368 protein-coding genes, 1 tRNA gene and 6 pseudogenes are annotated in these 461,373 nt (G+C 62.8%); 163 read left to right on the forward strand and 212 right to left on the reverse strand.

All coding sequences use genetic code 11. The features are described from left to right. Positions 1-295 (reverse strand): hypothetical protein (locus tag CKW40_RS00005; RefSeq protein ID WP_179297774.1); only part of this gene is annotated, 295 nt, incomplete at its 3' end. Continuing rightward, on the reverse strand, positions 292-2,841 hold the full coding sequence (locus CKW40_RS00010) for a caspase family protein (protein ID WP_095197924.1): 2,550 nt from the start codon (positions 2,839-2,841) through the stop codon (positions 292-294). The genes CKW40_RS00005 and CKW40_RS00010, both read right to left, overlap by 4 nt. 400 nt (positions 2,842-3,241) lie before the next feature. Between CKW40_RS00010 and CKW40_RS00015 the strand changes: the two genes are divergently transcribed. Together CKW40_RS00015 and CKW40_RS00020 are read left to right on the forward strand one after the other, a co-directional pair. After that, positions 3,242-3,715, forward strand: coding sequence for a hypothetical protein (locus tag CKW40_RS00015; protein ID WP_095197925.1), 474 nt, complete (start codon positions 3,242-3,244; stop codon positions 3,713-3,715). An 85-nt stretch (positions 3,716-3,800) separates the two neighbouring features. Next, positions 3,801-5,879, forward strand: coding sequence for a sigma-54-dependent Fis family transcriptional regulator (locus tag CKW40_RS00020; RefSeq protein ID WP_095197926.1), 2,079 nt, complete (start codon positions 3,801-3,803; stop codon positions 5,877-5,879). A gap of 24 nt (positions 5,880-5,903) precedes the next feature. On the opposite strand, the gene CKW40_RS00025 is transcribed toward CKW40_RS00020, so the two are convergent. Continuing rightward, complete coding sequence (locus tag CKW40_RS00025; RefSeq protein ID WP_095197927.1) at positions 5,904-6,950, reverse strand: Kelch repeat-containing protein; 1,047 nt, start codon at positions 6,948-6,950, stop codon at positions 5,904-5,906. Between the two features lie 165 nt (positions 6,951-7,115). Here CKW40_RS00025 and CKW40_RS00030 point away from each other — a divergent pair, with 165 nt between their 5' ends. Next, a complete protein-coding gene (locus CKW40_RS00030; RefSeq protein ID WP_095197928.1) occupies positions 7,116-8,060 on the forward strand; it encodes a LysR substrate-binding domain-containing protein in 945 nt (314 codons plus the stop codon). A 52-nt stretch (positions 8,061-8,112) separates the two neighbouring features. On the opposite strand, the gene CKW40_RS00035 is transcribed toward CKW40_RS00030, so the two are convergent. The 11 genes from CKW40_RS00035 to CKW40_RS00085 form a co-directional block, all read right to left on the reverse strand. Beyond that, positions 8,113-8,880 carry a hypothetical protein gene (locus CKW40_RS00035; protein WP_095197929.1) on the reverse strand — a complete coding sequence of 256 codons (768 nt, stop codon included), beginning with the start codon at positions 8,878-8,880 and terminating at the stop codon, positions 8,113-8,115. Between the two features lie 57 nt (positions 8,881-8,937). Next, on the reverse strand, positions 8,938-9,417 hold the full coding sequence (locus tag CKW40_RS00040) for a GlcG/HbpS family heme-binding protein (protein WP_095197930.1): 480 nt from the start codon (positions 9,415-9,417) through the stop codon (positions 8,938-8,940). 373 nt (positions 9,418-9,790) lie between these two features. Then, entirely contained in the window at positions 9,791-10,288 is a 498-nt protein-coding gene (locus tag CKW40_RS00045) for a DUF1097 domain-containing protein (protein WP_095197931.1), read from the reverse strand. A gap of 128 nt (positions 10,289-10,416) precedes the next feature. Next, on the reverse strand, positions 10,417-11,460 hold the full coding sequence (locus CKW40_RS00050) for an NAD(P)-dependent alcohol dehydrogenase (RefSeq protein ID WP_095197932.1): 1,044 nt from the start codon (positions 11,458-11,460) through the stop codon (positions 10,417-10,419). A gap of 38 nt (positions 11,461-11,498) precedes the next feature. Further along, positions 11,499-13,130 carry a molecular chaperone GroEL gene (locus CKW40_RS00055; protein WP_095197933.1) on the reverse strand — a complete coding sequence of 544 codons (1,632 nt, stop codon included), beginning with the start codon at positions 13,128-13,130 and terminating at the stop codon, positions 11,499-11,501. A gap of 77 nt (positions 13,131-13,207) precedes the next feature. Beyond that, a complete protein-coding gene (locus CKW40_RS00060; protein ID WP_095197934.1) occupies positions 13,208-14,005 on the reverse strand; it encodes an iron-sulfur cluster assembly protein in 798 nt (265 codons plus the stop codon). A gap of 5 nt (positions 14,006-14,010) precedes the next feature. After that, positions 14,011-15,033, reverse strand: coding sequence for an amidohydrolase family protein (locus CKW40_RS00065; protein ID WP_095197935.1), 1,023 nt, complete (start codon positions 15,031-15,033; stop codon positions 14,011-14,013). Between the two features lie 73 nt (positions 15,034-15,106). Next, entirely contained in the window at positions 15,107-15,478 is a 372-nt protein-coding gene (locus CKW40_RS00070) for an MmoB/DmpM family protein (RefSeq protein WP_095197936.1), read from the reverse strand. 17 nt (positions 15,479-15,495) lie between these two features. After that, positions 15,496-16,554 carry an aromatic/alkene monooxygenase hydroxylase subunit beta gene (locus tag CKW40_RS00075; protein ID WP_095197937.1) on the reverse strand — a complete coding sequence of 353 codons (1,059 nt, stop codon included), beginning with the start codon at positions 16,552-16,554 and terminating at the stop codon, positions 15,496-15,498. Between the two features lie 47 nt (positions 16,555-16,601). After that, on the reverse strand, positions 16,602-17,663 hold the full coding sequence (locus tag CKW40_RS00080) for an NADH:ubiquinone reductase (Na(+)-transporting) subunit F (protein WP_095197938.1): 1,062 nt from the start codon (positions 17,661-17,663) through the stop codon (positions 16,602-16,604). A 53-nt stretch (positions 17,664-17,716) separates the two neighbouring features. After that, positions 17,717-19,390 carry an aromatic/alkene/methane monooxygenase hydroxylase/oxygenase subunit alpha gene (locus CKW40_RS00085; RefSeq protein ID WP_198421130.1) on the reverse strand — a complete coding sequence of 558 codons (1,674 nt, stop codon included), beginning with the start codon at positions 19,388-19,390 and terminating at the stop codon, positions 17,717-17,719. Positions 19,391-19,942: 552 nt separating this feature from the next. Between CKW40_RS00085 and CKW40_RS00090 the strand changes: the two genes are divergently transcribed. The 7 genes from CKW40_RS00090 to CKW40_RS00115 all read left to right on the forward strand — a co-directional run bounded on the left by CKW40_RS00090 (position 19,943) and on the right by CKW40_RS00115 (position 26,545). Further along, a complete protein-coding gene (locus CKW40_RS00090) occupies positions 19,943-20,416 on the forward strand; it encodes a hypothetical protein (RefSeq protein ID WP_095198454.1) in 474 nt (157 codons plus the stop codon). Further along, positions 20,413-20,736, forward strand: coding sequence for a hypothetical protein (locus CKW40_RS00095; protein ID WP_095197939.1), 324 nt, complete (start codon positions 20,413-20,415; stop codon positions 20,734-20,736). Before CKW40_RS00090 ends, CKW40_RS00095 begins: the two co-directional genes overlap by 4 nt. Positions 20,737-20,749: 13 nt before the next feature. After that, positions 20,750-21,877, forward strand: a complete 1,128-nt coding sequence (locus CKW40_RS00100; RefSeq protein ID WP_095197940.1) for a WD40 repeat domain-containing protein — start codon at positions 20,750-20,752, stop codon at positions 21,875-21,877. Between the two features lie 31 nt (positions 21,878-21,908). Further along, positions 21,909-22,082, forward strand: a complete 174-nt coding sequence (locus tag CKW40_RS43600; RefSeq protein ID WP_179297775.1) for a hypothetical protein — start codon at positions 21,909-21,911, stop codon at positions 22,080-22,082. Positions 22,083-22,894: 812 nt separating this feature from the next. Beyond that, positions 22,895-24,109, forward strand: a complete 1,215-nt coding sequence (locus CKW40_RS00105) for a glycosyltransferase family protein (protein WP_095197941.1) — start codon at positions 22,895-22,897, stop codon at positions 24,107-24,109. Between the two features lies 1 nt (position 24,110). Then, positions 24,111-25,355 carry a glycosyltransferase gene (locus CKW40_RS00110; protein ID WP_095197942.1) on the forward strand — a complete coding sequence of 415 codons (1,245 nt, stop codon included), beginning with the start codon at positions 24,111-24,113 and terminating at the stop codon, positions 25,353-25,355. Further along, complete coding sequence (locus CKW40_RS00115) at positions 25,352-26,545, forward strand: glycosyltransferase family protein (RefSeq protein ID WP_095197943.1); 1,194 nt, start codon at positions 25,352-25,354, stop codon at positions 26,543-26,545. The genes CKW40_RS00110 and CKW40_RS00115 overlap by 4 nt, the downstream gene beginning before the upstream one ends. Before the next feature lie 107 nt (positions 26,546-26,652). Here the strand turns inward: CKW40_RS00115 and CKW40_RS00120 are convergent, their stop codons facing one another. Next, a complete protein-coding gene (locus CKW40_RS00120) occupies positions 26,653-27,324 on the reverse strand; it encodes a class I SAM-dependent methyltransferase (RefSeq protein WP_095198455.1) in 672 nt (223 codons plus the stop codon). 162 nt (positions 27,325-27,486) lie between these two features. Between CKW40_RS00120 and CKW40_RS00125 the strand changes: the two genes are divergently transcribed. From CKW40_RS00125 to CKW40_RS00135, 3 genes are all read left to right on the forward strand, one after another. Then, the gene (locus tag CKW40_RS00125) at positions 27,487-30,201 is read left to right on the forward strand and encodes an ABC transporter transmembrane domain-containing protein (RefSeq protein WP_095197944.1); all 2,715 of its coding nucleotides are present in this window, start codon (positions 27,487-27,489) and stop codon (positions 30,199-30,201) included. A gap of 307 nt (positions 30,202-30,508) precedes the next feature. Next, the gene (locus CKW40_RS00130) at positions 30,509-30,958 is read left to right on the forward strand and encodes a cyclic nucleotide-binding domain-containing protein (RefSeq protein WP_095197945.1); all 450 of its coding nucleotides are present in this window, start codon (positions 30,509-30,511) and stop codon (positions 30,956-30,958) included. 74 nt (positions 30,959-31,032) lie between these two features. Then, entirely contained in the window at positions 31,033-31,887 is an 855-nt protein-coding gene (locus CKW40_RS00135) for an MBL fold metallo-hydrolase (RefSeq protein WP_095197946.1), read from the forward strand. Between the two features lies 1 nt (position 31,888). On the opposite strand, the gene CKW40_RS00140 is transcribed toward CKW40_RS00135, so the two are convergent. Both CKW40_RS00140 and CKW40_RS00145 read right to left on the reverse strand, forming a co-directional pair. Beyond that, entirely contained in the window at positions 31,889-32,653 is a 765-nt protein-coding gene (locus CKW40_RS00140; protein ID WP_095197947.1) for a polysaccharide deacetylase family protein, read from the reverse strand. After that, positions 32,650-33,738, reverse strand: a complete 1,089-nt coding sequence (locus CKW40_RS00145) for a glycosyltransferase family 4 protein (protein ID WP_095197948.1) — start codon at positions 33,736-33,738, stop codon at positions 32,650-32,652. The genes CKW40_RS00140 and CKW40_RS00145 overlap by 4 nt, the downstream gene beginning before the upstream one ends. A gap of 73 nt (positions 33,739-33,811) precedes the next feature. Between CKW40_RS00145 and CKW40_RS00150 the strand changes: the two genes are divergently transcribed. From CKW40_RS00150 to CKW40_RS00185, 8 genes are all read left to right on the forward strand, one after another. Then, a complete protein-coding gene (locus CKW40_RS00150; protein ID WP_095197949.1) occupies positions 33,812-34,990 on the forward strand; it encodes a DUF3095 domain-containing protein in 1,179 nt (392 codons plus the stop codon). Between the two features lie 114 nt (positions 34,991-35,104). Then, the gene (locus tag CKW40_RS00155) at positions 35,105-36,448 is read left to right on the forward strand and encodes a nucleotide sugar dehydrogenase (protein WP_095197950.1); all 1,344 of its coding nucleotides are present in this window, start codon (positions 35,105-35,107) and stop codon (positions 36,446-36,448) included. A 248-nt stretch (positions 36,449-36,696) separates the two neighbouring features. Next, positions 36,697-38,037 (forward strand): adenylate/guanylate cyclase domain-containing protein, encoded by a 1,341-nt coding sequence (locus CKW40_RS00160; RefSeq protein ID WP_095197951.1) that lies wholly within the window; start codon positions 36,697-36,699, stop codon positions 38,035-38,037. Positions 38,038-38,179: 142 nt separating this feature from the next. Further along, a complete protein-coding gene (locus CKW40_RS00165; protein WP_095197952.1) occupies positions 38,180-40,075 on the forward strand; it encodes an ABC transporter ATP-binding protein in 1,896 nt (631 codons plus the stop codon). Beyond that, positions 40,072-41,970, forward strand: coding sequence for an ABC transporter substrate-binding protein (locus CKW40_RS00170; protein WP_095197953.1), 1,899 nt, complete (start codon positions 40,072-40,074; stop codon positions 41,968-41,970). The genes CKW40_RS00165 and CKW40_RS00170 overlap by 4 nt, the downstream gene beginning before the upstream one ends. 2 nt (positions 41,971-41,972) lie before the next feature. After that, a complete protein-coding gene (locus CKW40_RS00175) occupies positions 41,973-42,971 on the forward strand; it encodes an ABC transporter permease (protein WP_027031334.1) in 999 nt (332 codons plus the stop codon). Then, entirely contained in the window at positions 42,968-44,149 is a 1,182-nt protein-coding gene (locus CKW40_RS00180; RefSeq protein ID WP_095197954.1) for an ABC transporter permease, read from the forward strand. The genes CKW40_RS00175 and CKW40_RS00180 overlap by 4 nt, the downstream gene beginning before the upstream one ends. Positions 44,150-44,360: 211 nt before the next feature. Continuing rightward, complete coding sequence (locus CKW40_RS00185) at positions 44,361-44,840, forward strand: class I SAM-dependent methyltransferase (protein WP_095197955.1); 480 nt, start codon at positions 44,361-44,363, stop codon at positions 44,838-44,840. Between the two features lie 31 nt (positions 44,841-44,871). Here the strand turns inward: CKW40_RS00185 and CKW40_RS00190 are convergent, their stop codons facing one another. Further along, positions 44,872-46,287 carry an adenylate/guanylate cyclase domain-containing protein gene (locus CKW40_RS00190; protein WP_095197956.1) on the reverse strand — a complete coding sequence of 472 codons (1,416 nt, stop codon included), beginning with the start codon at positions 46,285-46,287 and terminating at the stop codon, positions 44,872-44,874. A 192-nt stretch (positions 46,288-46,479) separates the two neighbouring features. Between CKW40_RS00190 and CKW40_RS00195 the strand changes: the two genes are divergently transcribed. The 3 genes from CKW40_RS00195 (at position 46,480) to CKW40_RS00205 (ending at position 49,371) form a co-directional block, all read left to right on the forward strand. Beyond that, positions 46,480-47,304, forward strand: a complete 825-nt coding sequence (locus CKW40_RS00195; RefSeq protein ID WP_095197957.1) for a hypothetical protein — start codon at positions 46,480-46,482, stop codon at positions 47,302-47,304. Positions 47,305-47,378: 74 nt separating this feature from the next. Next, positions 47,379-47,891, forward strand: coding sequence for a GNAT family N-acetyltransferase (locus CKW40_RS00200; protein WP_095198456.1), 513 nt, complete (start codon positions 47,379-47,381; stop codon positions 47,889-47,891). 94 nt (positions 47,892-47,985) lie between these two features. After that, positions 47,986-49,371 carry a hypothetical protein gene (locus CKW40_RS00205; RefSeq protein WP_095197958.1) on the forward strand — a complete coding sequence of 462 codons (1,386 nt, stop codon included), beginning with the start codon at positions 47,986-47,988 and terminating at the stop codon, positions 49,369-49,371. Between the two features lie 59 nt (positions 49,372-49,430). Here the strand turns inward: CKW40_RS00205 and CKW40_RS00210 are convergent, their stop codons facing one another. Continuing rightward, complete coding sequence (locus tag CKW40_RS00210; protein ID WP_095197959.1) at positions 49,431-51,203, reverse strand: adenylate/guanylate cyclase domain-containing protein; 1,773 nt, start codon at positions 51,201-51,203, stop codon at positions 49,431-49,433. Positions 51,204-51,443: 240 nt separating this feature from the next. Here CKW40_RS00210 and CKW40_RS00215 point away from each other — a divergent pair, with 240 nt between their 5' ends. Together CKW40_RS00215 and CKW40_RS00220 are read left to right on the forward strand one after the other, a co-directional pair. Next, complete coding sequence (locus tag CKW40_RS00215; protein WP_143748233.1) at positions 51,444-54,743, forward strand: adenylate/guanylate cyclase domain-containing protein; 3,300 nt, start codon at positions 51,444-51,446, stop codon at positions 54,741-54,743. An 18-nt stretch (positions 54,744-54,761) separates the two neighbouring features. Next, positions 54,762-55,442: a redoxin domain-containing protein gene (locus CKW40_RS00220; RefSeq protein ID WP_095197960.1), complete on the forward strand. Its 681-nt coding sequence runs from the start codon at positions 54,762-54,764 to the stop codon at positions 55,440-55,442. Between the two features lie 6 nt (positions 55,443-55,448). On the opposite strand, the gene CKW40_RS00225 is transcribed toward CKW40_RS00220, so the two are convergent. Further along, the gene (locus CKW40_RS00225) at positions 55,449-57,581 is read right to left on the reverse strand and encodes an SAM-dependent methyltransferase (protein ID WP_244571032.1); all 2,133 of its coding nucleotides are present in this window, start codon (positions 57,579-57,581) and stop codon (positions 55,449-55,451) included. Between the two features lie 401 nt (positions 57,582-57,982). Here CKW40_RS00225 and CKW40_RS00230 point away from each other — a divergent pair, with 401 nt between their 5' ends. After that, positions 57,983-60,283 carry a mechanosensitive ion channel family protein gene (locus CKW40_RS00230; RefSeq protein ID WP_244571033.1) on the forward strand — a complete coding sequence of 767 codons (2,301 nt, stop codon included), beginning with the start codon at positions 57,983-57,985 and terminating at the stop codon, positions 60,281-60,283. A gap of 126 nt (positions 60,284-60,409) precedes the next feature. Then, positions 60,410-60,895, forward strand: a pseudogene (locus tag CKW40_RS00235) (SDR family NAD(P)-dependent oxidoreductase); the annotation flags it as partial. 124 nt (positions 60,896-61,019) lie between these two features. Here CKW40_RS00235 and CKW40_RS00240 read toward each other — a convergent pair. From CKW40_RS00240 to CKW40_RS00275, 8 genes are all read right to left on the reverse strand, one after another. Further along, positions 61,020-61,748, reverse strand: coding sequence for an ABC transporter permease (locus tag CKW40_RS00240; protein WP_095197962.1), 729 nt, complete (start codon positions 61,746-61,748; stop codon positions 61,020-61,022). A gap of 4 nt (positions 61,749-61,752) precedes the next feature. Further along, the gene (locus tag CKW40_RS00245; RefSeq protein ID WP_095197963.1) at positions 61,753-62,460 is read right to left on the reverse strand and encodes an ABC transporter permease; all 708 of its coding nucleotides are present in this window, start codon (positions 62,458-62,460) and stop codon (positions 61,753-61,755) included. An 81-nt stretch (positions 62,461-62,541) separates the two neighbouring features. Then, positions 62,542-63,339, reverse strand: coding sequence for a transporter substrate-binding domain-containing protein (locus tag CKW40_RS00250; protein ID WP_095197964.1), 798 nt, complete (start codon positions 63,337-63,339; stop codon positions 62,542-62,544). A 78-nt stretch (positions 63,340-63,417) separates the two neighbouring features. Next, positions 63,418-65,343, reverse strand: a complete 1,926-nt coding sequence (locus CKW40_RS45310; protein ID WP_439330948.1) for a DUF2817 domain-containing protein — start codon at positions 65,341-65,343, stop codon at positions 63,418-63,420. 115 nt (positions 65,344-65,458) lie between these two features. Beyond that, positions 65,459-66,955 carry an FAD-binding oxidoreductase gene (locus tag CKW40_RS00260; protein WP_095197966.1) on the reverse strand — a complete coding sequence of 499 codons (1,497 nt, stop codon included), beginning with the start codon at positions 66,953-66,955 and terminating at the stop codon, positions 65,459-65,461. After that, positions 66,952-67,995, reverse strand: a complete 1,044-nt coding sequence (locus tag CKW40_RS00265; RefSeq protein ID WP_244571034.1) for an aminotransferase class I/II-fold pyridoxal phosphate-dependent enzyme — start codon at positions 67,993-67,995, stop codon at positions 66,952-66,954. The genes CKW40_RS00260 and CKW40_RS00265 overlap by 4 nt, the downstream gene beginning before the upstream one ends. Before the next feature lie 122 nt (positions 67,996-68,117). Continuing rightward, positions 68,118-69,239 carry a 2Fe-2S iron-sulfur cluster-binding protein gene (locus CKW40_RS00270; protein ID WP_095197968.1) on the reverse strand — a complete coding sequence of 374 codons (1,122 nt, stop codon included), beginning with the start codon at positions 69,237-69,239 and terminating at the stop codon, positions 68,118-68,120. Then, positions 69,236-70,276, reverse strand: coding sequence for an aromatic ring-hydroxylating dioxygenase subunit alpha (locus CKW40_RS00275; protein WP_095197969.1), 1,041 nt, complete (start codon positions 70,274-70,276; stop codon positions 69,236-69,238). The genes CKW40_RS00270 and CKW40_RS00275 overlap by 4 nt, the downstream gene beginning before the upstream one ends. Positions 70,277-70,397: 121 nt before the next feature. On the opposite strand from CKW40_RS00275, the gene CKW40_RS00280 reads away from it, so the two are divergent. After that, complete coding sequence (locus CKW40_RS00280; RefSeq protein WP_095197970.1) at positions 70,398-71,306, forward strand: LysR substrate-binding domain-containing protein; 909 nt, start codon at positions 70,398-70,400, stop codon at positions 71,304-71,306. A 96-nt stretch (positions 71,307-71,402) separates the two neighbouring features. Here the strand turns inward: CKW40_RS00280 and CKW40_RS00285 are convergent, their stop codons facing one another. The 6 genes from CKW40_RS00285 to CKW40_RS00310 form a co-directional block, all read right to left on the reverse strand. Further along, positions 71,403-72,662, reverse strand: a complete 1,260-nt coding sequence (locus CKW40_RS00285; RefSeq protein ID WP_095197971.1) for a CapA family protein — start codon at positions 72,660-72,662, stop codon at positions 71,403-71,405. A 68-nt stretch (positions 72,663-72,730) separates the two neighbouring features. Beyond that, positions 72,731-73,576, reverse strand: a complete 846-nt coding sequence (locus CKW40_RS00290) for a transporter substrate-binding domain-containing protein (protein ID WP_095197972.1) — start codon at positions 73,574-73,576, stop codon at positions 72,731-72,733. Position 73,577: 1 nt separating this feature from the next. Then, positions 73,578-74,744 (reverse strand): alanine racemase, encoded by a 1,167-nt coding sequence (gene alr, locus CKW40_RS00295; RefSeq protein ID WP_095197973.1) that lies wholly within the window; start codon positions 74,742-74,744, stop codon positions 73,578-73,580. Next, positions 74,734-75,465 (reverse strand): ABC transporter permease, encoded by a 732-nt coding sequence (locus tag CKW40_RS00300; protein ID WP_095197974.1) that lies wholly within the window; start codon positions 75,463-75,465, stop codon positions 74,734-74,736. The genes alr and CKW40_RS00300 overlap by 11 nt, the downstream gene beginning before the upstream one ends. A gap of 11 nt (positions 75,466-75,476) precedes the next feature. Continuing rightward, positions 75,477-76,136 carry an ABC transporter permease gene (locus tag CKW40_RS00305; RefSeq protein WP_095197975.1) on the reverse strand — a complete coding sequence of 220 codons (660 nt, stop codon included), beginning with the start codon at positions 76,134-76,136 and terminating at the stop codon, positions 75,477-75,479. Between the two features lie 13 nt (positions 76,137-76,149). Beyond that, on the reverse strand, positions 76,150-76,935 hold the full coding sequence (locus CKW40_RS00310) for an ATP-binding cassette domain-containing protein (protein WP_095198458.1): 786 nt from the start codon (positions 76,933-76,935) through the stop codon (positions 76,150-76,152). A gap of 64 nt (positions 76,936-76,999) precedes the next feature. Here CKW40_RS00310 and CKW40_RS45315 point away from each other — a divergent pair, with 64 nt between their 5' ends. Further along, entirely contained in the window at positions 77,000-77,125 is a 126-nt protein-coding gene (locus CKW40_RS45315; protein ID WP_280175370.1) for a hypothetical protein, read from the forward strand. Between the two features lie 209 nt (positions 77,126-77,334). Then, on the forward strand, positions 77,335-78,261 hold the full coding sequence (locus CKW40_RS00315; RefSeq protein ID WP_095198459.1) for a LysR family transcriptional regulator: 927 nt from the start codon (positions 77,335-77,337) through the stop codon (positions 78,259-78,261). A 174-nt stretch (positions 78,262-78,435) separates the two neighbouring features. Here CKW40_RS00315 and CKW40_RS00320 read toward each other — a convergent pair whose 3' ends face one another. Further along, positions 78,436-78,876: an Lrp/AsnC family transcriptional regulator gene (locus CKW40_RS00320; RefSeq protein WP_095197976.1), complete on the reverse strand. Its 441-nt coding sequence runs from the start codon at positions 78,874-78,876 to the stop codon at positions 78,436-78,438. Positions 78,877-79,024: 148 nt separating this feature from the next. Between CKW40_RS00320 and rocF the strand changes: the two genes are divergently transcribed. The 15 genes and pseudogenes from rocF to CKW40_RS00385 all read left to right on the forward strand — a co-directional run bounded on the left by rocF (position 79,025) and on the right by CKW40_RS00385 (position 104,644). Continuing rightward, on the forward strand, positions 79,025-79,957 hold the full coding sequence (gene rocF / locus CKW40_RS00325; protein ID WP_095197977.1) for an arginase: 933 nt from the start codon (positions 79,025-79,027) through the stop codon (positions 79,955-79,957). Between the two features lie 2 nt (positions 79,958-79,959). Beyond that, positions 79,960-81,015 (forward strand): ornithine cyclodeaminase, encoded by a 1,056-nt coding sequence (gene ocd, locus CKW40_RS00330; RefSeq protein ID WP_095197978.1) that lies wholly within the window; start codon positions 79,960-79,962, stop codon positions 81,013-81,015. An 885-nt stretch (positions 81,016-81,900) separates the two neighbouring features. After that, positions 81,901-92,115, forward strand: a complete 10,215-nt coding sequence (locus CKW40_RS00335; protein ID WP_095197979.1) for a hypothetical protein — start codon at positions 81,901-81,903, stop codon at positions 92,113-92,115. Positions 92,116-92,335: 220 nt separating this feature from the next. Continuing rightward, the gene (locus CKW40_RS00340; protein ID WP_095197980.1) at positions 92,336-93,046 is read left to right on the forward strand and encodes a hypothetical protein; all 711 of its coding nucleotides are present in this window, start codon (positions 92,336-92,338) and stop codon (positions 93,044-93,046) included. Between the two features lie 73 nt (positions 93,047-93,119). Beyond that, complete coding sequence (locus tag CKW40_RS00345; RefSeq protein WP_095197981.1) at positions 93,120-93,815, forward strand: hypothetical protein; 696 nt, start codon at positions 93,120-93,122, stop codon at positions 93,813-93,815. Between the two features lie 202 nt (positions 93,816-94,017). Next, on the forward strand, positions 94,018-94,632 hold the full coding sequence (locus CKW40_RS00350; protein ID WP_143748220.1) for a type III secretion system chaperone: 615 nt from the start codon (positions 94,018-94,020) through the stop codon (positions 94,630-94,632). A gap of 196 nt (positions 94,633-94,828) precedes the next feature. Further along, complete coding sequence (locus tag CKW40_RS00355; RefSeq protein ID WP_095197983.1) at positions 94,829-95,122, forward strand: DUF6916 family protein; 294 nt, start codon at positions 94,829-94,831, stop codon at positions 95,120-95,122. 84 nt (positions 95,123-95,206) lie between these two features. Continuing rightward, positions 95,207-95,335 carry a hypothetical protein gene (locus CKW40_RS45320; protein ID WP_143748221.1) on the forward strand — a complete coding sequence of 43 codons (129 nt, stop codon included), beginning with the start codon at positions 95,207-95,209 and terminating at the stop codon, positions 95,333-95,335. A gap of 346 nt (positions 95,336-95,681) precedes the next feature. Continuing rightward, a complete protein-coding gene (locus tag CKW40_RS00360) occupies positions 95,682-97,805 on the forward strand; it encodes a multicopper oxidase family protein (RefSeq protein ID WP_095197984.1) in 2,124 nt (707 codons plus the stop codon). Further along, the gene (locus tag CKW40_RS00365) at positions 97,792-99,792 is read left to right on the forward strand and encodes a tyrosinase family protein (RefSeq protein ID WP_095197985.1); all 2,001 of its coding nucleotides are present in this window, start codon (positions 97,792-97,794) and stop codon (positions 99,790-99,792) included. The genes CKW40_RS00360 and CKW40_RS00365 overlap by 14 nt, the downstream gene beginning before the upstream one ends. 41 nt (positions 99,793-99,833) lie before the next feature. Further along, positions 99,834-100,535: pseudogene (locus CKW40_RS44510) on the forward strand (LodA/GoxA family CTQ-dependent oxidase); the annotation flags it as partial. 1,111 nt (positions 100,536-101,646) lie between these two features. Continuing rightward, positions 101,647-102,477: a LodA/GoxA family CTQ-dependent oxidase gene (locus CKW40_RS44515; RefSeq protein WP_244571036.1), complete on the forward strand. Its 831-nt coding sequence runs from the start codon at positions 101,647-101,649 to the stop codon at positions 102,475-102,477. A 2-nt stretch (positions 102,478-102,479) separates the two neighbouring features. Beyond that, positions 102,480-102,896 carry a hypothetical protein gene (locus tag CKW40_RS00375; RefSeq protein WP_095197986.1) on the forward strand — a complete coding sequence of 139 codons (417 nt, stop codon included), beginning with the start codon at positions 102,480-102,482 and terminating at the stop codon, positions 102,894-102,896. Next, complete coding sequence (locus CKW40_RS00380; RefSeq protein WP_095197987.1) at positions 102,877-104,037, forward strand: NAD(P)/FAD-dependent oxidoreductase; 1,161 nt, start codon at positions 102,877-102,879, stop codon at positions 104,035-104,037. Before CKW40_RS00375 ends, CKW40_RS00380 begins: the two co-directional genes overlap by 20 nt. After that, a complete protein-coding gene (locus CKW40_RS00385; protein WP_095197988.1) occupies positions 104,012-104,644 on the forward strand; it encodes a DJ-1/PfpI family protein in 633 nt (210 codons plus the stop codon). Before CKW40_RS00380 ends, CKW40_RS00385 begins: the two co-directional genes overlap by 26 nt. Before the next feature lie 498 nt (positions 104,645-105,142). On the opposite strand, the gene CKW40_RS00390 is transcribed toward CKW40_RS00385, so the two are convergent. From CKW40_RS00390 to CKW40_RS00405, 4 genes are read right to left on the reverse strand one after another with little or no spacing between them, the layout of a single operon-like run. Continuing rightward, on the reverse strand, positions 105,143-106,213 hold the full coding sequence (locus CKW40_RS00390; RefSeq protein WP_095197989.1) for an adenylate/guanylate cyclase domain-containing protein: 1,071 nt from the start codon (positions 106,211-106,213) through the stop codon (positions 105,143-105,145). Between the two features lie 3 nt (positions 106,214-106,216). Next, positions 106,217-106,711, reverse strand: a complete 495-nt coding sequence (locus CKW40_RS00395; protein WP_095197990.1) for a Rab family GTPase — start codon at positions 106,709-106,711, stop codon at positions 106,217-106,219. Between the two features lie 13 nt (positions 106,712-106,724). Beyond that, positions 106,725-109,790 (reverse strand): OmpA family protein, encoded by a 3,066-nt coding sequence (locus CKW40_RS00400; RefSeq protein WP_095197991.1) that lies wholly within the window; start codon positions 109,788-109,790, stop codon positions 106,725-106,727. Positions 109,791-109,797: 7 nt separating this feature from the next. Beyond that, positions 109,798-110,463 (reverse strand): coiled-coil domain-containing protein, encoded by a 666-nt coding sequence (locus CKW40_RS00405; RefSeq protein WP_095198460.1) that lies wholly within the window; start codon positions 110,461-110,463, stop codon positions 109,798-109,800. Positions 110,464-110,868: 405 nt separating this feature from the next. On the opposite strand from CKW40_RS00405, the gene CKW40_RS43605 reads away from it, so the two are divergent. Both CKW40_RS43605 and CKW40_RS00410 read left to right on the forward strand, forming a co-directional pair. Further along, the gene (locus CKW40_RS43605; RefSeq protein WP_179297778.1) at positions 110,869-111,105 is read left to right on the forward strand and encodes a hypothetical protein; all 237 of its coding nucleotides are present in this window, start codon (positions 110,869-110,871) and stop codon (positions 111,103-111,105) included. Continuing rightward, positions 111,080-111,712: a DJ-1/PfpI family protein gene (locus CKW40_RS00410; RefSeq protein WP_095197992.1), complete on the forward strand. Its 633-nt coding sequence runs from the start codon at positions 111,080-111,082 to the stop codon at positions 111,710-111,712. The genes CKW40_RS43605 and CKW40_RS00410 overlap by 26 nt, the downstream gene beginning before the upstream one ends. Positions 111,713-111,814: 102 nt before the next feature. Here the strand turns inward: CKW40_RS00410 and guaA are convergent, their stop codons facing one another. Both guaA and CKW40_RS00420 read right to left on the reverse strand, forming a co-directional pair. Beyond that, complete coding sequence (guaA, locus tag CKW40_RS00415) at positions 111,815-113,377, reverse strand: glutamine-hydrolyzing GMP synthase (protein WP_095197993.1); 1,563 nt, start codon at positions 113,375-113,377, stop codon at positions 111,815-111,817. 56 nt (positions 113,378-113,433) lie between these two features. Continuing rightward, positions 113,434-113,916: a MarR family winged helix-turn-helix transcriptional regulator gene (locus CKW40_RS00420; protein ID WP_095197994.1), complete on the reverse strand. Its 483-nt coding sequence runs from the start codon at positions 113,914-113,916 to the stop codon at positions 113,434-113,436. An 84-nt stretch (positions 113,917-114,000) separates the two neighbouring features. Between CKW40_RS00420 and CKW40_RS00425 the strand changes: the two genes are divergently transcribed. After that, positions 114,001-114,318 carry a hypothetical protein gene (locus tag CKW40_RS00425; RefSeq protein WP_095197995.1) on the forward strand — a complete coding sequence of 106 codons (318 nt, stop codon included), beginning with the start codon at positions 114,001-114,003 and terminating at the stop codon, positions 114,316-114,318. Positions 114,319-114,330: 12 nt separating this feature from the next. On the opposite strand, the gene CKW40_RS00430 is transcribed toward CKW40_RS00425, so the two are convergent. The 3 genes from CKW40_RS00430 to CKW40_RS00440 all read right to left on the reverse strand — a co-directional run bounded on the left by CKW40_RS00430 (position 114,331) and on the right by CKW40_RS00440 (position 116,844). Next, a complete protein-coding gene (locus CKW40_RS00430) occupies positions 114,331-114,966 on the reverse strand; it encodes a 5'-methylthioadenosine/S-adenosylhomocysteine nucleosidase (protein ID WP_095197996.1) in 636 nt (211 codons plus the stop codon). Further along, the gene (locus CKW40_RS00435) at positions 114,966-115,424 is read right to left on the reverse strand and encodes a PaaI family thioesterase (RefSeq protein WP_023686843.1); all 459 of its coding nucleotides are present in this window, start codon (positions 115,422-115,424) and stop codon (positions 114,966-114,968) included. Before CKW40_RS00435 ends, CKW40_RS00430 begins: the two co-directional genes overlap by 1 nt. Positions 115,425-115,554: 130 nt before the next feature. After that, positions 115,555-116,844 carry an RsmB/NOP family class I SAM-dependent RNA methyltransferase gene (locus tag CKW40_RS00440; RefSeq protein WP_095197997.1) on the reverse strand — a complete coding sequence of 430 codons (1,290 nt, stop codon included), beginning with the start codon at positions 116,842-116,844 and terminating at the stop codon, positions 115,555-115,557. Between the two features lie 301 nt (positions 116,845-117,145). Between CKW40_RS00440 and CKW40_RS00445 the strand changes: the two genes are divergently transcribed. Then, on the forward strand, positions 117,146-117,823 hold the full coding sequence (locus tag CKW40_RS00445; RefSeq protein ID WP_095197998.1) for an MIP family channel protein: 678 nt from the start codon (positions 117,146-117,148) through the stop codon (positions 117,821-117,823). Between the two features lie 76 nt (positions 117,824-117,899). Here CKW40_RS00445 and katG read toward each other — a convergent pair whose 3' ends face one another. Next, entirely contained in the window at positions 117,900-120,098 is a 2,199-nt protein-coding gene (gene katG / locus CKW40_RS00450; protein ID WP_095197999.1) for a catalase/peroxidase HPI, read from the reverse strand. 148 nt (positions 120,099-120,246) lie between these two features. Between katG and CKW40_RS00455 the strand changes: the two genes are divergently transcribed. Next, positions 120,247-121,155, forward strand: a complete 909-nt coding sequence (locus CKW40_RS00455; protein ID WP_095198000.1) for a hydrogen peroxide-inducible genes activator — start codon at positions 120,247-120,249, stop codon at positions 121,153-121,155. A 92-nt stretch (positions 121,156-121,247) separates the two neighbouring features. Here the strand turns inward: CKW40_RS00455 and CKW40_RS00460 are convergent, their stop codons facing one another. Next, positions 121,248-121,772 carry a DUF8737 domain-containing protein gene (locus CKW40_RS00460; protein ID WP_095198001.1) on the reverse strand — a complete coding sequence of 175 codons (525 nt, stop codon included), beginning with the start codon at positions 121,770-121,772 and terminating at the stop codon, positions 121,248-121,250. A 13-nt stretch (positions 121,773-121,785) separates the two neighbouring features. Further along, the gene (locus CKW40_RS00465; RefSeq protein ID WP_095198002.1) at positions 121,786-122,616 is read right to left on the reverse strand and encodes a class I SAM-dependent methyltransferase; all 831 of its coding nucleotides are present in this window, start codon (positions 122,614-122,616) and stop codon (positions 121,786-121,788) included. A gap of 79 nt (positions 122,617-122,695) precedes the next feature. On the opposite strand from CKW40_RS00465, the gene CKW40_RS00470 reads away from it, so the two are divergent. Further along, positions 122,696-123,604, forward strand: coding sequence for a LysR family transcriptional regulator (locus tag CKW40_RS00470; RefSeq protein WP_095198003.1), 909 nt, complete (start codon positions 122,696-122,698; stop codon positions 123,602-123,604). A gap of 46 nt (positions 123,605-123,650) precedes the next feature. Here CKW40_RS00470 and CKW40_RS00475 read toward each other — a convergent pair whose 3' ends face one another. The 5 genes from CKW40_RS00475 to hisS form a co-directional block, all read right to left on the reverse strand. Continuing rightward, positions 123,651-124,754, reverse strand: a complete 1,104-nt coding sequence (locus CKW40_RS00475) for a calcium:cation antiporter (protein ID WP_095198004.1) — start codon at positions 124,752-124,754, stop codon at positions 123,651-123,653. A gap of 199 nt (positions 124,755-124,953) precedes the next feature. Continuing rightward, complete coding sequence (locus CKW40_RS00480) at positions 124,954-126,726, reverse strand: AMP-binding protein (protein WP_095198461.1); 1,773 nt, start codon at positions 126,724-126,726, stop codon at positions 124,954-124,956. A gap of 190 nt (positions 126,727-126,916) precedes the next feature. Further along, positions 126,917-127,618 (reverse strand): ATP phosphoribosyltransferase, encoded by a 702-nt coding sequence (gene hisG, locus CKW40_RS00485; RefSeq protein ID WP_095198005.1) that lies wholly within the window; start codon positions 127,616-127,618, stop codon positions 126,917-126,919. Continuing rightward, positions 127,615-128,736, reverse strand: a complete 1,122-nt coding sequence (locus CKW40_RS00490; protein WP_095198006.1) for an ATP phosphoribosyltransferase regulatory subunit — start codon at positions 128,734-128,736, stop codon at positions 127,615-127,617. Before CKW40_RS00490 ends, hisG begins: the two co-directional genes overlap by 4 nt. Positions 128,737-128,747: 11 nt before the next feature. Then, positions 128,748-130,244 carry a histidine--tRNA ligase gene (hisS, locus tag CKW40_RS00495; protein WP_095198007.1) on the reverse strand — a complete coding sequence of 499 codons (1,497 nt, stop codon included), beginning with the start codon at positions 130,242-130,244 and terminating at the stop codon, positions 128,748-128,750. Between the two features lie 271 nt (positions 130,245-130,515). Between hisS and CKW40_RS00500 the strand changes: the two genes are divergently transcribed. After that, positions 130,516-130,767 carry a hypothetical protein gene (locus CKW40_RS00500; RefSeq protein ID WP_095198008.1) on the forward strand — a complete coding sequence of 84 codons (252 nt, stop codon included), beginning with the start codon at positions 130,516-130,518 and terminating at the stop codon, positions 130,765-130,767. A gap of 4 nt (positions 130,768-130,771) precedes the next feature. Here the strand turns inward: CKW40_RS00500 and CKW40_RS00505 are convergent, their stop codons facing one another. Further along, positions 130,772-131,410 carry a DNA-3-methyladenine glycosylase I gene (locus CKW40_RS00505; protein ID WP_095198009.1) on the reverse strand — a complete coding sequence of 213 codons (639 nt, stop codon included), beginning with the start codon at positions 131,408-131,410 and terminating at the stop codon, positions 130,772-130,774. 215 nt (positions 131,411-131,625) lie between these two features. On the opposite strand from CKW40_RS00505, the gene CKW40_RS00510 reads away from it, so the two are divergent. Together CKW40_RS00510 and CKW40_RS00515 are read left to right on the forward strand one after the other, a co-directional pair. Further along, complete coding sequence (locus tag CKW40_RS00510) at positions 131,626-132,366, forward strand: L,D-transpeptidase (RefSeq protein WP_095198462.1); 741 nt, start codon at positions 131,626-131,628, stop codon at positions 132,364-132,366. Between the two features lie 264 nt (positions 132,367-132,630). Beyond that, positions 132,631-133,551 carry a bifunctional 5,10-methylenetetrahydrofolate dehydrogenase/5,10-methenyltetrahydrofolate cyclohydrolase gene (locus CKW40_RS00515; protein WP_095198010.1) on the forward strand — a complete coding sequence of 307 codons (921 nt, stop codon included), beginning with the start codon at positions 132,631-132,633 and terminating at the stop codon, positions 133,549-133,551. A 9-nt stretch (positions 133,552-133,560) separates the two neighbouring features. Here CKW40_RS00515 and CKW40_RS42695 read toward each other — a convergent pair whose 3' ends face one another. The 6 genes from CKW40_RS42695 to CKW40_RS00550 form a co-directional block, all read right to left on the reverse strand. Continuing rightward, on the reverse strand, positions 133,561-134,625 hold the full coding sequence (locus CKW40_RS42695) for a hypothetical protein (protein WP_143748222.1): 1,065 nt from the start codon (positions 134,623-134,625) through the stop codon (positions 133,561-133,563). Beyond that, complete coding sequence (glcF, locus tag CKW40_RS00525; RefSeq protein WP_095198012.1) at positions 134,597-135,895, reverse strand: glycolate oxidase subunit GlcF; 1,299 nt, start codon at positions 135,893-135,895, stop codon at positions 134,597-134,599. Before glcF ends, CKW40_RS42695 begins: the two co-directional genes overlap by 29 nt. A gap of 10 nt (positions 135,896-135,905) precedes the next feature. Next, positions 135,906-137,111: a glycolate oxidase subunit GlcE gene (gene glcE / locus CKW40_RS00530; protein WP_095198013.1), complete on the reverse strand. Its 1,206-nt coding sequence runs from the start codon at positions 137,109-137,111 to the stop codon at positions 135,906-135,908. After that, the gene (locus CKW40_RS00535) at positions 137,108-137,692 is read right to left on the reverse strand and encodes an ASCH domain-containing protein (RefSeq protein ID WP_095198014.1); all 585 of its coding nucleotides are present in this window, start codon (positions 137,690-137,692) and stop codon (positions 137,108-137,110) included. Before CKW40_RS00535 ends, glcE begins: the two co-directional genes overlap by 4 nt. 313 nt (positions 137,693-138,005) lie before the next feature. Next, the gene (locus CKW40_RS00545) at positions 138,006-139,502 is read right to left on the reverse strand and encodes an FAD-linked oxidase C-terminal domain-containing protein (RefSeq protein ID WP_095198463.1); all 1,497 of its coding nucleotides are present in this window, start codon (positions 139,500-139,502) and stop codon (positions 138,006-138,008) included. A gap of 125 nt (positions 139,503-139,627) precedes the next feature. Continuing rightward, positions 139,628-140,950, reverse strand: coding sequence for a DUF3422 family protein (locus CKW40_RS00550; RefSeq protein WP_095198015.1), 1,323 nt, complete (start codon positions 140,948-140,950; stop codon positions 139,628-139,630). Between the two features lie 210 nt (positions 140,951-141,160). On the opposite strand from CKW40_RS00550, the gene CKW40_RS00555 reads away from it, so the two are divergent. From CKW40_RS00555 to CKW40_RS00565, 3 genes are read left to right on the forward strand one after another with little or no spacing between them, the layout of a single operon-like run. Next, on the forward strand, positions 141,161-141,964 hold the full coding sequence (locus tag CKW40_RS00555; RefSeq protein WP_095198016.1) for a FadR/GntR family transcriptional regulator: 804 nt from the start codon (positions 141,161-141,163) through the stop codon (positions 141,962-141,964). A 25-nt stretch (positions 141,965-141,989) separates the two neighbouring features. Next, the gene (locus tag CKW40_RS00560; protein WP_095198017.1) at positions 141,990-143,126 is read left to right on the forward strand and encodes an alpha-hydroxy acid oxidase; all 1,137 of its coding nucleotides are present in this window, start codon (positions 141,990-141,992) and stop codon (positions 143,124-143,126) included. A 37-nt stretch (positions 143,127-143,163) separates the two neighbouring features. Further along, on the forward strand, positions 143,164-143,931 hold the full coding sequence (locus tag CKW40_RS00565) for a metallophosphoesterase family protein (protein ID WP_095198018.1): 768 nt from the start codon (positions 143,164-143,166) through the stop codon (positions 143,929-143,931). A 38-nt stretch (positions 143,932-143,969) separates the two neighbouring features. Here CKW40_RS00565 and CKW40_RS45325 read toward each other — a convergent pair whose 3' ends face one another. Together CKW40_RS45325 and CKW40_RS00575 are read right to left on the reverse strand one after the other, a co-directional pair. Next, positions 143,970-144,101, reverse strand: coding sequence for a hypothetical protein (locus tag CKW40_RS45325; protein WP_257784452.1), 132 nt, complete (start codon positions 144,099-144,101; stop codon positions 143,970-143,972). 451 nt (positions 144,102-144,552) lie between these two features. Then, the gene (locus CKW40_RS00575) at positions 144,553-145,251 is read right to left on the reverse strand and encodes a type 1 glutamine amidotransferase (RefSeq protein ID WP_095198020.1); all 699 of its coding nucleotides are present in this window, start codon (positions 145,249-145,251) and stop codon (positions 144,553-144,555) included. Positions 145,252-145,340: 89 nt separating this feature from the next. Here CKW40_RS00575 and CKW40_RS00580 point away from each other — a divergent pair, with 89 nt between their 5' ends. The 5 genes from CKW40_RS00580 to CKW40_RS00605 all read left to right on the forward strand — a co-directional run bounded on the left by CKW40_RS00580 (position 145,341) and on the right by CKW40_RS00605 (position 149,853). Continuing rightward, positions 145,341-145,988: a hypothetical protein gene (locus CKW40_RS00580; protein ID WP_095198021.1), complete on the forward strand. Its 648-nt coding sequence runs from the start codon at positions 145,341-145,343 to the stop codon at positions 145,986-145,988. 31 nt (positions 145,989-146,019) lie between these two features. Next, entirely contained in the window at positions 146,020-146,754 is a 735-nt protein-coding gene (locus CKW40_RS00585) for a 16S rRNA (uracil(1498)-N(3))-methyltransferase (protein WP_095198022.1), read from the forward strand. Between the two features lie 144 nt (positions 146,755-146,898). Continuing rightward, positions 146,899-148,272 (forward strand): glutamate--cysteine ligase, encoded by a 1,374-nt coding sequence (locus CKW40_RS00590; RefSeq protein WP_095198464.1) that lies wholly within the window; start codon positions 146,899-146,901, stop codon positions 148,270-148,272. Positions 148,273-148,362: 90 nt separating this feature from the next. Next, positions 148,363-149,385 carry a DUF937 domain-containing protein gene (locus CKW40_RS00595; protein ID WP_095198023.1) on the forward strand — a complete coding sequence of 341 codons (1,023 nt, stop codon included), beginning with the start codon at positions 148,363-148,365 and terminating at the stop codon, positions 149,383-149,385. 243 nt (positions 149,386-149,628) lie between these two features. After that, complete coding sequence (locus CKW40_RS00605; protein WP_095198025.1) at positions 149,629-149,853, forward strand: type II toxin-antitoxin system HicB family antitoxin; 225 nt, start codon at positions 149,629-149,631, stop codon at positions 149,851-149,853. Between the two features lie 142 nt (positions 149,854-149,995). Here CKW40_RS00605 and CKW40_RS00610 read toward each other — a convergent pair whose 3' ends face one another. Continuing rightward, positions 149,996-150,286: a DUF1127 domain-containing protein gene (locus tag CKW40_RS00610; RefSeq protein WP_095198026.1), complete on the reverse strand. Its 291-nt coding sequence runs from the start codon at positions 150,284-150,286 to the stop codon at positions 149,996-149,998. 177 nt (positions 150,287-150,463) lie between these two features. Here CKW40_RS00610 and CKW40_RS00615 point away from each other — a divergent pair, with 177 nt between their 5' ends. The 3 genes from CKW40_RS00615 to CKW40_RS00625 are packed head-to-tail and all read left to right on the forward strand — an operon-like array spanning position 150,464 to position 154,158. Continuing rightward, positions 150,464-151,420, forward strand: coding sequence for a LysR substrate-binding domain-containing protein (locus tag CKW40_RS00615; protein WP_095198027.1), 957 nt, complete (start codon positions 150,464-150,466; stop codon positions 151,418-151,420). Positions 151,421-151,471: 51 nt separating this feature from the next. Continuing rightward, entirely contained in the window at positions 151,472-153,037 is a 1,566-nt protein-coding gene (xseA, locus tag CKW40_RS00620; RefSeq protein ID WP_095198028.1) for an exodeoxyribonuclease VII large subunit, read from the forward strand. Positions 153,038-153,039: 2 nt separating this feature from the next. Further along, on the forward strand, positions 153,040-154,158 hold the full coding sequence (locus tag CKW40_RS00625; protein ID WP_095198029.1) for a DmpA family aminopeptidase: 1,119 nt from the start codon (positions 153,040-153,042) through the stop codon (positions 154,156-154,158). Positions 154,159-154,219: 61 nt separating this feature from the next. Here CKW40_RS00625 and CKW40_RS00630 read toward each other — a convergent pair whose 3' ends face one another. From CKW40_RS00630 to CKW40_RS00640, 3 genes are all read right to left on the reverse strand, one after another. Further along, positions 154,220-154,471, reverse strand: a complete 252-nt coding sequence (locus CKW40_RS00630) for a DUF768 domain-containing protein (RefSeq protein WP_095198030.1) — start codon at positions 154,469-154,471, stop codon at positions 154,220-154,222. 397 nt (positions 154,472-154,868) lie between these two features. Beyond that, positions 154,869-155,558 carry an SDR family NAD(P)-dependent oxidoreductase gene (locus CKW40_RS00635; protein WP_095198031.1) on the reverse strand — a complete coding sequence of 230 codons (690 nt, stop codon included), beginning with the start codon at positions 155,556-155,558 and terminating at the stop codon, positions 154,869-154,871. 285 nt (positions 155,559-155,843) lie between these two features. Further along, a complete protein-coding gene (locus CKW40_RS00640) occupies positions 155,844-156,863 on the reverse strand; it encodes an isopenicillin N synthase family dioxygenase (RefSeq protein ID WP_095198032.1) in 1,020 nt (339 codons plus the stop codon). A 555-nt stretch (positions 156,864-157,418) separates the two neighbouring features. On the opposite strand from CKW40_RS00640, the gene CKW40_RS00645 reads away from it, so the two are divergent. From CKW40_RS00645 to CKW40_RS00695, 11 genes are all read left to right on the forward strand, one after another. After that, a complete protein-coding gene (locus CKW40_RS00645) occupies positions 157,419-158,447 on the forward strand; it encodes a hypothetical protein (RefSeq protein WP_095198033.1) in 1,029 nt (342 codons plus the stop codon). A 33-nt stretch (positions 158,448-158,480) separates the two neighbouring features. Then, positions 158,481-159,773, forward strand: a complete 1,293-nt coding sequence (locus CKW40_RS00650; protein WP_095198034.1) for a hypothetical protein — start codon at positions 158,481-158,483, stop codon at positions 159,771-159,773. Positions 159,774-159,784: 11 nt separating this feature from the next. After that, complete coding sequence (locus CKW40_RS00655; protein ID WP_244571037.1) at positions 159,785-161,545, forward strand: hypothetical protein; 1,761 nt, start codon at positions 159,785-159,787, stop codon at positions 161,543-161,545. 23 nt (positions 161,546-161,568) lie between these two features. Then, on the forward strand, positions 161,569-162,243 hold the full coding sequence (locus CKW40_RS00660; RefSeq protein ID WP_095198035.1) for a hypothetical protein: 675 nt from the start codon (positions 161,569-161,571) through the stop codon (positions 162,241-162,243). A 39-nt stretch (positions 162,244-162,282) separates the two neighbouring features. Next, the gene (locus CKW40_RS00665; protein ID WP_095198036.1) at positions 162,283-163,386 is read left to right on the forward strand and encodes a hypothetical protein; all 1,104 of its coding nucleotides are present in this window, start codon (positions 162,283-162,285) and stop codon (positions 163,384-163,386) included. A gap of 132 nt (positions 163,387-163,518) precedes the next feature. Further along, entirely contained in the window at positions 163,519-164,352 is an 834-nt protein-coding gene (locus tag CKW40_RS00670; RefSeq protein ID WP_095198037.1) for a hypothetical protein, read from the forward strand. Next, entirely contained in the window at positions 164,349-165,383 is a 1,035-nt protein-coding gene (locus CKW40_RS00675; RefSeq protein ID WP_095198038.1) for a DUF4438 domain-containing protein, read from the forward strand. The genes CKW40_RS00670 and CKW40_RS00675 overlap by 4 nt, the downstream gene beginning before the upstream one ends. A gap of 50 nt (positions 165,384-165,433) precedes the next feature. Further along, positions 165,434-166,132, forward strand: a complete 699-nt coding sequence (locus CKW40_RS00680) for a hypothetical protein (RefSeq protein ID WP_095198039.1) — start codon at positions 165,434-165,436, stop codon at positions 166,130-166,132. A 17-nt stretch (positions 166,133-166,149) separates the two neighbouring features. Then, the gene (locus CKW40_RS00685; RefSeq protein WP_095198040.1) at positions 166,150-166,506 is read left to right on the forward strand and encodes a hypothetical protein; all 357 of its coding nucleotides are present in this window, start codon (positions 166,150-166,152) and stop codon (positions 166,504-166,506) included. Continuing rightward, positions 166,503-167,318 (forward strand): trypsin-like serine peptidase, encoded by an 816-nt coding sequence (locus CKW40_RS00690; protein WP_095198041.1) that lies wholly within the window; start codon positions 166,503-166,505, stop codon positions 167,316-167,318. Before CKW40_RS00685 ends, CKW40_RS00690 begins: the two co-directional genes overlap by 4 nt. Positions 167,319-167,501: 183 nt before the next feature. Continuing rightward, on the forward strand, positions 167,502-168,011 hold the full coding sequence (locus CKW40_RS00695) for a helix-turn-helix transcriptional regulator (RefSeq protein ID WP_095198042.1): 510 nt from the start codon (positions 167,502-167,504) through the stop codon (positions 168,009-168,011). A gap of 369 nt (positions 168,012-168,380) precedes the next feature. Here the strand turns inward: CKW40_RS00695 and CKW40_RS00700 are convergent, their stop codons facing one another. Beyond that, positions 168,381-169,820 carry an FAD-binding oxidoreductase gene (locus CKW40_RS00700; protein ID WP_095198043.1) on the reverse strand — a complete coding sequence of 480 codons (1,440 nt, stop codon included), beginning with the start codon at positions 169,818-169,820 and terminating at the stop codon, positions 168,381-168,383. Between CKW40_RS00700 and CKW40_RS43610 the strand changes: the two genes are divergently transcribed. The 3 genes from CKW40_RS43610 to CKW40_RS00710 are packed head-to-tail and all read left to right on the forward strand — an operon-like array spanning position 169,810 to position 171,436. Next, positions 169,810-170,106 carry a hypothetical protein gene (locus tag CKW40_RS43610; protein ID WP_179297779.1) on the forward strand — a complete coding sequence of 99 codons (297 nt, stop codon included), beginning with the start codon at positions 169,810-169,812 and terminating at the stop codon, positions 170,104-170,106. The two genes, CKW40_RS00700 and CKW40_RS43610, sit on opposite strands and share 11 nt — an antisense overlap. Further along, the gene (locus CKW40_RS00705; protein WP_095198044.1) at positions 170,103-170,579 is read left to right on the forward strand and encodes a carboxymuconolactone decarboxylase family protein; all 477 of its coding nucleotides are present in this window, start codon (positions 170,103-170,105) and stop codon (positions 170,577-170,579) included. The genes CKW40_RS43610 and CKW40_RS00705 overlap by 4 nt, the downstream gene beginning before the upstream one ends. After that, positions 170,579-171,436, forward strand: coding sequence for a sigma-70 family RNA polymerase sigma factor (locus CKW40_RS00710; protein ID WP_095198045.1), 858 nt, complete (start codon positions 170,579-170,581; stop codon positions 171,434-171,436). Before CKW40_RS00705 ends, CKW40_RS00710 begins: the two co-directional genes overlap by 1 nt. A gap of 3 nt (positions 171,437-171,439) precedes the next feature. Here CKW40_RS00710 and uxuA read toward each other — a convergent pair whose 3' ends face one another. Then, entirely contained in the window at positions 171,440-172,624 is a 1,185-nt protein-coding gene (gene uxuA, locus CKW40_RS00715; RefSeq protein ID WP_095198046.1) for a mannonate dehydratase, read from the reverse strand. A 101-nt stretch (positions 172,625-172,725) separates the two neighbouring features. On the opposite strand from uxuA, the gene CKW40_RS00720 reads away from it, so the two are divergent. After that, on the forward strand, positions 172,726-173,511 hold the full coding sequence (locus tag CKW40_RS00720; RefSeq protein ID WP_095198047.1) for an SDR family NAD(P)-dependent oxidoreductase: 786 nt from the start codon (positions 172,726-172,728) through the stop codon (positions 173,509-173,511). A 22-nt stretch (positions 173,512-173,533) separates the two neighbouring features. Here CKW40_RS00720 and CKW40_RS00725 read toward each other — a convergent pair whose 3' ends face one another. Further along, complete coding sequence (locus CKW40_RS00725) at positions 173,534-174,148, reverse strand: alpha-ketoglutarate-dependent dioxygenase AlkB (protein ID WP_095198048.1); 615 nt, start codon at positions 174,146-174,148, stop codon at positions 173,534-173,536. Positions 174,149-174,280: 132 nt separating this feature from the next. On the opposite strand from CKW40_RS00725, the gene CKW40_RS00730 reads away from it, so the two are divergent. Next, entirely contained in the window at positions 174,281-174,481 is a 201-nt protein-coding gene (locus tag CKW40_RS00730) for a KTSC domain-containing protein (protein WP_056565368.1), read from the forward strand. Positions 174,482-174,502: 21 nt separating this feature from the next. Here CKW40_RS00730 and CKW40_RS00735 read toward each other — a convergent pair whose 3' ends face one another. The 8 genes from CKW40_RS00735 to cyoA form a co-directional block, all read right to left on the reverse strand. Beyond that, entirely contained in the window at positions 174,503-175,771 is a 1,269-nt protein-coding gene (locus tag CKW40_RS00735; RefSeq protein ID WP_095198466.1) for a DUF763 domain-containing protein, read from the reverse strand. Between the two features lie 131 nt (positions 175,772-175,902). Beyond that, positions 175,903-176,439 carry a response regulator transcription factor gene (locus CKW40_RS00740; RefSeq protein ID WP_198421132.1) on the reverse strand — a complete coding sequence of 179 codons (537 nt, stop codon included), beginning with the start codon at positions 176,437-176,439 and terminating at the stop codon, positions 175,903-175,905. Further along, on the reverse strand, positions 176,429-177,778 hold the full coding sequence (locus tag CKW40_RS00745; RefSeq protein ID WP_095198050.1) for an ATP-binding protein: 1,350 nt from the start codon (positions 177,776-177,778) through the stop codon (positions 176,429-176,431). The genes CKW40_RS00740 and CKW40_RS00745 overlap by 11 nt, the downstream gene beginning before the upstream one ends. Continuing rightward, on the reverse strand, positions 177,775-178,590 hold the full coding sequence (locus tag CKW40_RS00750) for an SURF1 family protein (RefSeq protein WP_095198051.1): 816 nt from the start codon (positions 178,588-178,590) through the stop codon (positions 177,775-177,777). The genes CKW40_RS00745 and CKW40_RS00750 overlap by 4 nt, the downstream gene beginning before the upstream one ends. After that, positions 178,587-178,961, reverse strand: coding sequence for a cytochrome o ubiquinol oxidase subunit IV (gene cyoD, locus CKW40_RS00755; RefSeq protein ID WP_095198052.1), 375 nt, complete (start codon positions 178,959-178,961; stop codon positions 178,587-178,589). The genes CKW40_RS00750 and cyoD overlap by 4 nt, the downstream gene beginning before the upstream one ends. Continuing rightward, positions 178,958-179,584, reverse strand: coding sequence for a cytochrome o ubiquinol oxidase subunit III (cyoC, locus tag CKW40_RS00760; protein WP_095198053.1), 627 nt, complete (start codon positions 179,582-179,584; stop codon positions 178,958-178,960). Before cyoC ends, cyoD begins: the two co-directional genes overlap by 4 nt. 9 nt (positions 179,585-179,593) lie before the next feature. Continuing rightward, on the reverse strand, positions 179,594-181,591 hold the full coding sequence (gene cyoB / locus CKW40_RS00765; RefSeq protein WP_095198054.1) for a cytochrome o ubiquinol oxidase subunit I: 1,998 nt from the start codon (positions 181,589-181,591) through the stop codon (positions 179,594-179,596). A gap of 10 nt (positions 181,592-181,601) precedes the next feature. Beyond that, a complete protein-coding gene (gene cyoA, locus CKW40_RS00770; RefSeq protein ID WP_095198055.1) occupies positions 181,602-182,783 on the reverse strand; it encodes a ubiquinol oxidase subunit II in 1,182 nt (393 codons plus the stop codon). Between the two features lie 214 nt (positions 182,784-182,997). Here cyoA and CKW40_RS00775 point away from each other — a divergent pair, with 214 nt between their 5' ends. Beyond that, a complete protein-coding gene (locus CKW40_RS00775; protein WP_095198056.1) occupies positions 182,998-184,320 on the forward strand; it encodes an MFS transporter in 1,323 nt (440 codons plus the stop codon). 16 nt (positions 184,321-184,336) lie between these two features. On the opposite strand, the gene curA is transcribed toward CKW40_RS00775, so the two are convergent. The 5 genes from curA to CKW40_RS00800 form a co-directional block, all read right to left on the reverse strand. Then, positions 184,337-185,356, reverse strand: a complete 1,020-nt coding sequence (gene curA, locus CKW40_RS00780) for an NADPH-dependent curcumin/dihydrocurcumin reductase (protein ID WP_095198057.1) — start codon at positions 185,354-185,356, stop codon at positions 184,337-184,339. Positions 185,357-185,425: 69 nt separating this feature from the next. Further along, positions 185,426-186,607: a hypothetical protein gene (locus tag CKW40_RS00785; protein WP_095198058.1), complete on the reverse strand. Its 1,182-nt coding sequence runs from the start codon at positions 186,605-186,607 to the stop codon at positions 185,426-185,428. Between the two features lie 36 nt (positions 186,608-186,643). After that, positions 186,644-187,654, reverse strand: coding sequence for a succinylglutamate desuccinylase/aspartoacylase family protein (locus tag CKW40_RS00790; protein ID WP_095198059.1), 1,011 nt, complete (start codon positions 187,652-187,654; stop codon positions 186,644-186,646). A gap of 3 nt (positions 187,655-187,657) precedes the next feature. After that, positions 187,658-188,002, reverse strand: coding sequence for a RidA family protein (locus CKW40_RS00795; protein WP_095198060.1), 345 nt, complete (start codon positions 188,000-188,002; stop codon positions 187,658-187,660). Between the two features lie 45 nt (positions 188,003-188,047). Beyond that, on the reverse strand, positions 188,048-189,373 hold the full coding sequence (locus tag CKW40_RS00800; RefSeq protein ID WP_095198061.1) for an alanine racemase: 1,326 nt from the start codon (positions 189,371-189,373) through the stop codon (positions 188,048-188,050). Positions 189,374-189,451: 78 nt separating this feature from the next. On the opposite strand from CKW40_RS00800, the gene CKW40_RS00805 reads away from it, so the two are divergent. Next, positions 189,452-190,393, forward strand: coding sequence for an amidohydrolase family protein (locus CKW40_RS00805; RefSeq protein WP_095198062.1), 942 nt, complete (start codon positions 189,452-189,454; stop codon positions 190,391-190,393). Here CKW40_RS00805 and CKW40_RS00810 read toward each other — a convergent pair. Genes CKW40_RS00810 through CKW40_RS00825 form a run of 4 tightly spaced genes read right to left on the reverse strand, consistent with a single transcriptional unit; the run spans position 190,367 to position 194,876 of the window. After that, positions 190,367-191,338 (reverse strand): ABC transporter permease, encoded by a 972-nt coding sequence (locus CKW40_RS00810; protein WP_095198063.1) that lies wholly within the window; start codon positions 191,336-191,338, stop codon positions 190,367-190,369. The two genes, CKW40_RS00805 and CKW40_RS00810, sit on opposite strands and share 27 nt — an antisense overlap. Then, positions 191,335-192,300: an ABC transporter permease gene (locus CKW40_RS00815; protein WP_095198064.1), complete on the reverse strand. Its 966-nt coding sequence runs from the start codon at positions 192,298-192,300 to the stop codon at positions 191,335-191,337. The genes CKW40_RS00810 and CKW40_RS00815 overlap by 4 nt, the downstream gene beginning before the upstream one ends. Next, the gene (locus tag CKW40_RS00820) at positions 192,297-193,802 is read right to left on the reverse strand and encodes a sugar ABC transporter ATP-binding protein (RefSeq protein WP_095198065.1); all 1,506 of its coding nucleotides are present in this window, start codon (positions 193,800-193,802) and stop codon (positions 192,297-192,299) included. The genes CKW40_RS00815 and CKW40_RS00820 overlap by 4 nt, the downstream gene beginning before the upstream one ends. Before the next feature lie 21 nt (positions 193,803-193,823). Further along, positions 193,824-194,876: an ABC transporter substrate-binding protein gene (locus CKW40_RS00825; protein WP_095198066.1), complete on the reverse strand. Its 1,053-nt coding sequence runs from the start codon at positions 194,874-194,876 to the stop codon at positions 193,824-193,826. Between the two features lie 240 nt (positions 194,877-195,116). Between CKW40_RS00825 and CKW40_RS00830 the strand changes: the two genes are divergently transcribed. Continuing rightward, positions 195,117-195,917, forward strand: a complete 801-nt coding sequence (locus tag CKW40_RS00830; protein WP_095198467.1) for an IclR family transcriptional regulator — start codon at positions 195,117-195,119, stop codon at positions 195,915-195,917. A gap of 61 nt (positions 195,918-195,978) precedes the next feature. Here CKW40_RS00830 and CKW40_RS00835 read toward each other — a convergent pair whose 3' ends face one another. Then, positions 195,979-197,508 (reverse strand): MDR family MFS transporter, encoded by a 1,530-nt coding sequence (locus CKW40_RS00835; RefSeq protein WP_095198067.1) that lies wholly within the window; start codon positions 197,506-197,508, stop codon positions 195,979-195,981. A 118-nt stretch (positions 197,509-197,626) separates the two neighbouring features. Here CKW40_RS00835 and CKW40_RS00840 point away from each other — a divergent pair, with 118 nt between their 5' ends. The 6 genes from CKW40_RS00840 (at position 197,627) to gspG (ending at position 208,825) form a co-directional block, all read left to right on the forward strand. Beyond that, positions 197,627-198,259, forward strand: a complete 633-nt coding sequence (locus CKW40_RS00840; protein ID WP_095198068.1) for a MarR family winged helix-turn-helix transcriptional regulator — start codon at positions 197,627-197,629, stop codon at positions 198,257-198,259. 391 nt (positions 198,260-198,650) lie between these two features. Beyond that, the gene (locus CKW40_RS43615; RefSeq protein WP_179297780.1) at positions 198,651-204,356 is read left to right on the forward strand and encodes an RHS repeat domain-containing protein; all 5,706 of its coding nucleotides are present in this window, start codon (positions 198,651-198,653) and stop codon (positions 204,354-204,356) included. 393 nt (positions 204,357-204,749) lie between these two features. Beyond that, on the forward strand, positions 204,750-205,214 hold the full coding sequence (locus CKW40_RS00855) for an Imm26 family immunity protein (protein WP_095198069.1): 465 nt from the start codon (positions 204,750-204,752) through the stop codon (positions 205,212-205,214). Between the two features lie 496 nt (positions 205,215-205,710). Then, complete coding sequence (gspD, locus tag CKW40_RS00860; RefSeq protein ID WP_095198070.1) at positions 205,711-207,840, forward strand: type II secretion system secretin GspD; 2,130 nt, start codon at positions 205,711-205,713, stop codon at positions 207,838-207,840. A gap of 2 nt (positions 207,841-207,842) precedes the next feature. Continuing rightward, the gene (locus CKW40_RS00865; RefSeq protein ID WP_095198071.1) at positions 207,843-208,337 is read left to right on the forward strand and encodes a prepilin peptidase; all 495 of its coding nucleotides are present in this window, start codon (positions 207,843-207,845) and stop codon (positions 208,335-208,337) included. Beyond that, complete coding sequence (gspG, locus tag CKW40_RS00870; RefSeq protein ID WP_095198072.1) at positions 208,337-208,825, forward strand: type II secretion system major pseudopilin GspG; 489 nt, start codon at positions 208,337-208,339, stop codon at positions 208,823-208,825. Before CKW40_RS00865 ends, gspG begins: the two co-directional genes overlap by 1 nt. 19 nt (positions 208,826-208,844) lie before the next feature. Here the strand turns inward: gspG and CKW40_RS00875 are convergent, their stop codons facing one another. The 11 genes from CKW40_RS00875 to CKW40_RS00925 form a co-directional block, all read right to left on the reverse strand. Continuing rightward, the gene (locus CKW40_RS00875) at positions 208,845-209,570 is read right to left on the reverse strand and encodes a general secretion pathway protein GspJ (RefSeq protein WP_095198073.1); all 726 of its coding nucleotides are present in this window, start codon (positions 209,568-209,570) and stop codon (positions 208,845-208,847) included. After that, positions 209,567-209,926, reverse strand: coding sequence for a PulJ/GspJ family protein (locus CKW40_RS00880; RefSeq protein WP_095198074.1), 360 nt, complete (start codon positions 209,924-209,926; stop codon positions 209,567-209,569). Before CKW40_RS00880 ends, CKW40_RS00875 begins: the two co-directional genes overlap by 4 nt. After that, positions 209,923-210,393: a prepilin-type N-terminal cleavage/methylation domain-containing protein gene (locus CKW40_RS00885; RefSeq protein ID WP_095198075.1), complete on the reverse strand. Its 471-nt coding sequence runs from the start codon at positions 210,391-210,393 to the stop codon at positions 209,923-209,925. The genes CKW40_RS00880 and CKW40_RS00885 overlap by 4 nt, the downstream gene beginning before the upstream one ends. Continuing rightward, entirely contained in the window at positions 210,390-211,607 is a 1,218-nt protein-coding gene (locus tag CKW40_RS00890) for a type II secretion system F family protein (RefSeq protein ID WP_095198076.1), read from the reverse strand. The genes CKW40_RS00885 and CKW40_RS00890 overlap by 4 nt, the downstream gene beginning before the upstream one ends. Beyond that, complete coding sequence (locus tag CKW40_RS00895; RefSeq protein ID WP_095198468.1) at positions 211,607-213,250, reverse strand: GspE/PulE family protein; 1,644 nt, start codon at positions 213,248-213,250, stop codon at positions 211,607-211,609. The genes CKW40_RS00890 and CKW40_RS00895 overlap by 1 nt, the downstream gene beginning before the upstream one ends. Then, positions 213,247-214,173 carry a hypothetical protein gene (locus tag CKW40_RS00900; protein WP_095198077.1) on the reverse strand — a complete coding sequence of 309 codons (927 nt, stop codon included), beginning with the start codon at positions 214,171-214,173 and terminating at the stop codon, positions 213,247-213,249. The genes CKW40_RS00895 and CKW40_RS00900 overlap by 4 nt, the downstream gene beginning before the upstream one ends. Continuing rightward, entirely contained in the window at positions 214,170-214,724 is a 555-nt protein-coding gene (locus CKW40_RS00905; RefSeq protein ID WP_095198078.1) for a hypothetical protein, read from the reverse strand. Before CKW40_RS00905 ends, CKW40_RS00900 begins: the two co-directional genes overlap by 4 nt. Next, a complete protein-coding gene (gspM, locus tag CKW40_RS00910; RefSeq protein WP_095198079.1) occupies positions 214,721-215,314 on the reverse strand; it encodes a type II secretion system protein GspM in 594 nt (197 codons plus the stop codon). Before gspM ends, CKW40_RS00905 begins: the two co-directional genes overlap by 4 nt. 2 nt (positions 215,315-215,316) lie before the next feature. After that, complete coding sequence (locus CKW40_RS00915) at positions 215,317-216,366, reverse strand: PilN domain-containing protein (RefSeq protein ID WP_095198469.1); 1,050 nt, start codon at positions 216,364-216,366, stop codon at positions 215,317-215,319. A 265-nt stretch (positions 216,367-216,631) separates the two neighbouring features. Next, the gene (locus tag CKW40_RS00920; RefSeq protein ID WP_095198470.1) at positions 216,632-217,759 is read right to left on the reverse strand and encodes a serine hydrolase domain-containing protein; all 1,128 of its coding nucleotides are present in this window, start codon (positions 217,757-217,759) and stop codon (positions 216,632-216,634) included. 84 nt (positions 217,760-217,843) lie between these two features. Continuing rightward, the gene (locus CKW40_RS00925) at positions 217,844-218,794 is read right to left on the reverse strand and encodes a LysR family transcriptional regulator (protein ID WP_095198080.1); all 951 of its coding nucleotides are present in this window, start codon (positions 218,792-218,794) and stop codon (positions 217,844-217,846) included. A 91-nt stretch (positions 218,795-218,885) separates the two neighbouring features. Here CKW40_RS00925 and CKW40_RS00930 point away from each other — a divergent pair, with 91 nt between their 5' ends. The 9 genes from CKW40_RS00930 to CKW40_RS00970 all read left to right on the forward strand — a co-directional run bounded on the left by CKW40_RS00930 (position 218,886) and on the right by CKW40_RS00970 (position 228,292). Continuing rightward, positions 218,886-219,749, forward strand: coding sequence for a dioxygenase family protein (locus CKW40_RS00930; RefSeq protein WP_095198081.1), 864 nt, complete (start codon positions 218,886-218,888; stop codon positions 219,747-219,749). Next, a complete protein-coding gene (locus CKW40_RS00935) occupies positions 219,746-220,807 on the forward strand; it encodes a maleylacetate reductase (RefSeq protein WP_095198082.1) in 1,062 nt (353 codons plus the stop codon). The genes CKW40_RS00930 and CKW40_RS00935 overlap by 4 nt, the downstream gene beginning before the upstream one ends. A gap of 24 nt (positions 220,808-220,831) precedes the next feature. Then, a complete protein-coding gene (locus CKW40_RS00940; protein WP_095198083.1) occupies positions 220,832-222,112 on the forward strand; it encodes an ABC transporter substrate-binding protein in 1,281 nt (426 codons plus the stop codon). Positions 222,113-222,265: 153 nt separating this feature from the next. Next, positions 222,266-222,985, forward strand: coding sequence for an ABC transporter ATP-binding protein (locus tag CKW40_RS00945; RefSeq protein WP_095198084.1), 720 nt, complete (start codon positions 222,266-222,268; stop codon positions 222,983-222,985). After that, entirely contained in the window at positions 222,985-223,689 is a 705-nt protein-coding gene (locus CKW40_RS00950; protein ID WP_095198085.1) for an ABC transporter ATP-binding protein, read from the forward strand. Before CKW40_RS00945 ends, CKW40_RS00950 begins: the two co-directional genes overlap by 1 nt. A gap of 1 nt (position 223,690) precedes the next feature. Beyond that, positions 223,691-224,554 carry a branched-chain amino acid ABC transporter permease gene (locus CKW40_RS00955; RefSeq protein WP_095198086.1) on the forward strand — a complete coding sequence of 288 codons (864 nt, stop codon included), beginning with the start codon at positions 223,691-223,693 and terminating at the stop codon, positions 224,552-224,554. Between the two features lie 9 nt (positions 224,555-224,563). Beyond that, the gene (locus CKW40_RS00960; protein ID WP_095198087.1) at positions 224,564-225,652 is read left to right on the forward strand and encodes a branched-chain amino acid ABC transporter permease; all 1,089 of its coding nucleotides are present in this window, start codon (positions 224,564-224,566) and stop codon (positions 225,650-225,652) included. After that, positions 225,645-227,399: an FAD-dependent oxidoreductase gene (locus CKW40_RS00965; RefSeq protein ID WP_095198088.1), complete on the forward strand. Its 1,755-nt coding sequence runs from the start codon at positions 225,645-225,647 to the stop codon at positions 227,397-227,399. The genes CKW40_RS00960 and CKW40_RS00965 overlap by 8 nt, the downstream gene beginning before the upstream one ends. A 5-nt stretch (positions 227,400-227,404) precedes the next feature. Then, on the forward strand, positions 227,405-228,292 hold the full coding sequence (locus CKW40_RS00970; protein WP_095198089.1) for an intradiol ring-cleavage dioxygenase: 888 nt from the start codon (positions 227,405-227,407) through the stop codon (positions 228,290-228,292). Positions 228,293-228,327: 35 nt separating this feature from the next. Here the strand turns inward: CKW40_RS00970 and CKW40_RS00975 are convergent, their stop codons facing one another. Further along, positions 228,328-229,368: a proline racemase family protein gene (locus CKW40_RS00975; RefSeq protein ID WP_095198090.1), complete on the reverse strand. Its 1,041-nt coding sequence runs from the start codon at positions 229,366-229,368 to the stop codon at positions 228,328-228,330. A gap of 109 nt (positions 229,369-229,477) precedes the next feature. On the opposite strand from CKW40_RS00975, the gene CKW40_RS00980 reads away from it, so the two are divergent. Beyond that, entirely contained in the window at positions 229,478-230,440 is a 963-nt protein-coding gene (locus CKW40_RS00980; RefSeq protein ID WP_095198091.1) for a dihydrodipicolinate synthase family protein, read from the forward strand. Positions 230,441-230,512: 72 nt separating this feature from the next. Here the strand turns inward: CKW40_RS00980 and pldH are convergent, their stop codons facing one another. From pldH to CKW40_RS01015, 7 genes are all read right to left on the reverse strand, one after another. Beyond that, positions 230,513-231,259: a pyridoxal 4-dehydrogenase, SDR-type gene (gene pldH, locus CKW40_RS00985; RefSeq protein ID WP_095198092.1), complete on the reverse strand. Its 747-nt coding sequence runs from the start codon at positions 231,257-231,259 to the stop codon at positions 230,513-230,515. A gap of 38 nt (positions 231,260-231,297) precedes the next feature. Continuing rightward, positions 231,298-232,476 carry a pyridoxamine--pyruvate transaminase gene (ppaT, locus tag CKW40_RS00990; RefSeq protein WP_095198471.1) on the reverse strand — a complete coding sequence of 393 codons (1,179 nt, stop codon included), beginning with the start codon at positions 232,474-232,476 and terminating at the stop codon, positions 231,298-231,300. Positions 232,477-232,501: 25 nt separating this feature from the next. Then, positions 232,502-233,308, reverse strand: a complete 807-nt coding sequence (gene pldA / locus CKW40_RS00995; RefSeq protein WP_095198093.1) for a 4-pyridoxolactonase — start codon at positions 233,306-233,308, stop codon at positions 232,502-232,504. Positions 233,309-233,356: 48 nt separating this feature from the next. Further along, a complete protein-coding gene (locus CKW40_RS01000; protein WP_027042522.1) occupies positions 233,357-234,292 on the reverse strand; it encodes a putative B6 ABC transporter permease subunit 1 in 936 nt (311 codons plus the stop codon). Positions 234,293-234,295: 3 nt separating this feature from the next. After that, positions 234,296-235,393 carry a putative B6 ABC transporter permease subunit 2 gene (locus tag CKW40_RS01005; protein WP_095198094.1) on the reverse strand — a complete coding sequence of 366 codons (1,098 nt, stop codon included), beginning with the start codon at positions 235,391-235,393 and terminating at the stop codon, positions 234,296-234,298. Next, a complete protein-coding gene (locus tag CKW40_RS01010; protein WP_095198095.1) occupies positions 235,390-236,958 on the reverse strand; it encodes a putative B6 ABC transporter ATP-binding protein in 1,569 nt (522 codons plus the stop codon). The genes CKW40_RS01005 and CKW40_RS01010 overlap by 4 nt, the downstream gene beginning before the upstream one ends. A gap of 77 nt (positions 236,959-237,035) precedes the next feature. Then, positions 237,036-238,064: a putative B6 ABC transporter substrate-binding protein gene (locus CKW40_RS01015; RefSeq protein ID WP_095198096.1), complete on the reverse strand. Its 1,029-nt coding sequence runs from the start codon at positions 238,062-238,064 to the stop codon at positions 237,036-237,038. Positions 238,065-238,165: 101 nt separating this feature from the next. Between CKW40_RS01015 and CKW40_RS01020 the strand changes: the two genes are divergently transcribed. Further along, complete coding sequence (locus tag CKW40_RS01020; RefSeq protein WP_095198472.1) at positions 238,166-238,591, forward strand: hypothetical protein; 426 nt, start codon at positions 238,166-238,168, stop codon at positions 238,589-238,591. A 38-nt stretch (positions 238,592-238,629) separates the two neighbouring features. Here CKW40_RS01020 and CKW40_RS01025 read toward each other — a convergent pair whose 3' ends face one another. The 10 genes from CKW40_RS01025 to CKW40_RS01070 all read right to left on the reverse strand — a co-directional run bounded on the left by CKW40_RS01025 (position 238,630) and on the right by CKW40_RS01070 (position 247,959). Continuing rightward, on the reverse strand, positions 238,630-239,640 hold the full coding sequence (locus CKW40_RS01025) for an ABC transporter substrate-binding protein (RefSeq protein WP_095198097.1): 1,011 nt from the start codon (positions 239,638-239,640) through the stop codon (positions 238,630-238,632). A gap of 37 nt (positions 239,641-239,677) precedes the next feature. Continuing rightward, a complete protein-coding gene (locus CKW40_RS01030) occupies positions 239,678-240,493 on the reverse strand; it encodes an ABC transporter permease (protein ID WP_095198098.1) in 816 nt (271 codons plus the stop codon). Next, positions 240,490-241,323: an ABC transporter ATP-binding protein gene (locus tag CKW40_RS01035; RefSeq protein WP_095198099.1), complete on the reverse strand. Its 834-nt coding sequence runs from the start codon at positions 241,321-241,323 to the stop codon at positions 240,490-240,492. The genes CKW40_RS01030 and CKW40_RS01035 overlap by 4 nt, the downstream gene beginning before the upstream one ends. Before the next feature lie 2 nt (positions 241,324-241,325). Further along, positions 241,326-242,255, reverse strand: coding sequence for a 5-formyl-3-hydroxy-2-methylpyridine 4-carboxylate 5-dehydrogenase (gene fhmpcd1, locus CKW40_RS01040; RefSeq protein ID WP_095198100.1), 930 nt, complete (start codon positions 242,253-242,255; stop codon positions 241,326-241,328). After that, on the reverse strand, positions 242,252-243,883 hold the full coding sequence (locus CKW40_RS01045; RefSeq protein ID WP_095198473.1) for a GMC family oxidoreductase: 1,632 nt from the start codon (positions 243,881-243,883) through the stop codon (positions 242,252-242,254). The genes fhmpcd1 and CKW40_RS01045 overlap by 4 nt, the downstream gene beginning before the upstream one ends. A 116-nt stretch (positions 243,884-243,999) precedes the next feature. Then, positions 244,000-244,722 carry a class II aldolase/adducin family protein gene (locus tag CKW40_RS01050; protein WP_095198474.1) on the reverse strand — a complete coding sequence of 241 codons (723 nt, stop codon included), beginning with the start codon at positions 244,720-244,722 and terminating at the stop codon, positions 244,000-244,002. A gap of 74 nt (positions 244,723-244,796) precedes the next feature. After that, entirely contained in the window at positions 244,797-245,255 is a 459-nt protein-coding gene (locus CKW40_RS01055; RefSeq protein WP_095198475.1) for a YbhB/YbcL family Raf kinase inhibitor-like protein, read from the reverse strand. A gap of 29 nt (positions 245,256-245,284) precedes the next feature. Further along, the gene (locus CKW40_RS01060; protein ID WP_010914328.1) at positions 245,285-245,875 is read right to left on the reverse strand and encodes an amino acid synthesis family protein; all 591 of its coding nucleotides are present in this window, start codon (positions 245,873-245,875) and stop codon (positions 245,285-245,287) included. Positions 245,876-245,941: 66 nt separating this feature from the next. Further along, positions 245,942-247,081 carry an FAD-dependent oxidoreductase gene (locus tag CKW40_RS01065; RefSeq protein ID WP_095198101.1) on the reverse strand — a complete coding sequence of 380 codons (1,140 nt, stop codon included), beginning with the start codon at positions 247,079-247,081 and terminating at the stop codon, positions 245,942-245,944. 41 nt (positions 247,082-247,122) lie between these two features. Beyond that, positions 247,123-247,959, reverse strand: a complete 837-nt coding sequence (locus tag CKW40_RS01070) for a 2-(acetamidomethylene)succinate hydrolase (protein ID WP_095198102.1) — start codon at positions 247,957-247,959, stop codon at positions 247,123-247,125. Between the two features lie 65 nt (positions 247,960-248,024). Here CKW40_RS01070 and CKW40_RS01075 point away from each other — a divergent pair, with 65 nt between their 5' ends. From CKW40_RS01075 to CKW40_RS01090, 4 genes are all read left to right on the forward strand, one after another. Further along, a complete protein-coding gene (locus CKW40_RS01075; RefSeq protein ID WP_244571038.1) occupies positions 248,025-248,813 on the forward strand; it encodes a GntR family transcriptional regulator in 789 nt (262 codons plus the stop codon). Then, on the forward strand, positions 248,810-250,354 hold the full coding sequence (locus CKW40_RS01080) for a GMC family oxidoreductase (protein ID WP_095198104.1): 1,545 nt from the start codon (positions 248,810-248,812) through the stop codon (positions 250,352-250,354). The genes CKW40_RS01075 and CKW40_RS01080 overlap by 4 nt, the downstream gene beginning before the upstream one ends. 208 nt (positions 250,355-250,562) lie before the next feature. Next, entirely contained in the window at positions 250,563-251,630 is a 1,068-nt protein-coding gene (locus CKW40_RS01085; RefSeq protein ID WP_244571040.1) for a pyridoxal phosphate-dependent aminotransferase, read from the forward strand. Between the two features lie 47 nt (positions 251,631-251,677). Further along, positions 251,678-252,583 carry an allantoinase PuuE gene (locus tag CKW40_RS01090; protein ID WP_095198105.1) on the forward strand — a complete coding sequence of 302 codons (906 nt, stop codon included), beginning with the start codon at positions 251,678-251,680 and terminating at the stop codon, positions 252,581-252,583. A 90-nt stretch (positions 252,584-252,673) separates the two neighbouring features. Here CKW40_RS01090 and CKW40_RS01095 read toward each other — a convergent pair whose 3' ends face one another. The 4 genes from CKW40_RS01095 to CKW40_RS01110 all read right to left on the reverse strand — a co-directional run bounded on the left by CKW40_RS01095 (position 252,674) and on the right by CKW40_RS01110 (position 258,963). Further along, a complete protein-coding gene (locus CKW40_RS01095; protein WP_095198106.1) occupies positions 252,674-253,576 on the reverse strand; it encodes an SMP-30/gluconolactonase/LRE family protein in 903 nt (300 codons plus the stop codon). A 115-nt stretch (positions 253,577-253,691) separates the two neighbouring features. Beyond that, entirely contained in the window at positions 253,692-256,112 is a 2,421-nt protein-coding gene (locus tag CKW40_RS01100; RefSeq protein ID WP_095198107.1) for a GcvT family protein, read from the reverse strand. Positions 256,113-256,225: 113 nt separating this feature from the next. Then, complete coding sequence (locus CKW40_RS01105; protein WP_095198108.1) at positions 256,226-257,881, reverse strand: ABC transporter substrate-binding protein; 1,656 nt, start codon at positions 257,879-257,881, stop codon at positions 256,226-256,228. Positions 257,882-258,075: 194 nt separating this feature from the next. Next, a complete protein-coding gene (locus tag CKW40_RS01110; RefSeq protein ID WP_095198109.1) occupies positions 258,076-258,963 on the reverse strand; it encodes a LysR substrate-binding domain-containing protein in 888 nt (295 codons plus the stop codon). A 167-nt stretch (positions 258,964-259,130) separates the two neighbouring features. Between CKW40_RS01110 and CKW40_RS01115 the strand changes: the two genes are divergently transcribed. The 5 genes from CKW40_RS01115 to CKW40_RS01135 are packed head-to-tail and all read left to right on the forward strand — an operon-like array spanning position 259,131 to position 265,562. Further along, positions 259,131-260,549, forward strand: a complete 1,419-nt coding sequence (locus tag CKW40_RS01115; protein WP_244571041.1) for an MmgE/PrpD family protein — start codon at positions 259,131-259,133, stop codon at positions 260,547-260,549. A 19-nt stretch (positions 260,550-260,568) separates the two neighbouring features. Then, the gene (locus tag CKW40_RS01120) at positions 260,569-261,522 is read left to right on the forward strand and encodes a dihydrodipicolinate synthase family protein (RefSeq protein WP_244571042.1); all 954 of its coding nucleotides are present in this window, start codon (positions 260,569-260,571) and stop codon (positions 261,520-261,522) included. A gap of 10 nt (positions 261,523-261,532) precedes the next feature. Further along, entirely contained in the window at positions 261,533-262,501 is a 969-nt protein-coding gene (locus CKW40_RS01125) for a D-2-hydroxyacid dehydrogenase (RefSeq protein ID WP_095198478.1), read from the forward strand. Positions 262,502-262,523: 22 nt separating this feature from the next. Further along, on the forward strand, positions 262,524-264,065 hold the full coding sequence (locus CKW40_RS01130) for a trimethylamine methyltransferase family protein (protein ID WP_095198111.1): 1,542 nt from the start codon (positions 262,524-262,526) through the stop codon (positions 264,063-264,065). A gap of 6 nt (positions 264,066-264,071) precedes the next feature. Then, positions 264,072-265,562: an N-acyl-D-amino-acid deacylase family protein gene (locus CKW40_RS01135; RefSeq protein ID WP_095198112.1), complete on the forward strand. Its 1,491-nt coding sequence runs from the start codon at positions 264,072-264,074 to the stop codon at positions 265,560-265,562. Here CKW40_RS01135 and CKW40_RS01140 read toward each other — a convergent pair. The 7 genes from CKW40_RS01140 to CKW40_RS01170 are packed head-to-tail and all read right to left on the reverse strand — an operon-like array spanning position 265,547 to position 272,719. Continuing rightward, the gene (locus tag CKW40_RS01140; protein WP_095198113.1) at positions 265,547-266,212 is read right to left on the reverse strand and encodes a cysteine hydrolase family protein; all 666 of its coding nucleotides are present in this window, start codon (positions 266,210-266,212) and stop codon (positions 265,547-265,549) included. The two genes, CKW40_RS01135 and CKW40_RS01140, sit on opposite strands and share 16 nt — an antisense overlap. Next, positions 266,209-267,492: a Zn-dependent hydrolase gene (locus CKW40_RS01145; RefSeq protein ID WP_095198114.1), complete on the reverse strand. Its 1,284-nt coding sequence runs from the start codon at positions 267,490-267,492 to the stop codon at positions 266,209-266,211. The genes CKW40_RS01140 and CKW40_RS01145 overlap by 4 nt, the downstream gene beginning before the upstream one ends. Continuing rightward, the gene (locus CKW40_RS01150) at positions 267,489-268,655 is read right to left on the reverse strand and encodes an NAD(P)/FAD-dependent oxidoreductase (RefSeq protein ID WP_095198115.1); all 1,167 of its coding nucleotides are present in this window, start codon (positions 268,653-268,655) and stop codon (positions 267,489-267,491) included. Before CKW40_RS01150 ends, CKW40_RS01145 begins: the two co-directional genes overlap by 4 nt. Before the next feature lie 30 nt (positions 268,656-268,685). Next, positions 268,686-270,002, reverse strand: a complete 1,317-nt coding sequence (locus tag CKW40_RS01155; RefSeq protein ID WP_095198116.1) for a Coenzyme F420 hydrogenase/dehydrogenase, beta subunit C-terminal domain — start codon at positions 270,000-270,002, stop codon at positions 268,686-268,688. A gap of 12 nt (positions 270,003-270,014) precedes the next feature. After that, on the reverse strand, positions 270,015-270,929 hold the full coding sequence (locus CKW40_RS01160; RefSeq protein WP_095198117.1) for a nitrilase-related carbon-nitrogen hydrolase: 915 nt from the start codon (positions 270,927-270,929) through the stop codon (positions 270,015-270,017). Further along, positions 270,914-272,344 (reverse strand): dihydropyrimidinase, encoded by a 1,431-nt coding sequence (gene hydA / locus CKW40_RS01165; protein WP_095198118.1) that lies wholly within the window; start codon positions 272,342-272,344, stop codon positions 270,914-270,916. The genes CKW40_RS01160 and hydA overlap by 16 nt, the downstream gene beginning before the upstream one ends. Before the next feature lie 24 nt (positions 272,345-272,368). Next, positions 272,369-272,719: a RidA family protein gene (locus tag CKW40_RS01170; RefSeq protein WP_095198119.1), complete on the reverse strand. Its 351-nt coding sequence runs from the start codon at positions 272,717-272,719 to the stop codon at positions 272,369-272,371. A 230-nt stretch (positions 272,720-272,949) separates the two neighbouring features. On the opposite strand from CKW40_RS01170, the gene CKW40_RS01175 reads away from it, so the two are divergent. From CKW40_RS01175 to CKW40_RS01200, 6 genes are read left to right on the forward strand one after another with little or no spacing between them, the layout of a single operon-like run. After that, positions 272,950-274,278, forward strand: a complete 1,329-nt coding sequence (locus CKW40_RS01175; RefSeq protein ID WP_342202914.1) for an MFS transporter — start codon at positions 272,950-272,952, stop codon at positions 274,276-274,278. Positions 274,279-274,288: 10 nt separating this feature from the next. Next, complete coding sequence (locus CKW40_RS01180; RefSeq protein ID WP_095198121.1) at positions 274,289-275,038, forward strand: SDR family NAD(P)-dependent oxidoreductase; 750 nt, start codon at positions 274,289-274,291, stop codon at positions 275,036-275,038. Positions 275,039-275,068: 30 nt separating this feature from the next. Further along, a complete protein-coding gene (locus tag CKW40_RS01185) occupies positions 275,069-276,091 on the forward strand; it encodes an NAD-dependent epimerase/dehydratase family protein (protein WP_095198122.1) in 1,023 nt (340 codons plus the stop codon). 26 nt (positions 276,092-276,117) lie between these two features. Next, positions 276,118-277,050: a polysaccharide deacetylase family protein gene (locus tag CKW40_RS01190; protein WP_095198123.1), complete on the forward strand. Its 933-nt coding sequence runs from the start codon at positions 276,118-276,120 to the stop codon at positions 277,048-277,050. Beyond that, positions 277,025-278,407 (forward strand): dihydroorotase, encoded by a 1,383-nt coding sequence (locus tag CKW40_RS01195; protein ID WP_244571043.1) that lies wholly within the window; start codon positions 277,025-277,027, stop codon positions 278,405-278,407. The genes CKW40_RS01190 and CKW40_RS01195 overlap by 26 nt, the downstream gene beginning before the upstream one ends. A gap of 5 nt (positions 278,408-278,412) precedes the next feature. Further along, positions 278,413-279,186: an SDR family NAD(P)-dependent oxidoreductase gene (locus tag CKW40_RS01200; RefSeq protein WP_095198124.1), complete on the forward strand. Its 774-nt coding sequence runs from the start codon at positions 278,413-278,415 to the stop codon at positions 279,184-279,186. A gap of 37 nt (positions 279,187-279,223) precedes the next feature. Here the strand turns inward: CKW40_RS01200 and CKW40_RS43620 are convergent, their stop codons facing one another. Together CKW40_RS43620 and CKW40_RS01215 are read right to left on the reverse strand one after the other, a co-directional pair. Then, positions 279,224-279,559: a hypothetical protein gene (locus CKW40_RS43620; protein WP_244571044.1), complete on the reverse strand. Its 336-nt coding sequence runs from the start codon at positions 279,557-279,559 to the stop codon at positions 279,224-279,226. Positions 279,560-280,086: 527 nt separating this feature from the next. After that, on the reverse strand, positions 280,087-281,088 hold the full coding sequence (locus CKW40_RS01215) for a bile acid:sodium symporter family protein (protein WP_095198480.1): 1,002 nt from the start codon (positions 281,086-281,088) through the stop codon (positions 280,087-280,089). A gap of 93 nt (positions 281,089-281,181) precedes the next feature. Here CKW40_RS01215 and CKW40_RS01220 point away from each other — a divergent pair, with 93 nt between their 5' ends. The 3 genes from CKW40_RS01220 to CKW40_RS01230 all read left to right on the forward strand — a co-directional run bounded on the left by CKW40_RS01220 (position 281,182) and on the right by CKW40_RS01230 (position 285,208). Continuing rightward, positions 281,182-282,024, forward strand: a complete 843-nt coding sequence (locus CKW40_RS01220) for a LysR substrate-binding domain-containing protein (protein ID WP_095198126.1) — start codon at positions 281,182-281,184, stop codon at positions 282,022-282,024. Between the two features lie 268 nt (positions 282,025-282,292). Beyond that, positions 282,293-283,768, forward strand: a complete 1,476-nt coding sequence (locus tag CKW40_RS01225; RefSeq protein ID WP_179297783.1) for an APC family permease — start codon at positions 282,293-282,295, stop codon at positions 283,766-283,768. A gap of 192 nt (positions 283,769-283,960) precedes the next feature. After that, positions 283,961-285,208, forward strand: coding sequence for an SfnB family sulfur acquisition oxidoreductase (locus tag CKW40_RS01230; protein WP_095198128.1), 1,248 nt, complete (start codon positions 283,961-283,963; stop codon positions 285,206-285,208). Positions 285,209-285,295: 87 nt separating this feature from the next. Here CKW40_RS01230 and CKW40_RS44395 read toward each other — a convergent pair whose 3' ends face one another. The 9 genes from CKW40_RS44395 to CKW40_RS01275 all read right to left on the reverse strand — a co-directional run bounded on the left by CKW40_RS44395 (position 285,296) and on the right by CKW40_RS01275 (position 295,245). After that, positions 285,296-286,678, reverse strand: a complete 1,383-nt coding sequence (locus CKW40_RS44395; protein ID WP_143748223.1) for a tetratricopeptide repeat protein — start codon at positions 286,676-286,678, stop codon at positions 285,296-285,298. A gap of 16 nt (positions 286,679-286,694) precedes the next feature. Continuing rightward, complete coding sequence (locus tag CKW40_RS01240) at positions 286,695-287,534, reverse strand: alpha/beta fold hydrolase (protein ID WP_095198130.1); 840 nt, start codon at positions 287,532-287,534, stop codon at positions 286,695-286,697. 60 nt (positions 287,535-287,594) lie between these two features. Then, positions 287,595-288,824 carry an acyl-CoA dehydrogenase family protein gene (locus CKW40_RS01245; RefSeq protein WP_095198131.1) on the reverse strand — a complete coding sequence of 410 codons (1,230 nt, stop codon included), beginning with the start codon at positions 288,822-288,824 and terminating at the stop codon, positions 287,595-287,597. A 47-nt stretch (positions 288,825-288,871) separates the two neighbouring features. Then, complete coding sequence (locus tag CKW40_RS01250) at positions 288,872-289,642, reverse strand: ABC transporter ATP-binding protein (RefSeq protein ID WP_095198132.1); 771 nt, start codon at positions 289,640-289,642, stop codon at positions 288,872-288,874. 28 nt (positions 289,643-289,670) lie between these two features. Further along, the gene (locus CKW40_RS01255) at positions 289,671-291,011 is read right to left on the reverse strand and encodes an ABC transporter substrate-binding protein (RefSeq protein ID WP_095198133.1); all 1,341 of its coding nucleotides are present in this window, start codon (positions 291,009-291,011) and stop codon (positions 289,671-289,673) included. A 95-nt stretch (positions 291,012-291,106) separates the two neighbouring features. Next, positions 291,107-292,156, reverse strand: coding sequence for a branched-chain amino acid ABC transporter permease (locus CKW40_RS01260; protein ID WP_439330949.1), 1,050 nt, complete (start codon positions 292,154-292,156; stop codon positions 291,107-291,109). 11 nt (positions 292,157-292,167) lie between these two features. Beyond that, complete coding sequence (locus tag CKW40_RS01265) at positions 292,168-293,049, reverse strand: branched-chain amino acid ABC transporter permease (protein WP_095198135.1); 882 nt, start codon at positions 293,047-293,049, stop codon at positions 292,168-292,170. Positions 293,050-293,056: 7 nt separating this feature from the next. Next, the gene (locus CKW40_RS01270; protein ID WP_095198136.1) at positions 293,057-293,824 is read right to left on the reverse strand and encodes an ABC transporter ATP-binding protein; all 768 of its coding nucleotides are present in this window, start codon (positions 293,822-293,824) and stop codon (positions 293,057-293,059) included. Continuing rightward, a complete protein-coding gene (locus CKW40_RS01275) occupies positions 293,824-295,245 on the reverse strand; it encodes an LLM class flavin-dependent oxidoreductase (protein WP_095198137.1) in 1,422 nt (473 codons plus the stop codon). The genes CKW40_RS01270 and CKW40_RS01275 overlap by 1 nt, the downstream gene beginning before the upstream one ends. A gap of 359 nt (positions 295,246-295,604) precedes the next feature. Here CKW40_RS01275 and CKW40_RS45915 point away from each other — a divergent pair. Beyond that, positions 295,605-295,694 (forward strand): annotated as a pseudogene (locus tag CKW40_RS45915) (DUF3606 domain-containing protein); the annotation flags it as partial. A 341-nt stretch (positions 295,695-296,035) separates the two neighbouring features. Here the strand turns inward: CKW40_RS45915 and CKW40_RS01285 are convergent. Then, the gene (locus CKW40_RS01285) at positions 296,036-296,836 is read right to left on the reverse strand and encodes a hypothetical protein (RefSeq protein WP_244571066.1); all 801 of its coding nucleotides are present in this window, start codon (positions 296,834-296,836) and stop codon (positions 296,036-296,038) included. Positions 296,837-297,018: 182 nt separating this feature from the next. Here CKW40_RS01285 and CKW40_RS01290 point away from each other — a divergent pair, with 182 nt between their 5' ends. Together CKW40_RS01290 and CKW40_RS01295 are read left to right on the forward strand one after the other, a co-directional pair. Then, a complete protein-coding gene (locus CKW40_RS01290; RefSeq protein WP_179297785.1) occupies positions 297,019-298,224 on the forward strand; it encodes an FkbM family methyltransferase in 1,206 nt (401 codons plus the stop codon). Positions 298,225-298,333: 109 nt separating this feature from the next. Next, a complete protein-coding gene (locus CKW40_RS01295; protein ID WP_143748224.1) occupies positions 298,334-299,062 on the forward strand; it encodes a glycosyltransferase family 25 protein in 729 nt (242 codons plus the stop codon). Positions 299,063-299,138: 76 nt separating this feature from the next. On the opposite strand, the gene CKW40_RS01300 is transcribed toward CKW40_RS01295, so the two are convergent. The 3 genes and pseudogenes from CKW40_RS01300 to CKW40_RS45715 all read right to left on the reverse strand — a co-directional run. Continuing rightward, entirely contained in the window at positions 299,139-302,498 is a 3,360-nt protein-coding gene (locus CKW40_RS01300) for an FkbM family methyltransferase (RefSeq protein ID WP_095198140.1), read from the reverse strand. 11 nt (positions 302,499-302,509) lie between these two features. Then, positions 302,510-305,992, reverse strand: coding sequence for a glycosyltransferase (locus CKW40_RS01305; RefSeq protein ID WP_143748225.1), 3,483 nt, complete (start codon positions 305,990-305,992; stop codon positions 302,510-302,512). 48 nt (positions 305,993-306,040) lie between these two features. Further along, positions 306,041-306,340: pseudogene (locus tag CKW40_RS45715) on the reverse strand (hypothetical protein); the annotation flags it as partial. 1,591 nt (positions 306,341-307,931) lie between these two features. Between CKW40_RS45715 and CKW40_RS01310 the strand changes: the two are divergent. The 6 genes from CKW40_RS01310 (at position 307,932) to CKW40_RS01335 (ending at position 327,896) form a co-directional block, all read left to right on the forward strand. Further along, positions 307,932-308,246, forward strand: coding sequence for a hypothetical protein (locus tag CKW40_RS01310; RefSeq protein ID WP_143748227.1), 315 nt, complete (start codon positions 307,932-307,934; stop codon positions 308,244-308,246). A gap of 95 nt (positions 308,247-308,341) precedes the next feature. Further along, positions 308,342-312,889 (forward strand): DUF4347 domain-containing protein, encoded by a 4,548-nt coding sequence (locus tag CKW40_RS45920; protein ID WP_095198143.1) that lies wholly within the window; start codon positions 308,342-308,344, stop codon positions 312,887-312,889. An 805-nt stretch (positions 312,890-313,694) separates the two neighbouring features. Next, positions 313,695-322,181: a DUF4347 domain-containing protein gene (locus CKW40_RS45925; RefSeq protein WP_439330950.1), complete on the forward strand. Its 8,487-nt coding sequence runs from the start codon at positions 313,695-313,697 to the stop codon at positions 322,179-322,181. 209 nt (positions 322,182-322,390) lie between these two features. Then, positions 322,391-324,685 carry a peptidase domain-containing ABC transporter gene (locus CKW40_RS01325; protein WP_095198481.1) on the forward strand — a complete coding sequence of 765 codons (2,295 nt, stop codon included), beginning with the start codon at positions 322,391-322,393 and terminating at the stop codon, positions 324,683-324,685. Between the two features lie 86 nt (positions 324,686-324,771). Further along, a complete protein-coding gene (locus tag CKW40_RS01330; protein ID WP_179297786.1) occupies positions 324,772-326,133 on the forward strand; it encodes an HlyD family type I secretion periplasmic adaptor subunit in 1,362 nt (453 codons plus the stop codon). Between the two features lie 29 nt (positions 326,134-326,162). Beyond that, on the forward strand, positions 326,163-327,896 hold the full coding sequence (locus CKW40_RS01335; RefSeq protein ID WP_095198145.1) for a tetratricopeptide repeat protein: 1,734 nt from the start codon (positions 326,163-326,165) through the stop codon (positions 327,894-327,896). A 163-nt stretch (positions 327,897-328,059) separates the two neighbouring features. Here CKW40_RS01335 and CKW40_RS01340 read toward each other — a convergent pair whose 3' ends face one another. Then, a complete protein-coding gene (locus CKW40_RS01340; protein WP_095198146.1) occupies positions 328,060-328,965 on the reverse strand; it encodes a LysR family transcriptional regulator in 906 nt (301 codons plus the stop codon). A 135-nt stretch (positions 328,966-329,100) separates the two neighbouring features. On the opposite strand from CKW40_RS01340, the gene pxpA reads away from it, so the two are divergent. The 10 genes from pxpA to CKW40_RS01390 all read left to right on the forward strand — a co-directional run bounded on the left by pxpA (position 329,101) and on the right by CKW40_RS01390 (position 338,304). Beyond that, positions 329,101-329,823 (forward strand): 5-oxoprolinase subunit PxpA, encoded by a 723-nt coding sequence (gene pxpA / locus CKW40_RS01345; RefSeq protein ID WP_095198482.1) that lies wholly within the window; start codon positions 329,101-329,103, stop codon positions 329,821-329,823. A 65-nt stretch (positions 329,824-329,888) separates the two neighbouring features. Next, the gene (locus CKW40_RS01350) at positions 329,889-330,122 is read left to right on the forward strand and encodes an acetyl-CoA carboxylase (protein ID WP_027036285.1); all 234 of its coding nucleotides are present in this window, start codon (positions 329,889-329,891) and stop codon (positions 330,120-330,122) included. Then, positions 330,122-331,486: an acetyl-CoA carboxylase biotin carboxylase subunit gene (locus CKW40_RS01355; RefSeq protein ID WP_095198147.1), complete on the forward strand. Its 1,365-nt coding sequence runs from the start codon at positions 330,122-330,124 to the stop codon at positions 331,484-331,486. Before CKW40_RS01350 ends, CKW40_RS01355 begins: the two co-directional genes overlap by 1 nt. 9 nt (positions 331,487-331,495) lie before the next feature. Then, complete coding sequence (locus CKW40_RS01360) at positions 331,496-332,371, forward strand: 5-oxoprolinase subunit B family protein (RefSeq protein ID WP_095198148.1); 876 nt, start codon at positions 331,496-331,498, stop codon at positions 332,369-332,371. Then, positions 332,361-333,332, forward strand: a complete 972-nt coding sequence (locus CKW40_RS01365) for a 5-oxoprolinase subunit C family protein (protein ID WP_095198149.1) — start codon at positions 332,361-332,363, stop codon at positions 333,330-333,332. Before CKW40_RS01360 ends, CKW40_RS01365 begins: the two co-directional genes overlap by 11 nt. A 250-nt stretch (positions 333,333-333,582) precedes the next feature. Continuing rightward, positions 333,583-334,335, forward strand: coding sequence for an ABC transporter ATP-binding protein (locus CKW40_RS01370; protein WP_095198150.1), 753 nt, complete (start codon positions 333,583-333,585; stop codon positions 334,333-334,335). After that, positions 334,332-335,066, forward strand: coding sequence for an ABC transporter ATP-binding protein (locus CKW40_RS01375; RefSeq protein WP_095198151.1), 735 nt, complete (start codon positions 334,332-334,334; stop codon positions 335,064-335,066). Before CKW40_RS01370 ends, CKW40_RS01375 begins: the two co-directional genes overlap by 4 nt. 1 nt (position 335,067) lies before the next feature. Next, positions 335,068-335,973, forward strand: coding sequence for a branched-chain amino acid ABC transporter permease (locus tag CKW40_RS01380; RefSeq protein ID WP_095198152.1), 906 nt, complete (start codon positions 335,068-335,070; stop codon positions 335,971-335,973). Between the two features lie 3 nt (positions 335,974-335,976). Then, positions 335,977-337,065, forward strand: coding sequence for a branched-chain amino acid ABC transporter permease (locus CKW40_RS01385; protein WP_095198153.1), 1,089 nt, complete (start codon positions 335,977-335,979; stop codon positions 337,063-337,065). A 42-nt stretch (positions 337,066-337,107) separates the two neighbouring features. Continuing rightward, positions 337,108-338,304: an ABC transporter substrate-binding protein gene (locus CKW40_RS01390; RefSeq protein WP_095198154.1), complete on the forward strand. Its 1,197-nt coding sequence runs from the start codon at positions 337,108-337,110 to the stop codon at positions 338,302-338,304. Positions 338,305-338,396: 92 nt separating this feature from the next. Here CKW40_RS01390 and CKW40_RS01395 read toward each other — a convergent pair whose 3' ends face one another. The 22 genes from CKW40_RS01395 to CKW40_RS01500 form a co-directional block, all read right to left on the reverse strand. After that, positions 338,397-338,813 (reverse strand): nuclear transport factor 2 family protein, encoded by a 417-nt coding sequence (locus CKW40_RS01395; protein WP_095198155.1) that lies wholly within the window; start codon positions 338,811-338,813, stop codon positions 338,397-338,399. After that, positions 338,810-340,192: an aspartate aminotransferase family protein gene (locus tag CKW40_RS01400; RefSeq protein WP_095198156.1), complete on the reverse strand. Its 1,383-nt coding sequence runs from the start codon at positions 340,190-340,192 to the stop codon at positions 338,810-338,812. The genes CKW40_RS01395 and CKW40_RS01400 overlap by 4 nt, the downstream gene beginning before the upstream one ends. Before the next feature lie 95 nt (positions 340,193-340,287). Continuing rightward, positions 340,288-341,019: a LamB/YcsF family protein gene (locus CKW40_RS01405; RefSeq protein ID WP_095198157.1), complete on the reverse strand. Its 732-nt coding sequence runs from the start codon at positions 341,017-341,019 to the stop codon at positions 340,288-340,290. Positions 341,020-341,031: 12 nt separating this feature from the next. Beyond that, positions 341,032-343,380, reverse strand: a complete 2,349-nt coding sequence (locus tag CKW40_RS01410) for a xanthine dehydrogenase family protein molybdopterin-binding subunit (protein ID WP_095198158.1) — start codon at positions 343,378-343,380, stop codon at positions 341,032-341,034. Further along, positions 343,373-343,870 carry a (2Fe-2S)-binding protein gene (locus tag CKW40_RS01415; RefSeq protein ID WP_095198159.1) on the reverse strand — a complete coding sequence of 166 codons (498 nt, stop codon included), beginning with the start codon at positions 343,868-343,870 and terminating at the stop codon, positions 343,373-343,375. Before CKW40_RS01415 ends, CKW40_RS01410 begins: the two co-directional genes overlap by 8 nt. Next, entirely contained in the window at positions 343,861-344,718 is an 858-nt protein-coding gene (locus CKW40_RS01420) for an FAD binding domain-containing protein (protein WP_095198160.1), read from the reverse strand. Before CKW40_RS01420 ends, CKW40_RS01415 begins: the two co-directional genes overlap by 10 nt. 157 nt (positions 344,719-344,875) lie before the next feature. After that, positions 344,876-346,843, reverse strand: coding sequence for a hydantoinase B/oxoprolinase family protein (locus tag CKW40_RS01425; RefSeq protein ID WP_095198161.1), 1,968 nt, complete (start codon positions 346,841-346,843; stop codon positions 344,876-344,878). Positions 346,844-346,846: 3 nt separating this feature from the next. Continuing rightward, complete coding sequence (locus CKW40_RS01430) at positions 346,847-348,874, reverse strand: hydantoinase/oxoprolinase family protein (protein ID WP_095198162.1); 2,028 nt, start codon at positions 348,872-348,874, stop codon at positions 346,847-346,849. Between the two features lie 103 nt (positions 348,875-348,977). Next, positions 348,978-349,958: an AraC-like ligand-binding domain-containing protein gene (locus CKW40_RS01435; protein ID WP_095198163.1), complete on the reverse strand. Its 981-nt coding sequence runs from the start codon at positions 349,956-349,958 to the stop codon at positions 348,978-348,980. A 220-nt stretch (positions 349,959-350,178) separates the two neighbouring features. Further along, entirely contained in the window at positions 350,179-351,147 is a 969-nt protein-coding gene (locus CKW40_RS01440) for a cyclase family protein (RefSeq protein ID WP_095198164.1), read from the reverse strand. A 69-nt stretch (positions 351,148-351,216) separates the two neighbouring features. Then, positions 351,217-352,584, reverse strand: coding sequence for an amidase (locus tag CKW40_RS01445; RefSeq protein WP_095198483.1), 1,368 nt, complete (start codon positions 352,582-352,584; stop codon positions 351,217-351,219). A gap of 26 nt (positions 352,585-352,610) precedes the next feature. Beyond that, the gene (locus CKW40_RS01450) at positions 352,611-353,831 is read right to left on the reverse strand and encodes an ABC transporter substrate-binding protein (protein ID WP_095198165.1); all 1,221 of its coding nucleotides are present in this window, start codon (positions 353,829-353,831) and stop codon (positions 352,611-352,613) included. Between the two features lie 5 nt (positions 353,832-353,836). Then, on the reverse strand, positions 353,837-354,886 hold the full coding sequence (locus CKW40_RS01455; protein ID WP_095198166.1) for a CobW family GTP-binding protein: 1,050 nt from the start codon (positions 354,884-354,886) through the stop codon (positions 353,837-353,839). Next, a complete protein-coding gene (locus CKW40_RS01460) occupies positions 354,879-355,211 on the reverse strand; it encodes a hypothetical protein (protein WP_095198167.1) in 333 nt (110 codons plus the stop codon). Before CKW40_RS01460 ends, CKW40_RS01455 begins: the two co-directional genes overlap by 8 nt. Before the next feature lie 42 nt (positions 355,212-355,253). Next, positions 355,254-356,135: a polysaccharide deacetylase family protein gene (locus tag CKW40_RS01465; protein WP_095198168.1), complete on the reverse strand. Its 882-nt coding sequence runs from the start codon at positions 356,133-356,135 to the stop codon at positions 355,254-355,256. A 50-nt stretch (positions 356,136-356,185) separates the two neighbouring features. After that, on the reverse strand, positions 356,186-357,295 hold the full coding sequence (locus CKW40_RS01470; RefSeq protein ID WP_095198169.1) for an ABC transporter ATP-binding protein: 1,110 nt from the start codon (positions 357,293-357,295) through the stop codon (positions 356,186-356,188). A gap of 65 nt (positions 357,296-357,360) precedes the next feature. After that, positions 357,361-358,596, reverse strand: coding sequence for an ABC transporter substrate-binding protein (locus tag CKW40_RS01475; RefSeq protein WP_095198170.1), 1,236 nt, complete (start codon positions 358,594-358,596; stop codon positions 357,361-357,363). Between the two features lie 119 nt (positions 358,597-358,715). Beyond that, entirely contained in the window at positions 358,716-359,489 is a 774-nt protein-coding gene (locus tag CKW40_RS01480; RefSeq protein WP_095198484.1) for an SDR family NAD(P)-dependent oxidoreductase, read from the reverse strand. A gap of 17 nt (positions 359,490-359,506) precedes the next feature. Continuing rightward, the gene (locus CKW40_RS01485) at positions 359,507-360,253 is read right to left on the reverse strand and encodes an SDR family NAD(P)-dependent oxidoreductase (RefSeq protein ID WP_095198171.1); all 747 of its coding nucleotides are present in this window, start codon (positions 360,251-360,253) and stop codon (positions 359,507-359,509) included. Then, positions 360,250-361,095: an ABC transporter permease gene (locus CKW40_RS01490; protein WP_095198172.1), complete on the reverse strand. Its 846-nt coding sequence runs from the start codon at positions 361,093-361,095 to the stop codon at positions 360,250-360,252. The genes CKW40_RS01485 and CKW40_RS01490 overlap by 4 nt, the downstream gene beginning before the upstream one ends. Before the next feature lie 2 nt (positions 361,096-361,097). Continuing rightward, entirely contained in the window at positions 361,098-361,997 is a 900-nt protein-coding gene (locus CKW40_RS01495; protein WP_095198173.1) for an ABC transporter permease, read from the reverse strand. Between the two features lie 47 nt (positions 361,998-362,044). Continuing rightward, on the reverse strand, positions 362,045-363,121 hold the full coding sequence (locus CKW40_RS01500) for an ABC transporter ATP-binding protein (RefSeq protein WP_095198485.1): 1,077 nt from the start codon (positions 363,119-363,121) through the stop codon (positions 362,045-362,047). Positions 363,122-363,741: 620 nt separating this feature from the next. On the opposite strand from CKW40_RS01500, the gene CKW40_RS01505 reads away from it, so the two are divergent. After that, complete coding sequence (locus CKW40_RS01505) at positions 363,742-364,761, forward strand: GntR family transcriptional regulator (protein WP_179297808.1); 1,020 nt, start codon at positions 363,742-363,744, stop codon at positions 364,759-364,761. Between the two features lie 275 nt (positions 364,762-365,036). On the opposite strand, the gene CKW40_RS01515 is transcribed toward CKW40_RS01505, so the two are convergent. The 7 genes from CKW40_RS01515 to CKW40_RS01540 all read right to left on the reverse strand — a co-directional run bounded on the left by CKW40_RS01515 (position 365,037) and on the right by CKW40_RS01540 (position 380,051). Further along, positions 365,037-365,948, reverse strand: coding sequence for an HlyD family type I secretion periplasmic adaptor subunit (locus CKW40_RS01515; protein ID WP_179297787.1), 912 nt, complete (start codon positions 365,946-365,948; stop codon positions 365,037-365,039). Then, on the reverse strand, positions 365,875-366,567 hold the full coding sequence (locus CKW40_RS01520; RefSeq protein WP_095198177.1) for a biotin/lipoyl-binding protein: 693 nt from the start codon (positions 366,565-366,567) through the stop codon (positions 365,875-365,877). Before CKW40_RS01520 ends, CKW40_RS01515 begins: the two co-directional genes overlap by 74 nt. Next, complete coding sequence (locus tag CKW40_RS01525) at positions 366,564-368,723, reverse strand: type I secretion system permease/ATPase (protein ID WP_095198178.1); 2,160 nt, start codon at positions 368,721-368,723, stop codon at positions 366,564-366,566. The genes CKW40_RS01520 and CKW40_RS01525 overlap by 4 nt, the downstream gene beginning before the upstream one ends. A gap of 154 nt (positions 368,724-368,877) precedes the next feature. Beyond that, positions 368,878-376,935 carry an SPM autocatalytic domain-containing protein gene (locus CKW40_RS01530; protein WP_143748228.1) on the reverse strand — a complete coding sequence of 2,686 codons (8,058 nt, stop codon included), beginning with the start codon at positions 376,933-376,935 and terminating at the stop codon, positions 368,878-368,880. Beyond that, positions 376,928-377,323 (reverse strand): hypothetical protein, encoded by a 396-nt coding sequence (locus CKW40_RS42715; RefSeq protein WP_143748229.1) that lies wholly within the window; start codon positions 377,321-377,323, stop codon positions 376,928-376,930. The genes CKW40_RS01530 and CKW40_RS42715 overlap by 8 nt, the downstream gene beginning before the upstream one ends. 573 nt (positions 377,324-377,896) lie before the next feature. Continuing rightward, complete coding sequence (locus tag CKW40_RS01535; protein WP_143748230.1) at positions 377,897-379,228, reverse strand: sensor histidine kinase; 1,332 nt, start codon at positions 379,226-379,228, stop codon at positions 377,897-377,899. Between the two features lie 31 nt (positions 379,229-379,259). Further along, positions 379,260-380,051: a response regulator gene (locus CKW40_RS01540; RefSeq protein ID WP_095198181.1), complete on the reverse strand. Its 792-nt coding sequence runs from the start codon at positions 380,049-380,051 to the stop codon at positions 379,260-379,262. A 782-nt stretch (positions 380,052-380,833) separates the two neighbouring features. On the opposite strand from CKW40_RS01540, the gene CKW40_RS01545 reads away from it, so the two are divergent. The 3 genes and pseudogenes from CKW40_RS01545 to CKW40_RS01555 all read left to right on the forward strand — a co-directional run bounded on the left by CKW40_RS01545 (position 380,834) and on the right by CKW40_RS01555 (position 386,716). Then, positions 380,834-381,940: an efflux RND transporter periplasmic adaptor subunit gene (locus tag CKW40_RS01545; RefSeq protein WP_179297809.1), complete on the forward strand. Its 1,107-nt coding sequence runs from the start codon at positions 380,834-380,836 to the stop codon at positions 381,938-381,940. Further along, on the forward strand, positions 381,937-385,140 hold the full coding sequence (locus CKW40_RS01550; RefSeq protein WP_095198183.1) for an efflux RND transporter permease subunit: 3,204 nt from the start codon (positions 381,937-381,939) through the stop codon (positions 385,138-385,140). The genes CKW40_RS01545 and CKW40_RS01550 overlap by 4 nt, the downstream gene beginning before the upstream one ends. Positions 385,141-386,365: 1,225 nt before the next feature. After that, positions 386,366-386,716 (forward strand): annotated as a pseudogene (locus CKW40_RS01555) (curlin). A gap of 411 nt (positions 386,717-387,127) precedes the next feature. On the opposite strand, the gene CKW40_RS01560 reads toward CKW40_RS01555, so the two are convergent. Continuing rightward, the gene (locus CKW40_RS01560) at positions 387,128-387,835 is read right to left on the reverse strand and encodes a winged helix-turn-helix transcriptional regulator (RefSeq protein ID WP_095198184.1); all 708 of its coding nucleotides are present in this window, start codon (positions 387,833-387,835) and stop codon (positions 387,128-387,130) included. Positions 387,836-387,988: 153 nt separating this feature from the next. Here CKW40_RS01560 and CKW40_RS01565 point away from each other — a divergent pair, with 153 nt between their 5' ends. The 3 genes and pseudogenes from CKW40_RS01565 to CKW40_RS45560 all read left to right on the forward strand — a co-directional run. Then, positions 387,989-388,435, forward strand: a complete 447-nt coding sequence (locus CKW40_RS01565; protein ID WP_244571046.1) for a hypothetical protein — start codon at positions 387,989-387,991, stop codon at positions 388,433-388,435. Between the two features lie 7 nt (positions 388,436-388,442). Next, the gene (locus CKW40_RS01570; RefSeq protein WP_179297788.1) at positions 388,443-388,745 is read left to right on the forward strand and encodes a YdhR family protein; all 303 of its coding nucleotides are present in this window, start codon (positions 388,443-388,445) and stop codon (positions 388,743-388,745) included. A gap of 88 nt (positions 388,746-388,833) precedes the next feature. Continuing rightward, positions 388,834-388,974 (forward strand): annotated as a pseudogene (locus tag CKW40_RS45560) (GYD domain-containing protein); the annotation flags it as partial. 260 nt (positions 388,975-389,234) lie between these two features. On the opposite strand, the gene CKW40_RS01580 reads toward CKW40_RS45560, so the two are convergent. From CKW40_RS01580 to CKW40_RS01590, 3 genes are all read right to left on the reverse strand, one after another. Then, positions 389,235-389,900 (reverse strand): hypothetical protein, encoded by a 666-nt coding sequence (locus tag CKW40_RS01580; RefSeq protein WP_095198186.1) that lies wholly within the window; start codon positions 389,898-389,900, stop codon positions 389,235-389,237. Positions 389,901-390,116: 216 nt separating this feature from the next. Next, positions 390,117-390,193: transfer RNA gene (locus tag CKW40_RS01585), tRNA-His, on the reverse strand. A gap of 349 nt (positions 390,194-390,542) precedes the next feature. After that, on the reverse strand, positions 390,543-391,001 hold the full coding sequence (locus tag CKW40_RS01590; protein ID WP_095198187.1) for a phasin: 459 nt from the start codon (positions 390,999-391,001) through the stop codon (positions 390,543-390,545). 250 nt (positions 391,002-391,251) lie between these two features. Between CKW40_RS01590 and CKW40_RS01595 the strand changes: the two genes are divergently transcribed. Then, positions 391,252-395,307: a PAS domain S-box protein gene (locus CKW40_RS01595; RefSeq protein WP_095198188.1), complete on the forward strand. Its 4,056-nt coding sequence runs from the start codon at positions 391,252-391,254 to the stop codon at positions 395,305-395,307. A gap of 23 nt (positions 395,308-395,330) precedes the next feature. Here the strand turns inward: CKW40_RS01595 and CKW40_RS01600 are convergent, their stop codons facing one another. The 5 genes from CKW40_RS01600 to CKW40_RS01620 all read right to left on the reverse strand — a co-directional run bounded on the left by CKW40_RS01600 (position 395,331) and on the right by CKW40_RS01620 (position 400,109). Then, positions 395,331-395,696, reverse strand: a complete 366-nt coding sequence (locus CKW40_RS01600) for a DoxX family protein (protein ID WP_095198189.1) — start codon at positions 395,694-395,696, stop codon at positions 395,331-395,333. A 63-nt stretch (positions 395,697-395,759) separates the two neighbouring features. Beyond that, entirely contained in the window at positions 395,760-396,149 is a 390-nt protein-coding gene (locus tag CKW40_RS01605) for a nuclear transport factor 2 family protein (RefSeq protein WP_095198190.1), read from the reverse strand. 52 nt (positions 396,150-396,201) lie between these two features. Next, complete coding sequence (locus tag CKW40_RS01610) at positions 396,202-396,936, reverse strand: SDR family oxidoreductase (protein ID WP_095198191.1); 735 nt, start codon at positions 396,934-396,936, stop codon at positions 396,202-396,204. Between the two features lie 107 nt (positions 396,937-397,043). Next, positions 397,044-397,634 (reverse strand): TetR/AcrR family transcriptional regulator, encoded by a 591-nt coding sequence (locus tag CKW40_RS01615; protein WP_095198487.1) that lies wholly within the window; start codon positions 397,632-397,634, stop codon positions 397,044-397,046. A 492-nt stretch (positions 397,635-398,126) separates the two neighbouring features. Further along, a complete protein-coding gene (locus CKW40_RS01620; RefSeq protein ID WP_179297789.1) occupies positions 398,127-400,109 on the reverse strand; it encodes an acetoacetate--CoA ligase in 1,983 nt (660 codons plus the stop codon). A 175-nt stretch (positions 400,110-400,284) separates the two neighbouring features. On the opposite strand from CKW40_RS01620, the gene CKW40_RS01625 reads away from it, so the two are divergent. Continuing rightward, positions 400,285-402,138: an AsmA family protein gene (locus CKW40_RS01625; RefSeq protein ID WP_095198192.1), complete on the forward strand. Its 1,854-nt coding sequence runs from the start codon at positions 400,285-400,287 to the stop codon at positions 402,136-402,138. Positions 402,139-402,227: 89 nt separating this feature from the next. Here the strand turns inward: CKW40_RS01625 and CKW40_RS01630 are convergent, their stop codons facing one another. The 6 genes from CKW40_RS01630 to CKW40_RS01655 all read right to left on the reverse strand — a co-directional run bounded on the left by CKW40_RS01630 (position 402,228) and on the right by CKW40_RS01655 (position 409,189). Continuing rightward, entirely contained in the window at positions 402,228-403,046 is an 819-nt protein-coding gene (locus tag CKW40_RS01630) for an ABC transporter permease (RefSeq protein ID WP_019860323.1), read from the reverse strand. Beyond that, on the reverse strand, positions 403,043-404,011 hold the full coding sequence (locus CKW40_RS01635; RefSeq protein ID WP_095198193.1) for an ABC transporter permease subunit: 969 nt from the start codon (positions 404,009-404,011) through the stop codon (positions 403,043-403,045). The genes CKW40_RS01630 and CKW40_RS01635 overlap by 4 nt, the downstream gene beginning before the upstream one ends. Before the next feature lie 9 nt (positions 404,012-404,020). Beyond that, entirely contained in the window at positions 404,021-405,163 is a 1,143-nt protein-coding gene (locus tag CKW40_RS01640) for an ABC transporter ATP-binding protein (RefSeq protein ID WP_095198194.1), read from the reverse strand. A 74-nt stretch (positions 405,164-405,237) separates the two neighbouring features. Continuing rightward, positions 405,238-406,335: a polyamine ABC transporter substrate-binding protein gene (locus CKW40_RS01645; protein ID WP_095198195.1), complete on the reverse strand. Its 1,098-nt coding sequence runs from the start codon at positions 406,333-406,335 to the stop codon at positions 405,238-405,240. 326 nt (positions 406,336-406,661) lie between these two features. Next, the gene (locus tag CKW40_RS01650; protein WP_095198196.1) at positions 406,662-407,615 is read right to left on the reverse strand and encodes a DMT family transporter; all 954 of its coding nucleotides are present in this window, start codon (positions 407,613-407,615) and stop codon (positions 406,662-406,664) included. A 137-nt stretch (positions 407,616-407,752) separates the two neighbouring features. After that, positions 407,753-409,189: a helix-turn-helix domain-containing protein gene (locus tag CKW40_RS01655; RefSeq protein ID WP_095198197.1), complete on the reverse strand. Its 1,437-nt coding sequence runs from the start codon at positions 409,187-409,189 to the stop codon at positions 407,753-407,755. Positions 409,190-409,426: 237 nt separating this feature from the next. Here CKW40_RS01655 and aceA point away from each other — a divergent pair, with 237 nt between their 5' ends. The 3 genes from aceA (at position 409,427) to CKW40_RS01670 (ending at position 411,701) form a co-directional block, all read left to right on the forward strand. Beyond that, a complete protein-coding gene (gene aceA, locus CKW40_RS01660; protein WP_095198198.1) occupies positions 409,427-410,716 on the forward strand; it encodes an isocitrate lyase in 1,290 nt (429 codons plus the stop codon). Between the two features lie 57 nt (positions 410,717-410,773). Beyond that, positions 410,774-411,016, forward strand: coding sequence for an SMc00767 family acetate metabolism repressor (locus CKW40_RS01665; RefSeq protein ID WP_006202762.1), 243 nt, complete (start codon positions 410,774-410,776; stop codon positions 411,014-411,016). A gap of 241 nt (positions 411,017-411,257) precedes the next feature. Further along, a complete protein-coding gene (locus CKW40_RS01670; protein WP_095198199.1) occupies positions 411,258-411,701 on the forward strand; it encodes a response regulator in 444 nt (147 codons plus the stop codon). A 48-nt stretch (positions 411,702-411,749) separates the two neighbouring features. Here the strand turns inward: CKW40_RS01670 and CKW40_RS01675 are convergent, their stop codons facing one another. Beyond that, positions 411,750-412,463 (reverse strand): HAD family hydrolase, encoded by a 714-nt coding sequence (locus CKW40_RS01675; RefSeq protein ID WP_095198200.1) that lies wholly within the window; start codon positions 412,461-412,463, stop codon positions 411,750-411,752. A 143-nt stretch (positions 412,464-412,606) separates the two neighbouring features. Here CKW40_RS01675 and CKW40_RS01680 point away from each other — a divergent pair, with 143 nt between their 5' ends. The 3 genes from CKW40_RS01680 to CKW40_RS01690 all read left to right on the forward strand — a co-directional run bounded on the left by CKW40_RS01680 (position 412,607) and on the right by CKW40_RS01690 (position 416,737). Next, the gene (locus CKW40_RS01680; protein ID WP_179297790.1) at positions 412,607-414,043 is read left to right on the forward strand and encodes a glutamine synthetase family protein; all 1,437 of its coding nucleotides are present in this window, start codon (positions 412,607-412,609) and stop codon (positions 414,041-414,043) included. 122 nt (positions 414,044-414,165) lie between these two features. Beyond that, positions 414,166-415,452 carry an NAD(P)/FAD-dependent oxidoreductase gene (locus CKW40_RS01685; RefSeq protein ID WP_095198201.1) on the forward strand — a complete coding sequence of 429 codons (1,287 nt, stop codon included), beginning with the start codon at positions 414,166-414,168 and terminating at the stop codon, positions 415,450-415,452. Positions 415,453-415,852: 400 nt separating this feature from the next. Beyond that, entirely contained in the window at positions 415,853-416,737 is an 885-nt protein-coding gene (locus CKW40_RS01690) for an SH3 domain-containing protein (RefSeq protein ID WP_179297791.1), read from the forward strand. Positions 416,738-416,767: 30 nt separating this feature from the next. On the opposite strand, the gene CKW40_RS01695 is transcribed toward CKW40_RS01690, so the two are convergent. Next, positions 416,768-418,072 (reverse strand): Mur ligase family protein, encoded by a 1,305-nt coding sequence (locus CKW40_RS01695; RefSeq protein WP_095198203.1) that lies wholly within the window; start codon positions 418,070-418,072, stop codon positions 416,768-416,770. 106 nt (positions 418,073-418,178) lie between these two features. Next, positions 418,179-418,925, reverse strand: a complete 747-nt coding sequence (locus CKW40_RS01700) for an SDR family oxidoreductase (protein WP_095198204.1) — start codon at positions 418,923-418,925, stop codon at positions 418,179-418,181. A gap of 309 nt (positions 418,926-419,234) precedes the next feature. Here CKW40_RS01700 and zwf point away from each other — a divergent pair, with 309 nt between their 5' ends. The 3 genes from zwf (at position 419,235) to edd (ending at position 423,296) form a co-directional block, all read left to right on the forward strand. After that, complete coding sequence (gene zwf / locus CKW40_RS01705) at positions 419,235-420,704, forward strand: glucose-6-phosphate dehydrogenase (protein ID WP_095198205.1); 1,470 nt, start codon at positions 419,235-419,237, stop codon at positions 420,702-420,704. Beyond that, complete coding sequence (gene pgl, locus CKW40_RS01710; RefSeq protein ID WP_095198206.1) at positions 420,686-421,402, forward strand: 6-phosphogluconolactonase; 717 nt, start codon at positions 420,686-420,688, stop codon at positions 421,400-421,402. The genes zwf and pgl overlap by 19 nt, the downstream gene beginning before the upstream one ends. Before the next feature lie 70 nt (positions 421,403-421,472). After that, a complete protein-coding gene (edd, locus tag CKW40_RS01715; protein ID WP_095198490.1) occupies positions 421,473-423,296 on the forward strand; it encodes a phosphogluconate dehydratase in 1,824 nt (607 codons plus the stop codon). 59 nt (positions 423,297-423,355) lie between these two features. Here the strand turns inward: edd and CKW40_RS01720 are convergent, their stop codons facing one another. The 4 genes from CKW40_RS01720 to CKW40_RS01735 form a co-directional block, all read right to left on the reverse strand. Continuing rightward, on the reverse strand, positions 423,356-425,023 hold the full coding sequence (locus tag CKW40_RS01720) for a vWA domain-containing protein (RefSeq protein ID WP_095198207.1): 1,668 nt from the start codon (positions 425,021-425,023) through the stop codon (positions 423,356-423,358). A 169-nt stretch (positions 425,024-425,192) separates the two neighbouring features. After that, positions 425,193-426,191, reverse strand: a complete 999-nt coding sequence (locus CKW40_RS01725) for a GlxA family transcriptional regulator (RefSeq protein WP_032920700.1) — start codon at positions 426,189-426,191, stop codon at positions 425,193-425,195. Positions 426,192-426,219: 28 nt separating this feature from the next. Next, positions 426,220-427,119, reverse strand: coding sequence for a bifunctional methylenetetrahydrofolate dehydrogenase/methenyltetrahydrofolate cyclohydrolase FolD (gene folD, locus CKW40_RS01730; RefSeq protein ID WP_095198208.1), 900 nt, complete (start codon positions 427,117-427,119; stop codon positions 426,220-426,222). Positions 427,120-427,302: 183 nt separating this feature from the next. Next, entirely contained in the window at positions 427,303-429,885 is a 2,583-nt protein-coding gene (locus tag CKW40_RS01735) for a GumC family protein (RefSeq protein ID WP_095198209.1), read from the reverse strand. A 200-nt stretch (positions 429,886-430,085) separates the two neighbouring features. Between CKW40_RS01735 and CKW40_RS01740 the strand changes: the two genes are divergently transcribed. Next, complete coding sequence (locus CKW40_RS01740; protein WP_095198210.1) at positions 430,086-431,381, forward strand: lipopolysaccharide biosynthesis protein; 1,296 nt, start codon at positions 430,086-430,088, stop codon at positions 431,379-431,381. 2 nt (positions 431,382-431,383) lie between these two features. Here CKW40_RS01740 and CKW40_RS01745 read toward each other — a convergent pair whose 3' ends face one another. From CKW40_RS01745 to CKW40_RS01755, 3 genes are read right to left on the reverse strand one after another with little or no spacing between them, the layout of a single operon-like run. Next, entirely contained in the window at positions 431,384-432,310 is a 927-nt protein-coding gene (locus CKW40_RS01745) for a DUF6492 family protein (RefSeq protein WP_095198211.1), read from the reverse strand. After that, the gene (locus CKW40_RS01750) at positions 432,307-433,101 is read right to left on the reverse strand and encodes a WecB/TagA/CpsF family glycosyltransferase (RefSeq protein ID WP_095198212.1); all 795 of its coding nucleotides are present in this window, start codon (positions 433,099-433,101) and stop codon (positions 432,307-432,309) included. The genes CKW40_RS01745 and CKW40_RS01750 overlap by 4 nt, the downstream gene beginning before the upstream one ends. Continuing rightward, positions 433,098-434,270: a glycosyltransferase family 4 protein gene (locus CKW40_RS01755; RefSeq protein WP_095198213.1), complete on the reverse strand. Its 1,173-nt coding sequence runs from the start codon at positions 434,268-434,270 to the stop codon at positions 433,098-433,100. Before CKW40_RS01755 ends, CKW40_RS01750 begins: the two co-directional genes overlap by 4 nt. 172 nt (positions 434,271-434,442) lie before the next feature. Here CKW40_RS01755 and CKW40_RS01760 point away from each other — a divergent pair, with 172 nt between their 5' ends. The 3 genes from CKW40_RS01760 to proC are packed head-to-tail and all read left to right on the forward strand — an operon-like array spanning position 434,443 to position 437,614. Then, positions 434,443-435,441, forward strand: coding sequence for a glycosyltransferase family 2 protein (locus tag CKW40_RS01760; protein WP_095198214.1), 999 nt, complete (start codon positions 434,443-434,445; stop codon positions 435,439-435,441). Next, positions 435,410-436,738 carry an O-antigen ligase family protein gene (locus CKW40_RS01765; protein ID WP_095198215.1) on the forward strand — a complete coding sequence of 443 codons (1,329 nt, stop codon included), beginning with the start codon at positions 435,410-435,412 and terminating at the stop codon, positions 436,736-436,738. Before CKW40_RS01760 ends, CKW40_RS01765 begins: the two co-directional genes overlap by 32 nt. 60 nt (positions 436,739-436,798) lie before the next feature. Then, the gene (gene proC, locus CKW40_RS01770; RefSeq protein ID WP_095198216.1) at positions 436,799-437,614 is read left to right on the forward strand and encodes a pyrroline-5-carboxylate reductase; all 816 of its coding nucleotides are present in this window, start codon (positions 436,799-436,801) and stop codon (positions 437,612-437,614) included. Between the two features lie 12 nt (positions 437,615-437,626). On the opposite strand, the gene CKW40_RS01775 is transcribed toward proC, so the two are convergent. From CKW40_RS01775 to CKW40_RS01800, 6 genes are all read right to left on the reverse strand, one after another. Further along, on the reverse strand, positions 437,627-438,019 hold the full coding sequence (locus CKW40_RS01775; protein WP_095198217.1) for a type II toxin-antitoxin system VapC family toxin: 393 nt from the start codon (positions 438,017-438,019) through the stop codon (positions 437,627-437,629). Continuing rightward, positions 438,019-438,261, reverse strand: coding sequence for a type II toxin-antitoxin system VapB family antitoxin (locus CKW40_RS01780; RefSeq protein ID WP_095198218.1), 243 nt, complete (start codon positions 438,259-438,261; stop codon positions 438,019-438,021). The genes CKW40_RS01775 and CKW40_RS01780 overlap by 1 nt, the downstream gene beginning before the upstream one ends. Positions 438,262-438,327: 66 nt before the next feature. Further along, positions 438,328-439,641 carry an NAD(P)H-dependent oxidoreductase gene (locus CKW40_RS01785; RefSeq protein WP_095198491.1) on the reverse strand — a complete coding sequence of 438 codons (1,314 nt, stop codon included), beginning with the start codon at positions 439,639-439,641 and terminating at the stop codon, positions 438,328-438,330. 85 nt (positions 439,642-439,726) lie between these two features. After that, a complete protein-coding gene (locus tag CKW40_RS01790; protein WP_095198219.1) occupies positions 439,727-441,121 on the reverse strand; it encodes a multicopper oxidase family protein in 1,395 nt (464 codons plus the stop codon). Between the two features lie 138 nt (positions 441,122-441,259). Then, a complete protein-coding gene (gene metH, locus CKW40_RS01795) occupies positions 441,260-445,069 on the reverse strand; it encodes a methionine synthase (protein WP_095198220.1) in 3,810 nt (1,269 codons plus the stop codon). Between the two features lie 176 nt (positions 445,070-445,245). After that, positions 445,246-449,124, reverse strand: coding sequence for a caspase family protein (locus CKW40_RS01800; RefSeq protein ID WP_095198221.1), 3,879 nt, complete (start codon positions 449,122-449,124; stop codon positions 445,246-445,248). A gap of 215 nt (positions 449,125-449,339) precedes the next feature. Between CKW40_RS01800 and CKW40_RS01805 the strand changes: the two genes are divergently transcribed. Both CKW40_RS01805 and CKW40_RS01810 read left to right on the forward strand, forming a co-directional pair. After that, a complete protein-coding gene (locus CKW40_RS01805; RefSeq protein WP_095198222.1) occupies positions 449,340-450,110 on the forward strand; it encodes an SDR family NAD(P)-dependent oxidoreductase in 771 nt (256 codons plus the stop codon). 45 nt (positions 450,111-450,155) lie between these two features. Next, complete coding sequence (locus CKW40_RS01810; RefSeq protein ID WP_095198223.1) at positions 450,156-450,671, forward strand: HD domain-containing protein; 516 nt, start codon at positions 450,156-450,158, stop codon at positions 450,669-450,671. Here the strand turns inward: CKW40_RS01810 and CKW40_RS01815 are convergent. From CKW40_RS01815 to CKW40_RS01860, 10 genes are all read right to left on the reverse strand, one after another. Further along, positions 450,664-452,307 carry a peptidoglycan L,D-endopeptidase MepK gene (locus CKW40_RS01815; protein WP_095198224.1) on the reverse strand — a complete coding sequence of 548 codons (1,644 nt, stop codon included), beginning with the start codon at positions 452,305-452,307 and terminating at the stop codon, positions 450,664-450,666. The genes CKW40_RS01810 and CKW40_RS01815 overlap by 8 nt on opposite strands. A 213-nt stretch (positions 452,308-452,520) precedes the next feature. Continuing rightward, entirely contained in the window at positions 452,521-453,768 is a 1,248-nt protein-coding gene (locus CKW40_RS01820; protein ID WP_244571047.1) for a hypothetical protein, read from the reverse strand. 209 nt (positions 453,769-453,977) lie between these two features. Beyond that, entirely contained in the window at positions 453,978-454,961 is a 984-nt protein-coding gene (locus CKW40_RS01825) for a phosphatase PAP2 family protein (protein ID WP_095198226.1), read from the reverse strand. Beyond that, positions 454,958-455,626: a methyltransferase family protein gene (locus CKW40_RS01830; RefSeq protein ID WP_095198227.1), complete on the reverse strand. Its 669-nt coding sequence runs from the start codon at positions 455,624-455,626 to the stop codon at positions 454,958-454,960. Before CKW40_RS01830 ends, CKW40_RS01825 begins: the two co-directional genes overlap by 4 nt. Then, positions 455,598-456,425: a sterol desaturase family protein gene (locus CKW40_RS01835; protein ID WP_244571048.1), complete on the reverse strand. Its 828-nt coding sequence runs from the start codon at positions 456,423-456,425 to the stop codon at positions 455,598-455,600. Before CKW40_RS01835 ends, CKW40_RS01830 begins: the two co-directional genes overlap by 29 nt. Before the next feature lie 53 nt (positions 456,426-456,478). After that, entirely contained in the window at positions 456,479-457,015 is a 537-nt protein-coding gene (locus CKW40_RS01840; protein ID WP_095198229.1) for a prepilin peptidase, read from the reverse strand. A gap of 1 nt (position 457,016) precedes the next feature. After that, positions 457,017-457,574 carry a tetratricopeptide repeat protein gene (locus CKW40_RS01845; RefSeq protein WP_179297793.1) on the reverse strand — a complete coding sequence of 186 codons (558 nt, stop codon included), beginning with the start codon at positions 457,572-457,574 and terminating at the stop codon, positions 457,017-457,019. A 53-nt stretch (positions 457,575-457,627) separates the two neighbouring features. Continuing rightward, positions 457,628-458,584 carry a type II secretion system F family protein gene (locus CKW40_RS01850; RefSeq protein WP_095198231.1) on the reverse strand — a complete coding sequence of 319 codons (957 nt, stop codon included), beginning with the start codon at positions 458,582-458,584 and terminating at the stop codon, positions 457,628-457,630. Positions 458,585-458,592: 8 nt separating this feature from the next. Continuing rightward, positions 458,593-459,567: a type II secretion system F family protein gene (locus CKW40_RS01855; protein WP_244571049.1), complete on the reverse strand. Its 975-nt coding sequence runs from the start codon at positions 459,565-459,567 to the stop codon at positions 458,593-458,595. Then, positions 459,564-460,949, reverse strand: coding sequence for a TadA family conjugal transfer-associated ATPase (locus CKW40_RS01860; protein WP_095198232.1), 1,386 nt, complete (start codon positions 460,947-460,949; stop codon positions 459,564-459,566). Before CKW40_RS01860 ends, CKW40_RS01855 begins: the two co-directional genes overlap by 4 nt. Positions 460,950-461,373: the final 424 nt, after the last annotated feature.

Genomic DNA, 461,373 nt, shown 5'->3' on the forward strand with positions numbered 1-461,373 from the left:
GAAGATCGGTCAGCAGAAGAAGGTCACCGCCACCGCCCAAAGGTGGAACGACGACAGGTGTGGTTTCCTCAACCGGCACAATCACCTTCTTGGCGGTGACCTTCTTCTGCTGACCGATCTTCGGCGTCGACGTCGTGCGAACGAGCTTCGGCTTGTGCTTCGTCGTCGTCAGCACCGGCTCGGGCTTGGGTGCGACGGACATGCAGCCCGTTAGCCCCGCCAGGGCACCGGATAGAATCGTTGCAATCAATGCCTGTTTCACTGCCCTGCCCACCATCGCCTCCTTGTGGATCAAAACAAGTCCCGACGCGGATTGGCTTGCTCCCAGACCGCCCTGGCCGTCTTGACCAGTTGGTCGTCCAGCGAGCCGTTCGCCGCGATCTTGGACTTGAGTTCGCCGCGCAATTGCTTGAGCGCCGCCGTTTTCGCCTTCGCGCCGAATTTTGCCAGGCTCGTCGGGGCGCCCGGCAATTCGTTGCGAAGATCGAGCGCGACCGCGAAGGCCAGATAACGCACCGCGATCGCCTGGTCGGCCTTGTCGCCCTTCTGCATTTCGAGAGCCGCGCGGTCATACGCGCCGGACTGATCGCCGCGTGCCGTGGCCAGCTCGAACAGTCTTTGCGCCTCATCGAGGTTCTGCCCTACGCCGACACCATCGCGGTACATGCGGGCGAGGCTGGCCGGGGCATAGGGCTGGCCGAGATCCATGGCCTTCTGGAAAAGCCCCTGCGCCTGGCTGGGATCCTTCTCGACGCCCACGCCAGCCAGGTAGTTGCGGCCGAGCAGGTTCATCGAATACATGTCCTGCCGCTCCACGCCGGCTTTCAGAAAGGCCACGGCGCGGGCCGGATCGGCGGGCACGCCATTGCGGCCTTCGGTGAAGATCGCGGCAAGATCGTTCATCGCGTAGGTATGACCCATGGCGGCCGCCTTGAGCAGCAGATCCAGCCCCTTGCCGGTGTCGCGCTCGACGCCATAGCCATTGAACAAGGCACGCCCCCATGACGTCATCCCGTAAGGATCGCCCTTGTCCGACGCCGCCGCGTAGAAGCTATTGGCCTGCTTGCGGTCGATGGGCATTCCCGTTCCCGTCGCGTTGAAGTAGCCAAGCTCGAACACGGCGCGGACGTGGCCTTTGTCGGCGGCCGCCTGGATGGCTTTCTTGGCTTCCTCGACCTTGCCGGCCGCAAGCAGCGCCCGGCCCAGTTCGTAGCGGAAGCGGGCGACATCGGGATAGGCTTTCACCGCCGCCTCGCAGGCCTTGACCGCCTCGGCGCCGATTTCATTCGGCAGCAAGCCAGGGACGACGCCTTGCAGGTCGAGAGGCTCGCCGGCGGCCTGGTCACAGGGATCGACGCTTGGCGACAGCTTCATGGTGGCGGGCTTGGATGAGCTGCTGTCGGCGCGGATCTCGAAGCCGACCTCGACCGGCGCGGCCGCACCGATCTGGGGTTCGTAGCGCAGCTGGTCGACCTCATCGGCCATCAGGCTCGACTCCGGCGACAGGGCACGATCCGGCAGGGACAGGGTTCCGGTTGCCGGATAGCTCGCGAGTTTCAGGCTGACCGCGGGATCGTTTGTCGGGAAATCCAGCTTCAGCGGAACAGGACCGACACCGACCGGAACGCTGATCTGGCGGTTTTCGATCGCCTCGGCGGCGCCGGTGATATGGATGCCCCGCTCCAGCACCTGCTGCTTCTGCTCGGTCTCGAGCGAGGCGACAATCTGTTCGCCCTCGGCGCCCTGGCCGTTCTTGACACGGAACACCATGATGCCCTGGGATTGGCCACCCCAATTGTCATGCGTGGCGTAGGCCAGCATGTCCACCTCCTCGGGTGTACCGACGCCCTTGGGCACATCCATCTTCAGGCGCGGCAGGTCCCGGCCCTCGATCGGTTCGCCGACCGCGACAGCCTTGCCATCCAGCAGCAGACGCCCAAGCGCTGGCGGCCTTTCGATACTGACGGTGATCGATCCGCCATCGACATCGACCGGTTCCGGCAGGTCCAGGGCAACAGGTCCGACACCCGACGGGACGACCTTCTCCAGAACCGGCGGCAGCGATGGCCGGCTGGCGCGGCGCATCAGCACGACTTCGTCGATGAGCGAGGAGTTTTCCCAGGGGACCTGCTTGCCGTCGGTCGCCTCGACCACATCGCGGCGCACAGCGGCCATCACCGAGCGTATCTCCTGGTTCGGCGCCAGCGCCCGACGCGAGAATGCGGATGAGAACGGGCTGAGGTCTCCCGCGCCATCATAGGCGACCGCCCCCGGCTCGGTGGCAAAGGCAATCAGCGTGTTCAGCGAGCTTTTGACCTGCGCAAGACCGGTGTTGCCCGCCGTGATCAGCTGATCCCGCAGCCAATAGTCCTTGCGCGGAAACGGATTGTTGCGACAGGCATCGAGGATGATCACCTGGATCTTCGATTTGGCGCGCAATTGCTGCAGGACGTCGTCCAGCTTGACCGCCTGGACCTCTATGTCGGCCGCATTCTTCAGCGAGGCATCCACGGGGATCAGGAAATTCTCGCCGCCGATCTGAAAGCCATGGCCGGAATAATAGACGACGGAAAGATCGGCGCCGTCCGCCGCCGCGAGGTAGTTGCGGAACTGCTCTTCGAACTGCAGCTTCGTCAGATCCTTGGCAACGAACACTTCGAAGCCAGCCAGCCGGAATGTCTTGGATACGTCCTCGGCATCCTTGTCGGGGTTCTTGAGAGCGGGGATTTCCCGGTACTCGGAATTGCCGATCACCAGGGCGACCCTTCGATCGGCCGACGCATCGAAGCTCGTCAGGACCGCTACAAGGAAGACCGCGATCAATCCGCAAAGTCGGAGCATGGCAACTGCCTCAACCGCCGCGACCTGACGACCACAAGCTCCCCAGATTGCGGCATCAAGGTCTGTTGAAGAACTCACAATCCGCCGCGACAGCACCCGGAAAAACACCGAAAAACCGTCGCGACAGCAGGCACCTTCCTCATCCGGATGTGTAAACTACCTCAGAGCCGAACCGTCCGCAATGAGTGTCGAACCGCCCCGGCGTCCGGCTCCGAAGCACAATTTTTTGAACAGAAGGGTGCGGCAGGCAACCTCGTGTAGCAGCCCCCTGCTACCAACGACGTGAATTTCGGCGCTACCTATTGTGAATGGCGCATCTGGCGATGGCAGTGTAGGGTTCGCTGCAAATAAGAGCGACCGTACCCACGGCACCGCCAAGCCAACGAATCTGGGAGGATTCATGGTCGAGATCATCTCCAAGCGGGACGGCCCGCGGCGTGAGGATGTTCAGGTCAAACGACTGATCGAACAGAACCGCTCGACCATCACTCGCATTGCCGACCAGATCAGCGGCGGCGGCTATTCGGCTTCGAAGAAGCCGCGCCAGCAGCCCAAGGCGGAAGGGCTGATCATCCACGTCGGCGGCAGCGCTGCAACCGCCACCGAAGCGAGCCCATCCATCCGCGTCACCATGAACGGCCGTGTGATCTCCAAGGATCAGAACACCGGCCGCCAGCTTCATCATATCGGCGACGTCCGCAATCGGGATGGAGAGCAGGTCTTCGTGCTGGCAACGAAACAGAATGGTTTTTTCTCGCCGGTCGACGAACCCATCGCCGATGCGCTCGCCGGGCTGGACGGGTCCCGGCTGACCGCGACCTATACCGAGGAGCAACTGGCAGCCGATATCGGCGCGAAACTCGGCATCGACTGACGGCAGATTGCTGGGCGTCGCTGCGCACGTCCAATCCGCGACAGCATACAGAAATGGCATACCTCAAAGGTACTGTGATGACTGAATGAGACACGCGAGCGGCCCCAATCCGATGAAAACCGATGCTCTTTCGACGCATGCGTCGATGACCACCGGACAGCTGGTTCTAGACAGGATCGATTATGATGAGCGCGCCACCATGCGGGCGTGGGAGAGTTTTCTTTCCGACGAGCCGACATCGGCTCGCGATCCGGTCCATGTCCGCTCGCTGATCCATGATTCCTGGTATCGCAGCGCCACCGGCGGCATCAACGCGCAAGGCATCGAAGCACCGCTGAGCAGCGATCGCGACGAGATCGAATATCTGACCCGGGCCAATGCGGAACTGCTCTCGGCGGCGCGCCGGTCGTTCGCGTCGCTTGGCCAGTTGCTGGACGGGACAGGCGCGATGCTGGTGCTGGCAGACAGCGACGGCGTCTTGATCGACGCGATCGGCGACAAGAAGACGCTGCATGACGGCATGGACATCCACCTCGCCATCGGCGGCAAATGGAACGAGGGCGCTGTCGGGACCAACGGCATCGGCACGGCGCTGTGGACTGGTGAGCCGACTTTCGTCCATGCGGCCGAGCATTTCTGCGCCGGTATCAAATCCTGGACCTGCGCCGGCGCGCCGATCCGCGATCCGCTGGATGGCAAGATCATCGGTGTGGTCGACCTGTCGGGCTATTCACCGATCTTCCGGCCGCACAACACCGCACTTGTCGCCGCCACCGCCAGGCAGATCGAAAAGGCGCTGGCCGAGCAGCAGCAGGAGCAGCGTACGCGTCTGCTGGAAGCCTTCATTTCCTCGGCGCCCAGCTACCGCCGGAAAGACGGACTGGTGATCGTCGATCATCGCGGCCGTGCCATCTTCTGCAACAACGTGCCCAATGGCGACACGACGGAGATGATGGACGGCCCGATGGAACCCGGGCGTGGCCGCTGGCTGATGAACCTGCCGGCCTCCGGCTCGGACACCGATCTCGCCAACGCGCTGCCGCCGCATCTGCGCTCCTGCCATGTCACACCGCTGAAGCTCGATGGCGACCTTCGCGGCGCGGCCCTGGTGTTCCCTTCGGTGCCGGCCGTCTCCAGCACGACGGTGATCCGTCGGGAGGAGAACAAACACCTGCGGGCCGCCGCGGCGATGATCGTCGGCGAAAGCGAGAAATTGCTGGCCGCCGTCGATATTGCTTCCCGGGTGGCCGGGTCGAACGGGGTCACCTCGTTGCTGATAGAAGGCGAAACCGGTGTCGGAAAAGAGCTGTTCGCGCGGCTTGTCCATGCCGGCAGCCGGCGCAGCGAAAACGACCCGTTCATCGCCATGAACTGTGGCGCGATCACCAAGGAATTGTTCGGCAGCGAATTGTTCGGTCACGTCGCCGGCGCCTTTACCGGCGCTTCGCGCGACGGCAAGCCGGGCATCTTCGAACTCGCCAATGGCGGCGTGCTCAGCCTCGATGAAATCGGCGAGTTGCCGCTCGAAATCCAGCCCTTCCTGTTGCGTGTGCTGGAAGAGCGCGTGGTGCATCGCATCGGCGACTCCAGGGGTCGGTCGGTGGACGTGCGGCTGGTCGCCTCGACCAATCGCAACCTCAGGCAGGAGGTCGCGGCCGGACGCTTCCGCAGCGATCTCTACTACCGCATCGGGGCGGTCTCGATTCATGTCCCGGCGCTGCGCGATCGCGGCGACGACGTGCTGTTGCTGATTGATCATTTCAACCGGCAGATCGCGAAGCTGGCGGGCAATGACCCGCTCGAGTTTTCAAACGAGGCACTCGACGCGCTGCTGGCCTATCGCTGGCCGGGCAATGTGCGCGAGTTGAAGAACCTGGTCGAACGCCTGCACATATTGGCGCGCGGCGGGACGGTCGAACTCCAGGATCTTCCCGGAGAAATCAGTGCGGGCAATCGTAACAGCATCGCCACGCACGACGGCCATCCCGCAACCATGCTCGAAGCACCGGTATGCTCGTTCGAGGATGCGGAACGCCAGGCGATCAAGAATGCGCTTGCCGTGGAGGGCGGCAATCTCAGCAAGGTTGCGCTGAGGCTCGGCATTTCGCGGCCGACGCTCTATCGCAAGCTCGGCCAATACGGCATCCGGCGCGGCTTCCTCTAGTCCTCACATCGGCATTGGATTGAACTATTTGGGTACGGTGTAGAACTCGTGGGTGTTCATCTGAGCATTGATCCCCGGCATGCCGTCGGATTGGAAGGAGCCGCCGGCGACATGGAACTCGCTGCCAATGAAGCCGGCTACGAAGCCGTGGCGGGCAATCTGCATATGCGGTAGCGTCTGCCAGGTGTCGGTTGCGGGATCGTAAGCCTCAAGGGCCCAGAATGTGCGCTTGCCCGCCGCGTCCTGGTACTCGCCACCCGTCACATAGATCTTCCCACCATAGACACCGCCAGACACCCCACCCCGCGGTGTGGGGGAACGGCCCTTGTAGGTCCAGGAATCGGATTTGGGATCGTATTCCTCGACCAGATCGGTGACGTCGCTCTTGGTCACGAAGGGCAGACCAATTCGACCGTCAATCGCATAAATCTTTCCACCTTCAGCAGCGGCGAGAAAGTGATTGCGACCGGTCTGCATGGGGGCCCGGCGTGTCCAAGTGTTGGATGCGGGGTCGTAGACCTCAACAGTCCTGCCGACGATGTTGGGAACTTCGGCCCAAAGGGGCTCCTTCATGTCGCGGCCATGCTCATGGGCATGCGCGCCGCCGACGACATAGATTTTTCCGTCGAGTACCACAGCCGCTGCCGCTCCGCGGGCAGTTGGCATAGGTGGAAGCCTGGACCAGCTGTCGGTCTTCGGGTCGTAGACAAAAGCATCAGCGGTCGGTTGCCATTCCTTGGTGCCCGGCTCTCCGACGAAACCACCGAACACGTAGACTTTACCGTCGTAAGCCACAGTTGCTGTATGATGAGCCGGCTCAGGCATTGCCGCTCTCTGCGACCAGGTTTTCGTATTTTCGTCATACATGACAACCGTGCCTACAGGCATGACCTCTGGCACGTCGATGCCGCCAATGACGAACCATTGATTGGCCACCACAGCGCTGGAATTCTCGCTCTGAGGCTCTGGCATCGGCGTCCCCATCCGCCACGTGCCCTCCTGGGCGAACGCTGGCGCGAGATTAAGTGCCAGACTGATCATCGCAGCGGAAACCAGCCATTTCGTCTTCATCGGAAGCTCCTCGGTTGCGGTTAGGCGCCGACCTGGAATTGCCTGAGCGCCTTCGCCTCGCAACGGGAGGTAACTGACCGTATGAACAATGAGAATTATCGAATATGGAATGGACCCTTTGGACTCGCCAAACAATGCGACGGCAGGGCCTAGCGAGGAAGACAAATGCACAAGCCCGAATTGCGGGAGCTCATCGCCTTCGCGGAGGCAGCTCGGCACTTGAACTTTACCCGGGCCGCCGCCGCACTGGGGGTGTCGCTACCCAGCTTCAGCCAAACGCTGAGGGGTCTGGAAGAGAAGCTCGGCGTGAGACTGCTCACTCGAACCACCCGTAGCGTGTCGTTGACCGCGGCGGGCGAAGAGCTTCTTACCAACATAGGCCCGATATTGAGCGGACTGGACAGTGTCCTCGACGGATTGAACAAGTTCCGTAGCGCTACGGGCGGAAAACTGAGAATTCTGGGTTCACGGACGGCAACAACCGTCCTGATAGCCCCTCTTATCGGCCGCTTCCTTGCAAAGCATCCCGAAATTGAGCTCGAAATCCTCGTCGATGATCTTCACCTCGATCTGGTGGAACACCGCATCGACGCTGGCATTCAGGTCGGGGAACGCATCGAGAAGGATATGATTGCCGTTCGGATCGCCGAACCCTTCAACGAAGTTCTTTTTGCTGCGAAGGACTACCTGGTGGCTCATGGTGAGCCAAGCGAGCCCAGCGCACTGGCGGATCACTGGTGCGTTCGCCTTCGTTCCCCGTGGGATGGCACAATCCAACCCTGGACCTTGCACAAAGGGGCTGAGAAGGCCGAACACGCCACCGGCATGCACGTCGTGGCCAACGATCTTCGTGCGGTCGCCGGTGCAATTGCCGGAGGCGCCGGAATTGGCCTGGTGCCAACCGTTCTTCTGCAGGATGAGCTGCGGTCGGGGCGCGTCGTGACCGTCCTCGATGGGTGGGGTTCCCAAATCTCCGGGATCTACTTGTACTATCCCAGCCGCCGGCAGATTCCTGCAGCCCTTGCTGCCTTCATAACATTCATGAAGCAGAACAGACCCGTGCCGATATCTGCCTGCAACGAGACGGCCACGGGCGCGGTGGAACCCTAGGGGGCAGCGACAGCTTTTTGGGTCGCCGCTGCCCCTCCAAGGAAAGCAGAACTCAGGACTGCGGAACAAAGATCTCCCGGGAGTAGACAGGCAACGATACGACCGAGACAAGGCTCTCGCTGCCGTCGAAGATCGCGGTCAACTTTCCACCTTCGGCCTTCAAGGACAGGCTGCGGATATGGTTTGCGTCGCCGGACCTCACGACGTCAGCGGCTTCATTGTAGCGATAGATGCGCGAGAATTCTGGCTTGAGCTGCGAGTAGACGTGACTGTCGCCCTTCTCCAGGGTCACCGGGCCACGTTCGAATTCCGTTTGCAGTGAAACCTTCTCACCGCCACCTTCGAAGTTCCAGGTCTCGCTCACCGTCGTCGGGCCCGAGCTGTAATGAACCTCACGATTGACGTCGTCGTTGGCCGTTTCGGCAATGCCGTAAGGACCGGCTCCACCGCGCGAAAGGCCATCGAACAACATCAGCACGCTCTCGCTGCTTCCGGTCTTGTGAACAGGGATGCCGAACAGCACGTAGCGGTACGGAGCCCCGACGGTACCCTTGGGATCCACCGCATAAAGCTGGTCCACAAATTCAACCTGGAGATTGGCGCCGGCGGCAGGTGCTGTCGTAAACGGGCTGAACTCCCAGCCCGCTGGCAGGAACTTGGAGAGCGCGGCGGTCGAAGCCTTGTAGTAGAGAATCGTGCGGACATCGGAATTGCTTCCGCTGTAAAGCTCGGCGGCGTTTGCCAGAGAAGGCAATGCAAGCGCAACGGCGAACGCGGCGGCCATGGCAAGACGGTTGCCTGGCGATTTGTGTTTCATCATTTCAATGGTTCCTTTGGGGTACGTCGGTTCCGTCGGGAGCCGTCGCTGAAAAGAGGATCAGAAGCCGGCAAGGCCGGCCTTGGCGCACTGCTCGTCCTGCGCGCCCGTGCCGCCACTGGCCGAGATCGCACCGATGATCTTGCCGTCCTTCATGACCGGAATGCCGCCAGGCGCCGCGATGACGTGATCCATGTTCAGCATGAACGGACCCATCTTGGCGGTGACATCGAAGAAGTCGCGTGTCGGACGCTTGTAGAGGGCTGCCGAAGCTGCCTTGTCCAAGGCGATCTGGGCGCTCGCCAGCTCGGTGTTATCAGCCTTTTCGTAATAGACCAGGGCGCCGTGCGTATCGACGACGGCGATGGCCATGAGCCACTTGTTGGCTGCGCACTCCTTTACAGCGCCGGCCGCAACCTGCTTGGCCTCCGACAGAGTGATGTCGGGACCATAAACATCAGCATCACTGGCAAAAACGGAGGTGGTAACCGAAAGAAACCCAATGGCTGCGGCGGTGGCGGCCCATTGTGATATAGACATGTTTGAAACCTTTCATTGGTCATGCGACCTTGTTTCGTCGAGACGAAGCGAAGGTCGCTGCCGCCTCACGAGAAAACCAAACGGGCGCTCATCAATCCTTGGCGGATTTGAGAGTGAATGCCGTTGGTCACTGGACAGGGATATGCCTGCCTGTCCCGCGAATGAATGATGAATTCCGAAATGGCGTATTTGGGGATGTGAAAGAATGGGCGAGATGACAGTTGGTGATCACTGAAAATCCCGCATCTTTGCGACTCCGCGAACCAAGCCCAGCTCCTTTCACCTACGCAACAAAAAAACCCGCGGCATTCGCGCCGCGGGTTGGGGAAATTCGTCGACCGAAATTGCCCTCGGGTAGCGGTCACGGAGATGGTCAGGTCTTTACGACCGCACCGGTCACTTTCTCCGAGACGTAGCCGAGGGTGTTACCGATGATCAGCGAAATCACCACGGCGGCCGCGACCTTGACGATGCCGCCGGCGCCATCGCCATAGGCGGCGGCACCAAGCAGAAAAAGCGCGGCGGTCGTTGCGTAGCCATAGACCGCCGACGGAATGGCACTCAGCAAGGGCAGCTTGGCGGCGAGGATCAGGACGACGATTGAAATACCGACGCAAATGCCGGCCATGATCGCCGTAACGCCAATGGACGTCAGCGCTATCAGTGCGCCGGCCGCGCAAATCGCACCCCAAAAGTTGGCAACCGTCGAGTTCTTGAGCCCGGCTTCCTTGCCGCCACAGTGATAGAAGCTCCCCCAGCCGACGAATACTGCCCAGATCAGCAGGTAGGGGCTGCCGACCGTGATCGCCGCCCATGTTGCAATGCCACCCATAATGCCGATGACGACGGCCAGCCCTGTAACAAGATCCATGTTGTCCTCCCGTTTTTGCGCGAAGCAAGGAACTCGCCCAGGGATCGCGCTTCGCTGACGTCCCGATACGCAAAGGCTATCGCCATGACGCGGCACGCCCGTTCGTGCAGCGTTTGGTCCAGAGGCTTTCAGGGCACGATGACGCCGCGGCCGGTGAAACGGCGGTTCTTGAAATCGTCGAGCGCGGTGTTGATGCTGGCGAGATTATATTCGGTGTAGTGCATCTTCACCTTGCCGTCGGCGTTGAGCTCCATCAGTTCGACAAGCTCGGTGAAATTGCCGACCAGGCTGCCGCCGATGTTGATCTCCTCGATGACGAGATGCGCGGTCGGCACGTTGATGTTGCCGCCATAGCCGACGACGAACAATTGCCCGCCCTTGCGCACCATCTTCCAGCAGATGTTCTCGACACCGAGCTCGCCGACGAAGTCGATCACCACATGGGCGCCGCCGCCGGTGATCTGGCTGACCTCCTCGACGACATTCGGGCCGCCATCAAGGACGAAATCGGCGCCCAGATCCTTGGCCAGCACGCGCGCCGCCGGCTCGCGGTCGACGGCGATGATCCGGCAACCCGAAATCGCATGCAGCGATTGCAGCGCGATGTGGCCGAGCCCGCCTATGCCGAGCAACACGCAATAGCTGCCGGGTCGCAGCAGTTTGGCCGCGCGCTTGGCGGCGCGGTAGGCGGTGATGCCAGCATCGGCCAGCGGCGCCACCTCGATCGGCGTGATGTTGGCGTTAAGCTTGATCAGCGAGCGCTCGCTGGTGATGAAATATTCGGCGAAGCCGCCATTCATACCAAGGCCGGGAAACTGGCCGCTGTCGCAATACATGTCCTCGCCATGGCGGCAGTTGAGGCAGATGCCACATGAGCGGAACGGATGGCAGATCACCGCGTCGCCGCGTTTGACCGACCTGACACCGCTGCCGACCTCCTCGACCCAGCCGGCATTTTCGTGCCCCATGATGTAGGGCAACAGCGTGCCTTCGGGATCCATGGTCGGCTTCCATACGCCTTCGATGATGTGCAGGTCGGTGCGGCAGAGGCCGGCAGCTCCGACCCGCACGATCACCTCGTCGGGCGCGGTGATCGTCGGCGCCTTGACCTCCTCGATCTTGAGCTGGACGTTCATCTTCGGATCGTATTCGTAGAGTCTGGCAGCTTTCATCGTCGTGTCCTTTCAACGTCGAGATTGTCTGGATTGCTTCAGGCGCGGCCGAGTTTTTCGGAGCCGCCGCCACGCGCCGGCCCGGCCGTCGGATCCTCATCCTCGGCGAGATCGCCAATCAGCGTTTCGGTGGTCAGGATCAGCGTCGCCACGGACGCCGCGTTGGCAAGCGCGGTGTAGGTGACGCGGACGGGGTCGATGATCCCTGCCTCGAACATGTTCTGATACGCGCCGGTCGATGCGTTGTAGCCGTAGCCGCCATTGATGCGAGTGACCTCGACCACCACGGCTTCCGGATCGGCGCCGGCATTGGCGGCGATGCGCCACAGCGGCCGCGACAGAACCGACCGCACCAGGCGCACGCCCTCGGCGACATCGCCATCGACGCCGGCCGCCACCTTGTCGAGCAGCGGCGCGATCTGGGCAAGCGCCGAGCCGCCGCCGGCGACGACGCCCTCTTCGGAGGCGGCGCGCACCGCATTCAAGGAATCCTCGATCAGCTGGATGGTCCGCTTCTGCTCGACCGGCGTGACGCCGCCGGCATAGAGGATCGCGGTGCCGCCGGAGAGCTTGGCCAGGCGTTCGCGCAGCTTGTCTTGGTCGATGTTGGGCTGCGACGCCTCATACTGCCGCTGCACCTGGGCACGGCGCGACGCGATTGCCGCATGGTCGCCGCCGCCGCGGATGATCGAGGTGTAGGACGAGCTGGTCTTCACCCGGTCGGCCGTGCCGAGATCGTCTGCCGTGATATCCTCGAGCCGGCCGCCGAGATCGCGGGCGATCACCTTGCCGCCTGTGATGATGGCCAGATCCTCCATCATCGCCTTGCGCCAATGGCCATATTCCGGCGGATGGACGACAAGGTACTTTCCCGGTCCCTGCTTGCCGAGCAGCGTCACCACCACTTCCGGCGACATCTCCTCGGACACGATCAGCAGCGGCCGGCCATCCTCGTCGGCGATGCGGCGAACCGCATCGAGCTGTCCGGGCTCCTTGATCTTGAGATCGGTCATCAGGATGTAGGGCCGTTCGAGAATAGCCTCCATCTTCTCCTGGTCGGTCACCATGTGATGCGAGAGATAGCCGCGTTCGAAGGACATGCCTTCGACGACATCGAGCGTTGTCTCGGTGGTGACGCTGAAATCTGTGGTGATGACGCCTTCGATCCCGACGCGCTGATGGGCTTCCGCCACGAGCGCGCCAAGCTTGCTGTTGGTCGCCGCGATGTTGGCGACCGACGCCAGGATGCCGTTGCCTTTGGCCGGCTTGGCCGAAGCCTTGAGTGCCGCCACCACCGCCGCCACGGCAAGGTCGATGCCCTTGCACAGATCGACGGATTTCACGCCCCGTTCATTCGCTTCGACGCCGCCCTGGATCAGTGCGTTGGCGAGCACGATGGCCGTCGTGGTGCCGTCGCCGGCGATCTCGTTCGTCTGCATCGACACTTCGCGGACGACCTGCGCGCCCATGTTTTCGAAACGGTCGTGCAGTTCAATCTCGGAAGCGATGCTGACACCGTCGCGGGTCACCATCGGCGTGCCGATCGGCCGGTCGATCATGGCGTTCATGCCTTTGGGGCCGAGCGTCGGCTCGACGGCGGCGGCGAGCCGGAAGACACCGCGGGCGAGCGCGCGGCGGGCCTCGGAATTGTGAAGCATTATCTTGGGCATGATTCCTCCTTCCGCCTTACGGGCGGGTTGTTGGTTAGGGGCCTCGTGCAAGGGAGGCCGTTGCTGTCGGCTCTGCTTCAGGCGGTCGGCGCGCTTCGCGCCGGCACGCGATCCATGATGAAATCGACCAGCGTCGGTTCGCCGTCGACCACATCCAGTTCCTTGTATCGGGTCTGCTTGAGTCCCCGGCACAGCGCGCCGTTGAACTCCATGTTGATGCGCACACCGCGCAGTTCGGCGAGATGGGCACTGAGCGCGCCAGGCGGGATGCGCTGGCCTTCCCAGGTCACGAAGACGGGATCATCCGCCCGCTGGTCGGGAAACCGCTCGAGCAGCGCCGCCCGGTATCGCGGCTGCTGCTTGGCCGCCTCGCCCTGCTCGAACCGGGCGACGTCGTAGGCCGGCAGGTCCATGCCAAGGATTTCGCGATCGGTCAGACCTTGCGCCTTGAGGCCGCGCAAGACCGCTTCCTGGCGCCGCTTGAAGGCCTTCATCGCAAAGGTTTCGCGCAAGCCGCCGAGATCCTGGTCCTCGGCAAGCACGGCGAAGATGTCGCCGAACGCCTTGCCTTCCGACATGCCGCGATTGACCTCGTCGGCGAACATGTGGTCGTGCAGCTTGACGCGATAGGCCGGCGCCCAGGAGAGCTGGTCGAGCGCCTTGCGCACACCATCCAGCATCAGGAACGCGAAGTTGGGCGAGCACCAGTAGGTCGGCAGGCGGAAGTCTATCTCCACGCTGCCATCACCCGTCACCTCGCCCCGCTCGACAAAGCCCATCTCCGTGATGGGTTCGTCGAGTTCCGGGTCGTTGACCTCACCAAGGCGCCGCCAGAGTTCCTTCTGGCAGTCGCCGGAAACATTGGCGGTTGCCATGGCTCCTACTCCGCCGCGATGCTGAAGGGCGAGCTGGCCAGCGCCTTCTTCTTGGCTTCGATATCGATGTTGTAGAGGCGCGCCGCGTTGAGGCCGAGAATCTTCTCCTTGATCTCGTCGGTCAGCTGCACGCCGCGTTCGGCGGCGATGTCCTGCGGAATCTGGTAGGCCCAGAACTTCTCGACCAGCCAGCGCGGCGTCCAGATCGCGTAGTCGGAACCGAACAGGATCTTCTCCGGCCCGAGCCAGAACAAAAGTTCGGCGATGACCTCGCCGAAATAGCGTGGGCGCGCATGGATGAAGGGCAGCGCCACGGCCAGGCCGCCATAGACATTGGTTTCCTGCGTCGCGATCCAGCAGAAATCGTCGAGACGCGGTAGGCCGCAATGCTCGACGATCCAGTTGAGGTTTTGGAAATCCGTCGCCGCGTGGTCGACATCATGCACGTCGAAGGCATCCTTCGAGAGCGGGATGATCGTCGGGCCTTTGTGGACGTGGATGTTCTTGATGCCGAGCTTGTCGCAGAGTTCGAAGCATTTGTAGGCATCGGGATCGGTGAGCTTCCAACCCTTGGAGGCGCCGTTCCACTCGGCCGTGTACATCTTCACGCCCTTAACGTTGTAGGTCTCCTTAAGGAAGTGGATGTATTCAAGCGCCTTTTCGCCATCGCGCGGATCGAAGGCGCCATTGACGATGAAGCGCTCGGGATAGCGCTTGGCCACCTCGGCGTTGCGCTCGATCGTGTTGAAGCCGGTCTTGTAGAAATCCTTGAGGTAGGTCGACTGGACGATCGCCACATCGTCGGGGCCGTCGATGAACAGGTCGCGATAGAGATCGTCGGCGCTGTATTTCTCGAACTTGCTCTTCTCCCACAGCTGTTCCTTGGGACTCAAGCCGGTGTGGTAGGCATAGAAGCACTCGATGAACTGCTTGCCGTGGATGTTCTTCTGGTTTTCCGGGCTGCCGTCCCAGAAATGGGTGTGGCCGTCGACCACGAAAATGTCCTTGCCTTCCGGTGTTCTGTACATGGTTGCCTCCGCAGCAATCGCGTTGATCGGTTGGGCGCGCCGCACCCGGCGGCGCGCCGGTTTTTTGGGGCGGCTATTCGATGTACTCGAACATCTCGTCCATGTTGCCGAACAGGATCACGGTGTTGTCGTCGACGCGGACCATGCGGCCGTAGTGGGTGGAGGTGTTGACCTCGAAGGTCTCGGCCGAAATCTCGCGACCGAGATACTCGCCGATCGCATCCATCTTGAAGATCAGCTTGCCGTCGCCGTCGATGCGGATCAGCGCCGGCTGGTAGGTGATGGTCACTCCGGGGTTCTGGCCCATGAATTCGGCGATGGCTCGAGCCTCGACCGAGTCGTTCATGGTGACGCCGCACTGATGCGAGATCGTTTGTTCGAAGGTGATGTCCTTCATCGCCTTGAAGATGTTGGAATGCGTTGCGTCGCGTGCTGCTAGTGACATGACGATTTCTCCCTGTTTCAGCGCTTGAGGCCGAGTTCGCCGAGGATCTGGCCAATCCGTTCCTCGGATTTGGCGCGGACATCGACGAAAGCGACGGGCTTGGAATGCGGCATCGACCAGATCGGCTGCAGGCCGGTGCCTGCCTTGTCGGCGAGCGCGCCGTGCTTCTTGACCCAGCCCTGGAAGAGCTTCTTGTTCGCCGCGCCATGCTTCTCGTCGTTGGCGAGCATGTGGATGAGGTCGATCGTGTTGGCGAGGTTGCGCTCGTAGTCGGCCTCGGCCGCCGAAATCACCGCCGGCGTGATGAAGTCGTGGTTGGCGGCGGCGATCTGCATCAGGAAGCCGGAGCGGAACACCTCACCGACCAGCGGCTCGAAGACGATGTTGATGGCGAAATACTGCTCGAGATAATCGGTCGCGCCCATGATGGTCTCGACCGCTTCGCGCGTGCCTTGCCAGTTCTTGTCCTCGAGCCAGGCTTTCTTGCCGAGTTCGTCGTCCCAGCCGGGCAGGTCCATGCCGATCTCGGCAAGGTAGAGCGTGATGTCCTGGGCAAGCCGGAGCTTGTAGGACGAGTTGGTCAGCGTCGCGTTGTTGATCATCTGGGTGTAGCCGTAGCGCTGCGCCTGCATCAGCGAGGTGCCGAGCCCGAATTCGGCATGCTTCCAGGCGCCGAGCTGGGTCTGCAGGATCTTCACCCAGGCCTTGTCGAAGGTTTTCGGCGCGCCCGATTTGCGGGCATTGTTGATGACGCTCTGCACCATCGTCTCGATCTTCGACTGGCGCTGATAGTGCGTGCGCTCCCATTCCTGGTCGGGCGCGCGGAAGGCATGCCAGTTGGAGCTCTGGGCGGCGGTGTTCTGCTTGACATAGGCGCCCTTGCCGTCGGCGAAGGAGATGATCCAGTCCTGGATCAGATAGCGTTCCGGATCGGGCTGAACGTCGACCGTCATGTCCTCATAGTGGGTGGCACGCTGGCCTTTCGGCTCGAAATACCGGTATTTCCGGCTGTCGGAGTCGGCGAAGATCGCAGCACCGGCGGCTCCGGATCCGACTGAACTCGAGGTTGCAGGCATAGTCTCTCTCCCTTGTTGCGATTGTGGTTGGCTTGGCATGGCCGCCCTCAATGGGCCGGCGTTGCACCCGCCGATGTGGTGAACTTGTCGAAGAAGATCCGCTCGGTTTCGAAGCCGTTCATGAACAGCACCGGCTGCAGCGCATCGATCATCGGCGGCGGGCCACAGGCATGGACATCGCCCTGCCCGTCGACCGCCAGTTGCTTGAGCTTGGCGTCGACACTCTGGTGCACGAAGCCACGCTCGCCTTGCCATTCGGCGTCGTCATTGGCGTGCGACAGCACGGGAATGAAGGTGACGTCGGAATGATTGCCGACCAGCTCGGCGATCCTGTCGAGGTAGAACAGGTCGTTGCGGGTGCGGGCACCGTAGAAGAAATAGACCGGACGCTTCTCGCCGCTCTTGAGGTGATCGTTGAGGATCGACCAGATCGGCGACATGCCCGAGCCGGCGCCGACCAGGATCAGAGGTCCTTGCCGTTCGTCGCGGCGGAAGCAGGTTCCGTAAGGTCCGACGACGGTGACTTCGGCTCCGGCCCTGATGCCTCCGGAATCGAGTTCTCCCGAGAACTTTCCCTCAGGGTATTTTTTGATGATGAAGGAGAGTTTTTGGGTTTGGTCCGGCGTATTTGCCATGGAGAACGAGCGCGTAATCGTCTCCCCTTTTTGCGTGGTAACCGTGATGTCGACATATTGCCCCGCCCAGAACTTCATTGGGGAGCCGAGTTCGATCTCAATGCCGCGAATGTCGTGGGTCAGCTGCTCGATGTGAGCAATCCGGCCCTTGTACGTTTTCACGGCGATCGCCTTCGCCAGAATCTCCTCGTCGTAGTTGAGAAGCTCGACTTCCAGGTCGGAGTAGGCGATGCAGCGGCACAACAGCACGTGCCCGCTTTCCTTCTCCATGTCGTTCAGTGCGAAGGTCGAGTACTTCAGCATGTCGACTTCGCCTTCGAGCAACACGCTTTTGCAAGCCGAGCATTGCCCTTCCTTGCAGCCGTGCGGCAGGGCGATGCCCTGGCGGAATGCGGCGTTGAGCACCGTTTCGCCATTCTCGACCTCGAATTCGACGCCGACCGGGCTGAGCCTGACCGTGTGGGTTTCCGACATACGGACCTCCAGTGAAAGGAAGGGGGCGGGACGAACCCGCCCCCTTGGCCTGATCAGTTGCAGGGATTGATGGTGAAGCCGGCCCGGTATTCCGCCAGGTGCTTCTCACGATCGGCGGGCGACATGGCGCGCAGCGCGTTGAGCGGTGATCCGAGCGTGTTGCCGCGCACATCGTCGAGCGTCCACATCTCCTTGTCGTCGAAGCGCAGATGCGGCTGCGGAACCAGCGTCTTGCCGTCGGAGCGGACGAAGTTCAGGTCCTTGATGGCATCGGCCAGATCCCAGCCGTCATAGAGCGTCTCCCATTCGCGTTTGCCGCTGAAGCGGCCCATGGCGGGCGTCGGACGGCCCTGATACTCGTCGGCGAAGGCGACCGTTGCGGTCCAGCGGTCGAGCTCGTGGGCGAAGGTGTAGAGTTCGCCGTTGATCTCGCCGACCACCATGTCCTCGCGGATCAGGCAGGGAACCAGGCACGACCAGCAGCGGTGCGGATAGACGTAGCCGACGTCGCTGTTGAACAGCAGCACCTTCTCGCCCTTATGGCTGAGCTTGGCGTACCATTTCCAGAACTCGCCGAACTCGGCGTACCAGCCCGGATACTTGTGTTCGAACCATTCGAAGTCCTTGTCGGTCTGGGCTTCGATGCGCCAGAAATTGACCGGCCAGCCGACCGCGAAGAACTGGCCGACCTTGTGGACATAGTTCTTCTTGGTGATGCGTTCCCAGGCTGCCTGGACGTCGTCATGATGGACCTTGATGCCGTATTTCTCGAGCGGCAGCATGTAGGTGCGGTAGTAGTCCTCATAGATCCAGCGGTGCCACATTTCCGCGTAGGACTCCTTGTTCTTGTCGCGGTTGGTGGTGCCGTATTCGATGAAGGTGCCGATGGCCGCATCGACGATGGCGTGGTTTTGCCAGAAGGCGTAACGCAGGTCGCGCTCGAGCAGGAGATGGTTCTCCGGCTCCTTGAGCGCCGCCATCAGCAGCGAGTGGCCGTTGCCGATATGCCGGCTCTCATCCGACTGCACCGACAGGAAGACGGTCGGCAGCGCATAGTCACCGTTGCGGGCGGCTTCCGAAGGCATGGCAACGAACAGCGTGTTGGTAAAGGCGGTCTCGGCGACCACGGTCAGGTACATGCAGGCGGCGGTCATCGTGTCGCCGGTGATGAAGCCTTCGGCGAACTGGCGGCCGATGGTGGTGGCGTAGCATTTTCCGAAGGCTTCCTCGGTGATGTCGAAGCCGGCCGGATCGATGTAGTTCTCCATGTACCATTTCTTCAGATTCATCTGGATCGTCGAGTGACGGAACTCGTCGATCATCTGCATGGTGAAGCCGGTTCTGAGTTCCTCGCCGGGCGCGATGCGGGCGACCATCGCCATCGAGCGGGCGGCCGAGATTTCCGGGAACGGAATGATGGCCAGGAAGAGTTTCATCCACTCGACCCAGCGCGGTTCGACATTGCGGAACATGTCGCCACGCAAGGCCGCATCGAGCGCGCCATAGACGCGGTTGTCCTTCTCTTCCTGCATGGGGAAGTAGGACCGCAGGACCTGCTTCATCGGGTCGCGCGGCGTCTTGTTGATCTTGTAGTCGGTCGGAAACGTCATCGCTTCCTGGACGTAGGAAGGATTCCAGCCGAGATCGGCAATCTTCTTGGTCGCCTCGCCGACGGAAATTCCGCGCTGCGAGGTAATCTTGTTGAGCGTCAGAGACGTCATGGTCATAAGCCTCCACCAGGTTTGAGCCGCAGGTCCCTTGACCCCGGCATGAAGCGGCAAAGCACCGCCAGTGAGAGTGCGAGCGGCATGACAAAGCGTTGCGCGTCGAGGCGCGACCCAAGGTCCGGCCGTTCAAGTGGATCGGGGCAAAGGTTTCGAGGCGTCTGGCAGGGAGCCGCGGCGCCAACCGCATTGCGATGGGCGTGTCGAAGCGGTCCTGCTTCCTCCGTTCCTTCGTTCTTTTGGCACCGCGTCAAGCGCGATGGGCTTCTTGTGAAAATGAACAAAGCAAGCGCCGTGCCAGTTTTGAAATGGCGCCCGTGGCCGGTTCTGAAAACAAGATCGTAGCTCTTTCGGCGCGCGACCCGACATCCAACTGTAACGTTCTTTTACAGATGTAACTTACGGCTGTAATATTTAACGTGTATTCGCACTTGCAATATATTTAGTTAGCATTTGCAGCAAATATCAAAACTCATATTATCTATTTAACTCTTGGTCTTTCCGGACTATTTGAAGGCGACGACCCATCGACGGGCTTCGCGCTGGAGAAAGACCATGCCGAACGACAAGGACAGCCGAGGATCACCCGAGCCAATGTCCAGCCATGCCGACGGCGTCACCGGCGATCTGGTCAAGCTGATGCCGCGCGATCTGGTTTTCGTCATGCGCTTCATGGGCGAGAGCCAGCACCGCCTGCAGAGCCATTTCCAGGACTTCATCCGGGCCGAGCTTGCCGCCGGCGGCGTCACCACGGAGACGCATCCGATGATCCATCTGTTCATCGAAAGCCATGCGATCCTGCTGCGCGACTTCGTATTCTCCGGCGTTTCGCTGACGCGGCAGTTCCGCGTCGAGGAGATCGAGCGGCTGACCGGAGACACGACATCGATGATCCGCGTCGACATCTGGGACCAGCTGAAGAGCCACATCGAGACGGCCGAAAAACAGTTCCAGTCGCAGGCCGGCACGTTGCCCAAATTGCTGTCCGCTTTCGAAAAACCGCAGGGTTCTTCGGGGAGCGAAAAATGACCAAAGGATACAAAACGACCCGGCGTGACGCGCTGCTCGCTCGCCGGCTCGAACTTGTCGCAACCGTTTCCGCCCTCACCGCGGAGGCACTGCGCCTCAATCAGAAACGCGCCGGTATCGAGATGGAGGTGCTGCGCCTGGAGCTCGAAATCGGCAGAAGCGGCGCCAGCGCGCAACTGGTGCGGGACTTGCATGAGGCAGAAGAGAGCGCGGCGGCGACCATGCGGGCATGCACGGCTTGCGAGAATCGCATCGTCACGGCGGAAGGCGATGTCGAGGACGTCGATCGCCGGCTGGCCGCGACGGCGAACGAGGACTGATGGGAGAGACAGCATGAACCAGCAGACGATGCAGAACCTGACCTTGTTCGACCTTCTGGCCCGCAGCTGGCAACGGCCGGCGGCAATCGCCGATCTGCGCTTCAGCGCCGACGGTTCGGCTGTCGCTTTCACTTGCGTTGACGGGACCGTCGCCATTGCCGCAGTCGCGGATCAGGAGCCGCCGGAAGCGCGGATCAGGGTGAGCAACGATCTCGGCCAGACGACGATCCGCCCGAGAGAAAAGCCGCCAGTGCCCTTGATCGCCACGGCGGCATTCGCTGACGGCGATGTCCCGCTCGCCGTCCATGGCGATTCCGGCTTTCTGGTGGGTGCGGCCAGCGGCGAGGTGCTGCATCTGACAGCCGGCGGTGACGTCGCGGCCCCCCTGGTCAGGATCGACGGGCCGATCGTCGCCATCGACCACAGCGCGAGGGCCGGCAGGACAGCCGTCAGCAACGGGCGCGATGTCATCCTGTCGCACGGCCAAGGCGATGCCGTGCAACTGGAACGCGATGTGACATCGTCGACGGATGCCCTCGCCTTCTCGCCAGACGGGCGGCGACTTGCCTGCGGCCTTGATGAAGGGCTGTCGGTCTGGGCGGTCGAAGGCGACGCTGCCTTGATACGTGACATCCCTCTTTCCGCGCGCCCGGTGTCGGTCCGCTGGAGCAGAGACGGCAGCTGGCTGGCTTGCGGGCTCGAAGCCGGCGGCTTTGCCCTGGTCAGCCTCGCCGATGGCCGCGCTGACATCGTCGCGGGGTTTCCATCGCCGGTCCGCACCGTGTGCTGGAGCCAGCCGGCGCATGCGCTGTTTGCCTCGGGCGCTTTTCGGATCGCCGGCTGGTCGATGACCGCCCCGCCTGTTGACGGCCAAACTTCGGGCGCCTTGGAGACGGGCCGCGCCAGGCTGGTTCTGGTCGAGGCGGTGGCGGCGCACCCGGAGAAGAAGCTGATTGCCGCGGGTTACGCCAACGGCCGGATCACCATCGCCCAGATCGGCGCGCGGGACGAACTCCTCGTCAGGCCGCTGGGCAGCGCGGTCACAGCTCTCGCCTGGTCCGGCGACGGACGGCACCTGGCGATGGGGTCTGTCGATGGCACCGCCGCAATCGTCACTTTTCCCGCGCAAATGTTCAAATAGCGGACGCTGTCCGCTGATACAGGAGGATAAAATGCAGACCGAACTCACCCCCGAGGACAAGAGCAAGGACGAATTTTTCGAGCGGTTGGCCGAATTGTCGGAAGAAATGGTGGCCAAGCATGGCAAGGATTTCAGCATGGGCGCGCTGGTGCTCGCCGCCCGCTGGATCGCCGAAAACCGCGTCGGCAGGCTGAAGACCAACTAAGGCTTGTTGGTTCAGGTCAGGCCGAGCCGAAAATGGTGGCTTTCGAGAGCCGGAGCGGAGCTGATATTCGGGTCCGTGAGCACCGGAAGCGCAGAAACCCGCCATTTGCAGGCCGGCATCACCTGAATCTCAACACACCTTAGACCGCCGCAGGAGATATTTGAGGTTTCACCAACTATCGGGACCAATCGAGCGATTTTTTTCGGCTCGCGACATTGTGATGACGCGCTCAGGCCGTCTCGAAAAGTACCGTCAACGCCCCGGCCAAGGCGCCAGTCAGAGGCCATAGAGATCGACAGGCAGCGGGTGTTGCATACACTCCTGCCGCAGGCGATGTGTCGTGAGCGCTGGCATCCACTCGATTCCTGCCGAGTTTCCGGCTAGCTTGGGCGCTAGATGGCTCAGTTCCGGTGGGTGAATCATAGTCAGACCGACCGTCAAGAGATTGACGGGCAGCCCCTTTGGTCTCCCAGGACCGAGAGCAATCGCGCGCGAAGTGAGGTCTACAGCAATATGCGCCGTGCGACGCCCGGCGCCACTTTCAGTAACGAGGCGCTTTGTCGCGGCGGCTCGAATAGCCTGACCTTTGAAGTGATTAATAAGCTTGGACGACATTGTCGAACGTCGTATAGCGGTCGACGATCAGCTTGAACGCACTATCAGGAAGAGCGTCATCCTTGGACTGTTTGGTTGTACAACTTGAAATTGCGGCCTGATGTTTCAAAACAGGTCGGTAGGCCCGCGAGGGTGGTTTCGGAGCCTGCGGGGTCGCCCGCGGTCCTCAAAGCGAGAGTTCTAAAAGACGTTCACTAATGACCCAGCACGCACAAGACGCTCGAATTCTGATGTACAGCCACGACACGTTCGGGCTCGGCCACTTGCAGCGCTGCCGGACGATCGCGCATTCGCTGGTCGAGGATTTCCGCGGACTTCAGGTGCTTATCATTTCAGGTGCGACCATCGCCGGCGCCTTCGATTACCGCGCCCGTGTCGACTTCGTGAAAATTCCCAGCGTCATCAAGTTGCGCAACGGCGAATACACCTCGCTGGAAAAGGATATCGATCTGCATGAGACGCTAAGGATGCGCCAGTCGATCATCCGCCACACGGCCGAGACCTTCCGCCCGGATATCTTCATCGTCGACAAGGAGCCGCTCGGCCTGCGCGGTGAGATTGAGGACACGCTGTCCTACCTCAAGACGCGGGGCACCACGCTCGTGCTTGGCCTGCGCGAGGTTATGGACGCGCCGCATCTGCTCGAAGCAGAGTGGGCACGCAGGGATGTGATGCGCAAGATAGGCCTGTTCTTCGACAAGGTCTGGGTCTATGGCCCGCCGGATTTCTACGATCCGCTGACCGGCCTGGATGTGCCGCCGGCTGTCAGGGCAAAGATGCGGTTCCTCGGTTTCCTGCAACGGAGCCTGCAGCGGAACGAGTTGCCCGGCCACCGGCCCGAGGGCGACTATATCCTCGTTACCACCGGTGGCGGCGGTGACGGCGCCGAACTGATCCACGACGTCATCGACGCCTATCAGCAGGATCCGCAATTGCAGCACAGAGCGCTGATCGTGCTTGGGCCTTACATGCCGGCGCGCAAGCGCAACAAGCTGCTCAAGAAGGGGGCCAAGATCCCCTACGTCAAGATCATCGAGTTCGACAACCGCATGGAAGACCTGATCGCCGGTGCCAAGGCGGTGGTGGCAATGGGCGGCTACAACACCTATTGCGAGATACTGTCTTTCGACAAGCCGGCGCTGATCGTGCCGCGCGTCACGCCCCGCGAGGAACAACTGATCCGCGCTCGGCGCGCGGCCGAACTCGGCCTCGTCGAGATGCTTTTGCCGGAAGAAGCCAAGGATTCCCAACGGTTTGCCGATGCCCTGAAGGTGTTGTCGGACCGGCCCCGTCCATCGCAGAGCAATCCGCATCTGACGCTGGAAGGGCTGCCTCATATTTCCGAAATCGTCGCGGAACTGCTCGACCGGCGGGCCGGCCATCACCTGTCGGTCATTGAAGGCATGAACTGAGTTGCAACATCGCAAGATCGTCGTGGTTCTGAAGGGCTATCCGCGGCTGTCGGAAACCTTCATCGCGCAGGAACTGCTCGGTCTGGAGCGTGCGGGGTTCGACCTGATACTCGTCGCGCTGAGGCGGCCGACCGACGCAAAACGCCACCCCGTGCACGACGAGATCAAAGCGCCCGTCCATTATCTGCCGGAATATCTGCATCAAGAGCCGCTGCGCGTGGTTCGCTCGCTGTTTGCTTGTCTGCCGCGGCCGGGCTTCTGGCGCGCGCTCGGATCGCTGGCTGCCGATTTACCCCGCGACTTTACGCGCAATCGCGTGCGCCGCTTCGGGCAAGCGCTCGTGCTGGCGGCCGAATGGCCTGACGACGCGGGATGGTTGCATGCCCATTTCGCGCACACGCCGGCATCGGTGACGCGCTATGCCAGCCAGCTTCGTGGCCTGCCCTGGAGCTGCTCGGCCCACGCCAAGGACATCTGGACTTCGGCGGATTGGGATCTGGCCGGCAAGCTTTCCTCGGCGCGCTGGACGGTCACTTGTACGAAAACCGGGTTCGACCGTCTGAAAGTACTCGCCAACGGCAATTCGCCTGTGCATCTGAGCTATCATGGACTCGACCTTGATCGCTTCGGCAGTTTTAGCGAGGCGCGAAAACAGCATGACGGCTCGGCGCCCGGCGAACCGGTTGTCGTTTTGAGTGTCGGGCGCGCCGTTGCAAAGAAAGGCTACGATACCTTGCTGGAGGCCCTTGCCCTCTTGCCCGGTGATTTGGCGTGGCGTTTCGAGCATGTCGGCGGCGGCGAGGAACTGGAACGGCTCAAGGCGCTGGCGCGAAAGCTCGGACTGGACGGCCGCGTCTCCTGGAAAGGCGCGCTCGCGCAAAAAGAGGTGCTTGAGCACTACCGAGGCGCCGACATTTTCGCCCTGGCCTGCAGGATCACCGCCAATGGCGACCGGGACGGCCTGCCGAATGTTCTGGTGGAGGCAGCCAGCCAGCGGCTTGCCTGCGTGTCGACCGATATTTCCGGCGTGCCGGAGCTTCTATCGCCGGAGGAAACCGGGCTGCTGGTTCCAACGGAAAACCCGATTGCGCTCGCACAGGCGCTGAAGCGCTTGATCCGCGATCCCATGCTGCGCGCCCGCCTCGGCGACGCCGCGGAGCGGCGCGTGCGAAGCAATTTCGATCATACGGCAAGCATTGGACAGCTCAAGCAACTGTTCCAGCAGGAGTGGCGGGCTGCCGAATGAAGCAGCTGCGCGCTTTCTTCTATGTCCAGCACCTGCTCGGCATCGGCCATCTCGCGCGCGCCAGCCGCATTGCGGCGGCCCTGGTCGATGACGGTTTCGACGTCACCGTCGTGACTGGCGGAGCGCCGATCGCGGGGTTTCCGGGACCGGGGGTAAAATCTGTAGCCCTGCCGCCTGTCACCTCCGGCGATGAAGGATTTTCCGGACTGGTCGACCTGCAGGGCAAACCCATCGGCGATGATTTCAAGACATTGCGTTCAGAGATGCTGCTGCAGGCATTCCGCGATTGCAGGCCGGATATCGTCATCATCGAGGCGTTTCCATTTGGACGCCGGCAGATGCGTTTCGAACTCTTGCCGCTGATCGAGGCCATCGAGGCGACGTCGCCCAGGCCGCTGCTGGCGACGTCGGTCCGTGATATTCTTCAGGAGCGCGTCAAGCCGGGCCGAAACGAGGAAACGGTCGATCTCATCAACCGGCATTTCGATCTTGTCATGGTCCACGGCGATCCGGCTTTCGCAACCATCGACAGGACATTTCCACTGGCTGGGGCGATCAGCTCCGAGGTCACTTACACAGGGCTCGTTGCCGCACCACCACCGCCCGCGGCCTCCGAGCGCTTCGACGTCCTGGTGTCGGTTGGCGGCGGGGCTGCCGGAAAGAGCCTTGTCAACGCCACCATCGCTGCGGCGCGGAAGGCCGACAACAGCTGGAAATGGTGTCTGATCACCGGCCCAAACCTGCCGAAAGACGAGTTTGACGCGATCACACGCGATGCCACGCCGGGCCTGTCCATCTTCCGGTTCCGCGAGGATTTCGCCAGCCTGCTGACCGGCGCCCGCCTGTCGGTCTCGCAGGCAGGTTACAACACGGTCTGCGATGTCCTGCGCGCGGGTTGTCGCTCGCTGCTCGTTCCATTTGCAGCCGGCGGCGAAACCGAACAGACGGTTCGCGCCCTGATGCTCGAAGAACTCGGTCTTGCAACGGTGCTGACGGAAAACGACCTGACGCCTGAGGGCTTGGCGCGAGCGATCGAACAGGCGCTTGTGGGACCGACGCCATCCGCGCATCGTCTCGACCTGGAAGGCGCGCATCACTCGGCGCAAATCCTGCGCGAGCGGTATCGAACATGGTCCCTGGAAATGGGGGCCGGTTTCGGAAAGGCGCAGGATCAAACAGACGAATCCTAACGGTTCATCGGCTTTCACGCACATCGTGTCCAGCAGGTGCGACACGCTTCAAATCCTTGGTTTATGGCGCTGTCCCAAAACCGCTTCGCACTTTTGAGCGAAATGCATCAAACAGTCCCGATCAGCATGAAGCGCGTATATTTTTTTGTCGGCAGTTCGCCGGAGAACCGCACCTCGCGGAGCGCCGCCATCGCTTCGAAGGCTGCAAGTGAAGCCACGCAGTTGATGTGCGTCGGCTCGCTGAAATAATCGTTCGATTGCAGCAGCACATTCGTGCCCCGCGGAAGCAGGGCAAGCCAGGCGGGGAGATCGGCTATATGTTCGCAGCTCGTATTGACGATCAGGTCGGCCCCCCCGGCCGCATAGTCGAGCGCGTGCATATCTGCCGTCAGCGCCTGGAACCGATCTCCGGCTTGCCGGTTGAGGGTCCGGGCGACCGCCGCGACTTCGGGATCGATGTCGATGCTGTCGACCGCCGCGATGTCGAAGCGGGCGTCGTTGAAAAGCATTGCCGGCAAGACGCCGTACCATCCACCCAGGACCCATATGCGCGCGAACCGGCCGCCGCTGCTTTCGAACAGCCTGTCGAGCGCCCACATCTTGCAGGCGACCTGCTTGTGGTTGAAGGCGTTGGCGATATCGGCCTCTGGATGCTTGGCGATGACGCGCGCCAGCCCTGCCACGAGCGGATGGTTGACATAGGCGGCAATTCCTCGCGTGAGGTCCAGGGCCTGCTCGTGCCCGTCCGTGCGGACATTGCGTGGTTGCGTGACATCCATCATATTCGCCTTGTATGTTGGGATTTCGGGCGACACAACGCAATCTTGCCCGCAAAGCCGCCTTGCAGGCTTCGAACGTGTCGCCGGCGATGATTGCCGATGCGCCGTTCACCAGCCGGCGCTTTTACTTTTGTTCTTTAAACTGAAGGCCCACAGTCGCATATGGAACCCAGCCTAGCCCGCTATATCTGGACACACACCAAGAGGCAGCAGGTCGGGATAGTGTTGATCGTCTTGCTTTCGATGATCCCGTATTTCATGTCCTTCGACCTGCCGAAGCTGATCGTCAATGGCCCGATCCAAGGTCGCGGCTTCGAGCAAGCGGACGCGACCCGGCCATTCCTGAAGCTGCACTATGATCTGCCGTTCTTTGGAGAGGTCCAGTTCTTTTCCGGTTTTCAGCTCGACCGCAAGGAGACGCTGTTTGCCCTCAGCTTTGTGTTCCTGTTGCTGGTCGTTATCAACGGCCTGTTCAAACTCTACATCAACACCTACAAGGGCCGCCTCGGCGAGCGCATGCTGCGGCGTATCCGCTTCGATCTGGTCGATCGTGTGCTGCGCTTCCCGCCGAGTTACTTCACGCGAGTGAAATCCGCCGAAGTGGCGACCATGGTGAAGGACGAGGTCGAGCCGTTGGGCGGCTTCATCGGCGATGCCTTCCTTCAGCCGGTGCTGCTCGGCGGCCAGGCGCTGACCGCCATGCTGTTCATCATGGTTCAGAATGTCTGGCTCGGGATGATAGCGCTCGTCATCGTGGCGATCCAGATCGTGCTCATCCCGCGAATGCGGCGCCGGTTGATCGTGCTCGGGCGCGAACGGCAGCTGACGGCGCGCGCGCTTTCGGGCCGGGTCGGCGAAATCGTCGACGGCATCGGCACGGTTCACGTCCACGATACATCAAACTACGAGCGCGCCGACATAGCTGCCCGGCTCGGGCTCATCTTCAAGATCCGCTTCGATCTTTACCAGTGGAAATTCATGGTAAAGTTCCTCAACAATTTTCTCGCGCAGATCACGCCCTTTCTGTTCTACATGATCGGCGGGTATCTGGTCATCCAGGGGCGGCTGGACGTCGGCCAGCTCGTGGCCGTGATCAGCGCCTACAAGGACCTGCCCGGACCGATGAAGGAACTGATCGATTGGGATCAGGCACGGCAAGATGTCCAGGTCAAATATCAGCAGGTCGTTGAACAGTTTACCGTTGAGGAGCTCATTGCGCCGAGAATCGGGGCATTGACGATGGACGATCCCGATCCGATGACCAATCCCCTGTCGGCGATCAGTCTGTCCATAGCAGACGATGGCGGTGCAATGCTCCTCGACCGTATCTCCCTCCAGATCAAGCCGGGGGAGACGGTGGCGCTGGTCAGCACCGCAACAGGTGGAGCGGAGGCGCTTGCGGAAGCCTTCGCCCGCCTGAACTGGCCGGACAGCGGAAAGGTCGCTTCGGGCGCCGACGACCTGCTTGAACTCCCTGAAGCCGTCACCGGCCGGCGCATGTCCTATGCGTCGTCGGACGTTTTCCTGTTCCAGGCAAGCCTCCGCGATAACCTGCTCTACGGGTTGAAGCATGCACCGCTGACGTCGGTGACTTATGACGGGGCCGCGGCTGATCAGCGCCGCTGGAACATCAACGAGGCGCGCCGGTCCGGCAATACGGATCTCGATATCCACAGCGACTGGATCGACTATGCTTCCGCCGGCGCCACCGGCCCGCACGACCTCTTCGAAGCCGTGCGCCGGGTGCTCGACGCGGTTGTTCTGTCGCGCGACATTCTGGATCTTGGCTTGCGCTCTTCGGCCAACCTCGCCCGCCACACGGAGCTTCCCAGACGGATCGTCGAACTGAGGGCGGCGCTGCGAACCCGGCTGGAACAGGAAGGGCTGAGCGGACTGGTGGCTCCTTTCGAACCGGGCGCCTACAACAAAGAAGCGACGATCGGCCAAAACCTGCTCTTCGGCGCTGCCGCCGGCCCCGAACTGGCCGACAGGGCTCTGGCGGCCAATCCCTATTTCGCTTCTGTGCTGAAGCAAGCCGGCCTCGACCGCACGCTCTACGAAATGGGCATGGAAATCGCCGAACAGGCGATCGAGCTGTTTGCCGACCTGCCGCCAGATCACCAATTCTTCCAGCAGCTCGCCTTCATGAGCGCCGAGGAGATACCCGCCTACGAAACCTTACTGCAACGGCTCAAAAACCGTCCCTACGAGGCGGTTTCGGAAAACGACCGAGCCATGATCGTCACCTTGAGCTTTGCCTATATCGAGCCCCGGCACCGCTTCGGCCTGCTGAGCGACGAGCTGATGAGCCAGATCGTCGCTGCACGCAACCGGTTCTATGAAAACCTGCCGCCCGAGCTGCAAAATGCGGTGGAACGGTATGATCCTGCCAAATACATTGCCGCGGCTACCGTGATGGACAATGTCCTGTTCGGGCGTGTGGGCAACAACCATCCCGACGCGCCGGACCGCATACGCTCCATCGTGTATGACATTCTCGACGAGCTGGGGCTTTATGCCGAGCTTCTGGATGTCGGGCTGGACTTCAACGTCGGCGCCGGCGGCAGGCGGCTGACCGGCGCACAGCGACAGAAGCTCGATGTTGCCCGGGCCCTGCTCAAGCGTCCTGATTTTCTCATTCTCAACCGGCCGCTGTCGGCACTCGATCAGCGCATGCAGGATAGGGTGCTGCGAAACGTGCTCGAGGAAGCCAGACGCGACGGCCATTCACCGGCAATTGTGTGGGCCGTGACGAACCCGGCAATGGCGATGATGTTCGATCGCGTTGTCGTCTTCGACTCGGGTCAATTGGTGGAAGACGGAACACACGAGACACTTCTGGCAGGGAGCGGTATCTTTAAGGACCTGCTGTCATAGAGCAACGGACGTTCAGATGGGATCATTGCGCCGGTGAAAATTTGCTGCAAGGTCAAGGGATTCGGCGAAGGGCGTGGCGAGAATACATCCGCGCCGAAAGCCCGAAGGATTTGCCTAAACTTCACCCGGTTCTTCGGATCCGGCTGGCGGATGCCCATTTTGTCAGGCGGCATCGCCCGATCGCACAACATCGGGCTCGCCACCTTTCGCGTGGTTCGTCTCGCCATCCCGGGAAACAGAATTGATTCCATCCGGGCGGCCGTTGCTCTAGTCTGGCAAACGCGAATTTTTGGGAAGGTTTGCGACAATGCTGCTCAAGGATGAGGTTGGAATGCTGCAACGCGTTCCCTTGTTCTCCGGCATAGAGCCGGCAAAGCTCAAGCTGCTTGCGTTCACATCCGATCGCGTGAGCTACAGCGCCGGCGAGATCCTTTTCCGGCAGGGCGACGAGGGAGACGCCGCCTATGTCATCCTTTCAGGCAGGGCGGATATTCTGGTCGATTCCGACAGCGGACCGATAAAAGTCGCCGAACTGGTGCCAAATTCGATTGTTGGCGAGATCGCCATATTGTGCAACAGCTCCCGCACCGCCACCGTCAGAGCCGCAAGCCAGCTGGAAGCCTTGAGAATCCGCAAGGATCATTTCCTGAGGCTTATGAAGGAGTTCCCGGAAATGACCATCGAGATGGTGCGGGTTCTTGCCGATCGCCTAAGCCATACGACCGCGGATCTGATCGACGCACGAAGCGCCAAGTGACGCGTGACGTGAGCTTAGTCCTCGCCGCCGTGATGGCACTGGCGACCTGGGCGACTTGACTGCGAAGGGGTAGCATGGACGACGACGTTTTCCTGGTCAGGTTTTGGGGCGTGCGCGGCAGCATTTCGGTATCTGGGCCAGAATTCGCTCGCTATGGCGGCAACACAAGCTGCATCGAGATGCGGTGCGGCAAGGATACGCTTCTGTTCGATGCGGGCTCTGGCCTGCGGCCTGCCGGCAGGGCGCTTCGGGCGTCGGGCGTGACCGATTTCGACCTGTTTTTCACCCATTGCCACTACGATCACATCATCGGGCTGCCGGCCTTCAAGCCTATCTATGAAAGGGGCTTCAAGGTTACACTTTGGTCCGGGCATCTCGCTGGACGCATGACGACCCGCGAGATGGTCGATGAGTTCATTCGGCCGCCGTGGTTTCCGGTGAAACTGGACATCTGCAAGGCAAATCTCGACTACCGCGATTTCGTATCCGGAGACGTGCTTCGGCCGCGCGAAGGGGTGGTGGTGCGAACCGGCAGTCTTACCCATCCGGGCGGCTGCATAGGCTACCGGGTCGAATGGGGCGGCCGCGTCGTGGCGGTGATCACCGACACCGAGCACGAACCGGGCAAACTCGATCAGGCGGTGCTCCGGCTGATCGAAGATGCCGACCTCGTCATTTACGATTGCACCTACACCGAGGAGGAAATGGAGCGCTACCGCGGCAACGGGCACTCGACATGGCAACAGGGCGTCAAGCTCTGTGAGGCCGCCGGTGCGCGCGGGCTTGCGCTGTTTCACCACGAACCGTCGCGCACCGACGGGGAATTGGACGAGATGGAGAAACTGGCCAAAGACAGGTTTGCCGGCGCTTTTGCCGCGCGGGATGGCCAAACGCTCAAATTTCCGATCTCATTAGACAAAAAGCGCTGAGCTATTTTCCTGAGCTGGCGCCGCGCTCGATCAATGCCCTGATCGGAAGCCATGCGCAGGCCTCGGTTTGTGCGGTGACTGTGAACAGCCGTTCGAGGAAAAGCCAGGCCGATTCATCATGCACGAGATGGTGGGTGAGCAGGCCGACCGGTTCGCCGCCGTCGAATGCATGCTGCAATTGCGCGGTGATAGCCTGAACCAACAGGCCATGATCGCGGCAACCGCGCGTGCCATGCCAATCCATGATGTCGACATTGCTGTTGATGACCGCCAGCGAAGCCGACTTCGGCGGCCCATAGACCGACAATGCTGCAAATCCTATCGATCCAAGGCCGGATACCAAGCCGGCGTCGATCCTGTTCCAGGGTGGCACCAGCATCGGAACGGCACGTGCGCCGTGCAGGCCGGTTACGTGCGACAGCCCGCGCGCCAGATCATCGAGCACCATCTCGCGTGGCCGATGCGGGCCGAGCTCCTGCTTTTTCTGGTCCTCGGGCGCATGATTCCGGTGCGCCCAGCCATGGATGGCGACCGAGGCATGCGGCGCCTGGTCAAGTCGGGCGACAAGCTTCTCATCTGTCACGGCCGGAATGACGGCCAGGGTGACCGGAACCGCGAATTCACCCGTGAGGTCGAGCAGCCGATCAAGTGCAGGCGTCGGATCCACGGCGTCATCGTCGCGCAGCCAGAACTCTGCCTTACGGCCCGCCCGTTGCAGGCGCGCCAGTTCTTCCACCAATGGCTGCCAGATCTGATCGGATGTCATGAAACCGGGATCCTCGCGAGAAGTTCGGCCAGACGCGCCGCTGCATCACCGAGGGAACGTTCTTCGAGGACGAACCGTCTGGCTTCTGCGGCCATGATGGTTCTTTCGTCGTTACGGGCCAGCAGCCTTTCAATGGCGGAAGCGAACGCCGCAACATCGCCCGGCGGGGTGAGAAACCCGGTCTGGCCATGCCGCACGACCTCCGGCACGCCGGCGATGTCCTGGGCCACGACCGGTAGGCCGGCGGCCTGTGCTTCAAGATAGGCAACGCCATAGGCCTCGCCGTAACCCGGCCAGACGTAAATTCCCCCACTGCACAGGATATCCGGCACGGCGGCTGGCTCAATCGCGCCAAACCATTCGATACGGTCGGCAGGCAAGCCGGCGAATTGGGCTTTGACCTCGTCACGGGCCGGCCCGTCCCCGACGACCGACATGGTCCAGGACAAGTGGCCGATCGAAGCGAGCGCCTGCGCCAGCATGCGATAGCTTTCGACTTTGTCGCCCGGGCGCATCATGGCGACGGTAACGAGGCGCGTCGGACAACCCCGTGCCGGCGTTTCCCGGAACACCGATGTGTCGATGAAGGGCGAAAGCATGCCGAAAGCGGCGTCGGGGATCGCATCCACCAGTCCCTGACGATCCCTTTGCGTGAAGCAAATGTTCAGCGCCGCCTGTGCGACGGCTCGCGCCACCAACGCTTGCGCATCGGCCCACAAGCCGGCGTTGCGCCGCCTCGAATAGGAGGCTTCCGCTGTCACATAGGGGACAGCAAAGGCCGACGCCAACTCGGGCCCGATCAGGTCGGGCGCCTTGTAATAGGGATGGTAGGTAAACCAAAGATCGGGCTTGCCGTCACGATCCCAAAGCTTGGTCAGCCGCGCGGCTTCTTCTCGGGCCTCGATCTTGAGCGCTTCGAAACTTTTCAATTCCGGATCGCGTAGATAGAAGCGTAATTCGGATGCCAGTTCGACGCTGTGCCCTGCGTGCTCCAGCGCCTTGATGAGCATCCGTGCCATCTGGCGGTCGCCGGAGGCAACGGGATGGTTGGGCGACTTCAGCGCCGCGTAGAAGGCAATTCGCATCGCCGGACCTATCCCCAGAAAGCCTGCGCAAGTCAATTTCAAAGCATGATCGCCTTCGCCTTCAAGCCGTGGAATGTGCTATCTGATGCTCATGGAAACAGCTGCCGTGTCCGACCCGTTTGTCGCTTCTCTGCCGGTCTTCGCAAAGTTCGAAAGCGTTGCCGATATCGACAACTATCGGCCTCTCCCTGATGGCTGGGCGCTGGCCACCGCCGACATCGTCGGCTCGACCAAGGCGATCGAGGCCGGGCGCTACAAAACCGTCAACATGGCCGGCGCCAGCGTCATTTCGGCGCTGCTCAATGCGCTGGGTCGGCAAGATCTCCCCTTTGTCTTCGGCGGCGACGGCGCGCTCGTGGCGTTTCCCGGCTCGGCGCTGGAGGTCACCCGCAACGCGCTGGCGGCTGTCCAGAGATGGGTGGCGGACGAACTGGACCTGACCTTGCGTGCCGCAATCGTGCCGATAACGGATATAAGAGCGCAAGGCCTCGACGTTCGCGTGGCGAGGTTCCAGGCCTCCGAAGCGGTCTTCTATGCCATGTTCGCCGGCGGTGGCGGCAGTTGGGCGGAAGCCGAGATGAAAGCCGGGCGCTACCGCATCGATCCCGCGCCGGCCGGCGCGCGGCCGGATCTGACCGGCCTCTCCTGCCGCTGGAACCCGATAGAAGCCCGGCATGGCGAAATCGTCTCGATCATAGCCATACCGGGAGTGTCGCGCGATTTGCGCGGTTTTCAGTTTCTGGCTTCCGACATCATCGCCCTTGCCGGCCGGCAGGAGCGCGATGGCCACCCGGTGCCGGTGGACGGGCCGGGCTACAGTCTCTTGCCCGCCGGCCTCGATGTCGAGGCGCGAGCCACGGCGCGGCCAGGGCGGCGGTGGCTGGCGAAGCTGTGGGTGATATTCCTGATGACGCTTACGGCGGTCACCGACAGATTTGGCTGGACCATCGGTCGTTTCGATCCGAAGGTCTACAAACGCGAGGTGGCCAGCAATTCGGATTTCCGGAAGTTCGACGACGGCTTGAAGATGACCATCGACGTTGACGCTGATGTGTTGCAACGGATCGAGAGCCGGCTGAAACAGGCGGAAGAGGCGGGCATCTGCAGCTACGGCCTGCACCGCCAGAAATCGGCCTTGATGACATGCCTCGTCGCCTCGCCGCTGCAACGCGATCACGTTCATTTCATCGATGGCGCCGCGGGCGGCTATGCGATGGCTGCCGCAAGCCTGAAGGCGAAGGCGCCGGTTTGAGCACGGCTTGCGGAAATTGATCTTCCGCAATATGCCTCGGCCATGGTTCCGGGGACAAGGTGAGCCTCGCCATGACAACGGACAGCCTGTCCGAATTGACTGGAAAGCAGATTTTTGGACGCCTCACAATCGATATATGACAGTCTTCTGAACCGGATTTCGACGCGCGCCGCGCAGGTCGGCGTGATCGGACTGGGCTATGTCGGGTTGCCGCTGGCGGTTGCGGTCGCACGCGCCGGCTTCCCGGTTTCCGGCTTCGACATCGAAGCCCGGAAGGTCGAGAGCCTGAACAACGGCCAATCCTACATCGAGGCAGTGACGTCGACAGCCCTTGCCGGCCAGGTGGCGAGCGGACGGTTCCGCGCCACCGCGGATTTTGCCGAACTGGCCGTCTGCGATGTCATCATCATCTGCGTTCCGACACCGCTGACGAAACACCGCGAGCCGGACCTCTCCTTTGTCACCAACACGGCAGGCACCATCGCGAAGCATCTGCGTCTCGGCCAGCTCGTCGTGCTGGAATCGACCACCTATCCCGGCACCACCGACGACGTGATCAAGCCCATACTGGAAGCAACCGGCTTGCAGTCGAAGACAGACTTCTTCCTCGGCTTCTCGCCCGAACGCGAGGATCCCGGCAACCGTAGCTTTGAAGTCGCGACGATCCCAAAGGTCGTGGCGGGCGACGGCATTGAAGCGGCGGCGCTCGTGCAAGCTTTCTACCAAAGCGTGGTCAAGACCGTCGTTCCGGTTTCCACCACCGCGACCGCCGAGGCGGTCAAGCTGACGGAAAACATCTTCCGTTCGGTCAACATAGCCCTCGTCAACGAATTGAAGGTTGTGCTCGGGGCGATGGGCATCGACATCTGGGAGGTGATCGAGGCGGCAAAGAGCAAGCCCTTCGGCTACATGCCTTTCTATCCTGGCCCGGGACTTGGCGGGCACTGCGTTCCGATCGATCCCTTCTACCTGACGTGGAAGGCGCGCGAATACGAACTGCCGACCCGCTTCATCGAGCTGGCGGCAGAGATCAACACGGCCATGCCGCGTCATGTGGTCGATGAACTGGCGAAGGCGCTGGACCGGCGCTGCGGCAAGGCGCTCAGCCGCTCGCGCATTCTCATCATCGGGCTGGCCTATAAGAAGAATGTGCCCGACATCCGCGAAAGCCCCTCATTGCGGCTCATTGAGCTCATCGAGGAATGGGGCGGCAAGGCGGAATTCCACGACCCGCATGTTACCGAGATCCCGACCACACGGGAGCATATGGCGATCAAGGGGCGCCGCTCGGTCGCATTGACCGAGGCGGCCTTGAAGGGTTTCGATGCTGTGGTCGTTGCAACCGACCACGACGCGATCGACTATAAGATCATCGCTGATCACGCCGTTCTGATCCTCGACACACGCAATGTTTTCGGCCGCCTCGGGCTGGCCCGAGACACGGTGGTGAAGGCCTGACGGCGTCTGAGCCGGCGAATTTTTTGCCCGATGTCAGGATCGTGATTGCACTCCGCCGGCAGCCTCGCCACATAAGGCGACGCAGGACATAGATGCAGTTACGCCAGCTCCTTTCGTTGCAAGGACAGTCATCCGGGAAATTTCTTGCCGCATGCAGCCGAGGCCGGCCTCGTTGACTTCGGGGGCTTTATCTTTGGGTCGTTGGCGGACTGTGTTATGGCGGATCAAAGGACGGGTTTCGAGATAGCATGAGCACAGCGCGAGCAGAAATTTCCACCATTCTCATGGATAAGGTTGCCGATTGGCTGAACCAATCGGCGCTGGCGGGCAGCGACCTGGAAACATTGGTAAAGGGCTTTTGCGAACGGCTGGCTGCTGCCGGCCTGCCGCTGAAGCGGGTGCATTTGAGCTTTTCGATGCTGCATCCGCTTTACGACGCGCTTGGCTTCACCTGGTTTCGCGGCCAGGGCATAGAAGTGGAAGGCTTCCGCGCCGAGCCCGGCGGGCCGTCCGACAGATTTCTGACCAGCCCATACTACCATCTGCTCAGCAACAAGCTCGACCATCTGCGACGCCGGATCGACCCGTCATTGCCGCCGGAATTTCCTATTTTCGAGGAACTCAGGCTTATCGGCGTCACCGATTACATGGCTTTCGTCCATCCCTTCAGCGGCAACACCAGTCAGGGCATGATCGGGTCCTGGTCCACCGACAGTGCTACAGGCTTCAGCGACAGCATGATTTCGGCGCTGCTGCGCATCCAGAGCCATCTCGCTATCGCAACCAAGATGGCGGTACTCACCAAGCTCGCCGACAACATGATGACCACTTATCTCGGCGGCGACGCCGGCAGGCGCGTGCTGGACGGCCAGATCAAACGCGGCGAAGGCGATACGATCCGGGCCGCGCTGGTCATGGGCGATATGCGCGGATCGTCGAGGCTTGCCGAAACCTCCGGCCGCGAAATCTATATCGATACGCTGAACCAGTTTTTCGACGCCGTTGCCGCACCTTTCAATCGCAAAGGCGGACAGATCATGAGTTTCATCGGGGATGGCTTCATTGCCGTCTACCCTTGCGAAAGACACCGCTCGCAGTCCGAAATCGCCTGCCAGGCTGCCCTTGCGGCCGCGCACAAGGCCACCGCGCGCATGATGGATCTCAATCTGCGCAGGAAGGAGCAGGGGTTGGGCGACATACAATTTGGTATCGGCCTGCATGTCGGCAATGTGATGTTCGGCAATGTCGGGCTTACCGACCGGCTCACATTCTCTGCCTTCGGCTCGGCTGTAAACGAGGTCCAGCGCCTCCAGACCCTGACCAAGAAATATCCGCACAGCGTTCTCGCAAGCGAAGACTTCGCCAGCTACTGCGGGACTAACAGCTGGTTGACGCTCGGCAAGGAGGAACTGCGGGGAATCAAGCAGAAGCTGACAGTGCTTGCACCCGATCTGTCGGGCGCTCTCGCACTCGATGAAGACGCTGCGCTGGAGCCGATTCACGACCGAAGATCGGACGCCGAGCAGGTCATGCTGCTTCATCGCGATACCGCGCGGATATCGGCGGGCGACCCGAGCAAGCTCCAGTAACCGCACCAATCCGGTCCGAACGCCGTGGCGGGCAGTCCGGTCGTCGGTCCCGCCAAGGGCGACCGTTTCGAATCCAAGTTGCTCTAAGCTGGCAATGCGCTAGTCTCGCTTTCTGGACTGCCAGAGTGGGGCTGGTGCGAGAATGAATTCGGGTTTTGATCTGCTGCGGATCGAAGATGTTGGCATCTCTTTTGCCATTATCGGGGGACCGTTGCATGCCGTCAGGCGCGCAAGTCTTCGCGTCCTGCCCGGCAAGGTTACCGCGCTTGTGGGCGAGTCAGGTTCCGGAAAATCGGTTCTCAGCCAGGCCGTGATGGGCATTTTGCCGAACACAGCCCATGTTCGCGGCCGTATCCTGTTTTCCGATCCTGAAAAGCCCGGCACGACGCAGGATATCCTGCAGATGCCGCGCGATGGACCCGAAATCCGGGCGTTGAGAGGCAGCCGCATCGGCAAGATCTTTCAGGAGCCGATGACATCACTGTCGCCGCTGCACACGATCGGCAACCAGGTCAGCGAATCGCTGCAGATTCATACGCCCATGGCTCGGGTGGAGCGCAAGGCGCGGACCGAGGAAATGCTCAGCCTTGTCGGCTTTCCCAATCCCAAGCGCGCCTATGACATGTATCCGTTTGAACTTTCGGGAGGATTGCGTCAACGCGCCATGATCGCCATGGCTCTTATCTGCCGGCCCGCTTTGCTGATCGCCGATGAGCCGACGACGGCGTTGGACGTCACTATCCAGGCGCAAATCCTGCAGTTGCTGCGCGAGCTTCAGACCAAGCTGAACATGGCGATGCTGCTGATCACGCACGACCTCGGCGTTGTCGCCAATGTCGCCGACGAGGTGGTGGTCATGTACCATGGCGAGATCATGGAAGCGGGACCTGTGGAGGCGATATTCCGCCGGCCGGGCCACCCTTACCTGAAGGGCCTGATGGCAGCCGTACCGCATTTCGACCTGAAGCCTGGCGAAAGGCTGAAAGCGCTCCGCGAGGTGCCGGTGAATGTCGGGAACCTGCTCGGCAAGCAGACGGCGCCGGCATCGACGGGGCCGGACGACATCCTGCTGTCGGTCAGGGATCTGAAAAAGGTCTTCACCACCCGCAAGTCCGGATGGTTCGGCGGGGGTCATCAAACCACTGTTCGCGCCGTGGACGGCGTGAGCTTCGATATCAGGCGGGGCGAGTGCCTGGGTCTGGTCGGCGAAAGCGGCTCCGGCAAAACCACCGTCAGCAAGATGCTGATGCGGGCAGTCACCCCTAGCGGCGGCTCCGTGGTCTTCAACGGCCGCGACAGATCAATCGACGTCTTGGGGGCCGAGGGAGACGCCCTGCGCTTGCTGCGCGCGAAAATCCAGATGGTCTTCCAGGATCCGGTTTCGTCGCTTTCACCGCGCATGACGGTGGAGAACATCTTGAGCGAGCCGCTGGAAATTCATCAACGCGGCAATGCCGCGTCCCGACTGGCCACCATCAAGAGCCTGATGCAGGCAATCGGGCTCGATCCGCGCTTCATCAAGCGTTATCCGCACAGTTTCTCCGGCGGGCAGCGTCAGCGTATCGGCATCGCGCGCGCGTTGGCGCTGGGGCCTGAACTTCTGATCTGCGACGAGCCGGTTTCGGCGCTCGATGTCTCTGTCCAGGCGCAGATCCTGAACCTTCTGAAGGACCTGCAGAAGGAACTGGGCCTGACCTACCTGTTCATATCCCACAATCTGGCTGTGGTGGACTACATGGCAGACCGCATCGCGGTGATGTGCGGCGGGCGTATCGTCGAGCTTGCGCCGCGCGAAATTCTGCTTAGGAAACCGGTCCACCCCTACACGCGCTCACTTGTCGCCGCGGTACCTTTCCCGGATCTCGACAGGCCGATGGATTTCAAGACGCTGAAGCTCGGGGGCGCTTCCGATACCAGCGCATGGGGACCGCAATTCCGCGACGAGGGCGACGAGGATATGCTGTCGCCGCTCGATCTTGGCGGCGGCCACCTCGTGCTGGCCCGACGTTCGGCCGATGTCAGAGACCTACGCCATTGATCAGCCGCCGCACCGTCCTTGGTCTCATGGCTTCGGCATTTCTGCCGGGCACGTTGCGCGCCGCCGATCTGGAGCCTGAATTTCTTCAGCCGCAGTTGAAGGCCAGGGCCCTGCCGGCACTTGCCGAACGCCTGCCCAAGAGCCCGCGTGCTTTGAATCTCGCTGCGATGGGCCGGCAGCCCGGTCAGTATGGCGGCACGCTGCGCACGATCATCGGCAGCCAGAAAGATATCCGGATGATGACGATCTACGGGTATGCTCGCCTGGTCGGCTATGACGAAAAGCTCAACTTGCAACCCGACATTCTCGAAAGTTTCCACGTAGCGGATAATCGCGTCTTCACCTTCAAGATACGGGAAGGACATAAGTGGTCCGACGGCAGCCTGCTGACGCCGGAGGATTTTCGCTATTGCTGGGAAGATGTCTGGCTGAACGATGAGCTTTCGGAAGGCGGGGTCGCCCCTTCCCTGCTGGCGGACGGCAAGCCGCCTCGCTTCGAGATCGTCGATCCGTTGACGGTCCGCTATAGTTGGGATGCGCCCAATCCCGACTTCCTGCCAAAGCTCGCCGCTGCTTCGCCGCTACCGCTTGTTCTGCCGGCCGCCTATCTCAAGCAGTTCCACAAGAAGTACCAGGATCCATTCCGGCTCGCCGGCCTGATGAAGGAGTACCGGGCCAAGAAATGGACGCTCCTGCATATCCGCATGTCGCGGCAGTATCGCCCGGAGAACCCGGAGTTGCCGACGCTCGATCCCTGGCAGAACCGGACCAAGCCGCCGGCTGAGCAGTTTATCTTCGAGCGCAACCCGTTCTTTCATCGAACAGACGAGAATGGCCGGCAACTGCCCTATGTTGACCGGATTGTCATGAATGTCAGCTCGTCGGCGATCATTTCCGCCAAGACCGGTGCGGGCGAGAGCGACCTGCAATGCATGGGAATTGACTTCGCCGATTACTCCTTCCTGAAGGACGCGGAGAAGCGCTACCCGGTGAAGATGCATCTCTGGAAACGCACACAGGGCTCGCGGCTGGCGCTGCTGCCCAATCTGAATTGTGCCGACCAGGTGTGGCGTGGCCTCTTCCGCGACGTGCGCGTGCGCCGCGCACTTTCGCTCGCTGTGGACAGGCGCGAGATCAATCTGGCCGTGTTCTACGGATTGGCGCAGGAAAGTGCCGATACGGTCCTGCCGGAGAGCCCGCTCTACCGGCCGGAATTCGCGAAAGCCTGGGTCGCCCATGATCCCGACCAGGCCAATGCGCTGCTCGACGAGGTCGGGCTTCAGACGCGTGACGATGACGGCCTGCGGATACTTCCCGACGGACGCCCGGCGCAGGTCATCGTGGAAACGGCCGGCGAAAGCACCCTGGAAACCGACGCGCTCGAACTCATCACCGATCACTGGCGCAAGATCGGCATTGCCCTGTTCATCCGGACTTCGCAGCGCGATATCTTCCGCAGCCGCGCGCTTGGCGGCGAGATCATGATGTCGATGTGGTCGGGCATCGACAATGGCGTGCCGACCGCCGACATGAACCCGTACCAGTTGGCCCCCACCGTCGACGATCAGTTGCAATGGCCGCTCTGGGGTGCTCACTATTTGTCTCATGGCACGCTCGGTGAGGCGCCCGATCTTCCGCCTGTGGTCGAGCTGATGGCTTTGCTCAAGCGCTGGAACGCATCAACCGAAGCCGCGGAGCGCGCCGAAATCTGGAATTCAATGCTGTCGATCTACACCGATCAGGTGTTTTCGATCGGCACGGTGAACGCAACGTATCAGCCGGTTCTGGCGTCCTCGCGGCTGCGCAACCTGCCTGACAAGGCGCTCTACGGCTACGACCCGACTGCCTATCTCGGTGTCTATATGCCGGATACATTCTGGCTTGGAGAGACCTGAGCGTGCTTCGATATATTGTCTGGCGCATCGCCGTGATGGTTCCAACGCTGCTGGTCATATCGGCGCTGGTGTTCACGATCATCGAACTTCCGCCAGGCGACTATTTCGACAGCTATGTCGCCGAGCTTCGGGCTCAGGGCGAAGCGGTGGATTCCGATCGCATCCAGATGATGCGCAAGGAATATGGTTTCGACCAGCCACCGGTCATTCGCTACTTCTACTGGGTCGGCGGGATGCTGCACGGCGATTTCGGCTATTCCTTCGAGTATGAGCTGCCGGTTCGCGACGTCGTCGGCGACCGAATGTGGCTGACCGTTCTGGTTTCCTTCGTCACGATCATCGTCACCTGGCTCATCGCCTTTCCGATCGGCATGTACTCCGCCACGCATCAATACAGCTGGGGCGACTACGGCCTGACGTTCTTGGGCCTTCTCGGCCTTGCCATTCCGAACTTCATGCTGGCGCTGATCCTGATGTATTTCGCCAACATCTGGTTCGGCACGTCCATCGGCCATCTCATGGACCAGCAATATCTCGGCGAGCCGATGAGCTGGGCCAAGGCGCAGTCTATCCTCGCTCATCTCTGGATCCCGGTCTTGATCATCGGCACCGGGGGCACGGCAAGCATGATCCGGCGACTGCGCGCCAATCTGCTCGACGAACTACACAAGCAATATGTCGTGACCGCGCGCGCCAAAGGCCTTCATCCCTTCAAGGCACTGGTCAAATATCCGCTGCGCATGGCGCTCAATTTCTTTATTTCCGACATCGGCTCTATCCTGCCGGCCATCATCTCCGGCGCCGAAATCACCGCGATCGTGTTGTCTTTGGAAACGACCGGGCCGATGCTGATCAGGGCGCTGCAGAGCCAGGACATGTATCTAGCCGGGTCGTTCCTGATGTTCCTCGCCTTCCTGACGGTCATCGGTGTCCTAATTTCCGACCTGGCGCTGGCGCTGCTTGATCCACGAATTCGCTTGCAGGGCGGCAGCACCAAATGAACACGCAATCGCCGCTGCCCGCTCCGGGTGCTCCAATGCAACACTACGTTTCCATAGCGCCCTTTGACCTGCAGTCGGTCGAGGCGATGACGCCGGAGCAGTCGAAGGTCTATCAGGCGTCGCAGTTGCGGCTGATGTGGTGGAAATTCCGAAGGCACCGGCTTGCCGTTGTATCCGGCATATTCCTGGCAGCGCTTTATTTCGGGATACTCATCTGCGAGTTCCTGGCGCCCTACAATCTGCACACGCGCAACATGGACTACATCTATTCGCCGCCGCAGCAGGTGCACCTGTTCCACAACGGCCAGTTCGTCGGGCCTTTCGTCTATGGCCGCCACATGACGCTGGACATGGACACACTCAAGCGGAACTACATAGAGCAACAGGATGATGTTCAGCGGATCCGCTTCTTCTGCAAGGGCGACAGTTACCGGTTCTGGGGCCTGATCGAAGGTGACAGGCATTTTGTCTGCCCCGCCGAAAACGGCCAGCTCTTTCTGGCCGGCACCGACAGGCTGGGGCGCGATGTGCTCTCTCGCATCATCTATGGCGCACGCATCTCACTGACAATCGGCCTCGTCGGCATCAGTTTCAGCTTTGTGCTCGGCATTGTCATCGGCGGACTGGCCGGCTATCACGGCGGTCTCTTCGACCTGATCGTTCAACGGATAATCGAAGTTCTGCAATCGATCCCCAGCATTCCGCTGTGGCTGGCTCTGGCGGCGATCATGCCGATAACCTGGAGTCCGATCCTGATCTATTTCGGCATCACCGTCATCCTCGGGCTGATCCACTGGACCGGACTGGCGCGGGCCGTGCGTTCAAAGCTTCTCGCCTTGCGCGAGGAGGATTACGTTCTGGCCGCGCAATTGATGGGCGCCAGCAGCACCCGCATCATCGGTCGGCACCTCATTCCCGGCTTCATGTCGCATCTGATCGCGACGGCGACGATCTCCATACCCGGCATGATCCTGGGTGAGACGGCGCTGAGCTTCCTCGGGCTCGGCCTGAGGGCGCCGACAACCAGTTGGGGCATCCTGCTCACCGAGGCACGCAGCGTCAGCGTGATCGCGTTCTATCCATGGCTGCTTTTGCCGATGCTCCCCGTCATTCTCGTCATCATGGCGTTCAACTTCTTCGGAGACGGGTTGCGGGACGCCGCAGACCCCTACAAGTGACATCGCTGTTCCGCAGCGCGCCGGGACGCCGCCCCCACCCTGTATGCTCCTTGTCGGCGGCCTGTTCGGTTATTGCGGTGTCCATTGTTCGCCTCTATATCGGGCGAGACGCGATCGGAGTTTAGCATGTCGCCTTTGGGTTTCATCCGTGAACCGTTCTCGTCGCGGGTATTGCCGATCACTTGAGCCGGTTGAGGACACACAAGCGCATATGTCTCGCCTTGAGAATTTCATCAGCAGGATGACCGCACAGCGCGACATTCTCGACCACGTGTGCGTCGAGGTGGCGAAGATGGAGGGGCTTGTGCTCGAGCTCGGCCTTGGCAATGGCCGGACGTTTCACCATCTGCGCGAGCGCCTGCCCGGACGCCGGATCGTGGTGTTCGACCGCGAAGTTGGCGCACACACCAGCTCAATTCCCGAAGCTGAAAACCTCGTGCTCGGCGAGATACGCGAGACGGCGAGGAGGTTCATCGGCATCGACGCCGCTCTTGTTCATGCCGACATCGGCACCGGCTATGAAGATCGCGATGCAGTGACCTCTACTTGGCTTCCCGATCTGATTGCGCGCATGCTTCGCGTCGGCGGCTTCGCGGTCAGTGGCACACCGCTCGATCACCCGCAGTTGCAACGCCTCCCGCCGCCGACCTCGGAGCCCGCCGATCGTTATTTTCTCTCCAGGCGCGTGTGAGGCTGGAGACGGGTCTTCAGGGACCAAGTCTTCAAGGGATCGTATATACTGCTATCTCCCGCTCAATGCCGCGCAGCGAGACCTCGTGGGGCACGGGCGTCAGCTCGTTCCTGCGCAACAGATCGGCGGTGAGATCGTCGTCGACCACCGCACGCGTGGCGAAGATCGCCTGCGCGGTGGCAAGGTTCTGGACCCGCGAAGCAATGTTGACCGTCTGGCCGAAATAGTCCTGTCGCTCGTTCATTGATACGGCGATACAGGGGCCGGCATGGACCCCGATCTTGAGCAGCAGATCCTCGCGCCCGCTCTTTTCGTTGAGCGCACGCATGGCGTCGCGCATCCTGAGGGCCGCAGCAATCGCACGATCAGGCGTCGCGAAGGTCGCCATCACCGCATCACCGATCGTCTTCACCACCGCGCCTGCCTCCGCCGCGACGATCTCATGCAGAACCTGGAAATGCGCGCGTACGAGATCGAAGGCCGAAAGGTCGCCCACCCGCTCGTAAAGCGCGGTCGATCCGCGCAGGTCGGTGAACAGGAAGGTCAGGCTGGTGATCTTCAGGCGCTGGTTGATGTCGAGCGTGTCCGTGCGATAGAGATCGCGAAACGTCTGGTTGGTGAGCAGGCGCTTGGCGGTGAGGAAGGGCCGGCGTTTGCCCAGGAGATCGTGCAATGCCTGGCCGGCGATGAAGACCGTCGGCAGCACGCGGGTGTCGGTCCTGTTTTCCAGCGAAATGCGCAACGGGCCGGGCTGCATCTCCAGTGTCTGGTTCTGGACATGGTCGCGGTCGAAGACCAAAGACAGGCTTCGGCGCTCCTTTGTCGGTTCGCCCTTCACGTCGATGAACTGCGCTGAATGGGTGACCGGCTCGAAGACGATGATGAATTCGGACGGAAGCTGTATGGGCAGGACCGCCTTTTCACCGGGCGCAAGCTCGATATCCTCGAGCGAGAACGATTCGATCGTTTTCGCGAAATCCTCATCCGGCAGATCGACGCCGGACGCCCAGTAGATCTGGCGGAAATATTCCATCAACGGCAATTCGTGTGGATTGTGGGCGGCAATCCTGCGCATGCGGGGACTAACGGTGAATGTCACCTCGACCATCTCGTCGAGGGTCGGCGAATAGCCCTCGGAGCACAGCGCGCAGGTGTATTCGTCCTTCTGCAAGGTTTTCAGCGTGGCGTTGGTATCGAGCACGCCGCCACAGCCGGGGCACAGAACATTCCAGGAAATGTCGAAGATGCCCACCCGCGCCGCATGGAGAAAGGCGCCTATGGCGCGCTCCTCGTCGAGGCCATGCTTGTTGGCGAAGGCCAGCACATTGATGCGGCAAAGCTCGCGATCCTCGCCCTCGGCGATGGTTCGCTTGATCGCGTCGATTGCGCGTGGATCGACATCGGTCGATTGCCGCAGAAGCGAGAACAGATCCTGTGCTTCGTTCATCGTGCAGGCTCCGGAAAATGCGCCTCCCGAGGCGTGTTGACCGGACCGCTCCTTGGTCCGAGTTTGCCATTTTACGTCGAAACGGATCGTACGGCCATTCGAATAGATAAACCTGGTGACAGCTCGATTTCCATCCGGCCGCAAGCGGCACTATGATGGTCCACGGGTATTCACCTTTGGGGGGCCCTTTCCATGCAGACGTCCGACAACCCGCCATTTCCAGCAGCCCTGCGCATTTTCTCCGCTGGGGTCATCATCGTCCTGATCGTGGGCGCCGGCCTGTTTTTCGCGCCGGCGCTGGTCAAGCCGCGCTGGCCCTGGCCCGTCACGCCATTCAGCGCCCGCTTCCTCGGCGGCTTCTACACCGCCGAAATGGCGGTGATGGCGGCGCTCTTGTTCTGGAACCGCTGGTCGCCCGGCAGGCTGGTGCTCGTCATGGCCTTCATCTTCACCGTCATCGTGTCGGCGGTGTCGTTGATCAATCTCGGCTATTTCAACTTCGAACGAAAAGCGGCCTGGCTCTGGTTCCTGGTCTATCTTGCCTCGGCCGCGGTATCCGGGCTGTTCTTGTGGTGGGCCAGGACCCGTCCTTCGGCAAAAGGCGTGACCCTGAATCCCGCATGGCGCGGCTACATGTTGGCGGAAACGGTGATCCTTGGGATCTACGGTGTCGGCATGTTGCTGTTTCCCCAGGTGGTCAGCAGCAGCTGGCCATGGCCGGTCGATCCCTTCCACGGCCAGGTCTACAGCGCCATCTTCCTCGCCGGCGCCGGCGGCACATACCTCGTTTGGAAAGGCGCGCCGCGCGAGGAACTGCTGGTGCTCGGCCTGGCGCAGTTTCTGGTCGGCCTGCTTGCCATCCTTGGCCTCGCCATCACCGACGCTGCGGTGCACCGGATCGACTGGACGGCGACCAGGACACTGTGCTGGCTCGCCCTTTTCGGCTGGATCGGCATCAGCGGCGTCTTCAAACTCTACGCCGCCTCCCGCTATTTTGGCTCGCAATCAGCAACATAGGCTGCAGAGATAGCTGGATTTTCAGGTGACGTCCGGTGCATCGTGCCGGGCCGATCGCCTTAGCCGGAAAAGCCATGACCAGCACGACCGAGAAAATCCAGCCGCAGCTCCGCGCCGTACGGCCAAGCGATGCGGAGGCGCTTTGCACCATCTTCAACATGCCGGGCTTCCGCTGGGGCACGCTCAGGATGCCCTTCGAGATGGTGGAGCAGGTGGAACGGCGCATCGCCAAGTCCGGCCAGGAAACCACCTGGATCGTCGCCGAGTTGAACGGCAAGGTCGTCGGCCATGGCAGCCTGGTCGTGCAGGGTTCGCCGCGCCGTTCGCATATCGGCGAGATCAATATCGGCCTTGACGATGCCTTTGTCGGCAAGGGCATCGGCTCTGCCATACTTGGCGCGCTGCTTGACGTGGCCGACAACTGGCGCGCCCTGAAGCGGGTCGAATTGACCGTCTATGCTGACAACGAACCGGCCATCCGTCTCTACTCAAGCCACGGCTTCGAGGTTGAAGGCCGGCATGTGAAGGCCGGTTTTACCGACGGGCAGTACCACGACCTCCTGAGCATGGCCCGGCTGCGGTTCTAAAACCTTGGCTGATCGAGTTGATGATCTAGGCCGGCCGCACCCGGCAAGTCCGGTCTCCCTTGGCGTTTGCAGCGCAAGCGGCTAGACGGGACCGATGACCGCCGTCTCTGACCCAACCCCTACGCCTCCGGTGGAAATTCTGGCTGTGCTGTCGCGGCTCTGCCCGGAAGTCGTGCGCGACATCGAGCTGGACTGGAATGCACCGGTTTCCGATTACGCCCGCCATCTGTGGCGGCCGGTGGCAAGGCCGGCATCGGGCCCGGCGATCGCTGCCCGCTCAATCCTGCGCGAAGTCCTGCATCAGCGCCTCGGTATGATCATGCAGCCTGAGGCGATCGGCAAGGCCCTCGAAGAGTTCGAGCACCGACCGGTGATTCAGTCCGGCCTGCACTGCCTGCTTCTAATGGACCGGATCACCTTCGATGCCCTCCTGCTTGCCTGGCTCGGCGCGGTCGAAAACGGTCTGTCGGCCTTCTTCTGCTTCATGGGTACGACGATGACCATGGAGACAATTGGCAAGGAGGGGCCGGGATGGCTCGATGTCGGCGACGACAAGGTCAACCTGTTTGGCATGGGGCGCCACAAACTGTGCCGTAAAAGCGCCTGCGTGGCCGGTCCCGTCTCCCTCAACAAGCGCGCGCTCGAAGCGGTGGGCGATGAAACGGATGCCAGCCGCTGGCTGGGCACACTGCTTGCCAGTCAGGACAAGGTGTTTGGAACCGCCGCCGATGCGCTGACAGAACTCAATGAGGATCTGGTCGCCAGTTGGGATCGTTCCGGCATGGCCCGGCCGGTTTTCATCGACGATCGGCTCGCCGCTTCCGCCACGGCGCGGCATCTGGAATATGACGGCAGCCTTCTTTCCAGGCTGCTGGTTGAGCCCGCAAGACGCCAGCGTCTCGACCATGCCTTGCAAGAAGCCGCATCGAGCCCTTTCGGCAGGTTCCTGCCCAACACCACGGATTATTTCTGGGGCATTCGCGAGCAGCGCGTGCGCAAGCTCGTCCTTGAGAACGGGCACCTGATCGAATCCGACAGACCGCATGGTCTTTCCATCCCGTTCGAACGGCCGCACCTCAAGCAGGCGCTGCTGGACGGACTGCTGCTGCCGAACCTGTTCCTGACGTTCCTCGTCCTAGCCATATTGCCGCGGGTACGGGTTGTGGGCGGCCTGAGACAGATTGGCTATGTCGCGCTTTTCCATCACATCCTGCTGGCCGCGCTGGACGAAAACGTGCCGGAAGAGCGTGATCTGGTTGCGGAGCTGCAGGTTCGGGAAAATGCCTGGGGCATGCGGGTCATCGATGAAAAGATCTCGGTCCGCGAGCAGCTTGCCAGCCTGCCGGAGGGGGCGCTCTTCCCGGACCTGCTCCGGCAATACCGTTTGCGGACTTTTGCCGAGACGACCGACGACCTGAAACTGGTTCGCGAAAACGCCCGGTGGCGCAAGATCGGCCAAGCACGGACCAAGGCGACCTGAGCCCCACCTGAGGCCTTATTTCAGGTTGATTTTGGTGCGCAGCCGCATGACCTCACCAGTCATCGCACGATAGCGGCCTTGCGGAGGCCGTCGACCATGAGTTCGAAATCGGCAGGGTTCTTGTAAGGCAAGACTTTGCGACGGTATTCCAGCGAATAGTCGGGATTGACGCGAAGCACCTCCTGCCATGCCGCGCGGGCCTCCTCCAATCGGCCCAGATGGCCGTAGCTGGCGGCCAGAAGCGCGCGCGAGACGTCGGTGACAGCATTGCGAGCCAGCCGTTGCAGCAAGAGGTCGACGGCCTCGTCGTACCTTCCCAGTTGAAACAACGCCAAAGCCTGGAAGTGCAGAAGCACATCCGGAAAGTATGGGTTCAGGGTCTTTCCCCGGTCGAAACTCTCGAGGGCCTCCTCGGGTCTGCCCGAGTAATACAGCGTCTCGCCGCGGCAGACATGCGCTTCGGCGAAGTTCGGATTGAGGACCAGTGCGCGCTCGACCTCGACGATGGCCTCATCGTGCCGTCGTGTGTACAGCTTGGCTATCGCCAGCGCCCAGTGCGCCCAGGGATCGCTGTCATCCAGCGTTACCGCTCGCGTTGCGACCTCTTCGGCTTGCGCCATCGATTCCGGCGGTGACGCACCCCACCTGTTCAGGTAATCGACACCGTGCGTGAGGGCAAGGAAAGCGTAGGCAGAGGCAAAGTTCGGGTCCAGCTCGGTGGCACGTTGCAAGAGCTCGCGGGCCGCGGCGTTCGTCTCCTTCGTCAGCCGGTGCCACAGCTCCCGGCCGCGCAGGAAACAGTCATACGCCTCCGTGTTGCGCGGGTGCTCCGGCGCCAGCCGCAGACGGGTGCCATCAGTCAGGTTGAGCGCCAGCGCACCGACGATCTGCTGCGTCACGTCGTCCTGCACGGCGAATATGTCGGTCAGGTCGCGATCGAACCGTTCCGCCCAAAGATGGCCGCCCGAAATTGCATCGATGAGCTGCGCGGTGATGCGTACCCTGTTCCCCGACTTGCGGACGCTGCCCTCAAGCACATGCCGCACGCCGAGCTTCTTGCCCACCTCCTGCACATGGACGTTCTGGCCCTTGAAGGTGAACGATGAATTGCGTGCGATGACGAAGAGCTGCGACAGTTTGGACAGCGCCGTGATGATGTCTTCGGAGATGCCGTCGGCGAAGTAGTCCTGTTCGGCGTCACCGCTCATATTGGCGAACGGCAGGACGGCGATAGACAGCTTGGGCGGCGCTGCCGCCGCCGGCCGGCTCGTCGCGGTTTCCGAGGTCGCGGCCGCTTTGGCCCCGGCGTTGCCGACTTGCAGCGAATAGACCCGGATCGGCTCGGCGATGTTCTTGAGCTGCGTGCTGCCGAGATCGCTGACCGAGAGGTCGAGCCTCGCCCTGACCTGGCGATAGGCATCCTCGGACAGGCAAATGGCGCCCGGCGCCGCGACGCCCTCCAAACGCGAGGCGATGTTGACGCCATCGCCCATCAGGTCGCCGTCGCTTTCTTCGACCACATCCCCCAGATGAATGCCGATCCTGAACTCAATGCGGCGGTCCTGCGGCACGCCGGCATTGCGCTCAACCATACCATTCTGAACCTCGATGGCGCAGCGCACGGCATCCACCACACTGCGGAACTCAACCAGCGCCCCATCCCCGGTGCGCTTGATCACACGTCCGTTGTGCACTGCGATGATTGGATCGATCAGGTCGCTGCGCAGTGCCCGCAACCTCGCCAAAGTACGATCTTCGTCCGCGCTTGCGAGCCGGCTGTATCCGACCACATCTGCAGCCAGGATTGCGGCGAGCTTGCGATTCTCGCTCATGGGTCCGTCTCCTCATCTCCACGATAGCAGGAAGACGGAGGCAAGAGGGAACTTTCGCAAACGACGGCCACGCAGCCGCCCGCATCGGCAGCGCTCTGCCACAGGCCCATGTCGATCGCCTGGTGCCCATTTGAGCTGCCGCTTGCTGGCCGACGTCTATCGGTTCATCCTTGTGGATACGCTGGCCGTGAACTGCGTAGCGAGATCACCCCGTCACGGCCCCTAGTGAGGTCTTGTCCTATGGACTGCTCGGGCTGCGGTTTCGAGGTTGATGGCGGCTTCGCTTTCTGTCCGAAGTGTGGCAGGCGCCAGCCCGTGCCATGCGCCAGTTGCGGCTACCTCTGCGCACCGGATTTCGAGTTCTGTCCGAAATGCGGGACAAGCGTCGGTGCGCCCGCGAAGGCCGTCGAACGGCCTGCTCCGACGCCAAGCCGGACCATTGTGCCGCCGTCTCGAACGCCGTCGCTGCTTGCGAACATCGAAAGTGAAGAAGGACTGCATCCCGTCTCTGAGGCCGATCGCCGGACGGTAACGGTCCTGTTCGCCGACCTTTGCGGCTTCACGACACTCAGCGAGCAGCTCGACCCCGAGGTCATGCAAGCGCTGCAGAACGAACTGTTCAAGGAATTGACGGCGGCCGTGCGAAACTTTGGTGGTTTCGTCGACAAATTCATCGGTGATGCACTGCTCGCTTTGTTCGGCGCACCGGTCGCGCATGAGGACGATCCGGAACGTGCGCTTCGCGCCGCTCTCGACATGATCGCCCGGACGGCGCGGCTCGGCGAAAGCGCCCCCCACTCCGGCACGCCTCTGTTGCTCCACATCGGCATAAACACCGGACCGGTCGTCACTGGCGGATTGGGTATCGGCACCGCCAAATCCTATTCGGTGACCGGCGATACGGTGAATACGGCGCAACGCCTGCAATCGTTGGCCGCACCGGGTGAGGTTCTGGTAGGCGAGCTCACACACAGACTGACCCGGCATGCCTTCTCTTACGAACCGCTGGGTGATGTCGTGCTTCGCGGCAAGGCCGGCAGTGTGCTCGTCCATCGACTGGATGCACCGCTTGCGGCGCCGCGTGCAGCGCGTGGGCTCGAGGCACTCGGCCTCAGCGCGCCAATAATAGGACGTGGCGCGGAACTCCACCGAATGCTGGCGAGCCTTGACCAGGCGTGCGGCGGCTCGGCCCAACTTGTCCGCCTCGTCGGAGAAGCCGGTATCGGGAAATCGCGGCTGGTCAAGGAGTTCGTCGCCCGCGTCGGCGACGAGGATCGTTTTCGCAACGTCGCCGTGCGGCAGGCCACGTGCTCACCGCTGGGCGAACAATCATTCGGCGCCTTGGGCGCGGTGGTGCGCAGCGCTGCCGGGATGATGCAAAACGACAATGGGGACGAAATGCGGGGGAAGCTCGCAGACTTGCTTGCCGATCTTGGCCTGCAGGGCGAAGAAGCGAAGCGGCTGATGCCTTTGCTCTACCATGTGCTTGGCCTTGGCGACCCCGATGCCACCTTGCAGCATGTCGAGCCCGAGCAGTTGCGGCGGCAAATTCTCTATGCCGTCCGCACAATCATCGAACGGCGGCTTGCGTTGTCGCCGCTGTTGATTGTCGTCGAAGACCTGCATTGGGCCGACGCCGTGTCGCTCGAGGCACTCCGTTTCGTGATGGACAGGTTGGAACGTACGCGGTTGATGTTGCTGGTCACGCATCGTCCGGGGCCGGACAACGGCCAGCTCGACTCAAGTCGGGTCAGTCACACAGCGCTCAGGCTTTCGCCGCTCAACAGGGATGACGGACGCAGCCTGCTGGCGGCGCTTCTCGGCGAGAGCTGGGTAAACTCCGCAGGAAGGCTTCTCGACCAGATCCTCGAGCGTGCGGGCGGCAACCCGCTTTTTGTAGAGGAGATCGTTCGCGGCCTTATCGATCGCGGCGCACTGATGCGCGAGGGTCAGCGATGGCGGACTGCGGCGGGCGAAGTCGCAACCGACATTCCCGCCACCATCCAGGCGATGTTGCTTGCTCGCGTCGACCGGCTGCCCCAAGAGGTGCGCCGGTTGGCCCAGGAAGCCGCGGTAATCGGCCCGCGCTTCGATGCCACACTTCTGAAAACCGTGACGGCCGACCCCGGCCGGCTGGAAGCCGGCTGCGAACTGCTTTGCGATGCGGAGATCATCGAGGAAGTTGCCGGGTCAGGCTCGGTCTCGTCGCAAAGCTACCGCTTCACGCAAACATTGCTGCAGGACGTGATCTATCAGAATCTGCTGCTGCAACGCCGGACCGACATCCACGGGCGGGTCGGTGCTGCCTTGGAGCAACTATACGGCGACAAGCCGGAACGGCTCGAGGATTTGACCGTGCTCGGTCATCATTTCGCGTTGAGCGCCGAGCGGGAGAGAGGCGCGCATCACCTGCAGGCAGCGGGCGATCGTGCTCGCATGATATACGCCAATGACGACGCCCTTCGTCTCTACGAGCGAGCACTGACCGCGTTGGGCGCGATCGCGCAAACACCGCTCAAACTGGCAATTGCAGAGCGCATTGCCGATTTGAGCGGCCCGGCAGGCCGCCGCGAGATCGCGCACCAGCACTACGAGACGGTGCTGCAGGCATATCGCGAGTCAGCCGATCGTGTCGCATCGGCGCGCGTTTTGCGCAAGATTGGCCGGCTTCTCTGGGACGTCGGCAAGCGGGACAACGCAGAATCCCGCTACGCCGAAGCGGCAGCGCTCCTCGAGGGAGCGGATGCCCCGGTCGAGCAGGCGCATCTATGGCAAGAGCGTGGCCGGCAGGCGTTCCGCAGCGGAGATCACGCTCTCGCGGCAAAATGGGCGGACGCGGCGCTGGATTGCGTAGGCAGTCTGACAACGGAGCATGTCTCCGAGGTGGGGCGAGATGCCACGCTCGTGACCGCCGAGGCACTCAACACCAAGGCTGTCGCGCTGGCTCGCCTGGGGCGAAACCATGAGGCCGTGCGTCAGGTTGAGCGCAGCATCGAATTGGCCGAAGCCGCCGGTCTGCTGGGCGCGGCCTGTCGTGGCTACACCAATCTCGGCGTGCTTTACACGACCATCGATCCGGCACGGGCGATCGAAGTCTGTCGGCGCGGTCTCGACATGGCGCGCCGTATCGGTGATTTGGGCTTCCAGGCGCGCCTGCTGGCCAACCTGGCGGTCGCCTGCTGTACCTTCACGGATCGCTGTCCGACAGAGGGCGTGCCTGCCGCAGAGAAGGCCATCGAGATCGACCGGGCACTCGACCAGCGCGAGCACCTGCCGGTGCCGTTGATCGTGCTGGGGCAGATCCACCAATGCAACGGCCGTCCGGAACTGGCGGTTGGCCTGTTCCACGACGCGCTGGACGTGGCCCGCGAAACGGGCGAACCCCAACTGCTGTTTCCATGCTATGATGGCCTGGCAACGCTTAATCTCGACCTCGACAACCTGGCCGAGGCCGAACGCTACTTTTCCCTGGCGCAGGATATATGCGCCCAGCACGGGCTCGACCCGGAATCGCTCGTGGTGCTGCCTTTTCTCGACTAGCCGGGATTGGAGGTTGAAATGTCCGCGCCTAGTGACTTGGTACCGCTTCAACCGGGTGACCGCGCGCCGAACGTGGTACTCGACGCCATTACCCAGGAAGGCAAGATCGCCCTCGACGACTTTCGTGGACAAAAGCCGGTGCTGGTCGGCCTGTTTCGAGGTCTGCATTGCGCGTTTTGCCGGCGCCATATAGCCGCCCAAGCGCGGCTTGATCCGGAGCTGCGCGAAAAGGGTGTGGGGAGCCTGACGGTGGTCAACACGCCGATCGAGCGGGCGCGTCTCTATTTCCGCTACCACCCGATGCCGAATCTGCTTGCGGCTTCCGACCCCGAACGCGCTTCACATCGTGCTTTTGGACTGCCCAATCTCGAATTCACCGAAAACGAGACGAACTGGCCGTACAAGGTCGCGATGGCAGCGGCAAAGGGCTTGCGGGTCGACATACCAGGCGTGCTGCCCGGCCCAATGGATCCTTTTGCGGCCGGCGAGTTCCTCGAGAAGAAGGACCCCTACGAAGTGACCGAAGCCGACGAGCAGATGATGGCAACGGGACACGGACAACTGGTCGGTCAGTTCCTGCTGGACCGGCAGGGGATCGTGCGCTGGAGCTTCACGGAGGTTCCGGAGGGCGGGCGATACATGTTTGGGGCGCCAAACCCACGGGAACTGATGTCGGCCGTGTCGCAAGTCGCCCAGTAGACAAGTTCACCGTTCATCGAGCACGGCCTCGACAATGGCAACAAAGTCATCGAGCGAGCGATCCCCGCGGATCTCGATGCGTGGAAGGTCGATGGGATCGCCATCGAGGCCCGCCGGCCCGTGTCTGCCGCCGAAGCCGATCCGGTAGCCGCACTCCCTGGCCAGCCGGCCAAGCCGTCGGTCGGTGACAGAGAAGGGTGCCGCGAACGCCGTGGTCGGCCGGCCAGCCCACCGTTCGATGAACATACGGGAGCGCAGGAGCTCGGCGGCCAAGTCAGAGCTCGACAGACCATCGATCGCGCGATGCGTCGCCATATGGCTTCCGAAGAAGGCACCCTCGCCGGCGAGGCGTCGCACCGTCTCGGCGTCCATAAGCGGCGTCGGCGGACCGCTGTGGGCGTCCCACCGTGCACTTTCGCCCACCAGGTCCGTCACCAGGAACACTTCCGCGGTCAGGTCGTTGGCGCGCAAGATCGGCCAGGCATGGTCGGCAAAGTTCTGGAAGCCGTCATCGAAGGTGATGAACACCGGGCGGCCAGCGAAAGGCTCACGGTTGGCGATGGACCATTCCAGCTGCTCGGAGGCAATCGCGTGAAAGCCGTTGGCGCGCAGCCATGCCATCTGGCTGCCGAATAGGGCGGGCGTACACCGAAAACGGGCGAGCGCGGCCGGACCATCATCGGCGATGCTGTGATACATGAGGACAGGAATACGCTGCCGCCGCTCGCTGCGGGCGACGTCGCGGCGCAAGGCCCGCGCCCCGCCCCAGACGATTTTTCGCGCGACCCCGATTTCGATGGGCGCGCGGATTGGCACATGATCAATCCTCGGTTCCGCCGCCACCTCGTCTGGTGACAGGCGGCGGAAGCGGTCTATGCGATAAAGCTCGGTCTGGATCGATTGCTCGAGGACGAGGCCTTCGGTCGCTGCCAGTGCCTCTGAGATCGCTTGTGCACCGAATGTGTTCCAGTCGAAGCCCGTCCTTTCAACATTGTCACGCAGCACGAATGCATGCGCGCTGATGAAACTGCCGCCAGGCGCCAACGCCTCGGCGAGTTTTTTGGCGACGCGCCGCAACTCGGCGAGATCATCCAGGTAGTACAGCACTTCCGAACAGACGATCAGATCCATCTCGCCCGGCAGCGTATCGGCAGAGAAATCCAGTACGCCGAACTCGACATTCGGCTGATCGCCGCATCGCGCCCGCGCCCGCCCGATGGCTACGGCCGAGATGTCAGTTGCGGTCAAATGGCCCACTCGCGGCGCCAGCTGCCGCGTGAAGTGGCCCTCCGCGCAGGCCAGCTCAAGCGCCCGTCCGATGGCACCAGCAGGCAGAATTTCGAGCTGCCGCTCATATTTTTCCTGCTCATAGGGAGAACCGTACTTCCAGGGATCCTCGGTCGCGAAATGGCGATCCCAGAACGACGTGCGATCCTTGTCGTGCGCATCCGCGGCCAGTGTCCGGCGCCGCGCGGGAAGAGGCTCTATAGGCTCGGCACTCGACCGGACCAGCTCCTGCGCTTGTGCGGCCAATTGCGCGAGTTTGGCGAAGTGGCTGTCCCGATCAGACCGGTGTTCAAGCCGCTCAGGGGGCACGAAATCCGGGGTCAATTCAAGCCAATGACGCCTTGTGACAGTCCCGAGTGCGCCGAACTGCACGCGGGCCTCTGTCTGGCCGTCCATCATCAGCCAGGCGTAGATCTGATCTACCCCTTCCGGAAGTTCGGTCGAGGTCGGATTTCGAGCGTCGACGCGAATTCCGAGTGTCAGTGCTAGTCTGCGCGGCTCGGCAAGGTCGTCGGAGTCGAGAAGCATTTGCTCAAGCTGATACTGGACGCGGCGACCCGCTGCGAGATCGCCCCAAATCTTGCCGAGTTCGACGATCAACTCGGTGATGGCCCCGCCGAACCTGTCCCACCTGGCAGCCAATTGCGCTGGCGCCGACTGGCTTCCGACCATAAGGCCATCGAAGATCACCTTGGCGGCCTTGCGCACCCCTTTCCGCCCTGCCGGCAGCGCGCGCAGGGACTGCGGGTTGATCGGGCGCGAGCCGCTGCCGCAACCCGACGCGGCATTCCACAACGCGGTCCACGCAAGGGCTTCGGAAGCGCTACCGCCGTTCGCATTATCCTTGGCCATCGAGCTTTCGTTTTCTTCGGCAAGAGTCGGCGAATGTCAAAGACGGATGACGGCATCGGCTGGCAGCACTGCTCTGTCAAGGTCGGGGCGAATTAGAGACAGGCAAAAGACTTGGTGACAGGGCTGAATGGCAAGCGCCCACGCTCGCTAGTATGGGCCTGGGATCCTGGTGCCGGCGTTCTGCGCCCGGAATCACCGAGCCCGGTTCATGGAACGCCCGGAGACCCGGACCGAGACCGAAATGCCCTGCCCCTGCGGCTAGTAGACACCGCCAAGTATCCGGCGCAACGGTCTAGCCCGAGCCGATGACGTCTTGCACCACAACATCGGCTTCTTCAAGGTAGGAGCAACGACGGCATAGATGTCGTCGCTCGCCGATTTGGCCGGAAGGTTACAGCACGATGCCACTCATGATTCGACGATTGGGAGCCAGGAACCTGGCGCGCCCGGCATGGCGTCTCGTAGATCTGACGGCGATGTTTGTCCTGGTCGCCAGGCCGCTCGTCTTTGGGATCGCCCTCCTGTTGGCTGGTCCGACACAGGCGCAGTCACCGGCGACCGTCCCGCCTGAGAGGGTCAAACAGCTGTTCGAGCTTCTCGACGATCCGTCAGTGAAGGCCTGGGTGGCCGAACAACGAAAACAGGACGCCGGGTCAACGGCAGCGCCTGCCGCGGCAGGCGCTTCACCGGCCGACGCATCGTCCGGCGCCGAGGCCGCACCAGCCCAGATGAATACGATGGCATCCTCGACGCTCGATCGGATCAAGCATCATATCGAAAGAATCGTGCGAACTTTGCCCCTGCTGCCAGGCCAGTTCGCGCGCGTTCGGGCACAGACCATGGAGGATATGTCCAGCAAAGGGCCTGCCGGCGTATTGGTGCTGATTGCGATATTCATCGCGGCCGGCCTGGCACTGACTTGGGCGACATACAAGCTCACCCGCCCATTTCGTCTTTGGATCATCGCGCAATCGAAGGATACGCCCATTGGGCGAGCCAAGAAGATTGGTGGCCGCCTGCTTTATTCCAGCATGCTGATCGTCTCGTTCGCACTGGGCAGCGCCGGCGCGTTCATGCTGTTCGACTGGCCAATGCTGATCCGCGAGATTGTGCTGACATTTCTGATGGCTGCAGTCTTCACATGGGGTGTGCGCACTTACGTTTTAGCCCTGCTCGTCCCTTCCTTCATGAAGGTCGAGAACGCCGTCGAGGTTCGCGCCTTGCCGATCACCAACGAAACGGCTGACCATTGGTTCTATTGGCTACCCCGGATCGTCGGCGTCTTCGCCTTCTTCGCCGCCGCCTTTAACCTCTTGCCCGGTCTCGGCATCGATCGGGACGGAATGATGGTCCTGTCTCTGGGCGCCGATTTCGTGATGCTGTTTCTGTGGCTGCTTGCCGTTTGGCGGCGACCAAGAAGGGCGGCAGATGGTGCGCACGGTAGCGGTCATGCGGGCGTGACCTGGTTATTGACCGCTTATTTCGTCGTTCTGTTCCTGGAACGCATCGCCGGCCTGTATACATGGTTCTGGTTCACCTTCGCCGCATTCGTCCTGCCCTTGGCAATCGTGCTGACGCAGCGCGGGGTCAATTTCGTCCTGCGGCCGGGTTCGGAAGATGTTGGCCGGCCGACGATCCCGGCGGTGACGATCGCTGTCATCGATCGCGGTATCCGGATGATCTTGATCCTGGCGGCGGCTTACTTTCTCGCGCGTGTCTGGGGTCTGGACATGCAATCCATGCGAGAGAGCGATACGACGACCATGCTCATATTGAGCGGCTTGATCAATGTCGTGGTCATTGCGCTTGCAGCCGATTTCGGCTGGTCGATCATCAAAGCTTTGATCGAACGAAAACTGGGCATCCACACACCGCATGCGGTGATCGGCGATGAGGACATCCTGACCCTCGATCCGCATCAGGCGCGGCTGCACACGCTGTTGCCGATCATCCAGAACATTCTGCTTGCGGTGATCATCGTGATGGCGGTGCTGATGATGCTCGCCTCGATTGGAATCCAGATCGGCCCGCTGATCGCCGGCGCTGGCGTCGTCGGCGTCGCTGTGGGTTTTGGCGCACAAACCATCGTCAAGGATGTGATCTCAGGCGTGTTTTATCTGCTCGACGATGCTTTTCGTGTCGGCGAATATATCTCATCGGGCAGCTACAGGGGTACGGTGGAGAGCTTTTCGCTGCGCTCGGTGAAGCTGCGCCACCATCGTGGCCCGCTGTTCACAATACCTTTCGGCGAACTCGGGGCGGTGCAGAACCAGAGCCGCGACTGGGTCACCGACAAGTTCAACGTCACCGTCGGCTATGACACCGATATCGAGCTCGCGCGCAAGCTGATCAAGCGGATAGGCCTCGAACTGGCGGAGGATCCCGAATTCAAACACTGGGTGATCGAACCGATCAAGATGCAGGGCGTACAGGAGTTCGGCGAGTACGGCATCGTATTGAGGGTCAAGGTCACAACCAGGCCGGGAGGTGCCTTCAGCATGAAAGGCAGATTCTTTTTACGCCTCCGCCAAGCCTTCAAGGAGCAGGGTATCGAACTCCCATTCCCCACCGTCCACGTCCAGGGGCTGCAGAACCCAAATGAGGCAGAGAATGCGCCTTTGGAGATCACACCCGAGTTAAGAATGGCCGTCGCGCAGTCGCACACCAATCGGCGCAGGAAGAAAAGCACGACAACGGAGTAGGAAAGTAGCGTCACGAGCCTCACCGGCCCTGACGGGATTCTGAAAGATTCGGCCGGTAGTATGCCGGAGGTCCGTTGGACGCGGCGTTGGCGTCAAACGCTACATGCCAGTAGATACCGAACGCCGGCGCTCGAACTCACCGACGAAGAATGGGACTTCAACTTTGCCGTCAACACGCGAGGCGTCTTTCTGACCAATCAGATCGCGGCCCGGCAATTTGTCGCGCAAGGCTCGGGCGTGATCGTCAACACGGCCTCACTTGCCGCCAAGGTTGGCGCTCCGCTTCTCGCCCACTACTCCGCGTCCAAATTCGCGGTTCTGGGCTGGACGCAGGCGCTGGCACGAGAGCTCGCGCCCAAAGGCATTCGCGTCAATGCCGTGTGCCCCGGATTTGTACGCACCGGCATGCAGGAGCGCGAAGTGATCTGGGAAGCAAAGCTGCGAGGGATGACACCCCAAGAGGTTACCGACAGCTACGTCGCCCAGACCCCGTTAGGGCGCCTGGAAGAACCGGACGACGTCGCCAGGGTGGTTGTATTTCTGGCTTCGGACGCAGCGCGGTTCATGACAGGTCAAGGCATCAACGTCACGGGCGGTGTGTTCACATCCTGACGATTTTGGCGCCCTCGCAGCGTTCCACGGCGCGCTCAGGCCGTCTCGAAAAGTACCCTCACCACTCCAACCAGGGCATTTGTCCATCGCAAATCAATCGCCATGGTGGGTTACGGGTCGTTCTCTAAATCACTGCCGATCCGTCGATGCGCGGCGTGGAAATGGCCTGGCGGGCCTGTGCTTCGTGCCTCATGAGGTACCGCTCTATCGAGCGGATGATCGCGATCAGCAACAGGTTGACGACCAGGTACAGGACCCCCGCAATTGCGAAAATCTCGAAGATCGCGAAGGTCTGGCTCATAAGCCGCTTGGCATAGCCGGTGATTTCCAGCACGGTGATCGTGGAGGCTAGGCTTGTCCCCTTGACGACGAGAATGAGCTCGTTGCCATAGGCCGGCAGCGCCTGGCGTATCGCGAGCGGGAACTCGATACGGCGAAAGCGCAGTATCCGCGACATGCCGCAAGCCTGGGCTGCTTCGACCAGGCCGGCCGGGACCGACATCAGCCCTCCGCGCAGGATCTCGGACGTGTAAGCTGCGGTGTTGAGCGCCAACGCCAGCACGGCGCAGCGCGAACCATCGCTGATCACCCACCACAGGACGGCGTTGTCCCTGATCAGGCTGACCTCGCCGAGGCCGTAGTAGAAGATGAATATCTGGACCAGCAGCGGCGTGCCGCGAAAGACATTGCTGTAATACTTGGCAAAGCCGGCCGCGAAGGCGTTTGACGACAGCCTCATCAGCGCCAGTCCCAGGCCGAGATTGAAGCCTATGAGCACCGAGACCAGCGTCAGCGCGGCCGTGACCCACAGGCCTTTTAGGAGAACCGGAACCGCAAGCTGGATGAGTTCCATGGTCCTACCTCCTCGCCCGCAGCCGCAGCAAGCGTTCGATCCCATCGAAGCCGGCCTGGCTGACAAGCGTGATGACCAGATAGACGACAGCCGCAATCAGATAAAAGATAAACGGATGGCGTGTGGAGTTCGCGCCGATGTAGGAAATGCGCATCAGTTCTTGAAGCCCGACCACGGAAACTAGGGCCGTGTCCTTGATCGTGGTCTGCCAGACATTGTTTATGCCTGGAACAGCTATGCGTAGCATCTGCGGGGCGATGATGCGGCGGAAGATACGGCCACCTGACAGGCCAAGGGCACGCGCGGCCTCGATGTGTCCGTTGGGGATCGACGCCAATGCGCCCCGGATCACCTCGGTCGAATAGGCGCCCGAGATCGCGCCGATGGCGATGACCGCGATGACGAACGCGTAGCCGCTTTCCGCCAGCCCGGCGTAGCCGAAAGCCGTGATGACCTTGGTGACGAATTCAACCGAACTGAAAAACAGAAGGTAGATGACGAGCAGCTCGGGGACGCCCCGCACCACGGACGTATATCCGTCCACCAGGAGCGAGAGCGGAAATATCCTGGCCCATTTGATCAGACCACAGACAACGCCAATCAGCAGCCCGGCGACCATACTGGACAAGCCCACCGCGATCGTCACGGCAGCGCCGCGCAGAATGGCGGTCACCCAACCAGCGTCCCAAACCTGCCAGAGACCGAATTCCATCTGTGTTGCTCTATTCCCAAGTGTGAACGAGGCAGTCGCATGCGCCGATCCGGCGCATGCGACGCCGCGCGTTGAAGCGCGTCAGTTGCAGGGCCTGGAAATGTCCGTCTTGAACCATTTCTTACTGGCGTTGCCGACCGATCCATCGGCGATCAGTGCGCAAAGCGCCTTGTCGATCTTGGCCTTGAGTTCGGTGTTCTCCTGCGCGATGCCGACGCCGATGCCTTCGCCGAGCGTCGGGTCGAAGGTGCTCTTGATCTGCACGCCGACCAGCTGGAAGTTCTTGCCGTCGGGCTTGTCCAGGAAGTCCTGCAGCGCGGATTGATCGGCAAAGGCCGCGTCGATCCGGCCGCTCGCCAGGTCGATCTGCATCTGGTCAAGTGTGTCGTAGGTCTTCAGATCGGCATCCGGCGCACGCTTCTCGAGGAAGTGGGCGTGGGTCGTGCCGGCCTGCACGCCGACCTTCTTGCCCGCGAGGGATTTCAGCAGCGTGTCGACGTCGGTGACGCCTGCAAGATCCGAGCCCTTCGGGGCGACGAACATGTTGGCGAGTTCGGCGTAGCCAACGCTGAAATTGATCTCTTTCTTGCGGTCGGCGGTGATCGACATCCCCGAGATGATGACATCAAAGCGCTTGGCCTTCAGCGCCGGGATGAGGCCGTCGAAAGCCTGCACGACGAAATGGCACTTCATTTCAAGCTTGGTGCAGAGCAAAGCGCCGACATCCGCGTCGAAACCGGTGACGTTGCCGTTGGCGTCGGACATGCTCCATGGCGGATACGCGCCCTCAGTGCCGATGGACAGTTCACCTTCCGCGGCCAATGCGCTTCCTGTGCTTGCCGCAAGACATGCGAGCAATGACAAGACTTTCAATTTCATAGTCAGTTCCCCTTTTTGAGTTCGTTTTGGTAGACTTGTCCCGGCATTTGCCGGAGGCTTCGAGGGTGCGCCTTTCGCTCATAGCGTCCGGGCCAGGAACTGGCGCAGACGCTCCGAGCGCGGACTGCCAAACAGCTCCGCCGGCGCTCCCTCCTCCTCCACCTTTCCCTGGTGGAGAAACAGAATCTTGTGGGAGACCTCGCGCGCGAACTGCATCTCGTGCGTCACGAGGATCATCGTGTTTCCCTCTTCCGCCAATTGGCGGATCACCCGCAGCACCTCGCCGACCAGTTCGGGGTCGAGCGCCGATGTCGGTTCGTCGAAAAGGATGACCTTGGGGCGCATCGCAAGCGTGCGGGCAATCGCGGCACGCTGCTCCTGGCCTCCCGACAACTGGCCGGGATAATGCGCGTGCTTGTCGGAGAGCCCGACCTTCTTCAACAAGGCGTGGGCGTGGTCGACGGCCTTCTCGCGAGGCTCCTTCAAGACATGCCGCGGCGCCTCGATGATGTTTTCCAGCACTGTCATGTGCGGCCAGAGATTGAAGCTTTGAAACACCATCCCGACGCGGGCACGAATCCGCTCGACCTGCGCCATGTCGGCGGGTCCGGCACGACCGTTCGACAGTTGCTTCATCTTAATGACTTCGCCGTCGATGGCGACCTTACCGCCGTCCGGCTGTTCCAGCAGATTGATGCAGCGCAGAAACGTGCTCTTGCCCGATCCAGACGAACCGATCATCGAAATCACCTCGCCTGCGTGGGCGGTGAGATTGACGCCCTTCAACACCAGAAGAGGACCGAATCTCTTGTGCAGGTCTTCGATTTGCACGGCTGGTATCGTGACCTTCGCCGCGGCCGCGGGAACGTGACCCGCCACGGCAATGCTGTCCGATGACAGCGTCTGTCCGCGCTGGCCGGGTTTGCTTTCCGCCACTTCGACGGCCTGCAACTCCGTCAAGGCGCGATCGAAGTATCGCAGGCTGGTGGACAGGGAAGTCCGCTGCCAATCCGGATCGTCCGGGATGAAAGCACCGCGCAGCGTTGCCTTGATCCGTTTGCCGATGGGAGAATCGATCCTGCCGAAAAGATGCAGCCAGTTGTCGGCTTGGACGGCGTCCATGACTGCGGCTCCGTCCAGCGTACCGCATTCCACCACGAGCGGCAGCACCCGAGCATTCGGCATTGCCCTCACGACGGCCTCGGAGACATAGCCGGTCGCGGTCGCGGCGATGCCGGTGTTGGTCATCGCATCAGATCCGGTGATGACAGTGGCAAGTGCCGGCCCGAAAACGGACTTACCCCAGGCCATGCCTGAGTGCTCGGAAGTGGCAACCGAAAGCAGGGCTGGATATCCGTAGGGTCCCGCACCCGTGTGCAGGTCGAAGACGACGGCATGGCGCGCGCCGTCGGCAAAAGTCGACAGGATGTCGGTCAACGTCCGGTTCGACCAGACGGGGCCGGCGCCGCCATAAAACAGTCCGTCGGGAAATTCGTACTGACCCGCTTCGACGATGGCTGCCAGCCCGGCTTGTCCAAGCCTTGTTCTGGTGGCAAGAAGTTTCTCGTCGGCAGCTGTGCGATCCGGTCCTTCCCATTCCCTGTAGCCCAGCATGTTGTGGAGGCCGGCATAGCTATTGTTCTCAGGTGGCGTGCCGCCGGACCAATCGATAAAGTTGCGATTGAGATCGACGTTGTCCTCGTTGACACGACGCGACCACGCCGTTCCCCAAGGGTTGATGAGGTGGATCGCCAGGACGGCCGTTTCCGCGTCCAGATTCCATGGACCTTTCTGACTGAGCCAAGCGGTCTGGCAAGCCGAGCCGAATGGACCCTCCACGCCATGGGTACCGGAAATAAGCACGATCAGTTTTTGCGCGTCGCGCCGCCCCAACAGCGCGACATCGGTCGTAAGGACCTCACCATCCGGCCCATGCAACGGATGGATATATTCGGACAATTCCGCGCCCGCGCGCTGCGCCGCCCTGCGGAATCTTTCACGCATCGCCGAGAAGCTGGCGGCGTATGGCTGCGTCGCATGATCGTGCCGCGCCGTGGCTCCTTCGAAACGGTCAACAGCTTCGGCCAACTTGTCCGTTCCATGCAATTTCGCGATGGGGCTAGTCATTGGCGGTCTCGTCTTGACGTTGCGATCGGCGCTCTTCGGAAGCAGGCGGCCCGGGAGAACGGACGAACCAGCCATGGCCAGGCAGGACCTTGTCGGGGTTCATGAGTGACTGACCGTCCAGCGTCTTCTTGATCCGTTCCATCGTGGCGAGCTTGGTCGGGTCGGCCGTTGCCAGGAGCGAATGGATGCGCTTGGACCCGATACCGTGTTCGGCGGAAAAGGAGCCGCCGAGCTCGCGCAGGCCGTCATAGAGAACGCGTTCGACCGCTTCTGCCATGCGCTCGGGGAGCGGGCCCTGACGGTTCAGGATGATGTGCAAATTGCCATCCGCGAGATGCCCGAAAACATACGGGACAAGATCGGGTTCGATCGCGGCAAGGCCAGCGAAGGCCCTTTCGAGATAGTCTGGAATTTCCGACAGCGGCACGGATACGTCGAACGATGGTGCGTTCGGGTGCGCGCGGTAGAGGACACTGCTGTCCTCCCGCAGCCGCCACAGATCGTTTTCTTGCCGCCGCGAATTGGCGATGATGCCTGTCGCCTCCGGAAAACGCTCGATGGTTTCGCAATAGATCCGCTCGAAGTCTTGCTGAAGGATGTCTTCGCGGGCGCCACCTAGCAACAGCAGCAGGAATATTGGCTGATCGGGCGCAACGCCGGGTTCCGACCAGCCGTGTGCCGAGGACGCCAGCCTGAAGTAGGAATTCCACATCGCCTCGGCGGCGCGCAAATGCCCAACGCCGGATTCAAACGCCATACGGATGGTTTCGAGAGCGGCCTCGACGGAAGGCAGCCCGAAAAGCGCGGTAGCGGTTGCCTTGGGCGAAGGCTCGAGCTTGACGACCACACGCGTCACTATTCCAAGTGTTCCTTCGGCGCCGATGAAAAGATGCTTTAGGTCATAGCCAGCGGAATTCTTCACTACCCGAGTGAGGTCGCAATAGACAGAACCATCCGCCATCACCGCTTCGAGACCAAGTATCCGATGGCGCATGACGCCATTGCGAAACGCCATCATCCCACCGGCGTTGGTGGACACCATGCCGCCGATCGTCGCGGAGCCCCGCGCGGCCAGATCGATACCCGGTTCCAGACCATGGGCTCTTGCTGCCGTTTGCAATTCTTCCAGGGTGACTCCGGCATCGACGACTGCAGTCCGCTCTACCGGATCGAGCCGTTCGATCCGGTTCATGCGTGCCGTCGAAAGGACGATCTCGCCAATATGCGAAATGCTTCCCCCGACAAGACCCGTCCCGCCACCGAGAGGCACCACCGGGATCTCGTACTGGCAGCAGACACGAACGACCGCGGCGACCTGATCTGTGGAGGCTGGCAACACAATGATGGCGGCGTCCTGTTCGATCGCCCCGAAGACCTCGGCGATACGCACGTTCGAAGTGCCGACGATGGTACGAAGGCTTTCAATCAGCGGAAGGGGCACCAAATTGCCGACACGTTCGTCATGGCTTGCGACTGCGGCGGCGTTCATTGGCCTGCGAGCCCCTGAAGGGCTGCGATCAGCCGGTCATTGTCGGCAGGCGAGCCGATCGTGACGCGCATATAGCGTTCATACCCGCTTTCGCGCCATGCCTTGACGATGATCCCCTGCCCAAGCAGCGAGGCCGCAAGGCGCCCGCTGTCGCCGTTGCAATCGAAGAAAAGGAAATTGGTCTGCGACGGCGCAACCCGGAAGCCAAGCCCGGCAAGTGCGGCCGCGACACGCTCCCGCTCTGCTCTTGCGCGGCTGGCGGACGCTCTCATCCAGCCTTCGTCAGCCAGCGCGGCGATGGCCGCGATCTGCGCCGCCCCGTTGACGTTGAACGGCGTTTTCGCGGCGGCAATCACCGCCGCGAGTTCAATGGTGGAACACAGGGCATAACCGACGCGCAGTGCGGCCAGGCCATAGGCTTTGGAAAATGTCCGAAGGACGACATAGTCGATGCCGCTGTCTCGCAGAACCTCGATGCCGTCGGGCGCGCCCGGATCGGAGAATTCGAAATAGGCCTCGTCGAGAACAAAGAGCGTGCCAGGCCGAACGGCTGCGATGAGGCGTTGCAAGGCGGCGTGGTCGAGGCCTGGTCCCACGGGATTCCAGGGCGAGGAGATGAAAACGATCTTCGGCTGCGCTGCAATCGCGGTTTCGAGTGCAGGAAGATCAAATCCCATTTCGGCGGTCATGGGAATCTTGGCCACCTTCGCGCCGACCGCCAGGGGCTCTATTTCGTGCAGACCAAAGCTTGGCACCGTCGTGACAACGTAAGCGCCGGGCGAGAGTACGGCGCGCGAGATCGCAGCGATCATTTCCTCCGATCCGTTGCCGACAACGATCAGACCCGGGTCGATTGCCGCTTTCTCGCCAAGCGCCGCACGCAACGCCGTGCAGGCCGGATCGGCATAGCGCCATGGCTCGAACGATGGTGATGCAAGCGCCTTCATGACAGTTGGAGAACAGCCGTCGGGATTCTCATTGCTGGCCAGCCGGACGATGTCCTGGCGACCGCTGAGCGTGCGCGCCACCGCAATGTTCATGCCCGCATTGTATGGAGGCAACGAGGCGACATACGGATTGAAGAGAAGTTTTGACTTTGTTGTGCGCGAATTTTCCAATCCAGACGTCCTTTCCGATACGCTCTTTCGGCGGATGGCATCCATCAGATATCCAGGACGACAGATCCGCGCGGCTTGGAGCAGCACAGCAACACTTCCCCTGGCTCAAGCTCGTCGAGCGGCTCTTCGAAATAGCTGACCTCACCGCTGATCAGCCGCGACTTGCACGTGCCGCAGACGCCGGCGCGGCAGCTGAATTCCGGTTCCAGCCCTTGCTCTTCGGCGAATTCGAGCAGGGATGACACACCGTCCCACGCAGCCTTGATCCCCGATTTCCGGAACTCGACCGCAACGGTTTTGCCGTCCGGCTCGATCTCCACCCTTGGTGGGGCTATGACAGGTGTCTGCGCGACATCGAGCACCGTGGCCGGGCCGAAAAACTCGTAGGCGACACGCGCCTTCGGCACGCCAAGGTCCCGCACGATCGCGTAGACAGCTTGCATGAAGGGCGGCGGACCGCAGAGGTAGAAGTCGTAGTCGTCGAGCGACAAAAGACGCTGGAGCATTTCGCGCGAAACCAGGCCCTCGCTGTGGAATTTCCGCTCCGATTTGTCGCGCTCCGTAGGGGAGCGATAGCAGAAGTGAACCGTGACGCCGGGCCGTGTGGCCGCCAAGGCCGACACCTCGTCGCGCAATGCATGAACGTCCCCGTTCTCGCAGGCGTGGATGAAGACCACCCGACGATCCGATGCCGACGCAAGCGCGTGCAGCATCGAAACCATCGGCGTGAGGCCGACGCCACCACTGAGCAGGACAACGGGCCGGCTGCTGCCGGTGTCGAGAACGAAATCGCCACGCGGCCCCTCGGCCGACAGAACATCGCCCACCTCGATCTGGTCGTGCAGGAAGCAGGAACTACGCCCGGCTGGTAACCCCGGCTTGGGCGGGGCCTCCCGCTTGACGCTGATCCGGTAAGTGCCGACGACGCTCGGGGGGCCGGAGACGCTGTAGTTTCGCAGCACATAGTCCTTTGCGGCCGCCGCTTGCTTCGAAGCGGGAATGCGGAACACCAGGAACTGGCCCGGTTGGTATGCGCGCCAGCCCTGCGCCTGCACGGGCTGGAGGAGGAACGATGTGATGATCGCGCTCTCCCTCACCTTCGCGACGACCTTCAGGTCGCGAAACCCGCTTCGTTCCACACTTGCGCGGGCGGACAATGAGCTCATTCGGCCGCGGCCAATTGCTGGCTTTCGGCGGCAATGAGCTTTGAAAGATTGCGACGAAAGCGCATCGGTCCGACATCGATCTTGAGATCGAGATTGGGTGTCCGCTTGTTGGCCATGCCTTTGTGCACGGCATTCAAGACAGCGCGGTCTTCGTCGAATGCCCCGCGCACCGATGTGGCGAACTGGCGTGAAACCTCCTGGTCGTCGGGCGCGAAGTTGCGCATCTGGAACCAGTAGTATTTCGTCTGGTTCTCATCGACGGGCGTCATGAAGTTGTAGCTGTCCATGAGGAATACATCCTCATGGTATGGCTTGCCTTCGCCACCGGTACGGGCGGGCACGAAGATGGCCTTGATGATGGCGTTGCTGGGGTAGCGCACTTCGTAGTGCTGCTTGCGGTCGCAATGGCCTGAGAATTTGAGGAACGGCGCGTAGAACGGCGCCGGCTCGACATCCACCATCCAACGCCACACGGTCACCCCGTGCGCGCCCACGGTGGTCTCGAGTGGCACGTCTTCCATCGCCTGGACACCGCCAAAAGACGACTGATGGACCCAGGAGACGTGCGACGGATCCAGCAGATTGTCGGTCATGTAGAGGTAGTTGCAATCGAGCGTCATGGACTCGCCGCGATTGACGCCCCACGCCGGATCGCCCCAGTGGTCGACTTCGAAGATCAAGGCGGGATCGGCCTTCTGCACCTCGCCCATCCAGACCCACAGCAGGCCGTAGCGCTCGGCAATCGGATAGGAACGCACGCAGGCCACATGCGGTATCTTTTCCGCCCCCGGCACGCGGGTGCAGATTCCCATGCTGTCAAAAGTCAGCCCGTGATAGCCGCACTCGACCATATCGCCCTTGATGCGACCCATCGACAGCGGCAACTTGCGATGCGGGCAGGCATCCTCAAGTGCGGCCACGACGCCGTCGGTCTTGCGATAGAGGACGATGTCTTCGCCGAGGATGCGCACAGGTTTGAGCCCCTCGCCGACCTCCGCGTCCCATGCCGCTACGTACCAACAATTTCGAAGAAACATGGCGTCCTCCCGAGCTTGCGATCGCCAGACTGATAGCTCTCGGGCAGGGAGCGACAAAGGGCTTGCATCTGCGTTCTATTTTAGAAATGCTAAAACAAACCGACCCCAGGATTGTCCCCAGGTGAAGAAAGCGCTCCCCCTCCGTGCGATCGAGGCCTTCGAGGCTTTCGGCCGACGCGGCAGCGTTACCGCCGCCGCCGAAGAGCTTGGCGTTTCCGTCGGTGCGGTCAGCCAGCAAATCCGCAAGGCCGAAGATGCGCTCGGCCTCAGCTTGCTTGAACGCCGTGGCAGGAGTGTCGCGCTGACGTCCTGGGGGCGAACCTATCACGCGGCCGTTTCTTCAGGCTTCGAACAGCTTCGCGACGCGCAGCACATTGTCGAGCGGGCGCGTTCGGAAAGCGCGCTCACCATCTCTTGTCTGCCTTCGCTTGCCAGCAAATGGCTGGCGCCCCAGCTTCTGGATTGGCAGACGGCTCACGCCGGCGCGACGGTGCGTCTGATCGGCGCCGAGCAAGAGCCGCGTTTTGGTAGCGATCAAGTGGATTTTCGAATCTCGTACGGCACGAAGGTTCACGAGTTCGATCACTATGCTGAACTGTTCACGGACTGGGTAGTCCCTGCCTGCGCGCCTGGATTGCTGGCCAACCGCCCCTTGAAGAGGCCCTCGGATATCCTCGATTTTCCCCTGCTCGGCATAGAATGGGCACGGGACCATCAATCACCGCCGAGCTGGGCGGAGTGGGCGCACGGGATTGGTGCGTCGCACCGGAGGACTTCCGGTGAAGTGGCGTTCTCATTGTCGAGTGCCGCGATCGACGCCGCGATCAATGGAAAAGGCTTTGTCCTTGCTCAATTGTCCATGGCCGCAGAGGACATTGCATCCGGCCGGCTGATCGTGCCGTTCAACGAGCGCGTGCGACTGACCGGTGCCTATTTCCTTGCCTGGGATCGTGCGGCGCTGGACAAGCCATTCGGGCCGGAACTGCGTGCTTGGGTCGTTTCAATCTCCAAGCGGCTGGATGCTTCTTGAGCACGTTCCTGAAACCGATGCCCTCGGCGACGATCTGATCAAGCGCACCAATAGCCTCGTGCAGCGCATCGTCGTGTGCAGCCGCTTGCCGGCGCTTCAAAGCGAGCCTTCGGCTCGTAAACGGCCACCTATTATTTCGTCAGTCCTCTCGACGTCGATCGACACGCCGTGCGACCGCGAGCGGGCCGCCAAGTCCTCGATCATCTCGACCCCCAGTTCTTCCGACGCCGGAGCTGGAACGATGCGCTCATGATAATTTTCGGCGCCCAGCATGCGCTCGCCGCCGATGATGATGGGAAGGAGGTCAATCGACTGCAACCGGGCATCGGCATCGAAGCGGCACGTCGCGACCATGCTCTTCCAAACATCCGGAGCGCTCCATACCACTTCGCCCTCATTGAGATGGAAGAGGAAATTACCCAGCCCGAAGAAGATCGGCGCACCGCGATAGGTCTCCACGGGCTGCAGGACGGGAGCACCGTGACTGACGAACACCCCTGCCCCGGCATCGACACAGGCGCGCGCGAGCGACTGAACCCATGCTGGAACCTCCCGCCAGTTCGGTTCCCAATGATGATGGTGGAGGTAGGCGATGACGAAGGCACCCTCCGCGGCGGCGCGGCGGATTGCCGAGAGGTGACTTTGCAGGCTCGCCTCGTCCACCAGGATCTGGCGCCTGTTCTCTAGGGATCGGCAAAAGATCGTTCCGTAAAAATCGATCTCGTCGGCCGACGGAAGGTCAGGCGGATCGTGCGGCTGGGCATAGTTGCCCCGTTCCATCGGACTGCTTTGGAAGATGTCCTGAATGCCGGTCAGGCTCGCAAACACCTTGGGATCGACCTCAAATCGCCTCGAGACGTCGAGCCCGTTCACGCCCGGCCTTGCCGGACGTCGGTCCGTCGCGTCGGCTGCGTACATGGTCGCCGGGCCGGGTCCCGCGTCCATGGCGACAAGCGCCACTCGTCTCGTGCCGAAGGTTTTCACTCCCGGCCGACGCGCATCCGTGGCATCAACACCGATGCCGGCGTGAAGGAACCCTCTCTCCGCCACCTCTTCGAGCGTCGACAGAACGCCGGGTGGGCCGAGGTCGAAAGCGTGGTTGTTGGAGAGCGCCAAGGCGTTGAAGCCGATGTCCTTCAGCGCATCCAGCACCACGGGTGCCGAACAGCCGAAGTAGGAACCCTTCATCGGCCATCCACCATGTCGGCCGAACACCGTCGTCTCGAAATTCGTGAAGGCGATATCAGCCTGCCGGATCAGCGCCTTGATCGCGGCAAATCCAGCGTCCGAGACCTGCCGAACATCATGATGGATGAGAGATTGTCCGGTTAGAACAAGCGTGAACGGTGAAGACATTATGGCGTACCCTGGAGATGAATTTAGGGGTGGCGGCCCTTAGGCCGCCGGAAGGAGCCGGGGGGCGGTCACTTCCCGGTTTGCGGGGAAATATCCACGCCGAACCACTTCAGGCTGATCTTGCCGATCGCGCCGTCCCTGATGCTCGCCTCGATGGCCTTGTCGAGGGCGTCGGCGAGATCGGTATCCTCCTTGCGAAGGCCGACACCGACGCCGGGACCCCAGGTGCCACCTGAAAGCTGCGGGCCGAAAAACTCGACCGCCTTGCCCTCCGGCGTGTCGAGGAACTGCTTCCAGACCAGACGGTCTCCCAAGCCTCCGTCGATACGTTCGGACGTGAGGTCGAGTTTGAGATTCTCCTGGCTGTCATAGCTGCGCACCTCCGCAACATCGCCGAAGAGTTCACGGACGACCGCCTCCGAATTGGACGAGCGAAGGACGCCAAGGGTCCTGCCCTTCAGGTTCTCCCTGAGTTTTTCGATGGTTCCCTTCTTCGCCGTATCGATGTCCGTCAGATTCAGTTTCGCATTGATGTCGCTGGGCGGCAGGCCGAGCCCCCGGCGCATGACGATCTGGTTCGGCGCCGCGGCATAGGGAATGGAGAAGGCGATCGATTTCTTGCGCTTTTCGGTGATCGACATGCCGGCGATGATCGCATCGTACTTCTTCACCAGAAGACCGGGGATGATGCCGTCCCAATCCTGGGCGACAAAGGTGCATTGCAGTTTGATCCGGGCGCAGAGTTCGTTGCCGACGTCGATGTCGAAGCCGGCGAGCGCGCCGTTTTGGTCGATATAGTCCCACGGCGGTGAGGCCCCTTCCGAGGCAATGGTGATGGCTGTGCGCTCTCCGGCATGGGCGAGGCCGGCAACCAGCAGCAAAGCCGCAAGGGCGCAGGTCAGATGTCGTTTCATGTCATTCCCCTTCTTCTTGGTTTGGTCTGGATTGTTGTGCGACGTCTATCCGTCGCAGGCTCTCCCGCAGGCCGCATGCGATGCCCGTTTCGTCTGTATTCCAGGCACTGGCGAGTTCCGGCAGCGTGATGCGTTCCGCGTGAGAAGAGCCGAGCAGGACCGCTTCGTCCCCGAGCATCGCTTCGGGGATATCCGTGACATCGATGCGCAGATGTTCGAGATGGATGGGCGGCACGATGGGCGCACGCCGTCCCCTGACGAGCACCGAAGCGGAGGCACCAAGGTATCGCGGCACGCCATGCCCCCAGCCAATCCCCAGCACGGCCATGCGCATGGCCGGGTGGTATCCGGGCAGACCCGGAGGCGCCCCCATGCTGTCGTGGCACGTCTTGAGCGCGACGATACGTGCTTTGATCGCCGCCAGGGCTGGACGGGTGGGCAGGGTGCGGCGTCCGGCGCGAGAACGGGTCAATCCGAAGAGCAGTGCACCGGGATCGACCGCATCCATGTCGAATTCCGGATGGTGAAGCAGGCTTTCGCTGCTTGAGACCATGATCGTTCCGGGAAGGCGGCCCTTTGCCTTCAGCTCTTCGAGAAGTGGCGTCAGCCGCGCAAGCTGCGCCGGCGCCGAGGAACCGGCGTCGCCGAATTCGTTGAGATGGGCATAAAGACCGTCGACGGCGACATTGCCTTTGGAGGCGCACAGATCCATCAGCCCTGGGAGGTCGCAAGGAGCCGCGCCGGCGCGCCAAAAGCCGAGATCGACCTTCACGAAAACCTTGAGCGGCGCGCCGGTCGCAAGCCAGCCTGCCAGATCCTCTTCGCCGGAAATCGAAATCGTCAGATCGAGATTCCGGACAAGATCGACAGCGTTCGGGCCAATGCCCGGATACATGAGGATGGGTTTTCCTGGCGCCGCTTTTCGTACGGCCAAGGCGTCGGCGATCGACACGACGCCGAAGGCATCGGCGCCCGCGTTGGACAAGACAGACGCGACCTTCTCCGCCCCGCATCCATAGGCGTCCTGTTTCAGGCAGGCGAAGACTTTTGTGTCGCTGCCGATTGCCGCCCGGATGGCGCGATAGTTGGAGGCGATGGCCGACAAGTCGATTTCGCGCCAGGCAGTCTCGTGGAGCGGCAATGGGTTTCGACGGGGACTATTGTCCATGGGCCACCTGCTGCAAGGTGACCCGGCGCTTGTATGTCTTTGCCCGCGGCGTACCGTTCAACCAGACCTCCAGCACGTGGAAAAAGCCGGCCAGGAGGAGGGTCAGGCCGAGATAGAGCACGCCGGCGGCGATGAAGATCTCGCAGGGTGCAAAGGTCTCCGAAACCAATTTCCGTGAAAGGCCGGTTATCTCCAGCAAGGTCACGGTGCTGGCGAGCGACGTCGCTTTCACGAGGCTGATAACCTCGTTGGCATAGGAGGGAAGCACGCTTCGAAAGGCGATCGGGAAGATGATCCGGCGCTTGATCTGCAACGGCGACATGCCCACCGCCTGCGCCGCCTCGATCATACCGGTGGCCACGGCCTGGATGCCGCCGCGAAAAATCTCCGTCGTGTAGGCAGCGCCGTTCAGGGAAAAGGCCAGCAGGCAGCACCAGAAAGGATCGCGCAACAGGACCCACAGGACGCTCGACCGAATGGCGCCGATCTGACCGAGGCCGTAGTAGATGATGAAAAGCTGGACAAGCAGGGGCGTGCCGCGAAACACATAGGTGTAGGCGAGCACAGGCAATGAAAGCCACTTGCGAGACGACGCGCGCATGAAGGCCAAAGGTACGGCAAGGACGAGGCCAGCAACCAGTGATGCGAAGGTCAGGAGAAGCGTCAGCGGAATGCCGCTGGCAAGCGCGACCATGCTGGTGAGGAGGAGCGTGATGTCCATGACCTGGCGCCTCACCGTCCGGGAACGGCGAAACGCCGTTCGAGAAGATGGAAGATCACCAGCGCAAGACTGGTCAGCGTGAGATAGAGGGCCGATGCGGCGAGATAGAACGTCAGCGGCGCCCGTAGTGAGCCCGCGCCGATGGCGGCAACCCGCATGATGTCGGTCAGCCCGACGATCGAGATCAGCGACGTTTCCTTGACCAGGGAGATCCACTGGTTGGCAAGTGCCGGCAGAGCGATGCGCAGCATCTGTGGAAGGATGACCAGCAGCCAGGTCTGCCACGGATGCAGCCCGAGCGAGCGGGCCGCCTCGATCTGTCCCGTCGGTATGCTGAGCACGGCTCCCCGGAAAATTTCCGCCGTATAGGCGCCGAAGACGACGGTGAGGGAAACGACCCCGGCGAGGAACGCGTTGACCTCGACATAGCGACCGAAGAAGGCGCTGATGGCGACCGTTCCGCCGAAATAGATCAGCAGGATGATGATGAGTTCGGGCACGCCCCGAATGATCGTCGTGTAGAAACCGACCAAGCGGCTTAGTACCCTCCACCGCGACAATCGCCCCGCCGCGGCAAGCAATCCGAGCGCCATGCCGAGCGCGCCGCTGACAAGCGCCAGCAGTACCGTCGTCTTCAGTCCGCTGACGAACTGCACGGCAAAACCGTCCATGCGCGAAGTCCTTCTATCGGTGTGAAGCGAGAAAGTTGCGAAGGTGGCTGGAGACGGGAGAGGAGAAGAATTCTTGCGGCGGACTTTCCTCTTCGATCAGCCCGCGGTGCATGAAGGCTGCCCGTGTCGATACTTCGCGCGCGAAAGCCATTTCGTGGGTGACGATCACCATGGTGCGCCCCTCCCCCGCAAGCGCTGCCATAACGCGCAGCACCTCGCCCACCAGTTCCGGGTCCAACGCCGAGGTCGGCTCGTCGAAGAGCAGCACGCGCGGTTCCATCGCCAGCGCGCGGGCAATCGCCACGCGCTGCTGCTGGCCGCCGGAGAGATGGCGCGGGTAGGCGTCCGCCTTGTCGGAGAGCCCGACCTTGCCGAGGTAGTGGCGTCCGAGATCGGCCGCTGCATCGCGCCGGATTCGCTTTACGAGGACGGGCCCTTCCGTGACATTCTCGAGCGCCGTCTTGTGAGGCCAGAGATTGAAGCTCTGGAACACCATGCCCATCGACGCTCGCACCCGCCGGACCTGACGATGGTCGGTGACGCTGGACTGGCCACCCCTCTGCGATGCAACTCGGATCGCCAGCTTCTCGCCGTGGATCCAGATGTCACCGCGATCGGGAACTGTCAGGAGATTGAGGCACCGCAGAAGCGTGCTCTTGCCCGAGCCGCTGCTGCCAAGGATCGAGAGAATTTCGCCTGGCCGGACGTCGAGATCCACGCCACGCAGGACATCGTTGCCGCCAAGCCTCTTTTCGATCCGCTCAGCACGGATACCGGGCGTCAGGGTCTGTTGGAACATCGGCCCGCTCGGCATCAGGCACTCCGCGCCGGAGACTGCCTGCCGCCGGTACGAGACACGGGAAATGCAGGACACGGCAAAGCCCTTGCTGCGCGCATGGAGCGGCACCACCCTTTTGCTTTCGGTTGTCGATGTGCAGGAGCGCCCCTTTGCTCCGGTGGCGCCAAGCGCCTTCGGAACGGCGTCTTGACCTCAAAATTGCCTGCGGGCCTCCAAAGGTCAATTTATAAGCCAAATTATTTTTCGATAAGTTCAGCTAATATGGTCCAACGTCATCTCTAGGCGAACGACCACCTCTGGCGCTGTTGAAGCAAATCGGCGTGGCGCAATCGGCATTCAGGTATAAGTTGATCTTTGTATGGGAAAGGCGGCAATCGGCAGTCGCACGGAAGCCTCATCATGGTGGAAATCTCGAAAACAGGCATCACGCTCCGTCAGCTTCAGATCCTGCGCGAGGTCGTCAGGTCGGGCTCGGAGCGGGCTGCTGCCAAGGTGCTGAAAATCACCCAGCCGGCTGTCAGCCAGCAAATTCGGATATTGGAGGGCCTGCTCGGCGTGCAATTGTTCGTGCGTGACAAGGGGCGGCTTCTCCCGACGGCCCCGACGATGACGCTTTTTCGCGATACCGACGCGACCTTCGTTCAGATGGAGAGGATAGCCAAGACGGTCGCGTCCCTGAAGGGTGTCGACAGCGACACGATAAGCATCGCGGCGCCGCACGTCTTCTCGCTCCGACTTCTTCCGGACGCTTTCCACAAACTGAGCTCACACCTGCGGGTCGCGGGGATCGTTCTTAAGTCGGGCACCTACCCGGAAGTGGCGGACCATGTGCTGGATGGGCGCGCCGACCTCGGAATTGCGCGACTGCCTTTGGACGGCAATGTCTTCGACTGGTGCCCGGCGACGACCGCAACCAATGTTTACATCGTCCCGCGTGGCCACCGGTTCGCCCAAAAGGACATCATCAGGCCCGAAGACCTCGTCGGAGAGCCGCTTGTGGATGTCGAACCCCGGATGCAATCGCATCTCATGAATGAGAACGCCCTGCGATACATGGGGGCGGAACCGCATCTCGCGATACAGGTCGATGTCATTGGTCAAGAGGTCAGTTTCGTCGCCGCAGGTCTAGGCATTTCAAGCAGCAACACCTTTGCCGCCCGGCAATTTGCGTCTTTTCCAGTGGAAGTCCGCCCCTTTGAGCCAAGCGCCCTCTATCACTACGTCGTGTTCTGGCAAAAAGGCCGACGGTTGAGCACACTGCTTCAGGAGGCAGTGAATGTGCTCGTCGAGTGCGCGCAGGACGGGCCGGAACGTCCTGATTTGTAAGTACGCAATATCCTGGGTTGCGAGGCGATAGCGTCTTTGTCGTCAAGATCGCCACTGGCTTTTATGAGAACCCATCCATAAGCCTGCCCTCCTCGGGCCGCGTGCCTTCTTTGGTATCGGACATTCTGATCCGCTGCGAGCGGCAAGAGCGGCGACTGGGGGCCTTGATGGGATCTAAGTCAGTCGTGCTCGGGTCGTGCGCGGCGTGGCCAGGAGCAGACTGGTTTCGCTGCCTGTTATGCCGGCTATGAGGCGGATGCGCCTCAGCACTGCATCGAAATCAGTCAGTGATGCGGTCCCGAGTTCGACCACCAGATCCCAGCGGCCATTGGTGGTATGGATAGTCGAGACTTCGGGGAAGCCGCCCAGTGCCCGCACCACGCGGTCGGCGGCATGGCCCTCAATCTCGATGAGCATGATGCCGCGGATGCGCTGATCGACGGCGTCGGCGCGCAGCACCACCGTGTAACCGATGATGTCGCCGGACCGTTCCAGCCGCTCCATGCGCGCCCTGACCGTGGCGCGCGAGACGCCAAGATCGATGGCGAGATCCGACACGCTGCGCCGCGCGTCATGTCGCAGCAAGGTCACCAGCCGTTCGTCAAGCGTATCCATCGGGCGTTTCCATCGAGGTTACCATTTTGATCAGTTCTGCTGCCATTACGATAGAGAATGCTTTCCGGATTGCCAATTCTATCTATTCGTATCGCCGGCTCGCCATGATCTCCTCGCGGTTATCAGGATTTGGGCTGCGGGAAAAACAATGCGTTGCAAAATCGTCGGGGCACCGGTGCAGGACGGAGCCGGCAGAATGGGATGCGAAATGGGGCCGAGTGCGCTGAGGACCGCGGGCCTTGTTGAGGTGCTGTCCGGCCTCGGGCACGCTGTCGAGGATATGGGTGCCGTCCAGGCAATTCCGGCGAGGCGCGTCGTGCATGGCAATCTGGCGCTGAAGGCCCTGCCCGAAATATCGGCCTGGACATCCGCCATTGCCGCGGCCGCCTACGCGGCGAGCGAGGACGCCATGCCGATCTTTCTCGGCGGCGACCATTCGATCTCGGCCGGGACCGTGTCGGGCCTCGCCCGCCGCGCCGCCGAGGCTGGGCGTCCGCTATTCGTGCTGTGGCTCGATGCGCATCCGGATTTTCACACGCTCGACACCACCGCCAGCGGCAATCTGCATGGCGTGCCGCTGGCCTATGCCAGTGGCCAGCCGGGTTTCAGTGGCTATTTTCCGGATCTGCCGGCGGCGGTCGACCCCAAGCGTATCTGCACCATGGGTCTGCGCAGTGTGGACCCGGCCGAGCGCAGCGCGCTCAACCAGGCGGGCGTGACTGTGCATGACATGCGCGCCATCGACGAGCATGGCATCGCGCCGCTGCTGCGCGCCTTCCTGGCGCGCGTGTCGGCCGAGGACGGGCTGCTGCATGTCAGTCTCGACGTCGACTTCCTCGATCCGTCGATTGCGCCTGCAGTCGGCACGACAGTTCCCGGCGGCGCGACGTTCCGCGAGGCGCACCTGGTGATGGAGATGCTGTCCGACAGCGGCCTCGTCTCCAGTCTGGACCTTGTCGAGTTGAACCCCTTTCTGGACGAGCGCGGCCGCACCGCGACGCTGATGGTCGACCTGACGGCGAGCCTGATGGGCCGCCGCATCATGGACCGCCCCACCCGCAGCCATTCCGGGAGCTTTTGATCATGACCGCGGCAAAGCTGAACATCGTCCCCTTCGTCAGCGTCGACCGTATGATGAAGCTGGTCATCGCCATCGGTATCGAGCGCTTCCTGACTGAGCTCGCCAGCTATATCGAGGAAGACTTCCGTCGCTGGGAACTTTTCGACAAGACGCCACGCATCGCCTCGCACAGCCATGACGGCGTCATCGAGCTGATGCCGACAAGCGATGGGCGCCTCTACGGCTTCAAATATGTCAACGGCCATCCCAAGAACATGCGTCAGGGTCTGCAGACGGTCACCGCCTTCGGCGTGCTCGCCGATGTCGGCAGCGGCTACCCGATGCTGCTCACCGAAATGACCATCCTGACCGCGCTGCGCACCGCTGCAACGTCCGCTGTCGCCGCCAAATATCTGGCGCCGAGCGGCGCGCGCACCATGGCCATCATCGGCAATGGTGCGCAGTCGGAATTCCAGGCGATCGCCTTCAAGGCGCTGACCGGCGTCGATCGGCTCAGGCTCTACGACATCGATCGTTCCGCCTCGCGGAAATGCGCGAAGAACCTGGCTGGCATAGGATTTGACATCACCATCTGCGAAACCGCGCAGGAAGCGGTTGAAGGTGCCGGGATCATCACGACCGTCACCGCCGACAAGCAGTGCGCTACGATTCTCACCGACAACATGGTCGGCTCCGGCGTCCACATTAACGCCGTTGGTGGCGACTGCCCCGGCAAGACCGAACTGCACAAGGACATTCTGCTGCGCTCCGACATTTTCGTCGAGTTTCCGCCACAGACACGCATCGAGGGCGAGATCCAGCAGCTGGATCCCAACCATCGGGTGACCGAGCTCTGGGAAGTGATCGCCGGCAAGGCGCAAGGGCGCCGAGACGCCAAGCAGATCACGCTGTTCGATTCAGTCGGCTTCGCCATCGAGGATTTTTCAGCGCTGCGCTATGTGCGCGACCAGCTGCAAGCGACTGGCCTCTACGAAGAGCTCGACCTGCTCGCCGATCCCGATGAACCACGCGACCTCTATGGCATGCTGCTGAGAGCGGCCTTGCAGCCGGCAGCATAACAAGGCTCGCTCAAAGACAGCCACTTTCTCGCGTCTAGTCGCGAATGCGCATATTTCCGCGCAGAATCGCACCTTGGCGTATTTTCGGATACGTTCGGCGGCTGCGCCCAACACCTCTCGAAAAGCACCGTCACAGCTCCGACTAGCGCATTTTTGTCGCAAAACCGTGGCCAAGGCAGGCCCGGAGGTTGGCAGTGACGAGAAGAAACTTCCACCCAATACAACGGAATTGCCACTCAGAACGAGTGGTTCTCGGTAACCGCGTCGGCCTCAGTCTCCAGAGTCGCACCGACGTGGCGGAGAAGCCGTTTCAAAAGCACCTTCATCAATGCCCGCGAGGGCAGTGCCAATCCCCGAAAGAGATACAGCGCACCTGGAAGGTCGCTTCTCCACCTTGCCCGCGCATCAGTGGTTGTGACGCGCGCCGACCATTGCCGCTGAGGTACGCGCGGCCGGCGCTCGCGAAGGTGAGGCCATGACAATGGCGGAGAACCGATCCCGGCTGACGACAAAGCCCAGCGAAACGATCGGCCTCTGCATGCGCGAAAAACGGCTGGTCGGCTGCGTTCAGGGAATATTGCAGGGCTACGGTCAGAGTCAGATCATCCGGTCGACCGTACTAAGCCATTGATTTTTCTATCTGAGCATTGTGGCTTTTATCCTTCTTGCGATAGAGCTAATGTACAGAAAGATAGGTTAGCCGGAACAGCAAATAGGTAAAATTTATATCACTTTAAAACCCTCCCAAATATAGTCTTTTACAAACATATTTCTTCGTCTTATCGTTGTACTTCGCGCCAAGGTATAATGAGCGCCGCGCCCAAGTCCTCAGCCGACGGTTGCAGGACTTGGATGGCTGTGCCATGGCCACAACGGAGGTGGGGGATGATCGCTTTCAAACGCGATACGAGTGGCCTTTATCTGGCTGATACCCCTGCCAACGCCCGCGTCGCTTTCCTGTTCCAGGATCAGTCGCGCACCGACCCGACCTTCGATCTGACCGCCCAGAGCTGGGTCGACCCAGGCCAGCTTGGCTACATCGCCTTCTTCGTGCCGTCGGCAACGCGCGACTGGGCGACTTTCGAGGCCGGTGTCCGCAAGGCCTTCACCGCCAATGCCGGCACGCAGATCGGCTGGTTCCCCGAGCCGCTGAGCATCGCGCCGGTTCTGGTCTCGATCACCGGGCAAGGTACGTCGTCACCAACCGTTGCGGAATCCTTCTCGCTGACATTCCGCCAGAGCGTGACGTTCCAGGTGCAGCCGGATTTGTTCGAACTGTCGACGACGGTGTTGTTCGACGACGCCTCCAACAGCCTGCAGATCGCCAACAGCCAGCCGCCTGCCACACTGCTTTTGACGGCGACGCCGCCCGCCGGCGCCACCGTCACGTTCCAGTCGCAAGCGCCATTCGCGAGTCTGGCGCTTTCCGGGCCGTTGGCTGGCACCGCCCGCACGGCGTTTGAACTGGCCACCGCCGATCTCGTCCAGTTCGAAGCCGGCATGATGTATTTCAGCCCGCCGGTCGATGGCGGGCTGGTCAATGCCTTGAGCTATCCGGTTTTTCGCGGCGCAGGCGGCTCGACGACGCCATTCGGCTTCAACGTGACGCTTGACGTGCTTGGGCCGCTCGATGCGGCGCGCAGCTTCTTCCAGTTCACCGATCCGCTGCTCGGCTCGACTTTCGTCACCGCCAACGGCAAGCCTTTCGCCCTCAACACGGTCAACATCGGCGATATCGCCACGGCGAGCCGTCTCGTCTTTGCCGGCCGGCCGCAGCAATCGCCGAGCGAGCAGCGCTATTACTATCTGACGCCGGCGGGACAGTTCGGCCTGGCGCTCGACACCGGCGCCAATCAGGTCGCTGCCGCGGCAGACGAAACGGTGCAGATGCTGTGCGGCGTCACTGGCACCGAATTCGTGACCGTCAACGTCGGCACGACGCCGGACAAGCTGCAATTCGTGCCGGCCCAGCCGGCCTACCGCATCCAGCCGGCGCAGGATTCGCCGACCAATCCCGCTTTCCTCGATACCACCGCGACGACCTCGTGGGCGCAGCTTGTCTCCGCGAAAGGCACCTATGTGTCGCAGCCGGAACGCGCGCCGCTCTACAACCAACAGGGCAGCTCAGCCGCAATGCTCGCTGGCGCGGCACCCGCCTCAGGCCTCACCGTCTATCTCCTCAACTATTTCCACGTGCCGTCATGGACCGATGCCGGAAGCGCGCCGGCCGTGCCGCTGGTTCCCTATGCCGGGCTCGACTTCTCGACCAATCCCAATTTGAAAGCCGCCGCTTATCTCGACATGGAGTCGCGCGCGCTGAACCCCAGGCGCGCCGCTGGCTTCCTTCCACCACCAAAGCCGCGCAGCGCGGCAAAAGCCGCCGCTGGCGACCCAACCGTGTTGGCCATGACGCCGCAAGGCATGCTGGCCGAGCTGGCCGGCACGCCGCTGGCATGGACCGGGCTGCAGATGGCCACGAGTGCTGCCGGCATCCTCGAATTCGAGGCCATGGGTCCGTCGATCTCAAAGGCCGTGCAGCAGAACCAGATCTTCACCGTGGTCAGCGAAAACCCGGCCAACGCCGATCCGCTCGGCACCGGACAAGCGCTGTTCGATTTCACCAATGACAAGCTCGAGATCGGCGATTGGACGTTCGACCTGTCGTCGGGCGGGCTCTCTGCACCCGACGGCACGCCGCCGATCTTCATGATGAAGTTCTATCCCGGCGAGACGATCGAACAACTCGTCGCCGACACAAGGCTGTGGTCGCAGCCCGACACGTTCAACAAGACATTCACCGCCGCCGCGGCGCAAACCTATTTGCAGACGCTGATCGCCGAGGCAAAGGCCTCGGTGTTCCCGAATGGCGGCACGCAGCCCGACACGACATCGCTTTACTGGACGTTCTACCAGACGGTCACCGACCCGACATTCAACGGCGTCCTTGCCGTCAACTGCAACATGCAGCTCGACCAATTGCCGACTGCGGTGCGTGCCGTTCTCGGCGGCATGACGGACCCCGGCATTGCCGGCTTTCGCGTCCATCATGTCGGCATCGCCATCAACAACACCGACGCCGACCCGAAGCAGACCGCGCCCGTGCTGGCGCAGAGCGCGACCTTCGCACTGGTCGACTATGAAAAGGCGGCGAGCAAAACGGCAGCCGCTGCCGGTATCGACATCGACTACGGTTTCGAGGTCGAATATCTGCGCGCTCTGTTCACCAATTCCGAGCTGCGCAGCTTTGCCTGCGAGATCAATCTCACCATCAACGATCTGTTCAAGACCGGCGTCAATCTCGATGCCGAGCAAAGCACGGCCAGCAATACCGCCGCCGAGGGCGGCAACGTCATCGCCATCATGGGCTCTTACCAGGCGCATGGCACCAGCGGCGACGACACGAGTTCTGGACAGGGCGTCTATTCCTTCGTCGCCCAGGGCGAATTCGTCTTCAATTTCACCGACGACAGCGGCAAGTCTAACAACAAATATCTCAAGCAGATCACGCTGACGAAACTGCAGTTCTCGTTCGACGACGAAACCCCGGCGACCCCGCCGAAAGCCGACACCACCCATATCAGCGCGCATTTCGCCATCTGGGGTTACATCGAGTTCAACGAGTTCCAGGTGCTCGACCTGTTCGCGTTCGAGAAGCTCGCCTTCTCCAATCTCGGCATCGAAGTCGGCTTCGACCTGACGATCCCGGCCAACGGACAGCCATCGACGAGCACGCCGTCGCTCAGTTTTTCGCCGGGCGACCTGCGGCTGGATCTCGGCGCGACGGAAAAGCGCAGCGGTGCTGCCAGCCTGCTCGACCTGATCCCGTTCAAGCTCAAATCGTTCCTCTATTCGGGCGAGGCCGACGAGACGATCGAGAGCCTGAACTACTATTCGCTTGGGACACTGCCGGGGCTGGCGGAAAACGGCATCACGCTGCAGGACAAGTTCAACTACGCGCTGATCTTCGACCTCGATCTCGGCTCGATGGGTGGCCTGGTCGGCTCGCTCTCGGCCTTCAAGTTCAGCGTGCTGATCGGCTGGCTGAGCCCGGAGGATGGCGGCGGCCTGGCCTTCGGCATCCAGCTGCCGCAAGTCGACGGCAAGCTGGAAATCAAGATCGAGGGTGTGCTCACCATCTCGATCGAGCAGTTCAATCTCGAATACGCCAAAGACAGCGAGCCCCAGATGCTGGTGCTCGGCATGCACAATTGCTTCATCGAGATACTGGGGCAGCGGCTGCCGCCCGACGGCACGATCAGCATCGGCCTGTTCGCGCCGACCGAGGGCGCCGACCAGATCGGCTGGATCGGCGCCTACAACAAGGGCAAGGACGGCGGCGGTGGCGGCGGCGACACGCAGGACGAACCGGCGGCGTCCGTGCCGGCCAGGCTCGGCGCGGTCAGCGACGTCTTCGACCTCGTCTATCTCGGCGTCGGTCAGCGGGTCGGTCCCGACCCGGCCAAGCCGCCGCCCAATTTCGACGAGTTCCTGAAATTCATGCAGGGCGAGTTCTGGGATAGGCTGCAGGACAAGAAATTCTCCGACATCTACCATCCCAACGGCAAGTGGATCATCGTCACCGACTTCACACTGCTCAAGGTGCTTGAGGTCGGCTTCGTCTTCTATGACGTGACGCCGTTCTACGCACTGCTGCTGCGGCTCACCGGCGGCGCCGGCAAGGGCGCGGAATTCGAGATCGTCTACACCAAGATCTCCGACACGATCGGCAAGTTCGCCGCCGTCTTCGGCCTGCCCGACAGTTTGCGCACCTTCCAGGTGGGTGCTGCTTCACTGACGTTGCCGACGCTCAGCGTGGACGTCTACACCAATGGCGACTGGAAGGTCGATCTCGGCTTCCCCGACGGCGACAATTGGAGCGTCTGCTTCCAGGTGCAGGCGCAGGCCGGTCCTATCCCCGTCACCGGTTCCGGCGGCTTCTACATAGCGAGCCTCAGTTCGGCCACCGACCCCGATGTGTTCAAGGGCACGTATCAGAGCATCCTGGCCTTCGGTTTTGCCGCACGGCTGGGCGTCGGCAAGGATTTCACCGCCGGGCCATTGAAGGCAGGCGTCAGCGTCACTTTCTTCGGCATCATCCAGGGTGCCGCCGGCTATCTCACCAGCGGCGGCGGCGACCTCGCCAAGAAACCCGATGCGCTGTCGCTGCAAGGCCAGTTCGGCATTATTGGCGAGCTCTATGGCTCGCTTGACTTCGTCATCATCAAGGCCAGCGTCAATGTACGGCTCGAAGCCTCGATCGGCATCATCCTGGCTCTGGAACCGCCAAGCGTGCCGGGCGGCGGCGGTGGCTCGATCCTGCTCTACATCGAGGCCTCGGTCAGCGTCAGCGTGACGGTGGAGATCAACCTCTTCCTGTTCTCCATTTCCATCAGCTTCAGCTTCAACGCCTCGTTCCGTTTCGAATGGCAGCTGGCCGGGTCCTCTCAGCAGGCCCAGATCGAAGGCTTTGCGCGGCTCAGGCAGCGATTGCTTGCCAGTGCGGCACCCACCGTCGGCCTGTTGCCGAGCCTGCCGAAGGACCTGCCGATCCTGTTCCTGCCGGAGCTGACGGTTGTGTTTCCGGACGCGGTGAGCAATGGCGCGCCATGGGTCGTGACCTCGCTCGGCATACAGTATGACGACAACCCGCCACAGAACCCGACCTATGCCGACTTCAAGCCTTTCGAGGCGGTGACGACGCAGCTCGCCACTTTCGCGCTCATGCACGCGCTGAACCTGCCGGCCTACAATTCCGTGGTCCAACTCGAGTTTGATCCGGCGAGCGGCGCACTCGGCTTGAAGGACATCGACAGCGATCCGGACGCACTGACCGGCTGGCTCGACTACCCGACGGTGCTCAGCCAACTCGCCAATTTCAGCGCCACGCTTTCCGTGCCGACCAGCCCCACCAAGGCGAGCGTGTTTCCGATGCCGCCGTTCCTCAACCTCGCCACCACGGGGCGCACGGACGGCAATGGCAATGCACAGGAGTTCGCCTATCAGTTCCAGTCGAAGAACCCGGTCTCGCAGACCTACCTGCAGGCGGTCGACACCTATTTCAACCAGCTGTTCGTCAACCAGACTTCCAACCCAGGCTCCGCCAACCCGACCGGCGGCACGACGCCGCTGTCGCAAGAGATTTTCCTCGATTACTTCAAGGGCCTGATCCGTGGGGCGGTGCACGAGCTGCTGGTCACGATGCAGGATGCCGGGCTGACCTCGTCGCCGCTCGACAAGCTGTTCACGGCGGCTGTGGCGGCACCGACGCCCGGCGCGCAGACGCGCTTCCAGGGTCTTGCCGGGCAGATGTCGAGCGCGTTCCGCGGCGGCGTGCGTCTGCCTTACACCGACGGCCTTACCGTACCCGGCGGAACCGCGCTGACGACCACCAATCCACTGTTTGCGCTTCTGTGGCAGGAATTCCCGGCCGGCGGCTTTACCAGCAGTGGCAAATACGCCATCGCGCTGAGCAATCCCGACGCGACGCAAGGCTGGCTGACCGTCAACGCCTCGTACTCGCTGACCCAGGACGTCCTGGGCAAGTATCTCGGCTTGAAGGAGGCTTCGGTCGCAGCACCCGGCAGTCCGACGCCGATCGCGCTCAGCTCGACCGGGCCACAATCCTTCGCGCTGGAGAACGCCATCGCCTGGACGCCGCCAGGCGCCGGTGCGCTCAGCCTGCGGCCGTTCGCGCCCAGCCTGGTGAAGTTGCAGGCAAATGAAGGTACATCCGCCATTCCCGTGCTGGTGAAATCGCGCCAGGCGCAAGGCGCGTATCTGCCGGACGGTACGCCGCTGCCTGCCGGCGACATCACCTTCGCCACCAGCATCACGCTGACGGTCAAGCAGATACCGGGCGCCGCGCAAGGCAGCGTGCTGCCCGACGTCTACGCGCTGTCCGGCGCCAGCCAGGCGGACGAAGCGCTGCTCGGCAGGATCCTCGACGATCTCAGGGGCGGCGATCGGCCCGTCGCTGCGATCCAGATCCTGTTCCAGACGGCGGCGGGCGCGCCCGGCCTTGTCTCGGTCGTGGTCGATCCGACCGCCGTCTTTGCGCTGCGCACCAACACCACGACAGTGTCGCAGCCGCCGCAAGGTCTGATGGGCTTCGCGCTCGGCTTGCCGGCGGGCGTCTCCGTCGGCGCCAGCACCGACATCTCCGCCGACGGCGGTTACGGCTTCCTGCAGATCATCCAGCAGGCGACGGTCACCAATGCGTCGGGCTACTACCTGCGCTTTGTCGACAAAACAGGCAATTCACTGCCGACGGCGCTGTTCGCCAAAGGCGTCGCGCAGGTGACGATGCTGGTGACCTACAAGCCCGGCAGCGGAACCAACCAGAACGGTTCGCCGCTTGCCATACAACCCTACTACAACGCGGTCGTGCTCGCCGGCACCCAGACCAGCCTCGTCTATTATGCCGAGACGGCCGATCCGGCACTGGAGGCCCGCTACGTCAAGGTTGCCGCCGGCACGTTCGGCGTCGAGTTGACGCGCGCCGAAAGCGTCATGCAGTTGAAGGCGCCCGCAGCGCTAGCCAAGGCCGGGCTGCTCGCCAAGACGACGACACATTCGCGCGGCGATGTCATCGCGGCGCTGCGCGCCTCAGGTGTCTCCGACGACGCCGAATTGCACCAGGCCCTGGCAGCGGCGGGCGACGCGAAGGCGTCGCTCAACGCGCTCTACAGTCTCGTCACCTATCAGATCCAGGCGACGACGGGCTTCAGCCTGAGCAATCTGTCGGCGCCGATCCAGCCGCAAAAACCCGACCAGTCCGCGACCACCGGCACTTACCGGGTGTTCGCGCCGCTCTACAATGTCGCCACCGACAATGCCGGTTCGACGACACCCAATCGCTACGCGTCGATCGACGACAAGTTCACGCTGTCGTTCTTCGTCAACGACGCCTTCGGCAACCAGCTGCCGACGCCGGCAAGCTACAGCGACACCAATTTCTATTTCGATCCGATCGTGCCGGTCGACCAATGGCCAGGCATCCTGCCGACCTACGGCTTCGACGCCTCGCAAGCGAATACGGTCGAGATCGTGCTGACGCCGAGCCAGGCGGCCTTCAGCGGCATGTCCGCCGACCAGAAGGCGGCGGCACTCGCCAATTACCGCACCATCGAGGACCAGATCACCGGCCCCGGCGTCTCCTTCTATGTCGAGACCAGCCTTGCCTTGCAGGCGGATGGCGCGAGCTTTGTCAGTTTCCCGGTCTCAGTCGCCGACACCAGCAAGGTCGCCGGCATGGTTGGCGACCTTGTCAACTGGCTGGCGGGGCTCAGCACCAATTTCCCCGGCGCGATGACCATATCGATGCCGGTCAGCGGACCCGGCGCTTTGCCGCCCCTATTCGAGATCGTCGTGCTCTTCGGCATCGCCCGCAATGTCAATCTGATCTCGCCCTATCTGAAGGATCAGTTCGGCACGGTGATGGTGCCGTCGGCGCAGAACGTCGCGACCGGGTTTGCGCCTGCGACCGGCGGCGCCAGCGCCATGTCGCAATTCGCCGCCGACTTCACCGGCGCCTTCCCGGCCCAGAAACTCGCCATCGGCATGAACGGCGCCGATGCATCGTCGCAGCAAAAGCAGTCGAGCACAGCCTTGTCTAGCACGGGCTTGGCGCGCAAGCGGCTGAAGGCGTTGAAGCTTGCCCATGACGGTTCGGGCGGCGCACGTGCCGGCTCGCAATCTCTATGGGCGGCGGCGGCCTCGTTGCTCGACATCTCGATCGGTGCTGCCGGGGGCGGACCGCGCTTCCTCTCGCCGAAGCCGCTCGACAATGTGCTGAACAGCGCCAGCGTTCCCATGCCGACGCTGTCGTCCAAGCTGCCGGCGCTGCCGGCACAGCAGTTGTTCATCGACACCGATCTCGACCAGCTCAACCGCGGCTTCTTCCAGGCGGTCGACGAAGTGCTGTCGCCTGCATCCGCAGCCAAGGCCTTCGAACTCGCTCCGGACTCCTACGGCAAGATCGCGCTCGGCCGTGAAACGCTGGCGCAGAAATATGCGCAATATGAGGTCGATTGGCTGTTCGGCCCGCAATCGCCGTTCACCGGCACGACGGCCGCACTGGGCGTCGCTCGGGACGTGTTCGAGCAGCAGATGCGCGCCGCGCTGATGACGGCCTATTCGGTCGACACGATCGTGCAGTACGACGTGACCTGGAACCAGCCGGTGTCAGCCGCCGCCGACGGCAATATGGAACTGTTCGGCCAGATCGAAGCGGTGCTTGCCGGAAGTTACAGCTGGAACGGCGTCAGCCTGTCGGCGACATCAAGCAATCCGCACGGGCTGACCGATGGCAGCCGCGTTTTGATGATCTTCCAGACGAGTTCCGGCCAATCGCCGGACGATGGTGTCTATGCCGTCACCGTCACTGGCGACACCACCTTCACCATCACCACCGCCGCCAGCGGTTCGGGTGTCGGCACCTTCTCGGCCACGCAGCAGAATGCCGGGCTGTCGACAGCCCATGTCGGCATTGTGAGCACGGGTGCAAGCCCGCTTACCTTCCTCTATGGCGATCCGGATGCCGGCGCCGCCGCGGTGGTGCCGTTCGACCTGCGCTTTGCCGTCACCAATCTGCAGTTCTTCCTGGCGCCGGCGGGCGCGCCCGACGAGGCGCGACCCTCGATCTGGCTGCAGCTTGTCGATCCCTATCCGCAGGGCGTGCCGCATGTCGGACCGGCCGGCGCGCTGACCAAGATCCCCGTGGTGTATCGCCAGTATCCGACGCCGCCGACATTGATCAGCCAGACCTGGTCGGGCTTCACGCCGACATCGGGCTCGGGCAATCCGATCGCCGACGGCGCCGACTGGAGCTACCTCTATACCTATCAGGCCTTCCTCGTCGCGCAGGACCAGATCAACACCGCCGTCACCTACAACACAGATCTCAGCGCGGCGTCGAACACGCCACCCAACCTCCTTGGCTCTGCCGGCCCCAGCGGTCCCTTTAATCTGTTCACCGCGCTGGCGCGCACCTCGGCCGTCTACGCAGCGATCGGTTCAGTGCTGCGCAACCCAGCCGATCCCGCCTGGGCCGACGCGGTGGCCGCCTTCGCCACCGCCATTGGCGAGGTGACGGCGAACAAGGACTGGAACCTGGTCTTCAACCTCGATTTCGTTCAGGGCCTGGTCAACGTCACCGACAACTATGTCGTCACCGACTTGCTGCAGCCGGACGGCACGACACGGCTGATCGATCTGCAATGGCCGGCAACGCAAGGTGAATCGAGCTTCGCCAATGTGGCGCTAACCGTCACCGCTCTCGACCCGTCGAACCTGACGCCGTACCCGAACCAGCATCCCATCCAGCCGCCGCCGACGAATGGTCTGCAGTTCGAGGTCGACAATGCCCCGCCCGGCAATTTCGGTGTGGCGCACACGATCGAGGTCGATGCGCTCAACGTGCTGGCGGCCGAGAATGCACTGGCCTCGGTGCAGATCGAACGCAACCTGATCACGCTTCAAGTCGCCGACAACACGGCTTGGCAAGTGGTGCCGGAGTTCATCTACAAGACGCCGCAGGTGCGGCCGAGCCAGCCGGTGACGCCGTTCATCGACAATGCGACGCCGATCGACGTGACGACATTGCCGGGCCAGGGGTCGGGCGCGGCCTGCCCGACATCGCCTTCAAGCCTGTGCCAGCGCATCTACACCGTCATGGCCGATCTGCTGGCCGACCCTGCGCAGGAAAAATCACTGCTTGGGGCGCATGCGGCGGCCAGCGTGACCAGCGGAACCACAAGGCGGGTCAAAGTCGCCTGCTCCTACCAGTTCCCGTTCCCCGCCGTTGCCGGCGGCGCCTTCGACGGGGCCTCGATCAGCCCGCTGGTTCCGATCGTGCTGGCACGGTCTTTCGAGATCGACGGCCAGCAGACGGCGCAGCTTGGCGATTTCGCCGCGCTGTTCGCCGAGGCGATCGCCGGCTGGGCCTCCGGCAAGAGCATCGTCTTCGGCGCTAATGCCGAGCCGGCGGGCGCCAGGCTGGTCTTCGACATCACGCTTTACGCAGCGCTCAGCGGCGTCAACACGCCGGTGCTGCGCTTCAGCAACCTGCAACTGAACCTGACGGACATCGATGCGAACTGACCGCTCAAGGCGGGCACTTGCGACGGCGTCACGCAACACATGACTGGAAAGGAGGAATTTTTCGAAACCAGACTTCGGGCCAAACCGGCAAACCGGCTTGGACGACCAATGTTGAGACAAACCGACAGAGCGCGCCGGCACGCTTCGACCTGCAGGTCCGCCGCTCTGCAACACGCATTCAGGTACGACAGTTCGAAACCGCAAACCGCGAGGGAAAATCATGGCAACGGCCCCCAAATACAATATTCTCGGCGTCAACCAATCCAATGCGAACTGGGATGGCTCACCGATCACGCTGGCCTACCGCGAAAGCGCAACGATGCCGCAGACGACCAATGGATCGATGGTCTTCGCCTATCAGAACACTGCTTCGCTCAACAATGCCGGCAAGCTGGCGCTGACCTCGGGCGGTTCGCAGCCGTCGTTCCTGACTGCTCCGGCGCTGCTCTTGCAGCCCAGCATTCTCGTCAACAACTGGCAGGCCAACAATCTCAACGTCACCAATGTCAGCGTCGCGGCCGCAACGCCGATCTGGATCGAGGCCTTCGGCCCCGGACTGCCGGGCCAGAAGCCGGTGGCGCTCGCCATCAACACGGCGTTGACGCTGAAGCCGGGCGGCGTCGCGCAGGGGACGTCGACCCCCAACTGGATGCAGCTGACGCTCGGTACGAACACCGGCCAGTTGATCGTCGTTGCCGTCGTCGGCGGCCCACAGGATGCGACCGGCAACAACGCCTACGCGATCGCGCTGAACTCGCCGTCCGGCAACACCGGCCCGGGCACCGGCACGCCGGCGCCGCAAGGCTATTACGCGACGACGAGCGGCAACAACTACTCCTTCGAATTCAACTGGGGTTCCTCGGTTGTCTATCTGGCGAACATGTCGCCTTCGACGGCGTCGTCGCTGACGGCGGAACTCTTGTCTCTGTAACCGAGACACGGGAGCTGGCGGCGCCAAGCCGCCGGCTCCCACGACAATGCCACCGACAGGGAGGACAACCGATATGCGCGATCTCGTCCCGGCGGGCACGGTGAACGCGGCCTGGAACGGCCAGCCCCAGACTCTGGCGGTGCGCGGCAGCGTGACCATGCCGCAGACGCCCAACGGTTCGCTCATCGTCGGCTATTTCAACCAGTCGCAGCAGAACAATGCCGGCAAGCTCGCTTTGACCTCCGGCGGCAGCGATCCGACATTCCTTCCCGTTCCGGCGCTGGCGCGGATGATCAGCGTGCTCACGGCGAACTGGCGGGCCAACAATCTGACCATCAGCAATGTCAGCACCAATGCCGCAACCCCGATCCTTGTCCAGGCCTACGGCCCCGGCATCCCCGGCGTGCAGCCGGGTACGCTGACGGCCGGCACGCCGGTGCAGCTGGCAATGCGCCAAGCGGTGCAGGGAACGACGACACCGAACTGGATGCAGCTGGGGTTTTCCTCGAGCACCAGCAATCTCGAGGTCGTCGCAGTCGTCGGTGGCCCGCAGGACCAGTCCGGCAACAATGCCTATGTGATCGCGTTGAACGCGCCGGGCGGGGACACAGGCCCGCCCCCGTTGCCGCCTCCACCGGCCGGGTTCTACGCCACAACCAGCAGCAACAGATACGCGCTGCCCTTCAACTGGGGAGCGGCGACGGTTTATGTCGTCAATCTCTCGCCGCAGACTGCATCTCCAGTGACGGCTTTGCTGCAATCGCTGTAGAGTTGTTATAGCCTTCCTTGTCAGGCGCAATTGCGGAAGGAAGCCGTTTCGTCGTTTTCCTCGAATTGCTCAAACGGAAGCCATGCCGCCTTCAAACTTCAACATTCTGGGCCAATCCGTTGTTGACCCCAACTGGCTTGGCTTGCCGCTGACGCTTGGCGTGCGCGACAGCGCCACAATGCAGCAGACGTCGGATGGATCGATGATCCTGGCGTACCGAAACACCTCCGGGATGAACAATGCCGGCAAGCTGGCGTTGACCAGCGGCGGCAGCCAGCCGCAGTTCCTGCCTGCCCCGGCGCTGGCCTTGCAGCCGACGATCCTGATCAACAATTGGCGGGCCAACAATCTGACGCTCACCAATACAAGCCTGAACATGAGCACGTCGATCTGGATCGCCGCGTTCGGGCCAGACCTGGGTTTGCCAACGCAACCTCTGCAGGCCGACGGAGCAGCCGTCCCGGTCGCGCTATACACTGCCTTGCAAGCAACCACCGACCCACGCTGGATGCAGCTCGGTTTCCAGGCAAACTCGGGCGATCTTTGCCTGTTCGCTTTTATCGGCGGCCCGCCGGATGCAACCGGCAACAATGCCTACGCGATCGCGTTGAATTCGCCGTGTGGCAATACCGGTCCCGGCACCGCCAAAGCGGCCCCGCCGGGCTATTATGCGACGGCCGGCGGCAACAACTATTCCTATGAATTCAACTGGGGAAGCTATCTTCTGTACGTCTACTATTTCGGTAGCGGCTCAGTCCTGGCCGATATTCCGAAGCTCGGGGATTCCGCGCCCACGGTGACATTGGGGTCGATCTGACCGGGCATCGTCGGTTGCCGCTCAATTCCCATGATGCTTGCCAAGCGCGGAACGTTCGGCCAGATTTGCTTCAGCCCCCAGTCGACCGACAGTACTTGGATCGAAGGGCCAAGTCGTTCCCAAAAGGAAGGGCTCGCAACAGCTTTGGTGCCGTGCCAAAACACCGGATATCAATCGACCGACAGCGGGAGGACATATGGGACTGGTAACGCTGGAGCATTTCGCCGGGTGCGTCGGCAGCGGGTTCGACATCGATATGGGGGAGAGTTCGCTGCCCTTGACCCTGTCTGAGGCGCGCCCGCTGCCGGAGAGCGGCTTTGCCGGAATGCGGCGCTCACCCTTTTCGCTGATGTTCCGCAGCGGCTCGCAAGTGGTGTTGCCGCAAAAACTCTACAGACTGAAGAACGCCACGCTCGGCCAGATGGAAATCTTCCTGGTTCCCGTCGCCAGGGACAAGGCCGGCATCGTTTATCAGGCAATCTTCAACTGAGACGCGGGCGGCAAGGCGAAAGGTCAGAACCCCGGCGGGCCGTTCTACCACACCTCCATCGACGGGTTGGCCCGGGATCGTTTCATGCTCGGCCTCGGGATGAACATCCAGACGACGCAGGATTTCGCGCTGCGGCTTGAATATCGCGGCCTGTTCGGCAGCGATGGCGGCACCGATAACGGCTTCCTGGTCAACATCGGCAAGAAGTTCTGATCCTGAAGGCCTCCAGGATCAGGTCGCGGTTCTTCTCATCTTCGCGGCGTCGCAAGCCGCGAGGATGAGAGTTGATGCGGGTATGGCGGCCCATGGCTTGCAAAGCCGGCAACGAGCGATCGCGACAGCTTGGCGCGACAGGCAGCCACCATCTCTCAACTTGTTACAAATAGAATGAAATTCGACGTGAATGATTATAAGCCGTATAAGAGAGACGGCATAACCCGAATTTAAGTTTTCGCTGAAGTAAAATTTTGATATCTACAGCATCCGAAGCTGGACAGACCTCCGGATCGAGCGCAATATGCTTGGAGAGGATAATCAATAGCCAGAGTGAGGGAGCCCCATGTTGCGTGGAGGATCGATGACGCGTGCGCGGTTTTTCGCCGGTGTTTTCGGCAGCGGCCTGGGGGCAATCGCGGCGCTACCCGCAGCGGCCGAGATCCTCAATCCTCCGGTGCTGCAGGACGAGCGCGCACCGATTGCCAAGCCTATCCTGACTGAACTGGCGCCCGCCGCGCCGCTGCCGGGCAACACGGCGCCGGTGCGCGGCGACAGACTGCTCGATCTCAAGATCCAGTATATCGACAACCAGATCTACAATCCGTCGACCGGCGGATACGACAAGGTGCATCTGCGCGGCTATAGCGGCAAGGGCGTCGATCCGAAGGCGCCTTATGTCTCGCCGACGATCGAGGCAATTCCGGGCGACACGGTGCGCATCACGCTCGACAACCAGTTGCCGGCGGGGCCGCAGCCCGGCGATCCGGGCTGCATGCCCGGCGGGCAGATGCCCGACATCCCGCACTGTTTCAACGGCACCAATCTGCACACCCACGGGCTGTGGGTCAGCCCGACCGGCAACAGCGACAACGTGCTGTTGTCGATCAACCCGCAGACGAAGTTCACCTACGAGTACAACATCCCGTCGGATCATCCCTCGGGCACGTTCTGGTACCACACGCACCGCCACGGCTCGACGGCGCTACAGGTGTCGAGCGGCATGGCCGGCGCGCTGATCATTCGCGGCAACCGTCCGCCGACGCCGACAGCGCATGGCGATATCGACACACTGATCCCGACCTCGGCGGTACCCGAGCGGGTGCTGGTGATGCAGCAGATCCAGTATGCCTGCCGCGGGCCGGCGGCCAAGCCCGGCGACCTCGGCCCGATCAAGCAGAACATTAAGGGCCGCTATTTCTGCGACCCCGGCGATGTCGGCGGCATCGAGGCTTACGACCAGTTCGGACCCGGCACATGGCCGGCATCCGGGCGTTACACCTCGCTCAACGGCGAGGTGTTCAACCCCGATAAACCGTTGACGGCGAAACAGGGCCAGATCGAACGCTGGCGCATGATCCACGCCGGCGTGCGCGATACGATCAGCTTGCAGTTCTTCAAGGTGCTTGGCGGCAAGCTCAAGCCCGGCGTCAAGACGCTGCTCGAGGCTGACGCCACGGCTTCCTTCATCAAGGACACCTGCGACACCAAGCCGGTGCCCTATGCGCTGGTTGCCGCCGATGGCCTGACGATGGCGGCGGCGCAAATGACCAAGCTGGCGACGTTCCAACCCGGCTACCGCTTCGACGTGCTGGTGGTCTTTCCGGAGGCCGGGCGCTACTGCGTGATCGATTCCTCAGCCCCGAAATCGGGCGTGGTCAACGGGCTCGATGTCGGGCCGCAGTTGCTCGGCCTGGTCGATGTCGCGCCGGGCAAGCCGGTCGACAATGTCGAGACCTACATTGCCAGCAAGCTGGTTGCACTCGCCGAGGCCAACATGCCCGCCGACGTCAAGGCGAAGGTGGTGGCCGATCTCAAGGCTGGCATGAAATTGACCAGCTTCACGCCGCACCCCGACATCACGGACGAGGAGGTCAAGGGCAACGGCACGCAGGAACTGACCTTCTTCATCGACACGTCGGGGCCCGACGTGAAATTCGAGGTCGGCAACAGCCTTAACACCGCCGACGTCAAACCCTATGACCCGACCCGCATCGACCGCCAGTTGCCGCTCGGCAAGGCGCAGGTCTGGACGCTGCAATCGCATTTCGTCAGCCATCCGTTCCACATCCACGTCAATCCGTTCCAGATCGTCTCGATCACCGATCCCCTCGGCAAGGACGTCAGCGCTCCTGGAGCGATAGACGACATCGCCGGCGCGCCCGACCCGCAATATCCGGGACTCAAGGGCGTGTGGAAAGACACGCTGTGGATCAAGAGTCTGATACCGCAAACCCTGCCCACGGGCTTTTCAGGCATCTACACGATCACGCTGCGCACCCGCTACGAACGCTATATCGGCGAGTACGTGCTCCACTGCCACATCCTCGACCATGAGGACCAGGGCATGATGCAAAACGTTGCCGTGGTGCTGCCCGACCAGGTGGTCGGCCCCACGCAGAGCGACGCCATGCAGATGCAGGGGATGGACGGGCAGATGCAGATGGGCGGTCACGATGCCCACAAGTAAGGCGCAGGCGCCGGATCCCGGCGCACCGTTCACCTGGAGTGACGTCGAGGCAATCCTCGCCGCGGCCGGCGGCAATGAAGGGCCAGGCAGCCTGACGGGGCTGACGCTGCCGGATTTCCTCGGGCTGCAATTGCACGGCATGCCGCTGATCGCGCCGCTTTCGACCACCTGCTGCGGCACCAGCGACGCCAAAGGTCGCGGTGCGCGCTCGGCGCTGGTTCGCGGCCTGCGCGGATTGCCGCCCTTCGACGGCAAGCAGTTCCCTCGCCTGCCCTGGGGCGGCAAGCCGGTTGCTGACGACGACATCGATCGCATCGAGACCTGGATCGAAGAAGGTTGCCCCGGAGATCTGATCGAGACGGTCGCGCTTGCTGGCGAAGTCAGCGTGGCGACCGAGGCCCGCGTCGAGGTCAAGGGGCTCCCCGGACCGGTCTTCGGCCCGGCATCCGATCCGGCGGCGTGGCGCTACGCCAAAGGCGAGTTGCGGCAGCGCATGGATGTCGACGTGCTTGATGAACCTCAGAAGGAGCGCCTGCGTCACGCCTTTCGCGAGCTCTACAAGCTCAACAAATGGGTCGGCGACAAACGCAGCTACAACAATCTGGCGCTGATCCACCAGAACCACTGCCAGCATGGCTGGGAGCGCTTCCTGCCGTGGCATCGCGTGTATCTCTATGAATTCGAACAGGCGCTGCAGGATTTCTGTCCGGACGTGACCATGCCGTGGTGGGATTTCCCGGCCGAGCGCTACAAGCCGCGAGATCCAGGGAAAGGCGCAATTCTCCCCGACGCTTTCAAAAGCTTTCTGACGGAAGACTCGGCGCGCTTCCTGCGCGATCACGGTTTCCCGGCCAAGATCGATACGCTGGTCGGCCAGCTCTGGGCCAACCCGACTGATATCTATGACGCAGTCAGTGGCGCCTGCGGCAAGGACTATGTGGCGGGCGAGAACCGCAAGCGGCTGATCGATGCGCTGCTCGACGCCAATTCTCTTTGGTATCCGCTGCGCTATTCCGGCCAGTTCGGCAAGGGTACGATCAACAGCGTCATCCACTACCATTACCCGGCGCAGGAGGACATTGACGAGATCCTGTCGCTGCGCACCTTCCGCGATTTCGGCGGCGGCAGCCTCTATGTCGACAGCTTCGGCTTCCTGGACCAGAACCCGCACAACACCATGCATATCTGGACCGGCGGCATGAACCCGGCCTTCAAGACCGACGCTCCCGCCGACCGCAACAGCGCGGTGCGCGTCGCCGGCCGCAAATTCCATCAGCGCGACGACCTCTATTCCGAACCGCAGTTCGGCGACATGTTCTCGAACCTGACCGCGTCCTACGATCCGATCTTCTGGCCGGTGCACGCCAACATCGACCGGCTGTGGTGGCGCTGGCAGCAGGAGCATCCCGACGGGCTGCCCGCCGATCTCGATTCGGCGCTGACGCCGTGGAGCTATGCGGTGCGCGACACGCTCGACATGAACCGCTTCGGTTATGAATATGTGCGTGGTGGATGCCTGATGCCGGTCGGATTGACCAATCCGGTCGGGCGCTTCGTGTCGGCGCCGATTGCGGTGCCCGATGCGACGAAAAGCTTCCGTTCGGCCGAGGTACGGCTGCACCGCGTGCCGCAACTGCCGCGCTCCTGCTTCATCCGCGTGTTCCTCAACACGCCGGATGCCGATGCAACGACGCCGCTCAACGTGCCTGGCTATGCCGGCTATGCCGCCGTGTTCGGCCATGGCGAATGCTATGGCGGGCCAGGCCATTGTGAAATTCCGCCGGCGGAGAGCCGCAAGTTCGACCTGCGCGAGCGCTCGATGAACACGCCGCGCAACCATCGCATCGACGTGACGCGCGCCGCGCGGCGGCTGATCGCCGCCGGCGCCACCAGCATCACGGTAAGCCTGGTGGTCATCGGTGCGACTTACGAGGAAGACCGCGAGTTGCTGCGGCTCGACGGCGTCTCGCTCAACTTTCTCGACTGATCAAGAAGACACGGCCGGCACTGGCACCGAGGGAAAATCAAATGGCCGACCCAACAACCTATCGCATCCACCCGGCGGTCGGCATCGCCCGGCTCGGAGACAGCCCCGAAGCCTTCTGCATCTCGCCGGAAAAGCCGGCGCAGATGCCGATCGAATGCGACGCCAACGGCAATGCCGCCAAGGGCGATGCGCCGATCAAGCACTTCAAGGACAATAAGGGCCGCATCAAGCGCCAGGCGGCGCGCTTCCAGATCTTCGCCTATGACGAGGCGCACCCTGAAGGCGTGCCGCTGAAGATCGACGACCATGTCGAGGGCGGCGGCAATCGCGGCAAGCTGGTCGATATCCAGTGGCGCGTCCAACTCGCCAACAAGAAGGCGGCATGGTTCACCTTCGACGGTCTGCGCGGCGAGGCCGGCTATCCGGACGGCACGCCGCTGCGCAACGCTGGCATCACCGATCCGGTCGAACGGCAGAAGCTGATCATCGACGCCGGCCCGCAGGCCGTCGACTGCAAGACGCGGCGCAAGGCGAGCTTCGGGCGTGGCACCAATCCGGCCTACGCCGTCACCTTCCCGCCGAGCGGGATGGCGCCCAACGATATCGACACGCTGGGCGACATGATGACGGACGACAACGGCCGGCTGCTGGTGCTGGGCGGGCATGGCAACAGCGGCTCGTTCCTCTCAGGCTTCGGCCATCCGCGCATCGAGACCTACGCCAACAGCGACGGCTGGTTCGACGACATTTCGGACGGGCCGGTGATGGCGCGGCTTGTGATGATGGAGGAGCGCGTCCAGAAGCTGCGCTACATCGATGTCGAATATCCCGCCTGGGTGCTGGTCGGCTATCCCCGCTACGCGCCGGAAGTGCTCGACATGATCACGCTGGAAGATGTGGTCGAAGACATGTCGATCCGCGAATTCGCCTATCGCACCGACATGTACGGCACGGCCGGAACGTTCGACGCGCCGCAGAAAATCGATCCCACCGACACGGCGGCCCTGCTGCATTGGAAGGCAGGCCCTGTGGAGTGGAATCCTGCCTACCGTCCCTGGTTCTGGCGCGATATCTGGCCGATCATTTTCCGCGCCGACGAATTCTCCTATTTCGCCAACATCCTGCAGCAGTCGAATTTTCCGCACAACCAGTCGAGCCGCGGGACGTTCGACCCCTATCGCCTGTGCATCCCGCCACGCGTCGCGCCGCGCGCGCTGGCGCTAAAGGAAGGCCGGGCGAAAGATGATCATGTCGCCGGACGATTGCTCGAGGCGGCGGTCGAGCCGAGCCTGATGCTGCTCGACGCGACGCAAGCACCGGGCGCCGCGAAAGACGATTTGGTCGGCGATGCCGGCGCGATGCTCAAGGCGGCTGCCGCCGGCTTCACCACCGCAGTCTGCCCACCTGAGGATGGCGAAGCGCCGCGTGCTTATGCGATGCGTTGGCGGCAGGTGTTCAGCGAGAACGACACTGCGGCGGACAGCGCGTATGAAGGCGCGCGCAACGCATTCGATGCGGCCGTCACCGACGTCATCGGGCGCATCGCCGCTGCCGCCGCGCCACCCAAGAAGCGGTTGCTGACGCTTGCGCTCGTCCTCGCGCCAGGAGCCGGCGGAGCCCGACCGCACGACCGACCCCGACGAGCCGATCGAGGCGGCACTGCGCCGGCTGGCATTCGAGTACCGTTCCGGCCAGTTGCTGGACCGCGCGCTCGCCGCGGCGACCAAGGACGCGACGACCGATCCGGGCCGCTCCGCGCGGCAATATCTGTTCGACCTCTTGCGCAAGCCTGGCGAGGAGAACCTGTTCCGGCTCGAAGCCAACCCGGCGACGCGCACCTATCACCTGCCGCTGATGCCGCTGCTTGCGGGCGACAACCCGATCACCAACAAGACGGTCAGCAAATTCCTGCGGCTGACCGACACGCAGCTCTTTTTGCTCCGGCAATGGGCGGCGGGCATTTTCATCGACGAGGTGGATGCGGGCTTCGCGCCGGCCATCGATCCATGGCAGCCCTACAAGGACTGGAATGTGCCGGGCGGTCGCGGGCTCGACCAGGGCGTGCTGTCGAACGGGCTCGGCGGCGCCTTCTGCCCCGGCGGCGAGGTGACGTGGATCATCCGCAACCCGGCGATCTGGCGCGAGCCCTATCGCATCAAGGCCGACCCCGAATGGTACAGCTTCGCGCTGACGGCGGCCCAGGAGAACGCCAACCGCTGGGGCGCCGGCGTCAGCGAGGAAGGCTATATCGCCTACGCCTCCGACCCGCTGTCGCAAGGTAGCGACTTCGATACAGGTCTGCAGCCGGGCGACCTGACCAAGCTCAGTGGGTTGCCCTGGCAGGCCGACTTCAACGAATGCTCCACCCAGACGATCGACGTCACTTACGCGGAATGGAACGTGCTCTATCCCGGCAGCGTCGGCGACACGCTGATGGAGCGCGAGCGGCGCGTGTGGGAGACGCTGTGGTGGCCGGCGCACCGGCCGATGCAGGTCTACTATCCCGCCGACCCCGATCCCCAGTTCCGCAACTGGGCGCGCGGCATTCCGCAGACGCTGGCCGGCGACCTCAAAATGGTGACCGAGTGGTCGAAACTCGGCTTCATGATCCGCAATCCCGGCGGCGGGCTCGATCAGCCCTCGCCCAGCGTCAAATACATCTGCGTCGAAGATTCGGGAGAATGACGATGAGCAATCCTTTTGTCGGCGACTGGACCTATCGCAGCTTCCTCAACGACCCCGATATCGGCAAGGCGGCCAGCGACCTGCTCTTCGGCGAAGGCACCTTGGCCATCGCCGAGAAATCGGACACGGAGCTTGCCGGAACGATCGGCGGTCCGGGATGGTCGCTCGATCTGCGCGGCAGCTTCGGCTACGGCTCGCCGATGCAGGTCCGTTTCCAGGGCAAGGGCGTGGTCGGCGGCGAGGAGTGGATCTACGACTATATCGGCTGGCTCGTGCCGGTCTGGCCGAACAGCACCGACCGGCTGGAGGTGCCGGCGATCGTCGGCTCGGTGGTGCGCACCATCCCGCATTCGGGCGATGGCGGCAGCACGAACCCGGCAGGGGTGGTGGCTTCCTTCTATGCCGTCAGAGCAAGCTGACTTCGCTGTCATCGGCGGCGGGCCGGCGGGCGCTGCCGCGGCGCTGATGCTGCGCCGTCATGCGCCCGGGCGGAGCGTGATTCTGCTGGAGGCCGGACGGCACGACCGACCAAAGCCGGGAGAAGTGCTGCCCGCGTTGGCGCAAGCACTGCTGCGTCAGCTCGGTATGTGGACGCTGTTTGCCGAGGCCGGTTTCGTTGAAAACCGCGCGCTTGTTTCGGTGTGGGCCAATGAAGCTCCCTCCGAGCGGCACAGCATATTTTCCGCTCAAGGACCCGGCTGGCAGCTCGACCGGGCGCGATTCGACCGGCTGATGGTAGAGGGGGCCAAAGCGGCAGGCGTGGAGACGCGGCTTGGCTCAGCCGTGCATTCGGCAGTGCGCGACGATCAAGGCTGGCGGCTCAAGCTGGTCGAAGGAGATGTTGTTGCACGCGCCGTGATCTGGGCGACCGGCCGCAGTTGGAGGCTGGCGCGATGCTTCGGCGCGACGCTCCAGATGCACGGGCACCTTGCGGCCTACACACGCTTCTTCGACCGCGCGCCGGGCGATTCCCGGATGGTCATCGAGGCGCGCCCCGAAGGCTGGTGGTACAGCGCCGATCTGCCAGGCCAACGCCGTGTGGTGGCGTGCCTCACCGATCCCGATCTGGGGAGCGAGCTGCGCCAGGCCGAACACTGGTATCGCGCCTTGGCCGCAACCCGGTCCATCGCACCGCTCGTACCGCCTGACGCTGTCGAAACCGCAAGCCTGGTCAAGTCGGCGGGAACCGCAACGATCGATCCGGCCGCCGGCGAAGGCTGGGTCGCGGCGGGCGACAGTCTGTTCTGCGCCGACCCGCTGTCGTCACGCGGGATCGTGCACGCGTTGCGCTCAGGTATCCTGGCAGCCTACGCGGCATCCGACATGCTGGAAGGGCGCGGTGACTTCGCTCGCGCCCGCTACGCAGCAATCGCCGCGCAAGGTTTTGCCGACTACGTCCCGGCGCTGGCTGCCCACTATGCAGCCGCCGCGCGATGGGACACGCCTTTCTGGCAGCGGCGTCGCAGCCATGTCGAAGATCGGGCGGCTATTCAGGAACCAGCCATGAGCATTTCGAGCGGGGAGAAGCAATCCAATGAAACTCGGCATCCCGGTCTATGAAGGCGTCAACCTGCTCGATGTGGCCGGTCCGCTTGAGATGTTCTCCTGGGTCGACAAGAAGAAGGGGCTGGCGACGGTTCTCCTGTCAATCGATGGCGCGCCCGTCACCAGCTTGAACGGGGTGCGCTTCGAGGCGCAAGCCAGCTTCGAGGCGACGCCCAAACTGGACATACTGTGGGTGCCCGGCGGCGATCCCGATGCGCTCGCAAGGATCATGAGCGACCCGGCATCGCCATATCTCGCCTACCTGCGGCAGGTCGCGAAACATGCGAAATGGGTCTGTTCGGTCTGCGAGGGTGCACTGTTGCTGGCCCGGGCCGGACTGCTCGACGGTCACAGGGCAACGACGCATTGGGCGTTCGTCGATTGCCTGCGCCGCTTCCCGGCAATCAAGGTGGCGAGGGGCCACCCGCGTTTTGTCGAATCAGGCAACCGGCTGACCGGCGGCGGCATATCGTCGGGCCTCGACGAAGCGCTGCACCTCATCGCCCAGCTTTTCGACGACAAGACTGCTATCGATGTCCAGACAACGACCCAGTATTTTCCGGTACCGCCGGTTGCCGGGAAAATTCCGTCCAGGACACCGGCATGCATGGTCCAATGGTGATCAGGCATTCGCGTTGGAACCCTGCCAGACGAGCAGACTGGCGAACGTGTGGGACTTGGATTTCAGTTGATGATACAGAATCGATAGTGAACGAGATCAACCGAAAATCGTTGTTTTTCTGCGAATAACTACTCCGGAGCACTCCGGACTACGCTAACCCCTACTCCCACTCGATTGTTTTCAGCCCAGCTAGGTCATTGATCCAGCTGGGTTTTTTCTTGCTTATGAGGCACAACACCGACCCACGGGCCGCCAAAAAGTTACGCTTTTGATTTTAAAAGGAAAATCGCCGCAAAAATATTTTGAGGTTTCACCAACTATCGGGACCAATCGGACGATTTTTGCGCGTCGTGGCCTCCGACAACGTAAAATAACTTTGCGTAAAAGTACCGTCAAGCAAGCCCGCGGTTAGCGCTCGAAAACGACAAAGCCGCCCATGTTGTCGACGGCCGCCGCGATTTCGGCTTAGAGCAAGATCGTCGCTTCCCAAGCGGCAAATCAGGCCGTGAGCCGCCACATTCGCACACGACCTGTACCGCGCAATTCCGTTTCCGCGAGTGGGTCGCAAGCAAAATCTGGTCCAAGCAGTTTCTGAGTTGCATCCGAAATGCGGATTTCATCGGGCTCCGCAGACGTTTGAATACGCGCGGCGAGATTAACGGTGTCGCCCCACAGGTCATAGGCAAACCGCCTTTCGCCTATGACACCCGCGACGATCGGTCCTGAGTGAATTCCAATTCTGAGTCTTAGCGGCTCTCCTGCGAAGCGTTCAAGCTTAACCGCCTTCCGCAGTTCAAGTGCATAGTGCGAAAGGGCTTCCGCATGATCGGATCGCGTGGCGGGCAGGCCAGCGACCGCCATCACACAATCGCCGATTGTCTTGATTTTTTCGCAGCCGTATTGTTCCGAGAGCAGATCCGCCGCCTTGAAGAAGTAATTTAACATAGCGAGCGTCGTCTCGGCTCCGACGCTCCGCGCTCTTTCCGTAAAACCGACGATGTCGGCAAAAAGCACACTCACCTCTGCGTGGTTGTCCGCAATTTGTTCGCGCGCTTTTAACCGCTCCGCGATCGACGCGGGAAGAATGTTGAGGAGCAGGGTTTCGGCGCGCTGGTATTCACGCTGCAATCCCTCTTGGCTCTCCCTCAACGCCTCGTTCATCGATTGTAATTTCTCGTTGAGTTGACGCTCCCTCTCTTGCAGGAGCGTCATTTCATAAGCCTTCTGTTGCAGCCGCTGCGTGTTGTCGCGTTCGGCAGTGGCGTCAAGAAAGAGCAGCCACACGCAGTCATCGTCAGCAAAAAGATGAAGGTCCGCGACACGGCCGCTGGGCAGTTCGACCATGGCCATATGATATGGAAGCTCGGGGCAAGGCAGCAAACCTTCCATGAATTCAAGCTGATCGGCAACCGGCTGACCAATGCGAAGAGATGAGAGTCCGTAATGTTTAATGTTACCGCCCGTCGTCGCTATGCAAAGCTGGGCGTCAATTTTCACATATGCGATAGAGCGCTCGTTGTAGAAGAAATTGTAGATCCATTTTCCAACTTCTTTTGGCAATCTATGCATGGTCTATTTAGCGACCATCGAAGCAAGTTGAAGAAACGCGTCATCGACATGTTCGCCCGAAAGCGCACTTGTCAGATAGATTTGCCATCCGCGTTGCCTCAGTTCATCAATCTCTCCATCCGGTATCACCCACTTATCGGCCAAATCGGATTTGTTGAACAGCAATACAAACGGCATGGCGCCGAATTCGGCCTCGACGCGCTCGCGCAGCGTAAGCGCTGCGGCAAGAGTAGCGGCGCGGGTTCCATCGACGACAAGCACGAGCCCGGTCGCACCTCGCACGTGGCTGACGCGGAATGAGCCGATATCGTCTTCGCCGGCCAAATCCCACAAAATCAGATCCACGGTTTTGTCCGGGAGTGCGACACTCTTCTTGTCGATTTTCACGCCCACCGTGGTCAAGTAGGTTTCTGAAAAGATGCTTTGCACAAACCTGCGGACCAGGCTCGTCTTTCCGACAGAAAACCCGCCCAACATGCAGATCTTTTTTTGCAACATCTTAGGCCCCGCCCTAGTCCAGGTTTACCGTAACCGAAACCCGGCGATTGGTGGGGCTTCCAGTTTGACTATTTTCAGGCACAGCCGGCTCAAAGGTGCCCGCGCCCCGAACCAGCAGCAGTTCCGGAGCGACGCCGCGCTTGTTGAGAAGCGCACGAACTGTCTCCGCGCGGGCGGCGCTGATCGACGCGTTGGCCGTCTCACGGCCCGTGCCGTCCGAATGGCCGGTCAACATGAACCGCGCGGTTACGCCTGACGCGCGGGCTTTTTGGGCGAATTCCTTTATTTGATCCGCCAACCTGTCGAGAACCGGCATCTGCTCTGGTCCCGGCACAACTTTGCCGGAAGAGAAGAAAATATCGGTCGTCTGGATGGCCTCTCGCAAATGATTGAGTTCTGCAAGGTCCAGCTCATGCAGTTGCGAGACATCCAGGACCACTCCGTCCGCCGAAAGTTGTTCGGCTGCGGCCCGCGCCCGGTTGATCCAGTTGGCAGGAGCCTCACCCACGACAACGATGCGACCCTGGATGATCGAAAGCATAACCGATTTCGGCGGGGTCAGCGAAGCCTCCAGCCGCTTCACCACGAACTTCGGATCAAGGCTCTGGTAGAATTGCCATTGTGAATGAACGCGGGCAGGATCAACCTGCGTTCCGTGCAGCAGAACTTGCGGGTCGGCGGCAAGCGGGTCTCTCAGGCCGGAAATGTAGAAATGTCCGCCCCTCTCCGTTTGCTGGGCGACGATGATTCCCGGTTGGGCCTCAAGTCGCGAGACATAATACTGCCAATGCTCCGCTGCGCGTGCTTCGGGGCTCACATCGCGAACCTTGGAGATATCGAATTCCGGTCCGCCTGCCGAAAGCTGTCGGGCCGCTGCGCGCGCGCGATCTATCCAGGTGTCGGGAGCCTCGCCCTCGGCAACGATGCGATCATCGACGATCGAAAGTCGTACTGTATCCGGCGGATACAGCGACGCCGTCAGCCGCTTCAGGACGAACTCCGGCTCAAGGCTCTGATAGAACCGCCACTGCGAATGAACGCGGGCGGGATCGACCTGCGTTCCGGACAACAGCGACTGCGGGTCGGCGGCAAGCGGATCTCTCAGGCCGGCAATATAGAATTGGCCCTCGCGTATCTTCTGTTCTGCAACGATGATGCCTGGCTGGGCCCCCAGTCGCGACACATAGGCCTGCCAATGCTCCGCCGCGCGTGCTTCGGGGCTCACATCGCGAACCTTGGAGATATCGAATTCCGGTCCGCCTGCCGAAAGCTGTCGGGCCGCTGCGCGCGCCCGATCTATCCAGGTGTCGGGAGCCTCGCCCTCGGCAACGATGCGATCATTGACGATCGAAAGTCGCACTGTATCCGGCGGAACCAGCGACGCCGTCAGCCGCTTCAGGACGAACCCCGGCTCAAGGCTCTGATAGAACCGCCACTGCGAATGAACGCGGGCGGGATCGACCTGCGTTCCGGACAACAGCGACTGCGGGTCGGCGGCAAGCGGATCTCTCAGTCCGGCAATATAGAATTGGCCCTCGCGTATCTTCTGTTCTGCAACGATGATGCCTGGCTGGGCCCCCAGTCGCGACACATAGGCCTGCCAATGCTCCGCCGCGCGTGCTTCGGGGCTCACATCGCGAACCTTGGAGATATCGAATTCCGGTCCGCCTGCCGAAAGCTGTCGGGCCGCTGCGCGCGCCCGATCTATCCAGGTGTCGGGAGCCTCGCCCTCGGCAACGATGCGATCATTGACGATCGAAAGTCGCACTGTATCCGGCGGAACCAGCGACGCCGTCAGCCGCTTCAACACGAACTCCGGCTCAAGGCTCTGATAGGATTGCCACTGCGAATGAACGCGGGCGGGATCGACCTGCGTTCCGGACAACAGCGACTGCGGGTCGGCGGCAAGCGGGTCTCTCAGTCCGGCAATATAGAATTGGCCATAGCTTACCTTTTGTTCCGCAACGATGATGCCCGGCTGGGTCTCCAGTCGCGACACATAGGCCTGCCAGCGCTGCCCGGATTGCCAGGAAAGAAAGAACCAGCCGCCTGCCAGAACCAAAAGCAGCAGGGCTGCAACCGCTACCAGCCACGGAAACCCCTGGTTTGATTCCTCCTGTTTCAGCTCAACGCACGTCTGCAATTGTGCCTCTACGCCGGCCAACTGCGAACTGTCGCCGTCAAACTCCGCTAGAGCCTGTGAGCACTCCTCATGGATGCGAAGCAACACATCGCGAACTATTTCATGTAATTCCTCTGGTGGATTTCCTCGGATCACCGAAACCAAGGTCGCAAACTGTCCAACTTCTGACCAGAGACGAAGGTCACCAAGGCGGATAGTGTCCAGACTGCTCTGTTCTTTCTCGTTAAATGAGTCTTTCACAAAATCTTGAATTGCACTAAGCATCGAAGAAATAAGCTGAGGATCCTCACTCGTTGCGTTATCGGCAGCTACATGCGATATCAGTAGTCCAGAAGGTCGGCTAATGAGAAAGACATGCTCTACACGATATACAAGAGAATGCTTAAGAACAACTTCAGAAAAACTGGCACCGGTTCTCCAAGATTCAAATCTCCACTTGAGCCCGTGCCAGGTAAATATATGTCGTAAAGTTTCATTCAGCGACTGAAAGGTCTGGTCGATCTTTTCCCCGATCGACTTGCGAATTGCCGGCAGAAACACCGGGTATAATATATCCGTCAGCGTGCGTGGGCTCTTCTGGATCGACCGCTGCACAGCCCGTTCGACAGCTGGCGCAAGGGCTTCGCCGAGTTGTGCATGAGGCGCTCGTGCGGCCGCACTGGAAAGAACGTCGCCCACGGCTGCCGCGAGCTGCTCCGGTTCGTCCAGCAGATGCGTAACTCGTGAAAGCTCCGAAATTTCGCGGCTGACCAGCAACTGGCGCAGTGTTTCCATGCGAGGATCGGCGGTTGGAACTCCGTCGAAACGCGCACGGTAGTCCGGATCAACGTTCCGGGCTATTTCGATCAAAAGACGAGCCAGAACCTCGCGATCAATCTCTGTATCGTTCGAGGCTGTTCTTTGCGGAAGGCTGATTGGGTCGACGGTTGACGTCAAGGTCCCATCAACTCACTTTCCAGCTACGGTCCGAGTTGCTCTTGCTGCCGACGGGATCCTGATTCAGGCATTTTGCAACCTCGACAAACAGGCCAGCCAAAAGATTTCGGTCGGTCTTGACGTTGCTGAGATCGGCAAACATTTTCTCTATCAGCATCTGAACGCCTTCATTCTTCTGCTTGATTTCCTCACGCAGTAAATGATCGTTTCGATTTATCCGGTCCGCAACGTCACGCTCAAGCGCGCTCAATTGATCCGACAACGCGCGCACCTGCTTTTCAAGTGCCTGGTTTTGCTCGCGAAGATTCCGATCAATCTCTTTGTCGGCGTCGGCTCGTGAATCTTTTTCGTTCCGCAATTGCCCCGCAAGTGAATCGACCTGCTTCTTTGCATTTGACTCGTACATGTCGAGATTGCGCTTAGCCTCGGATTCGACATCCTTGAAGCGCTGCAAGACCCGTTCTTCAAGCTTGGAAAAGCGGCGGTCATAGTCCTGCATCTGGTTGCCGAACAGCAGATCACGTATCTTGTCGACACCTACAGGGTCGCCCGAGCCCCCGTTTTCGCGAGCCTGGACCCCCATGAAGTTCAACCCGTTTCCTTCTGCGTTACCTATAAGATTTCCGTCCGCCTTCTTCTCTGAAGAAACGGGATTCGAAGATTCCTTTGCCATGTTTTTGCCCTTCCGTTTGAACACCTGCCACAGTGCAAAACCCCATATATAAGAAAGTGAGCATGTCAGCAAAATACGCGGCTCGCAAGCCGGTATCGTCTTGACTTGAGCCGATTCGTGAGGCAGCCGAGCGCATCGCCGACTCGGCAATGGAGGTGGGGCAATGCCACGTTAGAAGCGGGCGGTCGCGACTGGTCGTGGACCATAGGCGGCAAGCGCGCGGTCGTCGAAACAGTGACGCCCCGCACTCTTTGCGCTTCGGGTGTTTGCGCGCGCACTCGCGAATGGCGTGACGAACCTTCCAGGTCCGTCGCATCTCCGGTTGGTCAGCGAAAATCCGACCGGTGTGGCATTTCGACCAAGCGCATAATTGCCTCCAGGCCTGCAGCCTACGCGGCATCCGACATGCTGGAAGGGCGCGGCGACTTCGCTCGCGCCCGCTACGCAGCAATCGCCGCGCAAGGTTTTGCCGACTACGTCCCGGCGCTGGCTGCCCACTATGCAGCCGCCGCGCGATGGGACACGCCTTTCTGGCAGCGGCGTCGCAGCCATGTCGAAGATCGGGCGGCTATTCAGGAACCAGCCATGAGCATTTCGAGCGGGGAGAAGCAATCCAATGAAACTCGGCATCCCGGTCTATGAAGGCGTCAACCTGCTCGATGTGGCCGGTCCGCTTGAGATGTTCTCCTGGGTCGATAAGAAGAAGGGGCTGGCGACGGTTCTCCTGTCGATCGATGGCGCGCCCGTCACCAGCTTGAACGGGGTGCGCTTCGATGCGCAAGCCAGCTTCGAGGCGACGCCCAAACTGGACATACTGTGGGTGCCCGGCGGCGATCCCGATGCGCTCGCAAGGATCATGAGCGACCCGGCATCGCCATATCTCGCCTACCTGCGGCAGGTCGCGAAACATGCGAAATGGGTCTGTTCGGTCTGCGAGGGTGCACTGTTGCTGGCCCGGGCCGGACTGCTCGACGGTCACAGGGCAACGACGCATTGGGCGTTCGTCGATTGCCTGCGCCGCTTCCCGGCAATCAAGGTGGCGAGGGGCCACCCGCGTTTTGTCGAATCAGGCAACCGGCTGACCGGCGGCGGCATATCGTCGGGCCTCGACGAAGCGCTGCACCTGATCGCCCGGCTTTTCGACGACGAGACTGCTATCGATGTCCAGACAACGACCCAGTATTTTCCGGTACCGCCGGTTGCCGGGAAAATTCCGTCCAGGACACCGGCATGCATGGTCCAATGGTGATCAGGCATTCGCCGATACAGAATCGATAATGAACGAGATCAACCGAAAATCGTTGTTTTTTCTGCGAATAACTACCCTAGAACACTCCAGGCTACGCTAACCCTACTCCCACTCGATCGTGCCAGGCGGCTTGGATGTCACGTCGTAGACGACGCGGTTGATGCCGCGGACCTCGTTGATGATGCGGGTGGCGGCTGCGGCGAGGAAATTCATGTCGTAGTGGTAGAAGTCCGCCGTCATGCCGTCGACCGAGGTGACGGCGCGCAGCGCGCAGACGAATTCATAGGTGCGGCCGTCGCCCATCACGCCGACCGTCTGCACCGGCAAGAGTACGGCGAAGGCCTGCCAGATGGCGTCGTAGAGGCCGGCCTTGCGGATCTCGTCGAGATAGATGGCATCGGCCTCGCGCAGGATCTCGAGCTTTTCGCGCGTGATGCCGCCCGGGCAGCGTATGGCAAGGCCCGGACCCGGGAACGGATGGCGGCCGATGAAGCTTTCGGGCAGGCCGAGCTCCTTGCCGAGCGCCCGCACCTCGTCCTTGAACAGTTCGCGCAGCGGCTCGACCAGCTGCATGTTCATGCGCTCGGGCAGGCCGCCGACATTGTGGTGCGACTTGATGGTCACCGACGGGCCGCCGGTGAAGGAGACGCTTTCGATAACGTCGGGATAAAGCGTGCCTTGCGCCAGGAAATCGGCGCCGCCGAGTTTTTTGGCCTCTTCCTCGAACACTTCGATGAACAGCCGGCCGATGGTCTTGCGCTTCTTCTCGGGGTCAACCTCGCCTTCCAAGGCCGAGATGAATTTTTCCGAAGCATCGACCAGGATCAGCGGCAAATTGTAGTGCTGGCGGAACATCGCCACCACGCCAGCGGCCTCGTCCTTGCGCATCAGGCCATGGTCGACGAGGATGCAGGTGAGCTGGTCGCCGACCGCTTCGTGGATCAGCAGCGCCGCGACCGAAGAATCCACCCCGCCTGACAGCGCGCAGATGACCTTGCCCTTGCCGACCTGCTTGCGGATCGCCTCGACCGCGTGTTCGCGGTAGGCGCGCATCGTCCAGTCGCCCTCGATGCCGGCGATGTTGTGGACAAAGTTCCTGAGCAGCCTGGCGCCGTCGGGCGTGTGCACCACCTCAGGGTGGAACATGATGCCGTACATCTTGCGCTCGACATTGCCGAAGATGGCGAAGGGCGAGCTCTCCGACTTGCCGAACACCTGAAACCCTGGCGGCAAGGCTATGACGCGGTCGCCATGGCTCATCCACACCTGGTGCCGCTGGCCGGTCGCCCACAGGCCCTCGAACAGCGGGCTGTCCTTCTCGATCTCGACGAAGGCGCGGCCGAATTCGCGGTGGTTGGAGCTTTCGGCGATACCGCCCATCTGCACGCACATCGCCATCTGGCCATAGCAGATGCCGAGTACCGGCACGCCGGCGTCGAAGACGATCTGCGGCGCGCGCGGGCTGCCTATATCCGATGTCGAAGCCGGACCGCCGGACAGGATGACGGCTCTGGGATTGATGCGTTTGAACGCGGCTTCGGCCGACTGGAACGGCACGATCTCGGAAAACACGCCGGCCTCGCGGATGCGGCGGGCGATGAGCTGCGTAAACTGGCTGCCGAAATCGACAATCAGGACGGTGTCGGGATGATTGGCTGTTTTCATGGCGAGCGTTTAGAGAAAGAAATGAGTCGACGCAATGGGTTACAAAGCCGCGCCGTTCACTGAACGCCGGCCTTTTTATCGCCGGCGTCCGCCTGCCCGGCATCGAGCGTCCGCAAAGCATCCATCAGCGCCGCGAACCGCTGCTGGCCGATGCGCTCGACATAGCCATGCTCGATCTGGAGCTTGATGCGGTCACCGTCACGCAAGGCATCCATACCCTTGCGCGTGTAGCCGACAAGCTTGCCGCGCCCGTCCCGCGGATCGGGCAGACGCTGCACCACGCCCTCCGCCTCCAGCCCGTCGAGCAATTGTTGGACCGCCTGCTTGGAGATTGCCGAACGTTCGATCAGCGCCGCCTGACGAATGCCGCCGCGGGGGATATGCCCCAGCAGCCCCGCGCGCGCTTCGGTGAACCAGCCGTGGCCGGCAGCGCGCATCGCGGCAGCGAATTCGGCCTGCCAAGCACGGCTTGCCTGCCACAGGCGCCAGCCGACGTGGTCGGGCAGCGCTTCGGTTTTTTCGTCAAGCTCCTTGACCACTTTACTGCGACTCCATATAGTCAAGATACTTGACGACCTTGCTTGCGTCGAGCGCTTTCGAACTCAAACCTTTGGACAGGGATAATGACAATTCTGCACAAGGACACGCTGGCCATTATCATGATCGGCACCACGCATGTCGTCGACATGGGCGGGAAGAGCGCCTTCATCCACTACGAAACCGCGGACCGGGCGCATATGCTGCTGCCGGACGGCACCCGTTTCCATGGACTTTGGACGTTGCAGGACGATGGCTACAAGGTCGAATGGCGGGACGGCCCCACCGGCTCGTGGAAACTCGATCACACACCGGGAGCCATCGACTATGTCGATGCGACCGGCACTGTGCGCGGGCGCATCACGCGCATCGATTTCGGCGATCCGCAGAGCCTCGCGGCTTGATCCTTGTTGCGCTCAGGCGCCGAGCAGGCCCGAGCCGATCGCCTGTTCGAGCCGCATGACGGCGTCGGCGAGCTTTTCGTCGATGACGTGCAGATATTCGGTCCAGTCGCCGACATGCCGGAGATCGGCCGCGCCGTCGGAAATGCCGCGCAGCCCGATGAGGGGAACATTGAACAGCTGGCAGGCGCGCAGGCAGGCGAAGGTCTCCATGTCGACCATGTCGGCTGCGATTGCATCATAGGCAGCGCCGGTGATGACGGCGCCGCCGGTCGACAGCGTGGCTTGCTTGATTTCAGGAATACGAAACGGCAGCGGCACCGTCACCGGCAGGTCGAGAAAGGGCGTCGCGCCTTTCTCGAAACCCAAGGGCGAGGCATCGATGTCGCGATAGCTGACGGAGATCGCCTGGTAGATTTCCGTCTGTTCCAGGGTCCGGCTGCCGGCTGAGCCGAGCGAGACGACAAGGTCCGGCAGCATCTTCTCGGATTTCAACCAGGACAGTTCGGCGCCCAGCCGGACGCCGGCTTCGACCGGGCCGACACCCGTCATCAGCGGCGTGAACAGTTTCTGCAGATGCGGCCCATATTCGGCCTGCGCCGCCATGACAAAGAGGACGTCCTTGCCGCCAATTCGGGTAATGTTGGCCATCAGCCTGCAATCCCATCGCGGCCAACCACCGTCATCATCGTCCCCGTCATGGTGGCAATCAGCTTGGCCTCGCCATCGGCGGCGAAGGCATAGGCCTGGCCGTCGGCAACGATGATGGTGCGGCCGGGCTTGGTCACCGAGCCACGGAACAGGAAACGTTCGCCCCTGCCCGGCGCCAGGAGATTGACCTTGAATTCGATGGTCAGCACGCCGGAATTTTCCGGCATCAGGGAAAAGGCCGCGTAGCCGCAGGCCGAGTCCAGCGCCGTCGAGATGACACCGGCATGCAGGAAGCCGTGCTGCTGGGTCAGCGCCGCCGAATAGGGCATCTCGATCTCGATGATGCCGGGGGTCACCAATGTCAGCTCGGCGCCGATCGTCGCCATCGCCTGCTGACGCGCGAAGGACGCCCTGACGCGATCCTCATAGTCCGGAGCCGGTACGATCTTTGCTGCCATCGCAATTGCCTTCACGTTTGCCGGGAAAGCTTATCGCAGAGGGATCGGCGGCAGGCAATCTCAATTGCTGCACTGCAACAATCCGCCTCGCCGGCCGTCACGCGTCGAGTGGCCGGGGATTCGGCGGATCTCAACTGGTCCGGCGCAGCGCGCAGAAATAGAACCCGTCCGTTCCGCTCAGCAATGGCGACAGTGAGATATCACCGGCGGAGCCGATCCGCGCGGCTGCCTCGTGGCCCGGAAAATGGCCGTCCCACAAACTTCGATGATCGACGGGCGCAAAGCCTTTGTGCCGCTCGCGAAACGCCGCGATCTGCTCGCCATTCTCCTCGTCGAACACCGAGCAGGTGATGTAGACCAGCAGACCGCCGGGTTTGACATACAGTTTGGCGGCATCGAGGATCGCCGACTGTTCGCTCTTGCGGGCGTCGAGCTGCCTTTGCGTCAGCCGCCATTTGGCATCAGGACGGCGCCGCCAGGTGCCGCTGCCGGTGCAGGGCGCGTCGACCAGCACGATGTCCATGTGGTTGGCGAGCGGCGCGAGTTCGGCCGGCTTGGTGACGACCTGCACATTGCGGTTCTCCGAGCGGCGGATGCGGTCGAAGATCGGCGCCAGCCGCGCCTTTTCGGCATCATGGGCAAAGATCTGGCCGCGGTTGTCCATCGAAGCCGACAGCGCCAGCGTCTTGCCGCCGGCGCCGGCGCAGAAGTCGAGCACCTGCATGCCAGCCTCGGCGCCGGTAAGTGTCGCCGCTATTTGCGAGCCCTCGTCCTGGACCTCGAACCAGCCTTTCTGGAAGGCCGGCTCAGACTGCACGTTGGGGTGCCTGCCGTCGCCGTCGATGGGCGGAATGCGGATGCCGAGCGGCGCGATGCGCGCGGCCTGTGCTCCTGTATCGGCCAGTTCCTTGAGCACCTTGGCACGATCGGCCTGCAGCGTGTTGACCCTTATGTCGAGCGGCGGGCGTGTCGCCAGCGCCGCGCCCTCCCCAACCCATGTCTCGCCAAAAGCCCGTTCGAAAAGCGGTTCGCACCAATCGGGAATGTCGGCGCGAACCGCGGGCGGCGCGTCGGCAAGCTGGCGACCGGCGACCGTCTGCAGCTCGGTTGCGCTGAGCAGCGGCGGCGCGAACTTGTCGCCGTCGAGCGCGTCGTTGAGTGACTGCGCCGTCTGGCCCCATTCGAGCAGCAATGCGCCGAAGCCGATGGCGCGTGGCGTGTCTTCGCCGAGCAGCCAGCCGGCGGAGCGCTTGTGGCGCAGCGCGTCGTAGACGATGTTGCCGATCGCCGCGCGATCACCGCCGCCGGCGAAGCGATGCGACAGGCCCCAATCCTTCAGCGCATCGGCCACCGGCCGGTGACGCCGGCCAATGTCCTCCAGCACTTCGATGGCCGCAGCCAGCCGTCCGCCCAGTCGCATCGGTCATTCCATCAAATCGAGATCTATCGCCTGCTCTTAGAGCCTTTCGCGCCCGGATTGAACCCCGCACCATCTGCGACGAAGAGGCAGCCTGAAATCTGTCCGATCCATAAATATCCCTGGCCGGCAACAGCAGATCGATCAATAGATGCAAGATCTCTAATGTTCACAACTGGCGACTGCAAGCACGGCTTGTGGCGCAACCGCTCTGCTTTCCAAGTTTTTCCGTTGGGAATACTCTCCACACCATGATTCGCGGCGCGGAAAACGCGGACCGGCGGATCGCTACGAGGAGAGGGCAATGAAAACTTATCTGGCGGAAGTTCTAGGCACATTTCTGTTGGTGTTCATCGGCACGGCGTCGGTGGTGACGGGCGGCTTCGGCGGCGCGCTGCCGCTCGGCCAAGAAGGCATCGGTCTGGCATTCGGCATCGGCCTCATCGCGGCCGCTTATGCGATCGGTCCGATTTCAGGCGCGCATCTCAATCCGGCGGTGACGCTCGGCGTCTTCCTTGCCGGCCGGCTGCCGGCCAAGGACGTCATCCCCTACTGGATCGCGCAGATCATCGGCGCCATCCTGGCTTCGCTGGCATTGTGGATCATCGTTTCCGGCCAAGCCGGCGGTCACACCGGCGGCTTCGGCGCCAATGGCTGGGACGTGGCGAAATGGGGCATGAGCTCGGCCTTCCTGTGGGAATTGATCGGCACCTTCACCTTCGTCACGGTGATCCTCGGCGTGACCGCTGAAAAGCACTCGACGGCGTTTGCCGGCCTGGTCATCGGCCTGACGCTGGCCGGCATTCACTTCGCCATGATCCCGGTCACCGGCACCTCGGTCAATCCGGCCCGCTCCATCGGCCCGGCGCTGTTCACCGGCGGTGCCGCGCTCAGCCAGCTCTGGCTGTTCATTGTCGCACCGCTGATCGGCGGCGCCATCGCCGGCGTCGTCGCCAAGGCGCGCATCTTCGAGAAGGATTGATTTTCGAAGCTGAAATGCAAAAGGCGCGGGTCATGGCCCGCGCCTTTTTTGTTGAGTGGAGAAAACTTCGCCTTGATCAGCCGGCGATGTCGAAGCGGTCGGCGTTCATCACCTTTGTCCAGGCCACGACGAAGTCTTTCGCAAACTTCGCCTTGGCGTCCACCGTCGCATAGACTTCGGCCAGCGCACGCAGCTGCGAATGCGAACCGAAGATCAGGTCGGCACGGGTGCCGGTCCACTTGACTGCGCCGGTCTTGCGGTCGCGGCCTTCGAACACGTCCTTGGCATCTGACGTCGCCTTCCACTCCGTGCCCATGTCGAGCAGGTTGACGAAGAAGTCGTTGCTCAGCGTTTCCGGCTTGTTGGTGAAGACGCCGTGCTTGGACTGCCCGGCATTGGCGCCGAGAACGCGCAGGCCACCGACGAGAACGGTCAGTTCCGGCGCCGTCAGCGTCAGCAACTGCGCGCGGTCGACCAGCGCCTCCTCGACGGTCAGGCGCTGCTTGCCGCTGGCGTAGTTGCGGAAGCCGTCAACCGTCGGCTCCAGCGGCGCGAAGGAGTGGATGTCGGTCTGCTCCTGCGAAGCATCCATGCGGCCCGGCCAGAAGGGAACGTCGACACTGTGGCCGGCTGCCTTCGCGGCCTTCTCGATGGCCGCGTTGCCGCCGAGAACGATCAGGTCGGCAAGCGAGACCTTCTTGCTGCCGGCCTGCGCAGCGTTGAAGTCCTTGGCGATGGCTTCGAGCTTGTCGAGCACCTTGGCCAGCTCGGCCGGCTGGTTGACCGCCCAGTCCTTCTGCGGGCTGAGACGGATGCGCGCGCCATTGGCGCCGCCGCGCTTGTCGGAACCACGGAATGTCGAGGCCGATGCCCATGCCGTCGAGACCAGCTGCGACACCGACAGGCCGGAGGCCAGGATCTTGGCCTTGAGCGCTTCGGCGTCCTGCTCGTCGATCAGCACATGATCGACCGCCGGGATGATGTCCTGCCAGGGCAGCTCTTCCTTCGGAACCAACGGGCCGAGATAGCGGGCGACCGGGCCCATGTCGCGGTGGGTCAGCTTGTACCAGGCGCGGGCGAAGGCGTCGGCGAACTGATCGGGATTCTCATGGAAGCGCTTCGAGATCGTTGCGTAGGACGGATCGAAACGCAGCGCGAGATCGGTGGTCAGCATGGAGGGTGCGTGGCGCTTGGCCGAATTGTGTGCGTCCGGCACCGTGCCGGCGCCCGCACCACCCTTCGGCGTCCACTGATGCGCGCCGGCCGGGCTCTTGGTCAGCTCCCAGTCGAAGCCGAATAGATTGTCAAAGAAGTTGTTGCTCCATTTGGTCGGCGTCGTCGTCCAAATGACTTCCAGACCGCTGCCGATGGCGTCACCGCCCTTGCCGGTGCCGAATTTGCTCGCCCAGCCAAGGCCCTGCTGCTCGATGTCGGCGCCTTCCGGCTCGACACCCACCAGGCTCGCATCGCCGGCACCATGGGTCTTGCCGAACGTATGGCCCCCGGCGATGAGTGCGACGGTCTCCTCGTCGTTCATCGCCATGCGCGCAAAAGTGTCCCTGATATCGCGCGCCGCGGCCAGCGGATCCGGATTGCCGTTCGGCCCTTCCGGATTGACGTAGATCAGGCCCATCTGCACGGCGCCGAGCGGGTTCTGCAGGTCGCGGTCGCCGCTGTAGCGCTCGTCGGCCAGCCATTTGCCTTCGGGACCCCAATAGACGTCCTGCTCGGGCTCCCACACATCGGCGCGGCCGCCGGCAAAACCGAAGGTCTTGAAGCCCATCGATTCCAGCGCGACGTTGCCGGTCAGGATCAAAAGGTCGGCCCAGGAGATCTTGCGGCCATATTTCTGCTTGATCGGCCACAAGAGCCGGCGGGCCTTGTCGAGGTTGACGTTGTCCGGCCAGCTGTTGAGCGGCGCGAAACGCTGCTGGCCGGCCCCGGCGCCGCCACGACCGTCGGCGATACGGTAGGTGCCGGCGCTGTGCCAGGCCATGCGGATGAACAGCGGCCCATAATGGCCAAAGTCGGCCGGCCACCATTCCTGCGAATCCGTCATCAGCGCATGCAGGTCCTTGATGACGGCGTCGAGGTCGAGGCTCTTGAATTCCTCGGCATAGTCGAATGCCTCGCCCATCGGGTCGGACAGGGACGACTGCTGGTGCAGGATCTGCACGTTCAATTGGTTCGGCCACCAGTCACGATTGGTCCTGCCAACGGCTCCGTGCGCGACCGGGCATTTGCCCGCGCTTTTGTCATCGGTGTTCGCGTCCATCTTCAGTCTCCGATTTTGCCGAGTTTTGATCTTTGCCAAGATTTTGGGGGCGGCTCGTCGGCCGCACCATCTTGGAATGATTCCAGACTAGGCCGCATTCGCGATAAAAACAAATTGCCTTTCCTGTTCATTTCGATAGGATTTTCTTATGATCGGATTGACAGTTCGCCAGATGCATTATTTCGACGCGCTGGCGCAGACGCTGCATTTCGGGCGTGCGGCAAAACTCGCCGGCGTCAGCCAACCGGCACTGTCCTCGCAGATCGCGGAAATGGAACAGCGGCTGAACTGCCGGCTCTTCGAACGCGGCGGCAAGTCGGTGCGTATGACCGACGAAGCGATCGCGCTCTTGCCGCGCATCGAACGCATCCTGGCCGACATACGCGACGTCGAAACCACGGCCCGGCGTGGCCGGACGGCCATGGAGGGGCGTTTCCGGCTGGGCATCATCCCGACCGTCGCGCCCTATCTTTTGCCGCGCGCTTTGCCCGAACTGAAAAAGCATTTCCCGGCCTTGCTGCTCGAATTGCGCGAGGCGGTCACCGCCTCGCTGGTCGAGGACATCGCCTCGCGAAAGCTCGATGCTTTCATCGCGGCCCTTCCACTCGACCATCCCGGCCTGATCACCGAGGCGCTGTTTTCCGACCGGTTCTTCCTCGCCGTACCATCAGGCGATCCGGCCTTCGCCTCGCCGCCGGTTCCGCCCGAAAGCCCGGCGCTGGAACGACTGATGCTGCTCGAGGAAGGCCACTGCCTGCGCGAACAGGCGCTCGCGGTCTGCGGCAATGTGCGGCCGGTGGCGATGGCCAGCTACGGCGCCACCAGCCTGACCACGCTGTTGCAGATGGTGGCGCATGGGCTCGGCGTCACGCTCATCCCCGAAATGGCCACGGGGCCTGCCGGCACCATCCCCGACCTCAAAATCGTGCCGTTCCAGGAGCCGATGCCGCAACGCATGATCTGCCTTGCCTGGCGGCGCAACAATGCACGGCATGGGGAGTGTGTGGAACTGGCGAAGATCATTCGCAGCCTCGGCGCGGTGGTGCTGGCCGCGTGAGAGCGAACGGACCGGGCATCACGGAACCCGGGACAGGAACTCGCGGGTTCTCGGCGATTTCGGGTTGGCGATCATCTCGCGCTCCAGATGACCTAGGAGGCCGTCGCATTATCTGCGATGGCGCGAGTCTCGTTCTGGCGTGAACGCACCAGAAAATAGAGGGCGGCGATGTGCGTGATCATCAGCAGCGGCACGTAGATGACGGGGATGGCGTAGGTGGCGCCAAACAATCCTGCATGAGCAGGAAGATCGGCCTGGATGGCTTGGTAATAATCGACGATGAGGTCGACTATCCCAATGACATTGAAGGCGACGACGAACGGCCAGAAGAGCGGACGTATCCGCACCGTGAGCAACGCCAGCATGGCCAGCACTCCAGTTGCGAAGTCGCCATAGGCGGCAAAGGTGGCGAAGCTGGCGGGCAGATCGGGGCTGACGACGCCCGGGAGGATGAAGACGAGCCCGAAAAAGCGGAAGCTGTGCAGCGTGGCAATGGCGCGTTGCGCCGCGACCCGGTCCATTGAGCTCAGCCAGGGCCAGATATACGCACCGAAACACAGCAGCCATGCGACATAACCCAGAACGAGATGGGTCTGGAAAAGGATCTCCGTCGACATTTCTGGTCTCCTGTCAGCTGTTGGTCGACGCGGCCTCGAACACCGCGGTCAGGATGCCGAGCCGGCCTTCCATGAGATTTCGTCCCAAATTGGCTGCAAGCTCGGCAAAGTCCGGCCCCATCACCACGCCGAGATTTGGCGGAGGCGGCGGACCCGACGCCCGTAACTGCACGAACCAGGCCTTGGCGACTGCGGTGTCGTCTTGCCATGCCAGCATGCGGAAGCCTGCCGGTTCGATCGTCTCCCGCGTCGCGTCGATCGTCAGCAGGAAGCTTGTCGCCGGCGTTCGCGCCCAGGGAAGCGGATAGTGCGGCTGGCCGCTGCCCAGCACGACGTCGAAAGTGGCAAACCTGCCGCCTGATTTCAGCACGCGCCGAAGCTCGCGGTAGAGCCGCGCCCGGTCGAAGATGTTCATCGCCACGTGCTGAAGCAGCACGATGTCGAAACGACCGTCATCGAATGGAAGCTCCAAGGCGTTGGCGGCCTGGAACGACAATTGCCCGCCCTGCCCCGTGCGCCCGGTCAGATAACGCGCGGCCTCCACGAAAGGCTCGCTGAGGTCCACGCCGGTAACCTGACAGCCATAGGTCGCAGCCAGAAAGCGCGCCGGCCCGCCGATACCCGAGCCGACGTCCAGGATCGACATTCCCGCTGCGATGCCCGCCAATTGGGCAAGCTCGGCGGTCGCCGCAAGCCCACGGGTGTGAAACTGGTCTAGGGTGCCCAGTTGCTGCGGGGTGAGAAGCCGATCCTCCGGGCCGAGAGCCGCCAGTACCGTCTTCAGCCGCTCAGTCAGGCCGGTCGCACGATAATGGTCGCGCACCCCATCAAGTTCATCGGTCATGGCAAGATGCCTCCTGTCTTCAGACTCTTACCTAAGCCCGCTTCCATCGTTCGACTATCCGCTGTAATCATAACAACCCATGAAGCAGAACTACACAATCCGGCATGGGGCGCTTGATGGCGTCGAGGTGTTCCTGGCTGTCGCCAGACGCCGCAACTTCCGCCGCGCCGCCGCCGATCTCGGCGTGACGCCTTCGGCCGTGAGCCAGGCGGTGCGCGCGCTGGAAGCGCGGCTTGGTGCGGCGCTGTTTGTCCGCACGACGCGCAGTGTCGGTCTGACCGAGGCCGGTCAGCGGTTCCTCGACCGTGCCGGCCCTGCTTTCGAGGAGATTGTCGCCGCCGGCGAGGCCGCGCGCGATGTCGGCCAGCGGCCGACCGGTCTGCTGCGCCTGTCCGTGCCGCGCGCCGTCGTGCCGTTGATCCTGGAGCCGGTGATCGCGTCGTTCTGCCAGGCCTATCCCGAAGTCGAACTGGAGATCGCGGCGAGTGACGAGATGGTCGATCTGGCAACCGGGGGGTTCGATGCCGGTATCCGCCTCGGCCAGTTCATTGCGCCCGACATGGTCGCGGTGCGGCTGACCCCGTCATTCCCGTTCGTGGTGGTCGGCAGCCCCGACTATCTTGAGCGCCACGGCCGCCCCGAGCGTATCGATGACCTGCGCCGCCACGCCTGCCTGCGCTTGCGCCGTTCGAACGGCGCCATTGCGCCCTGGACGTTCGTCGACGGCAACGAGGCGATCGAGGCCAGTGTCTCAGGCCCGCTGATCGCGCATGACTACCCTACGCTGGTCGGGGCCGCGATGCGTGGGATCGGGCTGGCGCAAATCCCTCGACCCGTCGCCGAAGGTCCGATAGGCCAGGGGAAACTCGAGCCTGTGCTGGACACCATCGCGGCGACGACGCCGGGCGTCTTCCTCTATCATCCCGGCAAGCGCCAGATCCTGCCGAAGCTGCGCGCCTTCATCGACCACCTCAAATCCGGGGTCTGAGATAGCGAAGGATGCCGCCTCTGGCGCTTCGCTTGCACCAAAGCTCTCATGGTATAAATATCAGAAATACATAAGTAAAAAATACCACAAGATGGACCATTCCGGTCAAGAACGTCGTTCTTTCAGTGCTGAAGCTTACATTGCATATGAAAAGCGCCAAGACCAAAAGGACCGCATCAGCAGCCGGCAACCCCAGGGTCAGTCCTCTCCCCGTCAGCAGGCTGGCGGCCGCGACTCCCGGTATGGTCAGGCCGATCGTGGCGCAAGCCGAACCCATCGCGACATTCAAACCGCGCTGCAGCTCGTTGTTGAGTGATGCGCGCACCGCCGAAATGGCCTCCGGCATCAACACCAGCCCCGCGATCATTGCCCCGACAATGCTGTCAGCCTGGGTCACCTGGTAGGCAACGAGCGTGTCTTCGACGCTTGCCGCGACCTGCTCGGCGAGCATGACAATTCCGATCAGCCCGGCCATCAGCAGAAGAGCGCTGGCAGAGATGTTCTCGTGAGGGGCAGCGCGCACCGAAACGTCGTGTGGTTGTCCCTGGGTAAAGTCTTCCCGGTGCCGGACGGTCTGCGCGAACACGAAGCTTGCATAGAGCAGCACTGAAAGGACGCTAACGAAACCAAGTTGGGCTGCCGAAAACGTGCCGGGATCCGTGGTCTGGGTGTAGGTCGGCAGAATAAGCGTCATGACGGTCAGCGCGATCAGAACCGCCAGATAGGCACTGGTCCCTTGCCGCACGATGGACTGCTTGCGATGACGCCAGCCGCCAAGCGCGAGACACATGCCGACAACGCCGGTGGATGTGATCATCACCGTCGAGAAGACGGACTCCCGTGCCAGCGTCGGGTTGTTCTCCCCATGCAGCATCATGGAAACAATGATCGACACTTCGATTGCCGTGACGGCAAACGTCAGCACCAGCGTGCCGTACGGCTCCCCCACCCGCCGAGCTACCGCCTCGGCGTGGTCGAGCACCACGAAAATGGTGACGAACATGATCGCACACGACAGCGCACCGACAAGGATCCTGGCGTTCAGCGAACCCTGGTCCACCGACAGCCCACTGGCTCTGACCGCGACAGCCGTCGCCAGCGCAGCGAGGGGCATCGCGTAGGAAATCGCCGATCGTCCGAAACCAGTCATTCAAGCCCCCATATGTTTCTGCGAACCTTGCGGAAAGCCTGTAGGGAGCGCCTCAGCCAATGTCATCGCAAAGCCGGCAAGCCCATCGCCCGGCGATCGACTCCGGCAAACGGCACCGACCCACGGCTCCCGAAGATGCCGCAAGGTCGCGCGACCTTGGCATTGTTGAGCGCAATGACAAAATCGAGGCGCCCACCCCTCACGCCGTCTTCTGCACCACCAGTCCGAGCTCCTCGACCATCGCCTGACGCATCAAAAACTTCTGCGGCTTGCCGGTCACCGTCATCGGCAATTCGGTGCGGAAGCGGATGTGACGGGGGATCTTGTAGTGGGCGATCTGGCCAGCGCAGAAATTCTTGATCTCCTGCTCGGTTGCGATCTGGCCGGGCTTGAGCACGATCCAGGCGCACAGCTCCTCGCCATACTTTTGGTCGGGAATGCCGAACACCTGCACCTCCCTGACCTTGGGATGGCGGTAGAGGAACTCCTCGACCTCCCTGGGATAGACGTTCTCGCCGCCGCGGATGACCATATCCTTGACCCGGCCGACGATGTTGCAATAGCCCTCGGCGTCTATCGTGGCGAGGTCGCCGGTGTGCATCCAGCCGTCGCTGTCGATCGCCTCGCGGGTCTTTTCCAAATCGTCCCAATAGCCCTTCATCACGGAATAACCGCGCGTGCAGAGTTCGCCCGGCGCGCCGACGGCGACAGTAGCGCCATCGGCATCGATGGCCTTGACCTCGACATGGGGGTGGATGCGGCCGACCGTCGAGACGCGCTTCTCCAGCGGGTCGTCGACGCCGCTCTGGAAGGACACCGGGCTGGTCTCGGTCATGCCATAGGCGATGGTCACCTCCGACATATGCATCAGCGACACCACCTTCTTCATCACCTCGATCGGGCATGGCGAGCCGGCCATGATGCCGGTGCGCAGGCTGGAGAGATCGAAGTTTGCGAAATCCGCATGGTCGAGCATGCCGACGAACATGGTCGGCACGCCGTAGAGGCCGGTGCAGCGCTCCTGCGCCACGGCCTTCAGCGTAGCGCCGGGGTCGAACCCCTCGCCTGGGAAAACCATGGTCGCGCCCTTGGTGACGCAACCCATCGTGCCCATCGACATGCCGAAGCAGTGATAGAGCGGCACCGGGATGCAGAGCCGGTCGTCAACGGTGAGCTTAATGGCCGAGGTGACGAAATTGCCGTTGTTGACGATGTTGTGGTGCGTCAGCGTCGCGCCCTTGGGGGCACCAGTCGTGCCCGAGGTGAATTGGATGTTGATGGCATCGCCGGGTTTCAGCCCCTCGGAAATGCGGTCGAGGCTGTCATGTTCGTCGCGGCCGGCCATGGCCAGCACGTCGGCGAAATTGAACATGCCTGGCGAATTGTCCTCGCCCATGCGGATGACGATCTTCAGATCAGGCAATTTTTGCGCCTTGAGCTTGCCCGGTGTGGCCTTGGCGATCTCTGGCGCGAGCGTCTCGATCATGCCGAGATAATCGGAAGTCTTGAAGCTGACGGCGGTGACCAACGCCTTGCAGCCGACCTTGTTCAGCGCATATTCGAGCTCGGTCAGCCGGTAGGCCGGGTTGATGTTGACCAGGATCAGGCCGATGCGGGCGGTGGCGAACTGCGTCACCAGCCATTCCCAGCGGTTGGGCGACCAGATGCCGACGCGGTCGCCTTTCTCGAGGCCCAGCGCCAGGAAGCCGGCGGCGAGCGCATCCACCGTGTCCGACAGTTCGCTCCAGGTGAAGCGCTTGTCCTGGCCGACGAAGACGGCGGCATCCTGCGTGGCGTATTTGCTGGCGGTGTCGGCGAAAAGGGCCGGAATGGTCTTGTCGAGCAGCGGCACCTTGCGCTCGCCCGAGACATGCGCCCTGCCATCGACGGGTGCGATAAAGACGCTGCCGGCGCGAGCACCGCGGCCGCGCAGATTGGTGGCGTTCTTCAGCTCGTCGAGATTAACCGGCATCGCTGTCTCCTCCCCAGGCCGCACCGAGTCTATCAGCCCGACGGGGCAGTGGAAATCCTATCGATGGTCGATCCCTCCCCCTCGATGGGAGGGGGGACAGCCGCCGAAGGCGGATGGACGGGTGGGGTCCTTCAGGCAGTGCTCGACGTGGGACGACCCCACCCGCCTCGCTTCGCGAGGCACCCTCCCCTCAAGGGGGAGGGAGGGCGCTCATCTTCGCAGCAATGTCGCGCAAGACCGTTTCATCAGCCACCGAACGCGATTTGCGCGACGCCACCAGACAAGCCTGCGATTTCAGCACAACGCCGTCGCCCAGCACCTTCAGATGGTTGGCGCGCAGCGTCGAGCCGGTGGTGGTGATGTCGACGATGACATCGGCAAGGCCTGCCGCCGGCGCGCCCTCGGTGGCGCCTAAGCTCTCGACGATGCGATAGACCTGGATGCCGTGCTTTTGCGAAAAGAATTGCTGCGTCAGCCGCCAGTATTTGGTGGCGATGCGCAACCGCCGGCCATGGCGCTGGCGGAAATCGGCGGCGACATCGTCGAGATCGGCCATGGTGTCGACGTCGAGCCAGATTTCGGGCACGGCCACCACGACATCGGCATGGCCAAAGCCGAGACGGGCAACGATTTCGGCGCGGGCTTCCCAGTCGGCGAGGTTTTCCCGCACCAAATCCTCGCCGGTGATGCCGAGATCGACGGCGCCCTGGCCGATCTCGCCCGATATTTCGGAAGCCGAGAGGAAGACGACCTCGACATTGTCCAGACCCTCGACGCGGGCGTGATATTTGCGCTCGTCGCCGGGCAGGCTGACGGCGAGGCCGGCTTTGGCCAGCACCTCCAGCGCCTGCTCTTTGAGGCGGCCTTTCGAGGGGATCGCCAGCGTGATCATGGTGCCGTCTCCCGCAACACCTCGATACGGTCGAGCCAGACGGAAAAACCGACGCCGGGGATGGCGGTCTTCGCGCCAAGCAAGGTCAGCAACCGGTCGTAACGGCCGCCGCCTGCTAGGGGCCGCTCGCCGCCCTGCGCCGCGATTTCGAACACCACACCGGTGTAGTAATCGAGCGGACGACCGAAAGCGGCGTCATAGCGGATCTTTCCCGCCGGCAAGCCATGCGCCTCGATCGCCCGGGCGCGGGCCGCGAATTTTTCCAGTGCAACGCCCAGCGAAAGCCCGGCGCCGGTAGCGAAGCTCTCCAGCGCCTGCGTCGCGCCATCGAGCGGCACGTCGATCGCCAGGAAACTCTTCAACGCCGCGAAGGCCTCGTTGGACAGCCGCACGCTGCGCAGTTCGGCCTTCTCGATCAATCGCCGCGCAATGTCTGTGGGCGAGCGCCCGCCGGACGCCGACAGACCGGCTTCCTCCATGCCGCCGGCGATATGGGTGGAGAGACCTTCGAGATCGCCGTCGAGGACAAGCGCCGCGACCTCGCCTGAAAGCTGGCCGTTGCGCGGCGGATTGGCGAGGTCGGCGAGTGCCGCCTGCAGCATCGGCGCCGAGCCGAAGGCGCGGGCCAGCCGCATGCGCCAGCCGCGCGGCAGGCCGAGCGCCGCCAGCACCGCTTCGAAGATGCCCTGGTCGCCCAGTGTGACGGCCAGCGACCGGCCGGGCAGCACCAGCGACAGCAGCGCATGGGCGTCGGCCACGGAGCGGGCATCGGCCTCAGCGGTATCACGGTCGCCGAGATCCTCGATGCCGGCCTGGAAGAACTCGTTGCCGCCTTCGCGGCGCTGGCGAAACACTTCGCCCAGATAGGAATAACGGCGCGGCGTGCCGGCCTGCGAGCTTATATGGTCGAGACAGACTGGAATGGTGAATTCCGGCCGCAGGCAGAGTGTCTGCCCGGTCTCGCTCTCAGTGAGGAAGATGCGGCGGCGCAGATCCTCACCGGCCATGTCGAGGAAAGGGTCCGCCGGCTGCAATATGGCGACCTCGACCGCATGCGTGTTGCGCGTGGCGAAGAGGCTGGTGACGTCGGCTGCGATGGCGGGGAAGCGGGAGGTCACTGGCCGCGCTCTTATTTCGCGCGGTCGGCAGCCTGCGCCGCCAGGATCTTCTTCACCTCGGCGACCAGTTCACTTTCCGCCACCGTGACCTGCGCCGGGCGCGCGGCGCGCCATTCGGCGTTGTCAGTGATTTCAGCCGACATGCGCGCGCCTTCGATCAGGTCCTTGATCTGCAGCTCACCCTTGGCGCGTTCATCGCCGCCCTGGATGATGGCGACCGGGCAGCCGCGCCGGTCGGCATATTTCAGCTGCGCCTTCATGCCGGCGCCGCCGAGATACATTTCGGAACGGATGCCGGCGGCACGCAATTCGCTCACCATCTTCTGGTAGCGGCCGAGGCTTTCGGTGTCTTTGTCCATGACCAGGACGACGACCGGCGCGATCACATCGGCGCTGTCGAGCTTGCCGAGGTTCTTCAGCGCCGTCATTAGCCGCGACACACCGATCGAAAAGCCGGTCGCCGGCACCGGCTCGCCACGGAAGCGCGAGACCAGGCCGTCATAGCGCCCGCCGCCGCCGACCGAGCCGAAGCGCACGATCTGGCCGTCCTCGTTGGGGATTTCGGCCAGCAGTTCGGCCTCGAAGACCGGACCGGTGTAATATTCGAGGCCGCGCACGACAGAGCGGTCCATGGCAATGCGGTCTTCGCCATATCCCGCCGCCCGGACCAGGGCTTCGATGGTCGCGAGTTCGCCGACGCCTTCCTGATAGGTCGCGTTCGAATTGACCATGGAATCCTGACCGGCCTGCGCGTTCCTCGCCGTTGCTTGAAGAACAGCCTCGGCTTGCCCGTTGTTCAAGCCCGCGCCCTTGGCGAAATCGCCTTCGCCTTCCTTGCCGCCATCCCAGCGCCCCGGACCGAGCAGAAGCTTCACCCCTTCCGGCCCGAGCTTGTCCAGCTTGTCGATGGCGCGCAGCACGGTCAGCCGGCGTCCGGCATTCTCGTCACCCCCAAGGCCGATCGCCTCCAGCACCCCGTCGAGCACCTTGCGGTTGTTGACGCGGATGACATAGTCGCCGCGCTTGATGCCGAGCGCTTCCATGACGTCGGCCATCATCATCGCCATTTCGGCGTCGGCGGCGACGCCCGGCGTGCCGATTGTGTCGGCGTCGAACTGCATGAACTGGCGGAAGCGGCCGGGGCCTGGCTTCTCGTTGCGGAACACCCAGCCGGAGCGGTAGCTGCGATAGGGTTTCGGCAGGCGCTCGTAATTCTCGGCGACGAAACGCGCCGTCGGCGCGGTCAAATCATAGCGCAGCGACAGCCACTGCTCGTCATCGTCCTGGAAGGAGAACACGCCTTCGTTCGGCCGGTCCTGGTCGGGCAGGAATTTGCCGAGCGCATCGGTGTATTCGATCAGCGGCTGGTCAGCCGGTTCGAAACCGTAGAGCTCATAGACCGAGCGGATGGTCGTCATCATCTTCTCGACGGCGCGGATGTCCTCGGCGCTGCGGTCGGCAAAACCGCGCGGCAATCGCGCCTTCGTCTTTTCCGATTTGTCGGCCATGAGTGTTTGCTCGGTGTTTCGTGATGCTTGCAGGTTGGCAATGTTGCGATTTTCGCAACGCGCGTGTCCTAACCGATGCCGCTTGGTGCGGCAAGGCCAGCGAAGCGCACCCAGTCTGCCCTTGCGGAGTGGATGGGCGCGAGCGCCGACTTTCGCTCCAGCCTCTTCTGAAACAAAAACGCACCGAAAATGAAACAATCCCGCCATGGGCGCGGCATCGTGCCGACACAATCGCGGCCGATACAGCGCAGGACATGAAGGGGTTCGGGACATGACCAGCGCAGTGAAATTCCAGGCCAACAGCGATGCCGGCGAATTGCCGGCGCGCCTGCGCCCGGCCGCCACCCACGCTCCGAAAATGGTCGGCCAGGCTGCCGGACCGTTCGAGGTACCGGCCGACGCCGACAAGGGACCTTCCCTGCGCGATGCATTGGTGACCGGCCTGCTGGTGATCTATCCGACGGTGGCGACAGTGGTGGCGATCGTCGCCGGGCTATTCCTGGCCAGCGCCAACGGCACCTGAAAACCTACTCCGGCCGCTTGAAGGCCTTGCGTTCCTTCTCGACCTGCTTGCGGCAGACACAGCCTTCGAGATGGTCGTTGACCAGGCCCATGGCCTGCATGAAGGCGTAGACCGTGGTCGGGCCGACAAAGCTCCAGCCGCGCTTCTTCAGCTCCTTCGATATCCGCACCGAGACCGCCGTCGTCGGGTTGGCGCGCAGATGGGCGAGGTCGACAATCTTGGGCCGCTCCGCCTTGCCGGGTTCGAACTTCCAGAACCAGGCAGCCAGCGAGCCGAACTCGTCGACCATTTCGCGCGCGCGCTTGGCGTTGTTGATGGTCGAGACGATCTTGCCACGATGGCGGATGATGCCGGCATTGCCCAGCAGGCGCTCGACATCCTTGTCGGTGAAGGCGGCGACCTTGTCGAAGTCGAAGCCGGCGAAGGCCTCGCGAAAATTCTCGCGCTTGCGCAGGATAGTCAGCCACGACAGGCCGGACTGGAACCCTTCAAGGCAGATCTTTTCGAACAGCCTGCGGTCGTCGGCCACCGGCCGGCCCCATTCATGATCATGATAGTGCAGATAGTCGGGCAGGTTGCCGTGCCAGAAGCAGCGCGCAACCCCGTCGGGACCGGCAAGCAGGCCGGTGTTTTCATTGCTCATTGCGAAAAATCCATCCGTTAACGCGCCTTTGCGTTGCATTTACTGTGGCTTTACCAGATTCCTGAACCCGGCGGTAACCACACCAAAAGGTTTACTGACAGAACCGCATTTTACGCATTCCGATTCATGTTTCGGTTGCTGCTTGCGCGCCAAAGATCGCTGAACCGGGGAGCGTTTCCACCCGGTTGTATCAAGACGATCAAGGTGCGTTCCCGATGAAGAGAGTTTTGTTTTCCGTGCTCGGCGCCGCGGCTGTGTTTGCCGGCGTCACGCCTGCGGCCGCGGGCGACCGTTATGCCGACAGGCCGCCGGTGATGGTGAGCCCCGATCTTTCCGCCCCCTGGGTGCTGCAGCTTGGCAATGCGCCGGGCATCGTGCGGCAGAACCGTCAGGTCGTTCAGCAGCCGCGCCTGCGCTACGCGCAACCGGCGCAGCCAGACCGCGTGCAGACGGCGGCCGTGCAGGCGCCGGCCAAACGCATGGTCATGCGCCCGCAGATCAACCCGATCTACCTGCCGCAGGAAGTCGCCTATGACGGCCCACAGAAGCCGGGCACCATCGTCATCGATACCACACAGAATTTCCTCTTCCTGGTCGAGAAGAACGGTAAGGCACGGCGCTATGGCGTCGGCACCGGCAAGCCCGGCTTCGAATGGTCGGGCACACACAAGATCACCAACAAGCGCGAGTGGCCGGACTGGCGTCCGCCGGCGCAGATGATCAAGCGCGAGGCCGCCAAGGGCCGCTATCTGCCGACCTATCTGGCCGGCGGCATGGAAAACCCGCTTGGCGCCCGCGCGCTCTATCTCGGCACCACCGAATACCGCATCCACGGCACCAACCAGCCATGGACGATCGGTGGCGCAGTGTCGTCGGGCTGCATCCGCATGCGCAACGAAGACGTGGTCGACCTCTATGAACGGGTCAATGTCGGAACCACGGTCGAGGTGATATGATCGCTGCAGCGAATCACTTGATCAGGAACTACATCGTTTCCTGAAGTCGGAAGGAATAACGGGGGACGGGCCGTATGGGGATACGGTCGGTCAGAAAGGGCAGCACGGGAAACCGCGCTGCCCTTTCTTTTTGATCGGCGTCCGGTCCTGCGACATGGCCCCGCGTCGTTGCGTCGCGCAGAAGTCATGGCGGTTCGCTTTCATGCTGCCATTTTCGATGGTCTTTTGCTATGTCGGCGCCAACGCAAGAAAAGAGTCCCACCCATGTCCCTGTCCGACGACAGCCGCTATCTCAAGGGCGGCCCGGTTGCCCAGCGCATCATCGCCGCCGTGCGCGAGGATGCGGCGATTGCCAAAGCCGAAGGTTTTCCGCCCAAGCTGATCTCGATCACCGTCGGCGATACCGATGCGGTCGATGTCTATGTCCGCAACCAGCGCGCCAAGGCGCAGCTTGCCGGCATCGATTTCGAGGAACGGCGTTTCCCCGCCACCATCACATCGGGTGAACTGGAAGCGGCCATCCACGGCCTGAACGCCGATCCGCGCGTCACCGGCATCATCATCCAGCGGCCGGTTCCGGCCCACATTTCGGTCAGGACTCTGCAGGCGGCGGTGCATCCGCTCAAGGATGTCGAAGGTATGCACCCGGCCTCGATCGGCAACATCGTCTACAACCAGCTCGACCTGGCGCCCTGCACGGCGGCTGCCTCGGTCGAGTTGTTGAAAGAAACCGGCCTCGACCTCAAGGGGCTGGAAGTCGTCATCGTTGGCCATTCGGAAATCGTCGGCAAGCCGATCGCTTTCCTTTTGATGAGCGAAGGCGCAACGGTGACGGTCTGCCATCATATGACGCGCTCGGTCGCAGCGCACGCACGCCGCGCCGATGCACTGTTCGTCGCCGTCGGCAAGCCGCGGCTGATCAAGGCCGACATGGTCAAGCCCGGTGCCGCCGTCATCGACATCGGTATCAATTCCGAGATCGGTCCGGACGGGGCGAGCCGCATCGTCGGTGACGTCGACACCGAAAGCGTGCGCGAGGTCGCCTCCTGGATCACGCCGGTGCCGGGCGGTGTCGGCCCGATCACAGTGGCGATCCTGCTGCGCAATACGATGGTGGCGCTCAGCCGCCAGCGCGCGCTTTACGAGGCGACCTACGGCACAGCGGACAGGCTGGCGGCGGAGTAACTGCTTCCGTCAGGTGTATTGCGGCACATGGCATGTGAGCCGGGATTCTTCGTCCCAGAAAACATAAAGCATGCCACCGCTGCCCCAGAAGAAGCCGGCCAGTGAATCGAACTGGAGAAGAAATTTCATTTCCCGATTCGTTCCGGGAACCAGTGGAAATTGCGGCCCCTGAACCCATGACGGCAGCCCGCCAAGCCGAAACAGATTTTGCCGTGAATTGCTTACCCCATACGACTGCCTGAGCCAGCGCTGCGGTGTGGGGGCCAGACGGACGGTACTTTCCCTTGTGGCCGGCTCCGATGTGAAATCATAGGCGGAATGGAACGGCGCTATCGGCGTCGGCACGCCAGCTGCGTCATGCGAATAGTAGGTCAGTTCGAGAGAACTCGTACAGGTTTCGATGCGGAGCCTAGGAACAGATATCGTTGGGTCTCCAAAATCGTCCAGCGTAACCAGGTGTGTCAATTTCTGCCGGCAGATCGGGCACGTTGCCGAACCTATGCCGCCGACAGTATGTGGCTGGTAGATGGTTGGCAGGTGCCAGGTCGGGTGATTGCGGTGCGCGGGAAAGGGCGAGTCGCTCGGAGAGCCGCCTTCAAAGACAAAGTGCTGACAAATTGGCGGTGACCGTGGATCGGCATGTTGCTGCCAATCTGCAAAGTCATAACTGGTGGCCAGCACGCCGTCTGGAAATAGTTCAGGTGCCTGCAGCGCAATGTGGGACAACAGGTCGTCGACGTCTCTCCCGCGTTTTGCCTCCCCTTGTAGAAGAAATGCCAGGCGGGCCAGATGAGCCTCGTCGAGAAACGAAACGGCGTCGTTAATCAGGTTGCTTTGGTGAACGTCGGCTTCTACCGCCGCCCTTATGAGCGCAAACAGAAATTCGGATCCGTCCGCGAAATGTCGAGCGACAATTGCATCACATTTGGCATAGCGGCTTTGAAACGTCGTGCGCGATCCATCCGACAGCAGTCGAACGACGGTTTCGATCTCTTCGGACCTTGAGTTGGGCATCTCGGCAGTTCTCGCTGGAAGGTATGCACAATCAAACCAATTTTGGCGGCTCGCCGCCATAGGCCCAGTCCAGCAGCTTGATCGTGTGTACCACCGGCAGCTTCGTAGCGGAGGCGATCTGGGTGATGCAGCCGATATTGCCCGTGGCGACTATCTCCGCGCCGGTCGCCTCGATGTTTTTAACCTTGCGATCGCGCAGCTTTGCCGAAATCTCGGATTGCAGGATGTTGTAGGTGCCGGCCGAGCCGCAGCACAGATGACCCTCGCGCGGCTCGCGCACGATGAAGCCGGCTTTGGCCAGCAACTCCTTCGGCTGGCGGATGATCTTCTGGCCGTGCTGCATCGAGCAGGCCGAGTGATAGGCGACAACCGTGCCCGGCTTGCGCACTGGTTCGGGCAACTCGATGGCCGCGAGATATTCGGTAATGTCCTTGGCCAGCGCCGACACGCGCGCGGCCTTTTCGGCATAGGCCGGATCGAGCCGCAGCATGAAGCCATAGTCCTTGATCGTCGTGCCGCAGCCCGAGGCGGTGATGATGATGGCATCGAGCCCGCCCTGGTCGATGGCCCGCGTCCAGGCATCGACATTCTGCCTTGCCGAAGCAAGTGCGGCCTCTTCGCGCCCCATATGATGGACCAGTGCGCCGCAGCAGCCCTCGCCCGGCGGCACCACGACTTCGACGCCGAGGCGTGTCAGCAGCGAGATCGTCGTGTCGTTGATGGCGGGGTCAAGCACCGACTGCGCGCAGCCGGTGAGGATGGCGACGCGGCCCTTTTTGACCCCCTGCCCGACATGGATGCCCGGCAAGGCCATCGGCGAGGCTGCCGGGATCGAGGCCGGCGCGAGCTTGAGCATCGCGCCAAGCGGTTTTAGGGCCGGGACTTTTTCGAGCAGGCCGATGAAAGGCTTACCCAGCTTTGCCAGTTTCAGCGCGGCGCGGAAGCGCTGGGGATAGGGCAGCACGAAGGCCAGCATGGCGCGGGTCAGCCGGTCGAGCAGCGGCCGCTTGTAGGTTTCCTGGATATGGGCTCGGGCGTGATCAACCAGATGCATGTAGTTGACGCCCGACGGGCAGGTGGTCATGCAGGCCAGGCAAGACAGGCAGCGGTCGATATGGGTGACGATCTCCTTGTCGGCCGGACGGCCGTTCTCCAGCATGTCCTTGATGAGATAAATGCGCCCGCGCGGCGAATCCAACTCGTTGCCCAATGTCACATAGGTCGGGCAAGTGGCGGTGCAGAAGCCGCAATGCACGCATTTGCGCAGGATCTTTTCCGATTCCGCGACATGCGGATCGGCGAGCTGGGCAAGTGAAAAATTGGTCTGCATTGCTGATTTCCTAGGCCATGCGGCCGGGATTGAGGAGGTTCCTCGGGTCGAATTCCTGCTTCAGCCGCTGGCTGAGCGCGGCCAACGCCGGCGGCTGCGGTTCGAAGACAGGCAAAGCGGCGCGATGGGCGGGGGCGGCGCGCACCAGCGTCGCATGGCCGCCGCCATGTTTGCGCAACAGCCCGCGCAGCAGGGCGGCTTCCGGGTCGCCCTCCTCCATGCGCAACCACACCAGTCCGCCCTGCCAGTCGTAGAAGGCGCTGACGGCCGCCTGCATGCGCAAGGTCAGAACCATCTGATGCGCGTGAAAGGGTGCCATCGACACGCGCCAGACCGGTTTCTCGGTGCCGTCGGCGAAAGGCCTGATATCGCGCACATCGCGCCAGATCAGCTGCGAAGCCTCCCCGGCAATCTCCTCCAGCGGCCCCGCCTTGCCGAGCAGCGTCTTCAACGCGGCGATGCGGTACGCAACGGACGGACCAAAACCTTCGACGCGGAGCAGCGTTGCCGCCTCACTTCCGAGCGCACCGCCGGCAACGCGCGCGGCAATGCGTTCGGGCAGATGGGCAGCACTCGACACTTCCGCGCTGGAGCCAAGCGCCAAGGCCATGGCGCTTGCAGCGGCATCGTCGAGCAGTCCACGGATGGCGAGCGTCACCTCGGTCTCGGCTGACGGCAGCACCTTGAAGGTGACGTCGGTGAACACGGCCAGCGTCCCCCAGCTGTTGGCCATCAGCTTCGACATGTCATAGCCGGTGACGTTCTTGACCACGCGGCCGCCCGACTTGAAGGCCTCGCCACGCCCGGACACGACGTTGATGCCGAGGATATGATCGCGCGCCGCCCCCGCCTTCAGCCGGCGCGGACCGGACAGGTTCGCGCCAAGCACGCCGCCGATCGTGCCTTTGCCCGGCTCGCCGCCGAACAACGGGCCGTAATCCATCGGCTCGAAGGCCAGTTGCTGGCCGTTCTCCGCCAGCAGCTTCTCGATCTCGGCCAGTGGCGTGCCAGCCTTTGCCGACAGCACCAGTTCGGCGGGCTCATAAAGCGTGATGCCGGTGAGTTTCGACAGGTCGAGCGTATGTTCCGTCTGCAGCGGCCGGCCGATGCCGCGCTTGGACCCATGGCCAAGGATTTCGAGCGGCGAGCCTTCCGCCACCGCCCAGGCGACGGTCGACAGGACTTCGTCTGACGTGGCCGGGGTGAAAGTCGTCAAAGCCTGTGCTCCCTGAGCTTTTCGAGCACGGCTTCGCCCCTCGGCGACAGCCGGTAACCGACCTCGAGGCTCTCGGTGAGGCCGAGTTCCTTGAGTTTGCGGACATCCTGCTTGAATTTCAGCTTCTCGACGCCGGCCTTGGCCGCGAGGACGGCGGCCGGCACTTCCGGATGGGCGCCGATCGCCTGCAGGATCGACGGGAAGTGGCCTGGCGCAGTCTTGTCCCAGCGGGCAAAGCGTGCGGTCAGGATGTGCCACTCCGCATCGGACAGCGAAGCCTCGCCACGCAGGACCACGCGTTCGTCGGGTTCAATGCCTTTGAGTTCGATGCGATAGACCGGGGTGCCATCATCAGCGCCAAGCATCTCCCGAAGGGCTGCAAGCGTCGGAAAGCCGGCCGCGCTCGCATCCTTTTCGGTCAATGCGGAGATGTCCACGACCGCGATATCGCCGATCAGCACGACGCCCGAGGCCGTCGTCAGCCGCCCGCCGGCCTTGGCCGTCGGCCGCTTCCAGCGGCGAAAGGCGAGCGTCACTTCCTTGCGCGCGATTTTGTCCAGCGAGGATTGTTTGAACAGCACGCTCAGACCTCGGCAGAACTTGGGTTCCTCGCCCCCGCAAAGCGGGGGAGAGGTGGCTCGGGCGAAGCCCGAGACGGAGAGGAGGTGCCAGAGGCAAGTTCGGATACGCCGAGTTCTTTGGCGCCCCCCTCTGTCCTGCCGGACATCTCCCCCACGCGGGGGGAGATTGGCAGTTTCCGCGACCGCGCCCCACTTGCAACGTCAGAGATTGGCGAAGGCCGCGATGACAGCTGATCTCCCCCCTCGTGGGGGAGATGTCCGGCAGGACAGAGGGGGGCGCGACAGGACGCCGGCGTGCGAATTTGTGACCCCATCAAAACCTCGGAATATCCGGAAACGCCACCTGCCCCCGGTGCACGTGCATGCGCCCAAGTTCGGCGCAGCGGCGCAGTTGCGGGAAGACTTTTCCCGGGTTGAGCAGATGGTTGGGGTCGAAGGCGCATTTGACGCGCATTTGCTGGTCGAGGTCGACCTGGTTGAACATTTCCGGCATCAGATCGCGTTTCTCGACCCCGACCCCGTGTTCGCCCGTCAAGACGCCGCCGACCTTGACGCAGAGCCGCAATATGTCGGCGCCAAAACTTTCGGCCTTGTCGAGTTCGCCGGGAACATTGGCATCGTAGAGGATCAGCGGGTGCAGATTGCCGTCGCCGGCGTGGAAGACATTGGCGACGCCGAGACCGTATTTTTCCGACAGCTCGCGCATGCCGGCGAGCACCCGCGGCAGTTCCTTGCGCGGGATGGTGCCGTCCATGCAGTAATAGTCGGGCGAGATGCGGCCAACCGCTGGGAAGGCCGCCTTGCGGCCAGCCCAGAAGCTCAGCCGCTCCTGTTCGGACTGCGAGATGCGGCAGGTGGTCGAGCCGTTGCGGATGGCGATCGCCTCGACCGCGGTGATGAGGTGGTCGACCTCGACGCCGGGACCGTCGAGCTCGACGATCAGCAAAGCCTCGACATCGAGGGGATAGCCGGCGTGGACAAAATCCTCGGCGGCGTGGATCGCCGGCCGGTCCATCATTTCCATGCCGCCCGGGATGATGCCGGCGCCGATGATGTCGGCGACGCACTGGCCGCCCTGCTCGCTGGTCGGAAAGCCGATGAGCAGCGCGCGTGCCGTCTCCGGTTTCTTCAATATGCGGACCGTGACCTCGGTGACGACGCCGAGCAGGCCTTCGGAACCGGTCATGACGCCAAGCAGGTCGTAGCCTTCGGCGTCGAGGTGACTGCCGCCGAGCCGCACCACCTCGCCATTCATCAGCACCATCTCGATGCCGAGCACATTGTTTGCGGTGAGGCCATATTTCAGGCAGTGCACGCCGCCGGAATTCTCCGCGACATTGCCGCCGATCGAGCAGGCGATCTGGGAGGATGGATCGGGGGCGTAGTAGAAGCCCTCCTGCTCGACGGCGATGGTGATGCCGAGATTGGTGACGCCCGGCTGAGCGACGACGATACGATTGGGGAAATCGATCGTAAGAATACGATTGAAACGGCTCATCACCAGCAGCACCGCGTCTTCCAGCGGCAGCGCGCCGCCCGACAGCGAGGTGCCGGAGCCACGCGGCACGACGCGGATGTTGCGGTCGTTGCAGTATTTCAGGACGCGGGAGACCTGCGCCACCGTTTCGGGGAGCACGACGACCAGCGGCAATTGCCGATAGGCGGTCAGCCCATCGCTTTCGAAGGCGCGCATCTGATTGGTCGCGTCGACGACGCCTTCGCCCGGCACGATGATGCGCATGTCGGCAACGATCTCGTCGCGTCGGCGCAGCGTGGCGTCGTCTGGTTTCGGCATGGCCAGGCCGGACATCAGCAGCCTCATTTCGCTTGACTGGTCAATATCTTTTACCAGTGAAGCGCGCTGGTTGCAAATGCCGCGGTGATGCGAGGCTCCCGCGCCGGGCCGGTACAGGCTTCCGCAGCGGCAATCTGCCGCTATTCGCCTGGATGCTTCGCTGGCTCGGAATGCATCCGGCGCACGCGGCGCACGCCCCACCAGACCAGCAGAATGGCGACCGGCACCGAGGCGGCGGTGACGACTTCCGGCGCGAAGGTGTGGCCGAAGATCGAGGCACCCTTGGCGACATAGCCGACGAGGCCGACGACATAATAGGAGACGGCGGCGACCGAGAGGCCTTCGACGGTCTGCTGCAGGCGCAGTTGCAGGCGAGCGCGGTTGTTCATTGAGGCGAGCAGGTCGCGGTTCTGCTTCTCGACCTCGACATCGACCCAGGTGCGCAGCAGCGTCGTGGCGCGGGTCAGTTTGCGCGACAGATTGGCCTGGCGCTCCTCGACCGAGCGGCAGGTGCGCATGGCAGGCGCAACGCGGCGCTGCAAAAACCCACCCCAGGTGTCGTAGCCCGGCACGGCCTCTTCCTCGAGCGCTTCCAGCCGCTCGACGACGATGCCGTCATAGGCGCGGCTGGCGCCGAAGCGGTACAGGCTGGAGGCCGCGTCGGCTTCCAGTTCGGCGGCAAGCTCGGTCAAGTCGGCCAGCAGCGTCTGGCTGTCGCGGGTCTCGGCGACCTTCATTTCCAGCGTGGTCTGCGCCAACCTGTCCTCGATGCGGCGGGCACGGCCGGACAAGGTCAGCGCCAGCGGCAGGCCGAGCATGGCAAGCGTCCGGTAGGTCTCGATGTCGATCAGCCGCTGCGATAGCGCCCCAGTGCGCGCCGGCGTCAGGCCGCGATCGAGCACCAGCATGCGGGTCATCCCGTCGCCGTCCTGGCGGAAATCGGTGACGATGGCCGCATTGCCGCGCTCGACCAGCGAGTAGCACAGGCTGGTCGGATCGAAGCCGGCGATCAGTCTTTCGCTGACCTGTGTCCATTTGCGGATTTCGAGCCTGATGCCGGAAATCACGGTTCCCGGCGGCGAAAACCCGTTGCCGAACGGCGAGTCCTCCTGTGCCCTGCCGCTTTCGGAGAGCGGCCCTTCCCACAGATAGGTCGAGAATTCCGTATGCCGCTCCCAGCGCAGCGAGCCCTTGCCCCATTTCATGGCGTGGTGACGCGCCTGGCGGTCGGGCGCGGCGATGCCGAGGCGCCGCGACAGTTCGGAAAGCACGGCATGGTCGACGCCGGAGCCGCCCTCGGTCATGAAGGCGAGCTGCACCAGGACGCGCGGCTTTTCGATCAGCGGATGCGGCCTTGCATGGACCTCGCCCAGCGCGCCGGGCCGGCCCTCATGCGCGGGGAACCCCATGACGCTGCCCTTGGCGCGCGGCTGGAACTCGAGATTGGACGGGTCGTCTGACACGGCTTGTCCCCCGGGTTTCTTTAGAACCCTCTTGCAGTCGCGTCCCTCTAGAGCCAATAGGCTGACGACGCAAACAGCAAAGTTTAGCCAAAGATGATATTGCGCCGGGCGGCAAACCCAACCCGCCTCGACCAATTGGATAAATAATTTGACCAGTTGACGACGCAGGCTTTATCCTGCGCGACACCGGTTCAATTCCCAGGCACCCTGTTGAGCGACATTTTTTCCAGGATCGAGCATTCGCGCACCGCCGACGAGGTGGTGCAGCAGATCGAGAGCCTCATCCTTGAAGGCGTGCTGCGCACCGGCGACCGGCTGCCAGGCGAGCGCGAACTGGCACGCCAGTTCGATGTGTCGCGGCCGATCCTGCGCGATGCGCTGAAGGCGCTGGAAGGGCGCGGACTGCTGACCACCAAGGCCGGCGGCGGCACGCATGTCGCCGACATTATCGGCCAGCTGTTCACCAAGCCGGTGGCGGACCTGATCTCGATGCATCGCAAGGCGGTGGCCGACTATCTGGAATACCGCCGCGAGATCGAAGGCATAGCCGCCGAATATGCGGCGCGGCGCGCTACCCTGGAGGACCTTGCGCTGCTCGACCGCATCATGGCGCGCATGGACGAGGCGCATCGCACCGGCGATTTCGACGACGAGGCCGAAATCGACGTCGAGTTCCATCAAGCGATCTGCGAATGCGCGCACAACATCCTGCTCTTGCACACGCTGCGCTCCTGCTATCGGCTTTTGTCGGAAGGCGTCTTCCAGAACCGGCTCTTGGTGTTCACCGTCCCCGGCGCGCGCGAGGCCCTGCTGGCGCAGCACAAGGCAATCCACGCCGCGGTCAAGGCCGGCGATCCGGGCGGCGCCCGGCAAGCGGCGATGGACCATATGATTTATGTCGAGCGGTCGATGGCGGAAGCCGAGCGCAGCGGCGACTGGCAACGCGTGTCGCGGCTCAGGCTGCGGCAACGCTCGGAAGCCGGCGACACCGAACCAGCACGCAAACGCTCCTAATCAATACGATCAAGCAGGGACCATCATGAGCGACATTCTCACCATCGCAGACCTCAAGGATCTCGCGCGCCGGCGCGTGCCCAAGATGTTCTTCGACTATGCCGATTCCGGTGCCTGGACCGAGAGCACCTATCGGGCCAACGAGGAAGACTTCCAGAAGATCAAGTTCCGCCAGCGCGTTCTGGTCGACATGAGCAACCGCTCGCTGGAATCGACCATGATCGGCCAGAAAGTGTCTATGCCGGTGGCGTTGGCGCCGACCGGCCTGACCGGCATGCAGCACGCCGATGGCGAGATGCTGGCGGCGCAGGCGGCCGAGGAATTCGGCGTGCCTTTCACCCTGTCGACGATGAGCATCTGCTCGATCGAGGATGTCGCCTCAGTGACGAAGAAGCCGTTCTGGTTCCAGCTCTATGTGCTGCGCGACAAGGATTTCGTGCTCGACCTGATCGACCGGGCGAAGGCGGCGAAATGCTCGGCGCTGGTGCTGACGCTCGACCTGCAGATCCTCGGCCAGCGCCACAAGGACGTGCGCAACGGGCTTTCGGCGCCGCCCAAGATGACATTGGCCAACATCATCGACCTGGCCAGCAAGCCGCGCTGGTGCCTGGGTATAGCCGGCACCAAGCGCCGCACCTTCCGCAACATTGTCGGCCACGCCAAGGGTGTCGGCGATGTCTCTTCGCTGTCGTCCTGGACGACGGAGCAGTTCGATCCGCAGCTGTCGTGGAAGGACGTCGCCTGGATCAAGGAACGCTGGGGCGGCAAGCTGATCCTGAAAGGTATCCTCGACAAGGAAGATGCGCTGATGGCGGCCAAGACCGGCGCCGACGCGATCGTGGTTTCCAACCATGGCGGGCGCCAGCTCGACGGCGCGTCGTCCTCGATCATGGCGCTGGAAGAGATCGCCGATGCGGTCGGCGACAAGATAGAGGTGCATATGGATGGCGGCATCCGCTCCGGCCAGGATGTGCTGAAGGCGCTCTGCCTCGGTGCCAAGGGCACCTATATCGGCCGGCCATTTCTTTACGGACTGGGGGCGCTCGGCAAGGAAGGGGTTACCAAAGCGTTGGAAATCATCCGCAAGGAGATGGACATCACGCTGGCGCTGTGCGGAAAGCGTCTGGTCACCGACATGGGCAAGGATCAGCTCCGCCGCTAGTGTCCCGTGACGGCCTGACCACGGAGACCATGAGGCGTTGGCGGAACCCGGCATCCATTTTCTCGACGCGCGCGGGCCGGAGGGTGTGCGTCTCTATGCAATCGGCGACGTACATGGCCGGCTCGACCTGCTGGCCGCCATGCACCAGCGGATCGAGAGCGAGCTGGAGTGGAAACCGGTTCGCGACTGGCGGGTGATCCATCTCGGCGACTATGTCGACCGCGGGCCGGACTCCAAGGGCGTCATCGATTTCCTGATCGCGGCGCGGGAACGCGATCCGCGCCATCTGATGCTCGCCGGCAACCACGACATCGGCTTTCTCGACTTTCTCAGAACCCCTGACCCGGAAGGGCTTTTCATGCGCTATGGCGGCGTCCAGACGGCGCTGTCCTATGGTGTGTCGCTCACCGCCGACGCCAGCTGGTTCGGCAAAATGGAGACGATGAAGCGCGGACACCAGGCCCTGCTCGAGGCAATGCCGCCAAGCCATGTCGATTTCCTGCGGTCACTGCCATTCTCGATGACGTCAGGCGACTTCTTCTTCTGCCATGCCGGCATCAGGCCGGGCATTCCGCTGGACAAGCAAGATCCGCAGGACCTGATCTGGATCCGCGACGTTTTCCACGATTACACCGGCCTGTTCCCGAAGATCGTGGTGCATGGCCACACACCCGTCCCCGAGGCGGAAGTGATGGCCAACCGCGTCAATGTCGACACGCTCGCCTGGCAATCAGGCATGCTGACCGCCCTCGTCGTCGACGGGGCGGACAAGCGCATCCTGGAAATGGCGATTAAGGGAGCTTGAGCCCCCGCCGCGTCGCAGAATGCGTCGCGCGCGAGATTTCAGCGAAGCGAGGCGGTGACGCCGTAGCCGTCGACGGCGTTGTGGTTGTTGGCGGCATCAGCGGAATAGATGCCGAGACCGCACAGCACGATGGCGGACAACATGGCAAAGGACAGAAGCGCTGCTTTCACGGAGGTCATCTCTTGTTGAGCTTTGTGCATCTGTGCACCGGGCGGTTACCAATGCGTTGAAACGGAGAATTCGCTTCAAAGTTTCGACGATTTCGCGCTTCTAAGCGCGTTCTGTATCGACGGTGTGTCGCACGGGTCACACAAAAGGTTCATCCCGGTTGCACAGCCAATGCAGAGCGCGCGCCTTCTAGGATGGCGGGCGGACACAAGCCAAGGATGAAAGGGGTTTTCCCCAGCCGGTTTCACGGCTGCGTGCCAATTATGCCACGCGGGGGTGGACGCTCAGAGACTGTTTCGAAATTCGCTCTGGCGAGTCATATGGTGGTGGTTTCGAGAACCGGAGCGGAGCGGACATTTGGGTCCGTGAGCTCAGTTCTACTGCGACGCAGTAGAACGGGGAAGCGCAGAAAACGCCATCAGATGGCCGCCAGAGTAGAATTTCCAAACAGTCTCAGATCGTCGCTACCCAGGCGCGGGCTATGGCCAGACCGGCAGCATCGGCGTCGGGGCCGTTGCGGGCCATTTCACCATCGAGCTTGCCGGCCCAGTCGGGATGGCGCGCGGCGATGGTCGGCGCGAAGGAGGAACTCCAGTCCTCCACCATCGGCCGGTCGGCCTCGAAATGGAACTGGAAGCCATAGACGGCGCGGCCGACACGAAAGGCCTGGTTCTCGGCGACATCATTGCCGGCGAGCCGTATGGCGTTTTCCGGCAACACGAACGTGTCGTCGTGCCACTGGAAGATCGGAAATTTTTCCGGCAATGCGCCCAGCACCGGATCGGCCTTGGCATCCGGCGTCAGCGACACGCCGCGCCAGCCGAATTCATTGGCGCCGCCGATGCGGTTCTCGCCGCCGAAGGCGCGGGCGACCAACTGGCTGCCGAGGCAGATGCCGAGCACGGCACGGTCCTTGCCGGCGAAATCGCGGGTCAGTTCGAGCAGTGCCGGAAAATAGGGATACTCATCATCGGCCAGCGCATTCTGGCCACCGCCGAGCACCACCATGGCATCGTGACCGGCAGCGTCCTCCGGCAGCGGATCGCCTTTGTAGGGCAGGCGCACATCGAGATCGGCACCCGCTTCCGCAAGGGCGGCACCAACCTGGCCGAGGCCGGTATTGTCGTAGTTCTGGACCACCAGCACCCGCATTTGCAAAACCCTGCTGACATGAAAATGATGCGACGAGCGATATCATGCCGCCCGCGTTGCAGCCAAGATGTGTATCGCAGGAGAGAACTATGCCACTGCAGAACCGGGTCGATCCGTTCGGCGCCATCCACGCCGTGCCGGAGCGCGGGCTGTTCACCGGCAATCGCGGCATCATCCACGATCCCGCGACCAAGACGCTGCTCAGGAAACGCTGGGCGCTTCAGGCCTGGATCATCTGCGTGTGCCAATTCCGCAATGTGCGGCGCGAGCCGATGGGCAGAAACCGTCCTGGCGGCAAGGCCGGTTGGACCGAGCTGTTTTTCCTCGACGAGGTGACGGCGCTGGCGGCAGGGCACCGCCCCTGCTTCTTTTGCCAGCGCGAACGGGCCAAGGATTTTGTCGGCCGCTTCGGCAAGGCCTTCGCCATTGCCGAGCCGCGCGCACCGCAGGTCGACAAGCGCCTGCACAAGGAGCGGCTGGCTTCGCGTGGCAAACGGCCTGCTGTTGCGATGGACCAGCTGGCCGGCCTGCCGGACGGCGCGGTGATCGCTGCTGGCGGCAACGCCTATGCCTTGCATCAAGGCAAAGCGTTGCGATGGTCCTTCGCCGGATATGGTCAACACGTCGGCCTTGGCCAACTGGAAGACAAGGCGCTTGTGCTGCTGACCCCCGAGACAACGCTTGCCGTCCTGCGGCATGGCTTTCGGCCGGTGTGGCATCCGTCTGCCGAGGCTTGACGCCGGAGGCCGGCTCGCTCATTCCTCAACCATGCGCGCCAACTACAAGATGCAACGTCTGTTCGTGCCTGACGACCTCGGGCCGGATGCCGAGTTCGACGCCGACCAGCAGCAGAGCCATTACCTGCAGCATGTGCTGCGGCTTGGCGAAGGCGCCGAAATCCTGCTGTTCAACGGCCGCGACGGCGAATGGTCGGCGGCCATTGCGGCGAAAACAAAAAGAGCAGTGCGGCTGAAGGTGCTGGCATTGCAGCGGCCGCAACCACCGCTACCCGACCTCATCTATTGTTTCGCGCCGCTGAAGCAGGGGCGGCTCGACTATCTCGTGCAGAAAGCGGTCGAGATGGGCGCCGGCATCCTGCAGCCGGTCATCACCCAGCACACGCAAGTGGCCAAGCCGTCCATCGATCGCCTGCGCGCCAATGTCGTCGAGGCCGCCGAACAATGCGGCATCCTGGCGGTGCCACAGGTGCGCGAGGCGGAAAAGTTCGACCGTCTGCTGACCGGCTGGGACAAGGAGCGGCGGCTGGTCTTCTGCGACGAGGACGCCTCGACCAACAATCCGTTGGCCGCGCTGCAGGCGGTAAAGGAGAAGAAGCTCGCGCTGTTGGTCGGGCCGGAGGGCGGCTTTTCCGACGACGAGCGCAAGATGCTGCGCGCCCTGCCCTTCGTCACCGCCATTCCGCTCGGGCCACGCATCCTGCGCGCCGACACGGCGGCCGTGGCCGCACTTGCGGTGATGCAGGCAACTGTCGGAGACTGGTAGGACGTCATGTCTTGCAAGAGGCCGCCTGGATCGTGGCCTTCAATTCCTCTTGACCTGTGGCTCAGGATTTTTCGCTTGATCGGCTGCTGACATTTCGTCCATTTACCGCCGGCGGCTCCTTCGGCCGCTTTTGAGGGCTTGATCATGGCGCGCGACACAACCGATTTCCGGCCGATCGAAGACATCGACGAACTCGTCGAGCACCTGGCCGAAGGCAACAAACCGCGCGACAAATGGCGCATCGGCACCGAGCACGAGAAGTTCCCCTTCTATGTCGATGGCAACGCGCCCGTGCCCTATGGCGGCGACCGCGGCATCCGCGCCATCCTCGAGGGCATGCAGTCAAAGCTCGGCTGGGACCCGATCATCGATGACGGCCGCATCATCGGCCTGGTCGAGCCGACCGGCCAGGGCGCGATTTCGCTGGAGCCAGGCGGCCAGTTCGAGCTTTCCGGGGCGCCGCTGGAGACGATCCATCAGACCTGCCGCGAGGGCAATGCGCATCTGGCGCAGGTGCGCGAGATCGCCGAGCCGATGGGCATCCGCTTCCTCGGCCTGGGCGGCAGCCCGAAATGGTCGCTGGCCGAGACGCCGAAAATGCCGAAGTCGCGCTATGAGATCATGACGCGCTACATGCCCAAGGTCGGCACAAAGGGCCTCGACATGATGTACCGCACCTGCACGATCCAGGTGAACCTCGACTTCGAGAGCGAGGCCGACATGCGCCGCAAGATGCAGGTGTCGCTGAAGCTGCAGCCGCTGTCGACGGCGTTGTTCGCCAATTCGCCCTTCACCGAGAGCCACCCGAACGGCTTGCAGAGCTGGCGCGGCGACATCTGGCGCGACACCGACAACCAGCGCTCGGGCCTGCTCGAATTCTGCTTCTCGCCCGATTTCGGTTTCGCCGACTATGTCGAATGGGCACTCGACGTGCCAATGTATTTCGTCATTCGCGACGGCCACTATCACGACATGACGCACATCACCTTCCGCCAGTTCATGGCCGGTGCCGCACGCAACGAAGTGCCCGACGGCCTGCCGACGATGGGCGACTGGGCGAACCATTTGTCGACGCTGTTCCCCGATGTGCGGCTGAAGCGTTTCCTCGAAATGCGCGGCGCCGACGGCGGACCGTGGCGGCGCATCTGCGCGCTGCCGGCCTTCTGGGTCGGGCTGCTCTACGATGAGGCAGCACTCGATGCGGCCGAGGCATTGACCGCAAGCTGGACCTACAAGGAAGTGCTGGCCATGCGCAACGCCGTGCCGGAGCTCGGCATTGGCGCACCCTTCCGCAATACCACGCTGCGCGAGATCGCCCGCGACGTGCTGGCCATTTCGCGCACGGGGCTGAAGAACCGCGGCAAGAAGAATCGCGACGGCTACGACGAAACCTCGTTCCTCAACACTTTGGATGAGGTGGTTGCGCGCGGCACGACCAGCGCCGAGGAGATGCTTTCCGCCTACCACACGCGCTGGGGCGGCTCGATCGAGCCGGTGTTCATGGAATACGCCTATTAACCCAGCGCGTTAAGAAGCGGCAAAAGCTGCTTCAATCGAGCGTTGAAACGAATTAGGCTCTCCTACGAGGATTTCCCGGAGGAGAAGCCGATGCCTACCTTGTTCGACATGCTGACGCAGGCGCAGAACGGCAACGGCATGCAGGCGCTTGCCCAGCAATATGGGCTTTCGATGCAGCAGACACAGGCTGCCGTCGCCGCATTGCTGCCGGCCTTTTCGCAGGGGCTGCAACGCAACACCGCCGATCCTTACGGGCTTGGCGCCTTCATGACGGCGATGGCAAGCGGCCAGCACGCCAAGTATTTCGAGGACGCGACCCGCGCCTTCTCGCCGCAAGGCGTCGACGAAGGCAACGGCATTCTGGGACATCTGTTCGGCTCGAAGGACCTGTCGCGCGCCGTCGCCAGCCAGGCGGCGCAAGCGAGCGGCGTCAGCCAGCAGATCCTGCAGCAGATGCTGCCCGCGATCGCCTCGATGGTGATGGGCGGACTGTTCAAGCAGACGACAAATCAGATGCAAGCCGCCGGCGGTTTTGGCGGCGGCAACAATCCGTTGGGCGAGATCATCGAGCAGATGATGCGGCAAGGCGGCGGCATGCAGGCCCCGGCTCCGCAACAGCGCCAGGCGCCGCAGCCGCAGAGCCCGATGGACAATCCGCTCGGCAAGGTCCTGCAGGACATGTTCGGCGGCGGCACGCCGCAACCGCAGAGCCAGCCGCAGCCGGCACCCAACCCCTATGGCGACAATCCGTTGGGCAAGGTGCTGCACGACATGTTCGGTGGCGGTACCCCACAGCCACAAGGCCGGGCACAGCCGCAGCCCCAGCAGACGCAGAGCCCCTATGGCGACAACCCGCTCGGGAAAATCTTCGAGGAGATGTTGCGTGGAGGCGGTGGCTTCGGCACGCCTGGAGGGCAGCCGGCGCCACAACCCCAGGCACCGCAGCAGCGCCAGGCCCCGCAGCCGCAGACCAACCCGAGCGGCCGACCAAGAAACCCGTTCGACGATCTGTTCGGCAAGATGTTCGAGACCGGCGCCCAGCAGCGCGACGACTACCAGAAGGGCGTGGAAACGATCTTCGACCAGTTCAAGCGGGACATGGACCGGCGGTAGGCGACATCCGTGGGTAAAGACTGGAGCAGATGCGCCGCAACCCTCGTGGCGACTGGTCAATAGCGGATGTAAGAGCCGTTTGTGACGAGGCAGGCGTCCAATGCGCGCCGCCAAGATCGGGCGGCTCGCACTACAAGGTCTATCATTCAGCGATGGCCGACATTCTGACGGTGCCTTTCAAACGCCCGATCAAACCCGTATATATCCGGAAACTCGTGGCATTCATCGACGAGGTTAAGGGTCATGATGGACAGACTTGAGTATCCGGTCGTCATCGCACCACTTTCCCTGGAGGACGGTGGTGGATTTTCGGCTTTTGTACCTGATCTGCCGGGTTGCATGAGCGATGGCGACACTCCCGAAGAGGCCATCGCGAACGTCCAAGACGCCATAGCATCCTGGATAGAAGCTGCAAACGACCTTGGGCGAGCGATACCAAAGCCGTCGCAAAAGCTGGCCTTCGCCTGATTCCAAAAGAAAAGCCCGATCCTTGGGAGGACCGGGCAATGTGCAGGCAGGCCGGCGGGGAACCGGCAGGGAGTGGGGAGCCTGCATAATCCTTGGTCGCGCTGAACCCTGAAAAGGTTCAATGCGGCCGAAAATCAGCCGATCAGGCCACCTTGCGGGCGATGTCCTCGACCGTTTCCACACGATCGCTGGCGATTTCGCGCAGGATCGCCGTCGGGTCGCGGCCGAACGGCACGTCGATGGCGACATGCAGGTCGGCGCGCGTCAGGCCGATATCGGCGAGTTCAGCGTCCGACATCTCGCCAAGGCGGTAGAAGGCGCGACGGTTTTTCCAGGCGCGGTAGAAATTGAAGACGGTATTGGCCACGCGCATCGCAACGGCCGGACGCGAGGTGATGCGCGAGGTCTCGGTGGCGAAATCGATCGTGGTCATGGCAGTCTCCTTCGGAGTCGAGCGGACGAAACCAAGCAACAGACGCTGGCGACAGCGACCGTTTCGGCTTCGATTCACATGCCTTCATGTGGATGTCAGCAATTTGCCATCGACCGATTGATTAATCCAACGAATGTTTTTAATCTTTAGCATCAACACCAGTGATGGATCACGCCGATGAAAGCGCCGCTCGATCTCGATCAGTTGCAGACCTTCATCTCGATTGCCGATACCGGCAGCTTCACGCGAGCAGCCGAAGAGGTGCTCCGCACCCAATCGGCGGTTTCGATGCAGATGCGCCGGCTGGAGGAGCGGATAGGCAAGCCGCTGTTCGAGAAGGAGGGGCGCACCAACAAACTGACCGAGGAAGGCGACAAGCTGCTCTCCTACGCAAGGCGGCTGCTCTACCTCAACCGCGAAACGCTGGCCGCCTTCGACGACCAGCGGCTCGAAGGCACGATCCGCATCGGCACGCCGGACGACTATGCCGACCGTTTCCTGCCCGAGATCATGGCACGCTTCACACGCTCCAACCCGCGCGTCGAACTGACAGTCATCTGCGAGCCGACGCCGGGGCTGGTCGAGCACATCAAGCGCGGCAATCTCGACCTGGCGCTGGTGACGCACAATGATGTGCGCGGCCAGTCGGAAGTGGTGCGGCGCGAGCCGCTGCTGTGGGTCACCTCGGCCAACCATGCGACGCATGAACAGGAAACGCTGCCGATGGCCTTTGGCCGGCCGAATTGCATCTGGCGGCGCGCCGCCGTCGATGTGCTGGACCAGCAGAACCGCGACTACCGCATCCTGTTCACCAGCTTTTCGGCGACCGTCATCACCGCCGCGGTTCTGTCAGGCCTGGCGATCTCGGTGCTGCCGGAATGCGCGCTCAGGCCGGGCATGCGGGTGCTGGGTGAGGCCGACGGCTTCGGCACCCTGCCCGACTGCCGCATCGGCATCATGCGCGGCCAGACTTCGCGGCCGGAAATCGTCGATGCACTCGCCCGCCATATTTCGGAGAGCCTGGACAACATCTCGGTGCCGCTCGTCGAAGAGACCGGGACGTTCGATTTCGCGGCACTTGCCTATGCCAAGATCAGGCGGACCAAGGCGAACCAGATCCTGCCTGGCTGGTAGGAAGGATCGTGGCGCCTTGACGTGGGGCGCCAACCAGCCCCCAATCGGCCGATGAGCGAAGCAGCATCCGAATCACGCACCAACGCCACCGAATATACGGTGAGCGAGATTTCCGGCGCGCTGAAGCGCACGGTCGAGGATGTGTTCGGCAATGTGCGGGTGCGCGGCGAAATCTCGGGCTATCGCGGGCCACACTCCTCCGGCCACGCCTATTTCGCGCTGAAGGACGACCGCGCCCGGCTCGACGCCGTGGTGTGGAAAGGCACGATGAGCCGGCTGAAATTCCGTCCCGAGGAAGGGATGGAGGTGATCGCCACCGGCAAGCTCACCACCTATCCCGGCAAGTCCAACTACCAGATCGTCATCGACAATCTCGAGCCCGCCGGCGCCGGGGCGCTGATGGCGCTGCTTGAGGAGCGCAAGCGCCGGCTGCAGGCGGAAGGACTTTTCGATGCCGGCCGCAAACGCCGGCTGCCCTTCATGCCGCGCGTCATCGGCGTCGTCACCTCGCCGACCGGGTCCGTCATCCGCGACATCATCCACCGCATCAAGGACCGCTTTCCGCTGCATGTGCTGGTCTGGCCTGTGCGCGTGCAGGGCGAGACATCGGGCGTGGAAGTGACCAACGCCGTCAACGGCTTCAACGCGCTGACCTGGGATGGTTCCATCCAACGCCCCGACCTGTTGATCGTGGCGCGCGGCGGCGGCAGCCTGGAGGACCTCTGGGGCTTCAATGACGAGGCGCTGGCCCGCGCCGTCGCCGCCTCCGGCATTCCGGTGATCTCGGCGGTCGGCCACGAAACCGACTGGACGCTGATCGACCTCGTCGCGGATGTGCGGGCGCCGACGCCCACGGGTGCGGCCGAAATCGCCGTGCCGGTGAAGGCCGACCTTGAAGCGACGCTGGCCAGCCTTGGGGCGCGGCTCAAGGCAGCCATCTCACGCAATTTCGAGCGCAAGCGGCAGGCCGCGCGTGCGGCGGCGCGCGCACTGCCCTCGCCCGATCAATTGCTGGCGCTGCCGCGCCGGCGCCTCGACGAAGCGACATCGAGGCTCGGCCGCGGCCTGTCCGTCAGCGTCGATCGCAAGCGGGCGCGTCTCCAGGGCCAAAGGCTGACGCCGGCGACGCTGTCGCGGCGCATCAACGAGGCGCGCACGCTGACCGGGCGTGACCTTGCCCGGGCGCAGGCGGCATTCTTCGCCATTGTGCGCGAACGGCGCGCCCGCTTTGCGCGCACCGCGACGCGGTTGTCGCCGGCGCCGATCGCGCGCCGGCAAAAGCTGCAAGGGGACGCCCTGGCGGCGCTCGCCAGGCGGCAGGACCGGGTCATTTCACTGCGGCTTGAGCGCCTGCGCGGCCAGTTGAGCCAGGCCGAGCGCCTGTTGACCACGCTTTCGCACAAGGCCGTCCTCGCGCGCGGCTTTGCGCTGGTGAAGGATGCCGACGGCACCGTCATCAAGCAGGCGGCCGACGTGGCATCGGGGATGGAGCTGTCGCTGGAGTTCGCCGACGGCATGGCGGATGCCGTGGCCACCAGTGGTGCGGCGCGACCAAAACCGGCTGCCAGGCCGGCGGCCAAGGCGAAAGAGCCCGGCAATCAGGGATCGCTGTTCTGACCATGACCGACAATCCGCACCATCTGGCAACGCCCAGCGGCAAGCCGCGCGCGCGAAGCTTCGGCATCGGCTTCGACGGAACGCCCGGGCCGTTCAACGCAATCACAGACGTGTCCGGCGTCGCGGTCGGTTATGCGACGCTGATTTCAGGCGATGGCGCGCTCGTCGTCGGCAAGGGGCCGGTGCGCACCGGTGTCACGGCGATCCTGCCCAGACCGCTAGCCGACCTGGCTACACCGGTCTTCGCGGGCATTTTCAGCCAGAACGGCAATGGCGAGCTGACCGGCTCGCATATCATCGAGGAAACCGGCGCTTTCAACTTCCCGATCACGATCACCAACACGCATTCCTGCGGCGTTTCGCGTGACGGCACGCTGCGCTGGATGAATCAGGCGCTGCCGGCCGCACTCGACAGCGCCTGGGGCCTGCCGGTGGCGGCCGAGACCTATGACGGGTTTCTCAACGACATAAACGGTCACCATCTGACATGGGAGCATGTTGGCGAAGCGCTAGATGGCGCTGCCGGCGGCCCGATCGAGGAAGGCAGCGTCGGCGGCGGCACCGGCATGATCACCTTCGGCTTCAAGGCCGGTTCGGGCACGGCGTCGCGCATCGTCGCATGGCAGGGACATTCCTACACGGTTGGCGCCTTCGTGCAGTCGAATTTCGGCAAGCGGCGCAATTTTGCGCTTCGTGGCCTGCGCGCCGGGCCGGAACTCGTGGAGCCGGCGGTCCGCGAAGGCACGCCACGCGCCGAAAAGGGCTCGATCATTGCCGTTGTCGCCACCGACGCGCCGTTCCTGCCGCACCAGATGAAGCGGCTGGCCCGGCGCGTGCCACTCGGCGTCGCCATGACCGGCGGCTTCGGCTATCACAGCTCGGGCGACATCTTTCTCGCCTTCTCGACAGCCAATCCTGCCGCCGCACTGGCGCCGTCGGGCCGGATCGCCAAGGCCGATTTCGTTCCCGATACAGACATCGATCCGTTTTTCGATGCCGTGATCCAGGCGGTCGAGGAATCGATCCTCAACGCCCTGACCGCCAATGACGACATGACCGGACGCGACGGCAATTTCGTGCCGGCACTGCCGAAGGCATGGTTGAAAGAAAAGTTTGGCTGAGGGCTGAGACGAAAACGCGGGCCGAACAGCCCGCGCATTCAGACAGAATGGCCGTTAAAATCTATTCCGCGGCCTTGTTGGCCGCCTGCTGGTGCTCGTCGGCCTCAGCGGCTTCCTCCAGCCGGGAAGCAATGAGTTCCTGGATGTCGCCGACCTCTTCCTGGATGTCCTCCAGCGGGATGCCGACCTCGGCCGCCTTGGCGGCGCATTCCCTCGCCAATGTCTCGGCCTGCTTGTCGATCCTGGCCTGGGACTGGCAATGGACCTTTTCGCCGATCCATCCCCGCAAGAACTCGATCGCGTGTTCACTCATACTGCTGTTCCCTGGCGGCAAAGCCGGTTGGTAATCATAAACGTCGGCATCCCGCAAAGGATGCATCCTGCCATTCCAGCCGAGTCGCGGCCGCCCGGCAAGTCAATGCCGTCCAAGGTCCACAGAGCCGAAGGAAGTCGAGGGGTTAAGAACATTTTCTGATTCTGAAGGACTGTACCGTTGGCGGGATTTGGCCCGCTCCGAGCAATTGCTTCTACCTGTTACGGCTTTCAGTCCGTTTCTTAATCTCAATGGCTGTCGCTACAGCCGCCTTTTGACGTTGCGCCTCGAGGCGCAAGCCAGCGAAGCCGCCGCTATATAGTGATATCCTCATCCAATGTCGACTCCTCCCAACGGTGCCCACAGCTTGCACCAAAGTCGCACCCCGCGCACCCCATCAGAAGGTCTCGACCCAAGGCCTGAGCTCCATTTCCCAGGTCCAGGCGCTGCGGTGCTGGCGATGGATGGAGAGATAGGCCTCGGCGATCGCGTCCGGTGACAGCCGGCGATCCTGCGGCCCGGATTCCTGTGCGGACGCGGCCGAGGCGATGGCGCCGTCGATGATGAAATGCGCGACGTGGACGTTCTTCGGCGCCAGTTCGCGAGCCATGGACTGCGCCAGTCCGCGCAGGCCGAATTTGGGCATCGCAAAACCGGCCGAGCCGGCGAAGCCCTTCACGCTTGCCGTCGCGCCGGTGAAGAGAATCGAACCCGAACCCAGAGCCACCAGCCGGCGAGCCGCCTGCTGGCCGACCAGGAACCCGCCATAGGCGCCAACCAGCAAAGCCTGCCGGACCGCCTCGGGACCGAGTTCGGCTATCGGTCCACGGGCGCGTCCGCTGGCGTTGAAAACCACCAGCGAGAGCGGACCGGCCTTGTCGGCGACATCGAACAGGTGCTCCACCGACACGGGATCGGAGACATCCGTTGCGACCGCCTGCGCGCCGGTCTCAGCCTGCAATGCACCGAGCTTCTCAATGTTGCGGGCGGCCAGAACGACGCTGAACCCTTCCTTCGCGAGGAGGCGCGCCAGCGAGGCGCTCAAGCCGGAGCCCGCACCGGCGATGACGGCGACATTGGATGTCATGAGATTCCCTCCTTCTTTCCGATGGCAGGCGAACGAGTTATGGCGGAGCTTGCCGGATCAGCACGGCGGCGGCAACGCGACGGCACCAAGAAAAAGGCCGGGCGCGAAAACGGCCCGGCCAAAAAGAAGGTCAAAACCTTCAGAGGGGAACACCGCCCGGCGAAATGGGAGGAAAACACCGAACGGATTTTTCTCTTTTGGACCGATTCTCGGCCAGATACGACGAACGGTTTTCTAAAGATCGGCCAGAATGGCGAAAATCCTGTCCTTTCTTGGCCAGCAAACTCAGCCAACCCGGCTTTCCCCCGCAAGCAGATCCGCATAATGGCGCCGCGCGACGTCGGGATGCGAGCGCAGCCGGCTTTTCAGCACATTGGTTCCGACATCGCGAAACAGCGGATTGTCCGGGTCGCTGGCCGGCCCGCGCGCCTGAGCCGCCAGTTCCTCGGAAAGGCCAAGCAGCGGTATCGTCGCATCGAGCCTGGCGCTGAAGAAGAATGGCACGGAAATACGCTCGACGCCGGCGGGCGGCGTCAACACGCGATGCACGGTCGCGCGCAGATAACCGTTGGAGGCCAGTTCGAGCAATTCGCCGATGTTGACGACGAGCGTACCAGGAATGGGGTCTACATCGACCCAGGTTCCATCATAGTCGACTTGCAGCCCCTTATTGTCATCCTGGAGCAGCAGCGTCAGGAAACCGCCATCCTTGTGCGCGCCGACACCCTGGTCGCCGCCGGTCGCATCGCGGCCGGGGTAGCGCACGATCTTCATGCGATGGTTGGGCTCGCTGCTGTAGATCGGGTCGAAAGCATCCTCCGGCTGATCGAGCGACAGGGCGAAGGCCTTCAGCAGCCGGATCGCCACGGCCGTCACCTTGCCCTGCCAGGCAAGCAGCGCCGGTTTGAGATCCGGCAGCGCCGCGGGCCACTGGTTCGGTCTCTGCAGCCGTGTCCAGGCGGGAATCCCCGGCCCTTGCGCGATTGCCTGGCGTTCGACGCCGATGTCGAGCTGTTCGCGCCAGTCCTCCTTGCCCTTGGTCAGTTCGCCGCCGGCACGCGTATAGCCGCGAAACTGCGAGGACTTGACCATTTCGATCGCCAGCTTGTCGGCCTCAGGCAAGGCGAAGAACCGGCGCGATGCGGTGAGCACCTCGCTGATCTCCGCCCAGGAGATGCCATGCCCGGCCAGATAGAAGAAGCCGATGTCGCGCGAAGCGGAGCGCAAGTCCGCCAGAAATGTCCGGCGCTCCGACGCGCCCTGCTCAAGACGGCTCAGATCGAGCACAGGCACTATTCTTGGCATATCAAGCTCCTTTCCCAGTGCTTTCCGGGGCGTTGCTTGAAACGACCATCCGGAAACCCAGCCGATTGAACATGGAGGCACTTCTGCGCGACCGTAGCCGCCATCAACGCGCGCAAGTCTCATCGACTTCGGATTGCCGGGAAAGAAACGATCGGCCTTTCGTCGCGGCCGCGACGAACAATTTTTCCATTCGCGCGGGGGACTTGATGATGATGGCTGCCCGTTCAGGAAATACGCAAGTTCGGAGCGGAAGCTGCGGCGCGTCCCGCCCAAGCTTTTAATCCAGGTATTTCGCAACCATCGGAATGATCGGCCGCGCACAACGGCAATCTGGGCCGAAAGCAAACTCTATTAAAATTGATGTTAAATAATATATTTATTATTACTATAGCTACGCACAAAATATTTCACCTGAATAGTCACTTATATTGACGACCACCTTTGAGCTACCCGGTCCTGCCGACTTGAGAGCCATCGTACCAGGGCAGACACTCCCGACCGGCGTTAATCGCTTTGGTCCCCAGAGGGGCCGATCGCTCAAGAGGAGATCTCGAGATGGACGGCTATGACGAATCGATGTTCGACGACCTAGCCTTTGATGAAGCGGAAGGCCCCGCCGACAGCTACGACGAATTCGACGAAATGGACGAGGGCGACGGCTTCGACGGCGCCGATGAGGGCGACGAAGGCGACGAGTATGACGCCGGCGACGAGTACGAGGCATCGGCCTTCGACGATATGGACGCCGGCGATGAATTCGACGAGGGCGACGAGTTCGACGAAGGCGACGATTTCGACGAAGGCGACGACGACGGCTGGGACCAGGCCCTCGGCTTCGCGCTTGCCGCTGAAGACAGCGACGAGTTCTTCCGTCGCATTGCCCGCGGCATCCGTGGTGCCGTACGCACCGTGCGCCGCGCCGCGCCCACCATCGGTCGTATTGCCCGCGCCGTGGCACCGGTCGCCAGCCTCATTCCCGGCGTTGGCACGGCCATAGGCGGCGTTGCCAATGTCGTCGGCCAGTTGATGGCGGACGAGGCTTCCGAGGACGAGGCGCTCGACGCCTTCGCCGAACTCGCGGTGCGCAACCGCGCCGCTATCCCGCTGGTCGCCGGGCTTGCCGCCCGCCGCGTGCTTGGACCTGCTGCCGCGCGCATGCCGGCGGCAGCGCGCGTGCAGGCGGTGCGAACCGTGCGCCGCGCCGCGACCCAGCTCGTCAACCGCGGCGGGCCGGCCGCGATCCGCGCCCTGCCGCGCATCGCCAACAGTGTGCGCCGCACGGCGGTCACCCGCCGCACGCCACCTTCGGTGCGGCCGATGGTGCTGGCACGCACGGCGCGCCGCGTCGCGGCACGCGGGCATGGGCTGCGCCGGCAGCTGACACAGCCCCTGCAGAGGGGGCGGCGGATCGTGCGCCGCACGGCCGCGGCAGTCCGCTCCGGCATGGCGCCGGCACGCAACCTGGCGCGCGCCGCCGGTCGGGCGCTTGGCGGCCTGGCGGGTGTTCCGGGCGGTTATGGTGGCGGGCGCAGACGGCGTATCGTCATCCGTGGTCCGGTCAGCATCACCATCCGGCCCAACTGAAACCCTGTCGGTGCAAGAAGAAGGATCGAGGCGATGCGCGCTGGTTCTTCGACCAGGCGGTTCCTGGACACCAAACTGCGGGCGCTGAAAGCGCGCGCGCAGCGCCTGAACCGCCTGACGCCGCGGCGCATCGGGCTGCGTCCCGAAGACCTGCCCTATGCGCCGTCACGAGCTCACTTCCATGCCGCCAACAAGCGGCTGGCGACCATCGGCAACGGCATCAACCGGCACATCGCCGAGATCGAGCGCGGCTGGCCGCCGGCAACGGCGCAGGCCGCACTCACTCAGATGGCGATGCTCGACCGCAGGATCGACCGGCTGCGCCGCACCTTCGGCATGTTCTTCGAGGTCATGTCGCAGCGCGGCTCCGGCTTCGCCCCGGCGCTCGCCGCCCACGACGCGATCGCGCTCGATTGCTACACGGTTGTCCGCGCCGCCTTGCCGGGCGTGTTCGGCGGCCCGCTGCTGAAGCCGCTGACCTATATGGAACATGGCTATTCGCCGGCCACGCAGCGGCGTGGCGTAGCGCTGGCCCGGCTGCTTGGCGACAGCAATCCGTTCCCGGTCATCCGCGTGCCCTGGGACCGCGACAATCCCTGGCAGTCGGTGTTCCTGCATGAGGTCGCTCACAATCTGCAGGCCGATATGGGTCTGTGGCAGGAGAACGCTCAAGCGGTCGGCAACCGGCTCGCCTCGATGCGTTTCGACCCGCTGGTGGTGACGATCCTGCGCCGCTGGCACAAGGAGATTTTCGCCGACCTCGCGGCACTTTTGCTGGGCGGCACGGCGTCGGTCTGGGGCATGATGGAGTTCCTCGCCCACCCAGGCGCACGTGCCTTGACCTATCGCCCGGGCGGCGCCCATCCGACCGGCTGGATCCGGGTGCTGATCCTGACCGAGATGCTGCGGCGCATGGGGTTTGCCGCCGAGGCTGCGCGCGCCGAACGCGTGTGGCGAGGCCTTTACAATCCGGCAAGGGGGCACCGGCTGCCGCCGGCCCTGCTCGCCGCCGTGCCGCGCGTCATCCCGGCTGTCGTCGACGAGATCGCCTACCAGCCGCGGCGCGGCCTGGGCCAGCACGCGCTGGCTGATGCCATTCCTTTTTCGCGCGCCGACGAAGCCCGCATCCGGCGCGGCGGCATCCTGATCGCGGCGGGGCAAGTCCCCGACCTGCCGCCACGCTTTCTTGTGTCGGCCAGCCGCTTTGCGCTGGAGGCCGGCGCCGAACCGGACGCCATTGCCAAGCTCGTCATCAGGAACCTGGCCCAGCGCCAGGCAAGCCGACGGCCCGCCGCGCAACCGTCCCCAGCCGCACTCGTAGCATGAGGTGAGATGTCATGGCCGACCTGTTTACCACCGCCGCCAGCCCGGTCTCGAAGTTTCGGTCGCCCGCCACGGTCGCCGTCGACAATCTGCTGCGCAAGACGCTGCGCGTCAGTGATCCGCGCGATCCCGACCAGATCGCCAACGCGCTGTTGAATTTCTATCCGCAGGAAGCGGACAGGGACCGCCGCGAACGCGCGGGACTGCCCTATTCGAGCGTGCCCGATTATGTGCCGCAAGTCCGGAACACCGGCCCCTCCTCTGTCGAGATGGCGCAGGCGCAAGATGACCTCGAGCGCGATCTGCAGACACTTTCAACCTCATCGCCGCTGAAGGATATCCGCATCGAGATGATTGGTTGGGGACGCTCGATCCGTCAGCTCGCCAATGATGGGCTTGCGGCCGCACGCCTGGCGCTGGATTCGGTCAACCACGACAGGGCCATGTCGGCGCGACGCCAGCTCGGCGAGTATTCGCGGCTGGCCCGCTATGTCGGCACGCTGACCGACGGCAGCGCCATCCTTTTCCGGCGCTTTGCCCAGAGCTGCGACGTCCTGGCGGGGCTGATCCTTGTCGCCATCGGCGAGGGACTGGCATCCAACGGCATCACCCGCAGCACCGCGATCGTGCGTTCAGCGGCCGGTGAACTGCAGGCGCGCCGCAACGCCGTCATCATGGCACTGCGCAGCCTGACCGGTTCGGTCGAAAGCACGCTCGGCCAGGAGGACTGGCCGCGCGGCATCGAAGCCTACCGCAACCTGGTGCAGCAGCTGGAGGCCGGCGGCCAGGCGGACCTGCGTGCGCTGCTGGAGGAGAACGCGCTGTCACAGGCGATGGACGACCTGGTCGACCTGTCGACAGGCGCAAGTGTCGAGGGCCTGCGTGAGTTGTCGACGGCGTCCGCGATGCTCGTTCACCGCTTCCAGCGCCTGATCCAGTTCGGCCAGAGCATCCCGGTTCCGATCGACGTGCCGATCACGTCGGGCCCGCCGGAATCACCGCCGCTGGTGGCGTTCGTCTCCAGCCTGCAGCTCTTCGTCGATGCGTTCGTCGCCAAAGGCAGCTCGCGGCTGCTCTATGTCGCCCGGCCACCGATCATCGTCTACGGCCTCTACGGCGCGGGCGGCCCCGACCAAGGCGCCATTCGCCTGATGAACCTTACCATCGCGCGCGGCTTCCTGCTCGAGCAGGTCGACTGCTTCGCCGGCTGCGGCTGCGACGATGACGACATCAGCTGCCAGGTGCTCCTGGACTACATGCTGTTCCTGCTCGACAGGGCGATCGATCTCTATGCGGTCGGCACCGATCCGGACGGCCTCGGTGAACAGGAGAGGCGGGCGACCGCCGTCGGCATCGTCGCCGACGCGGTGCTGGAGCTGACCGACCAGTTGAAGAACCCCGGCGTGCTTCTGTGCGAATTCAGCGACAAGCTGAAGGGCAAGCTCGGCACGATCTCCGATGAATTGCTCAACCCGTTCGGTGGTCCCGGCGCTTGGGATTCGAGCCTGAAAGGGCTGATGGTGCGTGAGTTGCGTACCTTCTACCAGGCTGAGGACCAGACCGAGCGCCTGGTGCGGTCGCTGACCTCACAATGCGACTTCAACGTCTTCAATTTCCGCAACAACCAGTCGCTGATCCGCTGGATGATCCGCCGGATCCTCGCCGATACGTTCGGCCAGGGCACCAATCTGCCGAGCCCGGTCCAGATGCCGTCGCCGATCGCCAGCTCGATGGCGAGCATAGGGCAGAACCGTCCCGACTACTGGTCGGCTTGAGCAGGCAGGAGAGGAGCAGGACAATGGCTGCTAAAATTCCGTTTCCCTACCATCCGGCCAACAAGTTCCACGCCGGGGTCAAGGCCCGCTTCGAAGTGGAGGCCGAAACGCCGCAGTCGATCGATCTGTTGACCGACAAGGTCGACAGCGGCAGCAAGGGGACCCAGAAGGCCATCGGCGACGTTGCCAAGGCAATCAAGGGGTACTCCGACGGTGAACAATCGAAGACCTTCGACCGCTTGACCGTAGCGATCGAAACCATTGCCACCGCACTGAAGAACCAGCCCAATGGCGACGCCATCGACAAGAAGCTTGGCGAGATCGGCAAGGCGATCGACAGGCTGGACGAAACGGTGCAGTCGCTTGGCCTGCGCGACAAGGACAATGTCACCGCGCTCTATGCTGCGGCCGTCGACACATCAGGCGATATCGTCGGCCGGACGATCGCCGGGCGTTGGTTCAACCAGGCGAAATTCGCATCGTTGCAGGAAATCGTGGCATTCCAGAAGGGCAAGCCCCTGGAAACCCGGCGCAACGAGTTCGTCAGACGCGTCCGCGACGCCAACACTTTCAGCACTGGGCTTCCCACCGTTGTGACCGACAGCGAACTGGCGCGCTTCTTCGACCTGGCGCCAGCCGTATTGAACGCCATTGCCGCCAGCCAGGACGCAGCGTCCGGCGAGCCGCCCAAAGCCTGAAAACCGTGAGCCGCCAATTCGAGCAACATGAGGTCTGTTATGGCTAGCGAATCCAATGAGGTCATCCAACGGCTGTTCCAGCGCTTCTTCAGGGACGAACTGCCCGGATTGTCGCCGGCGGACCGGGCTGCTTTCGAAAGCGAGTTCGAGGGCCGCTATGGTGAACTGCTTGATCGGTCGTCCAGTTCGGCGACCACCAGCTTCGCGGATCTGGTCGGCTTCGGCGATGGACCGGTCAAGCCGTTCGATGCGCTGCAGATGCCGCAGCTGCGCAATGATTTCGATGAATCCATCATCCCACCACAGCTGCAGGCATCGGCCGAACTCTATTACATCTACCAGATGGACCGCATGAAACTGTTCCAGGTGGTCGATGTGTTGCGCCGGCTGTTCCAGAACGGCCAGATCCGCATCCAGCGCGGCCCAGGCGCGCGCGGGCTCTACATCCTCGAGAAGTGGCGGCCGATCCGCTACAAGCGCCGCGACCGGCTGATTGCCTATCGCCGCGTCTTCAATTACGGCCGCGCACCGGTGCCGGCCGGAGCCATCGTCAACCGCAGCTTCCACTTCCAGCTGGTCGCCTTCATGAACGCGATGTCGCAATACTTCCAGGACCTGACGATCGGCCAGGTCATCCGTGGCAGTTCGACCATCAACGACCGGCCATTCGCCGCACTGGCCACGGTGCAGCGCGTCGGCACGGACCTGCGCTATCACCTAGACCGTTCGAGCTATGGCAACATCCTGGCGCTGACGCGGGAAACCGGCCAATATGTGCAGCAGATCTTCGAGCTGTTCGACGCGCCCGATATCAAGAAATCGTTCGACGCCAACACCAAATGGGATGTTATCGAAGCCGTCGCCAACCGTCATCTGGGCGGCGCCACCGAGATGTCGGAACGCGCCAAGATGGCCGACGCGGGGCGGCGAATCCTGCAATACATCGCCGAAAACGATTTCCGCACGACGATCACGCCGGCCGAATTCGACGCCGACGCCAAGAAGATGGGTTCGCAAGCCGATGCGTGGCTGGCCGCCTACCGGCTGACGCGCGAAGGGCGGCGCTTCCCCGGCCTCGATGGCGATCGTGTGCACTGGTCGTACGGGATGAACCGCAACACCGCCTCGCGCATAGCCGCCTGAACCGTTGGAGCTGTTCAGCGTCGCGCGGAATTGCTGAACAGGTCCAAAGCTTTGTTTCCAGGCAATTCCGGATGGGAAAACCGCCTCACACTTTTCCTGGAATTGCTCTAGGCAGTCTGAAGGTTGTCAGTGATGGACCACCATCTGGCTCTTCCCGGGCGCTTTTCGCCAAAGCCGCCGAACATCGTCATCGACGCCCCGCTGGCGTTGTCACCGATGGGGCTGCTGGTGACGGTAACGCTGTCGCAATCGGCGCGGGTGTGGCTACCGCGCGGCTTCTACACCTTGCTCGACAATGACGAATACTACCGCCACCGGCCGGACCGGATGGGCGGCGGCTGGCTCCGTCCCGATGTCAGGGACGCCACATTGCGGGAACTGGTGCTGGAACTCGAACCCTGGCGGCGCGCCTGGCAGAACGGCCGGCTGTCGTCGCGCGTGCACTGGATCGGCGACGCACAGTATGAGAGTGCGCTGCCCGAACGCGAGGGGACGGCCCTGCTGCCGCGTTTCGAAGGCTGCTGCGCGGCGCTCGAAGCGCGGCTTGGCGATCTGGCCGGCACCGCCGCGCCACTGGATGAATGCGCCCGCGATGTGATCGCGCTGTCCGCCGCCCTTCAGCCCGAGAGCACCTATATCCTCACCAGCGCCGGCAGCCCCGGCGCGCTCCCGCCACTGTGTGATTATCTCGGACGGCTGGCGTTTCCAGTCACGCGCCACCCTGGCGCCATCCAGGGCTGGTCCGGTGCGGCGTTCTGGCCGGCTGCGGCCCCAATAGCCGCCAGCGGCCGCAGTGCCGCGATCATCCAGGTGATCGCCCCGGTCATCCTGGCGCTGCCCGACAGCTGGAGCGAAACCGACTGGGCGCTGGAAGATCCTGCCGACCATGACGAGACGCCGGACGATCCGTGGCGCAATGCCTGCGCGCTCTGGTACGAACTGGCCCCGGTGGAGGCCGCGGCATGAAACCGCCCCGCATCCTCCCGGTCCACGGCTTGCGCACCAACGCGCGCGACCTGGTCATGATCAGCGTCGCGGGACAGGTGGCCTCGCCGACCGAAAAGGGGACGCCATGGCGTATCGGCTATGATGGCAGGCCACGCTCGCTGCCGGGCACCGGCGGTATCGTGCTCAACCATCGCGTGGGTGACCCCTGCGTCGGGCTGGCCGGAGACCATGTCGAGCCGGCGGTGTCGATCCGCAACGAGACGCGCGCCGCGGGCGGCAGCCCCGATGCCGCCAACCAGGCGCTGCAAAGCTATTCCTGTGTCGGCAATCACGCCATCGTCACCACAGGCCGCGCCGCCGGTGCGCGCGGCGTGGTGACCGGCAAGCATGGCGGCGTCGACACCGTGCTGATCGACTTTCCGCTGCCGGCGATGCGGCAGATGGCGATCGGTGACCGCATCCAGGTCTGGGCCTATGGGCTTGGCCTGCGCCTGACCGATTTTCCTGACGTCGCGATCTGGAACTGCTCGCCGCGGCTGCTCGCCCGCTGGCGGCCGGTCGAGCGCAACGGCCGGATCCATGTCAAGGTGACACACCGCATTCCGGCCCGCGTCATGGGCTCGGGGCTGGGCCGCAACAATGTGCTGCGCGGCGACTACGACATCCAGATGTCGGATCCTGGCATGGTGCGGCGCTACAAACTCGGTTCGCTGCGGTTCGGCGACATCGTCGGGATCATGGACGCAGACAACCGTTTTGGCCGGTCACGGCTGGGCGGGCATGTCTCGGTGGGCGTGATCGTGCACTCGGACAGCACCGTCGCCGGCCACGGCCCGGGCGTTGTCTCGCTGCTTTCGGCTCCGGCCTCGGTGCTTCAGCTGGAGCTCAGCCCGGACGCCAATATCGCGCGCTATCTCGACATCAGGCCCCCGCGGCCGGCGCGGCTGTCCTTTCCCTTGCCGACGGTCGAACAGCGGGAGAGGACAGTGGCGAGGCTGCGCCGGCGGGCCACGGCATCGGACGCAACAGTCAACGCGGGTCCGGGGTGACGCCGTACCGGCACACCGTGTTGAAACAGGGTACGAGGAAGGGAGCCGGCATGTCATATCTCGACGAACAACTCGACGCGCTGGTCGACGAGGCCGCGCAAGCGGTGCCCCACCGCCGGCTATGCGGCTGCGCGCGCTGCCGCCAGCAGCAGGGCTTTCGTGCCGTCGAGGTCCGGCGCCGGCATTTTCCAAGTGGCGGCTGCGGTTGCGGATGCGGCGGCGACGCCTCTTTCGACGAGGCGACCGTGCGGCGTGCGCCACGGCCGGCGCGCCGCCAGACATCGGTGCGGGCGCGCGGCTCGCAACTGCCGGGCTGGCGCGGCTGGACCCCGCCGGTGTCGCTGGCGGCCATCGACGCGGCGCGCACCGCCGCCAGCCGGGGCGGCCAGGTCGATGCGTTGTTGCGGCCATTCCTGGCACCGGGGCCGCAGGTCTATCGCATCACCCGCGCCGGCATAGACCGCAACCGTCCGCTGAGCATCGGCATGACCAAGGGAATCAATTCCATCGCACAGCGGATCATCGAACATTACCGGCAGCCGAGCCGCGCCGACCCGAGGGTCAACGCCGCGATCCGCAATTTGCAGCCGGGCCAGATCCTGGTCCAGGCGGCCCGGCTCACCCGCCAGGCCATGCATCCGCGCCGGGCCAGGAACTATGAGGGCTGGCTGCAGGATCGGGAGCGCCCGCTGCTCTACGACCCCAACAGCACGACATTCGACGAAGCGGCACTGATGTACGACAACTGAACCCGAAGGAGGCCCCGATGCACGGGCAAGTCGCACCGCATTCAAGGTCGGTATGGGCCGATCTGGACGCAATCGTTCTGCAAGAGGTCAAGGCGCTGCGGTCGCCGCCGCAGCGCCAGACGGAGGTGCCTTTCCGGTCCGACGAGGAGTTCATGGATCGGGCCACGGCCTATCTCGAGAGCCGTGGCGAAGAGGCCCACCTGCTGGTCGACCGCCTGCGCGGCATGCTCGGCGCGGCGGCAACCGATGAGACGGATCCCGTCGAGGCGCAACAGGGGCCGGGGGGCGAGGCCGGGATCGACGATGTGTCGCCGCCGGACGTGACGCCGCAGGATGTCGTGCCACCGCAGGCCGAACACGGGCAAGACACATGACGCTGTTTTCGCCCACACCCTTCGAACTCGACCGGCTGGCCGATGAAGCGGACTATGCCGTGGTCGGGCCGACCGATGGCCGCGCCAGGGTCGCGCACACCAACCGCTTTCCGTACAGCGCGGTCTGCCATATCGAGCGCGACTTCGGCGACGGCAGGCTGACCGGCTGCACCGCATTCCTGATTTCGCCGACGCGACTGCTGACGGCCGCGCATTGCATCACCAGCCCGATCCGCAAGCGCCTCGGCCTGCCCAATCTGGCGGTGCGCATCCGCGTCACACCAGGCCGTGCGTCACGCGAGGCGCGGCCGTTCGGCTGGCAATGGGCGAAGCGATGGCACGTCAATCCGCCCTATCGCCGGCGACCGTCGGCGCTGCACGATGTCGGGCTGATCGAACTCGAGCGGCCGTTCTCGCCGGCGCCCGGTTTCTTCCAGTTATGGTCGCCGAACCGCCAGGACCTCGAACGGCTGCGCAGCTCGCGCCTGCTGCACATTTCGGGCTATCCGGCCGATAAGCCCGATGGCACGCAATGGGAGCATGCCGAGCGTCTCGACCGGATCACCGAACGGCAGCTTTTCTACAGCGTCGATACCTGTCCGGGGCATAGCGGCGCGCCCGTATGGATCCATCGCCAGCAGGCCGGCCCACCGGTGGTGATCGCGGTTCACACTGCCGGTCCGCGCCCGCATTCGGGCGGCGCCTGGGGTTGCCGGCCGGGTGTGCCGTTGGCCCCGGCCGGACTGTTCAACCGCGGCGTCAGGCTCACCCCTGATCTTTTGCGCTCGATCCACGCCGGATTCGGGCGCTGAAAGGTGAAAATTGGCGACCCGATGATGATTTTTGGAATGCTAATATTTCGGAAGGTGTTATAGTCTGGGCCATCTATGCAGCTTTCATACTGGTTGCGCCGGGGGTTCGGCGGCGTAGCAGTTTTGTTGGTGCGCCAGGGCTTGTGATTGTACTGAGTTTCCTGCCAACTGGGGCGTTCGACCATGGTTGCACGTGCCGAGAATTTGCAGAGACTTTCCGACTTCGCTGACGAGATTTCCGCCGCACGGAAAAGCTCTGCGCCAGGCGAAGAATGTGGGCGCGACACGGCCACATCGAGCTTTGTCGTCAACGGCCATTCGCTGGTCGCCATCCGTCATCTCGACGAGGACGATCGCGGCGGGCCGAGCGGCCATGGCGATCAGCGGCCTGTTGGCCGCATCGTATGTGCCGGTACGCACTATCTGATCTATGACGCGGTCTATGTCCCTGATGCTGCTACAGATCTACCGCTGTCGGCCGCCGATCTGCTGACCCGGCGCGAACTGCAGATCGCGCTGCTGATCGCAGACGGCAAGCTCGACAAGGAGATTGCGCGCCAGCTCGGCATCAGCAGCTACACGGTACGCGAACACATCAGGCGCATCTTCGCCAAGCTGAACATCGGCCGGCGCTCGGCTATCGCATCCTGTGTGCTGGCGGGTCGGGCGGACTTCCGCCACGACGTGCGATAGGCCGAGGAACGACATCGCTCGCTCACAAAAGGTCAGGCGAGAGCCTTTTTCGATGGGGCCGGCTCCGAGCAGCATGCCGAAGAGGTCGCGGGGCTCATCGAGGTCGGCCAGCATGTCGAGTTCTTGGTAGGGGCGACCTATTGATCAGCGGCGGCGCTTCCAAGATCGACCAGGCGACGGTCGCAGCCTATCTGGAAGTCATCACCATCAATCTCGTTCTGTTTTCGAGTGCGTGGCGCGCAACAGGGCCAAGCGCCTGACGCGGTGGCAGCCCTTGTAAACTGAGCTCGGAAAAGCAGTGACCTATGGCCACGCGAAAGCCCGCGCCTCTGGCGGAGGCGCGGCTTTTTTCACTGCCACGCGGACGGCTCAGGCGGCGCGCTGGCTTTGTTTGGGCCGCAAATTCTGGTTCATGCGGAACAGGTTCAGCGGGTCATAGCGCTGCTTGATCTCCAGAAGCCGTTGGTAATTGCCGCCATAGGCCGCTTCGACCCGGTCAACCTCGTCCTCAGGCATGAAGTTCACATAGGCTGTGCCGGCAGCATAGGGCTTGGCCGCCTCATAGAGGCTGCGCGCCCAACCGATGCAGGCCCTGTCCATTGCAGGTTCGCGCCAGCGGGCATGGACATTCATGACGAAGTGCGAGCTGCGTTGCGGAAACGCCGTTGCGTTCTGCTCCACACGGCCCGCCGCACCGCCGACATGGCCGATGAATATCTCGCATTCCGGGCCAGGAAGCTCACGTATCGCTTCGGTGACGATCTCAACTGCCCTGTCGGGAAGCTGGGTGAAGTCATGGCTCTTCCAGTAGTTGCGGGCGCCCGGGGTAAGCAATGGGTCGAATGCCTGCTGCCAGCCGGTGAACGGGTTGGGGCCGACGACATCGGCAATCGGCGAGCCGATGGCGCGAAGCTTCTTCGTCGCCTTTTCACCTGCCTGAAGATCGCCGCAATAGCACATGGCCAGCACCAGAACATCCTTGCCATGCCACTCGGCCGGCAGGAAGGGCAGCGGCGGCGCCTGCCGCATCACCACCCAGCAGGTCAGTTCGTCTGGAGCCGTTTCGAGCGCCTTACGATACTCCTCCAGCACCTTCTCGGCATCGGCGAAAGGATGCACGACAAGCCCCGACAGAACCTGCGGACCCATCTGGTGGAGCTGAAACTCAAATGCCGTGACAATGCCGAAATTGCCGCCGCCGCCACGCAGCGCCCAGAACAGGTCCGGATTTTCGGTCTGGCTGGCGCGCAGCAACTTGCCGTCGGCGGTGACCACATCGGCAGAGACAAGATTGTCGATGGTCAGGCCGAATTTGCGGGTGATCCAGCCAAAGCCGCCGCCCAGGGTCAGGCCTGATATGCCGGTGGTCGAATTGATGCCTGTCGGCACTGTCAGCCCAAAGGCCTGTGTTTCGCGGTCGACATCGGCGAGTGTAGCGCCAGGTCCGACCCATGCCCGCCGGGCGGCGGGATCGACCCGCACCGACTTCATCGGCGACAGATCGATCATCAGACCGCCATCGCATACGGCACTGCCGGCAATGTTGTGGCCGCCGCCGCGCACGGAGACGAGAAGCCTGTTTTCCCTGGCGAAATTCACGGCACGGATGACGTCGGAGGCGCCGACGCAACACACGATCAGCCCGGGCCTCCGGTCGACCGTGGCATTCCACACGGTGCGGGCTTCGTTGTAGGCGGCGTCCCCCTGCTGAAGCAGTGTGCCGCGCAATTGTGCCGAAAGCGCTTCTATTGCCTCGGCATCGACTGTCGTCTTGCCGCGATCAAGCGTGGTGAGGCTCATGGTGTTCATGGTTTCCTCCCAATTTGCTTATGAGCCGTTCTCCTTCAAACGCCTTCAATTCTGCTCTTATATTAGATGTCGCGCAAGTTACGCACGCTTCGAGCCGGATGGCGGCCGCCGCTTGGTGCGCATCAACAACGGCGAACGGTCGAAGGTGACCTGGCCGACGCCGCGAAACATGCTGGAGCAGCTGACGGGAGCGGCGCATGGCGGACAAAAACCCTGGCGTGCATGTCACACCAGCAAGTCCCCGCTCGTCATGGGATCGGCAGCAACAGAAGGAAGCCAATCATGACCGCAAAAATCGACCTCTTCGCCGCCGCCCCTTCGCTGATGAAGAACTGGCAGCGCTCCTCGATCGAGCTCTCCGCTGCCGCCAGCCTCGAGCACAGCCTCACCGAACTGGTGAAACTGCGCGCCTCGCAGATCAATGGCTGCGCCAACTGCATCAATCTCCACGCCACCGAGGCGCGCGAGAACGGCGAGACCGAGCAGCGCATCTATCTGCTGCCGGCCTGGCGCGAGGCACCTTGCTACAGCGACCGTGAGCGCGCCGCCCTTGCCTGGACCGAGGCCTTGACCCGGCTTTCGGAAGACACCGGCCGCGCAGGCGCCTATGAAGAACTGAAGGCGCATTTCACGGAGGAGGAGCAGATCAAGCTCACCTTGACGATCAACATCATCAACGCCTGGAACCGTATCGCTGTCGGTTTCGGCCTGTATGCCGACCCGGCTGCCGTCAAGGCCGCCCGGGTGGCCGCGGCCTGATGACGAGCTCAGCGGCCGACGATGCGGCAGCGGGCTTCGGCCCGCTGCGCCCCAAGCTCATGCGCGTCGCCTATCGCATGCTGGGCTCGGTGTCGGACGCCGAGGACGCCGTGCAGGAGGCCTTCATCCGCTGGATGAAGGCCGATCGCAACGCGGTGCGCGAGCCCGAGGCATTCCTGCGCCGCACTGTGACGCGGCTCTGTCTCGACCAGCTCAAATCCGCGCGGCACAAACGCGAGACCTATGTCGGCCCCTGGCTTCCCGATCCCGTGGTGGAAGAGGACGAAGTGGAAGACGTCACCTTGCCGCTGATGCTCGCGCTGGAACGGCTGTCACCGCTCGAGCGCGCCGCCTTTCTGCTGCACGATGTGTTCGGGCTCGGGTTCGACGAGGTGGCGGCCGCGGTCGATCGTGATGCGGCGGCTTGCCGCCAGCTCGCCGCCCGGGCGCGCGGCCATGTCCGCGAGACGCGGCCTCGCTTTGCGGTGGAAAGACAATATGGCCTCCAGCTTGCCGAGGCCTTTTTCGCGGCCTCGCGCAGCGGTGACATGAAGGCGCTTGGCGCCATGTTGAGCGCCGATGTCATCGCCCATGCCGACGGCGGCGGCAAGCGTCCGGCAGCCGCCGAACCGGCCCTGGGCTTCGATGCCGTGATGAAGCAATACGAGCGCGTGGCGGCCTGGTTGCGAACGCATGGCTCGAAACTTGTCCGCGTCGGTTTCATCAACGGATTGCCGGGGTTCGTCAGCCTGGAAGCCGATGGCGAACTCCAAACCACCGCACTCGACATCGAGGGCGGGAAGATCGCCGCCATCTATGTCGTGCGCAACCCCGACAAGCTCAGGCACCTTCACTAAGCGTCAGGCCAACCCGAACTTCTCCACGGCGCGCATGATGCCACGCAGTTCGGCGAGGCCTTTCAGCCGGCCGATCAGCGAGTAGCCGGGATTGATCTTCTTCTTGCCGATATCGTCGGCGAGCAGATGGCCGTGGTCCGGCCGCATCGGAATGCGCCAGTCAGCCCGGCCCTCCTTGCGGCGGCGCGCTTCCTCCTGCATCAGAGCGAGGATGACATGCGCCATGTCGGTGCCGCCCTCGAGATGCTCGGCTTCGTAGAACGAGCCGTCCTCCTCGATGGTGATGTTGCGCAGATGGACAAAATGGATGCGGTCGGCGAATTCCTTGACCATGGCGACGATATCGTTGTCGGCGCGCGTACCGTAGGAGCCGGTGCAGAAGGTCAGCCCATTGGCCGGGCTATCGACGGCATTGAGGATGAAGCGCGCATCCTGCGCTGTCGAAACGACGCGCGGCAGGCCATAGAGCGAAAAGGGCGGATCGTCGGGGTGGATGCACATGCGCACCCCCTCCTCTTCGGCCACCGGAATGATCTCGCGCAGGAACCAGGCGAGGTTGTCGCGCAACTCCTTCGGCCCGATCCCGTCATACTCCGCCAAAGCCTCGCGGAAACTGTCGCGGTCATATTTGCGCTCGGTTGCCGGCAGGCCGGCAATCAGGTTGCGTTCGATCTGGTCGACCTCATCCGATGTCAGCGCCTTCAGCCGCTTCTCGGCCTCGGCGATCCGCGCCGGCGTATAGCTGGCGGCGCCGTTCTTGCGTTGCAGCACGAAAAGATCATAGGCGGCAAAATCGATGGCGTCGAAACGCAAGGCATAGCCGGTTGTCGGCAGGCGATAGATGAGGTCGGTGCGGGTCCAATCCACCACCGGCATGAAATTATAGCAGATCGTTTTGATGCCGGCCTTGGCGAGCGTGCGGATGCTGTCGCGATAGTAGCCGGCATAGCGCTCGCGTTCCGGCGCGCCGATCTTGAAAGAATTGTGGACCGGGATGCTCTCGACCACCGACCATGTCAGGCCGGCCGCCTCGATGATCCGCTTGCGCTCGAGCACATCGGCTTCGGGCCATGCCCGGCCATCGTAGATGTGGTGCAGTGCCGAAACCACGCCGGTGGCGCCAGCCTGCCTGACATGATCGAGTGTCACCGGATCATCCGGACCATACCAGCGCCAGCACTGTTCCATTACCGCTTCCTTCTTGCGAGAGAGCGGCAACCTATTGTTTGACTAGGATGAGTGTCAAACTCAGAACCGGGTTTTTGATAGCGCATGAAGGAGCTTTCCCGATGAAGGATTTCGACGGCAAGGTGGCATTGGTGACGGGGACGACCGGCATCGCGCTCGCCACAGCAAGGCGGCTGGCGCAAGGGGGTGCGGCGATCATCGCCTGCGGCATCGACCGGGCAGCCAATGCCGCCATGCAGGAAAGCCTTGCCAAGGCCGGAGCGAGTGCGCTGGTGCAAACGGTTGACGTCTCGGTCTCCGATCAGGTGCGCGACGCGGTCGCGGCCGGTGTCGCGAAATTCGGCGGCATCGACGTCATCGTCAATTCCGCCGCGGTCCATCCCTATGGCACAGCGACGACGACCGATTGGGAAACCTGGAACCGGGCGATGACGGTCAATGTCGGCTCGATCTACCTGACCGCCCATTTCGGCATCCCGGAAATGATCAAGCGCGGTGGCGGCGCCATCGTCAACGTCGCCTCAGTGCAGGGCTTCGCCTGCCAGCAGAACGTCGCCGCCTATGCCACGACCAAGGGCGCTATCCACACGCTGACGCGCTCGCTGGCGCTCGACTACGCGGCATCAGGCATAAGGGTGAATTCGGTCAGCCCGGGCTCGATCCGCACGCCGATCCTGGAGAAAGCCGCACGCGGCGACAGTGGCAGCGATGCCGATGTCGAAGAGGCCTACCGGCGCTTCGGCGCGGCCCATCCGCTCGGCCGCATCGGCGAGCCGGAGGAAGTGGCCGAACTCATCGCTTTCCTGTGCTCGTCCAAGGCCAGCTTCTGCACCGGCGCCGACTACAGAATAGACGGCGGCCTGACTGCCGGCATCGGCGTGAAGTAGAGCCTCGGCGATCGGCTTGACCTCAGGGATTTTGAGAGCGCAGCGTCCGCAAGGTGATGGAGTAGCGATGCTCGGCGAGCGGCGGGATGCTGTGCTCCCACTCCGTGCGCGAAGGCCCGGTCATCAGATAGGCTGATCCTGGCTCGACGACGATGGTCCGGCGCTCCCATTTGTCGCCGTTCTTTCGCCGCAGCCGAAAGCTGCAGGGCGCCAGCAGCGAAACGCCGGCGACATCCTCGAAATGCGGCTTGTCGCGATGCCAGCCTATACCGGCGCCAGGCCGGTATTCATTGATCAGCACCTGCGCGAAGGCCTCGACAGGCCGGCGCGCAAAGGCCGCGACCTTCTCTCGCATGGGCAGCAGGAAGTCGGGAATCGGCGCCGCCTCGACGACTTCACGCCGGTCATAGTCGTAGCGCAGGCCAAACCCGACGACACGCCGGTTTGCCAGATGGCCGTGGAAATCAAACGCCTGGAACGGTAGTCTCTCAAGATGCCGCGCAAGCTCTGTCGCTTCCTGAGGCGTGATCAATTCGGGCTGGTAGGCAAAACCCTCGGGCAATTCCTCAGCAGCCCCAAAGAGATCATGCTGGAATGCCGGAGTGTGGCCGGTGGCTTTCAATTTGAGTGGCGACATCCCGCCTAGATGGTGAGGGCTGAGCGACCGGGCAATACCGAGCCGCGCCGCCATGCTTGATGTGCGGGGGCAACGGCGGGGAACCGGACCCATGGCTGGCGAATTTATCTGGCTGGGCAGTCAGGTGCCAACATGCCATCGACCGCGATCCGAAACACACAATACGATCCCGCCACCAGAACCCTCTCCGTCTGGTTCGTGCCGAGCGGCCATCGCTACGACTATGCGGACGTTGCCCCGGCAACCTATGCCGCTTTCAGGAAGGCCGCCTCGAAAGGCCGCTTCTTCAACGAATTCATCCGCGATCACTACAGCTACCGCCGCGTGGCATGACGCGGAGGGTTGGTTGCCTTGTCACGCCTTCTTGTCCAACTCCGCCGGCGCCTTGTCCGGCGCCGGTTCCCAACCAAAGACGCTACGGCCGCCGAGCAGGTGCGATTGGTCGAATTCGCCGGCGACGATCTCCTTCAGGCTGGGGCCGGTGACGTACCGCTCGACCTGCCGCGACTGATCGTCGAGCCGCCGCAGCGCGCCGATTTCCTCTTCACGGCCAAGTTTGGCTTTCTGTACTGCGGACTTCAGCACGCCGATTGTCTCGTCATAGACCTTGAGCGGAACAGGAAACGGGTGCCTGTCCTTGCCGCCATGGGCGAGTGAGAAACGGCCCGGGTCCGAAAACCGGCACGGCGCGCCATGCACCACTTCGGCAACGAGGGCCAATGCGCGCACGGTGCGCGCGCCTACGCCGGGAACCAGGAGAAGCTCGGAGAAATCCGCCGGACCGCGTTCGGCGGCCGCCGCCATGTTTCCATGCAGGCGGCGCATGACGACATCGCTTTCGCGCACGTCATGGTGCGCCGGCATGACCAGATGCGGCAGCAGCGGCTGCTCCGGAGCCGACACCGTGCCCGGCTCTAGGTCTAGGGCAGCGAATTCCCGGAGGATGCGGTCCGGGCCGAGGTCCTGGAGCAGGTCCAGCTGTCCCTGGCGCGAGGCCTCGGCGCGGCGGTCGGTCAGGTTTACGATCTCGCCCTGGTTGGCGCCCTCGATGGCGGCGTGCGGCTGATCGACGAAACTCTTCAGACCTTCGGACAGCCAATGGTAGCGCCGCGCCACCTTGCTGTCGCCGTTCATGCCTTGCTGCACCACCACCCAGTCGCCGTCATCGGTGACGATGAAGCCGTGCAGATAGAGGTCGAAGCCATCCTGGACGGCGGCACTGTCGACCTTGGCCACAAGCCGGCTGGCGGTTGCCAGGCGCGTGCCGTCGAAGCCGATGCGCTCGCCGATCGCGGCAAGCTCATGCGGGGTCTTGCGCGAATGCGCGCCACGACCGCCGCAGACATGAATGCCGAGTTCTCCCGACAGCGGCGTCAGACCGCGTTTCAAGGCGCCGACGACGCTGGTCGTGATGCCGGACGAGTGCCAGTCCATGCCCATGACGGCGCCGAAGGACTGGAACCAGAACGGATGCGCCAGCCGCCGCAGCAATTCGTTGCGGCCATAATGGTGGATGATCGCTTCGCACATGACCGCGCCAAGGCGCGTCATGCGGTCGCCCAGCCATTTCGGCACGCGTCCGCCATGAAGTGGAAGATCCGCACTGCCCGATCGTTGCGCCAATTTTTTTGCCTGTTCCGTATCTGTCCACACAGATAGGCATCCCAGGCCGCACAAGGAAGCTTTGAATGCTACCGCTCGAATTGCCGATGAACTAAATCGATTTCGGCACGATCGTCACACGGCGCTTCCTGCTATCGCACCACGCGTTTCTCGAGCTTGCGGGCCAGGGTGCGCCGGTGCAGGCCGAGCCGGCGCGCGGTTTCGGAGATGTTGAAGCCGGTCTCGACGAGCGTTTCGTGGATGCGCTCCCATTCGAGGTTCTTAATCGAAGTGGGACGATTGCTGACGGAAACCGAAACATCGCCCTCGGCCCGACCGAAGGCGGCTTCGATGTCGTCGGTGTTGGCGGGCTTGGCCAGGTAATGACATGCGCCGAGTTTGATCGCCTCGACTGCGGTGGCGATGCTGGCAAAGCCGGTCAGCACGACGATCCTCATCGAAGCATCGCGGGCGCTGAGCAGCTTGACGCATTCCAGCCCGGAGCCGCCGGCGCCAAGCTTGAGATCAACGACGGCGTAGGTCGGAACCGCCGTTTCGAGGGCGCGAACCAAGTCTTCCCTGCCATGGCAGACCATCACGTCGTAGTCGCGCTTTTCGAAAGAGCGTTTCAGCGTCTTCGCGAAGGTGGCGTCGTCCTCGACGATAAACAGGGATCGATCAGGCCTCACGATCATCTCCATCGGTCAGCGCCGCGAGCGGCAGCGAGAGCGTAACACAGGCTCCCTGCTCCAGGTTACGCGCTGAAAAGTCGCCTCCCAACTTTCGAACCACGTTGACGACGAGGAAAAGGCCGAGGCCACCGCCCGGCCGTCCCTTGCTCGACATATAGGGCTGGCCGAGTGCGGCCAGAATAGCCTCGTCGAAACCTGGCCCGCGATCGCGCACGGCAATCACCAGTTTCTCGCCCTGCCGTTCGGCAGTGACGCCAATCCAATCGGGCGAGGCTTCCTGGGCGTTGTCGAACACGTTGAAGATGACCTGCTTCAGCGCCGTGTCGGAGACGATCTGCTCGTCGGGTTCGAAATCGTTGCTGTACTCCAGATTGAGCGGCTGGCGGCTGACACGCCATTCCTGGACCAGGTCATCGATGAAATGGCGGATGCTGGTGCGGATCGTGCCTTCGCCCCGCGCCTGTCCCGACGACATCAGGATGCCCGAGACGATGCTTTTGCAGCGCTCGATCTGCGCCTGCATTTCGGCGACGTCCCCGGCAAGTTCGCGGTTGCGGGTGACGCTGCGCATCTGGCGCCAGTCGGAGAGGATCACGGATATGGTCGAAAGTGGCGTGCCCAGCTCGTGCGCGGCGCCCGAGGCGAGCAGGCCCATGCGCACAATGTGATCCTCCTCGGCCGAGTGCTGGCGCAGGTCGGCGAGATAGGCATCGCGCTCGCGCAGATTGCGGTTGATGCGCGTCATGAAGATCACGATCAGGCCGGCCGCCAGCACGAAGCAGATGAACATGCCCCTGATGTGCAGGGCCAGCAGGTCGCTGCCGCCGTGATGCGGGATGGCGATCGGCTGGAACTGGAAGGTGAGGAAGACGAAGCAGGCGGAAGCGGCGGCCACCAGGCTCCAGGTCGACCAGGGTGTCAGCAGCGCGGCGCCAAGCGTGATCTGCAAGAGGTAGAGCGACACGAACGGGTTCGAGGCACCGCCGCTGAGGTAGAGCTGGGTGGTCAGCGCCGCCATGTCGAAAATCAGCGCGACGAACAGCTGCGCGTTTCTGATCGGGCGCTGGCCGCGCGAAGCCAGCAGGCTGAAGATGTTCAGCCCGACCAGGAAAAGCACGACGCCGGCCATCTCCGGCAGCGGCAGCGGGATATCGAACCAGTATTCCGTCACCAGAATGGTGAGCACCTGACCCGCCACCGCCAGCCAACGCAGCTGGATGAGCAGGAGCAGGTTCTTCCTGCTCGCCGCGCCGGGATCCGAGACCGTGCCGCCGTTACCCGCAAGGGATACCGCGAAGGATTTCTCGTTGCGAAGCGTTTGCGTCGGGAGGCTCATCGTGCCGGTCCTCGCCGCCAGCGGGCGCCGATCATCGGCGCGGCCAGGGCCGCGGCAAGCATCGCAGCGAGCGTGAACCAGGTCAAAGCATAGACCAAATGGCTGTTGCGGAAAGTCACGACGGTCAGACCACCGCGCGGCCAGCCGCCGGATGCTTCCGCATCGACGAAATAGGGGGCGACGTTGTTTGTCAGGCCGCGTGCGGTTGCGATGGCGGCGACGTCGCGCGAATACCAGCGATTGCCCGCAGCATCGTTGTTGCGCAGGAAGCCACCGCCGGGCTCGCTCATGCGCAACAGCCCGTCAATGGCTGCCGGCGCGGCGAAGCCGCCACTCTCCCGCTCGAACTCGGTCTTGCGCTCCTGGGGAATGAAGCCGCGGTTGACCAGCACGGCAAAGCCACGGTCGGTCCGCAGCGGCGTCAGCACCCAATAGCCGCCGCCAAGCTCCGTCACCGCTTGCACCAGCGTGTTGGCGCCGCCCAGAAAGTGCCCGGCCAATCGCACATGGCTGTACTCGTAACCGGCCGCGGTCATGCCGTTCCAGTTCGCCGGGCCGGGCGCATCGGCAACGGGAGCATGGATGCGTTGGTCGACGCGGGCGATCAGGTCGAGCTTCCAGACCCGCCTTTCAAGCTGCCATATGCCGAGCCCGAGAAACACCAGCACGCCGAGGAGCCCGAGCAGTGCGAGGAAAAGCCGCGACGCGGGCGATCTGCCGACGTCCTTTCGTGGCGCGGCGGGCAAACCAATGCCGGCCTGCCCGATCCGTGCTTCGGCAGTGGTCCTCCCCGCGCCCGGCGCCGGGCTCATGGCATCTCGCGCATGTCGTGCAGCCCCGGCATCATGTTGGCATTGAGGTGGTACATCACCCAGAGCGAGCCGGTCAGCACGATGACGACCAGGATCAGCGTGAAGATCAGGGCCAGCATCGACCAGCCTCCCTCCGAGGCGGTGTTCATATGCAGGAAGAAGACCATGTGGACGACGATCTGCACCACCGCGAAGGCCATGATGACGATGGCCGTGGCCTGCTTGTTGTCGATGGCGCCGCTCATGACCAGCCAGAACGGAATGGCGGTCAGGATCACCGACAGGATGAAGCCAATCAGATAGCCCCTGAACGATCCATGCGCGGCTCCGCCATGGGCGTGGCTGTGATCGGTGTGATCATGAGCGCTCATCGCAACATCCCCATCAGATAGACGAAGGTGAAGACGCCGATCCAGACGACGTCGAGAAAATGCCAGAACATCGAGAGGCACATCAGCCGGCGGCGATTGGCCTCGGTGAGGCCGAACCGGGCGACCTGCGTCATCAGCGTCACCATCCAGACAATGCCGAAGGTGACGTGCAGGCCGTGCGTTCCAACCAGGGTGAAGAAAGACGACAGGAAGGCGCTGCGCTGTGGCGTGGCGCCTTCATGGATCATGTGCGCGAATTCGTAGAGCTCGATCGACAGGAAGGCGAGGCCGAACAGCCCGGTTACGGCAAGCCAGGCTTGCGTCGCCGCGACGCGGCCCTTGTCCATGGTCAGCATGGCAAAACCATAGGTGATCGAGGACAAGAGCAGCATGGTGGTGTTGACCGCCACCAGATCGAGATCGAACAGGTCCTTCGGCGCTGGCCCCGCCGCGTAATTGCCGCCGAGCACGCCATAGGCCGCGAACAGCATGGCGAAGATCAGGCAGTCGCTCATCAGATAGAGCCAGAAGCCAAGCATGGTGCTGCTGCCTTCGGCATGCGCATGCTCTTCTTCCAGATGGAAGACCGGTTCAGTGCCGGCCATGGTTGCTGTCGATGCCATGCTCAAACCCTAGCCCTGGGCGGCGAGGAGCGTCGTCCTCGCCGCCTCCGTCTGCGTGACTTCGGCAGCCGGAATGTGGAAGTCGCGGTGATAGTTGAAAGTGTGGCCGATCGCGGTGGCGATCAGGCAGACGAAGCTCAACGCGGCCAGCCACCAGATGTACCAGATCAGGCCGAAACCGAGCGCGACGCTGAAGGCGGCCAGGATGACACCGGTGCCGGTGTTGCTGGGCATATGGATCGGCTTGAAGCCCGAGAGCGGCCTGATGTAGCCGGCCTTCTTCATGTCCCACCAGGCGTCGTTGTCGCGCACCACAGGCGTGAAGGCGAAGTTGTAGGCGGGCGGCGGCGAGGAGGTCGACCATTCGAGCGTGCGGCCGTCCCAGGGATCGCCGGTCGGATCGGTCAGCGCCTCGCGCTTGCGGATGGAAACGAAGATCTGGATCAGGAAGGCGGCGATGCCGAAGGCGATCAGCACCGCGCCGAAGGCGGCGATGACGAACCAGATCTGCAGCGAGGGATCGTCGAAGACGCGCATGCGTCGTGTCACGCCCATCAGGCCGAGAATGTAGAGCGGCATGAAGGCGAACCAGAAGCCGACCACCCAGCACCAGAACGAGACCTTGCCCCAGAACGGATCGAGCTTGAAGCCGAAGGCCTTGGGCCACCAGTAGGCGATGCCGGCGAACAGGCCGAACAGCACGCCGCCGATGATGACGTTATGGAAATGCGCGATCAGGAACAGGCTGTTGTGCAGCACGAAGTCCGCCGGCGGCACGGCAAGCAGCACGCCGGTCATGCCGCCGACGACGAAGGTCAGCATGAAGGCCATCGTCCACATCATCGGCAGTTCGAAGCGGATCCGGCCGCGATACATTGTGAACAGCCAGTTGAAGATCTTCGCTCCGGTCGGGATCGATATGATCATCGTCGTGATGCCGAAGAAGGAATTGACGCTGGCGCCGGAGCCCATGGTGAAGAAGTGGTGCAGCCAGACCAGGTACGACAGGATGGTGATGACCACCGTGGCGTAGACCATCGAGGTGTAGCCGAACAGGCGCTTGCCGGAGAAGGTCGAGGTGACCTCGGAAAAGACGCCGAACAGCGGCAGGATGAGGATGTAGACTTCCGGGTGACCCCAAATCCAGATGAGGTTCACATACATCATCGGGTTGCCGCCGAAATCGTTGGTGAAGAAATTGGTGCCGACATAGCGGTCGAGCGCCAAGAGCGAGAGCACCGCCGTCAGCACCGGGAAGGACGCCACGATCAGCACGTTGGTGCAGAGCGACGTCCAGGTGAAGACGGGCATGCGCATCATTGTCATGCCGGGCGCGCGCATCTTGATGATGGTGCAGATCAGGTTGATGCCCGACAACGTCGTGCCGACGCCCGCCACCTGCAGCGCCCAGATGTAATAGTCGACGCCGACGTCAGGACTGTAGCCGATGCCGGAGAGCGGCGGATAGGCGAGCCAGCCGGTGCGGGCGAATTCACCGACGAACAGCGAGGCCATGACTAGGATGGCGCCGCCAACCGTCATCCAGAAGCTGAAATTGTTGAGGAAAGGGAAGGAAACGTCGCGCGCGCCGATCTGCAGCGGCACGACGAAGTTCATCAGGCCGGTGACGAAGGGCATCGCCACGAAGAAGATCATGATCACGCCGTGGGCGGTGAAGATCTGGTCGTAGTGATGTGAATTGAGGTAGCCCTCGGAACCGTTGAAGGCGATGGCCTGCTGCAGGCGCATCATGATGGCGTCGGAGAAGCCGCGCAGCAGCATGACGAGGCCGAGCACCATGTACATGATGCCGATCTTCTTGTGGTCGACGCTGGTGAACCACTCGCGCCAGAGGTAGCCCCACAGTTTGAAGTAGGTGATCACGCCGAGAAGGGCGATGCCGCCGAGCGCCACCGCGGCGAAGGTGGCGACGACGATCGGCTCGTGCAACGGCAGCGCGTCCAAGGTGAGACGGCCGAAGATGAATTTGGTCAGCGTATCGGGCATCTTCTGTCTCTCACAATTCGCGCCGCAGCAGGCCAAGCGACGGCGTATCCGCCTCGGCGCGACGGCTCTCGGTTCCGGGCCTGAGCAGCCCCGCCCCGCGCAGCGGGGAAAGATTCCTGGCCGGCCAATCCGTCGGCGTGGCATTGCTGGCAGCGCGCGCCGCAGCAGCCGCCTCCTCCGCCGTGCAGATGCTGGCGACATAGAACGGATCGTTGCCGAACACCGCGCCGCGCCGGGCGAGCTTGTCATATTGCAGCGGCAGCGTGTTGCGCACACCCGCAAGACCGAGGCCGCCCTTGGCGTCGATCGACATCATCTCGTTCATGCACATCTTGCTGCGCTCGACGCACAGATTGAGAATGGCGCCGTAAAGGTCGGGATCGACGGAGGCATAGTGGCGTACCGGCTCGTTCTCGCTCGGCTTTTCGAGTTCGAGATAGCTCTCGCGGCTGAGCGCCGCCGACGCGGTCCTGGCCTGCGCCACCCACTGCTCGAAAGCCTGGTCGGACAGGCCGTGGAAGGCGAAGCGCATGCCGGAAAAACCGGCGCCGCTGTAATTGGCCGAGAAGCCGCTATAGGTGCCCGGCCGGTTGATGACGGCGTGCAGCTTCGTCTCCATCGCCGGCATGGCATAGATCTGCCCGGCAAGGGCTGGAATGTAGAAGGAATTCATCACCGCCGACGAGGTGATGCGGAAGTCGATCGGCTGGTTGACCGGCGCCGCCAGTTCGTTGACGGAGGCGATGCCGTAGTCGGGATAGATGAAGAGCCATTTCCAGTCGAGCGCCACGACCTCGACCCGGAGCGGCTTGTGCAACTGGGTAACGGGCTGGCCGGGCTCGATGCGGTCGATGCGGCGGTACGGGTCGAGCAGATGCGTGCCGAGCCAGGTCAGCGCGCCAAGGCAGATGATGATGAGCAGGGGCGCCGCCCAGATCACCAGTTCCAGCTTCGTCGAATGATCCCAGTCCGGCGCATAGGTCGCCGAGGCGTTGGACTGCCGGTAGCGCCAGGCGAAGAAGACAGTCAGCGCCATGACCGGGACGATGATGACCAACATCAGCAGGGTCGAGACCACGAGCAGGTCGCGCTGCTGGGCCGCGACATCGCCGGCGGGTGCCAGTACGACCAGATCGCAGCCGCTCAACAGCCCGGCCAGGGGAAACAGAAGCAAGGCTCCAAATCGTTTCATCAAACGCTGCCCTCGATGGACCGCCGCAACCGTTCATGTTGCAGTGCGGTATCGATCAAGGGCTACTGCTCGCGGCGCTGTGGTAACATTGGACAATTTGTCCAATGCCCAGCCGGCATGCCTTTGGCGCAGTGTGCAGTGCACAATGGAACCCTTGGGGAATCCCCAGAATTGGGTCCCGGACACTTCATTCCACGCGGTGGCGACGGATAAGATGGCTCAGACTTCGACTGCCGAAACGAACAGCGAACTGATCGGCTCGCACCATGGCCAGGTCAGCGCCGGCGATATCGCGGTCGGCGTGATCGTCGGCAGGACGTCGGAGTTCTTCGACTTCTTCGTCTATGCGATCGCGTCCGTCATCGTGTTTCCCAAGTTGGTGTTTCCGACGCACGATCCGCTTGCCGGAACGCTCTATTCCTTCTCCATATTCGCGCTCGCCTTCGTCGCGCGCCCGTTCGGCTCCGTGCTGTTCATGGCCATCGATCGCGCCTATGGCCGCGGCGCGAAACTGACGATCGCGCTGTTCCTGCTCGGCACGTCGACCGTCGCCATCGCGTTTCTGCCGGCCTATGGCGACATCGGTGCGGTCGCGGTATGGCTTTTGGCGCTTGCCCGTATCGGCCAGGGGCTGGCGCTCGGCGGAACGTGGGACGGTCTGCCCTCGCTGCTGGCGCTCAACGCGCCTGAGAATCGGCGCGGCTTCTATGCCATGATCCCGCAATTGGGGGCGCCGATCGGCCTCATCGTGGCAAGCTCCCTCTTCGCCTTCTTCGTCGCCAATCTGTCGGCCGACGACTTCTTCTCCTGGGGCTGGCGCTATCCCTTCTTCGTCGCCTTCGCCATCAATGTCGTGGCGCTGTTCGCCAGGCTGCGCATTGTCGTCACGCCCGAATTCTCGAAACTGTACGAGAGCGGTGACCTGCAGCCGACGCGCATAAGGGACACGATCCGGGCCGAGGGCCACAACGTCGTCATCGGCGCCTTCGCACCACTGGCGAGTTTCGCGCTGTTTCACATGGTGACGGTGTTTCCGCTTTCCTGGGTGTTCCTGTTCACCAATGAGGGGCCGGCACGCTTCCTGATGATCGAGGCGGTGAGCGCGCTGTTCGGCATCGCGGCCATCGTCGCATCGGGGCCACTGGCCGATCGCGTCGGACGCCGTGCGCTGCTCGGCGGTTCGGCGATCGCCATCGCGACCTTCAGCGGCTTTGCCCCGCAGCTTCTGGACGGCGGCGCCATCGGCGAGGCGCTGTTCATGGTGTTGGGCTTCATCCTGCTGGGGCTGAGCTTCGGGCAATCGTCGGGCGTCGTCGCCTCGAGCTTTTCCCGGCAGTATCGCTATACCGGCTCGGCGATCACCTCGGATCTGGCATGGATGTTCGGCGCCGGCTTCGCGCCGCTCGCCGCCCTGCTGCTGGCCGGCAATTTCGGCCTCATCGCCGCTGGCGCCTATCTGCTGTCGGGCGCTGCCTGCACATTGCTTGCGCTGTGGATCGACGGGCGCCGCCCGGCCGCAGACCGTCAACCCGACTGACTTTCGCCCGACGCAATTATTGCGCGACCCGCACGATGAGCTTGCCGAAATTCTTGCCTTCGAGAAGCCCGAGGAAAGCCTGCGGCGCATTCTCCAGGCCATCGACGATATCTTCCCTGTAGCGGACCTGGCCGGACGCGATCCACCCGGCCATCTCGCGATAGAAGGCCGGGCGCTGGTCGACAAATTCGCGCTGGATGAAGCCCCTGATCGTCAGGCTGCGGTGAAGCACCTGCTGCATCAGCGTCGGCAGCCGGTCGGTACCGGAAGCAGCGACGGTGTTGTATTGCGCGATCAAGCCGCAGACAGGCACGCGCGCGAACTCGTTTAGCAGGGGAAACACCGCATCCCAGACAGGACCGCCGACATTCTCGAAATAGACGTCGATGCCATCCGGGCAGGCCGCCTTTAGCTGCTCGGCGAAATCGTCGGCCCGGTGATCGACGACCGCGTCGAAGCTGAGCTCCTGCCGCACGAAGGCGCATTTGTCGGCACCGCCGGCGATGCCAACGGCGCGCGCGCCCTTGATGCGTGCGATCTGGCCGACGGCCGAGCCGACCGCGCCGCTGGCCGCCGCAACGACCACGGTCTCGCCGGCCTTTGGCTGTCCGATCGTCAGCAGGCCGGCATAGGCGGTGAAACCCGGCATGCCAAGCACGCCAAGCGCGGTTGTGACGGGTGCCGCCGCGGGATCGAGCTTGTGCAGCCCGACACCGTCGGACAGGGCAAAACCCTGCCATCCCGAGTGGGACAGCACGATATCGCCTTCCGCGAAATCGGCATGGCGGGATCTGACGACGCGCGCAACAGTGCCGCCTTCCATCACGCCGTCGATCTCGACCGGCTTGGCGTAGGATCTGGCGGCGTTCATGCGGCCGCGCATATAGGGATCAAGCGACAGATAGAGGATCTGGAGCAGCAGTTCGCCCTCGCCCGGCTCGGCGATCCCGACGGACTCGATGCGGAAGTCGCCCGGCTTCGGCCGGCCTTGCGGTCGTGCCGCCAGCACGATGCGGGTGTTCGTCTCGGTCGACATTGGGTGCTCCCTTCGAACGACGTTCTACGCGAAGAACCTATCGGATGGCGAGGCGCATTGGCGATCGGCTCAAGGTCGCCGGGCAACACCGATCCAGTCTAGCCGCGCGGCGGGAATGAGGCCGTAATTGTAGAAATTGATGCCGTCGACATCGGACGCCAGCGCCGGCTTCACTTTGGCCGTGAGGATGTCTGGGCCGGCCATTTCCGGATAGAACAACCGATAGCCGGCGCCGAGGAATTTTTCCGCGCCGAGTGCTGCCCGGCCGGCCGCCATCAGACTCGTGACGTCGGCGGCCTGCATGTCGTAGGCACACAGGATCGCCCCGTCGCAGACTTTGCCGAGTGCCGCCAGATCGCAGCCGCCAAGCCAGCCGTCCTTGAGGTCGATGATGACGACGGCCGTCCTGGAGTCAGCAACTTCGCGCAATTCCGCGACAAGGCTGGTCACCGGCTCGAACCGCCAGTCGAGATAGGCGTGGAGTTCCGGCCAGGGCCGAAACGTCTCGAGGCCGCTCGCCGGAAAATCCGGAAACCGCCGCTGCGGCACCGCGCGCTCGCAGGTCTCGGTGATCCATTGGCGGACCAATTTGCGCGCCGGCTCGCCATCTATTCCCGCGCCGGCGGCCCGGGCCAGGCAGGACGGGCAGAAGCACAGAGACAGCAGAAAATCGTCCTCCGGCGTCAGCCCGACACCATCCTTCTCGTGATGGTATTCGTGGGCGAAGCCCATGAAGGACGGGCTCTCAAGCTCGATCCTGTCCGGCCTGTAGCTGTGCGAGATATCGGCGACCAACGCACGGACATAGGCGCGCGCATCCGGATGCGAGGGACAGAGATTGTAGTAATTGGCATCGCCAAAGGCGTTGCGGGTGACGGCTTGCGGATGAAGCATGCCAAGCCGCGTATTGTGCAGGCAAACCGTCCAGCAGGAGACGCCGAGCCCACCAGCCTCACGCCTGCGGACGAGGTCGCCAAGCACATCGCCGCCATGCGTAATCACGTGGGCAACTTTCGGCTGGATCGTGAGTCCGGCCCAGCGCGACGGCGTCGGCTTGAAATAGATGGTGCCGTCCTCGGGAAAATAGGCTTTGCGGCGCGGGCTGCGCGGCTGCAGGAAGCGGCCGGCATGATACGACGTCGCAAGGCTGATCATGTTGAGCCCGGCGCGCTGGACAAGATCGCGCTCGACCGTCTCCAGGCCCAGATCCTGGACATCCCAGGGGTAGGTCCACATGGACAATTGTTGCATGGAATATCCTCGTGGATGTTTTGCGGAACTATTCTGTCAGCCGTCGACCGGCTCGGCGACCTGCATGAGGCAGTCGCCCGCCTCGCACATCGTGTGCAGCCGGCGTGAAAGCACGATGCCGGCTTCGGCGAAATGCAAGGCTTCCTCGGCAAGGTCGAGCCGTTCGAGGTCGTGATACCAGCCGGCCAATTGCCCAGAAGTTACACTGTCGCCGAGCCTGACGGCGGGTTCGAACCAGCCGCGACGGGTGGCATAGAGACCCTGGCTGTGCCGGGACAGCGAAAGCAGCCGCATCGGCGCCGAAGGCTTTTCGCCCGTGCCAAGAACCGGTGCGTCGATCACACCCAGCGCCATCATCAGACTGTCGAGCGCACGCGCCGTGATCGCCATCGTGTCGACGGTGGCGGTGCCGCCGCCGCCGAACTCGCCGCTGACGCCGATGGCGCCGGCACGCCGTGCCGCGCCCATGGAGGTCGGCGAAGCCTCACCATTGTCGGCCACGAAGCCGTAAGGCATGCCGAGCGTGCGCATCAATTCGACCCCGCGAGCGTGGCGGACAGGATCGGTGTTGCGCTCGACAAGGGCAGTCGGCAGATGTTCCATCGAGGTGCCGCCCGAATGGATGTCGAAGACGACGTCATGGCGAGGAAAGAGTTCGCTCTCCAGGAAATTCGCCAGCCGGCCTGTCGGCGTACCAGACGGGTCGCCCGGGAAAGCGCGGTTGAGATTGCCGCCGTCGAGCGGCGAGCAACGTTTGGCGGCCATCACCGCCGGCACGTTGGCCATCGGCAGGATGGTGATGCGGCCCTTGATCCGCTTCGCATCGAGCCGGCGCATCAGCCTGGCCAGCGACAGCTCGCCTTCATATTCGTCGCCGTGATTGCCGGCCATCAAAAGCAGAGACGGGCCGTCGCCGTTGCGGATGAGGCAGATCGGCACCTTGACCTGGTAGTAGGGCGAGCGGTCGATCGAGAACGGAATGCTGAGATGGCCTGATGTCTTGCCATCGCTGTCGAAGTCGAGCGTGTGGGCGAGACCGGTATGCATGGTTCAGACCGCCGCCACCGCGGTGACTTCAATGCGCAGGTCAGGGTCGGCGAGACGCGCTTCGACGCAGGCGCGCGCCGGCAGGCGTTCGGGATCGACCCAGGCGTCGTAGATGCTGTTCATGGCGTCGAAATCGCCGATCTGCGGCAGGAAGATGTTGACGGCCACCAGCTTCGACTTGCTGGTGCCGGCCTCGGCGAGGAGCGCATCGATCTTGGCCAGCACATCGCTGGTCTGGGCTTCGATGCCGGCCTTGCGGTTGTCGGGCACCTGGCCGGCAATGTGGACGAGGCCGCCATAGACGACCGCCTGCGACATGCGGGAGCCGGACTGGAAATACTTGATCATATCGCATCCTTTCAGTTCGTTTTGTCGCGGCCGACGCGGATCCGGTCAGCCGAAATAGGTTGGGAAGGCATGGCGGACATGCCCGGTCTCGTCGAGGCCGAAGATGACGCGGTAGCGGTCGAGGCAGGTGCAGGGGTGCGATATGCCGAACTCGACGACATCGCCGACAGCCAGATCCGTGCCCGGTTCCAGCGCCAGGAAGGCGTGCTGGTCATTGAGCTTGACGACCTTGGCGTTCGCCAGCGCGCCAGCCTGCAACTTGCCGGCGCGATGAATCGCGAGCGGAACCGCAAATCCCTGGTCGAACGACACGTCGCGCATGCCCATGCCGCAGATCGCCAGGCCGGGTTCCGGCCGCGACAGCACTTCGGCCCACAGCCGCAGCGCCGGGCGGAACGATTGCCTGGCAGACACCTTTTCACCCGCGATGGCGAACCCCTGGCGCGCGTCGAGCACACCGAGCGAGCGGTCATAGGTTCCGTGGTCATGGAAGAAGATGGCGCCGCTGCGCAATACCAGGGTGGCGTTGCCGTCCCGCGAGACGACAGGCGACAGCGCGGCGACAACCTTGTCGAAGAAAATCGAGCCGCCGGCCGTCACCACCAGCGGAGCCTGGCCGCCAAGCCGGGCGCGCAGCCGCAGGAACATGTCCGAAATCATCGCCAGCAGGTCTGATATCACCGCGTCGGTGCGGCCGGCGGCGGGCTGCGCGGCGGCGCCCTCATAGGTCGCGACGCCGGCGATCAGCAGGCGGCCACCGGTCGCCATCACCGCATCGGCGATCGCCTCGGCTTCAGCCGTGGTGCGCGCGCCCGCCCTGCCCGCGCCCAGTTCGACCAGGACGCGCAAGGGAGCGAGTTCGGCATGGGCACGCCAGGCTCCGGCTAGCGCGTTGACGGCGTCGACCGAGTCCGCGAACACGAGAAGCTCGGCATCCGGCCAGGCGCCGGCGAGCGTTGCCAGACGGCTTGCGCCACCGCTGCCGCCAACCTCGTTGGCGATGATCAGCCGGGAAAGCCCGGCCTTGAGCATCACCGTCGCCTGGCGGATATCGGCGACCGTCGTGCCCCAGGCGCCGGCCTCGACCAGCGACCGGGCCAGATCGGGCGCCATCGGCGTCTTGGCATGCGGCGCGACCGCGACGCCCTGTTCACTGATATACCGCAGGAACAGGTCGCGATTGGCGGCGAAGGCCGCCTCGTCGAGGGTGAGCACAGGCAGCGCCATACGGCCGTCAGCCGGACGCCAGCCTTGCTGCCCGACCAGGCTGGAGTCCAGCCCGGCCGTGCCGGGCGGCACGCCGCGGATACGGTCGTCGAGGACAAAATTTTCGCGCACGCCAAGCGGCCGGACTGGTGAGTTTTGCGTCATCCGATGCTACCCCTTTTCGCCGTCGCGAAACGACAGCCGAGCCGATTTCCCGTCCCGGTCATGCCATGAGAGACTTCCGTGCCAAAACCCTATTCCGGACCGATCGTCGATGCCCACCATCATCTCTGGGATCTCGACCTTGGCCGGCACCCGTGGTTGGCGGCGACCGCCGGCGAACGCGGCGGCCTGGGCGAGCTCGGCCCGTTGCGCCGCAACTATCTTCCGCAGGATTTTTCGCGCGACGCCGCCAGGCACGATGTCGTTGCCACCGTCCATGTTGAAGCCGGCTGGGCGAGCGATGACTGCGTCGGCGAGACGCGCTGGCTGGAAACGCAAGACAAGTCGCAAGGCGTGGCGGCCCGCTATGTCGTCCGCGTGCCGCTGGCGAGCCCCGGGGCGCCGGCGCTGATCGAAGCGCAGGCCGCTTTCGATCGCACCGTCGGCGTGCGCGACATATTGAGCTGGGACCCTGATCCTACCCGGCGCTTCGCTGCCCGAGACGGCATCATGGACGAGCCGGCATGGCGCGCCGGCCTGGCCTTGCTCGGCGCTCACCAACTCGCCTTCGACCTGATGGTGTTCCCGCGCCAGCTTGCCGATGCTGCCCGGCTGGCGGCCGCGTTTCCCGGCCAGCAATTCGTCCTCAACCATTGCGGCAGCCCGATCGACCGCGACGCCGAGGGCATGCGGCGCTGGCGCGAAGGACTGCGCGCCTTGGCGCGCCACGAAAACGTCGCCGTGAAGATTTCGGATCTGGTCGCCTATGATCACAACTGGACGCTCGACAGCCTGCGGCCGGTGGTGCTGCATTGCATCGACTGCTTCGGCAGCGATCGCGCCATGTTCGGCAGCGATTTTCCGGTCGCCGGCCTGCACGCTTCGTTTGATGACATATACGACGGCTTCAAGACCATTGCGGCGGACCTTTCCACAGACGAGCAGGCAGCCCTGTTCTTCGGCAATGCGAAACGGATTTACCGGCTGGACGAATTGTCATCGGCGGGCCTGCTCCCGGCCTGAGAGCAGCAGCAGGCCGAGGATCAGTGATCCGAACAGGATGCTGCGCCAGCCGGGCGATGCGTTGACGACGGTGATCAGCGCGGTGATCGTGACCAGCAGGACCGCGCCCGGGATGGTGCCGGCATAGGTGCCGAGCCCGCCGAGGATGGAGGTGCCGCCAAGCACCACGGCAGCGATCGAAGCCAGAAGATAGGGATCGCCGATCCCGACATAGCCCTGTCCGTTCATGCCCAGCACGAGCACGCCCGCGAGGCCCGAGGTGAAGCCGCTGATGCCGTAGACGGCGAGCGTCGTCGAAGCCACCGGCACCCCCGACAGCGAAGCGGCGAGCGGATTGGCACCCATAGCGAAAATGCGCGCGCCGAATGGCGTCGCATGCATGACCGTCAGCACAATCGCCGAGACGATGACCCACAGGACAATGCCGGCCGGAATGCCGGCCGGCCGCGCATTGCCAAGCCAGTGCACCAGCGGGTTTTCGGCGGTCACGGCGCTGCCGCCGGCAATGATAATCAGCAGGCCCTGCAGGAAGGTCGCCATGGCCAGCGTCATGATCATCGGATGAACGCGCAGCAACGCCACGCCCAGTCCATTGATCGCACCGATGACTGTCGTCAGCGCGAGCACGGCGAGGATGGAGGCAAGCCCGGTGGGATCCGCTGGCCACGACAGCAGCGGCAGGCTGATGGCGCTGACGGTGACGATCGCGGCGACCGAAAGGTCGATACCGCCGGCGATCACGACAAAGGTCTGGCCGGCCGCGACCAGCCCGATGACGGCGCCGAGTTCAACCAGATAGCGCAGATGGCCATAGGCGCCGAAGCCGCGCGAGGCGAAGCTGGCCCCGATCCAGACGGCGGCGACGATGACAACGGTCAGGAACGGCCGGCTGCGCAGGATCGCCAAGGCGCGTTTACCGCCTACACTCTCATTCCATGCCGTCATTGCTGCACCTTGCGGAATTGCGGGATGGCGACCGCCCCGATGATGATGAGGCCCTGGGCGACATACTGCGCCACCGGGGTGAAGCCGAGGAAGAACATGACACTGATCATCAGGCTGAGCAGCAGGCTGCCGGCGAGCGCGCCGCGCATCGTGCCCTGCCCTCCGAGGAAGCCGATGCCGCCGAGCACGGCGGCGGCGATCGAGTTCAGCGTGAAGGCCGTGCCGATGACCGGATCTCCCGATCCCGTCTGCGCGGCGACAAACAGGCCGGCGCCCGTGGAGAGCAAGCCACTGATCGCATAGGCAGCGACGCGCGCGGCGTCGACCGGCACGCCGGAGCGATAGGCGCCGACCGGATTTTCGCCGGCGGCATAGAGGCTCAGCCCAAGCGGCGTGGCGAGATAGAGCTTCCACAGCAAGACGATCGCCACCAAAAGCACGAAGGCCGCCGGCGTGTTGCCGGCAAGCAGGTCGGACAGCCATGCCGGAATGGCACCACCCGGCCTGGGCAGGACCAACAGTGCCGCGCCGCCGATGATGAAGGAACCGGCAAGCGTCACAACGATTGCCGGGAGGCGAAGCCTGACGACGATGAAGCCGGTCGCCGTGCCGATACCGAGGCCGGTCAGCGCCACAGCGGCGGCGCCGCCCGCGACGCCGAGCGGGCCGGCCATCGTCGTCGCGGCGATGACCGCGCCAAGGCTGACGGTGGCGCCGATCGCCAGGCTGATGCCGCCGGTGAGCATGAGGATCGCCTGCGCCATCGCGACCAATGCCAGCGGGAACCAGCTCTGGGTGAATTTGGCGAAGCCGGAAGCCGAAAACAGGCCCGGAAACAGAACACCATAGGCAACGAGAAACGCCAGCACGACGATGAACAGGCTGCGCACGCCGATGTTGCGGCGCATCTGCACTGGCCAGTAGAGGGCGCCGGCGGACTTTGCGGGGGAAACAGTGCTCATGCCGCGACCTTCCGGTCCTCGGCGCCCATCGCCGCCGAAACAATGGTCTCCTCGCTCAGCGCCCCGCGCTCGAGCGTGGCGACGATACGGCCCTCACGCACCACCGCGACGCGGTCGCACAGATGCACCAGTTCCGGCGTGTCGGAACTGAGCAGCACGACGGCCTTGCCGGCGGCGGCGAAGGCGCGAAGCATCAGGTAGATTTCGCGCTTGGTCTCGACATCGACGCCGCGCGTCGGGTCGTTTAGCAGAAGCACGAGCGGGTCGTGCGGCATCCATTTCGCCAACGCCACCTTCTGCTGGTTGCCGCCGGAGAGAGCCTGTGCCGCTCGGGCGAGGTCGCCCTTGATGCCGAGCTGGGCGGCAAGGCCTCTGGCCGTCTCGCGCTCGGCCCGGCGGCTGCGCAGCTTCAGCGCCGGCAGTCTGGCGAAGGCGGGCAGCATCATGTTGGTGATGATGGGATGGATCAGGTGCAGGCCTTCACGCTTGCGATCGGCCGGCACATAGGCAAGGCCAAGCGCATTGGCTTTCGGTACGCCGCCGGGCAGCCCCGGGACACCATTGACGCTCGCCGATGCGGTCCTGGCCGGAATCGCGCCGTAAAGTCCGAGCAGCAGATCTTCCTGCCCCTGCCCGACCAGGCCGCCAATGCCCAGCACCTCGCCCGTCCTGACGTCGAGATCGACGTCGCGCATCAGGCCCGCGGAAAAATTGCGGACCGAGATGGCGTCGGCCGGCGATTTTGAAGTCTGCCATTGCGGAAAGAGATCGCCGGGGTCGCGGCCGACCATCAGGCGCACAAGCCCGGCGGCGTCGGTTCCCGCCAGCGAGCGGTCCGCAGTGCAGATGCCATCCTTGAGGACGGTGACATGCTGGCAGAGCGCCATCACCTCGTTCAACCGGTGCGAGATGTAGAGAATGGCGATGCCTTCGCCGCGGAGCCGTTCCAGCAGGTCGGTCAGGATTTTCGTCTCGGTCGCCGACAGCGACGAGGTGGGTTCGTCGAGGATGAGCACGCGTGGCTTGCGGTAGAGCGCCTTGGCGATCTCGACCATCTGCCGGCGCCCGAGTGACAGATGCCCGACAGGCGTCGACAGCGGTTCGTGCAGCCCGACCAGTTCGCACGCCGCCCTGGCCCGGGCGGCAAGCGCGGTGTAGTCGATCAGGCCGAGCCGCCTGGGATAGGCGCCGAGGCCGATGTTTTCGGCAATCGACAGGCTGGCCGTCAGGCTGAGCTCCTGCTGCACGACGGCAATGCCCGCCTGCCGGGCAAGCGCCGGCGTCATGCGCGACACCGCCCGCCCCTCGACCTCGATGGCCCCGCCATCCGGGCGCAACGCCCCGGACAAGAGGTTGATCAGCGTCGACTTTCCCGCGCCGTTCTCGCCGAGCAGCGCATGCACGCGGCCCGGCTGGAGAGCGATGGAGACGTCGCGCAGGACGGGGTTGCCGAAGAAAGACTTCGACACCCCCCGCGCCGCGAGCAGCGGAGCCGTGGTCATCAACGCTACAACCCTTCAGGCTTATTTCTGGGCCAGCAGCTTCTTGAACAGCTCCTCATCGTAGGGCGAATAGATGTAACCGTCAGCCGGGAAATCCTTCGCGCGGGCGAGATATGCGTCGATGTTGGAATTGTCGATCACCGGCAGCGGGATCTTGACGAAGGCCGGCACGTCCTTGCCTTCCAGCGCCTGGACGGCGGTGTAGGTGGCAAAGGCGCCAAGCCAGTTCGGCTGCATGGTTGCCCAGCTCTTCAGGCCTTTTTCCTTCCACAGTTCGAGGAACTGGCGTGCGTTCTCGCCGGTGATCGGCACCTGCTCGCGGCCCTGCTTGTCGAGGGCCAGAACCGCGCCTGCCGACAGCGCGCCGCCAAGCGACAGAATGCCGTCGATCTCGGGGTTGGCGAAGAGCAGGCTGGTCACGGCTTCCTGGGCAGGCGCGACATTGTAGGGCGTGTTGGTCTCGGCAAGCACCTTCACATCGGGATGGGCCTTCAGCTCGGCATCGGCACCCTTGCGCCGGTCATCGCTGACCGAAACGCCAGCCGGGCCATTGAGGATCAGGATCTTGCCCTTGCCGCCGATGGCGTCGATCAGGAACTTGGCCGCCTGGTCGCCCCATTGCGAGGAATCGGTGTTGACCTTGGCGGTCACCTTGTCCGTGTCGACGAGGCTGTCGAAATTGATGATGGCGATGCCCTTGGCGCAGGCGTCGGCCAGCACGCGCGCCGGCGCGGTCGACGAGCCGGCGATCAGGATGATGGCGTCAACATTGGAATCGATCATCGACTGGATCTGCTGGATCTGCACATTGGCATCGCCCTGGGCGTCGGTAACGACCAGCTTGTCGACCAGCCCCTGCTTCTTCAGCGTCTCGACCTCGGCTTCGATCGTGCCCTGCGTCTGTTTCATCCAGGTCGGCACCGAATAGATGTTGGCCCAGCCGATCGTATAGGGGGCCTTGCGGTCGCCCTTGATGCAGTTGGCGGCCGCATTGGCCTGCGAACCCGCGCCCAGGCTCAGCACGAGACCGAGGCAAAGGGCGCTGGCGGATGCAAAAAACGGCGATTTCATCATGACTGTTCCCTTCTGAGGTTGTGTCCGGACGTGCGGGGTCGGGACGAGCAAACCCGCCGGTTGCCGGGCTCGGAAACCGTCTGTTTTTCGTCAGGACTTTCTGCGTCAGGCTTGTTAGTTTGTCCGGTATTTCAGACATAGTGTCTGTATATCGGACAAAACGGATGCTAGACTGAGCCTTGACATTTATCAAGCGTCTTGAGACGACGAACCGAAACCATAGTGGAGGCGGTGGCCGACATGAGCGACAACGCTATCGATCTGGCCGAACCGGATGCCGGCAAGGATGCTCGCCCCGGCGAGCGGCGGCGCGGCATCGACCGCGTCATCATGCTGCTCGAGGCGCTGCTGAAGCACCGCGCGCCGATGCGTGTCGGCGATATCGCCAAGATGATCGGCGCACCACGCTCGACCACCTACGAGATCGTCAACAGCCTGCTCGACGCCGAAATGCTCGAAAATGTCGGGACGGAGGGCTACGTCTATTTCGGCCGCTCGATGCATCTGTTCGGCTGGGCCTATTCGCATCACAATGCCCACTACCGCCGCATCATCGAGACGCTGGACCGGCTGGCCGTGGAGACCGGCGAGACCGTCCAGCTGTGCGGCCTGCGCGGCAACAAATATGTCGTGCTGGACTGCCGCGACTCGCCAGGCCCCTTTCGCATCTCGAGCGATGTCGGCGTCGAGGTGTCGATCCCGTGGACGGCATCGGGGCGGCTTTTGCTCGGCCATATGAGCGAGCAGGAGCTGCGCGATTTCATCCCGCCCGCCGACTACACGCTGCCCGACGGCCGCGTCATCGCGCCGGCCGAGTTCTTCGCCGATGTCGCCACGGCGCACCGGCAAGGCTATAGCGAAACCGCGGCACTTGCCGACCGTTTCACCTGGTGCATGGCCGCGCCCATCCGCGATGGCCACGGCGCCATCAACAAGACGCTGTGCTTCGTGCTGCCCATCGACACGCCGGAGCCACGGCGCAACCAACTGCTCGATCTGCTGCGCGAACGCGCCCGGACGCTGTCGCTGACCGACAGCTGAAAGAGCCGCCGTCGCGCCAGGCTCTCCTCAGCCTGCCGGGCTGAGGACGCAGTGGCCGGGCTCAGCCCCGCTTCGGGATCTGGATATCCTCGAGCAGGAGCGTCAGCGCCATGGCGACGAAGTAGAGCGCCGCCACCCAGAGGAACATCACATTGAAGCCACTGGAATAGTGGGCGAGCACCACGTCGCGGACCGCGGGCGACAGGCTTGACGCCAGATGCGGAGTCAGCCCGTTCAGGCCGTCCGGCAACAACGCGGCGGCATCGGCGGGAAGCTCTGATGTCTGTCGGTTCAGGGCCCAGGTCATCACCGCGCCGTTCAGCGCCAGTCCCAGGGACGCTCCGATCGTCCGCGCCTGGGTGATCAGCGACGTCACTGCGCCGATGTCCTTAAGCGGCGCCGCGGCCTGGATCGCCACGATCAGCACCTGGAACTGCAGGCCCATGCTGATGCCGAACAGGCCCATCATCACCGCCAGCACCCAAATCGGCGTGTGCGAATTGATGAAGACAAAGCCTATCATCAGCAGCCCGCCAATACCCATCGCCACCACCGGCATCCATTTGTAGCGACCGGTCGCGGCAATCACCCGCCCGGCGACGATCGAGATGACCATCGAGGTCAGGGAAGCCGGCAGGAACAGGAAGCCGACCTCGGCCGGGCTGAGACCCGTCAGCGTCTGCATATAGAGCGCGAAATAGAAGAACATGCCGAGCGTCACCGATCCGGCGACCACCGACACGCCCGAGACGATGCGGACCGTCGAGATGCCGAACAGCCGCAAGGGCACGATCGGCTCCTCGGCCCGCCGTTCGACCACGATGAACGAAGCGATTGCCGCCAGCGCGAGGACCGGCAGCGCGAAGGTGAGCAGGTCCGGCCCGGCGGGGTCGAGCACATGATAGCCCCAATAGACGATTGCCGTGGTGCCGATAGCCAGCAGCAAGCCGCCGAGATAGTCGATGCGGTGCCTCTTCTCGTTGAACCGGCTGCGCATGGCGAATGCCAGGATCGCCAGCACGACGATGCCGATCGGCAGATTGACCAGGAACACCCAGCGCCAGCCGAACAGGCTGGTGATATAGCCGCCGGCCAAGGGACCGAGGACCGACGACAGCGCGAACACCGCCGAACTGTAGCCTTGATACTTGGCGCGGTCGCGTGGCCCGAACAGTTCGCCGATCATGGCGAAGGCCGAGACCATCAGGCCACCGCCGCCAATACCTTGCAGGACACGCGCGGCGATCAGGCTCTCCATCGACCAAGCCATGCCGCAGACCAGCGAACCCAGCAGGAACAAGGTGATCGCCGTCAGCACCACGTTCTTGCGGCCATACATGTCGCCGAGCTTGCCGTAGAACGGCGAGACGGCGGCGGTGGACAGCAGATAGGCGGCGCCGACCCAACCGAACAGATGCAGATTGCCGAGTTCACCGGCAATGGTGGGCAAGGCGGTGACGACGATCTGCATATCGATGGTGGCCATGAACATGGCGATCAGCGCGCCGAAATAGACGATCAGCGTGGTAAGATCGGGCTTGGTCCCGGCCTCCACGGGCGGCGCATCCGGAAGAGTTGAGTCAATGCTCATGGGTGTCTCCGACGTTCGGGCGCGGTTTATGTGCTCACGGCAGATATATGTCAATAACAAATATATGCTATCAGCACATAATTGACATCCGCATATATTTTTGCTAGCGCGCTCTAATATGAGCAGTAACGATACCGAGCCAGGCAAACCGGACCGATTTTCCGCCCTGTGTCAAACGCATGGCGATCAGGACCTCGCGGATCTGGCGCGCAGCAGTGGCCTGTCCGAAGCAGCAGCCGACGCCGTCGCCGCCATCGATGCGGTGATGAGCAAGGTGCGCCGCTCCGTCCAGCGTCGGGATTTCGGTCGCCTGATCCTGGCCCGCATCGATCCCTCGCTGGAAGTAAGCCATCTCGATGCGATTATCGCACTCAGCGCGGGCGCCGGCGATACCCCGCAGGACGAGGTGACGGTCGGCATCATCGCCGAGCGCATGGGGATCGACCCCTCCCGCGCCAGCCGCATCTCTGCCGATCTCGTCGAGCGCGGCTACGCCTTCCGCGTCGCATCGCAACTCGATGCCCGGCGCATTTGCCTCAAACTCACCGCCAGGAGCGAACGCCTGGTGACGGCGGTGCGTCAGACCAAATGGCGGATTTTCGCCGGGGCACTGGCGCAGTGGGACGAGCAGGACCTGGTGACGTTTGCCACCTTGCTGGAACGTTTCGCGGGTTGGGCCACCGACGAAGTAGAGATGACCAGGTCGGCGGATGCCGTGAAGCAGATGATGGACGAGACGGAACCGGTGTAGGCCTGCCGGGTTGCTCGGACTGCCCGCCCGCAGGATTGTCCGTGCTGTGCCCTCGGCTGATACCAAGTGCAGGGCCCGACACCATGAAATTCTCTGCGCTTTTCTACACCCCGCGCTGTAGCGCGATGCATTGCATCGTTCGAAAAGGCGCTCGATCCGGCTAAATTTCACCAGCATGTGCAGTGCTCTGCTTGCCTCCTCCGCAAATAAGTCTGTGGATATTCTCCTTGTGACGAGCGCGTGTCGTATCCATCAAATGAAAGGTGAGTATCGATAAGCAATCTGGCTCGGGGGACTCATGAAACGGTTGCTTGTTGGTGTGGCAGTGCTTGCCGCGAGTGTCGTCGGCACGGATATTTCTGCCGTTTCTTATATTAGCCGAAGTGCAGGTATGGCCGCACTTGCGCAGGAGAGCCCGGGCTCTTCGGCAGCTGCCGGAAATTCTGCCGCCGGTTACGGCAATGGCGGGGCGGCGCTGGGAGCCGGCGGACAGGCGGCTAGCAGTCCGGCGGATTCGTCGGCGCAGACGCCATCAACCGAAGGTGCTTCATCGGCGACCGGCAGCCCGGATTCGGCGGCCAAGGTCGGCGCCGAGCCGGCCGATGCCGAAGCCGCCGACGGCACGGATGCCAAGACCACCGAGGCCGAGACGGCGGCGAAGACAACCGATGCTGAGGCCGCGCCCGCAGCGCAGGCTGCTGTCGCCGCTGCTACAACAACCACGACCAGCAGCGACCCTGAGGCCATCGGCACGCCGAAGGTGGATCTGCCGAAGGCAGCCGGCAATGGCAATCTCGGCTATGCCATCGGCATCGACGTGCCGGCCTTCCACGGCATCGAGCCGCAGATCGCGCTGAACTACAATTCCTCGCGCAAGACCAAGACCGGCGGGCTCTACCAGGGCTGGCTCGGCTATGCCTGGGGTCTCGACGGTTTTGATGTCATCGAGCGGGCGACGCCCGGCTATGGCATGCCGGCCTACGATGCCAATGACATTTATCTGCTCGACGGCCAGGCCATGGTTGCCTGTGTTGCCGGCATGGTGTCGCCATCCTGTTCGACCGGCGGCACGCATGCGACCGAGAATGAGAGCTATCGCCGCATTGCGCTGAACAGCACCACCAATGAATGGAAAGTGACGGACCGCGACGGTACCGTCTCGACCTTCCGCTCGGTGGCGGCGGTTGCCAACCTGACGCCCACGGCGGGAACGCCAGCCTACGATCTGGCCTTCAGCTATCGCTGGCTATTGACCTCCGTCACGGACACGAACGGCAACACGGTCAGCTACGGCTACACTTGCCCGGCAAGCCCGGTCTGCTACCCCGACAGTGTCAGCTACAACGGCACGATCGTAAAATTCTATCTGGAGACCCGTCCGGACATGATCCTGATGGGCAATGGCCGCGACATTTCCGAGACCAGCCAGCGCATCAAGGCGATCGGCGTCACCGTCTCCGGCGCGGTGCGCGGCGCCTACAAGCTGACCTATGACCAGGCGCCGTTCTCCAACACCTCGCGACTGACCCAGGTCACCCGCTACGGCACCGACGCCACCAGCACGGTCGACGGCACCATCACCGGTGGGACGGCAAAGGTGCTCGGCCAGATGACCTATCAGAATACCGATGGGGTCTACGCGAGCGGGCCCGTTTCGTTCGGAAACCAGCGAGCGCCGAATCAGGTTGGCGATCTGGATCTCGACGGCCGGGACGAGATCTTCGGCGACAAGATCACACAGGTGGATACATGTACACCTAGACAAGGTCCTTGCCCCGCCATGCAGCGTACCAAATACATTTACAAGTTCAACTCGAGCGGTGCGTTAAGTGCAACCATCTCACTGCTGCTCGACACGACTAACTATGTGGATCCTGATAATCCCACCTTCTTCTCTCAGCCTGGCCGGTTATTAGCAACCAAGAACACCTTGGATTTCGCTGATACGCTAGTAACTGCCTTTACAGACGGACATACCGGTCGCACAACCTACACGCCACACAATTCGATCGTTGAAACAAACACTTCGTTGGGGCTGACTAAAGTTTCCTGTAGGCCTGCACCCGTCGGCTACGAAGCGGTATGTGGGGGATTTTCAACCAACCCACCATCACCCGACCCTATTATCGAGGACACTAATGGTGACGGTGTTGATACCCTGAACGCTTACAGTTCCAATTATCGTGTCTACGGCGTTGGCGATTTTCTCGGCAACGGCAAACAACAGCCGCTCATCTGGGGTCCCGGCGGAACGTCAACGAAAGGCATGCTTTCTAACGGCACCTGGCAACCAGGCGCAACCTCGCTTCCTATTTCCTGCTCCAGTGGGTCAGGAACACCTGGTAGTTGCGTTTTGGCCGACGTCAATGGCGACGGCGCGACGGACGTTGTTCAGTACAACGGCACTAACGGCGGTACCCAGATCTGGCTATCGACCGGGACGGGCTTCAAGAGCTACAGCGTCGGGTCGCTGCCAGGCCCTACTGCGGTCCTTCGCGACTTCGACAACAGTGGCAGGGCCTCCGTCATCACCATCGGTGGCACGATAACGTCACAGCCTTACAGGACCGGCCCTGTGCGAGTGTTCTCGCTGCGGCCGTCGTCGACGGCGCTGACGCCGGTTGAGTTCACGCTACCGGTGGCGCTGACCGCCGGCACGGTTGTCGGCGACTTCAACGGCGATGGCCTGCCGGACTTCACCGACTACAACAACATGTTCATCTCGAACGCGGGCACGGGCAATCCGAACCTGTTGAAGCAGATCACCACCGAACTTGGCGGGACGGTCGCGGTCGAGTATGCACCGTCATCGACCTGGGTGAACAACTACCTGCCGCAGCTGGTGCATGCGGTGACGAAGCTTTCGGTGAGCGACGGCCGTGGCCAGACGGCGGTGTCGAGCTACACCTATGCCGGTGGCAAGTACGATCCGGCGGCGCGCAAGTTTTTGGGCTTCGCCTCGATCGTCGAGACAAAACCGCTGGCCAATGGCGAGACGGCGCCCTCGAAGATCGAAACCACCTATCGCCAGGACCTGGCGAGCTATGGCCTGCCGTCGCTGACGGTGTGGAAGGATGGCGCTGGCACCGTGCACAAGCAGGTGGCCGAGACCTATGCGGTCAACACCGCAACAAAACCCTACACCGTGCAGAACACGGTGACCGACACGACACTGACCGAGAATGTCTCGCGCACGCTGGAAGTGCGGCGCACTTTCGACGCCTACAACAACGTCACCATCCAGGATGACTACGGCCGTACCGACATCAGCGGCGACGAGGTCCGTACCGCCCGATGGTTCGCGCCCAACACATCGGCCTACATCGTCTCCCTACCGCGATCCGAGGCGAAGGCGGCCGGCTTCGATGGCTCGTTCCCGTGGATCAGCGTGGTTGCCAGCAACTACGACAGCCAGACCGACAATACGGCGCCGCCGGTCAAGGGCAATTTGACCCAGGTGCAGAGCTTCAGCGACTACTATTCGACGCCGCCGAAAGCGATCTATCAGTATTTTGCCTATGACGCCTACGGCAACAAGGTCTCGGCCAGCAACGGCCTCGGCCAAAAAACCGAGTGGGACTATGACGCCACCTATCACCTCTATCCCATAACCGAGCGGGCGCCGCGCTATTTTGCGACGGGCGGCCAGACGGCGGACACGCGCTTCGTCTCGACGGCGACCTACAACACAGTCTGCGGGCTGCCGGCAACCAAGACCGATCCCAACGGCCTGGTGAAGACTTTTGCCTACGACCCGTTCTGCCGGCCCTACCAGGTGTCGCAAAGCGTCACCGGCGCCTATGCCAAGACGCGCTTCGAGAATGAAGGCAATCCAGCCAGCCAAGCGCTGGTCAAATACACACCGCTGCCCAATGGCGCCGGCGAGGATTTTACCCGCTCCTATTATGACGGGCTTGGCCGGGTCTATCGGGTCGAGACACCCGGAGAGACGGCGGCTGGGCCAAGACGCATTGCTGAGACGGACTATGACCCGCGCGGCAATGTGCTGCGTGCGGCCTTCCCGAGATTCGTCGGTGACACGGCGCAGTGGACCACCAATAGCTACGACTGGGCCGACCGGCCGGTGCTGACGGTCAATCCGGATGCCAGCCAGCGCTCCTATGCGTATAATCTGGCGACGGTCGATCTCGTCAATCCGCGGCTCAACGGCGTAACGATGACCGACGAGCTTGGCCACCAGACCCGGACCGCATGGTCGACGCATGGCGATATCGCCGTCATCGTTCGCGACGTGGCCGGCCTCGCGCTGATGGAGACGCGCAGCTACGATCCACTCGGCCGGCTGATCGGGGTGACCGATCCCGGCGGCTCCAACTGGTCCTACACCTACGACATGCTCGGCAACCGGCTGTCGGCGACCGATCCCGATCTCGGCACCTGGACCTACACCTACGATGCCGCCAACCGGCTGGTCAGCCAGACCGATGCCAGGGGCACGGTCACCAATCTCAGCTACGATCAGATGGACCGGCTGACACTGAAGACGGCAACGGCCTCGGGCGGCAGCCCGGTGACGCTGACGCAGAACACCTATGACCAGGCGGCGGCTGGTTCTTACAACATCGGCCAGCTGACCACGTCGCAGAATGCAGCGGCGACGCAGAGCTACAAATATGACGGCTTCGGCAAGGTCGCGCGCCAGGATGCCACCATCGCGGGCCTGACCCACACCACGACGGCGGTGCGCGACGCCTCGGGGCAAACACTGGCCACACAATATCTGCCGGTGCAGCTCGACTTCGGCACCTCTGCCGCCCCGCTGCAATACACCGTCGGCAACAGGCTGGCCTCGGCACCAGGCTTCATCACCTCGACACTCTACGAGGCCGATGGCCAGACCAGGGAGATCACCTACGCCAATGGCGTGAAGACGTCCTTCACCTACTCGCCGACCCGGCGCTGGGTGACGCGCATCACCACGGCCCTTGGCGCCACCACATTGCTGGATCGCCAATACACGCGCGACAACCTCGGCCGCATCACCAACATTGTCGGGGCGTCCGCGCCCGGTAGCTGGAATTATGTCTATGACAATGCCGACCGGCTGATCTCGGCGGACAATCTCGGCGACAACACGCTGGACGAAACCTTCGTCTATGCCGCCAACGACAACATGCTCTCACGCACGCGTGTCGCCGGCACCTATGCCTATCCCTCGGCCAGTGCACCTCGTCCGCACGCGCCAATCTCTGTCGGCGCCAATGCGATGGCCTATGACGCCAATGGCAATCTGACCTCCGACGGCAGCCGCACGCTCGCCTGGGACGAGGCCAACCGGCTGAAGACGGTCAGCCTTGCCGCCAACACCGTCAATCTTGCCTATGGCCCGGATGGAGCGCGCGCGAAGAAATCCTCGAGCTTCGCCACGACGCTCTATCCCGACGCCAATGTCGAGATCAATCCGGCGACGCCGGGCGCGGAGATCTACACACGCTACCCGCATCCCGACATCAAAGTGGTCGGCACGACCAAATACTTCCTGCACCGCGAGCATCTGGCCTCGGTGCGCCTCGTCACCGACATGTCGGGTGCCGTGGTCGAAGGCACCACCTACGCCACCTATGGCGAGCAGCTCAACACCGGCTTCCAGACGCAGAAGTCCTATATAGGCGAGCGCTTCGATGCCGAGACCGGCCTGCTCTATCTCAATGCACGGTATATGGATCCGGTGCTGGGGAGGTTCATCTCGCCGGATGATTGGGATCCAATACTGCCAGGCGTTGGAACCAATCGATATGCGTATGCCCAGAACGATCCGGTGAATAAGAGCGATCAAAATGGGCATGCCATCGACCCCAATGCCGGTAACGATCCACTCGCTGCAAACGCCGGTGAAGGCGCGGGCAACAACAGTGCTCAAACTGCAGAAAGCGATAACGACAAGTCGATACCAGCAAATTCTGCTCCGGACGTTCCGGGAATGTCGGGCAAAAAACAATCTACGCAACGCGACTTTGAAAGAGAATGGGAGAACCAAGGGATACCGTGTGCATGCGGCAGTCCAATAGGCAGTGGCGGAGGGGCAATTGGCGGGCCGGTAAGAGGGATGAACTCGGATTTCGTGAGCCATCGATAAGCACATCAGGTCCGTTGGGAGAAACCAGCGCTCCCAGAGCGCCTGGTGCTACCACCGCAGAGCCGACGACGATGGAGGCTCCCAAAGGAGGCACATACTCGCTAAGAAATGAGGCTGGTGACGTTTTGAGGACAGGGCGGACAAACAATTTTACCAACCGAGCTGCTGCCCATGCTCGCGCTGACGCAACTAAAGGACTTACATTTACACAAGAGCATCTCACCGATGTACTAAAAGAGCAGAGAGGCCTCGAGCAAATGCTTCACGAACACTATAATCCGCCCATGAATATGATCTCTCCTATAAGTCAAAGAAATAGAAATATAAATGACTATATGAATGCTGCTCGCGATTTTATCAGTAGGCTTGTCGGCGAATAGGAGAGATTAAAAAATGGGAAAACTACCTTATAAAAAAGGTACCTTATTTGCCATTCCGTTGAGATCAGGTGGATATGGGCTTGGCCTGGTAGCCCGCATGGCCCCAAAGGGAAAGATTATTCTAGTATATCTATTTGGACCAATGCGTCTGGAATTGCCAAACGCGGATGAATTAAGTGACATAAGTCCAGATAACGCGGTCAGGTGCCTTCGGTGTGGCGATCTCGGTTTAATTAATGGAAGTTGGCCAATTATTGGTGAAATGAAGATATGGATAGAAGACAAATGGCCTATGCCAAACTTCGTTCATAAAGAAAGCCTTTCTAACCGAATTCTTATTCGAAAATACTCAGATTCTGATCCATCGAAGCTGGAGGGTCAAGCTAGCGTAGCTTCAGCGGGCCATTTGGAGCAAGACGGCTTACACGGGTATGAAGTCGTCGAATTGATTCTGACCGACCAGCTGAAACCCCATTGATCAAGGAATCACGGTAACGATGTGAGCTACGTTGATAGAGCGCTCTTTACACTAGCTCAAACGCCTGCCTCAAGCCGCTTGATCGCCGCGAACTTAAAGGCCGTCGGAAACGTTCTGAACGTCTCTCCGTCTGTCATAGGTCATCCTCAGGATAACCTGTCACAGAAATTATCGTGTCTCACCTATGGGGTGCAGTCCAGTGCACTTTTTGGGTGTTCGGGCCGTCGTCATTCACCTAAAGCCCCGAACTACGGTGACAGTGCACTTTTTTCGCGATGCCGGCCTGACCTCCCGGCCAAGGATACGCCACCTCTGCAGCCCAAAGCAGTCCCGACCAAGATCGCGTTCTTCTGCTGGAGCGCAAGCATCCTGCATCGATCTCCAAATCGCGCACACTCCTCCCCACCTACCCTGTGGATAGACCCCAAACACCGCCATCATTCCCGACATCGGCTTGCAAGAAGCCCTAGACTGAACCCCTAGGGGAATCGGGTGGATGTCGAGCAAACCGGGTCATTGCGTCGTGTTGTTCACGCTGCTGGCTGTTGCCGGCTGCACCTCCGCGCCGGGCAAGGATTTTTTCACCGAAACCATCGACAGCCTGCACGCCAAGAACTCGCCCTTGCGGTCGGGCTATACCGGGCCTGCCACCATCACCTCGGCGGCGGGCGCGGCGCAGCGGTTCAACGGCGCGCAGTATCAGGGCACCGGCCAGTTCGTGTCGTCGGGCGCGCCGGTCACCAAGGTGACGAGCGACGGGTCCGGCAAGTTCGAGCTCAATCTGGTCAACGCGCCGATCGCCGACGCGGCCAAGGCGGTGCTGGGTGACGCGCTGCACCTCAACTACATCGTCGACCCGCGCGTGCAAGGCACGGTGACGCTGCAGACCTCGCAGCCGGTGTCGAAGGATGCGCTGGTCGATATCCTGCAATCGGCGCTGGCGGTGAACGCCGCCGGCATCACCAGCCGCGCCGGCACCTACCAGATCGTGCCGCTGTCGGAGATCATGGCCAGCACGCCGCCGGTCAGCGTGCCGTCGACTTCGCCGTCCGGCCCCGGCGTCAAGGTGCAGGTGCTGCAGCTGCAATTCATCGCCGCCGACGAGATGAAGACCATTCTCGAACCGATCACCCGCCAGGGCTCGGTGCTGCGCGTCGATTCCACCCGCAACATCATCACCGTCGCCGGCAGCGACAGCGACCTCAATGCGATCCGGGAAGCCGTTTCGGTGTTCGACGTCGACTGGATGCGCGGCATGTCGGTGGCGCTGCATCCCTTAAAAACCTCAAAGCCGGAAGCGGTTGCGGCCGAACTCGATTCGATTTTCGGCACCAAGGAAGGCCCAGGCGCCAAGCTCATCCAGTTCATCCCCAACGACCGGCTGAATTCGGTGCTGGTGATCACCTCGCGCCCGGCCTATCTGGCGCGCGCCGCAACCTGGATCAACAAGCTCGACAAGCTGGCCGAGACCAATGAAAGCCAGCTCTTCGTCTACCAGATCCAGAACCGGCCGGCCAAGGAACTGGCCGCGGTGCTGAGCTCGGTTCTCGGCACCACGGTGAAGACCGAAGGCGGATCGGGCGGCTCGAACGTGTCGCCCAACCAGACGCCGATCGCCATGCAGTCGGACGGCGTCACGCCGGCGCCGTTGACCGGACCGTCGCCTTCACTGCCCGATTTGCAGGACGGACAGCCGCCTGCGCACGCCACGGTCGTCGCCGATGTCGAGAACAATGCGCTGCTGATCCAGACCACGGCGCGCGACTATGAACGCATCGAGCAGATCCTGTCCAAGGTCGACGTGCTGCCGACGCAAGTCATGCTCGAAGCCGTCATCGCCGAGGTCACCCTCAACGACGATCTGAAATACGGCCTGCGCTGGTTCTTCGAGAATGGCGGCACCAAGATTTCCCTGTCGGACGTGGCCAAGGGAGCGGCCGCGGCGGCGCTCCCCGGCTTCAGCTGGAGCTATGCGACCGACAACATCCAGGTGACGCTGAACGCGCTGTCCAGCATCACCGATGTCAATGTCATCTCGGCGCCGACGATCATGGCGCTGAACAACCAGAAGGCGATCCTGCAGGTCGGCGACCAGGTGCCGATCGCCACCCAGCAACAGCAGGACACGACGACCGGCACCGCGCCGATCATCAACTCGATCCAGATGAAGGATACCGGCGTCATCCTGACGGTGACGCCGCGCATCAACAATACCGGCAGGGTCATGCTCGACATCGAGCAGGAGGTCAGCAATGTGACCAAGACGACCAGCTCCGGCATCGATTCGCCGACCATCCAGCAGCGCAAGATCCAGACCCGGGTGCTGGTCAATGACGGCGAAAGCCTGGCGCTGGGCGGTCTGATCCAGCAGCGCAACAATGTTGACCGGACCCAGATGCCGATCCTTGGTGATATCCCGATTATCGGCAATGCGTTCAAGCAGAAGGACGACAGTATCGGCCGGACCGAACTGATCATATTCATCCGGCCGCATGTCGTGCGTGATATCAATGAAGCGCGCGAGGTGACGGACGAATTCCGCGGCAAGATCAGCCTGCAGACGCCGATCCAGAAGCGGCGCGGCGGCACCAAGCTGCAGCAGGATTTGAAGAGGCTGGCGTATTGACGATGGCGACGCATCCATCTCTCGTACTGGCGGCCACGATCGCCCTGGCGGTCGTGCTTGCCGCCATTGCGATCGCCGATTTCCGCCGGCAGATCATTCCGGACGGGCTCAACCTGGCGCTGGCCGGCATCGGCCTTTGCTATCAGCTGGCGACGGACGCCAACGGTCTGTCGGTGCATCTCCTCTTCGCCGCCGCGACTTTCGCCGCTGCCTGGCTTTTGCGGCGCGGCCATTTCCTCATGACCGGCCGGATCGGCCTCGGCCTCGGCGACGTCAAGATGCTGGCGGCCGCCGCGTGCTGGATCAGCCCGCTGCTGTTGCCGGTGCTGCTGTTCATCGCCAGCGCCAGCGCTCTTTTGTTCGTCGGCGGGCAGGTTGTCGCGACGGGGCCGGCGGCAGCGCGGGCCCGCGTCGCCTTCGGCCCGTTTATCGCCATCGGCCTCGGTTCCAGCTGGGCGCTGGAGCAATTTGCAGGTCTAGACATGGGACTGCTCTGATGATGCGCTTTCTTCAGCCCTCCGAAAGATCTCAATGCCCCGAAGAATCGGGCCGCGCCAGAAAATCTGTCAGTGAACGCGATCATGGCGAAGGCGGCTTCACCCTGGTCGAGCTTCTGGTCGTGCTCGCCATCATCGCGCTGATCGCCACGTTGGCGGCACCGCAGGTGCTGCGCTATCTCGGCGCGGCCAGGACCAATGCGGCCAAGGCGCAGATCCGCAACATCGAAAGCGCGCTCGAACTCTACTATGTCGACAATGCGAAATACCCGACCGACGAAGAGGGGCTCAACGCCCTGGTCGCGCAGCCTGCCGGCGAAACGCGCTGGAACGGGCCTTACCTCAAGGGAAACACCGGCCTGAAGGATCCGTGGGGCAGGCCCTACACCTACGAAGTGAAGGCCGATGCCAGCGGCGTGGTCATCCGCAGCCTTGGCAAGGACGGCAAACCCGACGGAACCGGCGAAGACCAGGACGTCAGCAACTGACGGCGGCCGGAGAGCGCGCTCAATTCGTGCGCGGCGCCGGGGTGCCGGCCAGATCGAGGCGGGCAAAACCTCGCGATGAATAGGCGGCGCCATCACGCACCACCGAGAGGGTGAAGCGCACCGCGGCAGGCAGCCGCCGGGGTACATTCCAGCTGGGCAGCCACGATGGCGATGCCAGCGCACTGTCGAGATATTCGAATTTCAGCGCGCTCACACCGCCGATCAGCCGCACCGGTTCGCTCGACACCGATGCACCGGGCTTGCTGCCGCGCCGCGTTTTCTGGACGATGGCCAGGGCAGTTCCCGACTGGCCTCCATCGCCAAGCGACACGGCGATTTCGCGGAGTGCCGAGGATTTGAAGCCGATCGCCTGAACGGCATTGAACTCGATCCGGGCACCATCGCCGCTGAGATAGAGCACCTGGTCCGGCGACGATTTCGACAAGGGCAAGGACTCGGCGTGGCTGATCGCCGTCTCGAGAAACCGCGATGCGGCATCGACCTCCATCTGGAACTCGGTTACCTTTTCGATGCGCATCATCGTTCGCGCCTGGCCGAGAAAGACCATCATCAGCGATGTGATGACGCCGATCAGCGCCAGCCCCACCAACACGTCGATGAGCGCAAACCCCGCTGCCGATGCCTGGGGTTGCGGATGCGACTTGCCGTCCGGCAAAGCAGCGCCCGCAAGACGGCGGCGAACGGCGCGGGCCTTCCACCGAGCGCGGGAGAACGGCCAGCTCATGGCGCAGCCGGGCCTTGCGCCGGCACAAAGGTCAGGAACGGCCCGCTTGGAAACGCTCCACCCGGCTTCTCGATGAGAACGGCGGTCACCCTCGCCTTCGACACGTCTATCGTGCGGGTCTTCAGGGTCCAGCCGGGCTGTGCCGTGGTTTGCGCCCGGGCCTGGTAGTCGGCCAGCATCATGCGGACGGTTCTCGCCGCTTCGACCTGGCGTTTGGCCGCGGCAATGCTGCGGCTGGCCAGCACGATCGATTGGCTGGCGATGCCGAGCACGAGCGCCAGGATCGTCATGGCGACGATCATTTCCAGGATCGAGAATCCGTCTTCGGATGAAGATGGGAACGATGGCCCGGTCATGGCAGGGTTCGCCATGTCGAAAGCCCCGTCAGCCAGTTGACCGCGATGCGCGCGGTCCGGCCTTTTTGCTGCAAGGCGATGTCCATGCCGGAAGCGCTGCCGTCGGGAAGGAAGGTCAGCACTGTCTGCCGATCGGCGACGACCGTCTCCTGGCCGGTGATCACGGTCATTTTGACATCGTCCGGCAAGGCAAGACTGTCGCGTTCGCCGAAGCGGATGAGACGGCTGCCGAGATCGACAACGATCTGCTTCGGCCGGGCGGTGGCGATGGCCAATGTGCGCGACAGGCGCAGCCGCATGGTGATCTCGCCCGCCACCGTCTCCAGGCTCTTGGTGCGATAGTGGCTGACCAGCCCGGGTGCCGCGATGGCCGCGACAAGCGCCATGATCGCCAGCACCACCAGCATCTCGACCAGGGTGAATCCGGCCGTCGCATCCGCCTGTGTGTTGGCTTGTCGGGCGGTCATTGCAGCGCCAGATCGTTGATGCTGAGGATCGTCGTCATCACCGAAATGACCAGGCTGCCGACGAGAAAGCCGAGCGAGATGGTGAGCGCCGGCGTCAACAGCTTCAGCACGGTGTCGATGCGCCGCGTCAGCGTCAGCTGCAGCATCTTGGCGGCGCGATCCAGCACCACGGGAAGCGCATTGGCCTCTTCGCCAAGCGAGACCAGCGACATTGTCGCGTGGTCGAAAATCCCCGCCTTGACGATCGCGCCGTGCAGGCGGGCGCCGTTGGCGACGTTCTCCTCGATGGTGGCAAAACTCGCGGCCAATGAACTCTGCCTGGAGACATTGGCGGCGAGGCCAAGCGCCTCGGTCATCGCCACGCCATTGCCGAGCAGCAGCGCAAGCGTTTCGAGATAGCGCGCGACCACGGCATCCCTCACCAGCGCGCCGATGAGCGGGATCTTCAACAGCGAGTGCGAAAGCTGTCTCCTGGCGCCGGCGGAACGGGAGACCAGAAGGTAACAAAGCAGGCCGAGAACCGCCGCCAGCGGGAAAACGAAGGGGTAATCGCGGAACACGATGCCGAAGGTGGAAAGCATGGTCATGGTGAACGGTTTGGGGGCGGATGACCCTTCAAAGATCGGCTCCAGCGCCGGCACCAGGACCGTTGCCAGGATGACCAGCGCCCCGCTCATGACCAGCAGCAGGAAGGCCGGATAGGCCAGCGCCTCGCCAATTGCCGCGCGGCGCTTGGCTGTCGCCTCGAACGTATCCGCCAGCCGCTGGCAGATATAGGCCATCTTGCCGCTGCGCTCACCGCTGGCAAGCAGCGCGGCAATATCCGGGGTGATGCCCGGCAGGGCGGCAAAGGCCTCGGCGATCGGCCGGCCGCCGGTCGTCAGATCGAGCACCGCTTGCAGCTGCTGGCGCCTCTGCCGGTTGGCTTCGCCGGAGATGACCGCGCCCAAGGCACGGTCGACCGTGAAGCCGGCATTCAGAAGCACCGAAAGTTCGGAAAACAAGCGGCTGAGATCGACCTTGCGGGTCAGCGTCAGTGCGCTGCGCCCCGGCAGGCGAAGCTGCGGCCTTTCGCTGTTCGCAGGCGCGAGATGATAAGACCGGCGACCCTGCTGCGCCAATTTGCGCGCGGCGTCCTGTTTGGTCGACGCGTCGAGAACGCCGGCTTCCGTTGAGCCGTCGGCCAGGTAGGCGCGATAGGCGAAGGCCGGCATCAGTCACCTCCCGCGAGATCGATGACCCGGCGGACTTCGTCCATCGTGGTGACCTGCGATCGGGCAAGGGCGGTTGCGTGGACCGACATCGGCACGAGGTCATCCTCGGCGGCAATGCGGCCGATCTCCATTTCGCCAGCACCCTGGTCGATGAGCTCGGCGATGCGCGGCGACACCTGCAGCATTTCATAGGTCACCGTGCGGCCGCTGTAGCCGGAGCCGTTGCAGGTGCGGCAGGCCTGACCGGTCTGCTCCGCGCCGCGGCAGGTCGGGCAGACGCAGCGCAACAGCCGCTGCGCGATGACGCCGCGGATCGTCGCGCCGAGCAGATAGCCATCGATGCCCATGTCGCGCAGGCGCGTGAGGGCGCCTGCGGCACTGTTGGTGTGCAGCGTCGAGAACACGAGATGGCCGGTCAGCGCCGCCTGGACCGCGACCTGCGCCGTTTCGCGATCACGGATTTCACCGAGCAGGATGATGTCGGGATCCTGGCGCAGGATCGAACGCAAGGCGGCGGCGAAGTCGAGGTCGATCGCCGGATTGACCTGCAGCTGGGTGATGCCGGTCATGCGGTATTCGACCGGATCCTCGACCGTGAAAATCTTGACATCCGGCCGCGAGCGTTCGGCCAGGATGGAATAGAGCGTCGTCGTCTTGCCGCTGCCGGTCGGTCCGGTGATCAGCACGATGCCGTTGGCCGATTGCGACATGCTGCGGATCTTCGCTTGCGCGACGCCGTCGAAGCCGAGTTTCTCCAGCTTCAGTTCGACGCCGGCGCGATCAAGAATGCGCAGCACGATGGCCTCGCCGTGAATGGACGGAATGACCGAGACGCGCAGGTCGACATCCCTACCGCGCACGGCAATGCGCATGCGTCCGTCCTGCGGCAAGCGGCGTTCGGCGATGTTGAGCCGCGACAGGATCTTGATGCGGGTGGAGATGCCGGACAGCATCGCGATCGACGCGGTGTCGACGGTGGACAGCATGCCGTCATGCCTGAAGCGGATGCGGACATGGTCCTCGAGCGGCTCGATGTGAATGTCGGTGGCTCTCGCATCGACCGCCTTGTGGATGGTCTCGGCGACGAAACGCACGATCGGCGCCTCGCGGGCAAAATCCTTCAACCGCTCGAGGTCATCGGGGCCGAAATCCAGGGTTTCGCCGCTGCCGCCGCCATTCGAAACCGTCGCCAAGGCCGATTGCTCGATGCGATCGATGTGTTCGGCGATCAGGCGCCTTGGCAAGATGCGCAGCGCCAGTGTCCGCTCATAGTGGAAGGCCAGCGCGTCGATGGTGGCCGACGAGAAAGGATCGGCCACGGCGACGACCAGCCGCTCGGCGTCCATCTGCAGCGGCAGGATGGCGTTTTCCCTGAGATAGGCCAACGGCACGCTTGCCAGCATTTCGGGACTGACCTGTTCGGGGATCTCGACCGGCGTCGGCGCTTCGAGGTAGCGGCTGAGGCTGCTGGCAAGGTCCTGCTCGCCGATCAGCCCGAGTTCAGTCATCACCGTATCGAATGGGTGTCCCGATGTTCGCGATGCCCCCAGAGCGCGTTGGGCGGCATGCGCGGTCAACACTTTCTCGCCTTCGAGAAAGGCAAGAAACGCCTCTATCCCCTTCGTCTGCGCGGAAGCGTTCATGGGCTCCATCTCCGCAGGATCTGCGCTGCCTCAGTGCCGAAAAGCATCTCACAGTCGGCGGTGCCGGCGACTGGCGGAAAGGCGCCGGCTTCGATGGCCGGGCTCCGGGCGACGCGTGAGAAAGCCGCGCCTGTCGGAGATTTTTCGATGATGAACCCGGCCTCGCCCATAATCCCTGCGCCGTCCCGCCTCACCACCACGTCGACCGTGTAAGCCGATGGTTCGGCCGACGCATGAACGACCGCAGCGTCGGAGCCACTGGCAAGGGCCGCGCGAAGACGGCCTGGCGCGCGATCGGCGCTGATCGTGCCCCGCTTCGAGTTGACCGTGAAAACGGCATTCAGGTTCTGGAGTTGTATCGACGCAAGTGCCGAAAACTCCTGCAGTTCGGACACGGATTCGAACGGCGCCTGCTTGTCTTCGGCTGGCCCGACCGCGCTTCTCGACTGCGGCAAGCCGGCGAACAGCTTGGCGGTGTCGCGAAACCGGATGGCGGCCTTGGCCAGTTCATCCGATGGCTGCTGCTCGAAGCCGAGCGCCGCAAAGCCAAGCTCCAGCAGGCTCTCATCCGCGGCATTGAGGTCTATCAACCCGCCATGATCCTGGACGCGCACCGTGAAACCGAACTCTCCCGACCGGCATGATGTCGGCGTGGAATCCAGCGGAAACTTTTGCCCGCCTGAACCGCCGGTCAATGCGCTCGCGACCACATTGCCGAGCCCTTCGGCAAGCAGCGACAGGCGCTCCTGCTCGACCTCGTTGTTGGCGATCATCAGCCGCGTTTTCGCCGTCACGGCAAAGGGGACGACGATCGCCGAGACGATCAGCATGAACACCAGCACGGCAACCAGTGAAAAGCCGGCGCCTCCGCTGTCGTCCGCTGCGCTTTCATTGGCGCTGTCATGGGCGACGCGGTCGCTCATAGTTCCGGGGCATTCGGAGTTGGCGGGACATTCTTCCAGGGCGGATAAAGCGGGATGCGCGCCACCTTGCCATCCCGCTCCAGCACGGCTTGATCCTTGTCGATCGCCGACACCGTCCAGCCATCGACGGTCTCGCCATTGCCATACCAGACCGCGGTCCCGCTTCCGGCGACGCGCAGCAGCGCCTTCGCCGCTCCGCCGTGGATGCTAATGCCCAGCAGCGATGGCGCAACGGCCGGTGCGGCTTCGGGTGGCGGCGGCGCCGGCGCCGGCGCGACCGGGGCCACGGCAACCTCTACCGGCGGCGGCACGACCGGCGGGGGCACGAATTTACGGCGCGTCGGCGTGAATAGCGGACGCTGGAACGTCTCGCTGAAATCGCCGGCTTCGGGAAATTGCAGCGATCCCGCCACCGCGGCCGGTCCCCCGTCATGCCCCTTGCCGGAGGCGACCGGCGTGATGTCGACAGGCGTATCGTAGAGCGCGACATTGACCAAAGCGAGGGCCGCGATCACAGCCGCAATCGCCAGGACTGCGAATTTCCCGGTCATGGTTTGACCCCGGCGGGCGCCATCTGCGTTTGCAGCGGCCCGTAAAACAGGATCTCGGCAAAAAGCTCGGGATCGCCGGTCCGCCCCGCCGCGGGCCTGACGTCGGTCGTGCGCAAGGTGGCCTCGCGAATGAACAGCACCGGCAGCGACGTCTCAATGGCGAGGATAGCGTTGTGGATGCCTTCCAGCGGCCCCGAAAGATTGGCCCGCAGCCCGATGAAATCGACGCCGGCTTCGCTGAGCACCGGCGCATTGCCGGCTGACAGGACGCTGACCCCATTGGCGGCGGCAATCGCGTTCAGGCGGGTCTGCAGCCCGCCGCGGATGATCGCTTCGCTGCCACCGGTCAGAAATTCGGGATTGGCGGTGGCTTGCGGACTGGCGGCGCTGTCGAGGCGCTTTGCCAGGGCAGCCACGCTCTGCAGTTGGCCGAGAAGCTCGCGTTTTTCCTCGATCCCGGCTTGCGCCGAGGCGACGCTGTCGAACGCCGCGAACACCACCCAGGCAAGCACACAGGCCGTGACCACGGCGATGGCGAGCGCAATCAGGCGGCGGATCGTCGGCCTCGTGTTGAGGATGGCGGAGAGCATCGTCAGAGCGCTCCGATCTTTGCCGAAATGGTGAAGTGCTCGCCGTCCTGACCGGGAACCTTGACCACCGGTGACGCGAATTCAGGCGCCGAAAACAGCGGCGAGGCGTCGATCGGCTGGATCAGTTCGGCGGCCGAAGTGGAAAAGCCAGAAATGGTCAGGTCGTCGCCCTTGGCCGAGAGATCGGTCAACCATGCCGTGTCGGGCAGCAGATGCGTCAGCTCGGCCCAGACGCGCACCAGCGACGCCGTCGTCTTCTTTTCCTGACGGATCTTTTCGATCCGCTCGATGCCGGCCTGGCGCTTCTGCAGCGAGGTGCGCGCCGCCTTGGCCAGCACCTGTGCATCGGCGATCTGCGTGTCCAGTTCGGCCTCGGCCTGCCAGGCGCGCCAATGCGCATGCGCGAAGGTCACCAGCACCGCCCCGGCCAGCACCGAAATGGCCGTAATCCAGGCGGTCCGGGCACGCCGGTCACGCGCCGTCGGCGGCCAGATGGCGGCAAGGCTAAGCGGATCGGCGCGCAGCGCGCCAGCAGGCCGCGACAGCGACAGGCAGCGGACCGAGCCGCCGGCGCGGCGCACCGCGTCCAGCACGGCGGCGAGCGTCTTGGCCTTGACGACATGGTAGGCGCTGTCCTGCTCCGCCGCCGCTGCGAAGATGACATGCACCTGCGCCGGGTCGATCGGCGTCGTGGCCAGAAGGTCGAGTTCGGCCATGTCGCGCGCCTGCCGCAGCGGCAGCCGGCGCGCCGCCAGTTGGCGGGTCAGGACCAGGCCGGGCTGGACCCCGATATCGAAGCTCGGCCGCCTGCGCCGGGCTCCGCCCTGGAGCAGTGCCAGGATCTCGTCCGAAGAAGCGGTGAGCGCCAGCGGGATCGACTGGAACTCCGGCGCATTGGCCTCGCGCACGCGAATGCCGTCATCCGCCAGGCTGACGATCCAATCGGCGGTGGAAGCCTGTTCTTTCTTGGGTACAACCCGCGTCCAGACCCCTCGCAGCTCATCGAGCCACCAGTCGAAAAAATCCAGAAATTGCGCGTTGAGTGTCGCCACAATCAACCACCCGCCGCCCCGGCTGATTCTCGGCCGGGGTTTTCAGGCTGAGACTACTACAGATGGTGGCGTGGTGCGGATATTTGCGGGGGTGTGGGTAAGGGATTAGCCACAGCTTTTGTTGGAGTGCCACTCACACATGCGGAGGCTGTCCGTTGCGGAGCGTGTCTCATAAGGCTGACAGGATGAATGAGAGATAGCGCGAAGTTATGTGTCTTCCATCGAGCAGGATCGTCTCGCGACCCGCAAAGACCTGTTCGGACGATCAGAGCGAGTCGTAGACGGCGTCGATCAACAGCTTGCGGCGTGGGTCCAAATCGTCGAAACCCAGCATGCGGTTGGTGACATAGCCGAACCCGACGCCGGCGCCGGGATCGGCAAAGCCGATCGCGCCGCCCCAGCCGGTGTGGCCGAACGTCTGCGGCGACGCGCGGCCGGCATAGACCGGATCCTCGATCTGATAGCCGGCGGAAAAGGCCGTTGGAACCGCGAAGCTGTCATCCATGCCGCGAAAGCGCAGGTGCGTTGCTTCCTCGATCGCCGCGCGGCCGATCAGAGCTTTGCCCTCCCAGACCCCGCCTGCTGCCATCATGCCGTAGATACGTGCCAGGGCATGCGCCGTCGACTGGCCATTGCCGCCCGGCACTTCAGCCGCGCGCCAGACGCGATCGTTGGGGGCCAATGCACGGGGTGCCGGATTGTCGCTTGCGTGGGGAAATGGCGAAGCGCGGACAAACTCGACCCAGTCGGAAGTCCCGGGACCCTCGATCATCTCGGCGACCCTGGAATCCTCGCGGTCCGGCAGACCGACATGAAAGTCGGCTCCGAGCGGGCCTGCGATCTCTTCCGCGATGAAGCGGCCGATGCTTCGCCCGTCGACGCGGCGCAGCACTTCACCGGTAACGTGGCCATAGGTCAGGGCGTGATAGATACAGCGGCTGCCGGGCTCCCATAGCGGCGACATGGCCTGCAGCGCGTCGACAAAAGGCGTCCACGCGAACATTCCTGCTTCGTCCATCGGCACGGCAAGACCATTCAGCCCGGCCTGGTGCGACATCAGCTGATCGAGCGTGATGCGCTCCTTGCCGCCGGCGGCGAATTCCGGCCAATAGCAGACGATGGGCGCGGCATAGTCCAGCCTGCCGCGCTCCACCAGCATGGCGATCGCCAGCGCCACGACGCCCTTGGTGGAGGACCAGACATTGATCAGCGTGTCCTGCCGCCAAGGGCGGGTTCGCGCGGCATCCGCGTGGCCGCCCCACAGGTCGACGACGGCCTTGCCGTGGACGACGACGGATACGCCACCGCCATGGTCCAGCCCTTGGGCGAAACACGCAGCGAATGCCTCGCGGACGGCGGCAAAGCGCGGATCGCAGATACCCTCTATGTTCATGCGCGAATTCTCATCCAATATCATCTCAAGACCTATGACAGGCCGGGCCGCTGAAGCAAGCGGCCAGCACAGCATGAATAGAATTCACATCCCCCAGACCACCGCCTGCTCATGGCGCTTGATCAGGTGCTTGAGGTTGTCGAAGCTCTGGCGGATGTGTTTGGCGAAGGCATCGACGGCCGGTGCGCGCGGCGTGTCGGCGCGCCTCAGCAGGCCGAGCGCCCGCTCGGGATGCGGAATGGCCACAGGTAGCGCCGTGATCGACTTGTCCTTGCGAAAGGCAAAGACCACGCTGTGCGGCAAAACCGTCAGCGCATCGGTCTCCTTCATGTAGTTGACGGCGCTGGTCAGTGATCCGCCGGAATAGCGGATCTTGATCTCGGTGGCGCCGAGCGACAACAGCAGGCTGCGCAGATCCTCCAGCAGCGGGCTGCCGGGCGGTGGCGCGATCCAGGGGTAGTCGAGCAGGTCGCTGGTCCTGAGCTTGCGCCGCAACAACAATGGATGCGTCGCGCGGCAGGCAACGACATTGCGCCCGGGCAGGATCTCACGGAACTCCATGCCGGACCCCTCCTCCAATATGTCGATCGGACAAACGGCAAGGTCGATGCGGTCGGCGTTGATGGCGGCGCGCAGGTCCGAGAGATAGCCATAACTCTGGTCGACACGCACATCGGGATAGGCGTTCTGGAAGTCGGCGATCATGCCGGAGATCAGCGCATCCATGAAAAACGGCGTGCCGCCAACCCGCACCACGCCGGAGCGGCCCTGGCTGAAATTGGCGACGATGTCGGAGGCCTTGCGCGAGGCCGTCAGCATCACCTGGCCATGATCGGCGAGCGCCTTGCCGAGCGGCGTCGGCTGCAACGGTCGGCGGCCTTTCAGGAACAATGGTTCGCCCAGCCGCTTTTCCAGCATCGACAGCGTGCGCGACACGGCCGGCTGCGACAGGCCGATGAGCGCGGCGCCTTCGGTGACGCCGCCCGCCTGCACCACCGCGGCCAGCTGGATCAAATGCCTCTCGTCGAGCTTCATAACGATATGGTATATTAAATCGGGTAGAAATCATCATCTTTGTCTTTGGCCCGCGTTAATGTCCCCCGGTGAGATGAAACCGGGGAGGAACATGTCACAGACTGGCATCCCGTCATTCAGCGAGGCCAACTCCACCGAGATGGTCGCCCAGCGCCTGCTCAAGGCGAAGGCCGGGCCGCTGCCACGTTTTCTCGCTGTTGTCGTCGACCACCTCCATCAGATCGTCAGGGAAACCCGACCGACCGCGGCGGACTGGCGCCAGACCATCGCCTTCCTCACCGAAATCGGTCATGCCAGCGACGACAAAAGGCAGGAATGGGTGCTGCTGTCGGACCTGCTCGGCGTCACCGCGCTGGTCGAGGACATAAATTCCCGCCGCCCGAACGGCGCGACGCCAAACACCGGGCGCGGGCCCTTCTATCGCTCTGATGCGCCAAAGCTGCCGCACGGCGCCGACATTTCGCTCGATGGCATCGGCGCGCCGCTCACCGTGTCGGGGCGGGTGACAGATCTCGACGGCATGCCAATAGCGGGGGCGGCGGTAGAGACCTGGCAAGCCAACGCGCAAGGTTTTTACGAGAACCAGCAGCCCGACCTGCAGCCGGAATTCAACCTGCGTGGCGTCTTCACCACCGACAGAGACGGCCGTTTCCATTACCGCACCGTCAAGCCCGCCGGCTATGGCGTGCCGGACGATGGACCTGTCGGACAGATGCTCGGCCGCCTGAACTATCCGCTCAGCCGGCCGGCACATGTCCACTTCCTGATCCGCGCCGACAATTTCGAGACTCTGACCACGCAGGTGTTCGATCGTGCCGACCCGCGCCTCGACGAGGACGCGCTGTTCGGCGTCAGGCCGGAACTGGTCGGCGACTTCAAGCGCTCGAGCACTGGCGATGGCTGGTCGCTCGACTACAGCTTCGTCATGGCGATGGCGCGCAAGGGGGCGGCATGACAAGAACCTTCACCTATTCCGGCAGCCCGGCGCACATCGTCTTCGGCAATGGCGCCTCCTCGCAGGTCGGCACCTGGATCGAAAAGCTCGGCTGCAGACGCGCACTGGTGCTGTCGACGCCGCATCAGGCGGGCGATGGCGAGGCGCTGGCGAAGCGGCTTGGATCGCTTGCGGCCGGCACTTTCCCGGGTGCCGCCATGCACACCCCGGTCGAGGTGACCGAGGCGGCGATGCGCAAGGCAACGGAGGTCGGCGCCGACTGCGTCGTCGCGCTTGGCGGCGGTTCGACCACCGGTCTCGGCAAGGCGATCGCCTGGCGTACCGACCTGCCGCAGATCGTCGTCCCGACCACCTATGCCGGCTCGGAAGTGACGCCGATCCTGGGCCAGACCGAGCATGGCGAAAAGACCACGGTGCGCGATGCAAAGATTCTGCCGGAAGTGGTGATCTACGATCCCGAGCTGACCATCGGCCTGCCGGTGGCGATGAGCGTCACTTCAGGCCTCAATGCCATGGCGCATGCGGCGGAAGCGCTTTACGCCCAGGATCGCAACCCGATCTCGACGCTGATGGCAACCGAGGGACTGCGTGCCCTGAAGGCGGCGCTCCCGGTGCTGGTGAAAGAGCCCAGGAATCTCGAGGCCCGCGGCGACGCGCTCTACGGCGCCTGGCTGTGCGGCACGGTGCTCGGCACCGTCGGCATGGCGCTGCATCACAAGATCTGCCACACGCTGGGCGGCTCCTTCGATATGCCGCATGCCGAGACCCATGCGGTGATGCTGCCGCACACGATCGGCTTCAACGCCGTCGCCGTGCCCGAATTGCTCAAGCCGCTCGCCGATCTGTTTGGCGGCAGCGCCGGCGGCGGTCTCCACGATTTCGCGAAGTCAGTCGGTGCGCCGCTCACGCTCAGGGAACTCGGCCTCAAACAGGACGATCTCGACCGCGCCGCCGAGATCGCGACGAAGAACCCGTACTGGAACCCGCGGCCTTTCGACCGCGCCGCAATCCGCGCCCTGTTGCAGGACGCGTGGGAGGGAAGACGACCACAGGACTGACGGCAACACAGGGAGGAAACAACAGTGATTACCAGACGTGAATTCATCCGGAATACGGCAGCCACCGGCCTGCTTGCCGGCACATCGGGTCTTGCCATGCCGGCGATCGCGCAGAATGCGCCGATCAAGCTCGGCTATGTCAGCCCGCAATCCGGCCCACTCGCCGCCTTCGCCGAGGCCGACAAGTTCATCATCGACGGGTTCCTGGCCGCCACCAAGGCCGTCGGCCTCAACTACGAGGTCGTGGTCAAGGACAGCCAGTCCAATCCCAACCGCGCGGCGGAAGTCGCCAAGGAATTGATCGTCAACGACAAAGTCAATCTGATGCTTGTCGCCTCGACGCCTGAGACCACCAACCCGGTCGCCACCACCTGCGAGGCCGAGGAAATGCCATGCCTGTCGACCGTTGCGCCCTGGCAGCCCTGGTTCATCGGCCAGCAAGGCAATCCCGGCGATCCCGCTTCGTGGAAGCCGTTCAACTACGCCTACCATTTCTTCTGGGGGCTGGAAGACGTCATAGCCGTCTTCACCAACATGTGGGCGCAGGTCGAGACCAACAAGAAGGTTGGCGGCCTCTTCCCCAATGATGGTGACGGCAATGCCTGGGGTGACGGCACGGTCGGCTTCCCGCCGGTGCTGGCCAAGGGCGGCTACGGGCTGACCGATACCGGCCGCTACCAGAACCTGACCGACGATTTTTCCGCACAGATCAACGCCTTCAAGGGCGCGTCATGCGAAATCATCACCGGCGTGATGATCCCGCCTGATTTCACCACCTTCTGGAACCAGGCCAAGCAGCAGGGCTTTGCGCCCAAGGTGGCGTCGATCGGCAAGGCGCTGCTGTTCCCGCAATCGGTCGAGGCGCTCGGCAAATCCGGTCACAATCTATCGTCGGAGGTCTGGTGGACGCCGAACCACCCGTTCAAATCGTCGCTGACCGGCGAGAGCTCGGCACAGGTGGCGCAAGGCTTCACCAAGGCCACCGGCCGCCAGTGGACGCAGCCGATCGGTTTTGTCCACGCGCTGTTCGAGATTGCGGTGGATGTGATGAAGCGGGCTGGCGAGGCCGGCGACGGCGACAAGGTGGCGGCGGCGATCGCCGAGACCAAGCTCGACACGCTGGTTGGACCGATCGCCTGGGACGGCGCCAAGCTGCCGCCCTTTGCCGCCAAGAACATCGCCAAGACGCCGCTGGTCGGCGGCCAGTGGCGGCTGAAGGATGGTGGCGGCTATGACCTCGTCATCACCGACAACAAGACCGCGCCCAACATCCCGACCGGCGGCAAGATGGAAGCCATCGGATGAGCGGTACCTCGCACCTTTCCTTCTCCCCGTTCACGGGGAGAAGGTGGCCCGAAGGGTCGGATGAGGGGCAGCGCCAAGTTCGGCAAGGCTGGCTCCGCCCCTCATCTGCCTGCCGGCATCTCTCCCCGTGAACGGGGAGAAGAGAGGCTAGCCATGCCCATCCTCGCCCTCTTCAACATCTCGAAACGCTTCGGCGCGCTCACCGTCGCCGACGCGGTTTCGTTCGAGCTGCGACAGGGCGAGGCGCTAGGCATCATCGGTCCGAACGGGGCCGGCAAATCGACGCTGTTCAACCTGATCACCGGCAACATATCAGCCGATGCCGGCACCATCGTCTTCGATGGCCGCGACGTGACAAAGCTGCCGCCAATGCAGCGTTGCTTTGCCGGCGTCGGCCGCTCCTTCCAGATCCCGCAACCGTTTGAGAAGCTGACCGTGTTCGAGAACCTGCTGGTCGCCGGGGCCTTCGGGGCGAGGAAGACGGAGGCCGAGGTCGGTGACCGCTGCGCCGAGATTCTGGTCGAGACCGGGTTGATCGACCGCGCCAACCATCCGGCCGGAGGCCTCAGCCTGCTGCAGCGCAAGCGGCTTGAGCTTGCCCGCGCCCTGGCGACCGAACCCAGGCTGCTGCTGCTGGACGAGATCGCCGGTGGCCTGACCGAAGGCGAATGCGGCATGCTGGTCGACACCATCCGTGCCATCCACAGAGGCGGCATGTCGATCATCTGGATCGAGCATGTGCTGCACGCGCTGAACTCGGTGGTCGAACGGCTGCTGGTGCTGAATTTCGGCAGGGTTATCGGCATGGGTGCGCCCGATGCCGTCATGGCGTCGCGCGAGGTCCGCGAAATCTATCTCGGGATCGAAGTCTGATGGCGCTGCTCGAGACCAGAAACCTCATCGCGCGCTATGGCGACTTCCAGGCACTGTTCGGCGTCGATATCGCACTGGAGCAGGGCGAGACCGTTGCCATCATCGGCGCCAACGGCGCCGGCAAGACGACGCTGATGCGCTCGATATCAGGCATATTGGCCAACCAGCCTGATGCTGTGTTGTTCGATGGCGAAAAGATCGGCGCCCTGCCGGCGCCCGATATCGTCGCGCGCGGCATCGCCATGGTGCCGGAGGGGCGAAAACTGTTTCCCTCGCTCAGCGTCGAGGAGAACCTTCTCATTGGCCGCTATGGCCGCACGGTCGAGGGCCATTGGAATCTTCAGACTGTCTACGAGCTGTTTCCGATCCTCAGGGAGAGACACGCCAATCCGGGCACGGCTCTGTCCGGCGGCCAGCAGCAGATGGTGGCGATCGGCCGCGCGCTGATGTCCAATCCGCGCGTGCTCTTGTGTGATGAGATCAGTCTTGGCCTGGCGCCGGTCGTCATCAGGGATATCTACGCCGCCTTTCCGCGCATCCGCGCAGCCGGCGCTTCTATCGTCGTGGTCGAGCAGGATATCGGCCAGGCGCTGAAGGTCGCCGACCGCGTCTACTGCATGATGGAAGGCCGCATCACGCTCTCCGGTGCGCCGTCAGATCTGACACGCGAAAAGATCCACGCCGCGTATTTCGGGGTGGCCTGACATGGCGTGGCTCGACACCATCATCCAGGGCATCCTGCTCGGCGGCCTCTACGCCTTGTTCGCCGCCGGCTTGAGCCTCGTCTTCGGCATCATGCGGCTGGTCAATCTGGCACATGGCGACTTGATCGTGCTCGCCGCCTTCCTGATCCTGGTGCTGGTCTCGGCTCTTGGCCTCAATCCGTTCGTCGCCGCGCTGGTGGCGATGCCTGTGATGTTCGCCATCGGCTGGGCGCTGCAGTTCTTCCTGCTCAACCGCACGTTGGGAACCGATATCCTGCCGCCGCTGCTGGTCACCTTCGGCCTGTCGATCGTCATCCAGAACGGCCTGCTCGAAGGGTTTACCGCCGACAGCCGGCGCATCTCGGTCGGCGGGCTGGAATCCGCCTCGATGGCGCTTGGGCCGATCAATGTCGGTGTCATGCCGCTGTTGACCCTGGCCTCCGCCATCGCGGTGATCGTCGGGCTGAACCAGTTGTTCTACCGCACCTCGCTCGGCCGTGCGTTCCGCGCCACGTCGGATGACCCGATCACCGCCGGGCTGATGGGCATCCAGCCGAAGCGGATTTTCGCCACCACCACCGGCATCGCCATGGTGGTGGTGACGATCGCCGCGCTTTATCTCGGCACGCGCGCCAATTTCGATCCGACCATCGGCCCGGCGCGGCTGATCTACGCTTTCGAGGCGGTCATCATCGGCGGCCTCGGCTCGCTATGGGGGACGCTTGCCGGCGGCATCGTCATCGGCATCGCCCAGACCTTCGGCGCCGCGATCAACCCGGAATGGCAGATCCTCGCCGGACATCTGGCGTTCCTTGTCGTGCTCCTGGTCAGGCCGCGTGGGCTGTTCCCGCGTGCGGTGGATTAAGGGCGCGCCATGACCGACGTCACAATCTCACACTGGAAAGTCGAGACCCGAACGAAAGCATCGGCAAGCTTCGCCATCGTCGCGACGCTCTTCATCCTGCTCGCCTTCGCCGCACCACTGTTTGCCTCGCGCAGCGTGCTGCAGGACCTGTTCTTCATCCTGACCATGCTGGTGCTGGCGCAGAACTGGAACCTCTTGGCCGGCTATGCCGGGCTGGTCTCCGTCGGACAGCAGGCCTTTGTCGGCTTCGGCGCCTACGCCATGTTTGCCCTGGTCATCCTCGCCGGCCTCGATCCGCTGGCCGCCATCCTGCTCGCCGGCATCGCAAGCGCCCTGCTCGCCATCCCGACCGCCTTCTTCCTGTTTCGCCTGCAGGGCGCCTATTTTGCCATCGGCAGCTGGGTCATTGCCGAAGTGGTGCGGCTGGCGCTGGCGCAGTGGAAGATGCTGGGCGGCGGCACCGGCACCTCTTTGCCGCGCGAGGCGACCCGCGACATGCCGGCGCTGAAGTTCGTCGGCGAACTGTTCGGCGTCAAATCCTCAGGCGCCGGCGACATCCTGACCTACTGGCTGGCACTGCTGCTGGCCATCGCCACGATCGGCCTCGTCTACCGCCTGCTGCGCTCGAAACAGGGGCTGGGGCTGGCCGCCGTGCGCGACAACCAGGAAGCGGCGCGCTCGGTCGGCGTTGATGCCCGTCGCATGAAGACACTGGTCTATCTTGCGGCCGCTTTCGGCACCGGGCTCGCGGGCGCGCTGATCTATGTGCAGAAGGCGCGCATCTCGCCCGACGCCGCCTTCTCTGTCGTCGACTGGACCGCCTATGTCATTTTCATCGTCGTCATCGGCGGCATCGGCACCATCGAGGGGCCGATCGTCGGCGTCATCGTCTTCTATCTTCTGCAAAACCTGCTGGCCGATTACGGCTCCTGGTATCTCTTGATCCTCGGACTGATCGGTATCGTCATCATGCTGTTTGCGCCGCTCGGCCTGTGGGGCCTGTTCGCCGAACGCACCGGCATCCAGCTCTTTCCGGTCCGCCGCCGATTGACTGGCGGACCTGTATCATTAGCCAAAAAGGGAGGGCCGCATGGCTGACATTTCCACCGACGTGCTGACCATCGGCACCGGGCCCGCGGGCTCGGCGACGGCAGCGCTGCTTTCGACCTATGGCGTCGAGAACATGGTCATCAACCGCTATCGCTGGCTGGCCGCGACGCCGCGCGCGCACATCACCAACCAGCGCACCATGGAGGTGCTGCGCGACCTCGGCAGGGATGTCGAGGGCGAGGCCTATATGCACGCCACCGAACAGGATCTGATGGGTGAGAACGTGTTCTGCACGTCGCTCGCCGGCGAAGAGATCGGCCGCATGCGCAGTTGGGGCAAGCATCCGCTCAGCCGTGCCGAGCATCTGCTCTCCTCGCCCTCGCATATGAACGATTTGCCGCAGACCTTCATGGAGCCGCTGCTGTTCAAGACCGCCTGTTCGCGCGGCACGCAAGCGCGCATGTCGACCGAATACCTCTCCCATGTCCAGGACGCCGACGGTGTCACCACCACTTGCCGCGACCGACTGACCGGCAAGGACATCACCATCCGCTCGAAATATCTGGTCGGCGCCGACGGCGGCAATTCGCTGGTCGCCGAGCACGCCGGCCTGCCCTTCGAGGGCAAGATGGGCGTCGGCGGCTCGATGAACATCCTGTTCAAGGCGGACCTTTCGAAATACGTCGCCCACCGGCCCTCGGTGCTCTACTGGGTGGTGCAGCCGGGTGCCGATGTCGGCGGCATCGGCATGGGCCTGGTGCGCATGATCCGGCCGTGGAACGAGTGGCTGATCGTCTGGGGCTACGACATCAACCAGCCGGCGCCGAAGGTCGACGAGGCCTTCGCGAAAAAAGTGGCGCGTGATCTGGTTGGCGATCCCGAACTAGAGATCGAGATCCAGTCGGTGTCGACCTGGACCGTCAACAACATGTACGCCACGCAGACCTCCAAGGGCCGCGTCTTCTGCATGGGCGATGCCATCCATCGTCACCCGCCATCGAATGGGTTGGGCTCCAACACCTCGATCCAGGACGGTTTCAACCTCGCCTGGAAACTTGCCCATGTCATCAAGGGCAAGGCCGGTCCAAAACTGCTCGAATCCTATTCGCAGGAGCGCGCGCCGGTGGCCAAACAGATCGTCACGCGCGCCAACAAGTCGATCGAGGAATTCGGCCCGATCTTCAAGGCGCTCGGCCTGCTCGATTCCATCGACCCGGTGAAAATGCAGTCGAACATGGATGCGCGCTGCGACGACACGCCGGCGGCCGAAGCGCAACGCGCCAAGATCCGCGAGACCATCGCTTCAAAAGTCTATGAATTCGACGCCCATGGCGTCGAGATGAACCAGCGCTACAAGTCGAATGCCATCGTCACCGACGGCCAGAAGGAGCCGGCCTTCGAGAAAGACGCCGAACTGCACCACCAGCCGACCTCCTGGCCGGGCGCGCGGCTGCCGCATGTCTGGGTGCATTCGGATCGGGGTGACAAGGTCTCGACGCTCGACCTGACCGGCCATGGCAAATTCACCGTGCTGACCGGCATTGGCGGCCAAGGCTGGCTCGACGCCGCGAAGGCGGTGGGCAAGGAACTGGGCATCGACATATCAGGCCATCTCATCGGCCCGCGGCAGCCCTGGCAGGACTTTTCCGGCGACTGGGCGCGCGCCCGCGAGATCCGCGACAGCGGCGTGCTTTTGGTGCGGCCCGACCAGCATGTAGCCTGGCGCAAGGACGCCATCAGCAGCGACCCGACGGCGGATCTGCGCAAAGCCCTGACGTCAATCCTGGACAGGTGAGAGATATGGAAGCGCACGAAAAAGGCTTCTTCACCGAGGCGAATTCGGTCGAGGTCGTCACCGGCCGCAACAAGAACGCCAGGAGCGAACGGCTTAAGACGGTGATGGAGGTGATAACGCGGAAACTGCATGAGGCGGTGAAAGAGATCGAGCCGACGCAGGACGAGTGGTTCGAAGCGATTCTGTTCCTGACCAAGACCGGCCAGCTCTCCACCGAATGGCGGCAGGAATTCATCCTGTTGTCCGATGTGCTGGGCGTCTCGATGCTGGTCGATGCCATCAACAACCGCAAACCCTCGGGTGCTTCGGAATCGACGGTGCTCGGGCCGTTCCATCTCGCCGATGCGCCGGAGTTGCCGATGGGCGCCAACATCTGCCTCGATCAGAAGGGTGAGGACATGTTCATCCATGGCCGCATCCTCGACACCGAAGGCAGACCGATCGCCGATGCGGTGCTCGACGTCTGGCAGGCCAACGACGAGGGCTTTTATGACGTGCAGCAGAAGGGCATCCAACCCGACTTCAATCTGCGCGGCGTCTTCCGCACCGGTGCCGACGGCCGCTATTGGTTCCGCGCGGTGAAGCCGAAATTCTACCCGATCCCTGACGACGGCACGGTCGGCAAGCTGTTGCACGCGCTTGGCCGACATCCCTACCGCCCGGCGCATCTGCATTACATCCTCAAGGCCGACGGCTTCGAGACGCTGACCACCCACATCTTCGACCCGGACGATCCCTACATCAATTCGGACGCGGTGTTCGGGGTGAAGGAGAGCCTGCTGGCGGAGTTCAAACGCGTCGACGATCCGGCGCGCGCCGGGGATTATGCGTTCGACAATCCTTTCTGGGACGTCGAGCACGATTTCATCCTGGCACGGCCCAGGCCCGCTTGAGTTTCAGGCGTGACGCCTCGGCCTTCCGGCTCCGACTACTGCTTCACCGAAGTGGAGGTGCCCCAGGTGTCCGAAAGCACGTAGCCCTGGGGATAGGGGTCGGTCGGATCGAGATAGTAGCTGTGCTCGCCGGTGATCCAGGCCCGGCCGGTGATCTCCGGGACGATGGCCTTGCCGGCGCCGATTTCCGTCAGCTCCACGATCCTGCCCGTGAAGCGCGAGCCGATGATCGATTCATGGATCAGCACGTCGCCAACGCCCATCAAGCCCCGGGCTTGCAGCACGGCCATGCGGGCCGACGTGCCGGTTCCGGTCGGGCTGCGGTCCGAGCGCCCTGGCGAAACGATGCAGGTGTTGCGCGTGACCTTGCCCGGCCCCTGGAACGGCATGGCGAACTGCACGATCGACACGCCGCGCACATGCTCGAATTCCGGATGGACGACATCGAGCTGCTCGCGCGCGGCGCGCCTGATCTTCTCGCCGGCCACCGCCAGCTCGCGCGCCTCGTCGGGGGCGACCGAGAAGCCGAGCGCCTTGGCATCGACGATGGCATAGAACATGCCGCCATAGGCAATATCGACCGTGAGCGTGCCAAGCCCTTCGACTTCGATGACAGCGTCGAGACGTTCGGCAAAGGCGGGCGCGTTGCGGAAGGTGATCGAGACGCATCTGCCGTCGCGGCATTCGGCGCGCACCTCGATGACGCCGCCCGGCATGTCGAGCTTGAAGCGGGTCTCGGGTTCCTGCATCGGCACCATGCCGGTCTCGAGCAGCACAGTGGCGACGCAGATGGTGTTGGAACCGGACATCGGCGGGTATTCCGTCGGCTCCATGATGATGGCGCCGGCGACGCAATCCTCGCGGGTTGAGGAAACGAGCAGATTGACGTGGCGCGCCACACTGCCGCGCGGCTCGCAGATCAGCATGCGCCTGATATGGTCGTGATCGCGCTCCATCGTGATCATCTTGTCCATCATCGTGCGGCCTGCCGGCGGCAGCACGCCGCCAACGATGACGTCGCCGACTTCACCTTCTGCATGACAGCCGACGACATGAATGCTGGTTTTGCTGCGCATTTGTGCTCCCTGTGCTGGTCCCTGGCGACCACGACTATTTTGCTTGGCAAGCCATGCCGCTTCGGGACAAACTGGTCAATCCGCGTGCCAGCCTCAAGGAGAATCCGAAATGACCTCTAACGTTTTTTCCGGCACCATGCCGGCGTTGATGACCCCGTGCACGCAGGACCGCCAGCCTGACTTCGATGCGCTGGTACGCAAAGGACGCGAGCTGATCGCGGCCGGCATGTCGGCCGTGGTCTATTGTGGCTCGATGGGTGACTGGCCGCTCTTGACCGACGAGCAGCGCATGGAAGGCGTCGAGCGCCTGGTGAAGGCCGGCGTGCCGGTGATTGTGGGAACCGGCGCGGTCAACACCGCCAAGGCCGTGGCGCATGCGGCGCACGCCCAGAAAGTCGGCGCACGCGGCCTGATGGTGATCCCGCGCGTTCTGTCACGCGGGCCTTCGGTGACGGCGCAGCGCCACCACTTCAAGGCAATTCTTGCCGCCGCGCCCGACCTGCCGGCGGTCATCTACAACAGCCCCTATTACGGCTTTGCCACGCGCGCGGACCTGTTCTTCGCGCTGCGCGCCGAACATCCGAATCTGGTCGGCTTCAAGGAGTTCGGTGGCCCGTCGGACCTGCGCTACGCGGCGGAAAACATCACCAGCCGCGACGATGAGGTGGCGCTGATGATCGGCGTCGACACCGCCGTCTTCCACGGTTTCGTCAATTGCGGCGCGTCCGGCGCCATCACCGGCATCGGCAACGTCTTGCCGAAGGAGGTGCTGCACCTCGTAGGCTTGAGCCAGGCGGCAGCCAAGGGCGACGTCGAGGCCCGCCAGCGCGCGCTGGAGCTGGACGCCGCGCTCGCCGTGCTATCCTCCTTCGACGAGGGTCCCGACCTGGTGCTCTACTTCAAGCACATGATGGTGCTGAAGGGCGCTCCCGAATACAAGCTGCACTTCAACGAGACGGACGCCCTGACCGACAGCCAGCGCGGCTATGCCGAGGCGCAGCTCAAGCTGTTCGACAGCTGGTACGCCCAATGGTCGAGGCAGCCCGGCGTCATTGCCAGATACGCAGCCTGACCCGGCAAGTGCGACGGGCGGCCATAGTACGGCCGCCGGTTGCATTGCGGGGTTGAGCAGTCACTATCCGACTTAGTGCCTGACCATCCCGGCGTCGACATTCAGCGTCTGGCCGGTGATCCAGCGCGCATCGTCGGAGGCCAGGAACGAAACCACATCGGCAATATGTTCCGGCTGGCCTTTGCCCTTCATCGCCTGCAGCATTTCGACAAAGCCGAATGCCTCGTTGTGCGGGCTCGCCTTGACGCCGTCGCTCTCGATCAGGCCGGGCGTCACCGCGTTCGCCGTGATGTTGTACTTGCCGAGTTCGGTGGCCAGCGCCCGGGTGAAGCCGATGACGCCACCCTTGGCCGCGACATAGGCGGCCATGTTCGGCGTGCCGGCAAAGAAGGTGTTGGAGGCGATGCTGATCACTCGCCCAGCCTTGCCCGCCGCACGCATCTGGTCCGTGCCGGCGCGAGTGACGATGAAGGTGCCGGTCAGATTGACGTCGATGATCTTGCGCCAATGGGCGAGATCGACATCGTCCCAGGCGACGAACGGCACGATGCTGGCATTGTTGACCAGGATATCGATGCCTCCGGTCAGCGCCTGGATTTCGGCGAAGAGTGCCTTGACCGAGGCCGGATCGGAAATGTCGGCGGCGATCGCCCTCGCCTTTCCGCCGATCGCCACGGCTGCAGCTTTGGCGCCTTCGGCGTTGATGTCGCTGACGATCACGGTTGCCCCGTCGGCGGCAAGCCGTGCGGCGATCGCCTTGCCGATACCTTGTGCGGCACCCGTAACCAGGGCCGTCTTTCCCGCAAGTCGTTCAGTCATGAAAATGCTCCCTCAATCCGTGATCTGGTGATGTTTGTTCAGGCGTCGGCATCGATCACGGCCAGCGCCGCCTCGATGCCTTTGCCGATTGCAAGCTTCTGCCCGGCCGCGTTCATGGCGCCGCCAAGCGCCGTGAGTGCGGCGATCGCATAGATCGGCTGGGCGGTCGGCCCCATATGGCCGATGCGCGTCAACTTCCCCAAGGTTTCGCCGCGGCCCGACGAAAACACCACGCCGTAGCGGGCGCGCGCGGCCTGGCGAAGCGCCTTCTCGTCGACACCTTCGGGGGTGCGAACGGCGGTCGTGGTTGGCGACGCGATCCCGTCGCTGGCGGCCCAGATCGACAGGCCCATCGCGGTGACGCCCGCGCGCATGGCCCTGGCGGTGAGCGCATGGCGCGCCCACACCGCCTCCGGTCCCTCATTGAGGTAGAGGTCGAGCGCGACATCGAGCCCGTTGATTTCCGATACCGACGGCGTGAACGGAAACGGCTTATCTCTCGACCAGGCATTTTCCCAGTCGACGATGCTCAGCATCGATGCGCGCGGCGCCAGGGGGTTGGCCTTCATCCTGGCCCAGGCCCGCTCACTGACGCCCATCATGGTGAGGCCGGGAGGGGCGCCCAGGCATTTGTTGGGGCCGGTGACATAGATATCGGCCTTGCAATCCTGCGGATGCGTCTTCATGCCGCCAAAGGACGAGACCGCGTCGACGATCAGATAGCCGCCATGTGCCGAAACCAGCGCGCCGATGGCGTCGATCGGATTGATGGTGCCCGACGGCGTGTCGTGGTGACAGACGGACACGATGGTGATTTCCGGATGCGCCTTGAGCATATCGGCGACCGCCTGGGGATCGATCGCCTCGTTGTAGGGCACCTCGATCTCGAGCAGATGCGGCGAGTAACGTTTCGCCCAATAGCCAAAGCCCTTGCCGTAGACACCCGAGGCAAGGTTGAGCACGACGTCGTCAGGCGTGATCAGCGAAGCAGCCGCCGCCTCGAGGCCGAGCACCGGCTCGCCATGCAGGATGACCGGCTTATTCGACAGCCGCATCGCCTTCTGCGCCTTGTCTACCACGCCCTCGTAGAAGAGCTGGAAGGCCGGATCGTAGTCGTAGAGCACGGTGCGGCCGAGGCCGCGCAGCACGTCTGGATAGGCGTTCACCGGGCCCGCGGTCAGGGTGATGACCGGATCGGCATGTTCGGGATAGTGCATCATCTTGTCTCCGGATTGGCGGCGGTCAGCCGTAGAATTGCGTGCCGGTCCTGTAGGTCTTGAAGTTGTCCATGTCGTGCGAGTACATCAGCTCCGCGCCATGGTCCTCGGCCAGCTTCTTGACCTTGCGCATCGAATTGACACCCGCCACCGGGTCGATGTGGAAAGCCGCCTGGCACAGCGTTTCAAGGCTCTTCTGGGTGTAGGCGGCGTCGATGGTGAACATGATCGGCTTGCGCTTGGGAAACTCGACCAGCAGGCTGTAGTGGCCGATCGAATGACCGGGGGTCGAGATCAGCTTGACGCCCTTGGCGAGATCGACGTCGCCCTCGATGCCCTCGAAGGTCGAGTTGGCGCGCGTCGTACCTTCCAGCAGCTGCGCGGTCGCGCCACGCGCTTCCGCGGCCTCCGCCGAGAAGCTCAGGTCGGAATAACCGAGATGCTCGAAAGGCTGCGGATTGCACGCCTGCGGCACCTCGGTCCGATGGCAGATCTTCTTGGCATGCGGAAAATACTTGTTGCCGCCGCAATGATCGAAATGGAAATGCGAATTGACGACGACGTCGATATCCCTGGGCTCGAGGCCGAGCAGGCCAAGCGCACCGGGAATGGTCTGGTGCTTCTCCTGGATCGGCTTTTCGAAGGGCAGCATCTTCATGACATGATCGTAGTCGTAGCCGGTGTCGATGAGAAACCGGCCCTCGGCATGCTCGATCAGGATCGAATAGACGGGGAATCGCACTTCGCCGCCAGGGCCGCGGTTCCAGAACACATGGTAGCCGTCGAGAACGAGCGAGCCGCCGTCAAGCAGGTAGACCTTGGTATCCGACATTCTTGCCTCCTTTTTTGGCGCGGGTCCCATCCGCGCATCTGATTGTTGTCAGCGCGCACCGCGCTCGTATGGAATGCCAAGTGCGGCCGGCAGGCTGGCACGACGGCCGAACAGCACCAGCATGATCATCACCGCCAGGAACGGCAGCATCTGGATGATGTCGGTCGGTATGTTGATGCCGGCCACCTGCATGGCCGTGGTCAGCGACAGGCAGACGCCGAACAGCAGGGCGCCGAACAGCACCCAGACCGGACGGCCGCGCGCCAGCATGGCCAGCACGATGCCCAGGAAGCCGGCGCCGTTGGTGATGAACGGAATGAACAGGCCCGCCCCGACATTGGCGAGATAAGCGCCGCCAAGCCCGGCCAGCGCGCCGGTGGTCAGCACCGCGATGGTGCGGGTCCTGATGACGTCGATACCGGCGACGTCGAGTGCTGCCGGCTTGTCGCCCGCTGCCTGCAAATTGAGGCCGAGCTGCGTGCGCCGATAGAGGTAGCCCATGGCGAACACCAGCGCGACCGCCAGATAGACGATCAGATGATGCTTGAAGAAAGCGGGGCCAATGACAGGAATATCCGAGAGCAGCGGAATGACGGTGGCGTCCGCCGCCGGCAGGCGGGGATAGCTGCGCGAGAACTGGAAATGATGAAGCAGCGCCGTCAGGCCTTCGAGACCGAGCGTCAGGGCGATGCCGATGACGATCTGGTTCAGCCCGATGCGCACGCAAAGCAGCGCCATGATCAGCGCCACCGCGACGCCGCCAGCGGCACCGGTAAGGAAGCCCAGCCATAGCGACCCGGAATAGAAGGCGCCGACAAAACCGAGATAGGCGCCGGCCAGCATCATGCCTTCGATGCCGATGTTGAGCACGCCCGCCTTTTCCGACATCTGCTCGCCGAGGCCGGCCAGCAGCAGCGGGATCGCCGCGGTGACAGCGCCGAACAGCAGGGCACTGAGAAAGACTTCACTGAAGAGCCCGGTCATGCCTCAAGCCCTCCGCGACTGGTTGTATCGATGATCGAAATATTCGGCGAGCGCGAGCACGATCAGCACGATGGAAACCAGCACCAGCGTGAAATGATTGGGCACGCCGAGCCGCCGTGCCGCGCTCTCGCCGCCGATCGACAGCACCGAAAGCAGGAACACGAAACCGATGGCCGCGAAGCCGTTCATGCGGGCGAGAAACACGGCGGGGATCACCGCCAGCCCGTAGGCGGGGTTCCAGTCGGCACGGACATTGCCCTGGACGCCGATGATGTCGACGGCGCCGGCCAGGCCGGCAAGCCCCGCCGAAATCGCAAAGACGGCGATGGTCAGGCCAGGGACGCCGAGCCCCGCATGGACCGCCGCGCGCGGATTGGCGCCGACGATCCTCAGCTTCAAGCCGAACGCCGTGCGCGTCATCACCAGATGCACGATAATGATCGCCGCCAGCCCAAGCAGCAGGCCACTGGTGATGGTGGTTTCGAACAGGCGCGGCAGCCGGTCTTCCACCGGCAGCGTGCGGGTCTGCGGCACGGTCGTGGTGGGATCGCGAAATGCCAGTTTGACCAGCACATTGGCGAGCGAGGTGCCGAGAAACGTCATCATCAGCGTGGTGATAATCTCGTTGACGCCCTGATAGGCGCGCAGCAGAGCCGGCACCAGCGACCAGATCATGGCCACGACCATGGCGATCAGGAACGAGCAGATGAGCGCCAGCCAAGCCGGCAAGATCTCCACCAACACCGGAGCGCTGGCGGCCGCCGTCACCGCACCGAGCAGGAACTGGCCGTCGCCGCCGAGATTCCACATGCCGGCGCGAAAGGCGACGATCAGGCCGGCGGCAAGAAACAGCAGCGGCGCCATCCGCGTCAGCGTCTGCTGGATACCGAGCGGCGAGAACAGCCCTTTCTCCAGCACGAAGCCGTAATAGGCGAGTGGGTCGACGCCGACGGCAAGCAGGATGCAGCCGGCGATGACGAGAGCGATGAGGATCGGGCCGAGCGTCATCAGCAACCGATGCAGGATGTCGCGGCGCGTCGTTGCCGCGCTCGTGGCATCGAGCGCTGTGGCACTGGCCGTGGGTGCGGTGTCGATGCTCATGCGGCAAGTCCGATCATCAGGCGGCCGATCCTGGTGCGGGCGTCGTCGGTGTTCTCGACGGTGCCGACCAGCGCTCCGTTGGCGATGACGGCGACGCGGTCGCACATGCTGAGCAACTCCTCGAGGTCGGTGGAGATCAAGAGCACGGCAAGGCCGCGGGCCGCGGTATCGCGGATGCGCTGGCGCGAGGCCAAAGTGTTGGCGAGATCGAGCCCGTAGGTCGGCTTGTTGAAGATCACCACCTTGGCGCCCTCAGCCAGCTCGCGTGCCAGAAGCACTTTCTGAATGTTGCCGCCGGACAGCCGGGCGACCGGGGTCTTCAGGCTTGGCGTGCGCACATCGTATTCGCGCACGAGTTCGGCGGCGCGCTTGTCGATCTCGCCGCGCTGCTCGACGCCGCCGCGCCAGAAGGGCGCCGCGCCAACCTGCTTGAGGAAGAAGTTGATCGACACCGGGAAAGTGCCGACCGTGCCCTCGCCCAACCGGTCGTCGGTCAGGTAGCGAAGGCCGCGCCGACGGCGTTCGCCGACGCTTAGCGCCTCGATGGCAACGCCCTCCAGCCGCACCGACCCGCCGGTCGCCGCACGCTGGCCGGCCAGCGCTTCCGCCAGCTGCTTCTGGCCGTTGCCGTCGATGCCGGCGATGCCGAGAATCTCGCCCGGTCGGATGTCGAAGGAGATCGACGACAGGCCGGGCGCATTGTCCGTCGGCGCGACCGCCAGATCCGTGACCTGAAGCAGCGGGGCCGCTTCGGCGCGGACTGTGCGGACCGGCCGCTCGACCGCTTCCGGATCGTCTTTCTGCTTGCCGAACATCAATTCCACGATCTCGGAGATGATCGCCTGTTCGTCCAGCGCGCGAAACCGCTCGGGTGGAATCTCGCCAACCTTGCGGCCGAGCTTCAGCACCGAGATGCGGTCGCCGAAGGCCGCCGCCTCCTTGAGCTTGTGGGTGATGAAGACGATCGCCAGGCCCTGCTCGACAAGGCGGCGCATCAGCGCGCCCAGTTCGTCGATGCCTTTCGGCGTCAGCATCGAGGTGGACTCGTCGAGGATCAGCAGCCGGCTGTTGCGCACCATGGCGCGCAGGATTTCGACCTGCTGCTGCTCGCCGAGCGAAAGCTCCGACACCTTGGCATGCAGCTTGACGGTGATGCCGAGCGTGCTGGTGATCTCGGCGACACGCGCCGCCAGTTCTTCGGTCCTGGGGCGCTGCCACCACGGTCCGCCAAGCAACAGGTTTTCCGCCACCGTCAGCGTCGGCACCAGCATCATGTGCTGGAAGACGGTGCCGATGCCGAGCGCCAGCGCATGGCGCGGCGAGGTGATCGGCGTCGGCTTGCCATCGACCAGTATGCGTCCCTCGTCCGGCTGCTGCAGTCCCGACAGCATGCCGATCAAGGTCGATTTTCCCGCACCGTTCTCGCCCAGCAGAACATGCACCTCGCCCGGGCGGATCGACAGGTCGACGCTGTCATTGGCGACGATGCCGGGAAACCGTTTGGTCACGCCTTCAAGCGCGACGATGTCGCGCCCGGCAACGGACGATGAAGAAGAACCGCTCATGAAAGCCCTGCACCAAAAATCGGGAATCTGCCGGAGAGGTGAACGGGTCACCCCTCCGGCAGCTGACCGTGATCGCCTTACTGGGCGACGCTGGTCATCAATGCCCTGACGGCGGCCGCGTCATAGACCGGATCGACCTTGATCTTGCCGGAGATGACGTCTTCGCGCAGCGCCTGGATGTCCGTCCAGACATTGTCGGGAATGGCAGCGGTCTTCAGCAGCTTCACCGAGTCGTCCTTGAGGCCGATCGTATAATGTTTGGTGCCGAACGTGTCGGCCTTCAGGTCGGCGATCATCGCCGCATAGACCGGCTCGATGTTCCACACCACCGACGACAGCAGGAAGCCCTTGTCGATCGGCGACTTGTCACCGATGACGTCGATGAAATAGACCTTGCCGCCGTCCGCTGCCTTGGTCGTCTCGACTGCCTGCAGCATGCCGAAACTCGAACCGTTGCCCTGGCCGAAGATGATGTCGGCGCCCGACGCGATCACGCTTTCGGTGACGCGCTTGCCGCCGGCCGCATCGCTGTAGGCGGCGGGTCCGATCACCGCATAGGTGATCTTGACGTCCGGGTTTTCCGCCTTCACGCCTTGGGCGAAAGCCGCCGACTGCGAATTCCATGATGGCGGTTCGCCCGAGACGACGATGCCGACCGACTTGGAACGCGACATCTTGGCGGCAAGACGGCCGGCGAGATAGGCGCCCTGGTGACCGCTCAGCGTGTAGTCGGCGACGAGGCCCTTCTCCAGGCCGTTCGGCGTGTCGACGATCGCCACCGGAACCTTCAATTCCTTGGCGATTTCAGGCGCCGAGGTGTTGTAACCGCTGGCGTGGGCGATCAGCAGGCTGGCGCCATCGGATGCAAGCTCGCGCAAGGTCGGGCGAACGTCGCCATAGCCGAGCCCCTGGGCCACCACCACTTCGACGCCGGCAGCCTTGCCCGCCGCCTTGGCGGCATCGATGCCTTGCTGGTTCCAGCCGTAGTCGGTGCCTTCTTCGGGTGTCAGGATGGCGATCGACTTGACTTCGCCGGCAAGCGCGCCGCTCAGCAAGACACCGCTAAATATAACTGCACTTACACTGCTCTTAAGAAGCTTTAACATGTTACCCTCTCTGTTTGATTTTCCAATCAATATTCTTATTGTTATTGCGCAAAAGCGAGATAGACTGCCCGATGAAAATCTACCCATGGAGATCGGGCAAAGTGAAGATTCGTTATGTCCTTCCGGTGATGCTGGCGTTCACATCCTTCGCCAACGCGGTTGAGTTGCACTATGTCATCGTCCGCAAGGGCACCGACGGCCTCGACATGGTGCCGTTGACGATTTCGAATGCGGGCAATGAAGGGCTGTCCTGCAATGCCGACTTCGCCCACTGGTATTCGGCCGGGATCGCGACGGTCGAGCCGGGCAAGAGCGCCCGCCTCGAACTCTGGTTCGATCCCAAGACGGGCACGTTCACGATCCTCAACGACAAGCGCGAGAACCTGCCCGTCGAGCGGCTGTGGTGCGGCCTGGCGGGTCGCGCATACGCCACACGCGCGCAGATCACGCTCGACCGCACCGACGCGGCGAAAGGCGAACGCGCCGTGACCTGCGTTGCGGGGCAGGACAGTCTGGTCTGCCGGTAGGCGCTCATCGACTTGCCTGCCCAACACCTCAGCACCTCCTATTTCTTTGCCAGGAACGTGTCGTTGAAGACATCGTCCGCCGAGAGAGCCGTCTTGAGCACGCCCTGATCGGTGAGCGTCTTCAGCGTCTCCTCCCACTGCGTCTTGGTCATCCAGCCGAGGCCGTGTTCCTTGGTGTCGGGGCTGATGAAGGTCGACGCGATGTCGGCGTTGATCTGCGCCAGCAGCACATCCTTCTTGTCGGCATAACCGGGTGCGGCCTTGGCCGTGATCTCGGCGGCCTCTTCGGGGTGGGCAACGACATAGTCGAAAGCTTCCCTGTATGCCTTGACGAAGCGGGCGACGATTTCGGGCTTGTCCTTGATCATAGCCTGAGAGGTAAACAGGCCAGAGCCATAGGCCTTCCAGCCATGGTCCGAACCCATCATCATGCTGAGCGAACCGGGACCGCCGGCCTTGGCCTCCAGTTCGGGGACCTCGGCGTCGACATAGCCGACCACCGTCTGGACGCGGCCCAGAAGCAGATAGCTTTCATAGGGCGGCGAGACGCTGTTCAGCGTCATGTCCTTCTCCGTCAGGCCATTGGCCGCCAGGAAGCCCTTGAAGAAGATGTAGGTCGAACCGGCGGGATGAATGCCGATGGTGAGCCCTTTGAGATTGGCCGGCTCGGCGAGCTTCACCGTCTTGGCCAGCGAGATGATCGCCAGCGGCGAGTGCTGGTTGACGGCGGCCAGCGCCACGACCGGGACATTCTGCGACCGTGCGACGGCAAGCGTGGGAAGATCGCCGAACCCGAAATCCGCGTTGCCGTTGCCCACCAGCCGCATCGCGTCCGGCGAGCCGGAACCCTTGCGGATCTCGGCCAAGTCGATGTCGTTCTTGGCGAAGAAGCCCTTTTCCTTGCCGACGAAGAACATGGCATGGTTGCCGCGCACCACCCAGTCGAGCTGGACGCTGACCTTGTCCGCCGCCAGTGCTGCGCCGGAGAAACCAAGCGCGCCGGCAAAAGCTGCAAGCGTGGCCGCCTTGATGAGTGAGCGTCTCAGCATTGATCGATCCTTCCTGTCGTTGACTGTCCTAGGGACCCTAGGCGTGACTGAATTTCGGTGCCCATGGCACGATAATGCGTTCGAGAATTTCGGCTGCGTAGTAGAAGGCGATGCCCAGCACCGAAACGAGGAGCAGGGCCGCGAAGACCAGCGCGGTGTCGAGCTGGGTCGAGGCGAACTGGATGACGTAGCCGAGCCCGTCCGAAGCGCCCGCGAATTCGCCGACGATGGCGCCGATGACGCTGAGCGTCGCGGCGATCTTGGTTCCGGCCATCAGGTTCGGCAGCGAATGCGGAACACGGATCCTGAACAGGATCTGCGTGCGGCTGGCGCCGACCGAATTCATCAGCGACAGCAGCGAGCGGTCGACCGACTGCATGCCCGCCAGCATCGACAGGGTCACCGGGAAGAAGGCGATGACCAGGATCAGGCCGATCTTGGGCGCGAGCCCGTAGCCGAACCAGAGGATGAAGATCGGCGCCAGTGCCACCTTGGGCACGTTCTGGAACAGCACCACCAGCGGATAAAGCGCTCGCCCCAGCCAGTCGAAGCGCACGATGACCAGCGCAATGGCAATGCCGACCACGACAGAGACGAGGAATCCGAACAGGATCTCGCCCGCCGTCACCAGCGTCGCCTGCATCAGCGTTGCCCATTGCGCGACCAGCGATTGCGCGATCTCGGACGGGGCGGGAATGATGAAGGCGGAGATGGCGAAAAGCCGCACCACGGCTTCCCACACGATGATCGTCGCCAGCAGGAGGATGACCGCCGGCAGCCAGCTGCCTGTCGCCGCGGCCCAGTTGGAGGCAGACCGGGGCTCGGAGAGATTGGTGATGGGTTGATCGCTCATGATGCGCCTCCCGGTTGATGGCTGGCGCGCAGCATCACCCGCAGCTGAACCACCAGCCTGACGAATTCCGGATCTTCCGTCACCGACAGGTCGCGCGGATAGGGCAGACCAATGTCGAGGCTCTCGGTGATCCGCCCCGGCTTGATCCCCATCACGTGGACATGGCGCGACAGGTGGATGGCTTCGTCTATCGAATGGGTGACCAGCACGATGGTCTTGCCGGTCCGCTGCCAGATATCCAGCAGCGACTGGCCCATCTGGTCGCGGGTAATCGCGTCGAGCGCGCCGAACGGCTCGTCCATCAGCAGCACCGCCGGATCGAGCGCCAGGGCCCGCGCGATGGCGACGCGCTGGCGCATGCCGCCGGACAATTCGTTGGGGCGCTTGTGGGCGCTGTCGCCCAGCCCCACCAGTTCCAGCATCTCCTGCCCGCGTGCCCGCAAATCGGCGCGCGAAAGCGATCTGTCGGCGATGCCAAGCAGCATCGATGCATTGTCGACGGCATTCTTCCAGGGAAGCAAATTGGCGTCCTGGAAGACGAGGCCGATCATGCGCTTGCGCGCCGCCTCGACCGGCGAAAGCCCGGCAATCGAAACACTGCCGCTCGTCGGATTGACAAGTCCGGCCAGGACCTTGAGCAAGGTGCTCTTGCCGCAACCGGAAGGGCCGATGAGGGAGACGAACGACCCCTTCGGTATCGCAAGATCGATGTTCTGCAGCACAAGTTGCCTGGCCATGACGACCGAAACGCCTTTGACCGAGATCAGGTCGTCATCGTGGCGGATATGGGCTGGCCGGCCGCCTGCTGCTCGAATGGGTTCCATGCGCATGGCTACTCCCGGCCCTCCAGGATACGCCGCACCGCAACGAGTTTGCGCGCGCGCTCACTTTGCAGTGCCTTGGTCTGCTCGGGTGTGTAGGAGAACATGCCCTCGCCCGACTTGATGCCGAACTTCGACGCGTTGGTCTTTTCCAGAACCATGGGCGCGACATCGTCGCGATTGGAGAGATCGGCGTTGAGGAAGGAGGAGACGGATTTGTAAATATCCAGCCCCGCCATATCGAGCAGCGCCATCGGTCCGATCACGGCGATCTTGTAGCCGATGCCCCAGGACACGCAGGTGTCGAGATCTTCCGGATCGATGACGCCGCGCTCGACAAGGTCGACCGCCTCGCGCAGCAGCGCATAGAGCACGCGGTTCTCGACGAAGCCGGGGACATCCTTCTTCACCACCACCGGCAGCAGGCCGATCGAGCGGATCAGGTCGCGGATGACAGCCACGGTCTGCGGCGCGGTGTTCTCGCCGGCGATCACCTCGATCATCGGGATGATGTGCGGCGGGTTCGACCAGTGCATGCCCACCATCCGCTCGGGATGCGAGATATGCACCTGCAGCTTGGTGATCGGGATACCCGACGTGTCGGACGCGACGATCGTGTCCGAGGCAATCAGGCCGTCGATCGTGCTATAGACATCGGCCTTGACCGAAATGTTTTCAGGAACGTTCTCGATGACGAGATCAGCGCCGGATACGGCATCGCCGATGTCATCGGTGAAGCGAACCGTTCCGGCGCCGGCCGGCGGCGGCGCGATGCCCAGGGAGTCGAGAACGGTCTCGGCCACGCCCAGCATAGTTCGCGCGCGCTCGATCGCTGCCGGGGCAACGTCGTAGGCGACGACCTGAAGGCCGCCCCTGGCGAGGCGCGCGGCCATGCCCGGACCCATCGTGCCCATGCCGATGATGGCGATACGTTGGATCATGACACTGCCCTGCTTTCTTTCGAACTGGCGATGAGGTCGGCAGCCTTCTCGGCAATCATGATCACCGCCGCATTGATGTTTCCGCAGACCAGGTCGGGCATCACGGACGCGTCCACCACTCTGAGGCCCTCGACGCCGCGCACGCGCAATTGCGGGTCGACGACCGAGGCCGCATCGGCCCCCATCCGGCAGGTCCCGGCCGGATGATGCACGGTGATGGAGGTCTTGCGGATATGCTCGTCGATCTCGTCGTCGCTCTGGCACTTCGGACCGGGAAAGAATTCCGCCTCGATGAAGGGCTGCATGGAGGGCTGCGCGGCGAGATCGCGCGCCACCCGGAAGCCGGCGCGCAGCGACTCCCAATCCTTCGGCGAAGCGAGGAAATTCTGGTGGATCAGGGGTGCCGCGGAAGGATCGGCCGACGCCAGTTTCACCGCGCCCCGGCTCTCGGGCTGCGTGGCCACGATCCGCGTGGCGAAGCCGTCCGCAAACGGCGCCTTGAACGGCTTGAAATAGGGCCATGCGGCGAGCGGCGCCGCCGTGAACAGCAGTTGCACATCCGGCAACGGTCGCGCCGGACCGCTCTTCAGGAAGGCGACGACGCCGCCGGGCACATCGCCGGAAAAACCGCGTCCCGTCAGGTAGGTCTTGACGAAATCGAGCCCGATCCGATCGGCACGCATGTTGCGCAGGAACGGGCCACCCGGAGCCCGGCGACGGTACATGAGGATGACCGAGACGTGATCCTGCAGGTTCTTGCCGACCGCCGGCAGGTTGACCCGCGTCTGGATGCCGTGGGCGGCAAGCTCATCCTGCGCCCCTATGCCCGACAGCATCATGAGTTGCGGCGTGTTGATCACACCGCCGGAAAGCAGCACTTCCCTGCGGGCGAGAACCGTGCGTTCGCCGCCGCGATGATTGATGGTAACGCCGGTGGCGCGCGCACCCTCCAGCACGATCTTCGCAGCGCTTGCTTCCGTCAGAACGGTCAGATTGGGCCGCTTCAGCGCCGGCCGCAGATAGGCTGTCGCGGTCGAGGCGCGCCGGCCTTTTGAAATCGTCATCTGGAGGCGGCCAAACCCTTCCTGCCGCTCGCCATTATAATCTTTCGTCTGCTCGTAACCGGCCTGCACGCTGGCTTGCGCAAAAGCATCGATCAGCGTGTCCTTGTAGCGGCAGAACTGGGTGCTGACCGGGCCCTTGCCACCACGATACTGGTTCTCGCCGCCTTCCCAGCTTTCCTGCTTGCGGAAATACGGCAGCACCTTGTCGTATGACCAGTCGCTGAGCCCAGTGGCTGCCCAACGATCGTAGTCCCCGCGATTGCCCCGCACATAGGCCATGGCGTTGGTCGACGAGGATCCGCCGACAACCTTGCCGCGCGCGCACTCGACCTTGCGTCCGCCGACATTGTCTTCCGGCTCGCAGAAATACATCCAGTCATGGCGACGCTCGGTCAGGATCTTGCCCCAGCCAAGCGGTATATGGATCATGGGATCGCGGTCCCAGCCGCCGGCTTCCAGCAACAGCACCGAACATTTCGGGTCGGCGCTCAGCCGGTTGGCGAGCACGCAACCGGCCGATCCGGCCCCAACAATGATGTAATCGTAGCTTTCAGCGTGCAGCATGGTGCGTTTCATTGCCTTCGTCTGACGCCTTGGCGTCAGGGAACCCATTGCGATCGAGCCTGGAAAACCGGGGCCAGGACCAAGGTCTCCCGGGTATGTTCAAACACCCGCGGACCCTAGGCCAGGCCCGCTTCCCTGAGGCGCTGCGACCAGTGATCCCATCCACGGTCGATCTGGGCGCCGACGAGATTTCCCGCGGCCTTGATTTCGCCCGGCGACAGATACTTGATCGTGCCGATCCGCAGGCCGGCTGTCTGCGCTGCCGCCTCCTGTTCAAGATAGAAAGCCCGGAACACCACCTGTCGGACAGAACTGCCGACATTGACGACGCCGTGCCGCGCCATGAGCACGACGGGATAGTTCCCGAGGCTTTCAGCGATGTCCGCACAGACGCTCCGGCTGCCACCAAAGAGATCGGTAGCGTCTCCCTGCTTGTCGCGTATCTCGTAGACCGGGACGGCGTCGCCGAGGAAAGCCCCCATATGGGTCACAGGCCGCAACGGCTGGTCGGTGAAGCAATAGGGCAGGACAGCCGGCGAATGGCTGTGGAGCACGCACTGGACGTCCGGCCGTGCCTTGTAGATCTCGCTGTGGATGTAGCGCTCCAGGTAGGACGGCCGGTTGTCCGAGGTCTCGCCGTCGAGGTTGAAACGCTGCATGTCGCCGGTCGTTATCAGGCTTGGAGCAAGCTTCTGCGCCAGGAAGAAGCTTTCGGGATCCTCGGGATCACGGGCACTGATATGCCCGAACGTATCCAGGATACCTTCGTTCAGAAGTATCTTCGTCGCCGTGACGAGCTCCTCGAAGACCTTCTGGCGCGCTGGGCTGTTGTCTGTCATTTCCAAATTCTCCCATTGCGCGGCGATGGTGACCATTTTTGTTGTTGTTGTTGTCGGTCACCGGGCCGCGGATTTCACTTGTTTTCGTAGATGCCGACGATCCGGTTCTGCTCGATGATATTGCCGGCATATTTCTGCAGGAACTCTTCCCGGGTGGGCGTCCCCTCGACCTTCGTGTCCAGGGCATAGACCCAGAAATAGTAGTGATGCTCTCCATGACCAGCGGGCGGCTGAGGCCCGTAATATTGCTTGCCGCCGGCGCCGTTGGGGCCGACGCGGAACTTCTCCTGCGCGTCCGAAAGGTCCGTGGTCGACGGATCGATGCCGTAGACCACCCAATGCGTGAAACCGTTGGCGAGCGGCGCGTCCGGATCGTGGCAGATGACCGCGAGCTCTTTCGTCCCTGCCGGGACGCCGCTGACGGTAAGCTTGGGCAACACGTTGCCCTTGTCGCCGGCGTGTTCGTCGCGCAATTTGCCGAGCGGCTTGAAATCCGCTGACGTAATTTTGAGGTCCTTGATGTTCAGGGGCATGAATTCGTCCTTCAGCAATTTCGATCGAACTAGACGCCGGCCTTGAGATCGGCGACGGACTTGCCCCCGACGCGCTGATGCACGCGCGGACCCGATGCGACGGCGACGCAGATCAAAAGCTCGTCCGGGCGCGGGGCATCCGGCACGGAAAAGGTGACGGCATCATAGTGGGAACGGATGTAGAGCTCGTCCTTGTGGGCAAGCGGGATATCGATGGTCGTGCCGGCGACGGCGACCTTGCTGACCGACGAGATCCAGGCCTTGCCGCCACCCACCTGCTGGCGCAGCGGATCTCCGAATACCGTGGTGATGCAGGCGACGACATGTTCCTGTTCGCCTGACGTACCCGCGATACCGCCCTTGCCATAGCTTTCGACCGGCCTGTTGCCGAGCAGCGCCACGGCCCGCTCGCCGAGCGCATGACCGATCGCAGCACTCGGATTGGTCAGATCAGACAGTTCGGCGACGAACTTTCCGGCGAAGGGATTGCGTATGACAACGCCCGTCGCGACTTTGACGAGGGTTTCGCCAGGTGTGCCGCCGTCATGCCGGCTTTCCTGGACCGAGGAGTACCATCCCCTGACATCATAATCTCGTTCGACTTCACTGGAATAGTTCATCTTTATCTCCTGAAGGGCGCGCGCTTCCGCATGCGCCGATTAATTCCTTGGCCGGCTTGTCCGACGCTACTGCGGCCATGAGTAGACACGGCGCAGCGGGTCGTAGCGGGCAGCTTCCAGCGCCGCCGGCGTGAACATGTTTCCCTTCGAGAGCGAACGGTTCGCCGCATAGTCGCCAGACAGGGCCTGGCAGCGATCCGTGATCGGGCGAATGCGCGTCTCCCACGCGACGAGCGCATCCTCGACCGAAGAGCCTTCCTCCAGGTCCTGCGACAGGCTGAAGGCGTTGACCATCGCGCAACCGGCGCCCTGGGCAAGCGCCGGGCACATGGCATGCGCGGCGTCTCCCACAAGGGCGACCTTGCCCCTTGTCCAGCTATCCAGTTTGGTCGTTTCGTACTTGTCGTACCTAGCGGTTTTCAGCTTGGCGGCCTCGATCAGGCATGGCTCCAGGAAAGGGAACATCTCGACCCAGACTTCGAGATCGATCGGCACGCTTGATCCGCGGGGATCGGCGGCCGGAGCCATCAAGCCGAGATAGAGCTCGTTCTCATTGCAGGGCGAGTAGAGAATGCGCTGGACGCGCGGCCAGAAGTTCCACATGTCGATGGTGTTGTCCCACTCGCCATGACCGAGCTCTTTCTTCATGCGCGGGACAATCAGCCGGATGAGACCATCCTTCGAAACCCAGCGATCCTGTTTGAAGCCGATGGAATCCCTCACCTTGGAGCCAACGCCATCGGCACCGACGATCAGATCGGCTTCGAGAACCTCGCCGCTCTGAAGTGTCAGCCGTCCCTCCGGATCGGCGGCGACGGCTTCGGAATTGACGCTTATGTCGACACCCAGGGCACGGGCCCGGTTGACCAGGGCATCGTGCAGGTGGCTGCGGGTCATGATGCGCCAGGGCAGACCGTTGAACGTCTCCTTGGAAACCGACTTGTTATGCATCCAGGTCTCGTAGGTCGGCGGCGTGTGCGAGCCCTGGAGAACATCGTCCAAGGCGCCCAGCCCTTCGAGCACGCGAAGGCCATTGTGCCAGAGATAGATGCCCGCGCCGAATGCCCGCAGCTCCGAGCTCTTTTCGTGCAGCCTGACATCCCAGCCGTTCTGCCTGAGAGCGATGGCGGCTGTCAGGCCGGCAAAGCCGCCACCGGCGACCTCGGCACGACGCGTTTTGCCCGGAGTTCTGTTTACGTTGGCCATTTTCTGGATCCTGCTGCGTACAAGAAGACGGCGCTTGGCCGTCAGGCGTCTATGAAGTTGGTGATGGCTTTCAACGTGATCTCGGGAGACACCTCGTTGACGTAATGGTCGGCGCCCGGAACGACGACGACCGGCAGATCAGGCCGCAGCCGGCTTGTCTTCGCCAGCGCAGCTGCCGACACCAACTTGCTCGTCTCGCCCCGAACGATGAGGACTGGCTTGGTCACATCGCGGTAGGCCGGCACCAGGTCCGCTCGCAGGCCCTTCGCGGTCTGCGCCATGGCCGCGGGCGAGGCCAATGGACGCAATCCGCCGTCGACCGGCTGATAGCCACTCTCAGCCCTGATCCTGATGGCGTCGGCGGGAATATTCGGATAGCGGCCGGCGAGATATGCTTCGACAGCCCCGACATCCTCGAAAAGCTGGCTCCCCGCATTCACTCGCGCCTCCAGCGCGTCCAGCGCTTCGGTCTCGATATACGGCGTAAAGTCGATTGCGATGACCGACCGCACCAAATCCGGGTATTTCGCCGCGGCCGTGACCGAGTTTCTAGCACCGAGCGAATGTCCTACGAGGACGGCGTGGCCGCGATCGAGCTTGCGTATCAGGCCGGCGATGTCGTCAGCGTAGTCATTCGCCTCATAGCCGGTTTCCGGTTTGTCGCTGCGGCCATGCCCCCTCTGGTCAACCGCAATCGTCGTAAACCGATCCGAGAGCCGGGCCATCAACGGCTCGAAGACGGCGGAGTTGGAGGTTATGCCGTGGAAGAACAGCATCAACGGGCCGTTGCCCTTCTCGCGCACGTTCAAGGTGATGCGGCCAATGTCGACGCGGCGCGAAATGATGTGGTCGGAAGGTACGTCCGCCGCCATGTCCATGATCCTCGCCTCCGCTGCCCGTCTCCTGCAAAAGGATCATATAGACCGGGGTGGCGTCAAGAAGATTGTCTGACATTCTTGCAATCTTCAGATTTGACAATCTGGCCATCCTGCTGTCAAATTCCAACGGCGTGGCGTATGCTGCTTCAGCTTGCGACTCAAAAGCCCATGAGACGTTGTCGATGCCCCCAGATTTGAATTTGCGAATTTCGCCTCGGACCGTGCAACGGGAGACCGTCGACAAGTTACGGCTGGCGATCTTCTCCGGATTGTTCCAACCGGGAAGCCGCCTCATCGAAAGTCAACTGTGCACACAACTCGGCATCAGCCGCCCCTCGCTGAGGGAGGCTTTGCGCAGTCTTGAGGCCGAGCGCCTGATCGAGATCGTACCCAACCGCGGGCCGTCGGTACCGGCACTTTCGTGGGAGGTGGCAACCGCCATCTACGAGGTTCGAGAGTTGTTGGAGGTCGAGGCGGCGGGACGATGCGCGTTGAGGATTTCGCCTGAGCAGTTGCGTGAACTTGAGAAATCTCTTTCCGCATTCGAAGAGGCGGCATCCAGCAATGACAGCCTGGCGCAGGTCATGACCGCCGCGGACTTCTATTCGATCATACTGGCGAATTGCGGCAATCCGATCCTGGAGGAAGTCCATCGCGGTCTGGTGGCCAGGATCAGCTTCTTTCGAGGACGGTCGATGTCCCTGGAGGGCAGAGCACAAAGCAGCCTGGCGGAGATGAGGGAGATATTCGAATCCATCGCCGCCGGCGACGAGAAAGCCGCCCGCAAAGCCTCGAAGCACCACGTCTTGAGGGCAAAAGCGGCAGCCAAGATTTCCATGGACAACGGGATTTGAGTTCTCCGAATTGCGATATCGTCATCGTCGGCGGTGGGTCGGCCGGCAGCTTGCTTGCCGCGCGACTGAGTGAAGATCCGGACAGGCGCGTTCTGCTGATCGAGGCAGGCGAAGAGGCGACGGACCCCGACATCTGGAACCCCGCTGCCTGGCCGGCGCTTCAGGGCCGCAGCTACGATTGGGACTATCGCACGGAGCCGCAAGCCGGCACCGCCGGGCGGGTGCATCATTGGGCGCGCGGGCGCTTGATCGGCGGATCGAGCTGCCTGCACGCGATGGGCTACATGCGCGGTCATCCCTCAGACTTCCAGGCCTGGGTCGACGCGACCGGGGATCGCCGCTGGGGCTGGGATGAACTGCTGTCCGTTTTCCAGGCTATCGAAGACCACCCGCTTGGTGGCGACGGCATCCACGGCAAAAGCGGGCCGCTGCCGATCCATTTGCCAGCGGACGAAGTCAGTCCGGTTGCTCGCGCCTTCATCGAGGCGGGCGCATCGTTGGGTCTGCCTCGCCTTGAGGGCCATAACAGCGGAGCGATGATCGGCGTCACTCCGAACTCCTTGAACATTCGCGACGGGCGGCGAGTCACTGTGGCGGACGCCTGGCTCACCGGGGCAGTTCGTGGCCGCGAAAACCTGACCATCCTGACCGGATCCCGGGTGCGGCGGCTCAATTTGGAGGGCAATCAGGTCCGCAGCCTCGAGGTCGTCGGGCGACAGGGTTCGGTCGAAATCTTTGCGGATCAAGTTGTCCTTTGTGCCGGAGCGCTGGAAAGTCCGGCTTTGCTGATGCGTTCGGGCATCGGTCCGCGCGATATGCTCGATGCCGCGGGCGTTGGCTGCCTGATCGATATGCCTGAGATCGGTCGAAACCTTCAGGACCACCTGCTTGGTGCCGGCAACCTTTATGCGGCCCGCAAGCCGGTGCCGCCATCGCGCCTGCAACATTCGGAGTCGATGGCCTATATGCGCGCCGACGACTTCGCCGCGACCGGGCAGCCCGAAATAGTCGTTGGTTGCGGCATCGCGCCGATCGTGTCCGAATGCTTCCAGGCACCTGCCGCCGGCACGGCCTACTCGCTGCTGTTCGGCATCACCCATCCGACGAGCCGCGGCAGCGTTCGCATAAGCGGGCCTGAGCTCGGTGATCCCCTGATCATCGACCCGGCATACCTGCAAACTGGTCGGGACCGCGCGCTTTTTCGTAGGGCACTCGAGGCGGCACGGACAATCGGGCATAGAGATGAGCTCGCCGACTGGCGAGAGCGCGAACTCCTGCCAGGCACCCTGCGCAGCGTGGCCGAGATGGACGACTTCATCGCGCGGTCGGTCATCACACACCATCACCCCTGCGGCACTTGCAGGATGGGTAAGGATCCGGACGCCGTCGTCGATGCAAATCTACGGCTCAAGGCGCTCGACAATCTTTTTGTCGTGGACGCGTCGATCATGCCCAACCTCACCGCGGGACCGATTCATGCCGCGGTGCTCGCGATCGCCGAGACCTTCGCCCGACGGTACCGGGAAATCCTGCAATCCTGACCCGAAGGGCTGGTATTCTTGACCAGTCCACTCGTCGATGGATTCTTCGCTCTTGCGCGGACGATCCCAACAAGGGCCAGAATTTCGGAGCCATTGCGCGGTTAGTTTTTGCTTGTGAACACGCTGGCGGATTGTAGCTTGCCCATGAGCCGGTCCGACAAAAGGTGGTGCGCGTGATGATCGACATCCAAATCCTGATGGATGCGCCGTGCCCCTGAAAGCAGCCGCCCATATCGAGGCCATGTCTGCCTTCGCCCTCGCGAATTTCGGCGGCTATGACCGGCCGACGCTTGCTCAGAATGAAAGCGCCTTTCCGCCCAGCCCCAGGGCGATCGCCGCTGGCCAGGACGCGATTGCCAGCAGCCATCTCTATCCCGACCCGGATTGGACGGCACTGCGCGAGGCGATCGCGCAGGCCTATGGGGTCGAGCGCAGCCTGATCTTGTGCGGCGCCGGTTCGATGGACCTGATCAGTTGCACCGTCGCGGCGTTTGCGGGGCCAGGCGATGAGGTGCTGGGCACTGCCTACGCCTATAATTTCGCCGCATCCGCCGCCGCGCGCGTTGGTGCGGTCTACGTCAAGGCAGAAGAGCACGATTTCACCGTTTCGATCGACAGCATCCTGGCTGCCGTCACGCCCGCAACGCGTATCGTTTTCGTCTGCAATCCGGGCAATCCGACCGGCACCCGTATCGGCAACAGCGAGCTGCTGCGGCTGCGCGCGGCGTTGCGGCCGGACGTGCTGCTGGTGATCGATCAGGCCTATGGCGAATTCGACGACCAGGACCCCGGACCGATCTTTGCGCTTGTCGCGCGCGGCGATACCGTGGTGTTGCGAACCCTGTCCAAGGCTTATGGCCTGGCCGGGGCGCGCGTCGGCTGGGGCTTGTTTGCGCCTTCGGTCGGGGCGCAAGTGCGCAAGATGCAGAATTCGAACCAGGTCACGACGCCGAGCCTCGCAATGGCCGTCGCGGCCGTGCAGGACCAGGCCTATATGCGCGAAACGATCGCCCGCACGGCCGTGATCCGCGATCGGTTTGCGCATGATCTGCGGTCTGCCGGCTACCATGTTCCCGAAAGCCGGACGAATTTCGTGCTGATTGGCTTCTCCAGCGCAGCCGCCGCGGAGGCAGCCGAGAGAACCTTGCGCGGCGCCGATATCATCGTGCGGAGCCTGGGCGGTTACGGCCTCACGGACTGGTTGCGCGCGACGGTCGGTCCGCAGGAGATGATGGATCGGGCACTGCGCATACTGATCGACATGCGCGGTAAATAGATCCGGCGGCCGCATGTTTTGCGACCGCATCCTGAGGAGATTTGAGAATGCCGTACCTGCCCGTCCGTGACTTTATCGGCTATGGCGACAAGCCTCCGGCCGCTGAGTGGCCCGGCGGCGCCAAGCTGGCGCTCAACATCGTCGTCAACTATGAGGAAGGCGCCGAATACAGCATCGGCGAAGGCGACGGCGTCTCCGAGGCGATCCTGTCGGACCTTGCCGTATCCCCGGCGGTGCCGGGCCTGCGCAACCGCAACATGGAATCGCTCTACGAATACGGCTCACGCGTCGGCATCTGGCGGCTGGCTTCGCTGTTCCAGGATAAGGGCATCATCCCGACCTTCTACGTCGTCGGACGAGCGCTGGAACTCAATCCGGCGGCTGGCAAGGCGATCGCGGCCCTTGGCAGCGACATCGTCTGCCATGGCTGGCGCTGGATCGATTACGCGCCGCTGAGCGAGGCCGAGGAGCGCAAGCATATCGCGATGACCGTGGACTCCGTCCAGCGCCTGACAGGCATCCGTCCACTCGGCTGGTACACCGGCCGGCCCAGCCTCAACACGCGCCGGCTGGTGGTGGAGCACGGCGGCTTCCTGTTCGATTGCGACGACTACAATGACGACCTGCCCTACTTTGTCGACGTCGATGCCAAGCGGCACCTGGTCGTCCCGCACAGCTTCGACAACAATGACAGCCGGTTCTCGCGCGGTTCAGGCTTGGAGACAGGCAGCCAGTTCCTCGAATATGTCAGCGATGGGGTGGACTGGCTGCTGGCCGAAGGCGGGCATACGCCCCGCATGATGACCGTGTCGCTGCACTGCCGGCTGGCAGCCCGGCCCGGCCGCATGATCGGGCTCGCCCGCTTCCTCGACAAGATCAAGGCCAATCCGGACATCTGGATCTGCCGCCGCTCCGACCTTGCCCAACATTGGCTGGACCGGTTCGGCGGCTGAGGAGCCGTCCGGCGGCATTGTTTTGACGCAATTCCGGACGGAAAACCGCTTCACACTTTTCCTGGAATTGCTCTGGCCGCCGGCAGCACCCTACTTGTTCGGAACCTCGTAGACCTTGCCGTGCCAGGGTGCCGCATCGATCTGGTCGAGCGCCATCACGTAGAGCTCTTTCTCGTCGGGTCCGAAGGCGAAGTTCGGCATGGATGGCGACGGCACCGAAAGAGTGCGCAGCAGCTTCGCGTCCTTGTCGACGACGATGATCTTGCCTGGCGCGTCGAGCGAGCGCGGGCTCTGGCCGATATACATCTCGCCGGCCTTGTCCATCTTGATGCCGTCAGGCCAGATATGCGGCTGGTTCGGGAACAGGTCATCGAGGCGCAGGAAGACACGGCGGTTGCTCAGGCTGTGGTCGCCCTGGACGTCGAACTCGATGATCCTGTTGTCCTCGGTCTCGACCAGGTAGAGGATTTTCCCGTCGTTCGACATGACGAGGCCATTGGCATTGTGCAGGTCGCCGGCGACCTTCCTCACGCTGCCGTCCTTGCCGATGTAGTAGGCCGAGGCATCGATCAGCGGTCCGCCCTTGCCGGACCCGGTGAAATAAATGCCACCATCCTTGTCGGGCGCGAAGTCATTCGGTCCGCTGAACGGATTGCCGTCCGTGTCCTTGTCATAGGCCGGCAGCGTCTTGCCGTCGGCGGAGATGCGGCCGATCGAGTTGCTGTCGTAGCAGGTGACAAGAAACTCGCCAGTGGTCGTCGGCAACACCGCTGAAGGGCCACAGCCGTCCATCTTCCAGAAGATTTCGTTCTTCTTGCCGTCCCACACGGTCACCGTGCCGCGGCCATATTCGACGTAGAAGAGCTTGTCCTGATACCAGATCGGACCTTCGGCGAACCACGCGTCTTCATTGATGACCTTGACGTCTCCCGCATGCGCGGAGGATGCGAGGGCCAGGGCAAACATGGTGCCCAGCAGATGCCGTTTGATCATGCGATTCCCCTTGTTTTCAGGTGGTCGAAATCTTCCTCGTTCAGCTTCGCCGGCACCTCCGGCCGGCTACGGTTTTCGTCAGTTGGTTCGCCGGATGGACGGATTGGCTCAGCCTCTACGAGCGCAGCCGCTTGCCCTCGGGGTCGAATGGCGGATGCGGCAGCAGGATCGCCTCATGCGGCCTTCCCAATATGGCGACAGAGACCTTGTCGCCGGCCCTGGCGGAGCCCGCCTTGACATAGCCGAGCGCCAGGGACTGCTCGACGAAATAGCCGTAGGCGCCTGAGGAGACCTGGCCGATCGGCGTGCCGTCGGTGAGGAAGATCGGCTCGCCGCCGGTCGCGTCGGCATCCCTGGCGTCGATCGACAGCATGATGAGTTCGTCGCGGGCCGGTTTTTCGGCGATGGCGGCGTAGGCGTCGCGGTTGAAGAACGCGCCCTTATCCATTTTGACAAGGTTGTCGAACTTGACCTCCTGCGGCCAATATTCGGGCGAGTATTCGCGGCTCCAGCTGCCGTAACCCTTTTCGACACGCAGCGACATCAGCGCGCGCGATCCGACCGGTCCGGCGCCGACCTCGTTGCCGGCCTTGAGCAGCGCGTCGTAGAGCTCGACCTGATCGGCGGCCTTGCAATGCAGTTCCCAGCCAAGGTCGCCGGTGAAGGACACCCTGAGCGCCACCACATCGATACCGGCGACGGCGATCCGGCGCGACTGCATGAAGGGGAATGCCTCGTTCGACAGATCCGCATTGGTCAGGCGCTGCAGCAGGTCGCGCGAACTTGGGCCCGCCACGTTGAAGCCGCAGAGGTCCTCGGTGCGCGAGCGGAAGGTCGTGCCCTCGGGCAACGGGACGGCCTTGAAGAACCTTTGGTGGAAGCGCTCGGCCATGCCGGAGCCGATGACCATGAATTCGTCGTCGGCGAGCCTGGTCACGGTGAAGTCGCCGGCAATGCCGCCGCGCTTGCCGATCAGCGGCGTGAGGCAGGAGCGGCCGATCTTTGTCGGCATGCGGTTGGCGAACAGCGCGTTGAGCCAGGTCTCGGCGCCAGGACCCTTGACCTCGTATTTGGCGAAATTGGAGATGTCGATGATGCCGGCCCGTTTGCGCAGCATGCGCGCCTCACGGCCCACCGGTCCCCACCAGTTCTGGCGCGTGAAGCCGATCGTCTCCTCGTGCGGCTCGCCCTCGGCGGCGAACCACAGCGGGTGCTCCCAGCCGAAATTGAGGCCGAAAACGGCGTTCATCCCCTTCTGCATTTCATAGGCAGGCCTGGTCCGCACGGGCCGTCCGGCGGCGCGTTCCTCGTTGGGGAAATGGATCTTGAAGCGGTGACTGTACTGGTCCTGCACGCGGGCCTTGGTGAAGGCCTTGCCGGCCCAGTGGCCGAAGCGCGCCATGTCCCAGGCAAACATGTCGAGTGAAGGCTCGCCCTCGATCATCCACTCGGCCGCCAGCTTGCCCATGCCGCCTGACTGCGAGAAGCCGGGAATGATGCCGTTGCAGCAGAAATAGTTGCTGAGTTCGGGCACCGGCCCGAACAGAACCGCGCTGTCCGGCGACCAGATCATCGGTCCGTTGATCACCTTCTTGACGCCGGCGGTGCCGACGGCCGGGACGCGCGCGATCGCGCGCAGCATGTTCTCCTCTATACGGTCGAGATCGTCGGGAAACAGTTCGTGGCCGAAATCCAGCGGCGTGCCGTCCTCGGCCCAGAACTTCATCTTGCGCTCGTAGGCGCCGATGAGCAGCCCAAGGCCTTCCTGGCGCAGATAGTACTCGCCGTCGCGATCGGCGACCGAGGGCAAGCGGCGGCCCATGGCGGCGATTTCCGGAATGGTCTCGGTAACGAAATACTGGTGCTCGGTCGGGATCAGCGGCAGTTGCAGGCCAGCCATCGCGGCGACCTCCCTGCCCCACAGGCCGGCGGCGTTGACCACCCATTGCGTGTGGATGTCGCCCTTTGGCGTGCGCACGATCCAGTTGCCGTCGCGTTGCGCCTCGGTCGCGGTGACCGGCGTGAAGCGATGGATCTCGGCGCCGCGCTGGCGCGCGCCGGCGGCGTAGGCAGCGGTGACGCCGGACGGATCGACATTGCCGCCTTCCGGCTCGTACATGATGCAGCGTATGCCGTCGAAATCGACCAGCGGGTGCAGCCGCTCCGCCTCGTCACGGGCGACTTCGTAGAAATTCATCTTGTAGCGCCGCGCCTTGGCTTCCTGGAGCCGCAGCTGATGCTCGCGCGCCTCGGTCTGGGCGAGATAGAGCGAGCCCGGCTGAAAGATGCCGCAGCCCTGGCCGGTCTCGGCCTCCAGCTCCTTGTAGAGCGCCATGGTGTAATGCTGGAGGCGGCTGATGTTGGTGGAATCATGCAGGCCATGGATGTTGGCCGCCGCATGCCAAGTTGAGCCGGAGGTCAGTTCGCTGCGCTCCAGCAGGACCACATCCGTCCAGCCGAACTTGGCAAGGTGATAGAGGATCGAGCAGCCGATCAGACCACCGCCGATGACGACGGCTTGTGCATGGGTACGCATGTTTCTTCCCTTTGTTCGGCGACTTTATCCCTGCGTTTGATTCAATCGCAGTCGCCCGGCGAGGTCAGGGGCGCAACATGCGCCCCTGAGATATTTGCAGTGACCGGCCCGGCTTATGCCTTGTCGAGCCAGACCTTATCCAGTTGCAGTTCGAATGTCTGATGCATGCCGAGGTTCTTCACATAGGTCGCGTGGTGCCGGTAGAGCGAACGCCAGAACGCCTGGATGAGGATGCCTGAGTCCTGCAGCATGAACTCGACGTCCTTCATCAGTTCCTTGCGCTTGTCGACGTCCGCCACGGCGAGCGCCGCGTTGAGCTTCTTGTCGAACTCCGGATTGGCGTAGCCTGACTCGTTCCAGGCCTCACCGCTGCGATAGGCGATCGCCAGCACCTGGACGCCGAGCGGCCGCATGCCCCAGTCGGTGGTCGACCACGGATATTTCGTCCAGTCGTTCCAGAACGACGAGCCCGGAATGATGGTGCGCTTGACCTTGAAACCGGCCTCGCGCATCTGCGCGGCGACGACGTCGGCCGGGTCCTTCACATAGTCCGCATCGTAGGAGATCAGCTCGAACTCGTGATCCGTCTGGCCGGCCTCGGCCATCAGCGCCTTGGCCTTTGCGAGATCGCGCGGCACTTTCGGCAGCGCATAATATTCCGGATGGATCGGGCAGACATGGTGGTTTTCCGCGACCTGCCCGAGGCCGCTGTAGCCGAGCTTCAGCACCGTCTCGTTGTCGACCGTGAGCTGGATGGCGTTGCGCACGCGTTTGTCGTCATACGGCTTGTTGGTCACGTTGGTGCGCAGCACGATGGTGCCGGCGGTGACCACCTGCTCCTTGACCAGGCCCATGCCGTCATAGAGATCGACCGTGCCGCCCACGGTCTGATAGTTGCAGTCGATCTCGCCGGCCTCGAAGGCGCTTCCGATGGCGGGGTTAGAGGCGTCCGATCCGTAGTCGGTCCAGTCGACGCCATCGAGGTAAGGTTCGCCGCCGAACCAGGTGAAGTCCTTGCGCCGCCGCACCGAGGCCGACTCGCCGACCTTGTACGAGATCAGCTCATAGGGACCGGTGCCGGGCGTCTTGAGCATGTCGGCGCCGTTCTTGTCGAAGTCGCGATGGACGATGACCGCCGGATAATCGGAAAAGCCCGGAATGATGGTGACGTCGGACTGATGGCATTTCAGCTTCACCGTGTGGTCGTCGACCTTGGTGATGGCGCCGGCTGCGGCTTTCTTGGTGGCGGGATCGATCAGGGAGCTCATGCGCCCGGCCATCGAATTGCCTTCGGCCGCCTTGTCGCACCAGCGTTCGATGTTGTGCACGATGTCGTCGGCGTTGAAGTCGTCGCCGTTCGACCACTTCACGCCCTTGCGCAGATGCAGCGTGTACTCGGTGGCGTCGTCGCTGACTTCCCAGCTCTCGATGAGATGGCCCTCGAAGGTGAAGTCGGTGGTGTAGCGGATCATGTAGTCGTTGCACTGGCGCATGACGTTGGCGATCTCGGACCAATCCCAGGAGCGCGGATCCTTCATGTCCTTGATGATCATCTGCATCTTGAGGATGCCGCCCTTCTTGCCGGGCACGATCGCCGCGGCCTTGGCCGGGGCGATGCCGGCCATCGAATAGGCGAATGCCGTGGAAGCGCCCATCGCGCTTGCCATGGCCAGGAATTCGCGGCGATCCATCCTGCCGCTTTTGACTTCGGCTGCGTAGCTTTCGATGACCGCCGGGACGCGATCACCGTTGCTCTTGAACATTGTCATCGTTGTTCTCCGGTTCAGGGCTTTCCGCCCGTTACATTCCCCTTGCGATATCCATGTTAGGGGCGATGCAAAAATCCCGGAAGGGCTCAAGCCCTGAAGAACCGCCAAAACCCGGCCCTCAAGGCCTAAAAAAACGATGCCATTGGCGTGTCAATTTTTTGAGCGCGGGCCTGCCGCCCGCTCGCGGATCTCTGTCAGGCGCCGTCTTCGCGCGCGCGTGACAGGATCCATTCGCGCACGATGCGCGCGATGTTTCCTTTCGAAAGCTGGCTCTCGGTGAGGTAATAATTCCAGGGGCTTGGCGGCCGAACCGGAAAGGGTTCGACGAGCAGTCCGCGACGCAGATAGGCGTGGGCAAGCGACCGCTGGGTGGCGACCAGTCCGGCCCCCATGGCAGCGAGTTCGAGCGCGATGTTGGAGGCGTTCGTCGACAGCCCCTTGTCGTGCTCGTCCATGTCGAGACCAAGCGCCGTCGTGACGACCTGCCAGTATTCCTGACGGCCGTGCACGAAGATCCAATCCACCTTGAGGATATCGCGCGGTGTCTTCAGCGCGTGTTCGCCATCCAGCAGCGCCGGGGCGCAGAGCAACAACAGCTCGTCGTTCCAAAGCGGGATGCCAGCGGGCGGGCGATCGTCGAAACGCCGCGTCGAAATCGTGATGTCGGCGATCTGCTCGCTGATATCCTCCCAGATCGTGCCGTGCAGCACGATCTCGATCTCGGGATGTTTCTTGCGAAACGCGGCCATGCAGCCGGCCAGCCAGTTCTCCGCCAGGCTCATCGGGCAGGAGACGACCACGGTGCGGTTGCGCGAAGACGTCACGATCGCCTCCGTCGCCTGGTCGATCTGATCGAGGGCCTGGCGCAAGGTCGGCAGGAAGGCCTCGCCCATTTCGGTCAGCTTGAGGCTGCGCGGATAGCGGATGAACAATTGCCGCCCGATGTAATGTTCGAGCGCGCGGACATGGGTGCTGACCGCGGCCTGCGTGTATCCGAGTTCGTTGGCGGCGGCGGTGAAGGAGAGATGCCGGGCCGAACTCTCAAAGGACCTGATATAATTCAACGGGGGTGGCGGCTTCATCGCTCTCTCCTGCAAGACGCAGGGATAGCTATCCCACAGACGGGCTGGCGTTCAATCGTGCCTGATCGCAAGGCGTGAATTTTTTTGGCCAATGCCGCCGAACTAATTGCGTGAAAGCACGATGAACCCAAATTAATGATGTCGTGACGCAAAGGGGAGTGATGCAAGTGGCTGTGCCGTCGCATCGGCGTGAGGGGCCTGACGCGAGTACCAGCGTTGCCGTTCGCCTGGCCGATTTCGTGTTGCGGCGGCCGGCGGCCGCATTCCCCGCCTATGTCCTCGAGCAGGCCCGCTACCTCCTGCTGGACACCATCGGAATTGCCATTGCCGCCGGTCCGATGGAAGCGGGCCGGATTGCCCGCGACACCGCCACGCTTCTCTACGGCTCGACCGACCCGCGGCATTCGGCACGCATGCTTTTCGATGGCCGCCGTGCCAGCATCGCGGGCGCCGCCTATGCGGCCGCGACACAGATCGACAATCTCGACGGCCATGACGGATACAGTCCGACCAAAGGCCATATCGGCGTCGCCGTCGTGCCGGCGCTGGCAGCGCTTGCCGAGGCACGCCCCGACCTTGGCGGACCGGAAGCACTGGCGGCCCTGGTCGTTGGCTATGAAATTGCCGGCCGGGCGGGTATCGCGCTGCACGCAACCGTGTCGGACTACCATACATCGGGCGCCTGGAACGCGCTGGGCGTGGTCGCGGTGGCGGCGAGGTTGCGGCGGCTGAGCGACGATCAGCTACGCCAGGCGCTTGGCATTGCCGAATATCACGGCCCACGCAGCCAGATGATGCGCGAGATCGCGAACCCGACGATGCTGCATGACGGTTCGGGCATCGGCACGCTGATCGGCCTGTCCGCGGCCGTGCTCGCCGAACGCGGCTTTACCGGCGCGCCGGCGATCACGATCGAGGAGCCCGAGGTCGCGCCGCATTGGCAGGATCTCGGCGCCTTCTGGCAGGTGCTGCACCAGTATGTGAAGCCATACCCGATCTGCCGCTGGGCGCATGCCGCGATCGACGCGACGCGCGGGCTCTGCCATGCGCATCATCTCGAGCCCGCCGATATCAGCCACGTTGAGGTGAACAGCTTCCACTACGCCGCAACGCTGTTCGACGGCATGCCGGACACGACCTCGAAAGCGCAGTACAGTCTGCGCTTCGCCGTCGCGACCTTTATCGTCCATGGCCGCATCGGACTGGAGCACATTTCCGGCAGCGGGCTGGAGGATGTTGCCGTGGCGGATATGCTGAGCCGCATCACGGTCGTGGAATCGGAGCGCCACAGTGCCCGCTTTCCAGCGGGCCGCTGGGCCGACGTGACGATCACGACATCAGATGGGAGGATCCTCGCTTCGGGCGACGTCCATGCGCGCGGCGGACCGGAGGCGCCGCTGACGCAAGCTGAAATCGAGGCCAAGTACATGGAGTTCGCCGCGCCGGTGCTCGGACAAGGCCGCGCCGAGGCCATCCGCGACGCGGTGTTGTCGCTCAGCGACCGCGACAGCCTCTTCAGCGACCTCTCGGCCTTGCTCTACGATCCTCCGGTGATCACCAGGATGCTGCAACGGCCAGCGTGGTAGCGGCCGGACGGCAATAGCGATGGTCACACACGGCACCGAACACGATCACGCACAAAGGACACGCATGACCCGCCCGCAAGGAACCATCGCACCGATCCTGACACCGTTCGCGGACGACGGCAGCATCGCACGCGACCTCTTTGTGTCGCATGCCAAATGGGTGCTGGACCAGGGCGCGCATTTCCTGTCCCCCTTCGGCACCACCGGCGAGGCGCTGTCGCTGTCGCTCGATGAGCGCATGCAGGCGCTGGAGTGGCTGATCGAAGCCGGCATTTCGCCAGGCCGGCTGATGCCCGGCACCGGCGTCACCGCGCTGCCCGAAACCGTCGAACTGTCGGCGCAAGCGGTCGGGCTCGGCTGCGCCGGCGTGATGGTGCTGCCGTCGTTCTTCTACACCGCCGCCGGTGATGACGGCCAGGCACGCTACTACCGCGAACTGATCGAGCGGGTTGCGAACCCGGCAATGAAGATGATCCTCTATCATATCCCGCAGAATTCCGGCGTGCCGGTGAGCCCGGCCTTGACCGCCCGGCTGAGCGCGGCGTTTCCCGACACCGTCGTCGCCTACAAGGACAGCGCCGGCGACTGGAACAATACGGCCGCGGTGATTGCAGCGGCGCCCAAGGTTGCGGTGTTTCCGAGCTCGGAAGCGCAACTGACCAAGGGGCTGGCCAGCGGCGCGGCAGGCTGCATCTCGGCGACCGTCAACCTCAATGCCGCCGCGATCCGCTCGCTTTACGATCGTACGCTGGCCGGGGAGGACATTGCCGAGGCGGATGCTGCGATCAAGGCGTTCCGCAAGATCATCCAGGATGCCGGTCTGATCCCGGCAATGAAGGCCGTGCTGGCGGTGCGCTCGGGCGACAGGCGCTGGCTGAACCTGCGTGCGCCGCACGAAAATACGACGCTGGAGAACGGGCAAGCGCTGCTTGCCGCGCTGGGCAGTGCCGCCGATCATATCGGCCACGGCTGAGGCCCGCGCCATGTCGGCCCGCCCAACCGTCATTCTACACACCGACAAGCCGGCCGGCGCGTTGGCCGTACTCGCGGAGACGCACCCGGACCTCCCGGTCCACCCCTGCGACAGTTACGCTGCGCTTCCCGAGCTGATCGGGCGCGTGGCGGCGGAAGTGGTCTATTCCATCCGCTTCGATGGCACGCCGCGCTATCCGCGCCAGGCCCTCGTCGAGAGCCCGACCGTGAAATGGGTGTCCATCGGCGGCTCCGGCACGGATCATCTGGGACGCTGGGATCCGACGCGCGTCACGGTGACCAATTCCGCAGGCGTCGCCGCCGGCATGCTTGCCGAATATGCGCTAGGCGCCATGCTGTCCTTCTCGCTCGACCTGCGCGGCTTTGAACGCCGCCAGCACGCGCGGCAGTGGGGCGGCGGCCGCGTCGAGCCGATCGAGGGCAAGACCGTGCTGATCATCGGCCTTGGCAAGACCGGCGAGGCCGTCGCCAGACGGGCGCAGGCGATGGGCATGCGCACGCTGGGTATCCGCGCGCGGCCCAAGCCGACGCCATGCCTGGACGAGGTTCATGGCGTTGACGCGCTGCTACCACTCATCGGCCACGCCGATTTCGTCATCTGCTGCGTGCCTTTGCTGCCGACCACGCGCGGCTTGCTTGGTGAGGCCGCCTTCGCCGCGATGAAGCCGTCCGCCGTCCTCATCGACATTTCGCGCGGCGGCGTTGTCGAGGAGAAAGCACTTCTGGCAGCACTCGACACGGGACGCATCAAGGGCGCGGCGCTCGACGTGTTTGCGACCGAGCCGCTGCCCGCCGAGCATCCGCTTTGGGGCTACGACAACGTCGCCATCACGCCGCATTGCGCGGCGGTCTATGACGGCTGGGACATCAAGTCGGTGCGCATGTTCACCGACAATCTGGCGCGCTACCGCCGCGGCGAGCCGTTGGAGAATGTGGTCAGTCCGGAGCGCGGCTATTGAAGGCCGGGAAGGAATAAATCCGATGTCACAGGACAGGCGCGGCGGCGGCCGCAGGTCGAGGCTGGAACGCGGTGGTGGCGGCATCGCGCAACTGCCGTGGCAGAGCGTCAAGAATCCCTATCCGCCCATGCAGCTTCTCGACGAAGAGCGGATGCAGCAACTGCACGACACCTCGATGCGCATCCTGTCCGAACTCGGCATCCGCGTCATGAGCGAGCGGGTGATGGATTTGTTCGCGGCGGCGGGAGCCATTGTCGATCGCGAAGAGAAGACCATCCGCATCGACGAAAGCCTTGTGAACGAGGCGCTGCGGGCGGTGCCGTCATCCTTCACACTGACCAGCCGCAATCCGGAAAAACAGGTGCATCTCGGGGGCAATTCGCTGGTCTTCGGCTTGGTCGCCGGGCCGCCCAATGTGCACGACCGCATCAACGGCCGCCGTCAGGGCAATCTCGCCGACTACCAGAACTTCATCAAGCTGGCGCACCACTTCAATGCCATCCACATCATCGGCAACCAGGTGGTAGCGCCGATGGAGCTGCCGGCCAATGCACGCCATCTCGACACCTACCATGCCAATCTGACGCTGAGCGACCTCTCCTTCCATTGCACCGCGATCGGCCGCGCCCGGGCGATGGACGGCATCAACATGATGGCGATCGCGCGCGGCATTTCCGTCGAGGAGATGCGCGCCTCGCCAGGTGTGACGACGATCATCTCGATCAACTCGCCGCGCCTGTTCGACGACGCCATGGCGGAGGGACTGATCGCCATGGCCGAACATGGCCAGCCAGTGACCGTCACGCCTTTCACCCTGATGGGCGCGATGACGCCGGTGACGCTGGCCGCCGCACTCTGCCAGCAGAACGCGGAGGCGCTGTTCGGCGTGGTGCTGACCCAGCTCGTCAATCCCGGCACGCCGGTGATGTATGGCGCCTTCACCTCCAATGTCGACATGAAGTCGGGCGCGCCGGCCTTCGGCACGCCGGAGAATGCCAAGGCCAACATCATCGCCGGCCAGTTGGCGCGGCGCTATCATCTGCCCTACCGCACTTCCAATGCCAACGCCTCCAACGTCGTCGACCTGCAGGCAGCCTATGAGACGGAAATGGCGACCTGGGGCGCAGTGCTCGGCGGCGCCAATCTGATCTACCACGCTGCCGGCTGGCTGGAGGGCGGCCTGACCGCGTCCTACGAAAAGCTCGTGCTCGACGTCGAAATCCTGCAGAACATGATGGAGTTCCTGCGGCCGCTGCCGTTCCAGGAAGACGACCTCGGCTTCGAAGCGATCAAGTCGGTGCCGGCCGGCGGCCATTTCTTCGGCGCCGAGCACACAATGTCGCGCTACACCACCGCCTTCTACCAGCCGATGCTCTCCAACTGGCAGAACCATGGCGCCTGGGAGGAAGCCGGCGGCAAGGATGCTCTGGAGCGGGCGACGGAACTCTGGCAGCAGGCGCTGCACGACTACGAAGAGCCGGTGATGGACCCCGCGATCCGCGAGGAGCTCGACGCCTATGTCGCGCGCCGTCGCGAGGAGATCGCGGCCAATCCGGAAAGCTGAGCGCCGATGCCATATGATCTCGTCATCCGTCATGCGACGTTGATTGCCGGCGACGGCTCGAAACCGTTCGAGGCCGACATCGCCGTCACCGGCGACAGGATCGCCGCCATCGGTCGGTTGGACGACGCGACTGGCATCGAGGAGATCGATGCCAGGGGTACGGTGGTCTCACCCGGCTTCATCGACGTGCACACCCATGACGATGGCGCACTGCTGGCGCCCCGCGGAATGGATCCGAAGATCAGCCAGGGCGTGACGACGGTGATCGCCGGCAATTGCGGCGTCAGCCTGGCGCCGCTGCTGCTCGACAAGACACCGCCACCACCCTTCACGCTGGTCGGCGGCCGCGAGAATTTCCGCTTCGATCGCTTCGCCGACTATGTCGCCGAGCTCAAGCGGCGCGGCATCGCCACGAACGCAGCCTTGTTGGTCGGCCACACCACTTTGCGCCAGCGCTGCATGCCGGTGACCGATCGCCCAGCCAATGAAGCGGAGACGGCGGCGATGCAGGAGGCGGTCGCCGAGGCGATGGCCGAAGGCGCGTTCGGCCTCAGCACCGGGCTCGACTATCCGCCGGCCGTGAAGTCCTCGACCGAAGAGGTCAAGGCGCTCGCTGCGACGGCGGCAGGCCTCGGCGGCCCCTATATCACCCACACACGCAATTATTTCGAGACGATGGACGAGGCGATCGAGGAAGCCATCGACATTGCCGATCATGCCGGCGGCAAGCTATTAATCTCGCACCACCAGTGCACCGGCCGCGCCAATTTCGGCAAGAGCCGTCCGTCACTGGAAAGGATCGACCGGGCGCGCGAAACGATGGACATCGGCATGGATGTCTATCCCTATGCCGCGAGCTCGACGGTGCTGCGGCTGGAACGCTGCGACACGGGCCTGAAGATCCTCGTCACATGGTCCGATCCGCATCCGGAGATGGCACGGCGCGAGATCGCCGACATTGCGCGGGAATGGAACTGCAGCGAGCGCGAGGCCGGTGAGCGGCTGCTGCCGGCGGGTGCAGTCTATTTCCAGCTCGACGAGACGGATGTGCGCAACATCATCGCGCATCCGCGCACCATGATCGGCTCGGACGGCCTGCCGCACGATATCCATCCGCATCCGCGCCTATGGGGCACGTTTCCGCGTGTGCTCGGGCACTATGCCAGGGATGTCGGTCTGTTCAGCCTGGAGGAGGCGGTATTCCGCATGACCGGCCTGCCCGCACGGGAATTCGGCATCGCGCAACGCGGGCTGCTGGCGGAAGGCAATTTCGCCGACCTCGTCATCTTCGATCCGGAGACGATCATCGACACCGCAACCTTCGAAGAGCCGCGCCGGCCCGCTACCGGCATCGAGCATGTCTTCGTCAACGGCGTATCCGTCTGGCGAGGCGGCAGGGCGACCGGAGCGCTGCCGGGCGCGGTTCTCAAGCCATCGGCTTCAAAGACGGTTGTCAGAGGCGCATGCGGCTGCGGCGCCGATCACAGCGCCTCGTAAATCCGGTCGACCGTCTCCAACGTGTAGACGAATTCCACCGGCCGCGTGCAGCGCCAGCCGTCGAAGGGCCGGCCGGCGAGCGCCTTCAGCGCCTCGGGCAGGCGCAATATGCCGCCGCCATAGAGCCGGTTGGCCATGTCGAGCATGCCGGTGCGGTGCATGGCCTGGCTCATGCTGCCACAGGCGTCCTTGACCAGCCAGACGCGAAACCCCTGATAGACCGCGTCGAACACGCTCTCGGTCACGCAGCTGTCGGTCAGCACGCCGGTCACCATCAGGTTCTCGACCTTGAGGTCGGCAAGCCGTTTTGAAAGATCGGTGCGGCGAAAGGCGCTCGGCCAGTGCTTGTGGATGACGATGTCGCCGGGCAACGCCGCCACCTCGGCGCAGATCGCAGCACCTTCGCTGCCGGCCACGGCGGAGCGGAATTCCTCGGTCAGGATCTCTTCCTGCCTTGCATAGCCGTCGCGTTCCTCCGGCTTCACCCAGGCCTGCGCATGGATGACCGGCACGTCTGCTGCGCGGGCGGCTTCGATCAGCGCGGCGGCATTGGCGAGCACCGCGTCGTAGCCGATGACCGGCCAGGCCGCACCGGGCCGGTATTCGTTCTGCAGGTCGATGACGAGCAAGGCGGTCTCGGCAAGGTTCATGGCTGTCCCAGGGGGTTGTCGAAGTCGGTGACGAAACGCAAAAGCAAACGGATCGCCTGATCGAGATCGGCGATTTCCATCGCTTCATGCGGGTTGTGGCTGCCATTCTCGTTGCGCACGAAGATCATGGCGGTCGCAACATCGGCGCCGGCAAAGGTGGCCGCGTCATGCCCCGCCCCGCTCGGCACATGCGGCGCAGGCATTTGCAGTTCGGCGGCAGCGCGGTCCAGCCTCGCGATCAGCGCCGGCGACATGGTCGCCGGCTCCCAGGTGAAGCGCGGCCCGGCCTCGAAGCTCACGCCACGTTTCGTGGCGACTGCGGCGAAGATCGCGTGCAGCCTTGCCTCGATCCGTTCCAGAACAGCGGCCTTGGCGCTGCGCACATCGAGCGTGAAGCGAAGTTCGCCCAGGACGCGGCTGCCGCCGTGCTGGCTCGGGTCGGATTCCACCCGGCCGAAGGTGATGGTGGCTTCGTGGCCTTCGCGCTCGAGCGCGTCCCATTCCGCTTCAAGGACGGCGACCAGATCGGCAAAGCCGAGTACACTGTCATGGCGGGCAAAGCGCGGCTCGGCGCCGGAATGCGCGTAGGCGCCAAAGCATTTCGCATCGACATAGCGAAACCCGCCGGCAATGCCGGTGACGATGCCTACCGGCGCGCCGGATGCGACAAGGCGCGGTCCCTGCTCGATATGCACTTCCACGAAAGCAGCGATGCGGCCGGCATCGATGCCCGACACGCCGCGCCGCACTGCATTGGGGTCAAAGCCTTCCTCGTGCATGTGATCCGCCAGCGTGCGGCCGCTGTCGGACCGCTTCGCTTCGAGCGCCGCCGGGTCCAGCAGGCCAAGTGCTGCCTGACTGCCGGGATAGGACAGCGGAAACCAGACAGCCTCTTCGGCGCGGGTCGCCAGCACGATCAGATCGCGCGGCAATTGAATGCCTTGCCCGACCAGTTCGGCCATCACCGCCAGCCCGGCCACGACACCCGCGGCGCCGTCGAAATTGCCGCCATGCGGCACGCTGTCGAGATGCGAACCGATGACGATCGCCGGCAAATCTGGATTAAGGCCCTTCAGCGTCAAATAGAGATTGCCGGCGGCATCGACGTGCGCCGTAGCGCCGAGCTTTTCCGCTTCGTCGCGCATGAGATCGTGGGCGAAGCGCTCACCGGGTCCGTAGGCGACGCGCGTGATCCCCGGCGCATCGGTTGTGGCGTGCGCAAGCCGCTCCAGCAGATGCCCGGCCAGCCTGCCGCCGGCCGTGAGTGCGGCACCGCTCATGAAGCAACCTGCCTGACTTGAGACACGACGCCGCGCAGCCGGTGTGGCGTGAGATCGTCCATCGACACGCCCTGCCTTGCGACATCGTCTGGAAGACCTTTGCCCGCGATCAGGCTGGCGCAGGCGCGCGACAGCGCCGGCGAGGTCTTGATGCCGTAACCACCTTGCCCGACCAGCCAGACGAAATCCGGGACCTCGTCATCCGGTCCGACGACCGGCGAGCCATCGGCGACGAAGGTCCGCAAACCCGCCCATGAGCGCGACACGCGCTGCACTTCGATCGTCGTCACCCGTTCGAGACGCTCAGCACCGATCGCCACATCAATATCCTCGGCATAGGCATCCATCGGCGCTGAGGGCGTCGCATCGGCAGGCGAGACGAACAACTGCCCGGCATCCGGCTTGAAATAGAATTCGGCGCCGACATCGTTGACCAGGGGCCACTCTGATATGTCGACACCGACGGGTGCCGGGATGTTGAAGGCGGTGCGGCGCTTCGGTTGCAATCCGACCGGACGCACGCCCGCCATCAAAGCGATCTCGTCGCCCCAGGCACCGGCGGCATTGACTAGCGTTGACGCAAGGAATGTTCCCGCCGGGGTTTCGACCCGCCATTGGCCGCCTTGCCGTCCTATGGCCTCGACGCCGGCATTGGTGACGATGCGCGCTCCACGCGCGCGGGCGCCGCGCAGATAACCCTGGTGCAGGCCGTTGACGTCGATATCCATCGAATGCGGTTCGATATAGGCACCGGCGAGATAATCCGCGCGCAGCACCGGCACGCGCGCAATCGCCTCGGCCGGTATCATGGCAACGATGGAGGGCACCAAGGCCTGCGCGGCCTCCAGATCTTGCGCCAGGAGATCGAGCTGATCGGCGCGCGCCACGGTGATCATGCCGCGTTTGCTGAGCAGCGGATAATCGCAGAAGCCGCTCGGCGGTTCGGTCAGGAAAGGCCGGCTCGCCAGCACGATGCGGCGGATGATGCCGTTGCCATAGTTTTCGGTAAAACTCGCCGCCGAGCGGCCGGTGGTGTGGTAGCCGCAATGGCTCTCCCGCTCGAGCACGACCACCTTGGAAGTGCGGGACATCTCGAAGGCGGCGCCGGCGCCGGCAATGCCGCCGCCAATGATGATGATTTCGGTCTGCTCGGCGGCACTCATATCAGCCCATCCTTCAACATGCCCATCGCTTCAACATGACTGCACAGCCTTGCTTTCGCGCGGCACTGCTGGCGGCTCACCCAGGCGGCCGCGCTGGGCGCGGTCGCGGGCGCCGCGCCCTTCGGCCAGATTCTCCGCCAGTGAATTCTGCAGGGCGCAATCTTCAAGTGCGAGGTCGGTGACAAAAGGCACCGGCTTGCCGGCGATCGCCATGCCTTTCAGCCGCGCCCAGACGGCGCGCCGCTTGCGCACCTGGTGCGACTGCAATTCGCTGATCTCGGCAATGCTGGTCTGCCGCTTGATCTCCAGCGCGCCGGCTGCGACGGCCGCGTCGAACAGTTCGAGGCCCTGCGTGGTGCGCATGATGATGCCGTTGAGCGCCTCGTCCTCGACCGCCGGCCCGCCATTCAACCAGGCGTCATGAACCGCGATATCCGCCACCTGGCCGATCGCGTCCGGACAGATCTTGCAGCGCGACTGGATCATCCATTTGTCCTCGTCCTCCCACAGCTGCCGGTAGGTGAGCTCGAAGGCGCGGCCGTCGCTGGTTTCGATCCGGTTGAGGCCGGGATTGCCATAGCCGCGATAGCGAAACAGCGTGAGCTCGTCCTCGCTGAGGCCGAAACGCTGCAGCACCTGTTCCGATTTCGACAGGTCAGATGCGCCGCCGCAGACAAAGGCCAAGGTATAGAGCATATACTGGTCGACGCGGGGATCGAGCCGCGCCAGGTTGCGCACGGCGGTGATATCGCAAGGCTTGGCGATCAGCGCGAAGGGCTCGCCGCGAGCGAGGATGTCGCAGAAATCCACCAGGGTCGCAGCCGGGCCATAGCGCGAGCCGGCGCCCTCAAGCATCGACGCGGCATCGAAGCTCAGGCGCCTTTCACTGCGCATCGGCTGGGATTGTGATGCCGCGACATGCAGTACGAATTTGACGCGCCCGGAACTCAGCAGGAACTGGCCAAGCGCCGTCAGCACCCCTCCACCGGAACCGATAAACCGGACAGTCGGATCTCCTGCGCGGCCGAGCACAAGCCGTTCGGCCAGGCCCCAGACAGTGTCGCTCATCGCGGCTTCGCTCATCTGCGCCGGTGGCGGACCGGCGATCCGGGTCCCCGGACAGACAGCGTTGATCCGCATCAAAGTCGCCTCGTCCAGCGCCTGCCTCGCAACCGGCCGCTCACGCCCCTCCGGCGTCATCACCATTTCGATGGCATCGGGTGCGGCGATCGAACGGCAGAGGCCGCAGCCGATGCAAAGGCCGTTCTCGACGATCTCGCTCAAGGACAAGGGATCAGCCGGAGGCGCCACCCTGCCTTGTATTCGATTGGCTTCGATGAGGCCCATCTCGTTTCGATCTCAGACCGGTTCCGAAATGCGCCGGTACTGGTCGGGGCGGCGATAGAGCGCGAAGTTGAAATTCACCTTCCGGCAGGTCTCGATCAGGTCGAGATCAGCGCGATGGACGATGATCTCGTCGCCGAGCGACATCGCCTGCGCGGCGATCTCGCCGGTCGGCGCGATGATGCAGGAGCCGCCGATCAGCGCCTGGTCGTCCTCAAGCCCGGCCTTGGCGGCGGCCGCCACCCACAGCGTGTTCTGGTAGGCGCCGGCCTGCATCGGCAGATGGTTGTGGAACATTCTGAGATGCGCCAGCGCCGGCGCCTCGTCGAGCAGCAGCGGCGTGTTGTAGCCGATCAGCACGATTTCGGCGCCGTTGAGGCAGAGCATGCGGTAGGTCTCGGGCCAGCGGCGGTCGTTGCAAATCGCCATGCCGACGCGGACGCCGCGATAGTCGAAGACGGGAAAGCCGAGATTGCCGGGTTCGAAGTAGCGGCGTTCGAGATGCGTGGTGGTGCCTTCCTCCGGCTCGCTCGACCCCGGCACATGCATCTTACGGTAGCGGCCGATGAAGCGCCCGTCCGGGCCGACAAGGTCCATAGTGTTGAAATGGCGCGTGCGGCCGTCTTCCCTGGCGATCTCGCAATAGCCCAGCGCGAAGCCAACCTTGAGGCGCGCGGCGGCGTCATAGAGGCGCTGCGTTTCGGGGCCAGGCATCGACTGTTCGAAGAAGGCGTCGATCTCCGCCTGATCGTCGATACGCCAGCGCGGGAAGAAGGTGGTGAGCGCCATCTCGGGGAACGCCACGATTTCCGCCCCAGCGGCAGCGGACTGCTCCAGCAGGTGGACGAGGCGCTCGACTGTTTCGCCACGCGAGGCGCTGCGCTGGATGGGGCCGGTCTGGGCGACCGCTATGGTCAGGCATCGAGCCATGGCGTCGTCTCCTCGACTGGTTTTCCCGAGCGGGCCGGATCGGCCGCGGTGCGCTCTACGAATTGTCCAAACCCCGGCTGCACTTGCAGCTTGCCGTCTGCGACCACCGGCGTGCCGCGCACCAGCACGGCGGTCGGCCTGCCGGTCACGGTCCGGCCCTCGTAGGGCGTGAAGTCGACGCGCGAATGCAGGGCGGCATGGCCGAGTGTCCAGGTCGCCGTGGGGTCCCAAAGCGCGAGATCCGCATCAAGGCCGACCGCTACCCGGCCCTTGGCGTGGGCCAGACCATAGATCGCGGCGGCATTGCGCGAGGTGAGATCGAGATAGCGCTCCAGTGTCAGCCGGCCGGTGAGCAGCCCTTCCGAGAAGAGCAGCGGCAGACGGGTCTCGATGCCGGGGATGCCGCTCAGCGTGGTGATGAAGCCTGGTGTCTGCGACCGCGCGATCTTGTCGGCGAAGAAATAGGGCGAATGGTCGGAAGACCAGAGATCGATGCCACCATCGATCAGCGCCTGCCACAGATGCTGATGGCTGCGCGGCGACCGCGGCGGCGGCGAAAACACGAAACGCGCCGCATCGATGGCCGGCCGATCGAGGTCGGCAGCGCCGATGAACAGATATTGCGGGCAGGTCTCGGCGATCGCATCCACACCACGCGTCCGCGCCCGCGCCACCTCTTCGGCCGACTGCCAGGAGGAGACGTGGACGATGGTCATGCGCGCGCCGGTCATTTCGGCGAAGGCCAGCGCACGATGCGTGGCCTCGCGCTCCATGGTCTCGCTATGGGCAACGACGTGGTAGCGGATATCGGTGCGGCCGAGATCGATCAGGCGCTGGCGGGTACGCCGGATCGCGGCATCGTTCTCGGCATGGACCATGACGATCCAGCCAAGCGTGTGGGCGGTATCGAGTACCCTGAAGAAGAGGTCGTCGTCGACAGCGAAACCCTGATAGGTCATGAATAGCTTGACCGAGGCGATGCCACGGCCGGCGAGCTGCGACAGCTGTTGCTCGACATCGGAGCCGGTGCCCATGGTCACCACCGCGTGCAGACCGTAGTCGATCACCGCGCGCCCTGTGGCGCGATCGAGCGCTCGATCAATGGCGCCGATCGTCGTCATGTCCGGACCCGGCATGCCGAACGGGACGATGCATGTCGTGCCGCCGAAGGCCGCCGAGATGGTGCCGGACTCGAAATCGTCGGCATTGCCGGCGCCACCCCAGACCGGCTGGTCGAGATGGCAATGGGCGTCGATGCCGCCGGGCATGACCCAGCGACCGCCAGCGCCGATCACGGATTTGCCGGTCAGGCCTGTCCCGATGGCGGCGATGCGGCCGTCGTCGATGGCGATGTCGCACTCTGCCCAACCGTCGTCGAGCGCAACCCGTCCGCCTTTGATCACCAGCTCATGCATTCGGTTTGCCCACCCCAATCGGCGTCAGCCGACGGCCGCCGTGACCATGATTTCGACGCGATACTGGTCGCCGGCAAGACGCGCCTCCACCGTCGCGCGCACCGGCATGGCGCTGCGGTCGATCCAGGCGTCCCAGGCCGCATTCATCATGTCGAAATCGGCGATGTCGCGCAGCCATATCTGGGCGCTCAAGAGTTTCGACTTGTCGCTGCCGGCCTTGGCCAGAAGGGCGTCGATCTTGGCGAGGATCTGCTTCGTCTGCGCGGTGGTGTCGCCGGAAAGGTCATCCGCCGTCAGGCCGGAGACATAGATGGTGCCATTATAGCGCAGCACCCGGCAGAAGCGTTGGCCATTCTCAAGACGTTCGATCGTCATCTGCTGGTCTCCTCTCGATGTTCTGCAGGCGACCTATCGTAGGGAGGGTGCAAAAGGACTGTAAAGCCTGTCGCAGGCCGCAACGCCGTTTTCCGCCGCCGGGATGGCCAAAAAAATTGACGCCATAGCCGTGTCAATCTTCGCTTGTGGCAAGCATGACGAGGTGTAGCTTCTGTCCGGGAGAGCAGCCGCTGGTCAGCGTGACTGCCCAAGGGGAGCCGTCGCCATGCATGAGAGTCCAGCGTCGGTCATTGATCCTGTTTGCGATCGCCGGCGTCTGTTCTAGCCGGCTGACAGCGGCATTCATGGGATCGATCGCTCAATCCGCGATGCGCTTGTGGCGGAACGCCGAGCGCTCCCGCGCCATGTTGCCGATCATGGCAAGCGTCTGTCTCGCCTGCATCGGCAGCGCCATGCTGACGACCGCGGTGTCGTTCCACCTCGGCAAACCTGGCGTCGATCCCGAAATCGTACAGATCGTGCTGACCGCCTATCCGGTCGGCTTCCTGATCGGCTGTCTGATGACGCGTCCGCTGGTCGCCCGCTATGGCCATGAGCGGGCATTCCTGCTGATCCTGACAACAGCGCTGCTCTCGGCCCTGGGCTTCGTCTTCACCGACTTCATGCCGGGCTGGTTTTGTTTCCGGCTGCTCGGCGGCATGTCGATGGCCTCGATGTTCGTTGTCTGCGAGAGCTGGATCAATCTCTACGCCGAACAGCACAATCGCGGCGCGATGTTCTCGATCTACATGCTGACGACGGCGATCGCCGTGCTGCTCGGCCAGATCCTGGTGGCGCTGGTCGGTCCGCAATCTCCGCATCTGTTCTTGGTCGCGGCGGCGACGGTGCTTCTGGCGTTCGCGCCAAAGTTCGCTGGGTCGCGCTGGCCGACGCTGCCTTCGGTGCCGACCGATCCGGCGACCCCGACCGGAACGAAGGCAGACAGGCGGCTCGGACCGCTCTCGCTTTTCAGGCTGGCGCCGGTGACGGTCGTCGCGATTTTCCAGGCAGGCATCACCAACATGAACATCTTCGTGCTGACGCCTCTTTACGGGACGCAGATCGGACTGTCGGCGGCGGCCACGGTCTGGCTGGTGACGACGATCAGCATTGCCGGCATGCTGGCGCAGACCCCGGTCGGCTGGCTGTCGGACCGGTTCGACCGCCGCTTGATGCTGCTGGTGCAAGGGCTGGTGTCGGTGACGGCCTGCGCCGCGATCGCATGGGTCGGCACTCTGTCGGTGCCGCTGCTGTTCGTGCTGTTCTTCCTCTACGGTGCCACGGCGCTGACGATCTATCCGGTGGCGATGGCTTTCGGCGCGTCGCAGCTTCACAGCCGGCACATGGTCGCCGCCTCCGGCACGCTGCTTCTGCTCTATTCGATCGGCAATGTGGCGACGCCGGGCGTCGCCGCGGGATTGATGGCGCATCTTGGGCCTCCCGCCATGTTCCTGCTGCTCGGCGGCGGCGCTGCCCTGGTCACGCTCGCGGCCTGCTACAATCTTCTGCGCCGGCCGGTCACGGCGCCGGTCATGCAAAGTGTCGAGGAACGGGTTTGAGGTCGCCGCGATGAACCGACTGCAGGGAACCGTTGTCCTGATCGCGGGCGCCGCAAGCGGTATCGGCGCCGCCATCGCCCGGCGCTGCGTTGCGGAAGGCGCCAGCGTGGTCTGCGCCGACCATGATCTCGCAGCGGCGACACAGGTTGCCGATACACTTGGTCCTTCGGCTGCCGCCTGCCAATGTGACGTGACCGACATCGGTTCCGCCCGGAACGCTGTCGAATTCGCGAGACAAAAATTCGGCCGGCTGGACGGACTGGTGCACAACGCCGCCGCACCATCGACGAACGCCACCGTCGTTGATCTCGACGAACAGTCCTGGCGCCGCGAGCTCGACGTCAGCCTGACCGGTGCGTTCCTGATGAGCAAATACGCGGTGCCGTTGATCGCGGCGGGTGGCGGCGGTTCTGTGGTGTTCATCGGTTCGCAGTTCGGACGGGTCGCGACCACCAGGGCGGTCGCCTATTGTGCCGCCAAGGCCGGGCTGATCCATCTCGCCAAGGCGATGGCGGTCGACCATGCGCCAGACAAGGTGCGTGTCAACAGCCTGTCGCCGGGCGCGGTGGCGACGACGCGTCTGCTGCGCAGGTTTCCGGACTTCGAGGCCGCCAACGCAGGTCTCGGAGCCGCCCATCTGCTCGGCCGCATCGCGGAGCCGGATGAGATCGCCGCGGCGGCAGCTTTCCTTTTGTCATCGGACGCATCCTTCGTCACCGGATCCGACATGCTCGTGGACGGCGGCTATGCGACGCGCTGACCCTGTTCGTCCAACTTCAAAGGAGTTCGCATGACACTGCTCGTCACCGGAGGCACCGGCTTTGTCATGAGCGTGGTCGCGCGCGCATGGCTCGACCGCGACCCGCAAGCCCGTGCCGTGATCCTCGACCGATCAGGCCTCGACGCGGCGGCCGAAAAGCATTTCGCCCCGGTGCGCGACCGGCTCACAGTGATCGCCGCCGATGTCCTCGACCCGAAGACCTGGTCCGCAACGCTCGACGAGCAAGGCATCACGGCAATCGTGCATGGCGCGACGATCACGCCGATCTCGCGCGGCAGCGCCTCGGAGGCAAAACGCCAGCCGGAGGCCGAAGACCCGGCCCGCATCGTCGACGTCAATCTCATGGGCACCGTGCGGATGCTGGACTGGGCGCGCGCGAGACAGGGTCTCAAGCGCTTCGTCTATGTCAGCTCCGGCTCCGTCTACCGCCACACCGGGCCCGACTGGAGCAGCGAGCCGCTGCCGGAAGACGGCTATGTCGCGCCGCTGACGCTCTACGGCATCTCGAAATTCGCCTCCGAGATGGTGACCAACCGCTATGCCGACCTGTTCGGCCTGTCGGCGGTCTCGGTGCGGCTTGCTTCCGTCTACGGCCCGATGGACCGCGCCACCGAGAGCCGCAACTTTCGCCATATTCCCAACCGCGTCGCGCATATGGCCCTGGCTGGCGAGACGATCAGGCCGAACAGCCTGGAGCCGGTCGGCGACTACACCGTCTCGACCGACGTTGCCGCCGCGATCCTCGCGCTGATCGATGCGCCGCGCCTCAATTACCGCCACTACAATATCGGCTCCGGCTCCAGCCAGACCATCGGCGAGATCATTGACTGGGCAAAGGAGCGCGTGCCCGGACTGAAAGTCGAGGTGACATCGGGAGAAGACGCCAACATCGTCCAGGATGTGAGACTGAAAGGCGGCATGTGGGGCGTGTATGACATCGCCCGCATCCTGCGCGACACCACATGGCGGCCGCGTCCCGGCAAGGAAGCGTTCCACGACTACATGGACTGGATCGCCGCAAACGAAAACTGAGCCGACCGATCAGAGGAGACCAGCCGATGCCGACCGATCCGCAGCAACCGCCCCAGCCGCGCGACTTCGTCGGCTATGGTCCGCATCCACCCTTCGTCACTTGGCCCGGCGGCGTCAAGCTCGCCATCAACCTCGTGCTCAACTACGAGGAGGGTTCGGAATATTCCTGGCTGGAAGACGGCCGCAACGACAATTGGGGCGAATACAATCTTGCCTCCAGTCCGCCGGTGCGCGACCTCGGCACCGAAACGCATTTCGAATATGGCAGCCGTGCCGGTGTCTGGCGGTTGGCACGGCTGTTCGATCGCTACGACATCCCGATCACCATCTCCGCTTGCGCGGTGGCGCTGGAGCGCAACCCGCCCTTCATCGAATGGATGAAGACGCGACGGCACGATCTGCTCGGCCACGGCCTGCGCTGGATCGACTACACGACCATGGAGCGCAGCGAGGAAGAGCGCCATCTGCATGAAGCGATCGCGCTTTACGAGAAACTGCTGGGCAGGCGGCCCCTCGGCTGGAACTGCCGTTCGCTGCCCAGCGTCAACACGCGCGATCTGCTCGTCGAGGAAGGCGGCTTCCTCTACCACTCCGATCCCTGCAACGACGATCTGCCCTATTTCCTCGATCATCGGGGGACAGAGATCCTGGTCGTGCCCTATTCCAAGACGCTCAACGACAGCCGTTATCTGGTGGCGCCTGGCTACAGCAATCCGCGCGACTTCGCCGAGGATTGCCGCTCGGCGATCGATTACATGCTCGACGAGGCGGACGAGACCGGCGGCCGCATGCTGACGATCGGCATCCATGCACGCTGGATGGGCCAGCCCAACCGGGCGTCCGGCCTGCGCGAGGTGATCGAGCATGTGAAGCAGAACCCGGCGGCCGCCTTTATGCGGCGCGAAGACATTGCTCGGTTCTGGCTGGACAATCATGCCGGCTTCGAGCGGCGCGGCTGACAAAAGCAACGAGAACGGCGACATGTTCGAAACGCTGATCCGGGGAGCCACCATCGTCAACGCCGAAGGCTTCAAGCGGCGCGATATAGGCATCACCGACGGCCGGATCGCAGCGCTCGTCGCACCTGGCGAGACGGCTTCGGCCAGGACCGTTTTCGATGCTTCCGGCGCCTATTTGCTGCCCGGCCTGGTCGACGCGCATGCGCATCTGCGCGAGCCCGGACTGACGCACAAGGAGGACTTTTCCTCCGGCACGCACGCCGCGGCCCTTGGCGGTGTGACGACGGTGCTCGACATGCCGACCGACGAGCCATGGACGGCCACGGCCGAACAGCTTGCCGACAAGATGGCGATGACTGAGGCCCGCATCCATGTCGATGTCGGCCTGCAGACCGTCGTCAGCCGTGACCTGTCGCACATCCCGGGCTTGCTCGATCTCGCGCCGGTGTCGTTCGAGCTGTTCACCGCCGATGTGCCCGATGACTTCCTCTTCGCGACGCCCGACGCCGTGGCCGAGGCGTTCAAGGCTTTCGCCGGCAGCGACACATTGATCGGCATCTCGCCCGGCGATCAATCGATCCTGACCAGCAGTACCGGGCGTGACCGCTCCGGCACCATCGCCGCCTTTCAGGCCAGCCGGCCGCCGCTGGCGGAGGCCAACGGCATTGCCCGGGCGCTTGTCGCCGCCGCCTCGGCCGAGACCAGAATCCATGTCCGCCAGATCAATTCCGAACTCGGCGTCGAGACCTGGAGCCGGCTGCGCGGCATGGCCAACGCCAGCGTCGAAACCACGCCGCAGAACCTGTTCTTCAGCGCCGCGGATTACGAGACGCAAGGCGCTAATCTCAAGGCCTCGCCGCCGTTGCGCTCGCCGCATGATGTGGATGCGCTGCGCGCCGCGCTGAGCGGGGGACTGATCGATATCGTCGCCACCGACCACGCGCCGCACGCGCCTGCCGAGAAGGCGGCGCCCTATGCGGCCTTCGCCGACATTCCGGGCGGCATGCCGGGGTTGCAGACGCTGCTGCAGGCGATGTTGAAGCTGGTCGACGAGGGTCTGATCAAATTACCCGATCTGGTGCGCCTGTGCGCCCGCAATCCGGCCGAGCGCTTCGGCCTCGGCCGGCGCAAGGGGAAGATCGCTACCGGCCACGATGCCGATATCCTCATCCTCGATCCGCGCCAGTCCAGCACGATCGCCAATGCCGATCAGGTGTCGCGAGCGGGCTATACGCCCTTCGATGGCTGGACCGTCCAGGCGCGGCTTACAAGCGTCTTCCTGCGCGGTCGTGAGATCGTGCGCGAGGGAAAACTGATCGGCCCGAAAGTCGGAAACATCGTCACCCGGGAAAGCTGAGGACCATGCCCCTGCTCGCAGACAAGACCGCCATCGTCACCGGAGGCAGTTCCGGCATCGGCCGCGCGATCGCGCTGAAATTCGCGGCCAAGGGCGCGAACGTCGTCATCGCCGATACGGTCGAACAGCCGATCGAGGGCGGTGACAGCACCGTGGAGTTGATCCACTCGGCCGGCGGAGATGCCGTTTACATCCGGACCGACATATCCGACTGGAGCGCCGTCGATGCGCTGGTCGGTGCGACGGTCGCGCAGTTCGGGCGGCTCGACGTGCTGGTCAACAACGCCGCCATCTACACCAGCACCAATCTGATCGAGACCACGCCGGAACAATGGAGCCGCGTCATCAGCGTCAATCTGACCGGCTTCTTCTGTTGCTCGAAACGGGCGGTGATGCAGATGCTCATCCAGTCGCCCGTCAACGAGGTGCGCGGCCGCATCATCAATATTTCCTCGCAACACGGTATGGTCGCCTGCCCCGGCGACTTTCCCTATTCGGTGAGCAAGGGCGGCATCGTGCAGATGACGCGGCAGATCGCGGTCGACCATGCCGACGACCTGATCGTCTGCAACGCCATCGCACCCGGCAAGATCATCACCGGCAAGCCGGGCGTGGCCAACGACCCCGACGCGCTCGACTATTCACGCCATCGCACACCTTGGCCGCGACTCGGGACCCCGAACGATGTGGCAGGTGCCGCCCTGTTCCTCGCCAGCGACATGGCAAGCTACGTCACCGGTATCAATTTGATGGTGGACGGTGGCTGGATGGCGGGCTGAGGGCTGGCTGGCCGCAATGCGACCATTTGGGTTCCGGTCATTGCTTGATGAAAGCGCCCCTGTAGGTCTGGCCGGCGAGCGCATAGGTTACGGACAGGGTCCCGTCAGGCATCATGGTCAAGCTGATGTCCGCGCCATTCGGCAGGCGCCCGAGCTTCAATGTGCTGCCGACAATTCTTCCCTCACCGGCGGCCTCTCCCGGATTGTTGTCGCCCAGATTGCCCCAGGCAAAGGTGACCGTCACCTTGCTGTTTGCAGAAATCGTCTGAACGGCGACCTTGGCTTCATACGCGCCCTCCAATCGTCCGGCCCACATGCCCGAAAAAGCCGCGTACTTTGCCGGAACGCCCTTCGCCGGGGGCGTGATCGTCACGGATGTATCCATGATTGTCGAACCAGCAGGAGCAGCGGCAGCCAAGGCCGGTTGAGGGGCGACCGGACCTGACGCAGGTTCGACAGCGGCGGGTTGCGGCTCCACAGGAGCCGATTGGCACGCAGCCAGGGCAAGTGCCGCCAAGCCCAGCATCGTGTTCCGCATCTAATTCTCCATGTCGTTCACGGACTACCGGCGGACCGCGGACATGCGCCGCACGATGTTTCAGTTCGATGCTTGTCGTCGAGAATCCCGGCGTTTCCGTCACGATTGCCGGCGACTATCGATCGCCGACATCGCGATCTGGCCATGGATATCGCGTTTCCCGAGACACAAGACCAACCTCAACGATTTTGTCAATGTAAGGCGCTGGTGTCTCGACCTTGTCGATCGTCCGGCCGTCCAGTGTGCCTTCTTTCACCGGCGATGCTTCGCGGCCGGAATAAAGGTCGACTGCCTATCAAGACGAAGATCTGATTGACCGTCTAGCCAATCTGCGGCGCGAGCCCTTCTTGCGACATACCCAACTAAGCCACTGAAGCCGTCGGCTCGGCTTGCGGCATGGAAGGCCGATGCGCAGCACGGGCATATTTCTGGGCGATCATGGCACAGACCATGAGCTGGATCTGGTGGAAGAGCATCAGCGGCAGAACGATCGCGCCGACGCCCTGGCCGGCAAAGATGACGTTGGCCATCGGCACGCCGCTCGCCAGGCTCTTCTTCGAGCCGCAGAAGGTGATCGTGATCTGGTCGGCCCTGTCGAAGCCGAGAAGCCGGCTGCCATAGGTCGTGAGCAGAAGCACCAGGCCAAGCAAGGCCATGTCGGCGACAACGACCACGGCAATGTCGCGCAGCGAGAACATGTGCCACAGCCCCTCGGCGACCGCCGTGCCGAAGGCCAGATAGACGACCATCAGGATCGAGCCGCGATCGACGGGCATCAGCAGGGTCTTGCGAGCGCGTATCCACTTGCCGATCCGCGGTTCCAGCAGCTGTCCGAGCGCAAAGGGCAAGAGCAGCTGCATCAGGATCTGGCTCACCGCATCCCACGAGAATCCGCCGTGACCACCGATGGAGAAGAGCAGCCCGACGAGCAAGGGCGTCAGGAACATGCCGAAGATGTTGGAGGCGGAAGCCGAGCAGATGGCCGCCGGGACATTGCCACCGGCCATCGAGGTGAACGCGATCGAGGACTGGACCGTCGACGGCAGGACACACAGAAACAAAATGCCAAGGTAGAGCGGCTTGGGCAGGATCGAAACAGGCAGATAGCCAAGCGCCAGGCCCAGCAGCGGGAACAGGCCAAAGGTCGTCAGAAGGATCACCAGGTGCAGGCGCCAATGCATCAGGCCGGCAACAACGACATCGCGCGAGAGCCGCGCGCCATGCAGGAAGAACAGAAGCGCCACGGCAAGATTGGTCGCGACCGCGAACCATCCCGCGAACGCCCCGGTTGCAGGCGCGACCGACGCCAGCGCGACGGTGCACAACAGCAGGATCAGAAAGGTGTCCGGCAGAAAGCGGCGCATCACATGTTCGCTCCAGAGTAGGCCCAGCGCCATCTTTTCGCGCATCGTGAAATGGGATACAAGGAATAACAGTTATCGTGATTTGGGATATCAATGCTCGACCTGGTCCAACTGCGCAGCTTCGTCACCGTCCAGCAGATGGGAAGCTTTACCTTCGCGGCCGAAAGGCTGGGGCTCGGGCAATCCACCGTCAGCCAGCACATCAGCAAGCTGGAGGCCGTGATTGGCAGGCAGTTGCTGGCCCGCGATACGCACAAGGTGGTGCTGACGCCAGACGGCGAAGCCCTGCTCGGCCATGCCCGGACCCTGTTGTCGATAGAGGGACAGGTCCAGGCGCTGTTCACCGCGCAGCGGCTGCGCGGCACCTTGAGGCTCGGCGTATCCGAGGATCTGGTTGCCAGCCGTCTGCCGCTGGTGCTGGAGGATTTCGTCCGGTCTCACCCATCTGTCGACCTTGAACTGACCGTCGCGCTCAGCGGCGTGCTCTACCAGATGCAGGACAATGGCGAGCTCGATCTCGTCCTGGCCAAGCGCCGGCTGGGCGACAGCCGCGGCCGGCTCGTCTATCGCGAGCCACTTGTCTGGCTTGCCCGCGATCCGGAACACGTCCTGTCGCTCGCGGCCTTGCCGTTGATTGCCTTCCCCGCGCCGAGCGTCACGCGCAGCATCGCGCTGGAAGTGCTCGAACGGCACCGCATGCCATGGCGTATCGTCTGCACCTGCGGCAGCCTGAGCGGGCTGACAGCCGCCGCCCGGGCCGGAATGGGGGTTCTGGTGCAACCGCAAAGCATGTCGCCTTCGGGCCTGAAGGAAATCGACCGCCTGCCGCAGTTGGAGGATGTGGAATTCGTCCTGATCCCGAGCAAGGGCGCCGACAGGGCACTCGTCTCGGCGCTTTCGGACGATATTCTGGCCAAGGTGAGAGGCCTGCGCTGAGTCTCGGAGACATCGTTCGCGACGAGCCGAAGCTGGCGCCATAGAGCAGGCATCTCTTGCGTCCTATGGTCATCTTGCGAAATTGCCTGGCTATTTTGCGGCTGGTTCGCTCCTGATCTCCATTCGTCCGGCGCGCATTTCAGCAAAATGCCAAATGGCGCAACGCCGTTGCAGGAAGCGTCGCGTTTTTAAAATCCCCTTTGTTTACGGACTTAGTAGACTTTTGTACCACCATCAGGCGGTAATCGTGCCGCTTGGGGAGACGGTCATGAGTACCATTTCAGCAGGGTCGGATTCAGGGATAGGCGTCGTCGCAACAGACTCGACACTGGGTTCGGGCCTGCGCCGCAACTATCTGAGTTTTCCCGAAGTCGTCGCCCAGTCCATCGGCACGATCGCCCCTTCCGGAACGCCGGGCCTTGTCATTCCCGTCGTGTTCGCCACCGCCGGCAACGGCACCTGGCTCGCCTATGTCTTCGCGACGATCGCGCTGCTGATCGTCGGGCTGCAGATCAACGTCTTTTCCAAGCGGATCGCCACGCCTGGATCCCTGTATATCTATGCGGCGCATGGACTTGGTCCGCTGGTCGGCGTCGTCGCCGGCTGGGCCCTGCTTATCGGCTACGTCTTCACGGCATCCGCGGTGATACTCGGCACGGTCAGCACGGCGCTGGCCTTCGCCCATCAGATCGGCTTTGAGACGAGCGCCGTTGGCGTCGTGCTCGCGCTCAGCGTCGTCGCGCTGGTCGTTGCCTGGTGGTTCGCCTACCGCGATATCAAGCTGTCAACCCGGGTTACCCTCGGCATTGAATTCACCACACTCGTCCTCATCCTGCTGACCGTCGTCATCTTCTTCGTCCATCGCGGATCGATTGTAGACCAGGCGCAGACCGGACTTCAGGACGTTCATTTTGAAGAATTGCGACTTGGTCTCGTCCTCGCCTTCTTCAGCTTTGTCGGCTTCGAAAGCGCGACCGTGCTGGGGACGGAATCCCAGCAGCCGCGGCGCTACATTCCACGGGCCGTCATCACCAGCGTCGTCGGCGTCGGCCTCATCTTCATCATCAGCTCATACGGCCTCGTGGCCGGCTTCCACGGCATCGACCCAAGCCTCGACAAATCCGATGCCCCGCTGACCGTTCTGGCGCAATCCTTCGGCGGCGGCTTCATCGGCATCCTGATTTCGGCTGGTGTGGCCCTCAGTTTCTTTGCCTGCATCCTCGGCAGCATCAATGCCGGCGCACGCGTGCTCTACACGTTGTCGCACCATGGCCTGTTTCACAATTCGGCACGGGCGACACACCTGGCGCATGCCTCGCCGCATATCGCCGTGACCGTGGTCGGCATCGTTGCGCTGGCTTTCGCACTGGCGCTGACGATCGCGGGATATGGGATCCTCGACGCCTACGGCATCCTGGGATCGATCGCCACCTATGGCTTCCTGGTGGCGTATGGGCTTGTGACGATCGGCGCTCCGGTCTTTCTGCGCCGCCGCGGCGAATTGCGGCCCTGGCATATCGTGTCAGCGGCGGTCGCGTTGATCCTGCTGGTCGTCACGCTTGTCGGGACGGTCTATCCGGTGCCCGCCTGGCCATACAACGTCCTGCCCTATGTGTTCCTGATCCTGCTGGCGATCGGGGTCGCGTATTTCCTGGCGCTGCGCCAGTTGGCGCCGGCAAGGCTTGCGCAAATCGAAGCCGACCTCATCGGCTCCGCCGCAACCCCGGCTGAGCCGGCGAACTGAGCCAAGACAGAGCGGTCTGTGGAGCGCGATCACCATCGCGCTCCACAGCTGTCGGCAAGTGTGTTCAGCGGTGCGGTGGAAATTTCATGCCGTGGGCAACCACTACTCAACGACGTCAGGCCGCCGCGCCATTCCTGGATCTGAAACATTCAGCCTGGATTGAAGACAGAAACGCCAAGGAAGAGCCAGACGATGAATGTGCCAGCCAAGAAAGTGGAACCGCGCGGCGATGCCTTCCCCGCACCGCAGCGACCGGCATCTCCGGCCCACATTATTCGCACGGATGAAGAGGCAATTGCAGTGGCGACGACACTGGCGGTCCAGTTCGCCGAAGGTGCCGCTGAGCGCGACCGTGACCGCCGCCTACCGATCGCGGAACTGGATACATTCTCGCAAAGCGGACTTTGGGGGATCACGGTGCCGAAAGGATTCGGCGGCGCCGGTGTGTCGCAGGCGACAGTCGTGGACGTGTTCAAGATCATCGCCGCGGCCGATTCATCGCTGGCCCAGATTCCACAGAATCACTTCGAGATCACCGACCTGATCCGGGCGACCGGGTCCGACGCGCAGAGGCAGGCGCTGTTCGCGCTCGTCCTCTCGGGGCTTCGCCTCGGCAACGCCTTCTCCGAGTTCAAGGGCAAGAACGTCGAGGATTTCGAGACGCGTATCGCGCGCCAAGGCGCCGACTACATCGTCAATGGCGAGAAATTCTATTCGACCGGCGCCCTCTTCGCCCATCTCGTTCCCATCGTTGCCATCGACGAAGACGGCAAGGTTCGCGTCGCCATCGTCGACCGGGATGCAAGGGGTCTCGAGGTCATCGACGACTGGTCGAGTTTCGGACAGCGCACGACCGCAAGCGGAACGGTCATCATCCGCGACGTCGCGGCGCCCGCCGAGCGTGTCCTGCCTGCCTATCTGGCCTACGACCAGGCGAGCCCCGCCGGGCCACAGAGCCAGCTTGCCCACGCCGCCATCGATGCCGGCATCGCCCGTGGCGCGATAGAGACGACGATCCGGCTGGTCCGCGACCATGCCCGGCCGTGGATCGACAGCGGCAAGGAACGTGCATCGGACGATCCCTACACGATCGCCCAGATCGGCGAGTTGAAGATCAGGCTGCATGCGGCCGAGGCGCTTCTGGAACGCGCCGCGCACGAGGTCGACAGGGCCATCGCGAGGCCCGAGATCGATGCCATCGCGCTTGCCAAGGTGGCCGTCGCCGAAGCCAAGGTCCTGACCACCGACATCGCCATCCAGGCAACGAACAAGCTGTTCGAACTCGCGGGCACGCGTTCGACGCTAGCCGCCCACCATCTCGACCGGCTGTGGCGCGACGCGCGCGCGCATACGCTGCATGACCCGGTGCGCTGGAAGTACCACGCCGTCGGCCAGTACTACCTCAACGGCGTCAATCCGCCGCTTCACTCCTGGATTTGAACGTCGCTGTGCCGGACACAATCGGAGATCAGCACTGCACCCGGCCGTACGGATGGCTTTGTCTCGCTCGAGGCAGCCGAGGCGTGCTCAGCGGGCTGACTGGGCGCCGCCGAGGTGATCACTTCGCCGTTCGATCCGCTGATGGGCGGCGGCGCTTGCCTCTGCCCTGATGTAAGCCTGTCGTGTCCTCTCCGTCGGGCGCACCGCCAGACGTTCGGCAAGCAGGGCGCGCGCGAGGTTGAAATTGCCGGAGCGCTCGGCCGCGGCAATCAGCGTTTGGGTGATCAGGTCGCGTTGCGCGTGGCTTCCGCCGATGCGTATCACCTTGTAGCGAACTGGCAGGATAAGCTCCACCACGCGCGCGTAATCGCCATCCGCGAACGCCACCGCCGCGTCGACGATGCGCCGCCCGACATCGGCGGTGATCTCCCGGTTGTCACCCTTGCCATGGGCCGCATAGCTGTCGAGCGAGTGGAGCAATCGGTCGAGCCCGTCCCGCCTGCCGGCACGCGACAAGGCAAGAGCGATGTGAAGGTCGTTGAACACAAGCACATGGTCGTCGATATGGGTCAGCCATTGATCGGCAACCGCGCTCCAGCGATCGCCTACGTCACCGCCCGCCAGTTCGACCCGCCAGAGGAGAGCCGAGGCGTCCACCAGGTCGAGAAGCGAATCCGCGGCCAGCTTCGGCCTGATAAAGCGATCGTAGTCGGCAAGCACTTCGGCAAACCGCCCCTCTTCGATGAGGTAGAGCGCGAGGTGCCAGCCGTTGTGGACGGAAAGCGCATGGGCCTTGCCCCAGGCCGGGCGGGAACCTTTGAGGAATTCGATGCCTTCCCGCTGTCGGCTTTCCGTTTCCAGGACATGGGCAACCGCATGCACCGCCCACGCGTCTTCGGCATTTTTCGCGATTGCGCGGCGGCCGAATTCCTCGGCGCGGCGCAGTTCACCGGTCTCCTCCAGCCCGAAGGCGTATTGACCGAGAACGAACCCGTAGTTGGCATTGCTTGAATCCCATTTGGGCAGCACGCGTGCCACCGAATCCCGAATGCTCGCTGAGTGGCCGAGATAGAAGTAGCTGTCATGGGCGAAGCGAAGCGCCAGCGCGTCGGTCGGATGATCGACGAGGATGCCTTCCCAGATGTCGGTCGCAGCGATGATCTCGCCCGCGGCCCATGCCTTCGCGGCCGCCAGATGTCCGCGCTCGCGAGACGTCGCGCCGTCGATCGAGGCTTCCGCCGCGCTGATTGCAGAGACAACAGCAGGATTGTCGCCGCGCAGACCGTTCAGGGCGAAGAGCGCTGCCAAGGCGGTATGACCGAGCGTGAAAGCGGGATCGTGTTGCGTGGCGTCCTGAAGGACCGCGACGGGATCTCCGCGCCAGGCAAAGTAATCCGTGACCGCCGTGTCCAGGGCTGCGATCGAAGCCGGTGATCCGGTCACCAGAAGTCCCTGTTGATCTCTAGGCATTCGACGCTCCGTTGACCTAGCTCGCCGCTTTGGCAGGAGAGGCAAGCAGGAAATTCTCGATGTCGTCGGCGACGCGATCCGGAATCTCCCATTGTGGTGCGTGGCCGACCTGTGGGTAGTCAATGGCGACATGATCGGGAAAATTCTCGGCAAGGGCACGCTGCGAATCCCGGTCAAAGACACCGTCCTCCTCACCCCAGAGAATCAAGGTGGGTATGGCGATCACGCTCGCTCCAGCCTCAGCGGGCTCCTCGACAAGACCGCTCAGAGCGCCACGCCACGCCCCGATGCCGACCTTGGCGCTCTCCGCGATGTAGAGCCCGATTGCGTCCTCGGAAATCGGAGCAAACACCGTGCTTCTCTGGAATGCGTCGACGAAGTCGTCCAGCACGGCATCCGTGAACGCCGCGAGGCCCGTCTGCAACTCCCTCAGTCCGGGATGATCGGCGGCCGTGGCCGCGCCGCCAATCAGCACCAGCCTGGTGACGAGGTCAGGGCGCCGTGCAGCAACCCTCTGCGCGACGATGCTGCCGAGCGAATGACCGACGAGGTGCACCGGGCCGCCGACAACATTTTCGAGAAAATCGATCGCATCATCCGTGAAATCCGCGATCGCGTAGCCTGCCGCGGGCTCACTGTCGCCGTGGCCGCGCTGGTCATAGGCAAAGAGCTGGAAACGTCTTCCAAGCCCTTCAAACAGCGCGTGAAAGCTTCGCCACGAATCGAGAAATCCGTGCAGCAGGACGATGGCCGGCCCTGATGACCCGGTCTTGACGTAATGATGCCGCAACCCGCTCTTCAGGCGCACCTGCAGACCGGGGACATTCGGCAACGCGTTGATCGTGGCGTGCTTCATTACTGGTCAGGTCCTGTGTCCGTCATGTATTGCCACCGGCTCGAAGGTCGTGCGCATAGCTTACGACGGGCTGCGTCCGATCCGCCACTGATAGGGTGGTGGCGAGCCATTGACTGCGTAGTCGCCAACGATACGATCCTTGTAAATGCGCGGGTTGTGCGAAGACAGGGTGCGGGCGTTGCGCCAATGGCGATCGAGGCCGATCGGCTTCCTGGTCGAGGATGCACCCAGCGCGTCGAAGATAATCGTCGACGCTTCAAGGACGAGATTCGTGACGACCGTCACCGCCTGCGATGTTTCGAGTTCGGCGATGGCGTTGGCCTTTTCCTCTGCATCGGCATCGCCGGCAAAGTGCGCCTGATAAGCGCGTTCGATGGCTTGCGCGACCTGCAAAACGATCGCGCCAGCCGCATAGGCGTTGCTGCGAATGCGGCCGACGACCTGAAGCACTTGCGGATCCTGGCTCGAGCGTGGGCCGGCGCCATTGGAGTAGGAGCGCTGGCGGGCGGCGACGGCGGCGGCAGTCTCGTTGGCTACCGCCCGGCCGATACCGGCAAGGGTGGCAAGATGCACCAGCTGGTAGAAGGCGGCGCCATAGCGGAACTTGTCATCGTCGACGACGACATCGTCCGGGTCAACCGTGGCATCGGTAAAGGTCGTGGTGCCGCTGGCCGTGAGCGTCTGGCCAAAACCGTCCCAGTCGTCGACGACATTGACGCCCGGGTCGTCGCGACGCACCTGCAGCACGATGCCTTCCCCGTCGAGCCCCGTCGCACCGACGTCGATCCAATCGGCGAACAGCGAGCCGGTGGTGTAGTATTTGGTGCCGTTGAGCACCAGCCTGCCACCCTTGTTCGAGATGCGGGTCGAGAAGACATCCTGTTTGGCATCGCCGATCTCGGTCCAGGCATTGCCGGCGATTTCGCCACGGGCAATCCGCTCCGCCCAGCGCTTGCGGCTCTCGCCTGACGTCTTGTTGACGACATCCTCGACAAATCCGAAATGACCGCGCAGCGCCTGGGTGATGTTGGAATCGGCCTCCGACAGCTCGATCAGGATGTTGGCGAGTTCAGGCAGCGTCGCGCCAAGGCCACCTTCGGCTTCAGACAAGCGCAGCGCGCCGAGGCCCGCCTGCTTCAACTTCGCAATCTCCGCAGCCGGCAGGTCGCGGCCAAGCTCCCGCTCAACCGCGCCGGCGGCGATCTCTGCAAATATCGGCCGGAACCGTTCTGCCAGTGTCTCATAGCGGGTGCTGGGGCCCGCGCCCCAGGCGGTATCGATCTGTGTCATTTTGCATTGTCCTGAAATTAGCCGTCCACCCGGCGCGGGCGAAGCGGTCAGTGTGATTTGGCGACATTGGCGCCGCCCAGGTAGAAGTCCTGGACATCCTCTCGGGCTCGCAGTTCCTCCGCCGTTCCCGACAGAACAACGCGACCGTTTTCGAGGATGTAGCCGTGGTCGGCATAAAGAAGCGCGAGATTGGCGTTCTGCTCGGCAAGCAGGAAGCTGACGCCCTGCTCACGGTTCAGAACGCGGATGATCTCGAAGATTTCCTGCACGATGATCGGCGCGAGACCCATCGACGGCTCGTCCAGCAGCACAAGGCTCGGCTTGGTCATCAGCGCTCGACCGATGGCCACCATCTGTTGTTCGCCCCCGGAAGTCAGGCCGGCCTTGACCTTGCGCTTCTCCTTTAGGCGGGGAAACCATGTGTAGATCCGTTCGACGTCGCGCTGCAGGTCTGCCCTGCCCGGCTTGCGGAGGAAGCCGCCGGAGAGGATATTTTCTTCGACCGTCAATTGCGCAAAGCAATGGCGGCCTTCCAGCACCTGCACGACGCCTTTGGCGACGAGCCGGGACGCCGAAAGGCCGCTGACCGGCTCACCCTGCCAGAGGATGCTGCCGCGGCTGACCTTGCCGCGCTCTGGTCCAAGCAGATTGGAGACCGCCTTCAGCGTGGTGGTCTTGCCCGCGCCGTTGGCGCCGAGCAAGGCAACGATCTTGCCCTGCTCGACCTTGAGCGACACGTCGCGCACGGCAAGGATCGCCTGACCATAGAGCGCTTCCATATTCTGGATCTCGAGGAAGCTTCTTTCTGCAATGGTCATGGGTCGATCCTGTCTGTGCGGGCTGGTGTCAATTCGTTGCAACGCGGGGCTCGATGCCCTTTTCCTTGGCGTAGGCGGCTGCCTTTGCCTTGATGACATCGGCAAACAGCGAGGCATCGGCCTTTATCCAGTCGGTCCTTGTGTCCCAGGACTGACCGTTCCACTGGATGATCTTGGCGGCGATGGTTTCGCCCTTGTGGTTGTCGATGGAGGTTTTCAGCGGGCTGATGAGGCCTTCCGCGCCAAGCTCGGCGATCCGCTTCTGATCGATGTCGAGGTGTTCGAGCGCCCACTGGCCTTCGGCGGCGGTCAATGGCCTGTTGCCGAACTTCTTATGCCCGGTGCGCAGCGCTTCGACGAAGGTGATGGCTTCGATCACGCCGTAATTGTAGTAGACCGTGCCGAACTTCGAATTGTCCTTCAGGTCGGACTTGCCCTTGTCGAGTATCTCCGCCTTGAGCGTCTTCAAGATGCCGTAGTTGGTGCCCGGCGGGAAGACAGAGACGGCGAGGTAACCATTGGCGGCGGCACCCGCCGGGCGGGCATCGTCTTCCGAGCCGCTCCAGATATCGCCGATGATGCGATCGGCGGGGAAGCCGACGCGGGCCGCTGTCTTGATCGCCACCGGCGTCATGACGCCCCAGCCGCGCAGAAAGACCCAGTCGGCGTTTGCACGGCGGATCTGCTGCCACTGTGTCTGCTGCTGTTCGCCGGGATGCGGAACCGGGATCTGGATGTCTTCGAAGCCATATTTCTTGGAGAGGATGCCGAGCGGCTCGATCGTATCGCGGCCATAGCCGCTATCGTGATAAAGCGTCGCGATCTTCAGCCCCTTGAGCTTGTCATAGCCACCCGCCTGCTGGGCGATGTAATCGACGATGATTTGGGCTTCGCTCCAGTAATCGAACACCAATGGATACTGATAAGGGAAGACGCGGCCGTCGGTGGCGATGTTCTGGCCACCGCCAGGGCTGACGATCGGGATCTTGTCGATGCGAGCCTTGTCGGTGAGGGCGACGTCGAGACCACTCGAATGCGGGTAGATTGCCGCCGTCAGCGCGCCGTTATAGCCGTTCTTGTAGCGCTCGTAGCATTCGATGCCGCGCTCGATCGTGTAGGCCGTCTCGCATTCCTGGACCAGTATCTTGACGCCATCGACGCCGCCCTCAACCTCATTGATGTAGCGGAGATAGTCGATATTGCCGGCGCCGAACGGAATGAACGACGGAGCATAAGGCCCGGTGCGGTAGGTAAACAGCGGATAGAGCTGTTGGCCCGTGCCGTCTTCGGCGAAGGAGGCGCTGCTCATCAGCGTGACGGCCATCGCGGCAGCGGCCGCCAGCGACATGGTCTTGGTTAGCAATGACATTGTGCAACCCTTGTTTGAGTGGTTTTGGGAAAGTGACGACTGATGCTTGGGAGGAGGCGAAAGACCCGGCGCCGAGGTGCTTCGTCTGTCTGGGTTCAGTTGGATGATCGGGCCCGCGAGCGAAGGGCTTCCACGCCGCGCCTTCCCAGGCTCGACAATCCATCCGGTTCCTTGATCAGCAGCACGATGATGATCGTGCCGAAGATGATGTGCTGCAGGTTTGCCAGCGCGCCCTGATCGCCGAGGAATGACAGATCGATGATCAGCGACAGCCGGTCGAGCAGGATCGGCGTCAGCACGATGAAGGCGGCACCGAGAAAATTGCCGAAGATGGTTGCCACGCCGCCGATGATGACGATGAACAGGATCTGGAACGATTTATCGAGATTGAACGCATGCGCATCCGCGGTGCCGAGATATCCGAAGGCCCAGAGCGCGCCGGCGATGCCCAGGAAAAACGAGCTTATGCCGAAGGACAGAAGTTTGCGGCGCGCAACGCGGATGCCGATGACCGAGGCGGCGACGTCCATGTCGCGGATCGCCATCCATTCGCGGCCGACACGGCTTTTGACGATGGCGAAGGCCAGCGCGATGAGCAGCACCGTGGTTGCAATCACCAGATAGTAGCGGCCGGTGGCCGACTGGAGGTCGTAGTCGAGGATCTGCAGCCGAGGCGCCGAGATGGTCAGCGACTGGCTGTCATTCGAAAACCAGCTGAAATTGGTGAACAGCCATTCGAAGAGGAACTGGGCGCCCAGCGTCGAAGCGCCGAGATAGAAGCCCTTGATGCGCAGCGACGGCAGCCCGAAGATGACGCCGGCAATCGCCGCGATCAGACCGGCAATGATCAGAACCACCGGCAGCGGCAAGAACGGCGCGCGCAGCAGCAGATTATAGGTCGAGAAGGCGCCGATCGACATGAAGGCAGCCGAACCAATCGATACAAGCCCGGTATAACCCATCAAAAGGTTCAGTCCGATGCCGGCAAGCCCCATGATCACCGTCGGGATGATGATCGAGCTCAGCCAGTAGTCGTCGGCAATGGCCGGCACCGCAAAGGCGGCGATCAGGCCAGCGACGATGGCGAGGGTGCCAACCCCAAATGCAGGCTGGCGGAGCGGCTTGGTCGGGGCGGATTCCTGCAGCGTGGTCACGATCAGACCCTTTCGATTTCGCGGTCGCCGAACAGGCCTGCCGGACGCACCAGCAGGAAGCCGACAGCGAGGATGTAGGCAAACCAGGTGGAAACGCTGCCATTGACCAGCGGACCGACATAGATGTCGGCCAACGCCTCGGTCGCGCCGACCAGCAGGCCACCGGCGATCGCGCCTGGGATGGAGGAGAAGCCGCCGATGATGAGTACCGGCAGCGCCTTGAGTGTCACCAGCGACAGCGAATATTGCACGCCCTGGCGCGATCCCCAGACAAGGCCGGCAACCAGGGCCACGATGCCGGCGACGCTCCAGACGATGCGCCAGATGACAGGCAGGCGGATGCCGATCGACTGAGCCGCAAGCGTGTCGGAAGCCACGGCCCGAAGCGAGATGCCCATGCGTGTCTTGTTGAAAGCGATGGCCAGCGTGGCGACCAGCGTCAGCGCGATCAACGAGGCAATGATGTCGAACTGGCTGACATAGATGCCGCCGACCTGCACGGCGACATCGGGGATGCCGAGATCGAGCATGTGAACATCCATGCCCATCAGCAGTTGGGCAAACCCTTCGATGACATAGCTCAATCCCAGAGTGGCCATGAACAGGGTCAACGGATCGCGATTCCGCAACGGCCGCAGCACCAGCCACTCGATCAGGATCGCCATCGCCACCATGACAAGCGATGTGACGATGAAGGCCAGGGCAAACGGCATGCCCTTCTCGATCAGGGTGACGAAGGTCAGCGCCGCAAACAGCAGCATTGCCCCTTGCGCGAAATTGAAGACCCCGGATGCCTTGTAGATGAGCACGAAGCCGATCGCGACGAGTGAGTACATCACTCCGGCAAACAGGCCGCTGACCAATGTTTCGAAGAAATAGGACATGAGCTCCTCAGTGAACCGTGCCGAGATAGGCGGCTATCACGTCGGGGTTCTTGCGCACCTCGTCGGGTGCCCCGTCGGCGAGCTTGCGGCCGTAGTCGAGCACCACCACGTGGCTGGCGAGGTTGAGCACGATGCCGACATCGTGTTCGATCAGCACCACGGTCGAGCCGAAGACGCGATTGACCTCGCGGATCACGCGGCTCATCTCCTCCTTCTCTTCCTGGTTCATGCCGGCCATCGGTTCGTCGAGCAGCAACAGCTTCGGGCCGGCGACCAGGGCCCGGGCGAGATCGACGCGTTTTTGCAGACCGTAAGGAAGTGTCGAAACGATCCTTCCTGCATGGCGGTCGAGCCCAAGGAACGACATGGTGCGCTCGGCGCGGGCAAGGAAGCCTTGGCGCTCGGCGCCGTCCCTGCCCAGCCGGAAGATGTTTTCGAAAAAGCTCGCGTTGCCATGACGAGAGAGACCGGCCAACACGTTCTCGCGCACCGACAGGCGGCGGAACAACGCATTGTGCTGAAAGGTCCGGCCGATGCCGAGATGGGCCGCCTTCTGCGGATGGATCGCCTCGAAGCGCAGCCCGTCGAAGACAATGTCGCCGGCGTCGGCGCGGTAGACGCCATTGATGACGTTGAGAAGCGAGCTTTTGCCGGCGCCATTCGGGCCGATCAAGGCGCAGATCTCGCCCTTGGCAACGCTGAAGCTCAGCGCATTCAGTGCTCGTACGCCCTTGAAGGACAGCGACACGTCGTGGAGTTCCAGCAGCCCGGTCATCACGCGCTCACCGATTTCAGGCGGGACGCCGCAGCACGATGGGCTTCGCAGCGCTTGACGGCTTCGATGTCACGGTAGCCGTCGGCGGGATGCGTCGCAGGCAGGTAGGGCCCTTCGCCGAACAGTTTTTCACGCAACGTGCCGGGCTTGTAGGCAGTGGGGTAGACGCCGCGCTTCTGCAATTCCGGCACCAGCAAGTCGACGGCGGCCTCGAAGCTTTCGGGCGTTACCGCATAAGCAAGGTTGAAGCCGTCGACATCGGTTTCATCGACCCATTCCTGCAGGATGTCGGCGATGGTGCCGGGCGAGCCGACGAAGACCGGCCCGACGCCGCCGATGCCGCCCCACTTCGCCAGTTCCTCGACGGTCCAGGCCTTGTCCTTGCCGGCGAAATGCTCGACCATCGAAACGATGGCATTGGTCTCGACCTTCTTGAGCGCGTCGGTCGGCGCATACTGGCCGAAGTCGATGCCGCTCCAGCCGGACATGAACACCAGTGAGCCGTCATAGGACGTATAGCTCTGATACTCCTCGAAACGCTTCCGGGCCTTTTCATCCGTTTCATCGATGATCAGCGTGGTGAGGTTGTAGATCAGAACTTTCTTCGGATCGCGGCCGGCAGCAGCGGCCTTTTGGCGGATTTCGGAAACATAGGCCTTGAGCAGCGATTTGGTCGGCGCGCCGACGAAGACGCACTCGGCATGCGCAGCGGCGAAGGCCTTGCCGGGACCGGAGGCGCCCGCCTGGTAGAGCACCGGAGTCCGCTGCGGCGACGGCTCCGACAGATGGTAGCCAGGCACTTCGAAGAATTTGCCCTTATGGCCGATCTCGTGAACCTTGCTGGGGTCGGTGAAGATGCCGCGGACCGGATCACGCTGCACCGCCCCCTCTTCCCAACTGCCTTCGAACAGCTTGTAGAGCACCTCGACATACTCGGCCGCGACCTCGTAGCGGTTGTCATGGCTCTTCAAGCCAGTCTGGCCGACATTCTTGGCGCCACTTTCCAGATACGACGTGACGATGTTCCAGCCGACCCGACCCTTGGTATGGTGGTCGGCGGTCGAAAGGCGGCGGGCGAATGTGTAGGGATGTTCGAACGAGGTCGAGGCGGTAATGCCGATGCCGAGATGTTCGGTGGCAAGCGCGATCGGCGCGGCCAATTGCAAGGGATCATTGACCGGAATCTGCGCCGCCTGCTCGATCGCGTGGTAGTTCGAGCCCTTGTAGACGTCGTAATAGCCGATGACGTCGGCGATGAATATGCCGTCGAAAATACCGCGCTCGAGCGTCCGAGCCAGGTCCTGCCAGTAGTCCAGGTCCTTGTATCTCCAGGACTTGTCGCGCGGATGCTTCCAGAGGCCAGGGGATTGGTGGCCGACGCAATTCATGTCGAAAGCGTTGAAGCGAATATGCAGACCCATCCGTCACTCCTTTGATAGCCCTGTCGGGCGACAGCGGGAGAAACTAACGGCAAGCCGGTCGTCAACGAAGACAGAATATAATGTCTATGGATTATATAGAGAATTATTATTCCGCACCGGGCGCGCATCGTGGTTTTTCTCGAGACGCAGCTTGGAACACCGTAAGAGGGTGACCATGGCAAAGCTGAAAAAAGCGCGCGACGAGACCGGCGAGCCGCCGCATCAAGCGCGGCGCTGCTGAGCACAGCGGGCTCCTAAGAGCTATCGCCAACTGCAACCGGCACCAATACGCGGCAGAGATCGACTGAACTGGCGAGCGCCTTCGAGAATTTGAGGCTGTGGCCGAGTTGGAAACCACGATGACTGACGACAAGAACAAGCTTGGCTATCAGGATCGCAGCCGCGTGAGCGGCGATGAGGAATACGAGGTCGGCTATTTCGCGAGCAAATTCGGCCTGTCTATCGCTCAGGTCCGGGAGTTGATCGCAAAGCACGGCAAGACCGCAACACGTTGGAGCGTGAGGCGAAAGTCCTCAGAGGTCGGTGATGACCAAGTTATCAATCTTGGCCCTCCCACCCCTGGCAAATGCCACGGCAGCGAGCCGACCCACGGCGACACCCTCTATCCACGCCCGTATTGCGTCGATCAGTGCGATTTGCGCCAGTCAACGCGCAAGCGCCCGCGCTTTCCGCGCGCTCGGCACGAAGCTTTTTCGATCGTCGCGAAGCGTTTGCCTGCTGCTGGTTCCGTGCAGTTTCCGGAGACAAGGGGTGGCGGGTTTGCTGCTGATCAGACGATGCGCAACAGCTCGCGCAGGTGGACCGGTAATCTGGGCGAAGCCTGCAGCTCAACACAGCTCCCCTCCCATCGCTTCAGATACTCGGCGATCGGGATACCGGTACGGCCGGGCCAGCGATTGAGTGCGCCCAGTGCCTCGACGCAGTCCGGCGCGCGGTCGTATTCGGCGAGGATGGTCACCGACATCGCCTGGGCGAAAGGATTGAGGCCTGGTATTTCGATTTCGCTGCGATTGTCCGCGAACCACGCCGCGGCGTCGCCCGTGAGCCCTTGGCTGTCGGCCAGCTTGGTATAGCCTCGGATGATGTTCTGGCGATAGTCGGCAATGGCATCGCCAAAGGCGTTGTCGCCGGCGAAGGGCGGGTTCCGCTTCCAGTCTTTCGCCAGGCGGCCCAGCCCGCGCAGTGAGAAGGCTTCGACCATCGCTTCCTCGAGCCACTGGCAGGGTGGTGCCGGCTTGGCGTCGGCCTGCCAGCTGTTGGCCGTGACGTGGCCGAGCTCATGTCCGAACTGGTAGGCAAGCTTCGACCAGTCGCGCTCGCCAATATCGACGATGATCCACGCCATGCTGGTACCGTCTGCGTGCAACCAGACGGCCGGGGATCCCGAAGGGTGCTCGTCGACGCGCAGCCGCGTCGGCTGGCGGTCCGAGACGAGGCGCACGCCGTCCAAGCAGGCGTGCCGCATGCGCTCGATGACTTGATCGGCCGCGCGCGGAAGCATGTGGCCCCAATCGCCGGCGAGCTCGATCGGGGCGGTGAGGAGGGATGGAGACGGGGTAGTCGGTGCCATGGTCACGTTGCTCTCCCCGAGGGCGTCCGGATCCGACAACGCGGCAGAAATCAGGACTCCGGCCGCTGAGCCCGCCAAGAGTCTAACGAAATCTCGTCGTCGCACTTCGATTCCTGATGTCCGCCATCCAGAAACAAAATACCATGCTAACATGCTAATATGTATCGCCGAAGGCTATGAAAATGGATGACATTATCGGAACGGGCAAGGCTATCTTTTCGCAAACCTACAATGGCGATGATCTTTCAAGCTGGCAGGTGGCGCATGAGATGTCCACTCGCCTGGAAGACGGAGCTCTCGTTGTCTCAGATACCGAACGGCACAGCTGGCATCTCCTGCGCCTATACGATTCAGCCGTTCTCTTCAGAATCGTTAGAATGAAATGCCGACTGAAATTCTGCAGGACAGCTACCGCTAATTTCTACATCCATCACTATGGTTCTCTGGACATCGCAGAAATCTCCCCAGATGGCACCATAGTCAACGACGGTATTAGCAATAACGTCTCGATCAACACAATCTCCGACGGCTTGTTCGATGTCGAGGTGACGTTTCTGTGCTGCCATCCAACACTGTCAATTGGCTGCTCCAATAACCGCCAGCCTGTCTATTCTGGCACCGGACGCGAGCAGTTTGTCCTCATGAGCGTGGTGGTTGAGACGTTTGACGCATATACTGAATTGTCTCGTATGCCGGCGGAGGAGCGCATTACGCTCGTCGATGTCGGAGGCCAAGGGGGCTTACAACTCAAGTGGATGCTGAGAGCCGACCAGATTATGCCGGTGGTCTTCGAACCCATATCGTCGGAGGCGGCGGCGATACGGCAAACCCTTGGTCGAATTCCCGGCTCTCAGGTAATAGAGAAAGCGCTGGCGCATACAACGGGCGTTCACAAACTCTATATCACAGCGGACACGAGCTGCTCCTCATTGAGGGAACCAAATTTCGAACTGTTGCAACAGTATTCCGTAGCTCCGATTTTCTCCGTGGTTGGCACACAAGAGACCAACTGCGTTCGATATGACGATTTGTTCCGAATGCAGGCCACTCCATCGCCAGACGTAGTTAAGATCGATGTTCAAGGTTTTGAATATGAAGTACTTCTGGGTTTTGGGCACCTTCTCGAAAATTGCATGGCAATTGAGTTGGAGACGCATGTGGTCCCTATTTACAAAGGACAGAAGCTACTTGGTGATATAATAGACATACTAACTTATTTTGGATTTTCTCTGCGACAGATCAATAAAATACCAAATTTTGACGGTGACGCCGTCGAATTTGACGCGCTCTTTACGAAGAGGCGCGATAGGGCAATCGCTTTTTCCGAACCGGCGAAGCGTAAATTTGCTAGAATTACCCACGTCTTGGGACTTGATCCATACTTTTGACCGATGTGTCTGTAGGTTCAGTCGAACAAGTGCCGAATTTATGGCGTTCAGTTCGTAGCATGTGAGTACGAAGGATGCGGTACGCAAAAAGAGAAGGTCTATCGTAGTGATGTCAGAGATTCACGTCATTAATCTTGATCGCAGCGTGGAACGTTTAGAGATATTTCGCCGACGCAACGCGCATCTTAAAAATGTTCACAGATATCCGGGGATAGACGGTCGAACACTGAATCGCGATCAACTTGTGGAGCAAAACATTATTACGTCGGACCTTGACTACACGGCCGGCAGCTTGGGCTGTGCGCTCTCGCACGTCGCGCTTTGGAAGGAAGCTGTCGACCGGAATGAGCCTATGACCGTGGCCGAGGACGATGCGATCTTCTCTCATCACTTTGAGTCGCACATGCGCTCCCTGTTGTTAAATGTTCGAACCGATTGGGACTTTATCCTGTGGAGCGCAAGTCTACCCTGTTACGCCTGGTTAGACGCGCTTCCGGGCGGAACCGGAGCCAGACTCCAGTTCTTCACAGGCGAAGTCATGACTCATATTGAGGAGTTTCAAAGTGCCGAAACCGAACCCGCTCTGCTTCGAGCGCGCCATCTCTTGGGTCTTCAGTGCTATTCGATTTCGCCAAAGGGCGCGCGCGCACTGCTTGACTGGTGTTTTCCGATAAGGCCAATGCTCGTTGATTTCACGGGCTTTGGGGTGCGGCTAAACAACACCGGCATTGACTGTGTTACAAGCGGGCTGATGCCATCACTCAAGGCGTATACTTGCCTGCCGCCGCTGGTGATTACCGATGACAGAGCCGAAGACTCTGTGCGCGTCAACACTTAAGACGCGAGCCGAAATTGAAATGTCCCGCTCTTTCGTTGAGAAAGTAGTATTTTGCGTATGACTAAACAGAGATTACCTAAGAGCTTTGTGTCATTGCGTCCCACTTAGATCGACTCGCTTCGCAGATTTGGTCACTGGCGTCCCTATGCGATTCAATCTCAAGCAGTGCGCTACGAACTTCGTCAGCGCTTACGATCGCGAGTGCAGGATCACGATCATCGGTTCCAAAGCTAATGATTAGATGTGTCCCAGCGACGTTCCATGCCAAGCCGGCGGCGAACTCGCTAGCCACTCTCTTGAAAAAGAAACGGAGCGTTAGCCGGGCAAGACGGTTGTTTGCGTCTAGCCAAATAAACCGATGGAAATAGTTTCGTCGCGATCCCGAAAGTTCCCATTCGTGGATCAGCATCAGCCGCCCGTCATCTAGGGGGATAGTCTGGGTTCCTCCTCTAAAATTCTCAGCTGCAATCGCGGCCTTCTCTTCAAATAACGTTTCGCCCCTTTCAGTTATGATCCGAGTTGGATCCACGGAGTAGATGAGCCGCAGCTCGTCACCGAGCACCTGCGGCATCCAATTCTTCTCCCATTGCGGAGACGTTCCCGATGGCAACACCTGCCAGTTTGAAAGCACATATTCGCTTGCGGACGTCACGTCTATGCGCGCGAGTACCATCTCCGCTCGCCCCTCCGTGTTAAGCTGACGTACCGATGACAGGCACCAGAGCTGGTTACGCCAGACAAGAGGCCGAGGATCCTCGAAGCCGAGCGAATCGAGATGAAGCGGTTGAGGCATATCTTCGGGGGGGAGCACTACACTTGAGGATATGACATTGAGTTGCTCATCAAGGCGCAACAACAAGGTGCGTTGGCGGAACGAAGTGTCCCCGTGGCGATCAAAATAGCCGCTCTCCAAATGGTCATAATTAACCGCGCGAACCAAAATTACAAAACCGGCACCGTCGCGCGCCACAGAAACATTTCCCGGTTTGTAACCTTCTGGAGCGACAATAGGCAGCTGATGGAAGCAAATAGAAGGGAAGTATCTATCTGCGCGTTCCGCGTACCACTTATAATTGAATCGGGAAAGGTTTCTAACAGAAGCGGGAATCGCTGGATCCATTGAAAGCCAATTGCAGACCCGCCTTCCGCGCTCTTTCTGGGTAGAGTCGTTTGAGTATGTAGCAGCAATTGTAAAGGTTTCTTTCAAACCCGTCAGATAGATTTGAGGCTCAACGCCAACACTGTCAGATTCGGGGATCCCGAGACAAAGACCTGCTTCGGCGTACCCGACGGCGATGTCTCCTCGTGACTGGCGTAGATAGTGGCGCGCCAAAGTGTAAAGTGGCTCCGCACGGTGAGGCCGGGCGCGAAACGCCTCCAGCGCCCTCTTCACGAACTGATCCTCATCGTCAGCGTGCAGGCAGTTTGCCATCTGCCAGCGGGCGTACCACCTCTCTTCAGGCGAGGTCGCCGTTCGCGCCCATCGGCAAAAGATCACCGCGGCTTGAAATACCAGACCACTGTCGCGATATCGCTGCGCTAATTGCTGCCATGCGGAAGAGGCTGCGTCTACGGACACTCTTCCTTCTAGCAACGAAGAGAACTCACGCTCAACTGAGCCAGTCTTCGCCTCAGCCGCGATTTGTTCCATTGGTCGGATCAGGTAATTTTTGATAACAGAGTACCGTTTGTATTCGTCCACGAGCTGATACGATGATTGTTCGCACCACTCGACAAAATCTTGTATTCTGCGGTCCCAAACCTCGACAAATATAACTGGGCGACTATTCGCTATGGTCAGTCGGAGTCCTGACAATATCTCAATCTCCATACCTTCGACATCGAGCTTTATGAATCCAACCGATTCGCCTGAAAGCAATTCGTCTCCACTGACAGCGCAAATTTCTCCAGAAGAATCATCTGAGTAGACGGTGTGCCCAAGGTTGTTTGGATCTGATGTAGTCTTTCTAAGGCGTAATGTTTTATCTGATAGCGCAATACCCAAAAATGACAAATCAACGTTAGTACATTTGTTAATAGCAATGTTCTTCTTAAGAATTTCAGTGGCAATATTATTTGGCTCTATCGGTATTATTCTCTTAGATTTCAGAATAATTGAGGCAAATATCGTATGATTTCCTATATTTGCGCCGATATCGACGAATGTACCCGAACGGTCTCTAAAATTTCTTCTTATAATCTCAAGCTCTTCTTGTTCATAGAATTCCCCATTATAGTGATGTTTCATTATTTCGTCGTCTTTATTATTTATAAAAAACTTTATTTTATTTCCATCTATGCTTGTAGATACTGTTGTGCCATTTGGCCCTACCTCGCGCAGCGGGATTGGAGTAGTCAACTGCTCTGCAAGCTTTGCTCGCAGATTCACAAAGAAACTGAGGTTGTTTTTCAGCCGCTCATTGCGCTGGTCGAGGTCGAGTGCGTTTTGTCCCCATTCGACAGCGCGATCCATCGCGTTGAGGTGCCACGATGCAATTGCGCCCAGGTCGAATAGCCGAAAACCCCAGCAATTCGCGTCGTCCAGATAGCTCCCGGTGCGGTAAGTCTTCTCGATCCCATTGGTGCAGGCCCAGAAGAGATTCAGCCAGTCGGCCTTGCCATGAAGTTCCTCTGCGAGATCGAGCCAGATCTCGCGTCGGTGCGGCGCTTCCATCCGGGCCTTGTCCAGCCAGGACAATCTCTGCTCCGGCCGCATGCGCGCGATGTAACGCATCGCCTCGGAGCGTTCATCCGCCCACTTGCTTGTCGGCAATGCAAGGTAGCGCTCAAGCAGTTGAACGGCCCGCTCTTGTTGGTTGGCCCACATCAAGTCCCGCCCTAGCCAGAAACAAATCTGCGCGTCGTCGGGGTCTTCCTTGTGTGCCACCTCCATCAGCGGCAGGTAGCTGCTCCTCGTTGGCTTGGCGAGGTCCTGAACCTCGGACATGACAATGTCGCTGCTGTTCGCCGTGACCTCCCTTTCTCCAGTGAAGACCAGAGCTTCGTGGACGGGCCGCCTGAAGCGATATCCCCAGCGATGATGAAAGTTTTTCGCCGGCCAGTTGCGAAGTGGGGTCGGGTCATCGACGCTCGCTCTGTACACTGTCTGGCAATAAAGGGCTGTCGTCTCGGGCGTCCAGGCCGCTTCGAGCTTCGGCCGCCAGCCGGGCTCGAGAAACCGGTCCATGTCCATTGTGCAGCAGACATCGACGTCGGGCGGGATCAGTGCCATGGCGGCGTTGCGGGCATCGTCGAAACGCCATGGGCGGACCGCTATCCGGTGCACGGTAACGCCGGCAGCGGTCAGCCGCTCCACCGTGTCATCTGTGCTGCCAGTATCGACCACAATACGATAGTCGGCGTCGACGGCCGAATTGGCCCAGCGCTCGGCGTTTGCGGCCTCGTTCAGGGCGATGGTGTAGACCGCGACTTTCAATCAAGCCTCCTTCACTCACGCGCTGGTTCAAGACCTCGCCTGGCGGACATGCCCGACGCGCCTTTGCGGATAGCCACCAGGCCACCGAGCAATTTCGCCCGATTCAACTCATAATGGCTGTCGAAGAACAGAACCTCGGCGAACTGACCGGCAAGCGCGCTCACACCCAGCGGATCGACCGAGCGGGCCGCGCCATACTCCCTGATTTCGCGCAGCAAGGTCTTGGTCAGCGTGATCCTGCCGAGGTCCTCGCCGGGCGGCTGCCAGTCGAGGTCTTCTAGAAAATACCACCCACCCTCGGCGAGCAGCGGGAAGAACTCGCGGAGCGTCAGCTGCTCGTCGAACGAGGCGTGGCTGCCGTCGTCGATGATCACGTCGAACGACTGCGGCTCGAGGTTTGCAGCGACCCCACGCAAATCGTCCAGTTTGGATTGGTCGCCGACGAACGACTTGAACCGTTCATTGTTGAGCCGCGAAAAATCCGTGAGGTCGACGCCGACCACCTGGCAAAACGGGAAATAGCTCTGCCATAGCGCGACCGAAGGTGTTTCGCTCTGGTTGTCCGCCAACCTGCGGCAAAGCCCGATTTCCATTAGCCGCCGCATGACCAGCCGTCGGCTCGACAGCAGGCGATCGTAGATCCGGGCATAGGCGTGTCGGTTGCCGGTGTGCCGGTTCTTGTCGGTGTTGAAGCGGTCGGCGAGATTTGTGAGTGTGGGAAAGCTCTCGATCGGGCTGATCAGCGACGAGATCAATGGCGCCCCTTCGCCGCCCGGCCGGGCCTCGTTGCGTGCCGTCCACAGATGGATGCCGAACACACGGTCATCGTTCAGATAGTCGGCCAATTCCCCAATCGGCTTCTCGAACCGGTCGATCTCATTCCAATCGATGGTGTTGAAGAACATCGGGCTGAACACCCATTCCCGCAGTTCGGCTCCCGCGTCGGAGGCAATGTAGTCGGACAGCAGCTTGGGGCCGATGTCTCCGAATTCCTTGCCGTGTGCTGCGTGAAAGCGGTCGATAGACAACTCGTACAGCGCCCTCAGATGACTGCTGTAGGGCCTGGCATAGATGACGTTGCCGCAAACAAAATGACCTTTGTGCGATCCGCGCCATTGCAGATTGAAGAAATGATCGCCGCGAAACGGGAACGGCCGCAGCAGGATGACGTCTGAATCCATCCATAGCCCGCCATGCTCGTAGAGCAGGGCGTAGCGGAAGATATCGCTGAAATACCTGATCTCGGAGCCGGCGACGATCCGCTCGAACAAGGCCCGCGGCATGACGTCGTCGGCATTGCGGACTTCGATCCCGTGCGCGACGAGGAACTCCAGCTTCTCCGGTGCGTAGCTCCATACCCGCACCGGATGGCCCGCTGCCCGCATCGAGGTCGTGGCCGCGACCAAGGTACGATGCTCGGCCTTGTCGGACATCACCTGGTAAAAACAGTTGATCTGCGGAAGCGCTGTGTCGTCGCTGCCAAGGAAGCGGGAAATCCGCGTGTCGAACTGGCGCGATCGTTCCCGCCGTTGCAGCGGAGAATCGACCTCGCGCAGAAACGGCGCGAGTTCATGAAAGATTTCGTCTGTCGACTTGATTCCGCTGGCGCCGAGGTCCTTGCCTTCCGACGCCGTCTGGCTGGCATCACCCATGGCCCCATCGTCTTCAGCGCGGTCAGGCTTGATCCCTGCTTTCGTTGGCGGGCTGCTGTGCCCACCGGCCGGCGTGAGCCTCGACGCTGTATCAGCCACACCCGATGGCAGGCCATTCACATCCTCCAGCAGCGACCTCACCTCCGCCTCTTCGACGGTGGCGATCCAGGACTCACTATCGGTGACGCTGTAGGAAATCAGTAAACGCCTTTCGTCCGGGTGCCACGCCAGCCCGGCAGCGAATTCAACGCCCTTTTTGTCGAAGAAGAACGGACGACTTACCTTTCGCAAGGTGTCGGCATCGTCGAACCAGACGAACCGATGCAGGTAGTAACGCCGCTTCTCCGCGGCCCGCCACTGGACTTCATGAATCAAGGCAAGCCATCCGCCTGCGAAGGCGATGAGCTGGGTTCCACCCCTGAAACTCTGGGCGGCAATCGCGGGAGAAGTCTCGCTGAGAGTCGAGCCCTGCTCGTCCACAATCCGGGTGGGGTCGCAGAGGTAGATGAACTGCAGCGTCTCTGCCCCTACCCCCGTCCTGCCGGGCTTGACTTGCGGCATCCAATTCTTCTCGTGCACCCGCTGTCCTGCCGGATGGAGCACGCGCCAGTCAGTCAGCCGGCAGGCGCCACTCTCGTCGATGCGCGCGACGACCTGCTCGCACCACCCCTCCTCTGTCAGCTCACGCAGGCACGAAACGCCCCACAGCGCATCGCGCCAAGCGAACAGGCGCATGTCCTCGAATCCGAGAACCCGGCCGTTGGCGGGTTCCGGCATGTCGACCGGCGGCAAAATCTCGCTTGCGGACTGGATGGCAAGTTCGTCATTCAATCGGAGCAGGAAATTGCGCGTGTGAACCGGAGCTCCGCCCGGCGTGTCGTATTGCAGGTTGTCTTCGGCCAGGGTGTAGTTAACCGTCCGCTGCAAAAACACGATCTGGTCGCCCAATCGAGCCACCGACGGGTTCGATGGCCGATAGCCATCGGGCGCCGTGAAGCCGACCGGACGCGCGCTGAAGGTCGGCATCATTGTCTTGGCGGGCTGCACATAGAAGAACAGGTTGGACCACGCCAGCTGCCTCGGTCCGTCGTCGATTGTCCGGTTCAGCGCCAGCCAGTTGCAGGCTGCGAAACCACGGTCCTTGCGCACGGGATCGCGGGCATAGTTTGCCGCGATCGCAAACTCCTCCATCAGGCCCGTTGTATAGATGTAATCCTCGATAAACAGGATGTCCTGCTCCGGTCGCTTGATCGCCAGCCCCGCTTCCGAAAACAGTTGACTGGCATCATTCATCCCCTTGTCGCGGTAGAACCGGGCCAAGTCATAGAGCGGCTCGGCACGTTGCGGCCGTTGATTGAAGGCGGCAAGCGCCTGCTCAATGAAGCCTGGCTCGTCGCCGAGTTTGCGCAGGCAGCGAGCCCCCTGCAGGCGGGCGTTCCACGCCTCCTCGTCCCAGCCGCCCATGGCGGCGCGTTTGGCGTAGGCCACCGCGGCCTCCGCGGTCCGCCCGGCATCGCGATAGGATTGCGCCAGGTAGAACCAGTAGCGCTGATTTTCCGGATCCTTTTCGAGGGCCTCCAGCAGAAGCTTCGCATCACGTTCGAATTTGTCGACGCGGTTCGATCCGCTGGCGTGGTCCTTGTACCAGGCACCGCGTAGCTCCTGCACGCCCTCGGGCACGTCGAGATATTCGTGGGTCACACCGTAATAGCGCGCGCCGGCGTCGCGCCTGACCAGGCGCGTGTTCCAATAGGCCAAGCCGGAATCCGACCGCTGCAGCAACCGGTAGCCCGCACCGTCGAGCCGCGATCGGAAGCCCGTGTCCTCGACCATCAGCTCCATGTCGGCGTCGTCAAACAGCAGATAGTCGTAGGCGAGTGGCGAGGCATAGGCGTGATCGAGCGCTGCGTTGCGCGCCTGCTCGAAATTGTGGAATGGGAATTCGTGCAGCTCGCCGGGCAGGCTGCGGGCTGCGAAGAACGATTTGATGAAATCCTGGGTCCCGTCAGTCGAGCCGGTATCGCCGATGACCCAGCAGTCGATGTGGTCGACAACGGCCCCGAGACAGCGTTGAAGGTTCGCCATCTCGTTCTTGACGATCATGTTGAGGCAGAGCCGCTTGCCGTTTGTCATTCGTGATCCATCGGCCCTCAATGTGACTGTCGGCGATAGGGACGGTTCGCGTGTCATCGCGCCTTGCCGGACCCGTTTCGATGCGGATTTGCCAAGCCTCGATCGCTCATGCCTTCCCCCCGCTGTCGCTGTCCACTTGCCAGTCCGGCTACGCAACAGCTTCTATTTTCCAAAGATCCGATCATTCCTTCTCACGGATCATACAGGTCGTCCTCTGGAAACCGCGTTTAACCTTATCCATCATGGTTAGCAGCGAGCCGTCGCGCCAGCAGGCGGCAACCGCTACCGTGAAGGGATCGTGCCCGAACTGCAACCGCCGGCATCTGCCACTTCCGTCCCGTTGACCGGTTTAGGTTGTGTATTTCGGCGCCATTTGCAGGCTGCCGTCAAGGTTGAGGCACCCACATCCGCTGGCAAATTGCCAACCCGTCCGGCGTCGCCTGGGAGCGCCATCGCCGATGGGTTTGCATGGAAGATGGCGGCCTTCAACTGCGGCCTGAAGCAGGCGCGATTGCAGGAAGACCTATTAAGCATATGATTTTCATAACGATTCTCTCACCCAGCCCGCTGCTATTGCTACAGCGGCACTACCCTGCCTTCAGTTAATTTAGTAGTTGCTTAATTTATAGTTTACAATTTGCTAATTTTAGAATTTACTAAAACAAGGTGTTGAGGGGCGCCCGCAGTTTGGACGGCCGAATGCCGGAATGTCTGCGAAATTCTTTCTCAGGGAGTTGAGTTAGAAGGGTCTGGGTTATCAAGGACGTTTCGCGGATTGGAAGGCGCGTCCACCGGGCGCGCTAATTGTATGTCGCGACCATGTCCCCCCTTGGTTTGGAGGCGGACAGCTTCCCATTCCCTTGAGAATTGTCGCCGAGGCATCGGCGCCATCGTTGACGGGAGTGGGTGTTGAGTCGAGTCTTGCCACGTGCGCACGGGAGGGGTGTAGAGCCTCGGTTCGGCTGGCCGCAAAACCATCAGGCGGCCGATCGCCCGGATATCCGGTTCGGTGAGCACCAATATGCGCGCGACGCAGACCCCGCCGCGCTGGACGCAACCGGCCATCAGCCTGAACCCAGCCTAAACCAGACCGGCTTCGCCATCGGCAGCGTCTGCGAACTCGGCGCCGACCCCGCAGTGACTTCGATTGTCGCAGATCACTTGTCGTTGAACGTCATTCATTTGAAGGACGACGGGCTTCCAGTCCCGGAGTTTCCTGACGGTCCGACGCCGAGCCTTCGGCGTAGCCTGGAGGGATTGCGTAGTGGGTGGGATGATATCGCCTGCCGACCGGTGGTGCCGTGGTGCAGCACCCCGTTTCGGACGGCGCAAATCCATTTGCAGACAAGCGCTGGAAACGATCGGCCAGACGCTGCAACCGATGCTTTGGACATCGGCGGCCACCCCTTCATGGCGGTTGCCGGCGGCTCACGGCGGGGTCGTCCACGCTTCGCTGATCCGCCCCACGATGCGGCGCCGTTCGATGCCACGACGCCGCCAACCCGACGCCGCCAACCCGACAGAGACTATCCGCCAGCTCGATCCCGCCGACGACCTCGTCCGGCGCAGCCGATCGGCGGCGACTGAAAATTGAGAGTGACGACAGAAAAACGCCGCGGCGCATTCGTCGCTGACCAGGGAGAGTATTATGAGCTACATAGCAGGGTTTGCTGTCATGGAAGTAGCCGTTAGAGGCGTCTTGCCCATCGGCGACACGACCGAAAATGTGCCTTATTTTATCCTGGACACCGCCAAGAGCGCCATCGTCGGTCAGGTCATTCTTCCCAAGACCGCCAAGCGAAGCCTCGCCGTCGCTGTCACCGTCAAGGTTCCGGCCGCAGCCGGCTCATTTGCGATTGGCACGTTTGACGATGGCGGGAATTTCCAGGCCTGCAGCTTCCTCCGCGTAGAGAGCCCCGCTGTCGACCGTCCCGACGGCGCCGTCGGCCCGTCAGGAAGATGACCGCCCAACCTCCTTGTCGTTGTCGCGACCGCACGCCGGCCTAGCCGTCGCGCGGTTTTCCCTTGGATTGAGTTCAAAGCCAACAGGAGCCAGTCATGGCCCGTGCCTCTGAAATTCTCTTTGTCGATCCTTCAGTCTCCGATCTCAACACGGTTCTCGCCAATCTGAGGGCCGAAGTCCGGGCTGTCGTGCTCGACGGCCGCCAGCCGGCGGCGCGGCAGATCGCTGCCGCGCTCGCAGGGCACGAGGGGCTCGACGCGGTCCACGTTATCGCTCATGGCGGACCCGGCCGGGTTAGCTTCACGGCAGGAGATTGGTCCGTCGGGACGCTGGAAGAATCGGCTGACGATTTCGCCGCGATCGGCAGGGCGCTTGCCGCGGACGGCGAGCTGCGGCTGTGGAGCTGCGAGACGGCATTGGGGGATGCTGGCGAGGCCTTCGTGGCTGCGCTGGAAGAGGCCGTCGGCGCGGACGTCTGCGCATCGAGGTCGCTGATTGGCGCGGCCAAGCTGGGTGGCTCATGGGAGATGCCCGAAAACACGGCCGGCTCGGGCTTGCCACCGATGACATCGGTTGGCGTGGCGGCCTACACTGGGGTCCTTGCAGGGGGCAATTTGACACTCACGGGTACTGTCGCAGCCGGAAGCAGTAAGAGCATCAATACATTTTTCATCATCGATACAACAACCAACACCGTTGTCGGCAGCTTCGTTCTTCCAACCTCCGCTAATACTGTTGCCCCAAATTTTTCTATAACGATTTCGATCCCAGATACTTTGCATGACTACGCAATATATGACAGCGGATTTAACAGCTATGGCACGCTGCTACACAACGGTGGCGGAACTGCGTTCACGCTCGGCCCCGATGTTGGCAACAACGGCAAAAACGGTGACACATTTATTGGCGGTGACCTAGCCGTTACGAGCCAAGGCGCGACAGGCCCGGCGGGGCCCACGGGCGCGACCGGCGCCACAGGTGCAACGGGCTCGACCGGAGCCACAGGTTCTACGGGTGCAAGTGGTTCGACGGGACCGACTGGCGCGACAGGTGCCACAGGCGCGACTGGTGCAACCGGCTCGACCGGCGCCACAGGCTCTACGGGTGCGAGTGGTTCGACGGGACCGACTGGCGCGACAGGTGCGACTGGGGCGACTGGGGCGACGGGCTCTACTGGCGCAAGCGGCTCGACTGGAGCCACGGGCTCTACGGGTGCGAGTGGCTCGACGGGAGCGACTGGCGCAACCGGAGCGACAGGTGATACCGGCGCCGCCGGCTCCACTGGCGCCACGGGTTCGACTGGAGCAACTGGTTCGACCGGTGCAACAGGCTCGACCGGCGCGACTGGCTCAACCGGTGCCACGGGCGATACCGGTGCAACCGGCACCACTGGTGCGACCGGGTCGACTGGCGCCACGGGCTCGACAGGTGCGACAGGTTCTACTGGTGCGACAGGCTCTACTGGTGCAACAGGCGCGACCGGAGCCACAGGTGCAACTGGCGATACTGGAGCGACCGGCTCTACCGGCGCGACTGGTGCGACTGGTGCCACGGGTGGTACGGGAGCGACTGGCTCGACCGGTGCGACCGGCTCGACCGGTGCGACCGGCTCGACCGGTGCGACTGGCTCGACTGGTGCCACCGGTTCGACCGGCGCAACAGGCTCTACCGGAGCAACAGGTTCGACGGGCGCGACGGGTGATACCGGAGCCACAGGTGCCACGGGCTCGACTGGTGCGACCGGAGCCACAGGTGCGACCGGAGCGACGGGCGCGACCGGAGCCACAGGTACTACGGGCTCGACCGGTGCAACCGGCGATACGGGAGCAACCGGCTCGACTGGTGCCACGGGTGGTACGGGTGCAACCGGCTCGACGGGAGCGACTGGCTCGACCGGCGCAACAGGTTCGACGGGCGCGACGGGTGATACCGGAGCGACCGGAGCCACAGGTGCGACCGGAGCGACCGGAGCGACGGGCGCGACCGGAGCCACAGGTGCTACGGGCTCGACCGGTGCAACCGGCGATACGGGAGCAACCGGCTCTACCGGCGCAACAGGTTCGACTGGTGCGACAGGCTCGACTGGTGCAACTGGCTCGACCGGTGCGACTGGCTCGACCGGCGCAACGGGTTCGACCGGAGCAACGGGCTCGACTGGTGCCACCGGTTCGACCGGAGCGACAGGCTCGACTGGTGCCACGGGCTCGACCGGAGCGACAGGTTCGACCGGCGCAACTGGTTCGACCGGAGCAACGGGCTCGACCGGAGCGACAGGTTCGACCGGCGCAACCGGCTCGACAGGTGCGACTGGCTCGACTGGTGCCACCGGTTCGACTGGAGCAACGGGCTCGACCGGTGCGACCGGCTCGACCGGAGCGACAGGTTCGACCGGCGCAACCGGCTCGACAGGTGCGACTGGCTCGACTGGTGCCACCGGTTCGACCGGAGCAACGGGCTCGACCGGAGCGACAGGTTCGACCGGCGCAACCGGCTCGACAGGTGCGACTGGCTCGACTGGTGCCACCGGTTCGACTGGAGCAACGGGCTCGACCGGTGCGACAGGCTCGACCGGCGCCACCGGTTCGACTGGAGCAACGGGCTCGACCGGTGCGACAGGCTCGACCGGCGCCACCGGCTCGACAGGTGCCACGGGCTCGACCGGTGCGACTGGTGCCACCGGCTCTACCGGTGCCACTGGCTCGACCGGGGCAACAGGTGATACCGGCGCCACGGGCTCTACTGGCGCCACCGGTTCGACCGGAGCAACGGGCTCGACCGGTGCGACAGGCTCGACCGGCGCCACCGGCTCGACAGGTGCCACGGGCTCGACCGGTGCGACTGGTGCGACTGGTGCCACCGGCTCTACCGGTGCCACTGGCTCGACCGGGGCAACAGGTGATACCGGCGCCACGGGCTCTACTGGCGCAACAGGAGCCACAGGTGCGACCGGAGCAACCGGTGCCACCGGCTCGACAGGTGCGACTGGCTCGACTGGTGCCACCGGCTCGACAGGTGCGACTGGCTCGACTGGTGCCACCGGCTCGACCGGAGCGACCGGCGCCACGGGTGCCACTGGCGATACCGGAGCGACTGGTGCCACCGGAGCAACTGGCGACACCGGAGCGACCGGCGCCACGGGTGCAACTGGTGATACCGGAGCGACTGGCGCGACCGGAGCAACCGGAGCCACGGGTGCAACTGGCGATACCGGAGCAACCGGCGCCACGGGTGCCACTGGGGATACCGGAGCGACTGGTGCGACCGGAGCAACCGGAGCAACCGGAGCCACGGGTGCAACTGGCGATACCGGAGCAACCGGCGCCACGGGTGCCACTGGGGATACCGGAGCGACTGGTGCGACCGGAGCAACCGGAGCCACGGGTGCAACTGGCGATACCGGAGCAACCGGCGCCACGGGTGCAACTGGCGACACCGGCGCGACCGGCGCCACGGGTGCCACTGGCGATACCGGAGCGACTGGTGCGACCGGGGCAACTGGCGACACCGGAGCGACCGGAGCCACGGGTGCAACTGGCGATACCGGAGCGACTGGTGCGACCGGGGCAACTGGCGACACCGGCGCGACCGGCGCCACGGGTGCCACCGGCGATACCGGAGCGACTGGTGCCACCGGGGCAACTGGCGACACCGGAGCGACCGGAGCCACGGGTGCCACTGGCGATACCGGAGCAACTGGTGCGACCGGGGCAACTGGCGATACCGGCGCGACCGGAGCCACGGGTGCCACTGGCGACACCGGAGCGACTGGTGCGACCGGGGCAACTGGCGACACCGGCGCGACCGGAGCCACGGGTGCCACTGGGGATACCGGAGCAACTGGTGCGACAGGGGCAACTGGCGACACCGGAGCGACCGGAGCCACGGGGGCCACTGGGGATACCGGAGCGACTGGTGCGACAGGGGCAACTGGCGACACCGGCGCAACCGGAGCCACGGGGGCCACTGGGGATACCGGAGCGACTGGTGCGACAGGGGCAACTGGCGACACCGGCGCAACCGGAGCCACGGGTGCCACTGGGGATACCGGAGCGACCGGCGCCACGGGTGCAACTGGCGATACCGGAGCAACCGGCTCTACCGGCGCAACAGGCTCGACCGGAGCCACCGGCTCGACTGGTGCCACAGGTTCGACTGGGGCAACCGGTGCGACTGGTGCAACCGGCTCGCAAGGTCCGACAGGCCCGACCGGAGGAACCGGTTCAGGTGGTGGTACTGGTGGTCATGGCAATAACGGCTTTGGCAATGGAGATCAGGATGCGCCTGGCAATTCCGGGAACCATAACAATGCCGAAAACGGCCCTGGTCACAAAGCCAACGTCACGGCCAATACGCTCGGGCTCAAGGACACGGCGCAATTCCTGCAGTCCGGCTCGACTGACGGCGGCGGCGGTTCCGGCGGCCATGCGTCGGTCCGCAACCTGATCGGCCTTGCAGCGACTTCGGTGTCGTCAGACCTGCTGAACGTCCTCAAGACGGTTAGCGGATCTGGCAACAACCAGAACAAGCCTTCCGGGGCGAGCACGGATCTCACCTTGGATCAGACCAAGCCTGGCGCCGGCTACGCCAGCAACGAGCACACCGTCAAGACGTCCCTGAAGGATCTCTTGAAGCCGCACGAGTGAGCGGCGAATAGACCTGGACCGTGACTGGTCCAGGTTGGAAAACGGGCGCGCGGGCTTCGCTGGAAAGCGGGGTCCGCGCGCCGATCATTCCCTTCTGTCGGTTCGCGCAGCATCGTCCCGCAGCGCCTGGCTATCGACCGTGTCAGCCGCCAGCTGGTGTTCCGGCAAGGGCCGCGGCTGGCCTGGCCATGGCGACCGTTCGCGGTTTGACAGCAACCGAAGGGAAGCCGCCAAGTTTTCGATTTTCAAAACCAATTTGCGCGAGTCCGGCGCCTCAGTATTGACCGAGGTCTGCTGCCCCGTTCCTGGCAATTTACCAATTCCTTTCTTAATAGTTTACAAATCGCTAATTTTCGAATTTACTAATGTATGGGTATGGAGGGTGCCCGCAGATCGCACGGTCGGGTGGCCGTAAGGTCTGTGCAGGCGAGTTGGGCAGGGATCTGGGTAGCAAGGCTATTTAGCGGATGAAGAAGGTGCGCCCATCAGGCGCGCCGTGAGACGCCGCGTCTATGTCTGTCTTCGGCGGAAGGCAGACGTTCCCATTCCGGAGTTCACTCGCGAGTTTGCCGTCGAGGCGTCGGCGGCACGGGTGATGGGAGTGGATGGCAATGAGTCAAATGGTATCGCGCGTGCCCCGTGAGGGCGTTGGTGCATTCCCCGGTTTGATGGGCGCCAAATTCATCCGCTGCCGCACACTGCAACTGATCGCCCGAATGCGCGGACCCATCCGCCCCGGGCCCGCGCTTCCGAAATCCTTTTCGTCGATCCCTCGGTATCCGATCTCGGCACGATTCTCGCGAACCTGAGGCCGGAGGTCGAGGCGATCCTGCTCGACGCCGTGCGCCCGGCCGCGCGCCAGATGGCGCTGGCGCTCGAAGGCCGCGACGGCCTCGACGCGGTGCACGTCATCGCCCACGGCGCGCCTGGGCGGGTGTGTTTCGCGGCTGGTGAGTGGTCGGCCGAGACGCTGCAGGACGATGAGGCCGATCTCGCCACGATCGGCCAGGCGCTGGGCAAGGATGGCGACTTCAGGTTATGGAGTTGCTACGCCGGCGCCGGCGATGCGGGTGATGAATTCGTCGACGGCCTGGCGCGCGCAATCGGCACGAACGTTGCCGCCGCTACGGGCCTCGTCGGCGCTGCGGCACAGGGCGGCGCCTGGGAGCTCGAACTGCGCGCGAGTGCCGCGGCGCGGCCGCCGCTGACCGACCTGGGGGTGGAGAGTTACGCAGAGGTGTTGCCGACCAGAAACTGGTTGGGCACCTCGAGCACCAATTGGAGCACTGGTGCGAACTGGAGCAGCGGAAATGTTCCTGGCAGCGGTGACGATGCGGTCATCCCCGGGGGCACCCCCAACGCGCCCACTCTCACAGCGAGCACCACCGTTCAATCTGTAAGCATAACTGGTGCCAACACTCTCACAATTAACTCTGGTCAAACGCTCACCGCGACGAACGGCATAAGCTTATCCAACGCGGCCGCCACCATAATCGGCGCGGGTACCATCGCGGCTGGCACCAATGTTTCCGGGTTTGGTACCCTTGGCATCACGGTCTCTAGTACGGGCACCATCACCGCCAACGGCGGAACACTTGACTTAACCGGAACCGTGACCAATCGGACGCTGGTAATCGCCAACGTGGCTGGGTCGATCCTGAAGATCGACGGCACTGCAACGACGGCGACTGCAATAGCGATTTCCAACGCCAACCAGTGGCTGGAAATCGGCCCCGTCGGCAGTAGTCTGACGATCAGCGTCGCCGAAAGCATCACCAACGGCAGGATTCAGATGGACGGAGGCACGCTGACAGTGTCCTCCGGCTTGACGATTGGCTCCAGCGCGACGCTCATAGGCTTTGGCACGGTCTCTGGCCCCATTGCGAACAGCAGCTCCGGAACAATAACCGCAACCTTCGGCACGCTGGATATCACGGGAAACATCGGTACCAGTGCTACGGGGTTGAAAATCAACACCGGAGCGACCCTCCGCCTCGATGGAACTGTTGCCAGCGGCGACATCGTAACGTTCAACTCGAGCAGCGGCGGACTGCTCGACCTCAGCAGTTCGTCGGTCGCGAGCAACCAGCTCAACGGATTTCAGGCGACCATCGCGAGCATGAACGTCGGCGTCAGCGCTTTGGCGCCCACCAACGGGGTGGAACTCGCGGCGTTCGGTAACAATGCCGGTCCAACATTCACCAGCGCGAGCTTCAATACCGGCACTGACGTTCTCCAGGTTGTCACCAGTAACGGTACTTTCAATCTGCAGCTCAGCGGCTCCTACGCGCCGGGCACCTACGTCAGTTGGAATGCAGACGCGAACGGCGGGACGGACGTCTTCCTAACCACGGGGCTGGCATTCCATGCGCGAGCAGCCTTCGATTCGTGGCAGGATCCTACTTCCTGGAACAGCGGTGCGGCTCCTTCGACGCAGCCGGCGGCAGGCACGAACATGGCGTTCTTCAACAAGGACGCAAACGCCGATACGATAGCGATGCCGCCGACCCTTCGTCAGGCAACGGGCACCGGAACCAGCACGTGGACGATCAGCGACACGCTGAACGGAACGGACCAATATCTAAGCTCGCTGAGCTTGGTCAATCAAGGCCAGCTTTTCGTCAACGGGACCCCTGATTTCGCCGTCGGGGCGTCCGCGACGAACTGGACGCTTACCGGCGCCGCTGCAGGATCGAAAACTGGATCACAGTATTTCGAGAATGACGGATTGGTCAACATTGTCGAAAATTCGAGTGGAACCCAGACGACGGCAGTTTTTACGGGCAATATATATTTAACTGGCTATGGATACTATAACCTATACGGCAATGTAACAGTAACTTTCGATGTTGGCGTCGGCGTAGGTGCTGGCCAGACAGTAAATTTTGCGAAGGCCGGCGGCACACTCATTGTCGGCAGCTCCCTCCTGGATTCCTCCGAGATAGCCGGATTCAAGCAGGGCGACACGGTCGTGCTGGAGAATTTGGGTGCCGGCGCAATCACCGAGAATGTCATCGACACGAACGGCGAAGCCACCGTCCAGATCTTGGTCGGCGGCGTCGTTGTCGATGCTGTCACTTTCCTCGGTGAATTTCACAACGGAGCGAGCGACTTCGGTTTTGTATCGAGTGGCGCTACAGGCGGCTCACTGACAATAACCGCGACTGCCTCTGCTGGCACCGGAACTCCTGGCGCCACGGGTTCGACCGGCGCTACGGGCGCGACTGGCGCCACAGGTTCAACGGGCGCCACAGGTGCGACCGGCGCCACAGGTGCGACCGGCGCCACAGGTTCGACTGGCGCTACGGGTGCGACCGGCGCCACGGGTTCGACCGGCGCCACCGGTGCGACTGGCGCCACGGGTGCGACTGGCGCCACGGGTGCGACCGGCGCCACGGGTGCGACCGGCGCCACGGGTTCGACAGGTGCTACGGGTTCGACCGGCGCCACGGGTTCGACGGGCGCCACAGGCGCTACGGGCGCCACGGGTTCGACGGGCGCAACCGGTAATACAGGCGCCACGGGTGCCACAGGCGCGACCGGAGCCACAGGTGCGACCGGTGATACCGGCGCCACGGGCTCGACCGGAGCAACGGGTGCTACTGGCTCAACCGGAGCAACCGGTGCCACAGGTGCGACCGGCGATACGGGCGCCACGGGTTCGACTGGAGCAACTGGCGATACGGGCGCAACAGGTTCGACCGGAGCAACCGGAGCCACTGGCGCGACCGGCGATACGGGTGCCACCGGCTCGACTGGCGCAACCGGAGCCACAGGCGCGACCGGCGATACGGGGGCCACAGGCTCGACCGGAGCAACCGGAGCCACAGGCGCGACAGGCGATACGGGCGCCACAGGCTCGACTGGAGCAACCGGTGCCACAGGTGCGACCGGCGATACGGGTGCTACGGGCTCGACCGGAGCAACCGGAGCCACAGGTGCGACCGGCGATACGGGCGCCACAGGCTCGACTGGAGCAACCGGCGCGACTGGTGATACCGGCGCCACCGGCTCGACTGGAGCAACCGGAGCCACGGGTGCGACCGGTGATACGGGCGCCACAGGCTCGACTGGAGCAACCGGCGCGACTGGTGATACCGGCGCCACCGGCTCGACTGGTGCAACCGGAGCCACGGGTGCGACCGGTGATACGGGCGCCACCGGCTCGACTGGTGCAACCGGAGCCACAGGTGCCACCGGCGATACCGGTGCAACAGGTTCGACGGGAGCAACCGGAGCCACAGGTGCAACCGGCGATACGGGCGCCACGGGCTCGACTGGAGCAACGGGAGCCACAGGCGCGACCGGTGATACCGGCGCCACGGGTCCGACTGGAGCAACCGGAGCCACAGGCGCAACCGGTGATACCGGTGCCACCGGCTCGACTGGAGCAACCGGAGCCACAGGTGCGACTGGCGATACAGGCGCTACGGGCTCGACCGGAGCTACCGGCGCCACTGGCGCGACCGGCGATACCGGCGCCACAGGTTCGACTGGTGCTACCGGAGCCACGGGCTCGACCGGAGCAACCGGTGCCACTGGCGCGACCGGCGATACCGGTGCCACGGGTTCGACCGGCGCTACCGGAGCCACAGGCGCAACCGGCGATACAGGCGCCACGGGTTCGACTGGAGCAACCGGAGCCACAGGCGCAACCGGCGATACGGGTGCCACCGGCTCGACTGGAGCAACTGGCGCCACGGGCGCGACCGGCGATACCGGAGCGACAGGCTCGACCGGAGCAACCGGCGCCACAGGTGCCACCGGCGATACGGGTGCAACAGGTTCGACTGGAGCAACCGGCGCCACAGGCGCAACTGGTGATACGGGCGCCACGGGCTCGACTGGAGCTACCGGTGCCACAGGCGCGACCGGCGATACGGGCGCCACGGGTTCGACCGGAGCAACCGGCGCCACAGGTGCGACCGGCGATACGGGTGCCACGGGTTCGACTGGAGCAACCGGCGCCACAGGCGCAACCGGTGATACCGGCGCGACGGGTTCGACCGGCGCAACCGGTGCCACCGGCGATACGGGCGCCACGGGCTCGACTGGAGCAACCGGCGCCACCGGCGATACGGGCGCCACGGGCTCGACTGGAGCAACCGGCGCCACAGGCGATACGGGCGATACGGGCGCCACGGGCTCGACCGGAGCAACCGGTGCCACAGGTGCCACCGGCGATACGGGCGCCACGGGTTCGACCGGAGCAACCGGTGCCACAGGTGCCACCGGCGATACGGGCGCCACGGGTTCGACCGGAGCTACCGGTGCCACAGGCGCAACTGGTGATACAGGCGCCACGGGTTCGACTGGTGCTACCGGCGCCACCGGCGCCACCGGCGATACCGGAGCCACGGGCTCGACTGGAGCAACCGGCGCCACAGGTGCGACTGGCGATACTGGGGCAACCGGTGCCACCGGCGCGACCGGCGATACTGGAGCAACGGGTTCGACCGGAGCGACCGGCGCCACAGGTGCCACCGGCGATACGGGCGCCACGGGCTCGACCGGAGCAACCGGTGCCACTGGCGCGACCGGCGATACGGGTGCCACGGGCTCGACCGGAGCAACCGGTGCCACAGGTGCGACCGGCGATACGGGCGCCACAGGTTCGACCGGAGCAACCGGCGCCACAGGTTCGACTGGTGCTACCGGCGCCACTGGCGCGACCGGCGATACTGGAGCCACGGGTTCGACCGGAGCAACCGGTGCCACCGGTGCAACTGGCGATACCGGTGCCACAGGTTCGACGGGAGCTACCGGAGCCACAGGCGCGACCGGCGATACCGGCGCCACAGGCTCGACTGGAGCTACCGGAGCCACTGGCGCGACCGGAGCTACCGGAGCCACAGGCGCGACTGGTGATACCGGCGCCACAGGTTCGACTGGCGCGACCGGCGATACCGGTGCCACCGGCTCTACTGGCGCTACCGGAGCCACTGGTGCGACCGGCGATACCGGTGCAACAGGCTCGACTGGCGCTACCGGAGCCACTGGTGCGACCGGCGATACCGGCGCCACCGGCTCGACTGGAGCTACCGGTGCCACAGGTGCGACCGGCGATACCGGTGCAACTGGCGATACTGGAGCCACAGGATCGACGGGAGCAACCGGTGCCACAGGCGCGACCGGCGATACAGGCGCCACAGGCTCGACTGGAGCAACCGGAGCCACTGGCGCGACCGGCGATACAGGCGCCACAGGTTCGACTGGAGCAACCGGAGCCACTGGCGCGACCGGCGATACCGGCGCCACGGGTTCGACTGGAGCAACCGGCGCCACAGGCGCGACAGGTGATACTGGAGCGACGGGTTCGACTGGAGCAACCGGCGATACGGGTGCGACTGGCGATACGGGTGCCACGGGCTCGACCGGAGCAACCGGAGCCACAGGTGCGACTGGCGATACCGGTGCCACGGGTTCGACTGGAGCAACCGGAGCCACAGGCGCGACCGGTGATACCGGAGCCACAGGTTCAACCGGCGCGACCGGCGATACCGGAGCCACGGGTTCAACCGGAGCAACCGGAGCCACAGGTGCGACCGGTGATACCGGCGCCACAGGTTCAACTGGAGCAACTGGCGATACGGGCGCTACGGGCTCGACTGGAGCGACCGGCGATACGGGTGCCACTGGTTCGACTGGCGCAACCGGTGCCACTGGCGCGACTGGCGATACCGGCGCCACAGGCTCGACCGGAGCAACCGGAGCCACAGGTGCGACCGGCGATACTGGTGCAACCGGCGATACCGGAGCCACGGGTTCGACTGGCGCAACCGGAGCCACAGGTGCGACCGGCGATACCGGTGCCACGGGCTCGACTGGAGCAACCGGAGCCACAGGTGCGACCGGCGATACCGGTGCCACGGGCTCGACCGGGGCAACCGGAGCCACGGGTGCGACCGGCGATACGGGTGCCACGGGCTCGACTGGAGCAACTGGCGATACGGGCGCGACCGGTGATACTGGAGCGACGGGTTCGACTGGAGCAACCGGTGCCACAGGTGCAACCGGTGATACCGGCGCCACGGGCTCGACCGGTGCAACCGGTGCCACAGGTGCTACCGGCGATACCGGCGCCACGGGTTCGACCGGAGCAACCGGAGCCACAGGTGCGACCGGCGATACCGGCGCCACGGGCTCGACCGGAGCAACCGGAGCCACGGGTGCGACCGGCGATACCGGTGCCACCGGCTCGACTGGAGCAACCGGAGCCACGGGTGCGACCGGCGATACCGGTGCAACAGGCTCGACCGGAGCAACCGGAGCCACAGGTGCGACCGGCGATACGGGCGCCACGGGTTCGACTGGAGCAACCGGTGCCACAGGCGCGACCGGCGATACGGGCGCCACGGGCTCAACCGGAGCAACCGGAGCCACAGGCGCGACCGGCGATACCGGCGCCACTGGCTCGACTGGAGCAACCGGTGCCACAGGTGCGACCGGCGATACCGGCGCCACTGGCTCGACTGGAGCAACCGGTGCCACAGGTGCGACCGGCGATACCGGAGCCACGGGCTCGACCGGAGCAACCGGAGCCACAGGTGCGACCGGTGATACCGGCGCCACGGGTTCCACTGGAGCAACCGGAGCCACAGGTGCAACCGGCGATACGGGCGCTACGGGCTCGACTGGAGCGACCGGCGATACGGGTGCCACTGGTTCGACTGGTGCAACTGGCGATACCGGCGCCACGGGTTCGACCGGAGCAACCGGTGCCACGGGTGCGACCGGCGATACCGGCGCTACGGGCTCGACTGGAGCGACCGGCGATACCGGCGCCACGGGCTCGACCGGAGCAACCGGAGCCACGGGTGCGACCGGCGATACGGGCGCCACGGGTTCGACCGGAGCAACCGGAGCCACAGGTGCAACCGGCGATACCGGAGCCACGGGCTCGACTGGAGCTACCGGCGCCACAGGTGCAACCGGCGATACCGGAGCCACGGGCTCGACTGGAGCTACCGGCGCCACAGGTGCGACCGGTAGTTCCGGAGCTACGGGCTCGACTGGTGCAACCGGAACCACTGGTTCGACTGGAGCGACCGGCGGAACTGGGGCAACGGGCTCGACCGGTGCAACCGGCGCTACAGGTTCGACTGGTGCAGCCGGCCCGACCGGCGCAACCGGAGCTACTGGTTCGACTGGAGCAACCGGCTCTACCGGCGGAACCGGGGCAACGGGCTCGACTGGTGCCACAGGTTCGACCGGACCTAAGGGTGAAACCGGACCGAAGGGCGCGACAGGTGCCACTGGCGCCACGGGCTCAACTGGTTCCACCGGACCGAAGGGCGACACCGGGCCTAAGGGCGACACTGGACCCAAGGGCGCGACAGGTGCCACTGGCGCAACCGGCTCGACTGGCTCAACCGGACCGAAGGGCGATACCGGGCCCAAGGGCGCGACAGGTGCCACTGGCGCAACCGGCTCGACTGGCTCGACCGGACCGAAGGGCGATACCGGGCCTAAGGGCGCGACAGGTGCCACAGGTGCCACTGGCGCCACGGGCTCAACCGGCTCGACCGGACCTAAGGGCGACACCGGACCCAAGGGTGCCACGGGTGCAACCGGCGCCACGGGCTCGACCGGTTCGACCGGACCGAAGGGCGATACCGGACCCAAGGGCGCGACAGGGGCCACCGGCGCAACCGGCTCGACTGGCTCGACCGGACCGACTGGCTCAACCGGACCGAAGGGCGATACCGGACCCAAGGGCGCGACAGGTGCCACCGGCGCAACCGGCTCGACTGGCTCGACCGGACCGACTGGCTCAACCGGACCGAAGGGCGACACCGGACCCAAGGGTGCCACGGGTGCAACCGGCGCCACTGGTTCAACCGGAGCAACCGGACCGAAGGGCGATACCGGACCCAAGGGCGCCACGGGTCCGACCGGCCCAACCGGTCCGACTGGACCCTCGAGCGGTCACAACGACTCGATCGCTCCGTCGACCACAACCCTGGTGACGACGACCCAGAAGACCGCCAATGTCACGTCCGACTCGCTCGGCCTCAAGGATAGCTGGCAATTCCTGCAGCCGGGCTCGACCGGCAATGGTAGCGGCGGCCAGCCGTCGCTACACCACCTGATCGGCCTGGCGGCCGGCTCGGCGACGACCGATCTCCTGAATATCCTCAATACGATCAAGGGATTTGGTCACCAACAGAACCAGCCGTCCGGCGCAAGTACGGACCAGACCTTGGATGTGACCAAGCACGGTACCGGCTACGCCAGCACCGACCACACCGCCAAGACGACCCTGAAGGATCTTCTGAAGCCGCATGAGTGAGCAAGAATCCTGGCGAGAGACCACCGAAGGGAAACGCGCGAACGTCGCGGGAGAGCGAGGTTCGCGCGTTAAACATCCCGGGACGCGGATTGGCATGAGAGTCGCGCGGCCGATCAATTCGGAGTACAATGGGCCATGATCGAAACCCTCGGCAGAGGCAGTTCGGCCCGCGCATTGTCGAGTTCGCTCGCCTGCTGGAAGACACGTCCATGGTGAACATCCCCGTGAACGCCGAAATCCAAGCGGTCCTGATCCCCGCCGGTTCCGCGCAAGGCGACGCGGCGGGCGGCGAGAGTACTATGGCGCGGATCCCTGGCGGTCCGGCTGAATTCGACAAGATCGGGCCACGTCTCAAGGCGATGCTGCGCGCCGCCCGCTATCACGGTGTCGAGCTCGACCCGAACGAATTCAGGGCCGCGAGCGCGGTTCCGGCCGCCGCCGATCTGTCGCAGTGGGCGCAGGACGCCGGCATGTGGTCACGCGCCGTACGCATCCGCTGGTCCCATCTTCTGCGCTTCCAGGACGCCGGCCCGGTCGTCCTGTTGTTCAACGATGGCGGCGCGGCTCTCCTCACCGGGGCGAGCGCCGAGCGAAACATCGTCTTCCTGAAAAGTGCGGATGCACCCGACGATGGTGAGGCCGTCGCCATCGACGAGCTGCGGCTGTCGCAGGTGTGGACGGGCGAGGCACTGCTGTTGCGCGCCACACGATCCTATGTCGCGGCGGACGCGCCGTTCACCCTTCGCTGGCTCGCCGAACTGGTGCGGCTCGAAAGCCATGCCCTGCGCGATATCACCATCGCCTCGTTCACGCTGAGCGTCCTTACCATCCTGCCACCGCTCATCGTCATGACGGTGGTCAACAAGGTGCTGCAGTTCAACAGCGTCTCGACGCTGGTGCTCCTGTCGGCGGTGATCGCCGTGGTTTTCGCCTACGAGACTCTGCTTGGCCATGCGCGGCGGCTGATCATCAATGTCGTCGGCGCTCGTCTGGACACCAAGCTGCAGCTGCACGTCTTCAGCCGGCTGTTACGCCTGCCGCTCGACTATTTCGAGCGTCATCCGGCCGGCGAGACGATGTATCATCTCGCCCAAGTCTATCGCATCCGCGAGTTCCTGACCGGAAAACTCCTCAGCACGTTCCTGGATATGATCACGCTGTGCGTGCTGGTACCGGTCATGTTCTACATCAACGCCGCCCTCGCCTGGATCGTGCTGGCTTGCGCGGTGGTGATCATGCTGATCATCCTCGCCTTCCTCAGGCCGCTGCGCAGCAGATACCAGCGGGTGGTCGACGCCGAGACCTGGAAGTCGGCGGCGCTGGGCGAGACTGTCGTCGGCATCAAGACGGTGAAGGCGCTCGGTCTCGAGCCGCAGCGCAAGGCGCTTTGGGACGAGCGGGTGGCGGAAGCGGGAAAGGCGCGTCTCGCCTTCGGACAGCTGGCAAGCTGGCCGCAGACCCTGGTCACGCCGATCGAACGCGTGATGGTGCTCGGCACCATGCTGATTGGCGCCTATCTCGCGATGAACGACCGCACCGGCTACATGGTCGGCGGCTTGTTCGCCTTCATGATGATCGCCCAGCGCGTGGCGCAGCCGCTGGTTGGCCTGGCGCGACTGGTTGAAGACTACGAGGAGGTCGGTGCCGCGATCGGCGAGGCAGCGTCGGTCCTCAACCGGCCGCTGGAGAGCAGTTCGAATTCCACCGGCCTGAGACCCAGGTTGGTCGGCGAGGTTGTGTTCAGCGACCTGACCTTCAGCTATATCGCCACCAAGACACCGGCGCTCGACCGGGTCAGCTTCCACATTCCGGCCGGCAGCATGTTCGGCATTGTTGGGCGCAGCGGGTCGGGAAAATCGACAATCGCCCGCCTCCTGCAAGGGATCAACCGCGACTACAGTGGTTTCCTTAAGCTTGATGGCGTCGACCTCAAGGAAATCAACCTGCGCCATCTGCGCCAAGGGCTTGGCGTGGTGCTGCAGGACAACTTTCTGTTCCGCGGGTCGATCCGCGACAACATCATCGCCGGGCGCCCAGGCCTGACGCTTTCCGACGCCATGCGCGCAGCGCATCTCGCCGGTGCCCAGGAATTCATCGAGCGGATGCCGAATGGCTACGACACCTACATCGAGGAAGGTTCGCCCAATCTGTCAGGCGGTCAAAAGCAACGGCTGGCGATCGCGCGCGCGCTCATCCACGATCCGACCATTCTCATCCTCGACGAAGCGACCAGCGCACTCGACCCGGAGAGCGAGGCGGTTGTCAGTGCCAACCTCATGCGCATCGCCAGCGGGCGCACGATGATCATCGTTTCGCACCGGCTCTCCTCGCTGACCGAGTGCGACAACATCCTCGTCATGGATCAGGGCAAGGTCCTCGACGTCGCGCCGCACGCGACCTTGCTCGAACGATGCGCGCTCTATCGCCAGTTGTGGTCGCAGCAGAACCGGCACCTCGACGGCCGCCACGGCCGGCCGGTCGCTGTCCCGCCGCGGTTGGTTTGATCATGTCGCGCGCCTCATATTCGCATCAGGTCCGGTAACCCATGAGCAGCACCTCTCTCACCGCCCCTCCCGCTCGGTGGCACCGGATGGAAACGAGGGATCCAACGACACCGGCCATACTCGAGTTCCAGTGGCCGTCGACGGCTGTCGCCAATGCTCCTATTCCGCGGACGGCGCGCGGCATCGTCTGGATCGTCTTTAGCCTGGTCATCGCGCTGATCGCCCTGGCGGGGCTGATACCGGTCGATCAGGTCGTAACGACCAGAGGGCTGGTTGTATCGCAATCCCCCAACATCGTCGTGCAGCCGCTGGAGACAGCGATTGTCCGCTCGATCGAGGTGCGGGAGGGACAGCGCGTCAAAGCTGGCCAATTGCTTGCCCGCCTCGATGCGACCTTTACCTCAGCCGACCAAGCGGCACTGGCGATGCAGGTCTCGACGCTTGAAGCAGAGGTGGCGCGGTTGAAGGCCGAGGCCAGCGGCCAGACATTCACCTACAACGGCCTGGACCCGAGTTGGACCCTGCAGGTGTCGATATTCGAGCAACGCAAGGCGGTCTACGACGCCAAGGTGGAGAATTTCGAACGCCAGCGTGACGAACTCAGCTCGGTGATTTCGCGATCGCAATCGGATGCCGACGGCTACCGCCAGCGGCTCACGGTCGCCGACTCGATCGAACAGATGCGCAGGCAGCTCGAGGCAAGGCAGGTAGGAAGCCGCCTCAACACGCTCCTCGCGGAGGACAACCGTGCGGAAATGTCCCGGGCGCTGGGCAATGCAGAACAGACCGCGGAAGCCGCCAAGCGCCAGCAAGCGGCGGTGGCCGCCGAGCGCGACGGCTACATTCAGGGCTGGCGCGCTGAAGTCTCGCAGAGCCTGTCGGAGGCGAGCTCGCGGATTTCGGACGCCCGCGAACTTCTCAACAAGGCAAAGCTTCGAAACCAGTTGGTCGAGTTGAAGAGCCAATCAGACGCCATCGTTCAATCGGTGGCAAAAGTCTCTGTCGGCTCGGTCATGCAGTCAGGGGAGCGCTTTATCACATTGGTGCCGGCCGACGCGCCGCTCGAGATCGAGACAAACATCGTTGGCAGGAGCAGCGGTTTTGTGCATGTCGGCGACCCGGTGATCATCAAGTTCGACACCTTCCCCTATTCGCAATACGGCCTTGCCCATGGAACTGTGCGGGCACTCAGCCCAGATTCCTTCTCGGCACAGGAGCAAGCGCGCGATCCGAACAGTTCTTTGGCCATGCTGCCTTCCGACGCCGAGCCATTCTATCGCACGCGGATTTCCATCGACCAGGTCGCCCTCCACGGCGTGCCCGCCGGTTTCGCCGTCAGCCCCGGCATGCCGGTGACCGCCGACGTCAAGGTCGGCCGGCGCACGATACTCAAGTACATTCTCGGCGTCATGCTCCCAATCGGCCAGGAGGCGATGCGGGAGCCTTAGAGTACTGGGGGGATCAGAGGCTCGGATCGATGACAATCCTGGATCGGCTGACTGGTCTGGCCTTCCCGGCGGCGGTGTTGCGTCGGGCAATCCAGCTTGCTGACAGCGGCAAGGCCGCTGAAGCCTTTCCGCTTATGGCGAAAGCGGCGCGCGCGGGGATCGTCGACGCCGAGTACCGGGTCGCGCGTTGCTATCTGGAAGGCGCCGGTGTGCCACCGAGCCGCATGGAAGGCGCGCGATGGCTGCTGCGGGCGGCCAACCACGGGAGCGCGGATGCGCAGGCGCTCCTCGCCGCTCTCTACGTCACCGGGCTGGTGACGGCGGAAGCCGACGGCAAGGGACCCTCGGAACAGTTGTTCAAACCTGATTCCCCGGGAAAACCAGACTTCGCTGCTGCTTTCGACTTTGCCACCAAGGCGGCCGAGGCAGGCTCGGCCACGGGACAGGCGATCCTCGGTTATATCCTTACCAATGGCCCCACATCGATGCGCGATGCGGATGCGGCACACCGCTGGTACGAGAAGTCGGCTTCCGCCGGCTGCGCCGAAGGATGCCTTGGCCTTGCCCTGTCGCTGGCCCGCCGCGGCAAACGCGAAAACAGAGTTCGGATTGCGGAAGAGGTAAGGCGTGCAGCCGACGCCGGCCTGCCGACCGCGACCTATCTTCTTGCGGTCCTTACCGAGCACGGGCTCGGCGTCGCACGCGACATGGCAGCAGCCGCTCAACTGTATCAGGCTGCTGCAGAGAAGGGCCTTCCCTCTGCCCAGTTCCGGTTGGGATTGGCACTGATCGACGGTGCACTCGTCGGCCAGGATGTCGCTGCCGGGGAGGCATGGATGCGGCGTGCTGCCTTGGCCGGCAATATCGAGGCAGCCTATCTCCTGGGCGATCGCTATGTGAAGACGCAGCGGCCCGATTTTGCAGAAGCCGCGAACTGGTATCGGCGGGCAGCCGAAGCGGGCCACCAAGCCGCCGCCCGCGCTTTGGCCTCGCTCTATTTGACGGGAAATGGTGTGGCTGAGGATGTCGAGGAAGGAGCACGCTGGCTGCGCTCTTCCGCAAATGGCGGCAATCAGCAGGCACAGACAGACCTCGCCAATCTTATCCTCGGAGGGGCCGGCGAGCCGGACGACGGTGCAAGCGTTGCCGGATGGTTCGAGGCGGCCGCATCATCGGGCGACCTCATCGCGGCATTCAACCTTGGGCTCTGCTTCGCCAAGGGCGTCGGCGTTCGCCAGGACGAGGGGCAAGCGGCACACTGGCTGCGGCGCGCGGCCGAAGGCGTCGCCGAGGCGCAATATATGTATGCCCGCCTCCTCCAGGATGGACGCGGCGTGGCGGCCGACCCAACTCAGGCCCGCGTGTGGTTTGCGCGGGCGGCCGACGCCGGCGTGCTCGACGCACGCGTGGCGCTCGCCGAGATGCTACTCAATGGGCACGGCGGCACGCCCGAGCCCGAGGCTGCAATGCAGATGTTTGAACAGGCCGCCGCCAACGGTCACGCCGGGGCAATGTTTGCGATTGGCGCGCTGTACGGAGCCGGCCACGGCCTGCCGGTCGACCAGGCAACGGCGCAGAAATGGTACGCTGCCGCTGCCGGACGTGGGCATAGCCATGCCCAATTCATGCTCGGACGTTATCTCTTGAAAGGCCTCGCCGGGGAGCGCGACCCGGTGGCCGGTCGCCTTTGGCTCGAGCGCGCGGCCGCGCACGGTATCGGTGAAGCGGCAGACGAACTCGCCGAGTTCGCCTCTCCACGCTAAAATGGCCACCCGCTGTTCGACCAGCGGGTCTGAGGCATGGCGTCTGTCTGGCGGGCTGGCGGTTAGAGCGTTTCACCGTTTCATGGAAACGGCGAACCACTCTAACTCTTTGTTTTGACGCAATTCCAGACGGAAAACCGCTCACACTTTTCCTGGAATTGCTCTAGCCGCCGCCGCCCATGGTCACCGACATAAAGGCCCGGAAGGCCGCCGCCGCCGGTTCGATTGGTCTGTCACGCGACCATGCCAGGCCGACATCCATACTGGGGATCGGCTCGACAAGCCTGCGCACTTCGATGCGCTGCCCCTCCAGGGACCATGGTCGGTAAACCATGTCTGATAGGACAGTGACCCCCATGCCTGCAGCCACGAGCGACCGCACGGCCTCGACCGAACTGGTGGTAAGGACAGGGCGGAGCGTAAGCCCCGCAGCATCCCAGTAACGGGCGGCCGTCGTGCGTGCCTCGTCCACCGTCAGCATGACATAATCTTCCGCCGCCACATCGGCGAGGCTGATTTCCGGCCGCGCGAGCAGATGGTGATCAGCCGAAAGCCAGAGCCGGCGGTTCGACCGCATCAAGACCTCCTGCGCCAATTCCTCGGTATGCGCCAGGTTGGACACCAGCATCACAGCCATGTCGATCTCCCCGCACATCAAGCCGCTTTCGAGAGCGTCTCGGGGCAGTTCCAGCACCTCGACCTCGATCTCGGGATAGGTCTTTCGGAACCGCGTGTAGTGGCGCGACATGTAGTAGCCGACGACCGTGTAGGTCATGCCCAGCCGCAGCTTGCCCGCCAGGCCTTTCCTGTCGCGCAAAGGGCTTCGGACAGCGGCTGCGACGGCCCCGGTGATAACACGCGCATGTTCAAGAAACCGCGCGCCCTCCATCGTCAATCTTACGCCAGCGTGATTACGCTCCAAAAGCCGTACGCCCAGGTCGGCCTCCAGCGTCTTTATCGCCGCGGTGACCGCCGATTGCGAGATGTTGAGCTCCACCGCGGCGTGACTGACCTGTCCGCTCTCGGCGGTGGCGATGAAATAATCGAGCTGTTTCAATGTAATGGTCATGGTGCACTCCGGCCCAGAACCATTATCTGTTTTTTTGATATCACAATCAATAAACTACTATTTCACAAGTGCCCCCGCATGCGCGAAAAATGCTGCAACGCCGCAAAGACGGCAGCTTCGAGGGGTAACAATACGATGGCGGTGACGCTAAACTGCGACATGGGCGAAAGCTTTGGCCTTTATAAGGTTGGCGATGATGTGGGCATGATGCCGATCATCGACGTTGCCAATGTCGCCTGTGGTTTTCACGCTTCCGATCCGGATCACATGCACGCCGCCGTCCGCAGCGCCAAGGCGAATGGCGTGAAGATCGGCGCCCATCCAGGCTTGCCGGACATTCAGGGTTTCGGCCGGCGCGAGATGCGGATGACCCGCGACGAAGTCAGGAACACCATCATCTACCAGGTGGGAGCGCTTGCCGGCTTCCTCAAGGCAGAGGGTGTGGAGCTCCACCATATCAAGCCGCATGGCAGCCTTTACTTCATGGCGATGCAGCAGGAGGCAATCGCCCATGGCGTGTGCGACGCGGCAGAGGTTTTCGGCGTACCCCTCTTCGGCATGACGGGCACCCTGCACGAGAAGATCTATGAAGAGCGCGGTATCCCATTCGTCGCCGAGTTCTACGCCGATCTCGACTACGATGCCTCCGGCAAACTGATCCTGACACGCGTTCATGACGCCAAGGACCCCGCAGAGATGGCCGAGCGTTGCGTACGCGCCATCAGCAAGCGCGAGGGCACGGCAGAGGACGGCAGTTTCTTCCCCGTACGCTGTGAGACCATCTGCGTGCATTCCGATACGCCGAACGCTATCGACATAGCCAGGGCCGTGCGCACCGCAATCGCCCCTTGGCACTGAGCCGACCGAAACCGCCCGCACAGGCGGTTCCAAATTAGTCTGTCTGCAGTTTTCCGGAGCTTTTTATGGCCCAGATCCTTTCGCCTCTTCCTGGCACTTTCTACCGGAGCGCTTCGCCTGACCAGCCGCCATACAAGGCGGATGGCGACGCGGTCTCCGCCGGAGACGTAATCGGCCTCATCGAAGTGATGAAGTCGTTCCACGAGGTGAGGGCCGAGACGGCCGGTACGAACATCCGCTTCCTTGCCGACAATGAGGACCCCATCATGGCCGGCGCACCTATCGCGGATCTCGACTGATGCTGAAAAAGCTTCTGGTTGCCAACCGGGGCGAGATAGCGGTCAGGATCATCCGGGCCGCACAAGATCTGGGCATCGCCACCGTGGCGGTGTACTCGGCCGCCGACGCCGGGTCGCTCCACGTCCAGCTTGCGGACGAAGCGGTCAACATCGGCCCACCGGCAGCAAAGAAGTCCTATCTCAACATAGAAGCAATTCTGAAGGCTGCCCGCGACACCGGCTGCGACAGTGTTCATCCTGGCTATGGTTTCCTTGCCGAGAATGCCGCTTTCTCCGACGCGGTCACAGGCGCTGGATTGGTCTTCGTCGGCCCGTCGGGGGATGCGATCCGGATGATGGGAGACAAGGTCTCGGCGCGATCGGCCGCTGCCGCTGCAGGTGTCCCTGTGGTGCCAGGCTCGGCTGGCCGGGTCGAGAGCCTCGGGGCTGGCCGCAAGGTGCTGACCGAAACCGGCTTTCCGGTGATGATCAAGGCTGCGGCGGGCGGCGGCGGGCGGGGCATCCGCATTGCCAACTCGCTCGCCGAGTTCGAACAAGCCTTTCCTCAGGCCGAAGCGGAAGCCCTCGCCGCCTTCGGCGACGGTGGTCTCTACATGGAAAAGGTGATCGGCAAGGCCCGCCATATCGAGGTGCAGGTCCTGGCGGACGGAAGCGACGCCATCCACTGCTATGAGCGGGAGTGCTCGCTGCAGCGGCGACGCCAGAAGGTTTGGGAGGAGGCGCCGTCGCGCGCACTTTCCGACGAGCTGCGCGAGGCGCTCTGCGCTTCCGCGGTCGCTTTGGCCAAGGCGGTCAAATACTCTGGTGCCGGCACGGTGGAGTATCTCTATGACGATGAAGCCGACCGCTTTTACTTCATCGAGATGAACACCCGTATTCAGGTTGAGCACCCGGTCACCGAGGCGATCACCGGCATCGACCTCGTTGCAGAGATGCTTCGCGTCGCCGGCGGCGAGAGGCTGCGGATTCGGCAGGGCGATGTCTCCGTCAAGGGGCATGCGATCGAAGTACGGCTCAATGCCGAAGACCCGGCGAAGGAGTTCGCTCCATTCCCCGGGCAGGTGGCCGAGCTTCGCATTCCCGGCGGTCCGGGCGTGCGCTTCGATTCGATGCTCTATCAAGGCTATCAGGTGCCGCCCTTCTATGACTCGCTGCTTGCAAAGCTGATCGTGCATGCAGAGACGCGCGAGGCGGCGATCATGCGCCTGATCCGCGCGCTCAACGAGTTGAAGATCGGCGGGCTCAAGACCACCAAGCCGCTGTTTCTTGCGCTGGCCGCCGATCCGGCGGTGCGGACAGGAGACGTGCATACACGCTGGCTGGAAGGCTGGCTCATCGAAAACGCCGCAGCATTGGCGGGCTAAGGAGGACCGATGTCGATACGATTCAACTTCGGCGGTGACGAACATATCTTCGGCGAGGTGTCCGAGGACATGTCGCTCACCTCCTTCTTCACCGGCCTTTCGATGACCAATGCGGTGCGTACGGCAGGCATCCAAGGCATCACCGAGATCTGCCCGGCCAATGCCAGCTTCCAGATCCGCTTCAACCCCGACATCGTCAAGCCGCAGGATTTGCTCAGCGAACTGAAGTCGATGGAAGAAGCGGCCTCAAAGGCAGACCCGGTGCTGAAGACCCGGATCATCGAGCTGCCGGTTTTTTTCCAGGATCCATGGACGCGTGAAACCTGCTTGCGCTTCCGCGAACGCCATCAGGACCCGTCCTCCACCGATCTTGAATATTCGGCACGCATCAACGGCTACGCCACGGTGGAAGAGTTTATCGCGGCCTATTCCGGCCAGCCCTGGTTCGTATCCATGGTCGGCTTCGTCGCCGGACTGCCCTTCCTGTACCAGATGGTTGAGCGCAAGAAACAGATTCAGGCGCCGAAATATTTGCGCCCGCGCACCGACACCCCCAAGCTCACCATTGGCCATGGCGGCTGCTTTGCAGCGATCTATTCGGTGCGCGGCGCTGGCGGCTACCAGATGTATGGCATAACCCCGGCCCCGATCTATGACCCTACCAGGAAGGTGCGCTACCTTTCCGATGACATGTGCCTGTTCAAGCCAGGCGACATCGTCAAGTTCAAGGCCATCGGCCGCGATGATTACGACGCCACGCTGGAGGAAATCGAAGCCAATCGGTGGCAGCCGACGGTTCGCGAGTGCACCTTCAGCCTGACGGACTTCAACAGCGATATTTACGGCACCAATGCAAAGCTGATGGAGCTTATCAATGGCCGTTAAGGTAATCTCTCCCGGCCTCTCCACTTCCGTGCAGGACCTTGGCCGGCCGGGCCACTATCATGTCGGCATTCCCGAAGGCGGCGGCATGGACCGCTTCGCCACACGCATCGCGAACCTGCTTGTCGGCAACGATCCGGGTGCCGCGGTGCTCGAAGCCACCTTCATGGGCCCCGAACTCGAATTCACCCAATCCGCGGTCGTCGCCGTCACGGGTGGAGAGCTCCCACCCAAACTCAATGGCGAGGAACGGCCGACCTGGGAAAGCTTTCCGGTGAAGGCGGGGGACCGGCTTTCCTTCGGCTTCCTCAAGGGCGGCGCGCGCGCCTATCTAGCCATCTCCGGCGGCATCGACGTCCCCGTGGTTCTCGGCTCGCGCTCGACTTACATTCTGGGCGCACTCGGCGGCCATCAGGGTCGCACGCTGAAGGCGGGCGATGAGCTTCCCATCGGTGAAGGCTCCGGCAAAGCCGGTCTTTCGCTGCCTGCCAATCTGCGCCGCGCGTGGAACAGTCCGGCGGAACTCAGAATGCTTCCCGGCATGTACTGGCATCGGATTACCGAAGCCGCCGGCAATCGGTTCTTCGAGGAAACCTGGAAAGTCGCGCCCGAAGCCGACCGCATCGGCTATCGCTTCCGTGGCGGAACGCCGCTGGAGTTCGTTGAGCGTGAGCAGCCTTTCGGCGCAGGCTCCGACCCCTCCAACATCGTCGACGCCTGCTATCCCTACGGATCCGTCCAGGTGCCGAGTGGCACGGAGCCGATCGTTCTTCACCGAGACGCGGTTTCGGGTGGCGGCTATATGATGCTGGGTGTGGTGATCTCGGCCGACATGGACCTGATCGCCCAGCTCCAGCCGCACACCCCGGCGCGCTTCGTTGCGGTGACGCTGGAAGACGCGCTGGCCGCGCGAGCCGAACAGCGCGCCGCGCTGGCGCGTGCCGAAGAATACCTGGCCGGCTGACGTCGGCCGGGAAAATGCCGGCGGAGGAGCCGGAGGTGAGGAGATCGGTCGGCCAAAACCGACCGCGCGTGGCGGAACACAAAATCCGGTGCGCGAAACGACAAGACGACGCCGGGCAACGGCGTGAATTTGGCCATCCGAGCGATCCGCTAGAGACCGCCGGAACCGACAGGGGAAGACATTAGCAACGTGACTGGCCGCAAGGCCGGATGCTTCGCGCCTTTCCGTCGGTAAAAAGAAGGAAAGGGACATGAGTCATCTGAGCGCGGAGAACGTCTCGGTGTCGTTTGCGGGGCTAAAGGCCCTGTCATCGGTAGACCTCCAAATTACGCCTGGCCGCATCGTTGGCCTCATCGGCCCCAATGGCGCTGGCAAGACCACGCTCGTCAACGTGCTGACGGGCTTCCAGGCTCCGACGGAAGGCACCGTCAAGCTCGACGGGGCGGCACTCACGGGCCTCAAGCCGCATCAGGTCCGTCGGCGCGGCATCGCCCGCACCTTCCAGGGTGGGCGGCTCTTCCGCGACCTGCCTGTGCTGGACAATCTGGAGGTAACCGGCGTTGGTCTGGGAATGAGCCGGCGCGCAGCCATCGCCGAAGCCGAAGCGATGCTCGACTGGATAGGAATCGGTGCGCTGGGCTCCCGCATCGCCGGAACCTTGCCCTATACGGACGAGCGCCGTGTCGCCATTGGCCGTGCCCTGATGGGACGGCCCGCATACATCCTGCTCGACGAGCCCGCGGCCGGCATGAGCACGCCGGAGGCGCGGGAGCTTTCGACCCTGATAAGACATATCGCCGGCGATCTCGGCTGCGGTGTCCTGCTCATCGAGCACAATGTCGGGCTGGTGCTCGGCCTTTGCGAGCATATCGTCGTGCTCGATTCCGGAGCGATCATCGAGGAAGGCCCGCCGTCCGCGATCCGTGACAGCGAGAAGGTGCGCCACGCCTATATGGGCACGGCCGCGAACACCGACCTGCCGGTGCTGGAGGCGATGGAATGAGCCTGCTCGCCCTTTCGGATATCACCATCCGCTATGGCCGCCTCACGGCGGTCCGCGACGTCTCCTTCGCCATGAACGAAGGAGAAATCCTGTTCATCACCGGTCCGAATGGAGCCGGGAAGTCTTCGCTGCTGCGCGCGATCGCCGGTGTGACGCCGGTGGCGGGTGGCCGGATCGACCTCGCAGGTCATGAGATCACCGGACAGGCGCCGGAGAACATCGCCCGGCTCGGATTCTCCATGGTGCCGGAGGGGCGCGACGTCTTCGGCTCGCTGACGACCGAAGAGAACCTTCTGGTCGGCGCCGGCATGCATGCCCGCGACCGCGGCTGGCGCAGCCGAGCGGCCGACGAACTCGAAGCCGTCTACGCAACCTTCCCGATGCTGAAAGAGAGGCGTCACGGACAGGCGGGATTGCTGTCCGGCGGGCAGCAGCAAATGCTGGTCATCGGACGCGCTCTGATGACCAATCCGCGGCTTATAGCCATCGACGAGCCTTCGCTGGGCCTCGCCCCCAACATCAACGACCAGGTCTACGAGCGGCTGATCGCGTTGCGTGCACAGCGCCAACTCACGCTCCTGATCGTCGAGCAGAGTTCTGCCCGGGCGATGATGGTGGGCGGGCGCATGATCCTGATGCGTGGCGGGCAGATCGTGCTCGATGGCGACGCCCGGACACTCGGCAGCGGCGAGGCGATCCAGGCTGCCTATTTCGGTTACGAGGACCATTGAGATGCTGCAGATCCTGTTCGACGCACTCTCGCTTGGTTCGCTCTACGCGCTCGGGGCCCTTGGCATTGCCCTCATCTTCGGCGTTATGCGGCTCGTGAACTTCGCGCATGGCGACGTCATCGCCTTCTGCGTCTTCGCACTGCTGTGGCCGTCGACAGATGCAATGGCCATCGTCTTTGCCGGCCAATTGCCGTGGTACCTGCTGGTGCCCTTCGTGCTCTTCTGCGGAGCCGGGCTGTCGGTGCTGTGCGAAATCGTCGTCTTCAGGCGGTTCCGCAACGCCAACCCGGCAACGATGATGATCGCCTCCTTCGCGCTCGGTTTCGTCATTCGCTACTTCCTGCTGATGCTGTTCTCCAGCCGGCCGAAATCGATCAATCTCCTCCCGGAACTCTCCCAGCCCGTCGAGATTTTCGGCGCCCGGCTGCCGCTTCTCCAGCTCATCACCATCATCGCGACGATGTTGATCCTGATAGGTCTGACCGTCTTTCTGCGCCGGACCCGGTTCGGACTGGAAATGCGGGCGGCGGCGGAGAATTTCTCCATGGCGCGCATGCTCGGCGTTCGCGCCAACCGGGTCATCATGGGGGCCTTCGCGCTGTCCGGCGCGCTGGCAGGTGCCATTGCCTTGATCTTCGTGGCCCAGACCGGCACCGCCGATATCCAGATGGGGGCGGCGATCATGCTGATGGCGTTCATCGCAACAGTAATCGGCGGCCTAGGCAGTCTGGCTGGCGCCGTGCTGGCCGGCTTCCTGCTCGGTGCCGCGTCGGTGGTCATGCAGGTCATGCTGCCCATCGACGCCCGGCCCTTCCGCGATGCCTTTGTCTATGGAGCGGTCATCCTCGTTCTGCTCTTCCGCCCGCAAGGCCTGATTTCGGCTCGTGGCACGAAGGAAAGGGTCTGATCCATGTCCGCAGCGTCCCCGGCCATCGAGCCGCAACTGACCACCGGCACCATTGTCGCCAAAACCCCACGGCGCTTCGTGCTGGCGCGCCGTACCATCATCACGCCGATCCTGCTGTCGCTGTTGATGATCGCCATCGCACTGCTGACGATGATGACCGGATCGAGACCCTTCAATCAGGTGATCATCGACGTCTTCCTCCGGGTCATCCTCGTCGTCGGCCTTTATGTATTTATTGGCAATTCCGGCGTTCTGAGCTTCGGCCATATCGGCTTCACCTGCCTCGGCGCCTATGTGGCGGCGTGGCTGACGATCAATCCGATCATGAAGAAGATGGCCTTTTCCGGTCTTCCCGGCTGGCTGATAAAAGCCCAGATGCCCTATTGGGAGGCGGCCATCATTGCCGCGATCTTTGCAGGGTTGGCGGCGCTGATCTTCGGACGGATCCTGATGCGGCTGTCGGGCATCGCCGCCTCCATCGCGACCTTCGCCATGCTGGCGATGATCAACACGATCTACTCCAATTGGGAAACCGTTACCGGCGGGACATCGTCGGTCGTCGGGATCCCGATCATCCGCTCGATCTGGCCCTATCTGATCGCCGCCATCATCTCGATCTTCATTGCCTGGGCACATGCAATATCGCGTTCCGGTCTGGCACTGCGTGCCGCCCGCGACGAACCGACGGCAGCGGCAGCCTCCGGCGTCGATATTCCCAGGGAGCGGCTTGTCGCCTTCGTGATCTCCGGTGCCATAATGGGTCTCGGCGGCGCCTTGATGGCTCATTCCATCGGGGTTGTAACGCCGGACACCTTCTATCTCGGTCTCACCTTCATCACCATCGCCATGCTTGTCGTTGGCGGCATGGGCAGCCTTTCAGGCGGCGTGATCGGTGTCGTGTTCCTCTCGGCCCTCATTCAGACCCTGCGCTGGCTGGAAGCCGGGGTTTCCATTGGCGACGTCGCCTTCGCCATTCCGAAAGGCCTTCAGGAGATCGCCCTCGGCATCATCATGATCATCATTCTAGCGCTTCGTCCGGCAGGCGTTTTCGGCAATCGCGAGATCTCTTTAACCCGCAACCGCGGTGACTGACCGGCGGATTGTAAGCCGCCGCAACCTTGAAAGGAGAAGCCTATGATAAACAAACTAAAAATAGCGACAGCAACGGTGCTCTTGGGCGTAACGGCTGCGTTTCCAGCCCTGGCGGACGACAGCAAGATCGTGGTCGGTTTCGCCACGGCGGAATCGGGCTTCATGGAGGCTTACGACAAGCCTGCCACTGATGCCGCATTGATCCGCATTGACGAAATCAATGCCGCCGGCGGTCTTCTTGGCAAGAAGATCGAAGTCGTGAAAGCCGACACCAAGTCGGACCGCGCCGAAGGCGCAAAGGCCGGTCTTTCCGTTCTCGACCAGGGCGCCGACCTCGTCGTCGTCTCCTGCGACTACGACTTCGGCTCACCGGCAGCACTTGCCGCCGAGGCGGCTGGCAAGGTTTCCTTCTTCCTCTGCGCTGAATCCGTAAAGGCGGGCATCCAGGGCGTAGGCCCGCACAGCTTCTCGGCGTCGGTGCTGGCGGCCGTACAGGGCGCGACGATGGCCGAATGGGCATACAACAAGAAGCAGGCCAAGACCTTCTACCGCCTGCTCGACAGCTGGACGGAATACAACAAGGGCATCTGCGATGGCTTCGACTGGATGATGCCGAAGCTGGAGACCAAGGGCGCCAAACTCGTGGGTCAAGACACCTTCAAGAATGACGACCCTTCAATCGCTGCTCAAATCAGCCGTATCAAGGCCCTGCCAAAAGAACCGGATGCGATCATGCTTTGCACCATGATGCCGGGCGGTGTTTCGGCGATAAAACAGATCCGTGCCGCTGGCATCAATTCGATGATTCTCAACGGCTCCGGCATGGACGGCAGCTACTGGCTGTCGGCTGTCCCTGACCTTTCCAACTTCTACGTTCCGGTTCAGGGTTCCATCTATGGCGACGACCCGAACCCGGAAGTCACCAAGTTCAACGCAGCCTACAAGGCCAAGACCGGCGGCGACCCATCTTCCATGTATGTCTATCCAGGCTATGTCATGATCGACGTCTGGGCAAAGGCCGTTGAACGCGCCAAGAGCATCGATGCCGATGCCGTTGTCGCGGAACTCGAAAAAATGAAGAACGAGCCGACCCTCTTCGGTCCCCGCACCTTCACCTCCGAACTGCACCACCAGAACCAGACCAAATACCTGGTAGCCGACACCGAGAAAGGCAAGCCAGCGATCATCGACAGTTGGACGATCTCCGAACCGATCCCGCTTGACGCGCTCTTGAAGTAGTCGTGGCGGCCGACTCGGCCCCCATCATCCCGCAAAGCAAAAAACCCGGCCCGCATGATGCGGGCCGGGTTAATTTATCGGTCGATGACCTTTTACGTCCGGGCCTTGCGATAGGAATCCTTGAGCGCAATCCGCGCGCCTGAAAAAACGAAGATATCGCAGCCGTCGACCTCTATCTTGTCTCCCGCGGCCGTCGCCCCCGTGAAGCGCCAGGAAGACAGTCCGGTATCTCCGCTGACCACATGGCTGTCATTTGACCAGGCAGCGTCCGAAAAGGTCGAGAAGATAGCGGCATAGGCAGCCCGCACGGCCTCCCGCCCCGTGTGACGGCGACCGTCGGGTTCGGGTCCAGCCGAGGCATGGAAGGCGCAATCCTCCGCCATGCAGGCCATCAGGCCGTCGAGGTCATGGGCGTTCCACGCCGCCATAAACCGGGCAAGAAGTGCAGAGCGCTGTGACGGAAGATCGCCTCCGGTCATGCCGGTCTGGTCCGCATGGTCGCCGATCATTCCAGCCCCTCCTGCGCAACGGCGCCGGTTAGCCGGTCCAGCGATCTCGACATGCGGGCCATGATTTCCGCGATGTCCTCTGCCGTCACGATCATCGGCGGGCAAAGCGCAAGCTGGTCGCCGATGCTGCGGAAGATGAGACCTTCTTCGTGACCGATGGCCGACGCTATCGCGCCCGCGCGTCCTACTTTTGCAAAAGGCCGCTTGGTGGCCTTGTCAGCGACCAGCTCGACCGCCCCGATCAGGCCGGTGCCGCGGGCCTCCCCGACAAGGGGATGATCGGCAAACGAGCGAATGCCCGCCTGGAAGGCCGCTTCCATCCGGGCCGCATTGCCCATCAAATCGCGTTCCTCGATGATGGCTAGATTTTCCAGCGCAACGGCTGTCGCGACCGGATGACCCGATGCCGTGAAGCCGTGGCCGAAATTGCCGATCGTCGCGGTGTTGTCGGCGATCGCCTGATAGATCTCTTCGGAGAAAATGACAGCGGCAAGCGGCATATAAGACGACGTGATCTGCTTGGAGACCGTTATGATATCAGGTGTGAAGCCGTATTTCTGAGCGCCAAAGGGCGTGCCGAGCCGCCCGAAACCGCAGATCACCTCATCCGCTATCAGAATGATGTCATTTGCCCGGCAGATTTTCTCCACGCCTTCCCAGTATCCCACCGGCGGTGGCAGAACGCCGCCAGCGGCCATAAGCGGCTCTCCTATGAAGGCTGCGATGGTGTCAGCCCCTTCTTCCGCGATCACCGCCTCCAGTTCGGCAAGCAGGCGCGCCGTGAAGGCGGCTTCGTCTTCGCCTTCCATGCCGAAACGATAGAAGTGCGGGCAGGTCAGGTGGCGAACGGGAATCGCCGGCAGGTCGAAGTCGCGATGGTTGATCGGCAGGCCCGTCAGGCTGCCGGAGGCGACGGTGATGCCGTGATAGCCCTTGGTCCGTGCCAGGAATTTCTTCTTTTTGGGCCGGCCCAGCGCGTTGTTCATGAACCACATCATCTTGACGATGGTGTCGTTGGCTTCCGAGCCCGACGACGTGAAGAAGACACGCGTCAGGTTTTCCGGCGTCATCTCCACGAGTTTCTCCGCGAGCCGGATGGACGGCTCATGCGCCTTGGAGGAGAAGGTGTGATAGTAGGGCAGCTTCAGCATCTGCTGATAGGCAGCGTCGGCCAAGCGCTTTTCCGAAAAGCCGACGGCAACCGACCACAGCCCGGCGAGCCCTTCGATATATTCCTTGCCGCGCTCGTCATACACACGGATGCCGTCGCCGCGGCTGATGATCAGCGGCCCGGTTTTTTCGTGCTGACGCAGGTTGGTGTAGGGATGCATGGTGGTGGCGATGTCGGCGGCGGCGAGAGAGTTGGAAAGCGCGTCCATGGAAGTCCTCAGCGGCTTGTGGAAAGGGTTCAGGCTGTGAGTTCGAGATGGTCCTCGATCCCATACGCGGAGCCTTCACGATACGGAAAAATGAATCATGGGAGGCTTTTGGAATGCGTGTCGATGATCCGCCGCATCAGCGCGGCGACGTCGCGCGCATTCGGCGGATCTGAGTGGATGCAGACGGTGTCGAACTCGACCGGGCGGACCGTGCCGTCTGTCGTAACGAGTTCGCGTCGGGCAAGCGCTCCCACCATACGATGCTCGGCAAGCGTCAGGTCGATGGCCGATTGTACGCGCGGGATGATCAGGCTGCCGCCGGGAGCGTAGGTAAGATCGGGAAAGAACTCGCCCACGAAGGCAACGCCGAGTTCAGCCGCCGCCGTCTCGTGACAGGTTCCCGCCATGCCGAAGAGCGGGACGCCGAACGGCTTGACCGCCGCGGCGATGGCCCGGGCGGTGTCCATGTCGTGCGCGGCCATGCCGTAAATGATGCCGTGCGGCTTGACGTGGCTGAGCCGCCCGCCCTCGGCAGCCAGCATCCCTGTCAGAGCACCTATCTGATAGAGGAAGGCGGCTGTCAGTTCCTCCGGCTGAAGTTTCATTTCGCGCCGGCCGAACCCCTCGCGATCGGGAAGGGAAGGATGCGCGCCGACCTGCTTGCCATGCGAGAGCGCTAGCCGCACGGTCTTCAGCATCGTCCATGGATCGGAGGCGTGGAAACCGCAGGCGATGTTGGCGCAATCGATATGAGGCATGATGCCGGCATCGTCGCCGAAACGCCAGTTGCCGTAGCTTTCCCCCATGTCGCAGTTCAGGGTGACCATGGTGCGCTTGCCTCAGCCCAGGGTGTTCGACGCCCAGCCCGGGGCGATGTGCGGGAACTCCGGCGGTGGTTCGCGCTCGTGCAGCAGCCGAAGCACGCGCGGTGGCGTCAGTGGCAGCTGCCGCACCGGCTTGCCGATGGCGCGCGCCACTGCACAGCCGATCGCCGCGCCCACGGCCAGGATGGGCACCTCGCCCGCGCCCTTGGTGCCAAGCGGACCCATCGACGGTGCGCCCTCGTAGAGGTCGGCGGCGACCGGAACCACGTCCTGTGCCAGCGGCAAGCGGTAGGTCTCGAAATCGTCCTGCGCGATGCGTCCGTCAGCGGTGATCGTCACCTCCTCATGCAAGGCGTAGCCGAGACCCTGCACGACACCGCCCTGTATCTGGCCCATGACCGCGCGCGGGTTGAGCACGCGGCCGACATCCTGCACCACGCGATAGGCCAGCACCTCGACATGACCGGTGTCCGCATCAACCGCCACCTCCGCCTCGTGAACGACGAAGACGGGGATGTCGAGCGCATCGATGAAATGCCCCATGGCGCAGCCGGACATTGCCGGAGTGTTCTTAGCGGTAAAGGCTCCGCTTCCCGTGATCGGGCCGGTGGTGGCCTGCGCATGGGCGACGACAGCGGGGATCGACATGCCGGAACCGGGACGTCCCGTGATCTCGACACGACCATCCCGCAGCAGCAAGTCTTCCGGCCGGGTCTGCAGCATCTCGCCGGCGGTCCGCAGCAGCTTCTCCCGCACCTCCGCGCAGGCGGCCACACTCGCCGCGCCGATGGACACGGTGGTCCGTCCGCCGCCAACGCCGACATCGAGGCCTGCCGCATCCGTATCGGCTTCGCGCACGATCACCTGGTCGGGAGCGAGGCCGAGCTGCCCGGCCACGATCTGCGGCAGGGACTGCACCATCGTGCCCGATCCGATCTCCACACCCGACGTGACCAGTGTTGCGCTGCCGTCGGCGTTCAAATTCACCGTCGCCGCCGAGGGGCCGACGAAAACGAACCATGTGCCGACCGTGGTTGCAATGCCATAGAGCCTGCCGTCGGCCTTGGCCTCCGATGTGCCGGTACTGGCGCGCAGTGTCTCCATGCGGTCGAGCATCGGACCGAGCACGTCGGCCTCGAAAACCTGGCCAGTGGCACCGAGATCGCCATCTCCCAGGACATTCTTCTTCCGAAACTCCATCGGGTCGAAGCCCAGCGCTTCGCAGATCTCGTCGGTATGCCGCTCCAACGCGAATGTGTTGTAGACGCCGTTGCAAGCCCGGAAAGCGCCGTTGGGTGGTGTGTTGGTGTATACGGCGCGGCTGACGAGCCGCGTTGCGCCAACCTTGTAATTGCCGCCCAGCGTATGCGCCGTCATCGTCGTCAGGAAGACCTGTTCGCCGCCATACGCACCGCAGTCCATCAGCACGACCGCCTCGCGCCCGGCGATGTATCCTTCGGCGGTGACGGCGGAGCGAATGCGGATTTCCGCATTCTCCCGGCAGAGGCAGGTTGCCATCTCTTCCTGCCGGGTATTTTCCAGCACCACCGTGCGCCCGGTCATCCGCGCCAGAAGTGCCGTGATCGGCTCGATGGACGCATCGAATTTCAGGCCGAATCCGCCACCGACAGGGGGTACAGTGACCCGCACACGCCCAGGCGGAAGCTGCATGACCTTTCCGGTGACGTTGCGCACTGTCCAAGGCACCTGTGTCGAGGTCTGGATGTGAGCACGACCGTCCTCCCAGGAGCCGATGGCAACGCGCGGTTCGAAGGGCACATGGCTCTGCCGGCCGACGGTGAAGCTGCTCTCGACAATGCGTATATCGGGACGGGCGAAGGCAGCGTCGACGTCGCCACGACTGGATTTTGCCTCCCATGCGATGTTGCCGGCACGTGCACCACCTTCCGTGATCACCTCATAGCCGCGCCAGCCCTCGTGGACGAGACGGGCGGCGGGCTGGAGCGCATCGGCCATGGTAAACACCGGTGCCAGCGGCTCGATCTCCAGCACGATGGCGGCAAGTGCCGCCCGCGCCTGCTTCTCCGTCTCGGCAGCAATGACGGCGATTGGCTCGCCGTGATAGCGGATCGTGTCGATGGCCAGGAGCGGATGGTCGGCGATGCCGATGCCGTAGAGCCCTGGCGCATCGGCGCCGGTCGCCACCGCGCGCACGCCAGGACAGCGAAGTGCCGCCGAAACGTCGAGCTTGCGGATACGCCCCGCGGGAACGGTCGACCGCAGCAGCACGGCATGCAACATGTCGGGGCGAGCCCGGTCGTTGGTGTATTTCGTGCGCCCGCGCAGCTTGTCCCGCGCGTCGCGGCGCGGCAGATTCATCACCGTGGCGGACAGCTCAGACATGGATGCCTCCCGCCAACTGGCCGGCCTTGCGCGCCTGATCGAGGCAGTCGGCCACGGCGTCGACGATCCGCTCATATCCCGTGCAGCGGCATATGTTGCCGACCATCGCGGCCTTGATTTCGGGACGGCTCGCGTGCGGATTGTCACGCACGAACGCCGAAAGGCTCATGACCATTCCCGGGAAACACATGCCGCATTGCACGGCATCGGCCGCCTCGAAATTGGCCTGGAGCGGGTGCAGCGCCTGGTTTCCGGAACTCAATCCCTCGATGGTCGTCACCGCGCATCCCTGGACGAGTCCAATGGGCTTCAAGCAGGACGGTACCGCTTCGTCGTCGACATGCACCATGCACGCGCCGCAAAAGCCTTCGCGGCATACGGCTTTGGTCCCTGTCAGGAACCGTTCCTGCCGCAAGATGTCGACAAGCGGCGTCATTGGATCGCCATCAAGGCGGCAGTCCTCGCCATTCAGCTGGAAGGTCACAACCATGCTACGCCCTCGGTGCTGAGAAGTGCGGCAACACCGCGCTTGACCAGCGGCGGAAGAACCTGGCGCCGGTACCAACCGTCGGCTTCCTTGCCGTCGCGGCCCTGGAAATCATTGTGCTCCAGTGCAAGCTCGGCGACGCGTTGCGGATCGAGCGCGGATGCCGGGCCTGCCGCCATCGCCTGTTCGAGCGCCGTCCAGCGCCGCGCTACCGGCTCCACCGAACCGACGGCGATGCGACATCGTTTGTTTCTGTCCACCGCAAGCGAGACGATGGCGACCGGGTAGTCGCCGGCTTGCCGAAGCGGCAGCCGGATATGTGCACTTGCGATCAGGTCGCGGCGCAGATGAATTCTCGTCACGATCGCTTCGGTCAGCAGCGCGTGCCTGTCTTTGAGGAAATCCGAAATACCGAGGAGTCTTGGGCCTTCGAACGTCTGCAACTCCACCGTTGCCTCACAGACGAGGAGCGCAGGGGCGAGATCGGCGGCGGCAAAGTCGAGGGCACAAAGGTTGCCGCCTACGGTGGCGACCCTCCGGATGCCGGGATTGGCCGCACCCTCCGCCGCGGCAACCAGACCTTCGAAGCCCGCTGACCCGCGCAACGCGCGGCCAAGTGCTGCGTGGGTAACAGCGGCGCCGATCACGACATGGTCCGGTTCGACTTCGACCTTGGATAGGGCCGGTATTCGGTGGAGTGCGACCACCGCCTCGGGAAGGTCGACCCCGCGCCGCGGATCACGCATCATCCAGGTGCCGCCGGCAAGCACCGAAGCACCTTGCCGGCGCGCGGCCAATGCCTCTTCAATCGTGCTGGCTGCGGTGAACGATCGTTCCACGCCTGGTGCCATCTGTCATACCCCTCGGAAGCAGCTGACTTTCGCAGCGTTGCAGCATTGTTGCTCCAGCTTCAGGTTGCTGTGAAATAGTAATTCTTTGAAAATGGTATCGAAAAAACAGATGGCTCCGTGCGAGCGCCCGCAAGGTTTGCGGCGCGCTCGTTAGCGCTCAGGCCCAGTGGGCAACGGTGCGTTTCTCGAAGCTCTCACGGAACTGGGCGGTGGTTTTGGGAAGCAGTTCGCCAGTCTCCCAGTCGAGGATCACGGCATAGTGCCGAACCGCATCGAGCGTATCGATCTCGCCGGAGCGGTATTTGCGCGCGACTTCCTCCGGATCCATGCGGGCCCAGTCCTTGCGTTTCGCCCGGATGTCGGCACGGCAGGCTTCGGTCGCCGTCTCGTCGATTTCGTATTGGCACAGGTCGCGGTCGATTTCGCGGATCACCACGCCGTAGTCGGTCCTGGCACGCTCCAGAGAAACGTAGTCGTCGATCACGTCCTCCATCACCTTACGGGGCTCGCGCTCCAGTGGATCACCGAAACCGCCGCCGCCGGCCGTCGGACGCGCGAACTGGTCACCTGTGTGGACCGGGTAATCGGAGAACACCGAGCCGAGCCAAATCTCGGTCTCTTCTCCGGCGCGCTTCATGGTCAAGCCGTGGGGCATCGACGGCAGGCCGCCTTCGACGCCCCAGACGACAGCCCGCTCGCGGTCGCAAATGTAGGACATGACGGCATTTTCGGCGTCAAGCAACAACGAGGTCTTCTGCACGCCGACGCCACCCCGCCATTTGCCGGGACCGGCTGAATCCTGCTTGATCTGGAACTCGATCGTTCGAGTGGGATTCACCCGCTCATTGCCTTCGTTCGGTTGCGACATCAGCCCCGTTCCGAAGCAGGCGGTGGTGACATCGGCGCCATCCTTGCCGTTGCGCCCGCCCCAGCCGCCAGGCAGCCATTCGTAGAACATGAAGATCGGCTTTTCGGGTTTGCGTGCGTCCCGCCCCCCGGCCAGCAGATATTCGAGGTTGAAGGCACAGGCGATAGCGCGTTGCGGCATGATCTTCGACCACATCTCGAAGATCGCGTTCATGATCTTTTCGAACGGCATCAGGAACCCGGTCACCGCCACCGGCCACTCCGCGCTGACGATGCTGTTCTTCGGCGCGGTCACCTCGATCATCCGGTAAAACCCGCTGTTGAGCGGAAGGTCCGGGAAGAACGTCTTCATACCGGCGACCACGGCCGAGAAGGTCGCGCCCGGCGCGGAATTGTACATCGAGGCGATGGTCGAATGGCTTCCGGTAAAATCGTAGTGGATCGTGTCGCCCTTGATCGTCATCTTGATGCGGATCGGGATCATGCCCTCGCCGGCGCCGAGATCGCGATCGATGTAGTCGACCGTCTCCCAGGTGCCGTCGGGCAGCTCCGCGAGACGCTTTCGCACGGCGCGTTCGACGTAGTCCTGGACCTCCTCCATACCGCGCATGACCTGGCCGCGCCCGTACTTCTTGACCAGCCGCAACAGTTCGCGCTCGGCCGCCTGCGTCGCCTGCGCCTGGGAATGGATGTCGCCAATGATCGATGCCGGATCGCGCGTGTTGGCCGCGATCATGTTGGCGACATCGGAGCAGAAGCGGCCGCGCTGGAAAAGGCGCAGCGGCGTGATCCGCAGGCCTTCGCGGAACATGTCGCGAGCGGTGACGTCGAAGGAACCCGGCACGGAGCCGCCGAGATCCGACCAGTGGCCGTTCGACTGGGAGAAGCCGATCAGCTTGTCTTCGTCGAAGATCGGCCGGACGAGCCGAACATCGCTGAAATGCGTACCGCCGGCATAAGGATCGTTGATTGCGTAGACGTCGCCGGGTGCCATATCGCCTTCGAAGACCCGGATCACCTCCTTGCACGTGTTGTGCAGTGTGCCGACATGGACCGCGATGTCGTAGTTGCCCTGGGCGACGGAGTTGCCATCGGCATCGTGCAGGGCGTTCGAAAAGTCTCGGTTGTAGATGACGAAGGAATAGCAGGTGCGAAGCATCTGTTCGGCCATCTGGTCGACAGTGGTGATGAAGGAGTTCTTCAGCACCTCGAACGTTACCGGATCGAGGCCAGGGCTCGTTTCAATCAGCTTTGTCATGTCTCAGCCTTTCGTCACGATGAGAATGTTGAGGAAGCCATCGACGGTCGCGCTCATTCCCGGCGGAACCACGGTGGTGGAATCGAATTGTTCGACAATGGCAGGGCCTGTGAAAGCAGCACCGGCGCTGAGCTGGTCACGTTCATACACGGCTGCATCGTGAGATACGCCGTCGAACCAGACGCCGCGGCGTCCGAGGGGCTCGGGCACGTGAGGCAAGACTTCGTGCCGAGGTATCTCGGCTTTCGGAACGATGCCGATCGCCTTGACCGCGATGCGGAAGATCGACACCGGCGCCTCTTCGCGGCGATAGTTGAACTCGCGTTCGTGCTCGTTGTGGAAGGCCTCGATCAGCGAGCAGATGCTCTCGATCCGCGCCGGCGCCGACACCGCAAGCGAGCGCCACTGACCCTGATACATCATCTCGACCGTACGCTGCAGCGCCATGTCTTCCTGCGCCACGCCCTCATGGGCCAGACGCTCGACGGCCTGTTTTTCCATGAGAACAAACGCCGCCTGCATCTCGGAGGGCGAGACAGTCGAAGCATCGGCCATGAAGCTTTCGGAGAAATCGTGCTGCACGTCGACGAGAAGGCAACCGAGCGCGGAGGTGACGCCGGGTTTGGGCGGCACGATCACAGTTGGAATCGAAAGCTCCTTGGCCACGGCCGCCCCGTGCAAGGCGCCCGCACCGCCGAATGCGACGAGTGCGAAGTCGCGCGGGTCATAGCCTCGGCTGATGGAGAGAAGCCGGACGGCATTGCCCATATTGGCGTTGGCGACGGCGATGATCGCCTCGGCCGCCTGGTGGAGTTCCATGCCAAAGGGTGCCGCCACCGTCTCCTGCACCGCCTGGGCGGCCAGAGCGCGGTCGAGCGTGATCTTGCCGCCTGCAAGGCTGGTGCCGAGACGGCCGAGCACGACATTGGCATCGGTGTTGGTGGCGGTGCGGTTGCCATTCTTGTAGCAGGCCGGACCTGGAAAGGCGCCGGCGGACTGCGGTCCGTTGCGCAAGCTGCCGCCTTCGTCCTGCCATGCCAGCGACCCGCCACCCGCACCGATGGTCAGCACTTCGATGGAAGGGAAGCGGATCGGATATCCGAATTCGATGTACCAGTCTTTTGTGATGCGCGATTCCCCGTTCCATGCGAGCGAGACATCGGTGCTGGTGCCGCCCATGTCGAAGCCGATCGAGTTGGGGAAGCCACAGAGATTTCCGATGAAACGGCTCGCGATCGCGCCGGCGGCGATGCCCGATCCTGCGAGCCGGGCTGAAAAATCCTTGACGCTCGCGGGCGTCATGACCCCGCCACCGCTGTGCAGCAACAGGAGATCTCGCTTGTATCCGGCCGCCGCAAGCGTTTCTCCAAGACGCGACACATAGTCGACGACGACCGGGGCACAGACGGCGTTCGCCATGGTGGTGGAAAAACGTTCGTGCTCGAAGATTTCCGGCATGACCTCGGAAGAGATCGAGACCGGCACATCCGGCATTGCCTCCTTCAGGATCTCACGCATGCGGCGCTCGTTGGCGCCGTTGACATAGGAGTTCATGAAGCAGACGGCGATGGACTTGACCTGCCGCTTCTTGAGAATGTCGGCGACACGGCGCGCAGCCTCTTCGTCCAGTGCTTCCAGGATCGTTCCCTCGGCACTGACCCGTTCCCGGACAGTCAGCCGGTCGCGGCGCGGGATATAGGGTTTGGCGACATCTTTATAGGTGTCCCAGAGATCTTCCTTGTTGGCGCGACGGATCTCGACAACGTCACGGAACCCCTCGGTGCAGACCATTGCGGTGCGTGGCAGGCGGCGGGTGATCAACGCATTGGTGGCGACCGTCGTACCATGAGAGAACATCGTCACCTGCGAAAGATCGATGCGGCCCTGATCCACGCCATTCATGATGGCCTGCATGGGATCGTCAGGCGTGGAGGCGGTCTTTTCGATGCGGATCGCGCCGCTGTCTTCGTCCATGATGCAGATGTCGGTGAAGGTCCCTCCGACATCGACGGCAACTCTAATTCGGCTCATGACAGTTCCTTCGCAAGGTCTTTGCGGGCAAAGCCCCGCCTTCGCCGCCCCACGCCGGGGTGACGTTGCAATAAATGGTGGAATGGCCCGGATTTCGTCGGGTCTAGTGGCGCTCTCTCGAGGTCGAAGGGCGGCCTGCCCGGTTCGCTGCTTCGCGACGGGTATCGGTCGGTGCGCAGCCGAACCGCGCCCGGTAGTGCTTGCAGAACTGAGACTGATCAGCGAAGCCCCAGCGGTAAGCGATCTCGGCAACGCTGCTGATGTTGGTCACCGACATCAGCTCCTCGGCGCAAAGTTCAAGCCGGGCGTCGCGGATGAAGCCGTTGATCGACTGGTTGCTGTCCTGAAAAAGAACCTGCAGGTAACGCAGGGAGATGCCACAGGCGTCGGCCACCGCCTGCGGGCCGAGGCCGAAATTCTTCAAATTGTCGCGAATATACTGCTCGGCGCGATGCAAATGTCCGGCCCGGATCGACGAGATGTTGCTGTCCAGCACGCGATCGTCGCTCACGATCGACAGGCACAGCATTTCCAGGATGTGCCTGCCCATCATCTCGCGAGCGACTTCAGTGATTTCATCGACATGGCCGATCGTGGTTCGTACCGTGTCGAGGAAGAGCGCGGCGATGCCTTGGGTCGCGTCGAAACTGAGCGCACTGAGCCGTTCGGCGGATCCGATCCGTGCCCGAACGCTCGATGACGGCACCTTCAGGACCCACAGCGCGTTTGGCTTGCCGTGCCAGAATTCGTAAGGCGCATCTCCCCTCTCGACGAGGAAGCCCCCCGGACCGCAATTGACGGTCCTCGAGCCTTGCGAGAAATTCACCTCCGACATCTCCGGGATGGTGATGAGCAGGCTGGCGTCACGCTCGTTGAGGAAGTGGCGGCGATGGCGGCGATAGCTGACGGCATCGCAGCGCATTTTAGACACGCTGACGAGCCCGAGGGAAAAGGTTTCCAGCGTGCCTGAAAATTCGCGACGGTTCCGATACTCGGTGTCGAGCGGAAAATAGGCTTCGGTAACAGCGGCTTGCCAGGCATCACCGCCTGCGGGACCGCCGATCGTATCGACGACGTATTTCATTCCCCGACCTTTCTGGTTGGCCCGGTTGTCCCGGTGTTTTTCCGAAGATTACAGGAATCTGCCGGCGCGTATTGGTCAAAAACGAATAAACTTATGTGGTCGTTTGGCAGCTGGATCGCTTTCCCGGCCGGAACGGGGTTCGAGTTCCCTTAGCTGCTGTCGATCGAAGACCCGCCAATGCCTGTTTGCAAGCGCGCGGTTTCGCGGGGGTGCGCGCAATTTATCGAAGCGGCATCGCTACCGGCCGCATCGGCGTTCCCGTGGCGCCGCGCAGCTTGATGCAGGCGCCGAAAAACGCAAACTCGTAAACCTTTTCCGCCGCCAGTTCCTCGAGCTGGGCCATTTCCAAAATGGGGACGCCGGCTTCGGCCAGAAGATAGGTGTGAACGGGGAAGAAATTCTCCGGATGTGCCGAAGGTGTCTGCTCCAGCGTCAGATTGTCGGCACCGATCATGATCACGCCGTGCTTGGCGAGATACTCGGCGCCTTCGCGATTGAGCCCCGGCGTGTTGCTGGTGAACGCCTTGTCGGGCCACAGCAGCATCTGGCCCGTACGAAGCAGGACGACATCACCAGGTTTGATCGACAGGCCCTGCTTCTTCAGGCAGCCCTCGATATCGGCCCGGCCGATCGGATGGCTCGGCGGCAACGTATCGACGCCGTGCAGAGCCGCGACATCCAGCAGAATGCCGCGCGCAAAAATCGGCGGATATTTTTCCGGTCCGCATTTTTGCCAGGCGCGGCTGCCGAGATGGTCGCGCGCGGTAAAGCCGTTGAAGATCTCGCCGTTGTAGCCGAAATGGTTGAAGGTATCGATGTGGGTCCCGCAATGGGTGTACATCGATATCGCATCGCCGGAATAACCGACGAGCTTGTTGGCCTCGGGGGTTACGCCCATGGCGTTGGCAACGATCTCGCCCTGCGGCGTGTGCGTCATCCATATCTGATAGGGCTGATCGCCGGCACCGAACCAGCCGGGCATGCCGACGAAATGGTCCACCGACAGATCGAAAACCTTGGACGGATCGGTGCGGCTCATGATGGCCGAGCGGGACTCGGCATCGATGAGGTTCAACATACCGATCTCGTCGTCGCTGCCGTAGGGGCTCCTGGTGACCTTATGGAATTCGGCATTGTGGGCAATGATCTTGCTCTTTGTTGCCTCGTCGACGTAACACGCCATGCACATTGCCGTTCTCCTTGTCGTTCGGTTGGGAAGCGCGACCAAAGGCTTCCATAGTCGTCTGGGCGGCAGCGCCTATTCGCCGCGAATGACCGCTTCGGCACAAAGCGCCGCCGACAGCAGCTGCTCGTCGCGCGCGGGCAGCGCCGACAGCAGGAAGCCGACAGGCATGCCGGCCTCGCCCGTGCCGCAAGGTATGGAAACGCCGCACCAGTCCAGGAAATTGCCGAGCAGCGTGTTGCGCAGCGTGCGCATATTGGTTTTGACGAACAGCTCGTCATCGGTTTCCAGCGGCTCTATCGGCGGGGCTACGTGGACGACGGTCGGAAACGCGATCAGCGCCCCGGCATCCACAAGTCGGGCGACCTGCTCGATCAGCCGGGCGCGGGCATTGACGATTTCCAGATAGTCGACGAGCGTGATCTTGGCGCCGAGCCGCGTCCGTGTCACCACGCGCGGATCCATGTCTGCCGCCTCCGGGCCGGCAAGCCGGTGCTGATGCAAGGCATAGGCTTCCGCCGTCACCAGCGCGCCATGCCTGGCCGTCAGGTCCAGAATCTCATCGAACGCGGGAATGGCAAACCGCACGATCTTGACGCCTGCCTTGGCAAGGCGGGTGGCCGCGGCCTCGAATGCGTCCGACACGCCGGACTGGACATCGTCGAACACCACATTGTGCGGGATCACGATGGTCAGTCCCTGGAGGGTGCCGCGGCCTATCGAGGGTGCCGACAAGCCGCGCATGGCGGCATCGATCCAGACGGCATCCTGCACCGTGCGGCAGAGCGGCCCCAGCGCATCAAGGCTCCGCGCCAGCGGAAAGACGCCACGCATCGAGTAGCGCCCGCGGCTGGCCTTGTATCCGACAATCCCGTTGAAGGCGGCAGGGATGCGCACCGAGCCGCCGGTGTCGGTTCCGATCGCGACCGGAACCAGACCAGCCGCGACAGCTACGCCCGAACCCGACGAGGAGCCACCCGGAATGCGCGACACATCCGTGCTTCTGGGATTCCTGGGTGTGCCGTAGTGGGGATTGATACCGAGCCCTGAAAACGCAAACTCGCTCATGTTGACGCGGCCGGTGGCAACCATGCCCGCCGCCTTCAGATGCGAGACCACATCGGCATCGTCGAGTGCCGGCGCGGCATGGGCAAGAACCTTGGAGCCCGCCGTCGTCGCCAGACCGGTGATGTCGAACAGGTCCTTCCAGGCAACCGGAATGCCATCCAGAAGGCCAAGCGAGCGGCCATCCCTGATCCGGCGTGAGGCAGCACCCGCCTCGCCCATGGCCCGGTCGCGTAACAGGCTGATGAAAACAGCCGGATCGGCATGGGCGGCAATTGCGTCGAACGTTGCTTCGGCGACCTCGACCGGGTCAACCGAACCGGACTGGATCATCACCGAGAGTTGGGCAACAGACAGGGAGTTCAGCTTTTGTGTGATGGCTATGCTTCCTTTTTGAGGCGCGCTCAGGCCGCGACAAATTGCATCCAGCGGCGCACGAGATAATTGTGTTCGTCCATTGTGGTGTTCCAGACGGCAATGGAATTGGCACGTTGCCAGTAGGAGCCGCCGCTTCTGACCGCTCCCGCCTTGACCCGAAGCAATCCATCCGGTCCCGGAAGGTCGTTCGCCGCCGGCAACCCCTGGTACCAGTAGTCCCATTCGGCGGGCGTCATGTGCGCCCGGGATCGTTCCGGCGTCGACATATAGTAGCCCTGGCGCGCGACCACGGCGCCTGGCCATCCTGACAGCCACCAGTTCAGATATTCATAGGCCGCGTCCAGCATGCGTCCGTTCAGCCGCTTGGACAGGCATAGCCCACCATGCCACGCGCGGTAGCCTTCCACCGGATTTGCCAGCTCCACGGGAACGCCGCGCAGATCGAGCTTGCTGATGCCGAGCGACCACATGCTTTCGATCACGGCGTCGCCGCAGGTCATCAGATCCGCGGCATCTTCGGCAGACCTCCAGAACCCCTTGAAAAATCCGGATTTCTTGCGTGCCTCCAGAATATCCATCAGTCTGTCGATCTCCTCGACCGACATGTTGCCGAGATTCTTGAATGTCATCAGGCCCGCCGCCTGGGCTGCCAGCGCCGCGTCGAAAATGCCGATCGCCGGCTCGTTGACCAGCGCCGCATGTCCGTGAAACTCCTCGTTGAGCAGCGCTGCCCACGAGTTCATTCGCGCGGAGTTCTTCCTTACGACCTCGGGACTGTAGGCGAAGCTGTCGAAATTGTGGGTCGTCGGCAGCATGGAAATCCAGCGCGACGGCTTTTCGTCCAAGGCAAGGTTCGGTTGTACGAAAAGCTTGGTGACCGGCGCATCGCCCTGGCCGATCCGCGCGTTCGGACCGATGCGCCCCGTCTTGGTCAGATCGGTGATTTCATCCCAGAGACCGATGCGGTCGATATCGATCGGCTGCACCGCGCGCCAGTACCAGACGATATCGAGATTGTGAAAACACTGGTCGTAGATATCGTAGGTGTCCGGCTCCAGCGCCGCCTTGTGCTGGGCCGTCATGAAATCCTGATTGTCGAATTCGATGTCCATGCCGAGATCGCGCTCGGCGCCGAGCCGCAGTTCCTCCAGCAGGGAAATGGCGGTGCCGAGAATACGAAGCTTCGGCCGGCCCTCCGTGTGAACCGCTGGTGACGAAAGCGCCGATGGCTTGTGATGCTTGGTCATGGCCCCTACGCGGTCTCGGTGATCTTGGCTGCGGGCTGTGGCAGCCCGAGCCGATTGAAGGCTGAAAAGGAGCGTCGGATCAGATCGGCATCCAGTCCGTCAACAATGAAAACGATGCGGGAGCGGCGATCATCGGAAGGCCACCCCGTCATGTGAACAGGGGGATGGACGAGATGCTGGACGCCGTGAATGGCGACGGGGTTGTCCTCTCCCTCGATATTGAGGATGCCTTTGACCCGCAGAACCTTGTCGCCGTGCCGGTTGAGCAGCATGCTCAACCACAGTCCGAAGGCGGTCCAGTCGATACGAGCGTCGATGGTCATGACGAAGGAATGCACCCGCTTTTGATGGGCGCTGCCGGCGTCGCCAATGGCGGGCGGCGGTTCCTCGCAATAAAAGCCACCCTTTGAAGGCGCGCCCTCACCCTCTCCCGATACTCCGCTCAGCAGACGATCGACATCGAAGTGATCGGCTTGCGCGTCGACAAAGGGGGCATCCGGATTGATCCGGCGCACGCGCCGCATAAGCCGGGCAACCGCCGACTCGTCGGTCAGGTCGGTCTTGGTCAGCACGATCGCATCGGCGATTGCCGCTTGCCGCACCGATTCGCCATGGGTTTTGAGCTGTACCAGGCCATTGACTGCATCGAGGGTCGTGATCACATTTGCCGCCTTGAAATGATGGCGCAGCACAGGATCGGATTTGAGGGTGGACAAAACCGGGAACGGATCGGCAAGCCCGGTACTCTCCATGATCAGCCGGCGGAAGGGCGGCACGATGCCGCGCTCGCGCTTTGACTGCAGGTCGCGCATCGCCTGCGCCAGTTCGCCCCGGATGGTGCAGCATACGCAGCCCGATTGCAGCAGCACCATAGTGTCATCGATTCGCTCCAGCAGATGATGGTCGAGGCCGACTTCACCGAACTCGTTGATCAGCACCGCTGTATCGGACAGGGCCGGATCCTGCAGCAGACGGTGCAGCAGCGTGGTCTTGCCGGAGCCCAGAAACCCGGTCAGCAGATTGACCGGCGTGAAGTCGGGGAAGGCGTCAGGCATTGCCGCCGCCCTCCAGCTTGTCGATCAGCGAACGCGACAGCGGATCGCAGACGCGGCCGGATATCTTTTCGGCCAGCGGCCACAGATGTCCAAGATCCTCGACCATCTCCGTCTTGCCCGTGCGGGTCGACAGAAGGAACGAGCTGCCCTGCCAGTCCGACAGGGTCATGCCGAACTCGGTGAGAATACGGCCGGCAATACGGACGCGCTTCGCCCGCTCCCGGCGGCGGTCGACACGCTCGGTGTTGCGCGTGAACACGCCCGGACGCGCCACCGCATCGGCCCAGTGCTCATTGCTTCCGAGAATTCCGCACAGCGAACACATGACAACGACCTCATGACGGACAAAGCGCAGGCATTATCGGCCTTATTTCCGACGCGGAAAGCGCTTGGCGAAATCATCGGCGATCTCGTTCATCGTAACGAATTTGACGCCGGGATGACTGCTGATATGGGCGTAGAGCCGTTCCAGCATCATCAGGACCTGTGGCCTGCCGGCGACATCGGGATGGATGGTGATCGGGAAGACCGCGTAGTCCATTTCGCGATAGACCCAGTCGAACTGCGCCTTCCACATATCCTCGATATCGCGCGGATTGACGAAGCCGTGACTGTTGGGTGACTTCTTGATGAACATCATCGGCGGCAGATCGTCGAGATACCAGGATGCCGGGATTTCGATCAGGTCCGTTTCATGGCCGCGCTTCAGCGGTACCATCCAGTCGGCGGGCTTTTTGGAATAGTCGATCTTGGTCCAGCTGTCGCCGACACGCACGTAATACGGCGTGAAATCATTGTGCATCAGAGAGTGATCGTACTTGATGCCGCGCTCCAGCAGCAGTTCGTTGGTGACGGTGGAAAACTCCCACCATGGCGCCACATAGCCGGTCGGGCGTTTGCCGGACAGTTTCGTCACCAGTTCGATGCACTTGTCGAGGACCTCGATCTCCTGTTCGCGTGTCATCGCGATCGGGTTTTCGTGGGTGTAGCCGTGGATACCGATTTCATGGCCTGCGTCCGCCACGGCCTGCATCTGTTCCGGGAACGTCTCGATCGAGTGACCGGGAATGAACCATGTGGTCTTGATGCCGAACCGTTCGAACAGTTTTAAAAGGCGCATGCTGCCGACTTCACCGGCAAACAGGCCGCGTGAAATATCGTCTGGCGAATCCTCGCCGCCATAAGACCCCAGCCAGCCGGCCACTGCATCGACGTCGACGCCAAAGCTGCACAGAATTTCCTTTGCCACGTCATTTTCTCCTTGAGGTTTTCCGGTCCATTTTATGGATTCGATATTCTTCAGGTCGCCGGGATGACCGTTGCCTGACCAGGGTTCCAGGCAAGCAGGATGTCCGATCCCGCGGGAAAGGCGCCCGGCGGATACTTGTCGATATGTGCCTCGAGCGCGATCGCCCGCCCATCCGGCAACTCGACCGAAAGATGGGAAATGTGGCCCACGACATCGAAGCGGCTGACTTTGGCGTCGATGACATTGCCGCCGGACTGTCTGGAGATCGCAGCGCGGGTGGCACTGCTCAACGTATGAACTTCCATGGCTTCGGCTGGAATGACAACATTGACCGCAGCGCCTGGGCTCATGTCGCCATTGGCGCCGCCGGCAAGTGTTCCAAGTGGCGTGTCGACGATGGTGCGCCCGTCTTCAATACCCCTGACCGCGCCAGTGAAGATCGTGTTGCGGCCGATAAACCGGGCAACAAACGGGGTGTTGGGGCGCGTATAGAGCTGATGCGGCGGGCTGATCTGTTCGACCCGACCCTGGTTCATCACCACGACGCGATCCGAGAGCGCCAGGGCTTCCGACTGGGCATGCGTCACGAACACGAAGGTGATGCCGAGCGTCCTTTGCAGCAGCTTCAACTCGTTCTGGATGGCTTTGCGCAGATTGGCATCGAGCGCGCCCAGCGGTTCGTCCAGAAGAAGAATATCCGGCTCGACCACCAGGCCGCGGGCGAGTGCGATGCGCTGGCGCTGGCCGCCGGAAAGCCTGTCGGGTTTTTTCTCGGCGACATCGTCCAGACCAAGCGTCGAAAGCATGCGATCGACCTTGGCGTCACGCGCGGCCTTCGCCATCCCCTTGACCTCGAGGCCATAGCCGACATTGCGGCGGACCGTCATGTGCGGGAACAAGGCATAATTCTGAAAGATCATCGATGTCGGGCGGTCGGCAGGCCGCATGTCGTTGATGCGAACACCCTTGACCATCATGTTGCCGGAGGAAATGCTCTCGAACCCGGCGATCATTCGCAGGGTCGTTGTCTTGCCGCAGCCCGACGGGCCGAGGAATGCAATGAACTCGCCCTTGCTGACGGACAGGTTGAAGTCGATCACGGCTGGCGTGCCGTTGTCGTAAACCTTGCCGATCCTGTACAGTTCGAGATCGTAAATCATCGCACTCGCTTCGCAAAAGGGGGTTGGGGCGGGCAAGCAAGGCTGATCGCCCGCCCCGTCAGACATCAGGCGCTCAGGAATTCATCCCACTTCTGCACCAGGTGATCATATTCTTCCGGCCATTGGTGCCAGTAAGCGACGTTGGCCGCGCGTGTTTCGAGTGAACCGCCGTCACGCAGATCGCCTTCCTTGATGCCGCGCTCTGTAGCGCCGACCCAGGGCTTGCCTTCATACCAGAACGCATATTTTTCCGGCGACATGACCTCTTTGATGTTGGTCGTTGGCGAATAGTAACCTTGCTCGGAAACAATGATGCCCGGAGGACCCGACAGCCAGTAATCGGCGTAGGCTTCGACGGCAGCCTTGTTCGGCGTGCCCTTCAGCATGGTGTTGCCGATCGACCAGCCGCGATAGCCTTCCTTGGGAATGGCGTATTTGCACGCCTTGCCCTGTGCCTTGACAGCCATGACGGCCGGCTGCCAGGCGTCGCACACGACGATTTCGCCGGAGGCGAGGAAGTTGACGAGTTCGCCGAAATCGCCCCAAAGTGCGCGGAACTGGCCGTCCTTCTTCTTGGAAATCAGGAATTTCGCAGCTTCGTCGATCTCGGCCGCCGATGCATTGCCCGGGTTCTTCACATCCGAGAGGCCAAGCGTGTTCATCGCCATCACGGCTTGGCCGAAAGCCGTCAATGGGTCGGTATTGAGGCCGGACTTGCCCTTCCACTTGGAATCGAAAATCGCCGTCCAGCTGTTTGCTTCTTCTTCGGAAACGATGTCGGGATTGTAGCCAACGGAATCGAAGTTGAAGACGGAAGGGACCATCCACAACGCCGTCTGTGTGTCGTCGGTCCAGATCTGGCCGACGATCTGCGCCGAGGCGGGCCACTTCGGATCGGGCTTCTTGAAGATGTCACGGATGTTCGACCAGTTCTTCAGCGCCGAGGTCGCGATCGGATCGGCATTGTCGGTCATCACGACGGAAGGCAGACGCTCGCCAATGGTTTCCCAGACGTCATAATCCTTGGAGCCGGACAGGATCTTGGTCTGCGCATCCGGAAAGGTTGCCGCCGTGCCCGAGGTCGAGCCGACGTCGCTTGCCTTCTTGAAGTCGGCCAGGATGCGTTCCTGAACGGTCACCGAAAGACCGATGGTGCGCAGCTGCTCGGATGCAAGTGCCGTGCTTTGCGCGTAAGCGGCGCTGGAAGACAGGAAATGGGTGCCGCCTCCCATCGCAAGCGCCATAGCGCCCGCGGAACGCTTCAACAGTGAACGACGATTGATTTCTGACGAAACTGACATTGCTTTGTCTCCAGTTGTTCTTGTGTTCCCCGGAGCGTCCCCTTGTGGACACCCTGATCCATTGTTCTGGCGTGATAATTCCGAAAGCCCCGTTGAGGATCTTCGGCGAACGTCGTGTGCTAGTACCGGCCCACAAGGAGGCCCCCATCCACGACCAGCGTCTGGCCGGTCATGTATCTCGCGCCGCGTGATGCAAGGAATGTGATCACGTCGGCGATTTCCTCGGGTTCGCCGATGCGCCCCATTGGAATGAAGGCGCCGGCGGCTTCGGCGCCTGCTGCGCCCAGCGAGTTTTCCTCCGACAGCAGCTGGGCGGTGCGGATGTAGCCAGGCGCCATGCCGTTGACGCGGATGCCGTCACGGGCGAGTTCCACGGCAAGACCGCGCACCAGGCCGACGACGCCGGCCTTGGCGGCGGAATAGTGCACATGCTCGTCCCAGCCGTAGGACGTCCCCATGATCGAGGAGAGCGCGACGATGGCACCGGATCTGCGTGCCTTCATTGCGGGGACCGCCGCACGCGCAACACGGAAAATGCCCTTCAGATCGATATCGAACGTCAGGTCCCACTTGTCGTCGTCAAGCGTTTCGAGCGGCGCCTTGTGGGCGATACCGGCATTGGCAACGACTACGTCTATCCGGCCCAGGCGCGCCTCCACATCGGCGACCAGCGCATCGACGGCCGACGTCGAACGCACGTCCAGCACATGGAAGTCAGCCGAACCGCCAGCCCTCCGGATGGCCTCGACCGTGCCGTTGCCCTCGCGCTCCAGCACATCGGTGACGACGACATGGTCGCCAAGTGCGGCGAAGGCCTTGGCTGTCGCGTGCCCGATGCCGATGCCGGCGCCGGTGATGAGAACAACACGGGAAGAGAGCAGCGCGTCAGTCATGATCGTCATGTCCTCGCTCACAGCATCACGTCGCCGGAATTCGGACCGAGCGTCTGTCCGACAAACAGGCTGGCCTGCGGCGATGCGAGAAAGGCGACGGTTGCCGCCACCTCCTCAGGCTCGCCGAAACGGCCAAGCGGCAGCTCGGATGCCTTGCGGGTGCGCCATTCCTGCGACAGTTCCCGAACGAGCGGTGTGTTGATGGGTCCGGGTGCAACCGCATTGATGCGCACGCCACGGCTCGACACCTCTCGGGCCAGCGACTTGGTCATGCCGATGATCGCCGATTTGGCGGCCGCGTAATGCGAAAGCTCGATACCGCCGATCTGGCCAAGCTGTGACGCGACATTGATGACGGCGCCCTTGCCGGCCCTCAGCATCGCCGGCAGAACCATCTTCGTCATCAGGAAGGTTCCGCGGACATGCACCGCAAACATCCGGTCGAAATCCTCTATGTCGAGATTTTCAAACAGCGACTGATGCACGATGCCGGCATTGTTGATCAGCAGGTCGGTGTCGCCGAAGGCCGCGACGGCCGCCGCGTGGATGGCCTTTGCGTCTGCTTCGGATGAGACGTCGCCGGCGGCAGCGACAGCCTTTGCGCCAGAGGCGGCTATCTCCGAAACCACCGCTTGGGCGCGCCCGGGATCGAGGTCGTTGACCAGGACGGCGTAGCCATCGGCGGCGAGCCGGATGGCTATTGCCCTGCCGATACCGGAACCGGCGCCGGTTACGATTGCGCTCGCTGTCTCGCCGGGCATCATGCCTCCTCCTGGATGGCGACCCGGCGGGCGCGGCGGATCGACAGCATCATCAGCGCCGCGTAGGTCCCGAGCAGTGCGAAGGAAAACAGCGTCGTCAGCACACCGAACGCAAAGACGTTCGGATGGACCTCCACTGAGAACGTTCCGTAGATTGCAAGCGGCAGCGTCAGGTCACGGCCCGACGCAAACAAGGTGCGCGAAAACTCGTCGTAGGACAGCGTGAAGGCGAACAGCATGGCTGAGAGAACGCCAGGAAAGATCAGCGGAAACGTCACTTTGCGGAACGTTTTCATTGGCGACACGCCAAGCGACCAGGAGGCCTCCTCGACGTTCTGGTCGAAGCGGTTGAGGATTGCCAGCATCACCAGGAACGCAAAGGGATAGGTGTAGACGACGTGCAGCACGAAGGTCGTCCCCCACCAGTGCCGGTCAATACCCAATGCATTGGCGATCAGCGCCATGCCAAGCCCGACCAGCACACCGGGCACCATCATGCCGAGCACGATCAGGTAGAAAGCAAAACCGGAGCCGGCGAATTTCTTGCGGAATGCCTGTGCCGAGGTGACACCAAGAACGGTCGAGACGATCATCGTCATCACTGCCAGGACGAGCGAGCGGACGAGCGCCTCCTCGATCGGCAGCGGCGCGATGCGCGTCGGCGGTGTCATGCCGAAAAGATGCTTGTACCAATAGGTCGACCACTCGATGATCGGAAATTGCGGACCGCCTTCCGGTCCTGTCTGGAAGGACAGGATCGCGAGAACCACCATCGGACCGTAAAGGAACACGAGGAACAATGTCGTGTAGATGCCAAGAGCCAGCTTCGTGCCGCTTGCCTGCATGATCAGAGCTCCTTCCTGAGATCGACCACACGCAGCAGCGCAGCCACGACGATGCCCATCAGGATGGTCAGGATCACGCCCGCGACCGCCGCGAAGGCCCATTTCAGCGACCCGACCTGCGTCACGATGATGTTGCCCAGGAGATTGACCTTGCGGCCGGACAGGGCCGCGGACGTCGCGAATTCGCCAAGCACCATCACGGACACGAAGATCGCGCCGACCACGACGCCTGGCATCGACAACGGCAGGATGATGGTACGGAAAATCCGCCAGAAGCCGGCACCGAGGTCCTGCGCGGCTTCAATGACGCTTTGGTCGATGCGGCCCATCATGAAGGCGATCGGCCCGACCATGAACACGCAATAGATCTGCGTCATGCCGATAATGACCGACAGCTCGGAAAACAGCAGCACCTCGATCGGCTTGTTGATGAGCCCGACACCCTGAAGAATGAGGTTGATTGCGCCCTCCTTGCCGAGCATCGGACGCCAGGCGAGAACGCGGATCAGAAACGACGTCCAGAACGGAATGACGCAGAGCACCAAGAGCACCGTCTGCACGGTCTTGTTGCGCACGAACAGCCCGACAAAAAGAGCAGCCGGATAACCGACGATCAGGGTTGCCGCCAGGACGATGAGCCAGATGCGAATTGTCGTCCAAAGCGCGCTGAGATAGGTGTCGCTGGAGAAAAACATCACCCAGCTCTTGATCGTCAGCGTCGGCGTGATCGCAAATGTGGTCTGCGTCCAGAACGAGACGTAAACCATCATCAGAATTGGCACGACGAGAAAAAGAACCATCCAGATCACGCCAGGCGCAAGCAGCCAAAACGTCCTGTCGGGCATTTTCCTTGCGGGCCGGTCGGCGGACGCCGGTTCAGCCGTGGCGGCAGTCATCGCCATCGTTCACAATCTCCATTCCGCAGGCAAACACAGCGCCGAAGCGCGATTCACGCATAGACAAGTGCATTCTGGCGTTTCCAAACGAGGGCGTAGCGGCCGTGCGGCACACAGGTCTGTGGCGCGGCCTGGCTGAGATGAGACTCGACCTCGATCACGCGCCCATCATCGAGCGAGAAAAAGGAATTGATGGCCGCGCCCGAATACTCGTCGGCGATGAACGTGCCCTCGATGCGGACTTCCTCCGCTGTAACGGGGGCTGCAAGCGGCCTGACGGAGATTCGATCGTAACGGATGGCATAGGCTGGTTGACCGCGCACATCGGCCTTCTGACCCTGCAACGGAAACCTTCCCACCGGACTGACGAAATCATCCTTCGAGAGCTGTCCTTCGAAAAGATTGTAGCAATTGAGAAATCTTGCCACGGCCGCCGACCGCGGCCGGTTGTAGACGGTGTCGGCGTCGTCAGCCTGGGCGATGCGTCCACGATCCAGCACGAGTACGGTGTCACCCATTGCCAGTGCCTCGGTTTCGCTGCCGGTCACATGCAGAAACGTTACGCCGCAGCGCTCGCGGATCGCCCGCAGCTCGGCGCGCATGCGCGTGCGCAAATTGGCATCGAGCGCGCCAAGCGGCTCGTCCAGCAGGACCAGCGACGGTTCGGTTATCAATGTTCGGGCCAGCGCCACGCGTTGACGCTGGCCGCCTGAAATCTGTGCGACGCCTCGGTCTTCAAGACCGGTCAGACCGACGAGAGCGACGATATCCTTGACCTTGGCGCGAACGACGGCCGAATCCGTGATTGGATTCAACTCCCGGTTCTCCAGGCCGAAAGCTATGTTACCTGCGACGGACAGGTGCGGGAACAGAGCGAAATTCTGGAACACGAAGCCGATGTTGCGGCGATGCGGCGGAACCGCTTCGACGCGTTCGCCCTTGAAAAGGATGCTGCCGCCATCGGGAGCCTCGAAGCCGGCAATCACACGCAACAGGATCGTCTTGCCCGATCCACTCGGACCGAGAAGCGAGATGTAGGCATTGTCGGGCAGCGAGATATCGATGCCGTCGAGCGCCCGCAGCGCGCCGTAAGCCTTTGTCACCTGAGAGAGCTGCAAAACTGCCGCCACGATTTCCCTGCCGGTTTCTCGCAAGTAAACTGTCGCTAACGTCGCCGCGTGGTGACGCGGAAACGTTTCCGCGAACGGGCAAGCCGATAGCGGTTGCGCGCATGATCTGCGCGCATTTGAAGCATTCGTTTCTTGTGGTTTGTGGTCATCCACCTCGGGATGCTTCTTCCGGCATCCGCTTCAAAATTTATGACATAAATGATTTTTGTATTCAATAGGCTTTTTAGCATTTCGCTACGTTGAAGCGTCGCAAATCAAAAAACGGCATGCGTTGACGCGCGCATCGAAATTTCACAAGCGCTTTTTGCCTGCCGAAATTGGCGCTAGGCTTGTAACGATGTAACAATCTATGCCCAGACAATACAGAACCACTGCCTGTTTGGAGCAAACAGAGCCTAAATTTGCGGCAGAAATCCCATGTCCAGCGTAGATTCGCTGGCCATCCTGACCTCGACGCAAGCGGCATGCCAACTGCGCCGGCGTCGAAAATCTCGATGTTACCAGTTCAACTTTTCAGATTTTGTATGCAAAAGTCATTATTTGCCGATGTAAAACAGGAGCAAAATAGCGTACAGACAGACATCCAGTTTTCTTGCCCCCAACAGGATCCAAGACGGAGAATGCCTCTCCCCATGACACGCAGCAATGCAGGCCAAACCACGCAGCGACGCTACGAAATCGCCGAAGACGTGCTGCGCAATAACATCCGGGATGGGCTGCTTCCTGACGGGCTGGTTCTTCTCGAAGGACCGATCGCGGAAATCCTGCAGATCTCTCGGGCTCCCGTTCAGCGCGCGCTCCTGCGCCTCGAAGCCGAAGGCCTTGTCCATCGCTTCAAGGGCAGAGGTTTTCTTGTCGGCCCACAAGGTCGCGATATCGTGCCAAACCGCACCGACATAAAGTCGCTCGGCCTTGTCGTTCTGCAGCATGCCGATGAAGCGCTTCAGAGCCGATCTTCCTGGGAGCGCATCTACAACACGGTCGAAGCCGACGTTGCCGGCTGTGTCGTGTTCGGCAAGTACCGGATCATCGAGATAGAAATCGCCAATCACTTCAATGTCAGTCGTACGGTGGTGCGAGACGTCCTCAGCCGCCTGCAGGAACGTGGCCTCGTGCGCAAGAACCAGAGTTCCCATTGGATGGCTGGCCCCCTCACCGCCCAGACGATCAAGGATCACTTTGCGCTCCGCCGCATGCTGGAGCCGTCGTCGCTGCTGGCGGGTGCGCCGCTCATCGACAGGGACAGACTGACAAAGCTTTTCAGCCAGCTTGTGACCCTTGAGGAACTGGATACCACCGATCACCTGAAGAACATCGAGGAGCTTCAAACGCGACTAATCGAAACATGCATCCTGACCACGGAGAACGAGCAACTGCGCGAGCTCATCCGCAACAACCTGCTTCCCGTCGGCGCGTCCGAGCGGCTGCTGCGCAAGCTCGGGCTTCCCGGTGATCCGACGGTCATCACCGAACTGCGCCTGATTGTGGAGCTTCTCATCCGCGGTGCGGTGACAGCAGCGGCCGCGATGCTGGAAACGCATCTCGACGCGGCGATGAAACGCATGATTGCCCAGATGAAAATCGTCGCGATCATTCCAGGCCCGAGTGTGACCGCCGCTTACCTGACGCGGGTCGAGTAGCCGGGTCAACCCAGCCCTCGCCTGGGTTGAAGATCGCACCTTGAGGTGTAACAGCGCTTGCAGCGATACCCAGCTTGACTGACGCTATCGCGCGCGGGGACAGATGCCGTGCGTCACGAGGGGTTGCGCGGCGTTTTTGCGCGTCGAGCTGTCGGTCACATTCGCGATGCAATAGATTTCTATCAGCAGCTGGAGTTCCAAGTCATCGATCCACAAGGCAATGCGGTGACGCTGAACTATGATGCAGCAGAGACTTCCCCTCACCGAGGCTGTATCTACCGCTCCTTGAACGCCTCGCTGGAAATTTTAGCCAAAGGCGAGACCAGATAATCGATGATGCGGCGCTCGCCAGTGCGAATTTCGGCAACCACGCTCATGCCGGAGGCGAGCGGGATGTCGGTACCATCGACGGGAATGCTGTTCTGATCCAGTGCAATGGTGATGGGGAACACAAAGCTTGGGGCCGACCCGGGCGATACGCCGGCGGAAGCTGTGGCCTCATTGGCCGCTGCAACGGCATCGGCCAACTGCCGTTTGGCCTCCTGTTCTTCAATGGCTCCCGCCGCGATCCGGACGATATGACCGCGGACGGTGCCGAAGCGGGTAAACGGGAAGGCATCCACCTTGATGACAGCGCCCTGGCCAAGTTTCAGGAATCCGATGTCGGTGTTGGGAACCAGGGCCTCCACCTGGAGGCTAGGCTTCGTGGGGGCAATGGTCATGATCTGCTGGCCAGTGGTAAAGACTTGGCCGATTGTGGTGGCGGCGAGATCTTGAACGATGCCGTCGACTGGCGCGGCAAGCCTTGCGTGCGCCAAATGTGCTTCGGCTTTGTTGACGGCCTGGGCCTCATCATCGCCGTGCTTCTCAGCGTCAGCCAGTTTGCCGGCATAATCGGCCAGGAATTGTTCGACCGCCTTGCGCTTGTCGCTGAAAGTTTGGTCGAGTTCCGCCTGTGTCTCAGCCAGTTGGCCTGTGTCGGAAGCCAGTTGCGATTGAGATTTCTCCAGCTCCGCTTGGGCATCATAAAGATTAATCTTGCTATCGACCTCCTTAGCCACGGACTCTTGGCGCATTGCCGCGGCCTGCGAAAGGGTTGCAATCAGGTCATTCTCATGGGCAATGCTCATATGCAGGCGCGTCAGGCTGGCTTGTTTCGCTATTGACTGCTTGTCGACACTTTCCAATTGTCGAGGCCAAAACCGCAAAATCGGCTTGAAGCACGGCCTGCTCACGTTGCCGTGTCTCCCATGGGATGAAGGCCGTCCACGCCACATCTGCGGAGGCCTGAATGATTGGAACCAAAGGTGCCATAGGCGCCGTTTGGGCTGAGCCAGCCTGCAACTTTCCCGCCAATGCCTGAATCTGCCCAATGGCGAAGCGCCTGCGGTCTATCTCTGCTTGAGCTGCGGAGAGTTCGCTTTGGGCTGCGTCCAGCTCGGCCCGGCTCTCAGCCGGGTCGAACTCCACGAGGAGATCGCCAGAACGAACATACGATCCAGTCTCCACATGGATGGAAGCAAGCTTGCCCGGATCGATCGCTTCAATGACCTTGGCATGCCCCAAAGCCTCAATTTTGCCCGGGGCAACGGCATCTACATCGAGATGGCCGATGAAAGACCAGAGAATGGCTGCCGCCGCAAAGGCGCAGATAATCATCATGAATGCGGTTGACGCCGGCGGCGCTGGTGTCTCGAGAATCTCCAAAGCAGCCGGCAGGAACTGCAGGTCGCGCCCCCTGATTTGGCCTGACTGGTGCGCTTGGCCGGCCCTTTCCTTACCCGAAGATACCGGATCGTGCTTCATGCTGGCCTAGCCTGCTCCATTTGCAGCGCCCAGAGCCCCGCATAAAGCCCCTTTGGCTTGTTCAGGAGCTCGGAATGCGTGCCGCTCTCGATGATCTCGCCCTTGGCCATGCCGATAATCCGGTTGCAGGGCCGCAAGGCCGCCAAGCGATGGGCGATGATGAGCACGGTCCTCCCTTGCGAGATCGCATGCATATTGTCCTGAATTATGCGCTCGCTCTCGTAATCGAGAGCCGACGTAGCCTCATCCAGGATCAAGATCCTCGGATTTGTCGAAAGGGCCCGGGCGATGGCAATGCGCTGCCTCTGCCCTCCAGAGAGATTGGCACCTCTCTCCTCGATCATTGTGTCATAGCCTTGCGGCAGCTGGGCGATAAATTCGTCCGCGCCTGCAAGACGCGCCGCCTGTATCACCTGGGCACGTGGCATGGCAGGATCGCTGAGTGCGATGTTCTCATGAATGGTGCGATTGAAGAGGACATTCTCTTGCAACACCACGCCGATCTGCCGACGCAGCCAGCCGGGATCGAGCTGAGCAATATCCACGCCGTCAAGCAGGATCTGTCCACCAACCGGGCTATAGAGACGCTGAACCATCTTGGACAGAGTGGATTTGCCGGAGCCCGAAAGGCCGACCACGCCGATCACTTCACCGGCTGCAATGCCGAACGAGATGCTGCGCAGAACGTCCGGCGTATCCGGACGATAGCGCATTGTGACATTGCGGAACTCAATGTAGCCACGGATGGGCGGCAGAGTCAGCAGGCTTTGTGGGCTCGGCTCGGGCGGGGCATTTAGAATATCCCCCATTCTTGCCACCGACACTTGAACCTGTTGAAAGTCCTGCCACAACTGCGAAAGCCGCAACACGGGCTGAACAACCTGGCCTGCGATCATATTGAAGGCAATGAGTTCGCCCACCGACATGTTGCCAGACATCACTTCTGTTGCGCCAAGAAACAGGATCAGCGCATTAACCGCCTTGCTCACATATTGTATAAGCCCTTGGCCTAGAGAACCCGTCACTGTCGCGTCAAACGACGTGCTGACATAAGAAGCCAAGCGCTCCTCCCATTGCGCCTGCATCATCGGTTCCACACTGGCCGACTTCAGCGTCTGGGCTCCCACGATAGATTCGACCAGGAACTGCTGAGCCCTTGCACCCCTATTGAATTTCTCGTCAATCTGACGCCGCAGAAGAGGTCGCAGCAGCAGGGCAATGAGGAGGTAGACCGGGACGGAAGCGAGAATGACGAACGTCAAGGTGCTGGAATAGATAAAGAGTACGCCAACGAAGACGAGGGTGAACAAAAAATCCAGCACCGCCGTCAGCCCCTGCCCTGTCAGAAAGCTGCGGATCGTTTCCAGTTCGCGCATACGCGCTATCGTTTGGCCAGCGGGTCGTGTCTCGAAATAACCAACCGGCAGACGGAACAGGTGGTGAAACAGCCGCCGACCGAGCTCGACGTCGATGCGGTTGGTCGTATGGTTGAGGGTATAACTTCGAAGAAACTGCAGAATAGATTCAAATAGCCCCAAAGTGAGAAGGCCCACCACCAGCATAGTCAAGGTGGAGACGCCCTTATGTACCAGCACCTTGTCGACGACGAGCTGGAAAAATAGCGGCGTGATCAGCGCGAAGACCTGGATGAAGAGTGAGGCGGTGAAGACCTGCGCCAGGGCTTTGCGATAACGCCACAGCGACGGCAAAAACCAGAAGAAGCCGAAACGGTCGGGATCAGCGCCAGCACCTCCCAGTCTGCGTGTCACCAGAAGCGCTTTACCTGCGGAAAGCTCAAATGCCTCCTCGAGTTCGGCCTCATGGGCTGAACGGCGCAACGGATCGACCAGCCGCACTTTTCCTTTTTCCGACGCAGCCGCCAATACCGCACTGCCTCCGTCCTTCAGGAACAGCACTGCGGGATACGGAATGGCCCCGAGACGCTCAGGCTTAGCCGGCTTCACAATACGGGCTTTCAAGCCCAGCAGCTTGGCGCCGCGGACCAAATCCTCAGGCTCAGAGGGAACCGACAGTGCCAATTGGTGGCGGAGTTGGGCCTGGTCGGCAGGAATGCGATAATAGCCTGCGATCAGGCAGAGATTGGCCAAGCCGACATCGAAAGCAGAACCAGGCTCCGGCGCGTCAGCGTGCTTCACGGGAGCAAACCCGCCTTGAGCAGATCAAACTGAAATAAGCAATGGCCCGCGCCGGGTGTGTTCTCCCACGCGCGAAACCCTGCAAGGGAGGAACGGCTCTGTTGCCTCACCAAACCAACTCTCATAGACGCCCCAATCCCATCCGTTCCGTGATCTATGCGAAACGAAGCTCGCTCGATGTCAGGTTTGTTTTGGTGACCCCTGTCAAAGTGATCTTGTCGTTGGCATCGAGCGTGATCACGGTGTTGGCACCCGATTGAGTCATGGCGGCCTGCAATGCGGTCCAGTTGGCAAAGTCGAGATGAGAGAGCTGGATGATGTCGCTGGAGGCAAAGCCGCTCAGCGCGTCGGCGCCGGTCACGGTGCCATATTGAACAGTTTCGGATGTGCCTGACAGCGTCAGATTGTCGTTGGAGCCCACATTCGAGTTGCCGGTGACTTTGTCCGTCGAGTTGTTCGCCATGCCCACGGTTTCGGAACTCGCGGTGATCGTATCATTGTTGGCGAGATTGAGGGTGAGCCCTGTCGTCGAGACGGTGTCGGTGGAACTGGCTCCGAAATTTATGACTGAGCCGGCGCCGCCAGTGATGGTGTTGCTGTTGCCGGTAATCGTTGCGGATGATCCGGCGGCGACGCTGATGGTGTCGGAAGACGCAGTCAGGCTGTCGCCACCCACCAGCTTCACGGTGAGGCCGGTGGTGGACACCGTATCCGTCGAATTGGCGCCAAGATTGATCACCGTGCCGCTGCCACCCGTGATCGTGTCGCTGTTGCCGGTAATGGTAACAGTGGCGCTTGCTGCAACGTTGACCGTGTCGCTTGACGCCGTCAGGCTGTCGCCGCCCACCAGCTTCACGGTCAGCCCTGTCGTTGTGACCGTATCGGTCGAATTTGTCCCGAGATTAATGACCGCGCCGCTGCCGCCGGTGATCGTATCGCCACTACCCGTCACCGTGACGGACGCTCCGGCAGCAACGGAAATTGCATCATTTGAAGCCGTCAGCTTGGCTCCATTCGCAAGGGTGATGGTGTTGCCGGCCCCCGTCACCGTCGCTGTGGCGGAGGCAGCAACACCGACCGTTTCTGAGCTCGCCGTGATCACATCGCCATTGGTCAAATTGAGCGTGAGGCCTGTTGTCGACAAAGTGTCGGTCGAACTAGCCCCGAAGTTGATGACCGAACCGCTGCTGACATTGATCGTGTCGCCGCTGCCGGTGAGCGTCACCGTGGCACCGGCCACAATGGAAATCGTATTGCTCGAGGCCGTCAACGTGTCGCCATTGGCGAGGGAGATCTGGTTGCCCGAACCGGTCAGCACATCCGCAGCGCTGGCCGCGAGCGTGATGGAAGCATTCGAAGCGCTGGTGGTGGAGTAAGTCGAGGTGTTTGGATAGTCCCCAAAGCCCGATGGTCCAGCACCAACATAGATGACGTCATTCGTGGAACCCGCATTCAGCGTCAATTGCGAAGGCCCAGCTTGGGTAATCTGGTCATAATTGCCAGTCACCGTGGCGATGCCGTTATAATCGATCAGAACATCGGCATTAGAAGCCGTCACCGTTGCCGTGAAACCCACGACTTCAACCGCATCATTGGAGCCGTTCATCGTCACGCTGCCGCCCTCTCCCTGGACTTGGACGAGATCATCGCTACCATTGATCGTCATCGCCACCGCGTTACCAGACGTCGCGTTCATGTCGACGATGAAATCATGCGAATAGGAATAGGTCCCGGCGGTTCCGACCTGGATCGAGCTTGAGCCAGGACTGATCCAGTTGGGTGAGGTCGCACTGGTACCCGCACCGGCAAAGAGCAGGCTGACATTGGGGTCCGTAGCGGTGCGACTTGTGTTGAAATCGTAGTCCGCCGCATATTGGGCCACCTGCACGGCGGCTTGTGCCCAATCGTCAGAAATGCCTTGCACGCCTTGGGAGTTTTCTTGCGCGATATAATACCCCGTATTGGCCATTTCTTCTGCCGTTGGCAATCGACCGAAAGCATTCTCATAGAATGGAATAGGGCTGTTCATATATCCGGCTATGCCTTGATAGGTTTGCCACAAAGCGAAGTTCGCGTGATATTCTGGTGAGTCAAGGTAGATTTTATAGGCCAGTTGTTCTTCGTTGAAGACGCCGTTGGTGATGTATTCTGATAGGTATTGGGTTTGGGAATCGTCCATCGCATGACCCATCATCACGCGGTACAATTCATTCGCCTGGGCGATATATTGGTTTTCAAGTCCTACCGAGATGGTGATGGTTTTCTGGGCATCGCCCAAGCCATCATTGATCGTCCAGGTGTCCATGCCGTTGGCGTCAACGCTATGGGTTGACCAACCAGTTGCAAATCCGTTGGTGGCAGCAACGCTGCCCGACGTAACACTCCGCGACCATTGATAGCTGCCATAGGCATTGGCAAAGTCGACCGTCGTATCGGCAATGCCGGTCGAGGTGACCAAAGTCGTGATTAGGCCATTGGCGCTACGGGTGTAGGTATTGCTGCCGGTGACGGCCCCACTCGGCCCCGTCGTATTGCTGTAGTACTTGTCAACCGTGGTGGAGGAACCATCCGGATTGACGGTTGCGGTGTCGACCTGTTCGACGACGCCATTTCCATCATTATCCACTTGCTTGACGGTCACCAGGCCATTGGCGCTGACCGTCGTGACGATCTTCTGGCGCAGATTGCTGAAGCTGTTACCAAAGGCGCTTTGAGTCGTGGTGGTCTGGCTCCCATCGGCATTGAGCACGGTGGCGACCGAACCGATAATGTCAGTGGCCAGCATGGAGCCCGGCAGGGTGGACCCGGTTTTGAGGTCCGAGGCTGCCGTGGTCAGTGTCGATTTGGATTCAAGCCCGGTCGTGTCGAAGGCAAAGCCTGCATTCAAGCCCGAGGCCAACACCTCCTGTGCACTCTGGCCGACCGTCAGGCCACGCGCGTCCTGGTCGGTGACGGCGAGCAGTTGCCCGGCATCGGTCGTGGTCGACCAGTTGATGGTCTGTCCGTAAGCGGGCGCCCCGAACGCACCAGTACCGCTCCTGGTCTCGGTTGTCGTGCCATCGGCATTGCGGACATAAACATCCGTCGCGAGATTGTAGGAAGTGGCAAAGCTCGGCGTATAGGTGGCCGGAGGAGAATCTCCTGCCCCCTGATCGGCAGCATCGGCGGTGATGGTCTGGCCGGATGCGTCATACGCATTCTTGGTCGTCGTCGTGGTGGTGCGCCCGTCCCAGCTCACATTGGTGATGGTCTGCGCCAGGATGGTGCTCAACGCGCTCTGGTCGTAATAGGTCTCGGTCTCGGTGGTAGAGCCGTCGAGATTGATGGTCTTCTGGTCTGTATAGAGGGCGCTGGCCGCGGCCTGCTGCTGCAACGATGTGGTGGTAGAAAGACCATTGCCGGAGACCGTGATGGTCTCGGTGTCAGCAGCCGTGCCGTTTACCGTATCGGCGTTGGTCGTGGTTTCAGTACCGGTGGCCGCAATCACCGTGCTGCTGGTCTCCGATTCGGCGGTGCTTGCTGCCATGGCCGAGTTCAACCGACCGCTGAGTGTCAGGGACGCGCTGGACGTGAGACCATTGCCGCTCACAGTCGTGGTGCGGGATGTGGCGAGGGTCGTGCCCGAAACCACCACATCACTGTCGCTGAAGACGGTGGCGGCGCTGCCATCGGTGTTGAGGGTCTTGGTGGTGCTTTGCGTATCAGTGACCACACCTGACCCATTCTTATAGGTTATGGTGCTGGCCAGGCCATTGGCGCTGGTCGCCGTCACGATCGTGCTGAGGAGCACGGCATTGGTACCCCAACTGGTCAAGGTCTCGGTGAGCGAGCCATCGGCATTGGTCTGGTCGACATCGGACTGGTCCAGATGAGTGAGCGTTCCCGTCTCATCGAGGTAGTGGTTGGTGGTCACCGTCAGCCGGTCGGCGCTGGTGGTGGTGACGGACTGGGTCTCGGTTGATCCGTTCTGGGCCTTGGTGGTAACGGTTTCCGTCTTGCTCCCATCGGGATTAACGACTGTCACGTCGGTGACGACCTTGTTGAACACGGCAGCACCGCCGCTCACCGCGCCATTCTGGTCGTAGGACGTCGTGGTTGAAAGACCATTGCCGGACACGGTCGTGACCTTCTCCGAAACCAGGCCAGTAGTGTTATTCAGTGAAGCTGTATCCGTGGCGCTGCCATCGGTATTGACGGTCCTGGCGTCGGTCTTCCAGAAGTCCCATGTCCCATCCCCGTTCACATCGGTATAGAGCGTCGTGGTCAGGCCGTTGCCGCTCACCGCTTGCTTGGTCTGCCTCAGCAGGGCGCCACCCTGCGAGGCGTAAATCTGCACGGTTTCGTCCACCTCGCCGGTAGCCAGCGGGGTCACCGTGTCAGTGGAATACAGTGGCACCGAACCGTTGGACTGCAAGGTCGTCGTGGTCTGCCGGCCGACGCCGGACACCAGCACATTGGCAGTGGTGGTGCTGACATCGCGAACTGTGCCCAAACTCGTTCCGGTGTAGTCCGTGACAGTCTCCGTGGTGCTGCCATTGGCATTGTACTGCAGAGTGTCGGTCGTGGTCTGGTCTGTGGTCCCATCGCCATTGAAGTCATGGCTGACAGTCTTGCTCAGACCATTCGCGGAGACCGTGGTCTTGGTTTGGTCGAGCAGTGACGATCCTGACCCATTGTACTTGCCGATGGTGGTGGTCAGGCTGCCATCTGTCGAATAGGTTTCTGACGTCTTGGCATCAAGATCGTTGATGCCATCGCCATTGACATCCTGGGTGGCGTTATTCGACGTTCCAGTGCCACTCACATATGTATCGGCACGATCGAGCAGCGTGGCATTGGGTGCCGAAGCCGTTTGCTCGGTCCCGATCGAGCCGTCCGTGTTGTAGGTCGCGCTCACAGTTGTCGTGCTGTCCCAGGCATTGCCATGGCCGGTCGCGTCGATATTGGTGGTAGTTGTGAGCCCATTGGCGGAGGTCACCGTCTCGGCCCGGTTGACCAGGCTGCCATTGATGGCAAAGCGACTGGTGAGGTCGGTCACCGTCCCGCTGGAAGCCGTGGTGATGGACTCGGTCTTATCGACATAGGCCGTATTGGTTCCGCTCACCGTATGCACGCCATAGTCGGTGATCGTTTGCGTGCGCCGGTCGGCCGAGGTCACCGTCACCGCCTGATGCAGCAGGCTGCCATTGGCGCTGGTCGTGGTCGCGGTCTCCGTGACCGAGCCATCGGCATTGTTGACCTTCTGGTCCTTGAGCGTGGTATCGACCACCCCATCACCATTGACATCGGTGGCCGTGGTCACCGTCAGGCCATCGGCGCTGCTGGTGATGATGGTCTGATCCAGCAGCGTGCCGCTGCTGGCATAGTTTCCGATGGTCTCCGTGGCGCTGCCATCGGCATTCTTGACCGTGACATCGGTCACCTTAGTATCGATGGCGCCATCGCCATTCACATCCGTCGTCGTGGTCCGGGACAAGCCGTCCGCCGAGCTGGTCACCACGGCTTGGCTGAGCAGTGAGCCATTGGCAGCCAGGCTAGAGATCGTGTCGGTCTTGACCCCGGTCGTCGTATTGATGCTCACCGCCTCGGTGCTCGTGGCGTGGCCAATGCCCATGCTATCGATGGAGATTGTCTTACTGATCTGGTCGGCGCCCAGGTGGGTGGTGATCTGGCTCACAAGGCTGCCATTGAGCGAAGTGATCGCCGCCACCTCGTCGCGGCTGCCATCGGCATTGAGCGTCATGGTGTCGGTGGTGGTACGGTCCGCGCCATGCGTGCCGTTCAGATCCTGGACCGTGGTGGTGGACAAGCCATCGGCGCTCTTGGTGACGGTCTGGCCATCGATATAGGTGCCGTTGCCGCCATAGTTCTGAAGGGTGGAGGTCGAGGTGCCATCGGCGTTGGTTGTAATCACGGTGTCGACCGCGCGATCCGCCGTGCCGCTTCCCATATGATCGGTCGAGACCGTCTGGGTCTTGCCGTCGGCACTTATGGCTGTCCATACCGTGCCCAGGTCCGATCCGTTGTTCGAAGTGGTGGTCACCGTCTCGTTGCGCGAGCCATTGGTGTTGACCACAAGGCTATCTGTAACCATCCGGTCGGTGGTGCTGTTGCCGTCGATGTCGGTAGCCACGGTCTTTGTCAGGCCGTTGGCCGAATAGCTGGTCGTGCTCTTGTTGATCTCGCTGCCATTGGCATTGAGATTGGTGATCGTATCGGTGCGCGAGCTGTCGGCAGCCGTGGCCTGCACCTCCACTTGAGCGAACCAGCCGCCACCGGTTGTATCGCGCGAGATGGTGATGGTTTTGCCATCGGCCGAGGTCACCGTCTGCACCGCGGAGAGCTTGGTGCCGCCGCCATTGTAGTTGGTCCACAGTTCGGTCGTGTTGCCCGATGCATCCACCGTCGTGGCGATCACCTGCTTGCGGTCGATGACCCCGTCGCCATTGTCGTCATAGGTTATGGTTCTGGTCACGCTGCTGCCATTGACCACCGTCGTCTGCACATCCACGAAGGCAACGGAACCGTCGGCATTGGTGCCGGTATTGGTGACCACGGTGGTGGTGACGCCAGCCACCGTGGACGTATTGATGCTGGTGCTGACCGCATAGCCGCTTGCATCAGATGCAAGACTGCTGGCGGCCACCGTGCCCGTCGTGCCGTCGCTCTTCGTGAACGTCGTCTCGCTCGTGATGGCTGAGCCATCCGCATATTGGATATCCGTCGTATCGCCCGTCAGGTTGATCGACACAATCCCTGCTTGCGCCAAGGTCTCCACCGTGGTGGTCCCATCGGCATTGGTGACCATTACCTTGAACTGCGACCACTTGGCGTCCGAGGCATTGAACACGCCGTCGCCATTGCTGTCGAAGACATCCCGCAGCGCCTGCATGTCATCCTTGGCGGTCGGATCCCACTGCGTGAAAATGTACTGGTTCTTGTCGACGATCTTGTTCAGGTTGTTCGGATCGAAGAACAACACCGCCGTTCCCGCCCCAGCCCAGGCCGTTCTGTGCGAAAGCCCAGACCCTGTGGTGTCGAGGAACGTGTTCGACCGGGTCAACTCGGTGATGTTGATGCCCTTGCCCGACACGTCGAGCAGGATCGGGGCGAAATCGTCGCCGCCGTCACCCATGGCCGGGTAGTCGTCGCCGCTCGGCGGATAGTAGTCACCGACATCGCCGCCGCCGTCGCCGGTGTCATCGCTCGAACCGCCACTGCCGCTACCTGAGTTATCCACGCTCGGATAGCTGCCGGTCGAACTCGCATTGTAGCCGCCAGTCGGGTCAGGGTAGTAACCGCTCGGTTCGTAGCTACCCTCGTCGCTTGAAATGGAATCGCCCGCCGGGCTCAGATCGCCCGGGTTATCGAGATTGCTAGGGTCAAACCCCGTGCCGAAGATACTCGAATAATTTGAAAGGGAAGCAGCGCTCGCATAGGGGCTGTTGTCGTCCGGATAGGAAACCCCGCCCAGCATGACACCCGGGGCGGCGTCGTTGAAATAACTCCCGTCGTTGGAGCTGTCCGCGCCGATATTGGGGAATTGAGATGAATTGACAGCACCATTCCCCTGAGTTGCCCAATCGGCAAGCGTCATCTGTTCCTTGGGCGAATCGTATCCTGTCCAGTCTTGTAGTGTGCCTTCTTGCAAACTTTGCACCGCAGTCGCTGTGTAAGCGAATTGCGGATTTAGATAGGTCACGCCGGGCTGCCATGTTTCGGCCGGCAGGCCTGACCCCATGAGGAATGCGCTATTGCCCGGCTGGGCCATGTCGGACAGAAAAGAGGGGTCGCTGGCTGCGGCAGCCGCACCGGGACCGAAGTCACTGTCGATCCATTTTTGTGTTCCCAAGCCGGCGCCGACTTCTCCCACGAAGCCGCCTCCTAAAGGAAAAACCGCCTCTCCGACACCGGCTCCTACAGTTTCTGCACCTACTTGCGTAGCTGTCGCAGAAAGAGCACCAAGGGGAGACATGTTGTCTTCATAATAGTAGTGGATGAATCCGGTAGCCGAGCCCAAAAAACGAAGACCGTCGTCGGTCACTGTTGTCACAGTTTCGAGAGCAGGTCCTACAGATTCACCGTATATCTTGCTGACAGCCTCCAAAGCACTGTTCTGCGCTGACATGGCGTAATCCAACCATTCGCCAGCCGTGCTCAGATGAACGATATCCTCATTAGAGCCATTCGTTTTATTATCCGTATCAGCCATTTCTTGCCCCATTTCTCTTGGCTATAATGAATTTTTGCTGCGCGCGCGCCATTCTGATATTAAAACTTCCGAAAATATATGATATAGAAGCAAGCCCAAAGATCACCAAAACCTTATCTATTCTCAGTATTACATGAAATAATATTGCGGACATCGAAAAAGCTATTCCTATCTGAATTACCGTTGCAATAATATCGGCCCACATACGGTTGCGAGGGAGATAAGCATCCATCCAAGGCCAAACTAATCGGTTCCTATCCCAGAACTGCTCAATCCGGATGGTTTCCCGCGCCGTATCGCCATTTTTACCGGCGTCATCTACAGCATCATTCGAGCTATTCGTGTTAGACACTTCAGCTATTTCTTTCCTCGTTGCTATTTTCCACAATGAGTTTTGCTATTCAAGAAAACGATTAGAGCGTTAAAATTTTCAAAATTTATACGCGCGCCACGATAGGAATCGCCAAATATTACTTTATCTAATTACTGAAGTACATGAACAGCCATTTAAAATATAAAAGTTGGAAGAATCAGCTCCTCGGTCGTAATTCCATCCGACAGCATCCGATTACTCGGAATATTACTTTCCATTCACTCCACCACCAGTCGGTTCTTATCCCAAAATTGATCAATGCGGATGAGTTGCTGCATCGCCATGCTTGCCGGCTCCTACTACAACGTCATTCGGACCGTTCGCACTACGCGCTTCAGCCATTTCGTCGCTCACTCATGCCGGCAAGAACAAATAAGCTCGCGCTTCGCACTCAGTGGTTCCCCGTCTTTGAAGAGTGAGGCTCTGGCCAGGGAGCGACATTGTTTGGTGTGCGTCCTGACACGCTCACGCTACAAGAGGAACCTGACGACAACCTGACGAACTCCGATCGATACGCCCTTTCTACGAACTTAATTTCCGTGGACTGACGCCTATCGGTACCGAATGCGCTTGTCCGCCGCGAGATCTCTACGTTTTCTTGAATCTGAGCCGGAACAGGGCGCCGCCTTCCGGACAATTTTCGGCCTCCACGGCGCCGCCATGCTGGCGCATGATCTCGTCGACGATAGCCAAGCCGAGACCGGAGCCACCCCGGTCGGCCTCAGTAGTAAAAAACGGCTCCAGCAGACGCTGCCGATGGGCTTCGGCAATACCGTCTCCCTTGTCGGCGACGGTGATGCTGGCCGGCTGCTCGACTGCAATGTCAACGCAGGTGCCAGGCGCCGTGTGGCGCAGGCCGTTGCGGATGACATTGGCAAGCGCCTCGCCGATTGCCGACGCGTCTCCTGTCGTCAGGCAAGGTGTTTCGCACGCTTCATAGGAGAGGCTCTTGCCTTCCGCGATGGCCAGAGGAGCCATCGCTGTGACGACATCCTTGGCAACGGTTCTGAGATCCACCTTCTCTTGGGGACGCGGCACCACGGCAAGTCGCGACAGGTTGAGCAACTGTCTGACAAGGTTTTGCATGCGCACGATATCGCCACGCAGGCCGGGATCCGGATGGGGCACCGCGCTTTGCTCGATCCGGGCCGAAAGCAGCGCCAACGGGGTTAGAAGCTGATGCGCCGTATCCGCGGTGAAGCGGCGCTGGCTGGTGATGGCCTGCTGCAGCCGGCCCGCCGCGGCGTTGGCAGCTTCGGCCAGGCCGCGCAGTTCCACTGGCAGATCGGCCTCGGCAATACGCGCGGCAGGATCACCGGGTCCGATCCTGTCGGCCTCTTGCGATAGCCTGCGCACCGGTGCGAAGCCAAAGCGGACGATCGTCAGGCTTGCGGCGAATACGATTAGGCAGAGCGGAATGGCGGCAAGCGCGGTGCCGGACAAGAGCCGCCACTCGACGTCGCGCAGCAGCACGTCCGTCTCGGAAGCATGCTGACCGACGATCAGGAACAGGTCTCCCACGCCCGGCGCGTCGACCGGCCCGGCTAAGAAATAGAAGGCATTGTCGGAGCCATCCTTGGCCTCGGTGTCGGTTTCGCCGCGTGCCACCTGCCGGAGAAACTGAGCGCCGAATTTGTCCTGCAAGGTCTTCGAGCTCGTCGCGAGCAGATCGCCGGCGCCGTCGCGAACGGCATAGAAGAAGGCTGGCGCCTCTCCTTGATAACGCGCCATCCGCTCGGCAGGGAGTTCCTCCGTTGGAATGGCCCCGCTGGCAACGTGCAGGGCCTGCCCGATTTCACGCGCCTGGCGCTGCAGACGCAGCGATCGCGCCGTCTCGTCGATGTTGGACAGCTGATAGCCGATCAAGACGGCGCAGGCGGCGGCGAAAAGTATGAACAGCAGCGAGAGCTGGATGCTCAAGCGAATTCCGATCGAGCCGAACAGACGCTCGCTAAGGCGCAAGGCAATATCCGATGCCGCGAACGGTGTGGATCTGCTGATCCGCTCCAAGATTGCCGAGCGCTGTGCGCAGCCGATAGACGCTGGCCTCGATCGCGTTCGGCGAGGCGCTGTCGTCGAACCCGAACAGCTTGGCGTCCAGGACTTCGCGCGTAACGACCTGACCGGAGCGGCAGATCAGTTGCTCCAGAAGCATGCTTTCCCGCCGGGCGATCATCAGCGGCTTGCCGGCGACCATCGCCGACTGCGTCGTCTTGTCGAGGACGATGTTGCCAGCCGTCGCCTTCGAGACGGTAACCTCGCGAGGGCGGCGCAGCAGCGCCGCCACGCGCGCAACAAGTTCGGCCGCTTCAAACGGCTTGCAAAGATAGTCGTCGGCTCCAAGATTGAGCGTCCCGACGCGGTCGTCGAGGCTTGAACGTGCCGTCAGGAACATCACCGGAATCGCCAGTTTGGTTTTGCGGGCAAAGTCGAGCAACTTTATCCCGTCACCATCTGGCAGTTGCCGGTCGAGCAGCAGGAGATCGTAAGCGACCGCGCCAACAGCGTGGATGCCGCCGGCGATGGTGTCAACGACATCGACCGCGTAGCCCGCTCGCTCCAGAGTATTGCGGATATGTCGCGCCAGGATGCGCTCATCCTCAAGGATCAAAAGCCGCGCCACATTTTCCTCCCATGCCGACGCAAGCTGAATGGGCGGCGTGAGCAAGTCAACGGCTACATCAGATTCGGGCGATACTTGGAGGAAGAGTAGTGTACAAATAACCGTGATGACTGCGCTCACAGGCTGCCAAAACGCAATTTTGAGAATAGGCCTTCTTGCTGGGATTCAGGTGGCTTTTCTCATGAGCAGGCTGGCGCATCCCTTTGATGACCGATGCCCTCATCGGGCCACGACCCGGGCCCAATTGTTGTGTGAGCTATCAACCAGGCTCATCGCGCGCCGAAGCACTCGCTGTTGCACAAATCTGCTATCGAAAACGCCCATGCCTGACCCGAACTGACTCACCCATAGAGAAGTCATCGCTGCAGCGACCTGCCTAACCCATGCTCTCAGCCGCTGGAGCGAGTCGAACTCTCGTGCCTATGAGACGGCAGTTCGTCCCAAGATGACTGTTCATGCGTTGGCCGAAGGCGGGTGGCGAGCGTGGCGAGTTCCGATTGACGGGTGTGTGTTGGTTTTGGCGAATACCGCTTTGAGCCGGGTGCGCGCGGTTTCGCGGTTGACGCCGAGTGCAATTGCCGTCGCATTGATGCCATCGCCCAACGTAGGGCGCGCGGCCTTTGAATTGCGACTGACTTTAGCCCGATGGCGGGACAGGCACAGGGTGGACATTTCAGCCCACATGGAAAATGATCGTGGTGCCATGCACAACACTGCAGTGCTGTGATCTCGACGAGAAGCCTGAGCGTAGAAGCGTATCAACCGACCTCCGGGTCCAGCGAGCGAGGACGCAAATGGACACCCCAGAGAATGGGCAATTGCGTCGCGACGCGGGCGGGCGACCCCGTCGGTCGGCCGACTGGCTTGCCCGCGCCGCCGTGTCGGCGGCATTCCTGCTCGGCATGGCTTTTAGCAGCACTGCGTTTGCGCAGGACCAGCAGCTACCCGTGGTGACGGCGGCCAAGCCGGTGGTCCGTGAAATCATCGAAGACGACGAGTTCGTCGGGCGCTTCGAAGCCGTCGACCAGGTCGCCATCCGTTCGCGCGTCAGCGGCTATCTGGACAAGGTCAGCTTCCAGGACGGCGCACTGGTCAACAAGGGCGACCTGCTCTTCACCATCGACCAGCGTCCGTACCAGGCGGCTTATGATGCCGCCAAATCGCAAGTGGACGTCGCCAAGAGTCTGCTCGAATTCTCCAAGATGCAGCTGGATCGCGCCGACGAACTCGCCAAGACCGGCAATATCTCAACCGCGACGGTCGACGACCGTCGGCGGGAATACCTTTCGGCGCAGGCGCAGATGCAGGGCGCGACGGCTGCGCTGACGACGGCCAGCCTGAACATGGAATTCACCGAGATCAAGGCGCCCTTGTCCGGCCGCATCGACCGCCGGCTGGTGTCGGTCGGCAACCTCGTGCAGCCGGATTCCACCTTGCTGACGACCATCGTCACGCGCGATCCGATCGACTTCTATTTCGACGTCGATGAGCGCCTGTATTTCAGCTACGCCCGCGACGCGAAGGAGCGTGGCGGCAGCATGCAGGAAGGCGCCGGCGGGCTCGAGGTGGTGGTTCGCGTCGCCGACCGCGCCGAGGCGGTATTCAAAGGCAAGCTCGATTTTGCCGAGAACCGGATCGACAACGCGACCGGCACTATGCGGGTGCGTGCGAGGTTTCCCAACGCCGACGGCATTCTCCAGCCAGGCATGTTCGGGCGCATCAACGTGCCGGGGTCGCTGCCGCATAGCGGCGTGCTGGTGCCCGACGAGGCGATCGGCGCCGACCAGGATCGCCGTATCGTGTTCCTGGTGGATGAGGCCGGGATGGTGTCGGCGAAGCCCGTGCGCACAGGCCCGCTTCTCGACGGCTATCGGGTGATCCGCTCGGGCCTGACCGGCAACGAGACGATCATCGTCAACGGGCTGATGCACGCCAGGCCCGGCACCAAGGTGAAGGTCGAGATGGTGACGTTGCCGCCCAAGGCCGAGACCGCCGGGTTGCAGCAATGAGGTTCGCACATTTCTTCGTCGACCGCCCAATCTTCGCATCGGTCGTTTCGATCGTCCTGCTGATCCTCGGCGGGATTGCCTATACCCAGCTACCTGTCGCGCAATATCCCGAGATCGCGCCGCCGACCATCGTCGTTCGCGCGCAGTATCCGGGCGCCGACGCCGAGACGGTCGCAGCGACGGTGGCAACGCCGATCGAACAGGAGATCAACGGCGTCGAGGGCATGCTCTACATGTCGTCCTATTCGTCGGGCGACGGGGCGATGGCGCTGACCATCACCTTCAAGCTGGGCACCGATCTCGACAAGGCGCAGGTGCTTGTGCAGAACCGCGTGTCGGTCGCCGAGCCGCGCCTGCCCGAAGAAGTCCGCCGCCTCGGCATCACCACCACCAAGAGCTCGCCCGACCTGATGATGGTGGTGCACATGCTGTCGCCCGACGATACCTACGACCAGCTCTACGTCTCGAACTACGCCCGCTCGCGGGTGCGCGACATACTGCTCAGGTTAGACGGCGTCGGCGACCTCATCATCTTCGGCGAACGCGAATATTCGCTGCGCATCTGGCTCGATCCGGAAAAACTATCCGCCCTGGGGATGACCTCGGGCGATGTGGTGCAGGCGCTGCGCGACCAGAACGTCCAAGTGTCGGGCGGCTCGATCGGCGCGCCGCCGACCAGCACCGGCACGGCGTTCCAGTACACGGTCACCACGCAAGGCCGCTTCAACGACGCACGCGACTTCCGATACGTCATTGTCAAATCGACCGACGACGGCCGCCTGATCTCGCTGCAGGACGTGGCGCGCATCGAGCTCGGCGCCAAGGATTACGTCACCAACTCCTATCTCAACGGCAAACCGGCGGTGGCGCTCGCCATCTTCCAGCGGCCGGGCACCAATGCGCTCGCCGCAGCCGCGGAGATCCAGGACAAGATGAAGGAGCTTTCCCGCGACTTTCCGAAGGGGCTGAGCTACGACATCGTCTACAATCCGACTGAGTTCGTCGCCGAGTCGATTCAGGAGGTCTACAAGACGATCCTCGAGGCGATGCTGCTGGTCATCATCGTCATCATCGTCTTCCTGCAATCGTGGCGCATGGCGATCGTGCCGATCGTGGCGATCCCCGTGTCGCTGATCGGCACGCTGGCGGTGCTGTACGCCGCCGGCTTCTCGCTCAACATGCTGACGCTGTTTGGCCTCGTTCTGGCGATCGGCATCGTCGTCGACGATGCGATCGTCGTGGTCGAGAACGTCGAGCGCAATATCGCTAGAGGGCTGGCGCCCAATCCGGCGTCGCACCTGACCATGGACGAAGTCGGAACGGCGGTCATCGCGATCTCGCTGGTGCTGATAGCCGTGTTCGTACCGACAGCCTTCATCCCCGGCATTTCTGGGCAGTTCTACCTGCAGTTTGCGATCACCATCGCGGTGTCGACGGCGATCTCGGCATTCAATTCGCTGACGCTTTCGCCGGCGCTGGCCGCACTGCTGTTCAAGCCGCACCACGCCGCGGCGGCGCCGCCGCGCTTTTTCCTGGCGCGGTTCGGACAGGCGCTCGCCGACGGCTTCAATCGCGGCTTCGACAGGGTCGCCCATTGGTATTCGAGCATCGTCCGCGTGCTGGTCGGCTCGCGGATAGCGATCGCCGCCATGCTGGGCGTTTTCGCGGCCCTCATCTGCGCCACGGTCTACATGGTGCAGGCGGTGCCGCGCGGTTTCATTCCGTCGCTCGACCAGGGCTATGCGATCGTCGTCGTCCAGTTGCCGGACGGCGCCTCGCTGTCGAGGACCGATGCGGTCATCCAGCAGGCGTCGCAGATCATCCAGAAAACGCCAGGCGTCGACTACGCAGTCGCCTTCGCCGGCTTCTCCGGCGCGACCTTCACCAACGCCAGCAATGCGGGCGTGATCTTCGCCAGGTTCAAGCCGTTTGACGAGCGACTGAAAGCCGGCCAGTCGGCGACCCAGGTCATCGGCAATCTGTTCGGCAGCCTGCAAAGCATCAAGGAAGCCTTCATTATCGCACTGCCACCGCCACCGATCCGCGGCGTCGGCAATGCGGGCGGCTTCAAGCTGCAGATCCAGGAGCGCAACAGCGCCGACATGCGGCAGATCCTGGCGCTTGCCTACGAAATCGCCGGCAAGGCCAACAAGACGCCGGGGCTGACGGGCGTGTTCACCACGTTTTCCGCGTCGAGCCCGCAATTCTTCCTGGCGATCGATCGCGACAAGGCGCGCATCCTGAACGTGCCGATCCCCAACATCTTCGAGACGCTGTCGATCAATTTGGGCACCGCCTACGTCAACGACTTCAACGCTTTCGGGCGCGTCTACCAAGTGCGGGCGCAGGCCGACCAGGCGTTCCGCCTCGATCGCGCCGACATCTTGAAACTGAAGGTGCGCTCGGCGACCGGCGCGCTGGTTCCGCTCGGCACGTTGATCGAGATCCGCGACGTCACCGGCCCGGCGCTGGTCCAGCACTACAACATGTACGTCTCGGTGCCGCTGCAGGGCAACGCCGCGCCCGGCGTTTCCACGGGCGACGCGCTGGCATTGATGGAAGGGATCACGGCAAAGACGCTGCCGGCCGGTACCTCCTATGAATGGACCGAGCTCGCCTATCAGGAGCACAACACCGGCAATGCCGCTGTCTATATCTTCGGACTGTCGGTGCTGTTCGTGTTCCTGGCGCTGGCGGCGCAATATGAAAGCTGGGTGCTGCCGTTCGCCATTGTGCTGGTGGTGCCGCTCGGCGTGCTCGCGGCGTTGCTCGGCGTGTCTTTCCGAGGGCTGGACAACAACATCCTCGTGCAGATCGGCCTCATCGTGCTGATCGGACTTGCCGCCAAGAACGCGATCCTGATCGTCGAATTCGCGCGGCAGGCGCAGGAACGCGGCCTGTCGGCCGCCGAGGCTGCCGTCGAAGCCTGCCGGCTCAGGCTGCGGCCGATCCTGATGACCGCCTTCTCGTTCATCCTCGGCGTCGTGCCGCTGATGATCGCAACTGGCCCGGGCGCGGAAATGCGCCAGTCGCTCGGCACCGCGGTGTTCTCCGGCATGCTCGGCGTCACCTTCGTCGGCCTGTTCCTGACGCCGGTGTTCTACGTCACGCTCAGGTCGCTGTTTTCACGGCGCAAGCCCCGTGCCGAGGCCGAGCCTTCGGCGCCGGCAGGGGCGCCATCGGAGACGGCCGCCGAGTAGGGTTACGAATTCGCCGCGTCGGGCACGGCTTATCACTCCAGAAAGTCGGCGCGGCAACGGCCACGATCTGCGCGACCTGGGCGTCGAGGTGCGGCGGAGACGCTGCTCGGTCTGATCCAGCCCAACAGCCGCATCCAGTTCAGCGAGACGATGCCGTGCGGCGAGCGATTGCGGCCGGGCCGTCGGACGTGCGGTATGGCGCGGACCCTGCGAGGCGGGCGCCTGGTGTTGGCATCGTTCGGCCTCCGTGAAGCAGGTCGCCGGCGTGAACCACCAATCGACCGATCCGCCGAGCTTAGCGGCCAAGGCCTCGACTAGGCCAAGCCCCCGCCCTGCGGCGCAACTGAATCCGCCGTTGTCCCTCCTCGTAACTCACCCAGTCGCTGGCCTCGGCGATCGACACCGGAGTGGCGCCCATGCCACCGCCAAGGCCGCGACGCGCGGCGTTGCGGATGTCCATGTCAGCGCTAGGTGATCGCGGTCCTGCGCCCGTCGATTCGGAAGCGGTGATGTCGTGACTATCCGCAGTGCCTCTACCGAAGCCGCAAGCGGCGGCGAAGTTCGGATAGCGGCCGGCAAATTTCGAAATTATTTAGCAAAATCAATTAGTTGAGGAAGATACCGATGGTACCGTTGGCTGGGATCGAGCCCTAGTGCAAGATATTGTTTTTATTGATATTTTTCTGCTTCATCGCTCGATTTGTATCACAATAGGTATCACAATATGTAGCACATTCTCGGCGACTTCCCCGACATGCCTTTCGAAGCGCGCCAGCGACCAACATACTGCTTCATTCCATTGCTCCGAACGAGCTTCACCCGGCAAGAAATTGATGGATCCGAATTGCGCGCCATGCGAACTGCCGTTGCGGATGTTCGCAGTCGGGACCATGCATTGGAGAGAACGGTTGGATTGATCAACTCGCCATATCGCGCGCCGACCTTGATTTGGTGGGCCCGGAGGGACGTCGCCTTTTCAACAAAATCAAACAGTTAGCGGGTGGTTCACCCAGCCATATCCTTCGTATGTTCTCGTATTTGGTGGCGAACGCAGTGGAGAGGACTCCGAATGAGGGCTCAGCCCGACTCGTCACGTTGTCGAAATCAAAACAACGCCGACTGCGCAGGATTGCAAATGCGTGGTTGCGGGGACACGCAGCCACCGATACCGACATTCGCTGATCGTCCGATTTGACGATGGTCGGCCGCATCGCGTCGACGCAAGTTGCGAGCCGGACCGGCTTACGCGGGCGGCTGGGTTTCTGCGACCTATGCCCCTGACAACGCCCGCGACGCCGGTGCCTTGTCGACTGGACTGCGCTTCTATTCGCTGTATCGCGGCTTGCACGGCGCCAGCATCCGCCAGTCCGGACATGGCAACGCAGCCGGCGTCGGCCAGAACGGCCGCGGCAATCTGGGCATCATCCATCAGGAAGGCAACGGCCATTCCGCCACCCTGCAGCAGAACGGCGATGACAACGCCTACTGAATTTTCCAGTTCGGAAGGAATACCGACGCCAATGTCGTGCAGAACGGCAATGGCGGTGGCGGCGCCACCTTCAGCTACGGCTGGTAACTGCCGTCACGCGAACGTATCGGCTGACGTGGCGCGAGGCCAGAATGAGCGAGACCCTCAGAGGCTAGCAGTCCCTTGATGGAGCGGCTTGCCGGCCGTCGAGAGGCCAGTAAAGCTCCGAGCCGATGTCAATCAAACGACCGAAGTAGCGTCGGCACGGATAGCCGCCGCAACTTCCGAAAGCCACCAACGCCGAAAAAGCATACGCTGTCAAAGTGCTTCCGCAGTGCTTCCACGCTGAAAGCAGATACCCGTCTGTAAGCTATTGATTTTAATTATGGAACTGGCGCGCCGGACAGGATGAAACTGGGCACCGCTATCTTATTGTTTGCGCTATAGCTTTTTGAGACAAGCCCATATGGCCCTTTCGTCCTGGGCGGCTTGAACAAGGCTGCAACCCCAATATGGCTTTCAAGAAAGCTGGACAATTCCCTGGAGCCCTGCATAGACCGAGGCTCGCAGCCAGCGGTCCATGCTGCGGGCGAGGGCGGGGTCGCCGCTCAGAAAAAGGCGGCCCCTTTCTTTCTCGCGCTCGATGCTGGAGTGGCCCTCGATAATGGCCCCCAGTGAAACAACGCCGGTCTCGACGTAAAGGTCAACATCCCGGCCGGGGTCGAGCCAGCATAGCTCGGGGAAGTCCGCGCCTGGCTCGACCACAAACCAGCAGTTGGGACACTTCAGTGGGGGATCGTCGCGGAAATGGAAGCGGATGACGGCGCGCCGCCGCGGCAGTTCAGCGAGGTCGATCATTCGCCGCACGACCCACATGATTGTCGAAGCATCCGCACCGCTGAGCGCGATCTCCGCCTCGATGTTGCATAGCGCCCATTCCGCCAGCGCGTTCATCGCCGGTTCGAGCTTGATCGCCTTCTCGGTGCGGAAATAGTCGACGGTGCCCGCCGCCTTGTCCTCGACGCGCTCGACCAGGCCCAACGCTTCCATCTCCTTGAGCCGCCTCGACAGGATGGCGGACGAGATGTTGCCCAACCCCTTGCGAATGTCGTTGAAGCGGGTCGAGCCGTTCCAGAGTTCGGTCAGGATTTGGATCGTCCAGCGCGGTTCAAGGATCTCGCAGGCAAGCGAGATCGGACAGATCAGTCCGTAAGGCCGACGCGTCATGGCCGGGCGCTCCTTTGCCGCAAGTTAGTCCTTGCGAAGGTCTAAGGCCAGTTCACAATCTGAAGCGGAACGCTTCCGAAACTGCCCTAGTGCCTGCCCGCCTTCCGCCGTCATGGTGATTGAACTCGGATGGTCAGACTTAGGAGCAAGAAAATGTTTGCTTTGAGAAAAATTCTCGCAGTGACTCTCTTGGCTACGGTGTCGTTCGGCTGGCCCGCGATGGCGACCGACGCGCCCAAGCTATCGCCTCTAAAATTTTCCAAGGAATGCAGTGATTACAACGGTGAAACACCGAGCTTCTGTACAATTACCGAATCGAGTCTGAAGGAAATACCGGCTGGCACAAAGGTTCTTTATTATGGCCCTGTTCTCAGTAGCCCGCTATTTACGAGCAGCTCCGTCGTTCTCGCCGTTGGGCCAGGCGACTCTGCGATTGGTTATTGCATCGTCTATGACACCGCGAAACCGCCAACAGGACATTGCGCGTTCTCCGCAGGAAGCGGGACGTTGGCCGGCTTTCAAGCTATTCTGAACGTGACGGTCGATGACAAGCAAATTTGGCATTGGGAGGGCGGCTATCTTCTCGCAGCCGCGAAGTAGCACTCTTATGTCGGCCAAAATCCTGCAAATCAACTACAAGCTCAACGGGCCGAGGGCCGAGTATGAGAGAGAAAACCTGCCCTATGCTCAACCCATCGCGGACATACCTGGCCTGCGCTGGAAGGTCTGGATCATAAACGAGGCCCAAAGCGAAGCTGGCGGGATCTACCTATTCGACGACGCCGCCGCGGTGCAAGCCTTTTTGGACGGGCCAATTATTACGGAGATGAAAGGTGACCCGACGTTGAGCATCAAGGCGTTTGACGTGATCGCAGAACTCACGACCATCACACGTGGCCCGGTGAAGTAGTATTGCCGGAGCTTGGGAGGGCGCGTGTTGCGGACGAAGGAGCGGGTATCTTCATGCCGACTCCGCTGCCAACAGCATTCGGCATTCCATCCCCGCACTTCTCGTCGTCGGCGCATCGGGAGCAGTATCGAATGTCAAAACCGTGCGAGCGTACACCGGCGCGGAGTTCAAGGCGGCTCAAGAGAAGGCCGGCAAAATCGCTTCTTCCTACAAATCCCCGGCAAAATAAGCAGACCACTGGTGCACCATCACGGGCGGGCAAGGCCCTTTATCACGCTGCTAAAGTCAGGCCCGCTGCTTCGGTGGCGGGCTTTCCTTATCTTGTGGCAGAAAAGTCACGCAGCTTGAATATGCAGAGCTTCAACCTGCGCGAGCTTATTATCGAGCTAAGCGGGGCGTACCGTTATTCACGGGCAAAGGGGAGTCCCGTCCTCCCGAACTAGCGCCCGCTGCCCTCTCAGGTGGCGGGCTTTTTCAATTGCGCTGGCCCTAAATTGGGCTCGCGATGAACTGCAGGAACGCGTCGCCCACCCCGGTTGTTCTCTTCGCCAAGAAAACGCCTGAGGTGCCCATTGTCATCATGCCTCCGGTGTCGGCCAAACCTTCACGGTTTAGATCAGACATCACGCGGGTCAATGCCGCTGGCGAAATGACCGATTCGGGTAATGCCGCTCGAAGGACATTCATTTGCGCCCCAGCCATCATCTGGCTCGCTCTCTCCTTCATTTCAGGCGAGGAGGACGGATCGGACAGCAATTTCAAAACGCGAACGTGAGCTGGTGAAAACCGTTCAATGTATCCAAAGAAGGCGCCTCGAAGAATCTCATCGATCTGAAGTCCTGCGGCAATGTTGAGAACACCGTTGCGCAGCGCTTCGATCTTTTCCTCTTTCGCGGTCCTTACGGCTGCGGCCGTGGCTTCGGCTACTGCAGAGACAAAGTCGTCATTTTCGTCCAGCTTCGAAGGATCAAAGTCTTGCAGGCGGTCTTGGAGATCGCGCAGGCCTTCGCCTACCTTGGTGAACCACTGGTCCCGCCTCTTCTGGAGAGGAGCGGCGACAAACCTCTCAACAATCTGCCCGATTGCATAGCCAGCGCCAGGAATGAGCGTGGCGGCCTCCCGTATCGATCGCCGTTCGCGCGACGTGGTACGCACCGGACCGCGTATCCTTTTCGGGGTACGGCGGCAGGCGGTCTTTTTCGTCGTTCATCGGTCCCCCTATATGTCGCATCCATGTCGCACGGACCTGCCGATAGTCGCAGGAACCCCTTTGAAATCAATGGTAGCCAGTTGCAACATGACGCGACATGACAACCGGGTTTTACCGCAACCCGGTTTCAGCCACACCCTTGATTTTATTGAGAAAGCCGATGGTACCGTTGGCTGGGATCGAACCAGCGACCTCCGGATCCACAATCCGGCGCTCTAACCAGCTGAGCTACAACGGCACACTTGCCTGAGCGGGATCGAAGCGGAAAACCACTCGAGCGCTCTGTCGTTCGGCGATGCGTCCATACGGGCTTATGGATTTTAATTCAAGGCTTTTGCGAAGCAAAGGCCACTTCCCCACATCTCGCCGTATCGGGCGGGTTTCACCGGGCAAAGAAAAAGGCCGGCGGGAGGAGGTGCCGGCCTTTTCCTGTTACGAGCCAGCGGGAGGAGGTGCTGGCTGGTCACCCCGGGGAGCAGAGGGAGGAGGTTCCACTCGCCGGGTATTCCTTGATGGCTACCATCATACACCTGATCGTTTTTAAGAAAATGCGACCTTTTGTTGCATCTTCAGATCATGCGCAAATGTTAGGCAGCCTTGATGTCCTTCACTGCCTTCTCGAAGGCGGTCTTGATCGGCTTGGAGACGTCTTCGGCCGCCTTGGAGGCAACAGCCTGGAAGTCCTTGGCCTGCTCGACGGTCAACTCGATACGCTTGCGCAGGAAGGAGGTCTGCAGCTCGACGACTTCCGACAGCGACTTGGCGCCGATCAGGGCTTCGAGATGCGAGAAGCCGGCTTCGGCATTGGCGCGCAGCGCCGCGATGGTCTTGAGCGACAAGTCGCTGGAAACAGTCTTGGCGGTCTCGTAGGTCGACTCCAGAGCCTTCTGGGTCTCCTCGGCGCCGGTCTTCAGCTTGGCATAGGCCTCTTTCGACTGCTCAACGCCCTTTTCGGCGAAAGCGCGGATCTGGTCGGTGGCCTTGGAAGCGTCGAAGCTCGGGAATTCAACGTTTTCGATCGTGTCGGCGGTCTTGGTCCTAGACATTTTCCATCCTTTTCAGCGGCAGCGGCTTTGACAGAAAGCCGTCTCGTTCAGTTATGATGGCAATATAAAGGCAAATTTTGTGCATTGCAATATCTTTGTTGCAGTGCACCATAAATTTCTTTCTGGCCGTTAACCAAAAGCCCAGAAACCAGCCTTTGCACGTTCTGGCTTGTGGACCTTCGCGCCGCCGGCTTTTATTAACAAAGCGTTAACTGCAAATTTCGCCGCTCCGTGAGGGTTCGCCAAGCGCATGCCGTCCGAATATTCCTTCCTCGACGTCGCCGTGCTCGACGCGGTTCGCCAGCGGTTTGCCGCCGGCGACGCGATCGCGATCCTGTCGGTGGATCTGGAGCAGGTGATCTGGGCCAATGGGCCGGGTGCCGCCGTATTCGGCTATCCCGATATAGAATCGATCATTGGCGCCTCGGCACAGCTGCCGCTGATTGCCCGCCGCCAGATCATGGCGACCAGCGGCTTTCCTGAGATCGGCAGCGATCGTGGCATCACCGTCAGGCTGGCGACCGGCATGACCAGCCGCACCATCGGCTTCCAGGCAAGTGCCGTGACGCTGCCCGACGGTGAGAAGGCGATCATGCTGGCGGTGCCTGCAGCCCAGACAGGCTCGCGCAGTGCCGCCGAGATCGCCAGCCGGGCGATCAGCGGCTTCACCGAAGACGGCCATTTCATCGCCTTCATCGATGCCGGGGGCAATGTCGAGGCCGCGTCGGACGGCTTTTCAAAGCTCGGCATCCAGCCGGCAACGCTGGCAGCCCTGGTGGCCGATGTGGCTGCCGAGGGCGAGCGCATCGTCAAGCGCCTCGTTCCGGGCGGCAACACCTCTTACCCCGCCGGCCTCGCGCGGCTGACACCGGAGCGGCATCTCCTGGTGGTGATCGACGAGGATCAACTCGACGACAACGCATCTGCCTCACAAGCCTCGGCAGATATCCTCCCCGCAGCAATGGAAAGCCCCGCTAACGAGATTGGCGGGGAAAAAACAGCGGTAGAGAACGCCGCCGCAGAATCCGAGCCTCACCAGGACAATCAGCCGACGGCAGATGTTTCGCAGGCAGAAGCGATCGAGCCGCCCCCCGCCACTGCCGAGATTGGGCAGTCTGCTCCTTCCGATCCCGTGGCCGCAGATATGCCTGAACGGGCAACACAGGCGATTGCGGAGCCGACCGGGCCGACACCGGTTGCCGCCGACAACGATCAGCCGGTAGCAGGCGGCACGCCCGCACAGCACGATCATTGGTACTTCCATGCCGGCGAGGATGACGCGCGGCCCGCGCCGGAACCGACGAACGAGGCCGAAGCGATCGGCGCCGAGGCTTCGGTCGACAGCGCGAAGCAGGACGAGGCCACCTCCCCGGCTGGCCCAACCGCAACCCCAGCCGCGCGGACGATAGACCGCTCGGCGGCGCCGCTGCGCTTCGTCTGGCGCACCGACGCCGAGGGCAAATTCAGCGCGCTGTCGCCGGAATTCGCCGACATCGTCGGCAAGCCGGCCGCCGACGTGATCGGCCGGCGCTTCAGGGATGTCGCCGCGGCCTTCGGCCTTGACGCGTCCGGCGAGATCGCCGGCCTGCTGGAGCGGCGCGACACCTGGTCCGGCCGCTCCGTGCTGTGGCCCGTCGTCGGCACCGACCTGAAAATCCCGGTCGACCTCGCGGCTTTGCCGGTCTATGGCCGAAGCCGCGCCTTCGAAGGTTTTCGCGGCTTCGGCGTTGCCCGCGCCGGTGACGCGGTCGTCGATCCGGAGGCGATCGGCATGGCCCTGGTGCCCAATGGCAAGGCGCCGGAAGCCGTCGAGGCTCCCGCTGAAGAGCCGAAGACGGAGGAGCCGAAAGCCGAGGAACCAAACGCGGCGGACCCGTTCAAGGGCGAGGTGCCGGCGCTGACCATCGTGCCGAAACCGGAGCGGCGCTTTGCCGACAAGGTCATCCGGCTGGCCGAACACCGGCAGCCGGCCAACGACAAGGGACTGTCGACGCTGGAACGCAGCGCCTTCCGCGAGATCGGCGAGCGGCTGAAGAAAGACAGTGCGCCGCCGGAAGCCGAGAAGCCCGGCGCCGAAGGCCCGTCGGAACCACAGACCAAGGCACCGGCTGCGCCCACGGCGGAAACAGCAGCGCAAGTCCCGGTTGCGAAGACAGAGGCTCCGATCGAGCCCATCGGCGAGGTTGCATCGACGCCGGACGCGGTCCCGGATCAAGAGCCGGCAGAGGTCGGCGAAATCCAGGCGACCGAGCCGGACAACGACGCCGTACCGGCCGAACCATCCGAGATCGATGCCGAGGACGAGGCGGATCTTGCGCGGCTCGATGGCGCCCGTCCGGACGACGTGGTTCCCGAGAAGGATACTGACACGCCGTCCGGTGTGACCGGCTCGCTGCTCAGCTATGCCGACAGCAACGACGAGCCCATCGCAGACAATGACGAGCCCACGGCCGTTGAACCGGTCGCCGCGAAACCGGAAAGTGCCGAGCCCACCGCAATTGACGACGAACCGACAGTTGCAGACGCCGGACATGCCGCGACCGACGATGATGACAGCATGACGTCGGCCGATTTCCGCGATGCCGAAGACAATGAGGATTGGAGCGACGGCGCGGAGGATGCCGGGGTTGATGATCAGACCCCAGAGCATGTTGCGCCATCGACCGTCTCCGACAGGCAAGCCATTCCGCCAGCCGCCGAGGCTGTCAGTGCAAACGAAGCGGCAGAGATCCAGCGTCCACGCCTGCAAGTGCCGCCGCTCAAGACCGAAGGGTTCGTGCCATCGGCGTTTTCCGTCGGCGACGAGAGCAAGGCTCCGGACACCTTGCTGCTCGGCAAGCTGCCGGTGCCGCTGCTCATCCATTCGGGCGACCAGTTGCACTATGCCAATGACGAGTTCCTGAACCTGACCGGCTACGCCGCCCTCGAGGACCTCGAGGATGCCGGCGGCCTGGGTGCGCTGTTTGCAGACCCCTACGCCGATGATGGCGCCACCGACGGTAGCGACCGGGCGCTGCGGCTGAGGACGCACGGCGGACAGGAATTCCCGATCGACGCCATCCTGCGCTCCGTTCCCTGGCGCGAGGGCAAGGCATTGATGCTGGTGGTGCGCCGTTCCGGCGAGGATGACGCGCCCGCCGCCCTGCATGCGGCCGGCGAGGAGCCGACGCAGCCCGACATTTCCGAGCTCAAGGCACGCATCGCCGAGATGCGCACCATTATCGACACCGCCACCGACGGCGTCGTGCTGATCGGCAGCGACGGCACCATCCGCTCGATCAGCCGCCCGGCCGAGGCGCTGTTCGGCTTCGACAGCGACGAGGTGGCCGGCAAGCCGTTCGCCTCGCTGTTCGCCATCGAGAGCCAGCGCGCGGCGCGCGACTATCTCGCCGGACTGTCCGAGCCCGGTGTGGCGAGTGTGATGAATGACGGCCGCGAGGTGATCGGGCGCGAGGCGCAGGGGCGCTTCATCCCGCTGTTCATGACCATCGGTCGGCTGCCCAATGACAGCGGTTTCTGTGCCGTCGTGCGCGACATCACGCAGTGGAAGCGGGCCGAAGAGGATTTGACGCAAGCACGCGCGGTGGCCGAGCGGGCGTCCTCGCAGAAGACCGATTTCCTCGCCCGCATCAGCCACGAGATCCGCACACCGCTCAACGCCATCATCGGCTTTTCCGAATTGATGGTCGACGAGAAGTTCGGACCGGTTGCCAATGACCGCTACCGCGACTATCTGCGCGACATCAACCGCTCGGGCAACCATGTGCTCGATCTGGTCAACGACCTCCTCGACATCTCGAAGATCGAGGCCGGCCAGCAGGAGATGGCCTACGAGGCGGTGTCGCTCAACGACACGCTGGCCGAGACGGTGGCGATGATGCAGCCGCAGGCCAATCGCGAACGCGTCATCATCCGCTCCAGCTTCGCCTCGCGGCTGCCGGAGGTGGTGGCCGATCTGCGCTCCGTGCGCCAGATCGCGCTCAACATCCTGTCCAACGCCATCCGCTACACCCAGGCCGGCGGCCAGGTGATCGTCTCGACCGCCTATGAGACCTCAGGCGATGTCGTCATGCGCGTGCGCGACACCGGCATCGGCATGAGCCAGGCCGAGATCGAGCAGGCGCTGAAGCCGTTCAAGCAGATCAACGCGCTGAAGCGCGGGCGTGGCGACGGCACCGGTCTTGGCCTGCCGCTGACCAAGGCGATGGTGGAAGCAAACCGCGCCCGCTTCACCATCAATTCGACGCCGGGCGAAGGCACGCTGGTGGAGGTCGCTTTTCCCTCGACCAGGGTGCTGGCGGAATAGGCCGTAAAGGCACGGTCGCCGATTCAGGCTCGACGCTGCCGCGACCGTCTCGACCTGACGGTCAAAATAGCAACAAGCAGGCAACCAGCTAGAACGGCGAAAGGCGGCATCGCATGAGCGTACTCACCATGGAACAATACTGTCCCGGCAGCGGCCAGCATGACGGCACTCCCGAACAGTGATCCGTAGAGGCGGAGAGGCCTGAATATCAGCATGACAGCAGCCGTGAGTTCGAAGATTGCCGTTAGATAGTGGAAACCTTCCGGATACCCCCACCGGGCGTAGTCTGCGGCAATCTCGGCGGTGACGAAGGTGTTTCCCCAGGCTCCAAGCACGAAGAACGCTGCAAGCAGCCAAGCGAGGCTGCTTCCCCAACGAATTTTAGGCATGGAAGAACTTTCTCCGCAGAATTCCCGTCAAAAACAGGCTGACGGTAAAACGTGCTGTGCTTTTTAAGGCGACGCCGGTTGACGTGCGAGCACGCGGCTTGCCAAACGCCATCCATCAGGGGTCCGACGAAGCCTGTCCGTGTAGGTAACGCTTGCTACCGAGCCGTCCGGTAGCAAGCCAAGGCCTTTCGACACTGCCTCGACCTCGTCGTTTGGGCCTTCCTGAACATACATGTTCGTCGTGTGATGGGCTTTGGCGTGGCCTTCCTGGCTTGCCATATGGCGGATCGCCTCAATTCCGGTGACGGGGGCAAATCCGAAAACACTCGAGTCGAAGCAGGCATCTTCGGTGAAGACTTCACCGAACCGGTCCCAAGCGCGCTTGTCGACAAGGTGTCCCCAGAGCGACAGGATTTGGTTGACCTCAATGATGTCACTGATGGAGGGTTTCATCGCTCACACGCCTTGAGTTGGGATGGCAGGCAAAATCCGAAACTTCCGGCCATTACCAGTTGATGGGGCCGTCGGTGTTGAAGAATTGGCCAGTCGGCCCTGCTTCATCCAGCAAGGCGTATTTGACAGATGCCCGAACGCCGTCCTCGATGGTGACGTAGCCGCCACCCCTGTTCAAATCCGTCATCACGTAGCCGGGGCAGACCGAGTTCACCTTGATCGGCGTATCACGCAGCTCGAAGGCCAGTTGTACGGTCAGCATGTTGAGCGCCGTCTTGGAGGCGGCATAGCCCAGCCATTTGACGTCAGGCGACGGATTGGCGGGATCGCCGTTCCACCAGAGAGATCCCACGCTGCTCGACAGATTGACGATGCGTCCACTTGCCGCCCTGCGGATGAGTGGCAACAGTTTCTGAGTCACAAGCAGCGTGCCGATAAAATTGACCTCATAGGTTTCGCGCAAGGTCTGCGTCGGGGCCACGCTGGGAAAATTGTCGGTGTCGAGCAGCAGAATTCCGGCGTTGTTGATCAGGATATCGAGCCTGCCGAATTGCTCTGCGATCGTTGATGCGGCGGCGTCGATCGTTTCCGGTCTATTGAGGTCGATCTCTATGGCTTCGACGGCCAACCCCTCGGCACGCAAGGCTTCAGCCTTTTCCCGGCCGGTCGCAAGATCGCGAGCGCCCAGAAGGACAAACACTCCATTGCGGGCAAGCTGACGGACCGTTTCAAAGCCAAGACCGCGGGTCGCGCCAGTGACAAGCGCAATCTTTTCATATGTGGACATTTCATATCTCCAGCAAGCGATACCCGGCATCGGCGACGCATTCGGCTAACGCCGCCCGGCAGGGCGTGCTGGATCGCATGATAGATTATGTCTGTCAATGACAAATGTCAGTTAGTGACATTTTCTTCAAAGTGCACGATGCTGGCGGCCGTGTCGAAAATATCGGGAAGTGACGTCCTCGCCCTTCCTTCTACCCAACTGCTGATAGTCGCGCGAACGAGGGCGAAGACGGTTCCTGATACCGTATAGGCGACAACCCAGGGGAGCGGCGACGGTCGATCCGGTGAGGCCAGAATTCGAGCGACTTCGTCGGTCAGTTCAGCGATCATCTGCTCCTTGCGCGCGGAAATGCTCCTGTTGGAGCGGATCGCGGTCTCTATGGTGAGGAAGAAACGAGATTTCTCGTCGAAAACCGCGAGCATCGCGCGCGCCGAGGCGAGAAGCGCGACAACTGGCGGCTCCGACTTGAGCCGCTCCTCGAGTTCCTCCCGGATGATCGTCATGCCGTCCTGCACCCAGCTGACGATCACATCTTCCTTGGTCGGGAAATAGCGCAATAGAGTGCGCGGCGAAACGCTGACGGCGGCAGCGATGTCGGCAACAGTAGTCGCCTCAAACCCACGCTTGTGGATCAAGTCCAGGCCCGCCTCGAGCAACTGCGTCCGCGTGCGATCCTTCTTGTCTTCCCGAAGACCCAAGATTTTCTCCACACCGAGATGAATAGAACCCTTTTGACACGCAATGCCATTTGTCGTCCAGAGACAGAAAATAGGAGATGATCGCGGACACCCCAGCGATAGCGGCGTCGTCAAATCTTGCTCTTTAAACCTGGAAATGGACCAATACGAAGTTCCGTCCCGGCCTAAATTCTCAGGGCCCTTGCCAAGCCTTCGCTGCCGAGCAAGTTACGTTGCGTTGGCCGTGTTCCGTCCTGATCGATCTGGCTAGTCCAAAAGAAAAGGCGCCCAAAGGACGCCTTAAGAGATGGGATTGCTGTCACAACGGGGGCTTGAGCGAATTCAGATCCTCCGGGGGCTGAGGAACGGGATTTCTCCCTCAAGTTACATGCGACTATCGGGGTCGGGCCTTAACAAGTCCTTACCGGGCCGTCGAAAAATTTACGAATGTGTACCACTCGTGAAATCTAGGTAAATTCCCGCGACATATTTGGTTAACCATGCCGGTTGGGATCACTCGGTCAACTGCGGCAGGTTCCTGAACAGTTCCAGCGCTTCCGGGTTGGCCAGCGCTTCCTTGTTCTTGATGGCGCGGCCATGCACGACGTCGCGCACGGCGAGTTCGGTGATCTTGCCCGACTTGGTGCGCGGAATATCGGTAACAGCAACGATCTTTGCCGGCACGTGGCGGGGGCTGGCGCCAGTGCGGATCTTGGCGCGGATGCGTTTTTCCAGGTCCTCGTCCAGTTGCACACCGGCGGCCAGCCGCACGAACAGCACGACACGCACGTCATTGTCGAAATCCTGGCCGATGCACAGCGCTTCCAGGATTTCCGGCATCTGTTCGACCTGGTTGTAGATCTCCGCCGTGCCGATGCGCACGCCACCCGGGTTGAGCGTCGCGTCGGAACGGCCATGGATGATCATGCCGCCATGCGCGGTCCATTCGGCGAAATCGCCATGGCACCAGACATTGTCGAAACGCTCGAAATAGGCCGCCTGGTATTTCTTGCCGTCGGGATCATTCCAGAAGCCGATCGGCATCGACGGAAACGCTTTTGTGCAGACCAGTTCGCCCTTCTCCTGCCTGACCGGCCTGCCGTCGTCATCCCAGACATCGACAGCCAGGCCAAGGCCGGGTCCCTGGATCTCGCCGGTCCAGACAGCTTGCGTCGGCACGCCGAGCACGAAGCACGAGACGATGTCGGTGCCGCCGGAAACCGAGGCGAGATGCACGTCCGTCTTGATGCCGTCATAGACGAAGCGGAAATCTTCGGGCGACAGCGGCGAACCGGTGGAGGAAATCGCGCGCACGCTCGACAGGTCATGCGTGCGGATCGGCTTGAGGCCGGCCTTGCGCACGGAATCGATGAACTTGGCCGAGGTGCCGAAAAAGGTCATCTTCTCGGCATCGGCGAAGTCGAACAGGACATTGCCGTCGGGGTAGAAGGGCGAGCCATCGTAGAGCAGCAGCGTCGCCCCGGAAGCGAGGCCCGACACCAGCCAGTTCCACATCATCCAGCCGCAGGTGGTGAAATAGAAGAAGCGGTCGCCGTCGACGAGGCCGGCATGCAGCCGGTGTTCCTTGACATGCTGGATCAGCGTGCCGCCGGCCGAATGGACGATGCACTTGGGAATGCCGGTCGTTCCTGATGAAAACAGGATGTAGAGCGGATGCGAAAATGGCAGCCGCTCGAAAGTGACCGGCTTGACAGCGAAGGGCGCCAGCGCCTCTTCCATCGCCACCGCCTTGTCGATGGTTGCGGCGACGTCAGCCGAGGTGCCGAGATAGTCGACGAGCAGGACCTTGCGGACACTGCCGAGCTTGTCAGCGACCGCCGCAACCTTGTCGGCGACCTCGATCGCCTTGCCATTGTACCAATAGCCGTCGGGCGCGATGAAGATGACAGGCTCGATCTGGCCGAACCGGTCGAGCACGCCCTGCTCGCCGAAATCCGGGGAGCAGGATGACCACACCGCGCCGAGCGAGGCAGCCGCCAGCATGGCGGCGACGGTTTCGGGCATGTTGGGCATCATCGCCGCAATACGGTCGCCCTTCTTGACCTTGAGCGACAGGAAAAGCTGCTGCAGGCGCGAGACCAGGCCCTGCAGCTGGTTCCAGGACAGCCGCCGCTCGACCTTGTCCTCGCCACGAAAGACGATCGCCTCGCCGGCGCCGGTCTTCTTCAACAGATTCTCGGCGAAATTCAGCGTCGCGTCGGGGAAGAACGAGGCGCCGGGCATTTTGTCGCCATCGGCGAGCATATGCTTGCCCTTTTCGCCGACAATGCCGGAAAAGTCCCAGACCAGGCTCCAGAACGCTTCGCGATCCTCGACCGACCATCGGTGCAACTCGGCGTAGGAAGCGAAGGAAGTGCCGGCTTTTGCCTCCGCCGCCTTCATGAAAGCAGTCAATGGCGAAGCGTCGATCCGGTCTTGCGTCGGGGTCCAGAGCGGTACTTCGGCAGCCATGATCGATCCTCCCTCGGTCGTCATCGCTTATGCATATCGCAGCGCAGCAGAGCAAGATTTTGTTGGGCCGATACCCTCAGGTGTGCGCAAATGCCATCGCCGGGCCATAAAGACTTGAAATGCCTCAGTCCTAAGTCGTAGTGACGACTGGGGTTACATCTGTCGGGCGATTTATCGGAACGGAAGCATATAGGGCGAGATGCCATCATCCTTGATCCGCCGCGGAGTATGGGCGATCGGCGCTGCCGTGATCGTCATCGCTCTGGTGGTCGCCACCCTGCCGCTGATCGCCTCGACGCGCATCGTGCGCGACCGCATCGCCTGGGAAATGAGCGCCTGGAGCGGATTCCGGGTCGCCATCGAAGGCTCGCCGCGCATCGAGGTCTGGCCAAAATTCCGGGCAATCCTGACCGACGTGACGCTGTCCAAGTGGACGGACACCGATGCGCCGCCGGTCGTCGAAGCCGAACGGGTGGAGATCGACCTCTCGGCCATGGCGGCCTTGCAGGGCGACGTGGCGTTTTCCACGGCGCGGCTGGTGCGGCCGACGATCCGCGTCCAGCGCACGGCGGATGGCCTGTTCCTGCCCACGGCACCGACCGGAGGCCGCATCGCGCGCTCCATCGACACGGCGCGCGGCGTGGTCAATGCCGACCCTGCCAAGCCCGATCTCGATAAACTGCCGGCCGACGCCTTCGGCACGGTTGAATTCAGGGACGGCCGCATGGTGGCTTCCGTCGACGGCAAGGACGTGGAAATCCTGAGCAGCCTCAGCGGCCAGGCGACCTGGGCGGCGATGAACAGCAATGCCACACTGTCGGCAACCGGGATCTGGCGTGGCGAAAGCGTCGCCCTCGACGCTGCCTCGCCGAGGCCACTGGTGCTGTTTGCCGGCGGCGTGGCGCCGCTCACTCTGGCCTTCAAGGCCGCGCCCGCCACCTTCTCCTTCGACGGCACGGCCAGCATGTCCGAGAACGCCTATTTCGACGGCCAGGTGAAGTTCGCGGCGCCTTCGCTGCGCCGCGTGCTGGAATGGTCGCAGGCCGGCATCGCACCAAGTGCTGCGATCGGCTCTGTCAGCATTTCGAGTAAGGTCACGGCATCGGCCGGACGCATCAAATTCGAGAACACCGCGCTGGCGCTGGACAATAATCCGGGTATGGGCGCGCTGGACCTGTCACTTGGCGATGCCCAGCCGGTGATCTCGGGCACGCTCGCCTTCGACACGCTCGACCTCAGGTCCTTCCTGTCCGCCTTCACACCGCTGGGGCCGGCGAGCGGGGCCGGGCCAGGTGACGTCGAGACCAATTTCGCCGACCGGGTCAACCTCGATCTCAGGCTGTCGGCGGCGCATGCCACGGCTGGCGCCATACAGCTCGCCGATGTCGCCGCCACCGCCCAGGTCAAGGATGGTCTCTCCGTCTTCGACATCTCCGACGCCTCGGCCTTTGGCGGCAACATCCAGACCAGCCTCCGTTTCGACCGCAAGCCCGAGGGCACGCAGGTCGAGATCCGGCTGCTTGCTTCCGATGTCGACGGCGGCGCGTTCGGGACGGCGGCCGGCATGACCCGGCTGGTGCCGGTCGGCACGGGCACCGTTTCGGTCATCCTCAAGGGACCGGGCAGGACCTGGGATTCGATCTTTGAAAATGCCGACGGCTCGGTCTCGGCGACCTTCGGCCCCGGCGCGCTCAGCAAGTTCAACCTGGCGGCCTTTCTCAAGCACAGCGAACAGGGCGGCTTCTTCGCGCTCGACGACGTCTCGGACGGCACGCTGCCGATCGACGGCGCCGAAGTGAAGGCGACCATTTCGCGCGGCGTGGCGAGGCTGGACAAGGCCGAGGCCAATTCGGCGAAATACAAGATCTGGCTTTCTGGCATCGCCTCCTATGCGGGGCGCGGGCTGGCACTGTCCGGCGGGGTCATCCAGCCGGACCAGGCGGCAGCGCAGAGGACCGGCCAGCAGGGTCCCAACCAGTCGTCCTTCTTCGTCGGCGGAACCTGGAGCACGCCGTTCATTTCCCCGATAAGCCGTGGCGTTTCGGGCGAATAGAAGCGCTTCCGTTCAATTGAGCATGATCTCGTCCGAAAACCGGCTTCACCCTCGGGTCAGGCCCGAGGGCATGCTTTTCGGGATCATGCTCACCCGCGCTGCGCCGCCTGTTCGTCGAGCTGGCGCTGGACCTCACGCCGCTTGTTGGCAATCGAGGCGATGATGACGCCGACCGCGACGACGGCGATCAGGATGGTGCAGGCGGCGTTGATCTCCGGCGTCACGCCGAGGCGGACCTGGCTGTAGATCTTCATCGGCAGCGTCGTGGCGCCGGGGCCGGAGGTGAAGCTGGCGATGACCAGATCATCGAGCGACAGCGTAAAGGCCAGCATCCAGCCAGAGACGATCGCCGGCAGGATGACCGGCAGCGTGATCTGGAAGAAGGTCTTCGCCGGCGTTGCGCCGAGATCCATCGCCGCCTCCTCCAGCGACCGGTCGAAGGAAACCAGGCGCGACTGCACGACGACCGCCACGAAGCACATTGTCAGCGTGATGTGGGCGAGCGTCACCGTGAAGAAGCCGCGGTCGAGACCGACGGCAACGAAGAGCAGCAGCAGCGACAGGCCGGTAATGACTTCCGGCATGACGAGCGGCGCGAAGACCATGCCGGAAAACAGCACCCTGCCCCGGAAGCGCGTGTAGCGCGTCAAGGTGAGTGCCGCCAGCGTGCCGAGCACGGTCGCCACCGTCGCCGAAATGACGCCGACACGCGCCGTGACCCAGGTGGCGTCCATCAGGCCCTGATTGTGGAACAGCGACACATACCATTTGGTCGAGAAGCCGCCCCAGACGGTGACGAGCTTGGACTCGTTGAACGAGAAGACGATGAGCAGCACGATCGGCAGGTACAGGAAGGCAAAGCCCAGCACGATCGAGGTGACGTTGAAGCGGCTCCAGGTGGCGTTCATTTGCCCTGCTCCTGGGCACGCGCCTGCGCCTGCTGGAAAAGCATGATCGGCACGGTGAGCAGCAGCAACAGGATGACGGCCACCGCCGACGACACCGGCCAGTCCCGGTTGGCGAAGAACTCGTTCCACAGCGTCTTGCCGATCATCAGCGTGGACGAGCCACCGAGCAGATCGGGGATGACGAACTCGCCGACGGCCGGGATGAACACCAGCAGGCAGCCGGCAATGACGCCCGGCAGCGACAGCGGGAAGGTGATCTTCCAGAAGGCTGATGTCGGCGGGCAGCCGAGATCCTTGGCCGCCTCGATCAGCGAGTAATCCATCTTTTCCAGGGACGAATAGAGCGGCAGCACCATGAACGGCAAATAGGAATAGACGATGCCGATGAAGATCGCCGTATAGGTGTTGAGGATGACCAGCGGCTGGTTGATGATGTGCAGCGACAGGAGCAGCTGGTTGAGCAGGCCCTCGGGCTTGAGAATGCCGATCCAGGCATAGACGCGGATCAGGAACGAGGTCCAGAACGGCAGGATGACCAGCATCAGCAAGGTCGGACGGATGGTCGCCGGCGCGCGTGACATGCCATAGGCGATCGGGTAGCCGACGATCAGTGTCAGGACGGTCGAGATCGCGGCAATGATGACGCTCGTTACATAGGCCTTGAAGTAGAGCGCGTCCTGCGTCAGCCAGACATAATTGTCGAAGTTGAGATTACGGAACCCGGCGAAGAAGCCGGATACGCCGTCGCTGAAATCGAGCACCGGCGTGTAGGGCGGCATGGCGATCGCCGTCTGCGACAGTGAAATCTTGAAGACGATGACGAAGGGAATGAGGAAGAAGAACAACAGCCAGAGGTAGGGGACGATGATGACGAGCCGGTTGACGAAGCCGGCACCCAGGCGGTTCAGGAACGGCTTGGCGGCAGTCGATGGCGCGGCGGCATCGGTGACGGCGATGTTGGACATATCAGCCCCCTACCGTGCCAGCACGACGCCGGCGTCGGGCCGGAAGGACACCCAGGCGCGGTCGTTCCAGGTCAGCGGGTCCTCGGTCACGCGCGCCGCGTTCAAGGCGCTTGCCCTGATGATCTGCCCGTCGTCGAGCCTGATGTGGTAGACGGTCATGTCGCCGAGATAGGCGACATCATAGACCTCGCCTTCCAGCGCGTTGACGGCATCGGCGGGCTTCTTCGACGAGACCTTGATCTTCTCCGGTCTGATGGCGAAGACGATATCGGCATTGGCCGCGGCGGCCGCGCCGCCATTCTCGACGACGATCTGGGCTCCGCTCGCTCCAGTGATGCGGGTGGTGTTGGCCGACCGCTCGGCGACCTTGCCCTCGAACATGTTCACATTGCCGACGAAATGCGCGACGAAGCGCGAGGCCGGGGCTTCATAGACTTCCGCCGGCGTCGCAACCTGCATGACCTCGCCCTTGTCCATGATGGCGATGCGATCGGCCATGGTCATCGCTTCTTCCTGGTCGTGGGTGACGACGACGAAGGTCAGCCCGAGTTCCTGCTGCAAATCCATCAGTTCGAACTGGGTTTCCTCGCGCAGCTTCTTGTCGAGGGCGCCGAGCGGCTCGTCGAGCAGCAGCACCTTCGGCCGCTTGGCGACCGAGCGGGCAAGCGCGACGCGCTGGCGCTGGCCGCCGGAGAGCTGGTGCGGTTTGCGCTTGGCGAACTGCTCGAGCTTGACCAGCTTCAGCATCTCGGCGACGCGCTTTTCGATATCGGGCTTGGGCATGCCTTCCTGCTTGAGGCCGAAGGCGATGTTGTTCTCCACCGTCATATGCGGGAACAGGGCATAGGACTGGAACATCATGTTGACCGGCCGGCGATAGGGCGGGATGCCGCGCAGATCCTGGCCATCGAGCAGGATGCGGCCGGCTGTCGGTTCCTCGAAGCCGGCAAGCATCCGCAGAAGCGTCGACTTGCCGCAACCCGAGGCGCCGAGCAGCGCGAAGAATTCGCGCTCGAAGATGGTCAGCGACAGATTGTTGACGGCGGTGAAGTCACCGAACTTCTTGGTGACGTTGTCGAACTGGATGTATGGCTTGGCGTTCGGGTCGTTCCATGGCGCGAAATCCCTGCGGATGCTGCCAAGCGATTTCATATCCCCACTCCGTGCTTATTGATTCCTCAAAAAACGCGACCCCGGCAGTTGTCTGTCGGGGTCGCTTCAAATGCTTATTGGCCGGTGACGATCTTGGTCCAGGTGCGCGTGATGACGCGCTGGGTCTTGGGATCGTAAGGAGAGACCGTGTAGAGCTTCTGCAAGGTCGCGTCGTCCGGATAGACGGCCGGGTCGCTCAGCAGCGCCTTGTCGACGAACTGCTGCGATGCCTTGTTGCCGTTGGCGTAGAGCACGGCATTCGACGATTTGGCGATCACTTCCGGCGTCATCATGTAGTTGAGGAATTCATGCGCTTCGGCGACATGCGGCGCATCGGCCGGGATCGCCATCTGGTCGAACCACATCTGGGCGCCTTCCTTCGGCACGGAATAGCCGATCTCCACGCCTTGCTTGGCGTCCTGGGCGCGGTTGCGCGCCTGGAAGACGTCACCCGACCAGCCGACCGCCAGGCAGATGTCGCCATTGGCCAAGGCATTGATGTATTCGGATGAGTGGAACTTCCGGATGAAGGGGCGGACCTTCATCAGGGCTTCCTCGGCCTTGGCGATGTCGTCGGGCGAGGTGCTGTTCGGGTCGAGGCCGACATATTTCAACGCCGCCGGAATGATGTCGGCCGGCGAATCCAGCACATAGACACCGCAGTCCTTCAGCTTGGCGAGACTCTCGGGATTGAAGAACACGTCCCAGCTGTCGATCTTGTCGGTGCCGAGTGCTGCCTGCACCTTCTTGATGTTGTAGCCGATGCCGACCGTGCCCCACATGTAGTTGATCGAATACTCATTGCCCGGGTCGTATTTGGCGGTCCTTTGCGAAACCGTGTCCCACATGTTGGAGAGGTTCGGCAGTTTCGACTTGTCGAGCTTCTGGAACACACCAGCCTGGATCTGGCGGGCAAGGAAATTGCCGCTCGGCACGACGACGTCATAGCCGCTGCCGCCGGCCAGCAGCTTGGTTTCGAGGATCTCGTTGGAATCGAACGTGTCATAGACGACCTTGATGCCGGTCTTCTTGGTGAAATCTTCGACGATCGTCGGGTCGATGTAATCGGACCAGTTGAAGACATTGACGACGCGGTCCTCGGCATGCCCGGCGGGCGTGAACAATGTCAGAAATACCGAGGTTGCCGAAAGCCAGAGCGCTTTGCGGATCATGCTATTCTCCTTTGGTGAGTGTTCCATCGCCGGCTCGTCGCGACAGGCGCGCGGCCGGGCATTTGTTTCAGACTATTGAGCTCTCCAGGGGACAACAAGCGCCGATTGGCGCGCCGGTCGCGGCCGCACAATTGTCCCGGATTGGAAGGAATCACGGTGCCGTCAGTAGCTTTCGCCGCCGCGCGGACAGAAATACAGAAATATGGAGCGGTCTCGATCGGGCCGCCGGGGAGACTTGGCAAGATACGCCTGTCTTGTTGTTGCCGTGTTCCCAGCCTGCCCGGGCGGCAGCAACATTGTCAATGGCAAAGCTTCAGCGGCCTGCATCAATTCGGCGACGGCACCCCGGTGACCCCTGCCCGCCGCGGCCGCGCCTGGCGCTTGAACTCGAGCCCGATATGGACGAGCAGCGCCGTGACCACCACCGCGCCGCCGATGATGGTGCGCCCGGACGGCACCTCGGAATGGATGAGCCAGACCCATATCGGCCCAAGGATCGGCTCGAATGTGCCGAGCAGTGCCGCGAGGGCCGCCGGGATCAGCCGCGCGCCGGTGGCGAAGAAGGCAAGGCCGATACCGAGATTGACCACGCCGAAGGCGAAGAGAAAGCCCATATCACCGGCCGAGACCGCGAAGGTCGACGCCTGCGAGGCGGCAAAGCCCGCGGCCAGGATCGTGCCGAGGCAGGTCGCCGGCGTCATCCTGACGCTGGCGAACCGCCTCGTGATGACGGTCGCGATCGAGAACATCAAGGCGATCAGCAGCGCCAGCCCGTCACCTATGGGTGAGACGGCGCCATCGAGCGATTCCGACACCATGATGGCGACGCCGGCAATGACGGCGGCGATCGCCACCCAGGTCACGGCACCAACCCGTTCGCGAAACAGCGCCCAGGCAAGCAGTGCCGCCAGAAGCGGCACGCCGGCCTGCATCAAAAGGATGTTGGCGACGGTGGTGTAGGCGAGCGCCACGACGAAGGCGGTCGATGCGATGGTGAAGCAGAGCCCGACGGCAAGGCCAGGCAGGCCCATGTCGCGAAACGATCTCAGCATGCCGCGCCAGCCGTCACGCCAGGCCATGAAAGAGAGCAGGAAGGCGGCGGCCCAGACGGAGCGCCAGAAAATCACCGTCCAGCTGTCACCGACAGAGATGAAGCGGGCGATGGTGCCGCCGAAACTCCACATCAGCGCCGACAGGAACACCAGAAGCATGCCGACACGTTCCTCGCGCGGCGAGGAAGTCGATGCAACAAGACCTGATGATGATGCTGCGTCTGTCATGGGCCCGACTGTCGAGCTTTTCTGGACGGGACGATGCGCAAGGGACGACAAAAAACTGCTCTGTTCGCGTAACGCAAAGACTTGGAGAGCGGGTGATCCAGACACCAGCGATGATTGTGGCACCTTTGCTGCCGCGTTTACTGGAAGTCGAAAGCGCTCAGGCCTGTCACCATCTCGTCCAGGCCGAGTGGACGCGTTACCGGCGGCTCGGCGCGTGCCAGGCAGCCGACGCGCTCGCAGAGCCGGCAGGCGGGTCCGACCGGCGTCGCCGTCAAAACGCCCGGTCCAGCCTTACCGCCGGGCAGAGCCGCGCCGTAGACAATGTCGTCGCGGAAGCCGATGTCGCAACCGAGCAACAGCGCGGTGCGGCGCGGACGCTCTGCGAACGCGCCTTGCGGCCCTTCCAGCGTGCGGGCGATGCACAGGAACTCGGCGCCGTCGGGCATTTCCACCGCCTCGACGAAAACCTGGCCGGGCTGGGAGAAGGCGGCATGCACGGGCAGCTTGGGGCAGCCGCCGCCAAAGCGGCTGTGCGGAAAGCCCTGGCTGCCGGCCCTGCGGAAGCGGTTCCCGGCATTGTCGACCTCCAGCATGAAGAAGGGCACGCCCGGCGCGCCCTGCCGCTGCAGCATGGTCAGCCGGTTCGCCGCCTGCTCGAAGGAGACGCCGAAGCGCGAGCGCAGGACGTCGATATCGTAGCGGGCGCGGACGGCGGCCATATGAAAGGCCTGATAGGGCATCATCAGCGCATGCGCGGCATAGCGGCCGAGCTCGAAGCGGGCGAGACGGCGGGCTTCGTCGGTGCTCAGCTTGAGCGCCTGGATCTGACCGGCGACGGCGACCGTCATGCGGATCAGACAGGCCTCCATCGCCACTTCGCGCAACTGATCGAATGGCGACAGCCGCTCTGACAGGAACAGGCGCTGCGAATGGCGATCGTAGCGGCGGCGCCAGTTCGGCATGGTGGCGACCGGCAGGACCTTGACGACGATGCCGTATTCGCGCTTCAGCCAGGCCTTCAAGGCACCGAACAAATCGTCGCCGGGATCGAGCACCGCGGTGAACGCCTCGGTCTCCTCCTCGAGTGCCGTGAAATGGTTCGGCCGCCGCTCGAAAGTCTCATGCACCTCGTCGATCGGCAGGCGCGCGCCGGACAGCGCCGTGGCGCGACCCTCGCGCGCCAGGAGTTCGTTGAGGTCTGACAGCCGCTCGGCTTGCTCGCGATAGGCGCGAAACAGTTTTATCACCGCAGCCGACGCATTGGGCGCCGCCTCGGCAAGCTCGATCAGTTCCTGGTCTCCCGGCAATTCGCCGACCAGCAGCGGATCGGTGAACACTTCCTTCAAGGCCGCGACCGACCCCCTCGCCTCGCCCTGCAGCTCATGCGGATCAACCTTGTAGACGGAGGCCAGCTTGAGGATCAGTTGCACCGTCAGCGGCCGCTGGTTGCGCTCGATCAGGTTGAGATAGGACGGCGAGATGCCGAGCCCCTCGGCCATCGCCGTCTGGGTCAGGCCTTTGGCGTTGCGGATGCGGCGGATGCGCGGCCCGGCGAAAATCTTCTGCTCAGCCATCGACTGCCCTTGACAGGAATTTACATGGCATTCGCGTCAAATCCGTTGCTGTTGATTTTACAATCATGACAAATTTACAACAGCCCTCTGTCAAACACAACACAGGTTTTCCCTTATCTCTGGCCATATCTCCTGATTTTTCTGGCTGATTTTGCGCCGCAATGTAAATTCAGTCACATCCCAATGCGCCGGAAGACGGGCGCGCGGACAGAGTGCAGCAATCCTTCGGAGTGACTCATGACTGATTTTTACAATCTCGTTCCCTCGGCACCGGAAGGCCGCTTTGACGGCATCGAACGTCCCTATTCTCCGGAGGATGTGAAGCGGCTGCGCGGCTCGGTGCAGATCCGTCAGAGCCTCGCCGAAATGGGTGCCAACCGGCTGTGGAAGCTCATCCACGAGGAGGATTTCGTCAACGCGCTCGGCGCCATGTCCGGCAACCAGGCGATGCAGCAGGTGCGCGCCGGGTTGAAGGCGATCTATTTGTCGGGCTGGCAGGTCGCGGCGGACGCCAACACGGCGTCGGCGATGTATCCCGACCAGTCGCTTTATCCGGCCAATGCCGCGCCCGAGCTGGTCAAGCGCATCAACCGGACGCTGCAGCGTGCCGACCAGATCGAGACCTCCGAGGGCAACGGGCTTTCGGTCGAGACCTGGTTCGCGCCGATCGTCGCCGACGCCGAAGCCGGCTTCGGCGGACCGCTCAACGCCTTCGAGATCATGAAGGCGTTCATCGAGGCAGGTGCCGCCGGCGTCCACTACGAGGACCAGTTGGCGTCGGAAAAGAAGTGCGGCCATCTCGGCGGCAAGGTGCTGATCCCGACCGCCGCGCACATCCGCAACCTCAACGCCGCGCGCCTGGCAGCCGACGTGATGGGCACGCCGACGCTTGTCGTGGCACGCACCGATGCCGAAGCCGCGAAGCTTCTGACATCCGACATCGACGAGCGCGACCAGCCCTTCGTCGACTACGATGCCGGCCGCACGGTGGAAGGCTTCTACCAGGTCAGGAACGGCATCGAGCCTTGCATCGCACGGGCCATCGCCTATGCGCCCTACGCCGATCTGATCTGGTGCGAGACCTCGAAGCCCGATCTGGCGCAGGCCAAGAAGTTCGCCGAGGGTGTGCGCAGGCATCATCCGGGCAAACTGCTCGCCTATAATTGCTCGCCCTCGTTCAACTGGAAGAAGAATCTCGACGACGCGACGATCGCCAAGTTCCAGAGGGAACTCGGCGCGATGGGCTACAAGTTCCAGTTCATCACGCTCGCCGGCTTCCACCAGCTCAACTACGGCATGTTCGAACTGGCGCGTGGCTACAAGGCACGGCAGATGGCAGCCTATTCCGAGTTGCAGGAAGCCGAGTTCGCGGCGGAGGCCAATGGCTACACCGCGACCAAGCACCAGCGCGAGGTCGGCACCGGCTATTTCGACGCCGTGTCGATGGCAATCACCGGCGGCAAGTCGTCGACCACCGCCATGCATGAATCGACCGAACACGCACAGTTCAAGCCGGCCGCCGAATAGCGGATTAGAAAACATCGAGGAAACGCCCAAAAGGGCTTCAGACACAGGAGAAGACCAATGGCATCGATAAGCCGCGTCAAGGAACGGGCAGAAGAACAATCGACCACGATGAGTGTCGACCAGCAGGCGACGATCCGCATGCTCGCCAACGATTTGCACAGGCTGAACCAGTCAGTGATGAAGGCGGTCGAGGCGGGCGTCTCGGTGGAACTGGTGCGCTCGGCCAGGCACCATGGCGGCGACGGCAATTGGGGCGATCTGCTGATCCCGGTGATCGTCACCCAGCAGAGCCATGGCTGACCGGAAATCGTTGCAACCGACCCTTCACCTGCGCAGTGTATGCGCAGGTGAATTTTATTTTTATGCGGCCGATCCGTGGACAGGGCAGTACAGTACGGTTGCTTGACTCCACTGTCGCAGGAGGTGTTTTCGGAAGCCTTTTATTTCAACTTGACATGGGGTGCCATCTCACGCCAATTGTCGGCCAGATTCAACTCTGCATTGAAATAGGGGCGAGCTTCTTGGCCGACTTGGGTGCCCAGTGAGTAGCGAGGGCGAGACCGCAAAACATCCGAATCTGGCGACCCAGGATTCAAGCGCAGAGACGATCCACAGTCCCTCGCAAGTGCTTGTTGTCGGGAAATCGCCGATCAATCGCGTTGTGGTGTCGAAAATCGTCGAGCGATCCGGGCTCAGGCCAATCTCGGAATCGCCCGATATGGCGGCGAAGACCTTGCGAACGCTGGTGCCAGGCGTGATTGTGCTGGACGGCGGCGCAGACAACAAGGACTGCGACAATCTGATGTCCGGCATCGAAACGCTGCGGCGGGCTTCGGGCAGATCGCTTCCGCCCGTCATCCTGCTTTCAACCAAGACCGGCACGCCGGAGAGCCTGGGCCTGTCGAGCATCATCGACGCCGTCGTCGCCAAGCCAATCACGCCCGAGCGGCTGCAACCAGTGATCGATCGCCTGATCAGCCGCTAACGGGTTTTCCATCCGCAAATGCTCGGAATAGAAAACTGAAAGCTGCAATCAAGCTGGGTTTTTGATGCTTTCGACCAATTCGGGCAATTGCCCGAGGTCGGCAATCTGGCGGAACCGCGGCTCGGCGACCGGCGCCTCGACATGCTCGAGCACCCAGGTCAGCTCATGCGGCACATGGACACCCCAGCCGCCGGCCTCGATGGCCGGCACCACGTCCGACTTCAGCGAATTGCCGACCATCATGCTCTTTGCCGGACCGTCACCGTGGCGGCTGAAGAGGCGCGCATAGGTCGCGGCATTCTTGTCGCTGACGATCTCGACCGCGTCGAACAGGTCGCCGAGGCCTGAGCCAGCCAGCTTGCGCTCCTGGTCGAAGAGATCGCCCTTGGTGATCAGCACGAGACGGTATGCGCCGGCGAGTTTCTCCACCGTCTCACGCACATGCGGCAAGACCTCGATCGGGTGGCTCAGCATCTCGCGGCCGGCGTCGAGAATCTGCGCTATGACCGAAGCCGGCACACGCCCGTCGGTGACCTCGATCGCCGTCTCGATCATCGACAGGGTAAATCCCTTGATGCCGAAGCCATAGACGGCAAGGTTGCGCCGTTCGGCCTCGAGCAATCGCGCCGAAATTTGTTTCTCCTCGCCATGGTCGGCAAGCATTGCGGCGAAGCGCTTCTCCGTCATGCGGAAGAACTGCTCGTTCTGCCAAAGTGTGTCGTCGGCGTCGAAGCCTATGGTCGTCAGGTCATTGTTTCGCATCGATGCCTTCCAGGTTGCGAGCCGCCCGAACCTAAGCCGCCCGGCACGATTTTCAACCGGAACGAGGAATGCCGACAGCGGCTCCCCTTCCCTTCCACAGGGGGGCACGGCTATACTCCGAAATCCGCAACCCAATCTGGTGAATGATGCCGCCTGCAAAAAAGGAAGTCCGTCCGTCGAGCCGCGGAGGACGGGCGCGCACGCCTGCCTTCGTGAAAAACCTGCGTGGTGTGAAGAACTGGAAGGAAGTCAGCGAATGGCTGGAATGGCGCGGCATCGAGGACATCGAATGCATCACGCCTGATCAGGCTGGCGTGGCGCGCGGCAAGATGATGCCGTCGAAGAAATTCACCTCCAACACCTCGCTGGCGCTGCCTTCGGCCGTCTTCATGACGACGATTTCCGGCGGCTATCCCGAAGACGGCAACGGCTTCCACTATCCGGAAGACGACGGCGACCTGAAGCTGATGCCCGACCTGTCGACGCTGACGGTGGTGCCCTGGGAAGAAGACCCGACGGCCGCCGTCATCTGCGACCTCGTGCACCAGGACGGCCGCTCGGTCGAGTTCACGCCGCGCAACGTGTTGAAGCGCGTGCTTGCCGCCTATGACAAGCTCGGGCTGAAGCCGGTTGTGGCGCCCGAGATCGAATTCTACCTGGTGCGCAAGAATCCGGATCCGGACTATCCGTTGACCCCGCCCGTCGGCCGTTCGGGGCGCGCGATCGGCGGCGGCGCCGGCTATTCGATCGCCGGCGTCAACGAGTTCGACGAGCTGATCGACGACATCTACCATTTCTCCGAAAGCCAGGGCCTGGAGATCGACACGCTCATCCATGAAGAGGGCGCCGGTCAGCTCGAAATCAATCTTCGCCATGGCGACCCGATCGAGCTTGCCGACCAGGTCTTCATGTTCAAGCGCACCATTCGCGAGGCGGCGCTCAAGCATGAGATCTACGCGACCTTCATGGCCAAGCCGATCCAGGGCCAGCCGGGCTCGGCCATGCATATCCACCAATCGATCATCGACAAGAAGACCGGCAAAAACATCTTTTCGGCCGAGGACGGCTCGGAAACCGAGGAGTTCTTCCATTTCATCGGCGGCATGCAGAAGCACGTGCCGAACGCGCTGGTGATGTTCGCGCCCTATGTCAATTCCTACCGCCGGCTGACGCAGGCGGCCTCGGCTCCGGTCAACAACAAATGGGGTTATGACAACCGCACCACGGCCTTCCGCGTGCCGCGTTCGGATCCGGCGGCGCGACGTGTCGAAAACCGCATTCCGTCCTCCGATGCCAATCCCTACCTGGCGCTCGCGGCTTCGCTCGCTTGCGGGCTGATCGGCATCACCAGGAAGATCAAGGCCGAACCTCCGGTGCTGACGACCGCCAATGCACACGAGATCGACCTGCCGCGCAGCCTGCTCGAAGCTGTCGACCTGTTTGAGGGCGACGAGGAACTTTGCGCGCTGCTGGGTAAGTCCTTCGCCGCCACCTATGCGGCGATCAAGCGGGCGGAATTCGAGACGTTCATGGAAGTGATCAGCCCGTGGGAGCGGGAGTATCTTCTGCTCAACGTGTGAGCGGCCGGTTCGGCGCGTGAGTGGTGAATAGTGAATGATGGGTAGCTTCATACTGGATGGATGAGCGCAGACGGTTGCGGTCTCTCACAGCCATTCACCATTCACCATTCTTTGGCGTTCCCATGTCTTATCAATCCCCCATTTCTCCTGGCCGTTCCTGGTATGAGGACACGGCCGGGCCTCGGCCTGAGTATCCAGCACTCGACGGCGACCGAAAATGCGATGTCGTCGTTGTCGGTGGCGGGTTCACCGGCCTCTCAGCGGCGGTTCACCTGGCGAAGGCTGGAGCAGATGTCGTGCTCATCGAGGCGTACCGTTTCGGCGACGGCGCGTCCGGGCGCAATGGCGGGCAGCTTGGCACCGGGCAGCGCGCCTGGGCCGAGGATCTGGAGGCGGAATACGGTCTGTCCCGCGCCAGGGCGCTGTTCGATCTTGCCGAGGAGGCGAAGGCGCATCTTCTGGAATTCGCGGCCACCAACCAGATCGATATCGACTACATGCCGGGCCAGCTTTCGGTGGCGCACAAGCCGCGCTATGTCGACGACTACAAGGCGCATGCCGAGATCATGGCCAGCCGTTTCTCCTATCCGCACATCTCCTTCATGGATGCGAAGGAGACGGCGGAGCGGCTTGGCTCGACCGCCTATTTTGGCGGCACGCGCGACACCGGCACCGGCCACATCCACCCCATGAAGCTGGTGATCGGCACGGCGCGGGTGGCGTCGCAGGCCGGCGCGCAACTGTTCGAGAAGACACCATCGACCGGCATCGTTTCCACCGGCGGCAAGGTCAGGGTTTCGACACCGAGGGGTACGATAATGGCGCAGAAATGCCTGATCGCGGTCAACGCCTATGGCGGCACGCTCGAACCGGTGAGTGCGGCGCACATCATGCCGATCGGCTCCTTCATCGGAGCGACCGTGCCCTTGGGAGCGGACACGAAAGTGCTGCCTGGCGGCGAAGCGGTCGATGATTCCCGCTTCGTGGTACGCTATTTCCGCAAGTCGAGGGATGGCCGGCTGCTGTTCGGCGGACGCGAGGTCTATGGCGTCAACGACCCGAAGGATATCCACATCCATATCCGCCGCCAGATCGTCGAGCTCTATCCGGCGTTGAAGGATATCGAGATCACCCATGGCTGGGGCGGTTATGTCGGCATCACCGTGCCGCGGAAACCGTTCGTGCGCGAAGTGATGCCCAATGTGATCTCGGCCGGCGGCTATTCCGGCCATGGCGTCATGCTGTCGAACTTCTTCGGCAAGCTCTATGCCGAGACCGTTGCCGGCAATCGCGACCGGCTGAAGCTGATCGAAGACCTGAAGATTCCGCCATTTCCCGGCGGCCGGCGCTTCCGTACGCCGCTGCTTTTCCTGGCGCTCAACTGGTTCGCGCTGCGCGACAGAATCTAAAGCGCGTCGCGTTGAACGCGTTGAAACGGATTCATGTGACGCGCTTTAGATCTTTGTTTTATGCACGTCGTTCTCCCAAAACCGAGATCACTTTTGGGCGACATGCATAGGCGGGATCGGATCGCCACGGTCCCACGCCATCACGGGCTGATGTAATATTGTAATATCATTGTAACATTTGTTGCCCTAGCGGCACATTGCGGAAATGCCGTCAAAGGCGCAGAATCCCCTATAATGGCGTACTGATGCCACAATCGCGGGCGAAAGGTTCGCGCTTCTGGGCGATTGTTCGGGGATTGCTGCGGGCTTGCCCGCGTTGATTTTGGGACCGATGCCGATCAAATGCCGGACTTCCGGCAACGATCGAAAGAACATTGGCCCGCGTATGGAGGTGGCAAGAGTGAGAGAGCCCTTCAGTTTCGGTGCGCCGGAACGTCGGCGCTTTGCCATGCAGTTCGGATACGACATGCGGCCGTCCTTCTGGCAGGAAGTCCGCTCGAACTCGCATCTGGTGATTGCCGCGGTCGGCACCGCCGCGCTGCTCGGCGTGGCCGCGGTGGCGCTCTGGCTGGCCTTGCCGACGAGCGAGCGGCAAGCGGCCGCCAGCCAGGAACAAAGCATTCCGACCATTCCGGTGAAGACGACGAAGATCGTGCCTGCCGGAACGACGGTGGCCGCGGCGACCGTGCCGCAGCCCGCCCGCAAGTCCGACCAGGTCTCACCGACCGTGGCAGCGGCGAAAGCAAACATACAAGCGCTTGCCGCCAATAACCCCCGCTGGACCGAGGCACAGCCGAAGACCGCTTCGGCGGCACCTGATCCCAATCAAGCGGCTGGCCCCAATCAGGTGGCCACTCAGGCTGAGCCGGCGCCGGACAAGCCGGCTGTCGCGGCGGCATTCGCGCAATCGGCGACCAATACCGATGCCGCCAGCGAACTTGCCAAGGTTGCCGCGCCGGCACCGGCGGCAGGCAGCAATCCGGATGGTGCACAGACCGCCGCGATACCCGAAGTGCAGCCGCAGACACCCGAACAGCAGCCGGCGGCGACCGACGATGATGGCAGCAAGGCCAAGGCCAAGCCGCGCAAAGTGGCGGCGGCCGGCAATGGGCGCATCCTGAGAGCGGTGACCATGCGCAGCGGCCCGAAGAAGAACGCAGCCGCCATCGCCACTGTGCCGGCAAGGACTTCGGTGCAGGTGATGAGCTGTAAGCAATGGTGCCAGATCGTCTACAACGGCAAGACCGGCTGGATCTACAAGAGCTACATCAAGACCGGCGCCTGATGTGTCTGCGCATTTGCGGCTGGGGCCGGCCTATGACGGCCCGCCGCCGAACATGCGCCGCAAACGCTGCCACCGTCTGGCGCGCCTGCCTTGCCTGACATGGTCGCCATGCTGGTCGAACGGCACCTCATAGAGGCCGCAGGTGGCGCAGCCCTCCCGCTTGCCGCAGACGGGAATCCAACATTTGACGTCATGCGTCCAGGCGAGCGCGACGCGCTCTAGGTGAAGGTTTGAAGAGCTTTTGACGAGTATCAGTTCGCCCGGCACCGCCGTGCGCCTGATATGATCGGAAACTTCCTTCGGCGTGCTAAGCTCGACAAACCGGCCGCTGTCACGGTCAGCCTGCCCCGCTCCCGAGCGATGTGCGTGGTCGCCGGTGTAAATCACCTGGTCCGCAATCTCCCGCGCGGTTTGGTAGGCGGTGGCGTACTTCCTGTTCGAGCCGGAATAGTCCGAGATCTGGCCAAGCACGATGCGCTTTCGACCGACAGTGGCCTTTGCCACCATGTCCAAGGCAAGGTTGATCGAGTGCCAGGGCGCTTTTGCGGCATCGACGATGAAGTGCGGGCCACCGTCGGCGACGAGCACGGCACAGCGATTAACCAATGGTTGGAAAGTCGCCAACTCTGCGGCAACCTTGTCCGGCGGGACGCCGAGTTCGAGCGCCGTCGCAACGGCGGCCGCGGTCGGCAGCCATAAATGTTCGCCCGGAAACAGCGTCTTGAGTTCAACCACGCCGCCGCGCCAGTGGATCGACAGCGTCAGCCGATCGGGATAGGCGGCGTGGATGTCGGTGACGCGATAGTCGGCCATCTCAGCCGTGCCGAAGGTGACGACACGGCATCCGGCGCCGGCAGCCATGCCGGCCACATGGGAATCGTCGGCGTTGAGGACGGCAAGACCGTCCGGCCGCAGCGCTTCGACCAAGGCGCGCTTTTCCCTGGCAACATTCTCCACGGTCCTGAAACTGGCAAAATGCTCAAGGCGAACCATGGTGACGACAGCCACATGCGGCCGCAGCATTTCCGCCATCGGCCGCAGGGTATCGACGCCGGAGGCCCCGGCTTCGAAAACGACATAGTCGACCTCACCCACTTGCCGCATGCGCTTGTAGAGCGTGCTGACCAGCGAGTTCATGGTGTTGGCGAGTACGCGTGAATAGGTCGGCCGATGGGCGGCCAGTATATGCCCAAGCAGCGCCGTGACGGTCGATTTCCCCGAACTGCCGGTGACGCCGATGAAGGTCGCCTTGCTTTTCGCCCGGGCGCGCCTGGCTCTGTAGATCTTGACGCGACGCTGCAGGTCTTCGCGAACCTTCCGCACTCTCGCGTTCATCGCGCCATCCGCCCTCTAGCTTCTGAAACACTAGGACATGAGACCTTCGAGTCAAATCCGAGTCGCGGCGCGGGCAAACCGACCGGCGTTGCAAAGACGATACCCCTCAGATGCAGCGGCCGCCATCGACCTCCAGCGCCACGCCGGTGATGAAGGCGGCTTCATCCGATGCCAGCCAGAGTGCGGCATTGGCGATATCGAGGGGGGTCGAAAGCCGGCCGAGCGGGATCGAGGCGCGGAATGTCTCGCGGATCTCGGGCGTGTCGGCGCCCATGAATTTCTCCAGCATACCGGTTTCGCCGGCGACCGGGCAAAGGCAATTGACCCGGATGTTCTTGGGCGCCAGCTCCACCGCCATCGATTTCGTGGCGGTGATCGCCCAGCCTTTCGAGGCGTTGTACCAGGTGAGGCCGGGCCGCGGCCTGAGTCCTGCGGTCGAGGCCGTAGTCAGGATGACGCCGCCGCCTTGCTGGTCCATGATCGGCACCACTGCAAGGGCTGCATGGTAGATCGCCTTCATGTTGACAGCGGTGATCAGGTCAAAAGTTTCTTCGTCGACCTTGAGCATGTCGCCATTGCGATGGGTGTAACCGGCATTGTTGACCATGATGTCGATGCGGCCGAAGGCGCTCTTGGCGGCATAGACCATTTCGTCGAATTCGGAGCGTAGCGAGACATCGGTCTGCGTCCAGATCGCGGCCTCGCCGATCTCGCCGGCGACGCGCTCGGCGCCCTTGGCATTGAGATCGGCGACAACCACCCTGGCGCCCTCTTGCGCAAAACGCTTGGCCATGCCCTCACCGAAGCCGGATGCCGCGCCGGTGATGATGGCGACCTTGTTTTCCAGACGCATGGCTTGCCCGCTCATCGATATCTTCCTGGAACCAATAAGGCGACTGACCAGCGCGGCCCATGCCGCGACTGACAACGCGCCATTTCTCCCTTAGCTTTCGTCACATTCACGTTCTATGCTGCAACTGCGAAAGCTTCCGGAGTCTTCGTCCACCGACAAGCCTCCGGCAAGCGCCAGTGTCAAGCGCACATGTGGACCCAATCAATATCCAGCGATTGGTCCTCGATGTGACACCATGGCACTGGAAAATTTAAATCGATTAGAATATATCAGCCGCGTACTCGCGACCGGCGTCAAAGCGGACAGACCATGACCAGCCAGATCATCCCCGTCGACCCTTTCGACTTCATCATTTTCGGCGGCACCGGCGACCTGTCGGAACGCAAGCTTCTGCCGTCGCTCTACTATCGCCAGCGCGACCATCAATTCTCCGAGCCGACACGCATCATCGGCACGTCGCGTTCGAAAATGAGCGACGAGGAATTCCGGGCCTTCGCCAGCCAGGCGATCTCCGACCACGTCAAGCCGGCCGACATCGACGCCAAGGAGCTGAAGACCTTCCTGGCGCGGCTTTCCTACGTCTCGGCCGATGCAACGAGCGGTGCCGGCTTCGACAAGTTGAAGAAGGCCATCGGCGAGAGCGAGAGCATCCGAGCCTTCTACCTGGCGGTAGCACCGGCGCTGTTCGGCGATATTTCGCACAAGCTCAAAGAGCACAAGCTGATCACGCCGAACTCGCGCATCGTGCTGGAGAAGCCGATCGGCCGCGACCTTGCCTCGGCGCGGGCGCTCAACGATCTGGTCGGCGACGACTTCCACGAAAGCCAGATCTTTCGCATCGACCACTATCTCGGCAAGGAGACAGTGCAGAACCTGATGGCGCTGCGCTTTGCCAACGCGCTTTACGAGCCGCTGTGGAATTCCGCCCATATCGACCACGTGCAGATCACGGTGGCCGAGACCGTCGGCCTGGAAGACCGTGTCACCTATTACGACAAGGCCGGCGCGCTGCGCGACATGGTGCAGAACCACATGCTGCAGCTGCTTTGCCTCGTCGCCATGGAGGCGCCGTCGTCGATGGACGCCGACGCCGTGCGCGACGAGAAGCTCAAGGTGCTGCGGGCGCTGAAGCGCATCAACGGCAACGAGGCGCCGAAGCACACCGTGCGCGGCCAGTACCGCGCCGGCGCCTCTGCCGGCGGGCCGGTGAAAGGCTATGTCGAGGAACTCGGCAAGGACAGCAACACCGAGACCTTCGTCGCCATCAAGGCCGAGATCGGCACCTGGCGCTGGGCGGGCGTTCCGTTCTACCTCAGGACCGGCAAGCGGCTGGCGACCCGGGTTTCGGAAATCGTCATCGAGTTCAAGCCGATCCCGCATTCGATCTTCGGCGACAGCGCCGGACCGATCTTCGCCAACCAGCTGGTCATCCGGCTGCAGCCCGACGAAGGGGTCAAGCAGTTCATCATGATCAAGGATCCAGGCCCGGGCGGCATGCGGCTGCGCCAGATCTCGCTCGACATGAGCTTCGCGCAGTCCTTCGACGGCCGCGCGCCCGATGCCTATGAACGGCTGATCATGGATGTCATCCGCGGCAACCAGACGCTGTTCATGCGCCGCGACGAAGTGGAAGCCGCCTGGAAATGGATCGACCCGATCCAGAATGCCTGGGAAGGCGCCAAGCAGGAAGCGCAGGGCTATACGGCAGGCACCTGGGGGCCGTCGGCCTCGATAGCGCTGATCGAACGTGATGGGCGGACATGGCACGAGAGCAATTGAACGGCGCCAGCTACAACTGGAACGCTTTCCCCGACCGTCCACAATTGGCCGCGGCGCTGGCGGCCCGCGTGGCCGATCGCCTGACCAGAGCGATCGCCGAACGCGGCACGGCCGTGCTGGCCGTCTCCGGCGGTACGACGCCGGCCAAATTCTTTGCCGCGCTTTCGGCGGCGGCAATCGCCTGGGACAAGGTGATCGTAACGCTGGTCGACGAGCGTTTCGTGCCGGCCTCCTCGCCGCGTTCCAATGCCGGGCTGGTGGCCGCCAATCTGTTGCAGAACGCGGCCAAGGCGGCACGCTTCGTGCCGCTCTACCATGAGGCATCCGGCATCGAGGATGCGGCGGCGTCGGACGATGCCGCACTGCGCTCCCTGCCCTGGCCGCTCGATGTCGTGGTGCTCGGCATGGGGCCGGACGGCCACACCGCCTCGTTCTTTCCCGATGCCGACGATCTGGCAAAGCTGCTCGACCCGGCCTCCGACAGGATCATCCTGCCGGTTCATGCGGCCAGCGCGGGCGAGCCGCGGCTGACCCTGACGCTGGCGCGCATCGTCGATGCCGGCTTTATCGCTCTGCACATAGAGGGCGAGGACAAGCGCACCGCCTTCGACGGCGCGGTCGCGCCCGGGCCGCGAAAGCCGATCCGTGCCGTGCTGGACGCCGCACCCAGGCCCGTAGAGGTTTTCTGGGCGCCCTGATTTTACGTTTAGTGGTCCCGGCAACGGCGGGAGGATGTTTCCGGGACCTCGCCTGAAAGGACCGACCGCCATGACCGCAAGACGCGACATCGAAGCCATCACGGAGCGCATCCGCCAACGTTCGAAGGCGGGCCGCGAGCGCTATCTCGGCCGTATCGCCGAAGCGTCGAACCAGACCGCCAACCGCTCGGTTCTGTCCTGCGGCAACCTCGCTCACGGCTTTGCGGTGTGCAGCCCATCGGAGAAGCTGGCGCTCGGCGCCGACAAGGTGCCCAATCTCGGCATCATCACCTCCTACAACGACATGCTGTCGGCGCATCAGCCTTTCGAGACCTACCCTGCCCTGATCAAGGAAGCGGCGCGCGAGGCGGGCGGCATCGCCCAGGTGGCCGGCGGCGTGCCGGCAATGTGCGACGGCGTCACGCAGGGCCAGCCCGGCATGGAACTGTCGCTGTTCTCGCGCGACGTCATCGCCATGTCGGCGGCGGTCGGCCTGTCGCACAACATGTTCGACGCCGCCGTCTTCCTCGGCGTCTGCGACAAGATCGTGCCGGGACTGGTGATCGCGGCACTGACCTTCGGCCATCTGCCGGCGGTGTTCATCCCGGCCGGGCCGATGACGACCGGCCTGCCCAACGACGAGAAGGCCAAAGTCCGCCAGCTCTATGCCGAGGGCAAGGCGGGCCGCGCCGAACTGCTGGAAGCCGAATCCAAATCCTATCACGGGCCGGGCACCTGCACCTTCTACGGCACGGCGAACTCCAACCAGATGTTGATGGAGATCATGGGCCTGCACACGCCGGGCGCCTCCTTCGTCAATCCCGGCACGCCGTTGCGCGAGGCCTTGACCCGAGAGGCGACGAAGCGGGCACTCGCCATCACCGCGCTTGGCAATGCCTATACGCCGGTCGGGCGGATGATCGACGAGCGTTCGATCGTCAACGGCGTCGTCGGCCTGCACGCCACCGGCGGCTCGACCAACCACACCATCCACCTGATCGCGATGGCGGCGGCGGCCGGCATCGCGCTGACCTGGCAGGACATTTCCGACCTCTCGGAAGCGGTGCCGCTCCTGGCGCGCGTCTATCCGAACGGGCTTGCCGACGTGAACCATTTCCATGCCGCCGGCGGTCTCGGCTTCCTGATCCGCGAACTGCTCGACGAAGGCATCCTGCACGAGGATGTGCAGACGGTGTGGGGCGAAGGCCTGCGACCCTATGCGGTCGAGGCAAAGCTCGCCGCCGATGGCTCCGTGGTGCGCGAGGCCTCGCCGCAGGCCAGCGGCGACGAAAAGGTGCTGGCGCCGTTCCACAAGGCATTCCAGCCGACGGGCGGCCTGAAAGTGCTGGCGGGCAATCTCGGCCATGCCGTCATCAAGACCTCGGCCGTCAAGCCGGAACGGCGCCTTATCGAGGCACCGGCCAAGGTGTTCGACAGCCAGCAGGGCCTGAACGACGCGTTCAAGGCGGGCACGCTGACCGGCGACTTCATCGCCGTCATCCGCTTCCAGGGGCCGAAGGCCAATGGCATGCCGGAACTGCACAAGCTGACCACCGTGCTCGGCATCCTGCAGGATCGCGGCCAGCGCGTCGCGCTGGTCACCGACGGGCGCATGTCTGGTGCCTCCGGCAAGGTGCCGGCGGCGATCCATGTCACGCCGGAAGCGGTCGAGGACGGTCCGATCGCCCGGATCCATGACGGCGACATCATCCGCCTCGACGCCGATGCCGGCACGCTGGAGGTGTTTGTCCCGGCTCCTGAATTCGCGCTTCGCCGTACAGCGGAAGCCGATCTCATCGGCAATGAGTTCGGCTTCGGCCGCGAGCTTTTCGCCGGCTTCCGGCAGCTGGTCGGCCGTGCCGACCACGGTGCTAGCGCCTTCGGAACGGCTTGAGCTCTCTGATTTCCAGATGAAAAGGGCGGCCTTGAGCCGCCCTTTTGCCTGTCCTGATGCTACTGGACTTTGAGCTCACTCCGCTCGCCGGCCTTGACCGTGAAAGGCGTTTCCTTGTCGGCCTTGTCGGTGGTGAAATTGGTCACGAGCACGTAGTCGCCCGCCGCCAGCGTGGTCTGCATCTTTTCTCCATAGGCGTAGGTCACCTGTTTGCGCTCGCCCTGGATGTTCTTCTTGGCCTCGAAGATCTTGAAGCCGTCCGCGCCTGGCGCATCGACGGCCAGGACGCCGGCGTTCAGCGTCACGTTGACATCGGTCATCTGCCCGACCGTCACGCTGAAAGGCTGTTCCGTGGACACGGCCTGCACATCGACGCCCATCACATAGTCGCCCGGAGGCAGATCGAACTGGCTGTCGGGGCCGTAAGCGTAGGTCACCTGATCGCGCGTGCCGTCGAGCTTCTTGGCCGCCTTGTACACCTTCCAACCCACATCGGTTTCGGCTTTCTCTCCACCTTGGGTGTAGAAGGCGTTGGCCTTGGCCTTGCCGACACCGACGATGATGTCCTTGTCGACAACCTGGCCGGCGACAAGCTGCATGGTCTCGCTCGCCTCGCCTGCCCCCAGCTTCACGGTGACCTTGGTCTCGCCGGCCGGGACGACGTACTTGACCTCGCCGTAGTTGGCGTCAGACGTGCCGCCGGGATAGGCGATGCTGATCTGCGCGTTCCGGTCGACATCGGCCCCAGGCGCCGGCCGCGCATGGATTGAGATCTGCGCGGCGTTCAGGTTGAGCGCAAGCTCCGTTGCTTTGTCGGCCGTCAGCGAGACCTTCTGCTCGACCTTGGCGGCACCGCTGGTGGCAACGACGATGTAGTTGCCGGCGGGAACGTGGAACTTGATCGCGTTGTAACCGTAGTTGACATTGTCTCCGCCGACACCCTTGGCATCGTCCTTGAAGACTTCATAGTAGACGTCGATCTTCGGCACCTCGCCGCCCTCTTTCAAGAACGCTTGCGGGATGAGGTTGTAGTCGACCTCGGTCGCTTTCGGCGCGGGCGCCGGGGCTGGTTCGGGGGCTGGTGCCGGCGCAGGGGCTGGTGCCGGCGCAGCCACGGTCTCAACCAGCGCTTCCTGCAGCGCCTTCTCGTCTGAGGCCTGGATGTACTTGCCGCCGGTGTTGTCGGCGAGGCAGGCGATCTGCTTGCCTTCATCGGCGGTCAGGCCGAAGCCGACGACGTCGGCGGTGAAGTCGACGCCGGACGCCTCAAGCTCCTTGCCCAGAGCGCAGGGATCGCCGCCGCAGGTTTCGAGCCCATCCGTGATGAGGACGACGGTCGCCTTGTCCTCGGTGTATTTCAGCGCTTCGGCGGCCTGCTTGACGGCCGCCGTCAGCGGCGTCTTGCCGAGGAATTTCAGACTGTCGGCGGCATCCGTGATGGCGCTCGCCGAGCCCGCCTGAGGCGGCACGATCAGCTGGATGTCGTCGCAGCTGCCTTTTTCGCGATGGCCATAGGCCATGAAGCCGATCTCGTCGTCGGCGGGAACCGATTGAAGCACGGTCCTCAGCGATTCCCTGGCGATTTCGAGCTTGGGCTTGCCGTCGATCTGCGCCCACATCGAGCCGGAAGCATCGAGAATGATGATGACCTTATTTGCGGCAAAACCGAACGTCGTCATGAAAAACAGGAGGATCGCCGCAGCGACGCCCCGCGCAAGTACCGCCATCGAAATCTCCTGAGTTAGCCCCCTAATCCGCACAGGGAAGCTATTTGACGTGGCGTCAGGACACAAGCCCGGGGCGCCGCCATGTCGCTCAGGCGTTTGAGCGGCGGCAGAGTGGCCGTGCAGGAAGATCGCCGCAGCGGGCGTCTCCGAGCCTAGAACGGAGTCCAGATCAGTAGGTGGTGCGGCGCTCTTCCGAGGGCGGCCTGCCAAACTGCAACCGGTAGCTCTGGGCAAAATAGGAATGCGAGGTGAAGCCGGTCGCGATCGCCACGTCGAGGATCGGCATGTTGGTCTGGCGCAGCAATTCGCGCGCCCGCTCCAGCCGCAGCCGCATGTAATAGCGGCCCGGCGTGACGTTGAGGTGCCGCAGGAACAGGCGCTCCACCTGACGCACCGAAAGACCGGCCGATTTGGCGAGCTGCACCGCCGAGAGCGGCTCGTCGAGATGGTCGGCCATCAGTTCGACGATGCGCCTCAGCTTCTCCGACTTGCCAGTCAGGTCGCGCTCGGGCCCGACGCGCTGGCGGTCGCCGGCCGAACGGATGCGCTCGTGCTGGAACTGGTTGGCGACGCCATTGGCAAGGTTCGAGCCGAAATCGCCGCGCACGATCTCCAGCATCAGGTCGATCGAGGTGGTGCCGCCGGCGCAGGTGTAGCGCTTGCGGTCGATCTCGAAGACGTTGCCGGTGCAGTTGATGTCGGGGAAGCGCTCCATGAAGCCGGCCCGGTTTTCCCAATGGATGGTGCAGCGGTAACCGTCGAGCTGTCCGGCCTCGGCCAGCAGGTAGGACCCGACCGACAGCGCGCCAAGCGCGTTGCCGCGCCGGCCCCAGCTGCGCAACGCCGCCAGAACCTTGCTCTTGCCGGGAAATTCCGTCGTCAGGCCTACCGAGACGAAGAGGATGTCGACCGGCGGCAGGTCGGCCACGGCATAGTCGATCTTGAGCGGCAGGCCGTTGGATGCCATCACCGGATCGCCGTCGGCCGACACCGTGGTCCAGCCATAGAAATCGCGGCCGAGCAGGCGGTTCGCCGAACGGAACGTGTCGATCGCGGCGGCGAGCGAGAACATGGAAAACTTGTCGACCAGCAGGAAGGCGAACTGCCGGCCACCTTGAACGGGATCAGTCGTGACCGGCCGTTCCGGGGAAATGGTGGGGTTCGGCAAAACTGGCGCTTTCAGGGTCAACCCGGGCTCAGAAGGAGGGCCGCTTCAATCCGGCCGCAAGGTAGGCGGAAGCTAACGTATTGGCCATCAGCATGGCAATGGTCATCGGCCCGACGCCGCCGGGCACCGGCGTGATGGCGCCGGCTTCCTTGGCCGCCTCGGCATAGGCGACGTCGCCGACGAGGCGCGACTTGCCCTCGCCCTTCTCGGGTGCGGGAATGCGGTTGATGCCGACATCGATGACGGTGGCGCCGGGCTTGACCCAATCCCCCTTGATCATCTCCGGCCGGCCGACGGCGGCGACAAGAATGTCGGCGGTGCGGGCAAGCGCCGGCAGATCCTTGGTGCGGCTGTGGGCGATGGTGACGGTGCAGTTGGCGGCAAGCAGCAGGTTGGCCATCGGCTTGCCGACGATGTTGGAGCGGCCGACGACGACGGCGTTGAGGCCGGACAGATCCTTGCCGCGCACGCGCTCGATCAGAAGCATCGAGCCGGCGGGCGTGCAGGGAACGAAGGCCGTATCGAGTTCGCCGGTGCCGAGCTTGCCGACATTGATGAAATGGAAGCCGTCGACATCCTTCTCCGGCGCGATGGTCTGGATGATCTTGCCGGCATCGATATGGGCGGGCAGCGGCAGTTGCACCAGTATGCCGTTGACCGCCGGATCGGCGTTGAGGTCGCCGATGATCTTGAGCAGCGCCTCTTGGGAAGTCTCGGCCGGCAGCGTGTGCTGGAGCGAATGAAAGCCGCATTCCTTGGCGGTACGCGACTTGGAGGCGACATAGACCTGGCTCGCCGGATCCTCGCCGACGATGACCACGGCGAGACCTGGCTTGGCCTTGCCCTTGGCAACCAGCTCGGCGGTCAGCGTCTTGACCGTCCGCACCACATCCTCGGCAACGCTCTTTCCGTCAATCACTTCGGCCATGAACCATCCTCAACACTGTTTCGCCCAACGCCGCTTTGGGGAATAGAATGCCGCGGCACCGGCACCATGCAGCGCGGCATTGTCACGAAAAATCCGGTACGCAATCCCGCCAAAGCGCCGTCCCATGCCGTTTACGCGAAAACCGGGATGGTTTTGTTCGGCCTCGGCGACGTATCTTGTGGCTCAGAAGTAGCGGCGGCGGGTGCGGCTCTCGGTGAGTTCGCGGACCGCCTCGCGGAATTCGCGCAGGCTGGCGCGGATTTCCTCGATCGGCGCCTGCTCGGCGCTTTCCTCGGCCTGCGAAGGCTCCACCGGTGGCTGGGCTGGATGGGCCGGTGGCTGTGGCGACGCAGACTGCGGTGGATACGGCGTATGCCCGGCATAGGGCGCCATGGCCTGGGCGTAGGGGTTGCCTGCCGGCGAAGGTGCCTGCCACGGCTGCATCTGCGGATAGCCCGCCTGCTGTGCAGGGGGATAGGGCGGCGCCGGATAGAGCGGCAGCTGTGGCATCAGGGGCGACCGCGATGGCGGCCCCATCGGCTGGGAATAGGCGGCATCGAAGCCTGGCGGGAAAGGTGGCCGCGCATAGTCCGACGACCGGGGCATGAAGGGGGTATCCGGGTTTGGGAAACCGGAAGGCATGGCAGCAGGCGCCGGCCGCGCCTTGCCGCCAAAGGCGGCGAACTCATCGGAAATGTCGTCGTCCGCCTCGGTGGAGGGCTTGCTGGATACGGCATTGCGCAGCTTCGCCATGAGCGTGGCGATACGTCCGGGCCGTTCGACGGGAGCGGCTTCGACCTGTGCCACGGGCGGTGGTGATGCAGGCGGTGGCGGTGCAGGCGGCGGAGGTGGCGGCGCCGGGGGCACTGGCGCTGCCGGCATTGGCGGCGCGGGCGGCGGCGCGGTACGGAACGCCTGCTCCTCGAAAGGCGCCTTGCGGTCGCGGCGCGAGCGCGATGTCGCTGTCTCGCGCAGGCTCTCATAGGCGCCGCGCATGGCGCCAAGGCCAACGCCAGAGGCAAAGCCAAGCAGCAGGCCAGCAAGTGCCATCAAGGCTCGCGACGGCCCCTTCGCCTCGAGCGGCGCAAAGGCCTTGGAGATCACATTCATGTTGGCGGTGTTGATGTCCTTCTGCTCGCCGGTCTCCTTGGCGCGCAGCAGATATTGTTCGTAGACGGAGCGCTTGGCGGCGGCCTCACGCTCCAGTTCGCGCATCGACACCAGGTCGTTGTTGACGTCGCCGCTGCGCACCTTGAGCTGGGCCAGGCGGGAGGACAGATCCTGTTCGAGCTGGACGGCGCGTTTCAGGTCGACCTGCAGCGAGGAAGCAATGCGGCGCAACTCACCCGCGATGCGGTCGCGCGCGCCGGCGATCTGTGCGTTGATCGCCTGGAGTTCTGGATGACGCGGGCCGAGCCGGATGGCGGCACGGTCGGCCTCCTGCTTGAGCGTCGCATATTGCGAGCGCAGATCGCTCATCGTGTTGGAATTGATCTCCTCCGGCAAGGTGCCGGAGAGAACCGAATTGACGTCGATCGAGCGCGCCGATGCCGCCCTTGCATTGAGTTCCAGCGTGCGGGCGCGGGCGACCGAGAGTTGCTCGTTGAGCTTCAGCATCTCGTCGTCGCTGATCAGATGGCCCTGTGCATCGACAAGATCATGCGAGGCCCTGAACTCCTCGACCTTGCGCTCGGCCACCTCGACGCCTTTGCGCAGTTCATCGAGCCTTGCCGTCAGTTCGTCGGTCGCGCGGCCGGCGGTATCGGACTGGATCTGACCAAAGGTCTGCAGGAACACGTCCGTCATCGTGTTGGCGATGAGGGCCGATTTCTCGCCATTCTGCGTGATCGCGCTGACGGTGATGACGAAGGTCTTGCCGCCGCGCTCGACCGAGAGGCTTTCGGCCAGATTGCCGACGGCAAGCGCACGCCGGCGAACCTCGTCGGCACCGCTCGGGCCATCCTGGTGCGGAAGTACAGAGCGAATGAGAGACCGGATGCCGAGACCGCCGGCACCCTGGCCATTGAACTCCGGATCGTTGGCCAGGTTGAGCTTGTCGACGACCTTGTTGAGGACGGTGCCCGAGGTCAGCACCCTGACCTGGTTTTCGACGATGGCGAGCGTGGCGTCGGAAGCGACCACATTCTGGGTGAGGTCGCGGTCGGTGAGCTTGAGGTCGCGCGGATCGACGATCAGTTCGGCGGTGGCTTCATATTTCTTCGGCGTCGACAGCGCGATCGCGATGCCGAGCCCGGCACCGATCAGCGTCGTCGTGATGATCAGCAGTTTCGACCTGGCAATGCCACGAACCACCTGCATCGGATCGATCAGGGGCTTCCATTGCTGGTCATCTCGGCGATCGCCAAAGGAAGCATCCGCTTCATCCACCCGGCGGGATCCGGACGTGTCATCAGAGCGGGCGCTGCCGGAAGGTTCTTCCGGGGACTGCCTTGAGTACGGCATGGCCGGCGGCAGATCACGGGTGTCGTCGTCCTCCTGCGAGCGCCAGGCGTCGTCCTGTGCGGCCGCTTCCGGCTCTGACCGGATGCGCTCTGTTCCGGCTGCGGCGGACGGATTTGGGTTCGCCCGCGCCTCACGCCGTGAACGGGCGAGACGATGGCGCGTGGCGGCATCCTCGCGCCATGCCGAATCTGCCCGATCCCCTATCGAGACCAGGGATGGGTCGTCCTCACCGCGCATGGCCTGGCCGAGCGCCAGCAAAGAACGCTCGCGCCTCCAGTCTTCACGGTTTTCCCTGTCGACCATTGTCTTGGAGCTTCACTCTTTGGCCGCTGGGCAGCGGCGGTCGGCTATTCCTTAAGTCACGCTAAACAAGCATAGGAAACAAAAGGTTAATTTCGGCAGGCCCGCCTGTAAGCTTTTCATAACCTCAAGCTCGGGAATTTCAGCGCATCCGGGCCTCAGAACGGCACGTTAAGTTTTCCCGCCTAAAGGCTTCCCCAGACATGACCGAAGCTCGCGGCATACCGCAAAGGCGCACTTTCGCCCGGATCGGCACTTTCGTGGCCGAGCGACGGGGGCTGGTGCGCGACTATTTTTCGGCGATCAGCGGCGCCGGCGGGCGATTGGTGTTTTCGCTGGCCTATTTCATCGCGCTCGCCAACACTTTGTCCATCTCGGAATTCGGCATGTTCGCCACCGCTTCGGCGGCCGGCGTGATGCTGTCGCGGATCCTGGCCTTCGGTTTCATCTCGGCGCTCTACCGCACCGCCACCATCCGCCCCAAGCTGATCGGCACCTTCACCGCCGGCTTCCTGCTGCTCGGCGTCGTCTCGCTACCGCTCTTGGCCGCGGCCGCGTTCGGCGTCTACCTGATCTTCTTTGCCGGCACCGTGCCGCTGTCGGTGTTTTCGGCGATCGTCTTTGCCGAAGCGCTGCTGTGGCGGCCGGTCGAGGTGGCGCTGATCGTCAACAACGGGCTGGGCAAATTCGGCCGTGCCGCCATACTGGCGATCGTGGCAACGGCATTCCGGGCGCTTGGCGCGGTGTTGTTCATGGTCTCGGCGCAGCACAGCATCTGGGCGTGGTCGTGGTTCTATATCGGCGCCAACGCCGCCTCGCTGCTTCTGGCTTTCGGCTGGTTCTATCCGCGCCAAAGGCTGCGGCTGCGCGTCGAACTTTATCTCAGGCGGCTGGCCGATTCCCTCTACGTTGCCGGCGCCGAAATCCTGTTCTACCTGCAATCGGAATTCGACAAACTGCTGGTGCTGGCGATCGGCGGTCCACATCTGGCCGGCATCTACGCCATCATCATGCGGCTGGTCGACCTGACCGCGATCCCAATCCGCACCTTCTCGATGATGCTGGTGCAGCGCATGATGCGCGCCCCGGACCTGTTGTCGCGGCTGGCGGTCAAGAGCGGCATCGAGGGCGGCGTCTTCCTCGTTTCGACGCTGGCGCTGCTGGCGCTCGGCATCGTGCTGCATTTCTTCCCCAACGCGCTCGGCAGGAACGTCTCAGAGGCCGCGCCGCTGGTGGCGCTGGCGATCTGCGTTCCGGGGCTGCGCAATCTGGTTGAATACCAGGCCGAGCTTCTCTTCGCGCGCGGCCAGACGCTGGTCAGGGCGCTCAATCTCGGCCTGCTCGCCGCCCTGAAGGCGCTGCTGCTGACCTATGTGCTGACCAGCATCTCCGATACTTCGAAGCTGGTGCTGTCGCTCAACATCGTCTTCCTGCTGCTCTATCTCGCCTCGATGTTGCTGACTTATTCGGCGCTGCGCAGGCCGGCGAAGGCGATCTAGGTTCAGCCAGCCAATCCGATCAGGCGGCGGATGCGGCCGATATCGGTGCCGATGAAGGATTGCATGCCGATCGCCACCTGCTCCGGCGCCATGCCGGCAACGAAGCGGCGGAACTCGTCGTCCGACAGTGCTTCGCCCGTCCAGTGGACGCGGCAGAATTCTTCCGAGCCGCAGAAGTGGCCGGCGCCGTCGAGCAGATCGTCGACATAGCGGCCGTAGATCATGCATTCGGAGAATCTGCGCGCCGAGCCGACGACCTCGACCCAATCGCGGCCATGGACCTTCTCGATCTGGCCGCACATGGCAAGCACGGTGTCGCGGCGCCAGGCGATCAGCGTCGAGATGTAGTCGTGGGTCGATACGCGGGACGGGTCGATGCCGAGCGCCGAACCCGCATTGCGCGACCAGATGCGATGCTCGTCGTGACCGTCATCCGCAAGCACGCCGTCGCGGCGGAACAGCCGCGCCTTGCCATCGCGCCAGAAGGCGGTGCAGTCGAACGCTTTTAGGAAAGCAACGTCGGAATCGCAGAAGACCAGAACGTCTTCCCTGGCATGCGCCGCGATGGCAATGCGGCGCAATTGCTGCACGTGCCAACCGCGCAGTGGTTGCGTCTTCAGGCTGAGCCAGACACGCCGGCGAAACAGGCTGAGCGGATCGTCGAAAGCACGCAGCCAGCGCGGCAGCAGGTCACGCTCGTCGACAACGGTGCGTCGGCTGGTTTCCAGCTGGCGGAAAAGCGCGACGTCGCGGTGTTCGACAAGGACGTAATGGTGCGCGGCACCCGAGACATGCCGGTCGAGGGTCTCGCACAACAGCTGGCAGCGCTCGAAGTCTGGCGCGTAGCTTGCGGTCACCACCGCCGCCGTCGGCGTCTTCGGCAGCAGGCCCGGACCGGCAAGCACGTCTGGAACGAACCGCTTGTTCAACGGAGTTCTCCGGCCGTTTCGGCGCCACGCGACCATCGCTGCTTGACGACCCGCCACAGGAACACCGGGTTACCGACCACATAGCGGCGCCAGAGGCGGCCCGGCTCGACCGCCAGCCGGAACAGCCATTCCAGGCGCAGGCGGCGCATCCATAGCGGCGCGCGCGGCACCGAGCCGCTCAGGAAATCGAGCAGCGCGCCGACCGCGACCGGCATTGTGCAGTGGCGTTCGTCGATATGGCGCGCGATCCACAGTTCCTGGCGCGGCACGCCCATGGCGACCAGCAGCATGTCCGGCCGCAGCGCCGCGATCCGGCCGATGATCTCCGGCTCCTGCGCGGCGGAGAAATAGCCGTCATGAATGACCACGAAATTGTGCTGCACGGCAAGGGCGGCCAGCTTGACCGAAGCCGCCTCGGCGTTGACACGCGTCGCGCCGAGCAGCCCGACGGTCAGCGGCCGCGTCGAGGCCTGCAGGAAGGCCGGCACGAAATCAGTGCCGTTGAGATTGTCCGGAAACGGCGCGCCGTAGAGAAGCTGCGCGGCGAGATCGACGCCGATGCCGTCCGGCAGGATGAGGAAATCGTCGAGCGCCTCGGCGAAGACCGGATCTGAATAGGCGATATTGGCATTGTGGGCGTTGAGGAAACTGACCTTGGTGAAGCGCCGTTCGGCGATCAGCCGGTTCAGCAGGGCGATCGCATCGTCCCAGCGGATGGCGAGCACCGAAATGCCGAAGATCGTCTTCAGGCTGTCGAGCCCGGCGGCGGCGCGGGCGGTGTGCATATTCATGCAAACACCTCCTGTCTGACCGCTCCAAGTTTTTCCAGACCAAGTCGGATGGCGGTATCGAGCGCCTTGACCTGCTGGCGATGGAACGCACTGCCATCGACGTCCCGGACGTCGGCTGCAGCCGCCTCCAACGCCCTGGCGAAACCGGCCGGATCGTCGGTGACGACGCAATTGTCGGGGCGATGGTCGATGCCGCGCAGCGAACGGCTGGTGGCGACCGAAGGCAAGCCAAGCTCGAAGGTCTCGATGGTCTTCAGCTGCACGCCGCTGCCGGCGGTGCTGATCAGCGGGATGACGGCCGCGCCGCTCACGAAATCCCTGGCATCCGGGACGCGGCCGACAAACTCGACGCCAGGATGAGCCGAAGTGACGCCGGAAGGCATGTGGCCCGCGATGCGGATGCGGAAATCCGGCCGCAGATGCGGCACCACCTTGCCCAGGAACCAGTCGAGGCCGATGCGGTTCGGCTGCCAGGTCCAGGTGCCGATCAACGCGGCGTCGCAATCGATCCGGCGCTGGCCGTTCCGGGCCGGCGCTTTGGCGCCTGTCACCAGCGGCAGCACCGCCGAGTGGTCGGCGGCAGCGACGCCAAGTGCCGCGCGGTCTTCCTCGGCCAACGTGAAGACGAAGCGCGCGCGGCGGCAGAGACGCTCTTCCACGATCTCGAGCAGCCTTGCCTCGCGGCGGAACAGGAGGCGCTGGAAGACGCCCCCGGGGGCAGCCGCGTTCTCCCGCGCCGAGAGATGCTCGACATTGTGGGCGACGAAGATCGAAGGCCGGTCTTCGAAGAGCTTTTCGAAGGCGCCGGCGAACTGCACGGAATTAAGCACATAGCCATCGAACGGACCGGCCCGCTTGATGGCGGTCTCCACATCGTGGTCGGACACCGCGCGCAACTTGACCGACGCGAAGGTGAGGCCCGAAAGCATCGCCTTGCCGACCCAGGCGAGTTTTTGCGATGCGGAGGCACTTTCCGTGCGCACGTCGATGGCGCCCAGCACCACGGTGTTTTCAGGGTCAGCCGCGGCTTTCCCGGGCCATGTGAAGCCGACAACCGTGACGCGCGCGCCGGCGCGCCGCAAAGCGGCGATGATCGCAGCATTGGCGATCTCGTAGCCCGAGGCGAGAGCGCCGTCGGGCACGATCGATGTGGCGAACAGCAGATGCATCTCACCTATCCTGTGGTGTAGCCGGTAGCAAAGCGCGGTGAACCCTTGATTAAGCGAGTACAATCAACGGCCGAAAAGCCCCTGCCTGACGGGCCTCTCCGCGCAAGGTGATTAACGAAACCTTATCATCGTGGTGCTACCAGAGCGCGACTCACCATGTGGCTGGACTCGGATGATCCCTTTGCCATCGGATGGTTCGGTATCGATCGCTGGACGGTCTCCCCGGCTTAACGTGGAGGCAGTCGAAGCGGTCGTCACCTTGCCGACCTTCAAGCGGCCCGAACAGGTGCTGGAAACGCTGGCGTCACTGCGCGCGCAGCTGACCGGCAGGCGCTTTGCCGTCATCATCATGGAGAACGAAGCCGAGGCGCGGGAAGGCGCCAAGGCGGCGCTGCCGCTGTTCGAGCGCGGCGAGATGCCCGGCATGGTCATCATCGCGCATGAGCGCGGCAATTGCAGCGCCTACAATGCCGGCTGGCAGACGGCGATCCTGCACTTCCCGAACTTCAGGCATCTGCTGGTCATCGACGATGACGAGATCGCCGATCCGCACTGGCTGGAACGCATGTGCGCGGCTGCCGAAACGCTCGGCGCCGATATTGTCGGCGGCCCGCAGGTGCCCGTCTTTGCCGACCCCGCCCATGCGAAATGGGCCGAGCACCCTGTCTTTGCTCCGCCCTACCGGGAGACAGGACGCGTGCCGGCGCTCTATTCATCCGGCAATCTCCTGGTCGGGCGCAACGTGCTGATCGCCATGGGGCCGCCCTTCCTCGATCTCAGGTTCAACTTCATGGGCGGCGGTGACTCCGACTTTCTCAGCCGATCGGCGCAGAGAGGCTTTGTGCTGGGCTGGTGCGCCGAGGCCAAGGTGCGCGAAACCGTTCCGGCGCGGCGTGTCGAGGCCGACTGGATCCGGGCCCGCAGCCTGCGCAACGGCGTCATCTCGACACTGGTCGAGAAGAAGAAACGCGCCGGCACGCCACTGGCAGGCGCCAAGGTGTTGGCGAAGAGCCTGGCGCTGCTGGCCGCCTCGCCGTTTCGTGGCCTGGTCCGGCTGGCGCGGACAGGATCGCCGGCGATCGCCATCTATCCCATCCATGTGGCGCTCGGCCGCGTGCTGGCCGGATTCGGATATGCCAATGAGCAGTATCGCCAGCCCGAGAAAAACTGAGCGCGCGCCGCTCAGCGACGCTTTCACGCGCGACGGCGTGGCGACCGCGATCGCCGCACTGCTGTTCACCGTCATCATGGTGTCCTTCCGCCCGTTCCAGCCGGCCGGCGCCGAACTCACCGGCGACGGCGGCGACATCGTCAACCAGCTCGGCTTCGGTTCGCTCGGCGCCGTTTCGATCTTCTCGTTGATGGCCTTTGCGGATCCGCGCATCGTGCGCTCGCTGCTCAGCCCGTCCTGGGTGCTGATGCTGGGCTTCTTCTTCCTGTCGGTGGTGCTGGCGACCGACCCGCCCTCGGCGATGCGCGCCGCGTCCTTCACCATGATCGGCATCCTGACGATGGCGACGATCCTGGCGTTGCCGCGCGATGCCGAGTCCTTCTCGAAGGTCATCATCTTCACCGCCGTGGTGGTCATGGGGCTTTCCTATCTCGGCCTCATCGTCTTTCCGCACGAGGCGATGCACACGGCCGATTCGCAGGAGCCCGAGCATGCCGGCCTGTGGCGCGGCGTGTTCACCCACAAGAACATCGCCGGCCCGATCATGGCCTGCTTCAGTTTCGCCGGCCTCTATCTCTACCGGCGCGGACAACGCTGGTGGGGCGCGGGCATCTTCTGCGCGGCAATGATCTTCATGCTGCACACCGGTTCCAAGACCACCGCCGGCCTGGTGCCGTTCTCGATCCTGATCGTGGTGCTGCCGAGCCTGATGGGCATGCGGCTCGGCACGCCGATCCTGTTTGCGCTGGCGATCATCGCCACGGCGGTCGGCACGCTGGGCATCGTCTTCCTGCCGCCGGTGAAACATCTGGCGGCGATCTATTTCCCCGACATGACCTATACCGGCCGCACGACGCTGTGGGAGTTCGCCGGCTCGATGCTGGCGAAGAAGCCATGGACCGGCTACGGCTATGAAAGCTTCTGGGGTACGCCGCTGCTGCTCAACCAGGACCAGCCCTTCGACCGGCCCTGGGATATCAGGACCATCGTGCATGGCCATGACGGCTATCTCGACATCGCCGTACTGATGGGCATCCCCGCCCTTTGCGTGGCGGTCTACACCTTCCTCGTCGCGCCGTTGCGCGACTACATGCGCATTCCACTGCGCAGGGAAAACATCTTTCTCGGCGACTTCTTCATGATGGTGGTGCTGTTCACCGCGCTCAACGCTTTCCTCGAAAGCTTCTTCTTCCATCGCGGCGATCCGGTCTGGCTGTTCTTCGTGCTTGGCGTGCTTGGCCTGAGGCGAGTGTCGCTGCGGCCGATCGCGGTGCGGAGCCCTCCCCGTCTGTCCTGACAGGGCTTCCCCAGAGAACCGCGAGCGTCTATGTCAGGGCTTTCCTTCGGAGGGCTTTCAATGACGATCAGGCTTGTTCTCGCCGGCTGCGGCAATATGGGTTACGCCATGCTCTCGGGCTGGCTGAAATCCGGCAAGCTTGCGCCATCGGCGGTTTTCGTGGTCGAGCCCAATGCCGATCTGCGCCAGCGCGCTGCAACGCTTGGCTGCGGCACAGCCGCGGATGCCAGTGAGATACCAGCCGATGCGGTGCCCGACCTCGTTGTCATCGCGGTGAAACCGCAGGTGATCCGCGACGTCACCGCCGCCTACAAGCGTTTCGGCGACGGGCGCACCACCTTCGTCAGCATCGCCGCCGGCACGCCGGTCGCCACTTTCGAAGACATCCTCGGCAACCGCGCGCCGATCGCGCGCTGCATGCCCAACACGCCCGCTGCCATCGGCAAGGGCATGATGGTGGTGTTTTCCAACCCGCTCGTCTCGGATGATACCAAGCGCTTTGTCGCCGACCTGCTGTCGGCGAGCGGTGAAGTGGCCACCATCGACGACGAAGGCCTGATGGATGCCGTGACCGCCGTGTCGGGATCGGGGCCGGCCTATATCTTCCACTTCATCGAAGCGCTGACGGTCGCCGCCGAGAAGGCTGGCCTGCCGGCGGCGACCGCTAGGCTGCTCGCCATGCAGACCGTCTATGGCGCCGCCTCGCTCGCCGCCGAAAGCCGGGAGGACCCGGGCGTGCTGCGCCAACAGGTGACCAGCCCCAACGGCACGACGGCAGCGGCGCTTGGCGTGCTGATGGGCGAGGACCGGCTGACCAATCTGCTGACGCAGGCAGTCGAGGCGGCGCGATTGCGGTCGATCGAACTGGGGAAATAGAGCAGACGGTCGCTAAGCGAGATCGGTGTGCGAAAAGTCGTTGCCTTTGTAAAGCAAAACAGAGCCGTGGCTCTTTGCGCAAGCATAGGACAGGCAATCGGCAAGATTGAGTTGCGCGGGGTGTCCACGCCCCTTTCCGTAGGCTGAAAAGGCCTGGATCGCGAGCTTGGCGTCGCCGGCGACGATCGGCACGATTTCGATTTCAGCCTCGCGTAGAAACGCCTCTATCGCCGCTTCCGCGACAACCGGCTCGACAGCTAGCATGGTGGAAAGCCGCATCGCTGCTTCGAGCACCACCAGAACGGAAGTGATCTTGCGAGGTGCTGCCGCGATGCGGTTGCTCCACTCGCCGGCATCCTCTTCTCCCGAAAGAACTGCGACGACCACGGAGGTGTCGACGAACATCAGGGATGTCCCCACATGTCGTCGATCTCGTCCTTGCTTACAGGCCGGCCGCCGTGGCCAGCTTTGGCCTTCAAATCCTCGGCGATGGCAGCAAGCCGCTCCGCCAGGGGAATGCGTCCGCTTTCCCGCTTCAATTCGGATTCAAGCGCTTCGATGACCGCCTCGGTCATGGAAATCTTGCGCTTGGCGGCGAGCCGTCGTGCCAGTTCACGCGCGCGCGGATCCCTGATCTGGAGATTCATTGGTCGATCCTCAGCGACATCTGTCACTACAACATAGTGCATTTGTCATGACGTCGCCATAGCGACCTATTTTCCGTACAGCATCTCGTCCTGCAGCCGGCGCAAGGCGAACAGCCTCGTCGTCGGGTCGGGCGCGGCATTGTCGGCGGTCAGCAATTCGCCTTTCCTGACAGGTTTCAGCACTTTGCCACCCTCGAGCAGGCCGACGGGCACCGCGCGCTGGGCACGGGCCTCTTCGACCGTCATCGTCCAAGAGCGGTTGCAGGTCTCGCCGATCGCATCGAAAATCTCGCCGGCAGCCAGATCCCGCTTGGCGACCGCGCAGACCTCGGCCACCGGCCGTGGCAGTGGCACCATGTCGGGCTTGCCGGACAGCACGATGCGGGCGGCGGTGAGCGGTACTTCCAGCGAGGTCAAATGATAGGGCCGGAACAGGCTGTAATAGGGGCCGTGGCCGATATGCAGATCGTCCATGCGCTCGATGATGCGCGGATGCGTGGCCTCGACGATGACGAAGACACCGGGCGCCACACCCTTGCCGATGGTGTAGTCGACAACGCCCTTTTTCAACAACAGCCCGCCATCCTCGCGTGGGATCAGCACCTTGACGAGGTCGTCGCGGTCGGCTTTCGGGCCATGCATGCCGGGCACGTCGGGGACCAGGCCGGTGGCGTTGGCGATGGCGCACATCTCGACCATGGTTTTCGAGCCGTCGACAAACTCGACCAGCATGCGCGGGTTCATGTTGCGGCGGATCGCTTCCTCGCGATAATCGTCGGGCATGGCGTCGTGGTTCAGCGGATTGTTCTTGCCCTTCCCGGCCGAGACGATGGTCAGGCCGAGCGCGGAGGCGAACTCGATCAGCTCCATGCAGCTCGACGGCTCGTCGCCGGCGCCGACCGAATAGACGACGCCGAGCCGGTCGGCCTGCTGCTTGAGATAACAGCCGATGGTGACGTCGGCCTCGACATTCATCATCACCAGATGCTTGCCATGCTCCATCGCCATCAGGTCGAAATCGGCGGCGACGCCCGGTTTTCCGGTGGCGTCGATGACGACGTCGATCAATGGATTGGTGACCAGCATCTCATTGGAAGTGATGGCGATCTTTCCGGCCTCGATGGCCGCGGTGACTTTCGATGCCGCGTCGGCTTCGATCGCCATCGCCTCGTCGCCATAGGCGATGCGGATGGCGTCACGCGCAGTGTGCGGACGTCGGGTGGAGACGGCGCAAACCGAAATGCCGGGCATCAGCATGCCTTGCGTGACCAGGTCGGTGCCCATCTCACCCGAACCGATGACGCCGATGCGCACCGGGCGGCCTTCGGCGGCACGGCTGGCGAGATCGCGGGCAAGGCCGGTCAAGGCGACATTGGTCATGCAGGAGATGTCCATGGTTCCTGATTTGGAGGCGGCATAGCAGGGAACCGCCCACTTTTGCCACCGAAACCGCTAAAACGCGGCTTCAGACCACTTTGACGTAGCTCGTCATGCCCGATTTCTGGTGCTCGATGATGTGGCAATGCAGCAGCCAGTCGCCGGGATTGTCGGCGACGAAGCCGAGGCTCACCTTCTCGTTGGGCTGGATGAGATAGGTGTCGGAAATCAACGGCTGCACCGGACGCGTCGAGGACGACAGCACCTTGAAGCTCATGCCGTGCAGATGCATCGGGTGCGATTGCGGTGTCAGGTTCTCCATGTCGATGACATAGCTCTTGCCGAGCTTCAGCTCGGCCAGCGGCGCGGTGGGATCGGATGTATCGCCTGGCCACGGCACCTTGTTGATGGCCCAGAAACTGTAGCCGAGCGAACCGCAGATGCCGTCGCTCGGGACGTTTTCCGCCGTGGCGCTGAGCGCCAGCGAAATATGCTGGGCGGCGGTGAGGTCCACGTCCGCCACCGGATTCACTTCCAGCGGTGCAACATCGCGAATGTCTCGCTTGAGCGAGCCGCCCGTCGCGCGCAGGGTCGCCAGGATTTTGGGCTTGGTCCCCCTGACGTCGCGCAGGCTCACCACCGCGCCCTCCTGGTCGGGCATGCGGATGGCGAGTTCCATGCGCTGGCCCGGTCCAAGCAGCAAGGCATCGGGCGAAAAACGCTCAGGCACCGGATTGCCGTCCAGCGCCATCACGGTCGCCTCGGCACCGTCGACGCGAAAGGCATAGATGCGGGTGACATCAGTGATGGCGACGCGCAGCCGCACCAGCCCACCGGCCGGCGCTTCATATTGCGGCTGGTCGAGCCAGTTGGCGGTGCGCACCGTGCCGTAGGTGCCGGTTCTCGCCGCATCGCGCGGCCGGAACTGGTCGATGAACTGGCCGTCGTCGCCAAGACGCCAGTCGCGCAGATTGAGGACGAATTCGGCGTCGAATTTCGGATCGTTCGGGTTCTCGACCACGATCACGCCGGTCAGGCCGTGGCCCATCTGCTCCAGCGTGTTGCAATGCGGGTGGTACCAGAAGGTGCCGGCATCCGGCGGGGTGAAGGCATAGTCGAAATGATCGCCGGTGTAGACGTAGGGCTGGACCAGGAAGGGCACGCCATCCATCTTGTTGGGCACGCGAATGCCGTGCCAGTGGATGGTCGTCGGATCGTCGATGGCATTGACCAGGCGCGCGGCGAACGGCTCGCCCTTCTTCATCCTCAGCACCGGCGGCATCCCGGCGTTGCCATAGGTCAGCACATTGTTGGTCGGGCCGACATCCATCAGCTTCGCCTGGATTTTGGCCGTCTGCAGCACCACCGGTTCCGGACTGGCGGCGGCCCAGCTGCCAAGCCTGCCGATGGCCGAGAACCCGACCTCGCTGACGCCAGCGATGGCGGCAGTCTTCAAGAGCCTGCGGCGTGTAAGGACGGTCATTCAAGCTCCAACTGCAAAGACGGCTGCCCAGTATCTATCGCCGCCTTGAACCATGAGCCAGCAATCCGTGCAAATGCCTGTGTGGGCACATCGTGTCTTGCCATGGCGGCAAGGATGAGACGACAGAGCCTCCCGCCGCTACTCCGCCGCCTCGGCATACTTCGCGGGCACATAATTGAGGATCGGCCCGAGCCAGCGCTCCACTTCCGCGACCGGCATGTCCTTGCGGCGCGCATAATCCTCGACCTGGTCGCGCTCGACCTTGGCGACACCGAAATAGTAGCTTTCGGGATGTGCCAAATAGATGCCGGACACGGACGAGCCCGGCCACATCGCGTAGCTTTCGGTCAGGCTGACGCCGGCATTGCGCTCGCCGTCGAGCAGCTGGAACAGCGTTGCCTTTTCGGTATGGTCGGGCTGCGCCGGATAGCCGGGTGCCGGGCGGATGCCGCGATAGGGTTCGCCGATCAGTTCATCCGGTGCCAGTTTCTCGTCGGCAGCATAGCCCCAGAATTCCTTGCGCACCTTCTCGTGCATGCGTTCGGCGAAGGCTTCCGCGAAGCGGTCGGCCAGCGCCTTGACCATGATCGAGGAGTAATCATCGTTGGCCCGCTCGAAACGCTCTGATATCGCCACCTCCTCGATGCCGGCGGTGACGATGAAGCCGCCGATGTAGTCGGACTTGCCGCTCTCGGTCGGTGCCACGAAATCCGAGAGCGCGACATTGGCCTTGCCGTCGCGCTTGGTCAGTTGCTGGCGCAGTGTGAAGAAGGTCGCCAATTCCTTCGAGCGCCCCTCGTCCGTGAACAGCCTGATGTCGTCACCAACAGCATTGGCCGGCCAGAAGCCGATGACGCCGCGCGGCGCGAACCATTTCTCGGCGATGATCTTGTTCAGCATCGCATGCGCATCCTCGAACAGCTGGCGCGCTGCCGGTCCCTGCGCCACGTCTTCGAGGATCTTGGGATAGCGGCCCTTCAGCTCCCAGGTCTGGAAGAACGGCGTCCAGTCGATGTAGCGCGAGAGCTCAGTCAGGTCCCAGTTCTCGAACACCTTTACGCCCGTGAAAGACGGCTTCGGCGGCTCATATGCAGACCAGTCGATCTTGTGCGCATTGGCCCTTGCCTTGGCCAGCGGCAGCCGCTGCTTGTCGGCCTCGGAACGGGCATGCGCGTCGGCAACCTTCTTGTACTCGGTCCGCACCGTCTCGACGTAATCCGCCTTGCTATCGTTGGACAGCAGCGCCGAGACCACGCCGACCGCCCGGCTGGCATCAGCGACATAGACGGTCTGCCCCCTGGCGTAGCGCGGGTGGATTTTCACCGCCGTGTGCACGCGGCTGGTGGTCGCGCCGCCGATCAAGAGCGGGATGTCGAAGCCTTCGCGCTCCATCTCGGCGGCCATGTGCACCATCTCGTCCAGCGACGGCGTGATCAGGCCGGACAAGCCGATGATGTCGACATTTTGCTCGCGCGCCGTCTGCAGGATCTTTGCCGCCGGCACCATGACACCGAGATCGATGATCTCGTAATTGTTGCAGGCGAGGACGACGCCGACGATGTTCTTGCCGATGTCGTGGACATCGCCCTTCACCGTTGCCATCAGGATTTTTCCGGCCGTCTGGCGCTCGCCATTGTCGATGCCGTTGGCGGCGTTGGCCAGTTTCTCGGCCTCCATATGCGGCAGCAAACCCGCCACCGCCTGCTTCATCACCCGCGCCGACTTCACCACTTGCGGCAGGAACATTTTTCCGGCACCGAACAGGTCGCCGACGACATTCATGCCGGCCATCAGCGGACCTTCGATGACATGCAGCGGGCGCTCCGAGGCTAGCCGCGCTTCCTCGGTGTCGGCGTCGATGAATTCGGTGATGCCGTTGACCAGCGCATGCGAAATCCGCTGCTCGACCGTCCATTCGCGCCAGGCGAGGTCGCGCTCCTTGGCTTCCTTGCCGGCCGCGCCCTTGAAGCGTTCGGCGATCTCCAGCATGCGCTCGGTGGCGGTGCCGCCGGCGCTCGGCACGCGGTTGAGCACGACATCCTCGCAGGCCTCGCGCAGTTCCGGCTCGATCGTGTCATAGACGGCGAGCTGACCGGCATTGACGATGCCCATGTCCATGCCGCGCTGGATGGCGTGGTAGAGGAACACCGCGTGCATGGCTTCGCGCACCGGCTCGTTGCCGCGAAACGAGAAGGACAGGTTCGACACACCGCCGGAAATATGGACATGCGGCAGTGTCGCAGTGATCTCGCCGGTGGCCTCGATGAAGTCGACGCCGTAATTGTCATGCTCCTCGATGCCGGTGGCGACCGCGAAGACGTTGGGGTCGAAGACGATATCCTCGGGCGGAAAGCCGGCCTGTTCGGTCAGGAGCTTGTAGGCGCGGGTGCAGATCTCGACCTTGCGCGCTTTGGTGTCGGCCTGGCCGGCTTCGTCGAAGGCCATGACGACCACGGCAGCGCCATAGGCTCGCACCAGCCTGGCATGATGCAGGAACGCTTCCTCGCCTTCCTTCATCGAAATGGAATTGACCAGCGGCTTGCCCTGCACGCATTTGAGGCCGGCCTCGATGATCTCCCATTTCGAACTGTCGACCATGACGGGAACACGGGCAATGTCCGGCTCGGCGGCGATCAAATTGAGATAATCGACCATCGCCTTCTTTGAATCGATCAACCCTTCGTCCATGTTGATGTCGATGATCTGCGCGCCATTGGCGACCTGATCGCGCGCCACGTCGAGCGCGGGAACATAATCGCCCGCCGTGATCAGCTTCCTGAACTTGGCAGAGCCGGTGACGTTGGTGCGCTCGCCGACATTGACGAAGGGGATCTCGTCGGTCAGCGTGAACGGCTCCAGCCCGGACAGGCGCATCTTGCGCTCGATCTCTGGTATGGCGCGCGGCGGATATTTCTTCACCGCCTCGGCAATGGCGCGGATATGATCCGGCGTCGAGCCACAGCAGCCACCGACGACATTGACCAGCCCTTCCCTGGCAAAGTCCTCGATCTGCGCGGCCATGAAGTCCGGGCTCTCGTCATATCGGCCGAATTCGTTGGGCAGGCCGGCATTCGGATAGGCGCAGACGAAGGTGTCCGCGGTATCAGATATTTCGGCCAGGTGCTCGCGCATGGCGTTGGCGCCGAGCGCGCAGTTGAGGCCGATGGTGAAGGGATTGGCATGGCGCACCGAATGCCAGAAGGCCGTCGGCGTCTGGCCCGACAGCGTGCGGCCAGAAAGGTCGGTGATGGTGCCCGAAATCATCACCGGCAGATGCACGCCCTTCTCGATGAAGATCTCGTTGCAAGCGAAGATCGCCGCCTTGGCGTTCAGCGTGTCGAAGATGGTCTCAATCAGGATGACGTCGGCGCCGCCGTCGATCAGGCCGCGCAGCTGCTCGCCATAGGCAAACCGCAATTCGTCGAAGGTCACCGCGCGATAACCGGGATTGTTGACGTCGGGCGACATCGAAGCGGTGCGGTTGGTCGGCCCGAGCGCGCCGGCGACGAAGCGGCGCTTGCCGTCTTCCTGCTCAGCCCGCTTCGCCGCCCGGCGCACCAGTCGCGCGCCGTCGCGGTTCAGCGCATAGACGGCATCCTCCATGCCGTAATCGGCCTGGGCGATCGAGGTCGACGAAAAGGTGTTGGTCTCGAGAATATCCGCGCCTGATATCGCGTACTGGTAGTGGATCTCCTCGATCGCTTTCGGCTGCGTCAGGATCAGCAGGTCGTTGTTGCCCTGCTGATGACAGGCGCAGCCGGCAAAGGCCTCGCCGCGGAAATGATCTTCGTCGAAGCCAAGCCCCTGGATCTGCGTGCCCATGGCGCCGTCAAGAATGAGAATGCGCTCGCGCGCCGCCGCGGTCAGAGCCGCGAGCACTTCCGAGCCGTCGGGCTTGGCCGCGACAGGGCCGAACAGGTCATCCAGCGATGCAGAATTCTGCGACATTTTCTATCCTTTGGGCGACAAGCCTACCCATGTCACATAAGGATATCTTTATGTCAATATACGCCTCTCACCAAACGGTGTCACGCGCCATTGCAGATGCCAGAGCAACAAACGTCAAAAACGACCTTTGCCGGGGCGTCCTTTGCACGTCCAACCGGACACGCGGCACTCCTGTGTCAGTGCAAGTCGGCCAGCAAGGCTTGCGCCTCGGCAAGGTTCTTCTCGGAGCCTGCGGTGAGATCATCCATCTTGCGGTCCCTGAAGATGACGAGCGCCTCCTGGCAAGCGGCGATAGCCTCCTCAGCCAGCGCCTTGCCCTTGCGGGCCGCGCCCAGATCGGTCAGCACGTCGCACAGGCTGTCCTCGGTGAAGGCGACGGCCGGCACCGAATTGATCGTCTTCTGCACGGCGATCGCCTCGCGCAGGATCGGCACCGCCTCCTCGAAACGGGCGACGTTGTTTTCCGAGCGGCCGGCCATCGTCAGGGCATAGCCGACCTCGTTCTGCAGGCTTGCCCAGCGGTCGGGGTCGCGGTCGCGGCCGACCTCGTCGGCCAGCGCCCGGTTGACGGCGATCGCCTCGTCGAACACTTCAGGCGAAGGTTCCCTCGCCGCGATCATACTCAGCACATTGGCGAGGTTGCCTTGTGTGGTCGCCCAGCGTTCGGGGTCGCGGGCGCGGGTGCGCACAGCCTGTATGCTGCGGTAGATGCCGGCTGAGCGCTTCAGCAAGGCGACGTCGTTGCGCCAGTAGCCCAGCGACGACAGCGCGCTCGCCAGGTTGGACTGGTTGCGCGTCCAGCCATCGGCATCCTTGTCTGGGTTCGTCACCGTCAGTGCCGCTTCATAGGCCTGCACGGACTTAGCCATAATGTCGGGATCGGAAGCAGCACTGGCTTGCATCATCCGCGCATTGCCGAGGTCGCTTTCGACCGAGGCCCACAAGGCACGGTTCGGCAGCGTGGCATAGACGGCAAGCGCCGCTTCATGCGCCGTCGCAGCCTTCTGGTAGAGCGACGGATCGTTGCTCGCGCCGGCGAGGTAGTAGTAGGCGCTGCCGAGATCGTTCTGCAATTGGGCGTGATCCTGTGGCACGCTGGCAAGGTCATAGAAGGGCAAGGCTGCTTCGAGCGCCGTCACCGACTGCTTGAAATCGGCGCCATCCTGCACGCGGTCGCCCAGCACCAAGAGCACATGGCCGAGCCCCCATTGCGTCGCCGCCCAGGCGTCGGGATCGCTGTCGCGGGTCTGCACTTCGAGGGCCGCCCGGTAAGCCGTCACCGAGCGTTCGAGCGCTTCGGTGGGGCCGTCGCTGGATTTGCCGAGCATGGAAAGCGCAGCGCCCAGCCGATACTGCGTTTTTGCCCAGTCCTTCGGCGCGCTCTCCTTGGTCCGCACAGTGAGCGCGGCATCGTAGGCGGCGACCGCCTGTTCGAGCACCACTCTGTCGCCGGCGCGATCGCCCCAGGTCGACAGCGCACTGCCGAGGCCATGTTCGATGGACGCGAATTCGAGCGGCGCCGCAGAGGCGGTGTAGACTTCCGATGCCTTGCTGTAGGCCATTGCCGATTTCTGCAGATAGTCGATTCCGGTGTCGCGATCGCCGAGCGAGGCATAGGCCGAGCCGAGATTCTGCTGCAGCGAGGCCCAGTCGAGCGGCAGCTTTTCGCGCGGATATTCCGAGAGTGCTGCCTCATAGGCGGACACCGACTTGAGCAGTGTCGCGGTGTCGTCCTGTTTCACGCCGAGGCGCTGCAAGGCGTTGCCGAGCGTCAGTTGGCCGTTGGCCCAGCTTGCCGGCGCATGCTCGCGCGTCCACACGGTGAGCGCCGCTTCGGCCGCTTCGCGCGCATGCTGCAGCGTCGGGATGTCGCCATTGATCTCGCCGATCGTTTCCAGCGCCGAACTCATATTGTTCTGAATGGTCGCCCATTGCGCCGGAGCGCGCTCCCTGGTCATTTCCTCCGTCGCCGACTGGTAGGCGGCGACAGATTGCTCGAGCGTCGCGACATCCTTCTCGCGCGCGCCGAGGCGAAACAGCGCAGCACCGAGATTGACCTCGCTCAACGCCCAGTCGAGCGGCACGCGCTCTCGGCTATACTCAGTCAACGCGGCGCGATGCGCCTCGATGGCGGCGCGAAAGCTGTCGCTGGCCGTCTCGCGCTCGCCGAGTTCAGACAGCACGATGCCGAGATTGTTCTGCGTTGCCGCCCATTCCAGCGGCACCTTCTTCGACCCCTGAACCTCGAGCGCGGCGCGGAAGGTGGCAACCGCCTTGTCGAGCAGCGCCGTGCCGGTCTCGCGCTGGCCAAGCCGCCAGTAGACGGTGCCGAGATTACCTGACGTCGACGCCCAGTCATCCGGATAGGCTGCGCGCGTATAGACCGTCAGGGCCTGTTCGAAGGCGGCCGCCGCCTTGTCGAGGTTGTCGCGGCCGGCCTCGCGGTCGCCCAGCGTCGAGAGCGTCGTGGCGAGGTTGTTCTGGGTGGCCGCCCATTGCCGTGGATTTTTCTCGGGTGACACATAGGTCAGGCTCTTTTCATAGGCCGCGACGGCCTGTGTCAGAAACGCGTTGTCGCCGGAGAAAGTGCCTTGCTGGGAAAGCGCGTCGGCCTCGGCCGCCTTGTAGAACCAGGCGTCCTCATCGTCCCATTTCTCAGCCTGCTCGTAAGCCTTGCCGTAATCCTGGGCCGCCTGCTGAAACTTGAAAGAGATTTCGTAGGTTTTGGCGCTGTTGCCAAACACCTCGGCGAATTCCAGCCGGCGCGCCTTGAGATCGGCTTCGGCCTTGTCGACCGTGTCAGACAGTTCGCCGACGCGCGCCTTGGCCTGTTCGTGGAATTTCCTGGCGGCATCGAGCGCGCCTTCGCGCACCGCCTGATCGGCCAGTTTCGACAGGCGCACGATCTCCGGGTCCTGGCTCTTCAGCGCCGCCTGCTCGGCCAGCACCTGCTTCAACCGCTCGGTCTGGCCGCGCAGCAATTTGTCGAGTTCGGCCGGATCCTTCGGCGTGTCGGCGCCGAGCGTCTTCAGCATCGCGTAGAGCGCATCCATCGGCACACCGCCGTCGCGCGAGATGGTTTCGATCTGGCGGCGTTCAGGGTCGGGCAGCGCCGAGATGGTGAGCAGCAGCCGGCGGCGCTCGGTCAGGATGTCGCCTTCATCGCCCTTCGGGGCTTCGGCCGGCGTGCCGAAATACAGCAGCCGGCGCAGGCTCTCATTGACCCATGGCCGCTGCTGGCCGTTGGTCTTGAGATAGACCTCTTCGCCGATCATGCGCAGCACGGTGCCGAATTCCTCGCCGCCCATCATGTCGATGTGGCGCAGGATCGCCGCCGCATAGGGGCTGTTGCCGTCGGCCGGACCGTCGAGCGCCACCTTGCCGGGCTCGGCGGCAAAGCCGATGACCTGGCCAAGGCTGTCGTCGGCCGAGCCGTTGGCCGGCGCGCTGCTCTTCAGCGCCGCGACGCTGCGCGTCTCACCAAGACCGCCGGTGTCGATCGGCTTGCCCTCGTCCTCCGGCGCCAGTTTCAGCAGCGTGCCCGGCGGGAATGGATCGTTGCGGCAGGCATCGAGCAGCACGATCGTAACCGGCACCTTGGCCTTAAGCTTGGCCACGATCGATGACAGCGGCACCAGCTTCTCACCGGCATCTTCGAGCGCCGAGATATCGGCATCGACAGGGACCAGGAAATTCTCGCCTCCGGCCTCGATGCCGTGACCGGAATAATAGATGACGGCGACGTCAGCGCCCTCGGCGTCGTCGACGAAGCCTTCGAGATCGCGCCGCAATTTGCGGGCGTCGCGGTTGGTGGCCACGGTTGTTTCGAAGCCGAGCTTGTCGAACATTTCCTCGATGGTGCGGGCGTCGTTCTCGGGATTGGACAGTTTGCCGACATGCTTGTAGTCGGACTGGCCGATGATGAGCGCGATGCCTTTCAGCGCTTTGGGCTCCTCGGCATGCGCCGGGACCAGCACACAAAGGCACAGCATGTTCGCCGCGGCAAACGCCACGCACATGCGCACCCTTTCGACTGTTACTCGCCCAAGCTGCATCGCCCACCCCGGAACCCGCAAGGCGCAATCTTCCCTAGGGAGATGGCATCATGATGGCCGGCGCATGGCAAGTCCGGGGACGGTCGGTGTTCTTGTCGTGAGGCGCTGATGCGGCTGGTTTTCACGCCGTGAGCAGGTAGTCTTCAGCAAAGCGGCCGTTCCTGTAAGCGTATTGTCGACAGGTTCGGCCCCAAAAGGCTTCAAGGGAGGTTGCGATGACGGACTTCACACCAAAATTCGATCTGGCCGGCAAGGTGGTGCTGGTCACCGGCGCCTCACGCGGCATCGGCCGCGCCTGCGCGCTGGCCTGCGCCGGTTCCGGCGCCGACATGATCGTCGGCGTGCGAAGCAAGGCCGACGGTGCTGAACTTGTCGCCGAGATCGAGCGCGTCGGCCGTCGGGCGCTCGCCGTGCAGATGGATGCGACCGATCTCGCCACGGTGCGCAAAGGTGTCGCCGACGCGCATACCGCGTTCGGGCGCATCGACGTTCTGGTCAACAATGTCGGGCTCGGGCCGGAAAACCTGGCGGAGAACGTCACCGAAGAGGATTTCGACCTCACCGTGAACGTCAACCTCAAGGGCACGTTCTTCACCACCCAGGCGGTCGGAAGGCTGATGATCGCGCAAAAAGGTGGGCGCATCATCAACATCAGCTCACAGGCCGGCACGGTGACGCTGAAGGGCGAGGCGGTCTACTGCATGACCAAGGCGGCTATCAACCACCTGACGCGTTGCCTGGCCGCCGAGTGGGCGCAGCACAGGATAGCCGTCAACAGCGTGGCCCCGACCTTCATCTGGACCGACGGCACACGGCCGTCGCTGGCCGAACCGGACTTCCATGCGCATGTGCTCGGCCATATCCCGCTCGGCCGCATCGGCGACCCGATCGATGTGGCGGGAACCGTGGTGTTCCTAGCCTCGCCGGCAGCATCGCTGATTACGGGGGCGAATATTCTGGTCGATGGCGGCTGGTCGGTGGCGTAGGCCCCCTGCCGCCGATCTTGGAAAGATATTTTCAGGAGGGGATTCTTGCCAAGCGATTTGGAACGCCGTGCCCGCGAATTTGCCACCCGGGCGCATGAGTCGATCGACCAGCGGCGAAAATACACGAACGAACCCTATATCGTGCATCCCACCGCGGTCGCCGAAATCGTGCGTGGCGTGCCGCATACCGACGAAATGATCGCCGCGGCCTATCTGCACGATGTGGTGGAGGACACGCCGGTCACGATTGCCGAGATCGAAGACGAATTCGGTCGCACAGTCGCCGAACTCGTCGGGTGGCTGACCGATGTGTCGGTGCCTTCCGACGGCAACCGTGCGGCACGCAAGGCCAAGGATTTGGCGCACACGGCAGCCGCGCCCGCGCAAGCCAAGACGATCAAGCTTGCCGATCTCATCGACAACACGCGTACCATCGAACGGTACGATCCCGGCTTCTGGCGCGTCTACCGCGTTGAAAAGATCCGACTGCTCGAGGTTCTGAAACAGGGCGATGCGACGCTGTGGCGGCGCGCCGCCGAGCAGTGCTCCATGCCTATTTGAAGCTGGCGATGGGCAGGAATTTCACCGCGGAACCGGTGAAGCGGCGGTGATCGGACGTCTGTCCGCGCGGCTGGAACCCGTCGAGATAGACCTGCTCCGGCGCCGTACGGATGAAATTGGCCGCAATGACCGGCGCCGCGGTCGACCCGGTTCCGCCGGCAATGCCGCGACCTGTCTCAAGCCGCCAGCCAGGTGACGCCACGGGCACAATGACGGCGATGGCTTCGGGATCGAGACGTGGCTGGACACGATTGGCCTTGGGGCTGGTCCTGACACGATCTTCGGGTTTCGATGCGGGGATTGCAACCCGCTGGCCGGCCAGTCCGAGGCCGTCATCAGGATGATGCATAGTCAGCAAGGCAGCGATGGCATCGGCGGATTTGGCTGATTCCGGCTGACGCGCCGGGCTCGTCTGGCCCTGCGGCCGCGACGTCGGCAAGGGGATGTTCAGCGCCACCATGTCCGGAGCGACGCTCGCGGCAGCGGTGTCCGTCTTGCCCATTTCGGCATTGGCTGCCGCCGGCTTAGCCGCGGAGAGTTCGGCCTGCGCCGTGGACGCGCCGGCGATCGCGAACGGTGCGGTTTGCGGGACCGGAATGCTGGCCGTGGGGGCGGCGCGCGGGGCGAAGGCCGGCAACGGCACCGCGCTGGGCGCCATCGCCATGACGATCGCTTCGGGCGTTTTCACCTTTTGCTCAGCGAGCGGTTCTTCAGCCATACCGGCGGAAGCCACCTGGATGTCCGCGCGCTGCGCATCCTGCGGCGGCACGATGGCGATGCCCTGTCCAGCCGGCTCGGGTTCAACGGACTTGGCCGGTTTGCGCGGCGCCGGCGCCGCTTCCGCGATATCATCCGCCTCGTCCGCGCCGCGACCCAAAAGCGTCGCCAACAGGCCGCGCGACTTGCGCTGGCCGCCATCGGCGCTTGCCAGCTCGATATTGGGCGTGCCGGCGGCCTTGCGCGATTTGTAGGCGGCAAGCGCCTGGTCATAGCCGGGCAGCGGCCGGCCATCGCTCGGCACATGCAATGTGTTGCCGTTCGGGAAGACCCTGGCGAGTTCCTGGCGGCTGATGCCCGGCCAGTGCCGCACATTGCCGACGTCCATGTGAATGAAAGGCGAACCGGAGGTCGGATAGTAGCCGACGCCGCCGCCCTGCATCTTGAGACCGATGTCGCGCAGCTTCTTCAGCGGCACGTCAGGCAGAAAGAAATCCATGGCGCGGCCGACCATGTGCTGGCTTTCCCGCGCCACGCCCTTCGATCGGCTGCGCAGCATGGCGTTCGTCGCCGGCGAGCGATAGGCGCTGACCACATGGATATAGGACGTCGAGCCGCTGGCGCGATAGGCCTGCCAGACGAGGTCGAGCAGGCGCGGATCCATCCTGGTCGGCTCGTTGCGGCGCCAGTCGCGCAGCATGAAATTGATCTTTTTCAGTCCCGCCTGATCGTAGCGCCCGTTGCGCTTGAAAACGATCTCGGCCTTCTCGCCGGTATGGAGATGCTGGATCTTCAAGGCGCGCGTCTCGGCGGACGCACTCGTGACGCACAGGCAGAAAAACGCGACGACAATGGCCGGCAACCATGTCCAACGATGGGAAGCGCCGGGCGCGTTCTGTTGGCTTTCGATCACGTTCATGCCTTGCACATTGTTTCTGTTTCGGACGATTTGACGTCGTCGCCGGCTGCGGAGCTTTCTTTTCCGAGCGCTCGACTGGACAAGCAGGCTGTTCCAGGCAGACGGGCATCCGTCCGACAAACTCGTCCTGTCGATGAACAGCATCTTGGTTAACGAATCGTTTTCGCGCGGGAAATGGGCCTTCCCTGCCCGAAATGCGTTCAACCGATCGCTTCAGCGGAACAGATATTTCGAGACTTCCGGATTGCCGCGCCGCCACATCACATTGTCCAGGAAGTAATGGTGCACGTTGATGAATATCCAGGCGATGAAGAGGAAAAGCGACGAGCCGAGTACCGCCTGATTGTAGGGAACCATGGCCGTCAGCGCCATCGGCACCAGCCAGAAACCCAGCGCGCCGAGAAGTGCGCCGAAAATGATGAACGCCAGCACGCGCAGCCTGTACACCGGTCCAAGCGTGGACAGGACCTTCGGTCCCAACCGCTCGACGGCATCGGCTCGATCGCGCTCGACATTGGTCTGGTAGCGCCAGACCACGGCCAGATACTGCAACGAATGCATGGCCGGCACCACGAGCAGCCAGAGCGGGTTCAGCGTCACGAACAGGATCCAGGCGTAAAGCGACACGACATAGGCGACGACGCCGTTATAGGGCAGCGCGCCACCATGCTTGCGCCAGCGGTTGATGAACATCACGGCGGTGGCCGCCGAGGAGGCGGCCGCGATCGACATGGCGATGGTGATAAGCCATGGCGGGACCGCGAAGGTGTAGTAGTCCAAACCCCAGAACTGCCTTTGCGTGATCACCACATTGGTCTGAAGCCAGGCGAACAGCCAAACTGCATAGCCGTTGAACAGCAACACCTTCTTGTCCTGATCGCTGAAGAATTTGCGCTTCAGTACGGCGTCCACCATCAGCATGCCGTAGCCTTGCTTGACGTAGTGCCAGCCCACGAAAAAGCCCATCGCGTTGGTTGCGTTACCCAGCAGGCGGGCGTTCCCCGTCAGCGCGCCATAGGCAAAGAAGGCAATCATGGCCAACGGGACGACAATGCCCGCCAAGATATAGCGGATCTGGAGGCTGCGGCTGTACCCCTCGCCGCGCACCTTGCGCGCGAAATTGCGATAGAAGATCTGGTAGGAATGACCGAAATGCGGCTGGTTTATGAGATGTGAGAGCAAGAACATCGTCAGCGTCAGGGCAGCTTCGTATCTCAGAGGCACAAAATACAGGACCGGCAGGATGACAAGAGCGCTTCCGCCAAGCATGAAAAAATCGATGAACGGGCCAAAGAGATATTTTTGCGGCGTGACTGCTGCTGAAGCCGGGGCATCCGCCGATAGGTGAAGTGCCATGGTGCCTTCTCCCTGTGATCGTTTATCTAGCCATCGACCTGGTTGCTCGGCAAGATGTCGACGCAACCTGATCCCGCAGAGTATCCGGTGCGTGAACCATTTCACCGACACGACCGCCGTCGCTTTTATCGGGCTTGCCTCTCTCGGCCTTGTGTGAGCTGTCCCAACGAGAGACGCTATCGGACTTCACCGACAAGGGTGCTCCTCTGGGAGCGGAGCGGTCTATCACTGGCCGGGTGCAGGCACTTCCGCACGACGGAAACGCGGCAGAAGCATTGGGACACGCCGGGCATGAAGCGCGCCTATTGACGCAATCAGGCCGTCTCGCTGCCGATCCTCGCGGCGCTATCGGTCTGGGCCTGCTCATAGGCTCTGATAATTCTGACAGCAAGGATGGACCCCGCGGCAACCATCGCTCCGGCAACTACATCGATTAGGTAGTGGCCGCCCTCGGGGATGGTAGAGACGATCATGATTGCATTGATGAACGCCGCCGGAATAACCAACACAGTTCGCCGCAGGCAATAGACGATGATGATTCCGAGCGCGGTATGAAAGGACGGAAAGCAGGTCAACCCAACCGTTTTGGTGACCAGGAATTCGAGTGGTGCCTGCGAGTGCAGTGCGGCGATCGTCGAGAGATGGGAAACACCCACTGCGGTGAAATGGGTGAAGCTAGCGGGATCCGGCTTGTGGAAAGCATAGGGACCGATAGCTGGGAACGCCAACATGATCACCTCGGTCGTCAATAGTGAAATTGCTACCAGGGCCGTGAATTCGAGTACTCGCTCGCGCCGATCCATGATTGAGTGCAGCAACACGACGATCGGCACCTGATAGCCGAGTGCGGCGTAACAGAAGACTAGGGTAGCCGAGATCGATGGAAAGGCGTTGACAAACGCTAAAACCCGGGGCCAATCGAAGCCCAGCGATGCGTCGGCGGCAGCCAAATAGGAATCTACCAGCGGTCGCCGCGTTGCTGCCGCCAGATACATGAACAGGCAGCTTACAACAGAAAACGGTATAAACAGCATCAGGAAGGCGCCGATGTTCCCCAATGCCGCCGCGATCCTATTTACTATGGATCGCCACTGATTGGGGACAAAGGGCAAGCGCGCCCGGATCATTCTTGCTGCGATATAATAGAACACAGCCATCGACATGGCGATCGTCACATCAACAGCGTTGGAGGGACTGACTGTCACCCCGGAATGAGGGAGCATGATCAGATCGGACGCGCCGAATAAGACCGTAGTCGCCAATATCGCAACGAATAACATCGGAGAAGGTGTCATCATCGAAATGACGATATAGATGGAAACAGCATTGGTGTCGTTTGCGCGTAGGCGTTGTATTCAGGGAACGCCATCCGTAGGACCTTCTCCTCGTTGACCAGCCGCCGATATTGGAAAGCAAGGGCAATCACGCAGACTGCGACTGTTATCCACCTCGGGTTACGTAAAACGATTCCGAGCAGCACGATCGCTTCGCAGGCATAGAGTGGGTGCCGCACGATCCTGTAAGGTCCCGCTGTGACAAGTCGTCTAGCCTGGGCAATGATGCTGAACGATCTACCGAGCCACCACAGGCACAAAATGCAAAGCACGAAACCGACGGCGGTAATGAGGTCGGCAACAAGCTGAAGCTGCGAAAAAGTCTGGATGCGAGGGACAGCGATCAAAGTCACAGTGGCAAAGGACCCAATCAAAGCCGAGACGCGAGGTTCCGCTCCCTGTGCGGTTTTCACAGGCGGGAGCCGGGCGACTGTCGTCGCAACCATGAGCACCACGAAACCGATGGCGGCAATTTCCGCTATGACGTCAATAGTCCGGGCGGTTGTCCATTCTCCGCTACGAACAGCTACGATCAGGGCTCCAGCCTTCAAAGTCACCCAAAACGTGAAGTATAGAGTCATCGTTGCGCGGCCGATGAAATCACGTATCGCCGGTGAAGGGAGCTTCATTGGTTTTGCCCTTTGGGATCAATGGGTAGGCGAGTTGCTCAACGTAGGTTGGTGGAACGGGGTCATCGACGCCATAGCGTTCTGGTACAGTTTCGCCAGGCAGGTGCATCGTTCCAAAGAGCGCGTCGATGAATGACAGTTGCCCCGCGAAATTCTTGTCGTAGGCCGCTCGCTCATGGGCGTGATGCCAGTGATGGAACTGAGGCGAGGCGACTAGCCATCGAAGCGGACCGATGTTCAGTCTGACATTGGAGTGCAGCAAGATGGCATGGACATGAAAAATGAGCGCGAACAGCACGATGGCCGGGCTGCTGAATCCCATTAAATACACCGGTACGAGTGAGGCGCTCTTCGTCAAAACCTGATCAACAGGATGAACCCTGTGCGCCGCCAACCAATCAAGTTCTTCGATGCTGTGATGGATTACATGGAAGCGCCACAGGAAAGGAATAGCGTGAAAGGCGCGGTGCGCCCAATACAGGCCAATGTCCGCGACTATGATAATCTCCAACACCTGGAGCCAAACTGGCTGCGATGACACCGCGCTACCGACATAGTCCGGTATAATGTGACCTACCGTGCTCGTTGCAAGCGTAACAGCCGCAACCAACCCTAGGTTAATCGGGACGCCGTTGAACAGAGCATAGATCAGGTCGTTGAAGAAGGCTTTCCTGAGGATCTTCTGGCCGGGTCGCAAGGCGAACAGGCGCTCGATCGGCACAAAGATGAGAGCCGTGATCAACAGTGCCTTTATATCCAAAACGTCCATACGGCGCCCCGCCGACAAGGCGCGATCCAAGCACTTCGCCACAATTAGCGCAAGCTAATGGTTTCCAGAAGGTTAACCTGGCTTTAGCCTACCTGCCACATCGACATATTGCCAAGTACGCCGAGTCTGTAAGCGATCTGAAATGCTATTGCGCAGATCGCTGCCGCCGAAATCGGCACGCCGAACGGCACAACGCCTTTGCGATCCAAGTGCTGAATATAAGCGCGGAAAGCGCCCTCAGGCAGCATGAAGGGGTTTTTCACCACCAACGCCGTGGCGAGCGCGAAAACCAGCAGCAGCATGGAAAACACTACAAGATCGGTTCCGCCAATCAGCAGCGGCACGACTGCCATCAGCTTGACATCGCCCGCGCCGACTTTTCGCAGCACCCAAAACGGAAAGAGCGCCACGAACAGCACAAGCGCGGCAATGGCGCTCAGCCCCATGTCCCACCAGGATCCGGACTGGAGCGACAAAAGCAGCAGTGCCCCCGCCCCCAGGCAGAGCAGCAGCAGCACGTCACGATTGGCTATCTTCTGTGTCGTGAAGTCCAGCCACGCAATCCTTGCGAGCAAGGGTATGGCGAGTGCTTTCAGCAGCAACACTTCGACAAGCAACATGCTAGCGCTCGATGTTCTGCACGCTCGACGACAGCAGCTTCAGATTGTTGGCCACCGTCGGATCGTTGGGCGCCAGTTCATAGGCCTTGAGGAAACTGCTGCGTGCGTCCTGCAGCTTGCCGCGCAGCAAATAGGAGTAGCCGATATTGTTGTAATATTCGGGTGACGCGCCTACCAGCTTGAAGGCTCGGGCGTAGGCCCGGTCGGCAAGGTCGAAGCGATGAATGCGATCGCACGAAGCGGCCAGCCCCATCCAGGCGCCGCCGTCATTGGGGGCCAGTTGCGTTGCCTTGAAGAACAGCGCGCCGGCGTTGCCGTAATTTTCCGCGCGAAACTGGTTCGTAGCTTCGGCGACGGCCTGGTCCGAGGCGTAGTACTCGACGTTGCCGACTGTCTTCAGGCCGTCGAAGGCATCGCCAAAGGCGGTCACGTCGCCTTTCGACGGCTCATTGGTGCGCACGACACCATCTGCGGTGTCCGCACCATTCGTTTGGCAACCGGCAAGTGCCATCAACAGACTGGCTGCGGCTACAGCTGCGAGGCGCATTGGCCCTGTCATTTTGTCTCCCGAGAGTCCCCCGACTCCGTTTTAGAACCAAAGCATATAAACATTTAGAAGAAAATGCCTTTCATACGGATGACAACAGGTAGCATGACCACCATCATCACGACCGGAAAGATGCAAAGCCCCAGTGGGATCATCATCTTGACCGGCAGGGCGTTGGCGCGCTCTTCGGCATTCATAATTCTTTGCCCTCGCATTTCGTCGCTATAGACGCGCAGGGCGTCCGTCAAACTGGTGCCGAGTTCCTCGGATTGCCGGAAAAGCACAGCCAGGGCTCGTGCCTCCTCAAGCCCGACGCGGTCAGAGAGTTCGCGCAATGCCTCGCGCAGCGGCTTGCCGGCGCGCAATTGCAGATTCATGATCGACAGTTGAATGCCGAGCCATTTGTGAGTGCCGGCCAATTCGGCGCCAACGCGCTCCACGGCCGCCTCGAGGCTCATGCCGGCGTCAGCGCAGGTTATCATCATGTCCATGAAATCGGGAAAACCGCGCCGATAGATCTTTTTTTGGGCATTCTCGAAGCGATCGAGGGCGATGCTAGGGACAACGATGCAAGCGAGCCCGAACAAGGCAGAGCCGCCAAAGGCTACGAAAGCGGGCAATTGCGGCGGTAGTATCCGCGACAGCAGCGCGTAGATTGCCAGAAAGCCGACGCATACGGCGACAAGGCGAGACAGCGTGTAAATTACTGGTGCACTTGCTTGATAGAATCCGGCTCGAAACAATCTAGCCTCAAGAGCATTCGGCTCCCCACGTTCCTTTTCCATCGAGCGGAAATACGCATCGACCGGTAGCTGCGCAGAAATCTTGTTGAGTTCCTGCTGTGCGTAGAGCGATCGGCGGTTGGTGATTCCCTCTGATAAAAGAGTTTGTGCAACGACCCTTCTCGTCTGGAGGACCGGTATGAGGACAAATGCAGCAAGCAAAAAAAGCGCTACGGCCGCCAGGAAAATGGCTAGCGAGAGCAGCATGGGCGAATTTCCAATGTTGGCCAGAGAATCCATATCCGCCCCTAGAAATCGAAGTTGACCATGCGATACATGATGAAGTCACCCATAAGCGCCCACAGCCCAAAGATCAAAAACACTGGCATAAGGAGCGGACTGTCCCAGACATCGCCGTAATAGCTCGGGGCGATGACCATCAAAATGCTGAACATGAAAACTGGAAACAGCGAAATGATCCAAGCCGACATCCGCCCTTCAGCGGAAAGCGCCTTGATCTTCATACGCAGTTTCCTTCGTTCGCGCAGTACTGACGAAAGGTTCGATAGTATTTCGGTGAGATTGCCGCCGGTCTTGGACTGGATGGAGAGCGACACCGAAAGCAGATGGAGACCTTCGAAGCCCACCCGTTCTGACAATTTCCGAACAGCCTGCTCCAAGCTGAGACCAAATGTGATTTCGTCGGAGACAATGCCGAATTCGGTGCCGAGCGGATCAGGCATTTCCCGCGCGACGAGGCCGATTGCCACCGTGGTTGGGTGACCGGCGCGCAACGAACGCACGATCATGTCGAGTGCATCGGGAAGTTGGGCAGCAAATTTCTGGATCCGCTTGTCCCGGGCACGTCGCAGAACGAGAAGCGGCAGGACGAATCCGACAAGCATAAAGGTGATAACAGCTACAACGACCGAAAAGCCCAGCAGCAGGGGCAATACCAGAGCCAGCACCAAACCGGCAAGCAGGAATACTGCAGCAAACGCCAGCGGGTTGCCGGTGATGCCGGATTGCGTATAGAGCCGGTTGAGCTTGATTGCGCCGAAAATGAAGTCGCCCGATGCGGTCAGCCCGCGCTCCCGCAGCAGCCCCTGCAAACTCTGCTCGGCCGGAGATTCCTCTCCCAATCGCCTCAGCCGCCGATTGATCGCGCCTGCGCGCGCGCGCCGCCCGGCAAAGGACAGGTAGAAGGACTCGGCGGCGAGGATAACCGACGCTGCCGCCAGCACGTAGATGAAGTATAGCAGAGTCTGGCCCGTTGGGATCACAGCGCTACCTGCGGATTAAACGCATCCTTGGTGAACTGATGGCCAAGCGTCGCCGCCTCCTGGGCAAAACGTGGACGAACACCAGTTGCGCGGAATTCGCCGATAATGGTGCCTTCGGCGCCGACATCACGGCGTACGAAATGGTAGATCTCCTGGAGTTGGACGACATTGCCTTCCATGCCGGTGATTTCCGATATGGACGTTACCCGCCTGCCTCCGTCTGACAGACGCTGCGTCTGCACGATAATGTCGATAGCCGACGCAATCTGCGCCCGAATGGAATCATTGGTCATCGGCATGCCGGCCATGCCGACCATCTGTTCCAGTCGCGAGATCGCGTCGCGCGGCGTGTTGGCGTGGATCGTGGTCATCGAGCCTTCATGACCGGTGTTCATGGCCTGCAGCATGTCGAAGGCTTCCTCGCCGCGAACCTCGCCGACGATGATGCGGTCGGGCCGCATACGCAGCGCGTTCTTCAGCAATTCGCGCTGGCGCACCTCGCCTTTGCCCTCGACATTGGGCGGGCGCGTCTCCAGCCGGCCGACATGCGGCTGCTGCAACTGCAGTTCCGCCGCATCCTCGATGGTGATCAGGCGCTCTTTCGAGGGGATGTAACTCGACAGTGCGTTGAGCAAGGTCGTCTTGCCGCTGCCGGTGCCGCCGGAAACCAGGATCGATTTGCGCGCTTGTACGGCGATCCGCAGCAGATCGACCATCGGCTGTCGAATCGAATTGAACGCAATCAGGCGTTCCAGCGAATAAGGGTTCTTGGAGAATTTGCGGATCGACACCAGCGGGCCGTCGACCGAGATTGGCCGCACAGCAATGTTGACGCGTGAGCCGTCTGCCAGCCGGGCATCGACCATCGGCGCCGATTCGTCGACGCGCCGGCCGATCGCCGAGACGATCTTGTTGATGACGCGCAACAGATGCGCCTCGTCGCGGAAGCGGATCGCGGTCTCCTCGATCACACCATATCGCTCGATGAAGACGCGCTTGTGGGTATTGATCAGAATGTCGGCAATCGAATCGTCCTTGAGCAACGGCTCGATCGGCCCCAGGCCGAGCATTTCATCGGCGGTGTCACTGGTCAGCTGGTCGAGCTCACGCGCGTTCAGCGGTACGTTGCGGCCGCGCACGAATTCGCGCACGATGGGGCGGATTTCGTTCAGGATCTCGTCCTTTGACGCAGTTTCGAGCGATGCGAGGTTGAACCGGTCAATGAGATGTCGATGCAGATCGACCTTCAGCGCCAGGAACTCGTCGCCATGCGGTTCGAGATCGGCGACAGGCGAGGCGCCCACGGCAACGGGGAGGTTCGCAATCGACTCCACCCTTGGCTCGATCCGCGCCTCGCCACCCTTGATGAACCGCCCTAGCATAATCCCCTATACTCCCCTCCAGCGCATATTAGCGGAAACTAAACGTTAACCAAGCGACGCACAAGCGCCAGGGCGCGTCACGTGCGGCCAATACTTTCAACATAGTTAAGAAGCAGCGTCAAAAAATATCGTTTTTATTTCCTGCCCCCCCGTGCCGTCGAACATGGTTGCGCACTAAGCTTTTCAGGACCCGGCGTCCCTTGCGTTCTCCGACATGGGTATCCGCCCCATAACTGGCTATAACCCCTTAGATATAAAGGAATATGCCGTATGGCTAAAGTAGGGATAGCTTGATTAGCCTGGAGGCATAATTGTGAACGAATGGTTAAGAGCGCTTGAAAAATTAGACGAATCAAGCTCTTGCTGAAATTTAGACCCCCTCCGAACTCGAAAGTTCATGTATTGGAAAGTTAAGGAACCATTA

Origin of the sequence: Mesorhizobium carmichaelinearum, from assembly GCF_900199455.1 — a bacterium.
GTDB lineage: Bacteria > Pseudomonadota > Alphaproteobacteria > Rhizobiales > Rhizobiaceae > Mesorhizobium > Mesorhizobium carmichaelinearum.

Excerpts from the sequence above, each read along its gene's own strand:
- CKW40_RS00010 (WP_095197924.1), bottom strand. The coding sequence starts at position 2,841 with ATGCTCCGACTTTGCGGATTGATCGCGGTCTTCCTTGTAGCGGTCCTG.
- CKW40_RS00015 (WP_095197925.1), top strand. The coding sequence starts at position 3,242 with ATGGTCGAGATCATCTCCAAGCGGGACGGCCCGCGGCGTGAGGATGTT.
- CKW40_RS00020 (WP_095197926.1), top strand. The coding sequence starts at position 3,801 with ATGAGACACGCGAGCGGCCCCAATCCGATGAAAACCGATGCTCTTTCG.
- CKW40_RS00025 (WP_095197927.1), bottom strand. The coding sequence starts at position 6,950 with ATGAAGACGAAATGGCTGGTTTCCGCTGCGATGATCAGTCTGGCACTT.
- CKW40_RS00030 (WP_095197928.1), top strand. The coding sequence starts at position 7,116 with ATGCACAAGCCCGAATTGCGGGAGCTCATCGCCTTCGCGGAGGCAGCT.
- CKW40_RS00035 (WP_095197929.1), bottom strand. The coding sequence starts at position 8,880 with ATGATGAAACACAAATCGCCAGGCAACCGTCTTGCCATGGCCGCCGCG.
- CKW40_RS00040 (WP_095197930.1), bottom strand. The coding sequence starts at position 9,417 with ATGTCTATATCACAATGGGCCGCCACCGCCGCAGCCATTGGGTTTCTT.
- CKW40_RS00045 (WP_095197931.1), bottom strand. The coding sequence starts at position 10,288 with ATGGATCTTGTTACAGGGCTGGCCGTCGTCATCGGCATTATGGGTGGC.
- CKW40_RS00050 (WP_095197932.1), bottom strand. The coding sequence starts at position 11,460 with ATGAAAGCTGCCAGACTCTACGAATACGATCCGAAGATGAACGTCCAG.
- CKW40_RS00055 (WP_095197933.1), bottom strand. The coding sequence starts at position 13,130 with ATGCCCAAGATAATGCTTCACAATTCCGAGGCCCGCCGCGCGCTCGCC.
- CKW40_RS00060 (WP_095197934.1), bottom strand. The coding sequence starts at position 14,005 with ATGGCAACCGCCAATGTTTCCGGCGACTGCCAGAAGGAACTCTGGCGG.
- CKW40_RS00065 (WP_095197935.1), bottom strand. The coding sequence starts at position 15,033 with ATGTACAGAACACCGGAAGGCAAGGACATTTTCGTGGTCGACGGCCAC.
- CKW40_RS00070 (WP_095197936.1), bottom strand. The coding sequence starts at position 15,478 with ATGTCACTAGCAGCACGCGACGCAACGCATTCCAACATCTTCAAGGCG.
- CKW40_RS00075 (WP_095197937.1), bottom strand. The coding sequence starts at position 16,554 with ATGCCTGCAACCTCGAGTTCAGTCGGATCCGGAGCCGCCGGTGCTGCG.
- CKW40_RS00080 (WP_095197938.1), bottom strand. The coding sequence starts at position 17,663 with ATGTCGGAAACCCACACGGTCAGGCTCAGCCCGGTCGGCGTCGAATTC.
- CKW40_RS00085 (WP_198421130.1), bottom strand. The coding sequence starts at position 19,390 with ATGACCATGACGTCTCTGACGCTCAACAAGATTACCTCGCAGCGCGGA.
- CKW40_RS00090 (WP_095198454.1), top strand. The coding sequence starts at position 19,943 with ATGCCGAACGACAAGGACAGCCGAGGATCACCCGAGCCAATGTCCAGC.
- CKW40_RS00095 (WP_095197939.1), top strand. The coding sequence starts at position 20,413 with ATGACCAAAGGATACAAAACGACCCGGCGTGACGCGCTGCTCGCTCGC.
- CKW40_RS00100 (WP_095197940.1), top strand. The coding sequence starts at position 20,750 with ATGAACCAGCAGACGATGCAGAACCTGACCTTGTTCGACCTTCTGGCC.
- CKW40_RS43600 (WP_179297775.1), top strand. The coding sequence starts at position 21,909 with ATGCAGACCGAACTCACCCCCGAGGACAAGAGCAAGGACGAATTTTTC.
- CKW40_RS00105 (WP_095197941.1), top strand. The coding sequence starts at position 22,895 with ATGACCCAGCACGCACAAGACGCTCGAATTCTGATGTACAGCCACGAC.
- CKW40_RS00115 (WP_095197943.1), top strand. The coding sequence starts at position 25,352 with ATGAAGCAGCTGCGCGCTTTCTTCTATGTCCAGCACCTGCTCGGCATC.
- CKW40_RS00120 (WP_095198455.1), bottom strand. The coding sequence starts at position 27,324 with ATGGATGTCACGCAACCACGCAATGTCCGCACGGACGGGCACGAGCAG.
- CKW40_RS00125 (WP_095197944.1), top strand. The coding sequence starts at position 27,487 with ATGGAACCCAGCCTAGCCCGCTATATCTGGACACACACCAAGAGGCAG.
- CKW40_RS00130 (WP_095197945.1), top strand. The coding sequence starts at position 30,509 with ATGCTGCTCAAGGATGAGGTTGGAATGCTGCAACGCGTTCCCTTGTTC.
- CKW40_RS00135 (WP_095197946.1), top strand. The coding sequence starts at position 31,033 with ATGGACGACGACGTTTTCCTGGTCAGGTTTTGGGGCGTGCGCGGCAGC.
- CKW40_RS00140 (WP_095197947.1), bottom strand. The coding sequence starts at position 32,653 with ATGACATCCGATCAGATCTGGCAGCCATTGGTGGAAGAACTGGCGCGC.
- CKW40_RS00145 (WP_095197948.1), bottom strand. The coding sequence starts at position 33,738 with ATGCGAATTGCCTTCTACGCGGCGCTGAAGTCGCCCAACCATCCCGTT.
- CKW40_RS00150 (WP_095197949.1), top strand. The coding sequence starts at position 33,812 with ATGTGCTATCTGATGCTCATGGAAACAGCTGCCGTGTCCGACCCGTTT.
- CKW40_RS00160 (WP_095197951.1), top strand. The coding sequence starts at position 36,697 with ATGAGCACAGCGCGAGCAGAAATTTCCACCATTCTCATGGATAAGGTT.
- CKW40_RS00165 (WP_095197952.1), top strand. The coding sequence starts at position 38,180 with ATGAATTCGGGTTTTGATCTGCTGCGGATCGAAGATGTTGGCATCTCT.
- CKW40_RS00180 (WP_095197954.1), top strand. The coding sequence starts at position 42,968 with ATGAACACGCAATCGCCGCTGCCCGCTCCGGGTGCTCCAATGCAACAC.
- CKW40_RS00185 (WP_095197955.1), top strand. The coding sequence starts at position 44,361 with ATGTCTCGCCTTGAGAATTTCATCAGCAGGATGACCGCACAGCGCGAC.
- CKW40_RS00190 (WP_095197956.1), bottom strand. The coding sequence starts at position 46,287 with ATGAACGAAGCACAGGATCTGTTCTCGCTTCTGCGGCAATCGACCGAT.
- CKW40_RS00195 (WP_095197957.1), top strand. The coding sequence starts at position 46,480 with ATGCAGACGTCCGACAACCCGCCATTTCCAGCAGCCCTGCGCATTTTC.
- CKW40_RS00200 (WP_095198456.1), top strand. The coding sequence starts at position 47,379 with ATGACCAGCACGACCGAGAAAATCCAGCCGCAGCTCCGCGCCGTACGG.
- CKW40_RS00205 (WP_095197958.1), top strand. The coding sequence starts at position 47,986 with ATGACCGCCGTCTCTGACCCAACCCCTACGCCTCCGGTGGAAATTCTG.
- CKW40_RS00210 (WP_095197959.1), bottom strand. The coding sequence starts at position 51,203 with ATGAGCGAGAATCGCAAGCTCGCCGCAATCCTGGCTGCAGATGTGGTC.
- CKW40_RS00215 (WP_143748233.1), top strand. The coding sequence starts at position 51,444 with ATGGACTGCTCGGGCTGCGGTTTCGAGGTTGATGGCGGCTTCGCTTTC.
- CKW40_RS00220 (WP_095197960.1), top strand. The coding sequence starts at position 54,762 with ATGTCCGCGCCTAGTGACTTGGTACCGCTTCAACCGGGTGACCGCGCG.
- CKW40_RS00225 (WP_244571032.1), bottom strand. The coding sequence starts at position 57,581 with ATGGCCAAGGATAATGCGAACGGCGGTAGCGCTTCCGAAGCCCTTGCG.
- CKW40_RS00230 (WP_244571033.1), top strand. The coding sequence starts at position 57,983 with ATGCCACTCATGATTCGACGATTGGGAGCCAGGAACCTGGCGCGCCCG.
- CKW40_RS00240 (WP_095197962.1), bottom strand. The coding sequence starts at position 61,748 with ATGGAACTCATCCAGCTTGCGGTTCCGGTTCTCCTAAAAGGCCTGTGG.
- CKW40_RS00245 (WP_095197963.1), bottom strand. The coding sequence starts at position 62,460 with ATGGAATTCGGTCTCTGGCAGGTTTGGGACGCTGGTTGGGTGACCGCC.
- CKW40_RS00250 (WP_095197964.1), bottom strand. The coding sequence starts at position 63,339 with ATGAAATTGAAAGTCTTGTCATTGCTCGCATGTCTTGCGGCAAGCACA.
- CKW40_RS45310 (WP_439330948.1), bottom strand. The coding sequence starts at position 65,343 with ATGCGTGAAAGATTCCGCAGGGCGGCGCAGCGCGCGGGCGCGGAATTG.
- CKW40_RS00260 (WP_095197966.1), bottom strand. The coding sequence starts at position 66,955 with ATGAACGCCGCCGCAGTCGCAAGCCATGACGAACGTGTCGGCAATTTG.
- CKW40_RS00265 (WP_244571034.1), bottom strand. The coding sequence starts at position 67,995 with ATGAACATTGCGGTGGCGCGCACGCTCAGCGGTCGCCAGGACATCGTC.
- CKW40_RS00270 (WP_095197968.1), bottom strand. The coding sequence starts at position 69,239 with ATGAGCTCATTGTCCGCCCGCGCAAGTGTGGAACGAAGCGGGTTTCGC.
- CKW40_RS00275 (WP_095197969.1), bottom strand. The coding sequence starts at position 70,276 with ATGTTTCTTCGAAATTGTTGGTACGTAGCGGCATGGGACGCGGAGGTC.
- CKW40_RS00285 (WP_095197971.1), bottom strand. The coding sequence starts at position 72,662 with ATGTCTTCACCGTTCACGCTTGTTCTAACCGGACAATCTCTCATCCAT.
- CKW40_RS00290 (WP_095197972.1), bottom strand. The coding sequence starts at position 73,576 with ATGAAACGACATCTGACCTGCGCCCTTGCGGCTTTGCTGCTGGTTGCC.
- alr (WP_095197973.1), bottom strand. The coding sequence starts at position 74,744 with ATGGACAATAGTCCCCGTCGAAACCCATTGCCGCTCCACGAGACTGCC.
- CKW40_RS00300 (WP_095197974.1), bottom strand. The coding sequence starts at position 75,465 with ATGGACATCACGCTCCTCCTCACCAGCATGGTCGCGCTTGCCAGCGGC.
- CKW40_RS00305 (WP_095197975.1), bottom strand. The coding sequence starts at position 76,136 with ATGGACGGTTTTGCCGTGCAGTTCGTCAGCGGACTGAAGACGACGGTA.
- CKW40_RS00310 (WP_095198458.1), bottom strand. The coding sequence starts at position 76,935 with ATGTTCCAACAGACCCTGACGCCCGGTATCCGTGCTGAGCGGATCGAA.
- CKW40_RS45315 (WP_280175370.1), top strand. The coding sequence starts at position 77,000 with ATGCAGGACACGGCAAAGCCCTTGCTGCGCGCATGGAGCGGCACCACC.
- CKW40_RS00315 (WP_095198459.1), top strand. The coding sequence starts at position 77,335 with ATGGTGGAAATCTCGAAAACAGGCATCACGCTCCGTCAGCTTCAGATC.
- CKW40_RS00320 (WP_095197976.1), bottom strand. The coding sequence starts at position 78,876 with ATGGATACGCTTGACGAACGGCTGGTGACCTTGCTGCGACATGACGCG.
- rocF (WP_095197977.1), top strand. The coding sequence starts at position 79,025 with ATGCGTTGCAAAATCGTCGGGGCACCGGTGCAGGACGGAGCCGGCAGA.
- ocd (WP_095197978.1), top strand. The coding sequence starts at position 79,960 with ATGACCGCGGCAAAGCTGAACATCGTCCCCTTCGTCAGCGTCGACCGT.
- CKW40_RS00335 (WP_095197979.1), top strand. The coding sequence starts at position 81,901 with ATGATCGCTTTCAAACGCGATACGAGTGGCCTTTATCTGGCTGATACC.
- CKW40_RS00340 (WP_095197980.1), top strand. The coding sequence starts at position 92,336 with ATGGCAACGGCCCCCAAATACAATATTCTCGGCGTCAACCAATCCAAT.
- CKW40_RS00345 (WP_095197981.1), top strand. The coding sequence starts at position 93,120 with ATGCGCGATCTCGTCCCGGCGGGCACGGTGAACGCGGCCTGGAACGGC.
- CKW40_RS00350 (WP_143748220.1), top strand. The coding sequence starts at position 94,018 with ATGATCCTGGCGTACCGAAACACCTCCGGGATGAACAATGCCGGCAAG.
- CKW40_RS00355 (WP_095197983.1), top strand. The coding sequence starts at position 94,829 with ATGGGACTGGTAACGCTGGAGCATTTCGCCGGGTGCGTCGGCAGCGGG.
- CKW40_RS45320 (WP_143748221.1), top strand. The coding sequence starts at position 95,207 with ATGCTCGGCCTCGGGATGAACATCCAGACGACGCAGGATTTCGCGCTG.
- CKW40_RS00360 (WP_095197984.1), top strand. The coding sequence starts at position 95,682 with ATGTTGCGTGGAGGATCGATGACGCGTGCGCGGTTTTTCGCCGGTGTT.
- CKW40_RS00365 (WP_095197985.1), top strand. The coding sequence starts at position 97,792 with ATGCCCACAAGTAAGGCGCAGGCGCCGGATCCCGGCGCACCGTTCACC.
- CKW40_RS44515 (WP_244571036.1), top strand. The coding sequence starts at position 101,647 with ATGCCGCTGCTTGCGGGCGACAACCCGATCACCAACAAGACGGTCAGC.
- CKW40_RS00375 (WP_095197986.1), top strand. The coding sequence starts at position 102,480 with ATGAGCAATCCTTTTGTCGGCGACTGGACCTATCGCAGCTTCCTCAAC.
- CKW40_RS00380 (WP_095197987.1), top strand. The coding sequence starts at position 102,877 with ATGCCGTCAGAGCAAGCTGACTTCGCTGTCATCGGCGGCGGGCCGGCG.
- CKW40_RS00385 (WP_095197988.1), top strand. The coding sequence starts at position 104,012 with ATGAAACTCGGCATCCCGGTCTATGAAGGCGTCAACCTGCTCGATGTG.
- CKW40_RS00390 (WP_095197989.1), bottom strand. The coding sequence starts at position 106,213 with ATGCATAGATTGCCAAAAGAAGTTGGAAAATGGATCTACAATTTCTTC.
- CKW40_RS00395 (WP_095197990.1), bottom strand. The coding sequence starts at position 106,711 with ATGTTGCAAAAAAAGATCTGCATGTTGGGCGGGTTTTCTGTCGGAAAG.
- CKW40_RS00405 (WP_095198460.1), bottom strand. The coding sequence starts at position 110,463 with ATGGCAAAGGAATCTTCGAATCCCGTTTCTTCAGAGAAGAAGGCGGAC.
- CKW40_RS43605 (WP_179297778.1), top strand. The coding sequence starts at position 110,869 with ATGCTGGAAGGGCGCGGCGACTTCGCTCGCGCCCGCTACGCAGCAATC.
- CKW40_RS00410 (WP_095197992.1), top strand. The coding sequence starts at position 111,080 with ATGAAACTCGGCATCCCGGTCTATGAAGGCGTCAACCTGCTCGATGTG.
- guaA (WP_095197993.1), bottom strand. The coding sequence starts at position 113,377 with ATGAAAACAGCCAATCATCCCGACACCGTCCTGATTGTCGATTTCGGC.
- CKW40_RS00425 (WP_095197995.1), top strand. The coding sequence starts at position 114,001 with ATGACAATTCTGCACAAGGACACGCTGGCCATTATCATGATCGGCACC.
- CKW40_RS00430 (WP_095197996.1), bottom strand. The coding sequence starts at position 114,966 with ATGGCCAACATTACCCGAATTGGCGGCAAGGACGTCCTCTTTGTCATG.
- CKW40_RS00435 (WP_023686843.1), bottom strand. The coding sequence starts at position 115,424 with ATGGCAGCAAAGATCGTACCGGCTCCGGACTATGAGGATCGCGTCAGG.
- CKW40_RS00440 (WP_095197997.1), bottom strand. The coding sequence starts at position 116,844 with ATGCGACTGGGCGGACGGCTGGCTGCGGCCATCGAAGTGCTGGAGGAC.
- CKW40_RS00445 (WP_095197998.1), top strand. The coding sequence starts at position 117,146 with ATGAAAACTTATCTGGCGGAAGTTCTAGGCACATTTCTGTTGGTGTTC.
- katG (WP_095197999.1), bottom strand. The coding sequence starts at position 120,098 with ATGGACGCGAACACCGATGACAAAAGCGCGGGCAAATGCCCGGTCGCG.
- CKW40_RS00455 (WP_095198000.1), top strand. The coding sequence starts at position 120,247 with ATGATCGGATTGACAGTTCGCCAGATGCATTATTTCGACGCGCTGGCG.
- CKW40_RS00460 (WP_095198001.1), bottom strand. The coding sequence starts at position 121,772 with ATGTCGACGGAGATCCTTTTCCAGACCCATCTCGTTCTGGGTTATGTC.
- CKW40_RS00465 (WP_095198002.1), bottom strand. The coding sequence starts at position 122,616 with ATGACCGATGAACTTGATGGGGTGCGCGACCATTATCGTGCGACCGGC.
- CKW40_RS00470 (WP_095198003.1), top strand. The coding sequence starts at position 122,696 with ATGAAGCAGAACTACACAATCCGGCATGGGGCGCTTGATGGCGTCGAG.
- CKW40_RS00475 (WP_095198004.1), bottom strand. The coding sequence starts at position 124,754 with ATGACTGGTTTCGGACGATCGGCGATTTCCTACGCGATGCCCCTCGCT.
- CKW40_RS00480 (WP_095198461.1), bottom strand. The coding sequence starts at position 126,726 with ATGCCGGTTAATCTCGACGAGCTGAAGAACGCCACCAATCTGCGCGGC.
- hisG (WP_095198005.1), bottom strand. The coding sequence starts at position 127,618 with ATGATCACGCTGGCGATCCCCTCGAAAGGCCGCCTCAAAGAGCAGGCG.
- hisS (WP_095198007.1), bottom strand. The coding sequence starts at position 130,244 with ATGGCCGACAAATCGGAAAAGACGAAGGCGCGATTGCCGCGCGGTTTT.
- CKW40_RS00500 (WP_095198008.1), top strand. The coding sequence starts at position 130,516 with ATGACCAGCGCAGTGAAATTCCAGGCCAACAGCGATGCCGGCGAATTG.
- CKW40_RS00505 (WP_095198009.1), bottom strand. The coding sequence starts at position 131,410 with ATGAGCAATGAAAACACCGGCCTGCTTGCCGGTCCCGACGGGGTTGCG.
- CKW40_RS00510 (WP_095198462.1), top strand. The coding sequence starts at position 131,626 with ATGAAGAGAGTTTTGTTTTCCGTGCTCGGCGCCGCGGCTGTGTTTGCC.
- CKW40_RS00515 (WP_095198010.1), top strand. The coding sequence starts at position 132,631 with ATGTCCCTGTCCGACGACAGCCGCTATCTCAAGGGCGGCCCGGTTGCC.
- CKW40_RS42695 (WP_143748222.1), bottom strand. The coding sequence starts at position 134,625 with ATGGCGGCGAGCCGCCAAAATTGGTTTGATTGTGCATACCTTCCAGCG.
- glcF (WP_095198012.1), bottom strand. The coding sequence starts at position 135,895 with ATGCAGACCAATTTTTCACTTGCCCAGCTCGCCGATCCGCATGTCGCG.
- CKW40_RS00545 (WP_095198463.1), bottom strand. The coding sequence starts at position 139,502 with ATGTCCGGCCTGGCCATGCCGAAACCAGACGACGCCACGCTGCGCCGA.
- CKW40_RS00560 (WP_095198017.1), top strand. The coding sequence starts at position 141,990 with ATGAGCGACATTCTCACCATCGCAGACCTCAAGGATCTCGCGCGCCGG.
- CKW40_RS00575 (WP_095198020.1), bottom strand. The coding sequence starts at position 145,251 with ATGCGGGTGCTGGTGGTCCAGAACTACGACAATACCGGCCTCGGCCAG.
- CKW40_RS00580 (WP_095198021.1), top strand. The coding sequence starts at position 145,341 with ATGCCACTGCAGAACCGGGTCGATCCGTTCGGCGCCATCCACGCCGTG.
- CKW40_RS00585 (WP_095198022.1), top strand. The coding sequence starts at position 146,020 with ATGCGCGCCAACTACAAGATGCAACGTCTGTTCGTGCCTGACGACCTC.
- CKW40_RS00590 (WP_095198464.1), top strand. The coding sequence starts at position 146,899 with ATGGCGCGCGACACAACCGATTTCCGGCCGATCGAAGACATCGACGAA.
- CKW40_RS00595 (WP_095198023.1), top strand. The coding sequence starts at position 148,363 with ATGCCTACCTTGTTCGACATGCTGACGCAGGCGCAGAACGGCAACGGC.
- CKW40_RS00605 (WP_095198025.1), top strand. The coding sequence starts at position 149,629 with ATGATGGACAGACTTGAGTATCCGGTCGTCATCGCACCACTTTCCCTG.
- CKW40_RS00610 (WP_095198026.1), bottom strand. The coding sequence starts at position 150,286 with ATGACCACGATCGATTTCGCCACCGAGACCTCGCGCATCACCTCGCGT.
- CKW40_RS00615 (WP_095198027.1), top strand. The coding sequence starts at position 150,464 with ATGAAAGCGCCGCTCGATCTCGATCAGTTGCAGACCTTCATCTCGATT.
- xseA (WP_095198028.1), top strand. The coding sequence starts at position 151,472 with ATGAGCGAAGCAGCATCCGAATCACGCACCAACGCCACCGAATATACG.
- CKW40_RS00625 (WP_095198029.1), top strand. The coding sequence starts at position 153,040 with ATGACCGACAATCCGCACCATCTGGCAACGCCCAGCGGCAAGCCGCGC.
- CKW40_RS00630 (WP_095198030.1), bottom strand. The coding sequence starts at position 154,471 with ATGAGTGAACACGCGATCGAGTTCTTGCGGGGATGGATCGGCGAAAAG.
- CKW40_RS00635 (WP_095198031.1), bottom strand. The coding sequence starts at position 155,558 with ATGACATCCAATGTCGCCGTCATCGCCGGTGCGGGCTCCGGCTTGAGC.
- CKW40_RS00640 (WP_095198032.1), bottom strand. The coding sequence starts at position 156,863 with ATGCCAAGAATAGTGCCTGTGCTCGATCTGAGCCGTCTTGAGCAGGGC.
- CKW40_RS00645 (WP_095198033.1), top strand. The coding sequence starts at position 157,419 with ATGGACGGCTATGACGAATCGATGTTCGACGACCTAGCCTTTGATGAA.
- CKW40_RS00650 (WP_095198034.1), top strand. The coding sequence starts at position 158,481 with ATGCGCGCTGGTTCTTCGACCAGGCGGTTCCTGGACACCAAACTGCGG.
- CKW40_RS00655 (WP_244571037.1), top strand. The coding sequence starts at position 159,785 with ATGGCCGACCTGTTTACCACCGCCGCCAGCCCGGTCTCGAAGTTTCGG.
- CKW40_RS00660 (WP_095198035.1), top strand. The coding sequence starts at position 161,569 with ATGGCTGCTAAAATTCCGTTTCCCTACCATCCGGCCAACAAGTTCCAC.
- CKW40_RS00665 (WP_095198036.1), top strand. The coding sequence starts at position 162,283 with ATGGCTAGCGAATCCAATGAGGTCATCCAACGGCTGTTCCAGCGCTTC.
- CKW40_RS00670 (WP_095198037.1), top strand. The coding sequence starts at position 163,519 with ATGGACCACCATCTGGCTCTTCCCGGGCGCTTTTCGCCAAAGCCGCCG.
- CKW40_RS00675 (WP_095198038.1), top strand. The coding sequence starts at position 164,349 with ATGAAACCGCCCCGCATCCTCCCGGTCCACGGCTTGCGCACCAACGCG.
- CKW40_RS00680 (WP_095198039.1), top strand. The coding sequence starts at position 165,434 with ATGTCATATCTCGACGAACAACTCGACGCGCTGGTCGACGAGGCCGCG.
- CKW40_RS00685 (WP_095198040.1), top strand. The coding sequence starts at position 166,150 with ATGCACGGGCAAGTCGCACCGCATTCAAGGTCGGTATGGGCCGATCTG.
- CKW40_RS00690 (WP_095198041.1), top strand. The coding sequence starts at position 166,503 with ATGACGCTGTTTTCGCCCACACCCTTCGAACTCGACCGGCTGGCCGAT.
- CKW40_RS00695 (WP_095198042.1), top strand. The coding sequence starts at position 167,502 with ATGGTTGCACGTGCCGAGAATTTGCAGAGACTTTCCGACTTCGCTGAC.
- CKW40_RS43610 (WP_179297779.1), top strand. The coding sequence starts at position 169,810 with ATGGTGTTCATGGTTTCCTCCCAATTTGCTTATGAGCCGTTCTCCTTC.
- CKW40_RS00700 (WP_095198043.1), bottom strand. The coding sequence starts at position 169,820 with ATGAACACCATGAGCCTCACCACGCTTGATCGCGGCAAGACGACAGTC.
- CKW40_RS00705 (WP_095198044.1), top strand. The coding sequence starts at position 170,103 with ATGACCGCAAAAATCGACCTCTTCGCCGCCGCCCCTTCGCTGATGAAG.
- CKW40_RS00710 (WP_095198045.1), top strand. The coding sequence starts at position 170,579 with ATGACGAGCTCAGCGGCCGACGATGCGGCAGCGGGCTTCGGCCCGCTG.
- uxuA (WP_095198046.1), bottom strand. The coding sequence starts at position 172,624 with ATGGAACAGTGCTGGCGCTGGTATGGTCCGGATGATCCGGTGACACTC.
- CKW40_RS00720 (WP_095198047.1), top strand. The coding sequence starts at position 172,726 with ATGAAGGATTTCGACGGCAAGGTGGCATTGGTGACGGGGACGACCGGC.
- CKW40_RS00725 (WP_095198048.1), bottom strand. The coding sequence starts at position 174,148 with ATGTCGCCACTCAAATTGAAAGCCACCGGCCACACTCCGGCATTCCAG.
- CKW40_RS00730 (WP_056565368.1), top strand. The coding sequence starts at position 174,281 with ATGCCATCGACCGCGATCCGAAACACACAATACGATCCCGCCACCAGA.
- CKW40_RS00745 (WP_095198050.1), bottom strand. The coding sequence starts at position 177,778 with ATGAGCCTCCCGACGCAAACGCTTCGCAACGAGAAATCCTTCGCGGTA.
- CKW40_RS00750 (WP_095198051.1), bottom strand. The coding sequence starts at position 178,590 with ATGAGCCCGGCGCCGGGCGCGGGGAGGACCACTGCCGAAGCACGGATC.
- cyoD (WP_095198052.1), bottom strand. The coding sequence starts at position 178,961 with ATGAGCGCTCATGATCACACCGATCACAGCCACGCCCATGGCGGAGCC.
- cyoC (WP_095198053.1), bottom strand. The coding sequence starts at position 179,584 with ATGGCATCGACAGCAACCATGGCCGGCACTGAACCGGTCTTCCATCTG.
- cyoB (WP_095198054.1), bottom strand. The coding sequence starts at position 181,591 with ATGCCCGATACGCTGACCAAATTCATCTTCGGCCGTCTCACCTTGGAC.
- cyoA (WP_095198055.1), bottom strand. The coding sequence starts at position 182,783 with ATGAAACGATTTGGAGCCTTGCTTCTGTTTCCCCTGGCCGGGCTGTTG.
- CKW40_RS00775 (WP_095198056.1), top strand. The coding sequence starts at position 182,998 with ATGGCTCAGACTTCGACTGCCGAAACGAACAGCGAACTGATCGGCTCG.
- curA (WP_095198057.1), bottom strand. The coding sequence starts at position 185,356 with ATGTCGACCGAGACGAACACCCGCATCGTGCTGGCGGCACGACCGCAA.
- CKW40_RS00785 (WP_095198058.1), bottom strand. The coding sequence starts at position 186,607 with ATGCAACAATTGTCCATGTGGACCTACCCCTGGGATGTCCAGGATCTG.
- CKW40_RS00790 (WP_095198059.1), bottom strand. The coding sequence starts at position 187,654 with ATGCATACCGGTCTCGCCCACACGCTCGACTTCGACAGCGATGGCAAG.
- CKW40_RS00795 (WP_095198060.1), bottom strand. The coding sequence starts at position 188,002 with ATGATCAAGTATTTCCAGTCCGGCTCCCGCATGTCGCAGGCGGTCGTC.
- CKW40_RS00800 (WP_095198061.1), bottom strand. The coding sequence starts at position 189,373 with ATGACGCAAAACTCACCAGTCCGGCCGCTTGGCGTGCGCGAAAATTTT.
- CKW40_RS00810 (WP_095198063.1), bottom strand. The coding sequence starts at position 191,338 with ATGACGGCATGGAATGAGAGTGTAGGCGGTAAACGCGCCTTGGCGATC.
- CKW40_RS00815 (WP_095198064.1), bottom strand. The coding sequence starts at position 192,300 with ATGAGCACTGTTTCCCCCGCAAAGTCCGCCGGCGCCCTCTACTGGCCA.
- CKW40_RS00820 (WP_095198065.1), bottom strand. The coding sequence starts at position 193,802 with ATGACCACGGCTCCGCTGCTCGCGGCGCGGGGGGTGTCGAAGTCTTTC.
- CKW40_RS00825 (WP_095198066.1), bottom strand. The coding sequence starts at position 194,876 with ATGATGAAATCGCCGTTTTTTGCATCCGCCAGCGCCCTTTGCCTCGGT.
- CKW40_RS00830 (WP_095198467.1), top strand. The coding sequence starts at position 195,117 with ATGAGCGACAACGCTATCGATCTGGCCGAACCGGATGCCGGCAAGGAT.
- CKW40_RS00835 (WP_095198067.1), bottom strand. The coding sequence starts at position 197,508 with ATGAGCATTGACTCAACTCTTCCGGATGCGCCGCCCGTGGAGGCCGGG.
- CKW40_RS00840 (WP_095198068.1), top strand. The coding sequence starts at position 197,627 with ATGAGCAGTAACGATACCGAGCCAGGCAAACCGGACCGATTTTCCGCC.
- CKW40_RS43615 (WP_179297780.1), top strand. The coding sequence starts at position 198,651 with ATGGCCGCACTTGCGCAGGAGAGCCCGGGCTCTTCGGCAGCTGCCGGA.
- CKW40_RS00855 (WP_095198069.1), top strand. The coding sequence starts at position 204,750 with ATGGGAAAACTACCTTATAAAAAAGGTACCTTATTTGCCATTCCGTTG.
- gspD (WP_095198070.1), top strand. The coding sequence starts at position 205,711 with ATGTCGAGCAAACCGGGTCATTGCGTCGTGTTGTTCACGCTGCTGGCT.
- CKW40_RS00865 (WP_095198071.1), top strand. The coding sequence starts at position 207,843 with ATGGCGACGCATCCATCTCTCGTACTGGCGGCCACGATCGCCCTGGCG.
- gspG (WP_095198072.1), top strand. The coding sequence starts at position 208,337 with ATGATGCGCTTTCTTCAGCCCTCCGAAAGATCTCAATGCCCCGAAGAA.
- CKW40_RS00875 (WP_095198073.1), bottom strand. The coding sequence starts at position 209,570 with ATGAGCTGGCCGTTCTCCCGCGCTCGGTGGAAGGCCCGCGCCGTTCGC.
- CKW40_RS00880 (WP_095198074.1), bottom strand. The coding sequence starts at position 209,926 with ATGACCGGGCCATCGTTCCCATCTTCATCCGAAGACGGATTCTCGATC.
- CKW40_RS00885 (WP_095198075.1), bottom strand. The coding sequence starts at position 210,393 with ATGACCGCCCGACAAGCCAACACACAGGCGGATGCGACGGCCGGATTC.
- CKW40_RS00890 (WP_095198076.1), bottom strand. The coding sequence starts at position 211,607 with ATGCCGGCCTTCGCCTATCGCGCCTACCTGGCCGACGGCTCAACGGAA.
- CKW40_RS00895 (WP_095198468.1), bottom strand. The coding sequence starts at position 213,250 with ATGAACGCTTCCGCGCAGACGAAGGGGATAGAGGCGTTTCTTGCCTTT.
- CKW40_RS00900 (WP_095198077.1), bottom strand. The coding sequence starts at position 214,173 with ATGAGCGACCGCGTCGCCCATGACAGCGCCAATGAAAGCGCAGCGGAC.
- CKW40_RS00905 (WP_095198078.1), bottom strand. The coding sequence starts at position 214,724 with ATGACCGGGAAATTCGCAGTCCTGGCGATTGCGGCTGTGATCGCGGCC.
- gspM (WP_095198079.1), bottom strand. The coding sequence starts at position 215,314 with ATGCTCTCCGCCATCCTCAACACGAGGCCGACGATCCGCCGCCTGATT.
- CKW40_RS00920 (WP_095198470.1), bottom strand. The coding sequence starts at position 217,759 with ATGAACATAGAGGGTATCTGCGATCCGCGCTTTGCCGCCGTCCGCGAG.
- CKW40_RS00925 (WP_095198080.1), bottom strand. The coding sequence starts at position 218,794 with ATGAAGCTCGACGAGAGGCATTTGATCCAGCTGGCCGCGGTGGTGCAG.
- CKW40_RS00930 (WP_095198081.1), top strand. The coding sequence starts at position 218,886 with ATGTCACAGACTGGCATCCCGTCATTCAGCGAGGCCAACTCCACCGAG.
- CKW40_RS00935 (WP_095198082.1), top strand. The coding sequence starts at position 219,746 with ATGACAAGAACCTTCACCTATTCCGGCAGCCCGGCGCACATCGTCTTC.
- CKW40_RS00945 (WP_095198084.1), top strand. The coding sequence starts at position 222,266 with ATGCCCATCCTCGCCCTCTTCAACATCTCGAAACGCTTCGGCGCGCTC.
- CKW40_RS00950 (WP_095198085.1), top strand. The coding sequence starts at position 222,985 with ATGGCGCTGCTCGAGACCAGAAACCTCATCGCGCGCTATGGCGACTTC.
- CKW40_RS00955 (WP_095198086.1), top strand. The coding sequence starts at position 223,691 with ATGGCGTGGCTCGACACCATCATCCAGGGCATCCTGCTCGGCGGCCTC.
- CKW40_RS00960 (WP_095198087.1), top strand. The coding sequence starts at position 224,564 with ATGACCGACGTCACAATCTCACACTGGAAAGTCGAGACCCGAACGAAA.
- CKW40_RS00965 (WP_095198088.1), top strand. The coding sequence starts at position 225,645 with ATGGCTGACATTTCCACCGACGTGCTGACCATCGGCACCGGGCCCGCG.
- CKW40_RS00970 (WP_095198089.1), top strand. The coding sequence starts at position 227,405 with ATGGAAGCGCACGAAAAAGGCTTCTTCACCGAGGCGAATTCGGTCGAG.
- CKW40_RS00975 (WP_095198090.1), bottom strand. The coding sequence starts at position 229,368 with ATGCGCAGCAAAACCAGCATTCATGTCGTCGGCTGTCATGCAGAAGGT.
- CKW40_RS00980 (WP_095198091.1), top strand. The coding sequence starts at position 229,478 with ATGACCTCTAACGTTTTTTCCGGCACCATGCCGGCGTTGATGACCCCG.
- pldH (WP_095198092.1), bottom strand. The coding sequence starts at position 231,259 with ATGACTGAACGACTTGCGGGAAAGACGGCCCTGGTTACGGGTGCCGCA.
- ppaT (WP_095198471.1), bottom strand. The coding sequence starts at position 232,476 with ATGCACTATCCCGAACATGCCGATCCGGTCATCACCCTGACCGCGGGC.
- pldA (WP_095198093.1), bottom strand. The coding sequence starts at position 233,308 with ATGTCGGATACCAAGGTCTACCTGCTTGACGGCGGCTCGCTCGTTCTC.
- CKW40_RS01000 (WP_027042522.1), bottom strand. The coding sequence starts at position 234,292 with ATGACCGGGCTCTTCAGTGAAGTCTTTCTCAGTGCCCTGCTGTTCGGC.
- CKW40_RS01005 (WP_095198094.1), bottom strand. The coding sequence starts at position 235,393 with ATGAGCATCGACACCGCACCCACGGCCAGTGCCACAGCGCTCGATGCC.
- CKW40_RS01010 (WP_095198095.1), bottom strand. The coding sequence starts at position 236,958 with ATGAGCGGTTCTTCTTCATCGTCCGTTGCCGGGCGCGACATCGTCGCG.
- CKW40_RS01015 (WP_095198096.1), bottom strand. The coding sequence starts at position 238,064 with ATGTTAAAGCTTCTTAAGAGCAGTGTAAGTGCAGTTATATTTAGCGGT.
- CKW40_RS01025 (WP_095198097.1), bottom strand. The coding sequence starts at position 239,640 with ATGCTGAGACGCTCACTCATCAAGGCGGCCACGCTTGCAGCTTTTGCC.
- CKW40_RS01030 (WP_095198098.1), bottom strand. The coding sequence starts at position 240,493 with ATGAGCGATCAACCCATCACCAATCTCTCCGAGCCCCGGTCTGCCTCC.
- CKW40_RS01035 (WP_095198099.1), bottom strand. The coding sequence starts at position 241,323 with ATGCGCATGGAACCCATTCGAGCAGCAGGCGGCCGGCCAGCCCATATC.
- fhmpcd1 (WP_095198100.1), bottom strand. The coding sequence starts at position 242,255 with ATGATCCAACGTATCGCCATCATCGGCATGGGCACGATGGGTCCGGGC.
- CKW40_RS01045 (WP_095198473.1), bottom strand. The coding sequence starts at position 243,883 with ATGCTGCACGCTGAAAGCTACGATTACATCATTGTTGGGGCCGGATCG.
- CKW40_RS01050 (WP_095198474.1), bottom strand. The coding sequence starts at position 244,722 with ATGACAGACAACAGCCCAGCGCGCCAGAAGGTCTTCGAGGAGCTCGTC.
- CKW40_RS01055 (WP_095198475.1), bottom strand. The coding sequence starts at position 245,255 with ATGCCCCTGAACATCAAGGACCTCAAAATTACGTCAGCGGATTTCAAG.
- CKW40_RS01060 (WP_010914328.1), bottom strand. The coding sequence starts at position 245,875 with ATGAACTATTCCAGTGAAGTCGAACGAGATTATGATGTCAGGGGATGG.
- CKW40_RS01065 (WP_095198101.1), bottom strand. The coding sequence starts at position 247,081 with ATGGCCAACGTAAACAGAACTCCGGGCAAAACGCGTCGTGCCGAGGTC.
- CKW40_RS01070 (WP_095198102.1), bottom strand. The coding sequence starts at position 247,959 with ATGGACATGGCGGCGGACGTACCTTCCGACCACATCATTTCGCGCCGC.
- CKW40_RS01090 (WP_095198105.1), top strand. The coding sequence starts at position 251,678 with ATGCCGTACCTGCCCGTCCGTGACTTTATCGGCTATGGCGACAAGCCT.
- CKW40_RS01095 (WP_095198106.1), bottom strand. The coding sequence starts at position 253,576 with ATGATCAAACGGCATCTGCTGGGCACCATGTTTGCCCTGGCCCTCGCA.
- CKW40_RS01100 (WP_095198107.1), bottom strand. The coding sequence starts at position 256,112 with ATGCGTACCCATGCACAAGCCGTCGTCATCGGCGGTGGTCTGATCGGC.
- CKW40_RS01105 (WP_095198108.1), bottom strand. The coding sequence starts at position 257,881 with ATGACAATGTTCAAGAGCAACGGTGATCGCGTCCCGGCGGTCATCGAA.
- CKW40_RS01110 (WP_095198109.1), bottom strand. The coding sequence starts at position 258,963 with ATGAAGCCGCCACCCCCGTTGAATTATATCAGGTCCTTTGAGAGTTCG.
- CKW40_RS01120 (WP_244571042.1), top strand. The coding sequence starts at position 260,569 with ATGGTCACACACGGCACCGAACACGATCACGCACAAAGGACACGCATG.
- CKW40_RS01125 (WP_095198478.1), top strand. The coding sequence starts at position 261,533 with ATGTCGGCCCGCCCAACCGTCATTCTACACACCGACAAGCCGGCCGGC.
- CKW40_RS01130 (WP_095198111.1), top strand. The coding sequence starts at position 262,524 with ATGTCACAGGACAGGCGCGGCGGCGGCCGCAGGTCGAGGCTGGAACGC.
- CKW40_RS01135 (WP_095198112.1), top strand. The coding sequence starts at position 264,072 with ATGCCATATGATCTCGTCATCCGTCATGCGACGTTGATTGCCGGCGAC.
- CKW40_RS01140 (WP_095198113.1), bottom strand. The coding sequence starts at position 266,212 with ATGAACCTTGCCGAGACCGCCTTGCTCGTCATCGACCTGCAGAACGAA.
- CKW40_RS01145 (WP_095198114.1), bottom strand. The coding sequence starts at position 267,492 with ATGAGCGGTGCCGCACTCACGGCCGGCGGCAGGCTGGCCGGGCATCTG.
- CKW40_RS01150 (WP_095198115.1), bottom strand. The coding sequence starts at position 268,655 with ATGAGTGCCGCCGAGCAGACCGAAATCATCATCATTGGCGGCGGCATT.
- CKW40_RS01155 (WP_095198116.1), bottom strand. The coding sequence starts at position 270,002 with ATGGGCCTCATCGAAGCCAATCGAATACAAGGCAGGGTGGCGCCTCCG.
- CKW40_RS01160 (WP_095198117.1), bottom strand. The coding sequence starts at position 270,929 with ATGGCTCGATGCCTGACCATAGCGGTCGCCCAGACCGGCCCCATCCAG.
- hydA (WP_095198118.1), bottom strand. The coding sequence starts at position 272,344 with ATGCATGAGCTGGTGATCAAAGGCGGACGGGTTGCGCTCGACGACGGT.
- CKW40_RS01170 (WP_095198119.1), bottom strand. The coding sequence starts at position 272,719 with ATGACGATCGAACGTCTTGAGAATGGCCAACGCTTCTGCCGGGTGCTG.
- CKW40_RS01175 (WP_342202914.1), top strand. The coding sequence starts at position 272,950 with ATGAGAGTCCAGCGTCGGTCATTGATCCTGTTTGCGATCGCCGGCGTC.
- CKW40_RS01180 (WP_095198121.1), top strand. The coding sequence starts at position 274,289 with ATGAACCGACTGCAGGGAACCGTTGTCCTGATCGCGGGCGCCGCAAGC.
- CKW40_RS01185 (WP_095198122.1), top strand. The coding sequence starts at position 275,069 with ATGACACTGCTCGTCACCGGAGGCACCGGCTTTGTCATGAGCGTGGTC.
- CKW40_RS01190 (WP_095198123.1), top strand. The coding sequence starts at position 276,118 with ATGCCGACCGATCCGCAGCAACCGCCCCAGCCGCGCGACTTCGTCGGC.
- CKW40_RS01195 (WP_244571043.1), top strand. The coding sequence starts at position 277,025 with ATGCCGGCTTCGAGCGGCGCGGCTGACAAAAGCAACGAGAACGGCGAC.
- CKW40_RS01200 (WP_095198124.1), top strand. The coding sequence starts at position 278,413 with ATGCCCCTGCTCGCAGACAAGACCGCCATCGTCACCGGAGGCAGTTCC.
- CKW40_RS01215 (WP_095198480.1), bottom strand. The coding sequence starts at position 281,088 with ATGCGCCGCTTTCTGCCGGACACCTTTCTGATCCTGCTGTTGTGCACC.
- CKW40_RS01220 (WP_095198126.1), top strand. The coding sequence starts at position 281,182 with ATGCTCGACCTGGTCCAACTGCGCAGCTTCGTCACCGTCCAGCAGATG.
- CKW40_RS01225 (WP_179297783.1), top strand. The coding sequence starts at position 282,293 with ATGAGTACCATTTCAGCAGGGTCGGATTCAGGGATAGGCGTCGTCGCA.
- CKW40_RS01230 (WP_095198128.1), top strand. The coding sequence starts at position 283,961 with ATGAATGTGCCAGCCAAGAAAGTGGAACCGCGCGGCGATGCCTTCCCC.
- CKW40_RS44395 (WP_143748223.1), bottom strand. The coding sequence starts at position 286,678 with ATGCCTAGAGATCAACAGGGACTTCTGGTGACCGGATCACCGGCTTCG.
- CKW40_RS01240 (WP_095198130.1), bottom strand. The coding sequence starts at position 287,534 with ATGAAGCACGCCACGATCAACGCGTTGCCGAATGTCCCCGGTCTGCAG.
- CKW40_RS01245 (WP_095198131.1), bottom strand. The coding sequence starts at position 288,824 with ATGACACAGATCGATACCGCCTGGGGCGCGGGCCCCAGCACCCGCTAT.
- CKW40_RS01250 (WP_095198132.1), bottom strand. The coding sequence starts at position 289,642 with ATGACCATTGCAGAAAGAAGCTTCCTCGAGATCCAGAATATGGAAGCG.
- CKW40_RS01255 (WP_095198133.1), bottom strand. The coding sequence starts at position 291,011 with ATGTCATTGCTAACCAAGACCATGTCGCTGGCGGCCGCTGCCGCGATG.
- CKW40_RS01265 (WP_095198135.1), bottom strand. The coding sequence starts at position 293,049 with ATGTCCTATTTCTTCGAAACATTGGTCAGCGGCCTGTTTGCCGGAGTG.
- CKW40_RS01270 (WP_095198136.1), bottom strand. The coding sequence starts at position 293,824 with ATGACCGGGCTGCTGGAACTCCACGACGTGTCGCTGTCCTTCAAGGGC.
- CKW40_RS01275 (WP_095198137.1), bottom strand. The coding sequence starts at position 295,245 with ATGGGTCTGCATATTCGCTTCAACGCTTTCGACATGAATTGCGTCGGC.
- CKW40_RS01285 (WP_244571066.1), bottom strand. The coding sequence starts at position 296,836 with ATGGCACCGACTACCCCGTCTCCATCCCTCCTCACCGCCCCGATCGAG.
- CKW40_RS01290 (WP_179297785.1), top strand. The coding sequence starts at position 297,019 with ATGGATGACATTATCGGAACGGGCAAGGCTATCTTTTCGCAAACCTAC.
- CKW40_RS01295 (WP_143748224.1), top strand. The coding sequence starts at position 298,334 with ATGTCAGAGATTCACGTCATTAATCTTGATCGCAGCGTGGAACGTTTA.
- CKW40_RS01305 (WP_143748225.1), bottom strand. The coding sequence starts at position 305,992 with ATGGAGCTGATGGTCGAGGACACGGGCTTCCGATCGCGGCTCGACGGT.
- CKW40_RS01310 (WP_143748227.1), top strand. The coding sequence starts at position 307,932 with ATGAGCTACATAGCAGGGTTTGCTGTCATGGAAGTAGCCGTTAGAGGC.
- CKW40_RS45920 (WP_095198143.1), top strand. The coding sequence starts at position 308,342 with ATGGCCCGTGCCTCTGAAATTCTCTTTGTCGATCCTTCAGTCTCCGAT.
- CKW40_RS01325 (WP_095198481.1), top strand. The coding sequence starts at position 322,391 with ATGGTGAACATCCCCGTGAACGCCGAAATCCAAGCGGTCCTGATCCCC.
- CKW40_RS01330 (WP_179297786.1), top strand. The coding sequence starts at position 324,772 with ATGGAAACGAGGGATCCAACGACACCGGCCATACTCGAGTTCCAGTGG.
- CKW40_RS01335 (WP_095198145.1), top strand. The coding sequence starts at position 326,163 with ATGACAATCCTGGATCGGCTGACTGGTCTGGCCTTCCCGGCGGCGGTG.
- CKW40_RS01340 (WP_095198146.1), bottom strand. The coding sequence starts at position 328,965 with ATGACCATTACATTGAAACAGCTCGATTATTTCATCGCCACCGCCGAG.
- pxpA (WP_095198482.1), top strand. The coding sequence starts at position 329,101 with ATGGCGGTGACGCTAAACTGCGACATGGGCGAAAGCTTTGGCCTTTAT.
- CKW40_RS01350 (WP_027036285.1), top strand. The coding sequence starts at position 329,889 with ATGGCCCAGATCCTTTCGCCTCTTCCTGGCACTTTCTACCGGAGCGCT.
- CKW40_RS01355 (WP_095198147.1), top strand. The coding sequence starts at position 330,122 with ATGCTGAAAAAGCTTCTGGTTGCCAACCGGGGCGAGATAGCGGTCAGG.
- CKW40_RS01360 (WP_095198148.1), top strand. The coding sequence starts at position 331,496 with ATGTCGATACGATTCAACTTCGGCGGTGACGAACATATCTTCGGCGAG.
- CKW40_RS01365 (WP_095198149.1), top strand. The coding sequence starts at position 332,361 with ATGGCCGTTAAGGTAATCTCTCCCGGCCTCTCCACTTCCGTGCAGGAC.
- CKW40_RS01370 (WP_095198150.1), top strand. The coding sequence starts at position 333,583 with ATGAGTCATCTGAGCGCGGAGAACGTCTCGGTGTCGTTTGCGGGGCTA.
- CKW40_RS01375 (WP_095198151.1), top strand. The coding sequence starts at position 334,332 with ATGAGCCTGCTCGCCCTTTCGGATATCACCATCCGCTATGGCCGCCTC.
- CKW40_RS01380 (WP_095198152.1), top strand. The coding sequence starts at position 335,068 with ATGCTGCAGATCCTGTTCGACGCACTCTCGCTTGGTTCGCTCTACGCG.
- CKW40_RS01385 (WP_095198153.1), top strand. The coding sequence starts at position 335,977 with ATGTCCGCAGCGTCCCCGGCCATCGAGCCGCAACTGACCACCGGCACC.
- CKW40_RS01390 (WP_095198154.1), top strand. The coding sequence starts at position 337,108 with ATGATAAACAAACTAAAAATAGCGACAGCAACGGTGCTCTTGGGCGTA.
- CKW40_RS01395 (WP_095198155.1), bottom strand. The coding sequence starts at position 338,813 with ATGATCGGCGACCATGCGGACCAGACCGGCATGACCGGAGGCGATCTT.
- CKW40_RS01400 (WP_095198156.1), bottom strand. The coding sequence starts at position 340,192 with ATGGACGCGCTTTCCAACTCTCTCGCCGCCGCCGACATCGCCACCACC.
- CKW40_RS01405 (WP_095198157.1), bottom strand. The coding sequence starts at position 341,019 with ATGGTCACCCTGAACTGCGACATGGGGGAAAGCTACGGCAACTGGCGT.
- CKW40_RS01410 (WP_095198158.1), bottom strand. The coding sequence starts at position 343,380 with ATGTCTGAGCTGTCCGCCACGGTGATGAATCTGCCGCGCCGCGACGCG.
- CKW40_RS01415 (WP_095198159.1), bottom strand. The coding sequence starts at position 343,870 with ATGGTTGTGACCTTCCAGCTGAATGGCGAGGACTGCCGCCTTGATGGC.
- CKW40_RS01420 (WP_095198160.1), bottom strand. The coding sequence starts at position 344,718 with ATGGCACCAGGCGTGGAACGATCGTTCACCGCAGCCAGCACGATTGAA.
- CKW40_RS01425 (WP_095198161.1), bottom strand. The coding sequence starts at position 346,843 with ATGACAAAGCTGATTGAAACGAGCCCTGGCCTCGATCCGGTAACGTTC.
- CKW40_RS01430 (WP_095198162.1), bottom strand. The coding sequence starts at position 348,874 with ATGAGCCGAATTAGAGTTGCCGTCGATGTCGGAGGGACCTTCACCGAC.
- CKW40_RS01435 (WP_095198163.1), bottom strand. The coding sequence starts at position 349,958 with ATGAAATACGTCGTCGATACGATCGGCGGTCCCGCAGGCGGTGATGCC.
- CKW40_RS01440 (WP_095198164.1), bottom strand. The coding sequence starts at position 351,147 with ATGTGCATGGCGTGTTACGTCGACGAGGCAACAAAGAGCAAGATCATT.
- CKW40_RS01450 (WP_095198165.1), bottom strand. The coding sequence starts at position 353,831 with ATGACCAAGCATCACAAGCCATCGGCGCTTTCGTCACCAGCGGTTCAC.
- CKW40_RS01455 (WP_095198166.1), bottom strand. The coding sequence starts at position 354,886 with ATGCCTGACGCCTTCCCCGACTTCACGCCGGTCAATCTGCTGACCGGG.
- CKW40_RS01460 (WP_095198167.1), bottom strand. The coding sequence starts at position 355,211 with ATGTGTTCGCTGTGCGGAATTCTCGGAAGCAATGAGCACTGGGCCGAT.
- CKW40_RS01470 (WP_095198169.1), bottom strand. The coding sequence starts at position 357,295 with ATGATTTACGATCTCGAACTGTACAGGATCGGCAAGGTTTACGACAAC.
- CKW40_RS01475 (WP_095198170.1), bottom strand. The coding sequence starts at position 358,596 with ATGTCAGTTTCGTCAGAAATCAATCGTCGTTCACTGTTGAAGCGTTCC.
- CKW40_RS01480 (WP_095198484.1), bottom strand. The coding sequence starts at position 359,489 with ATGACTGACGCGCTGCTCTCTTCCCGTGTTGTTCTCATCACCGGCGCC.
- CKW40_RS01485 (WP_095198171.1), bottom strand. The coding sequence starts at position 360,253 with ATGATGCCCGGCGAGACAGCGAGCGCAATCGTAACCGGCGCCGGTTCC.
- CKW40_RS01490 (WP_095198172.1), bottom strand. The coding sequence starts at position 361,095 with ATGCAGGCAAGCGGCACGAAGCTGGCTCTTGGCATCTACACGACATTG.
- CKW40_RS01495 (WP_095198173.1), bottom strand. The coding sequence starts at position 361,997 with ATGGCGATGACTGCCGCCACGGCTGAACCGGCGTCCGCCGACCGGCCC.
- CKW40_RS01505 (WP_179297808.1), top strand. The coding sequence starts at position 363,742 with ATGCCTCTCCCCATGACACGCAGCAATGCAGGCCAAACCACGCAGCGA.
- CKW40_RS01520 (WP_095198177.1), bottom strand. The coding sequence starts at position 366,567 with ATGAAGCACGATCCGGTATCTTCGGGTAAGGAAAGGGCCGGCCAAGCG.
- CKW40_RS01530 (WP_143748228.1), bottom strand. The coding sequence starts at position 376,935 with ATGGCTGATACGGATAATAAAACGAATGGCTCTAATGAGGATATCGTT.
- CKW40_RS01545 (WP_179297809.1), top strand. The coding sequence starts at position 380,834 with ATGGCTTTTAGCAGCACTGCGTTTGCGCAGGACCAGCAGCTACCCGTG.
- CKW40_RS01550 (WP_095198183.1), top strand. The coding sequence starts at position 381,937 with ATGAGGTTCGCACATTTCTTCGTCGACCGCCCAATCTTCGCATCGGTC.
- CKW40_RS01560 (WP_095198184.1), bottom strand. The coding sequence starts at position 387,835 with ATGACGCGTCGGCCTTACGGACTGATCTGTCCGATCTCGCTTGCCTGC.
- CKW40_RS01565 (WP_244571046.1), top strand. The coding sequence starts at position 387,989 with ATGTTTGCTTTGAGAAAAATTCTCGCAGTGACTCTCTTGGCTACGGTG.
- CKW40_RS01570 (WP_179297788.1), top strand. The coding sequence starts at position 388,443 with ATGTCGGCCAAAATCCTGCAAATCAACTACAAGCTCAACGGGCCGAGG.
- CKW40_RS01590 (WP_095198187.1), bottom strand. The coding sequence starts at position 391,001 with ATGTCTAGGACCAAGACCGCCGACACGATCGAAAACGTTGAATTCCCG.
- CKW40_RS01595 (WP_095198188.1), top strand. The coding sequence starts at position 391,252 with ATGCCGTCCGAATATTCCTTCCTCGACGTCGCCGTGCTCGACGCGGTT.
- CKW40_RS01600 (WP_095198189.1), bottom strand. The coding sequence starts at position 395,696 with ATGCCTAAAATTCGTTGGGGAAGCAGCCTCGCTTGGCTGCTTGCAGCG.
- CKW40_RS01605 (WP_095198190.1), bottom strand. The coding sequence starts at position 396,149 with ATGAAACCCTCCATCAGTGACATCATTGAGGTCAACCAAATCCTGTCG.
- CKW40_RS01610 (WP_095198191.1), bottom strand. The coding sequence starts at position 396,936 with ATGTCCACATATGAAAAGATTGCGCTTGTCACTGGCGCGACCCGCGGT.
- CKW40_RS01620 (WP_179297789.1), bottom strand. The coding sequence starts at position 400,109 with ATGACGACCGAGGGAGGATCGATCATGGCTGCCGAAGTACCGCTCTGG.
- CKW40_RS01625 (WP_095198192.1), top strand. The coding sequence starts at position 400,285 with ATGCCATCATCCTTGATCCGCCGCGGAGTATGGGCGATCGGCGCTGCC.
- CKW40_RS01630 (WP_019860323.1), bottom strand. The coding sequence starts at position 403,046 with ATGAACGCCACCTGGAGCCGCTTCAACGTCACCTCGATCGTGCTGGGC.
- CKW40_RS01635 (WP_095198193.1), bottom strand. The coding sequence starts at position 404,011 with ATGTCCAACATCGCCGTCACCGATGCCGCCGCGCCATCGACTGCCGCC.
- CKW40_RS01640 (WP_095198194.1), bottom strand. The coding sequence starts at position 405,163 with ATGAAATCGCTTGGCAGCATCCGCAGGGATTTCGCGCCATGGAACGAC.
- CKW40_RS01645 (WP_095198195.1), bottom strand. The coding sequence starts at position 406,335 with ATGATCCGCAAAGCGCTCTGGCTTTCGGCAACCTCGGTATTTCTGACA.
- CKW40_RS01650 (WP_095198196.1), bottom strand. The coding sequence starts at position 407,615 with ATGACAGACGCAGCATCATCATCAGGTCTTGTTGCATCGACTTCCTCG.
- CKW40_RS01655 (WP_095198197.1), bottom strand. The coding sequence starts at position 409,189 with ATGGCTGAGCAGAAGATTTTCGCCGGGCCGCGCATCCGCCGCATCCGC.
- aceA (WP_095198198.1), top strand. The coding sequence starts at position 409,427 with ATGACTGATTTTTACAATCTCGTTCCCTCGGCACCGGAAGGCCGCTTT.
- CKW40_RS01665 (WP_006202762.1), top strand. The coding sequence starts at position 410,774 with ATGGCATCGATAAGCCGCGTCAAGGAACGGGCAGAAGAACAATCGACC.
- CKW40_RS01675 (WP_095198200.1), bottom strand. The coding sequence starts at position 412,463 with ATGCGAAACAATGACCTGACGACCATAGGCTTCGACGCCGACGACACA.
- CKW40_RS01680 (WP_179297790.1), top strand. The coding sequence starts at position 412,607 with ATGATGCCGCCTGCAAAAAAGGAAGTCCGTCCGTCGAGCCGCGGAGGA.
- CKW40_RS01685 (WP_095198201.1), top strand. The coding sequence starts at position 414,166 with ATGTCTTATCAATCCCCCATTTCTCCTGGCCGTTCCTGGTATGAGGAC.
- CKW40_RS01695 (WP_095198203.1), bottom strand. The coding sequence starts at position 418,072 with ATGAACGCGAGAGTGCGGAAGGTTCGCGAAGACCTGCAGCGTCGCGTC.
- CKW40_RS01700 (WP_095198204.1), bottom strand. The coding sequence starts at position 418,925 with ATGCGTCTGGAAAACAAGGTCGCCATCATCACCGGCGCGGCATCCGGC.
- zwf (WP_095198205.1), top strand. The coding sequence starts at position 419,235 with ATGACCAGCCAGATCATCCCCGTCGACCCTTTCGACTTCATCATTTTC.
- pgl (WP_095198206.1), top strand. The coding sequence starts at position 420,686 with ATGGCACGAGAGCAATTGAACGGCGCCAGCTACAACTGGAACGCTTTC.
- edd (WP_095198490.1), top strand. The coding sequence starts at position 421,473 with ATGACCGCAAGACGCGACATCGAAGCCATCACGGAGCGCATCCGCCAA.
- CKW40_RS01720 (WP_095198207.1), bottom strand. The coding sequence starts at position 425,023 with ATGGCGGTACTTGCGCGGGGCGTCGCTGCGGCGATCCTCCTGTTTTTC.
- folD (WP_095198208.1), bottom strand. The coding sequence starts at position 427,119 with ATGGCCGAAGTGATTGACGGAAAGAGCGTTGCCGAGGATGTGGTGCGG.
- CKW40_RS01735 (WP_095198209.1), bottom strand. The coding sequence starts at position 429,885 with ATGGTCGACAGGGAAAACCGTGAAGACTGGAGGCGCGAGCGTTCTTTG.
- CKW40_RS01740 (WP_095198210.1), top strand. The coding sequence starts at position 430,086 with ATGACCGAAGCTCGCGGCATACCGCAAAGGCGCACTTTCGCCCGGATC.
- CKW40_RS01750 (WP_095198212.1), bottom strand. The coding sequence starts at position 433,101 with ATGAATATGCACACCGCCCGCGCCGCCGCCGGGCTCGACAGCCTGAAG.
- CKW40_RS01755 (WP_095198213.1), bottom strand. The coding sequence starts at position 434,270 with ATGCATCTGCTGTTCGCCACATCGATCGTGCCCGACGGCGCTCTCGCC.
- CKW40_RS01760 (WP_095198214.1), top strand. The coding sequence starts at position 434,443 with ATGATCCCTTTGCCATCGGATGGTTCGGTATCGATCGCTGGACGGTCT.
- CKW40_RS01765 (WP_095198215.1), top strand. The coding sequence starts at position 435,410 with ATGAGCAGTATCGCCAGCCCGAGAAAAACTGAGCGCGCGCCGCTCAGC.
- proC (WP_095198216.1), top strand. The coding sequence starts at position 436,799 with ATGACGATCAGGCTTGTTCTCGCCGGCTGCGGCAATATGGGTTACGCC.
- CKW40_RS01775 (WP_095198217.1), bottom strand. The coding sequence starts at position 438,019 with ATGTTCGTCGACACCTCCGTGGTCGTCGCAGTTCTTTCGGGAGAAGAG.
- CKW40_RS01780 (WP_095198218.1), bottom strand. The coding sequence starts at position 438,261 with ATGAATCTCCAGATCAGGGATCCGCGCGCGCGTGAACTGGCACGACGG.
- CKW40_RS01785 (WP_095198491.1), bottom strand. The coding sequence starts at position 439,641 with ATGACCAATGTCGCCTTGACCGGCCTTGCCCGCGATCTCGCCAGCCGT.
- CKW40_RS01790 (WP_095198219.1), bottom strand. The coding sequence starts at position 441,121 with ATGACCGTCCTTACACGCCGCAGGCTCTTGAAGACTGCCGCCATCGCT.
- metH (WP_095198220.1), bottom strand. The coding sequence starts at position 445,069 with ATGTCGCAGAATTCTGCATCGCTGGATGACCTGTTCGGCCCTGTCGCG.
- CKW40_RS01800 (WP_095198221.1), bottom strand. The coding sequence starts at position 449,124 with ATGCAGCTTGGGCGAGTAACAGTCGAAAGGGTGCGCATGTGCGTGGCG.
- CKW40_RS01805 (WP_095198222.1), top strand. The coding sequence starts at position 449,340 with ATGACGGACTTCACACCAAAATTCGATCTGGCCGGCAAGGTGGTGCTG.
- CKW40_RS01815 (WP_095198224.1), bottom strand. The coding sequence starts at position 452,307 with ATGAACGTGATCGAAAGCCAACAGAACGCGCCCGGCGCTTCCCATCGT.
- CKW40_RS01825 (WP_095198226.1), bottom strand. The coding sequence starts at position 454,961 with ATGATGACACCTTCTCCGATGTTATTCGTTGCGATATTGGCGACTACG.
- CKW40_RS01830 (WP_095198227.1), bottom strand. The coding sequence starts at position 455,626 with ATGAAGCTCCCTTCACCGGCGATACGTGATTTCATCGGCCGCGCAACG.
- CKW40_RS01840 (WP_095198229.1), bottom strand. The coding sequence starts at position 457,015 with ATGTTGCTTGTCGAAGTGTTGCTGCTGAAAGCACTCGCCATACCCTTG.
- CKW40_RS01845 (WP_179297793.1), bottom strand. The coding sequence starts at position 457,574 with ATGACAGGGCCAATGCGCCTCGCAGCTGTAGCCGCAGCCAGTCTGTTG.
- CKW40_RS01850 (WP_095198231.1), bottom strand. The coding sequence starts at position 458,584 with ATGGATTCTCTGGCCAACATTGGAAATTCGCCCATGCTGCTCTCGCTA.
- CKW40_RS01860 (WP_095198232.1), bottom strand. The coding sequence starts at position 460,949 with ATGCTAGGGCGGTTCATCAAGGGTGGCGAGGCGCGGATCGAGCCAAGG.